At 37.3% G+C, this 456,408-nt stretch carries 409 protein-coding genes, 2 tRNA genes, 2 pseudogenes and 1 riboswitch; of the genes and pseudogenes, 245 read left to right on the forward strand and 168 right to left on the reverse strand.

All coding sequences use genetic code 11. From position 1 onward, the window contains the following. Together FFS26_RS00005 and FFS26_RS00010 are read left to right on the forward strand one after the other, a co-directional pair. On the forward strand, positions 1-375 hold a 375-nt coding region (locus FFS26_RS00005), incomplete at its 5' end, for an integrase core domain-containing protein (RefSeq protein WP_137903928.1). A 57-nt stretch (positions 376-432) separates the two neighbouring features. After that, positions 433-612: a hypothetical protein gene (locus FFS26_RS00010; RefSeq protein ID WP_137903929.1), complete on the forward strand. Its 180-nt coding sequence runs from the start codon at positions 433-435 to the stop codon at positions 610-612. A 1-nt stretch (position 613) separates the two neighbouring features. Here the strand turns inward: FFS26_RS00010 and FFS26_RS22715 are convergent, their stop codons facing one another. From FFS26_RS22715 to FFS26_RS00020, 3 genes are all read right to left on the reverse strand, one after another. Beyond that, a complete protein-coding gene (locus FFS26_RS22715; protein ID WP_228449362.1) occupies positions 614-895 on the reverse strand; it encodes a helix-turn-helix domain-containing protein in 282 nt (93 codons plus the stop codon). A gap of 14 nt (positions 896-909) precedes the next feature. Continuing rightward, positions 910-1,410: a hypothetical protein gene (locus tag FFS26_RS22720; protein WP_228449363.1), complete on the reverse strand. Its 501-nt coding sequence runs from the start codon at positions 1,408-1,410 to the stop codon at positions 910-912. A 114-nt stretch (positions 1,411-1,524) separates the two neighbouring features. Beyond that, positions 1,525-2,940, reverse strand: coding sequence for an aldehyde dehydrogenase family protein (locus tag FFS26_RS00020; protein WP_137903930.1), 1,416 nt, complete (start codon positions 2,938-2,940; stop codon positions 1,525-1,527). Between the two features lie 497 nt (positions 2,941-3,437). On the opposite strand from FFS26_RS00020, the gene FFS26_RS00025 reads away from it, so the two are divergent. Continuing rightward, a complete protein-coding gene (locus FFS26_RS00025) occupies positions 3,438-4,073 on the forward strand; it encodes a DUF1062 domain-containing protein (protein ID WP_110011623.1) in 636 nt (211 codons plus the stop codon). Positions 4,074-4,152: 79 nt separating this feature from the next. On the opposite strand, the gene FFS26_RS00030 is transcribed toward FFS26_RS00025, so the two are convergent. The 6 genes from FFS26_RS00030 to FFS26_RS00055 form a co-directional block, all read right to left on the reverse strand. Continuing rightward, on the reverse strand, positions 4,153-4,554 hold the full coding sequence (locus FFS26_RS00030; protein WP_137903931.1) for a DoxX family protein: 402 nt from the start codon (positions 4,552-4,554) through the stop codon (positions 4,153-4,155). Between the two features lie 13 nt (positions 4,555-4,567). Then, a complete protein-coding gene (locus FFS26_RS00035; protein WP_137903932.1) occupies positions 4,568-5,188 on the reverse strand; it encodes a hypothetical protein in 621 nt (206 codons plus the stop codon). 65 nt (positions 5,189-5,253) lie between these two features. Further along, positions 5,254-5,853: a Crp/Fnr family transcriptional regulator gene (locus FFS26_RS00040; protein ID WP_137904143.1), complete on the reverse strand. Its 600-nt coding sequence runs from the start codon at positions 5,851-5,853 to the stop codon at positions 5,254-5,256. 132 nt (positions 5,854-5,985) lie between these two features. Further along, positions 5,986-6,399, reverse strand: a complete 414-nt coding sequence (locus FFS26_RS00045; protein WP_137903933.1) for a hypothetical protein — start codon at positions 6,397-6,399, stop codon at positions 5,986-5,988. Between the two features lie 198 nt (positions 6,400-6,597). Then, entirely contained in the window at positions 6,598-7,800 is a 1,203-nt protein-coding gene (locus FFS26_RS00050; protein ID WP_137903934.1) for an MFS transporter, read from the reverse strand. A 115-nt stretch (positions 7,801-7,915) separates the two neighbouring features. Then, complete coding sequence (locus FFS26_RS00055) at positions 7,916-8,872, reverse strand: helix-turn-helix domain-containing protein (protein ID WP_137903935.1); 957 nt, start codon at positions 8,870-8,872, stop codon at positions 7,916-7,918. Positions 8,873-9,142: 270 nt separating this feature from the next. On the opposite strand from FFS26_RS00055, the gene FFS26_RS00060 reads away from it, so the two are divergent. Next, positions 9,143-9,988, forward strand: a complete 846-nt coding sequence (locus FFS26_RS00060) for a hypothetical protein (RefSeq protein ID WP_137903936.1) — start codon at positions 9,143-9,145, stop codon at positions 9,986-9,988. Positions 9,989-10,120: 132 nt separating this feature from the next. Here the strand turns inward: FFS26_RS00060 and FFS26_RS00065 are convergent, their stop codons facing one another. The 3 genes from FFS26_RS00065 to FFS26_RS00075 all read right to left on the reverse strand — a co-directional run bounded on the left by FFS26_RS00065 (position 10,121) and on the right by FFS26_RS00075 (position 15,290). Beyond that, positions 10,121-10,732, reverse strand: a complete 612-nt coding sequence (locus FFS26_RS00065) for a response regulator (RefSeq protein ID WP_110011629.1) — start codon at positions 10,730-10,732, stop codon at positions 10,121-10,123. 5 nt (positions 10,733-10,737) lie between these two features. Further along, positions 10,738-13,662, reverse strand: a complete 2,925-nt coding sequence (locus tag FFS26_RS00070; RefSeq protein ID WP_171006212.1) for an ATP-binding protein — start codon at positions 13,660-13,662, stop codon at positions 10,738-10,740. Positions 13,663-14,642: 980 nt separating this feature from the next. After that, positions 14,643-15,290 carry a DUF1349 domain-containing protein gene (locus FFS26_RS00075; RefSeq protein ID WP_110011631.1) on the reverse strand — a complete coding sequence of 216 codons (648 nt, stop codon included), beginning with the start codon at positions 15,288-15,290 and terminating at the stop codon, positions 14,643-14,645. 89 nt (positions 15,291-15,379) lie between these two features. Between FFS26_RS00075 and FFS26_RS00080 the strand changes: the two genes are divergently transcribed. From FFS26_RS00080 to FFS26_RS00120, 9 genes are all read left to right on the forward strand, one after another. Further along, positions 15,380-16,117, forward strand: coding sequence for a response regulator transcription factor (locus FFS26_RS00080; RefSeq protein WP_137903938.1), 738 nt, complete (start codon positions 15,380-15,382; stop codon positions 16,115-16,117). Between the two features lie 91 nt (positions 16,118-16,208). Next, positions 16,209-16,565, forward strand: a complete 357-nt coding sequence (locus FFS26_RS00085; RefSeq protein WP_110011633.1) for a helix-turn-helix domain-containing protein — start codon at positions 16,209-16,211, stop codon at positions 16,563-16,565. Positions 16,566-16,994: 429 nt separating this feature from the next. Next, on the forward strand, positions 16,995-18,251 hold the full coding sequence (locus tag FFS26_RS00090; RefSeq protein ID WP_110011634.1) for an aminotransferase class I/II-fold pyridoxal phosphate-dependent enzyme: 1,257 nt from the start codon (positions 16,995-16,997) through the stop codon (positions 18,249-18,251). A gap of 5 nt (positions 18,252-18,256) precedes the next feature. Then, positions 18,257-18,889, forward strand: coding sequence for a TetR/AcrR family transcriptional regulator (locus FFS26_RS00095; protein WP_047375406.1), 633 nt, complete (start codon positions 18,257-18,259; stop codon positions 18,887-18,889). Between the two features lie 97 nt (positions 18,890-18,986). Beyond that, positions 18,987-20,072: a DNA polymerase III subunit gamma/tau gene (dnaX, locus tag FFS26_RS00100; protein ID WP_137903939.1), complete on the forward strand. Its 1,086-nt coding sequence runs from the start codon at positions 18,987-18,989 to the stop codon at positions 20,070-20,072. A 38-nt stretch (positions 20,073-20,110) separates the two neighbouring features. Further along, positions 20,111-20,686 carry a hypothetical protein gene (locus FFS26_RS22725; RefSeq protein ID WP_228449364.1) on the forward strand — a complete coding sequence of 192 codons (576 nt, stop codon included), beginning with the start codon at positions 20,111-20,113 and terminating at the stop codon, positions 20,684-20,686. A 400-nt stretch (positions 20,687-21,086) separates the two neighbouring features. Continuing rightward, on the forward strand, positions 21,087-22,166 hold the full coding sequence (locus FFS26_RS00110; protein WP_047431451.1) for a chorismate mutase: 1,080 nt from the start codon (positions 21,087-21,089) through the stop codon (positions 22,164-22,166). Positions 22,167-22,329: 163 nt separating this feature from the next. Further along, a complete protein-coding gene (gene rsgA, locus FFS26_RS00115) occupies positions 22,330-23,256 on the forward strand; it encodes a ribosome small subunit-dependent GTPase A (RefSeq protein WP_110011636.1) in 927 nt (308 codons plus the stop codon). Positions 23,257-23,873: 617 nt separating this feature from the next. After that, positions 23,874-24,290, forward strand: a complete 417-nt coding sequence (locus tag FFS26_RS00120) for a nucleoside-diphosphate kinase (RefSeq protein ID WP_034722935.1) — start codon at positions 23,874-23,876, stop codon at positions 24,288-24,290. Between the two features lie 65 nt (positions 24,291-24,355). On the opposite strand, the gene FFS26_RS00125 is transcribed toward FFS26_RS00120, so the two are convergent. Next, the gene (locus FFS26_RS00125; protein WP_137903940.1) at positions 24,356-26,203 is read right to left on the reverse strand and encodes an alpha-L-fucosidase; all 1,848 of its coding nucleotides are present in this window, start codon (positions 26,201-26,203) and stop codon (positions 24,356-24,358) included. 154 nt (positions 26,204-26,357) lie between these two features. Here FFS26_RS00125 and FFS26_RS00130 point away from each other — a divergent pair, with 154 nt between their 5' ends. From FFS26_RS00130 to FFS26_RS00140, 3 genes are read left to right on the forward strand one after another with little or no spacing between them, the layout of a single operon-like run. Then, positions 26,358-26,579 (forward strand): hypothetical protein, encoded by a 222-nt coding sequence (locus FFS26_RS00130; RefSeq protein ID WP_110011638.1) that lies wholly within the window; start codon positions 26,358-26,360, stop codon positions 26,577-26,579. Between the two features lie 3 nt (positions 26,580-26,582). Beyond that, the gene (locus FFS26_RS00135; protein ID WP_137903941.1) at positions 26,583-27,680 is read left to right on the forward strand and encodes a DUF692 family multinuclear iron-containing protein; all 1,098 of its coding nucleotides are present in this window, start codon (positions 26,583-26,585) and stop codon (positions 27,678-27,680) included. Positions 27,681-27,718: 38 nt separating this feature from the next. Next, a complete protein-coding gene (locus FFS26_RS00140; protein WP_228449365.1) occupies positions 27,719-28,204 on the forward strand; it encodes a DUF1772 domain-containing protein in 486 nt (161 codons plus the stop codon). A gap of 208 nt (positions 28,205-28,412) precedes the next feature. Here FFS26_RS00140 and rpe read toward each other — a convergent pair whose 3' ends face one another. From rpe to FFS26_RS00150, 3 genes are read right to left on the reverse strand one after another with little or no spacing between them, the layout of a single operon-like run. Beyond that, positions 28,413-29,063, reverse strand: coding sequence for a ribulose-phosphate 3-epimerase (gene rpe / locus FFS26_RS00145; RefSeq protein ID WP_034698534.1), 651 nt, complete (start codon positions 29,061-29,063; stop codon positions 28,413-28,415). A 26-nt stretch (positions 29,064-29,089) separates the two neighbouring features. Then, positions 29,090-29,389: a hypothetical protein gene (locus FFS26_RS22730; RefSeq protein WP_228449366.1), complete on the reverse strand. Its 300-nt coding sequence runs from the start codon at positions 29,387-29,389 to the stop codon at positions 29,090-29,092. Positions 29,390-29,394: 5 nt separating this feature from the next. Beyond that, a complete protein-coding gene (locus FFS26_RS00150; RefSeq protein ID WP_062670358.1) occupies positions 29,395-30,468 on the reverse strand; it encodes a M42 family peptidase in 1,074 nt (357 codons plus the stop codon). 51 nt (positions 30,469-30,519) lie between these two features. Between FFS26_RS00150 and FFS26_RS00155 the strand changes: the two genes are divergently transcribed. Further along, entirely contained in the window at positions 30,520-31,224 is a 705-nt protein-coding gene (locus FFS26_RS00155) for a DUF4294 domain-containing protein (RefSeq protein ID WP_062670356.1), read from the forward strand. 21 nt (positions 31,225-31,245) lie between these two features. On the opposite strand, the gene FFS26_RS00160 is transcribed toward FFS26_RS00155, so the two are convergent. Together FFS26_RS00160 and mnmD are read right to left on the reverse strand one after the other, a co-directional pair. Next, on the reverse strand, positions 31,246-31,662 hold the full coding sequence (locus FFS26_RS00160) for an NUDIX domain-containing protein (protein ID WP_137903943.1): 417 nt from the start codon (positions 31,660-31,662) through the stop codon (positions 31,246-31,248). A gap of 212 nt (positions 31,663-31,874) precedes the next feature. After that, positions 31,875-32,549, reverse strand: a complete 675-nt coding sequence (gene mnmD, locus FFS26_RS00165) for a tRNA (5-methylaminomethyl-2-thiouridine)(34)-methyltransferase MnmD (protein WP_137903944.1) — start codon at positions 32,547-32,549, stop codon at positions 31,875-31,877. A gap of 85 nt (positions 32,550-32,634) precedes the next feature. Between mnmD and FFS26_RS00170 the strand changes: the two genes are divergently transcribed. The 5 genes from FFS26_RS00170 (at position 32,635) to FFS26_RS00190 (ending at position 36,621) form a co-directional block, all read left to right on the forward strand. Next, positions 32,635-33,705, forward strand: coding sequence for a branched-chain amino acid aminotransferase (locus FFS26_RS00170; protein ID WP_137903945.1), 1,071 nt, complete (start codon positions 32,635-32,637; stop codon positions 33,703-33,705). A gap of 172 nt (positions 33,706-33,877) precedes the next feature. Further along, the gene (locus tag FFS26_RS00175; RefSeq protein WP_137903946.1) at positions 33,878-34,390 is read left to right on the forward strand and encodes a hypothetical protein; all 513 of its coding nucleotides are present in this window, start codon (positions 33,878-33,880) and stop codon (positions 34,388-34,390) included. An 82-nt stretch (positions 34,391-34,472) separates the two neighbouring features. After that, the gene (locus FFS26_RS00180; RefSeq protein ID WP_228406592.1) at positions 34,473-35,510 is read left to right on the forward strand and encodes a peptidylprolyl isomerase; all 1,038 of its coding nucleotides are present in this window, start codon (positions 34,473-34,475) and stop codon (positions 35,508-35,510) included. Positions 35,511-35,677: 167 nt separating this feature from the next. Continuing rightward, the gene (locus FFS26_RS00185; protein WP_137903947.1) at positions 35,678-36,253 is read left to right on the forward strand and encodes a hypothetical protein; all 576 of its coding nucleotides are present in this window, start codon (positions 35,678-35,680) and stop codon (positions 36,251-36,253) included. A gap of 146 nt (positions 36,254-36,399) precedes the next feature. After that, on the forward strand, positions 36,400-36,621 hold the full coding sequence (locus FFS26_RS00190) for a hypothetical protein (protein ID WP_137903948.1): 222 nt from the start codon (positions 36,400-36,402) through the stop codon (positions 36,619-36,621). 172 nt (positions 36,622-36,793) lie between these two features. Here FFS26_RS00190 and FFS26_RS00195 read toward each other — a convergent pair whose 3' ends face one another. The 8 genes from FFS26_RS00195 to FFS26_RS00230 all read right to left on the reverse strand — a co-directional run bounded on the left by FFS26_RS00195 (position 36,794) and on the right by FFS26_RS00230 (position 46,310). Then, the gene (locus FFS26_RS00195; RefSeq protein WP_137903949.1) at positions 36,794-37,024 is read right to left on the reverse strand and encodes a hypothetical protein; all 231 of its coding nucleotides are present in this window, start codon (positions 37,022-37,024) and stop codon (positions 36,794-36,796) included. Between the two features lie 1,247 nt (positions 37,025-38,271). Continuing rightward, on the reverse strand, positions 38,272-39,630 hold the full coding sequence (locus tag FFS26_RS00200) for a M20/M25/M40 family metallo-hydrolase (RefSeq protein WP_137903950.1): 1,359 nt from the start codon (positions 39,628-39,630) through the stop codon (positions 38,272-38,274). Between the two features lie 3 nt (positions 39,631-39,633). Next, positions 39,634-40,992, reverse strand: a complete 1,359-nt coding sequence (locus tag FFS26_RS00205) for a M20/M25/M40 family metallo-hydrolase (protein ID WP_137903951.1) — start codon at positions 40,990-40,992, stop codon at positions 39,634-39,636. Positions 40,993-40,994: 2 nt separating this feature from the next. Then, positions 40,995-42,398, reverse strand: a complete 1,404-nt coding sequence (locus FFS26_RS00210) for a M28 family peptidase (protein ID WP_137903952.1) — start codon at positions 42,396-42,398, stop codon at positions 40,995-40,997. Between the two features lie 54 nt (positions 42,399-42,452). Then, positions 42,453-43,697: a DUF1015 domain-containing protein gene (locus tag FFS26_RS00215; protein WP_137903953.1), complete on the reverse strand. Its 1,245-nt coding sequence runs from the start codon at positions 43,695-43,697 to the stop codon at positions 42,453-42,455. A gap of 2 nt (positions 43,698-43,699) precedes the next feature. Continuing rightward, positions 43,700-44,665 (reverse strand): D-2-hydroxyacid dehydrogenase, encoded by a 966-nt coding sequence (locus FFS26_RS00220; protein WP_137903954.1) that lies wholly within the window; start codon positions 44,663-44,665, stop codon positions 43,700-43,702. Between the two features lie 123 nt (positions 44,666-44,788). After that, positions 44,789-45,853: a 3-phosphoserine/phosphohydroxythreonine transaminase gene (serC, locus tag FFS26_RS00225; RefSeq protein WP_110008633.1), complete on the reverse strand. Its 1,065-nt coding sequence runs from the start codon at positions 45,851-45,853 to the stop codon at positions 44,789-44,791. Between the two features lie 106 nt (positions 45,854-45,959). Continuing rightward, on the reverse strand, positions 45,960-46,310 hold the full coding sequence (locus FFS26_RS00230) for a 4Fe-4S binding protein (protein ID WP_002980006.1): 351 nt from the start codon (positions 46,308-46,310) through the stop codon (positions 45,960-45,962). Positions 46,311-46,369: 59 nt separating this feature from the next. Between FFS26_RS00230 and FFS26_RS00235 the strand changes: the two genes are divergently transcribed. From FFS26_RS00235 to FFS26_RS00245, 3 genes are read left to right on the forward strand one after another with little or no spacing between them, the layout of a single operon-like run. Further along, positions 46,370-47,404, forward strand: a complete 1,035-nt coding sequence (locus tag FFS26_RS00235; RefSeq protein ID WP_137903955.1) for an acyl-CoA reductase — start codon at positions 46,370-46,372, stop codon at positions 47,402-47,404. A 47-nt stretch (positions 47,405-47,451) separates the two neighbouring features. After that, positions 47,452-47,886, forward strand: coding sequence for a peptidylprolyl isomerase (locus tag FFS26_RS00240; RefSeq protein ID WP_228406440.1), 435 nt, complete (start codon positions 47,452-47,454; stop codon positions 47,884-47,886). A 39-nt stretch (positions 47,887-47,925) separates the two neighbouring features. After that, positions 47,926-48,615, forward strand: a complete 690-nt coding sequence (locus FFS26_RS00245) for a Bax inhibitor-1 family protein (RefSeq protein WP_137903956.1) — start codon at positions 47,926-47,928, stop codon at positions 48,613-48,615. Between the two features lie 538 nt (positions 48,616-49,153). Here FFS26_RS00245 and FFS26_RS00250 read toward each other — a convergent pair. The 5 genes from FFS26_RS00250 to FFS26_RS00270 form a co-directional block, all read right to left on the reverse strand. Continuing rightward, entirely contained in the window at positions 49,154-49,402 is a 249-nt protein-coding gene (locus tag FFS26_RS00250) for a DUF6952 family protein (RefSeq protein ID WP_002980002.1), read from the reverse strand. Further along, entirely contained in the window at positions 49,402-49,710 is a 309-nt protein-coding gene (locus FFS26_RS00255) for a thioredoxin family protein (RefSeq protein WP_062670320.1), read from the reverse strand. Before FFS26_RS00255 ends, FFS26_RS00250 begins: the two co-directional genes overlap by 1 nt. Positions 49,711-49,836: 126 nt before the next feature. Further along, complete coding sequence (locus tag FFS26_RS00260) at positions 49,837-50,469, reverse strand: peroxiredoxin (RefSeq protein WP_002980000.1); 633 nt, start codon at positions 50,467-50,469, stop codon at positions 49,837-49,839. A gap of 149 nt (positions 50,470-50,618) precedes the next feature. Then, positions 50,619-53,558 carry a M16 family metallopeptidase gene (locus FFS26_RS00265; RefSeq protein ID WP_137903957.1) on the reverse strand — a complete coding sequence of 980 codons (2,940 nt, stop codon included), beginning with the start codon at positions 53,556-53,558 and terminating at the stop codon, positions 50,619-50,621. Positions 53,559-53,592: 34 nt separating this feature from the next. After that, positions 53,593-54,786 carry a pyridoxal phosphate-dependent aminotransferase gene (locus tag FFS26_RS00270; protein WP_137903958.1) on the reverse strand — a complete coding sequence of 398 codons (1,194 nt, stop codon included), beginning with the start codon at positions 54,784-54,786 and terminating at the stop codon, positions 53,593-53,595. A gap of 248 nt (positions 54,787-55,034) precedes the next feature. On the opposite strand from FFS26_RS00270, the gene FFS26_RS00275 reads away from it, so the two are divergent. From FFS26_RS00275 to FFS26_RS00300, 6 genes are all read left to right on the forward strand, one after another. Further along, positions 55,035-56,372, forward strand: coding sequence for a M20/M25/M40 family metallo-hydrolase (locus FFS26_RS00275; RefSeq protein ID WP_137903959.1), 1,338 nt, complete (start codon positions 55,035-55,037; stop codon positions 56,370-56,372). A gap of 98 nt (positions 56,373-56,470) precedes the next feature. Further along, on the forward strand, positions 56,471-57,106 hold the full coding sequence (gene rsmG, locus FFS26_RS00280) for a 16S rRNA (guanine(527)-N(7))-methyltransferase RsmG (RefSeq protein WP_137903960.1): 636 nt from the start codon (positions 56,471-56,473) through the stop codon (positions 57,104-57,106). Between the two features lie 62 nt (positions 57,107-57,168). Continuing rightward, positions 57,169-57,573, forward strand: coding sequence for a hypothetical protein (locus tag FFS26_RS00285; RefSeq protein WP_137903961.1), 405 nt, complete (start codon positions 57,169-57,171; stop codon positions 57,571-57,573). Further along, the gene (locus tag FFS26_RS00290) at positions 57,573-58,109 is read left to right on the forward strand and encodes a DUF922 domain-containing protein (RefSeq protein WP_137903962.1); all 537 of its coding nucleotides are present in this window, start codon (positions 57,573-57,575) and stop codon (positions 58,107-58,109) included. Before FFS26_RS00285 ends, FFS26_RS00290 begins: the two co-directional genes overlap by 1 nt. After that, positions 58,106-60,793 carry a PD-(D/E)XK nuclease family protein gene (locus FFS26_RS00295; protein WP_137903963.1) on the forward strand — a complete coding sequence of 896 codons (2,688 nt, stop codon included), beginning with the start codon at positions 58,106-58,108 and terminating at the stop codon, positions 60,791-60,793. The genes FFS26_RS00290 and FFS26_RS00295 overlap by 4 nt, the downstream gene beginning before the upstream one ends. Before the next feature lie 167 nt (positions 60,794-60,960). Continuing rightward, positions 60,961-63,324, forward strand: a complete 2,364-nt coding sequence (locus tag FFS26_RS00300; RefSeq protein ID WP_137903964.1) for a patatin-like phospholipase family protein — start codon at positions 60,961-60,963, stop codon at positions 63,322-63,324. Between the two features lie 106 nt (positions 63,325-63,430). Here the strand turns inward: FFS26_RS00300 and FFS26_RS00305 are convergent, their stop codons facing one another. The 4 genes from FFS26_RS00305 to FFS26_RS00320 form a co-directional block, all read right to left on the reverse strand. Beyond that, positions 63,431-65,386, reverse strand: a complete 1,956-nt coding sequence (locus FFS26_RS00305; protein ID WP_137903965.1) for a T9SS type A sorting domain-containing protein — start codon at positions 65,384-65,386, stop codon at positions 63,431-63,433. A 161-nt stretch (positions 65,387-65,547) separates the two neighbouring features. Continuing rightward, positions 65,548-66,726, reverse strand: coding sequence for an acyl-CoA dehydrogenase family protein (locus FFS26_RS00310; RefSeq protein ID WP_110008646.1), 1,179 nt, complete (start codon positions 66,724-66,726; stop codon positions 65,548-65,550). Positions 66,727-66,854: 128 nt separating this feature from the next. Further along, positions 66,855-67,643: an NUDIX hydrolase gene (locus FFS26_RS00315; protein ID WP_110008647.1), complete on the reverse strand. Its 789-nt coding sequence runs from the start codon at positions 67,641-67,643 to the stop codon at positions 66,855-66,857. A 16-nt stretch (positions 67,644-67,659) separates the two neighbouring features. Next, on the reverse strand, positions 67,660-68,844 hold the full coding sequence (locus tag FFS26_RS00320; protein WP_137903966.1) for an MFS transporter: 1,185 nt from the start codon (positions 68,842-68,844) through the stop codon (positions 67,660-67,662). 176 nt (positions 68,845-69,020) lie between these two features. On the opposite strand from FFS26_RS00320, the gene FFS26_RS00325 reads away from it, so the two are divergent. The 7 genes from FFS26_RS00325 to FFS26_RS22375 all read left to right on the forward strand — a co-directional run bounded on the left by FFS26_RS00325 (position 69,021) and on the right by FFS26_RS22375 (position 81,249). Then, positions 69,021-71,942 carry a SusC/RagA family TonB-linked outer membrane protein gene (locus tag FFS26_RS00325; protein WP_137903967.1) on the forward strand — a complete coding sequence of 974 codons (2,922 nt, stop codon included), beginning with the start codon at positions 69,021-69,023 and terminating at the stop codon, positions 71,940-71,942. A gap of 11 nt (positions 71,943-71,953) precedes the next feature. Then, on the forward strand, positions 71,954-73,513 hold the full coding sequence (locus FFS26_RS00330) for a RagB/SusD family nutrient uptake outer membrane protein (RefSeq protein ID WP_110008900.1): 1,560 nt from the start codon (positions 71,954-71,956) through the stop codon (positions 73,511-73,513). A 3-nt stretch (positions 73,514-73,516) separates the two neighbouring features. Next, positions 73,517-74,941 carry a glycoside hydrolase family 30 protein gene (locus FFS26_RS00335; protein WP_137903968.1) on the forward strand — a complete coding sequence of 475 codons (1,425 nt, stop codon included), beginning with the start codon at positions 73,517-73,519 and terminating at the stop codon, positions 74,939-74,941. A gap of 9 nt (positions 74,942-74,950) precedes the next feature. Beyond that, positions 74,951-77,173, forward strand: coding sequence for a beta-glucosidase BglX (gene bglX, locus FFS26_RS00340; protein ID WP_137903969.1), 2,223 nt, complete (start codon positions 74,951-74,953; stop codon positions 77,171-77,173). Between the two features lie 90 nt (positions 77,174-77,263). Beyond that, on the forward strand, positions 77,264-78,073 hold the full coding sequence (locus FFS26_RS00345; protein WP_137903970.1) for a family 16 glycosylhydrolase: 810 nt from the start codon (positions 77,264-77,266) through the stop codon (positions 78,071-78,073). A 40-nt stretch (positions 78,074-78,113) separates the two neighbouring features. Continuing rightward, a complete protein-coding gene (locus tag FFS26_RS00350) occupies positions 78,114-79,553 on the forward strand; it encodes a glycoside hydrolase family 30 protein (protein WP_137903971.1) in 1,440 nt (479 codons plus the stop codon). 166 nt (positions 79,554-79,719) lie between these two features. After that, positions 79,720-81,249 carry a T9SS type A sorting domain-containing protein gene (locus FFS26_RS22375; RefSeq protein WP_171006213.1) on the forward strand — a complete coding sequence of 510 codons (1,530 nt, stop codon included), beginning with the start codon at positions 79,720-79,722 and terminating at the stop codon, positions 81,247-81,249. A 144-nt stretch (positions 81,250-81,393) separates the two neighbouring features. On the opposite strand, the gene FFS26_RS00360 is transcribed toward FFS26_RS22375, so the two are convergent. Then, the gene (locus tag FFS26_RS00360; RefSeq protein WP_002979980.1) at positions 81,394-82,206 is read right to left on the reverse strand and encodes an enoyl-ACP reductase; all 813 of its coding nucleotides are present in this window, start codon (positions 82,204-82,206) and stop codon (positions 81,394-81,396) included. A gap of 120 nt (positions 82,207-82,326) precedes the next feature. After that, complete coding sequence (locus FFS26_RS00365; protein ID WP_110008654.1) at positions 82,327-82,626, reverse strand: hypothetical protein; 300 nt, start codon at positions 82,624-82,626, stop codon at positions 82,327-82,329. 138 nt (positions 82,627-82,764) lie between these two features. On the opposite strand from FFS26_RS00365, the gene FFS26_RS00370 reads away from it, so the two are divergent. Then, entirely contained in the window at positions 82,765-83,322 is a 558-nt protein-coding gene (locus tag FFS26_RS00370; protein WP_110008655.1) for a DNA-3-methyladenine glycosylase I, read from the forward strand. A gap of 146 nt (positions 83,323-83,468) precedes the next feature. Then, entirely contained in the window at positions 83,469-84,230 is a 762-nt protein-coding gene (locus FFS26_RS00375) for a hypothetical protein (protein ID WP_137903972.1), read from the forward strand. A gap of 300 nt (positions 84,231-84,530) precedes the next feature. On the opposite strand, the gene FFS26_RS00380 is transcribed toward FFS26_RS00375, so the two are convergent. Together FFS26_RS00380 and FFS26_RS00385 are read right to left on the reverse strand one after the other, a co-directional pair. Then, entirely contained in the window at positions 84,531-85,385 is an 855-nt protein-coding gene (locus FFS26_RS00380; RefSeq protein ID WP_034696753.1) for a nucleoside phosphorylase, read from the reverse strand. Positions 85,386-85,406: 21 nt separating this feature from the next. Beyond that, positions 85,407-85,892, reverse strand: coding sequence for a hypothetical protein (locus FFS26_RS00385; RefSeq protein ID WP_137903973.1), 486 nt, complete (start codon positions 85,890-85,892; stop codon positions 85,407-85,409). Positions 85,893-86,122: 230 nt separating this feature from the next. Here FFS26_RS00385 and FFS26_RS00390 point away from each other — a divergent pair, with 230 nt between their 5' ends. The 3 genes from FFS26_RS00390 to FFS26_RS00400 all read left to right on the forward strand — a co-directional run bounded on the left by FFS26_RS00390 (position 86,123) and on the right by FFS26_RS00400 (position 91,452). Beyond that, on the forward strand, positions 86,123-87,952 hold the full coding sequence (locus tag FFS26_RS00390) for a cytochrome-c peroxidase (RefSeq protein ID WP_137903974.1): 1,830 nt from the start codon (positions 86,123-86,125) through the stop codon (positions 87,950-87,952). A gap of 389 nt (positions 87,953-88,341) precedes the next feature. Continuing rightward, positions 88,342-90,495 (forward strand): alkaline phosphatase PhoX, encoded by a 2,154-nt coding sequence (locus tag FFS26_RS00395; protein WP_137903975.1) that lies wholly within the window; start codon positions 88,342-88,344, stop codon positions 90,493-90,495. A gap of 57 nt (positions 90,496-90,552) precedes the next feature. Continuing rightward, a complete protein-coding gene (locus FFS26_RS00400; RefSeq protein ID WP_137903976.1) occupies positions 90,553-91,452 on the forward strand; it encodes a leucine-rich repeat domain-containing protein in 900 nt (299 codons plus the stop codon). 2 nt (positions 91,453-91,454) lie between these two features. Here the strand turns inward: FFS26_RS00400 and FFS26_RS00405 are convergent, their stop codons facing one another. Then, entirely contained in the window at positions 91,455-91,778 is a 324-nt protein-coding gene (locus FFS26_RS00405) for a translation initiation factor (protein ID WP_002979957.1), read from the reverse strand. A 160-nt stretch (positions 91,779-91,938) separates the two neighbouring features. On the opposite strand from FFS26_RS00405, the gene FFS26_RS00410 reads away from it, so the two are divergent. The 6 genes from FFS26_RS00410 (at position 91,939) to FFS26_RS00435 (ending at position 97,985) form a co-directional block, all read left to right on the forward strand. Next, positions 91,939-92,868, forward strand: a complete 930-nt coding sequence (locus FFS26_RS00410) for a DUF2268 domain-containing putative Zn-dependent protease (RefSeq protein ID WP_137903977.1) — start codon at positions 91,939-91,941, stop codon at positions 92,866-92,868. Positions 92,869-93,051: 183 nt separating this feature from the next. Further along, on the forward strand, positions 93,052-94,593 hold the full coding sequence (gene gpmI, locus FFS26_RS00415) for a 2,3-bisphosphoglycerate-independent phosphoglycerate mutase (protein ID WP_137903978.1): 1,542 nt from the start codon (positions 93,052-93,054) through the stop codon (positions 94,591-94,593). A gap of 150 nt (positions 94,594-94,743) precedes the next feature. Continuing rightward, positions 94,744-95,721 (forward strand): acyl-ACP desaturase, encoded by a 978-nt coding sequence (locus FFS26_RS00420; protein WP_110008663.1) that lies wholly within the window; start codon positions 94,744-94,746, stop codon positions 95,719-95,721. A gap of 96 nt (positions 95,722-95,817) precedes the next feature. Continuing rightward, on the forward strand, positions 95,818-96,249 hold the full coding sequence (locus FFS26_RS00425) for a BT0820 family HAD-type phosphatase (RefSeq protein ID WP_062670258.1): 432 nt from the start codon (positions 95,818-95,820) through the stop codon (positions 96,247-96,249). Positions 96,250-96,408: 159 nt separating this feature from the next. After that, a complete protein-coding gene (gene map, locus FFS26_RS00430; RefSeq protein WP_110008664.1) occupies positions 96,409-97,218 on the forward strand; it encodes a type I methionyl aminopeptidase in 810 nt (269 codons plus the stop codon). Then, a complete protein-coding gene (locus FFS26_RS00435) occupies positions 97,218-97,985 on the forward strand; it encodes a class I SAM-dependent methyltransferase (RefSeq protein ID WP_110008665.1) in 768 nt (255 codons plus the stop codon). Before map ends, FFS26_RS00435 begins: the two co-directional genes overlap by 1 nt. A 56-nt stretch (positions 97,986-98,041) precedes the next feature. Here the strand turns inward: FFS26_RS00435 and FFS26_RS00440 are convergent, their stop codons facing one another. The 3 genes from FFS26_RS00440 to FFS26_RS00450 form a co-directional block, all read right to left on the reverse strand. Beyond that, positions 98,042-98,755, reverse strand: coding sequence for a T9SS type A sorting domain-containing protein (locus FFS26_RS00440; RefSeq protein ID WP_110008666.1), 714 nt, complete (start codon positions 98,753-98,755; stop codon positions 98,042-98,044). 149 nt (positions 98,756-98,904) lie between these two features. Further along, on the reverse strand, positions 98,905-99,237 hold the full coding sequence (locus FFS26_RS00445; protein WP_110008667.1) for a DMT family transporter: 333 nt from the start codon (positions 99,235-99,237) through the stop codon (positions 98,905-98,907). A gap of 248 nt (positions 99,238-99,485) precedes the next feature. Next, a complete protein-coding gene (locus tag FFS26_RS00450; protein WP_137903979.1) occupies positions 99,486-100,049 on the reverse strand; it encodes a Crp/Fnr family transcriptional regulator in 564 nt (187 codons plus the stop codon). Positions 100,050-100,352: 303 nt separating this feature from the next. Here FFS26_RS00450 and era point away from each other — a divergent pair, with 303 nt between their 5' ends. The 3 genes from era (at position 100,353) to FFS26_RS00465 (ending at position 104,262) form a co-directional block, all read left to right on the forward strand. Then, the gene (gene era / locus FFS26_RS00455; protein WP_137903980.1) at positions 100,353-101,228 is read left to right on the forward strand and encodes a GTPase Era; all 876 of its coding nucleotides are present in this window, start codon (positions 100,353-100,355) and stop codon (positions 101,226-101,228) included. A 66-nt stretch (positions 101,229-101,294) separates the two neighbouring features. Further along, a complete protein-coding gene (locus FFS26_RS00460) occupies positions 101,295-101,723 on the forward strand; it encodes a DoxX family protein (RefSeq protein ID WP_110008670.1) in 429 nt (142 codons plus the stop codon). A 136-nt stretch (positions 101,724-101,859) separates the two neighbouring features. Next, a complete protein-coding gene (locus tag FFS26_RS00465; protein ID WP_137903981.1) occupies positions 101,860-104,262 on the forward strand; it encodes an alpha/beta hydrolase family protein in 2,403 nt (800 codons plus the stop codon). A 122-nt stretch (positions 104,263-104,384) separates the two neighbouring features. On the opposite strand, the gene FFS26_RS00470 is transcribed toward FFS26_RS00465, so the two are convergent. After that, the gene (locus FFS26_RS00470) at positions 104,385-105,080 is read right to left on the reverse strand and encodes an HAD family hydrolase (protein ID WP_137903982.1); all 696 of its coding nucleotides are present in this window, start codon (positions 105,078-105,080) and stop codon (positions 104,385-104,387) included. A gap of 76 nt (positions 105,081-105,156) precedes the next feature. Here FFS26_RS00470 and FFS26_RS00475 point away from each other — a divergent pair, with 76 nt between their 5' ends. Together FFS26_RS00475 and FFS26_RS00480 are read left to right on the forward strand one after the other, a co-directional pair. After that, positions 105,157-105,720: a Crp/Fnr family transcriptional regulator gene (locus FFS26_RS00475; protein WP_137903983.1), complete on the forward strand. Its 564-nt coding sequence runs from the start codon at positions 105,157-105,159 to the stop codon at positions 105,718-105,720. A gap of 189 nt (positions 105,721-105,909) precedes the next feature. Further along, complete coding sequence (locus tag FFS26_RS00480; RefSeq protein WP_110008673.1) at positions 105,910-106,413, forward strand: GNAT family N-acetyltransferase; 504 nt, start codon at positions 105,910-105,912, stop codon at positions 106,411-106,413. A 159-nt stretch (positions 106,414-106,572) separates the two neighbouring features. Here the strand turns inward: FFS26_RS00480 and FFS26_RS00485 are convergent, their stop codons facing one another. The 9 genes from FFS26_RS00485 to FFS26_RS00525 form a co-directional block, all read right to left on the reverse strand. Beyond that, positions 106,573-107,934, reverse strand: coding sequence for an MATE family efflux transporter (locus tag FFS26_RS00485; protein WP_110008674.1), 1,362 nt, complete (start codon positions 107,932-107,934; stop codon positions 106,573-106,575). Positions 107,935-108,034: 100 nt separating this feature from the next. Further along, positions 108,035-109,219, reverse strand: coding sequence for a sigma-54-dependent transcriptional regulator (locus FFS26_RS00490; protein WP_110008675.1), 1,185 nt, complete (start codon positions 109,217-109,219; stop codon positions 108,035-108,037). Between the two features lie 56 nt (positions 109,220-109,275). Continuing rightward, complete coding sequence (locus FFS26_RS00495) at positions 109,276-109,935, reverse strand: YggS family pyridoxal phosphate-dependent enzyme (protein WP_137903984.1); 660 nt, start codon at positions 109,933-109,935, stop codon at positions 109,276-109,278. A 64-nt stretch (positions 109,936-109,999) separates the two neighbouring features. After that, entirely contained in the window at positions 110,000-110,866 is an 867-nt protein-coding gene (locus FFS26_RS00500) for a polysaccharide deacetylase family protein (protein WP_137903985.1), read from the reverse strand. Between the two features lie 295 nt (positions 110,867-111,161). Further along, entirely contained in the window at positions 111,162-111,890 is a 729-nt protein-coding gene (locus FFS26_RS00505) for a DUF72 domain-containing protein (RefSeq protein ID WP_137903986.1), read from the reverse strand. 4 nt (positions 111,891-111,894) lie between these two features. After that, the gene (locus FFS26_RS00510) at positions 111,895-114,765 is read right to left on the reverse strand and encodes a heavy metal translocating P-type ATPase (protein WP_137903987.1); all 2,871 of its coding nucleotides are present in this window, start codon (positions 114,763-114,765) and stop codon (positions 111,895-111,897) included. A 206-nt stretch (positions 114,766-114,971) separates the two neighbouring features. After that, positions 114,972-115,532 carry a helix-turn-helix domain-containing protein gene (locus FFS26_RS00515; protein ID WP_137903988.1) on the reverse strand — a complete coding sequence of 187 codons (561 nt, stop codon included), beginning with the start codon at positions 115,530-115,532 and terminating at the stop codon, positions 114,972-114,974. Continuing rightward, positions 115,529-115,924 carry an acyl-CoA thioesterase gene (locus tag FFS26_RS00520; RefSeq protein ID WP_137903989.1) on the reverse strand — a complete coding sequence of 132 codons (396 nt, stop codon included), beginning with the start codon at positions 115,922-115,924 and terminating at the stop codon, positions 115,529-115,531. Before FFS26_RS00520 ends, FFS26_RS00515 begins: the two co-directional genes overlap by 4 nt. 97 nt (positions 115,925-116,021) lie before the next feature. Further along, positions 116,022-116,435, reverse strand: a complete 414-nt coding sequence (locus FFS26_RS00525; RefSeq protein ID WP_137903990.1) for a DUF6157 family protein — start codon at positions 116,433-116,435, stop codon at positions 116,022-116,024. A gap of 346 nt (positions 116,436-116,781) precedes the next feature. Between FFS26_RS00525 and FFS26_RS00530 the strand changes: the two genes are divergently transcribed. Both FFS26_RS00530 and FFS26_RS00535 read left to right on the forward strand, forming a co-directional pair. Further along, complete coding sequence (locus FFS26_RS00530) at positions 116,782-117,132, forward strand: RNA recognition motif domain-containing protein (RefSeq protein WP_034696719.1); 351 nt, start codon at positions 116,782-116,784, stop codon at positions 117,130-117,132. A gap of 86 nt (positions 117,133-117,218) precedes the next feature. Continuing rightward, a complete protein-coding gene (locus FFS26_RS00535) occupies positions 117,219-117,455 on the forward strand; it encodes a hypothetical protein (protein ID WP_110008683.1) in 237 nt (78 codons plus the stop codon). A gap of 62 nt (positions 117,456-117,517) precedes the next feature. Here FFS26_RS00535 and FFS26_RS00540 read toward each other — a convergent pair whose 3' ends face one another. Genes FFS26_RS00540 through FFS26_RS00550 form a run of 3 tightly spaced genes read right to left on the reverse strand, consistent with a single transcriptional unit; the run spans position 117,518 to position 120,435 of the window. Then, positions 117,518-119,302 (reverse strand): DUF4153 domain-containing protein, encoded by a 1,785-nt coding sequence (locus tag FFS26_RS00540; protein ID WP_137903991.1) that lies wholly within the window; start codon positions 119,300-119,302, stop codon positions 117,518-117,520. Between the two features lie 24 nt (positions 119,303-119,326). Beyond that, positions 119,327-119,824 (reverse strand): BlaI/MecI/CopY family transcriptional regulator, encoded by a 498-nt coding sequence (locus tag FFS26_RS00545; RefSeq protein ID WP_110008685.1) that lies wholly within the window; start codon positions 119,822-119,824, stop codon positions 119,327-119,329. Between the two features lie 8 nt (positions 119,825-119,832). Beyond that, complete coding sequence (locus FFS26_RS00550) at positions 119,833-120,435, reverse strand: phosphatase PAP2 family protein (RefSeq protein WP_110008686.1); 603 nt, start codon at positions 120,433-120,435, stop codon at positions 119,833-119,835. Positions 120,436-120,631: 196 nt separating this feature from the next. Between FFS26_RS00550 and FFS26_RS00555 the strand changes: the two genes are divergently transcribed. From FFS26_RS00555 to FFS26_RS00605, 11 genes are all read left to right on the forward strand, one after another. Then, positions 120,632-121,057 (forward strand): NIPSNAP family protein, encoded by a 426-nt coding sequence (locus FFS26_RS00555; protein ID WP_110008901.1) that lies wholly within the window; start codon positions 120,632-120,634, stop codon positions 121,055-121,057. A 317-nt stretch (positions 121,058-121,374) separates the two neighbouring features. Next, a complete protein-coding gene (gene pdhA, locus FFS26_RS00560) occupies positions 121,375-122,376 on the forward strand; it encodes a pyruvate dehydrogenase (acetyl-transferring) E1 component subunit alpha (protein WP_110008687.1) in 1,002 nt (333 codons plus the stop codon). An 84-nt stretch (positions 122,377-122,460) separates the two neighbouring features. After that, complete coding sequence (locus FFS26_RS00565; RefSeq protein WP_137903992.1) at positions 122,461-124,056, forward strand: pyruvate dehydrogenase complex dihydrolipoamide acetyltransferase; 1,596 nt, start codon at positions 122,461-122,463, stop codon at positions 124,054-124,056. Between the two features lie 268 nt (positions 124,057-124,324). After that, positions 124,325-124,993, forward strand: coding sequence for an ABC transporter ATP-binding protein (locus tag FFS26_RS00570; RefSeq protein WP_002979895.1), 669 nt, complete (start codon positions 124,325-124,327; stop codon positions 124,991-124,993). 15 nt (positions 124,994-125,008) lie between these two features. After that, the gene (locus tag FFS26_RS00575) at positions 125,009-125,587 is read left to right on the forward strand and encodes a murein L,D-transpeptidase catalytic domain-containing protein (protein WP_137903993.1); all 579 of its coding nucleotides are present in this window, start codon (positions 125,009-125,011) and stop codon (positions 125,585-125,587) included. 16 nt (positions 125,588-125,603) lie between these two features. Continuing rightward, positions 125,604-126,281, forward strand: a complete 678-nt coding sequence (radC, locus tag FFS26_RS00580) for a RadC family protein (RefSeq protein ID WP_137903994.1) — start codon at positions 125,604-125,606, stop codon at positions 126,279-126,281. Then, positions 126,278-127,192: a hypothetical protein gene (locus FFS26_RS00585; RefSeq protein WP_137903995.1), complete on the forward strand. Its 915-nt coding sequence runs from the start codon at positions 126,278-126,280 to the stop codon at positions 127,190-127,192. The genes radC and FFS26_RS00585 overlap by 4 nt, the downstream gene beginning before the upstream one ends. Positions 127,193-127,265: 73 nt before the next feature. Next, entirely contained in the window at positions 127,266-128,198 is a 933-nt protein-coding gene (locus FFS26_RS00590) for a phytanoyl-CoA dioxygenase family protein (RefSeq protein WP_110008692.1), read from the forward strand. Positions 128,199-128,272: 74 nt separating this feature from the next. Continuing rightward, positions 128,273-129,448 (forward strand): hypothetical protein, encoded by a 1,176-nt coding sequence (locus FFS26_RS00595; protein WP_137903996.1) that lies wholly within the window; start codon positions 128,273-128,275, stop codon positions 129,446-129,448. Between the two features lie 24 nt (positions 129,449-129,472). After that, positions 129,473-129,985 (forward strand): hypothetical protein, encoded by a 513-nt coding sequence (locus tag FFS26_RS00600; protein WP_137903997.1) that lies wholly within the window; start codon positions 129,473-129,475, stop codon positions 129,983-129,985. 17 nt (positions 129,986-130,002) lie between these two features. Continuing rightward, the gene (locus FFS26_RS00605) at positions 130,003-130,614 is read left to right on the forward strand and encodes an inorganic pyrophosphatase (RefSeq protein WP_047495607.1); all 612 of its coding nucleotides are present in this window, start codon (positions 130,003-130,005) and stop codon (positions 130,612-130,614) included. A gap of 83 nt (positions 130,615-130,697) precedes the next feature. On the opposite strand, the gene FFS26_RS00610 is transcribed toward FFS26_RS00605, so the two are convergent. Beyond that, positions 130,698-132,419: an amidohydrolase gene (locus FFS26_RS00610; RefSeq protein ID WP_110008695.1), complete on the reverse strand. Its 1,722-nt coding sequence runs from the start codon at positions 132,417-132,419 to the stop codon at positions 130,698-130,700. A gap of 135 nt (positions 132,420-132,554) precedes the next feature. On the opposite strand from FFS26_RS00610, the gene FFS26_RS00615 reads away from it, so the two are divergent. Beyond that, entirely contained in the window at positions 132,555-135,287 is a 2,733-nt protein-coding gene (locus FFS26_RS00615) for a sodium-translocating pyrophosphatase (RefSeq protein ID WP_137903998.1), read from the forward strand. Between the two features lie 127 nt (positions 135,288-135,414). On the opposite strand, the gene FFS26_RS00620 is transcribed toward FFS26_RS00615, so the two are convergent. Continuing rightward, the gene (locus FFS26_RS00620) at positions 135,415-136,554 is read right to left on the reverse strand and encodes an aminotransferase class I/II-fold pyridoxal phosphate-dependent enzyme (protein WP_137903999.1); all 1,140 of its coding nucleotides are present in this window, start codon (positions 136,552-136,554) and stop codon (positions 135,415-135,417) included. A gap of 160 nt (positions 136,555-136,714) precedes the next feature. Here FFS26_RS00620 and FFS26_RS00625 point away from each other — a divergent pair, with 160 nt between their 5' ends. From FFS26_RS00625 to FFS26_RS00650, 6 genes are all read left to right on the forward strand, one after another. Beyond that, a complete protein-coding gene (locus FFS26_RS00625) occupies positions 136,715-137,755 on the forward strand; it encodes a M28 family metallopeptidase (RefSeq protein ID WP_137904000.1) in 1,041 nt (346 codons plus the stop codon). 87 nt (positions 137,756-137,842) lie between these two features. Then, the gene (locus FFS26_RS00630; RefSeq protein ID WP_110008698.1) at positions 137,843-138,292 is read left to right on the forward strand and encodes a GNAT family N-acetyltransferase; all 450 of its coding nucleotides are present in this window, start codon (positions 137,843-137,845) and stop codon (positions 138,290-138,292) included. Next, the gene (locus FFS26_RS00635; protein ID WP_062670171.1) at positions 138,289-138,657 is read left to right on the forward strand and encodes a glyoxalase; all 369 of its coding nucleotides are present in this window, start codon (positions 138,289-138,291) and stop codon (positions 138,655-138,657) included. The genes FFS26_RS00630 and FFS26_RS00635 overlap by 4 nt, the downstream gene beginning before the upstream one ends. 2 nt (positions 138,658-138,659) lie before the next feature. Further along, complete coding sequence (locus FFS26_RS00640; RefSeq protein ID WP_110008699.1) at positions 138,660-139,160, forward strand: endonuclease V; 501 nt, start codon at positions 138,660-138,662, stop codon at positions 139,158-139,160. 150 nt (positions 139,161-139,310) lie between these two features. Next, positions 139,311-140,486, forward strand: a complete 1,176-nt coding sequence (locus tag FFS26_RS00645; RefSeq protein ID WP_137904001.1) for an acetyl-CoA C-acyltransferase — start codon at positions 139,311-139,313, stop codon at positions 140,484-140,486. Between the two features lie 241 nt (positions 140,487-140,727). Then, entirely contained in the window at positions 140,728-142,038 is a 1,311-nt protein-coding gene (locus FFS26_RS00650; RefSeq protein WP_110008701.1) for a T9SS type A sorting domain-containing protein, read from the forward strand. Positions 142,039-142,135: 97 nt separating this feature from the next. Here FFS26_RS00650 and FFS26_RS00655 read toward each other — a convergent pair whose 3' ends face one another. Next, positions 142,136-145,477: a DEAD/DEAH box helicase gene (locus FFS26_RS00655; protein WP_137904002.1), complete on the reverse strand. Its 3,342-nt coding sequence runs from the start codon at positions 145,475-145,477 to the stop codon at positions 142,136-142,138. 134 nt (positions 145,478-145,611) lie between these two features. Between FFS26_RS00655 and FFS26_RS00660 the strand changes: the two genes are divergently transcribed. Continuing rightward, positions 145,612-146,409 (forward strand): SDR family oxidoreductase, encoded by a 798-nt coding sequence (locus tag FFS26_RS00660; RefSeq protein ID WP_110008703.1) that lies wholly within the window; start codon positions 145,612-145,614, stop codon positions 146,407-146,409. Positions 146,410-146,485: 76 nt separating this feature from the next. Next, the gene (locus FFS26_RS00665) at positions 146,486-147,400 is read left to right on the forward strand and encodes a helix-turn-helix domain-containing protein (RefSeq protein ID WP_137904003.1); all 915 of its coding nucleotides are present in this window, start codon (positions 146,486-146,488) and stop codon (positions 147,398-147,400) included. A gap of 52 nt (positions 147,401-147,452) precedes the next feature. On the opposite strand, the gene FFS26_RS00670 is transcribed toward FFS26_RS00665, so the two are convergent. After that, positions 147,453-148,064 carry a GNAT family N-acetyltransferase gene (locus FFS26_RS00670; RefSeq protein ID WP_137904004.1) on the reverse strand — a complete coding sequence of 204 codons (612 nt, stop codon included), beginning with the start codon at positions 148,062-148,064 and terminating at the stop codon, positions 147,453-147,455. 432 nt (positions 148,065-148,496) lie between these two features. Between FFS26_RS00670 and FFS26_RS00675 the strand changes: the two genes are divergently transcribed. From FFS26_RS00675 to FFS26_RS00690, 4 genes and pseudogenes are all read left to right on the forward strand, one after another. After that, a complete protein-coding gene (locus FFS26_RS00675) occupies positions 148,497-149,657 on the forward strand; it encodes an MFS transporter (protein ID WP_137904005.1) in 1,161 nt (386 codons plus the stop codon). Between the two features lie 53 nt (positions 149,658-149,710). Then, positions 149,711-149,929 (forward strand): annotated as a pseudogene (locus tag FFS26_RS00680) (helix-turn-helix domain-containing protein); the annotation flags it as partial. 115 nt (positions 149,930-150,044) lie between these two features. Next, complete coding sequence (locus FFS26_RS00685) at positions 150,045-150,539, forward strand: MarR family winged helix-turn-helix transcriptional regulator (protein WP_110008707.1); 495 nt, start codon at positions 150,045-150,047, stop codon at positions 150,537-150,539. Further along, positions 150,536-151,300: a hypothetical protein gene (locus tag FFS26_RS00690; RefSeq protein WP_110008708.1), complete on the forward strand. Its 765-nt coding sequence runs from the start codon at positions 150,536-150,538 to the stop codon at positions 151,298-151,300. Before FFS26_RS00685 ends, FFS26_RS00690 begins: the two co-directional genes overlap by 4 nt. A gap of 65 nt (positions 151,301-151,365) precedes the next feature. On the opposite strand, the gene FFS26_RS00695 is transcribed toward FFS26_RS00690, so the two are convergent. Further along, positions 151,366-151,608, reverse strand: a complete 243-nt coding sequence (locus tag FFS26_RS00695; protein WP_110008709.1) for a hypothetical protein — start codon at positions 151,606-151,608, stop codon at positions 151,366-151,368. A 187-nt stretch (positions 151,609-151,795) separates the two neighbouring features. Between FFS26_RS00695 and FFS26_RS00700 the strand changes: the two genes are divergently transcribed. Then, entirely contained in the window at positions 151,796-153,091 is a 1,296-nt protein-coding gene (locus FFS26_RS00700) for a cryptochrome/photolyase family protein (protein WP_137904006.1), read from the forward strand. A 97-nt stretch (positions 153,092-153,188) separates the two neighbouring features. Here the strand turns inward: FFS26_RS00700 and FFS26_RS00705 are convergent, their stop codons facing one another. The 5 genes from FFS26_RS00705 to FFS26_RS00725 all read right to left on the reverse strand — a co-directional run bounded on the left by FFS26_RS00705 (position 153,189) and on the right by FFS26_RS00725 (position 159,468). Then, complete coding sequence (locus tag FFS26_RS00705) at positions 153,189-153,884, reverse strand: ABC transporter ATP-binding protein (protein WP_110008711.1); 696 nt, start codon at positions 153,882-153,884, stop codon at positions 153,189-153,191. Then, complete coding sequence (locus FFS26_RS00710; protein WP_137904007.1) at positions 153,878-155,224, reverse strand: DUF3526 domain-containing protein; 1,347 nt, start codon at positions 155,222-155,224, stop codon at positions 153,878-153,880. Before FFS26_RS00710 ends, FFS26_RS00705 begins: the two co-directional genes overlap by 7 nt. Continuing rightward, positions 155,225-156,670, reverse strand: a complete 1,446-nt coding sequence (locus FFS26_RS00715; protein ID WP_110008713.1) for an ABC transporter permease — start codon at positions 156,668-156,670, stop codon at positions 155,225-155,227. 3 nt (positions 156,671-156,673) lie between these two features. After that, positions 156,674-158,983, reverse strand: coding sequence for a TonB-dependent siderophore receptor (locus FFS26_RS00720; RefSeq protein WP_137904008.1), 2,310 nt, complete (start codon positions 158,981-158,983; stop codon positions 156,674-156,676). 131 nt (positions 158,984-159,114) lie between these two features. Next, positions 159,115-159,468, reverse strand: a complete 354-nt coding sequence (locus tag FFS26_RS00725; RefSeq protein ID WP_137904009.1) for a hypothetical protein — start codon at positions 159,466-159,468, stop codon at positions 159,115-159,117. A gap of 298 nt (positions 159,469-159,766) precedes the next feature. Here FFS26_RS00725 and FFS26_RS00730 point away from each other — a divergent pair, with 298 nt between their 5' ends. Continuing rightward, positions 159,767-160,153, forward strand: a complete 387-nt coding sequence (locus tag FFS26_RS00730; protein WP_110008716.1) for a Rid family hydrolase — start codon at positions 159,767-159,769, stop codon at positions 160,151-160,153. Positions 160,154-160,730: 577 nt separating this feature from the next. On the opposite strand, the gene FFS26_RS00735 is transcribed toward FFS26_RS00730, so the two are convergent. From FFS26_RS00735 to FFS26_RS00760, 6 genes are all read right to left on the reverse strand, one after another. Next, positions 160,731-162,992, reverse strand: a complete 2,262-nt coding sequence (locus FFS26_RS00735; RefSeq protein WP_137904010.1) for a PAS domain-containing hybrid sensor histidine kinase/response regulator — start codon at positions 162,990-162,992, stop codon at positions 160,731-160,733. Positions 162,993-162,994: 2 nt separating this feature from the next. Then, positions 162,995-164,131, reverse strand: a complete 1,137-nt coding sequence (locus FFS26_RS00740; RefSeq protein ID WP_137904011.1) for an FIST signal transduction protein — start codon at positions 164,129-164,131, stop codon at positions 162,995-162,997. 435 nt (positions 164,132-164,566) lie between these two features. Continuing rightward, complete coding sequence (locus FFS26_RS00745; protein ID WP_137904012.1) at positions 164,567-165,610, reverse strand: MlaD family protein; 1,044 nt, start codon at positions 165,608-165,610, stop codon at positions 164,567-164,569. A gap of 12 nt (positions 165,611-165,622) precedes the next feature. Continuing rightward, complete coding sequence (locus tag FFS26_RS00750) at positions 165,623-166,402, reverse strand: ABC transporter ATP-binding protein (protein ID WP_137904013.1); 780 nt, start codon at positions 166,400-166,402, stop codon at positions 165,623-165,625. After that, entirely contained in the window at positions 166,402-167,166 is a 765-nt protein-coding gene (locus FFS26_RS00755) for an MlaE family ABC transporter permease (protein ID WP_137904014.1), read from the reverse strand. The genes FFS26_RS00750 and FFS26_RS00755 overlap by 1 nt, the downstream gene beginning before the upstream one ends. 38 nt (positions 167,167-167,204) lie before the next feature. Beyond that, positions 167,205-167,867 (reverse strand): BON domain-containing protein, encoded by a 663-nt coding sequence (locus tag FFS26_RS00760; RefSeq protein WP_137904015.1) that lies wholly within the window; start codon positions 167,865-167,867, stop codon positions 167,205-167,207. 249 nt (positions 167,868-168,116) lie between these two features. Between FFS26_RS00760 and FFS26_RS00765 the strand changes: the two genes are divergently transcribed. From FFS26_RS00765 to FFS26_RS00810, 9 genes are all read left to right on the forward strand, one after another. Further along, positions 168,117-169,481: a L,D-transpeptidase family protein gene (locus tag FFS26_RS00765; protein ID WP_137904016.1), complete on the forward strand. Its 1,365-nt coding sequence runs from the start codon at positions 168,117-168,119 to the stop codon at positions 169,479-169,481. 11 nt (positions 169,482-169,492) lie between these two features. After that, positions 169,493-170,368 carry a universal stress protein gene (locus FFS26_RS00770; protein ID WP_110008724.1) on the forward strand — a complete coding sequence of 292 codons (876 nt, stop codon included), beginning with the start codon at positions 169,493-169,495 and terminating at the stop codon, positions 170,366-170,368. A gap of 119 nt (positions 170,369-170,487) precedes the next feature. Then, positions 170,488-171,675 carry a PAS domain-containing sensor histidine kinase gene (locus FFS26_RS00775; protein WP_110008725.1) on the forward strand — a complete coding sequence of 396 codons (1,188 nt, stop codon included), beginning with the start codon at positions 170,488-170,490 and terminating at the stop codon, positions 171,673-171,675. 11 nt (positions 171,676-171,686) lie between these two features. Next, the gene (locus FFS26_RS00780; RefSeq protein ID WP_137904017.1) at positions 171,687-172,739 is read left to right on the forward strand and encodes a response regulator; all 1,053 of its coding nucleotides are present in this window, start codon (positions 171,687-171,689) and stop codon (positions 172,737-172,739) included. 81 nt (positions 172,740-172,820) lie between these two features. Then, entirely contained in the window at positions 172,821-173,192 is a 372-nt protein-coding gene (locus FFS26_RS00785) for a hypothetical protein (RefSeq protein WP_137904018.1), read from the forward strand. A gap of 69 nt (positions 173,193-173,261) precedes the next feature. Continuing rightward, entirely contained in the window at positions 173,262-173,678 is a 417-nt protein-coding gene (locus tag FFS26_RS00790) for an Hsp20/alpha crystallin family protein (RefSeq protein ID WP_137904019.1), read from the forward strand. An 11-nt stretch (positions 173,679-173,689) separates the two neighbouring features. Further along, positions 173,690-175,069, forward strand: a complete 1,380-nt coding sequence (locus tag FFS26_RS00795) for an MBL fold metallo-hydrolase RNA specificity domain-containing protein (protein WP_137904020.1) — start codon at positions 173,690-173,692, stop codon at positions 175,067-175,069. Positions 175,070-175,317: 248 nt separating this feature from the next. After that, positions 175,318-177,825 carry a cation-translocating P-type ATPase gene (locus FFS26_RS00805; protein WP_137904021.1) on the forward strand — a complete coding sequence of 836 codons (2,508 nt, stop codon included), beginning with the start codon at positions 175,318-175,320 and terminating at the stop codon, positions 177,823-177,825. 850 nt (positions 177,826-178,675) lie between these two features. After that, positions 178,676-181,639, forward strand: a complete 2,964-nt coding sequence (locus FFS26_RS00810) for a response regulator (protein WP_137904022.1) — start codon at positions 178,676-178,678, stop codon at positions 181,637-181,639. A gap of 92 nt (positions 181,640-181,731) precedes the next feature. On the opposite strand, the gene FFS26_RS00815 is transcribed toward FFS26_RS00810, so the two are convergent. From FFS26_RS00815 to FFS26_RS00825, 3 genes are all read right to left on the reverse strand, one after another. Then, positions 181,732-181,803, reverse strand: a tRNA-Arg gene (locus tag FFS26_RS00815). A 415-nt stretch (positions 181,804-182,218) separates the two neighbouring features. After that, positions 182,219-183,649, reverse strand: coding sequence for a S41 family peptidase (locus tag FFS26_RS00820; RefSeq protein ID WP_137904023.1), 1,431 nt, complete (start codon positions 183,647-183,649; stop codon positions 182,219-182,221). Positions 183,650-183,793: 144 nt separating this feature from the next. Beyond that, positions 183,794-184,903: an epoxide hydrolase family protein gene (locus FFS26_RS00825; RefSeq protein ID WP_110008733.1), complete on the reverse strand. Its 1,110-nt coding sequence runs from the start codon at positions 184,901-184,903 to the stop codon at positions 183,794-183,796. Positions 184,904-185,243: 340 nt separating this feature from the next. On the opposite strand from FFS26_RS00825, the gene FFS26_RS00830 reads away from it, so the two are divergent. Further along, entirely contained in the window at positions 185,244-185,885 is a 642-nt protein-coding gene (locus FFS26_RS00830) for an NAD(P)-dependent oxidoreductase (RefSeq protein ID WP_137904024.1), read from the forward strand. Positions 185,886-186,038: 153 nt separating this feature from the next. Here the strand turns inward: FFS26_RS00830 and FFS26_RS00835 are convergent, their stop codons facing one another. Further along, the gene (locus tag FFS26_RS00835; RefSeq protein ID WP_110008735.1) at positions 186,039-186,806 is read right to left on the reverse strand and encodes a methyltransferase domain-containing protein; all 768 of its coding nucleotides are present in this window, start codon (positions 186,804-186,806) and stop codon (positions 186,039-186,041) included. 88 nt (positions 186,807-186,894) lie between these two features. Beyond that, positions 186,895-189,687 (reverse strand): excinuclease ABC subunit UvrA, encoded by a 2,793-nt coding sequence (uvrA, locus tag FFS26_RS00840; RefSeq protein ID WP_110008903.1) that lies wholly within the window; start codon positions 189,685-189,687, stop codon positions 186,895-186,897. Positions 189,688-190,318: 631 nt separating this feature from the next. Between uvrA and FFS26_RS00845 the strand changes: the two genes are divergently transcribed. Together FFS26_RS00845 and FFS26_RS00850 are read left to right on the forward strand one after the other, a co-directional pair. After that, on the forward strand, positions 190,319-192,130 hold the full coding sequence (locus FFS26_RS00845; RefSeq protein ID WP_110008736.1) for a TonB-dependent receptor plug domain-containing protein: 1,812 nt from the start codon (positions 190,319-190,321) through the stop codon (positions 192,128-192,130). Between the two features lie 71 nt (positions 192,131-192,201). Next, positions 192,202-192,918 carry a DUF2490 domain-containing protein gene (locus tag FFS26_RS00850; protein WP_110008737.1) on the forward strand — a complete coding sequence of 239 codons (717 nt, stop codon included), beginning with the start codon at positions 192,202-192,204 and terminating at the stop codon, positions 192,916-192,918. Here the strand turns inward: FFS26_RS00850 and FFS26_RS00855 are convergent. From FFS26_RS00855 to FFS26_RS00915, 13 genes are all read right to left on the reverse strand, one after another. Continuing rightward, the gene (locus FFS26_RS00855) at positions 192,915-193,361 is read right to left on the reverse strand and encodes a phosphohydrolase (protein ID WP_041461800.1); all 447 of its coding nucleotides are present in this window, start codon (positions 193,359-193,361) and stop codon (positions 192,915-192,917) included. The two genes, FFS26_RS00850 and FFS26_RS00855, sit on opposite strands and share 4 nt — an antisense overlap. A gap of 79 nt (positions 193,362-193,440) precedes the next feature. Beyond that, complete coding sequence (locus tag FFS26_RS00860) at positions 193,441-193,776, reverse strand: YegP family protein (protein ID WP_110008738.1); 336 nt, start codon at positions 193,774-193,776, stop codon at positions 193,441-193,443. 27 nt (positions 193,777-193,803) lie between these two features. Next, the gene (locus FFS26_RS00865; RefSeq protein WP_110008739.1) at positions 193,804-194,118 is read right to left on the reverse strand and encodes a hypothetical protein; all 315 of its coding nucleotides are present in this window, start codon (positions 194,116-194,118) and stop codon (positions 193,804-193,806) included. A 148-nt stretch (positions 194,119-194,266) separates the two neighbouring features. Continuing rightward, positions 194,267-196,045 (reverse strand): acyl-CoA dehydrogenase family protein, encoded by a 1,779-nt coding sequence (locus FFS26_RS00870; RefSeq protein ID WP_110008740.1) that lies wholly within the window; start codon positions 196,043-196,045, stop codon positions 194,267-194,269. Between the two features lie 50 nt (positions 196,046-196,095). After that, positions 196,096-196,452, reverse strand: coding sequence for a four helix bundle protein (locus tag FFS26_RS00875; protein ID WP_110008741.1), 357 nt, complete (start codon positions 196,450-196,452; stop codon positions 196,096-196,098). Positions 196,453-196,495: 43 nt separating this feature from the next. Next, entirely contained in the window at positions 196,496-197,674 is a 1,179-nt protein-coding gene (locus tag FFS26_RS00880; protein WP_137904025.1) for a thiolase family protein, read from the reverse strand. A 104-nt stretch (positions 197,675-197,778) separates the two neighbouring features. Beyond that, positions 197,779-198,243: an IS200/IS605 family transposase gene (tnpA, locus tag FFS26_RS00885; RefSeq protein ID WP_110008743.1), complete on the reverse strand. Its 465-nt coding sequence runs from the start codon at positions 198,241-198,243 to the stop codon at positions 197,779-197,781. 83 nt (positions 198,244-198,326) lie between these two features. Continuing rightward, positions 198,327-200,720, reverse strand: a complete 2,394-nt coding sequence (locus tag FFS26_RS00890; RefSeq protein WP_110008744.1) for a 3-hydroxyacyl-CoA dehydrogenase/enoyl-CoA hydratase family protein — start codon at positions 200,718-200,720, stop codon at positions 198,327-198,329. 53 nt (positions 200,721-200,773) lie between these two features. After that, positions 200,774-201,226: a MarR family winged helix-turn-helix transcriptional regulator gene (locus FFS26_RS00895; protein WP_062671553.1), complete on the reverse strand. Its 453-nt coding sequence runs from the start codon at positions 201,224-201,226 to the stop codon at positions 200,774-200,776. Between the two features lie 165 nt (positions 201,227-201,391). After that, positions 201,392-202,315 (reverse strand): ABC transporter ATP-binding protein, encoded by a 924-nt coding sequence (locus FFS26_RS00900; RefSeq protein WP_110008745.1) that lies wholly within the window; start codon positions 202,313-202,315, stop codon positions 201,392-201,394. Positions 202,316-202,413: 98 nt separating this feature from the next. After that, positions 202,414-202,791 (reverse strand): GxxExxY protein, encoded by a 378-nt coding sequence (locus tag FFS26_RS00905; protein ID WP_137904026.1) that lies wholly within the window; start codon positions 202,789-202,791, stop codon positions 202,414-202,416. 286 nt (positions 202,792-203,077) lie between these two features. Continuing rightward, entirely contained in the window at positions 203,078-204,049 is a 972-nt protein-coding gene (locus FFS26_RS00910; RefSeq protein ID WP_171006214.1) for a FecCD family ABC transporter permease, read from the reverse strand. 23 nt (positions 204,050-204,072) lie between these two features. Beyond that, positions 204,073-204,633, reverse strand: coding sequence for a TlpA family protein disulfide reductase (locus tag FFS26_RS00915; protein WP_137904028.1), 561 nt, complete (start codon positions 204,631-204,633; stop codon positions 204,073-204,075). A 33-nt stretch (positions 204,634-204,666) separates the two neighbouring features. Here FFS26_RS00915 and FFS26_RS00920 point away from each other — a divergent pair, with 33 nt between their 5' ends. Both FFS26_RS00920 and FFS26_RS00925 read left to right on the forward strand, forming a co-directional pair. Further along, positions 204,667-205,791 carry a ferredoxin--NADP reductase gene (locus tag FFS26_RS00920; RefSeq protein WP_137904029.1) on the forward strand — a complete coding sequence of 375 codons (1,125 nt, stop codon included), beginning with the start codon at positions 204,667-204,669 and terminating at the stop codon, positions 205,789-205,791. Between the two features lie 56 nt (positions 205,792-205,847). Beyond that, positions 205,848-206,405, forward strand: a complete 558-nt coding sequence (locus FFS26_RS00925) for a vancomycin high temperature exclusion protein (RefSeq protein WP_373427997.1) — start codon at positions 205,848-205,850, stop codon at positions 206,403-206,405. On the opposite strand, the gene FFS26_RS00930 is transcribed toward FFS26_RS00925, so the two are convergent. Next, positions 206,402-209,011, reverse strand: a complete 2,610-nt coding sequence (locus tag FFS26_RS00930; protein ID WP_110008751.1) for a BamA/TamA family outer membrane protein — start codon at positions 209,009-209,011, stop codon at positions 206,402-206,404. The two genes, FFS26_RS00925 and FFS26_RS00930, sit on opposite strands and share 4 nt — an antisense overlap. Between FFS26_RS00930 and FFS26_RS00935 the strand changes: the two genes are divergently transcribed. After that, positions 208,997-209,722 (forward strand): TrmH family RNA methyltransferase, encoded by a 726-nt coding sequence (locus tag FFS26_RS00935; protein ID WP_110008752.1) that lies wholly within the window; start codon positions 208,997-208,999, stop codon positions 209,720-209,722. The two genes, FFS26_RS00930 and FFS26_RS00935, sit on opposite strands and share 15 nt — an antisense overlap. 79 nt (positions 209,723-209,801) lie before the next feature. On the opposite strand, the gene FFS26_RS00940 is transcribed toward FFS26_RS00935, so the two are convergent. The 5 genes from FFS26_RS00940 to porQ form a co-directional block, all read right to left on the reverse strand. Then, positions 209,802-210,302, reverse strand: a complete 501-nt coding sequence (locus FFS26_RS00940; protein WP_110008753.1) for a phosphoribosyl-ATP pyrophosphatase — start codon at positions 210,300-210,302, stop codon at positions 209,802-209,804. Between the two features lie 3 nt (positions 210,303-210,305). After that, positions 210,306-210,614: a phage holin family protein gene (locus FFS26_RS00945; RefSeq protein WP_034694332.1), complete on the reverse strand. Its 309-nt coding sequence runs from the start codon at positions 210,612-210,614 to the stop codon at positions 210,306-210,308. A gap of 79 nt (positions 210,615-210,693) precedes the next feature. Beyond that, complete coding sequence (locus tag FFS26_RS00950) at positions 210,694-211,044, reverse strand: YtxH domain-containing protein (protein WP_047431084.1); 351 nt, start codon at positions 211,042-211,044, stop codon at positions 210,694-210,696. 95 nt (positions 211,045-211,139) lie between these two features. Beyond that, positions 211,140-211,814 (reverse strand): (d)CMP kinase, encoded by a 675-nt coding sequence (cmk, locus tag FFS26_RS00955; RefSeq protein ID WP_137904030.1) that lies wholly within the window; start codon positions 211,812-211,814, stop codon positions 211,140-211,142. Between the two features lie 84 nt (positions 211,815-211,898). Then, positions 211,899-212,891, reverse strand: coding sequence for a type IX secretion system protein PorQ (gene porQ / locus FFS26_RS00960; protein ID WP_110008755.1), 993 nt, complete (start codon positions 212,889-212,891; stop codon positions 211,899-211,901). Between the two features lie 166 nt (positions 212,892-213,057). On the opposite strand from porQ, the gene pyrH reads away from it, so the two are divergent. Next, positions 213,058-213,765, forward strand: coding sequence for a UMP kinase (pyrH, locus tag FFS26_RS00965; RefSeq protein WP_110008756.1), 708 nt, complete (start codon positions 213,058-213,060; stop codon positions 213,763-213,765). An 81-nt stretch (positions 213,766-213,846) separates the two neighbouring features. Here pyrH and FFS26_RS00970 read toward each other — a convergent pair whose 3' ends face one another. Then, positions 213,847-215,202 carry a lipase family protein gene (locus FFS26_RS00970; RefSeq protein ID WP_137904031.1) on the reverse strand — a complete coding sequence of 452 codons (1,356 nt, stop codon included), beginning with the start codon at positions 215,200-215,202 and terminating at the stop codon, positions 213,847-213,849. Between the two features lie 1,011 nt (positions 215,203-216,213). Here FFS26_RS00970 and FFS26_RS00975 point away from each other — a divergent pair. From FFS26_RS00975 to FFS26_RS00985, 3 genes are all read left to right on the forward strand, one after another. Then, positions 216,214-217,305: a nucleotide-binding protein gene (locus FFS26_RS00975; RefSeq protein ID WP_137904032.1), complete on the forward strand. Its 1,092-nt coding sequence runs from the start codon at positions 216,214-216,216 to the stop codon at positions 217,303-217,305. 342 nt (positions 217,306-217,647) lie between these two features. Further along, entirely contained in the window at positions 217,648-218,202 is a 555-nt protein-coding gene (frr, locus tag FFS26_RS00980) for a ribosome recycling factor (protein ID WP_034694343.1), read from the forward strand. 197 nt (positions 218,203-218,399) lie between these two features. Then, positions 218,400-219,461, forward strand: a complete 1,062-nt coding sequence (locus tag FFS26_RS00985; protein ID WP_137904033.1) for a 3-oxoacyl-ACP synthase III family protein — start codon at positions 218,400-218,402, stop codon at positions 219,459-219,461. 43 nt (positions 219,462-219,504) lie between these two features. Here FFS26_RS00985 and FFS26_RS00990 read toward each other — a convergent pair whose 3' ends face one another. From FFS26_RS00990 to FFS26_RS01005, 4 genes are all read right to left on the reverse strand, one after another. Continuing rightward, positions 219,505-220,296 carry a hypothetical protein gene (locus tag FFS26_RS00990; protein WP_137904034.1) on the reverse strand — a complete coding sequence of 264 codons (792 nt, stop codon included), beginning with the start codon at positions 220,294-220,296 and terminating at the stop codon, positions 219,505-219,507. A 131-nt stretch (positions 220,297-220,427) separates the two neighbouring features. Continuing rightward, positions 220,428-221,885, reverse strand: a complete 1,458-nt coding sequence (locus FFS26_RS00995) for an LptF/LptG family permease (protein ID WP_137904035.1) — start codon at positions 221,883-221,885, stop codon at positions 220,428-220,430. Positions 221,886-221,995: 110 nt separating this feature from the next. Next, positions 221,996-222,643 carry a LolA family protein gene (locus FFS26_RS01000; RefSeq protein WP_137904036.1) on the reverse strand — a complete coding sequence of 216 codons (648 nt, stop codon included), beginning with the start codon at positions 222,641-222,643 and terminating at the stop codon, positions 221,996-221,998. Positions 222,644-222,707: 64 nt separating this feature from the next. Beyond that, on the reverse strand, positions 222,708-225,287 hold the full coding sequence (locus FFS26_RS01005) for an FtsK/SpoIIIE family DNA translocase (RefSeq protein ID WP_137904037.1): 2,580 nt from the start codon (positions 225,285-225,287) through the stop codon (positions 222,708-222,710). A gap of 362 nt (positions 225,288-225,649) precedes the next feature. On the opposite strand from FFS26_RS01005, the gene FFS26_RS01010 reads away from it, so the two are divergent. The 13 genes from FFS26_RS01010 to FFS26_RS01070 all read left to right on the forward strand — a co-directional run bounded on the left by FFS26_RS01010 (position 225,650) and on the right by FFS26_RS01070 (position 243,446). Then, the gene (locus FFS26_RS01010; protein ID WP_137904038.1) at positions 225,650-226,285 is read left to right on the forward strand and encodes a cysteine hydrolase family protein; all 636 of its coding nucleotides are present in this window, start codon (positions 225,650-225,652) and stop codon (positions 226,283-226,285) included. Positions 226,286-226,672: 387 nt separating this feature from the next. Next, positions 226,673-227,251 (forward strand): Crp/Fnr family transcriptional regulator, encoded by a 579-nt coding sequence (locus FFS26_RS01015; protein ID WP_137904039.1) that lies wholly within the window; start codon positions 226,673-226,675, stop codon positions 227,249-227,251. Between the two features lie 270 nt (positions 227,252-227,521). After that, a complete protein-coding gene (gene ccsA / locus FFS26_RS01020; RefSeq protein WP_137904040.1) occupies positions 227,522-230,791 on the forward strand; it encodes a cytochrome c biogenesis protein CcsA in 3,270 nt (1,089 codons plus the stop codon). 664 nt (positions 230,792-231,455) lie between these two features. Next, positions 231,456-232,322, forward strand: coding sequence for an SPFH domain-containing protein (locus FFS26_RS01025; RefSeq protein WP_110008771.1), 867 nt, complete (start codon positions 231,456-231,458; stop codon positions 232,320-232,322). A gap of 78 nt (positions 232,323-232,400) precedes the next feature. After that, positions 232,401-232,589 (forward strand): hypothetical protein, encoded by a 189-nt coding sequence (locus FFS26_RS01030; RefSeq protein ID WP_034694367.1) that lies wholly within the window; start codon positions 232,401-232,403, stop codon positions 232,587-232,589. 476 nt (positions 232,590-233,065) lie between these two features. Next, positions 233,066-234,616: an aldehyde dehydrogenase family protein gene (locus tag FFS26_RS01035; protein ID WP_110008772.1), complete on the forward strand. Its 1,551-nt coding sequence runs from the start codon at positions 233,066-233,068 to the stop codon at positions 234,614-234,616. Positions 234,617-234,728: 112 nt separating this feature from the next. Beyond that, the gene (gene lat, locus FFS26_RS01040) at positions 234,729-236,054 is read left to right on the forward strand and encodes an L-lysine 6-transaminase (RefSeq protein ID WP_137904041.1); all 1,326 of its coding nucleotides are present in this window, start codon (positions 234,729-234,731) and stop codon (positions 236,052-236,054) included. Between the two features lie 61 nt (positions 236,055-236,115). Next, positions 236,116-236,346 carry a DUF2007 domain-containing protein gene (locus tag FFS26_RS01045; RefSeq protein WP_110008774.1) on the forward strand — a complete coding sequence of 77 codons (231 nt, stop codon included), beginning with the start codon at positions 236,116-236,118 and terminating at the stop codon, positions 236,344-236,346. Positions 236,347-236,519: 173 nt separating this feature from the next. Then, positions 236,520-237,032: a GNAT family N-acetyltransferase gene (locus FFS26_RS01050; protein WP_110008775.1), complete on the forward strand. Its 513-nt coding sequence runs from the start codon at positions 236,520-236,522 to the stop codon at positions 237,030-237,032. Between the two features lie 116 nt (positions 237,033-237,148). Further along, positions 237,149-237,604, forward strand: coding sequence for a hypothetical protein (locus FFS26_RS01055; RefSeq protein ID WP_034694378.1), 456 nt, complete (start codon positions 237,149-237,151; stop codon positions 237,602-237,604). Position 237,605: 1 nt separating this feature from the next. Beyond that, positions 237,606-238,793, forward strand: a complete 1,188-nt coding sequence (locus tag FFS26_RS01060) for an efflux RND transporter periplasmic adaptor subunit (RefSeq protein WP_110008776.1) — start codon at positions 237,606-237,608, stop codon at positions 238,791-238,793. Further along, entirely contained in the window at positions 238,793-241,939 is a 3,147-nt protein-coding gene (locus tag FFS26_RS01065) for an efflux RND transporter permease subunit (RefSeq protein WP_062670038.1), read from the forward strand. The genes FFS26_RS01060 and FFS26_RS01065 overlap by 1 nt, the downstream gene beginning before the upstream one ends. Before the next feature lie 91 nt (positions 241,940-242,030). Further along, positions 242,031-243,446: an efflux transporter outer membrane subunit gene (locus FFS26_RS01070; protein ID WP_110008777.1), complete on the forward strand. Its 1,416-nt coding sequence runs from the start codon at positions 242,031-242,033 to the stop codon at positions 243,444-243,446. A gap of 87 nt (positions 243,447-243,533) precedes the next feature. On the opposite strand, the gene FFS26_RS01075 is transcribed toward FFS26_RS01070, so the two are convergent. Then, positions 243,534-244,514, reverse strand: coding sequence for a BtrH N-terminal domain-containing protein (locus FFS26_RS01075; protein WP_137904042.1), 981 nt, complete (start codon positions 244,512-244,514; stop codon positions 243,534-243,536). 168 nt (positions 244,515-244,682) lie between these two features. Between FFS26_RS01075 and FFS26_RS01080 the strand changes: the two genes are divergently transcribed. Together FFS26_RS01080 and FFS26_RS01085 are read left to right on the forward strand one after the other, a co-directional pair. Then, entirely contained in the window at positions 244,683-245,171 is a 489-nt protein-coding gene (locus FFS26_RS01080; RefSeq protein ID WP_110008779.1) for a GNAT family N-acetyltransferase, read from the forward strand. Positions 245,172-245,173: 2 nt separating this feature from the next. Then, positions 245,174-245,656, forward strand: coding sequence for a MarR family winged helix-turn-helix transcriptional regulator (locus FFS26_RS01085; RefSeq protein WP_137904043.1), 483 nt, complete (start codon positions 245,174-245,176; stop codon positions 245,654-245,656). On the opposite strand, the gene FFS26_RS01090 is transcribed toward FFS26_RS01085, so the two are convergent. Continuing rightward, complete coding sequence (locus tag FFS26_RS01090) at positions 245,657-246,283, reverse strand: hypothetical protein (protein WP_137904044.1); 627 nt, start codon at positions 246,281-246,283, stop codon at positions 245,657-245,659. Positions 246,284-246,453: 170 nt separating this feature from the next. Between FFS26_RS01090 and FFS26_RS01095 the strand changes: the two genes are divergently transcribed. Then, positions 246,454-247,035, forward strand: coding sequence for a YdeI/OmpD-associated family protein (locus tag FFS26_RS01095; protein WP_137904045.1), 582 nt, complete (start codon positions 246,454-246,456; stop codon positions 247,033-247,035). A gap of 89 nt (positions 247,036-247,124) precedes the next feature. On the opposite strand, the gene FFS26_RS01100 is transcribed toward FFS26_RS01095, so the two are convergent. Then, a complete protein-coding gene (locus FFS26_RS01100; protein ID WP_110008782.1) occupies positions 247,125-249,734 on the reverse strand; it encodes a TonB-dependent receptor in 2,610 nt (869 codons plus the stop codon). A gap of 374 nt (positions 249,735-250,108) precedes the next feature. On the opposite strand from FFS26_RS01100, the gene FFS26_RS01105 reads away from it, so the two are divergent. The 7 genes from FFS26_RS01105 to FFS26_RS01135 all read left to right on the forward strand — a co-directional run bounded on the left by FFS26_RS01105 (position 250,109) and on the right by FFS26_RS01135 (position 255,684). Further along, positions 250,109-250,504 carry a low affinity iron permease family protein gene (locus FFS26_RS01105; protein ID WP_110008904.1) on the forward strand — a complete coding sequence of 132 codons (396 nt, stop codon included), beginning with the start codon at positions 250,109-250,111 and terminating at the stop codon, positions 250,502-250,504. A 27-nt stretch (positions 250,505-250,531) separates the two neighbouring features. Further along, positions 250,532-251,101: a CinA family protein gene (locus tag FFS26_RS01110; protein WP_110008783.1), complete on the forward strand. Its 570-nt coding sequence runs from the start codon at positions 250,532-250,534 to the stop codon at positions 251,099-251,101. Between the two features lie 32 nt (positions 251,102-251,133). After that, positions 251,134-251,886, forward strand: a complete 753-nt coding sequence (locus FFS26_RS01115) for an SDR family oxidoreductase (protein ID WP_137904046.1) — start codon at positions 251,134-251,136, stop codon at positions 251,884-251,886. 11 nt (positions 251,887-251,897) lie between these two features. Continuing rightward, the gene (locus tag FFS26_RS01120; RefSeq protein WP_110008785.1) at positions 251,898-253,376 is read left to right on the forward strand and encodes an alpha-amylase; all 1,479 of its coding nucleotides are present in this window, start codon (positions 251,898-251,900) and stop codon (positions 253,374-253,376) included. Between the two features lie 163 nt (positions 253,377-253,539). After that, positions 253,540-254,106, forward strand: a complete 567-nt coding sequence (locus FFS26_RS01125) for a ferritin-like domain-containing protein (protein WP_137904047.1) — start codon at positions 253,540-253,542, stop codon at positions 254,104-254,106. A 227-nt stretch (positions 254,107-254,333) separates the two neighbouring features. Further along, positions 254,334-254,942, forward strand: coding sequence for an alpha-ketoglutarate-dependent dioxygenase AlkB family protein (locus FFS26_RS01130; protein WP_137904048.1), 609 nt, complete (start codon positions 254,334-254,336; stop codon positions 254,940-254,942). Between the two features lie 130 nt (positions 254,943-255,072). Beyond that, positions 255,073-255,684: a DUF4142 domain-containing protein gene (locus FFS26_RS01135; RefSeq protein ID WP_110008787.1), complete on the forward strand. Its 612-nt coding sequence runs from the start codon at positions 255,073-255,075 to the stop codon at positions 255,682-255,684. A 123-nt stretch (positions 255,685-255,807) separates the two neighbouring features. Here the strand turns inward: FFS26_RS01135 and FFS26_RS01140 are convergent, their stop codons facing one another. Continuing rightward, the gene (locus FFS26_RS01140) at positions 255,808-256,269 is read right to left on the reverse strand and encodes a PA2169 family four-helix-bundle protein (protein ID WP_110008788.1); all 462 of its coding nucleotides are present in this window, start codon (positions 256,267-256,269) and stop codon (positions 255,808-255,810) included. A 122-nt stretch (positions 256,270-256,391) separates the two neighbouring features. Beyond that, positions 256,392-256,500, forward strand: a riboswitch (TPP riboswitch). A gap of 25 nt (positions 256,501-256,525) precedes the next feature. On the opposite strand from FFS26_RS01140, the gene pnuC reads away from it, so the two are divergent. Together pnuC and FFS26_RS01150 are read left to right on the forward strand one after the other, a co-directional pair. Continuing rightward, positions 256,526-257,122 carry a nicotinamide riboside transporter PnuC gene (gene pnuC, locus FFS26_RS01145; protein WP_110008789.1) on the forward strand — a complete coding sequence of 199 codons (597 nt, stop codon included), beginning with the start codon at positions 256,526-256,528 and terminating at the stop codon, positions 257,120-257,122. Further along, the gene (locus tag FFS26_RS01150) at positions 257,109-258,140 is read left to right on the forward strand and encodes a hypothetical protein (RefSeq protein ID WP_137904049.1); all 1,032 of its coding nucleotides are present in this window, start codon (positions 257,109-257,111) and stop codon (positions 258,138-258,140) included. The genes pnuC and FFS26_RS01150 overlap by 14 nt, the downstream gene beginning before the upstream one ends. Positions 258,141-258,633: 493 nt before the next feature. On the opposite strand, the gene FFS26_RS01155 is transcribed toward FFS26_RS01150, so the two are convergent. Then, positions 258,634-259,170 (reverse strand): GNAT family N-acetyltransferase, encoded by a 537-nt coding sequence (locus tag FFS26_RS01155; protein WP_137904050.1) that lies wholly within the window; start codon positions 259,168-259,170, stop codon positions 258,634-258,636. A 165-nt stretch (positions 259,171-259,335) separates the two neighbouring features. On the opposite strand from FFS26_RS01155, the gene FFS26_RS01160 reads away from it, so the two are divergent. The 5 genes from FFS26_RS01160 to FFS26_RS01180 all read left to right on the forward strand — a co-directional run bounded on the left by FFS26_RS01160 (position 259,336) and on the right by FFS26_RS01180 (position 266,023). After that, positions 259,336-259,409, forward strand: a tRNA-Ala gene (locus FFS26_RS01160). Between the two features lie 412 nt (positions 259,410-259,821). Beyond that, a complete protein-coding gene (gene arr / locus FFS26_RS22960) occupies positions 259,822-260,256 on the forward strand; it encodes an NAD(+)--rifampin ADP-ribosyltransferase (protein WP_410493489.1) in 435 nt (144 codons plus the stop codon). A gap of 390 nt (positions 260,257-260,646) precedes the next feature. Beyond that, entirely contained in the window at positions 260,647-263,664 is a 3,018-nt protein-coding gene (locus FFS26_RS01170) for an ATP-binding protein (protein WP_228449367.1), read from the forward strand. Further along, positions 263,661-264,275 (forward strand): response regulator transcription factor, encoded by a 615-nt coding sequence (locus tag FFS26_RS01175; RefSeq protein ID WP_137904053.1) that lies wholly within the window; start codon positions 263,661-263,663, stop codon positions 264,273-264,275. The genes FFS26_RS01170 and FFS26_RS01175 overlap by 4 nt, the downstream gene beginning before the upstream one ends. Before the next feature lie 161 nt (positions 264,276-264,436). Continuing rightward, the gene (locus FFS26_RS01180; protein WP_137904054.1) at positions 264,437-266,023 is read left to right on the forward strand and encodes a hypothetical protein; all 1,587 of its coding nucleotides are present in this window, start codon (positions 264,437-264,439) and stop codon (positions 266,021-266,023) included. Between the two features lie 336 nt (positions 266,024-266,359). Here FFS26_RS01180 and FFS26_RS01185 read toward each other — a convergent pair whose 3' ends face one another. Beyond that, complete coding sequence (locus FFS26_RS01185) at positions 266,360-267,043, reverse strand: hypothetical protein (protein ID WP_137904055.1); 684 nt, start codon at positions 267,041-267,043, stop codon at positions 266,360-266,362. Between the two features lie 383 nt (positions 267,044-267,426). Between FFS26_RS01185 and FFS26_RS01190 the strand changes: the two genes are divergently transcribed. Beyond that, positions 267,427-267,795: a hypothetical protein gene (locus FFS26_RS01190; RefSeq protein ID WP_110008797.1), complete on the forward strand. Its 369-nt coding sequence runs from the start codon at positions 267,427-267,429 to the stop codon at positions 267,793-267,795. A 39-nt stretch (positions 267,796-267,834) separates the two neighbouring features. On the opposite strand, the gene FFS26_RS01195 is transcribed toward FFS26_RS01190, so the two are convergent. Further along, entirely contained in the window at positions 267,835-268,473 is a 639-nt protein-coding gene (locus FFS26_RS01195; RefSeq protein WP_137904056.1) for a hypothetical protein, read from the reverse strand. 181 nt (positions 268,474-268,654) lie between these two features. Between FFS26_RS01195 and FFS26_RS01200 the strand changes: the two genes are divergently transcribed. From FFS26_RS01200 to FFS26_RS01275, 16 genes are all read left to right on the forward strand, one after another. Then, a complete protein-coding gene (locus FFS26_RS01200; protein WP_137904057.1) occupies positions 268,655-269,200 on the forward strand; it encodes a C40 family peptidase in 546 nt (181 codons plus the stop codon). A gap of 240 nt (positions 269,201-269,440) precedes the next feature. After that, a complete protein-coding gene (locus tag FFS26_RS01205) occupies positions 269,441-270,049 on the forward strand; it encodes a methyltransferase family protein (RefSeq protein ID WP_137904058.1) in 609 nt (202 codons plus the stop codon). A 72-nt stretch (positions 270,050-270,121) separates the two neighbouring features. Continuing rightward, positions 270,122-270,934, forward strand: a complete 813-nt coding sequence (locus tag FFS26_RS01210; protein WP_089691708.1) for a 2,3,4,5-tetrahydropyridine-2,6-dicarboxylate N-succinyltransferase — start codon at positions 270,122-270,124, stop codon at positions 270,932-270,934. 29 nt (positions 270,935-270,963) lie between these two features. After that, positions 270,964-272,133: a glycosyltransferase family 87 protein gene (locus FFS26_RS01215; protein ID WP_110008800.1), complete on the forward strand. Its 1,170-nt coding sequence runs from the start codon at positions 270,964-270,966 to the stop codon at positions 272,131-272,133. Between the two features lie 5 nt (positions 272,134-272,138). Further along, positions 272,139-273,068 (forward strand): glycosyltransferase family 2 protein, encoded by a 930-nt coding sequence (locus FFS26_RS01220; RefSeq protein WP_110008905.1) that lies wholly within the window; start codon positions 272,139-272,141, stop codon positions 273,066-273,068. 1 nt (position 273,069) lies between these two features. After that, the gene (locus tag FFS26_RS01225) at positions 273,070-273,846 is read left to right on the forward strand and encodes a polysaccharide deacetylase family protein (protein ID WP_110008801.1); all 777 of its coding nucleotides are present in this window, start codon (positions 273,070-273,072) and stop codon (positions 273,844-273,846) included. After that, positions 273,843-274,940: a glycosyltransferase family 4 protein gene (locus FFS26_RS01230; protein WP_110008802.1), complete on the forward strand. Its 1,098-nt coding sequence runs from the start codon at positions 273,843-273,845 to the stop codon at positions 274,938-274,940. Before FFS26_RS01225 ends, FFS26_RS01230 begins: the two co-directional genes overlap by 4 nt. Before the next feature lie 245 nt (positions 274,941-275,185). Further along, positions 275,186-276,043 (forward strand): ATP phosphoribosyltransferase, encoded by an 858-nt coding sequence (gene hisG / locus FFS26_RS01235; RefSeq protein WP_110008803.1) that lies wholly within the window; start codon positions 275,186-275,188, stop codon positions 276,041-276,043. 323 nt (positions 276,044-276,366) lie between these two features. Next, positions 276,367-277,641 (forward strand): histidinol dehydrogenase, encoded by a 1,275-nt coding sequence (gene hisD, locus FFS26_RS01240; RefSeq protein ID WP_137904059.1) that lies wholly within the window; start codon positions 276,367-276,369, stop codon positions 277,639-277,641. Between the two features lie 91 nt (positions 277,642-277,732). Then, complete coding sequence (gene hisC, locus FFS26_RS01245; RefSeq protein WP_137904060.1) at positions 277,733-278,758, forward strand: histidinol-phosphate transaminase; 1,026 nt, start codon at positions 277,733-277,735, stop codon at positions 278,756-278,758. Between the two features lie 167 nt (positions 278,759-278,925). Continuing rightward, positions 278,926-280,020: a bifunctional histidinol-phosphatase/imidazoleglycerol-phosphate dehydratase HisB gene (gene hisB, locus FFS26_RS01250; RefSeq protein WP_137904061.1), complete on the forward strand. Its 1,095-nt coding sequence runs from the start codon at positions 278,926-278,928 to the stop codon at positions 280,018-280,020. 2 nt (positions 280,021-280,022) lie between these two features. Continuing rightward, entirely contained in the window at positions 280,023-280,601 is a 579-nt protein-coding gene (gene hisH, locus FFS26_RS01255; RefSeq protein WP_110008807.1) for an imidazole glycerol phosphate synthase subunit HisH, read from the forward strand. A 2-nt stretch (positions 280,602-280,603) separates the two neighbouring features. Beyond that, complete coding sequence (hisA, locus tag FFS26_RS01260) at positions 280,604-281,326, forward strand: 1-(5-phosphoribosyl)-5-[(5-phosphoribosylamino)methylideneamino]imidazole-4-carboxamide isomerase (protein WP_137904062.1); 723 nt, start codon at positions 280,604-280,606, stop codon at positions 281,324-281,326. Beyond that, positions 281,319-282,071, forward strand: coding sequence for an imidazole glycerol phosphate synthase subunit HisF (gene hisF / locus FFS26_RS01265; protein ID WP_137904063.1), 753 nt, complete (start codon positions 281,319-281,321; stop codon positions 282,069-282,071). The genes hisA and hisF overlap by 8 nt, the downstream gene beginning before the upstream one ends. Beyond that, complete coding sequence (gene hisIE, locus FFS26_RS01270; protein WP_137904064.1) at positions 282,068-282,655, forward strand: bifunctional phosphoribosyl-AMP cyclohydrolase/phosphoribosyl-ATP diphosphatase HisIE; 588 nt, start codon at positions 282,068-282,070, stop codon at positions 282,653-282,655. Before hisF ends, hisIE begins: the two co-directional genes overlap by 4 nt. Positions 282,656-282,719: 64 nt before the next feature. Continuing rightward, positions 282,720-284,084 (forward strand): S41 family peptidase, encoded by a 1,365-nt coding sequence (locus FFS26_RS01275; RefSeq protein WP_137904065.1) that lies wholly within the window; start codon positions 282,720-282,722, stop codon positions 284,082-284,084. An 87-nt stretch (positions 284,085-284,171) separates the two neighbouring features. On the opposite strand, the gene FFS26_RS01280 is transcribed toward FFS26_RS01275, so the two are convergent. From FFS26_RS01280 to FFS26_RS01305, 7 genes and pseudogenes are all read right to left on the reverse strand, one after another. Further along, the gene (locus FFS26_RS01280; protein WP_137904066.1) at positions 284,172-285,341 is read right to left on the reverse strand and encodes a M28 family peptidase; all 1,170 of its coding nucleotides are present in this window, start codon (positions 285,339-285,341) and stop codon (positions 284,172-284,174) included. A gap of 196 nt (positions 285,342-285,537) precedes the next feature. After that, the gene (locus tag FFS26_RS22965) at positions 285,538-285,903 is read right to left on the reverse strand and encodes a T9SS type A sorting domain-containing protein (protein ID WP_410493490.1); all 366 of its coding nucleotides are present in this window, start codon (positions 285,901-285,903) and stop codon (positions 285,538-285,540) included. 6 nt (positions 285,904-285,909) lie between these two features. Next, positions 285,910-286,772, reverse strand: a pseudogene (locus FFS26_RS22875) (M28 family metallopeptidase); the annotation flags it as partial. Then, positions 286,772-287,953: a M28 family peptidase gene (locus tag FFS26_RS01290; protein ID WP_137904067.1), complete on the reverse strand. Its 1,182-nt coding sequence runs from the start codon at positions 287,951-287,953 to the stop codon at positions 286,772-286,774. The pseudogene FFS26_RS22875 and the gene FFS26_RS01290, both read right to left, overlap by 1 nt. A gap of 351 nt (positions 287,954-288,304) precedes the next feature. Further along, the gene (rplT, locus tag FFS26_RS01295) at positions 288,305-288,649 is read right to left on the reverse strand and encodes a 50S ribosomal protein L20 (protein ID WP_002979659.1); all 345 of its coding nucleotides are present in this window, start codon (positions 288,647-288,649) and stop codon (positions 288,305-288,307) included. A 117-nt stretch (positions 288,650-288,766) separates the two neighbouring features. Beyond that, a complete protein-coding gene (gene rpmI, locus FFS26_RS01300) occupies positions 288,767-288,964 on the reverse strand; it encodes a 50S ribosomal protein L35 (protein WP_034694453.1) in 198 nt (65 codons plus the stop codon). Positions 288,965-289,195: 231 nt separating this feature from the next. Further along, positions 289,196-290,017 (reverse strand): alpha/beta fold hydrolase, encoded by an 822-nt coding sequence (locus FFS26_RS01305; protein WP_137904068.1) that lies wholly within the window; start codon positions 290,015-290,017, stop codon positions 289,196-289,198. A gap of 973 nt (positions 290,018-290,990) precedes the next feature. Between FFS26_RS01305 and FFS26_RS01315 the strand changes: the two genes are divergently transcribed. From FFS26_RS01315 to FFS26_RS01325, 3 genes are all read left to right on the forward strand, one after another. Beyond that, positions 290,991-293,456 carry a tetratricopeptide repeat protein gene (locus FFS26_RS01315; protein WP_137904069.1) on the forward strand — a complete coding sequence of 822 codons (2,466 nt, stop codon included), beginning with the start codon at positions 290,991-290,993 and terminating at the stop codon, positions 293,454-293,456. A gap of 61 nt (positions 293,457-293,517) precedes the next feature. Then, positions 293,518-295,725, forward strand: coding sequence for an ATP-binding protein (locus FFS26_RS01320; RefSeq protein ID WP_137904070.1), 2,208 nt, complete (start codon positions 293,518-293,520; stop codon positions 295,723-295,725). A gap of 2 nt (positions 295,726-295,727) precedes the next feature. Further along, positions 295,728-296,357 carry a response regulator transcription factor gene (locus tag FFS26_RS01325; RefSeq protein WP_137904071.1) on the forward strand — a complete coding sequence of 210 codons (630 nt, stop codon included), beginning with the start codon at positions 295,728-295,730 and terminating at the stop codon, positions 296,355-296,357. An 81-nt stretch (positions 296,358-296,438) separates the two neighbouring features. Here the strand turns inward: FFS26_RS01325 and FFS26_RS01330 are convergent, their stop codons facing one another. Beyond that, positions 296,439-297,005, reverse strand: a complete 567-nt coding sequence (locus FFS26_RS01330; RefSeq protein ID WP_120231060.1) for a hypothetical protein — start codon at positions 297,003-297,005, stop codon at positions 296,439-296,441. 86 nt (positions 297,006-297,091) lie between these two features. After that, on the reverse strand, positions 297,092-298,165 hold the full coding sequence (locus FFS26_RS01335) for a resolvase (RefSeq protein WP_137904072.1): 1,074 nt from the start codon (positions 298,163-298,165) through the stop codon (positions 297,092-297,094). Between the two features lie 158 nt (positions 298,166-298,323). Between FFS26_RS01335 and FFS26_RS01340 the strand changes: the two genes are divergently transcribed. Beyond that, complete coding sequence (locus FFS26_RS01340; RefSeq protein WP_137904073.1) at positions 298,324-298,887, forward strand: hypothetical protein; 564 nt, start codon at positions 298,324-298,326, stop codon at positions 298,885-298,887. A gap of 97 nt (positions 298,888-298,984) precedes the next feature. Here the strand turns inward: FFS26_RS01340 and infC are convergent, their stop codons facing one another. Both infC and thrS read right to left on the reverse strand, forming a co-directional pair. Further along, on the reverse strand, positions 298,985-299,485 hold the full coding sequence (infC, locus tag FFS26_RS01345) for a translation initiation factor IF-3 (protein ID WP_027372223.1): 501 nt from the start codon (positions 299,483-299,485) through the stop codon (positions 298,985-298,987). Positions 299,486-299,649: 164 nt separating this feature from the next. Next, complete coding sequence (gene thrS / locus FFS26_RS01350; RefSeq protein WP_110008821.1) at positions 299,650-301,569, reverse strand: threonine--tRNA ligase; 1,920 nt, start codon at positions 301,567-301,569, stop codon at positions 299,650-299,652. A gap of 242 nt (positions 301,570-301,811) precedes the next feature. On the opposite strand from thrS, the gene FFS26_RS01355 reads away from it, so the two are divergent. Next, positions 301,812-302,786 carry a dipeptidase gene (locus tag FFS26_RS01355; protein WP_137904074.1) on the forward strand — a complete coding sequence of 325 codons (975 nt, stop codon included), beginning with the start codon at positions 301,812-301,814 and terminating at the stop codon, positions 302,784-302,786. A gap of 288 nt (positions 302,787-303,074) precedes the next feature. On the opposite strand, the gene FFS26_RS01360 is transcribed toward FFS26_RS01355, so the two are convergent. Further along, the gene (locus FFS26_RS01360; RefSeq protein ID WP_110008823.1) at positions 303,075-304,619 is read right to left on the reverse strand and encodes a hypothetical protein; all 1,545 of its coding nucleotides are present in this window, start codon (positions 304,617-304,619) and stop codon (positions 303,075-303,077) included. A 148-nt stretch (positions 304,620-304,767) separates the two neighbouring features. Between FFS26_RS01360 and FFS26_RS01365 the strand changes: the two genes are divergently transcribed. The 4 genes from FFS26_RS01365 to leuB all read left to right on the forward strand — a co-directional run bounded on the left by FFS26_RS01365 (position 304,768) and on the right by leuB (position 309,264). Further along, positions 304,768-305,931 carry a 2-isopropylmalate synthase gene (locus tag FFS26_RS01365; RefSeq protein WP_110008824.1) on the forward strand — a complete coding sequence of 388 codons (1,164 nt, stop codon included), beginning with the start codon at positions 304,768-304,770 and terminating at the stop codon, positions 305,929-305,931. Positions 305,932-305,961: 30 nt separating this feature from the next. Beyond that, complete coding sequence (gene leuC / locus FFS26_RS01370) at positions 305,962-307,350, forward strand: 3-isopropylmalate dehydratase large subunit (protein WP_110008825.1); 1,389 nt, start codon at positions 305,962-305,964, stop codon at positions 307,348-307,350. A 200-nt stretch (positions 307,351-307,550) separates the two neighbouring features. Next, on the forward strand, positions 307,551-308,159 hold the full coding sequence (leuD, locus tag FFS26_RS01375) for a 3-isopropylmalate dehydratase small subunit (RefSeq protein WP_062669734.1): 609 nt from the start codon (positions 307,551-307,553) through the stop codon (positions 308,157-308,159). After that, positions 308,140-309,264 carry a 3-isopropylmalate dehydrogenase gene (leuB, locus tag FFS26_RS01380; protein ID WP_110008826.1) on the forward strand — a complete coding sequence of 375 codons (1,125 nt, stop codon included), beginning with the start codon at positions 308,140-308,142 and terminating at the stop codon, positions 309,262-309,264. Before leuD ends, leuB begins: the two co-directional genes overlap by 20 nt. 98 nt (positions 309,265-309,362) lie before the next feature. Here leuB and FFS26_RS01385 read toward each other — a convergent pair whose 3' ends face one another. The 10 genes from FFS26_RS01385 to FFS26_RS01430 form a co-directional block, all read right to left on the reverse strand. Continuing rightward, positions 309,363-309,548: a hypothetical protein gene (locus FFS26_RS01385; protein ID WP_110008827.1), complete on the reverse strand. Its 186-nt coding sequence runs from the start codon at positions 309,546-309,548 to the stop codon at positions 309,363-309,365. A 72-nt stretch (positions 309,549-309,620) separates the two neighbouring features. Next, complete coding sequence (locus tag FFS26_RS01390) at positions 309,621-310,226, reverse strand: DUF4230 domain-containing protein (protein ID WP_110008828.1); 606 nt, start codon at positions 310,224-310,226, stop codon at positions 309,621-309,623. 3 nt (positions 310,227-310,229) lie between these two features. Then, positions 310,230-310,793, reverse strand: coding sequence for a TlpA family protein disulfide reductase (locus tag FFS26_RS01395; protein ID WP_110008829.1), 564 nt, complete (start codon positions 310,791-310,793; stop codon positions 310,230-310,232). A 3-nt stretch (positions 310,794-310,796) separates the two neighbouring features. After that, positions 310,797-311,264, reverse strand: coding sequence for a nucleoside triphosphate pyrophosphohydrolase family protein (locus FFS26_RS01400; RefSeq protein ID WP_110008830.1), 468 nt, complete (start codon positions 311,262-311,264; stop codon positions 310,797-310,799). A gap of 234 nt (positions 311,265-311,498) precedes the next feature. Then, positions 311,499-311,918: a hypothetical protein gene (locus FFS26_RS01405; protein ID WP_110008832.1), complete on the reverse strand. Its 420-nt coding sequence runs from the start codon at positions 311,916-311,918 to the stop codon at positions 311,499-311,501. Between the two features lie 10 nt (positions 311,919-311,928). Beyond that, a complete protein-coding gene (locus FFS26_RS01410) occupies positions 311,929-312,642 on the reverse strand; it encodes a glycohydrolase toxin TNT-related protein (RefSeq protein WP_137904075.1) in 714 nt (237 codons plus the stop codon). 457 nt (positions 312,643-313,099) lie between these two features. Then, positions 313,100-315,319, reverse strand: a complete 2,220-nt coding sequence (locus FFS26_RS01415; RefSeq protein ID WP_137904076.1) for a zinc-dependent metalloprotease — start codon at positions 315,317-315,319, stop codon at positions 313,100-313,102. A 187-nt stretch (positions 315,320-315,506) separates the two neighbouring features. Then, positions 315,507-318,437 carry a reprolysin-like metallopeptidase gene (locus FFS26_RS01420; RefSeq protein ID WP_137904077.1) on the reverse strand — a complete coding sequence of 977 codons (2,931 nt, stop codon included), beginning with the start codon at positions 318,435-318,437 and terminating at the stop codon, positions 315,507-315,509. Between the two features lie 374 nt (positions 318,438-318,811). After that, positions 318,812-319,309: a DinB family protein gene (locus tag FFS26_RS01425; protein WP_110008836.1), complete on the reverse strand. Its 498-nt coding sequence runs from the start codon at positions 319,307-319,309 to the stop codon at positions 318,812-318,814. A gap of 23 nt (positions 319,310-319,332) precedes the next feature. Beyond that, entirely contained in the window at positions 319,333-320,472 is a 1,140-nt protein-coding gene (locus FFS26_RS01430; protein ID WP_110008837.1) for an acyl-CoA dehydrogenase family protein, read from the reverse strand. A 191-nt stretch (positions 320,473-320,663) separates the two neighbouring features. On the opposite strand from FFS26_RS01430, the gene FFS26_RS01435 reads away from it, so the two are divergent. From FFS26_RS01435 to FFS26_RS01460, 6 genes are all read left to right on the forward strand, one after another. Next, on the forward strand, positions 320,664-322,577 hold the full coding sequence (locus FFS26_RS01435) for an endonuclease (protein ID WP_137904078.1): 1,914 nt from the start codon (positions 320,664-320,666) through the stop codon (positions 322,575-322,577). 441 nt (positions 322,578-323,018) lie between these two features. Continuing rightward, a complete protein-coding gene (locus tag FFS26_RS01440) occupies positions 323,019-323,624 on the forward strand; it encodes a SatD family protein (RefSeq protein ID WP_110008839.1) in 606 nt (201 codons plus the stop codon). Positions 323,625-323,626: 2 nt separating this feature from the next. Continuing rightward, the gene (locus FFS26_RS01445; RefSeq protein WP_110008840.1) at positions 323,627-324,322 is read left to right on the forward strand and encodes a DUF3307 domain-containing protein; all 696 of its coding nucleotides are present in this window, start codon (positions 323,627-323,629) and stop codon (positions 324,320-324,322) included. 36 nt (positions 324,323-324,358) lie between these two features. Continuing rightward, entirely contained in the window at positions 324,359-325,081 is a 723-nt protein-coding gene (gene purC / locus FFS26_RS01450; protein WP_110008841.1) for a phosphoribosylaminoimidazolesuccinocarboxamide synthase, read from the forward strand. 99 nt (positions 325,082-325,180) lie between these two features. Continuing rightward, positions 325,181-326,680 carry an amidophosphoribosyltransferase gene (gene purF / locus FFS26_RS01455; protein WP_110008842.1) on the forward strand — a complete coding sequence of 500 codons (1,500 nt, stop codon included), beginning with the start codon at positions 325,181-325,183 and terminating at the stop codon, positions 326,678-326,680. Between the two features lie 138 nt (positions 326,681-326,818). After that, complete coding sequence (locus tag FFS26_RS01460) at positions 326,819-327,766, forward strand: glycerophosphodiester phosphodiesterase family protein (RefSeq protein ID WP_137904079.1); 948 nt, start codon at positions 326,819-326,821, stop codon at positions 327,764-327,766. 89 nt (positions 327,767-327,855) lie between these two features. On the opposite strand, the gene FFS26_RS01465 is transcribed toward FFS26_RS01460, so the two are convergent. The 5 genes from FFS26_RS01465 to aroB form a co-directional block, all read right to left on the reverse strand. Further along, on the reverse strand, positions 327,856-328,575 hold the full coding sequence (locus FFS26_RS01465) for a porin family protein (protein ID WP_137904080.1): 720 nt from the start codon (positions 328,573-328,575) through the stop codon (positions 327,856-327,858). A 365-nt stretch (positions 328,576-328,940) separates the two neighbouring features. Continuing rightward, a complete protein-coding gene (locus FFS26_RS01470; RefSeq protein ID WP_137904081.1) occupies positions 328,941-329,636 on the reverse strand; it encodes a porin family protein in 696 nt (231 codons plus the stop codon). 445 nt (positions 329,637-330,081) lie between these two features. Further along, entirely contained in the window at positions 330,082-330,675 is a 594-nt protein-coding gene (locus FFS26_RS01475; protein WP_137904082.1) for a porin family protein, read from the reverse strand. A gap of 349 nt (positions 330,676-331,024) precedes the next feature. Next, complete coding sequence (locus tag FFS26_RS01480) at positions 331,025-331,660, reverse strand: porin family protein (protein ID WP_137904083.1); 636 nt, start codon at positions 331,658-331,660, stop codon at positions 331,025-331,027. Between the two features lie 276 nt (positions 331,661-331,936). Beyond that, positions 331,937-332,983, reverse strand: coding sequence for a 3-dehydroquinate synthase (gene aroB / locus FFS26_RS01485; protein WP_137904084.1), 1,047 nt, complete (start codon positions 332,981-332,983; stop codon positions 331,937-331,939). A gap of 102 nt (positions 332,984-333,085) precedes the next feature. Between aroB and FFS26_RS01490 the strand changes: the two genes are divergently transcribed. After that, positions 333,086-334,267, forward strand: coding sequence for a pseudouridine synthase (locus tag FFS26_RS01490; protein ID WP_228449368.1), 1,182 nt, complete (start codon positions 333,086-333,088; stop codon positions 334,265-334,267). 85 nt (positions 334,268-334,352) lie between these two features. Here the strand turns inward: FFS26_RS01490 and pncA are convergent, their stop codons facing one another. Beyond that, positions 334,353-334,958 (reverse strand): bifunctional nicotinamidase/pyrazinamidase, encoded by a 606-nt coding sequence (pncA, locus tag FFS26_RS01495; RefSeq protein WP_110008849.1) that lies wholly within the window; start codon positions 334,956-334,958, stop codon positions 334,353-334,355. Positions 334,959-335,172: 214 nt separating this feature from the next. Here pncA and FFS26_RS01500 point away from each other — a divergent pair, with 214 nt between their 5' ends. The 5 genes from FFS26_RS01500 to FFS26_RS01520 all read left to right on the forward strand — a co-directional run bounded on the left by FFS26_RS01500 (position 335,173) and on the right by FFS26_RS01520 (position 338,493). Further along, positions 335,173-336,315, forward strand: a complete 1,143-nt coding sequence (locus FFS26_RS01500) for a DEAD/DEAH box helicase (protein WP_110008850.1) — start codon at positions 335,173-335,175, stop codon at positions 336,313-336,315. Positions 336,316-336,531: 216 nt separating this feature from the next. After that, positions 336,532-337,068, forward strand: coding sequence for a YfiT family bacillithiol transferase (locus FFS26_RS01505; RefSeq protein WP_137904085.1), 537 nt, complete (start codon positions 336,532-336,534; stop codon positions 337,066-337,068). Continuing rightward, positions 337,062-337,523, forward strand: coding sequence for a DUF1569 domain-containing protein (locus tag FFS26_RS01510; RefSeq protein ID WP_228449369.1), 462 nt, complete (start codon positions 337,062-337,064; stop codon positions 337,521-337,523). Before FFS26_RS01505 ends, FFS26_RS01510 begins: the two co-directional genes overlap by 7 nt. Further along, entirely contained in the window at positions 337,520-337,900 is a 381-nt protein-coding gene (gene ytxJ / locus FFS26_RS01515) for a bacillithiol system redox-active protein YtxJ (RefSeq protein ID WP_110008852.1), read from the forward strand. The genes FFS26_RS01510 and ytxJ overlap by 4 nt, the downstream gene beginning before the upstream one ends. Continuing rightward, the gene (locus FFS26_RS01520) at positions 337,897-338,493 is read left to right on the forward strand and encodes a Crp/Fnr family transcriptional regulator (RefSeq protein WP_110008853.1); all 597 of its coding nucleotides are present in this window, start codon (positions 337,897-337,899) and stop codon (positions 338,491-338,493) included. The genes ytxJ and FFS26_RS01520 overlap by 4 nt, the downstream gene beginning before the upstream one ends. 126 nt (positions 338,494-338,619) lie before the next feature. Here the strand turns inward: FFS26_RS01520 and FFS26_RS01525 are convergent, their stop codons facing one another. Beyond that, on the reverse strand, positions 338,620-340,041 hold the full coding sequence (locus FFS26_RS01525) for a PLP-dependent aminotransferase family protein (protein ID WP_110008854.1): 1,422 nt from the start codon (positions 340,039-340,041) through the stop codon (positions 338,620-338,622). A 97-nt stretch (positions 340,042-340,138) separates the two neighbouring features. Between FFS26_RS01525 and FFS26_RS01530 the strand changes: the two genes are divergently transcribed. The 15 genes from FFS26_RS01530 (at position 340,139) to FFS26_RS01595 (ending at position 352,926) form a co-directional block, all read left to right on the forward strand. Further along, on the forward strand, positions 340,139-341,023 hold the full coding sequence (locus FFS26_RS01530; protein ID WP_110008855.1) for a DMT family transporter: 885 nt from the start codon (positions 340,139-340,141) through the stop codon (positions 341,021-341,023). A gap of 86 nt (positions 341,024-341,109) precedes the next feature. Further along, a complete protein-coding gene (locus FFS26_RS01535) occupies positions 341,110-341,343 on the forward strand; it encodes a hypothetical protein (protein WP_137904086.1) in 234 nt (77 codons plus the stop codon). A gap of 317 nt (positions 341,344-341,660) precedes the next feature. Next, the gene (locus FFS26_RS01540) at positions 341,661-342,257 is read left to right on the forward strand and encodes a Crp/Fnr family transcriptional regulator (protein WP_228449370.1); all 597 of its coding nucleotides are present in this window, start codon (positions 341,661-341,663) and stop codon (positions 342,255-342,257) included. Between the two features lie 462 nt (positions 342,258-342,719). Next, the gene (locus FFS26_RS01545; protein WP_137904087.1) at positions 342,720-343,496 is read left to right on the forward strand and encodes a KGG domain-containing protein; all 777 of its coding nucleotides are present in this window, start codon (positions 342,720-342,722) and stop codon (positions 343,494-343,496) included. Positions 343,497-343,568: 72 nt separating this feature from the next. After that, positions 343,569-344,156, forward strand: coding sequence for a ferritin-like domain-containing protein (locus FFS26_RS01550; protein WP_110008858.1), 588 nt, complete (start codon positions 343,569-343,571; stop codon positions 344,154-344,156). Between the two features lie 47 nt (positions 344,157-344,203). Continuing rightward, positions 344,204-344,521 (forward strand): hypothetical protein, encoded by a 318-nt coding sequence (locus FFS26_RS01555; protein ID WP_110008859.1) that lies wholly within the window; start codon positions 344,204-344,206, stop codon positions 344,519-344,521. A gap of 15 nt (positions 344,522-344,536) precedes the next feature. Beyond that, the gene (locus FFS26_RS01560) at positions 344,537-344,914 is read left to right on the forward strand and encodes a hypothetical protein (RefSeq protein WP_137904088.1); all 378 of its coding nucleotides are present in this window, start codon (positions 344,537-344,539) and stop codon (positions 344,912-344,914) included. Positions 344,915-344,973: 59 nt separating this feature from the next. Then, positions 344,974-347,112: a catalase gene (locus tag FFS26_RS01565; protein ID WP_137904089.1), complete on the forward strand. Its 2,139-nt coding sequence runs from the start codon at positions 344,974-344,976 to the stop codon at positions 347,110-347,112. Between the two features lie 49 nt (positions 347,113-347,161). Continuing rightward, complete coding sequence (locus tag FFS26_RS01570) at positions 347,162-348,340, forward strand: zinc-dependent alcohol dehydrogenase (protein WP_137904090.1); 1,179 nt, start codon at positions 347,162-347,164, stop codon at positions 348,338-348,340. Between the two features lie 36 nt (positions 348,341-348,376). Next, entirely contained in the window at positions 348,377-348,877 is a 501-nt protein-coding gene (locus FFS26_RS01575; protein WP_110008863.1) for a CinA family protein, read from the forward strand. Between the two features lie 4 nt (positions 348,878-348,881). Further along, complete coding sequence (locus FFS26_RS01580; RefSeq protein WP_110008864.1) at positions 348,882-349,679, forward strand: SDR family NAD(P)-dependent oxidoreductase; 798 nt, start codon at positions 348,882-348,884, stop codon at positions 349,677-349,679. An 8-nt stretch (positions 349,680-349,687) separates the two neighbouring features. After that, entirely contained in the window at positions 349,688-350,437 is a 750-nt protein-coding gene (locus FFS26_RS01585) for an SDR family oxidoreductase (RefSeq protein ID WP_110008865.1), read from the forward strand. A 40-nt stretch (positions 350,438-350,477) separates the two neighbouring features. Continuing rightward, the gene (locus FFS26_RS22385; RefSeq protein ID WP_171006216.1) at positions 350,478-350,642 is read left to right on the forward strand and encodes a hypothetical protein; all 165 of its coding nucleotides are present in this window, start codon (positions 350,478-350,480) and stop codon (positions 350,640-350,642) included. A 24-nt stretch (positions 350,643-350,666) separates the two neighbouring features. Beyond that, a complete protein-coding gene (locus tag FFS26_RS01590) occupies positions 350,667-352,196 on the forward strand; it encodes an FAD-dependent oxidoreductase (protein ID WP_137904091.1) in 1,530 nt (509 codons plus the stop codon). A 73-nt stretch (positions 352,197-352,269) separates the two neighbouring features. Continuing rightward, the gene (locus tag FFS26_RS01595; protein ID WP_110008868.1) at positions 352,270-352,926 is read left to right on the forward strand and encodes a DUF6766 family protein; all 657 of its coding nucleotides are present in this window, start codon (positions 352,270-352,272) and stop codon (positions 352,924-352,926) included. Here the strand turns inward: FFS26_RS01595 and FFS26_RS01600 are convergent. Beyond that, positions 352,908-353,711, reverse strand: a complete 804-nt coding sequence (locus tag FFS26_RS01600) for an AraC family transcriptional regulator (protein ID WP_171006217.1) — start codon at positions 353,709-353,711, stop codon at positions 352,908-352,910. The two genes, FFS26_RS01595 and FFS26_RS01600, sit on opposite strands and share 19 nt — an antisense overlap. A gap of 116 nt (positions 353,712-353,827) precedes the next feature. Here FFS26_RS01600 and FFS26_RS01605 point away from each other — a divergent pair, with 116 nt between their 5' ends. After that, on the forward strand, positions 353,828-354,964 hold the full coding sequence (locus FFS26_RS01605) for an Atu1372/SO_1960 family protein (protein ID WP_137904092.1): 1,137 nt from the start codon (positions 353,828-353,830) through the stop codon (positions 354,962-354,964). Between the two features lie 145 nt (positions 354,965-355,109). Here FFS26_RS01605 and FFS26_RS01610 read toward each other — a convergent pair whose 3' ends face one another. After that, complete coding sequence (locus tag FFS26_RS01610; protein ID WP_137904093.1) at positions 355,110-356,537, reverse strand: PLP-dependent aminotransferase family protein; 1,428 nt, start codon at positions 356,535-356,537, stop codon at positions 355,110-355,112. A gap of 100 nt (positions 356,538-356,637) precedes the next feature. Between FFS26_RS01610 and FFS26_RS01615 the strand changes: the two genes are divergently transcribed. The 3 genes from FFS26_RS01615 (at position 356,638) to FFS26_RS01625 (ending at position 358,357) form a co-directional block, all read left to right on the forward strand. After that, positions 356,638-357,093 (forward strand): cupin domain-containing protein, encoded by a 456-nt coding sequence (locus tag FFS26_RS01615; RefSeq protein ID WP_137904094.1) that lies wholly within the window; start codon positions 356,638-356,640, stop codon positions 357,091-357,093. Positions 357,094-357,228: 135 nt separating this feature from the next. Then, positions 357,229-358,119, forward strand: a complete 891-nt coding sequence (locus FFS26_RS01620) for a dihydrodipicolinate synthase family protein (protein WP_110008871.1) — start codon at positions 357,229-357,231, stop codon at positions 358,117-358,119. 4 nt (positions 358,120-358,123) lie between these two features. Next, complete coding sequence (locus FFS26_RS01625; protein ID WP_137904095.1) at positions 358,124-358,357, forward strand: conjugal transfer protein TraF; 234 nt, start codon at positions 358,124-358,126, stop codon at positions 358,355-358,357. Between the two features lie 100 nt (positions 358,358-358,457). On the opposite strand, the gene FFS26_RS01630 is transcribed toward FFS26_RS01625, so the two are convergent. The 5 genes from FFS26_RS01630 to FFS26_RS01650 all read right to left on the reverse strand — a co-directional run bounded on the left by FFS26_RS01630 (position 358,458) and on the right by FFS26_RS01650 (position 360,925). Further along, the gene (locus FFS26_RS01630) at positions 358,458-358,964 is read right to left on the reverse strand and encodes a pyridoxamine 5'-phosphate oxidase family protein (protein ID WP_110008873.1); all 507 of its coding nucleotides are present in this window, start codon (positions 358,962-358,964) and stop codon (positions 358,458-358,460) included. A 178-nt stretch (positions 358,965-359,142) separates the two neighbouring features. Beyond that, positions 359,143-359,505, reverse strand: coding sequence for a rhodanese-like domain-containing protein (locus FFS26_RS01635; protein WP_137904096.1), 363 nt, complete (start codon positions 359,503-359,505; stop codon positions 359,143-359,145). Beyond that, entirely contained in the window at positions 359,502-359,804 is a 303-nt protein-coding gene (locus FFS26_RS01640; protein ID WP_137904097.1) for a DUF3817 domain-containing protein, read from the reverse strand. The genes FFS26_RS01635 and FFS26_RS01640 overlap by 4 nt, the downstream gene beginning before the upstream one ends. A 2-nt stretch (positions 359,805-359,806) precedes the next feature. Next, positions 359,807-360,265, reverse strand: a complete 459-nt coding sequence (locus tag FFS26_RS01645) for a hypothetical protein (protein WP_137904098.1) — start codon at positions 360,263-360,265, stop codon at positions 359,807-359,809. 69 nt (positions 360,266-360,334) lie between these two features. Then, complete coding sequence (locus FFS26_RS01650; protein ID WP_137904099.1) at positions 360,335-360,925, reverse strand: TetR/AcrR family transcriptional regulator; 591 nt, start codon at positions 360,923-360,925, stop codon at positions 360,335-360,337. A gap of 151 nt (positions 360,926-361,076) precedes the next feature. On the opposite strand from FFS26_RS01650, the gene FFS26_RS01655 reads away from it, so the two are divergent. Further along, positions 361,077-362,297 (forward strand): MFS transporter, encoded by a 1,221-nt coding sequence (locus FFS26_RS01655; RefSeq protein ID WP_110008878.1) that lies wholly within the window; start codon positions 361,077-361,079, stop codon positions 362,295-362,297. A 57-nt stretch (positions 362,298-362,354) separates the two neighbouring features. Here the strand turns inward: FFS26_RS01655 and pdeM are convergent, their stop codons facing one another. The 5 genes from pdeM to FFS26_RS01680 form a co-directional block, all read right to left on the reverse strand. Continuing rightward, positions 362,355-362,999, reverse strand: a complete 645-nt coding sequence (gene pdeM / locus FFS26_RS01660; protein ID WP_110008879.1) for a ligase-associated DNA damage response endonuclease PdeM — start codon at positions 362,997-362,999, stop codon at positions 362,355-362,357. Positions 363,000-363,048: 49 nt separating this feature from the next. Continuing rightward, positions 363,049-363,651, reverse strand: a complete 603-nt coding sequence (locus FFS26_RS01665; RefSeq protein ID WP_110008880.1) for a 2,3-bisphosphoglycerate-dependent phosphoglycerate mutase — start codon at positions 363,649-363,651, stop codon at positions 363,049-363,051. 130 nt (positions 363,652-363,781) lie between these two features. After that, positions 363,782-366,235, reverse strand: a complete 2,454-nt coding sequence (locus tag FFS26_RS01670; RefSeq protein ID WP_137904100.1) for a ligase-associated DNA damage response DEXH box helicase — start codon at positions 366,233-366,235, stop codon at positions 363,782-363,784. A 376-nt stretch (positions 366,236-366,611) separates the two neighbouring features. Next, positions 366,612-368,192, reverse strand: a complete 1,581-nt coding sequence (locus tag FFS26_RS01675) for an ATP-dependent DNA ligase (RefSeq protein WP_110008882.1) — start codon at positions 368,190-368,192, stop codon at positions 366,612-366,614. After that, positions 368,189-369,211, reverse strand: coding sequence for a ligase-associated DNA damage response exonuclease (locus tag FFS26_RS01680; RefSeq protein ID WP_110008883.1), 1,023 nt, complete (start codon positions 369,209-369,211; stop codon positions 368,189-368,191). Before FFS26_RS01680 ends, FFS26_RS01675 begins: the two co-directional genes overlap by 4 nt. Before the next feature lie 319 nt (positions 369,212-369,530). Here FFS26_RS01680 and FFS26_RS01685 point away from each other — a divergent pair, with 319 nt between their 5' ends. Genes FFS26_RS01685 through FFS26_RS01695 form a run of 3 tightly spaced genes read left to right on the forward strand, consistent with a single transcriptional unit; the run spans position 369,531 to position 371,550 of the window. Further along, positions 369,531-370,322, forward strand: coding sequence for an SDR family oxidoreductase (locus FFS26_RS01685; RefSeq protein WP_110008912.1), 792 nt, complete (start codon positions 369,531-369,533; stop codon positions 370,320-370,322). Between the two features lie 4 nt (positions 370,323-370,326). After that, a complete protein-coding gene (locus FFS26_RS01690; protein ID WP_110008913.1) occupies positions 370,327-370,728 on the forward strand; it encodes a GlcG/HbpS family heme-binding protein in 402 nt (133 codons plus the stop codon). An 18-nt stretch (positions 370,729-370,746) separates the two neighbouring features. Next, positions 370,747-371,550 (forward strand): helix-turn-helix domain-containing protein, encoded by an 804-nt coding sequence (locus FFS26_RS01695; protein ID WP_110008884.1) that lies wholly within the window; start codon positions 370,747-370,749, stop codon positions 371,548-371,550. A gap of 123 nt (positions 371,551-371,673) precedes the next feature. On the opposite strand, the gene FFS26_RS01700 is transcribed toward FFS26_RS01695, so the two are convergent. After that, on the reverse strand, positions 371,674-372,120 hold the full coding sequence (locus FFS26_RS01700; RefSeq protein ID WP_137904101.1) for a PPC domain-containing DNA-binding protein: 447 nt from the start codon (positions 372,118-372,120) through the stop codon (positions 371,674-371,676). Positions 372,121-372,130: 10 nt separating this feature from the next. Continuing rightward, positions 372,131-372,976 carry an NAD(P)-dependent oxidoreductase gene (locus FFS26_RS01705; protein ID WP_137904102.1) on the reverse strand — a complete coding sequence of 282 codons (846 nt, stop codon included), beginning with the start codon at positions 372,974-372,976 and terminating at the stop codon, positions 372,131-372,133. Between the two features lie 211 nt (positions 372,977-373,187). On the opposite strand from FFS26_RS01705, the gene FFS26_RS01710 reads away from it, so the two are divergent. Beyond that, complete coding sequence (locus tag FFS26_RS01710) at positions 373,188-373,817, forward strand: chloramphenicol acetyltransferase (protein ID WP_110008886.1); 630 nt, start codon at positions 373,188-373,190, stop codon at positions 373,815-373,817. 41 nt (positions 373,818-373,858) lie between these two features. Here the strand turns inward: FFS26_RS01710 and FFS26_RS01715 are convergent, their stop codons facing one another. Beyond that, a complete protein-coding gene (locus FFS26_RS01715; RefSeq protein ID WP_110008887.1) occupies positions 373,859-374,452 on the reverse strand; it encodes a Crp/Fnr family transcriptional regulator in 594 nt (197 codons plus the stop codon). Positions 374,453-375,049: 597 nt separating this feature from the next. Here FFS26_RS01715 and FFS26_RS01720 point away from each other — a divergent pair. Continuing rightward, entirely contained in the window at positions 375,050-375,391 is a 342-nt protein-coding gene (locus FFS26_RS01720) for a helix-turn-helix transcriptional regulator (RefSeq protein ID WP_110008888.1), read from the forward strand. 12 nt (positions 375,392-375,403) lie between these two features. Here FFS26_RS01720 and FFS26_RS01725 read toward each other — a convergent pair whose 3' ends face one another. Next, on the reverse strand, positions 375,404-376,135 hold the full coding sequence (locus FFS26_RS01725) for an MBL fold metallo-hydrolase (RefSeq protein ID WP_110008889.1): 732 nt from the start codon (positions 376,133-376,135) through the stop codon (positions 375,404-375,406). 256 nt (positions 376,136-376,391) lie between these two features. Here FFS26_RS01725 and FFS26_RS01730 point away from each other — a divergent pair, with 256 nt between their 5' ends. Then, a complete protein-coding gene (locus tag FFS26_RS01730; RefSeq protein ID WP_110008890.1) occupies positions 376,392-377,588 on the forward strand; it encodes an MFS transporter in 1,197 nt (398 codons plus the stop codon). A gap of 109 nt (positions 377,589-377,697) precedes the next feature. Here FFS26_RS01730 and FFS26_RS01735 read toward each other — a convergent pair whose 3' ends face one another. Then, positions 377,698-378,075: a winged helix-turn-helix transcriptional regulator gene (locus FFS26_RS01735; protein WP_110008891.1), complete on the reverse strand. Its 378-nt coding sequence runs from the start codon at positions 378,073-378,075 to the stop codon at positions 377,698-377,700. 160 nt (positions 378,076-378,235) lie between these two features. Here FFS26_RS01735 and FFS26_RS01740 point away from each other — a divergent pair, with 160 nt between their 5' ends. The 8 genes from FFS26_RS01740 to FFS26_RS01775 all read left to right on the forward strand — a co-directional run bounded on the left by FFS26_RS01740 (position 378,236) and on the right by FFS26_RS01775 (position 385,111). After that, on the forward strand, positions 378,236-379,165 hold the full coding sequence (locus FFS26_RS01740; RefSeq protein WP_110008892.1) for an alpha/beta hydrolase: 930 nt from the start codon (positions 378,236-378,238) through the stop codon (positions 379,163-379,165). A gap of 6 nt (positions 379,166-379,171) precedes the next feature. Continuing rightward, entirely contained in the window at positions 379,172-380,338 is a 1,167-nt protein-coding gene (locus tag FFS26_RS01745; RefSeq protein WP_137904103.1) for an MFS transporter, read from the forward strand. A 74-nt stretch (positions 380,339-380,412) separates the two neighbouring features. After that, on the forward strand, positions 380,413-381,114 hold the full coding sequence (locus FFS26_RS01750; protein ID WP_110008894.1) for a DsbA family oxidoreductase: 702 nt from the start codon (positions 380,413-380,415) through the stop codon (positions 381,112-381,114). Between the two features lie 102 nt (positions 381,115-381,216). Continuing rightward, positions 381,217-381,798, forward strand: coding sequence for a 5'-methylthioadenosine/S-adenosylhomocysteine nucleosidase (locus tag FFS26_RS01755; protein ID WP_137904104.1), 582 nt, complete (start codon positions 381,217-381,219; stop codon positions 381,796-381,798). A gap of 17 nt (positions 381,799-381,815) precedes the next feature. Continuing rightward, positions 381,816-382,337 carry a GNAT family N-acetyltransferase gene (locus FFS26_RS01760; protein WP_137904105.1) on the forward strand — a complete coding sequence of 174 codons (522 nt, stop codon included), beginning with the start codon at positions 381,816-381,818 and terminating at the stop codon, positions 382,335-382,337. A 97-nt stretch (positions 382,338-382,434) separates the two neighbouring features. Next, a complete protein-coding gene (locus tag FFS26_RS01765) occupies positions 382,435-383,022 on the forward strand; it encodes a Crp/Fnr family transcriptional regulator (RefSeq protein ID WP_137904106.1) in 588 nt (195 codons plus the stop codon). Between the two features lie 131 nt (positions 383,023-383,153). After that, positions 383,154-384,131 carry a 3-oxoacyl-[acyl-carrier-protein] synthase III C-terminal domain-containing protein gene (locus tag FFS26_RS01770; protein ID WP_137904107.1) on the forward strand — a complete coding sequence of 326 codons (978 nt, stop codon included), beginning with the start codon at positions 383,154-383,156 and terminating at the stop codon, positions 384,129-384,131. A 167-nt stretch (positions 384,132-384,298) separates the two neighbouring features. Beyond that, entirely contained in the window at positions 384,299-385,111 is an 813-nt protein-coding gene (locus FFS26_RS01775) for an alpha/beta hydrolase (protein ID WP_137904108.1), read from the forward strand. A gap of 296 nt (positions 385,112-385,407) precedes the next feature. Here FFS26_RS01775 and FFS26_RS01780 read toward each other — a convergent pair whose 3' ends face one another. Further along, positions 385,408-386,505, reverse strand: coding sequence for a TauD/TfdA family dioxygenase (locus FFS26_RS01780; protein ID WP_137904109.1), 1,098 nt, complete (start codon positions 386,503-386,505; stop codon positions 385,408-385,410). A gap of 216 nt (positions 386,506-386,721) precedes the next feature. On the opposite strand from FFS26_RS01780, the gene FFS26_RS01785 reads away from it, so the two are divergent. The 9 genes from FFS26_RS01785 to FFS26_RS01825 are packed head-to-tail and all read left to right on the forward strand — an operon-like array spanning position 386,722 to position 400,441. Beyond that, positions 386,722-388,248: a pyridoxal phosphate-dependent decarboxylase family protein gene (locus FFS26_RS01785; RefSeq protein WP_137904110.1), complete on the forward strand. Its 1,527-nt coding sequence runs from the start codon at positions 386,722-386,724 to the stop codon at positions 388,246-388,248. Then, positions 388,220-390,628, forward strand: a complete 2,409-nt coding sequence (locus FFS26_RS01790) for a GNAT family N-acetyltransferase (protein ID WP_137904111.1) — start codon at positions 388,220-388,222, stop codon at positions 390,626-390,628. Before FFS26_RS01785 ends, FFS26_RS01790 begins: the two co-directional genes overlap by 29 nt. Next, complete coding sequence (locus FFS26_RS01795; protein WP_137904112.1) at positions 390,621-391,937, forward strand: lysine N(6)-hydroxylase/L-ornithine N(5)-oxygenase family protein; 1,317 nt, start codon at positions 390,621-390,623, stop codon at positions 391,935-391,937. The genes FFS26_RS01790 and FFS26_RS01795 overlap by 8 nt, the downstream gene beginning before the upstream one ends. Positions 391,938-391,944: 7 nt before the next feature. Then, positions 391,945-393,756, forward strand: a complete 1,812-nt coding sequence (locus FFS26_RS01800) for an IucA/IucC family protein (RefSeq protein ID WP_137904113.1) — start codon at positions 391,945-391,947, stop codon at positions 393,754-393,756. Then, on the forward strand, positions 393,753-395,156 hold the full coding sequence (locus tag FFS26_RS01805) for an MATE family efflux transporter (RefSeq protein ID WP_137904114.1): 1,404 nt from the start codon (positions 393,753-393,755) through the stop codon (positions 395,154-395,156). Before FFS26_RS01800 ends, FFS26_RS01805 begins: the two co-directional genes overlap by 4 nt. Before the next feature lies 1 nt (position 395,157). Next, on the forward strand, positions 395,158-395,403 hold the full coding sequence (locus FFS26_RS01810; RefSeq protein ID WP_002979498.1) for an acyl carrier protein: 246 nt from the start codon (positions 395,158-395,160) through the stop codon (positions 395,401-395,403). A 4-nt stretch (positions 395,404-395,407) separates the two neighbouring features. Next, entirely contained in the window at positions 395,408-396,796 is a 1,389-nt protein-coding gene (locus FFS26_RS01815) for an AMP-binding protein (protein ID WP_137904115.1), read from the forward strand. Continuing rightward, on the forward strand, positions 396,783-399,251 hold the full coding sequence (locus FFS26_RS01820; RefSeq protein WP_137904116.1) for a TonB-dependent receptor: 2,469 nt from the start codon (positions 396,783-396,785) through the stop codon (positions 399,249-399,251). Before FFS26_RS01815 ends, FFS26_RS01820 begins: the two co-directional genes overlap by 14 nt. 2 nt (positions 399,252-399,253) lie before the next feature. Then, positions 399,254-400,441, forward strand: a complete 1,188-nt coding sequence (locus tag FFS26_RS01825) for a PepSY-associated TM helix domain-containing protein (RefSeq protein ID WP_137904117.1) — start codon at positions 399,254-399,256, stop codon at positions 400,439-400,441. A gap of 263 nt (positions 400,442-400,704) precedes the next feature. Here FFS26_RS01825 and FFS26_RS01830 read toward each other — a convergent pair whose 3' ends face one another. Continuing rightward, the gene (locus FFS26_RS01830) at positions 400,705-402,195 is read right to left on the reverse strand and encodes a PLP-dependent aminotransferase family protein (RefSeq protein ID WP_110011264.1); all 1,491 of its coding nucleotides are present in this window, start codon (positions 402,193-402,195) and stop codon (positions 400,705-400,707) included. Positions 402,196-402,261: 66 nt separating this feature from the next. Here FFS26_RS01830 and FFS26_RS01835 point away from each other — a divergent pair, with 66 nt between their 5' ends. The 5 genes from FFS26_RS01835 (at position 402,262) to bioA (ending at position 407,243) form a co-directional block, all read left to right on the forward strand. After that, positions 402,262-402,885 (forward strand): hypothetical protein, encoded by a 624-nt coding sequence (locus FFS26_RS01835; protein WP_137904118.1) that lies wholly within the window; start codon positions 402,262-402,264, stop codon positions 402,883-402,885. Then, positions 402,878-403,987, forward strand: a complete 1,110-nt coding sequence (locus FFS26_RS01840) for an aminotransferase class I/II-fold pyridoxal phosphate-dependent enzyme (RefSeq protein WP_137904119.1) — start codon at positions 402,878-402,880, stop codon at positions 403,985-403,987. Before FFS26_RS01835 ends, FFS26_RS01840 begins: the two co-directional genes overlap by 8 nt. 58 nt (positions 403,988-404,045) lie before the next feature. Next, the gene (bioD, locus tag FFS26_RS01845; RefSeq protein ID WP_137904120.1) at positions 404,046-404,657 is read left to right on the forward strand and encodes a dethiobiotin synthase; all 612 of its coding nucleotides are present in this window, start codon (positions 404,046-404,048) and stop codon (positions 404,655-404,657) included. A 2-nt stretch (positions 404,658-404,659) separates the two neighbouring features. After that, positions 404,660-405,643 carry a biotin synthase BioB gene (bioB, locus tag FFS26_RS01850; protein ID WP_110011225.1) on the forward strand — a complete coding sequence of 328 codons (984 nt, stop codon included), beginning with the start codon at positions 404,660-404,662 and terminating at the stop codon, positions 405,641-405,643. 307 nt (positions 405,644-405,950) lie between these two features. Further along, the gene (gene bioA, locus FFS26_RS01855) at positions 405,951-407,243 is read left to right on the forward strand and encodes an adenosylmethionine--8-amino-7-oxononanoate transaminase (RefSeq protein ID WP_137904121.1); all 1,293 of its coding nucleotides are present in this window, start codon (positions 405,951-405,953) and stop codon (positions 407,241-407,243) included. A gap of 99 nt (positions 407,244-407,342) precedes the next feature. On the opposite strand, the gene FFS26_RS01860 is transcribed toward bioA, so the two are convergent. Both FFS26_RS01860 and FFS26_RS01865 read right to left on the reverse strand, forming a co-directional pair. Beyond that, positions 407,343-407,897, reverse strand: coding sequence for a hypothetical protein (locus FFS26_RS01860; protein WP_137904122.1), 555 nt, complete (start codon positions 407,895-407,897; stop codon positions 407,343-407,345). 87 nt (positions 407,898-407,984) lie between these two features. Next, a complete protein-coding gene (locus tag FFS26_RS01865) occupies positions 407,985-408,293 on the reverse strand; it encodes a winged helix-turn-helix transcriptional regulator (protein ID WP_110011228.1) in 309 nt (102 codons plus the stop codon). Between the two features lie 92 nt (positions 408,294-408,385). Between FFS26_RS01865 and FFS26_RS01870 the strand changes: the two genes are divergently transcribed. Both FFS26_RS01870 and FFS26_RS01875 read left to right on the forward strand, forming a co-directional pair. Beyond that, positions 408,386-409,156 carry an MBL fold metallo-hydrolase gene (locus FFS26_RS01870; RefSeq protein ID WP_137904123.1) on the forward strand — a complete coding sequence of 257 codons (771 nt, stop codon included), beginning with the start codon at positions 408,386-408,388 and terminating at the stop codon, positions 409,154-409,156. A 56-nt stretch (positions 409,157-409,212) separates the two neighbouring features. Then, entirely contained in the window at positions 409,213-409,920 is a 708-nt protein-coding gene (locus FFS26_RS01875) for a DUF421 domain-containing protein (protein ID WP_137904124.1), read from the forward strand. A gap of 12 nt (positions 409,921-409,932) precedes the next feature. On the opposite strand, the gene FFS26_RS01880 is transcribed toward FFS26_RS01875, so the two are convergent. Further along, positions 409,933-411,138, reverse strand: coding sequence for a CynX/NimT family MFS transporter (locus FFS26_RS01880; RefSeq protein WP_228449371.1), 1,206 nt, complete (start codon positions 411,136-411,138; stop codon positions 409,933-409,935). A gap of 71 nt (positions 411,139-411,209) precedes the next feature. On the opposite strand from FFS26_RS01880, the gene FFS26_RS01885 reads away from it, so the two are divergent. The 10 genes from FFS26_RS01885 to FFS26_RS01930 all read left to right on the forward strand — a co-directional run bounded on the left by FFS26_RS01885 (position 411,210) and on the right by FFS26_RS01930 (position 425,520). After that, a complete protein-coding gene (locus FFS26_RS01885) occupies positions 411,210-411,992 on the forward strand; it encodes an AraC family transcriptional regulator (RefSeq protein WP_137904125.1) in 783 nt (260 codons plus the stop codon). A 576-nt stretch (positions 411,993-412,568) separates the two neighbouring features. Next, on the forward strand, positions 412,569-413,177 hold the full coding sequence (locus FFS26_RS01890; RefSeq protein WP_110011233.1) for a hypothetical protein: 609 nt from the start codon (positions 412,569-412,571) through the stop codon (positions 413,175-413,177). An 84-nt stretch (positions 413,178-413,261) separates the two neighbouring features. Beyond that, positions 413,262-414,437, forward strand: coding sequence for an MFS transporter (locus FFS26_RS01895; RefSeq protein WP_137904126.1), 1,176 nt, complete (start codon positions 413,262-413,264; stop codon positions 414,435-414,437). Between the two features lie 2 nt (positions 414,438-414,439). Next, entirely contained in the window at positions 414,440-415,186 is a 747-nt protein-coding gene (locus tag FFS26_RS01900; protein WP_137904127.1) for a siderophore-interacting protein, read from the forward strand. Between the two features lie 53 nt (positions 415,187-415,239). Further along, entirely contained in the window at positions 415,240-415,809 is a 570-nt protein-coding gene (locus tag FFS26_RS01905) for a Crp/Fnr family transcriptional regulator (RefSeq protein ID WP_137904128.1), read from the forward strand. 133 nt (positions 415,810-415,942) lie between these two features. Continuing rightward, positions 415,943-416,305 (forward strand): hypothetical protein, encoded by a 363-nt coding sequence (locus FFS26_RS01910; protein ID WP_137904129.1) that lies wholly within the window; start codon positions 415,943-415,945, stop codon positions 416,303-416,305. Between the two features lie 200 nt (positions 416,306-416,505). Continuing rightward, the gene (locus FFS26_RS01915) at positions 416,506-420,843 is read left to right on the forward strand and encodes a CusA/CzcA family heavy metal efflux RND transporter (RefSeq protein WP_137904130.1); all 4,338 of its coding nucleotides are present in this window, start codon (positions 416,506-416,508) and stop codon (positions 420,841-420,843) included. 6 nt (positions 420,844-420,849) lie between these two features. Further along, the gene (locus FFS26_RS01920) at positions 420,850-422,001 is read left to right on the forward strand and encodes an efflux RND transporter periplasmic adaptor subunit (RefSeq protein WP_110011238.1); all 1,152 of its coding nucleotides are present in this window, start codon (positions 420,850-420,852) and stop codon (positions 421,999-422,001) included. Between the two features lie 401 nt (positions 422,002-422,402). Further along, positions 422,403-424,211 (forward strand): hypothetical protein, encoded by a 1,809-nt coding sequence (locus FFS26_RS01925; protein ID WP_110011265.1) that lies wholly within the window; start codon positions 422,403-422,405, stop codon positions 424,209-424,211. Positions 424,212-424,575: 364 nt separating this feature from the next. Continuing rightward, positions 424,576-425,520: an aldo/keto reductase gene (locus FFS26_RS01930; RefSeq protein WP_137904131.1), complete on the forward strand. Its 945-nt coding sequence runs from the start codon at positions 424,576-424,578 to the stop codon at positions 425,518-425,520. Positions 425,521-425,686: 166 nt separating this feature from the next. Here FFS26_RS01930 and FFS26_RS01935 read toward each other — a convergent pair whose 3' ends face one another. From FFS26_RS01935 to FFS26_RS01945, 3 genes are all read right to left on the reverse strand, one after another. Continuing rightward, entirely contained in the window at positions 425,687-427,534 is a 1,848-nt protein-coding gene (locus FFS26_RS01935) for a chloride channel protein (RefSeq protein WP_137904132.1), read from the reverse strand. 123 nt (positions 427,535-427,657) lie between these two features. Beyond that, the gene (locus tag FFS26_RS01940; RefSeq protein ID WP_137904133.1) at positions 427,658-428,650 is read right to left on the reverse strand and encodes an SDR family oxidoreductase; all 993 of its coding nucleotides are present in this window, start codon (positions 428,648-428,650) and stop codon (positions 427,658-427,660) included. 33 nt (positions 428,651-428,683) lie between these two features. Then, positions 428,684-429,955 (reverse strand): NAD(P)/FAD-dependent oxidoreductase, encoded by a 1,272-nt coding sequence (locus tag FFS26_RS01945; RefSeq protein ID WP_110011242.1) that lies wholly within the window; start codon positions 429,953-429,955, stop codon positions 428,684-428,686. A 225-nt stretch (positions 429,956-430,180) separates the two neighbouring features. Here FFS26_RS01945 and FFS26_RS01950 point away from each other — a divergent pair, with 225 nt between their 5' ends. After that, positions 430,181-431,170: an aldo/keto reductase gene (locus FFS26_RS01950; RefSeq protein ID WP_137904134.1), complete on the forward strand. Its 990-nt coding sequence runs from the start codon at positions 430,181-430,183 to the stop codon at positions 431,168-431,170. 64 nt (positions 431,171-431,234) lie between these two features. On the opposite strand, the gene FFS26_RS01955 is transcribed toward FFS26_RS01950, so the two are convergent. Together FFS26_RS01955 and FFS26_RS01960 are read right to left on the reverse strand one after the other, a co-directional pair. Next, complete coding sequence (locus tag FFS26_RS01955) at positions 431,235-432,038, reverse strand: SDR family oxidoreductase (protein ID WP_137904135.1); 804 nt, start codon at positions 432,036-432,038, stop codon at positions 431,235-431,237. Between the two features lie 15 nt (positions 432,039-432,053). Beyond that, complete coding sequence (locus FFS26_RS01960) at positions 432,054-433,718, reverse strand: FAD-binding dehydrogenase (protein WP_110011245.1); 1,665 nt, start codon at positions 433,716-433,718, stop codon at positions 432,054-432,056. Positions 433,719-433,869: 151 nt separating this feature from the next. Here FFS26_RS01960 and FFS26_RS01965 point away from each other — a divergent pair, with 151 nt between their 5' ends. The 8 genes from FFS26_RS01965 to FFS26_RS02000 all read left to right on the forward strand — a co-directional run bounded on the left by FFS26_RS01965 (position 433,870) and on the right by FFS26_RS02000 (position 442,516). Then, positions 433,870-434,130 carry a hypothetical protein gene (locus tag FFS26_RS01965; protein WP_185149757.1) on the forward strand — a complete coding sequence of 87 codons (261 nt, stop codon included), beginning with the start codon at positions 433,870-433,872 and terminating at the stop codon, positions 434,128-434,130. Further along, positions 434,127-434,564 carry a TlpA family protein disulfide reductase gene (locus FFS26_RS01970; protein ID WP_228449373.1) on the forward strand — a complete coding sequence of 146 codons (438 nt, stop codon included), beginning with the start codon at positions 434,127-434,129 and terminating at the stop codon, positions 434,562-434,564. The genes FFS26_RS01965 and FFS26_RS01970 overlap by 4 nt, the downstream gene beginning before the upstream one ends. A 362-nt stretch (positions 434,565-434,926) precedes the next feature. Then, positions 434,927-435,322 (forward strand): DoxX family protein, encoded by a 396-nt coding sequence (locus FFS26_RS01975; RefSeq protein ID WP_137904137.1) that lies wholly within the window; start codon positions 434,927-434,929, stop codon positions 435,320-435,322. A 169-nt stretch (positions 435,323-435,491) separates the two neighbouring features. Further along, on the forward strand, positions 435,492-436,529 hold the full coding sequence (locus tag FFS26_RS01980; protein ID WP_228406564.1) for a sensor histidine kinase: 1,038 nt from the start codon (positions 435,492-435,494) through the stop codon (positions 436,527-436,529). Further along, the gene (locus tag FFS26_RS01985) at positions 436,510-437,211 is read left to right on the forward strand and encodes a LytR/AlgR family response regulator transcription factor (protein ID WP_171006218.1); all 702 of its coding nucleotides are present in this window, start codon (positions 436,510-436,512) and stop codon (positions 437,209-437,211) included. Before FFS26_RS01980 ends, FFS26_RS01985 begins: the two co-directional genes overlap by 20 nt. Before the next feature lie 215 nt (positions 437,212-437,426). Continuing rightward, entirely contained in the window at positions 437,427-440,450 is a 3,024-nt protein-coding gene (locus FFS26_RS01990) for a SusC/RagA family TonB-linked outer membrane protein (protein WP_110011250.1), read from the forward strand. An 11-nt stretch (positions 440,451-440,461) separates the two neighbouring features. Beyond that, on the forward strand, positions 440,462-441,901 hold the full coding sequence (locus FFS26_RS01995; RefSeq protein ID WP_110011251.1) for a SusD/RagB family nutrient-binding outer membrane lipoprotein: 1,440 nt from the start codon (positions 440,462-440,464) through the stop codon (positions 441,899-441,901). A gap of 189 nt (positions 441,902-442,090) precedes the next feature. After that, positions 442,091-442,516, forward strand: coding sequence for a hypothetical protein (locus FFS26_RS02000; RefSeq protein ID WP_110011252.1), 426 nt, complete (start codon positions 442,091-442,093; stop codon positions 442,514-442,516). 78 nt (positions 442,517-442,594) lie between these two features. Here FFS26_RS02000 and FFS26_RS02005 read toward each other — a convergent pair whose 3' ends face one another. The 4 genes from FFS26_RS02005 to FFS26_RS02020 form a co-directional block, all read right to left on the reverse strand. Further along, the gene (locus tag FFS26_RS02005) at positions 442,595-442,912 is read right to left on the reverse strand and encodes a DMT family transporter (RefSeq protein ID WP_110011253.1); all 318 of its coding nucleotides are present in this window, start codon (positions 442,910-442,912) and stop codon (positions 442,595-442,597) included. A 200-nt stretch (positions 442,913-443,112) separates the two neighbouring features. Then, a complete protein-coding gene (locus FFS26_RS02010) occupies positions 443,113-443,715 on the reverse strand; it encodes a DNA-3-methyladenine glycosylase (protein ID WP_110011254.1) in 603 nt (200 codons plus the stop codon). A gap of 281 nt (positions 443,716-443,996) precedes the next feature. After that, complete coding sequence (locus FFS26_RS02015) at positions 443,997-446,168, reverse strand: S9 family peptidase (protein WP_110011256.1); 2,172 nt, start codon at positions 446,166-446,168, stop codon at positions 443,997-443,999. A gap of 14 nt (positions 446,169-446,182) precedes the next feature. Beyond that, the gene (locus tag FFS26_RS02020; RefSeq protein ID WP_137904138.1) at positions 446,183-447,577 is read right to left on the reverse strand and encodes an aminopeptidase P family protein; all 1,395 of its coding nucleotides are present in this window, start codon (positions 447,575-447,577) and stop codon (positions 446,183-446,185) included. A 184-nt stretch (positions 447,578-447,761) separates the two neighbouring features. Between FFS26_RS02020 and FFS26_RS02025 the strand changes: the two genes are divergently transcribed. From FFS26_RS02025 to FFS26_RS02055, 7 genes are all read left to right on the forward strand, one after another. After that, positions 447,762-448,646 carry a helix-turn-helix domain-containing protein gene (locus FFS26_RS02025; protein WP_228406565.1) on the forward strand — a complete coding sequence of 295 codons (885 nt, stop codon included), beginning with the start codon at positions 447,762-447,764 and terminating at the stop codon, positions 448,644-448,646. Between the two features lie 92 nt (positions 448,647-448,738). Next, positions 448,739-449,662 (forward strand): dihydrodipicolinate synthase family protein, encoded by a 924-nt coding sequence (locus FFS26_RS02030; protein ID WP_110011258.1) that lies wholly within the window; start codon positions 448,739-448,741, stop codon positions 449,660-449,662. After that, positions 449,659-451,143: an aldehyde dehydrogenase (NADP(+)) gene (locus FFS26_RS02035; protein ID WP_137904139.1), complete on the forward strand. Its 1,485-nt coding sequence runs from the start codon at positions 449,659-449,661 to the stop codon at positions 451,141-451,143. Before FFS26_RS02030 ends, FFS26_RS02035 begins: the two co-directional genes overlap by 4 nt. Continuing rightward, positions 451,140-452,138 carry a 4-hydroxyproline epimerase gene (locus tag FFS26_RS02040; RefSeq protein WP_137904140.1) on the forward strand — a complete coding sequence of 333 codons (999 nt, stop codon included), beginning with the start codon at positions 451,140-451,142 and terminating at the stop codon, positions 452,136-452,138. Before FFS26_RS02035 ends, FFS26_RS02040 begins: the two co-directional genes overlap by 4 nt. Positions 452,139-452,145: 7 nt before the next feature. After that, on the forward strand, positions 452,146-453,411 hold the full coding sequence (locus tag FFS26_RS02045; RefSeq protein WP_137904141.1) for an NAD(P)/FAD-dependent oxidoreductase: 1,266 nt from the start codon (positions 452,146-452,148) through the stop codon (positions 453,409-453,411). Between the two features lie 81 nt (positions 453,412-453,492). Next, on the forward strand, positions 453,493-455,640 hold the full coding sequence (locus FFS26_RS02050; protein WP_137904142.1) for a zinc-dependent metalloprotease: 2,148 nt from the start codon (positions 453,493-453,495) through the stop codon (positions 455,638-455,640). Positions 455,641-455,753: 113 nt separating this feature from the next. After that, positions 455,754-456,248, forward strand: a complete 495-nt coding sequence (locus FFS26_RS02055; protein ID WP_110011263.1) for a GNAT family N-acetyltransferase — start codon at positions 455,754-455,756, stop codon at positions 456,246-456,248. Positions 456,249-456,408 lie beyond the last annotated feature (160 nt).

Here is a 456,408-nt window from a genome sequence, read left to right on the forward strand (position 1 = left end):
AAGAACAGGGTGTATAAACATTCTTTAATTCATCATTCAGACAGAGGATTGCAGTATTGTAGTAAAGAATATACTGAAACGTTAAGGAAAAATGATATTCTTATCAGTATGACTGAGAACTCGGATCCTTATGAGAATGCTGTAGCAGAGAGGGTAAACGGCATTCTGAAATATGAGTTTGGATTGATTGATACTTTTGAAAACTTTAAGAATCTCTCACAGCAGCTTGACCAATCAATTTATTATTATAATAATTTAAGACCTCATTTTTCCCTAAATTATAACATCCCCAGCCAAGTACATATGAAAAATAACGTGAAATTAAAAACATACAAAAAACAAAATCAGAATAGGAAAATTCCTACTCTGATTTAAGTATATTTGAAATATTAAACTAGTCAACCTTTTTCAGGACTAGTCAAAGGTATACATGTGTTTCGCCCGGATCTTAAAATCAATTCTGAAGTATACAAAGACTTTTATCTTGATGAAAAAACACTGCGTTATGCTCCTGAAAATCTTAAGAGTGATGTGAAAGTGAAAATCATTACAATAGCAGTCGTTATTCTGGTGATTCTTGCCTTTAGGTATTTCTTTTCAGAGGAGGTCTAAGTTATTTTGCCTGTAATGCGCTTGGCGGATAGCCAAACTGTTTTTTAAACGCAAACGAGAAATGGGATAAATTTTCAAATCCAAGATCCAGATAAATATCAGAAACAGACTTTCCTTTTTGGCTTAGCAGAAAATGAGCTTCCTTTAATCTTCGAAGCTGAAGCCATTGTCTTGGCGGAATTCCGAATATCTTTTGAAAATCCCTTTTAAATGCAGACAGACTTCTCCCCGTTAAATAAGCAAAACGTTCTACATTAACATTGAAGTGAAAGTTTTTATTCATAAAAGCTTCAATATCTATTTTATAGGGCTCGGAAAATCAAACAAAATATCCTTAAGACCGGGATCGTAATTCAACAGTAAGAGGAGAGCTTCTTTTTGTTTAAGCCTCAGGATTTCTTCGGAAGCAGGAAGATCTTCATACGGTAATAATGAGTACATAAAAGAATGTAATGCCTTTTGCTCCGGTTTTATATAGGCCTGGATATTGTCCTTTTTTTCTGCCTGATATCCATACTCACGGCTGAAGTCATGAAGCATGGCATCATCAAAATAGATGGATATGGTTCTGATTTCCCCGTTTTTGGGTGGATATTTTGCAAATTTTAATAAATGGTTTTTTCTGGCAGAATAGAGTTCTCCTTCTTTAAATATCTTTTTTGTGATGCCATCATTAAGTTCCATTTCCCCGGAAAGGACCAGGCCGAGGCTGTGAATTCGTGCAAACTGTTCTCCTTCCCTGAATTCTGAAAAATGACAGGAATAATTGATGGGAAAAGGAATATTATTTTCGCTCATAGCTCAGATAGTTGTTTCTTGATCAATTCTTATTCAAACTTACAAAACTTTTAAGGATCATAGAATCTCCACAGCAAAGTAATCCTGAGAATATTTGCTGTGAAGAAGATTATATTAAGCCAGAATCGTTTTGGGTTCCAGGTAAGCTTCCAGTCCGAATACACCAAACTCACGCCCAATACCGCTTTGCTTGAAACCACCGAAAGGAGCGTATGGATCGTGGGCAAACCCGTTAATACAGATTCTTCCGGCATCAATCTGTGCAGCTACACGTTCCGCATGTTCATGATTATCAGAACTGATATAAGCAGCAAGACCATAAGTAGTGTCATTGGCAATGGCAATGGCTTCTTCCTCATCAGCATAAGGAATAATAGACAATACAGGCCCGAAAATCTCCTCCTGCGCGATACGCATATCATTACGGACATTGGTAAAGATGGTTGCTTTTACAAAATTACCGCTTTCAAGACCTTCCGGTTGTCCTTCACCACCTGCAAGCAGAACGGCTCCTTCTTCCTGTCCCAGACGGATATAACCTTGTACTCTTTCAAATTGTTTTACACTCACCATAGGTCCTACAAGAGTATCTTCTTCAGAAGGATTTCCTACTTTTACCTGTCCGGCTGCTTTTTTAGCCAGTTCATTTACCTCCTCCAGTCTGTTTTGCGGAACCAATAATCGGGTAGGAGCGATGCAGGCCTGACCATTATTCATATAAGCCCCGAAAACGGCCATTGGGATTGCTTTTTCAAAATCAGCATCTTCTAGAATAATATTAGGAGATTTTCCTCCAAGTTCCAGGGTTACTCTTTTCATGGTGTCTACAGCTCCTTTGGCAATCGCTTTTCCCGTAAGCGTAGATCCGGTGAATGAGATTTTTGCGATATCAGGATGCTGAGTAATTTCATTTCCAACTACATTTCCTAATCCGTTAACGATGTTAAAAACTCCTTCCGGTAAACCTGCTTCGTGGAAACATTCAGTAAGCAGCTGGGTTTGTGCCGCACTCATTTCGCTGGGTTTGATAACAGCGGTACACCCGGCAGCAATGGCAGTAGCAAGTTTATTACAGATAAAGCTGTTGCTGGCATTCCATGGGGTAATGATTCCAACGACACCTAAAGATTCAAAACGTACTTTAGAATGTCCCACCGTTCTTTCGAAATCATAAGATTCCAAAGTATTGATGGTGGCTGTAAAGGCAGAGATTGCATTTTGGACACTCATTCTGCTGAACTGTAAAGTTCCTCCATATTCATTCACCATAACAGCAACCAACTCATCTTCTCTTTTGCTTACAGCATCGTGCAGTTTTCTGAGAAAATGGATCCTTTCTTCCTTTGTTGTTTTTGAAAAAGTTGTAAAAGCTTTCTTTGCTGCTGTAATGGCCATTCTGGTATCTTCTTCATTTCCCAGAACCACTTCTCCGGTTTTTTGGTTGGTAACGGGATTGATAAGATCAAAAGTTTCTGTTCCTCTTGGCGTAACAAATTCGCCGTTGATGTAAATTTTATTAATCTGATTCATTTTTGATGCTTTTAATACCACAAAGTTCGGCAGAAACAGAAAAGAGAGGTTTGTTGTAAAGCTCAATTTTTCTTTGTTGTATGGTCCATTCTAAAGCTTGTTCATTTTTATTTTTTGAATTTATCCGTAAAAAGTTCCGTTCTCCAATAAAATTGACTACTTTTATCATAACCAAGTAAATAAAACGTTTTGAGAACAACTCTTAAACTTATTTTCGCTTAGTATCAGTCTCAGTAACCACAGGCTGATCGTTCTTTCGTTTGGGTAATTCTGCCCGAACAGGTTTTTATTTCATCCTATTATTTGTCGTATTCACTGTTAAAGGTGACTTTATCTCTGCTATTCCGGCTTTGACCAATGCTATTGATCAAAACTTTACTGCAGAGAAAAACTATAGCTTACCTGATCTTTGAATAATACTACAGAGGTATACCTTTCTGTAATGCGTGAATAATAGGGAAAAAATCCAAAAAGAATATTAAGCACGATTATAAGTAATGAATACCCAATATATCTGGGAGGTAAAAGCGAAAAATACTCCCTTACTCAAAAAGAAATGCAATCAATGTAGCAGCGACAGATTTCAATGCAGTGATAAATTCAGACTGAATGCCCAGAAAAAGAATATTGATATATGGTTGATTTATCGGTGTGTAAAATGCAGCAATACCTATAATATGACCATATTTTCAAGAATCAGAACAGAATCTATCAGTAAAGAAATATTCCGTAAATTCTCAGAAAACAATGTGGAAACTGCCTGGCAGTACGCTTTCTCACAGGAAATAAGAAGAAAAAATAATGTGGAAGCCGACTTGGAAAGTGTGGAATATGAAATTCTATACCCAAATCTTCCCGTAGAAGATCTTATGAATAGGGAAGATGAGTTCATTTCTTTTCAAATACAGTCTTCTTTTGATTTTAATATGAGAGTCTCAACAGTAATCCGGACATGTTTAGGGCTTTCATCATCTAAACTGAACCTCTTGCTTGCTTCAGGTAAGGTTTACTTTAATGAGAAGCCTCTTCAAAAGAAATATAAGTTCAAGAATGAAGATATTGTTGATATCAACAGGCAGGAGCTGATCAATATTTATCTTATCGGAAAAGAGGATTTTTTCTCAACACAGTAAATGATCAATCATTATAAAAGCCTTCCGGTTGTTGATCGGGAGGCTTTTTATTGAGTTCACTTTATGTATTTCATTTGGATTAATCCCATTTATTTTGGGTTGAACCGGCATATTTTCCTGCGCCGGTAAAGAAAAAGCTTAAGCTTACAAGCATATAGATGACAAGCAGTTCCAAAGCCCAGCCTCCAAAGTCATTAAGCTTGAAAATGTTGGCTGTTTGCGCCAGTAGGGTAGCCGTGAAGCAATTGGCAGCAAAGATTAATCCTGCCAGACGGGCCCGGAATCCTAAGATCAACAGTACAGGAGCTATAACTTCTCCCACAAATACACCATACGCAAAGAATGATGGTAAGCCGTACATGATCATCATGTCCTCAATAAACCCAATTCCGTGAATCAACTTACTGATTCCATAAACAGACATGGGAAATCCGATTGCTATTCTTATGATCAGCATTCCTAAATCAATGTTCTTTTTCATTTCTTATCATTATTTAAAAGTTATATTTTACAAATGCCCCGATATTTTCCAGGGTCTTTTTGCCGTTATTAAACTGGTCGAAATTCGAGGCCAGCCCGTACATCATTTTATCCTGTTTCAGGCCCAGTCTGATAAACTGCAGCCCTCTGGGGTATCCGCTGTCATCGAGGTTTCCAATAGCGAGTACACTGAAATATCCCTTTACATTTTCTGTCAGATAAGGGGTGTATTCAAATGATACAGACTGTTCCAGCGAAAATCCTTTCTGATAAGTAGTTCCTATAGAGTAGGAAAGTGAATAGGAGGACTGAATGAATTTATATTGCAGATAAATACTGAAAAATGCGCCGGGATTTTTCATTCCAAATGCTGCATTGGCACTCAGTCTTTTGGTAAGATTATACGAGAGGGTATTTCTGATGAAGAATATGTTTTCTTTATCTTTGGTGTATTCTGTATCAAATAGGGTAAGATTGTTCAGTTTCAGCCGTTCATTCAGCTGATAATTAACATTGTGCATATAAGTATAGGAGCGATGTCCTAAAACAAGATCCGGGGTATAGGAAAGTTTCTGTGCATTCAGGTTCAGCGAAGCTGATGCAAGAACTGTTACAGCGATAATTTTTGCCTTCATATTTCACTCATTAAATTTCTGTGAGCAAAATTATTCGGGCTGGAGGGGAATAAACTTAAGAAATCTTAAGAAACGTCAGACAGGTGTTTTTTTCTCAGATAGCTCAGATATTCTACGGTGATTCCGAGGTAGGAAGCGATCATGTATTGAGGAAAACGCTGTTCGATATTACGGTAAGTAGTGACAAATGTGCGGTATTTGGTATAAGCATCAACACGGGAATGTTCAAAGGTTCTTTCCTGTAACGTAACATAGGCAGACTGCATTTTCAGACGCCAGAATTCTGAGACAGCCGGAACTTCTTTGTACAATAATTCCAGATTATTCTTACTGATCTGTATAATGGAGGTATCTTCATTAGCCTGAATAAACATTCTTGAAGGCAATTCGCTAAGATAGCTGTAAAGATCATTCACCCACCAGTTTTCAATACCCAGCTGGGTGGTATTTTCTTTTCCCTTTTCATCAATATGGTATGCATAGAGGCTTCCCTGTGCAATGAAACGCATATGTCTGGAAACCTGTCCTTCGCGAAGCAGATAATCTTTCTTTTTAAGTTGTATAATTTCTAATTTGGGACTAATACAGTCAATATCTTTATCTTCTAAAAAAACGATTTCTCTAAAGTGTTCTATAAGTTGTAAAACTATTGTATCTGTATCCATCATTAGAGTTTATAGGTATAGGCACAAATTTAAGCAAATATTAAATTACGGAAGTAAGATGAAACAATTATACATAAGAAGACCACAATTTATCGTATAAATTGTGGTCTTCTACAACTAAGAACTATTTAACTACGATTCTGTTTTCAAATAACCATAATGCAAAGCTGTATCTTTTCCGAATAAACTTGAGAAAATATTTTGAAACTCATGGATATACTTACATTTTATAGCATTTCCATATATTTTAAGCCCTTCCATTATTTTTCTGGAACTCAGGTCTATATCATATTTTATAAAAGCTTCCGGTCTTTCATACCGTATACTCTGATTTGAACTGTCCGTTCGTGAAAAGCCGAGCTTTTCAAGCCATTCTTCCGTTATTTTAATCGGTTTAATGGATGCTGCCGGGACCGAAATACTTTGAATATCATTTTCAATTTTAACAAAATAAGCCTGTTCGACATTTTGAAAGATCTCAGTAATGGTATAAATCTGATTTTTATACTCAACCAAGTTCTTGATTTTTAGATCTGCTACGTTCATAATATTTTGATTTTAAATGGTGATATGGTAACAAGTAAAATAGCAAATAGTATGCCCGACATCGCATTGTTAAGCCCCGTTTTACAAAAAGGATAGGTTAAATTTTTGCTATAAAAAATTAATAATACGTTAAAGTAGTACACTTACGCGCAAATTATCACATAATCATGAAATAAATCATGTGGTATCTATGTGGTATTAGTTTTTTATTCCCTCTTTTGGATTGGTATTAAAAGTGGTAAGAAGAAGAGCGGTTATAACACTTATCATAAGAACTGCTATGAAAACATTCCATGAAAAGGCATGAAGCAGATAACCGGTACCACTTCCCAGAATACTTGAACCAAAATAATAAAAAAGCCAGTAAATAGAAGTGGCTGAAGATTTTCCCCGCCTTGCATACAATGCAGTCATCTGGCTGGCCATAGTATGAGCAGCGAAGAATGAAAGGGTGAAAAGCCCGAGCCCGAAAATAAGAATATAAATATTTTCAGATAATAGAAAGGCAGCTCCGGTAAGCATGCACAGGATAGAAGCTTTCAGAATGCTATTCATCGGAAACCTTCTGGAAAGACGGCCTACGATCATCGTTCCGAAGACACCAAAAATATACATCAGAAATATAAAGGCAATGATAAAATGGCTTAATGAAAAAGGTTTTGCTTCCAATCTGAATGTCAGATAATTATAAACACTTACAAAAACGCCCATCAGCAATGCTGCTGTACAATATAACCGAAGCATATAAGGGTTGGTAAGGAAAAATTTCATCTGTTTTACCTTAAGATGATAATCTGTTTTCTGTGGATTGAAGAACTTTGATTCCGGAAACAGTTTCCAGAATACAGCGCCTAGGATTAAACTTTCTATGCCAATCAGAAGAACGGCATTACGCCATCCGAATTCCCCCGCAAACAAAGTAGCCATTATTCTTCCGCTCATTCCTCCAATAGTATTGCCGCTGAGATACATACTGATGGCTGCAGGTACTGCCAGAGCATCCACTTCTTCTGTAAGGTAGGCAAGGGCAACTGCAGAAACCCCGGAAACAACAAAACCTTTTAATACTCCAACGGCAATCAGGAGTGTTAAATCGGGTATCCAGGTAGAAATAACAGTAAGGCTTGCAGATGAAATCAAAGAAAAAACCATGAGGCTTTTTCTGGAATAACTGTCAGCTTTAAAGGCAAAAAATAATAATCCCAATGCCATACCTATCGTGGATGAAGATACCAGCAGGGAAGTATCACCTACGGATACCTCAAACTGTTCCGCAGCCATAGGCAGCATCGGCTGAAAAAGATAAAGCTGTGCAAAAACCGAAAGTCCTGAAAAAAAAATACAAAGTTTTATATATCGGAAACGTAAGCTTCCCTGAAGTGCTTTTTCAGATGAATTCATGATTTTTTTGCATTAAAATGCAGTGGTTTGATGGAAAAATTAAGTGATGTAAATTTCCTGATTATTTTCCGAATTTAAAAATCATTATCTCAATGATGTGGATTGGCGAAACAAATCAATGAAGCTGCAGACTGTTGATGTACTCTGAAGGAGTAATATTCTCCATCTGTTTGAAAACTCTGTTGAAGGTGGACTGATTAGAAAATCCTGCTTCTGTGTAAATATACATAAGGGTTACTTTTTCAATGTCATTTTCATGAAGTAATCTTTTTACACACTCAATTCTGTGCATATTCAGGTAATTATTGAAGTTGGGATATCCTTTTGTACGAATTGATTTTGAGATATAACTGCTGTTAATATCCATTTCTGTAGAAAGCTTTGAAATATTAAAATTAACATCTTTATACAGCTGTTTCTCTCTCATCACAGATTCAATTTTGTCAAACAGTTCATCCGCAAAAGGAGCTTTGTCTGCTGTAGGAACCTGCTGTATTAATGTTCTCTGGGTTTTCTCCTCAATTTCATGGTAAATTTCAACCCGTTTTATTTTATCCTTAAAATAGAGCAGGAGTGATATTACGGCTACATTGGAAATCATAAGGATGGTATCGGTAATTCTCACATCTTCTGGTTGGTGTATCGGGAATTTAAAGCTGAAAGACTTAGAAATAAGGTATCCCGCTATAATATTCAGCAAAACATACATGCTGTAAATAAAAACATACTTTCTTTGAAAGAAAACATAGGCTGCCAGCGGAATCGGAATAAGCCAGACAAAACTCGCTATAGAATTGTTCCAGAAAGCCAGCATAATGTAAAAATTATAAAGCGTAGCAATAATGATGTAGGAATGCACCATGACATTCACCGAGTAGGTTTTGCGTACAATCAGATACGTATAGACCATTAAAAAAAGTCCTCCGAAAAGATACCAGGCCATTATTTGATCGGGAATGATAAAAGTATATATTAAACCAAATAGGGCAAGAATAACAGACATCAGAATATTATAATAATATACCAGTTGTCTTTTGTACTGTTCAATTTTTATGTCTTTTTCGGTGGTCATTTGTGGCAGAAGGTAATTTTAAATCATTCCAATATTTTCTCGTAACAGTCAGATTTCAGAAAATGACTGGTTTAACTTGATGATTATTAGTAATTTGTGTTTTATGAGCTGTTTCCTGTTTTTCATTGATTATTGATGAATTTGATTTATCAGTCCGGATAACTTTGCACCAGCTAGCTCAACAAAGGCTGATTGATGATCTATCAATTAACCCTAAACGATTTATTCAATTTTTAAATAAATCAAATAATTTTAAACAAATATACTAAAATGAAAAAAATAAAATTACCTCTTGCCAGCATTATGATGTGTTTTTCAATAGCGGCATTTTCCCAGGTTGGGATCAATACAGATTCCCCTAAAGTAACATTACATGTAGAAGGAAAACCAGACGTGGCTACTGCAGCTGATGGAGTGATGGCTCCCAGAATGACAGGAGATCAGTTAAGAGCTAAAGATAATGTTTATCTGGCAGCTCAGACCGGAGCTTTGGTCTATGTAACCCAGGCTGTAACTGTCCCTTCTGTAAAAACAGCAAAAGTAGACAAAGCCGGCTATTATATGTTCAACGGAACTACCTGGAAATTTGCTTTTGGAGGACAAGATAATGATATTCCCATTGGAGATTTAATCTATTATCATGGAAGCATTCCTGCAGGTACTTCAGGAGCAAGTACATTAGCCAGTACCTATCTTACTGATCTTCCGGTTTTGGGAGGTTTCCTGAGACTTGATGCCCAGTTTAACAGCAGTTCAGCAGGTACGGGAGCGGCTACCACTTTTAATCCGAGACTTTACAATGTGGGAACTTCAGATGTGAAAATCTGGGTTTCGGAAATGTCTACCCATACCGGTGATTCTGATAATGGAAATATTAAATTATCACCGGGAGCTTACAGACAATTTGATGATGGTGTTTATCTTACCCAGACCCATAATGAGACGGTAACATTTGATATTACCATACAGGAACCGGAGCCAAGATGGTACAGAGTGTATTATGCATTCCGTGTAGATAATAAATCTACAACAGGAAGCAGCGATGCTACAACCACAGATTCCAATACTTCTGATAATACAAGGGAGTTGTTTCTCTCGGTACAGAGACTGTACTAATACACCGACAGATGATTCTAAAAATACAATGATAAAAAATAACGCATAAAAAATCACTGGGTTAGCTATTAAAATCTCATGAGATTTGTGTTTTTTCGGGGCAGGAATACTTTAAATTCCGGCCCCGTTTTCTTAATGCATCATTTCATAGACTTTAATCAGCTCTGCAATATTTCCGACATTAAGCTTTTGAAAGATTCTTTTTTTATAAGTACTTACCGTAGACATCTGAATATTTAGCCTGTTGGCAATTTCCAGATTACCGTTGCCGTCCGCAAGAAGTTTAAAAATTTCGTATTCCCTTGATGATAACTTTTCGACAGGATTATTCCTTTTGTTTTGAATAATCAGGCCAATCAGCTCCGCAGGGTAGAAATAACCCTTTTCAATGACCGTTTTTACGGCATTCTTAATTTCCTCTTCACTGCTTTGTTTATTCAGATAGCCTTCAGCTCCTTCTCTGATATACTGGATCGCAACATCCTTGTCATATCCTGAGAAAATGAGAATCTTTAGGTCATTCTGAATATCTTTTAGCTCCGGAATCATCTTTTTATACTGGGTTCCCGGCATATCAATATCTAAAATAAGAAGATCATACCGTTGATCTCTCAGCTTTTCTTTCACCTGGTCATAATTTTCAGCAAAATCTATATTCAGACCCGGATAAGCAGTTTCAAGAACCAGACAGGTTCCTGCCCTTACTACATAATGATCATCAGCAATTAAAATTTTTTCATTCATAAAAATTAGTTTTTTTTGAGTGTTACTTCCACAACAGTTCCCTTGGGATGGTTTTGCCTGAAATTCATTTCAGCGTTGATCTTTTTTACCAGATGGATAACCATATGCAGGCCAAGCCCTTTTCCTTTAAAACTGGGTGTTTCCAGTTTAGGATTTCTGAACAGGTTCATATAAACAGCAATCTGCTCTTCAGACATTCCTGTTCCTGTGTCACTGATTATTATTGTGGATTTTTGTGGATTTTCGGTAATCATAAGGGTGATATTTCCCTGGGAGGTATTCTTCACAGCATTATCAAGGAGGTTATGAATAATGGCTGTTAAAATACTTTCATTTACCCTGGAATAGATAACACCCTCAGTAAGATTGGTAATCGTAGTTCCTTTTTCTTTAGCAATTTCACAGAACAATTTATTCTTGGTCTCCAGGATTCTGTTGATGGGATATTCCTTTTCTTCGAAAATATTTTCTGCCTTATAAAGCTCAGTATACTCTTTCAAATTCAGCGTAAACTGATAAAGCTGCTCTGATGATTTATAGATACTGTCAAAATACTTTTTCTGAAGTTCCACATCATCAGACTCATGAAGTTTCTGGGAAAGCATGGCTATAAATCTGATCGGAGTAGTAATGTCGTGGCTGATGGTTTCCACCAGTTTTTTCTGGTATTCCGTTTCTTTCTGAAGGTTATTTTTTACGACCTCCAGGTGAAGAGAGGTTTCCTTCAGTTCAGAGTTTTTATTATGGACAATCTGTTTTAAAGCTTTATTTTTTATCCTTAGAAAATTGGTGGTTAACTGAACGATAACGATGATGATAATAAGGATAATGATGGAGGCAGACACTCTGAACAGCAATGTCTGATAAAAAAGAGGCTGAATTTTGAAACGTACTGTTTTTTCTTCATATTTCCCGTCAGCAGATATCAATACCCTTACCCTCAGGGTGTAATCTCCCGGAGAAAGATTGCTGATGGTGTATTTTAATTCTTTCCCTGTGGCAATCTTTTCCCATCCGGTATTTTCTTTTCCGGATATTTTAGCTTCAATATAAAGGTTTTCCGGATTGGAAAAATAAGGAATATCAATAAAGACATCCGCTGTTTTGTAATCATTTTTCAAATCAAGGATCTGATGGAAATACTGAGGCTCAGAATTACCGATTTTTATCCTTTCTATATAAATGTTATTTCTTCCCGGGTAATACGTCTGAATATTTTCCGGATTGAAAAACACAAAACCATCCATTGAAGGGAATACAAAATCCCCATTCTCAAGAGCATAGGCGTTAGGTTCTGAACTTCCATTAAATTCATTGGTCAGAAAACCATCCTTTTTAGTGAAACGATAATAGAAAACCGGAGTGTTTTTATGGTCTGCATAGCGCAGCAATTGCTTTTTGGAAACTTTAAACATCCCATTGTTTGAAGAAATCCAGTAATATCCCTTTTTGTCTTCAAGAATATAATGAGCTGACTGAAGATAATCGTTGATGTCATTCGGCATCTTGATAAGCTTATGATTCCTGAAAAGATAGAAGCCGCTTTTCTCCGTCGTAATCCATATCAGATTATCTTTTGTCCTGATAATGCTTTTGACATGAATATTTTTGATCAAAGGAGTTATGGTATTGCTTCGCAGTGCTATGGAATAAAGGCCGTCGCTGTTTCCGGTCAGAATTTCATCCTCATTATATTGATGAAAAATATTGACAAAACTCTTAAAAGTATAGGTGTAATCCGGCTGGCTGAATATATCCTTTTTGTATAAATTAAGCTGAGTGCCTGAAAGATCTGTGAAAGTAGTGCCGTAAAGAGTTCCGCTTTTCATAAATGTTTCAAGCCCCTTTTTAACAAAAGTGGAATCCTTCTTTTTATAGCCCGAATTTTTATAAAACCTTACGATATGATTTCTCTTTTTGATCAGAATATTTCCGGAATTGTCATACATCATCAGATAATTGTCATTGTTTCCGAAAAGGTGGCTGTTTACAATTCCGTTTCTTCCGAATTCTGTTCCGTCCTCAGCAATAATTGTACTTTGGCTGAAAGCAAGAGATGCGAAATATACATTGCTGGAAAAATCAGCTTCTTTTCTCGATACATAGAAATTGGAAAGCTGAAGAACATTCAGACCGTTATTAAGCGTTCCCAGGTACAATTTGTTGAACGCTTTATCATAGAACATCGAGCAGTAGGAATGATTTCCAATTTCTTCAAAATTGACAAGAAATTTTAAACGGAGATCCTTTTCGTTACCTTCTAAAAGATAAATATTGTCGTGGTTGATAATAAAAGTCTGATTAGTAATCTGCTGCCAGTATATTTTCGTATCAGGGTGGTTAAAAAGTGTTGGTTGATCAGAAACAGAAAGATTTCCCTTGTAGATAGAGTAGGTTTTTCTTTTTTTCAGATCATTGATAAAAAGGTGGTTATTCAGTACAAAAACGTAATTCAGGTCTTTATTGGTAAAAGGCAGTGTAATTTTTATTTCCTTTTTTCCTTCCTTATAAATAATGGCATTCTTTTCGGTAAAATGATAAACAGAATTCTTAAGCTGAATAAAATACTGAACATCATTATAGAAATCTGATGTAATGATATTATTGGCAATACGGTGCAGGATATCGGTACCATTGCAATAGGTCATTTTATCACCGACAGTGAGCCTTGCAATTTTTGGGAACCTGTTTTTAATAATGATTTTACTTTCCTGAAAATTATTAAGAACCGTTATACTATCAAGACAGGGATCTCCTATAAATTCACCAAAATGAAGATTATTTACCCTGAAATTACTGAAGGTAATAAAAAAACTGCCGTCATACCTTACCAGCCCGTTTTCGGTAGAAATCCAGATAAAGCCATATTTGTCTTTGACAATGGCCTTTGCACTGCTTTGTGGAAGCCCATTGTCTATGTTGTACCACATAGAGGTATAGTGCTGCCCGGAAATGTTTAGATAGATGCAAGCAAAAATAAATGCCCAAACTCTCATATATGTGCAAAACTTATCTATATCTGCTGCTAATGCAATAGACGGTTAATAATGGTATTTGTACAAGTCAAAGTTTTTTTAAAAGGCAGGAACGATTGAGAATAAATTTTTATCATTGAAGTTTTCTGGTCTTTTGTGTTTTATATTTTTTGATCGTGTAAAAATAGTGAAATTATGGCGATAAATTAGTATTGCATATTTTGTTTTCTCTAAGTTTTATCATGTTTTGCAGACAATACATCATTCCGGGTTTTTACAAATATTATCGTATTTCAATAATAAGTGATAAATTAATGTAAGATTTATTTTAAATTCTCGCCTATAGATCTCAGTATTATGCTGGATTTGTGATTATTTTTAGAATTTTATAAATGGTAAATAATGTTGTGTTTGGAAATTTTTAATTAATGGCTGAATATTTTGTTATGTGTTTTTTTGTAGTAATAGTTTGACAAAAAATACAGGTTTATTCTACATGATAACTTTGCCGTTGCCTATGGATATTCATATTTTTGCAAAATATTCTCATAACTATTAAAGAAGATTTATTACCCAAATAATGATTCTAAGAACACAAACGGTTTTTATCTCAAAAAAACAAAAGAGACTGTACTTAAAGTAAACAGTCTCTTTTTATTACCAGCAATCAGAATACACAGAGTTGAATAAATGATAGATGTAGTCTTCTGTTATTTAAGTTTCGGCTGAAGCCAGATGAAAACGTCTTATTTTAGACCGGGCTAAAGCCCGGCCCTATTGAATTTCCAATATTGAAGATAAAACATAGAAAGTATAGGATTTTTATGGTAATTATTTTGTTTTTTTCTCGCAGATAACCTTTTCTAAACAAAAAACCTCCCGGAAATGATGGGAGGTGAATAAAATTGACTGTATATTGAAGTGTAATTCAATCGTTATTGGTGAGTTTCAAGCCACTTCAGCCTGCGCTGGTCAGGCAGATGTTTTACTTTAAAGTTTTCGAAAACAGCATTGAATCCTTCTCCGTCAGGACAGGCTGCCATTAAGCCAACCATTACAGGAGTGTTGTCCTGAAGAGGAGCATTCCGCATCATGATATAATTTTTATCATCAAAAGAATAAAATATTTCCACAGCATCCAGCCTTCTCACTGCTTTTATCCATAGGGCAGGAGGTGTTTTTTCCAATGTAATGACACTCCAGTCACTTTTGTTGTGGGTTACCACAGTGCTGAGATTGTATTTGCCGTCTACAAATTCTACTCCGGCTTTGATATAATGTTCCTGATCTGTTCTCAGCATAAGGCCCATCTGGTCAAATCTTGCTTTATAACTGCCTGCTATTTTTACTTTTGCTTCAAATTCACCACCATAGGTAGCATAATAGAAAGGAGCGTCATCTACCGTAAATCCATAATGGGAAACCCTCCAGTAATCACTTTGTGGGGTTACGAACATGGAAAGACTGTTGTTTTTGATTTCCCATTTTTCAGGTTCGTTAAACCAGGTCATTTTTTCCAGGCTCTGGGCGGAAAACTTTTGAATCAGGAATAAGGCGCAAAAGCCGAAAATCATTTTCTTCATTCTCTTTGGGATAAGTTCTAAGCGTAAATTATTATTTTAGCAAAAGTATTATTAAACCTTATTTGCGTCAATACTGATAAATAACCATTATGGAAATCCGTAAACAGCTTAGTGATCAATTACTGGACAATACCTCGAAAAAATGCAGTCTTGACATCGGGGTTTATAAACAGCAGGCGTTGGCATATTCTCAGATGGAAGGTGCAATATGTGTGCTGAGTGATATGCAGGAGAATAAAAGCTTTGTTTATAAATCTGCAGCAGCATATGAACTTGGACTTAAGATGGAGGAAAATCCTGCAGAGATAAACTCCATCTGGGAAGAAGAGATGCTGAAAAAAATACATCCCGATGACCGTCTGAAAAAGTACATCCATGAACTCCGTTTCTTTAAATTACTGGATGCTATGGAGATGGAGCAGCGCGCGGCATACAGTGTTGTATCAAAAATAAGAATGAAGGATAAAAATGAGAACTACAGATGGGTAAAACACCGTATGTTTTATGTTTATTCTCCCGATAACGGACGGTTGAGGCTGGCCCTTTGCCTTTATAATATGGCTCTGACTCCCTCTAATGCTTCCGGTTTTATGATTGTGAATACCGAAAAAGGAGAGGTGGTTGTAAAAGATAAGCTTGATTATAGAAATATTTTAAGCCCAAGGGAACTGGAAGTTTTAAAATTTATAGGGGAAGGGTATGCAAGCAAAGAAATTGCAGATCTTCTTTCTATAAGCATCAATACCGTAAACAGACACCGCCAGAATATACTGGAAAAGTTAAAAGTAAAAAATTCTACACAAGCCTTTAAGGATAGTTTTTATTAAACGTTCATTCTGGAATATCCGAAAAGTTCACCATGTTATTTTGTGTCTTATGATTAATTTTATAACTTGAATACAGATTAGCAAGACCCATATGATGAAAAGAAGTGAAGAAATTACCCGTCAGTATTTTACCTTTTTAGATGAGCATATCCAAAAGGTGATTTCCGGAACTGTACCTGAATTTATGGAACTGAATGAAATTGCCAGAGAACTTGCTGTCTCTCATAAACATCTTACTGATACCATTAAAAAGGAAACCGGACAGCATCCCTGTTTTTATTATGATGAAAAAATTATTGAACAGGCCAAAATGATGCTCATTGTTACGGATAAATCTGTAGCAGAAATTGCCCGTATTTTTACTTACGACCCTTCCAATTTTTCAAAGTTTTTTAAAAAAATGACCGGTTTTACTCCCGGAAAATTCAGAGATTCCCATTCCGTTTAAAACTGACTGTTTTTATTCTTTAAAATTCCTGTTACAGGAGTTTCGGGGAATTTTTCGTCTCCGGGTAGGGATTTAATCCTGCTGAATTCCTACTGTAAAAGACAATTTAGTGAATTATAATGTTAAAATTTATAGAAAATAATCTTTTATAAATGAGATGGTTGTAAAAAATAACTGTCATTTTTTATTATTTATCTATTAATATTTCTTTATTGTTTAGTTTTTTTATTAAATTTAGGTAAGAAAAAACTAATTAATTCAATACACATAAATGTTAAAAAGAAACCGGTATATGGTATTAAGTTTGGTTTCCAGGGGATAAGAATAAATTATTGTGTCTTTAATAATATTTAATCTTAATATGGGAGCTTAAGCCCTTCAAATAGTTATATATTTGTTTTTTTAAAACCACAACAAACAAGATTAAGGATGAGCATCAATTTCACAACAGCAACCATTAAAGACTTTGAGAATATACCAGACAATGATATGGCTCAAAGAGCTGAAATTTTTTATGAATATTTAGACTTTGTAAAGTCTAATGGCCACATGAACTACAGACTGAAGAATACTTCAGGAACCAATGCAGTACTGAATGTTAATATTGCAGATCACAACAGAGAATTTGTTAGTTTTGTATCAAGTGATTATTTAGGATTTACGCAGCACCCAAAAGTAAAACAGGCTGCCATTGAAGGAATCGAAAAATATGGTACAGGAACAGGAGCTACTCCTCTTATCGGAGGATATTTTGATTACCACAATGCATTAGAAAAAAAAATCTCAGGTTTTTTTAAAAGAACAGAAGATGAAGCTGTAGTATTTACTACGGGTTATACAGCTAATAGTGCTTCTTTACAATGCTTGATGCAGAAAGAAGACCTGGCTATTTTAGATATGGCTGTACATGCCAGTGTGCACGAAGGATGTGCTTTTACCAACAAAAAAACATTTCCGCACAATAATTTGGAATCTTTGGAACACATTTTGAAGGTATCTGAAAATCTGTACCGTACGAAACTCGTTATTGTGGATGGAGTGTATTCCCAGGATGGTGATACCTCCCGTATTAATGAGATCTATGACCTTGTGAAGAAGTATAATGCCTTTCTGATGGTAGACGACGTACATGGTGTCGGTATCCTTGGAGAATCTGGTAGAGGTACTTTGGAACAGGCCGGGTTATTGGATAAAGTAGACCTTATCACAGGTACATTCAGCAAAACATTTGGAAATCTGGGAGGATATGTCATTGCAGATAAAAAAATAGCAGCATTCATCAGATTCCATTCCCGCCAGCAGATTTTCTCAGCGACAGCTCCACCATCATCAGCAGGAATAGTTAAAGCCATTGATTTAATTGACGAAGAACCCATCTGGAGACAGAAACTCTGGGATAACATCAATTATTTCAAAAAAGGGCTTGACGACTTAGGGTTGGATACAGGCGTTACCTGCTCTGCAATTATCCCTGTAAAAATCGGAGATCCTTATGTAACAGGAGAAGCCGGAAAACTACTAATAGAAAAAGGAATCTATACCAATCCGATTCTGTACCCGGCTGTACCCCGAAAAGATGCGCGTATCAGGATGAGTGTGACGGCAAGACACGAAAAAGAACATCTCGATAAAACGCTTAATGCGTTTGATGATATTAATAAAAAATTGCATATTGCGAAAAAATAATAATTATGCCTAGAAAAGTAGTGCAGGGCCCCATTAGGGACAAAGAAAAAACAAAGCAGAAACTGCTTGCTGCAGTTGGTAAAATTTTAAGAGTAAAAGGATATTCCGGATTAAAAGTAAGCAAAATAGCTGCCGTAGCCGGATTTGATAAAAAATTGATCTATGAGTACTTTGGAAGTACTGATAAGCTGATCGATGAATATATCAAGTCTCAGGATTACTGGAGCCAGGTCAACCAGGATGTTGATATGGATTTCTCGGACGGTGGACACGAGCTTACCAAAATGGTTGTCTTGAACCAGTTCGAAAACCTGAAGAAAAATAAAGAACTTCAGAAGATTATCCTTTGGGAGCTTTCAGAAAGCAAGCCTATTCTTAAGAAATTAGTTGAACAACGTGAAGAAGTTGGAGAAGTTTTATTTGGAAACATCTCAGATCCTTACTTTGGTGAAGGAGTAGCAACAAGACACAGAGCAATTATGGCTCTGATTGTTTCCGGAGCTTACTATCTTAACCTTTATACGGGGTACAACGCCAATAAGTTTTGCGGTATTGACCTGAAAACTGAAGAAGGACGAAAAGAGATTGAAGGCGCTATTGTTGAGTTGATTGACTTTGCATACAGCAAAAAGAAATAGAGGTTAAAAGTTTTCCGATTTGAACAGAAATATGTTTTTGTTGATATTTGAAAACTTTTAATTTTCAAATTAAAACTATATTTCTTATTTTTGACCAATGGAAAATTTTATAGTATCTGCAAGAAAATATCGTCCTCAGGAGTTTGATACGGTTGTAGGACAATCCCATATTACGGATACTTTAGAACATGCAATTGAAGAAAGTCAATTAGCTCAGGCATTACTTTTTTGCGGTCCTCGTGGTGTGGGTAAAACTACTTGTGCCAGAATTCTGGCAAGAAAGATCAATGAGAAAGATGGCTCGGTTTCAGAAGATGGCTTTGCTTACAATATCTATGAATTGGATGCTGCATCCAATAACTCTGTTGATGATATCAGAGAACTTATAGATCAGGTACGCTTTGCACCTCAGGTGGGTAAATACAAAGTATATATCATTGATGAGGTTCATATGCTGTCTTCTGCCGCTTTCAATGCATTCCTTAAAACGCTGGAAGAGCCGCCTGCGCATGCTATTTTTATTTTGGCTACCACGGAAAAACATAAAATTATTCCAACAATTTTATCCCGTTGTCAGATTTATGACTTCAAAAGAATCGTCATCGAAGACATACAGAGCCATCTGAGAAACATTGCCCAGAAAGAAAATATCCAGTATGAAGATGATGCCCTGTACCTGATTGCTCAGAAGGCAGACGGTGCATTAAGAGATGCACTTTCTATCTTCGACAGACTTTCTACTTTCTCCCAGAAAAATATTACACTGGCAAAAGCTGCCGAAGTGCTCAATATTCTGGATTACGATCAATATCTGAATATCGTGGATCTTGCCAGGGAAAACAAAATTCCTGAAGTGCTTTTCGCATTTAATGAGATTGTAAAGAAAGGTTTTGATCCTCATATTTTCATTGCCGGATTAGGAAATCATTTCAGAGACCTGATGATGGCACAGAATGCTTCCACCATGGAACTCATTGAAGTAGGAGAGAAGACCAAGGCCAGGTTTGTAGAACAGGGACAGAAATGGGCCGCCCAGCAGCTTATTGATGGTATTGAAATCTGCAACCATGCAGATATTAATTATAAGAATTCCAAAAACCCTAGACTTACGGTTGAAATTGCATTAATGCAGCTGGCTTCACTGACAGCTAATTTAAGCGATACTAAAAAAAAAAATTCCTGATACTGGCTCCGTTTCTCAGTGAGAAACAGGAAGTGAAAATGCCGGAAAAAACTCCGGAGAAAATAGAAGTTAAAACAGAACAGCTGTCTGTTGTTTCTCAGACAGTTCAGGAAGTTTCTGTGACCAAAACAACCAAGCCTTTGTCAAGACCGGGAATATCCTCCGGTTTCAGCATCAATTCCTTTTTGAATAAAGAAGATAAAGTGGAAACAGCAGAAGATGTTGTGGTGAGAACTGAAAATCTTCCTCAAAACCATTTTACAGACACAGATCTGCAGACGGAATGGAAAATTATGCTTAAACAGCTTCAGGTAAAAAATAACTTTGTATTTAATGCGGTAAAAACCTTTAAACTGGTAAAAGCTGAAGAGCATAAAATCAAAGTTTTGTTCCCGTCAGACTCTGCAAAAGTGGAATTTGATAAAATAAGTGGAGAATTTTTTAATCATTTTAAAAGAAAAATTCAGAATCATATTATTGAGGTAGAATACGTCAGAGACGTTGAAAATCTGAAGATTGAGGTGGTGACGAAGAGAAAATTATTTGAAAAGTTTATAGAAAAAAATCCACTTTTGAAAGATCTTGATGATTTAATGAAGTTTGATTTGACATAATTTTTATATATTTGTCAAATATTTCTGTCAGAAATAAGTTTCTGACAAAAACAAATTACAAACAGAAACGCTAAAACAAGACATTTCCAGAATACAATGGAAAAATTGATTAACACATATCAGTCTTTTTTTGCACCCGCTAATTACTTTTTTAGCGGTTATTTTAGTTTTTCTGCTTCTTATTATAGAAATTTCAGAACGTATTACCGATTTTATTGGTACTGTTAACTGAATTTCTTTCCAAAAAATACAGGAGAAGTAGAGCCCTATTATTTTCCTGATTCCTTTAAACAATTTTGAACGGCATTTTTTGAAAAGAATTATAAATTAAATTTTATAATCCAAAGGGCTATTGCTGTCAATGAATAAATAATATAAAAAAACAATAAAATTTAGAATAATGAATTTAAATGATTTAAAAAATGAGTGGATCGATGGGCTTACACAGCCACTAATGATTGCAGGACCATGTAGTGCGGAAAGTGAAGCTCAGATGCTTGAAACGGCCAGGAGAATTAAGGAATCCAATGCCAATGTATCCGTTTTCCGTGCCGGAATCTGGAAACCCCGTACCAAACCCAACGGTTTCGAAGGAGTAGGAGTGATCGGTTTGAACTGGCTGAAAAAAGTAAAAGAAGAATACGGTTTTAAAACAGCAACTGAGGTAGCCAATGCACACCACGTATTTGCAGCTTTAGAAGCAGACGTAGATGTTCTTTGGATCGGAGCGCGTTCTACAGTGAATCCATTTACGGTACAGGAAATTGCAATGGCTTTAAGAGGAACTGATAAACCGGTATTTGTGAAAAACCCTGTAAATCCGGATCTTGCTTTATGGATCGGAGCTTTGGAAAGACTTTTAGGACAGGACATTAAAAACCTTGGAGTTATTCACAGAGGATTTTCAACCTACCAGAAAACAAAATACAGAAACAATCCAAACTGGCAGATTGCCCTTGATTTCAAGAGCCAGTTTCCAAATATTCCAATGTTAATCGACCCTTCTCACATCTGCGGAAACAGAACAGGTCTTGCAGATATTACACAGGAGGCACTTAACGTAGGATACCAGGGAGCGATCATTGAATCTCACTGTAATCCTGATGAAGCATGGAGCGATGCTTCCCAGCAGATCACTCCTGAAGTTCTTGCAGATCTTATCGGAAATCTGAAAGTGAGAAGCTCTAATCTTGCCGGTTTTGAAGGAGAAATGGGAAGACACAGAACTTTAATCTCCGATCTTGACTTCCAGTTAATTGAACTTCTTTCTCAAAGAATGAAAATTTCTGAAAAGATCGGTAAGCTTAAAAAAGAAAATGACATTGCGATCTTCCAGCCTGAACGTTGGAAAGTAATCACAGAATACGCTACCCAAAAAGCAAAAGAAACAGGAATGTCTCAGGAGTTTATTGAAAAAGTATTCAAAGCGATTCACGAAGAATCTATTGAAGTTCAGAATAATATTATGATCGAGAGATAAATTGCGGATAATAGTAAGAGTAGTATAATTTTTACTAGATATTCAGTAAAAAAAATAAATCAGGGCTTAGCCATCAGTATTTAGGAGAATTGAAACATTGTGTTTTTGACCCTATTTTCTGAATGCTAAGCCCTAATTGCGTATATTTGCACCAGCATTATCTATGAAAGGAAAAATCATTAAATCTACAGGCAGTTGGTACCAGGTTTTGGAATTGGAAACACATAAAATTTTCGAGGCCAGAATCAGGGGGAAATTCAAATTAATAAAAACCAGACTTACCAATCCACTTGCTGTAGGAGATTTTGTTGAGTTCCAACTGGAACAGGATGATATTGCCTGGATCACGAAAATTGAACCCCGCTCTAATTATCTGATCAGAAAATCCGTAAATCTTTCCAAAGAAGCTCATATTATTGCTTCCAATATTGATTTGGCATGCTTTATCTTTACCCTGAAACATCCTGAAACGTCATTAGGATTTCTGGACAGGTTCCTGGCATGCTGTGAAGCTTATAATATTACACCACTGATTCTTTTTAATAAGATTGATGTATTGCACGAAGAAGAAATTGAAATTGTAAAAGATATTGAATTCCTATATCAGGAGATAGGGTATGATACCCTGGAAATTTCTTCCTATTCAAAATTAAATCTTGACCAGCTTCAGGAAATTCTTAAAGATAAAACTTCCGTATTCTTTGGCCACTCAGGTTGTGGAAAATCTACCTTAGTGAATGCTTTGCAGCCGGGATTGAATTTAAAAACTTCTGAAATTTCAGATACCCACCTGAAAGGAAAACACACAACAACTTTTGCCCAGATGCATTTCTGGGATTTTGGAGGAAACGTTATCGATACTCCCGGGGTTCGTGAATTTGCAATGATTGATATTGAAAAAGAAGAAGTACAGCATTACTTTCCTGAAATTTTTAAAAAGAGAGAAGAATGTAAATTTCATAACTGTCTTCACATCAATGAGCCTAAATGTGCTGTTATCGATGCCCTTGAAACAGGAGAAATTCAGCATTCGCGCTATGCTACTTACATTAAACTGATGGACGAGGCAGAAGAAGCGTCTCAGAAATAATCAATACAATCTTTATGTAACAGGACAAATTTGTTAGAAATAATATAGAGACTATCATTGGATGGTCTCTTTTTTCTGTTTTAAACTATTTTGTCGAAAGTGTTAAAGAATAATATTTACTGTTATTCTTTTTTTTAAAGATCAATTTAATGTATTCTGGATATTTTATTTCTTGTAATTATTTTTTTAATTTTAAATGAAAAAAATATTCGTTTTTAAATAACTCTACTTTTCAATTTTACAATTTTGGCAGATAACTCCACTTTTGTCATATTTCTGACCACCATGAGATTGGATTTTCAAAAAATAAAATTATTTCACCAATTGAAATAAAATGGATAAAATCATTAAATATAATCCGATATTCATTAAAAAATTATATAATTAATAAAAAATACTGCCATTTTTTACAAATAAAAAACCCAGCCGAAGCTGGGTAAAAACTAATAACCATGAAAACTCAAATTAAACATGAGAATCGCAATAGAATAAACAATTACTGTGCCAAAGTTTATCTTATAATTTCTTAATAAAAGTTATTTTTATGTTAAAAAAAAATTAAAATAAAAATCAAAGATATTTTTTGTAATTTTGCGCCATTAAAAAAATATACATTTATGTCTAACATTACATTCACTATGATTAAGCCTGATGCAGTTGCTGACGGACATATCGGTGCTATATTGGGTAAGATTGCTGAAGGAGGTTTTAAGATCAAGGCTTTAAAATTAACTCAGCTTACAGTTGCTGATGCAAAAAAATTCTATGAAGTACATGCTGAGAGACCATTTTATGGAGAATTGGTAGAATTCATGAGCTCTGGTCCTATCGTTGCAGCAGTTTTAGAAAAAGACAATGCAGTTGAAGACTTCAGAACATTGATCGGTTCTACTAACCCTGCAGAAGCTGCAGAAGGTACAATCAGAAAAATGTTTGCAAGAAGCATCGGAGAAAATGCTGTTCACGGTTCAGATTCTGACGAGAATGCATTAATCGAAGCTCAATTCCATTTTTCAGGAAGAGAGATTTTCTAAGAAAATCATCTTACAAAATAAAAAATCCGGAGAATTTTCTCCGGATTTTGTTTTTATGGGGATCTTTAAAGATTATTTTCAATGGCTCCCACTTTTTCTCTGTATAGCTCAACAGGTTTATTAAGCAAAACCGCGATCACCGTCAGTTGTTGATCAAGTCTTTCTTTAGGGATATCAATATAAATAATTCCCGGTCTGTCGCTCCAGTACAGTTTATTATAAATCGTATGAGGAAGAATAGTGCCTTCACCCACAACTCTTATTCTGGCAATCTCGTTTTTTATCCCTTTCAGAGCAATAGGTCCCGTAGGAACTCCTTCCACAAAAAGATATAGAGTCTGTTTGTCTTTTGATAAAGCGCTCATTCCTGGGTAGTGACCCGCCGGAAGGCCTTTTCCTGTTTCAAATAAAGCTTCGGCATGCTTGCTTATCCATTCTATGGTTTCCGGATTTGTTTTAGACGTTTTTTTTATTTTCATGTCAAGGCCATCTAGAGTAAGGCCTTCATGGCTAACTAAATTCTGATCATAGTTTAAAGCATTGGCGATATCATAGACGGCTTCCTGGGTATTTTTGCTTTCCAGTATTTCGGGAAGAGAATGTTTTTCCTTCTTAAAATCGTTCAAAAATGCAGGAGGAGTGTCAAAAGTAAGTTCTGCCACCGTGACATCCTTGTCAAATTTTACTTTGGAGAAATTTAAATTCAGTGTTTTCTCAGCATTATAATCCATTGTAACAACAGCAGATGGATCTCCAATGATTTTTACAGAAAGGGGTTTTGTTGCAAGTCCATAGATTTTTGTAAGTTTTTTAGCTTCTTCAAGATAAAGAAACAAAGATTTTTTCGAGGTTGAAAACGCTGATTTTCCTTTATAGTTGTCAAAAGAAATTCCGCGGGTTGTTTCATAGATGGCATGTTCATTTTTGGATGTCCATCTGCCCAGGTTTTTCAGAATTTCAATTTGCTCTTCCGGAATGGTGCCATCTGATTTCGGACCGATATCAAGCAAAAGATTTCCTCCCATGCTGATCACGTCTGCCAAAGTCCTTACAATCATATTGGGTGTCTTATAACTTTTGTCAAAAGGCTGATACCCCCAGGAATCATTCATGGTATAACAAAGCTCCCAATATTGATTTTGAGGCGGAACTACCGGAATGCCCTGCTCGGGAGTGTCGTAATCTCCATGATTATTGAGTCTTGAGTTAATAATGATATTAGAATTGTATTTCCTGAGTAAATCCAGGGTTTGAGAAGCTTTCCATTCTTCGGAAGTATGTTCCCAGTCTCCATCAAACCAAAGGAGGTCAGGAGAATATTGGGCAGATAGCTCATTAAGCTGACCCTGATAATAGCTGATAAAATTCTGCCAGCGCTTTGGATCATTTTTAAGTTCATAGCGTTTTTTTGTCCGGGTATTGATGTCATAGTACGGATGGCTCCAATCCGGCAAAGAGAAATAAAGTCCAGTTTTTAATCCGGACTTTTTCATCGCAGAAACAAAAGGAGTTAGCACATCTTTTTTAGCCAAAGAATTTTGAGGGATAGTTGTTGCTTTTTCTGCTCCCGAATTCCATAGTGAAACTCCGTCATGATGTTTTGTGGTAATGACCGCATATTTTGCTCCGGATTCTTTTATCAGATCTACCCATTGTTGCGGCTGGTATTTTGAAGCTGAAAAACCATTCAGCTGTTTCATATAGTTTTCGTGATTAATATAATTATTGAAGAATGACCATGATTCCGAGATTCCATTAACCGAATAGATTCCCCAATGAATAAAAATTCCCAGTTTGGCATTTTTAAACCATTCCATTTTTTTGCTGTTGTCAACTGTCTGAACCTGTGCGTCGATATTACTTACAGATAATATCAATCCAAGGAAGACAGCTTTAATCAGACTGCTTTTCATATATAGTTTTATTTTAACATTAAATATAGATAAAGAAAACATTATAGTGTAGAATAGTTTGTGATATTTAATGATAATTGTTGTCAAAACGTTTCTTATTATTGTATTTTTATAAATGGAACGTTTATTGTAAAATTTACCCGAAAAAGCAATTATGAAAATTCCAGCAATATTAATGGCAAGTTTATTGGCGGTAAGTGTCTCTGCGCAGACTACTAAACCAGAAACTAAAACAAAAAAGCCTGTCAAAAAAATAAAGAAAGCCACTTCCGCGGACACCGTTGAAAAGAAAAAACCGGGAACCCCTAAGCCGGTAGTTAAAAAAGATACCCTTGTACTCCGCGAATATGGTTGTCCGGCCTGCGGAATGGGATAGAAGATGAGAAAGCCCATGTTAGGAGTGTCAATGATGGCGGAAGCAGATTTTCTTTCTGCTGTTTTGCCATTGTTGCAGGATAATGCCATAGAAGTGATGGAATGGTCTTTTGATACGCTTTATCACACCAATGAGCCGGATTGGCTTCGGGATCTGTTGAATTTCTACGCAGAAAATAACCGTTTAATAGGGCATGGAGTATATTATTCTTTATTTGATGCGATATGGACGGCAAGGCAGGAAGAATGGCTGAAGAAATTGAAAGAAGAAGTCAGCCTGCGGAAATACAATCATATTACGGAACATTTTGGCTTCATGAATACTGAAAATTTTCATCAGGGAGTTCCGTTGCCGGTGTCTCTGGGGCCGGAAACCCTACAGATTGGGAAAGACAGGTTATATAGACTTCAGGAAACGGTGGATATTCCTGTAGGCGTGGAAAATCTGGCATTCTCATTTTCCATTGATGATGTGAAAGAGCAAGGGGTTTTTCTTGACAAACTGATAGAAGATACTGATGGTTTTCTGATCTTCGATCTGCATAATATTTACTGCCAGTCCTGTAATTTTGAAGTTGGTCTTCAGGAAATAATAAACCTGTATCCACTTGATAAAATAAAAGAAATTCATCTTTCAGGCGGCAGCTGGCAGGAGAGTGCGTATGGAAAGAAGCAGGTGAGGAGAGATACTCATGATGATGTTATTCCTGAAGAAATTCTCTCTGTTTTACCCTCGGTTCTTACACAATGTCCAAATCTGGAATACATTATTATTGAAAGATTGGGGCATACCTTGAAAACCGAAGAAGAAAGAAATGATTTTCTGGATGATTTTAATAAAGTCAGAACAATAATTGAAACTTCAGACCTGAAATTCAAAGAAAATAAACGTTGGTGTAAAAAGAAAGTGAAACTTTTCGAAAAACCTTTGGAAGACTTGCTTTTGTATGAAGAACAGTCGAAACTCACAAGACTTCTTTATGATCATGCAGATGTGAAGGCTATTAAAGATCTGGACTTTCATTATTTTAAAACACAAAACTGGGACGCTGAAATGATCCTTACAGCGCAGAATATCATTAAAAAATGGAATCCTTATTAATTATTCTATCCTGATAACCAAAATCAAATTATATGAAAATGACAACATTAGTATTGATCATTACCGCTGTCCTCACTGCTTTGATAGGAGGACTTTTCTATGCGTATTCATGCTCAGTTGTGCTCGGTCTGGGAAAACTTTCTGACACGGAATACCTCAAAGCTATGCAGAATATCAACAGGGAAATTCTGAACCCTGTATTCTTTATGAGTTTTATGGGAACGGTGGTTCTTCTTCCCTTATCTACATTTTTGCTCCGCGGACAGCAGCCTGTTTTTATTTTTCTTCTTCTTGCTACACTGGCTTATCTGATTGGAGTTTTTGGGGTAACGGTTGCCGGAAATGTTCCGATGAATGATACTTTGGATAAATTTGATATCTCTGGTTCTACAGCAGAAGCGATCAGACAGATGCGGGAAAATTTTGAAAACAGATGGAATTTTCTCAATAATATAAGAACTGTTTTTTCCGTGATTTCCATCCTTTTTGTAGTTTGCGCCTGTGTCTGGAATAAAGAATTGTAATGGATTAAGTGAAAATACCTACTATTAAATTACGTATTTCTACCGATGTGTACGTCTGGTTTTATTCAGATCTTTGTGTTGTTAGCAAGATAGTTTTAAACATTTTCAAATAAGTTGAAAAAAAGATTATAACCAAGACGACTTAAATTTCCAAACAAGAGAAAAGGCAGCCAATGGCTGCCTTTTGTTTATCATAAAGATAGTTTCTTTAGATTTTTAAAAGCTCGATTGTTCTTTCCGGGCTTTCAGCTGAGAAAACAGCATTTCCCGCAACAAGAACATCGGCACCTGCTTCAAATAATTTGGAAGCGTTATCAAGATTTACTCCTCCGTCTACCTCGATAAGTGCAGTTGAGTTGTTACTTAAGATCAGATCCTTGGTTTCTGCAATCTTTTTGTAAGTATTTTCAATGAACTTCTGTCCTCCGAATCCCGGATTTACGCTCATTAACAATACAAGATCCACATCTGCAATAATATCTTCAAGCATCAATACAGGAGTAGAAGGATTTAAAACAACACCTGCTTTTGCTCCCTTGCTCTGAATATGGTGAATAGTTCTGTGAAGGTGGGTACATGCTTCATAATGAACAGAAACAAGGTCAGCACCATGATTGATGAATTCATCAACATATTTTTCAGGTTCCACGATCATCAGGTGAACATCCACAAATTTTTTAGCATGCTGCTGAACAGTTTTCATTACCGGAAAACCAAAAGAAATGTTAGGAACAAATCTTCCGTCCATGACATCAATGTGGAACCAGTCGGCCTGAGAATTATTCAGCATTTCAATATCTCTTTGCAGATTCCCAAAGTCTGCTGATAAAAGGGATGGAGCAATAAGCTTCGTTTTCATTTTTACTTTTTATACTTTTACTTTTATTATCCTATTGAAAATGAATGGTCATGGGTGAAGTAATAATTGGCTAGATATCCTGTTATTAAAATCACTTCTATGACAGATAACTTTTTATTGTTAATATTTGTGAGTAGAAATCTGTCGATTACAAGCAGTCCAAACAGTGCTAAAAAGAAAATTATTTCTATTGTAATTCCTAAGCTTCCACTGGGACCGGATGTAAATAATTGATAGACAATTAAAGGAATCCCTAGCCCTACAAGTGTAATAAATACAATAGAGATAAAGGTTGGTCTTTTTATTAAATCAGAAATAGCCTTCATTTTAATTAATGATACTTCAGTTTCATTTCCGGCTTGATCTTAAGAACTGTTTCATAGATAAGTTTGATGACATTACCTACATCTTCTTTAGATACCATTTCTACTGTAGTATGCATATAACGCAAAGGTAAGGAAATTAAAGCACTTGGTACGCCGCCGTTAGAGTGGGCAAAAGCGTCTGTATCAGTTCCGGTTGCTCTGCTGGCTGCAGCTCTCTGGAATGGTATTTTCTTGGTCTTTGCGGTGTCAATAATTAATTCTCTGATGGTGTGGTGAACACTTGGTGCGAAGAATACTACCGGCCCGGCACCACATTTCTGATCTCCTTCTTTTTTCTTTTCAATCATTGGAGTGGTTGTGTCGTGGGTAACATCCGTTACAATGGCAATATTCGGTTTGATAGTATCAGCAATCATGTCTGCACCATATAAACCTACTTCTTCCTGTACAGAATTGGTAATATAAAGTCCGAACGGTATAGATTTTTTATTTTCTTTTAGCAGCCTGGCAACTTCAGCAATCATGAAACCGCCGATTCTGTTGTCCAGAGCTCTGCAGACAAAATATCTGTCGTTCATTTCAAAGAATTCATCCGGGTAGGTGATCATACAACCTACAAAAATTCCCATTTCTTCCACTTCTTTTTTAGAAGTCGCACCACAGTCGATGAAGATATTTTCAATTTTAGGCGTAGGCTCATTCTGATTGGTTCTTGTATGAATAGCCGGCCATCCGAATACCCCTTTTACAATTCCGTTTTCACCATGGATATGGACAACTTTTGAAGGAGCAATCGTCTGATCAGAACCTCCGTTTCGGATGACGTAGATCAATCCGTCATCTGTAATATAATTGACATACCATGATATCTCATCAGCGTGTGCTTCAATCACTACTTTGAATTCAGCTTCCGGATTGATGATCCCATAGCAGGTTCCATAATGGTCTACTTCAATTTTATCCACGTAAGGTCTGATGTAATCCATCCAGACTTCCTGCCCTTTATGTTCGTAACCTGTTGGAGATGATGTGTTTAAATATTTCTCTAAAAATTTCAAAGATTTCTTTTCAAATTTCATAAAAAGGAATGATTTTTGCGTTTAATTTTTCTTCTTATAAGTGTAAAAATAATGAATTTTAGTAAGATTATCTGCCTTTTTATTCTCTTTTTTGGAGTAAGTGTTTTCGGTCAGAAGGATGGGATAGTGGCGAAACCACTCAATCAATACCCGCCTGAATCTCTGAAAGTGGATGAATTTGGTAATAAATATTATTATGATGAACAGCAGAAGATTAAGGTGTATGAAATCAATGGAGAGCCTGTAGTCGTATTGGATGAGTTGGTTTTAGTGAATAAACCGAGATTTAATAACCAGTTGGATAAGAATTACTATTATTTTCTCAATAAAAAGCTGTACAGGGTATATCCGTTATTTGTGACTGCATTGCAGCAGTACAGAGATATCCAGAAAGATATGAATGATCTGGACAGCAAAGCCAAAAGAAAGTTTGTAAGAGAAAGACAGAATATACTGGCTGACCAATATGAAAAACAATTGAGAGATCTTACGACTACCGAAGGACAGGTTTTTGCAAAACTGATGAACAGGGCAACCGGAAAAAATGTATTTGAAATTATCAAAGAATTAAGAGGTGGATGGAGTGCTTTCTGGTGGAATGTAAAAGGAAAAATGGCTGATATTGACCTTAAAGAACGCTATGATCCCCACACCAACAGAAGTGATGAATTTATAGAATCATTACTGCAGTCCAACTGGAACTCAGGTTATCTGCAGCCTTATCCCGGAGCTAATGATTTTAAAGTAAAGAAATAATATAAATTCCTGTAAGCATTCTTACAGGAATTTTTCTTTTAATTTATCAAATACAATTTTATCTATGGGAAGAGGAAAAGGATTGTCCGGTCTGTCGATATCAATCCATTCTGTTTTTTCAATACAGGGATCCAGAATAATAAAGTCTTCCTCGTTAACGATATCTACTATATAATATATGGTAAGAAGCTGTTCGTTTTCTCTGAAACGCGATACCAGAAAATTTTCCTGAGTATAAAAATGTTCCAGAATATTGATTTTGACATTAAGCTCTTCATCAAACTCACGATGCAGACATTCCAGGACTCCTTCACCGTATTCCAATCCGCCGCCCGGAAATTTCATTAAAGGTTCGCCGGCATATTCTTCAAATAAGGTTAAAACTTGTTTATCTTTTACCGCACAGGCATACACTCTAATGTTGATCTTGTCTATCATATATATAATGTATAATATTTTGTATAGCTAATGTAAGGAATTTTGTTGGAAAAGCCGGAAGTTGGAAGCGTGAAGCTGGAAGTTTAATACTATCTAATAATATTGAACCAACATATCTTATATATTATATTGATTATTATTCTAAAATAAAAAATCAAAATTAATTAAGCACCCGGCTGTAAACGTTCAGCTTCCTTCCTCAAGCTTCCATTCTACAATTTAATTGCATTAATCATCTCTCTTTTTCCCGGAGGTCCCTGTTTTTTCTCCACCTTGAAATTCAGTTCCTGAAGGATTCTTCTTACACTGCCTTTAGAAGAGTAGGTGGTTAATAATCCGTTAATGGCCATTTTGTCAGCTACGTGTTCAAACAATGGCTTTTCCCAAAGCTCTGGCTGTACTCTGGCTCCAAAACAGTCAAAGTAAACAAGATTAATTTTAGGCAGATCAATGTCTTTCAGGTCGAAAAAGTCACATTCTATCTTTTTTAAATTGAATCCACTAATGATTTCTACTGATTTTTCCCAATCTGCCAGATGAATTTTCTGATAAATATTTTTAAACTCTGGGTTATCAAAAAGTTCAAAGTAAGCCAAATCCTTAACTTCGGATTCATTTATGGGGTATTTTTCGAGCGAAAAATAATTGATGACATGATTTTTGTCAGTTTTTAAATATTCATTAATTGTTACCAAAACATTCAAACCTGTTCCAAAACCGAGTTCTAAAATATTAATTTCGCAATCATTTATTAAATTCAGTCCATTTTTGATAAACACGTGTTCGGCTTCCTGCAGGGCTCCGTGATGAGAATGATAGTTTTCATTTAAATCATTGATAAACAATGTTTTACTTCCGTCGTTTGTGGTCTTAATCTCTCTTTTCAAGCTAATTTTTTGTCAAATTTACTCTAAAATTTTTATATTTAGAAAATTATGTTAAATTTGTAGAACATCGTAAAAATTTTAAAAAATGATAATTCAAAAAACTGAAAACTCCAGAATTTCTACATTTGACCCTAACAATTTTTCATTTGGTAGTACTTTCATCGATCATATGATCATTTGTGAGTATGAAAACGGAAAATGGGGTGATGTAAAATTAGTTCCTTACGGTCCGATTCCATTTACGCCTGCCATGATGGGAGTAAACTACGGACAAGCTTGTTTTGAAGGTATGAAAGCCTATAAAGACAAAGACGGGCAGGTTTTCCTTTTCAGGCCTGAAAAGAATTTTGAACGTATCAACAAGTCAGCGAAACGTCTTGCTATGCCAGAAGTGACTGAAGAAATGTTTTTAGACGGATTGAAAGCTTTGGTAGATATTGACAGAGAGTGGATTCCACAGGGGGAAGGAATGTCGCTTTATATCAGACCTTTGATTTTTGCTACAGAGGAAGCTTTGAAAGCAAGAGTTGCTAATAAATATATGTTTGCCATCGTTGCAACACCGGCGCAGAGTTATTATTCAGAACCGGTATCTGTAAAGATCTCTGATCACTATTCAAGAGCAGCAAACGGAGGGGTAGGTTCTGCAAAGGCTGCAGGTAACTATGCGGCTTCTTTCTATCCAACACAGTTGGCTATTGAAGAAGGGTATGAGCAAATCATCTGGACGGATGATGCTACACACGAATATTTCGAAGAGAGTGGTACAATGAACGTGTTTGTTAGAATCAACGATACGATCTATACGCCGCCAACATCTGAGAAAATCCTTGACGGAGTAACGAGAGACAGCTTCATCCAGTTAGCGAAGAAAAGAGGTATCGAAGTGAAAATTGAACCGATTGCGGTAAAAACTGTAATCGAAGTTTTAAAGAACGGTGAACTTAAAGAAGTATGGGGGGTAGGTACAGCAGTAGTAACCACTCAATTCCAGGCTTTAGGATATCAGGGAGAAAAACTTGCGCTTCCGAGATTATCTGATGAAGAAAGCTATGCGGCTATCCTTAAAAAAGATCTGGTAGACTTACAAACCAATTTGTCTGAAGATCCGTTCGGATGGAGAGTGATGGTAGATCACGTATTGGAAACAGTATAATACTATTGATATAACGATATGAAAGCCGGGTTTTTCCCGGCTTTTTCGTACCTGTGTATTCACGTAAAATGCACGAAGACTTTTTGGCTGGGATCAATGCGTTACAACATTCACATATTTCTGTGTCAAGTTTTGTAATTGATTCGCGAAATGTGTATTTTCGCAAAAGTTTATGAAAAAAATACTCTTCATATCAGCCATAAGCCTGTTGAGCTGCAACAGAAATACACAGACGGTACATCCCCCTGTAGGCGGGGTATTGAGCCAGAAAGATCTGGATGTTTCTAAAAACAGGATGAAAAATTTAAATGTTATAGAACGTGGCCAGATTCAGGACTGGATCAGTGGCCAGTCTGTAAAATATTATCCTACGCAGCTTAATTATTGGGTAACCGTGGAAGGCTATGATCAGAGAGAAAGAAGGAAAGATGAAACAACCATTTCCTATTCTTATGATCTGTATGATTTTGACCAGACTAAAATTTATGATCAGCCTTTTGAGAGAAGAGATGCCAGATTCGGACACTTTGATGAACTGAGAGCAGTGGAGAACGCTTTGCGTTTTATACATGATAGAGAGGAAGTAACACTTTTGGTACCGTCTTCTTTGGCCTACGGAACTTACGGAGACGAAAAGAAAATAGACAACGACATTCCATTAATCATAAAATTAAAAGCTTTATAAATACATGAAATTGTTTAACAAGAATATAATTCTGGCAGCGGCAAGTATTTCGCTGATGAGTTGTACCCCAATTTATAAAAAAATGAACGTAGACAAAGAAACTTACGAAGGTCTTAATGACGGACTTTATGCCAATCTTCAAACTACAAAAGGTAACTTAATTGTAAAATTTGAAGACAAGAAAGCACCAGTAACTGTAGCCAACTTTATCGGTCTTGCAGAAGGGAAAATCGACAACAAAGCTAAGGCTAAAGGAGTTCCTTACTATGACGGAACTATTTTCCACAGAGTAATTAAAGATTTCATGATCCAGGGAGGAGATCCTCAGGGAACTGGAATGGGAGATCCTGGGTATAAATTCGAAGACGAAAGAAACGACCTTAAACACACAGGAAAAGGGATTCTTTCTATGGCTAACTCTGGACCAAACACCAACGGTTCTCAATTCTTTATTACTGAAGTAGCTACCCCTTGGTTAGATGGAAGACACACGATCTTCGGAAAAGTAGTAAAAGGAAATGAGGTAATTGATGCGATTGCTAACGTTGAAAAAGGAGCTCAGGACAAACCTAAAACAGATATCGTTTTAGAAAAAGTTTCTGTTTTCAGCAAAGGTGACGAATACAAGCATTACGATGCAGCTAAAACTTTCAATGAAGGAAAGGCTAAAATCGCAGAAAACAATAAAGCTTTCATCGCTAAAGAAGAAGCTGAAAAGAAAAAAAGAGAAGAAGAATTCAAAGCTAACCAGGAGAAATTGGTTGAAAACCTGAAAGCTGGTATGCAAAAAACTGAATCAGGCCTTTACTATAAAATTACAAAAACAGCTGACGGTAAAGCGCCAAAAGCTGGTGACAATGTATCTGTACACTATGCAGGTAAACTGGTAGACGGAACTGAGTTTGATTCTTCATTCAAGAGAAACGAACCTATCGAAATTCCAATCGGAATGGGAAGAGTAATCAAAGGATGGGATGAAGGTATCCTGTTATTGAAAGAAGGTGAAACTGCTACATTATTGATCCCGCCTGCAATGGCTTACGGAGAAAGAGGAGCAGGAGGAGTGATCCCGCCAAACTCATGGTTGGTTTTCGATGTTGAGCTTGTAAAAGTAAAATAATTGAATTTCACAATAGTATCAAAGCCGTCCGAGAGGATGGCTTTTTTTATTCTGCTGAGAGATATTCCGTAACGATCTGTGTAAATGGTACGACCCATTTACTATCCGGAAAGGCTCACTGTTTTTCTGATACGAATTATTTTAAACTTGTAACAATAATCAAGAAAATGAAAATCAAATCACTTCTGTTTCTGTTCATTATGCTGTCGTTGATGGCTTTTTCCCAGACTAAAGCAAATCCTGACGATGCAGCGATAAAGAAATCACTTACCTATTTTGTCAACAGTATTCAAGCTAAACAAATGGACCAGGCAGTAAACGGCATATACCCAAAATTCTTTACCCTAGTTTCAAAAGAGCAGATGACCCAGATTTTGAATATGACTTACAATAATCCATTCATGAAAATTGAAGTACAGGATCTGAAGTTTGGAAATATTGAAAAGCCTGAACTCATAACCGGGGAATATTTTTCTATTACCCCTTATTTTTTGAAACTGAAATGCAATGTCAGTTCATTAAATGATGATATGAAAAAGAGAATGAACGGTGCATTGACAGCCAAATACGGAGCAAATAATGTGAAATATGTCGCCAGCGAAGGCTCATATCTCATCAACGCTGCTATGAAAGCCTGTGCGGTTTCAAAAGATAAAAAAGCATGGAAATTTGTTATTCTTGAAAAGGAATATAAGAAAGAACTGATGAAGATCTTACCCAAGAAAATTCTGGACAAATTCTAAAAGAGTAAGCAATAATTTTTCATAGAATAGTACCGTCGTGAAATGACGGTTTTTTGTTTCCTGAAAATACCGTAGAAATACGGATTTCGGTATGGCTTTATTACTTCTATCTTTATCGTGCACTTAAAAGAACAAAATAAAAAAATATGTTTGAGCTGAATTACGACCAGATAAAGAAGGAAATAGAATCTGAAGTATGCAAAGAACACAGTAGGCATCCGGAATTTATAAAAACAGATGAAGGTTTTGGAATAAAAGCCTGCTGTGAACCATTCAGAGAAGAGCTTGTTGAAAAGTCAGGGAAAATGATTGAAGAAGAAACCCAGAAGATCCTTGAAGAAATGATGAAGGATCTGTTTAAAGAATAAGTTTTTACGATGTTAAGATAACTTTGTTATCGGAAGCTGCTCCGGAAGGAGTGGCTTTTTTGTTAGAAATACTATGTTATTAACAATATAAATGGAGTAAGATCGTAAACAAAAACCGCCCCCAAACAGGGCGGTTTTCTCAGTAAAATAAATTGAAAAGTTATATGTTCTGTTATCTTTTCTTCATCTTGGTTCCGGCCAGGGAACTGATGAATACAAGGCCAAACCCGATATAAGCGGCAAATGCCGTCAGGTATATAATTAAGCTGTTAAAGCTAGGTTTTAAGGCGTATACCAACACTGAAAATGCAGCAAAACTTAACACCATCAACAGGCTCCATATATTCAATTTTGCAGCATCTTCATTTCTCTTAAAAATCATTTCAAAAAAGGCTCTCATCATTACTAACATTTTAAGGGTTATACATTAATTTATAGCATAAAGGCGCACTCATCACGGTAAAAAGAATATATTCCTTTACGTGGGCTAAGGTTCACGATGACTTTGCCATTTATTTATATCATAATACCGGGCTGAAAGTCCGGGATATTTTTGTTTTTTTTTTGAATCAATCAATGATTCCTGGTTATTGTGATACCAGTCAGATACGGGTGCAAAACTGCTGTGAAAAACTAACGGGGGTTAATTAATCACGAGCCCGTATCTTTTACGGCATCGTAGAAAAAAAAGGATTCATATACTAGATATGAACTTGAATCAGTGGAAAAACTGAAAATCCACAGAAAACCTTTTTTCTCATCCTTAGTGTTTTTTTAATTTTTTCTCAAGAAATAACATGCTAATATCATGCCAAAGTTCGGAATTTGCGATTAACACTTTGTTTCATAGGATTGATGAGAGCAGTGGTGAAGCGTTTTTTCTTCTGTTATTTCCTTAAACATAGAAAAATTTTCTATTTTTTAAAGCTAATGACAATGAACAAAGAAAATATTACGGAGGATAAGTGTTTTTTATGTATTTAAAATAAACCACAAATAACTCAGATGTTCCTGCACAAATTTCACAAATACAACAGACAGTTAAAAAAAATTGTGGCTAAGATCATCTGCATCCCATAATATCAACTATTCAGTTCGTGTTATTGGTGAAATCATTAGTGTAATTTGTGTTTAATTTTTTAAAAACCACAAGTAAGTAACACAAATATTCTTTCACAAATGACACAAATATATATACGCAATCATCCGTGTCAATCTGTGGAATCAGTGGTATCTAAAGCCGTTTTAAAAGTATCCATAAAATATAAAGCGGGCTTCCTTCGTCTATGCTCTGCCCATTCCTATTGATATTAGTGAATTCGTGTTATTCGTGAAATCATTAGTATTTGTGTTCAATTTTAAAAACCACAAGTAACACCAATATTCCTTCACAAATAACACAAATATATATACGCAATCATCCGTGTCAATCTGTGAAATCAGTGGTTATAAAAATCTTAAGTTTAGATTAAACCCCATTCCTTTTGAATTTGTGTTATTTGTGAAATCATTCGTGTCATTTGTGTTTAATTGTAAGAACCACAAACACCACCAATATTTTACACAAATTTCACTAATGGAATACTGTGAAATTTATTATGCATTACTATTAAAATAAAAAAACCGCCTTTAGAAAGACGGTTTCATATTTTACCAGTTTTTATCAATCATATAAATAATCTGAGTCAAAGCGGTGGCTCCCAATAAAAGCTCTCTTCGGTTCACCTTTTCAAAAGTATCTTCTTCCGTGTGGTGAATATCGAAATATCGCTGAGAATCCGGCATCAGCTCAGCAGCGGGAATTCCCATGTCGTGAAGCGGATAAAGGTCTGTTCCTGAAAACCGCTCTTCAAAATTATAAACTCCGTAGGGAAGAAAAAGATTCGACCAGCTTTTAATCTGATTTCTTTTCGCATCATCCATATCCAGGGCAATACCTCTTGGGGCAAAGCCTCCGGCATCGGATTCAATAGCAAAAAGATGTTTTTCGTTTTTCTCTTTTACCGTTTTACCATACTGGATTCCGCCTTTTACTCCGTTTTCTTCATTGGCGAAACAAACAACCCTGATGGTGTGGTTATTCTGAATACCCAGCTTTTTAAAGGTTCTTAAAACCTCAATACTTTGTACAATTCCGGCTCCGTCATCGTGGGCTCCTTCACCTACATCCCAGGAATCAAGGTGTCCGCCGACAACAATTACACTCTGGTCTTTTTTACCTGTGATTTCTCCAATAACAGAGTGGGAGAGCTTTTCTCCTTTCATTCCGCAGTTGGAGTTAAGTTTTGCATTAACTTTCTGTTTTTTCAGTAAAGCTTCCAGTTCATCTGCAGTCGTGCTTCCAATGGCTACCGCAGGGATTTTGGAAACTTTGTCTTCATAACGCATTGCTCCTGTGTGAGGTACATCATCAAAAGCAGAGGACAGAGATCTTACGATGGCAAATTTGCCTCCTTTTTTAGCGGTTAAAGAAGCGGCGGTAGTTCTGTATTTGGCAGCATCACCATAGGCTTTGAAAGTCTCTACAAATGACTGGCTGAAAGGGTAGTTGAAGAACACGATTTTATCTTTCACTTTTTCAGCAGGAAGTCTGTCATATTCTTCCATAGATTTTACCATGATGATTTCTCCCGAAACATCTTTTCCTCCTGTTCCTTCAGAATTCCCAAGGGAAAGCATTTTAAGGGTTTTCCATTTTCCGTTGGGAGTCTGGATGTTCAGAGATTCTTTTCCTCTTACCCAAACCGGGATCATGACTTCCTGAAGCCATACTTTGTCAGCTCCGGCATCACGAAGTTTCTGTTCTGCCCATTTTACAGACTTTTCATAGGCTTCGGATCCGCTTAAGCGGTGGCCTATATTTTTTGTAAGCTCTCTAAGCTCCATATATCCTTTTCCGTTGTTCAGGATTTCTGTAGAGATTTTTCTGAACTGTACAGAATCTTCTTTAGACTGGCCAAATGCAGCCATTCCAAAAAGTAGTAATGAAGTTCCTAGTATCTTTTTCATTGTTTACCAATTTTTATCAATCATATAAATAAGTTGTGTCATCACCGCAGAACCAAGCAATAGCTCTCTTCGGTTGATTTTTTCAAAAGTGTCTTCTTCGGTATGGTGGATATCGAAATAGCGTTGCGGATCCGGTACCAGTTCAGCTGTGGGAACTCCCATTTCGTGAAGCGGGGCAATATCCGACCCTGAATATTTTCCTTCAAAGTTGTAAACGCCATAAGGCAAGAACAGATTCACCCAGCTTTTGATCTGGTTTCTTTGGGGTTCATCCATTTCGAGGGAAATTCCGCGTGGTGAAAAACCTCCTGCATCCGATTCTATGGCAAAAAGATGTTTTTCATTGTTTTCTTTGGCAACTTTACCATACTGTTTTCCGCCTTTTGTTCCATTTTCTTCGTTGGCAAAACAAACGGCGCGAATGGTATGATTATTCTGAATCCCTAATTTTTTAAATGTTCTTAATACCTCAATGCTCTGCACAATTCCTGCTCCGTCATCATGGGCTCCTTCGCCTACATCCCAGGAATCAAGATGTCCGCCGACAACAATAATATTTTGGTCTTTTTTACCTGTAATTTCACCAATAACAGAGTGGGAAAGCTTTTCTCCTTTCATACCACAGTTGGAATTGAGTTTAGCCGTAACCTGATGATGCTTTAATAATGCCTCAAGTTCATCAGCTGAGGTATTTCCGATTGTTATGGCTGGTATTTTGGAAATATTTTCGTCATAACGCATGTTTCCTGTGTGTGGAATATCATCAAAAGCAGAGGAAAGAGACCTGACGATGGCAAATTTTCCTCCTTTTTTAGCCGTTAATGAAGCGGCAGTTCTTCTGTAGGGGTTTGCATCACGATAAGAAATGAATGTCTGTACATTTTCCTGACTAAAAGGATAGTTGAAAAACACAATTTTATCTTTCACTTTTTCAGCAGGAAGCTGATCGTATTCTTCCAGTGATTTTACCATGATGATTTCTCCGGAAAGATCTTTTCCTCCGGTTCCTTCAGAATTTCCAAGGGAAAGCATTTTTACACTTTTCCATTTTCCATTAGAAGTTTTAATCTGTAATGATTCTTTTCCTCTTACCCAAACCGGAATCATCACTTCCTGAAACCATACTTTTTCAGCTCCGGCATCACGAAGTTTCTGTGCCGCCCACTGAACTGATTTTTCATACGCTTCTGACCCGCTGAGACGGTTTCCTATAGTTTTGGTAAGTTCTTTCAGTTCATTGTATCCTTTTCCGTTGTTCAGAATTTCTGTGGAGATTTTTCTGAACTGGACAGAATCTTCTTTAGACTGACCAAATGCGGCCATTCCAAAAAGAAGTAAAAAAGTTCCTATTATCTTTTTCATTGTTACCAGTTTTTATCAACCATAAAAATCATCTGTGTGATGGCGACAGCTCCAAGAAGAAGCTCTCTTTTATTTACTTTGTCAAAAGTATCCTGTTCGGAGTGGTGATAATCAAAATATCTCTGGGTGTCTACCACAAGCTCTACTAAAGGAATATCCAGTTTTTTCAAAGGTGAAATATCCTGAATGGCTTCTGTCTGGTCAAAATCATAAACGCCATAAGGCAGAAAATATTCTTTCCAGGGATAAACCAGTCTTCTTCTCTGCGGGGACATATCTAATGAAAACCCACGGGGAGAATAACCTCCGGCATCGGTTCCTAAGGCAAATATGTGTTTTTCGTCTTTCTTTTTCACATAAGCAGCATACATCTCACGGCCTTGTCCGCCGTTTTCACTGTTGGCATACAAAACAACGCGGATCGTATGGTTGTTTTCATATCCAAGCGCTTTCAGCGTTCTTAGCACTTCAATACACTGCACAACGCCTGTTCCGTCATCCACGGCCCCTTCGCCAATATCCCATGAATCAAGCTGAGCGCCTAAAACAATTACTTTTGAATCTTTTTTGCCTCCAATTTCAGCAATGATATTAGGATTCGTAGTATCACCTTTTGATTCTGCGGTCATGTTGATTTTCGCAGTCACTTTCTGTTTTTTCAATGTTTTTTCCAGCTCATCTGCAGATCTTACGCCAATTGATAAAGCCGGAATTTTAATTTTATCATCTGGTTCGTAATAGATCATTTTGGCATGAGGAGTGTCATCATTGGCTGTTGTCAGTGACCTTATAATTAAGGCTTTTGCACCTGTCTTGGCAATTACTGAAGCGGAAATTAATTTTGATTTTGCCGCCTGTAAATAAGAATCGCTTGTATTGATAACCCTCGGGTCCATAGGCACATTTACAAAAACTATTTTGTCTTTTAACTGTCCCAGCGACATGGCATTAAGTTCTGATGTGGAATTGATTAAAACAACTTCACCTGTCAGATCTTTTCCTCCAGTTCCTTCAGAGTTTCCGAAAGAAAGCATTCTGATGTTTTTCCAATCTCCATTTCCGGCTTTAATCTGTAAAGATTCTTTTCCTCTGATCCAGACCGGTGCTTTAGCTTCCTGTCTCCAGATCATATTAATACCAATTTCCTTGAATTTTTTTTCAGCCCATTCTACAGCTTTTGTATAACCGGGAGTGGCGCTGAAGCGGGGACCGATTCTTTTCGTAAGTTCCCCGAGATTATCATAAGCAGTGCCGTTGGTCATAATTTCATCTGAAATTTTTCTGAACTCATCGTGATAATTAAATCTGGCAACAGTTCCTTTTTTTGCCGGGCCTTTTTGTGGTTTTTTTTGAGAAAATAAAAATCCACTCAAAAAGAGTGGAAGTATAATGAATATTTTTTTCATCTATTATTTACTTATCTTTTCCATTGATAAAAGTAGGAAAAAAATAGTAATTTATTAAGGTTTCATGTCGTACATTAACAAGGCTGTAATTAATTTTGGCTCAATAAATGTACATTTTGGAGGCATGCTTAATTTTAAGTCTGAAATTTTAATCATATCATTAAAACTTACAGGATAAATTCCAAAGCCGACTTTGCCTTCGCCATTGTCTACTTTTTCTTTTAAAAGATTGATTCCGTTGATATTGGATGTTCCTTTCACATAAGAAATAAGCTCAGAGCTGTCCGGATCTTCAATTTTAAGGATATTTTTGAAAATATATTTGTCCAAAAGGTGGTGATCCAGGTTATCCAGAGACATTTCTTTGGAACGGAGATCGTGCTTTACGTGAAGAGAGTAGAATTTCCCATCCATATACATTGAGATATGGAATTTCTGAGAAGGGTAGTACGATGTTTCTCCTTTTTCGTGAATCAGGAAATATTTTTCAAGTTCCTTCAGGAAATCTTCCGGAGAAATACCATTCAGATCGTGTAAGATTCTGTTGTAGTCGTGAATCTTTATTGACTGGTTGGAAACAATGAAACTATACACAAAGTTGTAAAGCTCTGTACCATTATGTTTCTTGTTTTTCTCCTTATGGTATTTGGCGTTCATTGCTGTAGAACCAATTCTGTGGTGCCCATCGGCAATGTAGAACGAATCTATCTGATCAATCACTTCTTTAAACTGCTGAAGTTTCAGACGATTGTCTATTCTCCAGATTTTATGTCTGATACCCATAGAATCCACATGGTTGAAGATAGGAACATTTTTTTCTTCATGATTCATCAGCAATTCAATTTTTGAATTGGCAGGGTAGGTAAGAAGTACAGGTTCTGCCTGCAGATTTACTTTTTCAAGGTAGTGAGCCAGTTTCTCCTTTTTCTGCGGGATGGTACTTTCATGTCTTTTGATTTTTCCATTCCAGAAATCTTCGATACTTGCCAATCCCAGAAGTCCTCTGAACATCTGTTTGTTGGGATAGATCTGCTCATAAAGATAGTAGGACGAATTGTCCTGGACCAATTTCTTTTCTTCCAGAAGTTCTTCAAATGTAGAACGGATCTTTCGCAGGTTCCGGTCAATATCTTTAGATTTACTTACAACATAGGGTTTAATCATATTGATGTAAGTATTTTCAACTTGAGCTTTCTCCGCAATCTCTTCCTGGGTGAAATTATCCAGTGGATGGGTAGGGAAAGTACTCTCAAAGTCTCTATGAGGTCTTATTCCACGGAAAGGTTTAAAAACAGGCATATTTATCTTATAGTTTCTTTTTGTAGCTTAATAATTTGTTCTGCAAGTTCGATACCGATTTTTTCCTGCGCATCCACTGTATTGCCTCCTACATGAGGGGAAAGTGATAATGCAGGATTCATCAGTAAAGGCAGTTCCGGATTGGGTTCGTTTTCAAAAACATCCAGTGCCGCTCCGGCTACTTTTCCCGACTCGATAAAATCGATAAGTGCCACTTCATTGATGACACCGCCTCTTGCAGTATTTACAATATAGACTCCATCTTTCATTTTTTCAAACTGAGGGGTGTCTATAATATACTCATTCGTTTTCGGCGTATTGATACTGATGAAGTCTGCATCTTTAAGGAATGCATCCATATCATTGGTGGAAGTGATTTCAAAGTTCACAGACTGTCCGTTGAAGAAGTTCAATGTAAGAACTTCTGTTTTCGGGCTTCTGGTCAGAACAGTTACTTTCATTCCTAAAGCGATTCCTATTTTTACAACTTCCTGGCCAATACTTCCAAAGCCGATTACTCCTAATGTTTTTCCTGAAAGTTCATACGCATTACTGAAAGACTTTTTCATGGCGTTGAAATGAGTTTCTCCTTCCAGAGGCATCAGTCTGTTGGATTCGTGAAGGAATCTTGCCAGTGAAATAAAGTGGCCAAAAACAAGTTCTGCCACTGATTTTGAGGATGCTGTGGGGGTGTTGATTACTTTAATACCTTTACTTCTGGCATATTCCACATCAATATTATCCATTCCGATACCGCCTCTTCCAATGATTTTAAGGCCGGGGCACGCATCAATCAGATCCTGTCTCACTTTCGTTGCACTTCTTACCAGAAGAACATCCACATTATTATCGTTGATAAAATTAATAACGTGATCCTGAGCCACTCTATTGTCCAGAATTTCAATTCCGGCTTCTTTTAAAGTGTGTTCTCCTGCTTTTGAAATTCCGTCGTTTGCTAAAACTTTCATGAATTATTTGATTTAAAGATTGAAAGAATTGCCATTTCAACATTTTAAAACTGGGGCGCAAATTAATAAATTTTAATGAACTGCCTTTAATTCTTTCAATCTTTGAATTTTTTACTATTTAATTTATTTGAAAGACTTCATTACATCTACCAAAACCTGTACGCTTTCAATAGGCAGAGCGTTGTATAAACTTGCTCTGTAACCGCCAAGACTTCTGTGTCCGTTTAAGCCGCTGATCCCTGCTGCTTTCCATGCATTGTCAAATTCTTCTTTCTTGCTTTCATCTGTAATTTTGAAAGAAACATTCATTAGCGAACGGTCTTCTTTTACGCAGAAAGTTTCAAATAACGGGTTGCTGTCGATTTCATCATATAAAAGCTTAGCTTTAGCTTCATTTCTTTGTTCTGCAGCAGCGATTCCTCCGTTTCTTTCAAGATACTGAAGGGTAAGCAAAGAGGCATATACAGGAAATACCGGTGGCGTATTGTACATGGATTCCTTAGCAATGTGCTGGGAATAATCCAGAATAGAGAACATATTTTCTCTTCCTGTTTTACCAAGAATTTCTTTTTTAATAACCACTAAAGTAACTCCTGCAGGTCCCATATTCTTCTGAGCACCGGCATAGATCAGATCAAATTTTGAAAAATCCAGCTGTCTTGAGAAAATATCAGAACTCATATCACATACCATCAGCGTATCCACTTCAGGGAAAGATTTCATTTGAGTTCCGTAGATGGTATTGTTGGAAGTACAGTGAAAATAATCGTATTCTGAACCAACAGTATAGTCTTTAGGAATAAAAGAATAATTTTCTTCTTTTGAAGAACCTACCACATCTACCGTTCCTACTTTTTTAGCTTCTTTGATGGCTCCTGCTGCCCATGTTCCTGTATCCAGGTAAGCGGCTTTTCCACCTACTTTCATCAGGTTGTAAGGAACCATTGCAAACTGCAGGCTAGCTCCGCCTCCTAAATAAAGTACCTCATAATCATCACCAAGATTCATCAATCTTTTTACAATGGCACGCGCTTCGTCCATTACCGCAACGAAATCCTTGCTTCTGTGAGAAATTTCAAGAAGAGACAATCCGATGCCGTTAAAGTCAAGGATAGCCTGTGCTGATTTTTCAAATACCTCCTGTGGTAAAATACATGGTCCTGCGCTGAAGTTGTGCTTTTTGTTCATATTTTTATTTTTTGGGTGCTTTGGGATTTCAATATCCTTCAGCTTTATTTTGATTTATTGGATTTTGGGTCAAAAAAACCGCCTCACGGAAATGAGACGGAATTTTTTATTCGCCGTGTAAGAATGCTTTTTTATTAAGAAGAGCTTCTTCAGACTCTACATGATCTTCATCTGGCACACAGCAGTCTACCGGACATACCGCTGCACACTGAGGTTCTTCGTGGAATCCTTTACATTCTGTACATTTATCTGTTACAATGAAATAGACATCATCACTTACAGGTTCCTGTGGTGCATTGGCATCTACAGTAAGTCCGGACGGCAGAGTAATTGTACCTTGAAGAGCCGTACCGTCAGAAGCTTTCCAATCTACAGCTCCTTCATATATTGCATTGTTTGGGCATTCAGGTTCACAAGCCCCACAGTTAATGCATTCATCAGTTATTTTAATAGCCATCGCTAATTTTTTTTAAATTTGCACAAAATTACAAAATTTTACCCAATTTTACAGTAATTATGAATACCGAAAATCAAGTTTTAGGACTTATTAAATTAAGTGATTATATAAAAGCGTTTTTAGCGAAGAAACCGGAAGATCACAATGAAGATGATTCTGATATTGAATTATTGTTGAAAAGGTCAGAAATAGAGAATCCGTGGTTTACTATTGATAATCAGAAATTTGCTTTACAGCAATGGACAGATCTTCTGACTGAAGAAAACATCAAAAACTGGCTTGGAAATTATTCAATCTCTAAAATTTCAAAAAGAGTTGGACTTATTTTAGCAGGAAATATCCCTTTAGTAGGGTTTCATGATGTGATTTCTGTAATTCTGGCCAACCATATTCCTGTCATTAAGCTGTCTTCAAAAGATAAGTATATGATTCCGTTTTTATTGAAGAAATGGAATGAGTTTTCCAATGAAAATGTAGCTTTTGAGTTTGTTGAAAAATTAGAAAATTTTGATGCCGTTATTGCAACAGGAAGTAATAATACAGCGAGATATCTGGAATATTATTTCAAGAATCATTTAAATATCATCCGTAAAAACAGGACTTCAATTGCTGTTTTGAAGGGTGATGAGACAGATGAAGAGCTGCAGCTTTTAGCAAAAGATATTTTCCAGTATTTCGGATTGGGGTGCAGAAATGTAACGAGAATTTTTATTCCGCAGGATTTTGTGATTGACAGGCTGTTTGAGAACTTCTTAGGATTCCAGGATATTATCAATCATAACAAATATGCCAACAATTATGATTATAACAGAGCGGTTTATCTTTTAAATCAGGATAAATTCTGGGATAATAATTTTGTGATGCTGAAAGAGGATGATAAACTGTTCAGTCCGCTTTCTGTAATTAATTTCAGCAGATATGAATCGCTGAATGATGTGAAAAGCTTTATTGCAGAAAATGAAGAAAATATTCAGTGCGTTGTGGCAAAAGAAGAGTTGGAAATGAATGCGATTCCTTTTGGTGAAGCGCAAAATCCGGGACTTGATACTTATGCTGATAATGTAGATACAATGAAATTTTTAGAACTGGTCTGATTTTCGTATCTTCCATCACTTATTTCACCAGAACAAAAATGAATACTATGAAAAAATTATTGCTGGGACTTGCTCTTGTGGGGGCACAGCTGGTTTTTGCGCAGAAAGTAACAGGTGCAAAGGTTGAAAACAGTCCCAAAAAAGAACAGCAGGCTTCCATAAGTAAGGAAAAGATCAGTTTATATAATGATAATTTCCAGAAGTTCGTTGTAGCTTTGCAGGCTTCAGATCGGAAGGCTATTGATGGATTGATTTCTGAGAAGGTAAAGGAAATCGTGACGGATGATGTTCTTAAGAAGGTCAAAGATGATATTGATCCCAACAAAAAACTTGAAGTCTTAAAGGCCGGATATTATAAAACAATGGACGGAATCAATCATCCGAGTATTAAATACAAATATGCAGAAGAATCTTCCAGAGAAGTTATTACCGCTGTATTTGAGGATGACGGAAAAATTCTTGGGGTATTGCCCTCGAAATAAGACTTAATTTTATTTTCGATTAACAAAAAAATATTAACTATGATGACAGATGTTTTAGTCGCTCATTCTTCGGACTTGGAGAAGGCGAATTTTTACAAGAAGACGTATTTGCATGTTGCTTTATCGATTCTTGCATTTATTGGAGTGGAAACGATATTATTAAAAACGGTTCCGGTAGAATTGATTGCGATGATGTTTGGTCAGAGATATATCTGGCTATTGATTATCGGGGTTTTCTGGCTGGCTTCTGTTTTGGCTTCTAAATGGTCGCTTTCACAAAGCAAATCTACCCAATATTTAGGACTAGGATTTTATATTCTGCTGGAAGCCATTATCTTTATGCCTCTGCTATTTATTGCAACAAATATTGAAGGTGGAGCGAATGTGATCTTCCAGGCTGCTACGTTAACTGTTGCTATGTTTGCAGGTATTTCTGCAGTAGCATTCACTTCTAAAAGAGATTTTTCTTTCTTAAGAAATATCATTGTAATCGGTGGATTTATTTCCATCGGACTGATTGTAGGAGGAATGATCTTTGGTTTTAACCTTGGACTGTGGTTTTCGGTAGGAATGGTAATTTTAGCATCAGCTACTATTCTATATCAGACAAGCAAATTAAAAGATTCCTATGGAACGAATCAGTATGTAGGTGCAGCATTACAGCTTTTTGCTTCGATTATGCTGTTATTCTGGTATATTCTAAGCATTCTGATGAGCAGAAGAAACTAATTAATAGATCTTATCTTTTAAAATATAGTCCCGGTGATTTTTCATCGGGATTTCTTTTTTTATGTAAACACAAAATTTAAACACAAAGTTCACAAATGTTTTCACGAATAAACACAATTTACTAATATCAATAGGAACGGGCTTTAGCCCGTTTTACTTTAAATAAATCTTTTCCAACGGCTTCAGCCGAAACTTCTAATAATATTTAAATATATTTTGCCCACAGATTCCACAGATTAACACGGATGCTTGCGTATCTCTATTTGTGTTATTCGTGAAATCGCTCGTGTTATTCGTGCTGTAAACCAAAAACAAAAAAAATCCTGATGAAAATATCACCGGGATTTTAATGGGTTATTCTTTACAATTTTTCATACAACTTCCAGCTTCATGTGACCGGTTAAAGTCCTTTGAAGTACATTTTAAGTTGAAATAAAAAGATTCTTAAAGAATAGAAAAAGTATAGTAATGAGGAAAACCTCAGGTATTGTGTAGTTTGTGTTTTTACATTCTTTTGGTTAAAAATAACCGAAAGATGTTATTTGTCAATTGATCCCAAAACCTTCTGAGCAAAAGAGTTTAATGCATCTTTTTCACTCATTCCGTTTTGTACATTCGCGTGAACTTCTAAAGCTCCGCAGATATTGGTAATCAATTCTCCTGCAACATTCAGATCTTCTTCACTTGTTCCTCTGAACTCGCAGAAACTTTCCAGTACTTCTAATGTTTTTTCAAGATTTTCAGGAGTCTGATTCTGATAAAACTGTCTGATTACGGGTAATTTCATTATGCTAATTCGTTAAAAAGGTTAATTAAACTTTCTGCCTGGTTAGACTGAACCTGGTTCACCAGTTCTCCGTTTTTAAAGATGGCGAAAGTAGGTAAGTTATCTACTTTTGCTAATTTTCTGCTTTCAGGAAGCTTTTCTGCATCTACATATAAAAATGGAATAGAATCATTTTCAGAGGCTAATTTTTTGAATTTCGGCTTCATGATTCTGCAGTTTCCGCACCATGTTGCGCCATATTGAACGACTACTTTTTCGTTTTCGTTAACTATATTCTGTAATGTATCTTCGGTTAATTCTGTGTACATAAGTTTATTTTTAAAAAAATAAACAATGTAACAATCTAAAAAATTGACCAATCTAACAATTCAAGAAATGACTTTTCAAATTGTTATACTGTTAGATTGTTACATTGTTATATTTAAATTAAGATATTAATTTTTTGCTAAGTATTCTGCTGTAGAAGTTCTGTCAGCTTTCATTGCTTCTTTTCCTTCTTCCCAGTTTGCAGGACATACTTCACCATGTTTCTGTACGTGAGTGTAAGCGTCGATTAATCTTAAGAATTCTTTTACGTTTCTTCCCAAAGGCATATCGTTTACCGCTTCGTGGAAAATTTTTCCGGTTTCGTCGATAAGGTAAGTTGCTCTGTAAGTTACGTTAGAACCTGTGAAAACTTCGTTTCCATCTTCATCATATTCAAAATCCTGATCAACAATTCCCAAAGTGTTAGCCAATTGTCTGTGCGTATCGGCTAAAAGCGGGTAAGTTACTCCTTCAATTCCTCCGTTATCTTTTGGAGTGTTCAACCAAGCGAAGTGTACTTCGTTGGTATCACAAGAAGCACCGATTACTTTAGTATTTCTTTTTTCGAACTCACCTAAAGCTTCCTGGAAAGCGTGAAGCTCAGTAGGACATACGAAAGTGAAATCTTTAGGGTACCAGAATAAAAGAACTTTTTGCTGGTTGTTTACTGCTTCATCAAGGATGTTGATTCTTAAATCGTCACCCATCTCAGACATTGCGTCAATTGTTAAATTTGGGAATTTTTTTCCTACTAAAGACATAATTTTTCTGTTTTTATATTTAAATTTCTTATGCAAATATATGAAAGATTCATCTATCGAACAAACGAAAGTTGATAAATAAAATCTATAATTGTTTTTGGCATGTTGTTAAATAAAAAAGCCCTGTTTAACAGGACTTTTTGTTTATTTTAATAACCAAATATTTCAGTTAAATTAAGTTTTTTTACTTCGCCTAATTTCTGCATATCAGCCTCTTTCACTTTGTCCTGAGAAGCGACAAGACAGTAGGTGTAGTTTTTATTCTTCATCTCTTTATCGTGGAAAGAATTGATATCTGTGAAAGACAGTTTTGGAGCCTGTTCATACACATTCTTTCTCATATCATAGTTGTTTCCAAGCTTTTGAGATTTCAGATAAGAGAAGATGATTCCGTCCTGTGTGATTCTTTCAGAGGCAATAGATTTTTTCAATCCGCTTTTCGCTGTTTCGAATAACTGCTCAGATTTCGGAAGGGTAGTCAGGAGCTCATTCATGGCTGTTGTAGACTCATTGAATTTGTCTGCCTGTGTTCCTACATAGGCCATGATCATATCTTTGTCTGTTTTCTTGCTTGGAAGGGCAAAGTAAGAATAAGTGGAGTAGGCAAGCGCCTTAGATTCTCTGATGGTCTGGAAAACAATAGATCCCATTCCTCCTCCAAAATAGTTGTTGAATAAACTTACCGTTGGAGTAGCAGATGGATTGTATTGGTCAGAATTTCTTACCCAGAAGATTTCAGCCTGCACCATGTCATAATGGGCAAACAATACTTTGTTCTTGTCTGTCGGGATCTGTGCAAAAGTTTTAGACTTAGGCAAATCTTTCAGGGTTGCAGGAAGTTTGTGGACAGGTTTCAAAGCTGCTACCACCTCATTTCCTGATTTTGGACCGTAATACAGTACTTTGTGCTTGAAATTGAACAGATCATGAAGAACATTAATTAAGTCTTCTGCTTTCAATGCATCAAGCTCAGCATCGCTCAGTACATTGTTGAAAGGGTTTTGAGGACCGTATTGAGCGTAACTTCTCAATCCTGACATAATTACTCCTTTATTCTGTTTTGCGTTCGCTCTCGCTTTCTTCAACCTAACTTTGTAAGCATCAAGAGCTGCCTGGTCTGCCTGACAGTTTTTGATTAAATCTTCAAATAAAGAAATGGTTTTGTCAAAGTTTTCATTTAAACCTTCCAGTGATACGTAAGTTTCCTCGTTTCCTGCACTTACATTGAAGCTTGACGCAAGTTTATAGAATTCTTTACTGATGACTTCAGAAGACTTGTCTTTTGTTCCTAAGTACTGAAGATATTCCGCTGCCAATGGAAGGATTTTGTTGTTCCATTTTCCTGAATCAAAGTGATAATACATTCTGAACAGCGCATTGTCTGTATTTTTTACAGAAAGTACATCCACATCAGCTAATTTGTTTTTAGCGATATCTTTGTCATAATTCAACCATACCGGAGCGATAGGGTTTTCAGGCATCTCGTCGATTTTTTTAAGGAAAGGAGACTGGTCTTCCCTGTTAACGGAAACCGGAGTAATCGTTGGTTTGTCAACTTTTACAATGCTCTTGTCTTCGCCTTTTCTTTTGTAAACTGCAACGTAGTTATTGTTCTGAAGATACTTGGATACGAAATCCATGATATCTTTTTTCGTCAGTTTTGAAATTTCGTCCACATATTCCAGCGATGTTTTGTGGTCAACGTCCGAAGTAAACTCATCCATCAGAATACTTGCTCTGGTTGAGTATTTTTCATCTTTTTGAATGATCCCTTTCTTTTCGTTGTTAACGATAGACTGAATCAGGTCGTCAGAAAACTCGCCCTTTCTCAGTTTGTCAATTTCCTGAAGAAGAAGATTCTTTACTTCATCCAGAGACTGCCCTTCAGTGGGTTTACCCTGTAAAAGTAAAACGGAATAATCTTTCAATGCATAAGAACCAGCGTATGCACCCAGTAATTTCTGTTTTTTTACCAGATCAAGATCGATCAGCCCTGCCTGTCCGTTGGTAAGCATATTTCCAATAAGGTTCAGCATTCTGGCGTCTTTTGTAGAAGCTCCCGGAAATCTGAAACCAAGCATTACGTTTTCAGGATTCGGTCCTACCACTTCTTTTACAATCGGAGCAGTGATCGGTTTTTCCTGTCCAACTTTATATTCAGGGATTGCTTTAGGCTTCATATAAGAGAAAGCCTTGTCAATTTTTGCAATCACTTCATCCGGATTAAAATCTCCGGACATGATGATTCCCATGTTATTGGGAACATAATAATTGTTATAATATTCTCTGATAGCATGCAGAGAAGGGTTTTTCAGGTGTTCAATCGTTCCGATGGTCGTTTGCTTTCCATAATTGTTGTTAGGGAAAAGGTTGGCAAACATCGTATCGAAAACCTTATCTCCGTCATCATCAAGAGATCTGTTTTTTTCTTCGTATACGGCCTCAAGCTCTGTGTGGAAAAGTCTCAGAACCGGTTCCCTGAATCGTTCAGCCTGTACCGCAAGGAATTTGTCAAGAACATTCGCAGGTACATCTTCCGTGTACACCGTTTGTTCAAAAGAAGTGAAGGCATTGGTGCCATCAGCTCCCATACCGGCCATCATTTTATCATATTCATTGGCGATTGCAAATTTTGCTGCTTCTCCTGAAACCCTGTCAATTTCTTTGTAGATTTCTTTTCTTTTGGCTTCGTCCTTAGTCTGGTTATACTTTTCGTAAAGAGCATCAATCTGATCTAAAAGAGGCTTTTCTTTTGCCCAGTCTTTAGATCCGAACTGATTCGTTCCTTTGAAAAGCATATGCTCCAGATAATGGGCAAGACCGGTGTGGTCTGCAGGATCTGTTTTACTTCCTGCTTTTGTGGCAATATACGTCTGGATTCTCGGATCCTTGTTGGTAGGACTTAAAATAACCGTTAATCCGTTTTTCAAAGTGTAATACCTTGCAGAAGTAGGGTCATTGGTTACGTACCTGTACTTGTAGCCGTTCGAGGTAGCTTCTTTCCACTGGAAATCCTGGCCAAAAGCATATCCGGCAAAACTTGCAGCGGCAATACTTGTAGCGATGGTTAGTTTTTTTAACAGATTCATTGCTGTCGTTTTATTTGGGGTTATTAGTTTTTTGTTAATTGAATTTCTCTAACAAGTCTTTAATTCGTTTCATAGCCTCTCTCAGCTCTTCCTCAGAAGCGGCATAAGAGAATCTGATACATTCCGGACTTCCGAAAGAGAATCCGCCTACACATCCAACATGGGCATTTTCCAGAAGGAACATGGCAAAGTCGTCAGAATTTTTAATTTCTGTTCCATCTAGGGTTTTTCCGATATAATACGAAATATCAGGGAAGAAATAGAAGGCTGCCTTTGGAAGGACCACTTTGAATCCCGGGATTTCTTTGATCAGTTCATAGACAAGATCTCTTCTTTTTTTGAAGGCATCAATCATGTATCTGTATTCGGAAGGATCTGCTTTCAGGGCAACGATAGACGCTCTCTGGGCTACCGTATTGGCCCCGCTGGTCATCTGTCCCTGTACTTTTTCACAAGCTTTTGCCAGCCATTCAGGACATGCTGAATACCCGATTCTCCATCCTGTCATAGCGAAAGCCTTTGACATTCCGTTGATTACGGCTGTCTGTTCATAGACTTCAGGAAACTGGGCAATCGAAGTGGTATTGGTTTCATAATTGATGTATTCATAAATCTCATCAGAAATTATCGTTATCTGAGGGTATTTGGCAATTACTTTGGCGATCGATTTTAATTCATCATACGTATAATATCCTCCTGACGGATTACATGGCGAGCTGAAAAGTACCGCTTTGGTTTTTTCTGTAATAGCTTCTTCAAGCTGTTCAGCAGTCACTTTGAAATCGGTAACATACGAGGTAGGAAGTATTACAGAAGTTCCGCCCATCATTTTGACCATTTCATCATAGCTTACCCAGTAAGGTGCAGGAAGCAGAACTTCGTCACCATCATTGATGATAGCAGCCAAAACATTGATAATAGCCTGCTTAGCTCCGTTGGAAACACAGATCTGGGAAGGTTTGTATTCCAGATTATTATCCCTTTTTAATTTATAAGCAATAGCCTCACGCAGTTCCAGAAATCCAGGAACCGGAGAATAGTGGCTGTAGTTTTGATTAATGGCATCGAATGCTGCCTGTTTGATATTGTCCGGAACATCGAAATCCGGCTCGCCAAGAGTTAAACTGATCACATCTATTCCGCTGGCTTTCATTTCTCTGGCTTTGTTTGACATGACAAATGTCTGTGAGTATCCTAATTTTTTTACTCTATCTGAAAGTTTATCCATCTATTTTTTGAATTTTAACAAATATATAATAAAAACGTGGTGTGGAGGTAATAAAAATAAGGGTGTTTTAAAGATTTTTATCAGGTTTTTGTCAAATTGTCTTTTGGGTTATAAAAAAGTTTTATTTTGAAGTAAGAGATTGATTTCAATCTTATTTTAGCCAAAAAACAGTAATTCAAAATAAATTATTGTAGGGAATAATTTTGCAGCGTAGGTTTTGTATCTTTAAACAATCTAATACCGCTTCTATGAAATATTCCGTCTTTTTATTACTCGTTTCATGTTATCTTTTCTCTCAAAAACATTCAAAAGATAATGAAGTGAAAAAATATGTCTCGCAGGTGAATGAAGATTCATTAAAATCATATATCGGAAAGTTGGTAAGCTTTGGAACCCGGCATACCTTAAGTTCAACAGATGACCCAGAGCGTGGAATAGGTGCGGCAAGGAACTGGGTGATCAGAAAATTCAATGATTATGCCAAAAATTCGGGTGGAAGAATGGAAGTGTATCTGCAGCAGGAAGACATTCAGCCGGATGGAAAGCGAATTGATAAAATAGTAAATCTCGGAAACGTTGTTGCTTTTCTGAAAGGAACAGATCCGAATGACAAAAGAATTTTCCTGATCGGAGGACATCTTGACTCAAGAGTGACTGATGTGATGAACAGAACTTCCGCAGCACCGGGAGCTAATGACGACGGCAGCGGAGTAAGTGCTGTCATAGAATCGGCCAGAATACTGAGTCAGTCTTCGTTTCCGGCTTCAATTATTTTTGTAGCATTTTCCGGTGAAGAACAGTCGTTGTTGGGATCTAAACAGTTGGCTGAAAAAATGAAAAGAGAAAATCTGCAGCTGGAAGCGGTTCTTAATAATGATATGATCGGCAATCCAAAAGCAGGAGAAACAGGAGAGATCAATACCCGTATTCTTCGTGTATTCAGTGAAGGCCTGCCTTACAAAGATCTGGATAAAAAAGCGATGACGATCAGAAATCTTGGTTTTGAAAACGACAGTGAATCCAGACAGCTGGCCCGTTATATCAAAGAAGTTACGGAAGAATATGTGAAAGGGCTGGAGATCAAACTGATCTACAGAAATGACAGATTTCTGCGCGGAGGAGATCACACCAGTTTTGTGAATAATGGATTTCCTTCTGTAAGACTGACCGAGTATTATGAAAACTACGACCATCAGCATCAGGATATTAGAGTTGAAAACAATAAGCAGTACGGTGATCTTCCTGAATTTATCGATTTTAAATATCTGAAAAAGAATGTTGCGGCCAATATTGCTGTTCTTGCCAATATTGCAAAATCTCCTTCAAAACCGGAGAAAGTTGAAATGGATGTAAAAGAGCTGACAAATTCAACAACTTTACATTGGGAAAAGCCAAAATCCGGAATCCCCGCAGGATACTATGTGCTGGCAAGGGAAACAGACAGTGCGGTGTGGCAGAAAAAGATCTTCACCACAGGACTTTCTATGAAGATTCCGCTTTCTAAAGACAATTATATTTTCGCTGTACAGAGCGTGAGCCCGTCAGGAAACCTGAGTGTCCCTGTTATACCAGGAATTGCAAAGTGATGGATTGTGCTGAAAACCAGAATTTACATCAGGACCAGGGAAAGTAGATTTGAATACAAGAGAAATAAAACTTATTTTTGCGGTTTATAATAATTCACATGTCTGCATCGTTACTATTAAAATATTTCCCGGATCTTACTGAAAAACAGAAAGAACAGTTCTCCAAATTGGAAAATCTGTACAATGAATGGAATGAAAAGATCAATGTGATTTCCAGAAAAGATATGGAATCACTGTATGAAAAGCACATTCTGCACTCGTTGGGAATTGCAAAAGTGATGGAATTCGCACCGGGAACCAAAGTTTTGGATATCGGAACCGGAGGTGGTTTTCCGGGGATTCCTTTGGCGATCCTTTTTCCTGAAGTAGAATTCACCCTGATTGATTCTATTGGGAAGAAAATCAATGTAGTACAGGCTGTAGCAGATGGAGTAGGATTAACCAATGTAAAGGCTATCCATGGAAGAGCAGAAAAGCTGAAAGAAAAATTCCACTTTGTAGTCAGCAGAGCAGTAACCCAGATGCCGGAATTTTTAAGATGGCTGAAAGGGAAATTTGAAAAAGAACAGTTTAATCCTAAACACAACGGAATTTTATATTTAAAAGGCGGTGATCTTGCTGAAGAGCTTGCCGGAATTAAATGTGAAATATTCAATCTTAAACACTATTTTGATGAAGAATTTTTTGATACCAAGAAAGTAGTTTATGTATCAAAAGGTAATTTTAATTCCTGATTTTTATGTAAATAAGGAATAATTTTTGCTAATATTTGTTAATAATCAGAAAAGTAAAGGTTATGAAAAAACTTTTAAATATTGGATCTTCAGTATTCGTGTTGGGCGTACTTCTGGTTTCGTGTAATGATGATGATTACCATACCATCGAATCTATTGATAAAATCAAGATAGACAGCGTAAAAATTGTTAATGATACCATGAACGTTTATGCGATACAGAGCATAAAAACGTATTCCACCTATCCGTCTCATTGCGAAGGATTTTACGGATATGATTATGTTTACAATAATAACCTGGAAAGAACAGTTACTTCCTATAAATATATTACCAACGGCCCTTGTACACAAGGGAAATATGTGGGAGCAAATCAGATTAACTTCAGCCCGCAAAGCAAAGGAACCTATACTTTTAAATTCTGGAATGGAGGAAACAACTGGATTACAAAAACCATTGTAGTAGAATAATGAGATTGACTTTTGTATTGTGTTTACTGGCAGCGCAGGTGGTGTACGGGCAGAAAATTTTCTGGGAGGAAGGCAAAAAGCTAACCTGGGATAATTTTAAAAGTCCGGTTAACAAGAAAAAGAATCCTGATGTAGCAGCATACACCCATTGTGGCTGGGAATTTTATGCTGAAAAATCTTCCGATCCAAAAGCACCGGTTGCTATTACTATCAAAACACTGTTTCATGAAGATAAATCATGGAAAGATGCCAAAAGAATGAATGATTATATTCTGCTTCATGAGCAGAAGCATTTTGATATTGCAGAATTATTTGTAAGAAAATTCAGAAAAGCTGTTGCTGAAAAAATAAAAAATTCAGGAGACTACAACAAATATTTCAGAGCAATTTACGATGGGATATCCGTTGATTACAAAAACTTCCAGATGGCTTACGACAGAGAAACCCGTCATGGACTCGATAAAGAAAAACAAACCGAATATAATCAGTCGATTTCTGAACAACTCGACAACTTAAAAAGCTACCAAGCCCTTTGAAATTCCTCAATAAGATCATCCACGAACTGTTAGCACAAAACCCGGATCTTTCGGCGTTTAATATCATTCTGCCCGGAAAACGTCCCATTGTGTTTATCAGACAGATCCTGGAAGAAAATAATTACTCAGGATTTCTTCCCAATTTTTTTACGATAGAGGAACTCATCAATAAAATTGCCGATCAACAGACGATTCAGGGAATTCCGCTGTGGCTTTTCTCTTTTGATGTCTACAGAAGTCTGAATCTTATTCCGAGGGATGATTTTTCAGATTTTCTGAAATGGTTTCCTACGCTGCAGAAGGACTGGGATGATATCCTGAAATTCTCAGATAGCGATCAGGCGGTTTTGCAATATATGTTTGATGAAGAAAGGATCAAAGAATGGGCCCAAGACCTTGGTGAGGATGACGATGTTCCAAGAAAGAAGTTTCTTAATTTCTGGCAGAATATGAATGTTTTTCTCCCGGTTTTAAAGGAGAGACTGCAGGAGAGAAACTGGGCTACTTCCGGAATGATCCATGAGGCCGCTAAAGCCCGGATTGTTGATTTTGCTAAAAACACTAAAGAAGAATTTGTCTTTTGTGGGTTCAATGCCTTTACTCCGGTAGAAGAAAAGCTTGTAAGAAGCCTTTTGCAGTGGAATAAAGCGCAGTGTTTCTTTCAGGCAGACCGTTATTATTTTAATGATGAAAGACAGGAAGCCGGAAAGTTTTTAAGAAGTCATAAAACATGGAAAGAATTCGATGATAACAGAGCTTTTCAATGGATAGAAGACGATTTTAATCAACCTAAAAAAATTAAGGTATACGAAGTGTCCGGGAATGTAACCCAGACCAAAGTTCTGCCCGAAATCTTTAAAGAGATCAATAATAAAACCTATTCCAATACTGCAGTGGTGCTGCTGGATGAAAACCTTCTTCCAGCCAGTCTTGATGTGATGCATGGTGTTGATAATTTGAATATTACAATGGGATTTCCGTTGAAAAACTTGTCTTTCTCCAATGCCGTGAAACGTCTTTTCTACCTGCAGAAACAATTGGAAAAAAACAAACTGTCTTACTATTACAGAGATGTTTTCCCCATTTTGGAAGAGCTGCCGAAATCAGCAGAAGATGAACAGATTATCAATGAGTTTAAAGCTAAAGTAGAAGAGCGGAATATCGTTTATATTTCCAAAAAACTTTTACATGAACTGCTGGGCGGCCTGTCTTATTATGGCCTTCTTCAGAAAGCAACAGGAACCAACGGTTATCTGGATATGCTTATTGAGTTCTGCCATCAGGTTAAATGGCTCGAAATAGACGATATTCAGTATGAGAATGTCTCTCACTTTGAAAACGCCTTCAGAATCATCAAAAACCAGCTGACTCCTTACAATATTGAGATCAAAATGGAAACGCTGGAAATTCTGATCAACCAGCATATCAATTCTGAAAGTATCGATTTTCAGGGTGAACCATTAAGAGGACTTCAGATCATGGGATTGCTGGAAACGCGTCTCCTGAACTTTGAAAACGTTATTCTGCTTTCTGTGAACGAAGGGAAACTCCCGCTTGGAAACTCACAGAATACTTATATTCCTTTTGATATCCGAAGATTCTTTGATCTGCATACTTTTCTTGAAAATGACAGCATTTACGCCTATCACTTTTACAGGCTGATTCAGGATGCGAAGAATGTCCATTTGCTGTATAATGCTTTAAGCTCCGGAGTGAATACCGGAGAGAAGAGCCGTTTCATTACCCAGATTGAAATGGAGAGTTCTCATGAGATCGAACATGTCATTATTGAAAATTCTTCAGAGCCTATTGCCACCAAACCGATAGAAATTTCCAAGACACCAATTGTACAGGAACGTCTTCAAAAATGGAAGGAAAAAGTATCTGCTTCCCACCTGACGAGTTATCTTTATAATCCGATTGATTTCTACCTTTCCAAGATTTTAAATACTTCGGAAACGGACGAAATTGAAGAAGAACTGTCGATAAAAAATTACGGAAATCTGGTTCATTATTCACTTCAAGAAGTGTATGAGGTGTTGAAGGGTAAGGTTTTAAAAGAAAGCGATTTAAAGAATTCAGTTAAAGCAGTAGATGAATATATAAATATCGCTATTGAAAAGCTGAAGCACCAGCCGGAATTCTACGAAAAAGGAATGAATTATATCCATAAAGCTATTGCTAAAAAGGTTATTGAAAATGTGCTGAATCATGATCTTGAACTCATAAAGCAAGGCAATAAACTGGAGATTATTGATATTGAAAGGAGGTTTGAAAGCATCGATTTTCCTCTTGATGGAAATGATAAAATTTCTTTCTTCGGATTCATTGACCGGATTGATAAACTGAACGGTACTCTGAGAATTATTGATTATAAAACCGCCAGGACTAAAAATCTTACTGTAAAGATCGATCAGGATAACGTAGATGAATATTTCCATAACAGCGACAGGAAGCAGGCCCTTCAGCTTTGTATTTATCATTACGTGGTACAGCACCTTCCTGAGTTTTGGGGTTTCCCGATTGAAACCGGAATCTGGAGTTTTGCAGATGCTAAAAAGGGAATGGTTGCCCTGCAGTTTGATAAAGGAAATATTGATGATGCCATGAAATCTGTGAAGAGCCTTATCCTTGAAATTCTAAATCCAGATATAAATTTCGTAGAAACGATAAAAACGTATTAAAAATTTTTAGTATTACTATGTTTTTTTCTATGTGTATTCTCAATAAATAAGCTGGCTTAGAATCGTTTACTTCACGAAATGTTGTGTTAAAGCAGGTAACTTTTTGTGTATCTTTACTACTTATTAAAAACTTATAAAGTTTAAATCAGATACATTAAGCACCATCAATGAAAAAGATCCTGATATTTTTAGCTATTGCTTTTTCTCTTATTATCAAATCTCAGCAAAAAAATGATTCCCTGAATATTGCGCTTCAGAATGTAACCAAAGATACTAAGTTTGGTCTTGCACTCAGTGGCGGCGGGGCAAAGGGATTTGCACACATCGGGATTTTAAAAATGATCGATTCATTGGGAATCAAAGTAGATTATATCACAGGAACCAGTATGGGAGGGATTCTGGGAGGCTTATATGCAATGGGATATAATGCTGACCAGATGAAGCATACCATTTATAAAATGGACTGGAACAGAATTCTGAGTAATAAAATTCCTTACAATAAAGTCAATATCAGTGAAAAAGACGAATATGATAAGTATATCCTTGAATTTCCAGTAGTCAAAGGATTTCCCACACTTCCAAGCTCTTATATTGAAGGGCAGTACATGGGAGAAGTTCTTAATACGCTTACTTTCAACGCCAAGCATATCAACGATTTCAGTAAACTGAGGATTCCCGTGCAGCTTACTTCCTCCGATATCGAAAACGGAGGTCTGGTGATGCAGAAAGAAGGATCGCTACCGTTGGCTATTCGATCTACATTGGCCATTCCTGCAGCGTTTGCTCCTGTTTATATTGATGGAAAACTTTTGGTGGATGGCGGCCTGGACCGTAATTATCCGGCCAATGAAGTTCGTGAGATGGGTGCCGGTTTTGTGATCGGAGGCTACACCGGATTCAGACTTTTTACGAAAAAGGAGATTGAAAATCCGATGAAGATGATCTATCAGACTCATGCCATCCGCTCCGTAGAAGATTTTAAACATCAGAAAGAATTATCAAATATTCTGGTCGACTTTGTAGATCCACTGGGAGAAATTACAACGAAAGATTTTGCCAAATTCAGAAGGATCATAAAAATAGGAGAGATGGAGGCGAGAAAGCATCTTCCTGAGTTTGTCGCCCTGGCAGAAGCTCAGCGCAAAGCCGGAATTACGTATGAGCATACAATGATTGAAGAAGTGAAACTGCCTACCACAAAATTTACTTTTAACGAAGAAGACGGAACACCCATTACAGATGCTGCAGAAATTGAAGTGCTGAAAAAGCAGATGGGGCTTACGGAAGGGAAGTATTACGATGTAAAAACCGTTAATGAGGCTATAGACAGGGTCTTCGGAATGCGGCAGTATGTAAAGGTGTATTATACCTACACGAAAGTAAACGACGGTCTTGTGATGAATGTTTTTGTGAAAAGAGCAAAAAAGGGAGCATTTAAACTGGCGCTGCACTATGATACGGAACAGTCCGTAGGAATTATTGTCAATTATACGTACAGAAATATTCTCCTGAACAGATCCAGGTTTCTGGCAACAGTAGATATTTCCGAACGTTTTAAAGCTAAAGTTGCTTACCAGCAGTTTTTAGACAGTGGTGAACGTTTATGGCTGGATCTGGAAGCTAAAATGGTTCATCTTAAAAGTAATGACCTGAACTTCAGGCTATATGATATCAGTGAAGATGGAGGCGACCGTTTTCCGAACCATATGTACCGTAACATAACCGGAAAAATTGCACTGAATTATAATATCAATCCCAATTCTTACCTGTCTCTGGGAACGGAATTCAGTACGGAAAGAATGTACAGTTTACTGGATAAAGTAGATCAGTCAAAAGTAGATAATTACAGCAAAAAGCTCTATAACCACAGCAATTTCAATACTTTCCTGAAATTTGAACAGAATAATCTTAATAAAAGGTATTTTACAACCAGGGGGAATCATCTTCAGGTGAGCACAAGATTTTACTATGGAGATCAGTATGAACTTTATGATCTGAATACAGTACAGCCTCTCCTTTATCTGATTCTTAATCCGAAAGAGTCTTACTATTTTGAGCCTAAAAATCTCGTTTCATTTACACTGAATGAGAACTTTTTCTACCCGATTACAAGAAGACTGACCGTAAAAGCAAACGTGTTTCTCGGTACGAGCTTTGGTGCCAAAAAAGAAGATCAGGTTCCGTATCTTTTCCTGAACCAAAAGTATAATCTGGGAGGCAGCGAATACAATTACGATCTGCTAAGTCCTGAATTCAATGGTCTACGTCAGAAAGAGCTTCCGATGACTTCGGTAGCTAAGGCGGCCATATCATTTCAATACAGAATTATGAAAAAGCTCTATCTTACCCCGTCATTCAGTTATGGAAAGGTAAGTGAAGAGTTTTCTCCTTTCAATGACAGTTTTGATATGTTCGGCTACGGAGTAAATCTTGGCTATGAATCGCTTATAGGCCCTATTGGTTTGAATATTTCCAGAAACAGCCAGCTTGATTTTTCAAGAATATATTTTAGTGTCGGATTTAAGTTTTAAGGATATGCTCCATTTATAATGCTTTTAAATTATCGAAGCAAAAAGGCACTTCATTGCTGAAGTGCCAAAAATTAACTTGAAATAAAGATATAGAGGAGTGATTGATTTATAGTTTTACTTTTTTATTGATAATTTTTCCATTAGAAAGAGTGATCTGCACCAGATATATTCCAGGTTCCAGGTTTCTTGACTCAAACACTGGTTTATTAACGTCCTGTTGAACGATGAGAGAGCCAGATATACTGTAGATGCTGATGTTCTTAATATCATTCCCGGATTTAGCCACAATCTGTTGTCTCTGAGTATAAATATTAGTACTGTTTTCTGATGATAATATGCCGCCAGCCGATTTACTGAACTGAAGATTATAGTATGGAGTAACAACTTCAAACGTATAGTTTTTGCTTTCAAGATTCTGAATATTGATTCCTCCGGCCTCCCGATATTGTTTTGAGGAAATACTTTTGATGAGGGATTTATTTTCATCAAAAATATTCACAGCAATAAGTTCATCCTGATCTACCTTCAATTGCAATATTGATGCATTGGCAGATTGTATAATTTCATTTTCAGCAACTTCTTTTGGGGTATTTTTGATATATGGAATTATTTTATCTTCATTGTTTTCCGATACTTTCAATAAATAAACTCCGTCTTTTAAATCAGATAAATTTTGATCATCGGCTGTTCTGCTCTGGGCTTTTTCTTTATTGAAATCTGTAATTTCAACCAGCTGCATACTGCCTAGGTCCGGTTTTATCTGTGAAGATAGTAAGGAAGGTTTTTCAGAAGTTTTCTCCGGTTGCTGACCGAAAATTGAACCTGCAATAGCCCATTCATTAAGAAGGCCGCCGCTTCTCAGGGTATTGAATTTCGCATTGGAAGCTAAAGTGAAGGGCAGAATTCCTCCTACATGTCCTAATGGGCCCCAATAAAAGGAATCCAGTTTATACTTATTCAGATCCCACCATGGATAATAACCACGCTGAACCTCAATAGTTTTAGAAGTGTTTTCAGGCGGAATCGCTAGATCGACAGTTGAATGACCCAATGTCATAGGCGTTTTATTATACCAGTCGTATACATCCTTAGGTTTCATACATAGCTTTAGCTTGTTATTGGGATTGCTGGTGACATCATTGACGAAACTGGTGGTAAAGAGCTTTCTCCATATAACAGGGCCCCACAAAAGTCCGCCGTTATCCTGAACGACATGATAGTTATATTTGTCCAGATATTCTGCAGAAATAACTTCTGAAATGTCATTATTATAGGTTTTATATCCCGTATTGTTGCAGGTATGAAGGACATTGGCCAGGAATGAGGTGAAAGGGTAGATATCTTTTTCAAGGACTCCTTTATTTAAAGTTACTCCAGAAAAATCATAAGGACCATCGCCCATGTAAGCATATTTGAATTTAATATTACCGGGATTTGAAATGCTTAATCTTTTTAAGGTAGACATTGCAGCATGAGCTCCCTGGGAATAACCGGCTAAGAAATATTCATCATAACGCTTGATATTCAGTTGTGCCAGTACTTTATTGGCAGCGGTGATAAAATCTATGGTTGCTCCGGCTTCTGTGGCATAATCTACATATGGGTGAGTTCCGTCCCCGGTTCCCATCCCTACGTAATCAGGGGCCATCAGAATATACCCATTGAGTACATAAGATAGTTCAACAACAAATCCAGCGGTTAAAGCTCCTTTGAAATTAGACGGAACATTGTGCCTGCTGTCTGTAGTTCCATGGTCAGATACCACTGTTGAGAGTTTAAAAGGTACATTAGGATACATGAGTAATCCGGTAGCTTTTACAAGAACATTGTTCTCGTTTTTGGTATAATAAGTGATTTTGTATCCTTTCAGCCCGATATTGAAGCTGTTCAGGTAGTTGGTAAACTCAGGAGCATTCTGATCGCCAAGATTATTGGCTATAAAATTGATGACTCCCTGTGGTGTTAAATCCAGTTTCTGTTCGGCACTTACAACATCACCTGCCTGCTGGGCAAAGTAAAATGGAGCTGTAAGACTTAGTAAAAAAGTTGTGATTTTTTTCATATTGTTTGTTTTTGTCTGGTATTAAAGTAATAAATTTAATAAAACAACAAAAACTTTATAAGATCAACAATTATTCATTGAATATAAAATCCCTGCAAAGTGAGTAAACAAAAGAGTCCGACCATTGGCCAGACTCTTTATTATTTATAATTGTATATTTTTTAGAAAGCGTTGATTCCTGTGATGTCCAATCCGGTAATCAGTAAATGAACGTCATGTGTTCCTTCATAAGTAATTACAGATTCCAGGTTTGCGGCATGTCTCATCATCGGGAATTCACCCATAATTCCCATACCTCCTAGGATTTGTCTTGATTCTCTTGCAATGTCAATCGCCATTTTCACGTTATTACGTTTAGCCATTGAAATCTGGGCCGGAGTTGCCTTATGGTCGTTTTTAAGGTTTCCTAGCTGAAGACACAATAACTGGGCTTTTGTAATCTCTGTTAAGAATTCAGCTAATTTTTTCTGCTGAAGCTGGTAAGAACCGATTGGTTTTCCAAACTGTTTTCTTTCTTTGGAATACTGAACGGCGGTACAGTAACAGTCAATCGCAGCACCTATTACTCCCCAGGAAATTCCATATCTTGCAGAATTCAGACAAGATAAAGGTCCTTTCAGTCCTGTTACTCCCGGAAGCAGGTTTTCTTTCGGAACTTTTACGTTGTTAAATACCAGTTCTCCGGTTTTGGAAGCTCTTAAGCTCCATTTATTGTGAGTTTCAGGAGTGGTAAAACCTTCCATACCTCTTTCAACGATCAATCCCTGTACTTTGCCTTCCTCATTTTTTGCCCATACTACAGCGATGTCGCATAAAGGAGAGTTGGTGATCCACATTTTAGCCCCATTTAAAAGATAATGATCTCCCATATCTTTAAAATAAGTTTCCATAGAACCAGGATCAGAACCGTGGTTAGGCTCAGTCAATCCAAAAGATCCGATCATTTCTCCGGCAGCAAGTTTTGGAAGATATTTCTTCTTCTGCTCCTCAGAACCGAATTCGTTAATAGGGAACATCACCAATGAACTTTGTACCGAAGCAGCAGAACGTACCGCAGAATCTCCTCTTTCCAGCTCCTGCATAATCAGACCATAAGAAATCTGATCTAATCCTGAACCACCATACTCAACCGGGATATAAGGCCCCAATGCTCCGATTTTCCCCAATTCTCTCATAAGATTAGGAAGATCTGTATGATTTTGAGCGGCCTGATCTATCTGCGGCATTACAAAACTTTCAACCCAGTCTCTCACAGATTGGCGGATTAGTTTATGTTCTTCAGTAAGTAAAGCATCAATTCCATAATAATCAGGGATGCTTGTAAGAGGATAATATGACATGATTTTTTGATTTGGTTAAAAGTAACATTTTTCGTGATGTTCTGAAAATTTTTTTAAAAACTTGTTTTACTATTGATTTTCAGGGGGCTACTGCTACTTTGTTGATAATTTGAGTTAAATTTATATTTTTATGATTCCTCATCATTAGAGATGGGATACTGATTGGTAGAATTATGAACTTTAGTTTTAAATTTATACAGATAAGGAGCTTTATTGGCCGAGCCGTCATAGAGTTTTTCCATTCTGTCCAGAATATTTAAACTTAAAATTTTTCGCTGAAAATTATTTCTTCTGAATTTTTGTCCTAAAATAGTTTCATACAGAGCCTGAAGATCTTTCATTGTAAATTTTTCAGGAAGCAGGTTACTTGCCGCAACCTCTGTATTGATATTCATTCTCAGGTATTCAAGACCTGTCTCTATAATTCTGTCGTGGTCGAATGCCATTTTAGGAAGGTTGTTGACTTCAAACCATTCACAGCTTTCATTGAAAGCATCAGGGAAAGTATCAGCCAGCGAAAAATCAATGAGGCTGCAGTAACCTACTGTAACAAAACGCTGGAATATCCAGTGATCTTCAGGAACGGTTATTCCTTTATTTTTAAGAAGGATCTGATGTACATTATTCTCCGTACGGTCTATTCTTCCAAAGGTGTGAAACTGTTTCAGAAATAACCCTTTAAGATGGGTTCTTTCAAACAAAACCCTTTCAGCAGCTTCTCTCAGGTCCTCATCATTGAAAACAAAACCACCCGGAAGTGACCATAGATCCAGATCGTGATATTTTAAAAGCAAAACTTTCAGAATATTATTATGAAAGCCGAATATGGTGCAGTCAACGGAAATATGCGCTACGAAATCTTTCGTGTCAATGAGTTCCTGTAGCGTTTCTTTACTTTTTGTGTCTTTAATTTTCATGGCAGTAAAAATAAAACTATTTTCTATTTGTGACAGTAAAATATATAAAACTAATCACAAAAAGCAGAATTACAGAAGATAAGATGTATAATGGATAATAATTCAACAGTTGTTTTTCAAACAAAACGGCCATAATGATAGAGCTTACAGAGCTGCCCAGAGAAGAAAAAATAACAATAAGCGAGGTGAAAAGATTAATCTTGTCTTTATCCACCTGTGCAATCATTCTTGAGTTAATTACAGGGTAGAGGGGTGAAAGAAACAAACCAATAACCGGAAATAAAAAAAGTAAATAGCCGGAATCCTCAGAATCAAAATACTGTATCCCCAGTATAATGATCAGTAAGGTGATTATAAGAGCCATACATGTAATATAATATCTGGGCAGTGAAAACCTTTTGATGATATTGGCAGTAACCGTTCGTCCGGCATAAGAAAAGACGGATAGAAAAGAAGTGGCCTGAAGCGCAAAAAAAGAATTGACTTTCAAATGGTTTTTGTAAAAAGAAGGAAGCCATGAATTGAATCCCTGCTCTACAAAGACGATAAAAAAGATTACTCCTAAAAATAAAGCTACCGTAGGTGTGGTAAACCCGGAAAGTTCTGAGAGAATGCTTTTGTTTTCCATAGGCCTGGAATCTGCTACTTCTATCTTTGACAGCAGAAAAATGGTAAATGCTGATAATAAAGCAATCATCAGGAAACCAAACTTCCAGAATTCCGAGTACTGGCTGGAAATTATCCACCCAAAACCGGTATTAACCACGAAAATTCCGATCATAAAAGAAGCTTCTACGTTATTCATGGTCTTTGCCAGGGATTTTTCATCCGAAATATTATTTCTGATAATTCCAAAAACACAGATTTTACCAATAGCGAAACAGGCTCCTATAATCGCAAACCACAATTTATAAAACCAGAAAACCTTTACAAAAGGAAGAAGGCAGGAACAGAATCCAACAATGGCCAGGGCAAGGATTAATGCCTTTTTAGGTCCTGTCTTATTGATAAAGCTCACTGCAAAAAGCGAGATAAAAGCAATGGGTAGATCTTTAAAAGATTCTAAAAGCCCCAGTTCTCCGTAGGTGATTTTCTCTTCAGACAGCTGTAGAATCACCAACCCCATACAGTTTAAAACCATTGAAAAAATGAGAAAGGTAAGTTTTAACGGAAGAGAAATTTTGGATGGCTTGGTGGTCATTTTGGGAGATGAATTTATTAATTTTTTATGATATTTTATGAAATATTGATGCGAAGATAGAGCTTCTAACCCTGAAAAATAAAAGAAAAATTAAAATTTTTATGAATAGAATGTTAATTAATTGAAAAAAAATATATTTTTATTGTCTCAATTTGAGAATTAAACAATAACTGTATATGAATGTAAGAATATCAAGAAGCGTAGGAGTGGTTGCCGTCCTCTATTTTACGGCCAACTTCAGTGCCCAGACCACCAAGTCGAAGGACACAATTGCGAAAGAAAACAAAATAGACGAAGTGGTAGTCATCGGTTACGGTACTCAGAAAAAGAGTAATGTAACGGGAGCTATTGCGAGTATTAAAGCCAGCGACATTGAAAACATACCGGCAGGTAAGCCTGAACAGGTATTGCAGGGTAGAGCTGCAGGGGTTTCTGTTGTTACGAATTCGGGACAGCCTGGTGCTGCTGCTACTGTACGTGTAAGAGGGATTACCAGTTTTGGAGCTGGAAGCAACAGCCCATTGTGGGTAGTAGATGGTATTGTGGTAGACAATATCGGATGGCTTAACCAGTCGGATATAGAAAGTATAGAAGTATTAAAGGACGGAGCATCGTCTGCAATCTATGGAGTCTCTGCAGCAAAAGGAGTAATTCTGGTGACAACCAAAAAAGGGAAGAGAGGAAAACTTAGTCTTTCTTATAACGGGTTTTATGGTTTCTCAAATGCATCCAAAAAACTGGATCTCCTAGATGCTACACAATATGCTAAAGTTATTAATGAAGGTTTTGTTAATGATGGGCAGGCACCCAGATTTTCTAATCCTGAATCATTTGGGAAAGGTACCAACTGGCAGGATGCTATTTTCGGAACCGGTGAAAAATCATCTCACGAAGTAAGCATTACCGGAGGGAATGAAAAATCCACCTACTATACCTCTTTTGGATATTTTGATCAGACTGGTATTGTAATGAGTGATATTTCTTATTACAAAAGAATCAATGCAAGATTCAATTCAACCCATAAAGTGACAGATTATCTGACCATTGGACAAACCTTTGCGTACACACACGTGAAGTCTCAGGGAGTAAGTGCAAACGAAGAATTTGGAGGACCGTTGGCTTCAGCAGTAAACCTGGATCCTATCACTCCGGTTGTCGTGACAGATTGGTCAATGGTAGATTCGGATGGTTATAAAAGTCCTTATATCATCCGTGATTCGGAGGGACGTCCTTACGGAATTTCCCCATATGTAAATAACGAGATGACCAATCCGCAGGCTTTCCGTCATATACAACAAGGTAATTATAACTGGTCTGATGATTTTGTGGGGAACGTTTTTGCAGAACTCAAGTTTCTAGATCACTTTACATTCAAAACAAGTTTAAATGGTAAGAAATCTTATTGGGGAAGCCGCTCTTTTACACCGAAATATTATTTAAGTCCAAATTTTAATAATACCGGTTTTAACAGTCTGAATAAAGTGGATGAAAATAAGTTCGAATGGAGCATGGAAAATACATTGACCTATCAGAACAAGTTTGGTGATCACAACATCAATATCATGGTTGGGCAGGGTGTTTACCGATACAACATTGCGGGCGGTGCCAGTTTGACTTACAGTAACCTTCCTATTGATAACTGGCAGGATGCTTCCTTCAATTTTGATATTCCCAGAGAAAATATCACAGCAAAAGGATGGGACGGAATCGAGACCCGTAAAGCATCTTATTTTGGTAGAATCATTTATGATTATGCAGATAAATATTTATTTACAGGAACAATCCGTAGAGATGGTTCTTCAAAATTTGCTACCAACCAGCACTGGGGAACTTTCCCATCTATGTCACTGGGATGGAACGTTCATAAAGAAAACTTCTGGCCGGAGAACAAAGTTGTTAATAATTTAAAATTAAGAGGAGGTTACGGAGTGTTAGGGAATGACGAAATGGATAACTTCAGATTTGCAAGTTTCATGGTTTCCGGTAGTAATTATACCAACTCCAGTAATAATATCATCATTGGTTATGCGAAAAGTACTTTGGAAAACCCTAATCTGAAATGGGAACAGACCAGCCAGCTGAATATTGCTGCAGATCTGAAATTATTCAACAACTTTACCTTAACAGCAGATTGGTACAAAAAGAAGACTACTGATATTCTCAGACAAATCAATATCCCGGGTTATGTAGGAGTTCCGGTTTCACCTTGGGCAAATGTAGGAGATATGGAAAACTCAGGGGTTGAACTTGAATTAGGCTACAAGAAAAATTGGGAAGATTTCAGCATTTCGGTTAATGGTAACTTCGCAACCATAAAAAATAAAGTTCTTAGACTAGAGGATGATATTGAATACTTCAACCTGGCTTCTTTCCAGACCATGGGAGCGGTATCCAGAGTAGCAGTAGGGCAGCCCTACGGATCATTTTACGGACAAACATATAGTGGGGTTTTCCAGAATCAGGCACAAATTGACAATTATGTAAATGCCAATGGTGTAAAATTATTACCCGATGCAAAACCTGGGGACTTTATCTGGCAGGATAATAATGGAGATGGTAAAATTGATGACAATGATAAAGTAAACTTAGGAAGCTCTATCCCAAAATATACTTTCGGACTTACCGTGAATATGAGCTATAAGAATTTTGATCTGATGATGTTTGCGCAAGGACAGGCTGGTAACAAGATTTTCCAGGGGTTAAGAAGATTGGATTTGCCTGATGCCAACTACCAGACAAGAATCTTAGACAGATGGACAGGTGAGGGATCTACCAATGATAATCCGAGACTTACCCGCACTGATTCTAACCACAACTATTCATGGATGTCTAACTATTACCTTCAGAAAGGAGATTATGTGCGTCTGAAAATTGTTCAGCTAGGATATACTATTCCTCAGGATGTTACCCAACGTTTTGGAATGAGCAAGGTAAGACTGTACATCACAGGAGAGAACCTGGTTACTTTTACAAAATATACAGGATATGACCCTGAAATTGCGGGAAGAAATAATTCTGAGCAGGATATTATCGGTGTAGACAGAGCTTACTATCCACAAGCCAGAACATTCCTTATAGGAGCTAATATTCAATTTTAATGACCAACAAAATGAAAAATAAGAATTTAATATATAAAGGACTTGCCGTAGCGTTTCTGACAGGTCTGAGTTTTACCAATATCGGTTGTAGTGATTCCTATCTGGATGATGTAAAGAATTCAGGATCTTTTAATACAGATTTATATTTTCAGAATGAGCAGCAGTCTTTCAGTGCATTGATCTCCGTATATGATCCTTTAAGAAAGTATTCGGCTGGATTTGAAAATACCGTAACATTCTTTAATGCAGGATCTGATGATTTTTATTCCGGTGGGGGAAATTCCAATGACGGAGCGGGTATTCAGGGAATGAACAATTACATGATCAATCCCAATACAATGCCAGCCAGCTATTGGAGAGATTACTATCAGGGAGTTGCCCGTGCTAATCTTTTAATAGAAAGAGTTCCGGGGGCAAATATGAATGAGGATCTTAAAAAAAGATATATTGCAGAAGCTAAAGTTCTTCGTTCTTTATATTATTTTGAATTACTAAGAATGTTTGGAAATATTCCTTTGATTCTTAATACCATAAAGTTTGATGATGATTACTGGAACGTTCCACAGGCCAAGCCGGAAGATGTGTATGCACAGATAGAAAGCGATATCGTTGCTGCTATTCCCGACCTTATGATGACGCCAAGTATCAGTGATAAGGGACGAATCACGCAGGGAACGGCCAGAGCTATATTAGGTAAAATTTATCTTTATGATAAAAAAATGCCTCAGGCAGCCGCACAGTTTGCTGAAGTAAATGGTACGCCAGGAGGAACCAGTCAGTATGGCTACAAACTTGTGGCAGATTATGCAGATTTATTTAAAGTTGCCTTGGAAACTGATCAGGATCCCAATAAATACAAATTCTTATCAGAATCTATCCTTGAAGTAATGCATACCAATAAAGGAAGCTCTGACTGGGGATTCTGGGGACAGGGAAAAGACGAAGGAAACTCTATCAATGTGATGGTAGGACCTCGTTCTTATTTCTTAAAAGATATCCCGAATAACAATGCTCCGGATATTTATTCAGGTTGGGCATTTAATACTGTAACAGAGAACTTTGTTACTTTTATGCAGGGAGATCCAAGACTGGACGTTACCGTTTTCAATGCAAAAAAACTGGTGACAGAGGGTAAGATTACTTATACGCCTGCTTTTGCAGATACCGGATACTTCCTTAATAAGTATTTACCTACAAATGCTTTAAAAACATCGCTTCCGGGACCTCCTGAATTGAATTTCCGTCAGAATTATATTGCTATAAGATTGGCGGATACTTATCTGATGGAGGCAGAAGCATTAGGAGCTTCAGGAGCAAGAGCTCAAGCTTTATTAGATGCGGTAAGAGCAAGAGTTGGGTTATCATCAGTTCCTGTTTCTTTACAGGCTATTAAAGATGAAAGAAGAAGAGAGCTTGCCGGCGAAGGACACAGATGGTTTGACCTTGTAAGATGGGGAGATGCACCATCAATACTTGCATTTAAAGGATTTAAAGCCAATAAAAATGAAATTCTTCCAATTCCTTTCAATGAATTGCCGAATACAGCTTTAAAACAAAATCCTGGTTACTAAAATATGAAGTTTCACAACTTATATAGTTTCTTTAGAGGTGCCGCACTGCTTAGTGGTGTGGCCCTTTTTTCTTTATCTTGTACCTCAGTGGCTTCCAATAAAAAAAATGAAGTGCAGTACTGGCTTACCAAAGGGGATGAAAGTGTAAAATTACAACAGCAGACTTCCGTTAAATTTGCAAATATTATCAACAGCTTTCAGAATATTGAAATTGATGATACTCAAAAGTTTCAATATATTGATGGCTTTGGATATACATTAACAGGAGGAAGTGTTGAGGTAATCAACCGGTTGTCGCCTTCCAAAAGAAAAGCACTGCTTAACGAACTTTTTGGAAATGATAAAAATTCAATATCCATCAGCTATTTAAGACTGAGTATTGGCGCTTCCGATCTTGATGGAGAAGTATTCTCCTACGATGATCTTCCTGAGGGGCAGACTGATCCTTCGCTTTCAAAATTCAGTCTGACAAAAGACAAAGCTTTGATTGGGATGTTGAAGGAAATTTTAGCAATTAATCCTTCCATTAAAATCATTGCTGCCCCGTGGTCTCCTCCGGTTTGGATGAAGGATAATGGAAAGTCAAAAGGAGGAAGTTTAAAACCTGAATTCTATGGAACGTATGCTCAATATTTTGTAAAATACATCCAGGGAATGAAAAAAGAAGGGATCACCATTGATGCTGTAACTCCTCAGAATGAACCTTTACATCCGGGAAATAATCCAAGTTTGTATATGCCGTCTGAGCAGCAGAGAGATTTTATTAAGAACCATCTGGGACCTGTTTTTAAAACAAATGGCATCACTACCAAAATTGTTGTTTATGATCACAATTGCAACAAACCTGAATATGCTCTTGATATTTTAAAAGATTCTGAAGCTGGCAAATATATAGACGGATCTGCTTTTCATCTGTACGAAGGCGATATTTCTGCATTAAGTACGGTACATAATGCCTTTCCGGATAAGAATTTATACTTTACTGAACAATGGACAGGTTCAAAAGGTACTTTTTCCGAAGACCTGAACTGGCATACGAAAAATGTAATCATAGGCTCTATGAGAAACTGGAGCAAGATAGCTCTGGAATGGAATCTTGCCAACGATCCGAAATATGCTCCGCATACAGATGGAGGATGTACAGAATGTAAAGGAGCGATTACCATTTCTGACAGTGAGAATTTCACCAGAAATGTTTCTTACTATATCATTGCCCACGCTTCAAAATTTATTCCGGCAGGATCTCAGCGTATCGCTTCCACTCAGACGGATAAGCTTTCAACGGCTGCCTTTAAGACTCAATTTGGGAAAATAGTTTTAATTGTGCAGAACGATAATCAGGCAGATGAAAATTTTAATATTAAATTTGCCGGGAAAACCGCTGCTGTAACAATTTCGGGACGTTCTACAGCAACCTATATTTTTTAATTTGATACTATGAAAAGAGTTTATTTCTTATTGGCATTTTCTGCATTGGGATTGAATGCTTACGGACAGAAGACCATTGATCAGAAAGTAGCAGAGCTGCTGTCTAAAATGACCCTGGAAGAAAAGGTAGGGCAGATGGTGCAATATAGTGGGTTTGAATATGCTACAGGACCCCAGCAATCCAATTCGGCAGCTGTTTTGGAAGAAATCAGGAAGGGGAAAGTAGGTTCTATGCTGAATGTTGCAGGATCAGAGGAAACCAGAGCTTTTCAGAAACTCGCGATGCAGTCAAGGCTGAAAATTCCTTTACTGTTCGGGCAGGACGTTATCCATGGTTATCGTACCACATTCCCTGTCAATCTTGGACAGGCTGCAAGTTGGGATCTGGCCATGATTGAAAAATCAGAAAGAATTGCTGCAACAGAAGCTGCCGCTTACGGTATTCACTGGACATTTGCTCCAATGGTGGATATTGCCAGAGATCCGAGATGGGGAAGAGTAATGGAAGGCTCAGGAGAAGATACTTATCTTGGAACAAAAATAGGGCTGGCAAGAATTAAAGGATTTCAGGGTAGAGGCTTGGGAAGTCTTGATGCCGTAATGGCATGTGCAAAACACTTTGCAGCCTACGGAGCTGCTGTAGGCGGAAGAGATTACAATTCTGTAGATATGAGTCTCAGACAATTGAATGAAACTTATCTTCCTCCTTTCAAAGCCGCTGCGGAGGCAGGAGTAGCCACTTTTATGAACTCCTTCAATGATATTAACGGAATTCCCGCAACGGCCAACCAATATATACAGAGAAACCTCTTAAAAGGAAAATGGAATTATAAAGGTTTTGTGGTGTCAGACTGGGGAAGTATCGGGGAAATGGTTCCTCACGGTTATGCCAAAGATGGAGCTGAAGCTGCTGAAAGAGCAATACAGGGTGGAAGTGATATGGATATGGAAAGCCGTGTGTATATGGCAGAGCTTCCAAAACTGGTGAAAGAAGGAAAAGTAGATGCAAAACTGGTAGATGATGCAGCGGGTAGAATTTTAACCAAGAAATTCGAAATGGGACTTTTCGATGATCCTTACAGATTCAGCAATGAAAAAAGACAAAAAGAACAGACCGATAATCAGGAAAACAGAAAATTTGGAAGAGAATTCGGTTCTAAAAGTATTGTTCTTCTTAAAAACCAGGGAAATATTCTTCCGCTTTCGAAAAGTGTAAAAACAGTTGCGCTGATTGGTCCTTTCGGGAAAGAAACGGTAGCGAATCACGGTTTCTGGTCTGTTGCTTTCAAAGATGACAGCCAAAGAATTGTTTCTCAATTTGACGGAATTAAAAATCAGATGGATAAAAAATCCACTTTATTGTATGCAAAAGGCTGTAATGTTGATGATCAGGATAAAAGCCAGTTTGCAGAAGCAATAGAAACGGCGGAAAAAGCAGATGTTGTCATCATGACGCTGGGTGAAGGCCATGCAATGAGCGGAGAGGCAAAAAGCAGAAGTAATATTGGTTTTACAGGTGTTCAGGAAGATTTATTGAAAGAAATTGCCAAAACAGGTAAACCCATTATCCTGATGATCAATGCCGGAAGACCTCTGATTTTCAACTGGGCATCAGACAAAATTCCTGCCATTATGTACACATGGTGGCTGGGAACAGAAGCAGGAAACTCTATTGCAGATGTTTTGTTCGGGACAGTGAATCCCGGTGGAAAGCTTCCAATGACTTTCCCAAGAACAGAAGGGCAGATTCCTGTGTACTATAATCATTACAATACAGGAAGACCTGCAAAAAATAATACAGACAGAAACTATGTTTCAGCATATATAGATCTTGATAATGATCCCAAATACCCATTTGGATATGGTTTAAGTTACACGAATTTTAAATACTCTGATATGATATTAAGTTCCACAAATCTTACAGGAAATCAGACACTGAATATTAGTGTTACGGTTTCCAATACAGGAAAATATGATGGTGAGGAGGTAGTACAGCTTTATATCAGGGATCTTTTCGGAAAAGTGGTAAGACCGGTAAAAGAATTGAAAGGCTTTCAGAAAGTATTCATCAAAAAAGGAGAAAGCAAAAAGATCGATTTTAAACTGACTCCCGAAGATCTGAAATTCTTTGATGATAACTTGAATTTTGACTGGGAAGGCGGAGAGTTTGATATTATGATCGGAGCTGATTCTCAACATGTACAGACCAAAAGAATTAGCTGGACAAAATAAGTTGATTCAATTCAATAGGAGCGGGCTTTAGCCCGCTTAATCAAAAGTCAGAAAAAAATGGCTTTAGCCAAAACTTAAATCTACTTATGCATGAATCTCAAAGCTAAAAATATCATCAAAATATGCGCAGCAGGAACTTTTTTCCTTACTGTTTTGAACTGTGCCTCGCACAAACCTGAAGCCCGCAGAACACTGATCTGGAATGATGAGTTTAACGGTAAAGGGTTTCCGGATTCATTAAAATGGAATTATGATACCGGGGGAAGCGGTTTTGGAAATGAAGAAGCTCAGTTTTATACCAAAAACAGACCTGAGAATGCCAGAATGGAAAAGGGAAACCTTATCATTGAAGCCAGAAAAGAAAATTGGGAAAATAATAAATACACTTCTGCCAGGCTTTTAACCAAAGGAAAATTCGCCTTTCAGTATGGAACAGTAGAAGTAAGAGCAAAGCTTCCCAAAGGACGTGGAACCTGGCCTGCCATCTGGATGATGAGTGAAAATATGAAGAAATGGCCGGATGACGGTGAACTGGATATTATGGAACATGTAGGATACAATCAGGGATTTATACATGCTTCTGTCCACACCAAAAAATACAACCATATCCAGGGAACACAGAAGACAGATACCTTGTCTGTAAAAGATGCCAGCGAAAAATTCCATGTCTATAAGGCAGACTGGACTCCCGAAAAGATTGATGTTTATGTAGATGATAAGAAATTTTTCACCTATATGAATAAAGAGAAAAATAAGGAAGCATGGCCTTTTGACAGACCTTACTTTATCATTTTAAATCTGGCAGTAGGTGGATTTTGGGGTGGGAAAGAAGGCATTGATGATACGGTATTTCCACAGAAGTATTATATAGACTACGTAAGAGTCTATCAAAATAAATAATGAAAATGAGGACCAGAAGGGTCCGGAAACAGAAAAAATCATGAGAAAATTAATTGTAAGTTGTTTTGTAGTAGGCGTTGTCATCAATGTCAATGCTCAGAATTACTGGAAGAAGAATGCAGGAAAAACAGCTAAAGTAATCCTTACCAACTCGAAAGTGAATGAGAAGATGGCGGATAAAGGAACCGTTACATTTGAACAGTTCGGACAACCTAAAGAAACTGAGGCCTGTATTTTTGTGGCTCCCAACTTTAAATATCAGAAACTGATAGGAATCGGAGGTGCTATTACAGACGCTTCAGCAGAGACTTTTTATAAAATGCCAAAGAATAAGCAGAAAGAAATTCTGGATGCTTATTTCGGAAAAAACGGATTGGGATACACTGTCGTTCGTACCAATATGAATTCCTGTGATTTCTCCAGCGATTCCTATACTTATGTAGAAGACAATGATAATTCTCTGAAAACGTTCAATATTGCACATGATGAGAAGTATAAGATTCCAATGATCAAAGAAGCTCAGAAAGCCATCGGTAATAACTTCACATTCTATTTCTCTCCATGGAGCCCGCCAGCCTGGATGAAATCCAACAAAAGTTTGTACAAAGGAGGAAGATTGGAAAATCAATACTACCAGACATGGGCAGATTATTATATCAAATTCATCAAAGAATACGAAAAGAGAGGAATCAACATCTGGGGGTTGACCGTTCAGAACGAACCAATGGCTACTCAAAGCTGGGAATCATGCATCTATACTGCTGAAGAAGAAGGAGAGTTCCTGAAAAAGAACCTGGGACCAACCCTTTGGAAAAACGGATACAAAGATAAAAAAGTTATGATCTGGGATCACAACAGAGACCTTATCTATCAAAGAGCAACCACTACATTAAGTGATCCTGAAACCTCAAAATACGCTCATGGTATCGGTTATCACTGGTATGAAACATGGAACAATAAAACGCAGCTTTTTGACAATCTGGCAGAAACACACAGAGCATTTCCTGATAAATTCCTGGCCTTTACAGAAGGATGCAAAGAACAGTTCAATATGGATAAAATTTATGATGTAAGTCTGGGGGAATTGTACAGTAAAAATATGCTGAACGATTTCAACAAAGGAAATGCTTTATGGACTGACTGGAATATTCTATTGGATGAAACCGGAGGGCCCAATCACAAAGGAAATTTCTGCTTTGCTCCGATTATTGCTGATACCAAAACAGGAGAGGTGTTCTATACGTATGAATACTATTATATAGGCCACGTTTCAAAATATATCAAACCGAATGCCCAGAGAATCGGAAGCTCTTCCAACAGAGCTGCGTTGACGTCTTCTGCGTTTATGAACGAAAACGGCCAGCTGGTAACTGTTATCATGAATGATTCGGACAATGATATTGAAACGAATCTATGGATAGAAGGGATGGCTGCCAAACTGAATGCTCCGGCACACTCTATACAGACCGTAATTTTATAGTTTCATATTACATATTAATATTATTTTTGACAGACCCGGCGGCCTCAAAGAGGCCGCCGGGTTTTATCATGAGGAAATACTGAAAAATTTTTCATCATTATTTATCATAATATTATTTCGAATTAATGTATTTACTTTTTTAGTATTTTTGGCGAAATTTTTAACCATGAAAAAATATCTATTGTTTTCTTTATTGGCATTTTCAAGTATGAATGCCGCAACACTATATGTTAATTCATCTGCCACAGGGTCAAACAATGGTCTTTCGTGGGCCAATGCTTATACAGATTTACAGACAGCGATGAGTAATGCCGTATATGGAGATGAAATCTGGGTAGCAGCGGGAGTGTACAAAGCAACTTCTACCACCGATAGAACCATCTCATTCAACATGAAAAATGGAGTCAGCTTATATGGGGGATTTAGTGGAACAGAAACTTCAATAGGGCAAAGAAACATCAGCCAGAATCCTACAACACTTTCAGGAGATATCGGTGCTATTGGAGATAGCTCGGATAATACCAATACGATCCTTAAAGTTATCAATACTACATCAGGTTTGACGGTAGATGGCTTTAGATTTATTTCTGGGAGAGCAGGTGGAGCAGGAGGAATTTCTTTGAACAACAATACTGGTATTATTAATATTAAAAATTGCTATTTCTATGATAATCAAGGGTCTGCCGCCGGAGCTATTTTTCAGGCTTACCAGGGAAATTACACTGTAAATGTTATCAATTGTGATTTTATTAGTAATATATCTGTATACGGAGCTGTTTTTTCTGATGACTCAAACAATAATAACCTTACCATAAGTAATTGTAAATTCAAGGGTTCTGTAGCTGGAGGGAATGCTGTATTGAGATTTTTGGGAGCTAATTTTGTGATGGACAGATGTGTCGTTACAAATAATACCTCTAATCAATCAAGTCTTTTTTATATTGATGCTAATAATTCAGCGAAGATCAGCAATACAATCCTTGCAGGAAATTCCTATCATGAATGTGCACTGGCTCTGTACAGCAGTAATGGAATTCCTCAGATCTTAGAGAATGTGACTGTTGTTCATAATAAAAAAATATTCCTTACAAATACATTTGAAACAGCTGTTTATAGTGCTAATGGTAAATTTAATCTGTATAATTCTATTGTTTACGGAAATACAAATTCATCCAATAATGATCAGGTTGATGCTGGTAATATTGTATCACATTCTATTGTAGAGAACGGTTATACAGGAGGAACCAACGTTTTAAATGTTAATCCTGTATTTACAAACTCAAATACTTTAAGTGCCGCACCGTTTGACTGTACATCTTATAATTATCAATTGGATAGTTCTTCTGCAGCAATCAATGCAGGCAATAACAGTTTTGTTACCCAGACACAAGATTTATTGGGAAATAACAGGATTTTTGGCACTGCCGTTGATCTTGGGGCCTATGAAGCAACTACAAATCTGGGAACAAATGAGAATGCATACAAGAAAATAACATTGTTTTATGATTTTAAAAGCGAAAATATCATAATAAAAAATAGAAACAGTAATAATATCGTGACTATTTATGATAGTATGGGAAGAACCGTTTTAAAAGCAAATATCAGTGATTCTTTATCTTTATCAGAGTTTATGCCGGGTGTTTATTTTGTAACTCTTCAAAATACTTCTGAGAAAATTAAAGTATTAAAAAAATAAAAGGTTGCTGTAAAAACCAGATAGTTTGTTTTTATCAAAGGAGCTGTTTTATGAAATAAAACAGCTCCTTTATTCTGATTAATAAAAAAAATCGCATTAAATACTAAGTATAATGCGATTTTGTTGATGACCTTAGATAGGTTATTATTTTTCAGTATCATATTTACTGATCACTTTCTGAGTAACTCCTGAACTGCTGAAACCTCCGTCATGGAACAGGTTCTGCATCGTTACTTTCTTCGTAAGATCAGAGAATAAAGTTACACAGTAGTCTGCACATTCAAGAGCAGTAGCATTTCCTAGTGGAGACATATCTTCTGCATATCCAAGGAATCCTCCGAAACCTTTAACACCACTACCTGCAGTAGTCATTGTAGGAGACTGAGAAACTGTATTTACACGTACTTTTCTTTCTCCCCAGTAGTTTCCGAAAGTTCTTGCAATACTTTCAAGGTACGCTTTGTTATCAGACATATCGTTGTAATCCGGGAATGTTCTCTGAGCTGCAATATAAGTAAGCGCCAAAATGCTTCCCCATTCGTTCATACAGTCTTTCTCCCATGCTACACGCATTACTTTGTGGAAAGAAACAGCGGAAATATCCCAGCCTTTTTCCAACCAGTCGTAATTCATTTCTGTATAGTGTTTTCCTTTTCTTACGTTGATAGACATACCGATAGAGTGAAGGATAAAGTCGATTTTCCCAAATTTTGCAACAGCGGCATCAAAAAGTTTTTCAAGATCTTCTACAGAAGTAGCATCAGCACCTATTACTTCAGAACCTGTCTTTTCTGCTAAACCATTAAGTTCTCCCATTCTTAATGCTATAGGAGCATTAGATAAGATAAATTCAGCACCTTCCTCATGGCATCTTTCAGCAACTTTCCATGCGATAGATTGTTCATTAAGGGCTCCAAAAATAATTCCCTTTTTGCCTTTAAGTAAACCGTATGACATAATTTTTTAATGTTTATTATAATACAAATGTAACAATAATTGTGCTTATGGCATAATAAAAAATGGAGCCTTATCAATTTAAGACTCCATTTTATTGAAAATATTTATATGACTGAAATACTAATTGGTTTTCTTATTCCATTCTGCCTTTACATCTTCCGCCGCATCTTTGGTTTTTTCCCATGCCTCATCTGCTTTATCCTTAATATCTTCCCAGGCATCGGATACATTAGCTTTTACCCTGTCTAGCCAGTCTTCCTGGCTGGCCTCCTCATCATTATTCCTCTTCTCATTGATATAGTCTTTAGCCTTGTCTGCCAATTCATTGATTTTCCATTTAGTTTTGTCCGCTGCATTCTGTAAAGAGTTTTCTACATTACTTACTGCATTTTCCGCTTTGTTATACTCTGAATTGTTCATAATGATATAAATTTTGGTGTTATAATAATAATTTAACAATAACCATTCCTAAAACACGGCTTCTCTGTTAAATTTTTCATAATCTTTTGTTATGTTTTCCTAAATCAGTAGTAACTTAGGGTGTAAAATTTGATAATTATGGAAAAAATACGTTGTGGTTGGTGCGAAAAAGATGATCTCTACAGGAAATATCATGATGATGAGTGGGGAAGGCCCACCTATGATGATGAAACCATATTTGAATTTTTAATTCTTGAAAGCTTCCAGGCTGGTTTAAGCTGGTATACTATTTTATCTAAAAGGGAAAATTTCAGAAAAGCTTTTGATCATTTTGATTATAAAAAAGTAGCTGCCTATTCTGATAAAAAGATTGAAGAATTAATGAACAACCCAGGAATTATAAGAAACAGACTTAAAATTCTTGCAGCGGTTACCAATGCTCAAAGATTTATGGAAGTTCAGAAAGAGTTTGGAAGCTTTTCCAACTATATCTGGGGTTTTGTAGATGGAAAGCCAATCGATAACAATCCGGAGAAATTGTCTGAAGTTCCTGCTACGACAGAGATTTCTGACCGTATTTCTAAAGACCTTAAAAAGAGAGGATTCAAATTTGTCGGATCTACAGTAGTTTATGCCCATATGCAGGCCACCGGAATGGTCAATGATCACGTAAGGGATTGCTTTACAAGGAAATAAATGTAGGATGTTAACTTTAATAACGTATTACACAAAATACCCTTTAAAATAATTGCAAAATATAAATTCTGAAAGGTTTATCAATACCCTGTCTCATAACTTATTGATATTTTTGTAGGATTAAAAATGAAAACCTCTGTTGAAATATGAAGAAAATAGGAATTATAGGCTATGGCTGGCTGGGAGAAAGACTCGCATCTTCCTTATCCGGAAAATATACACTGGCAACTACAACTACAACAGAAAGTAAAGTAAATCTACTAAATAATAAAGGAATTCATGCTGTAATGGCTTCTTTCCCGGACTATCAGTTGACAGAACCTCTTTTCCAATGGCAGGAAATTAAAAATATGGATGTTTTGATTATTACAATTCCTGTTTCTGAAAAAAGTTGTTGTGTAAGCTCTTTGTATAACAGGATTCAGAATTTGTCAGCTTTTATAGGAGACTTTAAAGGGCAGATGTTTCTGATGAGTTCTACAGGTGTTTATCCCGATATTGCTAAAGAATTTACAGAAGAAGATGTTCCTTTTGAGAAAATATCAGGCGAAAGAATGTTGAGAAATAAATATCCCCAACTGAATATTCTAAGACTTGGAGGGTTGATGGGAGATAACAGACTTTTAAAAAATTATAATGTAGGTAATCCGGACCATGCGGTAAATCATATTCATTATGCTGATATCAGCAGGATTATCTCAGAAATGATTGAACAGAAAAGTGAATCAAAACTTTATAATGTTACGGCTCCTGTACATCCTGCGAAAAGTCAGGTGATTAACGCACAGAAAAATCTACTTGATGAAGAAGAGTTTGAAGTGAAAGGGAAGAAAGTAATGTCTTCAAAACTCATTTCAGAACTGGAGTATACATTTCAATATCCGGATCCGAGAACATTTCATTTGTAATTAATTTGATTTGATCTTCCACCCATTTATACATACTCAATTCTTTTGATACCCTTTGTCATTCCGTAGGAATTTAAATACAGTTTTTTTTAAATAACATAGAGATTCGTACGGAATGACAAACCGGATGGGTAGTTTTATTCATCTTGAAAAAAAGCTATTTTCAATATAATCAAATTCAATAGGAACGGGCTTTAGCCCGTTAAAAAATAGATAAAAATTCCATTGGCTTTAGCCGAAACCTAATAAAAAAACCTCCGGAAACAGTTTCCGGAGGTTTTAGTTTTTATCAAATAAAAATTACTTGATAATTCTTTCCAACACCCATTCAATAAGGTTTTTCTCAGATGCATGGTGATCTGCAGAGAACTCACCGCGTCTTCTATTGGCAATAACGTTATTTACGGTAATGGCTTTGTGTCCTAATAATTTTGAAAGAGCATAGATCGCAGAAGTTTCCATCTCGAAGTTGGTAATTCCAAGATCATTCAATGTTTCCAGGAATTGGTCATCTACTGCTTTCAAACGAAGCTGTCTTCCCTGTGGAGCATAGAATCCCGGAAATGTTGCTGTATTTCCGTGGTATTTGGCATCTTTATAATATTCTCCCATTTCTTCCGCCCAGTCTGAGAAGTAAAGCATTGGCTTGATTCTTTCGTAAGGGAATTTTTCAAGGAAACTCTTAGAAAACTCATTTTCGAAGTTGTAATCCTGGTAGAAATGCATCAGCCCGTCTAATCCAACTACATTCTGCGTTACCAGCATATTGTCAACCTGTACATCAGGGTTTACACTTCCACAGGTTCCCATACGGAAAAGTTCAAGAGCTTTGTGCTCAGTTTTGAATTCTTTGTTCTGAAGATCAATGTTCACCAAAGCATCCAGTTCGTTCATCACGATATCGATGTTTTCAGTTCCGATCCCTGTAGACATTACGGTAATTCTTTCTCCACGAAGCGTTCCTGTATGCGTATAGAATTCTCTTTTATTTTTCTTGATTTCTACGGTATCAAAATATTTTGAAACCTTTGCCACTCTGTCCGGATCACCCACAAGGATGATTTTGTCAGCGATATCTTCAGGTAAAAGATTCAGGTGGTATACACTTCCGTCTTCATTCAGAACAAGTTCCGAGGCAGCAAGTTTGTTTAGCATAATATGTATATTTTTTGTTTTTTAATTAATCATAATGGCTTCTTTATAAGGAGATGCCATCACCTCGTAGATGTCATTGTATTCTTCTACAATTCTTTTCTGGCCGTTCATTACTTCATATACGGTAACAACGGTTTTTTCAATATTTTTAGGATCTTTCCTCTGTGACGTGATTTCGTAGAAGTGATCCTCTTTTTTAAGAATAGAAATCAGTTCTTCCTTTGTGGAATTGTTGGAAGTCATCATTCCCGGGAACTCTGTAACAATATCTTTCAGATCAGAATAATTTTTATAAGGCTTGGTTACCCCATTGGAATGTACATAGACATTGGGAATATTTTTATCTTTTTCCAGGCGGACCAAATAATAATCAGAACCTCTTTTCTCAGCATAAACAGCCATTTCCTGTTTCTTTTCAGGTTGTTTTTCCTGCTGCTTTTTCTTTTGGGAAAATGCTGCCACAGAAAGGAAACTTGCTGCCACAGCAAACCATAGTTTTGTTTTCATACTCCTATTTAGTTTTTTTGATGTGTTGAATTTAATTTAAAAAATCCTCTCCCAATAATCTTCCGCCATTATTTTTTACCGGTATTTCGAAAAACCGTTTCTTTAGAATAATGAATTTGATTTCGGGGTTTAAAATTAGTGAAAAATATAATATCAGAAATATAAACATTATTTAATCTCTTATTAAAACTCAGATAACATCAGATGAATAGTTTTGCCGCTAAAAATTCATGAGATCTTATCCACTGCTTATAATCATCCTTCTGATAGGATTTGCAGTAATGTCCTTTAATCCTGTTTATAAAGGAAAAGAAAGCGAAAATACATTTGTCAATAAAGGGTTGTCCGACTTTAGAATAAAGCTTGAACAATTGAAATCCGATGTTGATAAGTTCTCTGAAGACCGTATTTCTCTGGAAGAACTGCAGAAATCGCTGAGCAGTACAAGAAACTCATTCAAGGAAATAGAATTTTATATTGCTTACCATTATCCTGAATTTACCAAAGCCCACCTTAATGCAGCGCCATTGTTTCACATCGAAGCAGCTGGGACATCGTCATACACACTTCCTCCTGAAGGATTGCAGGTGCTTGATGAACTTATATTTTCAGAGGAAGCAGGGAATGAAAAAGAAAAGATCAAAACCATCACTACCTTTTTGTACAACAGCTATTCCGGGTTTTATTTAAGTGCTTTAAAAAATGGGTTGAGCAAAGGAAACAACAAAACATTGCCTTTGCGTATAGAGTTGATCAGGATCTACTCACTGGGTGTTTCAGGTTTTGATACACCAGGCTCTTTGAATATTTCCGAAGAAACAAGCCATGCACTTGCAGGAATTCAGAAGTACATTAATGATGATCTTTATTTTAAAAATTATAATACTCGGAAAGCCAATCAGATTTTAACAGAAGCCATCAACTATCTTTCAAAAAACACCGACTTTGAAACCTTTGACAGGATTGAGTTTTATAAAAAATACGTGCAGCCTTTATATGAAGAACTTGGGAAATGGGATGGAAGACCAGATGACCTTAAAGAATTTTCCGGATGGAATGTAGGGAATAAGAACTTTTTCAGCAGTGATTTTTTAGATCCCTATTTTTATACTTTATTAAAATCTTCGGAAGATAATCCGGAGCTCCGTAACCTTGGAAAATCCATTTTCTATGATCAGAACTTAAGTGGTAAAGGGAAAATGAGCTGTGCCACATGCCATCTTCAGGAAAACGCTTTTACAGACCTTAAAGCCAGATCACAAAGCAATGTGGAAGGGAAAACGGTTTTGAGGAATTCCCCATCTTTATATAATGCTGTTTTTGCCAGGAGGTTTTTCTATGACCTTCGTGCTTTTTACCTTGAACAGCAGGCAGAACACGTGATTTATAACGAACAGGAATTCAATACAAGCTATGAAAGTATTATAGAGAAATTAAAAACAAAACCAGAATATAAAAAAGCGTTCCGTACTGCATTTAAAAACGGAAAAATCAGCAAAGAAAACTTTTCAAAAGCATTGAGTTCTTACGTAGCTTCACTATATTCATTTGACAGCGACTTTGACCGTTTTATGAGGAATGAAAAGACTATTTCTGAGGATGTGAAAAAAGGGTTCAACCTCTTTATGGGAAAAGCCAATTGTGCAACCTGCCACTTTGCCCCTCACTTTTCCGGATTGGTACCGCCGTTTTTTAATGAAAATGAATCCGAAGTACTGGGAGTAACTACCAGGCCGATCAAACAGCTTCCGGTAGAACTTGATCAGGACTTAGGAAGAGGAAACAGCCCGGTGAAAAAAGAAAAGTCATGGATTTATGATTACTCTTTTAAAACCGTGACAGTGAGAAATATCGCACTTACAAAGCCCTATTTCCATAATGGAGCTTTCAATACTTTGGAAGAAGTTCTTGATTTTTATAATGAAGGCGGAGGAGAAGGTTTAGGATTAAAAATGAAAAATCAGACGCTGGCACCCGATAAATTGAACCTCACCGAAACAGAAATAAAACAGATCATCGCCTTTCTGAATGCCCTTACGGATGTGAGTAAAGCGAAATAGGCGGGATGCGGGATGCGGGGTTCGAGTGTGGGAGAGTTTGAGAGTGAGGGGGTAGAGATTCGGATTTCGGGTAGGGCAAGTGTGATTCGAGCTTTATGATGGATAGTTGGAGATGGATTACTTCTATTCATAAATATTATTTTAAAGTATTTTTTTATCCTATACTTTCCGTGCGAATCCCGAATCCCGCACCTAGCACCTTGTACTCTCAAACTCTCCCACACTCAAACTCTCCAACCCTCGAACTCCTCACTACTTAACAGAAAATTAACCCACTTAACATTAGGTTTTTGATAAGTTAATATTCGATGATTTAGATTTAAAATCCTATTAACAGAGAAAAAGCGCTAAAAAAATAGTTTTGCAAGGTCTAATAAATCAAATAAAAAATGAAGAAAAAACTACTAGCAGTGGGAGCTTTGGCGATACTGGCCAGTTCTGGTCTTCAGGCGCAGACCTTGATATTCAATAAGAATGCGTCATGGAGCTATAAAGATAACAACCAGGCGCAGCCAGCCGGTTGGAATGCCCAAACCTATGATATTTCAACATGGGCAGTAGGAAACGGTCCGTTAGGATATGGAGATCCTGTAACTACTACCATCAATTCAGGGCTTACTACAGCCTATTTTGCTAAAGATTTTACGGTAGATCTTTCAACGCTTTCCGATACTATGGAGTTTGGTGTGATGAGAGACGACGGTATTATTGTATACCTTAACGGAGAAGAAGTTGTAAGAGATAATATGCCTGCAGGTGCTGTTACATTCAATACTTTCTCCAGTACTACTATTGATGGGGCAGCAGAGAGTGTTTATAACATTTTTTCAATTCCAAAATCAAAATTTGTAAACGGTGTTAACAGATTTTCTATTGAATTACATAACAGAAGTACAACCAGTTCAGACTTAAGAATTGATGCTTATCTGAAAACAACTACCAATACCACTACCCCTGTAACTTGTAACGGAACGCATATCAGCTGCTTTACTTCCATTGTTCCAACAGCACAAACCAATAAGTTGATTATCCCTGCTGAACACAAATACCAGCTTATTCTAAAAGAAGGAGACAGCTATACTGAAGGTGGAGGATTGGTAGGTGGTCAGAATGACTTTACTGCTTATGTTCCAAAAACTGGAAGCAGTACCAACGGATATCTATCTGTCAACCATGAAACGAATCCAGGTGGAGTTACCATGGCAGAAATCAACTATAACGCGGCTTCAAAGCTTTGGCAGCTGACAAAATCAAGAGCCGTAAGTTTCTCAGATCCAAGTTTGGTTCAAACCATCAGAAACTGTTCAGGAGGAATTACGCCTTGGGGAACTGTGGTGACCGCTGAAGAATCTGTTACTTCTAATGATGTGAACAATGATGGGTACAAAGATTACGGTTGGTTGGTAGAAATTGATCCTGCTACTGCTCAGGTTATATCTAAAAACCCTAACGGGACAAAAGGTAAGCTTTGGCAGATGGGAATCATGAACCACGAGAACGTGGTGATCAATAATGCGGGAACTATAGCCTATTATGGAGAAGACGGTGGAACTCACTTGGTGTACAAATATGTAATGGATACTCCTAATGATCTCTCTTCAGGAAACCTTTATGTATTAAAACTGGATCAGGGGTTAACGGCTGCAGGGGATCCGGCAGGAACTACAGCAACATGGATTCAGGTTCCGAACAAAACTAAAGTTGACCAGAATAATACCAATACCAATGCGCTGTCATTAGGTGGAACGAAATTCAACGGAGTAGAAGATGTTGACATCAGCCCGCTGGATGGTAAAATCTATTTTACAGCCAAAGGATTAGACAGGGTATACCGTCTGCAGGATAACGGAACTACGGCTTCTCAGGTAGAAACATTTGTAGGAGGAAGTTCTTCGGTATATTCTTTCAATACAGCTCAGGGAATGAAGTCTGAAGCCTGGGGAGACGGAAATGACAACCTTACTTTTGATGAACTTGGAAACCTTTGGGTACTTCAGGACGGAGGTAAAAACTATATCTGGATCATTGCTCCAGATCATACACAAACCAACCCTAAAGTAAGATTATTTGCTTCTATGCCGGCTGGTTCAGAACCTACAGGGCTGACATTTACTCCTGATCATAAATTCGGTTTCTTCTCTATTCAGCACCCGGATTCAACAATCTCTACAGACGTAGACGCCACAGGGAATACAATTGATTACAGAGGAAAATCAGCAACAATCGTTATTGCACTTAAAAATAATCTTGGAACTGAGGGAACTTTAGGAACTATTGAGACCAAAATTGAAGAAAATACAGTAACGGTAGCACCAAACCCAACTTCAGGAGTGGTAAAAATCAATTCAGCAAAAGGATTGAAAGATATTTCTGTAACAGCTTACAGCATGGACGGAAAAATCGTTTACACGAAGAAATTCAACGGAACCAATAAAGCATTGGATCTTGATTTCACACAACAGTTGGAAGGATCACGAGTTTTAGTTTTAAATATTGAAGCTGAAGGAGGATTCCAGAAAACAGTTAAACTTGTAAAGAAATAAATTATTTATAATTCTTGTCTGTCGGCAGCTTTGGTTGCTGGCAGACCTTTTATTTTTATGAAAAAGCTTTTCTTATTGATTTCCGTCATCTCACTTTCTCAGATCAAAGCACAGATTGATCCGGTGAAATATCCTACATTTACCAATATTGAAGATGCTTTAAAAAGTAAAAAAGCGGTTTACAGTATAAGTTTCAGAGAAAAGGGGCTTTTTAATATTCCTCCTCAGATTGTAAAACTGGATTCATTATTCTTTTTGAATATTATGGCCAATAAGCTTGAGAAAATGGATCAGGAACTTTTTGCTTTAAAAGAACTGGAAATTTTAAATGTGAATGAAAACAGCATTAAATTTATTCCTGATGAGGTAAGCAATCTGAAGAAACTGACTACTTTTTCAATGAATTTGAATAGCCTCACAAGCATTAATCCTAATCTTGCAAAGCTTCAGAACCTAAAAGTGGTACATTTTGATGCTAATAATCTGAATACATTTCCCGAAGCCCTTATGGAAATTCCAACACTGGAAGAAATCAACCTTCAGGGAAACCAGATAAGCTTTATTGCAGACAAACTGGATCAGATCAAAAATCTGAAATTTCTCAACCTTTCAGATAACCAGATCAATGATCTTGGAAATCTGTCTTTTCCGGAAAATTTAAAATATCTTGAACTGCAGCAGAATGCTATTATCAGGCTTCCGGAAAATCTTTTCAGAGCAAAGAATCTGGAATTTCTGAATGTAAGTGGAAATCATATCACAGAAATATCGCCCAAAGTAAAAGGGCTGAAAAATATGGTCAGCATGAATCTGGCCCATAATAATCTGAAAGATATTCCTGTAGAAATCAAACAGCTTAAAAATCTGAAAACATTGATTCTTACAGGAAATCCTATAGAAAAATCTAAAATTGAAAACTTAAAAACCTTACTGCCGGAAACCCAGATCTATTTCTAGAACTATCCGCCAACACGTTTGGTTTTATAGCCCATTTCTTTAAGGATATTCATGATTTTATCACGGTTATCTCCTTGAATGATAATCGTTCCATCCTTCTCAGAGCCGCCTATACCAAGGGTGGTTTTTATTTTCTTTGAGATTTTTTTCAGGTCTTCCTCACTGCCTTCCCAGCCTTCAACAATCGTTACAGGCTTACCGTTTCTTCCTTTTTTCTCAAATTTGCATACCAATGGCTCTTTCTGCTTGAATTCTTCTTCAGGCATCTCAAAATCCTGCTCTTCATGATCAGGAAAAAGATTCTTCAATTGATCTCGTAAATCCATACCGCAAAATTAAAAAGAATTACCGATTAATGAACTGAAATAATCAACGAAATTTCAATTTTTCAACCCTGACAGGTTTCAACCTTAACAGCTTTTATTTCCATTCTTGTATAAGTTTTTATATTTTTAACCGTTTGATAAGATATCTTTAAAAACTAATATGAAAACCAGATACATTTTTACATGTCTTCTTTTAGCTTCCGGAATTGCAAAAGCACAGACACGTTTCTCCACTGATCCATTGAACGCTGTATTTGAAACCAGAGATACAGACCGGTTCTGGAAAGCATTCGATAAAATGGATGTCTCAAAAGAAAACCCTTTTAGAGATTATATCAGCAACGGATCTCAAGGCGTAAAAGGTTTTATGGAATACCGCATAATCAATGCTGATTCTTTGTATACCATGGTAAAAAAGAGAAAAGAAGACTATCTGAAAAGCCGTCATGTTCTGGCAGGAATCAACCAAAAAGAAAAAAGAATCAGGGCTGTTTACAGTGCATTGAAATACTGGTATCCACAGGCAAAATTTCCACCAATATATTTTGTATACGGAAGGTTTAATACAGGAGGAACATTTTCTAAAGACGGAATTATGATCGGTACAGAAACTCTTCAGAATCTGGATGGCATTGCAGGACTTGTTTCTCATGAGACGATTCATTTCCAACAGGATATCAAAGGAACTGATAACCTTTTAAAATACACATTAAGTGAAGGGAGTGCTGATTTTCTCAGTGAATTAGTATCAGGAGAAACCAATAACAGTCCGTTTTATCAATATGGAGAGGCCCATGCTGATAAACTGTATAAAGAATTTGTAACTGTATTAAAGAAGAAAGATCCTACGGACTGGCTTTATGGAACCACCAAAAAAGATGATCGTCCTAATGATCTTGGGTATTGGATGGGGTATAAAATTTCTGAGGCTTATTTCTTGAAACAAACAGACAAGCATAAGGCTATCCACAATATTTTAAATATTCAGAATCCTCTTTTGTTTCTTAAAGAGAGTGGCCTTTTGGATCCGTATATCAGAGAATATGTGAAGCAAAATAATAGCAGTTTTGAAGATTTTTTTAAAGAATAATACGGAATGCTGCAGGTAATTTAAAAGTTCATTATCATACGAACCGTGTCAAGGTTTTAAACCTTGACACGGTTAAAATTTCAAAATTAATTGACTAATCATCAGCAGTCCATAAAATTCAAGACTTCAAATTCTTCTATTCATAGGAAATTAGGTAAATTTGTCTAACAAAAGTTTTACAAAATGTCGAAAAAAGCAATACTGGCCATTCTTGACGGATGGGGATTGGGAACAAACCCTAACGTTTCTGCAATAGATAAAGCAAATACACCATTCATAGACAGCTGTTACCAGAAATTTCCACATACCACCCTTGAAGCAAGCGGGCTGGCGGTAGGTTTACCAGCCGGACAGATGGGAAATTCTGAAGTAGGACACATGAACCTGGGAGCCGGAAGAGTAGTATACCAAAACCTGGTAAAACTGAACATGGCCGTCGAAAAAGGAACACTGGGTCAGGAAAAAGTGATTCAGGATGCCTTTGAATACGCCAAAAAAGAAAATAAAAAAGTACATTTCATCGGATTGGTTTCCAACGGAGGTGTACACTCACATATCAATCACTTAAAAGGATTACTGACCGCTGCAAAAGAGTTCGGATTGAATGAGAACGTTTTTGTTCACGCATTTACCGATGGTAGAGACTGCGATCCGCATTCCGGATTAGGATTTATCGATGAACTTCAGAAGCATATGGAAGCAACTACCGGAAAGCTGGCAACAGTGGTAGGAAGATACTATGCCATGGACAGAGATAAAAGATGGGAGCGTGTAAAATTAGCGTACGGTGCCCTTGTGGAAGGAATAGGAGAACAGACAACGGATGCTTTGGCAACAATCAAGATGTATTATGATAATAATGTAACCGATGAGTTCCTGAAGCCTATTATTTTAGTGAATACTACTGCTACAGGAAATGTAGTACCGGTAGCAAGAATCATTGAAGATGATGTGGTGATCTGCTTCAATTTCCGTACAGACAGAGGAAGAGAAATTACAGAAGTTCTTTCCCAGAAAGATTTCCCGGAATTTGGAATGAAGAAGCTGAACCTTTATTATATCACATTGACGAACTATGATAAAACATTCCAGAATGTGCAGGTTGTTTTTGATGAAAACGTACTGACAGAAACCATGGGTGAAATTCTCGAGAAAAATGGAAAAACCCAGATCAGAATTGCAGAAACAGAAAAATATCCTCACGTTACTTTCTTCTTCTCAGGAGGAAGGGAAGAGGAATTTAAAGGGGAGAGAAGACTGCTTTGCCCAAGCCCGAAAGATGTTCCTACCTACGATCTGAAACCGGAAATGTCGGCCTATGATATTACCAATGCTATAGTACCCGAACTGGAGCAGGGAACAGCTGATTTTGTCTGCTTAAATTTCGCCAATACAGATATGGTAGGCCATACAGGTGTTTTTGAAGCAGCAGTGAAGGCAGCAGAAGTGGTAGATCAATGTATAGAAAAAGTGGCTACAGCAGCCTATGAAAACGGATATGCTGTTTTCATTCTTGCCGATCACGGAAACTCAGATGTAATGATCAATCCGGACGGAACTCCAAATACCCAGCACTCTACAAACCTGGTTCCTTTTATCGTGATGGATAAAGACCATACATGGAATTTAAAACCAGGAAAACTGGGCGATGTAGCCCCCACAATCCTTAAAGTAATGGGTGTTGAAATACCAGATGCAATGACTGGAGAAGTTTTGGTTAATTAATATTCAATAATATTGTTAAAAAAATGCCGTTATGCTTTAGTAGCGGCATTTTTTTTATGATTTATGTCAGATAAAGTATGCAAGTCATACTTTATTATGCGTTAAATAATAAATAAATCATATCTTTGTAAATTAAAACTGAATAGTAAAATGTATCAAAAGCTTGTTAGGAAAGAAGTAATGGGATTATTGGAAAAGGAAGTAGGTTCTTTTCTTGATAAATTTTTAACGCCAATTGAAAAAATATGGCAGCCTTCCGATTATTTACCAGATCCTTCAAGTGAAGAATTTAAACACGACTTAGAAGAAATTCAGACTTTTGCCCGCGAAATGCCTTATGATCTTTTTGTAACATTAATCGGTGACTGTATCACGGAAGAGGCACTTCCATCTTATGAGTCTTGGTTAATGGGAGTTGATGGAATCAATCAGGAAGAAAAAGTAGGCTGGGCCAATTGGGTAAGAGCGTGGACCGCTGAGGAAAACAGACACGGAGATTTATTAAACAAATATCTTTATCTGTGTGGAAGAGTAAACATGAGAGAAGTGGAAATCACTACCCAATACCTGATCAATGACGGATTCGATCTGGGAACAAGTATGGACCCATACAGAAACTTCATTTATACGAGTTTCCAGGAAACGGCTACCAATATTTCTCACAGAAGAGTAGGAACATTGGCTAAACAATCCGGAAACGGAAAACTGGCAAAAATGTGTGGTGTGATTGCTGCAGATGAAGCAAGACACGCTAAAGCATACAAACATTTCGTAGCAAAAATCCTTGAAGTAGACCCTTCGGAAATGATTCTTGCGTTTGAAGATATGATGCGTAAAAAAATTGTAATGCCTGCTCACTTAATGAGACAGTCAGGACAAAAAGCAGGTGAACTTTGGGGGCATTTCTCAGATGCTGCACAAAGATGTATGGTGTACACTGGCCAGGATTATATCAACATTATGAAAGACCTTTTAGATGAATGGAAAATTGAGCACGTAAAAGGACTTACAGAAAAAGCTGAAAAAGCTCAGGAATACCTGATGAAGCTTCCTGCAAGACTTCAGAAGATCACAGACAGAGTTTCTACTCCGGATCTTCAGTTCCAGTTTAGCTGGGTAAAAAGCTAATAAGATTTTATTATTATTAAAATATAAAAGTATTGAGTGCCTTTCTTTTTGGCACTCTTTTTATTTCTTATCTTTGCAAAGCTAAAAAAAGACAAAATGTTAAATAATAAAAAGATTGCTGTTGACTTTGACGGGACTATTGTGGATGATGCTTACCCGGCCATTGGAAAACCGAAAACTTTTGCATTCGAAACTTTGAAAAGACTTCAGTCTGAAGGATTCAGATTGATACTTTGGACATACAGACACGGAAAAACATTAGATGAAGCGGTAGAATTCTGCAAAAAAAACGGAATAGAATTTTATGCTGTGAACTCAAGCTTTGAAGGAGAAGTTTTTGATCCTGAAAATCAGTCCAGAAAATTAGATGCAGACTGGTTTATTGACGACAGAAATTTAGGAGGATTCCCGGGATGGGGTGAAATCTACAATATCATTCAGGAAAGAATAGAATTCCGTGTGGAAGGAAAAGAGGTTCTTGCCTATTCAAAACTTAAAAAAGAAAAGAAAAAAGGACTTTTCTGGTAGAATACAGAAATGAGAAGCCAGAAATTAGAAGTTAGTTTTTAACGGCTAATTAAAACTTCTGTTTTTTTATCAAAAAAAGTTTTAGATTGTTATAATATAGAAATACACATCATGCTGTAATCTAGCTTCTAACATCTAATATCTAACATCTATACAACAATGATTCAATTAAAAACGATAGACGAATTACGTCTGATGAAGAAGAGTGCCCGATTGGTTTCTAAAACATTGGGAATGTTGGCAAAAGAAATTAAACCGGGGATTACTACCTTATATTTAGATAAACTGGCTCATGATTTTATTAAAGATCATGGTGCTGAGCCTGCATTTTTAGGATATGGAGGATTTCCAAACTCCCTTTGTATCTCTCCCAATGAGCAGGTTGTTCATGGTTTCCCAAACAATGATGTGGTAAAAGAAGGAGATGTTCTTTCTGTAGACTGTGGAGTTATTCTGAACGGTTTTGTAGGAGATCATGCCTACACTTTTGAAATCGGGGAAGTAAAGCCTGAGATTAAAAAATTACTACAGGTTACCAAAGAATCTCTGTACAAAGGGATTGAGCAGTGTGTCAGAGGAAAGAGGATCGGAGATATCTCCCATGCGATTCAGGCACATTGTGAAAAAGAAGGATATGGAGTGGTAAGAGAGCTTGTAGGCCATGGATTAGGTAGAAAAATGCACGAAGATCCGCAGGTTCCGAACTATGGAAGACAGGGAAGCGGAAAAGTTATTAAAGACGGTTTAGCAATTGCTATTGAACCGATGGTGAACATGGGAACCGAAAAAGTGAAGTTCCATAACGACGGCTGGACGGTAACAACGTTAGATAACATGCCATCTGCTCACTTCGAACATGATGTAGCGGTAATCAATGGTAAGCCGGTATTGCTTTCAACATTTGATTATGTATACGAAGCTTTAGGGATTGTAAGTGATGAAGAAAAGCAGTTCCAACTGGATTTTTAATGAAAAAGGTAACGAAGCTTTTACTGAATAAAATTCCACGTCCTATGCTTATTAAAATGAGCATCTGGGCAAGACCGCTTATTTATCAGTTTTTCAAAGGAGATCAGTTTTTAGATCCCATTGACGGAAGATCTTACAGAAAATTCCTTCCGTACGGATATGGAAAACAAAGAGAAAATGCACTCTCTCCGGGAACGTTAAGTTTGGAAAGACACCGCCAGATGTGGCTGTACCTTCAGAACGAAACCGATTTTTTTATTAAAAATTATAAAGTTCTGCATATCGCTCCTGAACAGGAATTTTTAAGAAAATTCAAGAGAATGAGCAACCTGAATTATATATCGGCAGACTTATATTCTCCGATTGTAGATGTGAAGGCTGATATTCTGGATTTACCTTTTGAAAATGACAGCTTTGACATTGTTTTCTGTAACCATGTTCTGGAACATATTGAAGACGATGCAAAAGCAATGAGCGAGCTATACAGGGTAATGAAGCCCAGCGGATGGGGAATTCTTCAGGTTCCGATGAAAAACTCACTGGAGAAAACCTATGAAGATTTTACCATTAAAGACCCAAAAGAACGTCAGAAGCATTTCGGGCAGTATGATCACGTTCGTTGGTACGGAATGGATTATTTCGACCGTTTAAGAAAAGCTGGCTTTGAAATAGAACCCAACTTCTATTCACAGAAATTCTCTGAAGAAGAAATAAAAAAGTACGGGTTAAGACATAACGAAATCTTACCGGTAGTTTATAAAAAATAAAATAAAAACCCGTTTCAACTTTTGAAACGGGTTTTGTATAATTGAAAAGTCAGTTGTTATTCTTTGACAAAAGGATATGACTTATAATTTTCTATCTTGATCATATATTGTCCTTTCTGTAAACTGCTTGTATCAATTGACATTTTGCTGCCGTTAGTTGTCGTTTCAGATACCAGTTTTCCTGACATATCGTAGATCTTAAGAGAAAGGTTTCTCTCAATATTTTCAAGATGTAAAACCTCTTTTACAGGATTTGGATATGCTTTAAACGTTTTTGCAGCGGCATCAGTTTCTTTAGTACTCATTTGTGCAGTATTATTGTTGTAATAGACCTTATTTCCTGAAGGATCCGTTATTATCAGCGTTTTGAGGCTGCCATTTGTGATAATCTGATAGCTGTATATAGATGCATAGGCTCCTGATACGTAAGTGTCACAGTTTTTCTGATCGTAGGCCCGAACGGCTGGAGCATTTCCGCCATTATAAAACAAAAGAGTACACGAGCTGGCTGTTTTGATAAGATTGTTACTTCCAGGTATAACTCCGAAACTCATCATGGACGTATTATAATATCTGGAATTAATAACATAGCTTGTACCTCCTGCCGAATTAAATGTAGTAGCAGGTACTCCATTATCTATTAAAGGTGTGTTGGTGGTCTGGCCGCTACTGGTCACCATTTTGGAGATATACCAATTATTGGAAAGCAGTTCAGAAGTTTGCTGGGCAGTCAGTAAACCACCTGCTAAAAGGAATAGAATTTTTTTCATAGGTTAAAAGTTTTCGGTAAAGATATAAAAGAATTACTTACTGTTTGCTCTTTTATAAGGATCATCAAGATGAAAATTAAGACAAACAAAAACCGCCTTCATGACGAAGACGGCCCATTTTTAAATATTGATAGAAGTTTATGCGCTTTCTAGTGTGATGAAGATACAGCCTTTAATCCTACCACAGAACCGATAAGTGTTATAATAAAAAATACCCTCCAGAAACTTACAGGATCCTTAAAAAAGATAATTCCCATTAAGGCAGTTCCCACTGCTCCGATGCCCGTCCATACTGCATAAGCAGTCCCGATAGGCAGCGTTTGAGTTGCTTTAATCAGCAAAAGCATACTGATCGTCATGGTGATCAGAAATCCCGCGTACCACAGGTACATTTCAGTTCCTGACGTTTCCTTTGCCTTTCCCAGACATGATGCGAAGGCAACTTCAAATAATCCTGCGATAACTAATAGTAACCAATTCATTTTTTAAATTTTTCTACTGCAAAGTTCAGAATTTGACAGGAGAAAAAATTTTACAATTGTTAAAAAATAAAAGCAAGCTGGAAGCTGGAGGATTTGAATAGTAAGCTGCAAGAAAAAAGAAAAGATTGCCTCATATCAATAGGAGCGGACTTTAGTCCGCTTTCAATGTAGATAATCATTCCTTTGGATTTAGCCAAAACATGAGAATATTTAAATCTTTCAATTCTTAAATCTTTGAATCTTTAAATTTATTTTATCTCCGCCCTTATTCTGCTCAGACTTACCTGCGTAATCCCAAGATAAGAGGCAATATAACCCAGCTGTACTCTTTTAAGAAGCTCAGGCTGATAGGTCATAATATCTTTGTAGCGTTCCAGAGAAGTTTTGAACTGTCTTGAAATAATCAGTTCTTCGGATTTTATCATTTCTGCTTCAGCAAGCTTTCGCCCCCAGTTGGCAATATAAATATCTTCATTGAACAGTTTTCTGAGGCTTTCCGTTTCCATTCGATAGAGGTCGCAGTCTTCCAGAAGCTCGATGCTCTCGTAGCCGGGCCGGTCTTCCACATAGCTTTTCATTGAAAGAATGCATTGACCTTCACTTCCGAACCAGAAGGTAATATCATTGTCAGCTGTTGAAGAATAGGCTCTCGCAATACCTTTTCGTATAAAATAAAGATAAGGAATCACTTTGTCCGCTTCCATCAGACAAAATCCTTTAGGATGGGAAACTTCGGTAATATGCTCTTTTAAGCTGTTTTTTGATGCTTCAGGAAGAAGGTAAACCTTATCAAGAATCTGGTCTATATTCATAAAGATGAATTCTAATATTCAAAAATATCAGTTTTAAGTAATGCAATACAAAATTATCCCTTAATTTTTGTCAGAAATCTTGTAATGATTACGATCAAAATTCTTCCTGATTCAGTATTTTTACTGTCAAAAATTCAAAGAATTTTTTGATGGGGTGGTTATCTCAGCAATCGGATCCCTTTAGATTTCCTCTTTCAACATCACGTATTTCAAACTATAACTCTCTTTTTTCCTTTAAAAATTAAGATTAACCGTAAAGACCAATTTTGTTTTACTAACTTTGCAGTTCGTAATATTATTTTTATGCACAAAGCAGGATTTGTAAATATAGTTGGAAAGCCCAATGCAGGAAAATCGACCTTGCTCAACCAATTAATGGGGGAAAAGCTGGCGATTGTAACGCAGAAAGCTCAGACAACCCGCCACAGAATTTTTGGTATTTATAATGAAGATGACCTTCAGATTGTATTTTCTGATACTCCGGGAGTATTGGATCCAAAATACGGACTGCAGGAAAAAATGATGGATTTTGTAAAGGATTCTTTACAGGATGCTGACGTTTTCCTGTTTATTGTAGACGTTACCGATAAAGCGGAACCATCAGAATTCTTAATTGATAAACTGAATAAAATCCCCGTACCTGTACTTCTTCTCTTGAATAAAGTAGACCAGACCGATCAGGCAGGCCTTGAAAAATTGGTTGAAGAATGGCACAACAGAATTCCAAAAGCTGAAATTCTGCCTATTTCTGCACTGAATGCCTTCAACACAGAAGTTATTTTACCTAAAATAAAATCTTTACTTCCCGAAAACCCTCCTTACTACGATAAAGATCAGTACACGGATAAACCGGAAAGATTTTTCGTAAATGAGACCATTCGTGAGAAAATCCTTTTGAATTATGATAAGGAAATTCCCTATTCTGTAGAAGTGGTAACAGAACAGTTCAAGGAGAAAGAAGGAATTATCTTTATCGATTCAATTATCTATGTTGAAAGAGATACTCAGAAGGGAATTATTATCGGGCACAAAGGAGAAGCGATTAAGAAAGTAGGAACTGAAGCAAGAATAGATCTGGAGAAGTTTTTCACCAAAAAAATTCATTTGAACTTATTTGTGAAAGTGAAAAAAGACTGGAGAAAGAACGACAGAGATCTTAAAAATTTCGGTTACAGATAAACTAAAATAGCCGGAATCCCGTTGTATTAAAAGATTTTTATTACCTTAGTATAAATTTTTTAGTAGATGAACTATAATAATTCAAATTGGAGCTCAATACCTAAAGATATTATATTATTAGCAGTGAGAGTGTTTGTTGGTTTTGCCATGCTGTCCCATGGTTTTCCAAAACTTCAGATGCTGTTGGCAGGCGGTAAAATCGAATTTTTCGATTTTATGGGGCTTGGCCCTCAGATTTCACTGATTCTTACGGTTTTTGCTGAATTTGTATGTTCGATACTACTTATTTTAGGGCTTTTTACAAGAGTTTCTTTAGGCTTCCTGATCTTTACCATGATCATTGCTGCTTTTGCAGTACATGGAGCAGATCCTTTTGAGAAAAGAGAAATGGCACTTGTCTATCTTTCTGTTTATCTTCTACTCATGGTAACCGGAGCCGGGAAAGTTTCAGTAGATCATATGATAGAAAGAAGAAAAAGAGCTTCAGACTGGTAATTTTACAGCACAATAAATAAAAGGCACTTCAGGAAATGAAGTGCCTTTTCTGTTTTTAATAATTGCGATGCGGTAAGAGTCTTTTTAATCTTAAAATTCTTTTAAAATTCACTACATTCGTAGAAAATGAATTTATATGAAGATAAAACTGACTATTTGCCTTCTGGCATTTCTCAATTTTTATGATGCACAGGAAAATATTACGTATCAAAAACCTTCTGCTGAGATTTTAAAACTGGCAGATTATGACAGACCTCCAGGTGTTCTGATGAACAGCAAAAAAGACTGGGTAGTTTTTACCTATCGTCCAACATATAAAACATTAGAAGATCTCAGCCAGAGTGAAATGAAGCTTGGTGGACTTAGAATCAACCCGGTTACGAATATTTCAAGCAGTATGACCTACTCAAATAATCTGAAGATCAGAAAGATCAATGATAAAAATGAGATTATGGTAAAAAATCTGCCTTCCAATCCAAAAATTGCCTATATTTCGTTTTCACCGGATGAAAAAAAACTGGCTTTTACCAATACAACCGCTAAAGGAGTAGAGCTTTGGGTAGTGGATATGGAAACTGCATCTGCTAAAAAAATTACAGCAGATAATCTAAATGCCAATTTGGGAATGCCTTATGTATGGTACAATGACTCTCAAAGCTTCCTGATCAGAACACTTCCGCAAAACAGAGCTGCTCTTATAGATGCCACTAAAGATCTTCCTACAGGCCCTATTGTTTCAACAGCAGACGGTAAGGTTTCCCAGAACAGAACGTATCAGGATCTTTTGAAGAATCCTCAGGACGAAAAAAACTTTGAGACCCTTACAGCTTCCGAACTTTACAACGTAGATCTTACAGGAAATCTTAACAAACTGAAAGAGCAGGATATGTATGCCGGTTTAAGTTTTTCTCCGGACGGAAACTATCTGATGGCTACCATGATCAAGAAACCATTTTCCTATATCGTTCCGCTTAATAGGTTCCCATCCACAACGGTTGTCTATGATATGAAAGGAAATATTGTGAAAACAGTAAATGATGTTCCGTTGAATGAAATCATGCCGAAAGGATTTTCTTCTGTAAGAACCGGAAAAAGAGATATGGCATGGAGAAGTGATGCTCCTGCTACGCTTACCTATGCTGAAGCTTTGGATGGAGGAGACCAGTCTAAAAAAGCAGATTACAGAGATGAAATATTTACCTGGGAAGCTCCGTTTACAGCCGCTCCAAAATCCTTCTTTAAAACCAGACAGAGATATGAAGACGTAGTCTGGACCAATGATCATTATGCGATTGTTTCTGAAGGCTGGTATGATACACGAAATACAAAATCTTACCTGATAGATATTAACAACGGAGAATCCAAAGTTTTTGATGACAGAAATTATCAGGATGTATACAGCGATCCGGGAAGATTTAACACAACGAAAAACCAATACGGGAGATATGTAATCGATATGAAAGGTGGAAAAGCCTATCTGATCGGGGACGGATTTACCAAAGACGGCCAGCACCCATTTATTGACGAAATGGATGTTAAATCACTGAAAAAGAAAAGACTTTATACATCTAATATAAAAAACGGTAAAGAAGAAATCATTGATATCCTTAATGCTTCAAAGGGTGAAGTCCTTACAACTCAGCAATCACCAAGTCTTTATCCGAATTACTTCAGAAAGAATATTAAATCTAATAAAGCAGAAGCTGTAACCAATTTTGCCAATCCTTTTGAAAGTATCAAAGATGTTTACAAAGAAGTGATTACCTACAAGAGAAATGATGGTGTTACCTTAACAGGAACCCTTTATCTTCCTGCCAATTACGACAGAAAAGCAAAAAAAGAGAAGCTTCCGTTGCTAATCTGGGCTTATCCAACTGAATATAAAGATAAAAATACAGCAGGACAGAACACCCAAAACCCGAATGACTTTACATTCCCGTATTACGGATCTTTTGTGTATTGGACAACGAAAGGATATGCTGTTCTGGATGATGCCGCTTTCCCGATTATCGGTGAAGGAAAAACAGAGCCTAATGATACCTTCATTACGCAATTGGTAGCCAATGCTGCTGCTGCTATCGATGCAGTGGATCATCTGGGATATATCGACAAAAAGAAAGTGGCTGTAGGAGGACATTCTTACGGTGCCTTCATGACTGCAAATCTTTTGACCCATTCTAATCTTTTTGCATGTGGAATTGCAAGAAGTGGTGCTTATAACAGGACATTAACACCATTCGGATTCCAGAGTGAACAAAGAAACTATTGGGATGTTCCGGAAATCTATAATACGATGTCTCCGTTCATGCATGCAGACAAAATGAAGACACCGCTTCTTCTGATTCACGGTGATGCAGATAATAACCCGGGAACATTTACATTGCAGACGGAAAGATACTTCCAGGCATTGAAAAATCTGGGTGCTCCGGTAAAAATGGTTCTTCTTCCAAAAGAAGCTCACGGATACCAGGCTAAAGAAAATATCTTACACCTTTTATGGGAACAGGATCAGTTCCTTGAAAAGTGTTTGAAGAAATAAATGACAAAAGAGACTGTTTGCTATAAACAGTCTCTATTTTTTACTTAAAATATAATGGGGAAGTAAAATTTCTTACAGCGAAGCTCTCTTTAAATCTTACCTGCTTAATCAATTTTAACGGTTTAAATGGTAAGGTGCTTCAGGATCTCGTCAATACTTGTAAGCTCCATAAAATTCGGATGCTCCAGAGTAACATCATGCTGTTCATGGCTCCATGTGACATGGTAAGGAATATGTGCTGCAAAACCTCCGATTTCCAGTACCGGTAAAATATCTGATTTGATGGAATTTCCAAGCATCAGAAAGTTTTCAGGCTGGCAGTCCAGATGCTTCAGCAGTTTTTTATAGTCATTTTCTTTTTTGTCACTCATGATTTCAATGTGGTGAAAGTACTCCTGTAAACCGGAATTTTTCAATTTACGTTCCTGATCCAGCAAATCGCCTTTTGTGGCAACAACCAGTCTGTATTTTCCCCTTAAGTTTTCAAGGGTTTCAGTTACACCATCTAATAATTCTATTGGTTTCTGAAGAAGCTCCCGGCCTAGATGAATAGCTTTGTTAACCAATTCCAATGACGCTGTATTATTAGAAACTCTAGTGATGGTTTCAACCATACAAAGCATAAATCCTTTTACTCCATAACCGTACAAATGAAGATTCTGCATTTCTGTTTTAAACAATTCCTGTGATACCGAATGTTGTGGAAGATAATCTTCAAGAAGTACACAGAATTCTTTTTCTGCTTCCTGAAAATAAGGTTCGTTGATCCAAAGTGTATCATCCGCATCAAAAGCAATGGTTGTAATATGATTATTCATTTTTGTTTTGTAATTTTCTGTCCGCAAAATTCAGTATAAAAACTCAATAAGAAAAGGACATTTGTCCCGGGAGAATATGTTAAGGACGAATCAGACATTTTTAAACTATCTTGATGAACTGCATAAAAAGCAGAACAGGAGTGACGATATTATAGTAAAATCTTTTTCTGCGGGGGATAAAATACTGATGCAGGATCATCAGCTTTCTCATGTCATGATGATTAAAGAAGGGATTGTCAAATGCTTTCTCGCCGAAGAAAACGGAAAAGAATATATCGTCGAGTTTCTGGGGAGCGGGGAAATCATCGGGGAAGTGGAATTGATTAAAAATATAAACTGTCTGTGCAGTATTGAAGCTCTCAATGAAGTGACAGTGTATGCAGTAAAGATTCCCGTTTTTAAAGCTTTGATCAAAAATGATCTTGCCCTGAACCACCTTCTTTTAGAGTCTTTTGCAGAACGAATTATCAATACTTCCAGCAGAGCATCCTATCAACAGTTGTATACGGTAGAACATACTTTAAAACAATTGTTACAAATGCAGGCTAAGCAGAATATTCATATCTCCAAAGAAGATATGGCGGCTTATTTAGGAATTACAGTAAGAAGTTTAAATAGAATTTTAAAAGATTTGAAATAATTTTCCTTGCTCCTTAAAAATATTCAAAGTTTAAATTTATTACGTCTTTGCGTATTCCAAAAAAAATGATTGTATTTTTGGGGGTGTATTTGCTTTAATTATTAAAAATAAAATAAATTAACTGTGTTTTTATGGGGGTGTTTTTAAAATGTAGTATTTTTGCATTACAATAATTTGACTTCAATATTCATGGAAACATTAAAGTTCAGAAATGCTGAATTAGCAGATTTAAATAAAATCGTAGCCATCTACAACTCAACCATTGCTTCAAGAATGGTCACTGCAGACATGGAAGAAGTTTCTGTGGAAAGCAAGTTAAAATGGTTTGAAGAGCATAATCCCCAGACAAGGCCGCTTTGGGTAGTTGAAGATGACCAGAAGCAAACCGTTGGTTGGGTAAGTTTCAGTTCATTCCATGAAAGGGCTGCGTATAACGGTACGGTAGAAGTAAGTATTTATCTGGACGAAACCTCAAGAGGAAAAGGATACGGAAAAACCATCCTTCAGTATTGTATTGATAACGCCGGAAAATTTGGAGTAAAAAATCTTGTAGCCCTTATTTTCCTTCATAATGAACCAAGTTTAAAACTATTCAGGCACTTTGGATTTGAAGATTGGGGAAGCCTTCCTAATGTAGCCATTCTGGATGGTGTGGAAAGAAGTTTGAAGATTTTAGGAAAGAGGATAGATTAAATAGAACATGAAAATAAATACCTTGTGTCTATTTGTGAATGAATTTGTGCTATTGGTGTTTAGAAAATACACATAATGTGAAGAAAGGACATCAATCATGTTCTGCTGTAAAAAGAATAAAAAAAGCTGTCTCAAATATTGAAACAGCTTTTTTTGTTTTTATGAATTCTGCTTAATTCTTTTAGCAGACATATTCAGGAATCGTTTCACCAGGAAGACAGCAGAGACCGTTAATCCCAGTCCAAGTGCGATCCACATTCCGAATGCGCCCATTTCCAAAGTAACACAGAAGAAATATCCCAAAGGAATGGTAATCACCCAGTATGCAATAAAGGTATAAATAGAAGGAATTTTCACATCCTGCAAACCTCTGAGCATTCCTAATGCAGTCACCTGAATTCCATCAGAAAGCTGGAATAAAGCGGCGATGATCATTAATTTCGCAGCCAGTGTAATCACTTCCACTTCTTCTTTTTTGGTAAAGAAAGTCGGAAGTATGTTTCTGCCTAAAATAAATACCAGTCCACAGATACACATGAAAATAAAAGCAATTTTCAGATTGTTGATTCCTACTTTTCTCAATTCAACAAAGTTCTGTTCACCCAGTTTTCTGCCAATCATTACGGTAGATGCAACACTGAAACCGACACACAGGTTGAAGGTAAATGAAGCCATGCTTAAAGCGATCTGATGGGAAGCAATGTCATGAGCAGAGATCAATCCACAGATAAACGCAGCTCCGGCAAAAGCGGTTACTTCAAAGAACATCTGTAAGGCCGTAGGCAATCCCAGTTTTACCATTTTATCAAACATCTGCTTTGAAAAATTCTGAATTTTTAAAGAGAAATCTTTGATATAACGTCTTGTTCTTTTTTCTTTAAGCAATACAAAATAAAGGAAAACCACCATGAAAATTCTGGAAATCAAAGTTGCTAAAGCAGATCCCTTAACTCCCATTGGAGGAATTCCCCAAAGTCCTTTAATAAATACGTAGTTTAAGGCAATATTGATTATATTGGCAATAATGGTTGCTTTGGTAACTCCAATCGTATAAGAAAGTCCCTCAGAAACTTCACGAAGGGTCTGAAATGCCATGAAAGGAATCATACTCACTACCATTATGCTCAGAAAGCTTACCGTATCAGGAATGATCTTGGCAGGCTGTCCGGAATGATAGAGTAGCGGCATTCCCAACAATAAGATGACCATCAGGATAATCCCTACAGACATATTGATAATAAAACCGTGGCTGAACACAGAGTTGATCGTAGCATGATCCTCTCTGGAGTGTGCTTCTGAAACCAATGGCGGAATCGCAAATGAAAAGCCCAGAGCTAGTACAAATATGGAGAAAAATACAGCATTTCCCAATGAAACGGATGCCAGCGCATCGGCACCCAGCAATTTTCCGACAATAATATTATCGAATAAATTTACTGAAACCTGCCCCACCTGAGTAAGCATTACAGGCAGAGCCAAAGTCAGGCATTCTTTCGTATAATTTTTGTTTAAAAAGTTCATAATATTTTAAGATTCATATAGTTTATCATTCAAATAGGGTCAAAAAAAAATTTGCAGTGGTAACACTGCAAATTTTTATAATATGGTCAATAATAGCTTATTATTTCCTTACAAAACTTGCAACGTCACCTTCGGAAACAGTGTTTCCACCAAGAATAATCAATCTTTCAACAACGTTCCTTAATTCTCGGATATTTCCAGTCCACGAAAGCGCTTTTAAAGCATCAATAGCTTTATCATCAAACTTTTTCGCAGCAGTACCATGCTCATCAGCAATCATTCCTGAAAAGTGCTCAACCAATAATTTGATATCTTCTTTTCTTTCATCCAATGGCGGAACATAGATTTCAATAACAGAAAGTCTGTGATAAAGGTCTTCTCTGAATTTTCCTTCCTCAATTTCTTTCTGCATATTTTTATTGGTTGCCGCAATTACTCTTACGTCAACTTTAATTTCTTTATCACTTCCCACAGGAGAAACTTTGCTTTCCTGAAGTGCTCTCAATACCTTAGCCTGAGCAATAAGACTCATATCTCCAATCTCATCAAGGAAAATAGTACCGCCATTGGCCTGTTCAAATTTTCCCTGCTTATCTTTAATAGCACCTGTAAAAGATCCTTTTACATGTCCGAAAAGTTCAGACTCAATAAGTTCAGACGGAATCGCAGCACAGTTTACCTCTACCATGGGACCTCTTGCACGCTCACTTTGATTGTGGATCGCATGAGCCACCAACTCCTTTCCTGCACCGTTAGGCCCGGTGATCAGAACTCTGGCATCAGAAGCGGCTACCTTTTCAATCATATCCTGAATCTTTTGAAGAGCAGGAGAGGTACCAATCATCTGGTATTTTTTACTTACTTTTTTCTTTAAGGTTTTATTTTCTGTCTGAAGGTTTTTGTTTTCTTTCTTCAGGGTTTCTTTCACCAATGCATTTTTCACACTTGTAATAAGTCTGTTGATGTCAATGGGCTTGGAAATAAAATCATATGCACCCTCTTTCAGGCAGGAAACAGCAGAATCGATGTCTGCGTGGCCTGAGATCATGATAAAAGTAGTTTCCGGTTTTAAGGCAAGACTTTGTTTCAAAAGCTCGGTTCCTGAAAGCTTAGGCATCTTGATATCAGAAATCACCAATGCGAAATCTTCTTTTTCCACCTGTTTGTAACCTTCAAGGCCATCTTCGGCAATAACAAATTCATAATCGGTGAGTTCATCCGAAAGAATACTGTGAAGTACTCCCGAGATTGCTTTTTCGTCTTCTACTATAAGGATTTTTTGCATAGTTGCAAATTTAAATTTTTTGTTTCAATTATTAGCAAAAACTGTACCTAAATATTCTATTTGGAGTAGTCTCTTCTCCCGAAAATAGCAGATCCGACCCTCACAGAGTTGGCTCCGCACTCGATCGCTATCGGGAAATCATCGCTCATTCCCATTGATAGGGTATTTAATGTTTTTGATTGATTTAATTCATCAAAAAGCTTCTTTAGGGTTAAAAATTCATTTCTAACCTGCTGCTCATCATCGGTGAATGTGGCCATTCCCATGAGGCCGGTAATTTCAACATGCGGAAATTTACCCTCAATGTATTGCTGGAAAAGATCTTTTGCTTCAAAAATTTCAAGCCCGAATTTGCTATCCTCAGCTGCAATTTTTACCTGCAGAAGGACTTTGATGATTCTGTTATTTTTTCCTGCTTCTTTATTGATTTCTGTTAATAATCTTTCAGAATCCACACTTTGTATGGTATCTATGAAAGGAGCAATGTACTTCACCTTGTTGGTCTGTAAGTGGCCGATCAGGTGCCATTGGATATCCTGAGGAAGAAGAGGTGCTTTTTCCATCAGTTCCTGAACCTTATTTTCTCCAAAAACCTTCTGTCCGAGATCATAGACTTCCTGTACTGCAGAAACCGGATGGGTTTTAGAAACGGCAACCAGCTGCACAGTGGATGGCAGCTGGTTTTTTATAGTGTTGTAGTTCTTTTTAATACTCATAATACAAATGTCCGAAAATTCTCTGAATGTTCAAAGCTTAGTGATATCAGGTCTGCTGGGGTTATTAATTCAAAACCTCATTGATTTTAGGATATTGAGATATTTTTCTGAACACAAATTTGTTGCTCTTCTGCAGTTTCTCAATAAACATATCCAGTTCATTGATAGAGTCTGCATCTCTAAGATACTGGTCGTGGGTAAGGAATACAAGGTGCCTCGATGTCTTCTCAAGATCGTTTAAGAAGATGCTGTCTACTTTCCTGATCATGGCTTCATGACTTCCTTTTAAAGTCATTTTTTGAGAAGGTCTCCATTCCAGATCCCAGCCAATAACTTTATAGCCGGCTTTTTTAAGACCGTCTGCAGCTGCTGTTGAGCTTTTAATATCTGTTACGTTAATATTGTTGAGTCTCCAGATATTTCTTCCCGGAGTTCTTGCTATTTTATCAGTAAGCTTCAGGCTGTCTTTGGCGATATCAAAATCATGAACTACAGCGTCAGCATTTTTATAAAAATCAGTGTATTTGTTATGGGCGTGCGTGAAACTGTGATTAGCCAGTTCTATAAGGGGATTTTGCTTCAAAAGCTGAAAATCATCTTTTTGTCTTTTACTTCCATAAGCATGTTTACCAACCAGAAAGGCAGTTGCGCAAACGTTTCTTTTGTCAAGGATTTTTAAAAGATTTTCGGTTCCCTGGTTGGGGCCGTCATCGAAAGTAAGATAAATCACTCTTTTATCAGGGGCTACTTCTTCTTCATTATTATCGGGGACTATTTCTGCGGAAGGATGTTCCTGTGAACTGACGACGGGGTCATTATTCACTTCGTTTTTGAAATTACAGCTGTTCAGTAATGCTGAAGTTGCACTCATCAATGCAACCATCCCAAGAAAAGTCATATTTTTTGACTTTCCCGCAAAAATTTTTCTCATAAAAATAATGGAATTTTAAATTGTTAAAAATCGTTAAAAATAACAGTTGAAAATTAACAAATTATATGCCAAGCTGTACAGTGTTTTTTCTTTTTAAGTTTATTTTAAGCACTTTATTTTAAAGGAGATTTACATTACCTGACAAGTTGTAAATTTATGATTTTCTTTTCTTTAAAATTTAACATTTATAAATATGAAAACGATAGTATTTTTCTATGTTTGTTAAGATTTCAATATTCTTCAATTGAAAGGGAATAATTTTATTTTAACAAAATCAAATTATTCTGCCGGAGTGTTATTCCAAAATATGTTTTAGATACAGCGAATTTTTAATAGCTGCCGTTCCCCAGGTATTATTAAAGAAAATAAAAGAGGTTTGAGAGGCATTTTTAATCTTTTCAGCTAATGCATCCATGAAATCTTTACTATATTCTGATTTGTAAAGAACAGGTTTTCCATGAAGCCTGTAATACAGTATTTCCGGATGATTAATAATAAGGTCTTCAGGAAGATGGCCTGGAAAACTTACGCCTGAGAAGACAATATCGTGTTGTTTTAAAAGATCGAATATTTCTTCTTGCCACCATGAGCTGTGCCGGAATTCAATGACGTTCAGAAATCGGGGATCAATACTGTTGATAATCCGCTCTGTATTCTCTGCCGTATTTTTAAAGGAAGGAGGAAGCTGATACAGAAATCCGGAAAGTTTATCTTTCAGATTGTCCTGAATGTGGTCACAGAATACAGCAATCTCGTCTTTGGAATTTTCAAGCAGGTTTTGATGCGTAATGGCCTTTGGAATTTTAATGAAAAATCTGAATCCCCCGGGTGTTTCATCATGCCACTTTAACAGTGTTTTTGAGGTTGGCTTCCTATAAAAAGTAGAATTGATTTCTACGGCATTGTACGTTTTTGAGTATAAAGAAAGAAAATCTTTACTTGGGGCATTTTCAGGATATAAAGACCCTTTCCAGTCATTATTATAAAATCCCGAGCACCCTATGTAAAGATTTTCTTTTGTCATGTTATTATTTTATATCCAGATCCACGGAGTTTAATCTCAATGAATTCAGTATCACAGACAGGGAACTGAAGCTCATCGCAGCAGCTGCAATCATTGGTGATAAAAGAATTCCAAAGAATGGATACAATAATCCTGCCGCAACCGGAACGCCCAGCACATTATAGATGAATGCGAAGAACAGATTTTCCTTAATGTTTCTGAGAAGCTTTTCACTCAGTAATTTAGCTTTTGCAACACCTAGGATATCGCCTTTTAATAAAGTAATTTCAGCACTTTCAATCGCAACATCTGTTCCTGTACCCATAGCAATGCCCACATCAGACTGTGCAAGGGCAGGAGAGTCGTTGATTCCGTCTCCCGTCATCGCTACAATTTTGCCCTGCTGCTGTAGTTTTTTTACCTCATTCAGTTTGTCTTCAGGAAGACAGTTGGCTTTGAAATGTTTGATTCCTAACTCATCAGCAACAGCTTTGGCAGTGTGTTCGTTGTCTCCGGTCATCATGATGACGTCTATACCTTCACTCATCAGCTGTTTTACGGCTTTCTTAGAGCTTTCTTTGATTTTATCTGTAAAGCTTACGAATCCCAGCACCTGCTGTTCCTGTGCGATATAAGAAATTGTATGGGCTTTAGACTGAACCTCTACTGCTTTCTGTTTTAAGCTCTCCGGAATCATAATCTGATGCGAGGTCAATAGACTTTCATTTCCAAGATAAGCGGTCTTGCCATTGATATTTCCCTTGACTCCTTTTCCAGATATGTTTTCAAATTGATCTACTTTTTCAGCACTTACATTCTCTTCTTTTGCTCTTTTTATGACGGCATTGGAAAGCGGGTGTTCAGAATTCTGGTTCAGAGAAAAAGCCAGTTTTAAAATTTGATTTTCATCTCCGTTTACCGTTTCAATATGTTCTACGGAGGGTTTCCCTTCTGTTAAAGTTCCTGTCTTATCAGTAATCAAAACATTTACTTTATTCATTTGTTCCAGAGCTTCTGCATTTTTGATAAGGATTCCGTTTTTAGCACCTTTCCCGATTCCAACCATTAAAGACATTGGAGTTGCCAGTCCAAGGGCACAGGGACAAGCCACAATAAGAACTGCAACAGCATTCACAAAAGCAAATAAGGTTCTTTTCCCTTCCGGACCGAAAAACTGCCACAGAATAAAAGTAAGCACAGCAATAAGAATGACTACAGGGACAAATACTTTAGAAACTTTATCGGTAAGCTTCTGGATAGGAGCTTTGCTGCGGCTGGCTTCATTCACCATTTTAATGATCTGGGAAAGCAGTGTTTCATCACCTACTTTTTCTGCCTTCATAATGAATACCTGGTTACCGTTGATGGTTCCGGAAGATACTTTATCGTCTACACTTTTTTCAACAGGAACGGGTTCTCCGGTAATCATGCTTTCATCTACAATAGAATTTCCCTCAATGATTTTTCCGTCTACGGGAATTTTTTCACCCGGTTTTACTTTTAATAAATCTCCTATTTTTACCTGGGAAAGCAGTACTTTTTTTTCTTCACCGTTTATCAAAAGATTGGCTTCATCAGGTGAAAGGTTCATTAATTCTTTAATGGCATTTCCCGTTTTTTTATGAGCTGCTGCTTCCATCAGCTGACCTAAAATAACAAGGGTTAAAATCACACAGACAGCCTCAAAGTACAATGGGATTTCATGATTGTGTCCACGAATTTCATGTGGAATAATATCCGGGAAGAATAAGGCCACAATACTGAAAATAAATGCTGCGGCTACTCCAAGAGCAATAAGACTGAACATATTGAGATTCCATGTTTTGAAGGAAACCCAGCCTCTTTTCAACAGAAACCATCCTGAATAAAACATGACCGGAAGCGTTAAAGCAAGCTCAATAAATCCCTGAATCTGATGAGAGAAAGGGAAGTTGATCAACATTCCTCCCATAGAAAGAATGAAAACCGGAATCGTAAATATCAGTGAGGTAATGAATTTTCTCTTTAATATGGTATAGGTTTCATCTTCCTCGTTATCACCGCTGTCTGGCATTCTTACGAGATCCATTCCACAGATCGGGCAGTCTCCGGGTTCGTCACGGATGATTTCCGGATGCATAGGACAGGTGTATTTTGCAGTTTTCTTTTCAGGATATTTTACAAGGTCCATTCCACAAACGGGACATCCTACATTGGAATCGTAGGTTTTGTCGCCTTCACAATACATCGGACAGTAATATCTGCCGGCCATTTCATCAGTTACTTTTGGTGCTTCGTGATGATGGCTGTGATGGTGATCGTGATGGTTGTGAGCAGTATGCGAATGAGCGTGATGCTGATGAGAGCTTACATTTTGTACAAGTTCTTCAGTGATAGGCTCCAAATCCATATGACAAACAGGACAGCTGCCTTTCTCATCGTATACTTTATCCCCTTCGCAGAACATCGGACAATAATGCTTCCCGATATTATCTTTAAAGTTTTCAGGAAGGTTGGTTGATGAATAGGTTGGTTTATGATTAGGATCCTTAGCCAGCTTTTCTTCAATAGGAACCAGATACATTTTGCAGACAGGACATCTTTCGCCCTGCTTGAAATAAACTTTATCGCCTTCACATTCCATTGGACAATAGTATACCGAAGACGGAGATACACGGTTCTGAGGTTTTACAAAGGCTGTATCTGGGGTATTGGGATCTTCGAGTCTGTATTTTCCTATTTCTGCCAAAGCATCATTTAAAACTGAAAGTTTCACTCCATGATCAGAAGTGATGGTGGCGGTATGGGTTTCCAGATTTACATCGGCTTTAACACCATCAACACTGTTTAGTTGGTTGGATATCTTTTTCTGGCAGCCGGAACAGGTCATTCCGAGTATTTTATACTGTTGTTCCATGATTCTTAAATTTATACTACAAATTTCCAAAATGGAAAACTAAGGTTGTTATAAATTTAAGGATAATAGTTATAAAATTAGGTGGAGTGGGTGAGTTTGAGAGTATAAGAGTAAGAGGGTTTGAGAGTTGTAGGATTTGAGCGTTTGAGAGTTTGTAAGTGTGATAGGGATACTTAATTCCTTCACTCCTCAAACACTCAAACGTATTAAAGATTGTCAAGCGCCTTGCGATGGTGTTCTTTAAGTTTTTTAAACTCTGTAGGAGTAAATCCGGTTATATTGCGGAATTGGGAAGAAAGATGCTGAACGCTTTTGTAGCCCAGTTTCCCTGCAATTTCGGTAAGATTGAATTCATTGTACAAAAGAAGTTCCTTTACCTTTTCAATTTTCTGAAGAATGAAGAACTGCTCTAATGTGATATTTTCGTTTTGCGAAAATGTTTTTGAAAGAGCGCTGTAATCCTTGTGAAATTTTGAACTTAAAAATTCTGAAAGCAGAAAGTCTTCCGGGATATCAAGGTCGCTTATTTTTACAATAATCAGGTTTTTGATTTTTTCTACGGTCTGATGTGCAGAATCCATGATCCTTTCAAAACCTGTGTCAAGCAATTCCTTTTCTATAATCTGGATTTTTTCAGGTGAAATTTCGTTCTCTGTTTCTACTTCACCTAATAAGATATTGCTTATCCTTACATCTGCATTACGGAAAATATTTTCTACCGCCGCAATACATCTGTTGCAGACCATATTCTTTATGAATATTTTCATAAGCTTTTGTTTAACCTGTCTTTTACGAATTCAATCTGGGTCTTGCCATGAGGAGCAGGATTACCTTCCGCATCAAGGTTGACCATGACAATTCTTTCTACAGTAATAATCGTCTGATGAGTCATTTTGTTTCTTACATCACATCTCAAAGTAATAGAAGAAGAACCGAAATGAGTAGCTTCAATTCCTATTTCTATAATATCTCCCTGTTTGGCGGAGCTCACGAAGTTGATTTCAGAGATAAATTTGGTTACTACTTTTGTGTTTTCCAATTGGATAATAGCATACAATGCCGCTTCTTCGTCAATCCATTGAAGAAGTCTTCCTCCGAAAAGTGAATGGTTGGGGTTTAAATCTTCGGGCTTCACCCATTTTCTGGTATGGTAGTTCATATCTTTTAATAATTTGAAGTACAAATTTAGTGTTAAAAGCTGATCTTTTCAAAAGAATAGTATTCATTGAACTGAAAAGAATCATTCATTTTCTCAATCATTTTCTTTTGGAACGCATGGCTTTTGTTTTTGTTACAGAACGGTCATTTAGCAATATCTGATATTCTTCACTCTCCACAGGAATCAGGGCAACTTTTCCTTCGGAATTGTGATGAAACCCGAATCCGTATTTTTTTGCAAGAGGAGAGCAGCGGAGGCAGGGCTGGCCTTTGGAAAAGAATTTTTCTCTTTCACTTTGTTTTTCGCTTTCTGATAGATCATTTTTAATTGCATAACATTCAAAAATAAGATCATCGGACGAGTATTGATAAGGCTGTTTTATCAGCTTCTCATATTGAAGGTTGGCGAGTGTCTTTGTTTTCTTTTCCGGAGGAATCTGTGCCTGGGAAACCGGACAGTCTTCAGCAATTTCAATAAGAGTATCTGTGTAATTGGTGGTATGCTGTTTCATATGTTGATGATTTGATGTTTTTTCGAATTTAAAATGAAAATAAGTGCGTCAATATAAATGCGGGATTAAGTTGGATAAAGGTTGTTTTTTACGTCAAATGTTAAATAAATTAACTAAATGATAATACAGTATTTAATTGTTTGATTTTCAGTTATTTAAATTGTTTTTATATCCTTTTTGATCGCTTGTACTCAACATAATGTGAGAAATATGTAAAAAAAGCTTTGATTTGAAATTTTTAATTGTATCTTGCATACGTTTATATTTGGAATCAATATTTGTTCATTAATTTATGTTGTTTTTCTTTTATATACCAAATTTTTATTAATTTTTTAATTTATTTAAAATGAACATTTTTGTTTCAAACATCAATTACGCAACTAAAGAGTATGAGTTGCACGATCTATTCGCAGAATTTGGAGATGTATCATCAGCTAAAATCGTTACAGACAGAGAAACTGGTCGTTCCAGAGGTTTCGGTTTCGTAGAGATGGGTGATGAAGAAGGAAAGCAAGCTATTGAAGCTCTTAACCAAAAAGAATTCAACGGAAAAACTCTAAACGTATCTGAAGCTAAACCAAGAGAAGAAAAACCAAGAAGAAGCTTCGATAACAACAGAGGTGGAGGTTATGGTAACAACAACAATAGAGGCGGAGGCTATGGTAACAACCGTGGCGGAGGCGGAAATCGTTGGTAAAAATATAAAGCGGCTTTTAAGCCGCTTTTTTTATGGAAATTTTATTTCCAGTAAATCATTTAATTATAATTTTGGGGTGAAATGTTGTGGTATTTTATAACAAATCCGGTGTTCCTGTATGGGAAGCAAAGACAACCAGCAGAGGAGTAAGAGCAATTTTCAAGGAAGATGGTAATCTGGTAGTGTATACCCGTGGAAATGGCGTTGCCTTCAGTTCAAATACAGGTGGTAAAGGAGCAAACAAGTTGTCCGTTCAGGATGACGGAAATCTTGTGATCTACGGAAGAAACTCTCCGCTTTGGAGTTCCGGAACGAACAGATAAATTATACAACTCAGATAAATAAAAGAGACTATCCAGAAGGTAGTCTCTTTTTTATTGGAACGTTATTTTAATTTTATAAGAATGTAAACGTTTTCGTAATAAATATCGGCAGTGTCATTTTCAGAGTATTTTTCCTTTGTGATCTCATTGAAAATAAGTTTAACGTGATACTTGCCTAAGTCAGATTCCATCGCAATTTCAGAAAGTTTTACGTTTCCTGTTTTGTTTTTATTTTCCTCAAATAGTTTAATAATCTGTGGTCCGAAATCTACTTCTTCCTGATCATTTAAACTGAGTTTCAATGAGGATTTTTCTGTCAGTTGGTCCGTAAGCTCAAACTGATCATTATTCAGTTGTTGTGGATCTCTGCTATACCGATGGAAAGAAATTAAATATTGATAATTCCCGATTCCTACAGCCTTTTCTTCACGAACAAGAACGAGTCTGTTCATTTCGTACGCCCTGTTTTTTACAGTGACATTCACATCTGAAAACTTATTCTGAATGCTGTAATTGATACTGTAAAAGGAACCTTTTTCAATATTTTCTGACAATTCAGCCTGATCTTTTTCATTCAGTAAACCCGATAGGAATGCCCCTTGTTTTCTTTCAGCCAGAAATTCAAATTTATTGGCAATTTCAGTACGGATTGTATCTGTAACCTTTTTCTGGAAATTAATCTTGCCGGCACTGATCAGCTGATGTTGGTTTAAGATATTCATTAATTCCGTTTTCTGACTTCTTTTAGCTACGCTAAAAGCATTAAGGTAAGGGAAAATCAATGCAAAAACGCAAAATAAAAATAAGCTGACAGGGATGAATTTTATAGAGGCTTTCTTGTTAAAAATAAAATATACTACAATGCTTAACAGCCATAAAGCAAGCAGGAGAACAAAGTATCTTGGTTCTGTATAACCATATTCTAAAATTCTGGTAAAAATTGCAGTGAAAAGCAGAATAATCAAAGGCAGGATTGTATAATAGAATGCTTTTGAGAATATCCTGACCCAGGATTTTGCGTTTTCCTGCTTCAGAGGATGTACCAGAAGCAATGCAAGAATACCCACAATGCTGTACGCTAAAACAAGATAAGAAACCCAGCCTCTCGGAAGCTGCCAGTTGATGACTATTTTAACAGAATAGAAATAAAGGATCGTTACATAGATCAGGAGTAAAGGAATTAAAATAAACTGAGTGAAAAACTTCAGAACAACAGGATAGGTACCATCTTTTTCAAGGTTGTTTAAGCCTTTATCATTAAATAAAAGGAATATAAAACTGCTCCCGAAAATAGCGAGAACAAAGAAAGTATCTCTGTAAATTCTGTCATGAAAGTTAAAATCAAAAAGTTTATCAATGGCCAGAATTGCCAATTCGACGCCACCAGTCAAAACTCCTGTAAATACGGCAGTAAGAAAGATATTGATAAAAAGATTTTTGTTGTACTGCCAGAACCTGAGCTCTCTGTCTCTCTCCAGAAACGGAATAAATGATACGAGTAAATGGGAGATAAGAGCGGTAACAGCGATAAGATAAGCATGCACTTCTGTAAAACTTTCCTTTCTGTCAGGGAGAATACAGTAAAAACCGATGAGAAAGATAACGCCGGATACGTGCAGTAATAATTCTTTTCCGATCCTTTGTGACAGCATTTTTAATGCAAACATCAGGGAAATTCCCAAACAGGCACAAATGATAAATTTGATATAAGAAGTGATTTCAAAGCGATCTGTTTCCGCGATACATATGGCACCGGCAGAAGCTAATAAAGCCATTACCAAAACCATCGGATATCGGAAAATGGCTTCATTGGCCCGGCTTAGAGTTTCCTGGAATTTTGTTTTCATGATTTGGTGTTTTTTGAATTTAAATTAATCTTTTTTCTTTTTCTTCTTTTTGTCCTTGTCCTTGTCTTTCTCTTTTTCCTTTCCTTTGGTTTTCTTTTCTTTTTTTGGATTCAGGATTTCTTCAGCTACTTCGAACTTAGGTTCTTCAATTTTTGCCGGCTTTATTTCGATTTTAAGATCGAAATAGCCTTTCATATCTTCCTGGGAAATTAATTTTTCACTTAATAAAAGCTCCAGAATTTCTTTCCCTGAATGATTAAAAAAGTTATGTGAAAGCTCTTTTAACAGGAATTTTTTATACTCTTCTAAAGGAACAAGCACGCTGTATTTGAAGATTCTCCCTTCTTTTACAGTGGACAGATAGCCTTTTTCAACTAATATTTTCAAATAAGTGGAAACCGTATTCTGGTGTGGTTTCGGTTCCGGATGCTGCTCCATAACGTCCTTCAGATAGAAAGATTCCATTTTCCAAAACAGCTTCATAAAGTTTTCTTCTGCGGCAGTAAGATGATTTATTTTCATAGAGTATTCTAATGTTGAAATTGAATATTGCAATAAAGATAGATAAAAGATACCAGAAAAGCTATTCCAGCCCCCATAAATACTTCTTTTACGGTATGTCTTTTTAAAATGATACGGGTAATTCCGACCAAAACAGCAATTCCCAGCCACACCAGACCCATTTTCCAGTCGAGTGAGAAAAATAATGCTGCTACAAATACATTGAATGCTGTATGCATCGAGCTTTTGATAAAAAGATTACTGATCTGCAGGGCGAAAAGAAGTACCAGAATAAACAACATGACAAGATCAATATATCCGTTTCTGATATAATTAAAAAGAAGATAAACAATGACACAAACTGCAATAAATATATACAGGCTTTTCCTTTGAACACGGTTGGAGACATCCATATTGGTGTATCTTCCCGTTTTCACATTCCATACCAGCCATACAACAACCGGAATAATGATCATTAATAATACAGGCAGAAAATACAGCATAGAATCCTTAAGAGAATATTCCCTGATGCTCATGTAGGTAAAGAAAATGATCAGAGAGACCAAAGGATTAAAAAAATCAGAAATGACTTTTGAAATTTTATGTAATAATGAAGACTGTTTTTCTTCCATAATCAAGTTTAAAGGTCAAATATACCATTATAACATCAAAAAACAAGGGGAAGAAGCCGGTGGAAGTTGATGGATAAATTGAGAAAATAATTCATTATTAATAGGTTTTGATGTACTAACTTTTTTTTACTTTTTAGATTAATATTAAATTTTGCAGGAAATGTTTTATTTTTAATTGATCAGTTTAATCATTATCATGAAACACCTATTCACATTCGTATTGGTTATCTTAGGATTTTTTACTTTCGGCCAAAAGGTTTCCACGGAAAATATTTCTTCGCCGCCTGTACATCAATTAAGAATTTATGAAATTCCTAAAGAGAACAAGCAGGTTTTTCTGGACCGCTTCAGAGATCATGCTTTGAGAATAATGAAAAAATATGGGTTTACCATTGTGTCTATCTGGGAATCGGAATTTAAAGATAAAACAGAATTTGTTTATCTGCTTGAATGGAAAGATGAAGCCACTATGAAAACGGCCTGGGAAGGATTTTTGGCAGATCAGGAATGGAAGGAAATTAAAGCAAGAACAGCCAGCCAATATGGCAATTTTGTTAATGAAATTGAAGACAGAACGCTCAAACTTACCGGTTTTTCTCCGAAAAAAAAGCTATTGAAATAACCAAAAGATATATTAACGATAATTAAAGGGGAAGGAAATGGAGAGTGAAGCATAATCATTTTCCTGTATTTTTATATTAATCGTAATTTCGGAAAAGCCACATTAACAGGCTGATTGCTTAGCTGTCATGATAAGAAAATGATTAATAAAAGGTTGCTTTATGAGAGTTTCAAAGGCTCGAAAATTAAGAATAATCCGTCCGGCCTGCAAGTAGATTTTACAGAAAAATCGAAAAGTTATCTATGTATAGAATAAAAACAAAGTTTTTTTCATAATTTTGCTCAACTATTTCATCATAAAAAAGCAAGAGCTAACACATGAAAGAATTTTCTAAAGAGGTATACCTGAAGTGGTATGAAGATATGACAATGTGGAGAAGGTTTGAAGACAAATGCCGTTCTCTTTACCTAAAACAAAAGATCAGAGGATTTTTACATTTGTATAACGGTCAGGAAGCTATCCCTGCCGGGTTTACACATGCAATGGATCTGACAAAGGACAGTATGATTACTGCTTACAGATGTCACATTCATCCAATGGCGATGGGCGTGGATCCTAAAAGAATCATGGCAGAACTTTGTGGTAAAGCTACAGGGACATCCGGAGGTATGGGTGGATCTATGCACATTTTCAGTAAAGAACACCGTTTTTACGGAGGACATGGTATCGTTGGAGGACAAATTCCTTTAGGTGCAGGTATTGCTTTTGCTGATAAATATTTCGACAGAAAAGCTGTAAACATCTGTTTCTTTGGAGATGGTGCTGCAAGACAAGGTTCTTTACATGAAACTTTCAATATGGCAATGAACTGGAAACTTCCGGTAGTATTTGTTGTGGAAAACAACCAATATGCAATGGGAACTTCTGTAAAAAGAACTGCCAACCACGAAGATATCTATAAATTAGGATTAGGATACGAAATGCCTTGCCTTGCTGTAGATGCAATGGATCCTGAGAAAGTAGCAGAAGCTGCTTACGAAGCTATTGAAAGAGCAAGAAGAGGAGACGGACCTACATTTATTGAAGCAAGAACTTACCGTTACAGAGGACACTCAATGTCTGATGCTGAGCCATACAGATCTAAAGAAGAAGTAGCTCTTCATAAAAATGATGACCCGATCGAATTGATAAAACATAGAATCTTAGAAAACGGATGGGCTACAGAAACAGAATTGGAAGCTATCGATAACAAGTCCAGAGACTTTGTTGAAGAGTGTATCGAATTTATGGAAAACTCTCCGTATCCTGATGCAGAAAAAATCTATGAGTATGTATATGCTCAGGAAGACTATCCATTCCTAGACAAATTAGAAAACTAAAAAATAAAAATTAATTTGAAATTTGAAGTTTGAAATTTCTGAAATCTCAAATCTCAAATCTCGAATCTCAAATCAATATAGATTATGGCAGAAGTAATTACGATGCCCCGCCTGTCCGACACAATGACGGAAGGTAAGGTGGCCAAATGGCATAAAAAAGTAGGAGATAAAGTAAAAGAAGGAGATATTTTAGCTGAAATTGAAACTGATAAAGCAGTGCAGGATTTCGAATCTGAAATAGAAGGGACCCTTTTATACGTAGGTGTAGAAGAAGGATCTGCTGCTGCTGTAGACTCTGTTTTAGCTATTATCGGGAATGAAGGAGAAGATATTTCAGGATTGACAGGTGGGGCTGCTGCTCCCGCTGCTGCAACTGAAGAAAAAAAATCAGAAGAACAGCCTAAAGCAGAAACTGCTGCGTCTGCTGCTGCAGAAGTTCCGGCAGGAGTTGAAATTATTACAATGCCGAGACTTTCTGATACAATGACAGAAGGTAAGGTGGCTAAATGGCACAAAAATGTAGGTGATACAGTAAAAGAAGGAGATCTTCTTGCTGAGATCGAAACAGATAAAGCGGTACAGGATTTCGAATCTGAATTCAATGGAGTACTATTGAAGCAGGGTGTAGAAGAAGGAGGTGCTGCTCCGGTTGATTCCGTATTGGCAATCATTGGCCCTGCAGGAACAGATGTTTCCGCTGTAGGTGCTCCAAAAGCTGCGGGTCAGTCAGCTGAAAAACCAGCCGAACAAAAAGCAGAAACTAAAACAGAAGAAAAAGCTGCTCCGGCTGCTAATACTTCATCTTCTGACAGAGTGGCAATCTCTCCATTGGCTAAGAAAATGGCTCAGGATAAAGGAGTTGATATCAACAGTGTTCAGGGATCTGGTGAAAACGGAAGAATCGTTAAAAAAGATATTGAAAACTATCAGCCAGCTGCAAAACCAGCTGCTTCAGCTCCTGCAGCAAGCGCTGCTCCTGTTGCAGTAAGCTTTGTACAGGGTGAAGATACAGAAACTCCAAACTCTCAGGTAAGAAATATTATTGCAAAACGTCTTTCTGAAAGTAAATTCACTGCCCCTCACTACTATCTGATGGTGGAGATTAATATGGATAAGGCAATTGAAGCAAGAAAAGAAATCAATTCTTTACCGGATACCAAGATCTCTTTCAATGATATGATCATTAAAGCCACTGCAATTGCTTTAAGAAAACACCCTCAGGTAAATTCAAGCTGGGCTGGTGATAAGATCATCCACAGAGGAAATATCAATATTGGTGTAGCAGTAGCTATTCCGGACGGATTGGTAGTTCCTGTATTGAAAAATACAGATCAGATGACGTATACCCAGATTTCCGCAGCTGTGAAAGATATGGCATCAAGAGCTAAGAGTAAAGGTCTTAAGGCTAACGAAATGGAAGGGTCTACATTCTCTATTTCTAACTTAGGAATGTTCGGAATTGAAACGTTTACAAGTATCATTAACCAGCCAAACTCTGCTATCCTTTCAGTAGGAGCGATTATCGAGAAGCCTATCGTTAAAGATGGTCAGATCGTGGTTGGAAACACTATGAAACTTTCATTAGCTTGTGACCACAGAGTAGTAGACGGTGCTACAGGTGCTCAGTTCCTGCAGACATTAAGAACCTATTTAGAAAGTCCATTAACATTGTTACTGTAATTTTCTGAATTGAAAATATTGAAACCTCCCAAATCGGGAGGTTTTTTTGGTAAATGGAAATGATGATGAATGACAAACCTTATAGGTTTAGAAAAAGCTTCTGGTACAAATATTTTTATAAAAAATAAGACTGTAATAATTTAAAAAATTAATAGAAAAGAACTGTATAAGTAGATTGCCGGAATCTAAACATTCAAAAAGTAAAATAAAATACAAACCGCTTCAAAAAGCGGTTTTTTATTTGCAGGCAATTCACTATTTTTGAATCATGATTAAAGCAAGAAATATCCATAAATCTTATGGGAATTTAGAGGTACTGAAAGGAGTTGATATTCATATCAAAACAGGAGAAGTGGTTTCTATTGTAGGAGAATCGGGAGCAGGTAAATCTACACTGCTGCAGATTTTAGGAACACTGGATCATCCCACCCAGTCCGGTAAATACGATACTGAAATTGAAATAGCAGGTGAATCATTTATCAATATGAATGATAAGCAGCTTTCAAAATTCAGAAATCAGAATATCGGTTTCGTATTTCAGTTTCATCAGCTTCTTCCGGAGTTTACCGCGTTGGAAAACGTATTGCTTCCGACAAAAATAGCAGGAGCCAACGAAAGAGAAGCTATCGAAAAGGCTTATGCTTTATTTGAAGATCTGAAGATAGAGCAAAGACTGAATCATAAACCCAACCAGCTTTCTGGTGGAGAGGCGCAAAGGGTAGCTGTGGCAAGGGCTTTAATCAATTCACCGAAAATTATTTTTGCAGATGAGCCTACAGGTAACCTGGATTCCAAGAATGCGGATGATCTTCACAGATTGTTTTTCGATCTCAGAGACAAATACAACCAGACTTTTGTTATTGTAACCCATAACCCTAATCTTGCAGAAATTACAGACCGTAAGCTTGTTATGAAAGACGGAATGATCATAGAGTAGCAGTATAAAAACCAGATGATAAAACACCTTATTTTTCTTTTTTTAATAGTAATTTCCTGTTCAAAAGCTGACTCCCAGCAGTTGAATCCATTGGGTATTCCTCAGGCAAGGATTTCGGAGATTAAAAATTATATTAAAGGAAAAGAGTACAATCAGGAACTGGCTGTTTTTATCAACTTTAAAATCCCTTCAGGAAAGTATCGCTATTTTATTTATAACCTGAAAAACAATACAATCGTACAGCAGGCTGTTGTCTCTCATGGTTCAGGTTCGGTTATTCCAAAGTCAGATGCTTTGAAATTCAGTAATATTGAAGGATCTTATCAGTCATCCCTTGGAAAATATGCTATTGGAGAAAGCTATGTAGGAAAATTTGGTAAAGCGTATCGGCTGGCAGGTCTGGATTCTACCAACAGTAATGCTATGCAGAGAGCCATTGTTCTTCATTCTTACAGATGCATTCCTGATACTGAATCCCGGAATCCTGCATGTTTAAGTTTAGGCTGTCCTATGCTTTCAATAAATGCTTTTAAAGAAACGGCAAAATATATTGATCAGTCGAAGAAGCCGATCATCTTATATGCATTCTATTAACTTATAATTCCTTTCCATGGCTATAAAATTTCTTGCAGAAGATGACAGACCCAGAGAAAAGTTTTTGCAGAAAGGCAAGAGCTCACTTTCGGATTCTGAGCTGTTGGCGATTATTATGGGAAGTGGAAACAGGGATGAGAATGCTGTAGAGCTTGCAAGAAAAATTCTGAATTCTGTCAGTAACAACTGGCATCAGTTAAGTTTGCTAACCGTTAAAGATCTGATGAAATTCAAGGGAATTGGTGCTACAAAGGCTATTTCAATCATTACGGCCTTAGAGATCGGAAAGAGGAGAGCTGTTCAGGAAATTCCTGAAAAAACAATGATTGGAAACAGTCACGATGCCTATATCATTCTCAGAAACCATCTTTCTGATCTGAGAACAGAAGAATTCTGGGCGATTTTCCTTAACAACAGCAATAAAGTGATTCATGTCTCCCAGCTTACCCAGGGAGGAATCAGCCAGTCTATTGTAGATGTAAGAACTCTTTATAAAGCCGCACTGGATCATTTTTCAACCGGCATTATCATTGCCCACAATCACCCTTCCGGAAGCTTAAAACCAAGCCGGGAAGACATCAATATCACACAGAAAATAAAAGAAGCAGGAAATACACTAAGTATTCAGCTTTTAGACCATATTATTGTCACGCAGGATGCTTATTTTAGTTTCTCGGACGCAGGATTGTTATGATTAGAAGATTAAAATACCATGAAATTGACTTTGTAAAATATACTCAATGTTTAGAAAATTCCGAGCAGAGAAAATATTCTGCTACAAAGCATTTTTTAGATACTACTTCTACAATGCCCTGGGAAATTCTTGTTTATAAAGATTACCAAGCAGTAATGCCTGTTCCTTTTGTAAGAAAATACGGGATAAAAATCGTGCACAACCCTAAGCTTTGTCAGCAGCTTGGTGTTTTTTCCGTTAAAGATGATGTGGATCTTAATGAGGCTTTTCTGGAATATCTGGAAAAAAACTATATGATCAGGGCTTATCCTTTCAATGATGTCAATCAGCTTCGTACAAAGATCAGAATCAAGAAGAATTTTTTACTGTATCCTGATGCTTATGAGAAGGTGTATACAAGATATTCACCCCAAAGAAAAAGAAAACTTCGGTTAGATGAAGCTGTTTTAAAAGAATCAGAAATTAAAACAATCACTTACGATAAAGCTAAAGCTTTTATTGAAGCGAATACCATAGGGTTGAGCAAAGAAAATGATCTTGGAGAATTCATGAGGATCTTTGAAAGTTTTCATCATCTTGGTTACCTCAAATTTACGGCATTTTACTATCAGCATAAGATTATCAATGTAATTGCTACCTATACGGACTGTGATATGGTAGCGCTTTTAGGAAATTTTAATGATAAAAATTATGTCAGATTATCAGGAGCATCCGTATTGATTGATCATGTCATTAAAGAGAATATTGAAACTCATATATTTGATTTTGAAGGAGGAGAACTCCCTAATATTGAGGAGTTTTTCCGCGGATTCCGGCCGGAATTAAGGCCTTACGGAATTATTGAGAATTCAAAAAAGAACCTTTTCAAAAAGTTAGGGTATCTTATATTGAGAGGAAAGCCATTTTTATGATGAAAAGCATTGTTTAGATTGGTTCTAATTAAGTAATATTCCGTAACTTTATAAAACCCTTAGTAAAACAGTTATGTTACAACAGATTCGTCAGTACAAATTATCATACATGCTTTATAACTTGTTTAAAAAGAATAAATTAAAGCATAATATTCCATTATATAAAAAATACGGAATCAATAAGAACTATTTTTCAAGTATTTCAAGCAAAGATTTTGCTCATCTTCCAGCTAGTGAAAGAACACTGGATTATACAAAATTGAAGGAAACCCCTTTTTTTAAGAAGCTTTCTGAAGAAAATAAAGAAAGTGCTCTTCAGTATGATGAGAATGGGTATATGATTCTGAGAAATTTCCTTAGTCCGGAAACAGCAGATCAAATCAATACTGAAATTGATAAACTGATGAAGGACGGGACTCTGAAATTTATTTACGGAGGAAAACTGATGTTTGCAATCCATCATTCAGAAATCATTAAAAATATTGGAAGTGATCAAGAACTGTTAGACTTTTTATCTGTTTTACTGGACGGAAAATCCAAGCTTTTCCAAAGTATCAACTTCATCAACGGCAGCCAGCAGAAAACCCATTCTGACAGTATCCATATGACCACTTATCCATTGGGAGGCCTGCTTGGAGTATGGATTGCCCTGGAAGATGTAGACGAAAGTAACGGAGCGCTTCATTATATTCCTAAAAGTCATAAGCTTCCTTATTTCCTGAATTCCGATTATGATAATGAAGGCACAGCCCTGAAAATAGGAAAGAAAAGCTACAGAGCCTATGAAACCTTTCTGGAAGATAAAGTAAAAGAATTAGGCTTACAGAAAGAAATTTTTAAAGCCAAAAAAGGAGATCTACTGATCTGGCATGCCAATATTCTTCATGGCGGAGAACCTCACACAGATAAGAACAGAACGAGGAAAAGTCTTGTCTATCATTTTTTTGATGAAAATAGCGTGTGCTATCATGAAGTAACACAAAGACCCGCCCTGTTTGAGCTTTAGGGAACTTTCATAAAAACTTTCTTTATGCATTTTAAATGATAGTTTTTTTACATTTGTATCCTTAATATCAGCGTATGGGAAAAAAGAAGAATATTCTTGTTTTTATATTTTCAATGTATGTATGCGTTATGTCGTACTACCTGTATACCCATCATTACTACAATACTGATATGGAAGCCTATATGGGACTGATCTATAAAACGGAATATCCTGAAATGAAAATTGAAGAAATTCATCAGAAGGTATATGACGAACTGAGAAAAAAGAATCCTGATTTCGCGGGACTTGGTCCTGTTAATCCAATGGCTGAGGAAGTAGCAAAAGGGGAGAGTACTTACTATAAAATCATCTCGCAAAATCCTAAAGCCTACGAAGAAGAGCTGCAGCTTTTTGTGGTGAAACCTTTTTATAATTTTATCAGCTGGTCATTGTTTAAGCTTGGTTTCAGTGCTTCTGCTTCAATCTCCCTGATTTCAGTTATCTCTTATGCATTGATTCTTGTTCTGATTTTTAGCTTTTTGATAAAAATTCTGAGAAATTATCCTCTTGCCTTCATCCTTACTGTTTTAATTTCACTGTTCAAGCCTTTGCCGGAATCGGCCCGGCATGTTTCAGCAGATTCCTTATCCTGCTTGCTGCTTCTTTTGAGCTTTTATGTGTTTTTAGTGAGAAAAAATTTCTTTTTCGCAGGCATATTGGCTATGCTGTGTGTGCTTACAAGACCTGAATATTTTATTTTTTATTCATTCCTGTACGCCCTTATTTATTTTTATAGAAATAACTTTCAGATTACAACAGGTTCATTACTGGTATCATATGGATATATATTTCTTTCCTTCTTTTTAATACAGGCTTTTAATCGGGTTTCGTGGTCTGCCCTTTTTATGAATCAGTTTACCAAAGTTCAGATTTATCCTGTGTCGCAGCCTGATCCGTTTTCCTTTGCAGATTATATTCACTTTATTAAAAGCAATGTAATGTTGGAGTTCAATTCTTCTTACTTTCCGGTTTTATTGATTTTTATTGTAATCATTTTAGCCAATCGTTTCTCGTTTTACAATAAGAAGAATCAGGCTCAGCTCTTGTTTTTTGCTGTTATTTACACAACTGTCATGCTGAGATTTTTGGTTTTTCCGTCTCTGGTAAACAGGATGATGCTTGGCTTTTATCTTATAATTATCCTTGCTTTGGTCTATATACAAATTTCTAAAGTGGATATCTTTAAAAACTCTTTAGAAGACGGAAAATAATTAGTAATTTTGCAGTCTAAAATTATGACGAGTCTATCAGGATATTTACCCTATGCATTTGCATTGATTATTGCAATTCCTTTTCTGGTTTTGCTCAGACAATTTGTACACTCATACATTACTCTTAAGAACCAGGAAATCAAATTACTTAGTGTGAAATCCAATTCAGAGAACAAAGCACATTCCTATGAAAGAATGACCTTGTTTCTGGACAGAATGAAGCCTTCCAACCTTATACAGAGGTTCGACAGGGGACTGGCCGTTCATGAGTTTATTTTCCTGACTGAAAAGGCGATCAATGAAGAATTTGAATACAACTCCTCACAGCAGTTATACATTACAAAAAACTCCTGGAAGAATATCGTAGACTCAAAAAATGCAATTATAGAACTGCTTCATAAAACTTATGACGGGCTGAAAGGAGAGGTTCAGCTGGATGAATTCAAAACGATTTTCATCATGAACTATATGGAAGGCAACGACTATATTGCTGAAACCATTGAAGATTTAAGAAAAGAAATTTTAATAATAACTTAAAAATTAACAGATAAATAATGATTCCAAATTTTAAAGCACATCCATGGCACGGAATTTCTGCAGGAGAAGATGCGCCAAATGTTGTAAACGTATTTGTGGAAATTGTTCCTTCAGATACTATTAAATATGAAGTAGATAAAGAAACAGGATATTTAAAGGTAGACAGGCCGCAGAAATTCTCTAACATTATCCCTGCTTTATATGGTTTTGTTCCTAGAACTTACTGCCATAATGAAGTAATGAAACTTGCTATAGAGGCTGGAGCTGATGATGTAACGATGGGAGATCATGACCCGCTTGATATCTGTGTTTTAAGTTCTCACAATATCCATGCAGGAGGCTTATTGATGGAAGCTATTCCAATCGGTGGTTTCAAAATGATCGACGGTGGTGAAGCGGATGATAAAATTGTTGCTGTAATGATCAATGACCACGCTTTCGGACACTTCAGAGATATTTCTGAATTACCGGAAGCAGAAGTAAAAAGATTAATGCACTACTTCCTTACCTATAAAAACTTACCGGATGAGCCTGCAAAATGCAGAATCCAGGAAGTTTACGGAGCTGAGCACGCAAGAAAAGTGATCAAAGCTTCTCAGGCTGATTACGCAGAAAAATTCGGAGGATAAGATTTTCTTCCCAACACATACAAAAAAGCAGGTGAATTTTCATCTGCTTTTTTCTTTGTAAATATTTTATGATATCAATAGATTCAGTTTCTTTGGTATACGGAATTTCCTTCTTTTATCGTTTCAAGCACCTTAATGTTTCTGAGGTTTTCAGGACTTATCGTTAAAGGATTCTGATCAAGAATAACAAAGTCAGCCATTTTACCTGCTTTAATAGAACCTTTTTTATTTTCTTCCTGCAACTGATAGGCTCCGTTAATGGTAATCGCTTTTAAAGCTTCCATGGGAGTAATTCTTTCATTAGGTCCTAAGATCATTCCCGAACGCGTCTTTCTATTCACTGCTGCATAAACTGCGGTAATCAGATCGGGTGGTGTAACCGGAGCGTCATGATGAATGGTAAACGTAATTCCTGCTTTTAATGCTGAGTTGGCCGGACTTATAAAAGCAGCTCTTTCAGGACCGAAAACACTTGAATAATGCCAGTCTCCCCATAAATACGCATGAGTAGAAAAGTAAGAAGGAATTACCCCTAATTCTTTTATTTTCTGAATGTGATCCGGGCGGCTGTTTTGCACATGAATTAACGTTGCCCGTAATTCCGGATGGTAAATATTTTCATCTTTTAACCTTTTAATAACCCGTATAGCCTGATCAATGGCGGCATCTCCATTTACATGAAGCTGTGCAGTTATGTGATTCTGGAAAAGTGTTTTCAGGTCGTTATATAACGTTTCATCCGTGAAGATGGGAAACCCTTTATAATCTTTAGACTGACCTTCAGGTGGAACTAAATAAGGCTGAGTGAGCCAGGCCGTTTTTCCCTGTGGAGAACCATCATCAGAAAATTTGAACCCGGCCAGTTTCAAGCGGTTTTCATATTTCATATATTTTGGTTTGAAACTGTTGAAATCCTTTTTGAAATATTCATAATCGGGAAAGTAAACAACATCAGCTTTAAAAAGATGTTGAGATGCTGCCTTTTCTAACAGAGCAACACTTTCGCCCATGGTTCTCCCATCACAAATGGTAGTCTGTCCATAGCTGAGCCATTCATCCTGAGCCTTCATCAGGTTTTCCATGGCGTGAGCCTGAGTATCTTTGCCTTTATTCATTTTTTCCGTTAAGGTCAATAAAGCAGTGAAACTGGCATTCTCTTCTAGTTTTCCGTTCAGTTTTCCAGTTTTTTTGTCCCTGCCAATGTGTCCTCCTTCAGGATCTTTTGATGACTCTGTTATTCCCAGCAGTTGTAACATGGCGCTGTTTGCAACGCTGGCATGGCCCGAAGCATGAATAACAATAATAGGATTGGTTTTGCTGATGGCATCCAGTTCTGTTTTTGTAGGATGACGGTGCTCTGTCATAATCGCATCATCATACCCATTTCCGATAATGGGTTGCTGACCGTTAATTTTATTGTTTTTGATATAGCTTTTAATTGTATTCTGCAAATCTTTGATTGAATTCACCGTGCCATAGGGTTCGGGAGACAGATCTACAGCATCCATAATTCCTGCTCTTGAAGTAAGATGCCCATGAACATCTATAAAACCGGGAAGAAGGGTTTTTCCATTTAAATTAATCATTTTGGTGGCCGGTTCTGAAAAACGTTCTGCCTCCGATTTTGTTCCGGCAAAAAGTATTTTCCCGTCTTTAACTGCTACTGCTTCAACTTGCGGAAGAGAATCCTCCATGGTTATAATAGGACCTCCAAAATAGAGTATTTCAGCTTTTTCTTTAGGTATCTTATTATGACAACTGCTTATGCTTACAGATAAAAAAAGTGTATATAAAATCCTTTTCATAAATGATTAATTCAAATTGTGGTGAGAAACAAATTTACAAAATAATAGATTATTATTAGTGAATTTTATTGCGTGTTTATAATTTCATTATATTTATAAGACTAATCTCAATTTTTTAATATAAAATAATAAACTATGGATCTATTTGTGTTAGTGCCAATTTTTGGTGTCATAGCTTTGCTTTATACATTTCTTCAGAGCAGCTGGGTCAATAAACAGAATGCCGGAAATGAAAAAATGAAAACAATCAGCGGCCACATTGCAGATGGTGCAATGGCTTTTCTAAAGGCTGAATACAAAATCTTAACGTACTTTGTTGTAGTCGTTGCCATTTTACTGGCAGTGATGGGGTCAAGTAATGCCAATTCACACTGGAGTATAGGAATTGCCTTTGTAGTAGGTGCTATTTTCTCAGCATGTGCAGGTTTTATCGGAATGAAAATCGCTACCAAAGCTAATGTCAGAACAGCTGAAGCGGCAAGAACTTCACTGTCAAAAGCCCTTAAAGTATCTTTTACCGGAGGTTCTGTGATGGGAATGGGAGTCGCTGGCCTTGCTGTTTTAGGATTAGGTGCTTTATTTCTGATTATTAAACAGATTTTTGCCCCTGAAGCTACAGTAGATTCTCATGAAATGGAAAGAACCATCGAAATTCTTACCGGATTTTCTCTTGGAGCTGAATCTATTGCCCTTTTTGCAAGAGTAGGAGGTGGTATTTATACTAAGGCTGCAGACGTAGGTGCCGACCTTGTAGGAAAAGTGGAAGCCGGAATTCCTGAAGATGATCCCCGAAATCCAGCTACCATTGCAGATAATGTAGGAGATAACGTAGGAGACGTTGCCGGAATGGGAGCCGACCTTTTCGGATCCTATGTGGCGACAGTTCTTGCCACGATGGTATTAGGCAGAGAAACTGTTTCTGATGATGCTTTCGGAGGTTTTGCCCCGATTCTTTTGCCGATGCTGATTGCAGGAACAGGAATTATATTTTCAATGATCGGAACTTTATTTGTGAAAATTAATGACAATGAAGGGTCATCCACTTCCAGTGTACAAAATGCATTAAACCTTGGAAACTGGGGAAGTATTGTAATTACCGCTATTGCTTCTTATTTCCTGGTAACCTATATCCTTCCTGAAAAAATGGTTCTCAGAGGTCATGAGTTTACGAAAATGGGTGTATTCGGAGCTATCATGGTAGGTCTGGTAGTGGGAACTTTAATGAGCATTATTACAGAATATTACACTGCCATGGGGAAAAGACCCGTTTCCAGTATTGTGAGACAATCTTCTACAGGGCATGCAACCAATATTATCGGTGGGCTTTCCGTGGGAATGGAATCTACTTTGCTTCCTATTATTGTATTGGCGGGAGGAATTTATGGTTCTTATCTGTGTGCCGGGCTTTATGGAGTGGCAATTGCCGCAGCTGGAATGATGGCTACCACAGCCATGCAGCTTGCTATTGATGCTTTTGGACCTATCGCAGATAATGCCGGAGGTATTGCTGAGATGAGTGAACTTCCCAAAGAAGTACGTGAAAAAACAGATATTCTGGATGCCGTAGGAAATACAACGGCTGCTACCGGAAAAGGATTTGCCATTGCTTCAGCTGCCTTAACAGCATTGGCCTTATTTGCTGCTTTTGTAGGAATTGCAGGAATTGATGGTATTGATATTTACAGAGCAGATGTTCTTGCCGGACTTTTTGTAGGTGGGATGATTCCGTTTATCTTCTCCTCATTGGCGATTACCGCAGTAGGACAGGCTGCTATGGCAATGGTAGAAGAAGTAAGAAGACAATTCCGTGAAATTCCGGGAATTCTGGAAGGGAAAGCGCAACCGGAATATGAAAAATGTGTAGCCATTTCTACAGATGCATCCATCAGAAAAATGATGCTGCCTGGTGCGATTGCTATCGTTTCTCCTTTATTAATCGGTTTTATTTTCGGACCTGAAGTATTAGGAGGATTCCTGGCGGGAGCTACAGTATGTGGTGTGTTAATGGGAATGTTTCAGAATAACGCAGGAGGCGCGTGGGACAATGCAAAAAAATCCTTCGAAAAAGGAGTTGATATTAATGGTCAGACCTATTATAAAGGTTCAGAACCTCATAAAGCATCTGTGACAGGTGATACGGTGGGAGATCCGTTTAAAGATACATCAGGACCTTCGATGAACATCCTGATCAAATTAATGTCAATCGTTTCTTTGGTGATTGCACCTACTTTGGCTGTTTTGCATAAAGATAAAATTGAAGCTAACAGAAAAGCAAAAATTGAAAGCCTTACAGGAATTTCCAGTAGTGCAGTAACTGTAAATGGAGATTCTAAAATCATTACGGTCATTCCGGGAGAAATTAAAGGACACCTTAATGAAAACGGAGACTTTGTATATGAAACAGGTAATATTCAGAAAATAAAACTGGACGGAGGAAAAACAATTGCTATTGGTGACGGAAGCCAGCTTTACCAACTTTACAATGTGGTGAAACAAAAAGATAAGTCTGCATTAGATCCAAATAAGTGGTATACCATTGAAAACCTTTATTTTGAAACAGGTTCAAGTGATCTGAAAGCAGAATCCGTGCTTCAATTGAATACTTTGTCAGAAATTTTAAATGCTTATCCGGATCTGAAAATAAAACTGGGCGGATATACAGATAATAGTGGTAACGAGGGCAGTAACCTTAAATTATCCAATCTGAGAGCACAGACAGCCAAACTTAAACTGCTCGAACTAGGTATTTCCGGAGACAGAATAGAAGCAGAAGGATATGGTTCACAGCATCCTGTTTGTGAAGCTAATGATACTGATGAATGCAAAGCAAAAAACAGAAGAATTGATGTAAGAGTATTGGCTCTTTAAAATCAATGTGAAAATAGTACAAAAGCATCGCTATGGCGGTGCTTTTGTATTATAAATACAGTCTAAAAATATCCACCATCATCTGTGAAAATCTGTGTGATCTTTGGGAAAAGCAAATCCAGAAAAATCAAAGACTTCTTTTCAAATGCTCCAAAGCCTGAATAATCAATTCATCTTTTTTAGCAAAACTAAACCTGACATAATCAGAATTCTCCCTTGAATTATAAAATGCAGAAAGTGGAAGGCAGGAAACCTTCTTATCAATGGTAAGCCATTTTGAAAACTCTACATCTGTCATGCTTTTAGAAATAGTCCTGAAATTAACAACCTGAAAAACACTTCCTTCCGCTTGTTGTTCGATCTGAAGCGGTGTTTCTTTAATCATTTCATTAAAAATATCTCTTTTTTTCTGCATGAGTTTTTTATTGAGATCCGGATCAAATACGTCGAGATATTTTGCGATAGCATATTGTGCAGGAGCATTGGCACTGTAAGAAATATACTGTTGATGACATTGAAATCTTGTTGTTAAAACTTCTGAAGCAAGCATATAACTCACTTTCCATCCCGAAGTATGAAACATTTTACCAAAAGAAAAAATACAGAAAGTCTTTTTCCTGAGTTCAGGATGGATGAAAGAACTGTAATGTTCAGTTTCATCATAACAATAAGTATCGTATATTTCTTCTGAAATCAAATAAATATCACGGTCTTTGATCAGTTCATAGAGCTGATTCCAGTCTTCTTTTTTCCATATTTTTCCGGTTGGATTCTGGGGAGAGTTGACAATGACTGCTCTTGTCTTTTCAGTAATACAGTCTTTAAACAGATCCCAATCTATGGTAAAATCACCATCAAGATCATAATAAACAGGAATTCCTCTATTCATAACAACAGCTGGCCCATAAGTGTAGTATGAAGGTTGAATAATGATAACTTCATTACCTTGATTCAGAATTGATTTAAGTGCAGTATATAAAGCAAAGGTTGCACAGGGTACAATCGTGATTTCCTTTGTGGTAACCGTTATTTGATGAGTTCGTTTTGCATTGAATCTGATAATGCTCTCCATCAGCAGAGGATTGCCTGCAAGAGGTTCATAGTGATGCGTGTTGTGCTCAGCAGCTTCCTTTAAAAATACTTTCAGGCGTTCATCAATATCAAAATCGGGAAGTCCCAGAGAAAGATCAAAGCTTCCGTGCCTGGCTGCCAGCTCGGACATTTCCGTAAAAAAGGAATAATGAGTAAATCCGTAAATTTCTTTCATTTATTTTGTATTTTTATCAAATATAATAAAATTTTAATATCAAAATTACACTTAAGCTTATGTGTTGGTAGATTTGTAATGAACTGCATATTATTTTGTCCTATTGATTATTAATACTGGGATTTAATAAAAATTGTTATTTTTAAGAAATTTATCTTTTATGAGAAAAATACTTATTCCGTTATTGGCAATGGCTGTAGTAACCAGTTGTGGAACGGCAAAAATATCTGACGGGAATACTTCACATCCTGTATCCACAAAACATAACAAAGCGTTTAACAATGCCTATAAAGAGATTAATGCAGAGGATTTAAAGAAAAACCTTTACGTCATTGCAGCAGACGATATGGAAGGGCGTGATACCGGAAGCAAAGGACAGAAAAAAGCGGGTGAGTATATGATTAATTACTATAAGAATCTGGGTATTTCAGCTCCTAAAGCACTAGGCTCTTACTATCAGAAAGTACCGTCTGAATTCATGAAGAAAAGAGGAGGAGGTAACCTTCCGGATTCTGAAAATATTTTAGCTTTTATTGAAGGAAGTGAAAAACCGGACGAGATTGTGGTGGTTTCTGCTCATTATGATCACGTAGGAACCAAAAATGGAATTGTGTACAATGGAGCAGACGATGACGGAAGTGGAACTGTAGCTGTAATGGAAATTGCCAAAGCATTCCAACAGGCTAAAAAAGCAGGAAAAGGGCCTAAAAGATCTATTCTGTTTCTTCATGTTACAGGAGAGGAACATGGACTTTTCGGTTCAGAATATTATTCCGAAAATCCTGTTTTCCCGTTAGCCAATACCGTGGTTGATCTTAATATTGATATGATCGGACGTGATGATCCTGCCAACAGAGGAAAACAATATGTCTATGTGATTGGTTCTGAAATGTTGAGCTCCCAACTTAAAGTAATCAACGAAGCGGCGAACAAAAGAACTAACAACCTGGAACTGAATTACAAATACGATGACTTGAATGACCCTGAACAATTGTATTACCGTTCAGACCACTATAATTTTGCTAAACATAATATTCCTGTAGCATTTTTCTTTGACGGTATTCATGAAGATTATCACAAACCAGGTGATGATCCTGAAAAAATTGATTATCAGTTGCTGGAGAAAAGAACCCAGCTTATTTTTACCACTGCATGGGATATTGCCAACAGAGAAGAAAGAATTGTGGTTGACAGAAAATAATTATTAACTTTAATTGGAATGATATTTTTTTAACCTTATCAAGGTTTAAAAAATATCATTCCTGTAAACTGCCAGCAAAACATTACCATGAAAACCATAATCCGGGAAGCAAGGCCAAAAGACATTCCACAAATACAGGTTGTGAGAAACTCCGTGAAAGAAAACACGCTGTCAGATCCTGGATTGGTTACCGATAAAGATTGTGAGGAATTTCTATTCCAAAGAGGAAAAGGTTGGGTTTGTGAGATGGAAGATCAGATCGTTGGTTTTTCCATTGCAGATCTGAAAGAAAACAATATCTGGGCGCTCTTTGTACATCCGGATTTTGAAAACCTTGGAATAGGCAGGAAACTCCATGATATTATGCTGGACTGGTATTTTGAACAAAATAAAGATTCCGTATGGCTGGGTACTTCACCTGGAACAAGGGCTGAAATCTTTTACAGAAAATCTGGATGGAAGGAAGCTGGACCCCATGGAAAAGGAGAAATCAAGTTTCAAATGAGTTCTGAAAACTGGAAAAATAAAAAATTATGACACCAAAACTGAAATCCATCAGACCTTTTATCGGAGCGCAAAACTTTGAGATCAGCAGAAATTTTTACAGAGATATGGGATTTCAAGAAGTAGTTCTGGAATCTAAATTGTCTTTATTTACAAGAGAAGAAATCGGTTTTTATCTCCAGGATTATTATGCAAAAGACTGGGTGGATAATACCATGATCTTTATGGAAGTTGCCAATACAGATGAATTCTGGAAAGAACTCTTGTCTCTGGAGCTTACAGAAAAATATGAAAATGTGAGGCTTACTCCTGTAAGAACAATGGATTGGGGGAAAGAGTGCTTTGTACATGATCCTTCAGGAATATTGTGGCACTTCGGTGAGTTTTTTAAGAAATAAATATGATTTACGCATTTGATACCTATTATTATGAGGATTATGCCAATACCGTGTGTATTGCATTTGAAGACTGGACCTCTGAAAAAGAAGTGGAAGTCTTTATAGAACAGATTCCCGTAAGTTCAGAATATGAAAGCGGGGCTTTTTACAAAAGAGAATTGCCCTGTATTTTGAGTCTGCTAAAAAAAATAACATTAAGACCAGAAGACATTATCATTGTTGATGGATATGTCACTTTGGATAATAATGGGAAAATTGGCCTGGGTGGTCATCTGTATGAAGAACTGGAAGAAAAGTATCCTATAGTTGGGATTGCAAAGAATGAATTTAGAACTCCTGATTCCCAACGAAGAAATGCAGTTCGTGGAGAAAGTAAAACCCCACTTTTTGTAACAGCGAAAGGAATAAATGTAGATGAAGTTCAATTAAAAGTACAACAGATGCATGGCGATTACAGAATGCCTACGCTGTTGAAAAGATTAGACCAACTAAGCAGAGCATAAATAATAAAGTCTTACAAAAAGTAAGATTTTTTTTGTCTACGAATATACCGATTGGTATATTTTAATTATCTTTGTTATATTCCTTTGTCAATATAAAAAGGATTTTTTTTAATCAAAATATACTGATCGGTATATTTAAAAATAAAATCTATGAAAGAAGTATTTATAGTAGCAGCAAAACGAACCCCGGTTGGAGGTTTTATGGGAATTCTGTCAGGATTTACAGCGACTCAGCTGGGGGCTTTTGCCATTCAGAATGCTTATGAAAGTATCGGACTGGCTCCGGAACATATAGACAGTGTATATATGGGAAATGTGCTGAGTGCTGGATTGGGACAATCGCCAGCAAGGCAGGCGGCTATCTTTGCCGGAATTCCTGTGGACAAAGACGCTACCACAATCAACAAAGTTTGTGCTTCCGGAATGAAATCGGCAATGATGGGTGCACAGCAAATTCAGCTTGGAATGGATCATATTGTTATGACGGGAGGAATGGAAAGCATGAGCAACGTTCCGCATTATGTCAAAATCCGCCAGGGGACAAAACTGGGAGATACGAATCTTACTGATGGATTGATTAAAGACGGGCTATGGGATGTCTACAATGATTTCCATATGGGAAGTGCAGCTGAATTGGGTGTGAAGAAATATGGACTTACCAGACAGGAGCTTGATGATTATGCCCTTCTCTCATACCAGAGAGCTCAGGAAGCGGCAAAGAACGGCAAGTTTGGCAACGAATTGATCCCAATATCCATTGAAGGGAAAAAAGGAACTGCAATCGTTGATAGAGACGAAGATATTGATAAACTGATCCCAGAGAAAATTTCCCTTTTGAGACCTGCATTTGAAGCCGACGGAACACTTACAGCAGCCAATTCCAGCAATCTGAATGATGGTGCTGCAGCCCTTTTACTAGCGTCTTCTGAAGCAATAGAGCAACATAATTTAAAACCACTGGCAAAAATAATAGCCTATGCAGATGCCGCTCAGGCACCGGAATGGTTTACCACTTCACCTTCCATCGCTGTTCAGAAATTGTTGAAACAAACAGGTCTCAATCTGTCAGATATCGACTTTTTCGAGATTAATGAAGCGTATTCTTCAGTAATTCTATCCAATCAAAAAATTCTGGATTATGATATCAGCAAGGTAAATGTATACGGAGGAGCAGTGGCATTGGGACATCCGATTGGTGCTTCAGGAGCAAGGATTATGACCACTTTAGTGAATGTTTTACACCAGGAAAAAGGAAAGTATGGAATTGCTGCCATCTGTAATGGAGGAGGAGGCGCTTCCGCAGTTCTTATCGAAAATATAGGTTAAAAGGCATAAATTACCTTAGATTTCAATTATTATATTAAAAAAGATCTTTCTTAAAGTTAAATTTGAGAAGGATCTTTTGCGTTGGTAACAGATTGATTATCCATTGGTCAAACAGAATGTTCAATAAGTGCAGACGAATGTTTAATGCTCTATTTTTATTAAACTGACAAATATCATTACATTGTTATTTTTATTCATTCTAAATAAATATAAATTTGTCCCAGGAAATTGAACAAAGAAAATGAAAAAAATAACTACTCTTTCTGGTATTGTACTTGCATCACTGACGAATGCGCAGCTGCAATATTGTATGCCAACCTTTCAGTATGGAGCTGACAGTAATATGATCAGTAATGTGACTTTCGGAACGATTAATAATTCATCACCTGTTCAGTCGTCCAATGCACAAATTTATGAGAATTTTACGGCAATCTCCACAGATCTGCAGTCGGGAAGTTCTTATCCAATCTCTGTGCAAGGTCCTTCCAGTACATTTCCCAGCGATGTAGTTGTTTTTATAGACTTTAATCAGAACGGAAATTTTGATGATGCAGGAGAGAGCTTTTATATCGGAAGACTTGGAGCAGCCAATCCGGCCAATGCTTTTACAGTTAATAATACCATAGCAATCCCGGCCAATGCTGCCATCGGAAGTACAAGAATGAGAGTTCTTAAAAATACCAATGTTCAGGCTTATTCCGATCCTGCAGCCGCTAATTCTATAAGCTCAGCTTGCGACAGCAGTTTAAGAGCAGGGCAGACGGAAGATTATACAGTGAATATCATAGGAAATACAGCGAGTTTCCCGGCTCCTTATTGCGGTACTGAAAATATTACAAGTTCAACCGTGAGTGAGATCAGTACGGTAGAATTTGCCGGAGTTGTTAGAAACAGTGCATTGGATGGAAATTCCGATGTGCTTGAAAACTTCACAGCAACAGTTTTCAATGTCAACCGTGGAAATAGCTATCCGATAACCGTAACAGGTGGTACCCATGGCCAAACCACCGTATCCGCTTATGCTTATATTGATTTTAACCATAATAATCAGTTTGATGCTGATGAGCAGTTTAATCTGGGCTATCTGGATAATTCCAATCCGGTTCCTGGCCAGCAGTCCGGGATTGCAACAGGCAATATCACCATTCCGGCTGGTGCACAGTTGGGAGAAACCCGTTTCAGACTGGTAAAAGCCTATGAATCCAATTCCTGGATGGGAGCTTTGAAGAATCTTCCCTGTCCTTCGGATTGGTTTATCGGTCAGGCAGAAGATTATACTATAAATATTCAGCCTGAGAGTCTTTCAACCCTTGAAGTTTCTAAAGAGGCATCAAGTCTTGTTGCCATATATCCAAATCCTACCGCAAATTCTGTAACAATCAAGATGAAAGAAGGATTGGAGAAATATGAAATTTATAACATGTCCGGACAAAAGATGCTGGAAGGTAATTCGATGACGATTTCAATGGACCGTTTTGTTCAAGGAACTTATTTGATCAAAATTCACACAAGAAATCAAAAAATCTTTACAGAAAAGATGATAAAAAAATAGACACATCATATCTAAATCATATCCATATCAATTTTTGTTTTTTTAATCGACAGGTCTTTTACCTGTCGGTTTTTTTTGCTGGTTTTAAGCTTTTATATTACGATTCAGATCCCAGTAAATTCATCAAATCCTGCTTAGACAATCCCTGAAGCTTCTTTCCGTCAGTGATCAATAGGTTCTGAGCCAGTTCTTTTTTCTTTTTCTGAAGGGTAAGAATCTTTTCTTCTACGGTATTGGAGCAGATCATCCTTACCGCAATTACATTTTTTGTCTGTCCTATACGGTAACTTCGGTCAATAGCCTGGTTTTCAGCTGCAGGATTCCACCATGGGTCAACAAGATAAATATAATCTGCCTGGGTAAGATTGAGACCGACACCTCCGGCCTTTAAGCTGATCAAAAATACACGGATATCTTCATTGTTCTGAAAATGAGCTACTGTTTCACCCCTGTCTTTCGTTTGACCTGTTAAATATTCAAACTGAATATTGTGGCGTTCCAGTTCTGTCTTTATGAGGTCCAGCATTCCGACAAATTGTGAGAAAACAAGGATTTTATGATCTTTGGATTTTCCAAGGATTTGCTCCATCAGAATTTCAATTTTAACGGCATTTTCACCTGAATATCCCTCTTTCATCAGGACAGGGGAATTACAGATCTGTCTGAGCCTCGTAAGCCCTGTAAGAACGTGCATGCTGTTTTTGTTAAGATCATCGTCATCGTTGGCGGCAATAAACTCACGAAGTTCCTTTTCATAAGCATCATAAATTTTGCGCTGTTCCGTATTCATTTCACAGTAGATTACTGTTTCAGTTTTCGCCGGAAGTTCTTTGGCAACCTGTTTCTTAGTTCTTCTGAGGATAAATGGCTTTATCTTTTGCTGAAGCTCTATGGCACGTTTGCTGTACTCAAATTTATCAATAGGGATAGCATAAATGTCTTTAAAATACTGTTTACTTCCCAATAATCCGGGACAGGCAAAAGAAAGCTGGCTGTAAAGATCAAAAGTACTGTTTTCAACGGGCGTCCCCGTTAGTACAATTCTGTTTCTTGATTGAAGAAGTCTTGCGGCTTTGTATCTTTCTGAATTAGGATTTTTAATCACCTGTGATTCATCCAGAAATACATAATTGAAACTAAAATTTTTCAAAAATTGAATGTCAGAAAGCAGCATCCCATAGGTGGTAAGAACTACTTCGTAATCAGGCATATGAGCTGTTGTTTTTGGACGGTCTGCACCATAATGAAGCAGAACTTTTATGGAAGGCGCAAATCTGCTGATCTCTTCCTGCCAGTTGAAGAGCAGGGAAGTAGGAACCACAATCAGGTTGGTGGTGTGGCCTCTTTTTTCCCTCTGTGAAAGAATAAAAGCAATGATCTGAATGGTTTTTCCAAGCCCCATATCATCTGCAAGACATCCTCCGAAGTTGAAACTGTCAAGAAAATTAAGCCAGTTCAATCCGTCATGCTGGTAATCTCTCAGCTCAGCATTCAGCTCAGAGGGAACAGCTACTTCCGGAATGTTCTTTACTTTTGAAAACCTAGCGGAATAGGAGGTAAGTTCTTCCTGAATCTCCTTGCTCAGAATTTCTTTTTCAAACAGTGACGTTACCTCCGAAAAATTGATTTTCGGAATCTTTAAAAGCTCTTCATCAATTTCTCCCGCTCTGAAGTAAGCAGCTATCTTTTCCATCCATTCTTCGGGAAGAATTCCCATACTGCCGTCATCCAGCTGGACGAATTTACTCTTATTCCGGATGGCCCGGTGAAGCTGTTTCAGAGAAGCTTCTTTGGGACCAAATCCTACTTTCAGTTTAGCGTTAAACCAATCCAGTCCGCTGGTAATCTGAATATTGATTTTTGCCCGATGCGGATTTAATTTATTGTTTTTTAATTCGTTAAAACCAAGTATGATGATTCCTTCATTTCTCCAGGTCTCAAATGCTTCAAGAAACCAGTTATTATCCAGGAACTTATCCCTGTGAAGATAAAAATACTGATAGCCGTCCATCTGGTCTTCAAAATCAGGGTGCTGCTGCATCACCAAAGAAGTAAAGCGGGCTTCGGCTGATTCATTTCTTTCTATTTTAAATGGATTTCCATTATGATCGGTATCAAAAATCTGCTTCCTGGAATAGACCGGAACTTCCACATCACCATATTTCATGACGGGAGTAATTCCTATATAATTTTCCTGCTGACGGAGATAAATGACTTTTTCAGTCTGATAATTTTTGTCTTCAAGCTGCACTTTCGTTGCAGGTCGTATATAATTGTAATTGATGTTAATACGTTCTTCTAAAGCAGACAGAATGTCCTGCATGAAAGCTTCATATTTTGAAGAATGAACCAGTAAAATTTCATTATGAGCCTTAAAGAACCGGATGATTCTGAGCATGTCCGGATTGTCTACAAAGCTGAAAATGTTTCGGTTATACACAAAATACTCATTTCTGAGAACTATATTTTTAAATGGAAGAGCAATGTCATTAAACAACAGCTCTCCGGTGATTTCAAAAAACGGATCTTTCTTAAATACAGATAATTGAAACTCCGCATCTAAAGTGTTTAATTCAATACGAGAAAGTGATTTTGAAGAAACCGTTTCTGCGATTTCCCGGTCGTGATAATAGACTTCCAGTTCCAGAGGGTTCTGTACAATAAGTTTTAACGCTTCCAGTTCTCCCGTATTGTAATCTTCATTATAGTTGTTCTGAAAAGTAGTAATGGCAGTATAAAATTTGATGTCTGCAGGTTTTTCTGCTTTCCAGATAAGCTGCATGGCATCTACAGGAGTTACGGGATTTTTGAGCTTTCCTGTCTGAGTTATTTCTGCCTCCATCAGTGAGAAGGTCATATGATTGTAATAACGGTGTTTACCGATAACCAATATTTGCTTTTTACCCGATTCCAATACTGCCAGCTCATCCAGTTTAGAAGGAAGCTGAGGAAGAAGATCCCTTGCCAGCATCACATCATCTGCAGGAAGCATTTCTTTGATTCTGGGCAGTATTTTAATTTTGCCTTCAGTATATTCCAGTTCAAAATACTGATCCAGATCCGGCTCATTTTCCAGACCATATTCTTTTGCTCTGGGAAGAAAGGTTTTTTTGCGGAGTGCTTCATCAAAAAACAGGCGATAGTTTTTATCCTCAATAATGCAGTGGATTATTTCTGCCTGATGAGAACAAAGCTGGTTCTTTTCATTGCTGCAGGTGCAGGAACAAAGCAGAGTGCTGTTTATTTTGCTGATGGTAACCATCGGAAAATCCTGCAGTGAAGATTGTTTTGTAAATATTCCTGTATTGTTTTCAATAGCAACAGGATAGATTTCACGAAAATCCCTGATCCCGATAAATGCACTGTCTGAGGTATGTTTCAGCAGGTCATATACGGAAAGTGTACTGATATTGATGTTGTCAAGAATATATTCTGCCATAAAAATAGATCGGGACAAACTTACAAAAAACAAATATATTGAAGAACCCGTTTTGGCTACACCTTACCCCATTTTGGCAACTCCGGCGTTTGTTGTAATGCAGAACTTTGTCCTGTAATTTTAAACCAAGAAAAATGAAAACAATTTTTATAACAGGTGCTTCTACAGGATTAGGAAAAGCAGCTGCCCAATTATTTCAAAACAACGGATGGAAAGTAATCGCGACTATGAGAACCCCTGAAGCAGCAGCTGATCTTGCGGCTTTGGAGAATGTAACTGTACTTCCGCTGGATGTTACCAATCCGGAACAGATTAAGTCTACTGTAAAGCAGGCTCTTGAACTTGGAGACATCGATGTGGTGTATAATAACGCAGGATATGGCCTTATAGGACCTTTGGAAGCACTTTCTGATGATCAGATCGTCAAACAGCTGGACACGAATTTATTAGGGGTTATACGCGTTACACAGGCATTTATTCCTTACTTCAGAGAACAGAAAAAAGGAATGTTCATTTCTACAACGTCTATAGGAGGACTGGTGGCATTCCCATTGGGTTCTACTTATCATGCGACCAAGTGGGCCCTTGAAGGGTGGAGTGAAAGCTTAGCTTTTGAGCTTAATACTTTGGGAATTGATATTAAAACTGTTTCTCCAGGAGGAATTAAAACGGATTTTGTAAGCCGTTCTCTGGACTCAGCATCCAGTCCTGCTTATGAAGAGATGACGAATTCTTTGTTTTCTAAAATGGAAGGAATGATGGAAGCAGCATCTACACCGGAACAGATTGCAGTAGTAGTTTATGAGGCTGCAACAGATGGTAAAAAACAACTGAGATATGTGGCCGGAGAAGATGCTAAAGCCATCTATGCACAGCGTCTTGAACTAGGTGATGAAGCATTCAGAGAGCAGTTCGGAAAACAGTTTATGTAATCAGGTTTTTGAAAGACAGTATAAGTAAATTACATTTGTACTGTCTTTTTCACTCAATAATTTATAATTTTATATCATGGAAAAGAAAGATAATATTCCCCTGAAGATCTCATCCATATCAGAATTGCACGATATGCTGCAGTTGCCCAAGCCGCTTCATCCGTTGGTAAGCCTTGTGGATAATACGAAAATGAGCATCAGAAAAGATATGCTGAAGAGAAGCTTTATCCTGAATTTTTATAAGATCTCATATAAATATTCCACGGTTGGGAAAATGGGCTATGGACAGGGATATTATGATTTCAATGAGGGAGGAATGATGTTTACGGCTCCCGGTCAGGTTCTTTCTACTGATGAGAATGCAGAATACTGCGGATATACTTTGTTGGTACATCCGGATTTCATCAGAAGTTATCCTTTGGCAAAGAATATCAAAAACTTCGGTTTCTTTTCTTATGATACGAATGAAGCGCTGCATTTATCGGATCAGGAAAAAACAACAATCACCGGACTTCTTGATTATATTGGAAATGAACTCAATACATCTATTGATGAAGTAAGCCAGGATGTTATTGTTTCTTATATTGATGTTCTTCTCAATTACAGCAACCGCTTTTATAAAAGACAGTTTATCACCAGAAAGGCGGTTAATAATGATGTACTGGCTAAAATGGATGTTGTGCTGGAAAAGTATTTTAACGAGCAGGAAACATTAAATAAAGGGCTTCCAACGGTGGAATTTCTGGCCTCCACGCTCAATCTGTCACCCCATTATCTGAGTGATATGCTTCGTAACCTGACCGGACTGAATGCTCAACAGCATATTCATGAAAAACTGATCGAGAAGGCGAAAGAATATCTTACTACGACAGGCTTTTCTGTTTCTGAAGTAGCATATGCTCTCGGATTTGAACATCCGCAGTCATTCAACAAGCTCTTTAAAAAGAAAACTGATAAAACACCATTGAGTTACAGACAGTCTTTCAATTAAATAAAATACAAACACCTGGTTCAAATATCAGGTGTTTTTTATTGTATGCTTTTTAGCCAACACTTTGTTTTTCTTTAATGAAAGCTTCAATTTTAAATTTTGCAGTGGCCCATTCATCATCCAAAATACTGTAATAAGCCGCATTTCTTGTGCTTCCATCCCTGAGAACTTTGTCTTTACGTAAAATACCTTCAAATACACCACCGATTTTTTCGATCGCTTTTCGTGATCTGAAATTATCGTCTTTCGTTTTCAACTGTACCCTGTTTGTTTTCAGCACATCAAAGCAGAAGGTGAGCAGTAGTAATTTGCATTCCAGGTTGATGGCTGTTCCCCAGAACTCTTTGGTGATCCATGTCCATCCGATTTCCAGTTTTCTGTCTGCAGGATATATTTCAAAAAAGCGGGTGGAGCCGATGAGTTTTCCGGTTTCTTTATGTCGTATTACAAATGGATATTGATTTCCGGTTTCTCTTTCTGATAAGGCGAATTCATACGTTTTATAAAACTGGGTTTCTTCAGAACAATCGGTAGGAATCAGTTCCCAGAGTTCTTTATCTGAAGCAGCAGCATATAATTCTTCAAAATGCTCTTTTTCAAGGGGAATTAATTCAACAGTTTCTCCTTCCAAAATAGTTGGATAGGCGATCCATTTTTCTTTCATGGCTCATTTTTTATACAACGAAATTAATGAAAAAGTTATTTAAACGTTATAAAACCACAAAAAAGACACAAAAGCTTTTTAAACACTTAAACTATTTTAAGTTATATGCTTTGTGTATAAAAGTATCCTAAAGTTTTGTTGAAAATCAAAGATTTTCATTTTATGTGAACTTAATTACACGGTATTTCCTTAAACTTTCTAAAGTATACCAAAGTGTTTAGAAAATAAAAACTTTTGTGACTTTTGTGGTTAAGTTTAAACAGACTTGAAAATAAAAATTTGTGTTCAAAAAATAAGGTGATTTTCCACCATAATGAGGTCGGCAATTTCATTAATTGGTTAAAATGGAACATAAAAATGACAAAAATGAACTACATTTTAATAGCGCAGCGTGTCTAAATTTGCAAAAAGGATTTTTATTACCCTGTTATAATGAACGAGACCCCATCTTTTAATGCAAAAATGCCGACCGCCTGTTTTTTACTATTCTTTGCCCACGGGCTTGTTTTTTCCTCCTGGGCGAGCCGGATTCCTATCATTAAAACTGCTCTTTCCATTACTGAAGCACAGTTGGGAACGCTGTTGCTTCTTATGCCGATAGGACAGCTGTCGACGATGGTTCTGGCCGGAAAACTGATCAGTATTTACGGAAGCAGCGGAATTATTAAAAGATGCTTTATGCTGTATCCTTTTTTTCTTCTCTTAATTGGCTTATCACCTTCTTATTGGACTTTAGGGGCCGTTCTGTTCTTTTTCGGCGTGTCCGGGAATATTTGCAATATTGCCATCAATACACAGGCAATTGAGATAGAATCTATCACAAAAAGAACCCTTCTTTCTTCCTATCACGGGGCATGGTGCTTTGCAGGGCTTACAGGGGCTTTAATCGGGTTGCTGATGATTAATCTCCATGTAGGAACTTTTTACCATTTTGTTTTTATTTTCACTCTGGTAGGAATACTTTGGTTTTACAGTACAAAAAATCTGACCAATATTATTCATAAAGCAGAACCGCAGACCCGTTCAATTTTCAAAGCGGTGAATCCTACACTGATTGGTTTGGGAATTATAGGCTTCCTGAGTATGGCGATTGAGGGCGCAATGTTCGACTGGAGCGGGGTTTATTTTCAAACTATAGTTAAGGCACCTGAAAACCTTGTCATAATGGGATATACAAGTTTTATCTTAATGATGACTTTAGGTCGTTTTATCGGGAATAAAATCATTGAAAAATATGGAAAAAAGATCGTTCTGCAGTGTTGTGGACTGCTGATGAGCAGCGGGCTTTTTCTAAGTGTTTTCTTTCCTGAACTGTGGATCTGCATTATCGCCTTTATGATTATTGGCCTTGGAAGTTCCCTGAGTGTACCTTCCGTATACAGTACAGTAGGAAAAGTGAGTACAGTAGCTCCGAGTATTGCTTTGTCATTTGTTTCCAGCATATCATTTTTAGGATTTCTGATGGGGCCGCCTCTTATCGGATATATTGCAGAAAGTTTTGATCTCAGGTACTCATATGGTCTTTTTGCCTGCTTTGGGATTTTACTGGCGATTATGGCGGGTCAGATGAAAGTCTTCAGGAAATCATACTAAACCCTTTCCCGATTGTATTTGTACAGACCTATTTATCGATAATTAGAGCTGTTTATTTCGGAGAATATTTTAAACAGCAAACCGGAATTTCTTATCAGGATTATCTGCTGGACTATAGATTAAAACTGGTGGAAACCTATTTAAAATACAGCAGTGTCAGACTCAGTGAGATTGCCTACGAGCTCCAGTTCAGCGATGAAAGCCATCTTACCAAACTGTTCAAGAAATACAGAGGAGTAACTCCCGGAGAATACAGGAAAAGTTTCAAGTAAATATCTTTTTATAAGAAGGCCTTTTTTATTAGGTTAAAATTTGATTTTAAAAAATATAAAGTTAGCTATATAGTTGACTTTATATTTTTATATATTTACAGCAAATATATTTCAGATGGATTTTGACTTTATTAAAGAATTAGGATATAAAGCTTTGGATAGCAGACTGAAGAGAATCAGTGACCGCATGTCTCATGATGTGCGGAAGTTTTATAAAGAATTCGGAATTGATGTGGAACCCAACTGGTATCTGGTTTTTATGTTGCTGCAAAAAAAAGGCGAAATTTCTATTACCGATATCGCTGAGCCTTTGGGCTATTCGCATCCATCCGTTGTGGCTATCGTCAAAAAAATGAGCGAAAGCGGTTATCTCATCATCAAAAAAGATAGTGCAGATAAGCGAAAGCAGATCATTTCATTATCTCCCAAAGCCATTGATATGCTTCCTCAGCTGAAGCAGATCTGGGACTGTTGTGAAAAAGCAATTCTGAAGGTATTATCAGAAGATCTGTCGATTTTTACGTATCTGGATCATATTGATCAGAAATTAAAAAATGAATCTTTTCATCACAGATTTAAACAGGAATATTTAAAATCAATTCAATCATGAAAGCATTACTTCTCATTACAGCATTTCTTTTTTCCACGAATTTGATTTCGGCAACAGAAACGAAAATCATGATCAGAGCCAAAGCAAAAGATGCAAAGTTTATCGGAACTTCATTGGGCGGCGCTCATATTATCATCAGAAATAAGCTTAATCAAAGGATTCTGGCAGAAGGAAACACTACCGGAAGCACGGGAAACACCGATCTGATTATGAAAACACCCAAAGTAAGAGGAAACTCCATTGCAGATGAACAGACAGGAGGTTTTATGGCTGCCATAGATATTGATGAACCTACATTTGTGAATATAGAAGTAATTTCTCCTTTGAACAGCAAGCAGGCTCAGGCGGTAGTAAGTACAGAGCTATGGCTGATTCCCGGGAAACATATTTTAGGAGAAGGAATTATCCTTGAGATTCCGGGGTATATTATTGATATTCTGAAACCCAGAACCCATCAGTATATTGCACTGAAAAGTATTAAAGATAAACCTTTCCTGTTTCAGGCCAATATTGTGATGATGTGCGGATGTGTTATTGATAAAGGAGGAGTGTGGAATTCCGATGAAATAGAAGTGAAAGGAATCCTGAAGAAAGACGGAAAATTTGTGAAAAATGTAGAGATGTCTTTAGTTTCAACCAATCTGTTTGAAGGAGATCATATCATCAGTTCGCCGGGAAACTATGAACTTGTTGTGTATGCTTATCATGAAAAAACGGGAAATACAGGTGTAGATAAGGTCAATTATGTAGTTTTCGAATAAATGAAACTCAATATATAGGAATGAAAAGAGACTTCTGAAAAGTCTCTTTTTTTATGCAGAACAAATTATAAAACCTGAAGCTCTTTAAATACTTCTATAATGGCTTCAATAAGTCCTTTATCTACATTTTTTTCGGAAGCAGCATCGGGGAGAAGAGCTCTTAAGTCACCGTGATCATCACGCTCAATAACGACTTCAGTTCCATCTACGTCTACATACAGTTTATATCCATAAGAGAATGTGGCAAGCTTTCCATTGAAAAGCAGTTCTTTACCCTTATAGGTTACCGGTACTTCAAATTCTTCCATGCGTAAGCTTCTATTATAATTGGAGCAAATGTCGGAAAATTTTAATTCATATCATCATATTAACTGTAATGATAAAGCCAGATCATGCAAATTATTAAAAATATTAATGGAGTAAATCTGTATATTTATCCTTAGTTATGGAGTCATTCCCAAGCAGGAATGATCAATGAATTTGAATTAAGCAATTATGAAAGATACAATCACCATTTTCTGGTTCAGGCGTGACCTGAGATTGGAAGACAATATCGGACTTCACCATGCTCTGCAGTCTGATGCACCGGTACTACCCATTTTTATATTTGATACTGATATTCTCGGGAAGCTGGAAGATAAAGAAGACCGCAGGGTTGATTATATCCATCAGGCTTTGACAGATATCAATGTTTCATTAAAAAAGTATCATTCAAAAATCAATATCTATCATGGTAAGCCTATAGAAATATTCAGGAAATTGTCTGAAGAATACACTATCAAAAGTGTTTTCAGCAACAGAGATTATGAGCCACAGGCGATTGAGAGAGATAAGGAAATCTATTATTTTTTCAAAGAAAAAAATATTCCTTTTAAAGCCTGTAAAGATCAGGTGATTTTTGATAAGGATCAGATTGTTAAAAAAGACGGTTCGCCTTACACGGTTTACACTCCTTTTGCCAAAAAGTGGCGGGAAGCTTTAACTCCTGAGCATTATCAATCTGTTGAATTGGATTGTAAGAACCTCTTTCCACAGAAATATTCTGAGATTATGGCATTAAAGGAAATAGGTTTCAAAAAAACAGATTTTGATTTTAAAAAACCGGTTCTAGATGCAGCCATTATTGATGATTACGATAAGTACCGTGATTTTCCGGCATTACAGCATACCACACAGCTCGGAATTGCTTTACGCTTTGGAACCATCAGCATCAGAAAGTGTGTGGCTTTTGCATTGAAGCATAATGCGGTATGGCTGTCCGAGCTGATCTGGCGTGAATTTTTTATGCAGATTTTATATCATTTCCCCCAGGTGGCTCATCAGTCTTTTAAAAAGCAGTATGATAATATCCAATGGCGGAATAATGAAAAAGAGTTTAAGCACTGGTGTGAAGGAACCACAGGGTATCCGATTGTAGATGCCGGAATGAGGGAGCTGAACGAGACAGGCTATATGCATAACCGGGTAAGAATGATTGTCGCGAGCTTTTTATGCAAACATCTGTTGATCGACTGGCGTTGGGGGGAAGCGTATTTTGCATTAAAACTGAATGATTATGACCTGTCGGCCAACAATGGAAACTGGCAGTGGGCTGCAGGCTCGGGATGTGATGCTGCACCTTATTTCAGGGTTTTTAATCCAACGGCTCAGGCAGAAAAATTTGATAAAGATTTACTGTACATCAAAAAGTGGCTCCCTGAATGGAATACACCAGCATATCCATCACCCATTGTAGAACACACCTTTGCCCGTGAAAGAGCTTTATCAGAATACAAAAAAGCTTTGGCATAAATATCAGGTATCAGCAAAATGCCCGGTAACAAATTGTCACCGGGCATCAACCAATTGATATTAATATGAAAAGTTACTTACAGAAGTAACGGAATCATCAGATTGTTTTCAGATACAGCTCCTGTAATTCCTGTGCTGTAAACGCTTTGGAAGGTAAATTCTGGACAAGTTCTCCCTGTTTCATAATACCGATATTGGTAGCAACACTTACTGCATTGAAGATGTCATGAGTTGCCATTAAAACCGTTCTGCTTTCTTTACCCAGCTGTCTTACAATTTCTGTAAATTCTGCAGTAGCAATCGGATCCAGACCGCTGGTAGGCTCATCCAGAAGAAGCACTTTGGCATCTTTGGCCAGAGCAATGGCAATTCCAACTTTCTGACGCATCCCCTTGGAATAACCGCCCAATGCTTTATGATGGGCGGTTTCCTGCAAACCGGTACGTTTAAGGAGCGCAGACAGTTCATCTTTCTGGTAATCAAAACCTGCGATTTTGGAGAAAAAATCAAGGTTTTCTATTCCTGTAAGATGAGGATATAAAAGAACGGTTTCAGGAATGTAAGCCAAATGTTTTTTTATTTTTTGGGGCTCTTCTGTTACCGAAATATCATTAATAAAAGCATCTCCGGAAGTTGCTTTAATGAGTCCCAGAAGAATATTGATGGTTGTACTTTTTCCTGCTCCGTTTTGTCCGAGCAGTGCAAAAATTTCACCTTTTTTTACTTCCAGATTAAGAGAATGAAGGGCGGTAAAATCGTTGTATTTTTTATGTAGATTGACTGTTTTTAACATATTTTTCTGTATTTATATTGTGAAAGAATGATGAATAAAGCAATGAAGATGAGATAGGGAAGAAGTATCTGTATCCATTTGATAGAGGAAGAGAATTTGAAAACCTCTATCGTTTGCTGTGCCCAGTTGACAGATTCTGCACTCTTACCTGAGAAAATTAAAGGGTAGAAGAACATCCTTTTTTTCTCATGGAATTTTTTGAGCGATGAAGCATACTGCAAATGATTATTCATATCAGATTTTGCTAAATGGCTTTGTGCCAGCTGAGTATGAAGATTCGGAAGGAAATAGCCTAAATAGTCTGCTGCCTGATTCCTTTTTTGCATTTTTTCCGTATACTGTTCCGAAGATTTTGCCGATTCAAGATCTCCCATATGCTGCATGGCATAATACCAGGTCCAGGTGAATGTATCATTCTCTTCCACGGTAAAATTTCTGTATTGAGGGTATGCTCTGTAGAACTTTTCCATCGTAGGCTGCTTAGCTTCATCCCATTTGTTGTGATAGCCTTCTCTCTGTTCCATCACAGCTTTAAGGGACTCATGAACCGGATACAGCTTCTGTATCAGAATATTACTGCTCATCGGGATAATAAAATTGATGCCCACCCAAACAATCAGTAGAATTAACGCATTCTGAGCCGATGTTTTACGGAACGATACCATCCATCTGCATAAGGCAAACCAAAGAATAATATACAGCCAGCCACTGATGATAAAAGCAATATAATAAGAATCTAAAGGTATTTTCATCCAGACCGAAGCGATAATAATTAATACAAAATATACAGCTGTAACAGCCAAAAGACGGATGAACATCTTATGATCCAGAAGCTTTTGTAAATTACCGCTCTGAACCGACAGCAGCTTCCAGGTTCCTCTTTCTTCTTCCTCAGAAATCAGATTATAGCAGAATGCAACAATCACCAGTGGAAACAGGAAAACAACAACGAAACTAAAATCAAAATTACCAACTGCGGCATTGGCGGGATTATAAAAATCTGCATTATAGCGCTGTTCTTCCAGATTCCGGATGGTTACTCCCTGAATAGAAGGATTTAAATCACGCATTCCGATATTTAAAGCAGCCAGCCTGGGTGTTTCATTCACCAGATTGAATTTAATATAATAAAGAACCAGCCCCAGATCATCCTTATGAAATTTTGTATTTCTTTCAATACTTTCTTTCTGAAATGCTCCGCTTCGGGAGATGATGTCTTCGTTCCTGTCTAAAAATTTTTCCCCTGTATAAATAGCCATCAGCCCGGCTATCAATAAAAACAGCAGTGCAATGATATAGGCTTTGTTACGGTAAAATTGGGTGTATAAATAACGGTTCATTTAGATGAGTTTTAGTTTTCTTCCACTTATTTCGATAGCAATGATGCAGATAAACATCCATAGTACTAATGCAGCAGCAGATATGGGCTGTTGCTTTAAACTTTTCAGAACAGAAGTATACTGATACTGAAAATCCGGAAACCTTTCCCAGTTGTGCCTGTCGATGACAGCAGCCGGTCCGCCGTTTTCCGGTTTAATATTGCTGATGTGCTCAATTTGCAAATCATTTAAGTGCTGAGCCATTTTATAGCGATATTCTTCTGCCTGTTTCTGAAACTGATTATAAGCAAAGAAATCTGTTCCTGCGGCAATCATGGAAAAGTTTTTAATGGCAATGGCGGGATTAATGAATCCTGAAATATCAGTCAGATTTTGCTGTTTACTGTAAATGTTCTGCAGTTCTTTCTGATGTCTGATATAGATATGTGAACTTATTTTTTCCCCTTCCTTCATAACGAATCCGCCATAGTTGAAAGGAAGTTCATTGGTTGTTTTTACCTGATACTTTGCCAGTAAAGAATCCTTGATTTTTTTGAAATGCGGATCATCAGGATTATGGCTGTCTCCAGACTTTAAGATATCCTTTTCGAGTGTTGTTTCGAAAGCAATTCTGGAAGGTGCAGGATAAAAATTCTGCGCTGCAAACTGAATTCCTTTAGGCAAAACAATGATGAAAAGAAGCCAGAAACCAATAAGGCTGATCAACGCAGATGAGGTACTTTTACTGTTTGCCGATACGATAACGGTTAATGTACAGATAAAAAAATAGTAAATCATGTAAGCAGGCAGCAGTAATGACAGACGTAATACAATATCCGCTGAATCTGTTGTCTCGGACATCAGTGCAGCGACGAAAACAACAGGAATTACAGGAATAAGAAAACAGAGAGAAAACAGCCAGAGTCCCAGAATTTTGCCCCAGATAATCGCTCTTCCGGAAGTTCCCTGAACACTTATGATCTTTAAAGTAGCATTCTCACGCTCCTGAACAATTAACCCAAATCCTGAAAAGAGAATAATCAACGGGACAATGCTCTGCAGAATAAATGCACTGCTGAACGCTCCGAATCTTACCAAAGTACCCGAGCTTCCCGCTTCCGACAGATTGGCGGTATTCTGTTTATGAGCCTCCAGAAATATGACATTCCCAAGGAAGTCATCCAGTCCGTTGTCAAAAATATTCAGCGGATGTCCGATTCTGAAAACCAGATAACCGTAATGGGCCATACGGTGCGGATGCTTATCAGGCCTGTGTTCCCAGTTTTCCCGGACTTCCTTCCGGTATTCTTTTATTTTCGAAAAAGAATCGGTGTATTTTGTATATCCTATGCCAATACTCAGCATACAGAATAAGAGTACAGCAATCGTGGTGATCAGATTTTGTTTCCCTTTAAACAAATCCTGCCAGGTTTTTCTCACCATCAGTTGTAAGTTTGAAGCAGCCATATTTTAAAATTTATAAGTAGCAGTTAGTAAATAATTTCTCGGAGTTCCCGGAAACAGTCTTAAGTAGTTCTGAGCCCCGATCCAATATACTTTGTTGGTTATATTATTCAGATTGAAAGAGAGCTGGACAGTTTTTGCCGGAGTATAATACAATGCTGCATCCAGTGTCGTATAGGCGGGAAGCTCAAAACTCCTTGTAAACCACGGAATTTTAGAACTCTGATAAAGCATTCCGGCACCGATTCCGAAGTCTTTGAGGAATTCAACAGTTGAAAAATTGTAGCGTGTCCAGATATTCACGGAATTTTTAGAAGTGTTTTCCTTTCTTTTTCCTACAAGATCACGGTTGGTGTCATCCAATATTGTAGCATCAATATAGCTGTAGCCTCCGTAAATATGCCATTGAGGAAGGATATGTCCGGAAAACTCAGCTTCAAATCCACGGCTCCGGTCAGCACCACGCTGTACAAGTTCATCAGGTTCTGAAGGATTATTGGCATTGATGATTATATTTCTTTGTTTGATTTCATACACTGCAAGATTCAATGAAATTCTGCCAAAAAGCTGCGCTTTGATTCCCAGTTCTTTAAGATCAGAAGTCAGAGGCTTAAATCTTGCTGCAGATCCGGTAAGGGCTGAGGTATTGGGCATCAGCGTTACGGTATTGGATTGGGGTTGATAGCCGGTTAAATAAGTTCCATATACATTGATATGATCCGTTACACTATAGGTAATCCCGAATCTGTACAGAAGTTTATTATTTTTGAATGATGACTCATTGGCTTCTTTGAAATTGGTGATATCCTGAAACCATTCCTGACGTATTCCCGATAATATTGTCAACTTTTTCCAGGTAAGAAGATGCTGAATATAAGCAGCATGCGTTGTGGTAAGAGCAGAAGGCAGAGGGGTGATCACATTAAGCGTATTAAAATCAGTACCCTGATAATTGGCCGCACCGGGATTCAGGTCAAATGGTGTTACATTAGGTCTGGGAATGATTGTTCCATTATAATTGATGGTCTGATAATCCGAAGCATTTGCAGGATTATAAGAGGAAATCACAGAGCCATTCTTTAAAAGAAAACCTCTTGCTGCTTTCTGCTGTCCGCCTTTGCGTTTCTCCCAGATCTGGCTGTCGTAACCTATCAGAGCCTGATGCTGAACAGAACCCGTTTTGAATTTAAAATTGAAATACGCATTGATATTATCTGTTGCCCAGTTTTGTTTTCTTTGAACAAACTGCATCATGGCAAGGCTGGAAACCGGGATATTGTTCATATCAGGAACAAATGAATTGGTAGTTCTGTGCTCCTGAAGATTTTCCCTCCAGTATTGCTTCATATAAGATGCATTAAAGCTGATATATTGGTTAAAATGATGGGCAACGGTTCCCATCAGGATAAGTTCCCTTGTTTTAAAAAAATCATCAGGAGCTCCCAGGTTCAAAGCTCGTGGAGTACTGTATAAATCTGTTTTTCCTGCCACTGCCCCGAAAATAGGCTGTCCACGATCCAGATTTCCATAGAGATCATTGAAAATCATTTCCACATTCACGGATGTTTTATCATTCGGAACAAAAGTGATAGAAGGGGAGATCAGGATACCACTGTTTTTAACATGATCCCTGAATGAATGAGCATTCTGATATGCTCCGTTAAAACGATATAATAATGTTTTACTCTTATTTAAAGGACCTGTAAGATCTGTAGTGACACGATAAGTTTCAAAGCTTCCACCGGATAAACTGATTTCATGACGAGGATTGGATAATGGTTTTTTAGTAACCATATTGATGGTTCCTCCGGGATCTACACTGGACATCGTAATACTTGCCGGACCTTTGAAAACCTCCACACGTTCTATATTGGAGGTCATGGGCTGCAAAAAATAATATTGCCTTGTGCGCATTCCATTGATGATCTGTCCTTCTTCATTCTGGCTGATCCCACGGATGTTGTATTGATTATAATAGCTTGAAGGAGAAACACCGTTCACATTTTTCATGACATCTCCAAGCTGAAAAGCCTGGCGGTCGGTGATCAGTTCTTTGGTAACGGTATTAAGTGTTAAAGGCAGATCTTTGTTTTTCGTTGCGATCTTGGTGGCGGCAAAAGAGTAGTCGGAAGTATAATCTTTAGACTTTCTTCCGATAACCTCAACAGTTTGTACCACTGTAGATAACGAATCTTCCGGACGTGACTGAGCACAAAGAAGTGATGAGACTGTGATAAAGCCTGTGCTGAAAAGCTTTACAGGATTTGGGGAAATACAATAAATTATTCCCGAATAATTAAAATTACTGGTAGTCATGAATAAGGATGTACGGGCAGCGAATGGCCCATTAATAAAAAGGATATCCTTAATTGTGTAAAGACACAGATATCCACGGAATTACAGTACAGACCAAAAAATCTGTAAACGAAATATTAAGGCAGCATCGATTAAGCTACCGCAGAAAATAAGGCTGGGGGAGCTCTGGAGCTGAAAAAGTCGAGAAGACAACGATAGGAAATGGCTTTTGGCTGCGGCATTTCATTATCACTGGTTGTGTCAATGGCAAAATCCATGTTCAAAGAGTCAGGGAGAAGAATTTGTGTCATATGCATATGAAGGGCACACTGACATTCATCGTCCTGAGAAAAGGAAGGAATTTTCTCTTCTTTTGAACCTTTTTTATAGATTACTTTACTTTTGGCGTGTCTGGCATGATCAAGACACGTGGTTACCCCGCTGACATTTGAAACAAATATCAGAAGTAAAGAAAAAACAAAAAAGACTCTGAGAAATTTTTGCATAACAGAAAGCAAATGTACAATTTAATTTGATAAAAATTGAATGATGAAGAAAAAGTAGGTGATGTTTTCTTTAAAAATTAAAAATAATTCAGTTCCAATTATCATTTACCGGATCGAAATGATTGCCTATTTGGGTTTGCAGCAATATTGATAAGAATGATATGAAATAAGGCACTTATAAAACTACGGTATTTCGTATATTATTTTTAGGTGACTCTCTTTAAATGATTTTATAATCAATACATTATGATTTTATGCCTGTTTATTGATTATAGAATATTCTAAAAATAAATACATTATGAATACTAAAGAATTCAGAACTTTTGGTATGCCCTGGGAAGAGGCATATGGCTATGTGCAATCTGTAAAAAGCGGTGACACGGTGTGGATCTCCGGACAGCTGGGCCACGATATGCAGGGAAATCTTGCAGAAGGAATGGAAAACCAGTTCAGACAGACCTATCAGAATATAGGCAAGTTGCTGAGTGAATTTGGATTAAATGCCGGCCATGTTACAGAAGAAGTTATCTATGTTACCGATATGCAGGAAGGCTTTGAAAGCAGAAAGGTTTTTGGAAAAGAATTTTATGGTGAGTCCTGTATGGTTGCCAGTACCATTGTCGGAGTGACTGAGCTGGCACTTCCCGGGCAGAAAGTGGAAATTAAAGTTACAGCTAAAGTTTAAAGGGATTATCAGAATTCTATGTACTGTTTATCCGATATATGATTGAGATCATATTCGACGGTATTGACACTTTATTATATTTGGGCATTGAAAATTTCATATTTCTGACAAATTACAGTATAACCTCTCAGTGATTCGGGAGGTTTTTTTGTGGGGAAATTTGAATATATACAACCCACACTTTGTTTCATGATTATTTATTTTCCTAACATACAAACAATTAAATTGCAATCATTACGGTTTCCCGTAGAGAATGACTACAGCCTATCCTTATATTTACAAAGTTTTAACAAACAATAAGTACAGAAAGTTTTTTTAGCCTCCTCAGGGAGGTTTTTTTATGACCATGCTCATAACCTCAAAAAGAAAGTCTTATTAATTTTGGAATGTTAATCAAATTTTTTTTATAAGTTTTTATCCTCGGAGAGATCCGGGGATTTTTCATTGTATCATTTGGTATATCAAATTCAACCCTGGAAGCAGGCTTTGGAAGACTGTTTTATGATCTTATGGATTAACAGGAAGATTGTAATCTGAAAAACACAATCAATCGTACTTCCCGATCAGGCAGATGAGGTTATTTAATCTCATCTTTCAATTGTGTCACCACTATTTCAAGGGTCTTTTTTATTTTTTCAAATAAGGAATACAGCTCAGGAAATTCCTTATTTTGTTCCTTTGCAAGTAATTCAAGCTGTTTTACAACATCCTCAATAGAAACAATTCCAATAGACTGTATGCCCGGTCTGATTTTATCCATCAGTTTTGCAATTTCGGTGTAGTTTTTCTCTTCAAACGCTTTTTCCACCAATGGAATTATTGTCTCGGTCTGCATAATAAATAATGAGATCATTTTCTGTATAAATTCTTTATCACCCCTGCTGAGGGTTTGTATCCTTTTCAGGTTGTAGAGGCTTTTTTCATCTGTATCAGATACTGTCTCTGCAGTTTTTTCATGAATTTTGACATACTTATAAATGATATTCAGTAAATTTTCTTCATTAAAAGGCTTAGTGATATAATCATTCATTCCCGCGTTAATGCAATGATCTATTTCTGTTTTAAAAGCATTGGCCGTAAGTGCTATCACGGGAGTCTTAATTCCAAGTTCCTTTCTTACTATTTTAGTGGCTTCGATACCATCCATTTCCGGCATTTGCAGGTCCATCAAAATAATGTCAAATTCTTCTCTTTTTAAAATTTCTATGGCTATTTTACCATTTTCGGCTTTGGCGACGCTGCATTTAAAATGATGTAGTGATTTTTCGGCAACCAGCTGATTAAGGGCATTATCTTCCACCAGAAGAACTCTTGTGCCGGCGACGGAAATATGTTGATTTTTCCAGTCATTTTTTTTCAGATCCTCTTCACTGCCTCTGTCCAGAAGTAAAGTTATTGTAATAGATGTACCCGTATTTTTTTCACTTTCAACATTAATTTCACCCTTCATAAGGTAAATAAGTTCCCGTGTAATAGACATTCCAAGACCAGTACCTCCATATTTTCTCGAAATTGAACTGTCTTCCTGATTGAATTTTTTGAATATATCACGTACATATTCTTCGCTCATTCCAATTCCCGTGTCCGTAATGCTGATTGAAATGGTCTGTTGGTCGGGGAAACTTTTCAAGACCTTGGATTCAACTCTGATCTGGCCCTCATTGGTGAATTTTAGCGAATTCCCAATAATATTATACAGAACCTGTTCAAGCCTTAACGAATCACCTTTTAAAACAGAAAAAATATCAGGTGAAAAATAGGTGATCAGCTTGAGTTTTTTCTCATCCGCTTTTGGTTTGAGAACAGAAATCACCTTTTGAATGCTGTCTTTTAAAGAAAAACTTTTATTTTCCAGAGACATTTCTCCCGATTCAATTTTAGAGATATCCAGTATATTATTGATAATTGATAATAAGTGTTGTGAAGCATTGTAGCTGTTTTCTACAAATTCTTGCTGATCTGAAGAAAGGTGGCTTCTTTTAAGTTCACGCAAAAAACCAATGATGCCATTAAGAGGGGTTCGGATTTCGTGGCTCATATTGGCCAGAAAAACCTCTTTTGCCTTGGAGGCCTCCAGGGCTTTTGCTTTTTCAAGTTTTAATTCGTCTTCCAGTTTTTTTTGGTCGGTTATGTCAAGATGAATTCCTATGGATCCTAATAAATTTCCCTGATCATCATAACTGGGAGCTCCACTTATGGCCCACCATCTTGTTTCCCCCTTCTTATTCCTGACAGGAAGCTGATACACACTGGAAACTCCTTTTTTTCTTAATTCTATCTGATCCTGTATGAAACGGATATTATTTTCTCCATACAGGAAAAGTTCACTGGGATTTTTGCCAATGACTTCATCCAGTGAAAACCCTGAAACATCACAAAAACTCTGATTAGCGTAGCGGATAATTTCATGATTGTCTACTTCAATGAGCCCTAAATTCATATTAGCAATAATATTACGGTATTTCTCTTCCTGTTGCTTTATGTAATCTTCGGCCCTTTTTCTTTTTCTCAGCTGTTCAGAAAGATACAGGGATAATTCTTTAAGGTCTTCTGATTTTTTTATTTCAATATCGGAGTCAATAATCTTTAATGACTCGTATAAATTGCTGATAGATTCCTGTTTAAGGGTATTTTCATCTTTAAGATTTTGATAAAGCTCCTGATATTCTTCTTCACTTTGTTTGAAAGCGTAGTCCATGAGTTCCTTATCCCTGTCAAATGATTTGTAGGATTCATTAACTGCATTGATGAAATTAGTAAACTGCGAATGATTTTTACAGTCGTCCGTAAGGTATTTATTAATCTGCCTTTCAAGCAAATTGTGTAATTTGATTTCCATAGCTATTCAATTTCATTCACTGTGGTAATGGTAATTGTTTGATTGTGCAGAGCACAGTTGCCAAACGGGCTTAAAGGAGATAATTCTCCATATGAATAAAATCCGGTCAGTACCGTATCTGATTTGAAAACATCCCGAACAATATCTGCTTCTTCATACACTCTGTCACCCAGTACGATCTTTCTTCCCACGCAGCTGATAATGATTCCCAGTTTAATGTTATGTTGGGTCATCCGGAGGCATTCATTTGCTGCGTCATTTGCTGCATCAATAAGCCTGTCCATATTGGCTTTCATAAACCTTACTTTGCTTCCTTCCGGTAAATCTCCCGCAAAAATCATTGTGTCATCTTTAATGGACAGAATCGTTCTTACTACTGATGACGGATCTTTGGATAGCTTAAGCGATAATGGAAAAAGCAGGGCAGAGCCGGGAAGCTCTTCAGCATATTTTCCCAGATATTTTTTATAGAGATCCAGTGCGTTTTTATTATCAATCTCGTAAAGAAGATTATTTTGTGATTTTGTAACTATCCTTTCAAGTCCAAAGCTTTCCCAGCCTCCGATTGAAGAATGTGATAATTCAAGATGTTCTCCATAAAATCCAACAGCAAGAATTTTATTGGGCTGGGGAACCTGATTGAGCCCAACCACTGTTTTTTCAAATTTATCCCCATCTCCGGCAAGTCCCCCTGAGATCAAAACTTTTTCCGGACGGCTGGCGTTAAGTCCATGTACCACCTGGCTGCCATTTACCTTGTTGCCATCTGAAAGGATGAATACCCATCTAAGCCCTTCTGAAGGCAGATTTTCAATTAATTTTTTTCCTGCGTCATAGCTGTCTGAAAAATTTTCAATATCAATTTGTGACGTTTTTATGAAAGATGTTGAAAAACTGATTGCGGTTAAAACAACTGTTCCATCATACACTTCATTACAAAAAATTTCTCCTGAGGAAGAGGAGAGGGCGATCTCTGCATTCGGAAACTTTTTCTTTAAAAGAATAAAAAAGTCCTCTTTTTCTATAATATTTCTGGTTCCAAATCCTATGACGAGCTGCACTTCGTGATAGTCAAGCTTTTCTTCATTTCTTTCTGATTTGAAATCTCCGTTTATAAAAAGTAATTTGGCAACTTTCATGTAATTATTGCTGTTTCAAGGTTATTAATCGCTTATAAATAATTGATTTTCCTATTTCTTTTAGATGGCTTTAATCTGTTTAAAGAGTTCACCATCTTGAATGTCAGGTAATCGAAAGTCAGTACAAATTATACCAGGATATTTGTATGGGGTTGAAATGCAGTTTTTTGTATTTCTGAATAGCAGGACTTCGTAATCGGGATTTAGCGGGAGATGATATTTTAACATTTCTCCAAAGAAATTATTATCGTCGGCTATAAATATTTTACACATTTGCGTTGGTTTTAGTTTTAAGTTTACTACTAAAATAAGTAATTTTCATCAACTAATGAATTATTTTATCATAAAGATTGATAAATTTAAATTATAATTGATTATTATTGAATATTATGTATGAAAGCAGCGGGTGAGTCTTTGATTTTATTAAAGCAGGTTTCACTTATTCGCAGCCTTTTTTTTGAAATAACCCCTCAATAAAAAGTTGTTTCTGGCCGCAGCCTCTAATTCCCTGAGTTCATCAACCCCTTTACCGATATTATTGATGGTAGAATCTACAGACCTTCCCAATCTTGGATTATCAACCAATTTGGAAACTACATTTTCGTCATTGTTGATCTTTGTAGTGAATTTTTTCAGATCCTCAGAAGATTTCTCCAGATTGGTCAATGTTTTTTCCAGTGAGGCCGCTAAAGTATCATTTGTCGTTATTTGAGAAAGTATATTGTTCTTATCATTGAGTTTCGCAGCGAAAAGGCTGATCTGCCCTGCACTGTTTTTTAAATCAAGAATACTGCTTTCCATATTATCGCTCAGACTTTTATCAGCAAATACCCTGTAGATAATTCCATCCTTATTGTGGAGAACAGGAGTGAATGAAGCGAAATCATTCATGCTTGTCTGAAGATTCTGTACCGTTTTGTCTATACGGTTCGCAAAATCCTTACTGGTCATTATTTTTACCAGTAAACCGTCCTTATTGTTCATCTTGGCTGTGAAATCAACCAGTCCGGTGGTAACGGTCCGGATATTGTCTGCGCTTTTCTTAATGCTGAAAAGGACATCTTCAATTTCCGTGCTTTTGTATGAAGCAATTACAGTATTATTACCAACTACATTGGCAGAACCTGTTCCCGGAGAAATAACAAGTACTTTATCACCAACCAATCCGTCTGAAGCGATGCTTGCAACCGCATCTGTCTTAATATACTGCTGAACATCTTTTTTGATGCTCATTTTTACCATAACCAGTGAATCAGAAATAAAATCTATTTTACTGACAGTTCCGATATTGATCCCGGAAAGGCGTACATTGCTGCCTTGTTTTAATCCGCTTACATTTTCGAATTCTGAACGCAGAATAAAGTTAGAACCAAATATATTTCTTTTAAGGCCAATAAAATAGATGGTCAATATAAAGAGGATGATCCCTGCGATAACAAAGATTCCTAATTTCAGATTATTTGATGATTCGTTTTTCATGACTTCCTCCATTTATTTTTCAAAAAATGATTTTATCCAGCTGTCCATATTGCTTTCAATAGATTGATAGGTTCCTTCCATATTGACCTTTCCATCTTTCAGTACAATAACCCGGTCACTGGTATACTTTGCACATAATAAATCATGGGTGATAATGATAGAAGTTGTATTGAACTTCTGCTTAATGCTGCGTATCAGTTCTATAATTTCTTTGGCAGTAATCGTATCCAGCCCTCCGGTTGGTTCGTCATAGATCATTATTTCAGGCTTGATGATCAGAGCTCTTGCGAGGCCTATTCTTTTGCGCATTCCTCCTGAAAGTTCTGATGGCATTTTGTCGATGGCTTCTTCAAGGCCGACATTGCTTAGCGCTTCTGTAATGGCTTGATCTATTGTTTCTTCACTCAGATTTTTATTATGATGCTGTAAGGTGAATGCTAAATTTTGTCTCACCGTCATAGAATCATATAAAGCTCCGCTTTGAAACAGAAAACCAATTTTTTTCCTCACCTTGTTAAGCTCTTCTTCATTAAGGCTGGTTATTGCTTTTCCGCCAATATAGATTTCTCCTTCATCAATTTTGGTAAGACCTACAAGGCATTTTACCGTAACGGACTTTCCTGAACCTGATCTTCCTAATATCACCAGATTTTCTCCTTTTTTAACCTGAAAGCTGATCCCGTCCAATACCTTATTATTGCCATAAGATTTGCATACATTCTTAAACTCGATTAGCGGTCCGTTAATCTGAGGTAAGGTAAATTCAGCGTTAAGGTTTTCATATGTTTTCATTACAATTCAAAAAATAAATCCGCGATCTGTACTGCGAGCAAATCAATAATAAAAATCATCAGGGAAGCTGAAACTACGGCTGTGTTGGCAGCTTTTCCTACGCTTTTTGTTCCTCCTTCAGCACTAAAACCATGATAACAGCCGATAATTCCGATAAAAAAACCGAAAAAAAATGTTTTCAGGGTTGCCGGAAGAAGATCGGCAAATTCCAGTGACTCAAAAACATGGGAAAAATAGTGACTGATACTATTATCTCCGTGAATATTGATTCCTATAAAACCTCCCAGAATTCCCACCAGATCGGCAAAAATTACCAGGACAGGGATCATTAATGTTGTGGCAAGGGTTCTTGTTACAACAAGATAACGGTAAGGATTAATGGCAGAAACCTCCATAGCATCAATCTGTTCGGTAACCTTCATAGATCCAAGCTCGGCACCTATTCCGGATGAAACTCTTCCTGCACAGATCAGAGCGGTAATAACCGGAGCAATTTCTCTTATTAATGAAAGGGAAACCATACCCGGTATCCAGGATTCAGCCCCAAATCTGGACATTGCCGGACGTGACTGAATGGTAAGTACCAGCCCCATGATAAAAGCAGTTACGGTGACCAGAGGTAATGACTGATATCCCACAACAAAACATTGTCTGGTAAACTCTTTATATTCAAAACCGGATTTCACCATTTCTCTGAAAAACCGGGCAGAAAAGGAGGCAATATTGCCTGCAATAGCAAAGCTTTTTGTAAGAAAAGATTTCACAATATTCTGTTTAATTTCTGATAACCGGAATCTTTTACTTATACATTGTATTCATAATCGACTTCCAGTTTGTTTTTTAAATGTTTAATACCAGGAGTTTTCCAGGCAATCCGGCCTGCTTCTTCCTTTTGCTGCCATGAATGGACAGTTCCTGTCAGGGTTACTGTTGTACCAGTTACAGAGACCGTTATTTCTCTTTCATCAACAGCACTTCTTTTCAATGCTTCTTCTACTTTATTTTTACTGACCGTATCATCAGTATCGGGATTGATGGTGATATTATTAAAGATACCTTTTATTCCGGGGAGGAATTGTATTGCATTTTCAGTAATCTCTCTCTGATAATCCCAGGGAAGCTCACCATCCAGATCTACCCATCCGTTTTCTACCTTAACCTTTATCTTATCCTGAGGAATAATAACATTGGAAGCAAAAGCACTGATGATTTCAGCACCAATTTCAGCATCCGTTTTTACCTTTGAGTCCGGAAGTTTTACCTGGATGTTTTCTACCAGTACCTTTACTCCGGCTACATTTCTGGCTGCATTTTCTGCCTGTTTCTTTTTCGAAAAGCTATCAACAGTTCCGGTTAAAGATACAACCCCATCTGCTGCCGTAACTCCTATTTCTGCAGGGTGGAGCAGAGGTTCCCACTTGATGGCATCCTGTACATCTTGCTGTAATTGTTCGTTTGTTTTCATCTGTAGTCAATTTTGTACTTCAAAGTTCAGGAAGACTTACAGTTAAAGGAATGATGGCAGTCATTCTGAAAAATGATGTTGATCATATGATGGTTGTGCATATAATTTTTAAGTTGATTTATCAAAACAGATGATTGCTGTATTCATATAAGAAAAATAGAGTACAGGATTATGTCATTTTTTTATGTGATAAGGGTCATTATTCATCAGGCAATGAATTTGGAACTTTACATTCATAAATTAAGGATTATGAAGACTTTATTGAATTGGATAACTGTTATTTTCAGTATTACATTTTTCCACGGACAAGATATAAGTGCTGCCAATCAAATAGCAATTGTACTCCGTGATAAAGCTGAACTTACGGAACTGCACTTTCCAAAATCTGTAAACCAGTTTTATCATCAACACGGGTTTGAATATGTCTGGATGAATCCCTCTGTAAAGAAGAGCCTGCTTCAGGATGCCATTCTTTTATTGAAAGATACCGGTAAAAGGGGACTATCTTCCAAAGATTACCATGAGCAGAGTCTTACCCCGGAAATTTTAAATATTGTTGCAGAGCAAACTCAATATACAGATACCAAAGAAAATGCTGTAACTGATATTTTAATGACAGATGCTCTTATTACTTATATCAATTACCTGCACTTTGGAAAATACAATCCTTTTTACAGTTCGTCTTTTATTGATGGTAATAATATAGAAGGTTTTAAGGCAGTAGAGATATTGCATCAGGCATTACAGAAAGATGATTTACAAAAAACAGTTCTGGATGTTCAGCCTGAAATTAAGGAATACGTTGATTTTCAGAATTATCTGAATGTGAATTATGGCGATGGTGTTAAAAGCCGGGAAGAAGAATTTAAAAAGATTGCTATCAATATGGAGCGTTTGCGCTGGATGGACGCAAGCAGAGATACTTATCTGTTGGTGAATATTCCTGCTTATTCCCTGGATTTCGTTCAGAAAGACAGGATACTCCATTATAAGGTGATTGTAGGAAAACCCTCTACGCCAAGTCCTGTTTTAAAGAGTACCGTTGATTATTTTACAACTGCTCCTGACTGGAAAGTTCCTCAAAATATATTCATAAAAGAAATGCTTCCTAAAATAGTAAAAAACAGCCGGTATCTCGAAGATCATCATTATTCACTGTATGACAGATCAGGAAAAGCAATACCTGCTACTTCTTCAAATTTGAAACAAATATATAAAAACCCGTATCAATACAGTATAAGGCAGTCTTCCGGCTGTGATAATGCGCTTGGAGCTGTCGTTTTCAGATTTTCAAACTCCTATGGGGTATACCTTCATGATACCTCTCAGAAACAATTATTTGAAAAGACGCAGCGGGCCTTAAGCCATGGATGCATCCGTGTAGAAAATGCAGGAGACCTGGCTGCCCAGCTGCTGAAATATGATGGAGCTGAAAAAGAGATCCCGCTTATGAAATCTTTTATGGATCGTTATGAAAGAAAAGATTTTGTTTTAAAACATCCGGTTCCTATCATGATTGCTTACCTTACCTGCCTTATCAAAAACGGAAAGCTGGTATTCTATAATGATATTTATAATCTTGATCCTATCCTGGAACGTAAACTTCAATTTTAATAACTAAAATAATGAGAACAATTGTAGTACCCACCGATTTTTCAGAGCCCGCCAGAGCTGCCGCAGAATATGCTCTTCACCTGGCACATACATTAAAAAGTAATATAGAACTGTGTCATGCCTTCCATATACCTGTTGAAGAGCCCATGCTCGGACAGACCGCATGGACTTTATATGAATATCCTGTACTAAAGAAAGAATATGAGGATGAATTGAAGAAAGAGGTAAAAAGTATTGAATATAAAGAAAAGCATTTGTGGGGAGAGGATTCTTTTCCTTTTCATCCTTCCATCTATTATACATGCGAAACAGGAGATCCCATACGGCTGATCAACGATACAGCGGCTAGAAACAGAACATTACTGGTGGTAATGGGAATGAAAGGAGCAAGCAATCTTGCACGGTTTCTTCTGGGGAGCAACAGTATCAAAATGATTGAGCATACTGAATATCCATTACTTCTCATACCGGCAGGATATCAATATCAGGACCTGAAAAAGATTGCATTTGCCACAGATTTGAATATACAGGATATAAAAATATCACATGCGCTGATCAAATTTGCGAAGTATTTCAATGCTGAACTGCTTATAACCCATATCACAGACACCGCTGTTGATCTTATAGATAATACATCCTATCAGCAGAAGAAAGATACTTTTTTTAGAGATCTTGAAGGAAAAATCTGTTATAACTATATTGAAAGCGAGAGCATTGATGCAGGACTGAACATTTTAAAAGAGAAAAGCATTGATATGCTGGTGATGGGTCATCAGCAAAAAAGCTTTATAAGCAGGCTTATTACCGGTAGTCATGCAGCCAGACAAGCTCACGATTTACAGATTCCTTTATTGATTATTCCGGAAGGAGGGCACATCTATTTTTAGATTCCAAAATATTGATAAAAATAATAATTAAAAAATATTTATTTGTTAACATATTACAGTGTTTCATAGAAAATTGATTTAAAATACTTATCTTTAATAAGGGTAAGTATTTATTTTTTATGGAAAGCGCCAGACTCTTACAAGCAATTATAGAAGCAGCAATAGACGGAATTATTACTATTGACAGTCAGGGTAAGATTGAAAATTTGAATCCCTCTGCGTTAAAGATATTTGGGTATAGAGAAGAAGAGTTAATTGGTAAAAATATTTCTGTGTTAATGCCGGAACCCGATCACAGCAGACATGATGGGTATCTTCTGCGCTATCAGCAGACAGGAGAGAAAAAAATAATTGGTAAAGGCAGAGAAGTAAAAGGGCTTAGGAAAGATGGTACCCAGTTTCCATTCAGACTTGCTGTAAGCGAAGTCCAGCTCCAGGACAGGGTTATTTATACCGGGTTTATTCACGACCTCTCTAAAGAGAAAGAAGCTGAGGAATTTCTTAAAAAATACACCGAGGAACTTGAAGACCTGGTTGAAAAGAGAACAAAATCTCTTCAGGAGATGCTAAGTGCTTTGGAAAAAGCAAAAGAAGAAGCGAATCTTTCCCTTGAAAAAGAAAAGGAGCTTAACCGGATGAAAAGCCGTTTTGTATCTATGGCTTCGCATGAATTCCGTACCCCTTTAAGCTCTATGCAGCTTTCTGTCGTTCTAATTGAAAAATACCTTCAGCTTGCTGATCATTCTCAAATCCTGAAACATCTTCATAAAATAAAAAATGCAATTGCTGGTCTCAACGGGATTCTTAATGATTTTCTTTCCCTGGAAAAACTGGAAGCGGGTATGGTAACCCCAACTTATAATGAGTTTGATATTATAAATTTCTCAGAAGAACTTGTGGAAGAAATGCAGCTGATTACCAAAGACAATCAAATTATAATTTATCAGCATACCGGAGTAGAAAATCTTGTCAGTCTGGATCAGAATTTATTAAGAAACTGCCTCATGAATCTGATCAGTAATGCTATAAAGTATTCCGGGGAAAATACACTTATTGAGTTTTGTACGGAAATAAATAAAGAATATTACCTGATGACGGTAAAAGACAATGGAATAGGGATTCCTGAAGATGATCATGCAGGGCTCTTCCAGCCTTTTTTCAGGGCTCATAACATTGGTAATATTCCGGGAACCGGTCTGGGACTAAATATTGTTCTCCGGTATGTTAATCTGATGAACGGGAATATAGATTTTAATAGCGAGCCTGGTAAAGGAACTCAGTTTACGTTGTCTTTTACAAGGAAATAAGTTCATTATGTATGGAAAAAACAAAAATATTGATCATTGAGGATCATGATGACATCCGGGAAAGCACTTCTGAAATTCTGACACTGGCCGGCTATGAGGTTTTGCAGGCAAAAAATGGCAGACAGGGAGTGGAGTTGGCCATCAGATATATACCTGACATTATATTGTGTGATATTATGATGCCGGAGCTCGATGGGTATGGAGTATTATATCTTTTAAGCAAAAGAGAAGAAACTTCATTGATCCCCTTTGTCTTTATTACAGCTAAAGCGGACAGGGCAGAAATACGCAGGGGAATAGAAATGGGGGCGGATGATTATCTGACAAAGCCGTTTGATGATATTGAACTTTTAAATGCAATTGAGAGCAGGCTTAAAAAAAGAGAGCATCAGAAAAAGTCTTATAGCACCAATTGTGATCAGATGAATCATTTGTTCCGATCTGTAAGTGGTCTTGAAGAACTGAAAAAATCTTTTGATGTCCGCAAAATCAAAACTCTCAAAAAGAAACAGATTATATACACTGAAGGTGATACGGCAAATGCTGTGTACCTCATACTTTCCGGGTCGGTAAAAACTACAAAAATGACGGAGGAGGGAAAGGAGCTGATGACATGTGTATATTATCCTGACGAATATTTTGGAATTACCTCATTGTTTACAGGAAGAGAATATAAAGAAACGGCCGAAGTACTTGAAGATGCTGCCTTATGTTCTATTCCCAGAGAAGAGCTGGATCATTTGGTCTGTAAATATCCTGATGTAGCAGAAAAGTTCATTAAAATTCTTGCACAAAATGTTGTCAACCATGAACAGCAGCTTTTACATCTCGCTTATTTTTCAGTAAGAAAAAGAATGGCAGAAATTCTCAGCAGATTATATCAGGTGCATCCGGAGACGGGAAATTTCGAAATTTCCAGGGAGAATCTCGCTTCTATGGCCGGTATGGCTATCGAGACAGTAAGCAGGATTCTCGGAGACTTTAAAGAAGAAGGTCTTATTGATAGAAATGCTGGAAGGATTACAATTTTGGACATTACCCGATTACAGAAGATGAAAAATTAAAATACAGATCATCTTTAATAATGATTTTGCACACGGCTGGCTTTTTTATTCTTCAATACATTTGATGAATGAACAGAAGCTATGAAAGTGATCGCATATAATATAAGTCAGATTGACAAACAATTTCTTGCTTTAGCCAATCATAAAAGACATAAAATTACCATCATCAGCGTTCCGTTGGATGAGGCAACAGTATATTTTGCCCAGGCAAAGGATGTTGTTATCATTACCGGTGACGACTGTTCTGTTTCGTCCTCTATTTTTGAAATTCTTATTTCATTAGGAGTCAGATATATTATAGCATGGCTTAAAGACCCTTTTAAAGATGATGTGCCCGGAATACGGAATGACAGTTTACGATGGACATTTATCAGAAATGCAGATCCGTCCGGTGCCTGGGAAGTTATCAATATTATCAATAGGTGGCAGAAGGATGATGACGATCACAATTAAGTGCAATCACTGTCACGGTTTCTGAATACGTCTTATGGTACCTTTGATATCTAATCAAAAACGGTTATTATGAAAACTTTAACCCAAAAACAATCTGCAGTAAAACTATTAACAGAAGAGTTCTGGAGTAAAAACGAAATTGTTAACCAGCCTGCTAAAATAGAACATTCAGTCAATATCATTGATAAAAACGGAAATTACAAGATACAGGTTAATGCTCCCGGCTTTAAGAAAGATGAATTTAAGATCAAGATAGAAAACGGCATTTTGAACATTCAGGCTTATACATCAGATAAAAAAGAAGAAATTAAAAAAAATTATGTAAGAAAAGAATTTTTAACCTCTTCTCTTGCAAGAAGTTTCAGGCTTCCGGAAGGTATTGATGTCAGTAATATCAAAGCCCATTATAAAAATGGCCGGCTGTACATTAAAATGGGTAAAGCCAATACCGTAAAACAGATGAATAAAAAAGTAAAAGTCCAGTAAATGATATCAAAATGAAAACGATTACTTTAAAATCACTTGGCGGTGCAGAAACAGTTACCGGATCGAAGCATTTATTAAAAACGCCTGAACTTACTATTCTTATTGATTGTGGTCTGTTTCAGGGCGTAAAATACCTTAGAGAGCAAAACTGGGTGCAGCTGGATACCGATGTTTCGGAAATAGACGCCATTATTCTTACCCATGCCCACCTTGATCATTGCGGATATATTCCGCTTATCGTAAAGAATGGGTTTAAAGGTAAAATTTACATGAGCGGTCCTACTAAGGAACTTACAAAACTGATATTACTTGACAGCGCCAAACTTCAGGAAGAAGATGCCGAAAAAGCCAACCGCCATCATTATACAAGACATCATCCGGCAAAACCTCTGTATACGGTAAATGACGCTGAAAGATCTTTTAAGCAGTTTTTTGTGATTAATGAGAATAAGGAAATTAAGCTAAGCGAGCATATAAGCTGTATGTTTAAACCCTGTGGGCATATTATAGGAGCCTGTTCTGTGAGAATTACCTGCTTTGGGAAAATAATAGTTTTCTCAGGAGATATAGGAAGAAATCACAGCGCAGTTTTAGCTCCTCCCGATTTTTTTACACAGGCTGATTTTTTGGTTATGGAATCAACTTACGGAGACAGGCTCCACGAAAATAAAGATTTATCTGATCAGTTGGAATATTGGATTAATAAGACTGTAAAAGACCGGGGAAATATAATTATTCCCTGTTTTGCAGTCGGGCGGGCACAGGAAATCATTTATATCCTTCAGGAACTTAAAGACAGGAATAAAATCCCGGGCAGTATTCCGGTGGTTCTTGATAGTCCTATGGCAGCTGCCGCTACCGAAATTATGGTAAGGTACTCAGATTATACATTAGTCGGGAGACAGCAATGGAATGACATTATTGAAAAGATTTACATAACAGAGGATTATACTGAAACCCAGGAAATAATTGCAGAAAAACAATCAAAAATTGTTATTGCAGGAAGTGGTATGATTACAGGCGGAAGAGTGCTGGAATACCTGAAACACTATATCGGCGACAGCAGAAATACAGTACTTATCGTTGGATTTCAGGCTGAAGGTACCAGGGGCCGGGCATTGTTAAATCAATCTCATGAACTTAAAATGCACGGAAAATACTATGAGGTCAGAGCCCAAATTGCAGAAATTACAGGGTTATCCGCGCATGCAGATCAGTCTGAATTATTGGAATGGATCAGAAAATATAAAATTCCTCCAAAGCAGGTCATGCTTGTCCATGGTGAGCTGTCTGCATTGGAAGCCCTGAGGGTAAAAATCCAGACGGAGCTTCAGGTTCCGGTTAAGATTCTTAAAAAAGATGAAGAAAGTATTTTAGAACAAGTGGAATAGGAATTTGTTATTTTAAATGATAAACTGCATTGCCACAGAAGCGGCGGCCATAAAAACAAAAGTGCTTTTAAATTCTCCCATAATACTTTCACTTGCTGATTCTTAAAGATATGAAAAAAATCTGTCGAATCTGAAGAAAAGGCAGAGGTTTGCCGCGTACACCAATACCGAACCTGATAAAAAATATTACGGTGAAATCCTTTTGATAAGCAAAACAATCAGTAAATTTAGTATCATATCCATTTCGTATGAATTACAATATACCGGAAAATTTGAAAGGGCTTACAGAATCCGAAGTAACCGCTTCCAGAAAAAAATACGGATATAACCGTCTCGAAGCGGTTAAGAAAGAATCCTGGACAGATCTTCTTCTCAACATCCTCAAAGAGCCGATGCTGATTCTTCTTATATGTGTTTCCTTCATTTATGTGCTTACAGGAGATTATGGCGAGGCTTTCTTTATGTTTGCTGCTATTGTTGGAGTTACTGCAATTTCTTTTTACCAGGATAACCGGAGCAAAAAGGCACTGGAAGAACTTGAAAAATTGAATGAACCTTTAAGTAAGGTCATCAGGGATTCAAAGATTATAGATATTCCTACTTTTGAGATAGCAGTCGGAGATCTGTGCATTACCGAAGAAGGAAACCTCATCAATGCGGACGGAAGAATCGTTCACAGTAACGATTTTTCTGTCAATGAATCATCCCTTACGGGCGAGAGCTTTTCTGTTTTCAAGGACAGCAGATCCGAAGATAACAGAGTCTACAGCGGAACAATCACTGTGTCCGGACTTGCCGTTTTTGAGGTGGAAAATATAAGAAAAGAAACTAAAGTAGGAAAAATAGGACAGTCCATACTCAATATAAAAGCAGAAATATCTCCTTTACAGCTTCAGATCCGGAACTTTGTAAAGGGAATGGCTGTTATCGGAATCATTATCTTTCTTGCAGTATGCATCTTCAGTTTTGTTAAAACAGGAGATTTTGTGACCAGCTTACTCAGCGGACTCACATTGGCAATGTCTGTTCTTCCTGAAGAAATTCCCGTAGCCTTTACAACTTTTATGGCTTTGGGGGCATGGAAACTGATGCGGGAAGGAATTATTATTAAACGAAGCAGTATCGTAGAAACCATGGGAAGCGTTTCCGTAATCTGTACTGACAAGACAGGTACGATTACTGAAAACTCCATGAAGTTGAAACATCTTTATGACTACCGTTCCGACAAGATTTATGAAGAGCCGGAGTTTGGAATAACAGCGCTGCAGGAGCTTATTGATTATGCGATGTGGAGTAGTGAGCCCGTACCTTTTGATCCCATGGAAATAACACTGCATAAGGTCTACGAACAGAATCGTAAGCCTGATCAAAGAAAAGACTATCAGCTGTTTCATGAGTACCCGTTGGAAGGTAAACCTCCGATGATGACCCATCTTTTTGAAAATGAGCACAAAGACAGAATTATAGCCGCTAAAGGAGCTCCGGAAGCCATTATCAGTGTTTCCAGTCTTTCAGAAGAAGAAAAAAACAAAATTAGAAAGTTAATAAAGAATTTCGGAGAACAGGGATTCAGGGTTCTCGGTGTTGCCAGATCTCATTTTGAAGGAAATGATTTCCCGAATAAACAGCAGGATTTTAAATTTGACTTTCTAGGATTGACCGTATTTTACGATCCTCCCAAAAAAGGAATAAAAGAAGTATTTAAACATATTTACGACGCCGGTATTCAGGTAAAAGTCATTACAGGAGATAATGCAGATACTACTAAAGCCATTGCATTGCAGGCAGGAATAGTAAATAATACTCCGCCCGTTAATGGAAGTGAAATAGCCGCGTGTTCAGAATCAGATCTTATAAAACTTTCTGAAGAGACTACTTTGTTTACAAGAATGTTTCCGGAAGCAAAGCTCGAAGTGGTTTTTTCCTTGAAAGAGCAGGGCCATGTAGTGGCCATGCTGGGGGACGGTGTGAATGATGGCCCTGCTTTAAAAGCAGCTCATATTGGGGTGGCAATGGGAAATAAAGGAACTGAAATTGCCAAATCAGCCGCAGCACTGGTCATCACCAATGACGATCTGGATAAGCTTGTAATTGGGGTTGCTGCAGGAAGAAGAATTTATGCCAATATAAAAAAAGCGGTCCAGTATATTATTTCTATTCATATTCCTATTATACTCACCGTTTCTTTGCCTTTATTTCTGGGCTGGGTATTTCCCCATATTTTTACTCCGGTGCATGTGATTTTTCTGGAACTGGTTATGGGGCCGACGTGTTCCATTGTTTATGAGAATGAGCCAATGGAAAAAAATGCGATGCAAAGGCCTCCGAGAGCATTGACAGATACTTTTCTGAACTGGAGAGAACTCACAATAAGCATTATTCAGGGGATCATCATTACCGTAGGGATATTATGGCTGTATCAGTACTCTGTCAGTCATGGAAATGGTGAAGCTAAAACCAGAGCATTGGTTTTCACTACGCTTATATTTTCCAATATACTGCTAAGTCTGGTGAATCGTTCTTTCTATTACAGCATGTTGGAGTGTTTTAAGAACCGAAACGTCCTGCTTGCCGGGATTTCTGTATTGGTTGTAATTTTCCTTCTGATTATTCTCTATGTAGGTCCTGTTTCCGGGTTTTTCAGTGTAACCGCTCTCAATGTAGAAGAGCTTGGACTGGCACTGCTCACTGCTTCAGTTTCCGTACTGTGGTTTGAGGTTTATAAATTCATAAAAAGGCTTTATTTTAGGAAGTAATCAATATGGAAAAATAATTATCCATAATAAGTATATATAATTTTGATTCGTATGCCGGAAATCAGATATGGACACTATAGAAAGTCTGTAAGGATGAGTACGGATATTATTTCTCTGAATCTCAGATTCAGGTAGCAGAGGAATATACTAATAAACTTAAACTGTTTGAGTGCTTTTCAACATCAAACAAAATTGAGAATTATTACCAACAATATCTACACTACTGAAATTTTATATCTACAGAATTACTTTGTTATTACCTTAATGATCATTGTAGATTTGTTCCATATCAAGTACTAATGAAACCTTGCAGCTTACGTTGAAAACAATTAAAAAAATTATACATTACTAAACGTCCATATATTAATAAAAAAATAACATATTTTATGTTATATTGATTTGATTTTTTCCCCAGAGGGATCCGGGGATTTTTCTTTTCATAATTTAGGGTAAAAATCAGCTATAGAAGTAAAAGAAATTGCTTTTTAGCAAATTAATGACCGGAAATGGTAAGATGTTAGGAATTGATTTTTAATAAAACTACGATGCCCGGGAAATCATTTTCACTTACTCTCCAAAATTTACGTTAAACTTTTGAGCTGGCCGCAAAAGCATTACAAGTATAAAAATTTTATTTTTTAATCGAATATCTCACATATTCAAGTTTTTTTTAAAATAAACACCAATGGAGAAAGATGATATACAAAGTAAACTTTTATAAAATTGATAAACCCATCTTTAACACTTTAATTGTACTCATTTTCCAATATCTGCTGACAAATTTTTAAATTAATTTGTTAATGTTATAAAATGATCTATTTTTAGTATTTTATTGCCAAAATACGATTAAATGCCAAAAAAAATTATTAGAAATCTTCAAATTGGAGTAGTAATTTCTTTGATGCTTCTGATTGCTAGTTCCATAGCATCTTATATCAGCATACATAAGCAGATGGAGAATAGGAAAGAGTTATTAAAAAATAAGGAATCTATAAGCTTAGCAAAAGATATCTTAAGTACTCTTTTAAATGCTGAAACTGGAAACCGGGGATATCAGCTTACCGGGAAGGAGAATTTTCTTGAACCTTTCAATAAAAGTAAGAATGAATATCCGCAGTTTGTCTCTCACAAAGATAGGCTTAATCTTAGAGATAAAGATCAGATTAATATCCTAAATGAACTGCTGTATACTTCAGAGGTGTTGATGAAAGAATATGCCTTGCTAATTGAGAATCGTAAAAAAGGAATTGTAATGAGTCCGGCAGAACTTGTACAAAACAAGGAGGCTATGGATAGATGCCGCATGCTCGTTCAGAAATTTGTAAAACTTGAGGAATTTCAACTTGCCATAAAAAATGAAGATCTGAACAAATCTTCCAATCGGACTGTTTTATTCATCATCTTTTCTGCTGTTGCAGCTATCGGTGTAACCCTTTTTGTCTATATACAACTAAAATCTGATCTTATCCGGCGTGGTAAATTAGAAAACGATCTGTTTTACACTAAGGAAATGCTTGAGGAAACAGGCTCAGTAGCCCAGGTGGGAGGCTGGGAAGCTAATATGAAGACGGGAAAGCTTTTCTGGTCTCAAAGTACAAGAGAAATTCACAAAATAGAAAATAATTTCCAGCCTACTTTTGAAAATGCCCTTGGATTTTACAAAGGAAAAAGCGGGGATAGAATAAAATATCTTTTTAACAGGGCAATACAACAAGGAATTCCTTTTGATGAGGAGCTTCAGCTGTTGCGTAATGATGGCGCTACGATCTGGGTAAGAGTAAAAGGCATTCCCGAATTTGAAGGTGATAGTTGTAAAAGAGTTTTCGGAATCATTCAGGACATTGATGCCTTCAAAAAAATGTTTCTTGAAGTTACCCGAAAGGAGGCTATAATGCAGTCTTTTGCCACTGATGTTCCTGTTCCTTTGGCCATGTTTGATAAAGACCTTAATTATGTTGCTGTAAGCAGCAGATGGAGAGAGGAATTTAATATGAATGATATAGATCTTATCGGTAATAATCTTTTCACAATATCACCTAATATTCCCGAAGAAGGAAAAGAGATCTATAAGAATGCGCTGTTGGGAAAAACGTACATCAACGGTGATTTTACGTTAAAGGTGGAAGGAAAAGAAGAAATTCAGCATTACGACCTTAAAGTGGGACCTTGGTATCTTACAAAAGATGAAGTAGGCGGTGTCATTATTTCCATACAGAATATTACCAATGCTGTTAAGATCAATGAAGAACTGAAAAATGCCAAAGAAACAGCAGATACAGCCAGCCAAGCAAAATCCGAATTTCTTGCCAATATGAGTCATGAGATCAGGACTCCTTTAAACGGAGTTATAGGTTTTTCAGACCTTCTTCTCACGACACCGCTGAATGAAACACAGATGCAATATCTGAATTACATCAATGAGTCTGGGGAAAATCTTCTTAGCATCATCAATGATATATTGGATTTTTCTAAAATAGAATCAGGAAAAATGGAGCTCTTGATTGAAAAATGTGATGTTTATGATATGTTGAGCCAGGTGATCAATGTTATCCTTTACCAGTCGCAGAAAAAAGATATTGAACTTCTGCTCAATATTGAGCCGGGTCTTCCCAAAATACTTTTTATGGATGAAGCAAGGTTAAAACAGATCCTGATTAACCTTCTCGGGAATGCTGTGAAGTTCACAGAAAAGGGAGAGATTGAGCTGAAAGTTGAGAAATTGCGCATGGATGATCGTACTATTGCTTTGCGCTTCTCAGTAAGAGATACTGGGATTGGCATCCCTATTGAGAAACAAAAATATATTTTTAATGCCTTTACACAGGAAAACAGTTCCATTAGTAAACAATATGGTGGCACGGGTCTGGGACTTACGATTTCAAACAATATCCTGGGATATATGGGAAGCCATTTGTCGCTGAGCAGCGTAAAGGAAAAAGGGTCTGTATTTTTCTTTGACATTGAGATTCCTTATGAGATCCCTCCATTGAGAGACGAAGAGGAGATAACTATTAAAACAGCCTTAGTGGTTGATGATAATGAAACCAACAGGATCATTCTTGAGCATATGCTTACCTATAAAAATATCAAGTCTACCTTGGCTTCTAATGGGATGGAAGCCTTAGAGATCCTGTTGAAAGGTGAGCGGTTCGATGTGATCCTGATGGATTATCATATGCCTGTTATGTCCGGATTGGAAACAATAGATAAAATAACAGGACTGTTCAATCAGCGAAATGAGACTTCTCCATTTATAGTACTTTCTTCTTCTTCTGAAGAACTGGGCATACTTAGTTCAGTTAGAAAAATAGAAAATGCACATTTATTATTGAAACCCATCAAATCTCATGATCTATACAAAACCTTAAAAAAGGTAGACCAAAGTTATACAGTAAAAATTAATAAGGATCAGTCTGAGAAAACTTCGCATGTATTTGATTCGGAATTAGAAGTGCTTTTGGTTGATGATAACGTAGTGAATATGGTCCTGAATAATAGAATAATGAGATCTCTTGCACCTGGTATACATCTAACGGAAGCCGTTAATGGGCTGCAGGCTTTGGAAGAATGTAGGAAAAAACAGTTTTCCATTATTATGATGGATGTACAGATGCCGGTAATGAGCGGTATTGAGGCAACACGAAATATTAGAATGCTTCCGGGATATGAACATATACCTATCATAGGTGTTACAGCTGGAAATGTGCTGGGTGAAAAAGAAAAGTGCCTTGAAGCCGGAATGAATGATTTCCTTCCCAAACCTGTAAAGCAGGCGGACCTTCTTGAAGTACTCAAAAAATATATTATCGTTTAGAATTGATGAAAAAACAGGACTTGATTTCTTCTTAAAATAGAAAGAAAATAAGATAATGTATCTTATTTAGTTAGTGCTGTTTGGCAAATTTGTGGCCTCACCAGGAATCGAACCTGGATCTAAAGTTTAGGAAACTTCTATTCTATCCATTGAACTATGAGGCCTTGATTTGATTCATAAAAATACAAATTATTTAATTTTAATAATCAACAATTAATGCAGAGAATGGAGACTAGGGCAAAGATGTTTGTACCGTTTTGTACCTGTTGAATAGTAAATATGCGAAAATGCTTGTATAAAAGGTATATGGATAAAAGAATCTGCCCTTTAGAGGCAGATCCAGTAGATAAATACATCTCATTTTTTTAATTAGACAACAATAAAAAGCACAGCCGACAATGCTGTGCTTAAATTTTTATTTCAAATTTAATTGCAATTTCAAGAGTAGTAAGAAAAGCAAATAAAGTTTCCACTTCGATGTTTATTACATAGTAAATGTAGTAATTATTTTAATACGAAAAATGAATTAAATGTTAAAATTCACAAGTTATCCACATTTTTTTGTGGATAAGTCTGAAACTAATTTAAAATCCAGGCTTTAGCAGTCTCCAGATCCATATCGTGGCCTTCTTTGGATTCTACCGGAACGTCCGGATCAATTTTCCCGTAGTAGACTTTCCCGTTTCGGTCCATTTCATAAGAAGAAGCCAGAGCAAAGCTTTTACCATCGCTTAACGGATAAATACTATTGGCCGAAGTATAGCCCGCAGATGGTTTTCCAAAGAGTTTTACATTGCTTTTTCCAATAAATGCAATTGTTGTAGCTTCTCCTGAACTGGCGGTGTTTGGACCTATCAGAACTGCAATTTTAGATTGTCCGCTTTTAAGATTATAAGGTTCTGTAATTTTATTGGAACCAAACTTCCTGTCTTTATAAATCCATGGAGTTTTTTTATCCTTATATACAAAATATCCCAAAGTTCCTTCTCCAATCAGACTTCCGAGACCTCCGATCATAGGATACATATTTCCTCCTGTATTGCCTCTCAGATCTACAATCCAGCCTTTAATCGTATTTTCAGAGTCCAGCTTTTTAATCATATTGTGGATCTGCAGGGCAAAATCATTTCCAACTTCTGTGTTGACGGAACCAAAGCCGGGAACAGAAATATAGCCAATATTCTGATCAATCAGTCTGGAATCAGGCTTTGCCTCATTGGTGTTGCTTTTCTTCTGCTTTTCTGAACGTTCTTTGCCGGAAATAAATGAATGATTATCACCGGCCTGTCTTAGATTTTGTATAATATAGCTCAATGCAGGGTCTGTATCATCTATGGTTTTCATGCCTTTTGAAAGATATTGAAGGTTGGTTTCAATATTTTTCCAGTCCAGTTGATCTGAAAAGATTGAATTCTTTTTCACAATATCTTTAAACTCCTGAATGTATTTTGCAGATTTTTTCGAAGGTTCTTCATTTGAAAATGCAATTCTGTTCAGTTCAAAGTGATCAAACCAAACCGTTCCGTTTCCTGAGAATACGCCTCCAAGAAGAAGGCTTTTTACATTTTTATCAACAGTGAAAATTAAAGAATATTTTGTCCAGTCTTTATTCAATGCAATGGACTTTTGTTGTGACTCTGAATTTCCAAAGTCAATCATCTGCCCCTTCTCATCCTTCACCTGTGTCCATAGATTGATTTTCCCATTGGTGTTCTCAGATTTTACATAGGCACTGATTTCTATTTTTTGCAATTGCTGAATATCAAGAGGTATTTTTTGAGAAAAAGATTGAAAGTCTTTGGAATGATCAGCCTTCCCTATAAGCTGCATAGAGGCTTTTCCTCCAAAATATTGGGTATAATCTACTTTTCCTTCGTACGAATCTGCTTTTTTTATATTCCAGTGATTGGGTAATCCATCGGTCATGTTCTCAAAACCGGCATTTTGTATCTGAGCTTGCACTGAGCAGAATAGAAATGCTGCTATAATCGTGAAGGACAATTTTTTCATAGTTATTAATTTTGGCTAAAATAAAAAACTTGCCAACAACTTTATACTTATTAACAAAATTTTAGTAATGGTTTAGAAGGATTAACATTTTACCATCAAAAAGGAGCTACAAAAAGACAGGACCGATTGTAGCTCATGAATTGTTTATGTGGCAGAATAAAAAAATGTTCTCAGTTCATCTGCAAATATATGAGGCAATTCCAAGGCGGCAAAATGGCCTCCTTCATTCATCTTTTTAAAGCTGGTGACATTCACAAAACGTTCTGCCCATTCTTTCGGAAACTGAGCTTCACGGGGAAATACAAGTACTCCTGCAGGAACATTGCTCTTTTGATGCGCATGTGTTCCGCTCCATAAAGCGGCTGCATCTTCCTTATACATTCTGGCAGAAGAACCAATGGTTTGGGTCACCCAATAAATCATAATATTGGTGAGCAACTCATCTTTTCCGCCAAATGCCGTTTCAATTAATTCAGGCGATGCACCCGCATTGATAAAACTTATAATCCAGCCTGCCAATCCAACAGGAGAATCATTAAGACCATAGGCCAGAGATTGAGGTTTGGTAGACTGTACCATGGCGTAAGCTCCTTCACTGTACCACCAGCGCTGGACAAACTGAGCAAATGCCCGCTCATCTTCACTCATTGTAGCAGGGTCTTCCTGACCGGTGGGGTAACCTACATCTGTAAGGTGAACAGCTTCCAGGGCTTCAGGATATTTTGAAGTCAATGCCTTTACGACTCCCATTCCGATATCTCCTCCGGCAGCACAGAATTTTTCATAACCTAGGACTTCAGTCATCAGTTGTTTCCACAGATCTGCCACCTTCTCACTGCTGACCGCTGTTTTATCAGAAAAGCCAAACCCCGGAACGGAAGGAATAACCAGATCAAAACTCTGTTCGCCTTCCGTAAGCAGTGGAATAATTTTATGAAAGCGGTAATAGCTGTCCGGCCAGCCATGGGTAAGGATCAGCGGTTTAGGATTTGATCCTTTTCCTCTGATGTATTGAAAATGAATTAAAATTCCGTCAATCCGGGTGACATACTGTGGATGCTGATTCAATTGCTGTTCGTGCATCTTCCAGTCATAATCATTGATCCAATAGCGGGTAAGTTCTTTCAGGTATGTTTCACTGGTGCCGTAGTTCCAGCCGGAACCTTCCGGTTCTCCCGGCCAGCGGACATTTTGCAGCCGGTTTTTAAGATCGGTTATAACCGATTCGGGGATGTTTACTGTAAATGGTTCCATATTATGATATTTTATTGGGTGTAAGTTTGTTTTAAGGAAAATACTGACAGTAAGATAGTTATCAAAGTTAAAAACTTTCTCTTTTAATACATGTTGTCAAAATCATAAATTTTTGATTTTTTTTGAGGGAAAAATGTAACTTTAATTCATTAAAATCTCGTAATACATATTACTGTGGGTCGGGTTATTTTTTCAGCCTGAACATCTTAGGTTCAATTTTCTGAGCCCTATACATTCATTATATCATATCTAAAGCAAAAACAATGTGTTATTTGCTGTGTCAATGGTCATTAGTGGTTATTCTGCTTTTGATTATTGATATTTAATATAAAAAAATCATATGAAAACTTATAAAATTGCCGTAATCGGCGGTACAGGAAAATCGGGACAATATCTGGTCCGAAAATTACTGGAGAAAGGATATTCTCTAAAGCTTTTGTTAAGACACCCTGAAAATTTTGCTCTTCAAAACCCATTGATAGAAATGATAAAAGGAGATGCAAGGGATGAAACAGCAATCTGTAATTTAATTGAGGGAACTGATCTTGTCATGAGTACTTTGGGACAGCCAAAAGGAGAGAAGTCTATCTTCAGTGATGCTGCCAAAAATATCATCAAAGCAATGAATCATTATGGGGGTAAGCGTTATATTGTAACGACTGGTCTCAGTGTAAATACAGCATCTGATCATAAAAGTGAGCGGGTAAAAATGGCTACAGACTGGATGTATCAGAACTATCCTGAGACAACCGCTGATAAGCAGAAAGAGTATGAACTTCTTCTGGAAAGTGACCTCGCCTGGACGTTAGTAAGATTACCACTGATTCACCTTACAGAGGAAAACTTTCCAATCGAAACAAATCTTACAGATTGTAAAGGCGAAGGCATCAATGCAGGAGATCTGGCTGAGTTTCTGGTTTCTCAGATTGAAAATTCTGAGTATATCAGGGAAAGTCCGTTTTTGTATAATCTGAAAGAGTAACTATTTTATTAATAAACAGAAACAGCTGTCACAATTTTGTCATTCTGAATGAAACGAAGTGTAATGAAGAATCTCATATCATTGGTTATTAATGGAATTCTTCCTTCGTCAGAATGACAATTGTGGCAGTTTTTTATTGGGCATTAAGGTTTTCTATTTCTTACGGCCATACATCAGGATGCGCTTAAATGCATAGATAGCCGGATATTTTGTAAACCTTTTTGCAATACGCGATTTAAATTCGGAGATGAATTGTTCTTTCTGTTCTCCTTCCAGACGCTCTAAATAAGGTAACAATGCTGTTCCTGAAATAAAGATGTATAAAGCCTCGTGATCATCCGCAATAATAGGATAAACCTTCTGAAATATTTCAATATCCTGAATTCCGTTATCAAATAATATCTGGGCATAATCGTCCATTGAAAGCACTGGTGAATCACGGTTAAAATGATTTAACTGGGATGCGTAGGGTTCTTCACCTGCCATTTCTGTTAAAATCTGATTGAGGATATTTTCTTTCTGAACGGGCATTTGTATTGCTAACTGTCCATTCTCTGAAAGTAATCCAATGATTTTAGGAAATAAAGTTTCGTGATCATCAGCCCACTGTAAAGCGGCATTACTGAAGACAAGATCCCATTTCTCGTCAGACTGCGCTGTTTCTTCAATGCTCTGAAGCTTAAAGTGTAAATGATCGTTTTCATATTTCTTCGATTTTTCAAGCATTTCTGCTGATGAATCAATTCCTAAGAATGTAGAGCCTGTCAGTTTTTCCGTAAGAATAGAGGTCTGTTCTCCGGTTCCACAGCCTAAGTCAATAGCTTTTATATTGTTTTCAGGCTTGATTAACGCTGCTAAATCATAAAATGGCTTATAACGTACATCTTTGTACTGATCATATAATTCGGGATTCCAGGGCATAAATAATAATTTTGTAATGGGTTGATAAGTTGAATAAAGATAAGTAATCTCAATAAAAAACCGGCTGTTTTTAAACAGCCGGTTGTATTTATTGTTCCAGTTTTTCTTTGATATATTTTGCTGTATAAGACTTTTTATTTTTTGTCAGATCTTCCGGTGTTCCTGCAAATACAACTTCTCCGCCGTGTTTTCCGGCTTCCGGACCGATATCGATAATATAATCGGCACATTTGATAATATCAGGCTGATGCTCAATAACAATCACCGAATGTCCGAGATCAATCAACGCCTGTAATGATTTCAATAATTTTTGAATATCATGGAAGTGAAGTCCTGTGGAAGGCTCATCAAAGATAAATAGCGTTTTATCCGTTGTTACCCCTTTTACAAGGAAAGAAGCCAGCTTCACACGCTGTGCCTCACCGCCGGAAAGGGTAGAGGAGCTTTGTCCCAGCTGTAAATAACCTAAACCTACTTCCTGCAAAGGTCTCAGCTTCGTTACGATCTTTTCTTCATTATTATCTTTAAAGAATTCCAATGCTTCATCTACGGTCATATGAAGGATATCAGAGATATTTTTCTCATCAAATCTTACTTCAAGGATCTCATTTTTGAATCGTGTTCCTTTACAAACCTCACATTCAAGCTCGATATCCGCCATAAACTGCATGGAAACATTGATCACTCCTTCTCCTTTGCATTCATCACATCTTCCGCCATCTACGTTGAAAGAGAAGTGTTTAGGCTTATAACCCATCATTTTGGCTACTTTCTGCTTGGCAAAAAGATCACGGATATCGTCATAAGCCTTTAGATAAGTTACAGGGTTTGAACGGGATGATTTTCCAATCGGGTTCTGGTCAATCAGTTCAATGTTTTTGATCAGTTTCTTCGGGAATTCTACAGCATCATAATCTCCTTTTTTACCGCCCATTCCCAACTGGATCTGGATGTCATTGGTAAGAATTTCTTTCATCAAAGTAGATTTTCCACTTCCTGAAACTCCGGAAATAACAACGAGATTTTCCAAAGGAACGTCTACATCTATATTTTTAAGGTTATTCTGACGGGCTCCTTTAATGTGAATCCATTCTTTTGCTTTTCTTCTTTTCTTCGGAACTTCTATTTCAAGTCTTCCGGTAAGGTATTCTGAAGTAAGTGTATTCGCTTTTTTCAGATCCTTATAATCTCCGGCAAATACCAGTTCCCCACCAAGATAACCTGCTTCCGGACCAATATCAATAATATAGTCCGCTGCTCTCATTACATCCTCGTCATGTTCTACCACAATCACGGTATTTCCAAGGTCGCGAAGATTTTTCAATACTTCGATCAGGTTTTCCGTATCTTTGGAATGCAGCCCGATAGAAGGCTCATCCAGAATGTAAATAGAACCTACCAAAGAACTTCCTAAGCTTGTTGCCAGGTTGATTCTCTGACTTTCTCCTCCTGAAAGGGTATTCGATGTTCTGTTTAATGTTAAATATCCTAATCCTACTTTTAATAAAAATTCCAGACGGGTGGTGATTTCGTAAATCAGTCTCTTGGCGACTTCCTTGTCATGATCTGAAAGTTTTAATCCGTTGATCACCGGAGCAAGTTCATCCAAAGGAAGTTCAATCATCGACTGGATATTGTGTCCGTCTACTTTTACCCAACTTGTTTCTTCACGAAGTCTCAATCCTTCACATGTCGGGCAAAGGGTTTTTCCTCTGTAACGGGAAAGCATTACTCTGTACTGGATTTTGTATAGATTTTCTTCAAGCATCTTGAAGAAATTGTTGATGCACGGGAAATTACTCCTTCCGTCACCTTTCCAAAGGAAGTTTTTCTGTTCTTTTGTTAATTGATGATAAGGTTTGTGGATAGGGAAATCACCTGCTTTTTTAATGAAATCTTTTTTCCATTCGCTCATCGTTTCTCCTCTCCAGCAGACAACAGCATCTTCGTAGATGGATAATGTTTTATTAGGAACTACAAGATCCTCATCAATTCCGATTACTTTTCCGTATCCTTCACACGCCGGACATGCTCCGTATGGGTTATTAAAGCTGAAAAAATGAACGTTGGGTTCAAGGAACTCCATGCCGTCCAACTCAAATTTATTGGAAAATTCTTTTACCTTCTCAGTGTTTGTATTCTTTAATGAACAATATCCGCGTCCTTCATAGAATGCCATTTGTATAGAGTCTGCAAGTCTCTGTAAAAAACTTTCGTCTTCTTCGTATGAGAAACGGTCGATGACAAGATTAATGGTCATTCCTTTTTCAGGAGTAAAACCAAAACTTTCAAGGTCTTCAATTCCTGCAACATTTCCATTGATTTCAAGCCTTGTGAAACCTGCCAGTTTTAAAATATTTAAGGTTTCTTTGAAATTGTCAACATCATATTCCAAAGGAGCAGTTAATAGAAAGGAAGTATCTTTTTTTGAAGCCTTGATGAAGTCGACTACATCAGAAACCGAATCTTTCTTCACTTCTTCTCCCGAAACCGGTGAAAAGGTTTTCCCGATCCTTGCAAATAAAAGCTTCATATAATCGTAGATCTCTGTAGAAGTTCCCACCGTAGAACGAGGGTTGGAAGAAATTACTTTCTGCTGGATGGCAATAGAAGGGGCGAGTCCTTTGATATCATCTACTTTTGGCTTTTCTAATTTTCCCAAAAACTGACGGGCATAAGAACTTAAACTTTCAACATATCTTCTCTGTCCTTCTGCGTAGATTGTATCAAAAGCCAAAGAGGACTTACCGCTTCCTGAAACTCCTGTAATAACAATCAGCTTGTTCTTTGGAATCAGGACATCTATATGTTTCAGATTATTAAGATGTGCATTCTTAACGAAAATCTGCTTTTTTATATCTATTTCTGTTGTGTTAGCCATATTTTGTTTATTCATATAAAGACTGCACAGCATTAAGGCTGGCAGTAATGGTGTTTGGCTACAAATATTCTGTGGCCGGTATCAATTGAACTTTTACATATATCCTGATTCCTCCGAAATCTGTTGCTGCAATTTTTATAAACGCTGGCAAAATTACTGTTGAAATAGAATACTTTCATCGTAAAATTAAGACCCACAAAATTACGAAATTTAGCGGAAAATTTACGCTTATCTTATTGTTAAAAATTGTTATCATGATCGTTATATGAAATAGGTTAAACGCATATTTTGCTATCAAAACCACCTGAAAAGGTGTATGTTTTGTGGACTTAATTTTATTTTGCTGTTTATTTTACAGTGTTTTATATAATTTTTTAAAATATATTGTGTTTTTTTATTGAACTATTGTTTTATATTGTAAAATTATTTAAAATTGCATTCATAAATATGTAATAGAGAAATGAGAAAATTATTCAGAGATCTGGTTACACATTTAATGAGAAAAAGATAGAAATTACTCCCTCAGAAAGATGCAGCTTCACGCTGCATCTTTTTTTATGACAACTATCATTTGCCTTTCTTGGTGAACTCCCTTACTTTTGGACTCTCTTAAAAAACTACGGAAACGATTATGATCAAAAAGATAGGAAGTGCTTTTTTTCTGGGATCTTTACTTTGGGTAAATGCACAGGAAAAGACAACAGATATTGAAAGCATTGAATTTCAGGGTAAATTTATCTCTACACCTTATAAAAGCGCTAACCAGAACATCAGCGTGATCACCAGAGAAGATATTGTAAATTCTCCGGCTAAAAGTATTGACGAAATTCTTCAGCAGGTGCCGGGAATGGATATCAGAAGGAGAGGAGCCAATGGAGTGCAGAGTGATATCGGTTTCCGTGGTAGTTCTTTTGAGCAGGTTCTTTTATTATTGAACGGAATCAGAATGAATGACTCCCAGACCGGACATAATAATATGAATATTCCGGTAGATCTGGATGAAGTAGAAAAGATAGAAATCATAAAAGGCCCGGCCGCCAGACGTTTCGGACAGAATGCTTATGCCGGTGTTATCAATATCATCACCAAAACTTTTCCGGGAAAAAAAGTCAAGATAAGTGCAGAGGGAGGAGATTATGGAAGTTATGGTCTGGGATTTAATGCGCAGATCGGAAATGAAAAGTTCACGAACTCCCTGCAGGCGAATTCAGCTTCATCAGAAGGGTATATGTTCAATACGGATTATGAGATCAGAAATGTATTTTATCAGGGAAAACTGAATATCAAAAACGGAGATGTGAGAGTTCAGGCCGGCTTTTCAGAAAAGAAATTCGGAGCCAATGGCTTTTATGCTTCCAGTGCTGCGACGAAGCAGTATGAGGAAACGCAGGCTTCTATCGTAAGTGTAGCTCATCAGCAGACTTTTGGAAAGCTGAAGCTTAACTCTAATGTGTATTGGAGAAGAGGGCAGGATATGTACCTTTATGACAGATGGAATCCTGATTTTTACCGAAATATGCACATTGGAAATAATGCAGGTGGAGAAGTGAATTCCAGCTATCAGTGGGGATTGGGAACAACCGGAATTGGTGTTGAGCTTAGAAAAGAATTTTTAGTAAGCAGTAATTTGGGTGACCGAAACCGCTTTGTCTCTCAGGTTTTCTTTGAACATCATTTTTCATTACTGGATAAAAAACTGAATATCAGTCCGGGAATTTCATGGGCCAATTATTCTAAAGAAGGAAATTTCTTTTATCCGGGTCTGGATGTAGGCTATAACTTTAATGCCAATTCTAAAATCTATGGAAACATCGCAAAAGTACACCGTGTACCCACTTTTACTGAATTGTATTATGTAAGTAAAACGGAACAGGGAAATCCGGATTTGCAGCCTGAAAATGCGATTTCTTCGGAAGTAGGATATCAATATCTAAATAACAGGATTTTAGCAAAAATAAGTGGTTTTCTAAGAAACTCCAATAATTCCATTGACTGGGTAAAAAAAGATCTGAGCGATAAAATATGGTACGCCCAGAATGTAGGAGATATCAAAACAAAAGGAGTTGAAGCAGAGTGGAGTCACAGACCGACAGACTGGTTAAAATATACGGTTGGCTATACTTATATTGACAGTAAGTATGAAGAAAAAGACGGTGTGGTTTCAAGATATATTCTGGACAATCTGAGGCATCAGTTTGTGTCCAAGTTAGAGGTGAAATTCCTGAAAAACTTTACCAACGAGCTTGTTTACCGTTACAATGAAAGAGTCAATCTGGGAACCTATAACCTTGTAGATGAGAAGCTGAGCTTTGCTAAAAAAGATTACTCAGTATATGTGTTGATTAACAATTTGACCAATACAAAATATACAGAAGCTTTTGGTGTCGGGATGCCGCAAAGGTGGTTCCACATTGGGTTTTCGTATACAATTAATATTAAGTAGGTGTTAATTTAATATTAATGAAAGTTAATATTAACAAATTGTTAAAAAATATACATTTGCAAAAATTTTTTATGAAACGTCTTATAGGCTTAGGTTTATTACTTGGAATATCTTTTTTTAAAGCACAGGAACACATTTCCAGCTTCAATGCAGTGACTCTGACCTATAAGTTTCATCCGAAATTTTTCCTTTATGCTGAAGGGCAGATGCGTGGTAACGAAGATTATACCTACCCTGATTATTATGAAATAAAAGGGGGGCTAGGGTATAATCTTACCAAAAACCACAAACCTTTTGTAGGGCTGGGAAGATATGTTAACTATAAAGAACATAGCCTGAGCAGAGAGGAGTTCAGGGTATGGCTTCAGGACGTTATCGACGTTAAAAAAGGTATTGTAAAGTTTGAAAACCGTTTTCGTGCTGAAAAGAGTTGGTTCTATGAGCCGAAAACAGATCAGACTTCCCAGAGAATGCGTTACCGGTACCGTCTGAACGTAAGTGTTCCTTTGAACGCTAAAACCATTAAGAAAGGAACTGTTTTTGCTAATGCTTATGACGAGGTGTTCTTTGTCTCTCCGATGAAGCCTACTTTTGCCAGAAACAGAGTCTATGGCGGTTTCGGCTATCAGATCGATGATTATTTTGGAATCGTGAGCGGATATCTGTGGCAGCGTGAATTTGAAGCAAAAGGGAACAAAAATTTACATTTCGTTTACCTTGCGTTAAACATCAATATCGATGGAACAGATCATCACACAAAAACATATGATTTCCCGGGTGCGGATTAATATTTCTCTATCAGATAACGATAGGCTTTCAGATATTTATTGAATCTTTTGATATCTTTAGGGGTAAGCTCTCTGTTGACTCTTCTGAGATCCATATTGTCGCGAAGGTCATTGAGCTTTACAGCAACAGATAGCAGAGATCTTTCTGTTCTTTTGATGAATTCATCATAATCTTCTTCCGGATCAAGCTTTGTAAGACAGCTGATGGCAAAAATAATATATTCGGGGAATCCTTCAGATCTTAAATAATCGAGACTAAACTCCTGTGGATGGTCTTCTACAACATCGTGAAGTACTCCAACGATTTTTTCATCGAGTGTTTTACCATAGTTCATCACACGCATTACGTGGGCAATGTAGGGAGCATGGTATTTATCGGTTTGTCCTTTATGAGCCTTATCGGCGATTTTGATTGCTTTATTAAGTAATTCTTCTTTTGTCATTGCTAATGAAAAATAGAGTACAAAAATAAAAAATGCCTTAAGAACTAAGGCATTTTTATGAAGAATATTTCAGATGATTTTACAAGTTTGTTTCATCCTCTATATGAGCATGCGGAGCATTGTTTTTTACAGATTCTATTCCGTTTTCCATACCATTGTCGGATTCATACATCTGGCTGGTTCCGATGATCTGTCCGTTTCCGGCTTTTAGATTAAAATAACATCTGCCGTCATTGGCTGTATTTCTTTCAAATTTTGCATCTTCCTGTGCATTGAGTTTTACGGATCCGATTCCGCTTTCACAGGAAGGTTTGGTACTGTATCCCTGGCTGGTTAAAATAACCTGCCCGTTTCCAGCTTTGAGGTTGAACTGAAAGTCTCCGTTTGTTCTTTTAGAGATAATAAATTTTCCCATGGTAATAGTTTTTAGTTTGTACTGTGTTTATTTTGACGGTATTATCTTTTTTCGGCTTACCTGAAGCTTATCAGGAGTAACCGAATTTAGAATTTTATATTGTGAATAATCCTTTGAAGGTTCTTTTAAAGCCAGATAAAGGGCAGTATCTTTAGGCTTAGCCGTCAATATCCTGTAAAATTCTTTTTGAGGACGCTCGGGCTTCACAGCAGAATATCCCGGGAATTTTCCTTTAGAAATGATCTTTGTTGTATCAATCTTTGGAGCAGGGACTAAATTGTCTTTTTTTTGTGCCGTAACTATAGCCGAAATGAGGACGAGGGGAAATAATAATTTCTTCATGTGTTATTTAATTTAGAATAAAAATAATAATTTTTTTTGAATATACTTATGGGCTGTCAATAAATCCAATGGTCATCGTCATAAATAAGGGTGAAAACAAAAGCGCCCCAAAAATTGGGACGCTAAATCAAATTTATGTTATTAAAGACTAATAAGCTCCTTTCTCAATATAGTGAGCGGCTACTTTTTCAGTAAGCGCTACTACATTCGGATGGTTGGTATATTTAGTGAATCTTCTTAGTCCTGAAAGCATCATTCTCTGCTCATCTCCTTCAGCGAAAGAAACGATTCCTTCTTTAGCTGCAGTGATAATTTTTTCAACAGCTTTGTAAAGGTTTAACTGAGCCATAGCTGCTTCTACAGATTCAGGAGAGAAGTGTTTCTCTGCTCTTAATACTGCGGATTCTGCCATATAGATCTGGTTAAGGATTTCAGAAGCATTCAATAATAAATGCTGTTGTTTTTCAATGTCCATCATGTATTTCTGAAGAGCAGCTCCGGAAACCATTAGGAATACTTTCTTAAGGTTGGCGATAATTGCTTTTTCTTCACTCATGAATTCTGAATAATCAGGAACTTCAAATGAAGGGATACCCATCAATTCTTTGCTGATCGCCATTGCAGGAGATAAAAGATCCAGCTCACCTTTCATTGCTCTCTTAATAAGCATTCCTACAGCCAGCAGTCTGTTGATTTCGTTGGTACCTTCATAAATTCTTGAAATTCTTGAATCTCTCCAAGCCGCTTCCATAGGAGTATCTTCAGAGAATCCCATCCCTCCGTATACCTGGATTCCTTCGTCTGCGGTGTGCTGGGCAAGATCAGAAACGAATACTTTAAGGATTGAACATTCAACAGCAAATTCTTCTACACCTTTTAATTCTGCTTCCTGATGGCTTAATCCTGCTGCAACAAGCTCATCAATTTTATCCTGAACATTTTTAGCAGCTCTGTAAGAACCTGCTTCACTTACGAAAACTCCGGTTGCCATTTCTGCCAGTTTCTTTCTGATCGCTCCGAAAGTAGCGATTGAAACACCAAACTGTTTTCTTTCGTTAGAGTACTGGATAGAGTGGTTTAAGATTCTTCTCTGTGCATCAAGACATGCGGCAGCCAATTTGATACGGCCTACGTTTAATGCATTTAAAGCGATCTTGAAACCATTGTTTCTTTCTCCTAAAAGATTTTCCACAGGAATCTTCATATCATTGAAGAAAACCTGACGGGTAGAAGAAGCACGGATACCCAGTTTATGCTCTTCCTCACCGAAAGTTAAGCTTTCAGGGTTTTCAAGTTCAGATCTGTTGATTACAAATCCTGTGATATTTTTATCATCATCAATTTTAGCGAATAATGTAAATGTATCTGCAAATCCTGCATTAGAGATCCACATTTTCTGACCGTTGATGATATAATGTTTTCCGTCTTCGGAAAGTTTTGCTCTTGTTTTTCCTGAATTGGCATCAGAACCGGCATCTGGCTCTGTCAGACAGTAAGCTCCGAATTTTGTTCCTGTTGCTAAATCCGGAAGGTATTTTTTCTTCTGCTCTTCAGTTCCGTAAAGAACGATTGGCAGGGTTCCAATTCCGGTGTGTGCACCATAAGCTGTAGCCAATGAACCTGTAGTTCCTGATAGATAATCACAAGCAAGCATTGTAGTCACAAAGCCCATTCCAAGACCTCCGTATTCTTCAGGAACAGCGATTCCCAACATTCCCATTTCTCCCAGTTTACGCATGGTCTCTTCAGTAAATGCGTAATCTTTCTTCTCAAAACGTTCTCTTTGAGGAACTACTTCTCTATCTATAAATTCCTTCGCAGAATCACGAAGCATTTTTTGTTCTTCATTCAGCTCTTCAATACTGAAAATTTCGTTTGCAGGAATTTGTTTGATCAGGAATTCCCCGCCTTTAAGTATATTGCTCATTTGTTATTATTTTAAATTTTAGATTATAAATTTTAAATTAGATTTTGTTATTATAAATTTTCAGATGATGTTTTAATGATTTTAGTCAAAATATTAATGATCATTTCAATGTCTGTTAAGTATGAATTGATCTCAATTTGAACAAGATTTGAAGAGTTATAAAGCCTTAGCCAATATCTTGTTTCTCTTGCCTCTTTATTTGCAATCGAAAGCTTTGAAATAAAATCCTTTTTAGATTGAGCGGCTATAGCTTCTTCTACATTTGCTCCAATGGATGTTCCAGAGCGAAGAATTTGTTTTGATAAAATAAACTCGTTTTGAGATTTACATTCAGTATAAAATTGAATTATTCTTAAGGCAAAATCAAAAGTTTTTATTTGGATCAAATTGTCTTCTTTGAAACTCATTGCATCTAAAATTTATAATTTAAAATCTATAATTAATTATTAATTAAAGAAGTTCAAAAATAGAAGCAGCTCCTTGACCTGTTCCCACGCACATAGAAACCATTCCGTACTTGTTGCCTCTTCTTCTCATTTCGTCAAGAAGCTGTACTGTCAGTTTTGTTCCTGTACATCCAAGCGGGTGACCAAGGGCGATAGCTCCTCCGTTTACGTTTAAGATGTCAGGATTTAATCCTAATTCTTTTTTGATTGCAACCGATTGAGAGGCGAAAGCTTCGTTAAGTTCGATCAAATCGATATCTTTTAATTCTAAACCAGCCTGTTTCAATGCTTTTGGAATAGCATAGATAGGACCCATTCCCATGATTCTTGGCTCAAGACCTGCAGCGGCATAGGCTACCAATCTTGCTTCCGGTTCAAGACCTAATTCTTTTACCATTTCCTCACTCATTACCATTACGAAAGCTGCTCCGTCACTCATCTGAGAAGAGTTTCCGGCCGTTACGCTTCCTCCGTTGGCAAATACAGGTCTAAGTTTTGCTAATCCAGCTAAAGAAGTATCTGCTCTAGGCCCTTCATCTACAGAGAAATCAAACTTTTTAGTCTGCAGTTTCTGATTTTCGTCCAGGAAATTATATTCTACAGAAATCGGAACAATCTGGTTGGCAAATTTACCTTCCTGATTAGCTTTTAAAGCCTTCATATGAGATTCAAAAGCAAACTGATCCTGTTCTTCTCTTGTAATATTATATTGTTTTGCAACTTCTTCCGCTGTGTAACCCATTCCCCAGTAGTAATCAGGGTTTGTTTTTGCGATATCCGTTTCAGGAACCGGCTTATAACCTCCCATAGGAATATATGACATCGATTCTGTACCACCCGCAATGATACAATCTGCCATACCAGCCTGAATTTTCGCAGAAGCAATAGCAATTGCCTCACTTCCTGATGCACAATATCTGTTCACGGTTACTCCCGGAACTTTATCGGTATTTAACCCCATCAAAGAGATCAGACGCGCCACATTAAGCCCTTGTTCAGCTTCCGGCATTGCATTTCCTACGATAAGGTCATCAATTCTGTTTTTATCTAATTGTGGTAGCTCAGCCATTAATTTTTCAATAACGGTAGCCGCCATGACATCAGGTCTTGTAAATCTTAAACTTCCTTTTGGAGCTTTTCCAACGGCAGTTCTGAAACCTTTTACTATGTATGCTGTTTTCATTTTTTTTTGTTTAATTAAATTGTTTTAAGAATTTTTTGCCTCGTAGAGGTAAACTGTTCATAGATTTTGTTTTTGCTTTTGCGTAGCTCCGTAGGAGCGACCTGTTAATCATTAATCCATTCAAATAAATATTTTGGATCATATTCTATCTCAAATTTTGACATAAAATCCAGGTATTCTTCTCTAAAAGTTTTCTTTTTATGATGTTCTTCCTGATTTAAAATATATTTTACAACAGAATCAACACTGCTTTTAGAATAAGAAAAAGCTCCGTACCCTTCCTGCCAATTGAATTTTTCATCTACCCATCCTTTTTCATTGATGAATTTTGAAGAACCTGCTTTAATATCTCTTACTAAATCTGAAACCGAAAGTGTAGGATTCATACTTACAAGAATATGCACATGGTCAGGCATTGCAAAAACTGCGAATAATTTTTGATTTCTATTGGAAACAATACCTGTTATAAACTGATGTAATTCTTCTCTGTTTTCTTTTGAAATCAGATTTTGTCTTCCTTTTACCGCGAAAACAATTTGAATATAAATCTGAGTGTAGGTGTTTGCCATACATTAACAGGTCGCCTCTACGAGGCTTTCCGATTTTTTTAATTATTCATGCTATTAACAGTTCGCTCCTACGGAGCTCTCTATTAGTTTCTCAAAGGTTTCCCATTTTGCAACATATACTGAATTCTCTCCAGAGTTTTTCTTTCTCCACAAAGCTGAAGGAAAGTTTCTCTTTCAAGGTTCAATAGATATTGTTCTGTTACAACTGTTGGTTCTGATAGATTTCCACCTACCATCACGTTGGCTAGTTTATCAGCAATTTTCTTATCGTGTGCAGAAATAAAGTTTCCGGTTAACATCTGGTCAGTTCCTACGTAGAACATTCCTAATGCGTCTTTACCAAGAACTTTTACTTTTTGCTCGATCGGCTGGGTATAGCCTTGTTCTGCTAATAGTTTCGCTACTTTTTTCGCTTCAGCAATCTGTCTGTTTTTGCTTACGGAAACGATGTCTTTCCCTTTTTCAAGGATTCCCATATCGTAAGCTTCGTAGGCAGAAGTCGCTACTTTACCCATGGCGATGTTCATGAAAGCATCACGAAGTCTGTTATTTTTAACATCATCGTTGTGGAATTCTCTGGAAGTTCTTAAAGTAAGCTCTTTAGTACCACCACCACCAGGAATTACTCCAACTCCGGTTTCTACCAGTCCGATATACGTTTCTGCCGCGGCAACCACTCGGTCTGCATGCATGGTCATTTCGCATCCTCCACCTAAAGTCATTCCGTGAGGAGCAACTACAACCGGAATAGATGAGTAGCGTACTCTCATCATTGATTTCTGGAAGTAAGCGATCGCCATATTCAGATCATCCCAATCCTGTTCGATTGCCATCATAAGGATCATTGCAAGGTTGGCACCTACAGAGAAATTAGCTCCCTGGTTTCCAACTACTAATCCGTCATATTCTTTTTCTGCCAAATCAATCGCTCTGTTCAATCCGTCAAGAACTTCGCCTCCAAGAGAGTTCATTTTTGAACGGATCTCAAAGTTGATAATTCCGTCTCCCAAATCTTGAATAGCAGCCCCTGAATTACTCCAAAGCGTTTTATTTTTTCTGATATTATCTAAGATGATGAATGCATCCTGACCAGGGATCTTGTTGTATTCTCCTGAATTTTTATCAACATAAATACTTTGTCCTTCATCATTCACTTTATAGAAGGTTTCTACGTTTTTTACCCAGTCTGAAACTTCGTATCCTGCATCTTTTGCCAGTTCAATACCTTTCTGAACACCTACTGAATCCCAGATCTCAAAAGGACCGTTTTCCCATCCGAAACCTGCTCTCATAGCGTCGTCAATTTTGTAAACTTCGTCAGAGATTTCAGGAACTTTGTGTGAAACATAAGCGAATAATGCCCCTAAAGACTTTCTGTACAATTCACCAGCTTTATCTTTACCACCAATTAATACTTTAAATCTGTCAATCGGTTTATCTATAGATTTTGTTAATTCCAGAGTAGGGAAGGATGATTTGCCTTGAAGTTCATACTCTAAAGTATCAAGGTTTAATCCATGAATTTCAGATTTTCCTTCTGCATTTTTCACTTTTTTATAGAAACCTTGTTCTGTTTTTGAACCCAGCCATTTATTGTCCATCATTTTCTGGATATAAGGAGGAAGGGCAAATACATCATTAAAGTCGTTCGCTTCTGCACCGCTTTGACGAACTCCATTGGCTACCATTACCAAAGTATCAAGACCTACAACGTCGGCTGTTCTGAATGTAGCAGATTTTGGACGTCCGATTACGGGACCTGTTAATTTATCAACATCAGAAACGGTAAGTCCTAATTTCTGTACATTGTGAAGAAGATCCATCATAGAGAACACCCCGATTCTGTTGGCGATGAAGGCTGGTGTATCTTTGGCTAAAACAGTCGTTTTACCTAAGAATTTTGCTCCGTAATTCATATAGAAATCGATGATTTCAGGAGCTGTATCGTTGGTTGGGATAATCTCTAAAAGGGGAAGATATCTTACCGGGTTGAAGAAGTGTGTTCCCGCAAAGTACTTCTTGAAATCCTCGCTTCTCCCTTCTGTAAGGAGATGAATAGGAATACCGGATGTATTGGAAGAAATTAATGTTCCCGGTTTTCTGAACTGTTCAATTTTTTCGTACACAGACTTCTTGATATCAAGTCTTTCAACGACTACTTCAATGATCCAGTCGGTATTTTTTATTTTCGGCAAATCATCATCGAAATTTCCGATTGTAATTCTGTCTGCAAACTTGGGTGAATAAAGAAGTGCAGGACTTGCTTTTTTAAGTTTTTCAAAGTTTTCGGAAGCAATTCTGTTTCTTACTGCTTTGTCATCTTTGGTCAAACCTTTTTTCTGTTCAGCTTCAGTAAGTTCAAAAGGAACAATATCCAAAAGTGATACTTCAACGCCGATGTTGGCGAAGTGGGCAGCGATTCCGCTTCCCATAATTCCTGAACCAAGAACCGTTACATGTTTGATTCTTCTTTTCATATGTAAATTTTTATTTGTATAAGATGATATGAACCCGAAGGCTTCATCATAATTTATTTTCTGTTATTTAATAATTCGTTGGCTATTTTCATGATTTCACCCATCACATCTTTGAAAGCCTCCAGTTTTTCCGGAGAAATTTTTTCCATCACCTTCTTGTTGAAATTCACAACGACTTCCTTAGACATATTTCTGGAGTTTAATCCTTTATCTGTAAGTTTGATGATCACCTCTCTTTTATCAGTGGTGGTCTTCTCCTTATAGATGTATCCGTTATCTTCAAGAAGTTTGATGATTCTTGTTAAAGAAGTGGGTTCAATAGCCATCTTCGGTCCAAGATTGGTACTTCGGGTTCCTTCTTTAGGATCTATTTTTAAAAGTGTGAGTGCCTGTACCGCTGTGGAATCATGTTCCTGGGCTAATTCTGTGTACATTTTAGAAACAGCCAACCAGGTCTGTTTTAAAATTAAATCTACGTTTTCTATTTTTTCCTTATTATGATCCATCATTTTTGCGCCAATGGTTTTACCCAAATTTAATAAATATTATGCATGCATAATATTTATTAACGTTAAATTTTGTTAATAGGCTGTAAATAAATGGATTAAAATGTATGACTAGCATAATACTATGCATGCATAATATGTGGATAAATCAAAGAAAATCAAGTATTAATGAATGTTTGAGACTAAAATAATGATTTCTTCAAAAGATTCACATTGATAGATGGAGGAATCCTTAGCAATTACCCAAAATGGGTTCTGAAATTCGAAATTCAGGTCAGACAGGTCTTTTTGGAAGTTTTTTTGAAGCAGAGAATACAGCATTTCCTTGTGAAACTGCGGTGCAGAGATCACTGGCGGAATAAAGGTCTCATTGATTTGAAATAAGGAAGCATTTGTAAGTTCATTATGCTGAAGCAAAATGTCCTCAACAATTCCGGAATACAAATGATTTTCCTTTACATACCATATTTTGTCTGCGAATTCTTTGGCCAGTCGCCAGTCATGGGAAGAAAAAAGGATAAGCTTGTTCTGTTCCTTAGCCAGCTTTCTTAAAGTTTTAAGAATAATAATTTTATTTTTTTCATCCAGATGAGTAGTAGGCTCATCCAGAATAATAATAGGGGAATTCTGGGTAATGGCCCGTCCTATAAATGCTTTTTGAAGGTTTCCATCAGAAAGGTTTTTCAAAAGAGTATATCGGTACTGATTAAGATCCAGTTCTTCAATAATATGGCCAACCTCTTCACGATCTTCTTTTTTGAGTTCAAAATAAAAAGGATAATAGATATACTTTCCGAGAGAAATAAGATCTTCAACGGTATAATGCTGCGGAATAACAGATTTTGAGAAGACAATGGCAATATTCTCTGCAATCTCTTTTACCGAAAGATTTTTTACATTTTTTCCATTAATAGAAATTTCCCCATTCAGTAAAGGGAGCTGATGCAGGATAGATTTGATTAATGTTGTTTTTCCTACACCGTTATTACCAATCAGCAGGCATACATCACCAAGCTTTAAATCTGCATTGGCATTGGAGATTAAAGTTGTATTGTAGCCGATATCTGCCTGTTTGATTTGTAGGTGCATGTTTCTGTTGGTTATACGTAAGACGCAAAATGTTTTACAAAAATAATGTTTTAAGGCGCAAGGAATTTGACTTTGTCAAATTTTTATCCAGTTTTATTTTATAAATTGTTTACAATTCTTGTTACTCCGTTTTTGAAAACATCAGATTGAAAGTTGAGCAGCATACCTAATTTGCAGTTTGACATTTTTAAATAGGTGAGTAATTGAGCTTTATGAGTAGGACTTATGTAGTCAACTGCTTTTATTTCCAGAATCACTTTGTTTTCAATTATCATATCAAGCCTGAAAACGCTTTCTATTCTCAAATTTTCATAAATAATAGGTAGTAGTTTTTGTTTTTCTACAAGAAATCCTGAGTTTGTTAATTCGTAGAACATACATTCTTCATATACATGCTCAAAAAGTCCTGCTCCAAGCTTTTTATGAATCTTTAATCCTGTTTCAAAAACAATTTTTGAAATTTCATTTTCTGTCATTTGTGGTGTTTTGTTGAACCTAAATATAAGAATTGTTAGGTAAAGGATATTATGTCTTAAAATTTTTTATTTAAGTGTATTGTTGGGTAAGCGCAAGGGCGCAAAGTTTTTTATACAATTTGTATATTGTAAGGAGCAAGAAAATCAAAGATTTTCAGCAAGGATATGGTGATTTTTTGTGAATTAAAATATGCAGTGCTAAATTTTATCGGAGATAAAATCTTTGCGTCTTAAAAATATAAAGTTTTACAAGTTTTTGCGCCTTTGCGTTTATCCAACAAAAAAATCACACTTTATTCTGTTTCAACAGCATCATCAGAATCACAGGAATCCCAAATACAGAACTTATCACATTCAAAGGAATCTGTGTTTTTTCTGCAATGACAGAGAAAAATAACATGATCAGCATTCCCAGGAACATATTAAGAATCCATTGCTGCCATAATCTGGATGGATTATAAACAAGTCTGCAAAAGTGAGGTACAATAATTCCGATAAAAAGAATAGGCCCTAAAAATGCAGTAACAGAGGCGGATAGGAGAGAAGATGCTACTATAATTAAGAGCTTCAGCTGTTTCAGATTGACCCCTAAACTTTGTGCATAGGAATTGCCCAGAGAATTTCCAATGAGTGGTTTTATCGCTCCGAAGCAGATCAACATTCCGATTAAAACAAGAACGGAAAGTACATAGATCTGATTCCTCGTTACCATATTATTCGCTCCGAAAGACCATAAAATATAATTTTTCAGACTCTGGTTTTCCGCATAAAATTGCAACAGAGATACAATGGCACCGGCAAAAGCAGATACCAAAAACCCGAAAATAATAAGATAGGACTTGTCCTGAAATCTGTTAGACATTGACAGTAGGATCAGCATTAGCAGTAAGCTGCCTCCAATAGCTGATAAACTGAGAAAACTATTCTGTAAAAATTCAGGAAGGGAAATAGTATGGGAAAAGAAAATATAAAAAGCGACTGATAAACTGGCAACTGAAGTTATTCCTAATATATCAGGTCCTGCCAGTGGATTTTGAAAATATTCCTGCATCAGAAAACCTGAAGTGGGAATGGAAATTCCAGCCAGCATCATCACCAGCACACGGTTGATACGGATTTCAGCAATTTGATTCTGAGCGGAATCTTGAAAGAAATCCTGGAAGCTTAAACTTAAAAATCCTGTGTTCAGATTAATAATTGCGCTTGCAATAATGGCAATCACGAATAATAAACATAGGATTTTAAATCTTTTTGACATGATTCAGAAAGAGTTCAGTCTATTTATTTTAGGAAAGAATCGATTTTAGAATTCAATACATCTTCCGTCATCATTCCCAGATATTCGTCGGTTTTATCACCTTTTCTCATGAAAGTAAAAGGAATAGAACCTCCATCCCATTGTTTGAAGTTGTTGTGAAAGAAATTTGGATCTAATTTTTGCCCATCCAGTAATATAATGCTGCCTCCCAATTTATTTTCTGCAGCAAAATTCTTAACAGCACCAGCCCAATCTGCCTTATCATCAAGGTTGACGAAAGTGAACTTTACAGGTTTTCCTTTCAATTCCTCCATTTTACTTTTAAAACTTGGAATTTCTCTGATACATGGGCCACACCAGGTTGCAAAAAAATTGGTTACATATAAAGTATCATTATTTTTGGCCAAATGCTGGCTTACATTTTCAGGAGAAAGTTCTTGGGGGATAGCTGTACTTCCTTCAGATTCTGTAGTTTGAGATACAGAAACAGGGTCTGTGCCAGCTGTGTCTTCAGTTTTCTGACCTTCTTTTTTACAGCTGTAGAGAGCAGTAAGAAGTAACGTGGATAAAATTATCTTCTTCATAAATTATTTTTTATCTATTTTTGAATTGAAGTTATGGAACAACAAATCTATAAAGGGAAACTGATACAGTTTCATCCGTTAAAAATAGCGAAAAAGGAAGAGCTGACCAAAAATACTTTTTCTCTGGAATTTGATATTCCTGAGAATTTAAAAGAAAATTTCAGGTTTGAAGCCGGGCAGTTCGTCAGTATACGATTTCAATCACATGGGAAGGAGGTTATTAATGATTATTCAATGACTTCAGCTCCCTATGAAGGGAAAATATGTCTGGGGATAAAGGTGAATTCCTCTGAAGGAGCTACTTCGCAGTTATTTCAAAATTATAATGCTGGTGATGAACTTTGGGTTAGTGAACCTGCAGGAAGATTTACCATTGTATCCAAGCCCAGTGAATTCAGAACTATTGTTGCTTTTGCAGCCGGTATAGGGATTACGCCCATTTTGAGTCATTTTAAAAATATTCTCCACAACGAACCCAGAACACGACTGTTCTTATTTTTTGGAAACAAAAGTTCAGAAGATCTTGTCTATCGTGAGCAGCTGGACAACCTTGCCAGAACATGTGGTGACAGACTCCAGATATTTTACTTTTTTTCTCAGGAGAAAACGGCAGATCAGTTTTTTTATGGAAGACTTGATGAAAAAAAGCTGAATCTTATCATCAATCAGATTCTTCATTTGGATGATACAGACGAGGAATCTACAATCTGGGATGCTGTAGACGAAGTGCTGATCTGTGGAAAAGGCGAAATGATCAAAACTTTGGCTAATGCCTGCTATCATCACGGAATTCCGAAAAAGAATATCCATTTTGAACTTTTTGAAGAATTTAATGACGATATTTATCCTGTGGAAAAAGAATTTCCTCTGATTGAAAATATAGAGGTTGAATTTACCATGCTTGGAAAGAAATACACCACTTATCTGCCTGATAATAAGGATAAAATCCTACAGCAGCTTTTGATGCAGAAATTCCCTGTTCCTTATTCCTGCAAGTCAGGAATCTGTGGAAGCTGTGAATGTTCTCTGGAAGAAGGGGAAGTAGAACTGCTGGAGAATGAGTATCTTACCGAAAAAGAGGAGGAGCAGGGACATATTTTAGCTTGTATGTCTATTGTGAAAAGTAAAAAAATAAAGCTTAACTTTGATCTTAGTTGAGAGTTATTAGGAACATATTTAACCTTGGGTTTATATCACTGGAACTGGGAATTCTGATGATATGCTTCTGTAATGTGTGGGTTTTCGGGCTTACCAACGGAAGAACTTATACCAAAATCTCAAAAATTCCGCCAAGGGAAATTGCACTGGTTCTGGGAACCTCTCCAAAAATGAGATCAGGAAAATCAAACCCTTATTTCACTAAAAGAATGGATGCGACTGCCCTTCTTTACCATCATGGGAAAATCAAGAAAATTATCGTAAGCGGGGAAAAAAGCAAAGGTTATAACGAGCCGGGAGCAATGAAAAACTATCTGATCAATCAGGAAGGAGTGCCTGAAGATATTATTGTGGAAGATCCGAAAGGCTTTAATACCTACAAAAGTATTCTCCGTTGTAAGGATGTTTATAAGAAAAAAAATGTCATTATTGTATCTCAGGGATATCACAACCTGAGAGCATTGTTTTTTGCAAGAAATAATGATATGAATGCCCTGGGATTTGATGCGCAGGATGTCACAAAACCAGAGAGTTTTTACAGAAACCAGACGAGGGAAATCCTCGCCCGTGTGATTGCTGTAGTGTATTTTATTTTAGGCGTTTCTCCGGATTAGAAAGGATATCCGAACGCGATATTAACTGTAGGTTTGAAAGGCTGGATGAATTTGAATCTCCATCGGTCGCCTTCAGGTTTATTCGGGTCATAGATCTTATACGCAAGATCGATTCTCGCCGTTACATAGGCAATATTTAATCTTAATCCGAATCCACTTCCGATACCTACCTGTTTCCAGAACTTACCGAACTTAAATTCATCTCCGTATCCATCGTTATAATTACGAAGACTCCATGTATTTCCGATATCGGTAAATAGTGCGCCTTCATAAGTTTTATTAAAAGGAATCCGGTATTCAATATTGGTGGTAAGCTTTAGGTTATCCGTCATATAAGTACGAACTCTTTCGTCTACCTGAGAATCGGCAGGACCTAATCCTCCAAAGGCTACCCATGCTCTGATATCGTTGGAACCTCCATTGAAATAAGACTTGATGATGGGCATATCCTTAGAGTTTCCATAAGGTATTCCAACTCCGATAAACTGGCGCAGTACCAATGTCTGGTTTCCGTTAAACTTGAAATATTTTCTTGTATCAATATCAAATTTTACAAACTGTGCATAGGGCAGTCCGAAAATAGTTCCTTGCGGGCCGGTAACAATACCTCCGCCGTTATCTTTTTTATTGAATATACTTAATATATTTCCCGCAAGCTCCACTTTTCCATTAAAATAAAAGGCATTTGGATATTCCTTTTTTCCAATTTCACTATAAACAAAATTATAGATCATAGATGAGATAAGGACATCCTGGGTCTGTCTGTCTTTGTTGACCAATGTTCCGGTAAATGCAGTCAAAAGATCTCTTCCCTGCTGATTAAGACTTCCACGGTAAGCATCGTTCTCAATAATCATTTTGGAAACTTCATCTACACTGAGTTTCCCATCTTTATAATCTTGTCCGGTCTGCGCAGTTTCCGGGCTAAACATAAAATAATTTCCGAAAACTTCATCTTTTACCCTTCCGTCATTCACAAAGTAGTCATAGTAGGCATCTTTATTTTTTGTCAGACTGACCTGAGTATTGAATAAAGTAAGCTTGTGATACACCTGATCATTAACACTTGCCTGATAATTCAGTCCCGTATTGAAAATCAACCTCCCCAAACCGATGTTGTTCTGTATGGATGCCCCCAGCAAAATAGATGATGTAGGCGTGTATCGTTTTGGAATAAACTTATAATAATTAAAAGGAAGCAGCAGTCGTGGGAAGTTCAGGGATGCCTGAGCTGAAATTTCGTAGGCCGCAACCCTTTTACTGATGTCTTTTGTACTTCTGATAGAACCAAATGTCCCTGAAAGGCTGGTAGAAAGGTTTTCTGCTCCTCTGAAAACATTTCGGGTGGTAAGGTCAACAGAAGGAGAGATCCCCAGGTTTAAAACCTGAGAATAATTGATATCTGTTCCCACTTTAAGTTCGTATTTCGGTAGTGGTTTCAGTACATACAAAACATCAACAATACTGTCGTTTGGAGAGGTCATTCCGCCTTGTCTCAGAGAGTCTCTGGCTTTAACGATGCTGAAGTTATTCATCGATAAAAGATTTCTCTTGGTAACGTCCAGTTTTGTCTGGTCAAAAACCTTTTTACTGTCCGGAATAATAGCTCTCCACACCGATGAAAGTTTATATTTATCATTCATCGTATGGAATCTTATTCTCCTTAAGCTGTCTTTTTTTGTATTTTTAGGATAATCACCGGGTTCATCCACAATAGCCACATCAATATTTCCAAAAGTGGCTATTTTATAAGGAGTATCCAGGGAATCTTTATGAATTTCCAGGGTTAAAGGAACCTGCTTTCTGCTTTTAAGGGAATCTGCAACGAAATAAACTTCATCATTGGAAGCATTGAACCTGTAGAAACCAAACTCTCTCATCAGATCCGTAATTCTGGTAACCTCTCTTTCCAGAACGGTCTGGTCAAGGATCTGTCCTGATCTTACAAGACTTCTGTTCAGATTATAGTTGTAATACCCTTTGATCCCCTGATCCGGAATATTATAGAAATAATCCTTGATACGCGTAGGTTCATTATGTTTGATGGAATAATTAACCGATGCTTTTTTGGAAGCGGAATCCAGCGTATGTTTAAAATTGACATCAGCATCCCAATATCCCCTGTAGGTAAGTCTTTTCTTGATAGATTCAGCACTTTTTTCACTTCTTGTCTGATCAAGAATAACCGGCGGTGTTCCCCAGTTGTGCAGTAAACGGTCGAAAAGAAGACTTTTCCCGACACTGCTTTTCATATTATATTTAATGAATAAAGAATCTCTCAGCTTCTGATTTCTCATCTCACCGGGATAGGTCATATATTCATTAAGTATGGTGTCGTATTTCGGATCCGCCATATTGTACAGAAGGAGACTTAATGGCATGAAAAGAAACTGCTTTTTATTGGGCTTCTGCTGAATATAATCTTTAAGTTCCTCATCGAAAAATACTTTCTTATCCTCGAACTCTAAATTGTTCTTGGTAAGCAGGTATTCGCCGTCAGGAACTTTTTTTGTCGTACTACAAGCATAAAGGAGACCAACAAATGTTGCAAATGAGATAATTTTATAATATTTTTGAGGAGAATTCTTATAATGCTTACAGCTCATACAATAAAAGTTTTACAATCTTTAGATAAAAAGAAGTTCAGACAAAAATACAATTTGTTTTTGGTTGAAGGTAATAAAATCATTTGTGAACTTTCTAATTCTAACTTTAAAGTTAAAGAAATATTGTCAACCGATCCACAAAAATTGGACCGTACTGACGTTCCTGTTACCCATATCTCTGAAAATGAATTAAAAAAAATAAGTTTTCTTAAAACTCCAAAAGATTCCGTGGCGGTATGTTATCTTGCTGAGGAAGAAAAATGGGAAGATAAGAATATACAATTGGTTTTGGATGGAATACAGGATCCGGGAAACCTGGGAACCATTATACGATTGGCGGACTGGTTCGGGATAGAACAGATCATCTGTAGTGAAGATACTGTAGATGTTTACAATCCGAAAGTCATTCAGGCAACGATGGGATCTTTTACCAGAGTGAATGTGGTGTATACTGATCTGGTGGAATATCTTTCCAAAACAGAGAATGTAAATATCGGAACGGATATGGAAGGGGAGAATATCTATACTTTCCAGAAACCCGAAAAGCTAAACCTTATTTTAGGAAATGAAGGAAACGGAATGAGACCTGAGACGGAAAAACTGGTACAAAAAAGTATCAGTATTCCTAGATTTGGAAAATCCCAGTCTACAGAAAGCCTGAATGTATCAATGGCTGCAGGGATTATTTTAGGACAGTTATTTTCAAAATAGAAAATCAGAAACCAGAGGTTGGAATGGTGGATAAACTACTTATCAATATTCTCTAACTTCTGGTTTCTGATATTTAAACCTATATCAATTGTTCCATACTTGAAACACTTTTGTTTTTCTGGTATACTTCTATTTTTTTTCTGACATATTTCAGTGCAATAGGAGCAAGGTAAATCAAAGCTGCACCAATCAGTTTTTTCTTCCAGTTGGAACTTTTCATATTCTTTTTGGCATAGTTCCCTACGATAGCAGTAACCCCTAGTTTTACAAGCCCGTCTGTAAGATTTCCTCCTTTGAAAGCAGAACTGGCAATTCCTACAGCTGTATTTTTGCTGATCAAAAGGTCTTTCACCTCTGAAGTAAGCTGTTTGGCAATGACATCCTTCCTTAGGATCACTTTTTCATCACCGTCTTCATCAATCTTTTCCTGAAGATACTGATCAGTTAGACCATTGGTAAATGCACTCAGGCTTTCTTTTGTATTTTTGAAGGTCAGAAGATTTTCAAGATCACTAATTTCACCCTGAAGCAGTTTTTTCTTTCTTCTTAATTCTTCTATGCTCTCGTATTTTCTGCCCATAGTTTAATGATTTAAAAATTTAATAACCTGATCTGCAACAGTATTCACAATTTTTGTTTTGAAGGCAACAACAAACGCCATTACCAGTGCATAAAATGCAGCAACAATTAAGAATCCATAGGAATAATTATCCAGTGCTTTTCCGATAAGGAAAGCAATTCCAAAGTTGAAAAGGATAATAAAAAAAGCAAAAGCAACAAGCAGTACTACAAAGTAAGTAATGAGCCCGGCAGAAAGTGACGACTTTTCAGTTGCTTCAATTTTCAGAAGATCGATTCTCTTGGAGGCGTATTCTTTAATAGTTTCTATCATTGTTTTTTTTTAAAGTTACAAAAAAAGGAACTTTCGCACAAAAGTTCCTTTTCGTAATTTACTTAAAAAGATAAATTACTTATTTTTTCAGATCATTCAGTTCTGCTTCTACATCTTTTGCCAAATCTGCAGTTTTAGAAACAATCTGATCTTTGTATTTGTCATATCCGTCTTTCACAGTATGTGCTACGCTGTTCGCCGTTTCCTTGAAAGTAGAAGAAATATTGCTGTACTGGTCTTTCACTTTTTCAGAAACCTCACCGTATTTGTTTTTTGCCTGATCTTTAAGATCATTTGCCTTTGTTTTAATTTTTTTTCTGGTTTCTTTACCTTCTTCCGGTGCGTATAACATTCCTAAGATTACACCTGCCGCAGCACCTGCAAGAAGTCCTGCCAATATACCTGCTGTATTATTTCCTTTTCTAGACATTTTAAGTTTTTTAATAATTAATAATAGATTAGTTTTTACAGTAATAAAACTTACAATTTGTATACCAAAGGAGGCCTGAAGCCTATTAAAAATTGTTAAATCTTTTTGATGTGAGATAAAATAAGCTGTATGGTTTCTTCTTTGGTGAGTGCCGAATTATCAATAACAATAGCGTCGTCAGCCTGCTTCAATGGGGCTATTTCACGCTCACTATCGATTTTATCGCGTTCTATAAGGTTTTGCTTTACCTGTTCCTTATCCGCCTCAATTCCCAGTCCTTTCAGTTCCAGAAACCTTCTGTTGGTTCTTTCATCAATACTGGCAGTAAGAAAGAATTTATAGTCTGCATCTGGCAGAACTACTGTCCCAATGTCACGCCCGTCCATAATAACGCCACCTTTTTCTGCCAAAGTGCGCTGTGACTGCAGGAGGAAATCTCTCACCTCTTTTTGCTTGGCAACAAGACTTACGTTGTCTGATACGATATTGGTACGGATTTCCGTAGAGATATCTGTGTCATTCAGGAAAAGAATAAGGGTGCCGTCGTTATTTTTAAATTCAAGTTTGATCTGATTAAAAGAAGAGAACAGCGCATTCAGATCAATCTCGCCGTTTTCATTCAGACAATGCTGCAAAGCATACCAGGTAACTCCTCTGTAAAGCGCTCCTGTATCCATATGAATAAGTCCCAGCTGATCAGCAATGATTTTAGAGATAGAACTTTTTCCGGTAGACGAGTACCCATCGATAGCAATTACAGGTTTTTTCATACTGCAAATTTCAAGATTTTTTTTAGAAAATCAAGAGGAAGTAAGAAATTTTCAGAATAATTAAGAAATTTCCGGCCAGGAAAATTATTCTCCTCTGTGGCTGGAAAGGTCCATGGAAATTCCTATCTGATTGACGTTCGAAGAGTTGTGATATCTCACGTGGGCATAATCAATACGGAATCTGGAAACTTTAACTCCAAATCCTGCAGAAAGTCCTGAGAAATTTCTTTGATCCGCAACCGCCAGCTCATTTCCTCTTTTTACATTATATCCTAGCCTGATATTGAAATTCTTTTCCGGAAACAATTCGGCTCCCAAAGAAAAGTGATCGGCAATCTTTCTGCCGGCACCCACTTTCTGCCCGTCCAGATTCTCTTCTGAGGAAATATCAAACTTCTGAAGATCGTGTGCGGTAATGGTGATGGCAAGAGGAAAATTCTTGATGATTTTGGTATATCCAAGATCGATTCTGAAAGGAAGATTTTCTCTTGTCCCGTTAAAGGATTTCAGCTGAAAACCAAAGTTTCTCATGACCAATGAAACGACTTCCTTGCTCTTTTTATTATGATAGGTAATTCCCGCTGTTCCTGAGATCGCAGAAGAAGTATAGTTATCAATTTTTGAGGTAATAAAATTAAGTCCTCCACCAATCGTCCAGTCTTCTTCAAACTGGTAGGCATAGCCTGCGCCAATTGCAACATCAGAAGCTTTGAATTCTCCGTTTTCAAAACCGCTTTCATCCGTCCTCGGAATACTTCCATAGCTCATATACCTTGCATTGATGGTAGCCATATGGCCATTCTCAAAGTCTTTGGCATAAGCAATCGTTCCGTATTTCGAGTCGGCAAGGTAAGCCGTTGCGTTTACAGAAAGCTGTTTGTCAGAATCTTTATTTAACAGGGCAGGGTTTGCAATAGCAAAGGAAACATCATAATCTCTTACCGAAATTGCATCGCCGCCCAGAGCAGCCTGTCTTGCAGATACAGGTACATTTAAGAACGGATAAACATTTGTTCCTGTTTGCGCATAAGAAACAATTCCTGATAGAAATAATGAAAAAATGATAATTTTCTTCAACTCAATTTATAATTAATGCAAAAATAATCCTTTTTCGTACTTTTCAAAATATTTCTGACATTATTTCTATTTAAATATTTTTCTTTCATCAATATCTTTAATGATTATATTTGCAAAATCAAATTCCGGGGAAACCCATACTAATAAAAGTTATTAAAAATAAAAGATGAAATATAAAAGAATCCTTCTGAAACTAAGCGGTGAGGCCTTAATGGGAAACAGACAATACGGTATTGACAACGAAAGACTGCAGGAATATGCAGCTGAGATCAAAAAGGTAGTTGAAAAAGGCTGTGAAGTAGCGATCGTAATCGGAGGAGGAAACATTTTCCGTGGTGTTGCAGGAGCTGCCAAAGGAATGGACAGAGTGCAGGGAGATTATATGGGAATGCTGGCCACGGTAATCAACGGAATGGCTTTGCAGGGAGCATTGGAAGATGCAGGAATCAAAACAAGACTTCAGTCTGCTATCGAAATGGATAAAGTAGCTGAACCTTTCATCAAAAGAAGAGCGGTAAGACACCTTGAAAAAGGAAGAGTAGTGATCTTCGGGGCAGGAACAGGAAATCCTTATTTTACAACAGATACAGCGGCTACCTTAAGAGCGATCGAAATCGGAGCTGATGTGATCTTAAAAGGAACAAGGGTAGACGGAATCTACGACAGCGATCCTGAAAAGAATGCAGATGCTGTAAAATACAATTCATTATCTTTTGATGAAGTATTTGAGAAAAACCTTAAAGTAATGGATATGACCGCATTTACTTTAAGCCACGAAAATAAATTGCCAATCATTGTATTCGATATGAATAAGAATGGAAATTTAGAAAAAATCGTAGACGGAGAAAATGTAGGTACTTTAGTTGATTTATAATCAGTTTAACCGTTTAAAATATAAAAACACCTGTTGCAGTAATTGTGACAGGTGTTTTTTATTTATGATTGTTTTAAATACTTATTTGTCTGCTTCAACATTCTGTGTGGCATTTTCCTTTTCAACCAAAACATAACGGGAAGAAATCCATCCGATGATCTGATCGATTATTTTAAGAATCATCTCCAATTCCGTGACAGCAGTTACTCCGGGTACCAGCTTCACCTTTGGTTTTGGTAATGGCTGTGATAAAATAAGTCCTTCTACCTGTGGATTGGATCCTTCCGCAGGAATGCCATTATACATTCCCACATGCTGTACGGATAGCTGCAGCATATAGTCCTGCAAAGACTCAGGCGGTGTTTTGATGCTCACCGAGGAGGCACTTGAATGTTGGAGCCGGCCTGGCAGCGATTGGTTCTGTATTCTTGTATAACTGGCTCCTGAATTTGAAGAATCAGCAATCGCCATCTTTTGTAAAGCGTTTAATAAGGCTGCCGTCATATAGGTAGGAGCCTGACCATAAATCGTTGCTATTTTTCCCAGTTCCGATACCGGCCATGCATGAGGAACAACGTCCAGATCGTTCCAGTGCATGGTATTCCAGCTTTGATAAGTACCTGTCTGCTGCTGCCATCCCGGAGGCAATGGCGGGAATTTACTGTTGAACAGGCTGGCAAATGCAGCTTCACCCGGCGTTGGTCCGGCGGTAGGATATACAAGTGTTACCCCAAAAGCATCCAGATCTTTATTCTCTTTCAGATAAAGGGCGAGGGTAGGAGATAATGCTCCGGCAAGGCTATGTCCACAGAATATGATGGCTGTATCCGGATCCGGACTTAAGCTGGCAAGAAACTGTTGAAGCGTGGTATTGGGTGCGGCTGCATCACCCGGACTGATAAGTCCCAGAAGTATACCGACCCCGGTAGCAGTTCCTTTTGAAATATAAGGGTCAATGCCGTTAAAGGCTGATGGAGCAAAGTTGGAAGGGTTATAAGTCGTCCAGTTGACCACTTCTGCAACTGAGAAATCTTCTGTTTCCCAATCGTAAAGAGAGGAAGGATTAGTGGCAGCAATAGCCACAACGTAGGTAGGCAATGTAGGACCTCCCGGAAATGCGACAGCATCAGATTTAACAACATATAATGCATTATCTGCAACTCCGGTAGGAACTCCCTTTTCATTTTTTTCTTCGATCAGGGCAGGCCCCCAGACCAGATCCCAGTTTCCTAATTCCGCTACTGCTGAAGGATTAGCTATGGAAGGTGTTTTCTGATCCATTATTTTAACCGGAGGAACATTGTTAAAATAATAGGATAAATCATACTGAAGCTGTTGCTGTAGTTGGATACCAAAACCGTTGTAGCCTCCGGCACGGTTGGCAAGACCTGCCATACCAAAAACTTGTTGATAGGCATCTAAAGATGGATTTGTCATGATGTGATGGGTTTAAATTAGTTTATAATTGTTCATTTTTGCAAAATGTCTTATCCAGGACTTTCCGTTTGTTACGGCAAGTTTTCCGTTTGAAATACCTGCCGACGTTTCGTTTAAAAGAATAGAGTAAAGGACGTTATTAAAAATGATATCACACTAAGTAGAAATAACCAAAATGTTTGATAGGTATTTGTACCTGAAGTTTTTTGCTTGAAGTTGGATTTTTTGGTAAAAACAAGTTTTTTGTTTGAAAGAGGAGCTAAGTACACAATATAATGAAGAAAACAAGTATCATGAACATGGACTAATATGAAAGCTGAGATCAAGAAAGAAATGCCAACTGAAGTAAAAGAAATTCAAAAAATACTGTATAACTATTTGTGGTTCAAAACTAAATCGTTATATTAGAGGTAGTAGTGATTTTGCCACAAATATTTAAAAACTTTCAAAATGGATAAAGTAGTTTATGATCACATCGTAAAAGTGATCGATGCGGAGGGAAGAGAGAGTTTTCCCTATGAGGAAATGGCTAAATTGTTTGCTTTAAACCCAAAGCAATACCAACAATTAGCGAAGAAAGCAATAGAATATAATTTGAGGTCGCTTATAACGAAACAGACGATATTCTTTAATAAGATTTAAGTTTAATAGCCTTCTCTTTGAGAGGGCTTTTTGTTATATTTGTGAAAACTAAAAATTAATAATTATGTTTATAGAAATTAGAATTTCAGCACAACACGATTTTGTTTATATCAACGTTCATCAAATAACAGCAATTATTCCTTACGGATCAGAAATGTGTGCAGTATTAACATCGGACCAACAAAAATATGTATCTCATGACGACATATCCACCGTATTAAATAAGCTAACAACAATACTGAATAACAAGTAAAAATATCTGTTAAAAGTCTTTTTCTAAAAGATCTAAGATAACTAAAAAATAACCAAGTAATACGAAGGTCTCTTTTGTGGAGGCTTTTGTTATATTTGCATAAAACTCATATTATAATGAAACCAAGAATATTCATTGGATCTTCTGTTGAATCTTTAGATATAGCAAATAATATTCAAGAATTATTAGAGCATGAATCAAATCCAACTGTATGGACGCAAGGTATTTTCGACCTTTCAAATACTGCTCTTGAAGACTTAATAAAAGCGTTAGGTAATTTTGATTATGCAATATTCATATTTAAACCAGAGGATGTTTCTACAATCAGAAATAAAAATTACAATACTGTAAGAGATAACGTTATTTTTGAATTGGGCCTTTTTATCGGTAAGCTAGGAAAGGATAAAGTGTTTTTCGTTGCACCTAAAAACTCTAAAGATTTACATCTGCCAAGTGATTTGGCGGGAATTACATATGGAACTTATAATGCTGAAAGAGATGATAGTAATCTTCTGGCTGCACTAGGTCCTTTCTGTAACCAAATCAGACGAAAAATAAAAGATTTTAGTTATGGTAATCTAAAAAGTTTTGAAAGTGAAGATGATAATATTAAAGATATTATTATTGAAAAAAAAGATGCTTGGGAATTTAAATTAACTGCGGAATTATTGAAGGATCGTCTAAAAGAAATTACAAAAGATTATGTGCAATTAGAAGAACGCCTTTATTTTAGACGATCTAAGGTTCTTCAAGGACGTGAGTACGTAAGATTTATGAATGAAAAATTCAGAGATTTTTCAAATTTATTGAGAATCTTCTTGTACACATTTAACATTGAATTAAAAAATGCTTTTGGAGAAACCGGTGTCCCTGGTGATGCATATTTGATAAAAACAAGTATTGATAAAATACATGAAGTGTGTACTCATCTATTTGAATGGGAGACTGAAGTTCAAGCTGTTTTGCCTCCTGAAGGGGATGGAATGGAGATGATTCCTGTATATTTAAAAGGATGGACCAGAGTAATATTTGATAAGATCAGTGGTTTTCCGGACTTGATTTATAGCAAAATAGATCCTGCAGTGTTGGAAATGAACAATTATAAGGTTGATTTAAACATTGAATTGGGGGGATTGCCAAATAGCAAAGAATTTCAAGACTTGATGGATAAATTAACTGATAGAGTTAGACAAGGTTTTGAGTTGTAATATTTTTACATTGAAAGTAAACATGCATTACTTGAAATTTATAATTGGAAGTAGTAAAGTATCTAGAGAAAAGTCTAAACAGGAGTGGTTTTTATATAATCTAATACTTGTGGAATAAAAACAATTTTGCACAGTGTCCTATTCAAAAATATCAACGTTTTCACAAAATACAGAATGCAGTCTTACCAGAATATGGAAATAATCATTATTTTTGCAGCACTGAATAGCAAAAAATAATTTAAAATAGTAAGGAAACCCTGATGTTTACAGTGTTTTTAGTTTTAATTGATTGATATTCAGATGGATTAATAGATGTGTAATTTATCAAACTATACTATAATAATGGAAGAATTAGATCTTATATTAGAATCTGTAAAACAGGACATGGATGCAGCGGTAAAGCACCTGGATCACGCATTTCAAAGAATTAGAGCAGGACGTGCTTCTACGACAATGGTTCAGGATGTAATGGTAGAATACTACGGAGCAATGACTCCTATCAACCAGGTTGCGAATGTTTCTGTTCCGGATGCAATGACAATCTCTATTCAACCTTGGGACAGAACGGCAATCAATGCGATTGAAAAAGCAATCATCAATTCCAACTTAGGTTTTGCACCTTCTAACAACGGGGAAAACATTATCCTTAATGTTCCGCCTTTAACAGAGGAAAGAAGAAAAGAACTTGCAAAACAGGCTAAAGTGGAAACTGAGAACACTAAAGTAACGGTAAGAAATGCAAGACAGGACGGTTTGAAAGAACTTAAAAAGCTGGAAGGAGTTTCTGAAGATGTCGTAAAAGGCGTGGAAGAAGAAATCCAGGCTTATACTGATAAATACGTTAAACTTTGCGATGAGCATCTTAAGACAAAAGAAGCTGAAATTATGAAAGTATAATTTTCAGTTTTTAAAATATTTGTAAAGAGGTTTCCGATGGGAAACCTCTTTTTTTATTATTTTTCAGCCATTATTTTAACTTTTTATGATGCAATGCATTCTTATTCCATACTATATTGTGAAGTATTTACGTTCATTCATTATATTTAATGAATTATTCCTGACGTTCAATTAAAAAACAGGAAACAGATACTATAATGATGACAAAAATAATCGGGGTAGGAAATTATATCCCATCGGAAACAATAACCAATTTATTTTTTGATAAACATATTTTTCTTAATGAAGAAGGGATTTTATTAAAGGAGAATAACGCTTCCATTACGGATAAGCTTAAAAAGATTACAGGTATTGAAGAAAGGAGATATGCACATAGTACACAGGTCACTTCAGATCTGGGCGTCATTGCGGCGCGTGCAGCTATAGAAAATGCAGGAATCGATCCTGAAACATTAGACTATATTATATTTGCCCATAATTTTGGGGATGTTCGCTTCGGAACGGTTCAGTCTGATACGGTGCCCAGCCTTGCTGCAAGGGTGAAGCATGTATTGGGAATCAGAAATAATTTCTGTGTGGCCTATGATGTTCTTTTCGGATGTCCGGGATGGATTGAAGGGGTAATTCAGGCTCACGCGTTTATCAAATCCGGTATAGCGAAGCGATGCCTGGTTATTGGAGCAGAAACACTTTCCCGTGTGGTAGATATCCACGACAGAGACAGTATGATCTATGCCGACGGTGCCGGGGCGGCTGTTCTGGAAGTGAACCAGGATGATGATGCCGGGATCAGGTCTCATTTATCAGCTTCTTATACCCTTGAAGAAAAAGACTTTCTGTATTTTGGAAAATCTTACAACAACGAAAGATGCCCGGATACCCGGTATATTAAGATGGATGGTCGTAAAATATATGAATTCGCTCTCGTGAATGTTCCGGATGCCATGAAAAAATGTCTGGATAACAGTGGATATTCTATTGATCAGCTCAATAAAATTATTATTCATCAGGCGAACGAAAAAATGGACGAAGCCATCGTTAACAGGTTTTATCAGCTGTATGGAAAACCCGTTCCGGAAAATATCATGCCTATGGTTATTCATAAATTAGGCAACAGCAGTGTGGCTACCATTCCTTCTTTGCTGACGATGATTCTACAGGATGAACTGGAACATCATAAAATTAAAAAAAATGATATTGTGTTATTTGCTTCAGTAGGAGCAGGGATGAATATCAATGCTTTTGTGTATCAGTTTTAAAAATAAAAAGAGGTTTCCAACCGGAAACCTCTTTTTGTATATTCTATTTACAGTTCTCATTGTAATCATAGATCACTTCATTGATAATTGAAAGTTTATCCACCGTTGAATTGTTGATTTCATCCCGGATGAATTTTCCAAGACTGCTTCTTTTCTTCTCTTCGTTTTTCAGGGAACCATATTCTCCCTTTGTTATTTTTGCTTTTACGTAAGGGCAGTCTGCCAGGATAATTTTGGCTTTTGCGGGAGTCAGTTCTTCTACTTTTCCACCTTTTTTAGAAAAGATATAATTCGGGTTTTCTCTTAATCGGTCTGTTTCCGCCTGAGAAATAGCCTGTGTGCTGTTGGCAGAAAGCGCTGTAGGGTAACCATACAGTTTATAAACGGTTACTTTACCCTCTGCCACTACTTCTGCGAACTGATCTGTCCGTGAAAGATTATTGATAGCCTTAAAGCCCGCAGCCAATCCTGTTGAGCTTTCAGAACTGTTCAAAGCCTCTCTCATGTTTGAGTATTTTACCGACTTGAAAACCCTCGGAGTGTCACCTTCATACAACATGTATTCTTTGATATCGTCTGTGTCGTAGGTTTTGAATTTTATCTTATTCTTTACTTTGTCAATATCAGCAATGGCTACAAATTTTACTTTTAACTGATTTTGCCACGGACTTGAATAGCCGCCGTGCAGATGTACAACACCTTCAATTTTCTTTCCGGATTTGTCAATGATGTAGCCGTATTTTTCACCGTTGTATGTTCCGGTTTCATCCTGATCCTGAGCATGGGCATTGAGTGACACAAGACCGAACAGGCCAATAAGTAGTAAATTCTTCATGGTTTTGTTTTAAATTCCCACAAATATAAATTTTTAAATTCAAAATCATTATCAATTAAATATTGTAATAATAATCAACAAAAAAGCTCCGGAATTTCTCCGAAGCTTTTAATTTTATTTTAAAATCAGAATTATTGGTATCTCTGATGTTCCTTACTTTTGGTAAACCTTTTGGTGATAGGTTTGAACAATGCTTTGTATTTTTCTGCATCAAACAGTTGCGAATCTGTAAGTGCTTTATAAGTCATCCAGACTCCAAAGGGAAGAAGGATCAGGTTGGGAAGCCATGCTGCAAGATAAGGATTCATTTTCCCGCTCCATGACATATTTTCCACCCCGACATTCATGACATAAAAGATGATGAAAATAACGATAGCGATGATGACCGGAAGCCCCATTCCTCCTTTTCTGATGATAGAACCTAAACTTGATCCAATCAAAAAGAAGATGATACAGGTCACAGAATAGGCAACAATTCTCTGCTGGTAAATCACTACCTTACTGAAGTATTTTACATTAGAACTGTATTCATTCTTTTTGGATTCCAGTGTTGATTTCAGGTTGTCCAGCCTGGTGTAGGAATTATAAATGATTTCCATTTTTCTTTCACCTTTTACCGTATCCAGTTTGATCTGGGTTTTCGGAGCAGCTTTATGTTTATTCCCTTTATCCATATAGGTAATCACAGAATTGGTCTGGTTAAGAACTTCCGAACCTATATTGTCAAAGAACTGTTTATTGTCTTTTTTGGTTTTGGTAATCGTTCCGTCAAGCTGGTTGTAGGTCTGGAAACGGTAGTCATCCGTAATCTGTTCTTTTTCGATCGCTTTATTGATGATTTCACTGATGTCAAAGTGGGAAACCAGTGTATCGAATTTAATAGCCTGGTCCGGCTGTTTCAGCCTTACGTTATCGCCTTTTCCGGCAAAAGCATCTTCAAATACATAGCCGTTGTATAGAACAAGCTTTAGAAAGTTCTTGTTGGCTGCCGGAACAAATTTTCCTTTTTCAGCAACAACAGACTGCTGGTTTTCGTAAGCATTAGCTTTTTTATGAACAAAAACACCTTCAATATTTTCTCCGTTTTCCCCATAAATTTTATCAAATTTTACCATATAACCGGGAATCTGATCAATAAACTGTCCCGGAGTAAAGTTGATGGCCGGTTTGGTTTGAGCAATATTGAAAAGCATGTTCTTGGCTTTTTTCTGAAAATCCGGGATAATATTGTTGGAAAAGAAAAACAGCATGATCGCAAGTGCTGTTGAAATTCCAAGAAGAGGCGTCATTACACGGGTCAGAGGAATTCCCGCTGCTTTCATGGCTGCAAGCTCGTAGCGTTCTCCAAATTCACCGAACGACATAATACTCGCCAGAAGGATCGTAAGCGGGAGCACCATACTGATGACGTTTACCCCAAGATAAAAAAGAAGTTTAAGGATCTGCCAGTAGCTTAATCCTTTTCCCATAAACTGTCCCAACTGTACCCAGATAATGTTTACAATAAAAATGAAAAACAATACGCTGAATATAAAGAAAAACGGTCCAAAGAAGGTTTTTATAATGTATCGGTCTAGTATTTTTAACATGCGCCAAAATTAATCAAAAAGCCACAAAGTTTACTTGTGGCTTTTTATATTTTGTTATTTTTTTAACGTTCAAAGTAAATTTACATAGTTGCGAATTCACTTTCAGCTTTTTAAAGTTCTGTAACGATGTAGTTTTTAAACTTATTTTTGTCAAAAACAAACATATTAGGATCCAGATCCTGGTTTTCTTTATATTCTTTAATAGCAATTACTGCAACATCTTTATTGTTTCCGTGCTGTTCCAGTTTTACCATCTGCTTTTTCGCTGAATCGACAAAAAGGTACACAAACTTAATTCCGTTGGCTTTTACCGGAGTCAGTTTAATAAAATCGGCATTCACACCATTCACCATTTTCTTACCGTTGTATGTTACATTATAATCGTTTCTATACGTTGTAAGATAGTTGATAGGGGAGAACATGGTGCTGGTTCCGTTAGGCTTGGCAATGGTTACTTCCATATCATCGGCGTTGATGTTGTAAATTTTATTTCCATCGAAGATCTGTTCCGTATCCATGATCTTCAGTTTGTATTTCTCTCCGGCAACATAATAAATACCAGGTTCTGTTTTGGTCACCTGTCCGTTAAGGCCGCTTCCAAAAGAAAATTTGAAGTAAGAATTCTTTTTAGAATTGTAGTTGGCTGTAATATCATCCAATATCTTTTTAGCTTTAGCATCAATCTTCTGAGCGTTGGCCATACCTACTGCACCTACAACAAAACTTCCCAATATAACTTTTGAAATAATATTTTTCATTTTCTTAATTTAATAATCGTTAGATTTTCTTTAATTCTTAAGGTTAAAACGATGTGTTTTTCCTTTAACTACGCAGATCTTCCAAAAACTGTTCCAAAGAATGAAGATCACTGATCAGAACCTCTCTTGCTTTAGCACCATTGAATCCTCCCACAATACCACTTGCTTCCAGCTGATCCATAATTCTTCCGGCTCTGTTATAGCCCAGTTTCAATTGTCTCTGAAGCATTGAAGTAGATCCCTGCTGGGTAGAAACGATTATTCTTGCGGCTTCTTCAAATAAAGCATCTTTTTCGTTCGGGTCAAAAGCACCTACTGTACTTGATGAATCTTCAGATACGTATTCAGGAAGTAATAATGCTGAAGAATACCCTTTCTGTTCTCCGATAAACTCTGCCAGTCTTTCCACTTCCGGAGTATCCACGAAAGCACACTGAAGTCTCAGGATCTCATTTCCGTTGAAATAAAGCATATCTCCTTTACCAATCAGCTGATCTGCTCCCGGAGAATCAAGGATGGTTCTGGAGTCAACACTGGAAATTACCCTGAAGGCGGCTCTTGCAGGGAAGTTAGCCTTGATCATACCTGTAATAACGTTTACAGATGGTCTCTGTGTAGCCACAATAAGGTGGATTCCTACGGCTCTTGCAAGCTGTGCAAGTCTGGCAATCGGTAATTCAACCTCTTTTCCTGCCGTCATGATCAAATCTGCAAACTCGTCTACTACCAATACGATATACGGTAAATAACGATGTCCGTTTTCAGGATTTAATTTTCTTTCCGTAAACTTTTTATTATACTCTTTTAAGTTTTTACAAAACGCATTTTTCAGAAGATCATATCGGGTATCCATTTCAATACAAAGAGAGTTCAGTGTATTGATTACTTTATTGGTGTCTGTGATGATGGCTTCTTCTGCATCCGGTAGTTTTGCCAGGTAATGTCTTTCAATTTTAGAATATAATGAAAGTTCCACTTTTTTAGGGTCTACCATGACGAACTTCAGTTCGCTTGGGTGTTTTTTGTAAAGAAGGGAAGTAAGGATAGCGTTAATACCAACAGACTTACCCTGACCTGTTGCCCCTGCCATCAATAAGTGAGGCATTTTTGAAAGGTCAGCCATGAAGATTTCATTGGAAATAGTCTTTCCGAAAACTACCGGAAGATCCATATCCGTATTCTGGAATTTCTGGGAAGCGATAACAGAGCGCATAGAAACCATGGTAGGATTCTTTCTTGGTACTTCAATACCAATGGTTCCTTTTCCTGGCATTGGCGCGATAATTCTGATTCCTAATGCAGAAAGGTTCAGCGCAATATCATCCTGCAGTTTTTTAATCGCTGCTACTCTGATTCCTGCTTCAGGAACAATTTCATACAGCGTAACTGTAGGACCGATGGTTGCTTTAATCTCTGCGATTCCAACATTGAAATTCTTCAGAAGTCCGACAATTTTATTTTTATTTTCTTCTAATTCTTCCTTATTGATGGAAATTTCTTCATTACCGTAATCTTTCAGCAAATCTACAGGTGGCATCTGGAAGTTGGCAAGATCTAGCTTGTGGTCATACAAACCATGCTTTTCTACCAGTTCCTGTGACTTTTTATCAGAATCATCCAAAACATCAACCACCTGTGCCACTTCTACATTGAACTTAATGTTTTCCTGTGCCGGAGCAGTGGTTACTGCCGGAGACGGAGTAGAAGGTCTGATATCAAATGCTTCCTCCGGGCTTGAAACCGGAACAATGGGTTTGGTAGAAAGGTTTAAGCTGACCTGTTGAGAAACATCTCTTGGCTCTGCTTCAAAAGAAGTATGGTTAGGCGTAGAAATGGTTTCTATTTCGTTGGAAACCGGAACCTCAGGAAATCCTTTCGGAGCACTTACCGGTTCCGGGTCTTTTATTGTATTGACAGGCGTTGTAACGGGCTTATTGGTAACATCACTCACCGTAACTCTGGAAAGTGTTTCCTCTTCAGCTTCCTCTGCTTCCTCTTTCAATTCCTCATCAGCCTCAAAATCATCATTAGAGTCAGGCATCATGGATTTTACTTTTCCGATCGTATTTTCATTGATCTTATCCAGCTTCGCCTTGATCGAACTTGGACGAAGATTAAACTCAAGAATAAAATAGAGAAGAATGCTTGCAGCTAACACTGTCCATAAACCTACTGCTCCGATGATGGAGTTAAGATAGTCCATGATCTGATATCCATAAACACCGCCTAAAACACCCTGGCCTTTCGTAAGTGCCCCCATAAAAATAGGAAGCCAGCAGATGAAAAATAAAGAGTGGCCGATCGTTTTCCACGGTTTGAAGATTTTCTTCTTAAGGATCAGAGTCCCTACTACAAGGAATAAAAATGCAATGATAAATGAAGCAATACCAATACTTTCAAAAATGAAAATATTTCCAAGCCAGTCACCTACCTTGCCAAAGATATTGGAAGATTTTATGCTTTTGTCCAGCATGGTTCCGGCCTGGCTTTGATCTGCTTTCCAGTTCATCAGATAAGAGACGAATGAGAGTGCAAGAACAGCCGATAAAAGTATAAAAGTAAGCCCGAAAAAAATACGTGGCTTAGATAAGATTCTGCCTTTCTCAGGCGATTCAGTCGGTTTTTTTTGTGTCTTTTTATCCATAATATCAATGTCGCAAATTTAATGTTTTATTCAACACTAAATAAATCTTTTTTATCCAAAAAACATTTTGGTAATCCCGCTTTTACAAAGGGTATTTAAAATTTTTACTTTAAGAATATTTTCTTTTATGACAGAATAAAATAAGGTTATTTTTTTGGCTTATCCAAATCTGATACCGTTAAATTATATTAACTGTTTATGAATTGTTTTTCTTTAAAAAGATAATAAAATTTTTGATTTAATCGGACAGAGATTAAAAAAATTAACAATATTAAAGTTTTTAGATAGCAATAGTGTTTTTTGAACTAGTTCAAAGGTCAGGACGTAAAGCCTCTGTAATTTTGGCCTATACAATTTCACCTATGAAAAATAAATTTAAAACTATTCTGACCTCTTGTCTGATAGTAATTTCAATGATTACAATGAACGCACAACAACAAAAAACGGAACACACGGCACTATTAATTATCGATGTACAAAATGATTATTTCCCGGGCGGAAAAATGACACTGGAAAAAAGCGTACAGGCCGCTGAAAACACCAGAAGAATTTTAGAATATTTCAGGAACAATCATCTTCCTGTCATTCACATTCAGCATATTTCTACCAATGATGGTGCAACGTTTTTACTTCCGGGTACAGAGGGCGCTAAAATCCATCATCTGGTTGTACCGGAGAAAGATGAAAAAGTTATCGTTAAGCATTTTCCCAACAGTTTCAGAGAGACGCATCTTCTAGATTATCTTCAGTCAAAGAACATTAAAAACCTTGTGATTACAGGAATGATGACAGACGTCTGTGTGGAATCTACAGCCAGAGCTGCTTTTGATTTCGGGTTTACCAATACCATTATTGCCGATGCCACAGCAACCAGAAATCGTGAACTGAACGGGGAAGTAATAAAGGCTGAAGAAGTTCAAAGATCCTTTCTGGCGGGAATATCTGCTCTTGGAAATCTTTATGCCCGTGTAATAAATGCAAAAGAATTTTTAAAATAATGTTATCCTGGACATGCAGACACAAAGATTTTTAAGATATGCTTATATGCAATCATCTGCAGAATCAGCTCAATCAGCGAGAGAATAAAAATATTAAAAACGCAAAGACGCAAAAGGCTTAGGATATATTATGTTTATGTAAGGCGTAAGAACATTTCGACCTCGCTCAATATGAGATTTTCAGCAAACTGAGATGTTTTAAATATTATCGGAGATAAAATCTTTGCGACCTTAAAAACATCTGATATTTCAAAAAATTATTAGCGTCTTTGCGCTTGCCCAACAAAAAAACAGAGTTCTATTGTTTAAATACAAAATAACTTAACCTAACTTAATTTCATAAAGGTGTCAATAATTTTGATACCTTTATTTTGCTTAAATAATCCTATGCCCGATTTACTTTTTAAAAATATCAGTCAATATATCAATCTTTCAGAAGAGGATTTTCAAAAGTTTGCAAAGCCTTTTGACCGCAAAATATTTAAAAAGAAAGAGTTGGTGCTCAAAGAAGGAGAGTATTGTTTCTTTGAAGGATTTGTTCTGAACGGGTGTTTTAAAATCTATTATCTCAATGAAAACGGATTGGAGCAAACCTTATATTTTGGGGTTGAAGGCTGGTGGATTACGGATATTGACAGCCTTATCAATACCGTTCCCAGTATTCTGAATATTGAAGCCCTTGAAGACAGTGAAGTATTGATGATTTCTAAAAAAGATAAGGAAGATCTGTATGAAACAATGCCACAGATAGAAAAGCTTTTCAGAATCATGAACCAGAAATCTTCGGTAGCATTGCAGAGAAGAATTCTTTCCTTAACGGGTAAAACAGCAGACAAACGCTATCTTGAATTCCTGGAAAAGTATCCGGGATTGGAACAACGGATTACCCAACAGCAGGTAGCATCCTATCTGGGAATTACCCATGAATTTTTAAGTAAGATCAGAAAGAAATTATTGATTGGCTGAAGGGATTTGATTTTTATATGAAAGTTTAGCTATAAACCAATGTTTTACAGTGTTTTATTTTATTTTCATATAGAAGGGTTCAATCATTAGAATAGTTTTTATAAATCTATATCTTTTCGGAATTAGAAATTGAATTTTTCTTAATGTTTCTGGGGCTTATTAAGAACGTTTCAAAATAAGCAAAACCAAGGCCAAAGTGATAAAAAACAGCTTTTTTTAAGCTCTTTGTGGTTTATCATGCTTATTTTTGCATGTCAAGTACAATAAATCATGAAGAAGCTCCAAGATATTCTTATCTCAACCAGGACAATGGCTGTATTGTTGCTGGTGTACGCATTCGCGATGGCTTATGCAACGTTCTTAGAAAACGACTACGGAACTCCTACAGCAAAAGCATTAATTTATGAGGCTAAATGGTTCGAACTGATCATGGTCTTACTGATTCTCAATTTCATAGGAAATATCGGAAGATACAGACTGTGGAAAAAAGATAAGTGGCCGGTTCTTGTTTTCCACCTTGCCTTTGTTTTTATTTTTATCGGTGGTGCCATCACCAGATACATCAGTTTCGAAGGACAAATGCACATCAGAGAAGGTGAGACATCCAACGAAATCGTAACCGATAAAAATTTCTTTAAAATTCAGATCGAAGAAAAGGGTGATGTACTGAATTATCAGGATGTTCCTTATCTGATGTCTCCGTTACACAAAGATTTCAAAGCAACTTATGACTTCCACGGAAAAGAAGTGAAAGTATTTGCCAAGGAATACATCCAAAGAAAAAAAGACAGCCTTATTGCCGAACCAAATGGTGCTGAGTATCTTCATCTGGTTTCTACCGGAAATACCGGAAGACAGAATATTTACATCAAACCGGGAGAAACAAAATCCATAAACGGTACTTTGGTGACATTCAACAGAGCGATTGAAGGTGCTGTTGAATTTAAAAATGAAGGCGGAAAATTATTCATCAAAACTCCTGTAGATGCCAGCTATATGACCATGGCTACACAAGCAACAGGAACTACAGTGAAAGATGCGTTTCAGCCTTTGGCATTAAGAAGTTTATATACCATCAACGAGCTGAAGCTGGTAGTACCTGAAGGTCTTAAAAAAGGAAGACTGATGGCTATTGAAGGCGACAGAAAGAAAGATGCTAATGTTCCTGATATGCTTCAGATTGAGCTTCAGGGACCAAAAACAAAACAAATTGTAGACCTTTCGGTTGAAAAAGGAAACCCGAATGCTTACAAGCAGGTGACGATGGATGGTTTAAACATTATGGTAGGTTTCGGACCTAAAGTATACAACACGCCTTTCGCGTTGAAACTGGATGATTTCGTAATGGAAACATATCCGGGAAGTTCATCTCCGAGTGCTTATGAAAGCCACGTAAAAATCATTGACGAAGGTAAAGAAACTCCTTATAAAATCTATATGAACCACGTTCTTAACCATAAAGGATACCGTTTCTTCCAGTCGAGTTTTGATCCGGACAGAATGGGAACCGTTCTTTCTGTAAACCACGATTACTGGGGAACATTGATTTCTTACATCGGATACGGACTTTTATTCCTTGGAATGTTTGTCATTTTCTTCTGGAAAGGAACTCATTTCTGGAAATTAAATAAAATGCTGGCTGACGTGAATAAAAAGAAAGCAGCAGGTATACTTTTATTGTTCTTAAGTTTAGGTTTACATGCACAAAAAATCGAAACTCACGGAACTACCGACGGAAGCAGAGAACATATTCATGTGGAAGGAGACAATCATTCCCATGCTCCGGCACCGTCTGCCCAGCCGCTTGATGGCGCTGCTCCAAAGCAGAATTCTCTGGCAACTCCAATGGGAAAAATGAGAACTATTTCTCCGGACGAGATCATTGCAAGAAACAAAATCAGTAAAGAACATGCTGATAAATTCGGATATCTTTTGGTTCAGAACTTTGAAGGAAGAATTGTTCCTATCAATACAGAGGCAATCGATATTTTAAGAAAATTATACAAGAAAGACGAATTTAAAGGAACAGACGGAAGATCTCTTACAGCCAACCAATGGTTCCTTTCTATCAATACAGATACTCCGAGCTGGACAATGGTTCCGATTATTAAAGTAGGAACTAAAGGAGGGGATGAGCTGAAGAATAAAACAAAAGCAGATGAAGATGGTTATACTTCTCTGATGAACCTTTTTCCGGCAGATGCAAACGGTAATCTTACATATATCCTTGAGCATGATTACAATACCGCATTCCGTAAGAAACCGGCTGAACAAACGAATTATGATAAAGAAGTAATTGCTGTAAACGAAAGAGTACAGATCTTCAATGAGTTCTTCAGCGGTCAGTTTATGAGAATTGTTCCTGTGAAAAATGATGCTAACCATACATGGCATTCATGGCTGGATCAGAAATTCGAACCGGATATGGAATCTCAGCAGGTAATGGGACCTTATTTTGCAGAAGCGCTTACGGCACAAAAAACCGGTGACTGGAGCAAAGCAGATGCAGAATTGAAAAAGCTTTCAGACTATCAGCAGAAATGGGGTAAAGCAGTTGTTCCTGCTAAATCCAAAGTAGATCTTGAAGTATTTATGAATAAAGTAGATATTAACTTCAAATTATTGATTTTCTACACGCTTATCGGTGGTCTTCTTCTGATCTTAGGTTTTGTTGAATTATTCAAATCAAATAAAGTATTAAATAAAGTAATTAAAGTAATCATTGCGATTGGTTTAATTGGATATCTGTGTCATTTCTTAGGACTTGTTGCAAGATGGTATATTTCAGGTCATGCCCCTTGGAGTAACGGATATGAAGCGATTATCTTTATCTCCTGGGTAGGGATTACGGCAGGTTTGATCCTGTACAGAAATGCCAATGCATTGATTCCTGCAGCCGGCTTCATGGTGGCTGTTATTATGATGGGATTTGCCCACGGAGGTTCAGCTCTTGATCCCCAGATTACACCGCTTGTTCCGGTATTGAAATCTTACTGGCTAATTGTTCACGTAGCCATTATTACCTCAAGTTACGGATTCTTCGCGCTCTCCATGATTATTGCGGTGATCTCATTAGTATTCTATATTATCTCCAATAAAGAAACATATAAAATTCACCACGATACGACATTGAAGGAACTGGTAATTGTTTCTGAAATGTCATTAACGATCGGATTGTTTGCTTTAACGGTAGGAAACTTCTTAGGAGGAATCTGGGCGAACGAATCATGGGGAAGGTACTGGAGCTGGGATCCGAAAGAAACATGGGCTTTCATCTCTATCATGGTATATGCATTTGTACTGCACATGAGATTAGTACCTGGATTGAGAAGCAGATGGGCATTCCACATAGCGACAATGTTTGCATTCTGCTCAATGGTAATGACATACTTCGGAGTAAACTATTATCTAAGCGGACTTCACTCATACGCAGCGGGAGATCCGGTACCAGTGCCAGCCTGGGTATACATCGGAATCTCAACAATGATCATCTTATCAGCTGTTTCTTATTGGAAGTTTAAAACTTTAACAAAGAAATAAAATACTGAACCTATAATTTTAAAATCCCGGAATTCACTTTCCGGGATTTTTTTATTTCTATTGTTTTTAGCATTAGGGTCAGCTGTTTTAACGCTAAGGATCGCAATGATTTTTATGATGATAAAATATCGTTCGCAAAGGCGTTTCACTCAGCAAGAGAAGAAGACGTTTTAGTTAAGTTAGAAGTTTTGTAAAGTGTAAGGAACTGATATTTTCTAAATGCTAAGGATCGCAATGATTTTTATGATGATAAAATATCGTTCGCAAAGGCGTTTCACTCAGCAAAAGAAGAAAGTGGTTTAGTTAAGTTAGAAGTTTTGTAAAATGTAAAGAACTGGTGTTTTTCTAAACGTTAAAGTTCGCAATGATTTTTGATGATGATAAAATATCGTTCGCAAGGGCGTTTCACTTAGCAAAAAAATAGTAGTCTTAGCTAAACGAAGTGGCTTTGCAAACAAAAATATAATGCATCTTAATGGATTAACCTCGCGAACTTTGTGTTAGTTAAAAATACCCAAATCCTATATCCCGAGCCCCTCACCTCGTACCTCGAACCCCGAAGCCCAAACCTCGCACCTCAAAAAAAATCAAAATTTATCATTCACAATTCAAAATTCATTACTATCTTTATGATATCAAAATAATATCAAAATAATATTCAATCATGGAAAAAATCTTAAAACCTATGTCCGGCTATCTTACATTGGTTATTTGCCTGGCTTTGTTTATCGCAGCTGTCTACTTTTTTATTACCGGAGTGGACCAGAATATAACTTTTGTTGCGCTCGCTATGCTGTGCTTTCTGATATCATGCTTTTTCTTAAAAGGATTAATGATTATTCAGCCTAACCACTCAAGAGTGCTTAACTTTTTTGGAAAGTATGTTGGAACGGTGAAAGAAAACGGACTTTTCTTTATCAACCCGCTTTATTCATCACAGAAAATAAGTCTTCGTTCCGAAAACCTTCAGGGGCAGACTTTAAAAGTAAATGATAAGATGGGGAATCCTATTGAAATTGCAGCCGTAATTGTATGGAAAGTAGGAGATACTTACAAAGCAGCTTATGAAGTAGAAAGATATACGGATTATGTAAGAATGCAGAGTGAGGCCGCTGTAAGACACCTTGCGGTAAGCTTTCCTTATGATAACCTTGAAGATGAGCATGCGAACATTACCTTAAGGGACGGTGGGGATCAGGTCAACAAAATTCTCGAGCAGGAATTATTAGAAAGACTGGCACCGGCAGGGATCATTATCCAGGAAGCGAGAATTACCCATTTGGCTTATGCTTCAGAAATTGCTGGAGCAATGCTTCAGAGACAGCAGGCTACTGCGATTGTTGCTGCAAGAACCAAGATTGTGGAAGGAGCAGTAGGAATGGTGGACCTTGCCCTGAAAAAGCTTTCTGAAGATAATATCGTTGAACTGGATGATGAAAGAAAAGCGGCGATGGTAAGCAATTTAATGGTTGTTCTTTGCGGTGAAAAAGCGGCAACACCTATCCTAAATGCAGGAACACTTTACAATTAAGAAATTTAACAGTGGGCTTTTGGTACAGACAGTTTCTATACTGACAGCAACTGTAAATAATGTTAGAGAATTAAAAAAATGAAATCAGAAAAAGCTCAGAACTCTTCAGAAAGCAAAGGCAAAAAATCCTTTGTGATAAGAATAGACGAGTCTACTTATAAACTCCTTGAAAAGTGGGCCAATGATGAATTCAGAAGTGTAAACGGACAGATAGAATACCTGCTGCATCAGAGTCTTGTTAACGCGGGGAGAAAGAAAAAAGAGTAAATGAAAGGAAAGAATAGAGAAGGAATGATAATATTTTGGGGAGGTATACCCACAAAAAATGATGATATCCCCCTTTTTTAAAATTACAGAAAATATAAAAAAGACTTTCTTTTTTAGCTTTTCAATAAAGAAATAACAATTCAGTTAACCTTATACCAAAAAAGAAAGCAGAGAAAATTTCTCTGCTTTTTTTATTGTATACAACTTTGAAGACTATCTGCTCCAACGTAGAATATGACGAGCCAAATCAAGCCTTTAATGGTAAAGAACGCTAATCCTGCCCATCCCACACGCTTGAACCACTTTTTAAGCTTTGAGTTGTTTTCCTGTGAATTTTCCATTGGTGATTATCAAAATGATTACTTTACAAAGATAAGCATGTTTATAATTAGTCCAAATAAAAAGCCTATTAAAAATTAAAGTTTTGAGGTTCACATAATATTTTTATCTTTAGAGAGAACGAAAAGTAAGATTTTATGTCAAAAAAAGTAAAAGATTTCGGAATCGAAAAAACACTCAGAAATCTTGGGATTAAAGAAGAGAACAAAGGGACTTCAGTGGGCGGAAAATATTTCGCATCAGGAAAAGTGATAGAAAGCATTTCTCCTGTGGACGGAAAGTTGATTGCTAAAGTAAAAACTTCCGGAGAAAGTGATTATGACAAAGTAATTGAAACTGCTCAAAAGGCATTTCAGGAATTCAGGCTGATCCCGGCTCCCAAAAGAGGAGAGATGGTAAGACAGCTGGGCTTAAAATTAAGAGAATATAAAGACGACCTGGGTAAACTTGTTTCTTATGAAATGGGTAAATCATTACAGGAAGGTCTTGGAGAAGTTCAGGAAATGATTGATATCTGCGATTTCGCAGTAGGTCTTTCAAGACAGCTTCAGGGATACACCATGCACTCTGAAAGACCGGGACACAGAATGTATGAGCAATACCATCCGCTTGGAGTAGTGGGAATTATCACTGCATTCAACTTTCCGGTAGCCGTATGGTCCTGGAATACAGCATTGGCATGGATCTGCGGTAACGTTACCATCTGGAAGCCATCTGAGAAAACGCCACTTTGTGCTATTGCATGCCAGAATATCATGATGGAAGTTCTGAAGGAAAATAATCTTTCTGAAGGAATTTCAAGTGTATTGGTATCAGACCACGAAATCGGACAGAAATTAGTAGACGATAAAAGAGTTGCTCTTGTTTCTTTCACAGGATCCACTAGAGTAGGAAGAATGGTTTCTTCTAAAGTAGCTGAAAGATTCGGGAAGTCTATCCTTGAATTAGGTGGAAACAATGCGATCATCATTACAAAAGAAGCTGATATTGATATGTCAATTATCGGAGCTGTTTTCGGAGCTGTAGGAACTGCGGGCCAGAGATGTACTTCGACAAGAAGACTGATTATCCACGAAAGTGTATATGATGAAGTGAAAACAAGATTGGCAAAAGCTTATGGCCAGTTGAAAATCGGAAATCCGTTGGATGAGAAAAACCATGTAGGACCACTTATTGATACGGATGCTGTAAACCAATACGAAGAAGCCATCAAAAAATGTAAGAAAGAAGGAGGAAAATTCGTTGTGGAAGGCGGGGTTTTATCCGGGAAAGATTACGAATCCGGATGCTATGTGAAACCTTGTGTGGCTGAAGTGAAAAACTCTTATGAGATTGTTCAGCACGAAACTTTTGCTCCGATCTTATATCTGATCAAATACAAAACACTGGAAGAAGCTATTGCCATTCAGAATGATGTTCCACAAGGATTATCTTCTGCGATCATGACCCAGAATTTAAGAGAGGCAGAATTATTCCTTTCTCATGCTGGTTCAGACTGTGGTATTGCCAACGTCAATATCGGAACATCCGGTGCTGAAATCGGTGGAGCTTTCGGTGGTGAAAAAGAAACCGGAGGAGGAAGAGAGTCAGGATCTGATGCCTGGAAGTATTATATGAGAAGACAAACCAACACTATAAATTACACCGCACAACTTCCTTTAGCACAGGGAATTAAATTTGATTTATAAAAGCTTTACTTAAAGCACTCAAAAAACATAAAACTTAATAACCTGAATGATTAAACGCTTCATTTTTGGATCATTTAATTATTCATTTATTAAATCACACTACAAATTTATTATGGAACACACATTAGATATAAAAGCAAATAAAGTAAAAGAAACAGTAGGAAAACATGTGTTGGCAGACGGTTTCGATTTTGTGATGGATATTGAAAAGTCACACGGATCATGGCTTTATGATAAACTGACAGACAGAGAATACCTGGATATGTTCTCTATGTTTGCATCAGCATCCATTGGTTACAATCATCCTTACCTTTTGGAAAGATCAGAATGGTTAGGTAGAATGGCTGTTAATAAACCTACTCTTGCGGATGTTTACTCAGAAGAGTACGCTCACTTCCTTGAAGTATTCGAGAGAGTAGTTATTCCTGAAGAATTACAATATGCTTTCTTTATCGAAGGCGGAACTCTGGGTGTTGAAAATGCAATGAAAGCATGTTTTGACTGGAAGACCCGCAAAAACTTTGCAAAAGGATTAGACACTGAAGCAGGAATCTGTATTCATTTCAAACAGGCTTTCCACGGAAGAAGTGGTTATACTTTAAGTTTAACAAACACTGCTGATCCAAGAAAATACCAATATTTCCCGATGTTCAACTGGCCGAGAATTTTAAATCCCAAATTAAAGTTCCCGATTACAGAAGAAAACCTTGAAGAAACTATCAAAAACGAAAACCTTGCTTTACTTCAGATTGAAGAGGCTATTCTGATGAACCCTGATAAAGTGGCGTGTATAATCATCGAACCTATTCAGGCTGAAGGAGGTGACAATCATTTCAGAGACGAATTCCTGATGGGATTAAGAAGAATCTGTGATGATAACGAAATCTTACTTATTTTTGATGAAGTTCAGACAGGGATTGCCATTACAGGGAAAATGTGGGCTTTCCAGCATTTCACAGCGAAACCGGACATTATTTCTTTCGGGAAAAAAGCTCAGGTTTGTGGTGTGCTGGCTAATAAGGAAAAATTTGATCAGGTTCCAAACAATGTTTTCAGGGAAAGTTCAAGAATCAACTCAACATTCGGAGGAAACTTTATTGATATGCTTCGTTTTCAGCTGGTAATGGAAGTGATCGAAAAAGAAAACCTTGTAGAAAATGCAAGAGTAGTTGGAGATTTCTTACTGGAAAGTCTAAAAGCTCTGGCTGAAAAATATCCTGAGAAACTTTCAAATGCCAGAGGGAGAGGCCTGATGTGTGCTATTGATCTTCCTACTGCAGAACAGAGAAATCATATGATGAATGAGCTTTTCAATGACGGATTAATTATTCTTCCTTGTGGAAATCAGTCTCTTCGTTTCAGACCTCATTTGAATGTTACGAAAGAAGAAATCCAGCTTGCTTTAGATAAAATCGAGAGCAATATTAATAAAATTTAAATCCCGGAATTTGTAATTTTAAAAAAAACGTTGTACATTTAGATACTCAAACATTTAGAATATGGAAAGAAGTACGAGAGTATCAGTTTATGAAAGTGATAACCCTTCAGAAATTCAGTTGGTTAAATCTAAATTGGATGACGCACAGATTACAAACACGGTTGAAAATAGCTATCTTACATTTACTACAACGCCAACGGCAACTTCGCTGAAGGTGATGGTAGATCTGGAAGATGAATCCAAAGCATTTGAAATTATTGATGCTTACCTTCAACAAAGTGAAAATCAATAAACAATTTCATAATTTTAAATTTTACTACTTCGAACCGAAAATTAATTAAAATTAATTTTCGGTTTTTTAATTGCAACCCATCAAAAAAATAAATATTTCAAAGATTGAACGAAAAGCAGCAATTCTGATTTTGAATTTTTAAATCATTCAATCTTTTAATCAAATTTTATAACATGAATCCAGAGATTAAACTAAGACAAGCGGAAATTGAAGACAGAAACATTATTTGGGAAATCATTCAGCAATCCATCGAAAGAAGAAGACAGGATGGAAGTACCCAATGGCAGAACGGGTACCCTAATCTCGGGACAGTGGAAAGTGATATTGCCAAAGGATTCGGGCATGTTTTGACCGTAGACGGAGAGATTGCAGTATACGCAGCCCTGATTTTGAATGATGAACCGGCTTACAGTACCATTGAAGGAGCATGGCTAAGCGATGGTGAATTTGTAGTGGTTCACAGAGTGGCCGTAGATGAAAAATTTGCCGGACAGGGAATGGTAAAGAAGCTTTTTGATCAGATTGAAGAGTTTACCAAATCCCATGGAATTCAGAGTATTAAAGTAGATACAAACCATGATAATATTGCTATGCTGAAAATTCTTGAAGGCAGAGGTTATTCCTATTGCGGAGAAGTTCTTTTAAGAGACGGGATGAGGAAAGCTTTTGAGAAGATTATAATTTAGGCAAAAAGTTAAATCAACTTTCATTGAATTTTTAAAACGCCCAGTATTTATAAACTCTATCGGGTTTGTTCGTTTGGTTCTGAACTAATTTCTACTTTTGTTCAAATTTTTATATTATGCACCAAAGTATAGAAATTGATGAAAAAATTTTTCAGGATGCCGTAAAATTTTATGGTACTGTGTTCAGCTTACCTCCTTTAGCATCAAAAATTTATTCCTACCTTCTTTTTGACTATGAGAAAGTAGGAATTACTTTTGACGAGTTCGTTGAAGTGCTCTCCGCGAGCAAAAGTTCTGTTTCCACCAGTATTTCATTACTGCTCAATGCCCAGCTTATCGTAGACCATAACAAAATGGATGAGCGGAAACGGTATTTTTTCATCAATGATGAATACAAAAAGATACGATTCGAGAAAATTGTCCAGAAAATGCAGGACGAACTAAGACTATTAGATGATTTAAACAATTTTAAAAAAAGTAAAGACGATGGATACAACGAAAGAATAGAAGTTTACAAAGCACTCTTAAATAAAAACATAGAAAATATTCAGGAATCTCTTAATAAACTATAAAATGAATAATAAGCTAGTTATACTTTCCATTGCAGCGCTTTCACTGACAGCCTGCAAAAAAGAAGCTCCGAAACAGGATGGTGCCAAGCCATATCCTGTTATCTCAGTGGAGTCAAAAAATATAGTGGGTTATCAGACGTTTCCGGCTACCATCCAGGGTAGAGTAAACAATGATGTACGTGCAAAAATACAGGGATATATTACCCAGGTATTGGTAGATGAAGGACAATATGTTACAAAGGGACAGCCATTGTTTCGTCTGGAAACCAATATCCTGACCGAAAATGCAGCTGCTTCCAAAGCAGGAATCGGTGCTGCAGCATCAAGTGTTGCCGCCGCGCAGGCTTCTGTAAATGCAGCTCAGGTTGAAGTCAACAAACTTAAACCTCTGGTTCAGAAAAATATCATCAGTAACGTACAGTTACAGACTGCTCAGGCTCAGCTGGCTCAGGCTCAGGCACAGCTTCAGCAGGCCAATGCTGCTAAAAGACAGGCAGAAGCCAACTATAAAGGAGTAGAAGCCAACATCGAATATTCTATTATCCGTGCTCCTATTTCAGGGGTAATCGGAAGACTGCCATTGAAAGTAGGAAGTTTGGTAGGGCCGTCTGACCAGACTCCTCTGACAACGATTTCTGATACCTCTGAGATCTACGCTTACTTTGCGATGAATGAAAAGGAATATTTTGATTTCCTTGAAAAATCTCCGGGCGCATCGATGCCTGAGAAAATTAAAAACTTACCAATGGTTGAGCTTCAGCTGGCCAATGGAAGTCTTTATCCTGAAAAAGGGAGAATTGAAGCCATTACCGGCCAGATTGATCCTACAACCGGGACAATCCAGTTCAGAGTTGCTTTCTCGAATGCCCAGAAGTTATTAAGTAATGGGAACAGTGGAACGATCAGGTTCCCTCAGCATTATGACAATGTACTTGTAGTACCTGAAAGTGCTACTTATGAGCAGCAGGGTATTGTTTACGTTTACAAAGTAGAAAAAGGAGATACTGCCAGAAACGTTGTTGTGAATGTTATCGACAGAATCGACAATATGGCTCTTATCAAATCCGGAGTTAATAAAGGTGAAAGAGTTATTGCAGCTGGTATCGGAGGTCTGAAACCGGGAACAGCCGTGAAACCGCAGCCAATTAAAATGGATAGTCTTGTTCAATCAATAAAACCGAAATTCTAATGATAAAAAACTTTATTAACAGACCGGTTTTATCCACCGTAATCTCAATCCTGATTGTGATTCTCGGTGTGCTGGGACTGATCTCGTTACCGGTTACACAGTATCCGGACATTGCACCGCCTACGGTGAGTGTTTCCGCAAACTATACGGGAGCCAATGCCGAGACGGTAATGAAAAGTGTAGTAGTACCTTTGGAAGAACAGATCAATGGGGTGGAAGGTATGGATTATATCACTTCCAGTGCCGGAAACGACGGTTCTGCCCAGATCCAGGTTTTCTTCAAACAGGGAATAGACCCGGATATTGCAGCGGTAAACGTACAGAACCGTGTAGCGAGAGCTACGCCGCTTTTACCTGCCGAAGTAACGCGTTCAGGGGTAGTAACCCAGAAGCAGCAGACCAGTGCCCTGATGTATATGTCCTTCTATTCTGAAAATAAAGACCTGGATGACGTATACCTTCAGAACTTTTTGAATATCAATATTATTCCTAACCTGAAAAGGGTGAATGGTGTTGGAGATGCGAACGTTTTCGGGGGTAAAAACTACTCGATGAGAATCTGGCTTGATCCTGCAAAAATGGCTGCCTACAGTGTAACGCCTACCGACGTTACCAATGCCATTAATGAGCAGAGTAGAGAAGCAGCAGCAGGTTCTATCGGCCAGAACAGCGGTAGTTCTTTTGAATATATCATCAAATACGTAGGAAAATTCAACGATAAGGAACAGTACGATAATATCATCATCAAATCTCTCGCAAACGGACAGAACCTGATGCTGAAAGACGTTGCCAAAGTGGAACTTGCAGGACAGTCTTACACAGGAATCGGGGAGAACGGAAACAATCCTTCCATCAGTATGGGGATCTTCCAGACTCCGGGATCCAACGCACAGGAGATTATTAAAAATATCAAAGCCTATCTGAAATCTGCTGAGGGAACTTTCCCGCAGGGAATCAAGTATACTTTCAACTTCGATACCAACGAATTCCTGGAAGCTTCTATTGAAAAGGTAGTTCATACCCTTATCGAAGCCTTCATTCTGGTATTTATCGTAGTATATATTTTCCTTCAGGACTTCAGGTCTACGCTGATCCCGGCTATCGCGGTTCCGGTATCTATTGTAGGAGCATTCTTCTTCCTGAATCTCTTCGGATATTCATTGAACCTCTTGACTTTATTTGCATTGGTACTGGCTATTGGTATTGTAGTGGATGATGCCATCGTCGTCGTTGAGGCCGTTCACGCCAAGATGGAACATGGTATTTCCGATGCTAAAAAAGCAACAGTAGAGGCAATGGATGAGATTACAGGAGCTATTATCTCTATTACTTTGGTAATGGCAGCAGTATTTATCCCGGTAACGTTCATTACGGGGCCTACAGGGGTATTCTACCAGCAGTTTGGTATTACGCTGATTATAGCCATCATCATTTCTGCGATTAATGCATTAACCCTGAGCCCGGTTTTATGTTCATTATTCTTAAAACCTCACGAAGCGCATCATGCAGAATATAAAAATCTGAACCTTTTACAGAAGTTTTTTTATAAGTTTAATATTGCTTTTAAAACAACTACTGAGCGTTACGGAAGAGGATTTGTATTCCTGTTGAGACATAAATGGGTAACCCTGATTATTTTCGCTGTTACCGGAGGTATTCTGTTCTGGGCAAGCAGCAGCATGAAGAAAGGGTTTGTACCTACAGAAGACAGAGGGATTATCTTTACCGATGTTCAGCTTCCTCCGGGAGCTTCTATGGAAAGAACTTACAACGCATTGAAAACTCTTCAGGCTAAAGCATTGAAAGTGCCTGGTGTTCAGAATGTAACGATTTCAACAGGTAGAGGGTTCTTGTCCGGAAACGGAAGTAACAACGGTCTTGCCTTTGTGAAACTGAAACCATTCGAAGAAAGAAAAAAAGACGGACAGACTTCTGAAGATATCACCAAAAAATTATTTGGAATTGTGGGATCTGTTCCAGATGCAAAAGTAGTATTCTTCCAACCGCCAAGTGTACCGGGATTTGGTAACAGTGCAGGTTTTGAAATGGTATTGCTTGATAAATCAGGTGGAGAATATGCTGATCTGGATGCTAAAACCAATGAATTCATCGGTAAGCTGATGCAGAGACCGGAAATTCAGTTTGCACAGACTTCATTCAATACCAAATATCCTCAGTATCAGATGGAAATTAATGTTCCCCTGAGCAAACAGCTTGGCGTTTCTGTCAATGAAATTCTGGCTACAATGCAGGGGTATATCGGAGGTATTTATACTGCAGACTTTACCAAGTATGGAAAGCAGTTCAGAGTGATGGTTCAGGCTCTTCCTGAAAACAGAAAGAATATTGAAAATCTGAATCAGCTTTATGTGAGAACAGGATCAGGGATCATGACGCCGATCTCACAGTTTGTAACATTGACAAAAGCATATGGACCACAATCCGTAAGCCGTTACAACCTATTTACTTCAGTGAAGGTGACAGGAGCAAACTCTGACGGATACAGTTCCGGGGATGCCATTGCAGCGGTGCAGCAGGTGGCAGATGAAACCCTGAATCAAAACTATGCCGTAGAATTTACCGGGTTAACGAGAGAAGAATTAAATTCAGGATCTCAGACACTTCTGATTTTCGGACTGAGTTTGATCTTCGTTTACTTTATCCTTTCTGCACAGTATGAAAGTTATATCCTTCCGCTGATTGTTATTATTTCTCTTCCTCTTGGGGTAATGGGAGCTTATTTCGGCCAGAAGATCATGGGACTTGAAAATAATATTTACTTCCAGATTGCCCTGATCATGCTCGTGGGACTACTGGCGAAAAACGCAATCCTTATTGTTGAATTCGCTGTCCAGAGAAGGCATCATGGAGAAACGATTGTGATGTCAGCCATCAATGCGGCGAAAGCCAGGGTGAGACCTATTCTGATGACCTCATTCGCCTTTATTTTCGGTTTATTGCCGTTGGTACTGGCAAGTGGAATCGGAGCAGTAGGTAACAGATCTATCGCTACGGGTGCGGCAATCGGACTATTGATAGGAACTGTTTTGGGATTATTTGTAATTCCTGTTCTGTATGTGATTTTTGAAACACTGCAGGAAAAAATCAAACCTATCAAAAAAGAAGATATCAATTTAGCAGAATAAAATTAAGATTTAAGAAATTAGAAGTTAGCAATTGGAGATAAGTCTAAAAACTAACTTCTAACTTCTAAACTCTAACTTCTAATTAAAAATAATGAAGAGTTTATTAAACATCATAAAAGGAATCACTTTTTCAGTTTTCATACTCGGAGCCATCTCATCCTGTATGGCGAGAAAAGAGTATGAAAGACCGAAAAATGTTGTAGACGAAAAACTTTTTCGTACAGACATGCTTCCTTCGGACAGCACGAATATTGCAGATATTTCATGGAAAGAAATATTCACTGATCCGATATTGCAGGGGCATATTTCCAAGGCACTGGAAAACAATCTTGATATCAGAATTGCTTTGGAAAGTATTAATTCTGCCGAAGCGTATCTTAAACAGAGTAAAGCAGCGTATCAGCCGACACTTTCTATCGGACCCAACTATACATTTCAGACTCAGTCTATCAATACCCAGTTTGGGCAGATCATTGGCGAAAGACGTTATGTAAACCAGTTTGACATTACGGCAAGTATCGGATGGGAAGCTGATATCTGGGGCAAATTGAAAGCACAGGAAAAAGCCCAGCTGGCGACTTATTTAGGAACTGTGGCAGCTCATAAAGCCGTTAAAAGCAGTCTGGTGTCTTCCATAGCTTCTGCGTATTATCAGTTGCTGACTTTTGATGCCCAGAAAAGAATTATCACGGAAACAATTGCTGTAAGGGAGAAAAATCTTGAAGCCACAAAAGCTTTAAAAGCTTCCGGATCTCTTACTGAAGTAGCAGTTCAGCAAAGCGAAGCGCTTGTTTTCAATGCCAAATCATTACTGATTGATATTGATACACAGATCCAGCTGCTCGAAAATACAATGAGTCTTTTGATGGGAGAGCCTTCTCATTCTATTGAAAGATCTACATTGGAAGGGCAAAAACTCCCGATCGATTTAAAACTGGGTTACCCGACTCAGCTTCTGGCCAACCGCCCGGATGTAATGAGAGCAGAGTTTAACTTAATGAATGCTTTCCAACTGACGAATGCTGCCAAAGCTCAGTTTTATCCTACTTTAAAACTGACAGGAAGCGGCGGATTGCAGTCTGTGGATATTGACCATTTATTCAGTGTAAATTCATTATTTGCAAATATAGTGGCAGGACTCGCTCAGCCGATTTTAAATAAAAGACAGATTCAGACCAACTATGACGTAAGTCTTGCCAATCAGGAAACAGCTTATCTTAATTTCAGAAAAACAGTTTTGACTGCCGGAAAAGAAGTTTCTGATGCTATCAGAGTTTTCTCTGTTCAGGATTCATTCATTGAATTGAAACAAAAAGAGCTGGATGCCTACAAAAAATCAGTAGACTATTCCCAGGAGCTGGTGAACTATGGGATGGCCAACTATCTTGAAGTATTGAATGCAAGTGTGAATTCATTGAATGCAGAACTTAACATTTCCAATGCAAGATACAGTAAAATGAAAGCAGCCGTAGAGCTTTATCAGGCTTTGGGCGGAGGCTGGAAATAATTGTTTCAGCAATGTAATATCATAAAAACGTATGTCAGGAATGGCATACGTTTTTTATTTCAAACTTAAAGAGTTTGCAAAAAATAGCTAGAGTGTCGCCAATATTTCCATCACTTTTTTCTCTTTTTCAGATATCGTTTTTAAAATATCCGAAGCCTGTTGAATATATTTTATTTCCTTTGTCTGGCTCACTTTTTCAAACAGCTGAGATACATTTGTCCAGAGTCTGGCAATTTCAGTGAAGGCTTCATAGCCTGTGTTCAGCGGATCAAGTTGAATCAGTTCATTACTTTCTTTCAAAAAATCACGGTATAAATTCCTGAACAGCGCACCTCCGGTTCCTGCTTTTTCCATTAGTAAAGCCGCTTGCTTAAATTCTCCTTCAATATCTTTACTTGTATTGAACCATTTGATAATTTCAGCACTTGTTTTTAAAATCCCTTTGTAAGAAATATTGGTAATGGGTGGATTTAGGTATTCGGCCGCATTATTTCTGATTGCGGCGGATATGGCTTTTTTCAGATCAAAATTTATATCGGTTTTTCTGAGGGTATAATACAGATTTTTGGAAGCCATCGGGCCTTTTTCAGCCCTTGCTCTTGCCAGGCTTTTTAAAGATGTCTGTACCTGGCTGCCCTGTTGTCTGGTATCAATCAGGAAAGCATTTTCATCATCATAACCATAAATGGCAGCATAATGTCCTGCAAAATGGAAAGGATTTGAGAAATATTCCAGGTGATAACAATCCATTTTCAATCCTACTGCCTGTCCGTCATTGAGAAGTTCTTTAACCTGATCCCAGGCTTTTTGCTGTGAAGAAGTTTCCTTTACGGTTAATTCAAGATTCAGATTTCTGGCTAAATTTTGAGTGAGCAGGTCAGGTTTTATCCGTCCTCCGATGAAAGGGAAGTCCATTGTTTTCATGTTCCAATAGATAAAGCCCAGCCCTTCACCCAATCCGAAAAGCATTGGTTCGGAAAGGTCGATTCCGATTTGTTGTAATAATGTTCCCGTAGCGGTCGTTTCACAATGCTGACCGTTAAAAGGCTTTATGTTTTCTATTTTCATTGTTAAAGTGAAGTTTTGAATGGTATTAATTTTTTGAGAAAATTACATAAATATCATCATGTAGAAATTCCGGCTTTGAAAATTTAGTGTTAAAATTTTTTAAAGAGTAGAATTGACTTGTATTTATGTATTCAACTACGTAGTTTTGTACTTTAAAAAGTAAGCACTATGAAATTAGAAATACAACCCATAGGAAATTCTTATTCAGAGGAAGCCATTGATTTGATTTTGACGATCCAGCAGAAAGAGTTTAATATTCCGATTACGATAGAAGATCAGCCTGACCTTTTGCAGATAGAAAGTTTTTACACAGCAGCCGGAGGTAACTTTTGGGGTGCTTTTGCAGATGGTGAACTGGTAGGTTCTATAGCATTGGTTAAATTTGACGAAAGGGCAGGAGCCATCAGGAAAATGTTTGTTAAAAAGGAATTCAGAGGAAAAGAACTGAATATTGCCCAGAAATTACTGGAAGTTTTAATTTCTTTCTGCCATGAAAACAGAATTGATGATCTATATTTGGGAACCATAACGGTACTGAAAGCAGCCCAGCGTTTCTATGAAAGGAATCAGTTTGTAAAGATTGAAAAAAGCAATCTTCCTGCGAAATTTCCTTTAATGAGTGCCGATGATGTTTTTTACCACTTAAATCTTAACTGAATATGAATGTAATCAACGAAGCAGGAATTCTTGCCATATCCACAAGGCTGCACCGCCTCAGTGAACAATTGAGGAAAGACGGAGCATTGATTTATAAAGCATTTGGAATTGATTTTGAGCTGAAATGGTTTCCGGTTATTTTTACCATTTATAAAAAAGAAATAGCAAGTGTAGTAGAAATAGCCAACGAGATCGGTTATACCCATCCATCCACCATAACACTGCTCAAAGAAATTGAAAAGCAGGAGCTGATCCAATGGGAAAAAGATAAACAGGACGAGCGCAAAAGGCTTTTTAAACTCACTTTAAAAGGGCAGGAGCTCATTGAAAAAATGAAACCCGTTTGGGAACTGATGTCCCAGATTTTAGGTGATATTGCAGATAATAAAAACAATCTGCTGACTGCCATTGATGAAGCAGAAGAGAAAATTGCCAGTCAGTCTTTTTACCAGAGAGCGATGCAGATGAAGAATGGGAAAAAATAATTATTCTATGATGTCAAGCGGATCTCTGGCAGGTGTGATACCTATTAAATATTCTTTATCTTTTGCAGTTAACTCAGCTATACCGAGTGCAATATCTTCCCATGCTTTTCCGTCTTGACGTGTAAGGGCAAATTCAATGGATTGAATTTTAGGCTTTTTATCAAGACCCAATATTCTTAAATCTATTCTTTGTCCTTCTTTTATTTTACCTTCTGCAATTTGTCCTAATAAGAAAAAATTTCTTCCTGTAACTTGAAATGTATTATTGAGTTGAAATTGAGCAACCGTTAAATGATGCCAGTTATATCCACAATATCTGCATTGCTTTGCACGTGGAGTACGGGCTAGTTTGTGGCATTTAGGACAATTGTTGAAAAAAACTTTTTCAGGAGTTTCTTTCATGATCCGGGTTACAACATTTTGTTCAAAAACTTCATATCCATGCTCTAATAGTTGTATGACTTCAGGATCAGAATTTATCCAGCCTCGCTCAATCATTATATTTCTCATACGTGTATTTTCAGAGCTCTTCAAAGTGTACATATGATGATTCAGTGCTAAAGCTTCATCCTTGGTCATTAATTTGCTAAAATATCTGATAATATAATCTATAGTTTCTCTGTCCATATCCAAGTGAAAAAAATAGAATGTTTTTTAATGATTTATTTTGCCTAATTTATCATTTATTTCTTGAAGATAAGCTTGTATTGATCTTATTAGGAAATTAAAATTTTAATACTGACAAACTATTGTCACTAAAGTATTTTAATTTTACATCATCAATAAAATAAAAAGCTATGGTAAAAATTGCAGAGAAACAAACTTTTCATGTCAAAACAAGGGAGGACTGGCGGCAATGGCTGGAAGAGAATCATCATACAGAACAATCGGTATGGCTGATCTGCAATACCAGAAAATCCAATTTACCCAATGTTTCAGGGAGCGAACTGGTAGATGAAGCGCTTTGTTTCGGCTGGATTGACAGTACAAGAAAGACTATTGATGAAGGCTCGTTTATGCAGTTATTCAGCAGACGCAAGCCGAAGAGTACCTGGTCTAAAATCAATAAAGAGAAGGTTCAGAAGCTGATAGAAAATAATCTGATGATGAAAGCAGGATTTGAAACCATCAGAATTGCCAAAGAAAATGGCTCCTGGACTATTTTAGACAGTGTGGAAGACCTGATAATTCCGGAAGATCTGAATGACGCATTTAAAATTCATGAAGGCTCTGAAGCCTATTTTCAAAGTTTGAGCAAGTCCATAAAAAAAATGATGCTGCAATGGATTGTGTTGGCCAAAAGACCGGAAACCAGAAAAAAACGTATAGATGAAATCGCGGGACAGGCCGCTCAGAAGAGGAAGCCTAAAAACTTTTAATTTTTTATTGATGATTAATAGATATAAAAACAGGCTGTTCCAAAAAGGAGCAGCCTGTTTAATAGTTTCATTATTGAAATGATATTGTATTAGAATCTCAAAGTCGCTGCAACGGACCAGGTTCTTCCGAAACCAAGGAATCCTGTATTACCGTCTGCAACACCCTGATATACTCTGCCAGCTTCCTGATATGTTTTTCCGGCATCAGGGCCATTGGCAATTTTATCGCCCGCGAAGATATTGGAGCTTAATTCAGAAATATAATATTTGTTGAATAAGTTGTAAACGTTTGCTCTCAATGTCAAAGATTTTTTCGCATCAAGCGTGAATTTGTAAGAAGCTCCTACATCAAATAGGTGATAGCTTGGCAATTTTACAATTCCTTTTTCTCTTGCCGCTTCAGTAAGGAAGTTGATCGGGTTGAACTGAGCATACAGCTTGTCATAATATTCCCAGTTGGCATCGATACTGAAAGCTTTGGTAATATTGTAATCTGCTCCGATGCTTGCTGTTGTCTGTGCCGCATCTCCAACCTTCAGGTCTTTGATATTAATCATTCCGGTTGCTCCTGCTATTTCCTGATTGTTCTGAACATCAAGAATATTGAAGTTAGCGTTTCCTTTATATTTCCAGTTCCCCAATGATACCATTCCTCTCAGTCTAAGATTAGCGAAAGGTCTTGCTTTGGCTTCCAATTCGATTCCCTGGTGTAGTTGCCCAACGTTCAATGCATTATAGAAATAAGCATTTCCAAGGGTTAACTGAGAGAATTTGGAAACATCTGCAGCCGTAGCATTGAATGTTCTTGAAATAAATCGGTCATCCCACTGTGTTCTGTACGCATTGATGTTCACGTCCACATAACGGGATTTGAAACCGTAACCTAATTCCACAGAGAAGATTCTTTCATTCTTGGCATCATTGTAAATATTCTGGTTTGAAGGGAATAAAGCATTGAATAGAGGCTGTCTTGAAATGACTCCAGTATTGAAAAATACATTGTGGTGATCGTCAATATTATAGTTGGCACCTCCTTTTACAATATAACCTGTTTTGTGATACCATTTTGTTTCCTGATTCCCTGGAGTGTACAGCATATAATCTCTTCTCTTGTAATATTGCTCGGAAACAGATCCTTGAACGGATGCACTTAGCTTTTCAGAGCTGTACTCAACCATTCCGTAGATCCCTGCCCATTTTACAAGACCTTCGTTGTGTATGGATACTTTCTGAGCATCTTTAAGCTTGGTAAGCGGCTCCGGTTTTACGGTTTGATTAATATAATATCCTTTTGGAGCATTGGCTGTAGTAGGAACAAATAATGCATCTGAACCAAGCATATCGGTTACAATGTCATACAATGCCCCTTTGTACGTTTTAAGATCGATACCTCCGTTGAAAGTCCAGTTGTTCTTTTTGTAATTAAGGTCTGCAATTACACCATACCAGTCATGAGCATTGATACTCTGCTTTCTCACGATACCAGTGGTTCCGTTCAGAGTAGAGACGTATTGGCCGTTATAATCACCGGAAGATCCTGCAGGTGCCGTAAAGGTAGATTTCTGGAAAGTATTTCCGTTATAATCTGTTACCATACCGCCTCTGTTGTAGCGATAAATCATATCCCAGTTGATCGTACCATCTCCGCCAGCACCATAATTCATGAAATTCATGGTTTGTCCGGCTGCGTTTTTGATAGAACCGTTAAGTCCGGTACCGCCGCCGCCGCGTCCCCATGAGCCGTAAACCACTGTAGATAATTTCAGGTTGTCATTCATGGTCCAGTCCCAGTTCAAAGAGGCGATAGGCTTATGATAGAAATTAGGAGCTAAATTGAATTGAGAACCATTCAACATTCCTGTTTGAGGGTTATATCTTCTTCCGTAAGTTCCAAATTGTTGTAAAGTGGCAACATTGGCTCCGGTTGCAGAAGACCTTCTCGTATCGTGTACCTGTGGTGCTCCGGTTGCAATTAAATTGAATGCATGTTTGTCATTAGGTTTAAATCCTGTTGAGAAAAACCATGAGTAACCTTCTCCTTTTGTTCCGTTGATGTATCCGTCACCTTGCCAGCGGGAAAGCAATACGGTTGTTCCCCACTTGTTTTTTAACCCTGAAGAGTACATGGCGGAAATTCTGGAGTAGTTATCGTTTCCGACTTCTCCTTTGATCATTGCTTTTTGCTCAGAATCGGTAGCTTTGGTTACAATATTGATCGTTCCTCCAACAGAAGGTACTACAAATTTGGAAGCACCCAATCCTCTCTGAATCTGAATATTGCTGGCAATATCAGCCAAACCGGTCCAGTTGGACCAATACACGGTACCTCCCTGCATGTCATTCACCGGCTGTCCGTTGATGATCACAGCAATGTTAGCTCCGTCAAAACCTCTCATGTTGATTCTGCTGTCTCCGAATCCTCCACCTACTTTCGTTACGTAAACGGATGGAGTAGACTTCATAATTTCAGGGAATTCTCTGTTTCCCAGTTTCTCCTGAATTTCTGCAGCCTTAATGTTGGAAACCGCAACAGGTGTTTTTCTCTCTTTGGCTGTTTGGGAAAGGTTTCTACCAACCAACATAACCTCATCAATAGATTTGGATTTCTCTAAAGAATCCTTCGTACTCTGCCCATAATAGATGGCGGCCGTAGGTAATACAAGCGCTATAATTAGTCGCTTTTTAAAAGTAATGCTCATGAAATAAACTAGCGTGTTTGATTTTTAAGGCTGCAAAGATGGATAATTATTTTTTAATTAAGTATTAAATCTTAGCGAAGTGATTTTATTCAGTTTTTTAAATATGCTTTATTTCTCGCTTTTTTGAATATGTTAATTATTCCACATCTTTCGTTTACAATTTGTTATAAAAGAGATTGATCAAAAAAAGGGCTTGTTTTTAACGGGTAAAAATAATTATGTGCTTCTCCATATTTTTAAATAAAACTAAATATTCTTGGAAAATATACTATAATAATAGCTATGTATTAAAAGTCAGAGATGACTTGAATCATAATTTTTATACTGTTGTTTTGATAACTTGTATTACCATTTTATTCAAAATCGTATTATTTATGAAAAAAAAATTTTTTGAAAGGTTTTCAGACCGTGTTGTCTGTATAACCGGAAGTCCGGGTGCTTTTATGGGTGCCACTTTACTGGTGGTTGTGTGGGCTGTTTGCGGACCTGTTTTCAATTATTCAGAAACCTGGCAACTTGTTATCAATACCGGTACCACTATTATTACTTTCCTGATGGTATTTCTGATTCAAAAAACTCAGAATAAAGACTCTAAGGCTATTCAGATAAAACTCAACGAATTGATAGCATCCTATGAAAAGGCCAGCAACAGACTGGTGGATATTGAAGATCTGACGGAAGAAGAACTGGACAAGCTTCACAAATATTATGAGAAACTTGGACAACTATCCCAAGAAAAAGAACATTCACAGGATCCCGTGCAAGAATAGTCTTAATACTATTATAATATATATAGCATGATTTTAAAATCTTCTCAAATTGCCCACGCTGATTCACTGTCAGTGAAATCCCTGGTGCATTTCGTCATAGAACTCGAGAAACTGTTTAAACGTATCGGAGAGTATCTTCTTTCCGGACAGGAAACCGTTTCAACGGCTGAAAGTGTTACAGCCGGATTTTTACAGTTTTCATTTTCCCAGATGAAGGATGCCTCCCAATTTTTTAAAGGCGGCATGACAGCGTATACTTTAGAAGAAAAGGTAAACCTTCTTGATGTAGATGCTCTGGAAGCAAGACAATATAACTCTGTATCTCCTCATATTGCTGAGACAATGGCGTTGCAGGCAGGTAAACTCTACAAAACCGACTGGTCTATTGGAGTTACAGGATATGCCACTCCGGTGGAAGAATCAGAAGGGAAGCTCTTCGCTTACTTTGCCATTGCCCACAAAGGAAAAGTGGTTCTTTCAGAGAAATTAGATCTGCATTCCAGAACCAAGCCTGTTAATGCCCAGCTCTATTACAGTGAATTCATTCTGGGATGCTTTAAGCTGGAACTGGATAAGAACCGGAAAAACAAAGAATAAACCGATTTCAATAATAAACTATAATCACACTTATGAAAGATTTACAACTGAAAAATAAATCTGTCCTTATTACAGGAGCAGACAGCGGAATTGGTAAAGCCATCGCTCTTTTATTTGCTAAAGAAGGAGCTGATATTGCCTTCATACACTATCATGATGCCAAAGATGCCATGAAAACAGTGGATGAAATTAAAAAAACAGGAAGAAAAGTTCTTTCGTTTGAAGGAGATATTAATGACAGCAAATTTTGTGAATCTGTTGTTAATGAAGTTGTATCCAAATTAGGAGGAATAGATATCCTGATCAATAATGCCGGAACCCAGGTTCCCTGTGAAAGTATAGAAAATCTTAAAGAGGAGGATATCCGCAAGACTTTCGATTCCAACATTATTGGAATGATCCTTCTGACAAAGATCGTATTCCCTTATTTAAAACAAGGAGATTCTATTATCAATACTACTTCAGCTACTGCCTATCTGGGACATGAAGAATTACTGGATTATTCAGCAACCAAAGGCGCTATCGTTTCGTTCACCCGTTCATTGGCACTGCAGGCTAAACCTAAAGGAATACGGGTGAATGCTGTTGCACCCGGACCGGTGGCCACGCCGCTTACGGAAAAAACATTCGGAGAAGAAGATGAAGATCAGAATAAACCGCCGCTAGAACGTAATGCTTCTACCGAAGAAGTGGCAGCAAGTTTTCTATTTCTTGCCACAGATGCTTCATCACAGATAACGGGACAGGTTCTTCATCCTAATGGAGGTTTAATTGTTAACGGTTAATCTTAACGGATATGAATGGAGTTATTATTCAGTTTTTCCATTGGTATCATCCCGGAAACCTATGGAATGAGTTTGCTGAAAAAGCAGAATATTTAAAAGATTTGGGGTTTACTGCCGTCTGGTTTCCTCCTGCCAATAAATGCAGTCTCAATAGGGAAGGCCGTGGTTATGATGTCTATGATCTTTATGATTTGGGAGAATTTGATCAGAAAGGAAGTATACCAACCCGATATGGGACGAAAGCTGAATATTTACTCGCCATAGAGAAAGCGCATGGAGCGGGAATGTCTGTATATGCAGATATTGTTTTAAATCATAGGATGGGAGGAGATGAAGAAGAAAAGATTATGGTACATCAGCTGAATGAAGAAAACCGTAATGAAAGAATCTCTGAAAATATGGAGGTTTCAGCCTATACGAAATTTACTTTTCCGGGAAGAAAGGGAGTGTATTCGGACTTTATATGGGACTACCGCTGTTTCAGCGGCATTGACTATGTGATCAGAGAAGGTGAGGAGATGAAGGGGGTTTTTAAAATCCATAATGAATATGGTGAGGAGTGGACAGATACAGTAAGTCATCAGTTCGGTAATTATGATTATCTGATGGGAGCTGACATAGAGTACCGTAATCCTTATGTTGTGGAGGAAATGAAAAACTGGATCAGATGGTATATGGAAACAACGAAAGTAGACGGAATCAGATTGGATGCCTTAAAACATATCTCCTCCGACTTTTTGAAAGACTGGATCTACTATATTAAAACAGAAGTAAATCCTGAATGTTTTGTTTTAGGCGAATTCTGGAAAGACGAGGCAGAAAAAATTGAGTATTTTTCCGATAAAATGTCTGATCTTATCTCTTGTTTTGATGCTCCGCTGCATTATAATTTCTTTAAAGCATCACAGGATGGTAAAGATTATGATATGAGCCGGATTTTAAAAGGAAGTTTCCTGGAAAAGAAACCGGTATTCTCTGTTTCTTTTGTTGAAAATCACGATACACAGCAGCTGCAGGCTCTTGAATCTGCGGTGAAAGACTGGTTCAAGCCCTTGGCTTATGCTATTATTCTTCTTACCGATGAAGCTTATCCCTGCATATTTTATCCCGACCTTTTTGGTGCAGACTATATCGATATAAAAGATGAACAGGAAGTGCATATCATCATGCCGAAGGTTGAAGAACTTCCTGGTCTGCTTGAAGCGAGAAAGCTTTTTGCATATGGTGAGCAGATCGATTATTTTGATCATCCCAACTGCGTGGCTTTTGTACGGAAAGGAGATGAAAAGCATCCGGGATGCATTGTAATTTTGTCTAACAGTGAAGAGGGTTATAAAGAAATAGAACTGGGAAAAGAACATGCGGATTCAGTTTATACCGATTTTTTAAAGAACCGTCATGAAGAAATTTATACAGATAAAAACGGGAAAGCGGTGTTTACTGTAAATTCTGGTTCGGTAAGTATATGGGTAAAAAAACAAACACCGTAATGATTGGCAAATTTTCAGGCCTTTTATTCTCTGCGAACAGCTATTCTAATTTTAACTTACCATATAAGCTCCTGTAATTTTAGATACCACATCTCTGTATTTTGGACAAAAATGGTCTTATAGTTGCAGATTTACCACCAATCAATCACTAAATTATTATAATATGGAAACTAAAACGGCAACCAAAAAAACACCAGCCAAAAAAGCAACAACAGCAAAAGCAAAAACTCCGGCTAAAAAAAATGCAGCCAAAAGTTTGGAAGATCTTTTTGAAGATGCGCTGAAAGATATTTACTGGGCTGAAAAAGCACTGCTGAAAGCGCTGCCGGCAATGATGAAAAATGCAACCAGTGAAAAGCTTAAACAAGGCATTGATAAGCACATTACGGAAACAGAAGGCCATGTGGAAAGATTGGAAGAATGTTTTAAAGCATTAGGAAAAAAAGCCCAGGCAAAAAAATGTGATGCTATGCAGGGATTGCTGGTTGAAGGAAAGAGCATTATGGAAGAGACAGAACCGGGAGCAGTAAGAGATGCGGGCATTATTGCAGCAGCGCAAAAAGTTGAACATTATGAAATTGCTACTTATGGAACACTGGCAGCATTCGCAAAAGTATTGAAGGAAGAAGAGTGTCTTAAAAACTTTTTAAGCACATTGGAAGAAGAAAAAAAATGTGATGAACTGCTTACAAAAGTTGCTGATACCAATCTTAACAGCAAAGCCATGTAAATACAATCTTTAAAAAGGAGACCTGAAAAAATCAGGTCTCCTTTTTTTATTGAAATCCGGAAAGGTTTAAAATGCAGCATTTTTATTCTGGTTGATTTTGTATCAGTTTTAGTATATTTGTGGATATTATTTGTATCAATTTGGTTTTTAATAATGAACTGTAATTGAATACCCAAACTGTTATACTGTAAAAGAAAACTGTATTCTGCCATTTATAAAGTTTAAAAATGCCCCAACTTAGCCTGTTCGACTCAGCAGATCTGTACGAATTTCCAAAAGACCTTCTGGAATACAGAGAACATTTCCTGAATCAGGAAGAAGCTGACCGCCTTAAAATTCATCTGCTTGAAACAGCTCCGTGGAAACAACGTACCCAGAAAATGTATGATAAAATGGTGCTGACACCACGCTTAACCGCCTGGTATGGAGATGAGAAAAATGCCTATCCTGCAGACAATGAACTCGATGCCCATCATTGGACACCCGAACTGTTTTCTTTAAAACAAAGAATAGAAGAAACATTTGGGTATCAGTTCAATTCCGTACTGTTGAACCTTTACAGAGATCATAACGATTCTGTTGCCTGGCATCGGGATAAGGAAAGCAGATATGGGAAACGTCCGGTGATTGCATCAGTAAGTCTGGGGCAGACCAGAAATTTTGATTTCAGGAAAAAAGACCATCATCAGAGTAAATACAGCCTGCCTCTTCCTCACGGATCATTATTGATTATGAAAGGAGACCTTCAGGAAAACTGGGAACATCGTATTGCCAAGTCTCTAACCTCTATGAAGGAGCGTATTAATCTTACATTTAGGTTGGTTAGTAAGTCGTAAAATATTTATTCATAATGTTTTATGAGTAGGCTATAAATGTTTTAATCTTTTTTTTGGCAGATAAATTGTTGCATTTATAAACAAAGTCATTGTTTGACTTCATTAATATCACCACTTAAAATTTATTATTATGAAAAATCTTGTAGTAACAATTTTTGCATTGGCTGCTTTAACGGCCTGCAAAAAAAACGAGCCGACAACCACGAGTCAATCTGAGGAAAGTACCACAATGTCTGCCCCTGCAGAATCAGGAATGACGGTAAGCGACTCCACCAAAATGTCAGACACCAAAGATCAGAAAAGTGCTCTCAGCGATCAGGACAAAAAGTTTGCAGATAATGCAGCCATAGGAGGACTGATGGAGGTAATGATGGGAAAACTGGCCGCGACAAACGCTGAAAACTCATTGGTAAAATCTTTGGGATCAATGATGCTAACCGATCATTCCAAAGCGAATGACGAGCTTAAGAATTGGGCATCAGGAATAGGGTATACCTTACCCACAAGTTTGGATGCCGAAAAGCAGAAGATGTATGATGACCTGAAAGCTAAGAAAGGTAAAGACTTTGACAAAAAATATACAGATCTAATGGTCAGTGATCATAAAGAAGATGTGGAAGCCTTCAAAAAAGAGGCATCTGAAGGAACAGAAGCTTCATTAAAATCTTTCGCAGCGAAAACCCTTCCGACACTTGAACATCATTTGCAGGAATCGGAAAAAGCTAAAAATGCAGTCAAATAATATTCAGTTTATATGACCTGCATCATAAATATGAACATAAAGTATTTAATAATTTTGATGTGATTAAATATTATTTTGTTCTTGATTATAGTAAGGCTCCTCTTTTGAAGAGGAGTTTTTTGATTATTCTTTCTTTTTATATTCTTCAATTTTCTTAAACTGTCTGTAAGAATCTTTCAGGATACGAAGCTGTTCAGATACAACCTCACTACTTTTTGGACTGAGATCACCAGTATCCAGAGCATTTTGATAAGCTTCAATAGCTGCTTTTTCGCCAAACACCACATTTTCTAATGTAGATTCAATCAGATTTCCCATGGTAAAAGAATTTTTAATGTCAATCCATGTTCTGTGAACAGCTCCTGCCATGGACGTTGAGTCCTCCGGAGTACCTTGCTTTTCTGTGATGAGGTTGATCAGTTCATTTTTCATGATTTTCGACTGCGAAATCATATGTTCATATTCATCTTTTACATCCGGATACATTTCCCAGACTTTTCCCTCAACTTTTTCAAAGCCTTCCTTCCTGTCGTTGGTAATGTGTAGTAAGTCATTAAGTACCGATATTTCCTGCTGATGATTCATAATATAATTTTTAAAGTGAGCTATAAAATTAAAACTTACCTGACGGACTCTTTATAATCCTGATCATATCTCAAAAATAATAGGCTAAAGTCCTTTCTTTTTTCAACAAAAAGCTGCACCTTTGCCCAACAATGGGGTGCTACAGATAACGGTGGCTGAGATGATACCCAGGAATATACTTCCACACCTGATCCGGATAACGCCGGCGTAGGGATTGCTTATTGATCATCTCATCATTTGATTTCTAATAATTAATATGATGCAGGACATTTTAAAACAAATTACCTTACCGGAATGGTTCGGAGTCTTATTTTCAGTAATCCAGGTTTTACTGGCCCGTAAAAACAATGTCAACAACTATCTTTTCGGAATTGCAGGTATTCTGCTTACACTCTATGTAATGCTAAATTCGAAGTTGTATGCTGAATTTACCTTAAATCTTTATTATCTGATCATGAGTATTTACGGATGGCTGTACTGGAAATTCGGGAAACAAAGATCCGAAATGGAAATCTCTGTTACCTCAACTGCAGAAAAATGGATTACCGGAGGAATTGTTCTGGGAACTTTTATCTTATTCTGGTTCTTCCTGACTCATTTTACCGACTCGGATGTTCCGGTCTGGGATTCTCTGGTGAGCGCCTTTGCCTGGGCCGGAATGTGGCTGATGGCAAGAAGAAAAATTGAAAACTGGGTAATACTGAATGTCAGTAATCTTATTTCAATCCCGCTAATGATTCATAAAGAATTATATCTCTATGCTGTTTTAACGTCGTTTTTATTTTTAGTGGCCATTTCAGGATATATAGAATGGCAGAAAATCATTAAATCCAAAGCTAATGCTGAGTATTAAAGAGATCAGGCAAGAACTTCAGGGCGCCTCTGTAATTTCTGATAAAGTAATGCAGCATATTCATGAGGAAGGACTGCTTAAGATCTGGGTTCCCCAAAAATATGGCGGACTCGGCTACCGTTTTGAAGAGGGGCTTAAAGCCTTATTTGGCTGGGCTGAAACCGATGGAAGTTTCGGCTGGATGCTGACACTCTGTGCCGGTGCCAATTACTTTTCCAGAAATATAAAACCTGAAATTGCTCAATCATTCTTTACACATTCTGAAACCTGCTTTGGAGGAAGCGGAATGGTTGGCGGGACGGCAGAAAAACAGGATGACAGCACGTATCTGATCAACGGTTCATGGAATTTTGCAACAGGAGCACCTCATTTGACTCATTTTACATTGAATGCCAGGGTTATGGAAAATGGTAAGGTTATAACGGATAAAGACGGCAATGAGATCATCCATTCATTCATCGTTCCTAAAGAGGAGGTTCATATTATCCCCAATTGGAGCTCTATGGGAATGAAAGCCAGCGGAACCTATTCTTTTGCCATTAAAAATGTCGTTGTCAGTGAAGATTACAGCTTTGTTTATGATACTTTTTTCACGAATGATATTCTGGACAGCATTCCGTTCCGGGTTTTTGCGGACTTAACACTGTTGGTCAATTATCTTGGAATCGCTTCTCATTTTATTGAAGAGGCAGAATGTATTCGTCCTGAAATCAATTTCAAGCGTTTTGCTGAATCTGTTGAAAAACATTTGGAAAAGGTATTCAGCATAGCCGGAGAAATAGAACAAATACTCGGCGGTCACAAAGAGATTCCGGAGGATAAACAACACGTGATTCATCAGTATGGAGTAGAGCTGGTTCAAAAATTATCCCGTCAGATCCTTACTGTTTATACACAGCTGGGAATCCGGGCAACCGATACTGATTCTGCAGTGTACCAGATATTTTGCGATTATTTTACAGCGATTATGCATTCCAATTTCAGGCCTTCTGCAGATGATCTGGACTTTTCTTTCTGAGTTAAAGTTTCAGAAAATATTTCTTTTAATAAGTATTTTATGTGAATATTTTGTTAATAATGTTCTTTATTGTGGAAATTGTACAATAAATTTTAGTTATTTCACTATATTTGGACTAAACTAAAACCTGAAATAAGCCCAACATAACACCTGCTAAAATAAGAGCAACCAGATTACAAAAACATTATGAAAGACTTATTTTCACTCAACGGAAAGAGGAAGGATCATGTAATTATGTATTTTAAAAAAGAGAGGTATCCATTGGTAGAAAATGATAACTGGATTACGGTTACAATTAAAGAATGGTACCGGACAATGATCATATCCTGCTTAATATGCAATGACTTAGTCACTTTAATTATCGTAAGAACAAAACTCACTCCATTTTACGAAAAATATACAGTACTGTAAGTTGATTTCTGTTGATACTTTTGTAAAAATAGATGGCCGGAACAGTTGATGGTGATATTGATCCCGGAAAGGAGTTATATTCTTATCCGGCAAGCCATTCTTCCCGAAGAACCGCATAAATAACATCATCAACCCATTTGTTTTTCCAAAACAGACTTTTTACAAAATGACCTTCTTTTCGTAAACCGATTCTTTCCATTAATAGAATAGAAGCGGTGTTGTCCGGATCCACAGACGCTGTAATTCTGTGTTTATGTAAATCATCAAACAGGTGACTTATGATGCCTTTTAAAGCCTCAGAAGCATATCCTTTTCCCTGAAAAGACGTATTTAATGTAATTCCCAGTTCTACCTGTGCATTTTCATCTCCGGTAAAATGAACTCCGATATCTCCGATAACCGTTTTTGTTTCTTTATCCGTAATCAACAGCTGATACCAGCTTTCAGGCTGGTTGAATTCTTTAGTATTTCTTAGGATAAAATTTTCCACCTCTTCCAGCGTTTCAGGGATCCAGCTTTGAAATCTATTGGCTTCAGCATTGGAACGGTAGTCGAAAATGTCTTGTTGATCCTCAATCGTAATATCCCGTAGAACCAATCTTTCTGTGTAGAGCTGCATAAGGGTAATATAATTTCGGACAAAAATAGGGGTAATTGGTAGTTATTCAATGGGGAATTCAAGTTTTTATGAAGATTAAAGCTAATTTATTTCAATAAAAACGATAAAATATTTGCAAATACCATTTAAATACTTACTTTTGTACCGCTTTAAAAATAAAAATACGGGGGATTGGCGCAGTTGGCTAGCGCGTTTGACTGGCAGTCAAAAGGTCACGGGTTCGAATCCCGTATTCTCCACTAAAGAGCTGTAATATAATGTGTTACAGCTCTTTTTTTGTGGTTGATATTTTGTCCCCGCAATTCCAACAGAATATGCTAGATTTGAAATAAAAAATCAAACATGGAATTTTCTCCTTTTAATCCTGTGATTAAGCTTTGTCTGCAAGGAATGAATTTTGAAGACAAAGGAATGCCTGAAAAAGCAGGTGAATTATTTTTGCAAGCCTGGGAAGAAGCTACGGATGACCATGAAAAGTTTCTGGCAGCTTATTATCTGTCACGTAACCAGAAAACAACTGAGGATCAGTTGAAATGGCTTGAAACTTCTTTAGAATTTGCTTTAAAAATTAATGATGATACCGTTAAAAGTGCATTGCCCGCTCTTTATCAGAACATTGCTCAATGCTGGGAGAAGTCGGGAGATACAGAAATGTCAAAAAAGAATGCTGAACTGGCATTACAGTTAAAAAACCATCCGTCCGACAAAGGACCTTTTTATCACGGAACAAAAGCAGATTTAAAAATTGGAGATTTACTGAAAGCAGGCGGAAGTTCCAATTATCAGTCTGACCTGAAAATGAATCATATCTATTTTACCGCTTTGGTAAACGGAGCAGGACTCGCTGCTGCATTAGCAAAGGGAGAGGGTACAGAACGTGTGTATATTGTAGAACCAACAGGAAATTTTGAGAATGATCCCAATGTTACCGATAAGAAATTTCCCGGAAATCCCACCCGCTCTTATCGTTCCGAAATGCCTTTGAAAATTATCGGAGAAGTGACAGATTGGACCAGACCAGCTCCTGAAGATCTTCAGAGATTCCGCGAAAAGCTGGAAAACAATAACGGGGAGATTATCAATTAGTCTCCTCATTTATTTTTGATGATCGTTAATATATTCCAAGATTTTATCAATAAGCATAGAGTTTCCACCTCCGTTATTTCGGAGATCAATAGCCAATTTTTACTATTTCTTTTCTGATGCGGCAAATACTTTATCGGGCAACTTATTAAAATCATTCCTACTTCCAGACATACTTCTGAAATCCAGAAAAGCCGATTTGTGATCAACAATTTTGAACACATAAGGCTTTGCGATTACCGATATCAACCAGGCAAGGGATCTTTGAACTTCATTTACGGTCTGTAGAAATATTTAGCATGAAAAATACCTACTTTATAGGTAATGTCTTATATTTTAGCAATAAAGTGTTTTAAATAATTATCTTTACACTATTGGTAAAAATGATTGGTTTTGTGTAGAAATATTCTTACGGTTGGTTTTCTGTTTGCTTTTCTTTTGTTTTATTCTCAACAATACACAGTGCAGTTTTTCAATACAGATAACGGACTGCCTCAGAATAGTGTAAAAGATATTATAAAAGATAAATATGGTTTTATCTGGCTGACTACAGAAAACGGAATTGTAAGATATGACGGGCTTAATTTTTTTGTTCATAAAAAATTTCCACTCAATAGCCAGCGGTTTACCTATTTTTATGGTGATGCTGATAAGGACAGTATTTTTACGGCGGTAGATGATGGAAAAACGGTTTTAATCCATCAAAAAATTCCAAAAGTATTTAAAAACATAAAAAGATGTCCAACAATTATTGTTAGGGAGAATATCAATTATCATCTGTGTATTTCAAATTACAGTTACAGTCCGTCTCCGGGAGTCTATTTTTTTATGGACTTCAAAAAAGGAAGGTATTTTATCACACAGAATTCCTTTGTTTATGAAGATTTTCTTTCAAAATCACAGGTTAAACTGGACGTGAAGCCGCTTTTTAAAAATGATCCAAATGCCTTTACAATAGGAGATATTCTGTTTTATATTGATCGGAATGCTAAAAAGGTTAAAAAAATAGAAGAAGGGAAAATTACCGGTTCTTATGATCTGTCCATTGTAGCGGATGTCAGAAGCAAAATTTTCTGGAACAGAACCAATGGACAGGGATTTGTCCTGAATAATAATATCCTTTACAGATGCATCTACAATAACGGAACGCTTAAATTATCAAAACTGATCCGGCTGGATCATATAGACGAAAGTAATCTGATGTGCATTTATTATGATGAAAAATATAAAAAACTTTACCTTGGAAGCAGCACAGACGGACTCAAAATAGTGAGCTTAACAGATTTTACCTCTTCGAAAAAGAACATCCCAAAATCATCAGCTGTTTTTTATGCGATCCAGCCCTATAATGATTCGTGTGTAATTAATCCTGCAGGGGAAATCTACAACCGCTATGGATTGGTTAAAAGCAAAAACTTCGATAAAAGTATATCGTATTTTTTAAATTTTGACAGACAGGGCAATATTGTAACCCGGAGAGAACAAACTCTTTTTGTATACAGTAAAAAGTCTGATTTTACAGATTTTCAAAGTATTTCCACCGGAGAAGACACGGTGAATGATTTCTTCTTTGCCAATGGGAAATATTATGTGCTGGCAGTGAAACAAAAAAAAGGAAATACCGAGTTCACAGGCACACTAAGCATTTATGAAAACTGGCCTTTTAAGTCATTAAAGAAAAAATACCTGTTTGCCAACGAACCTACCAAAATGGTATTGACAGAAGCAGGAGATATTCTGGTTGGTACGATAAAAGGATTGTATAAAATATCCGTCAATCATAACAAAATCTATAGTTTAAACGGTAAAAATGAATTATCAGTTCGTGATATCGTACTTACTGCAGACGGAAATATATGGGTAACCACACTTGGAAAAGGTTTTTATCTTTTAAAAAACAACCGTCTTATAAAGCTGCCGGGTGATTCTGAAGGCAATCTTTTATCACCGCATACCCTGATGGAAGATCCTAATGGTTACTTCTGGATTCCAACCAATAATGGATTGTATAAAATAAGAGAAAGCATACTTTTAAAGTACCTGCAAAACAGGAATTTTAAATTGAACTATTACAGATATTCAAAAGAAGCTGGCTTTAGTACCAACGAGTTTAATGGAGGAAGTAATATCAATAGCAACAAATTGAAAAACGGAGATTTTGTTTTGCCTTCATTAAGCGGACTGGTATTTTTTAACCCGTTGAAAGTTAAAAGTTATTATCCCGCAGCGATGTATGTAGAAAGAGTCCTCGTTGATGATAAAGAAAGATTGTTTAAAGATACCCTGAAACTGAGTCAGGAGAACAGACAGGTTGAACTGTTTATCGATGTCCCTTACTATGCAAACCCTGATAATATTGTCATTGAAGCAAAACTGGATGACGATGGAACCAATAAATGGCTGTCTGTAGGAAAAGACCGGAAGTTTTTACTCAATAATCTTGGCCATGGCACCCATCATCTTATCGTCAGGATGCTCGTTTCTGATAAGCAGGAATACGTTTTCAAAAAAATTAAAATTATCATTCCTCCTTTTTTTTATCAGACATTATGGTTTAAACTATTGATTGTTTTTATCTTTCTTCTTTTACTGTATGTATCCGTAAGGTGGAGGACGAGCTTTCATAAAAAGAAAAACCGTGAGCTGGAAGAAATTATCCGTTTAAGAACCAAAACTCTTTCAGAAACTGTAGAAAATCTGGAAATCACTCAGATAAAGCTGGGAAAAGAAATTGAACAGCAGAAAAAGCTCATCGGAACAATTACCCATGATATTACCACACCATTGAAATTTATTGCTTTAACCAGCAAAGAAGCCTTGGACTATGATGAAAAGAATGCCTACCGTACTGAAAGAATTCTTAATTCTATTTACAAATCATCTAACCAGCTGTACAATTTTACAAAAACACTGAAAGAGTATGCTGATATTTATAATGAATACAGGAGTGATGAAACAGAGCTGTATTCTTTCTATGATCTGGTGCAGGAAAAGAAAATCCTTTTTGATGAGATTGCAGCCAATCACAATACGACAATTGTTAATAATGTAGATGAAAAATTAATGGTGAAAATCAGTAAAAATATTCTTGCTGTGATTATTCATAATCTAATGGATAATTCTGTAAAATATACAAGAAACGGAACGATTATAATCACCGGGGCAGATGAGCCGGAAACTGTAATTCTGGAAATTACAGATACAGGAATCGGGATGGACGACCATAAAATTGAATATTATACCAAACTTCAGGAGAATATTGAAAATGAAAAGCTGCTATTGCAGAAATATGGTATGGGACTTCATCTGATCCTGCAGCTGCTCCAGATGCTGGAAAGTAAAATTATAATCAGAAGAAACCAGAACAAAGGCACTTCTTTCCAATTAATTATAAAAAAATCGAAAAAATGATTAAAAAGATCCTTATAGCAGATGATCATGATATTGTATTAACAGGAACCGCTATCATTTTAGAAGCACGCATTCCTGATGTACTGATAGATACCGCTTCAGATTATCCTGAAGCCCTCGATAAAATTTCCAGACAGAAATTTGATCTGCTTATTCTGGATATTAATATGCCTGAAAGCAGAAACAAAAAAATGATCTCAGAAATCAAACAGCTTGATCCTGCTTTGAAAATACTTGTTTTTTCGGCGTATGAAGAGGAAATTGCCATACAATATATCAAAGAAGGAGCAGATGGATACATTAATAAACTCAGTAAAGTAGATACAATTTCTGAAGCAGTCATGAAGATGTTTTCAGAAGGAAATTATTATCCTAAAGGATTTGTCAATAAGCTATTGCAGCCGTCCGCACTGGATGCTGTAAAGAGTTTATCAGAAAGGGAATATGAAATTTTTATGCTCATGGTAAAAGGAAACGGAAACCTGGAAATTTCAAATGAGATGGATATTCAAATGTCTACAATCAGTACTTATAAAAAAAGAATCCATAAAAAACTGAAAACAAGTAATCTGGCTGATCTTATTAAACTGTATGAAGCTTACATGTCCTGATACTGATTTTTATGAATAAAACAATTTTTTGAGTGTAGAAAATTTTCTACAATTTGCTTAGTTTTTTTCTACGCTTGGTGATGTTTCTTGTAGAATTTATTCTGATACTTTTACATTATGTTAAACAAGTGGGTTTATTAATGTAAATAAAATAATGATAAATGTTTAAAATTTCTACAAAACTAATCTTTGCAATGATAGCCTTAAGTCCGGCTATTGCTTTTGCCCAGGCAGGAAATGTTGGGGTCAACACAGTGAATCCAGGTTCTACTATGGATATTAACGGATCATTGGCAGCTAATTATAAAGCGGTTACTACAGCCACTTATAATTTAGTATTATCAGACTTTCATGTTTCATACAATGGGAGTTCAGATGCTGTATTTGGTTTACCACCTTCTGTCAGTGGAGTTGGAAACTTCAAAGGGAGGATTTACAGAATTAAAAACAATACAAATTTTAAGATCACAGTGAATGCTGTAGCTCCGGAAACAATTAACGGAAATGCCAGTATTTCAGTACCAGCCAATCAGAGTGCGGAGCTGGTGAGTACGGGACTTACCGGAACGAATTCTACATGGGAACTTCTTTCAACGGGAACATCTTCAACAGGGGATTATATTATTGTGAAGCCAAACGCAGCCCAATCAGTATCTACAGGATCAGATGTGACATTTGGATCTGTGGTTGCCTCCAATAATATTACTTATAGCGCAGGTGTTTTCAATCTGAAAGCAGGTAAAACCTATGTTCTCCGTTGTCAGCTTCATGCTACTGATTTTTCGCTGGCAGGTGGATTCTTCGTGTATGAATGGGTAGATGCTTCCAATAATTCCGTTCTTCCTTCCAGTACAACAGGGGTTGTTGATGCCATAAATAATTATCCGGCAACATCTATTGGCGGCCAGCCGGAAGCCTATGCTATTTACAGGCCAACAGTTGATACCTCTGTAAAAGTAAGGCTGGGAGGAGCCGGAACAGCACAGCTGAACCCTACAATAGGTTTTATGACGGTAACCGAGCTTGCGGGAGGTAATGGAAATGGCGGTACAACAATCATTAATAACAATATCACAGCAAGTAACGGTCTTAGTTTATCCGGGACAGATGTAAAATTGGGAGGAACCCTTTCACAGGCAACCGATATTGCAACAGCAGGAAATAATTTAAGTATCAATGGTACAGGAAAAGTCCTGGTAGGCACCAATACAGTGCCGGCGGGAGCTGCCAGTGCAAAAGTTGTTATTGATAACGGAACAGCCAATGGAGCACTTCAGATTAAAGACGGCACCCAGCAGCTGGGGTACGTACTGACCAGTGATGCTAACGGACTGGCTACATGGTCTTCCACTGTTACTACAGCATTTGCTGATAACTGGACATCTTACACTGGAACACTGGTTAATCCTTTTACCGGAAACTCAGGAGGAGATAACCTGCCAACAGGAATTTCTGTGAATATTCCTGCTAAAGGATGGTATTTTTTCCGTTCAGGAATTACAATAACTTCTACCTGCAATGATTACTGGTTTTACATTCCCGGGATAGGGGAAGTATGGAAAACATATTGTGGAACTGCCAGTCCCGATCCTATTAATTTTGTGCCAAGAGATCAAACCAGAGTATTATATTTTGCAGCCCCCGGTGTTTACCCTATAGTTGCTCATAAGACTAATCTTGTAGTTCCATCTGGGTTTAATGTTGGGAACCCTACTTTTTATCTGGATTTTGTAAAGTTCCAAAATTAAATTCCGGATAGTTATCAGACCAGAAAAGATTCTAAAAACATACTATGAAAACAAAAGCTGCGAAGTTAATTCTTTGCAGCTTTTGTTTACTTTTATTTCAAGCGGTAACATGATTTCTGATAAACAGAAATCATGTTACTGTAAAATTCTCAATATGACTGTACTCATAAAACCAGAGACGAATATATCATACATTTGGGATAAGTTTTTCATCATCCAATAATAGTTTCTAGCCTCTTTTTAGAGGCTTTTTTTCAAAAAAGAGGGTTCGTTGTATCAAAAAAACAGCCACAATGAAAATATTGTGGCTGTCTTTTTGAAATCAAATATCGACTATTATAAAGATCTGGAGCGGGCAATATTAATAAGGTACAAAAGGTGTGCGTACATGCTTCGCTTTACAGACTCTATTTTTATGTCTCCGGTAGCCTGATTGATCGTTGTTACCAGATCGGTATTACATTGACCGGCAAAATTACCGCTTCCCAGATAGTTCACTGTATTGGTACTCGGATAAGAAATTCTGGGGTAGTCGGGTGCTGTCTGGTTGGCAACAGGTGTTGTATTGGCAAATCCTTTATTATCAACATATCGGGCTGTCCATGTGCCTAAAAACTGGCCGTTAGAGGTATTGATCCCTTGCCCCACAATAATCTGAGTATCTACAGGATTGGTAAATCCCGCACAAGAAGTGTAATGGTTTACTGACACAGTACAGGAAGATGCATTGTCACCAGGCTGAAAGCATTTCCCTTCGTAGACAGTGGATCTCTGTTCACTGGAAGATGTTGAAGTGTTCAATACAGCTTTTGGCGCAAAAATTTCCTCAGGAGAAATAAGAATTAAAACTCCTTGCGCATCCGCCGCAACAATCTTTTTTTCAGCATTTGAGAGTCCTCTCACCCTTACCAGGCCATTTACATCCAGTGTATGACTTGGAGTTGAAGTATTAATCCCAACCTGTGCTGTTGAGCTGCCACAAATAGCAAGTGCTGCCAAAAATAATGTTTTTGTTTTCATGTAATTTTTTGAAAAGGTTAAATTTTTCACTAAGGTAAGAAATATCTTTAAAACATACCGCAAATGATCTGCAATCTAGTATAAAGTAATTGTAAACGAATTTTGGACATATTACTATCCAACTTTAACCTTATATTTTTAATTAACTCAAAATTTGTACAGTCTCTGTTTGTTTGAAAAATATTTGTATTTTAGCCGAAATATGTTGTTTTTTAACAAACATATTGAACGCTGATTAAAATTCAGATAATTTGAATGAAAAAATTAGTAGATTTGCACGGAACAAAAAAAATAATAAATATTAAGCATTCTCACCCAGCTGTACTTTTGGAAGGAAGGCAGATGAGAATAACAGAATTTTAGGTTATAAAACTACTGAAACTATGAAGAAACTTTTTTTACTTTTATTTACGGCGTTTTTATTTATCGGTTGCAGCTCTGATGATGATACTATTTATGATTATGTAGGAACATGGTCTGGTTCTTATGAAGGAGGTGATAAAGGAGTTTGGAACTTCGTGGTAGATGAGAGTGGTAAAGTGGTGGGAACAATGCATTCCGATGTCAATAATGAAAACTATAACATTTCCGGGAATTTAAGTGAAACAGGAGATCTGAACGCAACCGTAGGACTTCCTTCGAAAGGAGAATTCAGAGGAACATTATCTACAGATAAAAAAGGAAACGGAAACTGGTCAAACTCACTTCCTACACCTTCCATATCAGGAACCTGGAAAGGAGAAAAGAAATAAGACAAGAAAGTCTGCAGGATATCCTGCAGACTTTTTTATTTATACAAATCCCATATGGGTAATCTCATCATGTTCATTTTTCAATGCTGCAAAACAGAGCAGAAAACCCTCATCAGAAAAATATTTTTTTAACGGTTTCTTTTGCTCTTGATTCCAACTCATAATCTCTTCATTACTTTCTACGCTATAATTTTCAGAATCTAATTTTAAAGTTAAAATCACCGCATGGTCTGATGTACAATAATCATTTTTATACAGAACATGATCTTTAATCCTTATACAATCAGAAACATTCTTAATAATGCCGAATTGAAATGCTACCAGCAATTTTCTTCCTTCTTCAGTCTTTAAACCGTTTTCAACTGTTCTTTTTCCCCTTTCAGAAATTGTATCCAAATCTTTGATGGCTGTCATCACCTTGGCAAACTTCTGGTAGAGCAGGGGATCTCCTGATTCTTTAATATAGGCATCCAGACTCTTCCGGATCACTTTTCCCATTTTGGAACAATGCCCGAATTCAGAACTGTTCTGTCTTACCTTCTCATATGACGGATTCTTTTTAAACGCAGCTTTATTAAACCCGCTTTTCTTCCGAACCACATTTTTGCCGTTCAGGTTATAAAATACCAGGTCGCCCACCGCTCCTGTAATCTTGATTACACTTTCATAGGTTGCCATATCTTTAAAATAGAAATCAAATATACCAATAAATAATGAAAACCAAAATTTTAACATATATTTATAATATAGTTGTAGTATAGTTATACTATAATTACAATATAAAATGTATATTTGTACTACGTTTTGTTAATTAATTATAAATCAGAAGAGTATGGGAACGGGATTATTTCAACAAAAAATGATAATAAAGCAGATTGCTGTTGTATTGGCAGCCTCTGTTTTGGTAGTTTCCTGCGGATCCTCAAAAAGTGCTTCCGCCAGTAAAAAATCAAATACAAAGAGCGTTGCAAAAGCTGAAAACCTCAGAAAACTGGATTCAAAATTTAACGGAAGTGTATCCAGATCAATCAATGATATTCTGAAAGATGCAGAAAAGTATATCGGAACACCCTATAAATTCGGAGGAAGTACTTCTTCAGGATTTGACTGCTCAGGATTTACCGTAAAAGTATTTGAAGAAAATGATTTTAATCTTCCGAGAAGATCTTCTGATCAGGCCGAGGCCGGAAAAAATATTGATATCAAAGACGTAAAACCCGGGGATCTCTTATTTTTTGCAACAGCGGGAGGAAGCAGGGTCTCTCACGTAGGGATTGTTCATGATATCGGTCCTGATGGAGAAGTGAAATTCATTCATGCTTCTACTTCAAAAGGGGTTATTATCTCATCTCTTAACGAAAAATACTGGAATAAGGCCTATCTTCATGCTCAAAGAGTGTTGTAAGGTTTTATTATGAATGATATTGGATGTCAGGACAAAATATTCACTAGGAACGGACTTTAGCTCAAACTTATAACTATTCTTTAACCACCCCGTCAAAAATTCTCTGAATTTTTGACACCCCTCCGGTGGAGGGGAATTTCCAGGTTTACAACTGCGCATTTCTGCAAATCAATAATATTCTTGTCATTGCAATAGCATTGCATCACAAAACTTAGCAAATTTGCCCAAAACAATTATCATATGGCAGATTTTATCAGATTTTTTATCCCTTTTTACTTCATTATTTTCTTTTTGGTCTCTTTTGTAGGAATTAGCTACAAAGTGGCTCAACAAATTGGTAAAAATCCTAATGTCCTTCCCAAAGATGATTCTGCATACGGATTGGTAGGATTTTATTTTAAGCTGATTTTATTGGCTTTGTTTATGTATACAATACTTCTTTTACTCTTTCCGAAAGAGATTTTCTCTGCTTTTAAAATCAATGCTTTGGAATATAATCTCATTCAATACACAGGGTTGGGTTTAATGATGATGGCCTTGATTTGGGTTGTTATTGCCCAGTTGCAAATGAAAAACTCGTGGCGTATCGGGATTGACAGCACAACAAAAACAGAACTTGTCACTGACGGATTATTCAGGTTTTCAAGAAATCCTGTATTTCTGGGTATGACCATCAGTCTTATCGGATTTTTTCTTGTTTTTCCTACTGTCATTACTTTTTCTTTTCTTCTGACGGGAAATATTTTAATGCAGATTCAAATCAGGCTTGAAGAAGAGTTCCTGCTAAAGGAACACGGAGAAATTTACCTGACCTATAAAAAGAGAGTGAAGCGTATGCTGGGCTATTAATTAAACTAATGTTAAAAACAGTTTTGCTGAACTTTTTTGTATCTTTGGCCGGTATAATTTTAAATAAGAAACATGTCGTTACAACAAACTATTGAAAATATCTGGGACAACAGAGATTTATTGCAGAATGAAGACAGCCAGAAGGCAATTAGAGAGGTTATTTCTTTGGTTGATAAGGGTGAACTTCGTACAGCAGAGCCTACTGAAAATGGATGGCAGGTAAATGAATGGGTGAAAAAAGCAGTAGTAATGTATTTTCCGATCCAGAAAATGGAAACTATTGAAGTAGGTCCGTTTGAATTTCATGACAAGATGCCTTTAAAGAGAAATTATGCTGAAAAAGGAGTGAGAGTTGTACCGCATGCGGTTGCCAGAGAAGGAGCTTATATTGCTCCCGGAGTAATTATGATGCCTTCTTATGTAAACATTGGTGCTTATGTAGATTCCGGAACAATGGTAGATACATGGGCGACAGTAGGAAGCTGTGCACAGATCGGTAAAAATGTTCACCTGAGTGGAGGTGTTGGGATCGGTGGAGTATTGGAGCCGTTACAGGCAGCTCCGGTAATCATTGAAGATGACTGCTTTATCGGTTCAAGATGTATCGTTGTGGAAGGAGTTCACGTAGAAAAAGAAGCTGTATTGGGTGCTAATGTAGTATTGACCGCTTCTACAAAAATTATCGACGTTACAGGAGATACACCTGTTGAAATCAAAGGAAGAGTTCCTGCACGTTCAGTAGTTATTCCAGGAAGCTATACAAAACAGTATCCGGCTGGAGAATATCAGGTTCCATGTGCTTTGATTATCGGTCAGAGAAAGGAATCTACAGATAAGAAAACATCTCTGAATGACGCATTGAGAGAGAATAATGTAGCTGTTTAAGATTAATATTTTAAGCTAATACCACAATCTTGAAAGAAAAATTTCTTAAAATACTATTAAACCCTAAATATATATTTGGGGTTTATCTTATTATATCCGTTGTAACAGCAATTTCCAAATACCTGAGAGGAGATTATGCGATCAATAACTATCTGATTTTTAAAAATGTATTCTTTAATACCATTCATCAGAAAAACTTATTTATCCATTATCCTGATCTTTATTTTGATCTGAACCATTATGGTGTATTTTTCAGTGCATTGATCGCACCATTCGCCATGATGCCGGATTGGCTGGGAATATCACTCTGGAATATTGCCAATACCTTCATCTTTATCTACGGAATTTATAAACTGCCGTTTTCAGACAGCAAGAAAGCGATTTTCGGGCTGCTTTGTCTTCAGGAATACATTACAGCAGCATTAAGCCTGCAGTTCAATGTGGCACTGACAGGTCTTTTGTTGTTATCCGCAGTATATATTTACGAAAGAAAAGAAGTAAAATCTGTAACCGCAATTTTAATAGGAATATTTGTGAAAATCTATGGAATTGTAGGATTAACGCAGTTTTTCTTTATTAAAAACAAAACTAAATTTATTCTTTCAGGAGTTGCTATTGCCCTATTATTTTTCGTGCTTCCTATGGCGTATTCAAGTCCGCAGTTTGTCATTCAGTGCTACTCGGACTGGTTTCAGTCTATTGTAGAGAAGAATAATGAAAATCAGGTTCTTGGAAATATGCAGGACATCTCTTTAATGGGCTTTGTAAGAAGAATTTTGGGAGATGCATCTATTTCAAATCTTGTATTTTTAGCAGGCGGACTACCGCTTTTTGCTTTGCCTTACATCAGAATTAAACAGTATAAACACTACGCATTCCAACTGATGATTCTGGCTTCAACATTACTGTTTTTGGTATTGTTCAGTTCCAGTTCAGAATCTCCAACCTATATTATTGCGGTGGTAGGAGTGCTGATCTGGTTTTTCCTTCAGAAAGAAAGAACACCATTGATTATTGGATTGTTGGTTTTTGTCATTATCTTTACCTGTTTCTCAACTTCGGATCTTTTCCCGAAATTTGTAAAAGAGAATTATATCATCAAATATTCATTAAAAGCCGTACCTTGTATTGTAATCTGGTTGAGAGTGACTTATGAGCTTCTGACTAAAGATTTTGAGAAAAATTACAGCCTGAATTAATGCATATGAAGAAAATTTCAATTGTAATTCCCGCTTATAACGAAGAAGGAAACGTTGCCATGATCCATCAGAAAATTAAAGAAGTTTTTGATGGTTTAAACAATTATGACTTTGAAATCATATTTGTGAATGATGGCAGCAGAGACAATACTCAACAAAAATTAGAAGAACTTTCCAGTCAGTATGATGAAGTGAAATTCATCGAATTTTCCCGTAATTTCGGACACCAGCCGGCTGTAAAGGCAGGTATGGACAATGCCCACGGAAATGCAGTCATTTCTATGGATGGAGATCTTCAGCATCCGCCGGCGCTTATTCCGGAAATGATTCAGAAATGGGAAGAAGGCTATGATGTTGTTTTTACTTTTAGAACTTATCCTAAAGAGATTTCTTTTTTTAAAAGAAAAACATCAGACTTATTTTACAAGCTTTTATCAAGCCTTTCAGATGTTAACTTAACAAAAGGCGGCGGCTCAGATTTCAGACTATTGGATGCCAGTGCAGTTGAAGTGATGAGAAATTTTAATGAAGACGATCTGTTCCTTAGAGGATTAACGAGCTGGATGGGGTTCAAACAAACAGGAATCGATTTTACTGCAGCAGAAAGACTATCAGGGAAAAGCAGTTACAATCTTAAAAAGATGTTTACTTTTGCCTTTACGGGAATCACTGCTTTCAGTGTAAAACCCCTTTATCTGGCAGCATATCTGGGCTTTTTATTCTCAGCGCTTTCAGTAATCGGATATGGAGCCTACGTAATTCATTCATTTATTGCCAAAACAGAGATTTCCGGTTGGGCATCTTTGATTATGACCATTGTTTTCTTTGGAGGACTTCAGTTGATCATCCTTGGTATCATGGGAATTTATTTAGGTAAAATATTTAAACAGGTGAAAGACAGACCTAATTATATTATTAAAAACAAAAATTTTTAAAATGGTTTTATTGAGTTTTGACATTGAAGAATTTGATATGCCATTAGAATATAAGGGTGAAATTCCCTTTGAAAAGCAGATTTCAATTTCACAGACAGGATTGGAGAGAATCCTCAATATCCTTAAAAAACATAATGCCAACGCTACCTTTTTTTCCACGGTAGTTTTTGCAGAAAACAGCAAACATCTTATTGAAAGGTTGCTACATGAAGGTCATGAGCTGGCCTCTCACACGTGGTTTCATTCAGAATTTGAAGACAAACACCTGAAAGAATCAAGAGAAAGGCTGGAAGGGTTATTTTCCACAAAGGTGACCGGATTAAGAATGCCGAGAATGATGCCGGTAGATGAAAAAGCAGTGGAAGAAGCAGGATACGCATACAATTCCTCCATCAACCCTACATTTTTGCCGGGAAGATATAATAATTTAAAAGTATCAAGAACGTATTTCAAAGAAGGAAATGTAACGCAGATTCCGGCTTCGGTTTCTCCTAACTTCAGAATTCCTTTGTTTTGGCTAAGCTTTCACAATTTCCCTTTGTTTTTCTACAAAAAACTGGCTTCGGACACCTTGAAAAAGGATAATTATCTGAATATTTATTTCCATCCATGGGAATTTGCAGAAATAAAAGATGAAGCTTTTAAACTTCCCGGATTTACGGTAAAAAACTCAGGAAAAGAGATGGTGGAAAGGTTTGACTCGTTTGTAGGCTGGCTGAAAGAAAAAGGCCATACATTCGGCACATTTCAGGAATTTCAAAAACAGATCCAACGATGAAGATTGCCTTTGATGCCAAACGGTTTTTCCACAATACATCCGGCCTGGGAAACTATTCGAGAGATCTTGTAAGAATTCTTTCCGAATATGAACCGGACAACGAATATCTGTTGCTCAACAAAAACAAATCGGAGAGAGGAAAAGAGATTTTTAATCGTCCGAATGTTCATTTTATTGAAACCTCAAAAGGAAACTTTTCACGTCAGCTGAAAATGGGTAAAGATGCCCAAAAGCAGGACGCAGATATTTTCCATGGATTATCTGGTGAACTTCCTTTAAAATGGGATTCAAAACCTATTAAAAAGGTCGTTACCATTCATGATCTGATCTTTGTAAGATATCCGCAGTATTATTCCTTTTTTGACAGGAAAATCCATTTCTGGAAATTCAAAAAAGCCGCTGATACGGCTGACAAAATCATTGCGATTTCAGAACAGACCAAAAGAGATATTATTCAGTATTTAAAAGTTCCTGAATCTAAAATTGAAGTCATTTATCAGGGCTGTCATCATGCTTTTAAAGAACAGCAGTCTCCGGAATTGATGAAAGCTGTCAAAGTGAAATTTAAGCTTCCCGAAAGGTTTGTACTGAATGTTGGAACCATCGAAGACCGCAAAAATCTTCTGAATGTTGTAAAAGCGATCAGCGGAACAGAAATTCCATTGGTTGTGGTGGGAAGAAAGACAAAATACTATCAGAAAATAGAACGTTTTCTGAAAAAGAATAAAATGGAAAAGCAGGTGCTCTTCCTCGAAGGAGTTTCTATGGATGAACTGGCTTGCCTTTATAAACTGGCCGATATTTTTATCTATCCAAGCTTCTTTGAAGGCTTCGGAATTCCTGTCATTGAGGCACTTTTCTCCAAAACGGTTGTTGTTACCAGCAATACCAGCTGTCTGCCGGAAGCGGGAGGAAAAGACTCTGTGTACATCAATCCGGACAATGATCTCGATATTCGCGCCAAACTTAAATTTCTCTGGGAAAATGAATCCGAGAGAAAACGCCGTGAAGAAAAGGGTTTCGAGTTTGTTCAAAAGTTTAATGACGAACCCATTGCAAAGGAGCTGATAAATTTTTATCAAAAAATTCTCTGAAAAAACTTTGCATTTTAAAAATAAATCCTACATTTGCATCATAATTCAAACAATGAAACCAATATTTTTAGCATTACATCATTATCATCATCATCTCTGCTAGACGGAATTGATTGATATAGTATGTGCTAAAATCAAAAATAATTAAAACCGTCTGAGTAAATAGGCGGTTTTTTTGTTTCCTGAATTCTCCTCAGAAATTTCAACAGATCAGTTTTTATTTGCTCGGACCCAAAAAAGGCAAAATGAGTAAATTAAAAATTGCAATTCAAAAAAGCGGCCGGCTGTACGAAGAATCTCTTCAGCTTCTCAAAGACTGTGGAATCTTTGTCAACAACGGTAAAGACCAGCTCAAAGTTTCAGTCGATAACTTTCCGATGGAAATCATGTATCTCCGGAACTCAGACATCCCGCAATACCTGGAAGACGGAGTGGTGGATGTAGCCATTCTTGGCGAAAATCTTCTGGTTGAAAAAGGTAAAAACATCAAAACTATCCAGAAGCTTGGTTTTTCAAAATGCCGTGTTTCACTGGCTGTTCCCAAAGAAATAGAAACGGACGACATCTCTTATTTTCAGGGTAAAAAAATTGCTACCTCTTATCCTAACACCCTCAAAAACTTTTTAGAAAACCAGGGAATTGTATCAGACATTCACGTGATTTCAGGTTCTGTAGAAATAGCCCCTAATATCGGTCTGGCGGACGGAATATGTGATATTGTAAGTTCCGGAAGTACTCTATTCAAAAACGGATTAAGAGAAACGGTTACTTTACTGAAATCGGAAGCTGTGCTGGCTCAAACGCCCCGGTTATCAACTGAAAAAGAAGCCATTCTTGAAAAATTTGTATTCAGAATCAAAGCCGTTTTAAAAGCAAAAAATTCAAAATACATTCTGATGAATGTTCCCAACGAAAAAATACAGAAAGTTGCCGGCGTTCTTCCCGTATTGAAAAGTCCTACGGTGATTCCGCTTGCAGAAGAAGGCTGGAGCAGTATTCATTCTGTGATTGATGAAGAACGTTTCTGGGATGTCATTGACGAACTCAAAGAAAATGGAGCACAGGACATTCTAATTATTCCAATTGATAAAATGGTTATTTAAAAAAATCATAATGATAGATGTTGGTTAACGCAAAGGCGCAATAAAAATGAAGTTGATGCTATTTTAAGACGCAAAGATTTTATCTCCGATAAAATTGAATACCATTTTAAGTCACAAAATTATACTCACGCACTTGCTGAAAATCTTAGATTTTCTTGCGCCTTAAAAAAGTAAAGATTTAAAAAACTTGCGCCTTTGCGTTCATAAAAAAATTGAATTATTAAGGTACCAGGCAGCTGAATAAAATAGCTTCAGCTATGATCTTAATGAAACTTAACAACTTAAAAGAATCTTAATGGTTCAAAAAAAAATAAAAAAGTACAATGAAAATATACAGATATCCCACAAAAGACACCTGGAAAAACCTGGTAAAGCGCCCTGTCTTGGAACAGAAAGAAATTTCAGGTCTGATCACAGAAATATTTGCAGAAGTTGAAAAAAATGGTGATAAAGCTTTAATAGAATTCAACAAAAAATTTGATAAAGCAGAAACCTCAGTCCTAAAAGTTTCTGAAATTGAGATCAAGGAGGCAGAAAATCAGATTCAAGATGAATTAAAGCAAGCCATTCAACAGGCGAAGGAGAATATTTCAACATTTCACGCCTCTCAAAAGCAGGAAATTCAAAAAATTGAAACCACAAAAGGTGTGGTTTGCTGGCGTGAAAATCGTGCTGTAGAGAGAGTCGGGATTTATATTCCGGGAGGAACAGCACCTTTATTTTCTACAGTGTTGATGTTGGCGGTTCCTGCAAATCTGGCCGGATGTAAAGAAATAGTTCTTTGTACACCGCCAGATAAAGATGGCCATATCAATCCTGCAATCCTGTATGCAGCAAAGCTTTGCGGTGTTTCGGAAATCTTTAAAACGGGGGGAGCACAGGCTGTTGCAGCGATGACGTTTGGAACAGAAAGTATTCCTGCGGTGAATAAAATTTTCGGTCCTGGAAACCAGTTTGTCGTAGCGGCCAAAGAATATGCACAACGGTATGGAGTAGCTATTGATATGCCTGCCGGACCAAGTGAAGTTCTTGTGATTGCAGATGAACAGGCTGTTCCTGAATTTTGTGCGGCAGATCTTCTTTCGCAGGCAGAGCACGGAAGTGACAGTCAGGTGGTTTTCATTACGACAGATCTTAAAGTGCTGGAAGAGACGGTAGAAGCTGTTGAGCAGCAAATCAAAGAATTACCAAGAAATGAATTTGCGGCCCAGGCCTTGGAAAACAGTTCTTTCATTTTGATCAATACCCTGAAAGAAGCTCTTGAGTTCAGCAATCTTTATGCTCCTGAACACCTTATTCTGGCCATCAATGATTTTGAAAAATATATTCCGATGATTGAGAATGCAGGTTCGGTTTTCCTTGGAAACTATTCCTGTGAGAGTGCAGGAGATTATGCTAGCGGAACGAATCACACGCTTCCTACCAATGCCTATGCCAAGAATTACAGTGGCGTATCGCTGGATAGTTTTGTGAAGAAAATAACATTCCAGCAACTTTCAAAAGAAGGGCTTCAGAATTTAGGAAAAACAATAGAACTCATGGCGGAAGCAGAAGGGCTGTTTGCTCACAAAAATGCAGTATCAATAAGATTAAAATGATAAATGTTGAAAAACGAGAAACCATAAAACCATTTGAAAAATAAAGGTTCTAGACTTAATGGTTTAAAAGTAGTTTTAAATAAACAATACAATGAAAAATAACAGTATCAAAACACTCGTAAGAGAAAATATATTACAATTACAACCCTACATCAGTTTCAGGGACCATAATGAATTTAATGCTCCTGTCATGCTGGATGCGAATGAAAGTCCGTTCGGGGAATGCAACCGCTACCCGGATTCTACTCAGAAAAAGCTTAAAACCAAGCTTGCAGAGCTTAAAAACCTTTCACCTTCACAGATCGCCATAGGAAACGGAAGTGATGAGCTGATAGATCTTATCATTAAAATTTTTTGCGAGCCTAAAAAAGATGCCATTCTGATGATGAATCCGTCCTTTGCGATGTACGGTTTCTATGCAGCAATCAATGAAAATAAAATTCTGAAACTGGATCTGGATGAAAACTTTGAAATCGTTAAAAATGATTTTTTAAAAACAGCAGAAGATCCTTCACTGAAGATTTTCTTTTTATGCTCGCCCAATAATCCTACGGGAAACAGTGTGGATGATATTGAATTTTATATTCAGAATTTCAATGGCATTGTAGTGGTAGATGAAGCATATATTGAATTTTCAGGAAAAAAATCAAGTCTGGAGCTGTTGGATCGATATTCCAATCTGATTGTATTGCAGACGTTTTCCAAAGCTTGGGGAATTGCCGGAGCAAGAGTAGGAATGGCTTATGCATCTGAAGAGATTATCCGCTTTATCAATACTGTAAAAGCGCCTTATAATGTGAATGTTCTGAGCCAGGAGTTGATTTTAAAAACGCTGGAGGATAAAAACAGACTTCAGGGAAACGTAAACCGTATTCTGGAAGAGAGAACATGGCTAAAACAGCAATTTGAAGGAATTCAATGTATTTCCAAAGTTTTTTCAACCGATGCCAATTTCTTTCTGATCAGAATAGATAATGTGGATCGTGTATACAGAAAAATGCTTGAAGAAGAGATTTTAACCAGCAGAAGAGATCCTGTGATTCCCGGATGTATCAGGATTAATGTGGGAAACCGTGCCGAAAATGAAAAATTAATTAACCTTTTAAAAGGAATATAATCTAGCTTGCCAAAAATATAACCATTAAGAAAGATAAGATCATAAGAAAAGTTAAGATTCATCGGGATGAATAAAATTCAAGCTAAATTAATAGCTTCAGCTATGTTCTTACTGCTTCTTAACCACTTAAAAAAGCTTAATGGTTAAAAATAATTTATAAAAAAAATATGAAAAAAGTACTCTTTATAGACCGCGACGGAACGTTAATTATTGAACCGCCTGCAGATTTTCAGGTAGATTCTCTGGAAAAGCTTGAGTTTTATCCGGGAGTTTTTCAAAACCTTGCAAAAATTGTCAATGAATTAGATTATGAATTGGTAATGGTAACCAATCAGGATGGGTTAGGAACTGAAAGTTTTCCTGAAGAAGATTTTATAAAACCACACGAAAAAATGTTGCTGGCATTTAAAAATGAAGGGATCATTTTTAGTGATATTTTGATTGACAGAAGCTTTGAATCCGAAAATCTTCCCACCAGAAAACCAGGAGTTGGAATGCTTGGAAAATATATTTATGGGAATTACGACCTTGAAAATTCCTATGTAATTGGTGATCGAAGTACGGATATTCAACTTGCTAAAAATCTTGGATCTAAAGCTATTTATCTTAACAAAAACTTCAATGAGGAGGCGGAGCTGTCTGCAACGCGATGGTCAGAAATCTATCAGTTCTTAAAATCCGGAATGAGAAAGGCTAAAGCTTCCAGAAAAACCAATGAGACTGATATTGAAATTGAGGTCAATCTTGATGGAAACGGAAAATCAGATATTTCAACCGGGCTTAAATTTTTTGATCACATGCTGGACCAGATTGCCAGACACGGAAATATGGATCTTACGATTAAAGTGAACGGTGATCTTGCCGTAGATGAACACCACACGATAGAAGATACTGGAATTGTGCTGGGAGAAGCTATTTTAAAAGCCTTAGGAAAGAAAAAAGGTATTGAGCGATATGGTTTCCTGCTTCCGATGGATGACTGTCTTTCTCAGGTGGCTATCGATTTCGGAGGAAGATCATGGCTGGTTTGGGATGCAGAATTTAAAAGAGAAAAAATAGGAGATGTACCTACGGAAATGTTTTTTCACTTTTTTAAATCATTTACAGATGCTTCAAAATCGAATCTGAACATCAAAGCAGAAGGGGATAACGAACACCACAAAATTGAATCCATCTTTAAAGCCTTTGCAAAGGCTGTTAAAATGGCAGTGAATCAATCAGATACTAATTACAGTCTGCCTTCTACAAAAGGAAGTTTATAAATATGATCGCCATAATAAAATACAACGGAGGAAACGTAAATTCCGTTCAGAATGCCCTCAACAGACTGAATGTTGATTCCGTGGTCACCGATGATCCCGAACAGATTTTAAAAGCTGATAAAGTGATCTTTCCGGGTGTAGGAGAAGCTTCATCAACCATGAAACTGCTGAAGGAAAAAGAGCTTGATCTGTTGATTCCTGGTCTTACACAGCCGGTTTTAGGAATATGCCTGGGTATGCAGCTGATGTGCGGGGAAAATGAAGAAGGAGATACCGAAGGAATGGGGATTTTTGATATCAATGTCAGAAAGTTTCCGGCAAAGGATATTGTTCCCCATATGGGCTGGAATACCGTTTCCGGGCAGACTTCGCCACTGTTTTCAGGAATTGAAAAGAGTAGTGATGTGTATTTCGTTCACAGCTATTATTGTGAACTGTCAGACTATACGACATCGGTTTGTGATTATATCCTGCCTTTCAGTGCTTCTTTGCAGAAAGATAATTTCTATGCAGTACAGTTTCACCCGGAAAAATCGGGAATAGTGGGAAATCAGATCGTTAAGAACTTTATAAATTTATAATCATGAAAATAATTCCGGCTATTGATATTATCGACGGGAAATGTGTCCGTTTGTCAAAAGGAGATTACAATACAAAGAAAATATACAATGAAGATCCTGTAGAAGTGGCAAAAGAGTTTGAAAGCTTTGGGATTCAATACCTTCATTTGGTGGATCTTGATGGGGCGAAATCAAAGCATATTGTCAACCAGAAAGTTCTGGAAAATATTGCCCGTTCTACTTCGCTGCATATCGATTTTGGAGGAGGGCTAAAAACCCAGGAAGATATTGAAACCGCTTTTAATTCCGGGGCAAAGCAGATCACTTTAGGAAGTATTGCCGTTCAGGATCCTGAATTTTGTTTTGGAATGATTGAAAAATATGGAGCGGAAAAAATCATTTTAGGTGCAGATTGTGAAAACAGAAAGATTAAAACATCCGGATGGCTGGAAGAAAGTGCTCATGATATCATTGATTTTATCCTTCAGTATCAGGAAAAAGGAATACAGACCGCCATTTGTACTGATATTGCAAAAGATGGTATGCTGGAAGGTCCCTCAACAGGGCTTTATATTGAGATCTTATATAAAACATCTGTTCAGCTGGTAGCAAGCGGCGGTATTTCAGGCATTGCTGATGTCTATAAGATGAAGGATATCGGCTGTGCAGGGACGATCATCGGAAAAGCAATTTATGAGGGAAAAATAAGTTTACAACAACTTCAAAATTTTATTGAAAATGCTTAAGAAAAGAATTATCCCATGTCTGGATATTAAGGATGGAGCTACGGTAAAAGGTGTTAACTTTGAAGATCTTAAAAGCGCCGGAGATCCTGTGGAACTTGCCAAAAAGTATGAACGGGAAGGTGCCGATGAGCTTGTTTTTCTGGATATTACCGCCACAATTGAGGATAGAAAAACATTTGTAGAACTGGTAAAAGAGATCGCAAAAGAATTGAGTATCCCTTTTACAGTAGGAGGCGGGATATCGTCTGTGGAGGATGTGAGAAAGCTTTTGGAAGCAGGTGCAGACAAGATCAGCATCAATTCTTCAGCCGTAAAAAATCCAGGTCTTATTTCTGATCTGGCCCAAGAATTCGGGAGCCAGTGTGTAGTGGTTGCTATTGATACAAAGCAAGTAGGTGATAAAGATCTGGTGCATATCAAAGGAGGAAGAGAAGCCACTGAACTTTCTACGCTACAATGGGCAAAACAAGCAGAATCTCTTGGAGCAGGTGAAATTCTACTGACTTCTATGGATGGTGACGGCACAAAAAACGGCTTTGATATTAGGATTACAAAGCTGGTTTCAGAAAATATAAGCATTCCGGTGATTGCTTCCGGAGGCGCTGGTAACATTGATGATTTTGTTAAAGTATTTAATGAAACAAAAGCTACAGGAGGATTGGCAGCCAGTATTTTTCATTTTAATGAAATAGGGATTCAGGATTTAAAACAACAGTTAAAAACTCAAAAAATTGAAGTACGATGAAAATAGATTTTAATAAAGATAATGGCCTTGTGCCTGTGGTTATTCAGGACAACAGAACATTGCAGGTTTTGATGCTGGGCTACATGAACGAGGAAGCTTTTGAAAAAACACAGGCAGAAGGAATTGTTACTTTTTTCAGCCGTTCCAAAAACAGACTCTGGACAAAAGGTGAGGAATCGGGTAATTTTTTAACGGTAAAAAGTATTGACATCGACTGTGATCAGGATACCATTTTAATTAAAGCCGTTCCGAAAAATGTGGTTTGCCATACAGGAAGTTTTAGTTGTTTCGGGGAAAAGAATACTAAAGGATTTCTGTATGAACTGGAAGAAAAAATCTCTCAGAGAATAGATACGAAGGCTGAAGACTCATATACTTACTCATTATATCAGAGAGGAATCAATAAAATGGCTCAAAAATTAGGCGAGGAGGCCGTAGAATTGGTTATAGAAGCAAAAGACAATAATGATGATCTCTTTAAAAACGAAGCTGCAGATCTGCTGTATCACTTTTTAATTTTATTGAAAGCCAAAGGATTTTCAATGGGGGAAATTGAAGAGATTCTTAAAATCAGGAATAAATAAACAACTTTTTTCAACTGTAACAAAAGTAAATATCAAGCCACTAATCCTTCGGAAACGAATATCTATGAAATTAAAATTAACCTTACTTGCAGTTTTGTTTGTTCAATCTGCTTTTGCCCAGAAAAACTGTAACGAACTTTATTCTCAGAAATTTACTAAGCAGCAGCTGGAGCAGGATGTAGACTTTATTAAGACAAAAATAACCAATGCACACGTCAATCCCTATACAGAAATTTCAAAATCAGAATTTGAAAAAAAATACACAGATATCCGTAATTCTCTGAAAGATGGCATGACGCAGAAGGATTTTTATTACCTCGCAAAGCCTTTGATTGTCACATTGAACGACGAACATAGTTCAATGTCTGACTTTTGCGTTACTGACAGCATTAGAAAAAGTATGAAAGTTTTACCGTTGAAATTCAAATATGAAAATGGCAAAATGCTTCTTACGGAAAACTATTCAGACAGTAAACTTACTATTGGTGACGAAGTGATTTCGCTGAATACTATACCAATTCATGAAGTCCTGGAGACCTGTGCCCAAACTATTCCGGGCGCTAAAGAAGAACGAATACCCATAGCTGTTGATCGGTTTTGGATAATGATTAATAAGTACTGTTACTTTATCACAGATGACTATAACCTGAAGTTTAAAAGCGGTCTGCAAACAGTGGTTAAAAGTATTTCTCTGGAACAGCTGAAAGCCAATGCTTCAAAGTCTCAGCCTAAGAAAAAAGAAGATTTTAAACCTCTTGATTATAAAAAAATAAAGGATTATGCTTATTTAACAGTCAATACTTTTGATGACAGAAATACATTCACTCTGGAAGAATGGAAAACAAAATTGGACAGTATTTTCAGTCAGATCAAAAAAGACAATGCTAAAAATTTAGTCATTGATGTTCACAACAATTCCGGAGGAAATTCTGCCGTTGGAAATTTACTTATTAACTATTTTTCAGATAAAACGTATTATACTTATCAGGGAAAATTTAAAAAAAGTAAAGAGTACGCTGATTATTTAAAAGCAAACAATAAAGAATCTGCAGAATATAGCAAAATAAAAGATGGTGATTACTATCCGATCCGTTCTCGTTCTGTAACAGCGGATGAAAATCCGTTGCGATTCCATGGGAAGACTTATATCATTGTTGGAAAAAATACATTTTCCAGTGCTATGATGTTCAGCGTCATGGTTTTGGATAACAAATTGGCAGAAGTAGTAGGTGAAGCACCTGAAAGAGGACATCCCAATCATTTTGGTGAACTGATTAGCTTTCAGACTCCCAACACCAAACTTGATTTCCTTTTTGGGGTCAAGGAATGGATCAGGCCGGCAGGAAATATATTACCTAACAAGCTTATCCCTATAAAAGTTATTGATTTAAATAACAAAACAAGAGAACAGATTGTTGAAGAGCTTTAAAATTCTATGTGTTGTATTTAATGCATAAAAACAAAACAGCAGGAATAGAATAACCCTGCTGTTTTTTATTATCAATGAATTGATTTCTTATCTTTCAATCATAATATTCTTAACAAGGGTTTCTTCACCCACTTTCAAAACTCCAACATAGACTCCGTTCTGAAGGGATGAAACATTAACCTTTCTTTCGTTATTGACTTTCAAAAGGGACCTTCCCAAAGAATTGCTGATTTCAAAACTGAAATCCACTCCCTTAGAATCCGGTAAATCAATATTAATCACATTGCTGGCTGGATTAGGGTAGATCTTTACAGCTTCCAGTGAATTTTTTGAAGCGGGTTTGCTCATGGTAGTGGATGCTGCTGCAAAATGCTGCAAAGCACCAACGGTTGCTTTTCCGATCTTGTATACATAAACAGGATCCATGTTGGTGAAAGTATCCTTAGAGCTGTGAGGGTAAGTGCTTCTTATCCTTTCAAAAAATCCGGTAATCACTTCACCTTTCTGTTCGAAAGGAATATAATCCGTATCAGCTGCCGGATCTACGGCAGTCAGAAGAGGTGAGTAGAGTGCAGTACAATTTCTCAGTTGTTGTGTGACAGCTGCAGAAGCTGCATTATTACTGGATACTCCTCCCTGATCTTCATCACAATATACGGTGGTATTATTATTTCCTTTCACGCCGCCTACCTGATCCAGATTGAAAACCAGTTTGATATCCAATTTGCGGGCACCTCCCTGATATACTACATTATTCACATAATGGCTGCTTCCTTTTAGCCCTTGTTCTTCCCCGGAAAAATGAATGAACTTTATAGAATATTCAGTAGGGACATTTCTTAGAATCCTTGCGGCTTCCAGTATAATTGAAGTCCCGCTGCCGTTATCATTCACTCCCGGGCCATAGATGGTATCGAAATGCCCGCAGATAATAACATATTTGTTAGGATAAAGCGTTCCTGTTTTGGTAATTATTAAATTTTTAGAGCTGGTACTTCCAAAGGTAAAAGGACTTTCTTCTATCTGACTGGCCGTATAACCGTAAGAAAGATACTTGTTTTTGATCCAGTTCAGGGTATTGGCATTGGCTACTGAACCTGTAGTTTTTACCCCTAAATTACTAAACTCCTGAAGATTGGTGGTGATATTGGTTTGGGTAACCATATCTGCTCTGTCTTTGTAAGCCTGAATAAAAGTTTGAGCCGCAATACTCTGCATCATCAATGCTGAGCATAAAAGTGTTGTGAATTTTTTCATATATAATATTATTTTGGTGACACGAATGTAGTAAATAAATCACAACAAAGTGTTTAATGTGTTAAAATAAAATAATATTTATTATGAATATCATATTAATTATTACAATTGCCTTATGAATAGTATAATGCAGTTCTGGCAAAAAAAAGACCTTTGAATAGCTTCAAAAGTCTTTTTATTCGTATTGTATACTGGCTTATCTTTCAATCATCACTTTTCTGACAACCTTTTGATCTCCAATTTTTAAAATTCCGATATAAGCTCCGTTTTCCAGGCCTGAAGCATTAATACTTGTTTCATTGTTTCTCCTGAAAATAGATCGTCCCTGAAAATCCGTGATTTCAAAAGTGAAATTTTTAATTCCGGAGTCCGGAAGTTCAATATTGATAACATCTTTGGCTGGATTTGGATAGATTTTTACACTTTCCAACGTATTTTTTACTGCTGTTTCATGCGTTCCCAATGTGCTGGTAGCAACAGCGAAATGCTGCAATGCTCCTACGGATGCTTTTCCTATCTTGTAAATATAAACAGGATCGGTGTTGGCAAAAGTATCATTCACTGTATGCGGATAGGTACTTCTTATTCTTTCAAAAAAGCCTGTGATCACTTCACCTTTTTGTTCAAAAGGAATATAATCCGTATCAGCAGCCGGATCTACGGCAGTCAGAAGAGGAGAGTAGAGCGCTGTACAGTTTCTCAGTTCCTGAGTTACAGCAGCCGAAGCGGCATTATTGGAAGAAAGTCCGCCCTGATCTTCATCACAGTAAACGGTATTGTTGTTATTTCCCATAACACCACCTACCTGGTCGAGATTAAAAACAAGTTTAATATCCAGAACACGGGTGCCGCTCTGATACGCTACATTGTTTACATAATGTTTGCTTCCCAGAAGTCCTTGCTCTTCCCCGAGAAGTGAATGAATTTTATAGAATATTCAGTCGGAACATCTTTCAGAATTCTTGCTGCTTCAAGAATAATAGACGTTCCGCTTCCGTTATCATTGATTCCTAAGCCGGTAATACTGTCGAAATGTCCGCAGATGATTACGTATTTATTGGGGTATACCGTTCCTGTTTTGGTAATAACAAGGTTTTTAGAATTATAACTTCCTGCAGTGAAAGGATCTTCTGCTATCTGGCTTGCTGTATATCCGTAAGAAAGGTACTTGTTTTTGAGCCATGTCAATGCATTGGCATTAGCTGGTGAACCCGTGGTTTTCACCCCTAGATTAGCAAATTCCTGAAGGTAAGTGGTAATATTGGTTTGATTTACCATATCAGCTCTGTCCTGATAAGCCTGAATAAAACTTTGGGCTCCAATAATTTGAAAAGCAGCAGAAGCCAATAAAAAAGTAGTGATTTTCTTCATTTGATGAAAGTAATGCTGAATATTCCTGAATGCAACAGATGCGGAATATCCGTCAGACATTATTGATTAATGATAATTTTTTTTGTGGTATTTCCTTTATCGGTTTTAATGGTAAAAGTATAAACCCCGTTTGTTAACCCTGATGTATTTATTTTTTCCTGATTTTCAAGGTTTAAAACAGTATTTCCTGCCATGTCGTTAACTTCAACTTTAAAGTGTTTTACTTTTTCCTGAAATTCCACAGTCACAAGATCTTTAGCCGGATTTGGATAGATCCTGATGGCTTCACCTGATTTTTGCGAAGATGTTTCGTTGGTACTTAACAGGTTACTGGATGTAGAGGCAACAGCAAAATGCTGCAAAGCTCCCACGGCTGCTTTTCCTACGTTGAAAACATATACAGGATCCAGATTGGCAAAAGTATCACTTACGGTATGCTCATTATTACTTTGGATGGTTTCATAAAACCCGGTAATGGTATATCCTTTTGCTTCAAAAGGCATATAATCGGAGCTGTAAGCATACGAAAGATTGGTCTGAAGAGGTGAGTAAAGGGTAGTGCAGTTCATCAGTTCCTGCGTTACAGCTGTAGAAGCTGCATTATTGGAAGACACCCCACCGGTATCCCGTTCGCAGGTAATGGTATTGTTGTTATTTCCAAGAAGACCACCTACCTGGTCAATATTTAAAACCAGTTTTATATCCAGAACCTGACTGCCATTCTGGTAAGCTACGTTATTGACATAATGGTTGCTGCCTACAAGACCTTGTTCTTCCCCGGAAAAATGAATAAATTTGATAGAATATTCCGTGGGAACATTTTTTAATATTCTCGCGGCTTCCAGAATAATGGAGGTACCGCTGCCATTGTCACTTACCCCGGGACCTACAATCGTATCGTAATGTCCACAGATAATAACATATTTGTTGGGGTATACTGTTCCTGTCTTGGTAATAATTAAATTTTTTGAAGTGCTGCTTCCGTAGGTAAAACTATCTTCAGACATATTGTTGACAGTATATCCGTAGGAAAGATATTTGTTTTTAAGCCAGTTCAAAGCATTGTTATTAGCTGTTGTACCTGTTTTTTTAATCCCAAATCCCGCAAATTCCTGAAGGTTTGTACTAATATTGGTTTGGGTAACCATATCTGCTCTGTCCTTATAAGCCTGAATAAAACTTTGTGCACTTATATTCTGCAGTGCAATGGATGTGAGCAAAAAAGCTGCAACTTTTTTCATTTTTTGATACTTTCTTTAGAGATTGCTAATATAGCAATAAATCATCATTTATTGTTAATTATTAACTAGAATAGCGCTTATTTGTTTGATTTATCAATAATAATTTATCTTTTTATTAAATTTATTATTGTGATAGATTAAAATTCACTAAATAAATAAAATTTAGGTAAATTTTTCTTTATTATTGAATATGTTTAATGATAAATTCATCTTTTGTGAATTCTAACTCATAAAGTTTACTGTTGATATGGCAATTAGAATGGAATTTACCATATAAGAAATTGAAAAGTATATAACAAAAAAATCCCGGGAAAACCCGGGACTTATATTGATAACAAAATCTATTCTACATTATTTTACTTGATCTACAACAGCTTTGAAAGCTTCAGGGTGATTCATTGCTAAATCTGCTAAAACTTTTCTGTTAAGTTCGATGTTGTTCTTTTTAAGAGCTCCCATAAATTGAGAGTAAGACATTCCGTGCTCTCTGGTTCCCGCGTTGATACGAGTGATCCAAAGTGCTCTGAAATTTCTCTTTTTCTCTTTTCTACCACGGTAAGCATATTGCATTGCTTTTTCTACCGCGTTTTTAGCTACAGTCCAAACGTTCTTTCTTCTTCCGAAATAACCTTTAGCGTGCTTAAAAATTTTCTTTCTGCGAGCTCTTGAAGCTACGGCATTTACTGATCTTGGCATAATTTAAATTGTTTTTTTGAAAAGGGCGGCAGTGTTATTGCTCTTATTTGCACCGTTTCAGGGTTAAAATTGTGAATTTGTTTGAATTCTTATAAACCGAATATAGATTTATAAAAACTACTTAATTGCTAATTGACGTTGAACGCTTTTCTCATCCACTTTAGCTACGTAAGAAGTAGACGTAAGATTTCTCTTCTGCTTAGTTTCTTTCTTAGTTAAGATGTGGCTTTTGTAAGCGTTTTTTCTTTTGATCTTACCTGTTCCGGTAAGAGCAAAACGTTTCTTAGCACCTGATTTCGTTTTTAATTTTGGCATTGTTTTGCTTTTTTATTGTTTTTGTTATCAATATCTGTTTTGGCTACTCCTAAAGACATTAGGAATAATAGTGTGCAAAATTACGAAAAAAAAGTGATACACGAAAGGAATTTTTAATGTATATCAACAGGAAGGTCTTTTGGGTTGAATTATAAAGGCAAACCCCATATCAATACGGATTTGCCTTCAATGCTATACGTTCATAAAGACGTAATGATGTTCTTATTCTTATTATGATTTAAAAAACTCCAGAAGATCTCTGTTGATGGTTTCAGCCTCTGTAGTTGGCATTCCGTGCGGGAATCCGGGATAGGAAATCAGTTTCCCGTTTTTAAGAAGGGTAGCAGCTACCTTGCCTGTTGTTTCAAAAGGTACAATCTGATCATCTTCGCCATGCATTACCAATACCGGAACTTCTACGCTTTTAAGATCCTCGGTGAAATCTGTCTCAGAGAATGCTTTCACACAATCATAATGTGCTTTGATAGAACCATTCATACCTTGTCTCCACCAGTTTCTCTGGATTCCTTCTGAAACTTTGGCTCCTTCTCTGTTGTACCCATAAAAAGGGAAGGTAATATCGATGAAGAATTGCTGTCTGTGTTTTGCGGTATTGTTTCGGATATCATCAAAAACGGAAATAGGAACTCCATTCGGGTTATTCTCATTCTGAACCATAATAGGAGTTACCGCACTTACCAGGACAGCTTTTGCCACTCTTCCGTTACCATGCTTTGCTACATATCGGATTACTTCACCACCGCCTGTAGAATGTCCTACATGAATCACATCTTTTAAGTCCAGAGCTTTAACAATTTCTGCCACATCAGAAGCATAAGTATCCATATCATGTCCGTAAGGAGTCTGTTCGGATCTTCCGTGGCCTCTTCTGTCATGAGCAATTACTCTGTAGCCCTGTTCTAAAAAGAAGAACATTTGTGCATCCCAGTCATCACTCGATAATGGCCATCCGTGGTGAAAGAAAACCGGCTGTCCTTTCCCCCAATCTTTGTAATAAATTTCTGTTCCGTCTTTTAATGTAAATGTGCTCATTGTTTCTTTTTTTAATATTAATAAATAGTGTGCTTGATTTTTATAATCACAAATGTAGATAGAAAATCTTCAGAATACCTTGATCTAAGATAATAATTGATTAAAAATTTGTTAACAATAGTAATGTATTGTCAACACTCTTCAAAGAGCAAATGAATTGAAAATCCTTTTGTTATAAAGAAAAACACTCAAAAAAGTAAGGCAACATACAATATACCTGATAATAGGGATTGCAGTATTTGACTGTTCTCTCTAATATTGACGATGAATATGAAACATACAATTCAGGCAGGTTTGATCATTTCTATGTTCAGTCGAACCTGCTGAACTTATTGTTAACCTGTAAATTTAGACCCTTATGCTTTCATCTGCAGACTTACACCTGGAAAGAGCTTTATTTTTTGCTGTCTTAATTATATTTTTTGGAGCAGGATTCCTGTGCACGCTGATTACTTTCATTATCAATTTTATACAAAAGAAAGATAAAAAAGCCGTGTATTACCTTCTTATATTTCTTATTTCTGGCCTTATCGGAGTAGTTTTAACTGCATTTTATTGTTACATGATTCTGTTTGAACAGGCCGAAACCTACAGGCCATAAAGAAGATGCGATGCATTATATTATGAAACAGACTAAATTAAAAACCACTGATATCAGGGATGTTTTTATACTGTCTCTATTTTTATCTTTGGCCTAAAATATAGTAAAGATAAAAAGGCTAAATATCTTTTTGATAAACAATAATTTATAACTTTTATAGCTTTCTTTTTCACACCCGATTCAACGATAAATTCTTATTTCGAATAAACACTTAAAAAACTATGGGTAAAAACACTAGCCAGATACAATGGAGTGAGGAAGAAGCTGTAAAAGTAATATTGCTGCGTATATTTGTAATTTGCAGCTACTCGGGAGGTAACCTTAGGTAACAGGGAATGCTGTAATGCTTTCCGATATGTTAAAATTGAATGAATGGCACACCGGATTTATTTATACAATTACGATCAAAAAACAAATCAGACATTCGATACCTATCTGGGCGAGTGGAATTATGAAATTCCATTATTGCTGTATCCTCTGCTGGCAGAAGATATCAAAGTGGAAGGTGTTGAATTTTTCTCCGATAAAAACCAGGGAATTGTTCAGCTGCGTTATTTTTTCAATCTGCTGGCAGATACTTATCAGCTGCATTACAAGAAAGCTTATTACGAACCCGTTAATAAAATGTTCGAGTTTCTGGAAGCTTTACCTTACGACACTTTTGTATTGAATGCAACAGATGTTTTCAATATGAACGAAGAAGAACATACGGTACAGGCAAAGGAATGGCTGGTAGAAATTCAGCAGAAAAGCAAGCTGTATAAAAAGGCTGTTAAAGCCCGCAATCTTTCGCTGCTGGATGCCTTGTTCTCACAGACAGGGTATTCCTCATTTCTTGAAATTTTAGAAACCGGCTGGATTAATTACGGATTAGGATATTTTGAAGAGCTTGCCTATAAAAAAGCGGCATCTTCTGTATTTGAAGAGAACGGGAAATTCGGCCTTAAAGATGCAAAAGGTGCTGTTTTAGCTCCTGCGGTTTATGACGATATTTTTGAAGCAGATGATTACTACAATATATCGGTAATTCAAAAAGGGGCTTTGTTCGGTTACCTGCAAAGTGACGGAAAAGAATGGGTTTCTCCGGTATATGAAGATGCTTTTGACGTATTCGATTTTGGGCAGGAACCTTTAGGCGAAGTAAAGGTGAATGGCAAATCAGGGATTTTAAAAATCTATTCAAACACCTGGATGATTCCTGCGGAATATGATGCCATTGAAAGAACAGCCTATGGATTCTTTGGGGTAGAAAAAGACGGCAAATTCGGAGTTTACAGCGATGAAAACGGACTGGTTATCCCTGTTGAAAGCGAAAACCCTTATGAATATGATTATTTCCCTGAATTATTTTTCACCAGACAAAAAGGTACCGGCAAACGAAAATATTATACGAAAGAAGGAAACTATCTCGGAGACTTTTTAGAAGGCAGCATCTCAAAAGCAAGTACCTGTTTCTGGGTCAAGCCGAACAAATTTGACAAGAAAGGCAGATTGATTGACGAGAAAGGCCGCCTCATTATAGACGAAGCAGATCAGATGATCTTAATTGATAATTATGAAACTCTTGCTGTTCGCAAAGACAAAAGCTGGAAGATCTATCATGCTTTAAAACACCAGTTTCTGCTGGAAAATGAATCTGTTAGTAAAGTAAAAGCAGAATCCAATAGATATAGAAATAATGTCTTTATCCTGGAAACCAACGTAGGATCAGGACTTTTTGATGCAGGTAATGGCAATTGGTTAATCATTCCCCAGCCGGAAATTAAGCAGATTCACTATCTGGAAAATGGATTTTTATCGGTTCAAAAAAATGAAGGGTATCAATTTTTCGATTTTGAGAATGGTCTGTCAGCCCAATTGTATGATTATATTTCCAATCCTTTGAATTACAGAACAGAAGAAGGTTTATTGTTTCTGTATCAGGGTGAAAATATGTTGAGGATGCATGAAGACAGAAGCATTCACCGGGTAGAGGCTTCCGAATATGGTGCCGTTTATCTGGACCGGTATTCATTCCGGGGAAAAGATCTGGAATACTTTACTTCCTTTTATAACCGTTGGAAAAGCCAGACGGGTAAGAACGCCGAACAATTTATGGAGGTTGGAACGATTAAAAAAATGGCTTTTGACGAAAAGAAAAACCAGAATTACCACGAAGCACTTCGTCTTTTTGAGTTATCTGCCCAAAAGGGTGACATGGATAGCCTGGTAGAAATAGGGCTACTGCTTACGGATCCTGAAATAGAATCATTATTTGATCCGCAAAGAGGCATTGCATATTACGAAAAAGCAGCACAACGAAACCATCCTGTAGCCTGGAACAATATCGGTGCTTTATACCACAACGGAATAGGGTATTCTTTTAATATCAAAAAAGCAATTGAGGCCTATGAAAAGAGTGCTGAGCTTAGTGACGAAATGGCTCTTGTCAACCTGGGTGATCTCTATTATTTTGGACAACACGTGAAGCAGGATTACAATAAAGCTTTGGATTTTTATCAGAAAGCTGAGAAAAAATACGCCTACAATTACGATAAAATCTCAGAAATCTATTACCAGTTAAGAGACTATAAAAACCTTTTGGTGTACTTAAAAAAAGACTATGATCAATCTTATTCCGGGATTTATTACGGCATTATCTACGAACACGGTATGGGAGTAAAAACGGATCTGAAGAAAGCCATTAAGTATTATGAGCAGGCCAATATTTACAGTGCCTACGAATATGCAACTCAACGTTTGATGTATTATTATGGTGAAGATCCGGCCTTTAAAAATGAAAAGAAATACCTGAAGTGGAGTGCTTTTGCTGAAAAGCATGGTTTCGAAACAGATTAGCAGGGATTTACCTATATTTACGTTCCTTAATGGAATGCAATTTAATAAAGATAAGGGTTTGATGCACAGGTTATTACTTATATTTACTTTACTTATTTGTCCGTTTTTTGTTCAGGCACAGGATGTTTTAAGCAAATTAGAAAGAGAATACAGCCATGCCTCAAACAATACGGCAGAACAGCTCAACCTGGCTCCCAAGTACGCTACAGCATTATTTTTTCATAATCTTAAGCCCAAATCTTACCAGATTTTAGATACTAATATTTCCCTTGCTGCAAGACAGGCGGATGGAAAGTATGCCACAATTTTGTACGCGGTGCAGGCCATGAATTACCGGCTGGATAATAAAACCGCGGAGTCTTCAAAAAGCCTCGATATGGCAAAGGCCTACAGCTTAAAAACGAATAGTAATGAAGCAAAAGGTTATGTACAATACGCAAAAGGCTGGACTCTGGTACGTAATAATAAAACGACCGATGCTGTCGCTGCTTACCTGAAAGCGATCGAATATTATGAAAACTCACCAACCACTTCCACACTATATGGAAGATTGGGTAATGCAGCCAAGGAATTATCTGCCATTTATTCTGACCTGAATGAATATCAGCTGGAAGAAAAATACAGCAAACAATTTCTATTGTTAGCTTCCAAACAAAATGATCCCAATCTTATCTTTGATGCTTACATGCGGATGGGCTACGTATATGAACAAAAATATACACAGGAGCCATCCAATACAATGTTTCGAAATAAAACAGAACAGTATTATTTACAGGCTATTGCTACTTTTAATAAAAATAAAGATGCGATGCTTAGCAGAAACAGCCTCTCATATGCTGCCATCAATTTAGCTAATTTATATACTGGGTTTGACAGTAATAAAGCTATGCAATATGCGCAGTTAGCCAATAAAGTGAGCCTGGAGATTGGTGATGCTATTCACATTGCTTCTTCCTTTGGAATTCTGGCAGAATTGGCATTGCAGGATAAAAATTATGATTTAGCCAAATCTTATTTTCTGAAAGCCTCCGTGGAAATTGGGAAAAGCCCGGTAAGAAATCATATGATAGAACTGTCTATCCTTGAATCTCTATCCAGAATTAGTGAAGAGCAGGCCAATTATAAAGAAGCACTGACTTATTATAAAAGCTATGTTGATCAATACAAGAGCATTTACGATCAGGAAAAACTGGATATCACCAAAAGATTAGAATCCCAGTTTGATAAAGAACGGCAGGAGCAGAAATACATCAAGCTACAGCTCGAAAGCGACAAGAAAGCTCAGGAAATCAAGCTTATTAATATTTTGCGTGCACAGCGTGAACAGGTTTATAACAACTTAAAACTGGTGGAAGAAAACCAGCGTGAAAGACTGAAATTTTCAGAACTTGAATCCGAGAAAAAAGAACAGCAGCTTCGTTTGGCAAAACTGGAAACCCAACAGAAGAATAACGATATTAATACCTTTAAAAAACTCCTGGCGTTCAAGGAAAAGATCAATACGTACTACATTTTTTTTATTATCTTTTTCATTATTTTGATCCTCTTGTTGCTGTATGCCTATAAACAGCGTGCCAGGTCTATTAAACGAAGAGACGAACTGCATGCTTTAGCCATGGAACAGGAAAAACAAAACTCGAAAATATCTACCCTTACTGCATTGCTTGAAGGGCAGGAGCAGGAGCGTGGCCGTCTCGCCCGTGATCTCCATGACGGATTGGGAGGTTTGCTGTCCGGAACTAAGCATCAACTTTCTTATTTAAATCCTCATCAATCCGAAAATATTGAAGAAGGAATTTCAAAATCAATTGAACAGATCGATGGTGCTGTAGAAGAACTGAGAAGGGTGGCACATAATCTAATGCCTGATTTATTAACAAAATACGGTCTGGAAGTGGCTATTCAGGAGTTTGCTTCCCGAATTTCCAATTATGCTCTGGAAATCCATACAGAGTTTATCAATTACAGCAATTCCATATCGAAGGAAAAGCAATTGATCATTTACAGGATTATTCAGGAACTGGTCAACAATGCGATAAAGCATGCCGAGACTTCTGAAATTATCATTCAGGTAAGCGAAGAAGAAAACCTAATAAATCTTACAGTAGAGGATAACGGTAAAGGTTTCGATCATACCAATTTAGACGTTAGAAAAACGGCAGGTTTTCACAATATAGAATTGAGAGTCCAGTTTTTAAAAGGAACCATGAATATCACCTCCGAATTAAATATTGGCACCAGTATAGAACTTCAAATCCCTATTCATTAAACATGATAAAAGTAGCCATAACCGACGATCATCCGCTTCTATTGGAAGGACTGAAAAATATTTTAGGCAACAGCGAAACAATAGATGTCGTAGATTGTTTCAAAAGTGTCTCCGAAATGAATGCAGGCCTTGCAAAACAGGCGGTTGACATTCTGCTGCTCGACATTAATCTGGAAGATACCAACAGCATTGAACTCATCAAACCTTTAAAGAAAAAGTACAGCAGCCTTCAGATTATTATCCTTAGTGTTCATAACGAACTGCCCGTCATCAACAGTACTCTTGCTGAAGGGGCTTTGGGATATATTCAAAAAAATGCTTCAGTTTCCGAAATTATCGAAGGAATTAATGCTGTATATAGCGGTAACAGGTTTTTATGCTCTCAAACCAAAGCTGTTCTGGAGAAAAAATCAACACACGGATTAAGTCAGGTTCCGAAACTGACACGAAGAGAAAAAGAAATTCTGGGTGAAGCAGCAAAAGGGCTTACTACCAATCAAATGGCGGAAAAGCTTTTTATAAGTCCGCACACGGTAGAAAGCCACCGCAAAAATCTTATCGAAAAATTTCAGACCTCCAACCTGAGTTCAGCTATAAAATTAGCTATAGAATACGGCTTGATTATCGAATAAAATAATCATCCCGAAAAAAGGCTGCTCACATCATGTAAGCAGCCTTTTTCTTATATAATCAAATAATTTGGGTGTGTACAGTTAATCTTTAAATTTCAACGCAGCCTGGAACAGATTCTTTTTGTCTACTAAATCATATTCGTCATTGTAAACCGGCTGATACATCAGGATGAAAACGCTGCCGTCAAAATCTTTTAAACTGATGGGCTGATCTACCATGATATCATAAAATCTTGTAATTGTACGGGTTGCAGTCCATTGCTTTGCATTGCCTTTAGGGTTTTTATCAAATCTGTGATCTTTTGCATCTGTATAATACCAGTATGAAGGTGCAGAATCCATCAGAAACATTTCTTTATCCTTGTTATAGAGCTCCTCGGCCATACCTGTATTCTGAAACCATGGAACCTCAGTATTCAAAACGCCCAAAGCTCCCGCATAGATGTCTTTATTTGTTGTGGCACCCACTAAAAATCCTTCCAGATTGGAAGACGTGATTTCAAATAAAAAAGGAGATTTTTTCAGTTCATAAACATCATTCACGGGTTCAATTACTTTTCCATCCTGTTTAATAACGACTTTTAACGACTGTGCAAAAGTCATAAAACTTAATAAACAAAAAAGAAGGGTCAAACTTAATTTTTTCATTGTATCTCTTTAAATAATTGCAGCAAAGATATTAGACTTTATTTCCCTGTACACTCGCTGATTTCAGGGGTTTTTATCTCATCAAATTAAAACAGATCAGCCTTTAACTGGATTTTTATATAAGCCGTTTTCTGTTTTTTACCATTTCCAGAAGCTGAATTAAGAGGGTAGACTTCTGCGTAGAAAGTGTCATTATCGGTCCAGAAAGCCTTTTTATCATCTGCTATTTTAAAGTTGGTGAAATTCACATATAAAAGGTTGTCCTGTTTCTTAGTTTGAGGAAAGTATCTGGAAATAACAAAATTACTCCCCACATCATGATTGGATGAGACGAAGGTAACCCAGCCTTTGGAAGGAAGAATTTGCGGATAACCTTCGGTACTCAGTTCAAACATAACTGCATTTTTTAAACTGTAAAAAGAATAGTAGGAATCTGCAATTTCATCAGAATTTTCTTTGAATACTTCCAGGTTTAAATAGGTTGACCTTCCTACATATTCATTGGCAAGCGGTCCGGTCTCGGTAGAGACACTTTCATGTTGCGTAATTACATCTTCTCTGCCGTTTTCTTTATATACCCAGTTCTCTGCCTGCAGTTGTATATTGGGATTTTTTGTCAAATGTTCACCGATTTGTTTTTTTGAACTGGCTTTAAATTCATGTTCTGAAATCTCCACGATGGTTCCGAATTTCTTAAAAGATTTATTCTTAAAATCACTAGATTCTCTAAAAGTGCTGCTTCTGATCTCATAAAGGTCAACCCCATTTAACGTAAGTTCGTATGCCGGTGTGAATTCCGACTTCAGGACAAACGCTTCAATACTGTTCGAAATGTTATTATTAATGCTGTAATGAATAGAATAGAAGTCCTCAAACTCTTCAAATCCATAATAATTATCGAGTTTATTGTATGGTATTTTCAAATGGGCAGCATCTGTACTCGGAGCGGTAAAAAACTGTACAGAATCCAGTTTGGTAAATAATTGAAACGGTACCTCCTGAACATTGTCAACTCCTTGTATTTTTTTGAAATCGGCAAATGTTACCGTTTTCTGCTTTACTTCAGTTTTTACATTATGTGTTTCTGATGTTTTATCCTTCTGGTTACATCCTGCAAGAATTACCAGGGATGATATAAAGAATTGATTGACGACTTTCATTTTTATATTTTTGCGCAAATGTATCAGTATTCAGACCAATAGTCAATAAAACCACCTGATATAGGGAATAAATGGCCGAAAACAGGGATATTTTGAACGATGGATTTTGGAGAATTTTACAAAATGATAACCCCAATATTGTAATTTACTTTATAAGAATGAAAAACTTAATAATCAGCCTTTCAATGGTGACTGCTTTATTAGCGTCCTGTTCACCTTCTGCAGACAAAAAAGCAGAAACCAATACTTCTCCGGAAACTCAAATAGAAGTGGCAGCATCTCAACCGGAACCCGTGAAGAATGATCCGGAAATAGTAGAAATACCCGATGATTTTTCAACCCTGGTTCCTATTGACGTATTGAATAGTAAAAGCACTAATGTGCATGATAAATATGGGATAGAATTCTCAGGAAACTGTTATTCATGCGATCTGGCCAGCCTGTCCATCACAAAGAAGCAGATCAGATGGGCTAATGTCTGTGATGAAAAAGACACTTTTGAAATTGATGATTTTTCATACACTACTGAAGGAAACAAAACGATTTTTAAAACACCGGAAAGAACCTATATTTTAACTCAAATAGATAAAGCACCTGTCTATGAACTCGTTATAGAAGGTAAAAAGCTGGAGTTAAAAAACAAGAGAGTTTCGAAATATTTTACCACCAAAAAAGTTTTGCCCCTTTTCACAGAGCATGATTGCGGGGATTTTGAAGGATAAACAGCAGAGTAGCCTCCGGCACAATCTTTTTTAAAACATTAGCATAAAAAAAACCTCAAAGTAATTTGAGGTTTCTTTATATAAAATAATGACTTAATTATTTTGCTGGTTTTTTAGGACTCATCATCATAATCATCCTTTTTCCTTCAAGTTTAGGAAGCTGGTCTACTTTACCCACATGCTCAAGTTCCTGAGCAAGTTTTAAAAGCAAAATTTCTCCCTGGTCCTTAAAGATAATCGAACGTCCTTTAAAAAATACGTAGGTTTTTAATTTAGAACCTTCTTCAAGGAATTTTTCAGCATGCTTCTTTTTGAATTCGTAATCGTGGTCATCAGTCTGAGGTCCGAAACGGATCTCTTTTACCACCACTTTTACCTGCTTGGCTTTAAGTTCCTTCTGTTTTTTCTTTTGCTCGTATAAGAATTTCTTGTATTCCAATACTCTTGCAATAAATGGTTCTGCCTTGTCAGAAATTACTACTAAATCCAATTCTTGTTCCGCCGCAATTTGTCTTGCTTTGTCAATTGGATAAATTCCTGGCTCTACGTTATCGCCCACTAAACGAAGCTCTCTCACACGAATTTTATCGTTGATCAAGTGAGCGTCCTCTTGTACCGGACGTCTCTGTGGGCCCCTGTTGTTAAATCTTTGTGCTATTGTATTATAATTTTATTGGTTAATTACTTAATTTAATTGATTTAAATATTTAAAATTGAAAGATTTTATTAATTTTTTAATCCTTCAATCTTTTTATTTAAAATTTAGATTGCTGCCTCTTTTTTGAAGTAAGCAACGAAATCCTCCAGCTTCATCGCTCCAAGATCTCCTTCACCACGTCTTCTTACAGAAATCGTGCCTTCTTTCTCTTCATTTTCTCCTACAACAAGCATGAAAGGGATTTTCTTCAATTCAGCATCACGGATCTTTTTACCTGTCTTCTCGTTTCTTTCATCAATCTGACCGCTAATATCGTGATTTTCCAAAAATTGTGAAACTTTTTTTGAATAATCTACATATTTTTCACTGATTGGTAGAATAATAAACTGATCCGGGCTTAGCCATAACGGGAAATCACCTGCAGTGTTTTCCAGCAGAATAGCGATAAAACGCTCCATAGAACCGAAAGGTGCTCTGTGGATCATCACCGGTCTGTGTTTTTCATTATCATTTCCGATATAGTGAAGATCAAATCTTTCCGGTAAGTTATAATCTACCTGAATTGTTCCTAACTGCCATTTTCTTCCTAAAGCATCTTTCACCATGAAGTCAAGCTTAGGACCATAGAATGCCGCTTCGCCGTATTCTACTACTGTTTTTAAACCTTTCTTTTGAGCTGCATTGATGATCGCACTTTCTGCTTTCTCCCAGTTTTCATCAGAACCGATATACTTTTGCTTGTTTTCAGGATCTCTTAATGAAACCTGAGTCACAAAATCTTCAAAACCTAAAGATTTGAATACATACAACGTAAGATCAATTACTTTTTCAAATTCTTCAGAAAGCTGATCCGGAGTACAGAAAAGGTGAGCATCATCCTGAGTAAATCCACGAACTCTTGTCAATCCGTGAAGCTCTCCACTTTGCTCATATCTGTATACCGTACCAAATTCTGCATATCTTTTTGGCAAGTCTCTGTAGCTCCATTGTGAAGTTTTGTAAATTTCACAGTGGTGAGGACAATTCATTGGCTTCAACAGGAATTCTTCTCCTTCGTTCGGCGTTTTAATCGGCTGGAAGCTGTCTTCTCCATATTTGTCCCAGTGTCCTGAAGTTACATATAATTCTTTTGCCCCGATGTGTGGAGACATTACGAATTCATAACCTCCTTTTTTCTGAGCATCAGAAAGGAAATTCTCCAGTTTTCTTCTTAAAGCAGTACCTTTTGGCAGCCAAAGTGGTAAACCTGCACCTACTTTTTCAGAGAATGCGAAGATTCCAAGTTCTTTACCTAATTTTCTGTGGTCTCTTCTTTTGGCTTCTTCCAATCTTTCAAGATATTCTGTAAGATCTTTCTGCTTAGGGAAAGAAATACCATATACTCTTGTTAATTGCGGGTTCTTTTCATTACCTCTCCAGTAAGCTCCTGCTGCATTTAATATTTTAACCGCTTTTACGATTCCTGTATTCGGAATATGACCACCACGACATAAATCTGTGAAGTTATCGTGTGTTACAAAAGTGATTTCTCCATCATTAAGATTAGAGATCAATTCCACTTTGTAAGGGTTATCTGCATACGTCTTCAAGGCTTCTTCTTTAGAAACCGGATATAAAGAGAAGGTAGAGCCTTTCTTCGCATTTTCCAGGATCTTTTTCTCAATCTTCTCAAAATCTTTTTCAGATAGACTTTCATCCCCGAAATCTACATCATAGTAGAATCCACTTTCGATAGCAGGACCGATGGTCAACTTAGCATCAGGATAAAACTCAAGGATTGCCTGCGCCAGAAGGTGGGCAGAAGAGTGCCAGAAAGCCTTCTTTCCAAGATCATCATTCCAGGTCAAAAGCTGTACCGTAGAATCCGTGGTTATAGGTGTGGTCGTTTCTACTTGTTTGTCATTAACAATTGCGGAAATGGTGTTTCTAGCCAATCCCTCGCTTATAGATTTTGCCACATCAAGGGGAGTCACTGCTCCCTCGAATTCTTTGACACTATTGTCTGGAAGTGTAATTTTTATCATTGTTTACTAAGAAATTTTAAGATGCAAAAATACGGAATTTTTAGATAAAATACTATATTAGCATATATTTAGAATGAGAATTAATATTAAAAATGTAAAAGATGCAGATGGTTTTAGTCTCACTGAATTCCATATTTCGTTTTTCATAGAAAAATACCTTTGATTTTTTATTCATGATAATACCAATATTAAGATACTTAGTCTATTTATAAGTCTTTAAAAACAAGTTAATTATAATTAATATGAATGCTATAAATGTTGACCTTCACTGCGATTTATTATGCTATTTACTGGAGCCGGGCTCATTAACTGATGACAAAGAGCTTGGCTGTTCACTTCCTTATTTAAAAGAAGGAAATGTAAAGCTTCAGGTGATGGCTATATACTCTGCGACAGGGCAAGATAGTACTGCTTACGGAGCAAAACAGAGCGAAATATTTTCAGATCTCCTTCAAAACGAAAATTTTTTCTTATTGGATGGTGAAAACTATAAAAATTCCGAAAACACCGATAAAGTAGGAGTTATTGCTTCTATTGAAAACGCATCCTGCTTTTGTGGCGAAGACGATACTTTGGAAACTGGTTTTAAAAATCTGGAAACTCTCATTGAAAAGGCACAACGAATTCTTTACCTTGGAATAACCCATCATACGGAAAACCGCTTTGGAGGAGGAAATAATTCCGATGTAGGGTTGAAAGATGACGGAAAAGTTCTGCTGGATTATATTTCTGAAAAAAATATCGCTATTGATCTGGCTCACACAAGTGATCAGCTTGCCTACGGAATTCTTAATTATATTGATCAGAGAAACTACAAAATTCCTGTTATCGCAAGCCATTCCAACTACAGACAGGTACATGATAAAAAGAGAAATCTTCCCGATGAACTGGCAAAAGAAGTTATTAAAAGGAAAGGGTTAATCGGACTCAATTTTATCCGCAATTGTGTCGATGATACAAATCCGGAAATGTTATATGAACATATTCAGTATGGCCTTGATTTGGGCGGAGAAGATGCAGTTGCGTATGGTGCCGATTTTTTCTTCTGTAAAAACCATCCTGATAAATCCCGTCATCCATTTTTCTTTAAAGGATATGATGATGCATCTGCATTTAATGCTATCAATAAAGAAATTGAGAAGCGTTTTTCACATGAACTGATGGAAAAAATCAGTCATAGAAATGCATTGAATTTTATAAAGAAGATGTATAAATAAAATCATCATCCGATTACATCACAGCATAATGAACAGGTCGCTCCTCCGGAGCTTTATTTTTACGGACTTCATCATTTTCTACTAACAGAAGATCCCGACAGGATCATAAGCAGCCCCAATAGGAGCTAACTGTTAAAATATTTGGTTTTAAATCAGAGCTCCGGAGGAGCGACCTGTTAATACCTAAATCTATAAAAGATTATATTAAAAAATGTTTTTTTGATGTTTTATTTTACATGAAATAAAATATTGTAAATTATTGAAAAATATATTTTTATATATTCTTATTTAATGCTTTCTTTTATACTTCACTTTCTGCTTGATAATCTCAATTACGTCCACATTCTGAACTTTAGATTTAATCCATCCATGAATATCGATATAGAATAATGATCGGCGGTAATATTCATTGCCGGCATACTCTTCCAGTTTTTTATCAAAATTTTCAAATGCTTTCTGTCGCTGATCCGGCACCTGATTATTAAGATTCTTGAAAAACTGAATGCTTTCAAAATGGAATTCTTCCGGCTTTTTCATTTTCTTCGCAAACTTTAAAGTTGACGCAGTAAACTCATCATAATCCTCATCATTCCCTGATTCATATTTAGCCATTAAGATCAGAATCCGGGTATGGAACAACAGATCTTCCTGAACATTTCCTTTGGATTCTATAACTCTCATAGAATATTCAATCGATTTTTCAAACATTTTACTGCCAAAGAACATAGCTGCCATTTTAAGGTAGAGAATCATAAAATGGTGTTCATCGATCCTTTCTCTGAGCTTTTCCATTTTTAATTCTACCTCAGGAATAAGCTTGGTTCCTGTAAAAAATTCACCTTTTACAAAGTGAATATTCATCAGCGTATTGTAGTGGGTAAGGAAAATAAGGGACTGCAGGTTCTCATTCTGAACAAAATTCTCGGCATGTACCATTGTATTGAAGTTCTGGAAATGTTCCTCCAGAATATCAATATTTCCATATAAAAAGAGGATTTTCAGCAGATACGTATTCCCTTTGATATACCAAACCGGGTGGCTGTAGATCATTTCAGGCTTCTTATGAAAAAGATCTACCCACTGATAAGCATATTTCAAGGTATATTTATAGTCCTGTAAAAGCTGGTTTTTCCAGACATGGGCTTTGTAATACCATAATTTCTCCGTAAAATTCAGTTTTTCAGGGTTAATACTTTTAATCTCTGCGTTAAAAATATCCATAACTTCCTGCCGGTCTGCATCATTTTTTACATAACCATGGGTCAGCATTTCACTGTATAATTTCAAAGAAAGATTAGACAGTTTTGTGGTATAACGGTTCTGTTTGCTGATCTCCTGAGATTGTTTGATAAGCTCTTCGGCACGACCTTCGATACTTCGTGTAATAAACTGTGATTCAATTACTTTTTCAAGATCGATGATCTCCGAAGCAATACTTTTTTCATCCAGTTCCAGTGCTGTCTGTTTGGTTTTATCCAATATTTTTAAAGCCTGCTTGTAAAGTCCTTTCTGATACAGAATATTGGCGAAATCTAACTGTTCGCGAAGCTGGATTCTATAATTCTGATGACTCGGGTTCATACGGAGACTCACCAAAATCTGCTTGTAAAGATGAGCCTTAAGATTAGAAAGCTGTTGTTTTGTAGATATTTTTTTCTCAATAATAATACTTTCGTCATATTCTTTCATCTTGTCCATCTCAGAAAATAACAATAAGAATTTGGCATCTACGTTAATTCCGAGGCGGTTTACGTAGAGCTTAAACTGTCTTTTTTCAGAGGTCGTCAATGACTTTACCAATACAAACAAAAAATCTTTCTGCAATTCTGCCATTGTAAATTTTGGGGGATTAAATTATTGATTAACAAATAAATACAATTGTTTTCTAAGCTGTTGAATATTGTAATTTTCAGAAAAAGTGAAAAAGAAAAAATATCGCAAGCTGTAGTTTTGAGCCAAAATTAAGTAAAAAACTTCACTTATGAATTCCGAAAAAATCGAAATTTTTGATACGACACTGAGAGATGGGGAGCAGGTTCCGGGATGCAAACTGAATACGGAACAAAAACTGGTTATTGCTGAAAGGCTTGATGAATTAGGGATTGATATTATCGAGGCAGGATTCCCGATTTCCAGCCCCGGCGATTTTGAATCGGTTTCAGAAATTTCAAAACTGGTGAAAAATGCGAAGGTATGCGGACTCACAAGAGCGAACAAAAAAGATATTGATGTAGCAGCAGAAGCGCTGAAGTTGGCAAAGAAACCGAGAATCCACACAGGAATCGGAACTTCGGATTCTCATATTAAATACAAATTCAACTCAACAAGAGAAGATATTATTGAAAGAGCAGCAGAAGCAGTAAAATATGCGAAAACATATGTTGAAGACGTTGAATTTTATGCTGAAGATGCCGGAAGAACTGATAATGAGTATCTGGCAAGAGTATGTGAAGCAGTGATCAAAGCAGGAGCAACTGTTCTGAATATTCCTGACACCACAGGATATTGCCTGCCGGAAGAGTATGGTCAGAAAATAAAATATCTGAAAGAAAATGTAAAGGGAATTGAAAAAGCAGTGCTTTCATGTCATTGCCATAACGATCTGGGGCTGGCTACTGCCAATTCTATTGCCGGAGCAATTAATGGAGCCCGCCAGATTGAATGTACGATCAACGGATTGGGAGAAAGAGCAGGAAATACAGCACTGGAAGAAGTTGTCATGATTTTAAAACAGCATAAAAATCTGAATCTGCATACCGATGTGAATTCCAGAATGCTGAATGAAATGAGTGCCATGGTTTCTGATCTGATGGGAATGTCTGTACAGCCCAACAAAGCTATTGTAGGAGCTAATGCTTTTGCTCACAGCTCAGGAATTCATCAGGACGGAGTGATTAAAAACAGGGAAACGTACGAAATCATAGATCCTGCAGAAGTAGGTGTGAATGCCTCTTCAATCATTCTTACTGCCAGAAGCGGACGTTCAGCATTGGCTTACCGTTTCAAACATATCGGTTATGAGGTTACCAAAAATGAACTTGATTATCTGTATCAGGAGTTTTTGAAAATCGCTGATCTTAAAAAAGAAATAGACAACGATGATCTGAGTGTTATGATGGATTCTTTCGCCAGAAAAATAGGATAGGTTTGATTTAAAATCAAGATAAAGTAAAAAATGAACAACAGTAAAAAGACACTTTTTGATAAAGTATGGGACGCCCATGTGGTAGAAACCATTCCTGACGGACCTCAGATCATTTATATAGACAAACATCTTATTCATGAGGTAACCAGCCCTCAGGCCTTCGCAGAACTTGAATCCAGAAATCTGGAAATCTTCAGACCGGAACAGATTGTTGCGACTGCGGATCACAATGTACCTACATTGCATCAGGATCAGCCTATTAAAGATGATCTTTCAAGAAATCAGGTAGAACAGCTTACAGAAAACTGTAAAAAAAATAATATTGAACTTTTCGGATTGGGACACCCATATCAGGGAATTGTTCATATCATCGCTCCGGAATTAGGGATTACCCAGCCGGGAATGAGTATTGTGTGTGGTGACAGCCATACCTCTACCCATGGGGCATTTGGATCAATTGCCTTTGGGATTGGGACCAGCCAGGTAGCTCAGGTATTTGCCAGCCAGTGTTTATTGCTGAACAAGCCGAAATCTATGAGAATTACCGTGAATGGCAAATTAAACGAAAATGTTCAGCCTAAAGATGTTATTCTTTATATCATTTCAAAAATAGGAACAGACGGAGGGACAGGATATTTTTGTGAATATGCTGGTAGTGTATTCGAGGAAATGTCAATGGAAGGAAGAATGACCGTCTGCAACATGAGTATTGAAATGGGTGCGAGAGGCGGAATGATTGCTCCGGATGAAACCACTTTTGAATACGTACAGGGAAGAAAATTCGCTCCGGAAGGAGAAGACTGGAATGAAAAAGTAGCCTATTGGAAAACCTTGAAAACAGATGAAGGCGCTGTTTTTGATCAGGAACTCAGCTTTGATGCTGCAGATATTTATCCTATGATCACCTACGGTACTAATCCGGGAATGGGGATTTCAATCCGTGAAGTTATTCCGGCACCGCAAAATGAATCCGAAGAAAAAGCTTTACAATATATGGGACTGGAAGCCGGGCAGGCAGTTAACAGTATCAAGGTTAATTATGTGTTCATAGGTAGCTGTACCAATGCAAGAATAGAAGATTTCCGTTCTGCAGCCCAGTACATTAAAGGGAAAAGCAAATCTGAGGCTGTAAAAGCACTGATTGTTCCCGGATCTCAGCAGGTGGTTAAACAGATTTATGAGGAAGGTTTGGATAAAATATTCAGTGATGCCGGATTTCAGATTCGTCAGCCGGGGTGTTCGGCATGTCTGGCAATGAATGACGATAAAATCCCTGAAGGAGAATATTGTGTTTCCACTTCCAACAGAAACTTTGAAGGCAGACAGGGACAAGGCTCAAGGACAATTCTTGCCAGCCCGCTTACTGCAGCAAAAGCAGCCATAGAGGGTAAAATTTCAGCTTTTGAAAGTTTAAACTAAAAAGAATTTAACCACAAAGACACAAAAGATGATAACACTTAACTAAGAAGAAGGTTTCATTTGCTTGTAGAAAAAGAACACTTAAGCTTTTTGAAAATCTTTGATTTTCATTCTTATGTGAACTTCAGTTAAGTAATTGAAAAGTAAAAAAGAAAACTTTTGTGCCTTTTGTGGTTCCAAGTCTAAACAATATAGAATAAATGCAAAAATTAGTTGTTTTAAAATCCCGCGCAGTTCCATTGCCGGCAGAAAATATAGATACAGACCAGATTATTCCGGCAAGATTCCTTAAAAGTATAGACCGAAAAGGGTTCGGAGAGAATCTGTTCAGAGACTGGAGATTCAATATTCATACAGGAGAACCGAATCCGGACTTTGTTTTAAACAATCCCAAATTCGGTGGTGAGATTCTTGTTGCAGGAAATAATTTCGGTTGTGGAAGCAGTCGTGAGCATGCTGCCTGGTCTTTAACGGATTATGGATTTAAGGTCATTGTTTCAAGTTATTTCGCGGATATCTTTAAAGGAAACGCTTTGAATAACGGCCTTCTTCCTGTAAAAGTTTCCGAAGAATTTTTAAAAGAAATTTTAGAGGGTATCAATGAAAATCCTGATAATGAAATCGCTATTGATGTAGAACTACAGTCCATCAGCTTTAAAGATACCACAGAAACCTTTGAATTAGATTCTTATAAAAAAATATGCCTGCTGAACGGCTATGACGATATTGATTTTTTAATCAGCAGAAAGCAGACGATCACAGAATTTGAATTAAAAACACAAAAAGCAAATGAGCGACAATTATTTTAAAATCGCGGTTCTTCCCGGAGATGGGATTGGCCCGGAAATCATCGGTGAAAGCATTAAAATATTAGATGCTATTGCTGAAGCTTTTCAATGTAAATTCCATTTTGAATATGGATTAATCGGTGCAGAGGCTATTTTTAAGACAGGAAATCCTTTGCCCGAAGAAACGCTGAAAATCTGCAAAGAGTCTGATGCTGTGCTTTTCGGGGCTATTGGAGATCCGGTTTTTGATAATAATCCGGAAGCGAAAGTGAGACCTGAACAGGGATTATTGAAACTTCGCAAGGAGTTAGGGTTGTTTGCCAATATCCGTCCTTTAAAAACCTATGCCTCTCTGATTGATAAAAGCCCATTGAAAAGAGAAATTATTGAAGGCGCTGACATTCAGATTTTCAGAGAACTGGTAAGCGGAATTTATTTCGGTGAAAAATTTACAGATCCGGAAGGTGCTTACGCTTATGATGTCTGCAAATACAGCCGTGAAGATATTATTCCGATTGCGCATATGGCGTTTCAGGAAGCACAAAAAAGAAAGAAAAAGCTTACGCTGATTGATAAAGCCAACGTTTTGGATACGTCAAGATTGTGGAGAAAGACGTGCCAGGAAATTGCACCGGAATATCCGGATGTAGAGCTTGATTATATGTTTGTAGACAACGCAGCCATGCAGCTGATCCTTAATCCTAAGCATTTTGATGTCATTGTAACGGAAAATATGTTTGGTGATATTATCTCCGATGAAGCAAGTGTGATCGGAGGTTCTATCGGATTATTACCATCTGCTTCAGTAGGAGAGAAGAATGCTTTGTTTGAGCCTATTCACGGATCTTATCCGCAGGCGAAAGGAAAAGGAATTGCCAATCCTGTTGCTTCTATTTTAAGTGTGGCGATGATGCTGGATCATCTTGGTTTAAAGACCGCAGCCGAAAAATTAAGACAGTCGGTAGAACATGCTATTGAGAATAAGTATGTCACAATCGATCTTAATAGCAAACAGTATTACTCCACAAGTGAAGTGGGAAGTTTTATTGCAGATCATATCAGATATTCTGAAAAGTCTTATTACAATTTTGAAAATATTAAGATCGGAAAATCTACCATTGTATAGAAACAAAAGTTCAGTTAGATAGTTAGAAAGAAAAGTTCCGCCTCATATGAGACGGAACTTTTCGTTTTTCATTATTAAATAAAGCCTTAAAAGCTCTTTTATTTTTTTGTGTTATCCGTTTTTCCTGATTTGTTTTCGGAAGACTTCTGAACATCTTCTTTATCAATATCAGGCGGATTGGTCTTTTTTGATGCGGCAGGAATATTCTGGAAATCCTGATTTTGCTTTTGGGTTTCTGCGGTATTGGCAGATTCTTTCCTGGTGGTTTTTCCTTTTGTATCCATGAGTTTGAATTTTAAATGTAAACAATATGGATAATATCATTCAAAGGGTTTGCCAAACAGAAATATTTTAACTTAAAGCCCCAGAATACCAATTTTCCCCGTTTTATCTTCTATTTCATAATTCAAAGCCTTGGCCAGCACAAAAATATTATTCAGGTTTTCCATGAGCTGTTTGCGGCCTTCACTTCTGAGTTGATTCTGATCAATTGATTTCTCTGCGGTTTCCTTAGCTTTTTGAGTAACATTTTTAATGTCCTTCTCCGAAATCCTGTTAAAGAAAGAATCATCCAAAGACTGAATTTCAACGCTTGGTGTAATTCTGATTTCAGCATCAGGAAGTTCTGTAATCACCAGCTTTTTGTTGATGGAATCTACTTCAATCTTCATTTTGTTGAGATCATAAGAAACCTGTGCATTAGTCTTTGTGTAGGTAATAATACTGTTGCTGGAAACTTCTTTTCCAAAAACCTCATAACCCATTTTGGTCTTCTGCATGCTGGATGTATTCTGTTCCATCACGACCATCTTATTCATCTTGGAAATTTGATTGGTCAGGATATAATAATCTGACTTTTCAGTTTTATTTCCGAGATTCAGGCAGGATTTCAGGCCAAAAAAGAGCAGTACCATTGCGCCAGCACCCGCAGCAAAAGATAATATTGTTCTATAATTTCTCAAAATCTATTTAAAAATTTCTTTGATAACAGATGAATCGTTCTTTTTCAGAATTTGAACCAAATCCCTTTCAATATATCCTGTCGTAGGCATTTCGATAATTCTGCCCACTTCTTTTCCATATCTTTTCAGAATAATGGTAGGAACTTTCTGAAGATTGTACAGACTTTCATCCCCGGTAGGAGATTCTTTCTTACGGTTAACAGCAATAATATTCAATTTACTTTCCGGATAACTTACGGCTTCCAATATTTTCATCAGTCTTGGAAAATCTCTGTGGCTGTCTTCACACCAGGTTCCCATGAAAACGATAATATCATAGGTTCCGATTCTCTCTTTTTTTAATTCACTGACTGCTTTTTGATCAAGAACATACTCATCATGTTCTTTCACATACCAATCTGCATAAGGAGCTTTTAAAAACTGCTCTTTCAACTGGTTTCCCAAAAGCATTTTGCCGTCATTCTGGGTTTCAACTTCACGGTTTACCACTACTTTTTGTGCAGTAAGCTGCTGTGAAGCCAAAAACAAGGTTGAAAAGGCAACAATATTGGTAATAAATTTTTTCATATTTTATTTTTCGATAATTGATTTTAAATCAGCAGGAGAGTAGTATTTGTTTTTTAATACTTTATGATCTGCCTTTCTGTAAACATTAAATTTTTCTCCGGACTTTTCATAAAAAGATTCTACTTCCTTCGCTTTGTAAAATTCTACAGTTTCCTCTGCCTGTTCTTCATTATCACATGCTTTCGACATATTGGAGCGTTGAACTTCGTTGAATAGCTCTACAAATTTGTTGCCAAGTCCGAATTCCAGTACCGCACCACTCAAAACATACTGAAGATCACACAATGCATCTGCAATTTCTACAATATTATTGTCAGCAATCGCTTGTTTCAGTTCGTTTAATTCTTCCTGTAAAAGTTCTACTCTCAGGTTGCATCTTTCAGGAGAAGGAATTTGTGGGGTATCTAAAATAGGGGCTTTGAAAGTAGTATGGAATTCTGCTACTTGGTTCAGACTATCAATTTTATCCATGAATTTTTTTATTTCCCACAAAGATAGAAAAGGATTTGCAAAATGTGAAATGTACAGCAGGAAATGTAAAAATAAAGTGCCTGGGAAAATGTTTTTGAATATACAACCCTATCTTAAAACAAAAAAAACTGTAAAAATCTGTATTATACAGTGGGAAAATTTTATCCATGAAAATTAAAAAACCACAACTGTAAAAATTGTGGTTTTATTTTGAAGTGATTCAATTATACTCAATTATTTAGACTCTTCATAATTCCAGACTCCGGAGATGGTAAGTATCATTAATCCCGGTTGCTTTTCTCCATAGCTGAATAGACAGATGAACCTGGAATGACAGGAAGAACAGTCGGTTCCAAAATATAAAGTTGGCAGATCGTTGACTGTCAATTCTCCGAAATGAAACATTCTTTGAGAGGTTCCGTTGACCATTCCATGGCTTAGCAATTCATTTTTAGATACTACTTTATCCTCATGATACAACTGCAGAACAGGAAACCCTGATTCATAAGGTGCTATTGCAATTCTATTTTTGTTTCCGCAATGAGAGCAGGTGAAAGTGGTTGTTGCTGATGGGAGAGCTTCATCATTGATAAAGACGCTTTTTTCAACAGAAGCTTTCCCGGTAATGTTTATTTTTTCTGATAATGAATACATCTGAGCAGATTTATGGCTGAATAACTGTGCCTGCTAAGTTAGGATATTTTCCGCTTGGGCTTCTCTTAATGGTAATTTTAATATAGCCTTCTTCTGCCAGCTTATTCCATGTTTTCTGGTAACCTGTATTGATATCAATAGGAATTTTCCACATCGTTTGTTTACCTTTTCCTGCCTGGCTGAACCACGGAATAATGTCTGCTGTCTGGGTTTTAAACTGCATGGAGTTGTTCAGTACATCAATTTCATAATAAAAATCGTATTTGTCTTCAGGCTGGTTTAGAGCCCTTTGTGTAAAAGTATAAACATATCCGTTGATGATAGGGCTTGTAAAGCTTCCTCCTAATGTAGGAACCCCGGCTCCGTTATAACTGCCGACAGCGCCGCTGTATCTGTCGAACTTCTGCCCAACCTTAAAAGGAACATCATCAACAATATTATAACCTCCGTTGGCAGGCGGCCATCCGCCATTTAAATTATTAGCCTTAAAAAGAGATTCCAGTTCACTCCATTTTCCTCTTTTGTATAAGTCATAAACTTGATTTCTTATGGCCTGGCTTACCGAATTATTAGAGTCATAGGTTACTGCCAGTTCATCTGCATTTTTGTAGAAGACGGTGGTCACATCCGGATTGATGTCTATTACGTCGTCATCGTCAGAGCTGCAGGCAACCGAGAACGAAGCAATAGCTAAAAAAAAGATGTACTTAAATAAATGTTTCATATAAAAAATTTTAAATTATTTTAAAATTACAGAGGTATTTGAAGGGTACCTTTTTGAAACATCGCTTTCCTGATAAAGATCTTAAGTAAATACTGACGTAAGTATTGCTGATGTTTTCCGTTCTATAGCAGAAATTAAGGATTGGAATCTGGATTAATAATGTGATTTCTGACCGTAAATTACCAATTCATGCCAAAATAAACTCAAAAGAAGCAAAGACATCAGATGTCAAAAACGATCTGGAGCTCCCTTAAATACAATCTGGGTAAACGGTACAATGAAATATTGTTATGCGATAAATTTAAATTAAAAAACTCAAATGCTAGTAGTTTTATCTAAAATAAATTATTATTATGAAATTAATTTTAATGATAAATAGATTTAAGATTGTATTTTGTATTTCAATAAACGAAAAAGCTGCCCGAATGAGCAGCTTATTGTTTCAAATCTATTTTTTCTATTTTTTAATGAATTGTTTTGTGAATCCCGGAATTTGGATGACGTAAGTTCCATTGGTTAGTTTATTGACATTAACCGTTCCGCTTTCAAGGTTTCCTCCACTTACAAGCCTGCCGGACATGTCGTAAATTTTATATTCTTCATTACTGGTGTTTGTAAGGGTAAGAATATTTTCTACAGGATTGGGATACAGTTTGATTTCGGTAGAGGCTGGAGCAGCAGCGTCATTGGAATCTCTTACTGAAATATTAGCATTATTGATATCAAAGAAAATATGATGGCTTCCTTTGATCATTATTCTTCCGGAGTTGGTTAAAGTATCAGGAATTGTAATACTCTCCGAACCATCATTAAGAGTTCCGGCCAAAAGTGCCGTCCATGTGCTGCCGTTATCTGTTGACCAGAGGATATCTACATTGGCGGTATTCACACCATTTGCTGTAGTGCCTGCTACATCCCATGTAACCGTTTGTGAGCTTCCTTTTACATAAGAAACAGCTGTGTTTTGTGAGGTTATCATAAATGGTCCGGCTGCCGGATCAACAGTGAGTTTTGTATCATCGGAATTGTTGGCTCCGCCTCCGGCTTTATTATCGCGAACAGTAAGTCTGAAATTTAAAGTTCTGGCTACAGAAGGAAGTGCCTCAACATCTATTTCTGTTCCTGCGGTTTTGAGAGAACCTGCCAAAATAGAAGACATTGTCGGAAAATATCTTACCGGAGAACCTGAAGGTGTCCATGATCTGAATATTGGCCCCCGAGTTTTTGATTCCTGCGCTGCAGCATTAGCTCCTGTTTCAGAAGAAGTTCCTTTATCCATCTGTTCCCAGATATAGGTAAGCTGGTCTCCATCAGCATCAGTTCCTGATCCGGTAAGCATAAAAGGAGTGCTTTTAGGAATAATATAATCAGGACCTGCATTGGCTGTAGGAATTGAGTTACCGGTATTGGTATTCACAGAACAAGTTTTTGCTTTGATATTATTGGTGATCTGTTCAATACTTATGGCATGAAAAAACGGATCAGAATTATTTTGAACATCATAACTGGTGACGCCGGCATAGCCCATAATGGTAGATCCTGAGCCTGGTTCTACAGATTTTAAATCCGGTTCAACGCGATAAGAAGATGTATGATTTCCGCCGAACTGATGTCCCATTTCATGAGCTACAAAATCTATATCAAAAGTGTCTCCCGAAGGATTACCGTTGGCCGGAGAAGTGTATCCGCTTCCCTTATAGCTGCTTGGGTAGGTTATACCCTGACTTTGGTAAGTAGACATGTCATTGTCACAAATACATCCGATACATCCTGCATTGCCGCCACCACCGTCTCTGCCAAAAAGGTGTCCTATGTCAAAATTATTATTTCCGATGGAAGAGCTCAGATTGTTCATCAGCTCCAGATTCCAGTTTTTCATTTGTGAAGAGGAAGAATAAGGATCTGTAGCGGCATCGGTATAGATAAGATCATCATTATTGGAAATCAGGACCATTCTCGCTGCAAAATCATTTTCAAAAATACCATTCACGCGGGTCATGGTATTATTCATGGCTGCTAAAGCCTGAGCTTTTGCTCCTCCGAAATAAGAAGTATATTCTCCTGTGCAGGAAAGTGCAAGTCTGAACGTTCTTAATGTAGCATCATCCGCATTTTTATGGGTTACGACATTTAAATTACCTTTTTGAGCAGCATCAGAAACTGTACATTCGAGTTTGTTCAAATGGTCTTTTCTGTCAGACTTTTTATAAACAATATAAGTGGAAAGATCTCTTGTATAAGGCTGAATAAAAACAGCAGATTGATCTCTGTAGATTTCCATAGAAGATAGCCCTAAAGAAGAAATGCTGAAATAAACTTTTGAAGCAGGATCTTCGACACCTTCACCGAGATAGGATTTGATATCCGGATATTTAGAAGCGAGTTCCGGTTCGAAATTAGAATTTTCCGTTACTTTGAAATGCTCCATTTTTCCGGTTGAATTGGGGAAAGAGATAATGACTTCAGATTTCTCTGTTACTCTTTTCGGAGCCTTTGCCAATACATTTTTTAATCCGCTTATATTCAGATGAAAAAGCTTCGGATCTTCAAAAACTGACATGTCTTCAAGAACGGGAGAGGATATTTTACTGGAGCTTGAAGTCCATAAACGATCGGTCTGTGCAAAAGAAATACCCGACAATGCGAGCATTCCCGTCATCAATAATTGTTTTCTCACTTATATGTATTTTCAGCAAAAATAGTAAAAAAACTTACTGAAAATGTATTCTTTATATGAATTTTTTGTCGGATATACCGATACGAAAAGGTGATAAAGTGAGAAATGGATAAAATTTAAAAAAAGAAAAACCGTTCTGCACAGAACGGTTTTTCACATCGTTTAATTTTAAAAAGTCTATTCGTTACTAATTTTTAATAAATCTCTTAGAAGATTCTCCAATTTGAATCATATAAGCCCCTTTGATAAGGTTGTTTACATTCACAGAACCTCTTTGAAGTTTTCCTGAGTCAATTAGTTTTCCACCCATATCGAAGATCTTATAATCTTCTGAAGCTGTATTGGAAATATATAGGATATCTCTCACAGGGTTTGGATAAAGCTTCACATCTGTGATCAGATCATTTGTATTATGAAGATCTCCTTTTCCTGAAGAAACAATATTAAGAGTGTAATCTTCCACCTGTCCATAAGTGAATGCTTCACATGAAGAAGTAGGAATTGAGCTGTACTTCATCATTACTCTCATTCTTGTAGATCCAACAGTAGCAGTAGCAGGGATTGTAATAGATCCGGTTACAGGGCTGGTTGTAGAACCTGCTTTTGTCCATGCCAGTTCTCCGCTGTCTGTAAAGTCTCCGTCTCCGTTATAATCAATATAAACTGCGTAAGCTTCGCTATATTTTGTAGAAGTCCACACAGGAGTAATGGAAATTGTATAAGCACTTCCTCTTGTAACATTGGTAGAAACTGAAGTGAAGTTTTCGTATCCCGCAGTTCCTGTAGAGGTATTGTTGATAGATCCGAATGTCACATTTCCAATTCTTTCATCTGCTGTATTTGAGGCCGAAGAAGAACAATAAGTAACTGTTCCTCCGGAAAGAGTTGTAACACTTACGGTGTTGCTGGAAACAGAAGTATTTCCTGCCGCATCTTTTGCTTTCACTGAGAAAGAATAGGTAGTTGCCGGTGTAAGTCCTGTTACAGTATATGTAGTAGAAGCCGTAGAACCAATTAATGAAGCTCCCTGGTATACATCATATCCGGTAACACCAACATTATCTGTAGCTCCAGACCATGAAAGGTTAGTGGTTGTAGCTGTAGTTCCTGAAGCAGCAAGGGTAGGAGCTGTAGGAGCAACCGTGTCAGGAGTTCCGGAACCTGCATTTACAGAGATGTTAGCATTGTTAACATCAAAGAAAATGTGATTTGATCCTTTTACCATAATTCTTCCTGTCGTTGTATTGGAATTAGGGATAGTAACTGCCTGTGAGCCATCATTCGGAGTTCCTGCCAATAGAGTAGTCCAAGTATTTCCACTGTCTGTTGACCAAAGGATATCCACATTAGCAGCATTTACCCCGTTGGCTGTAGTTCCTGCCACATTCCATGTTACTGTCTGAGAACTTCCTCCGGCGTATGTTGTTGCAGAGTTCTGTGAAGTGATATTGAATGGTCCGGCAGTTCCGTTAACAGTGATAACAGCATCATCGGAATTATTTCCTGAACCTCCTGCTTTGTTATCACGAACTGTGAATCTGAAGTTTAATGTTCTGCCAACTGAAGAAAGTGCTTCTACAGTGATTTCAGAACCTGCGGTAGTGGTAGCACCTGCTAAAACCGAAGACATTCTTGGGAAATATCTTACCGGTGCAGCAGTAGGAGTCCATGATCTGAAGTTAGGTCCCGAAGCTTTTGTAGCACTTGCTGCAGAACTTGCTCCTGTCTGGGAAGACGAAGCGTTGTCCATTTGTTCCCAGATATAGGTTAGAGAATCTCCATCAGCATCTGTTCCTGTACCTGTAAGAACAAACGGAGTTCCTTTTGGAATGGTATAATCTAATCCTGCATTAGCTGTAGGAATTGCATTTCCGGTGTTGGTATTAACAGAGCAGGTTTTAGCTTTAATATTATTGGTGATCTGCTGGATGCTTATTGCATGGAAAAATGCGTCAGAATGCGGTTGAATATCCTGGCTGGTAATTCCTGCATAACCCATGATTGTTGATCCTGATCCAGGTTCCATATTGACACCTGTTCCTTCATTACTCATAGAGAAGGTGTGGTTTCCACCGAACTGGTGTCCCATTTCATGAGCTACGTAGTCAATATCAAAATTGTCTCCTGAAGGAATAGCATCTGCCGGAGAAGTATATCCGCTTCCTTTTGATCCGTTTGTACAGATACAGCCTATACAGCCTGCATTTCCTCCACCTCCGGAAGCTCCGAACAAGTGTCCGATATCATAATTGGCTTCACCAATTACAGAAGTCAGTGTACTTTGTAGCTGGGAATTCCAGTTGCTCATTCCTGAAGCTGCGGAATAAGGGTCTGTAGATGCATTGGTGTAGATGACAGCGTCATTGTTGGCGATAAGAACCATTCTGGCTGCGAAATCTTTTTCAAATACACCGTTTACACGGGTCATTGTAGTATTCATCGCCGCTAAAGCCTGAGCTTTTGTTCCTCCGAAATACGTGGTGTATTCACCTGTGCAGGACAGTGCCAGCCTGAATGTTCTCAGTTTGGCATCGTCAGCGTTAGGTCTTGCAGCAAGAGAAGAATTGGAAACTCCTTTCTGTGCGGCATCTACCACTGTACATTCAAACTTGTTGAGATCATCTTTTTTGTCAGATTTTCTGTATACTACATACGAAGAAAGATCTTTGGTGTAAGGCTCGATGAAAACGGCTGATTTATCACCATAAATTTCCATGGAGGACAGTCCTAGCGGAGAAACACTGAAATAGACTGTGGAATTAGGATCATCCAGACCTTGTCCTACATAGGATTTGATGTCCGGATATTTGGCTGCCAGCTCAGGGGCAAAATTGGAATTCTCCCTCACTTTAAAATTTTCCATTCTGCCTTCAGAATTTGGAAAAGAAATAATGATTTCAGATTTTTCGCCTGCAGCCAGCCTTTTGGGAGCTTTTGCCAGAATGTTTTTCAATCCATTGATATCCAGGTTGTAAACCTTTGGATTGCTGATACTGGTTTTGTTTTCAAAGATCTCTGATGAAGTTCTTTTTGAACCTTCAGACCAAAGACGGTCAGTCTGTGCGAAAGAAACACCCGAAATAAGGAGCATTCCAATCAGCGTTAATTGTTTTTTCATATTAAATATTAAATTTGATTGTGGAATGTCAAATCTAATAAAAAATATATTACGAAAAACAAAATTTTTTAAGGAATATTTAGACTTTGTATGTAATATATTATGCAATACATTGTATATAATGGAAAATGCTCATTAATAAAAGAAAAATAAAAGTCGTAAAATGAATTTTATTTTTTAAAAAAATAATATATCTACTTTTTATTTGTTAATTTATTAAATTGAGACAATGTGTTTTATTAATAATTCAATTATTCATGAATAAATTTTAATAAATTACATTTAATGAATACTATTATGCCGCTCTGTGTTCTCCCTACAAAAAAAGCTGTTTCAAAATGAAACAGCTTCTATTATATTGATGCAATGTTTAACTACATTTTATCATCAGCAGTAGGTCCGTAAAGTCCAGGAACTTTGTTTCCGGTTGCTCTTAAATAAACAACCAGCTCACCTCTGTGATGGTACAAATGATTATAAAGAAAAGCTCTTATCACCTGAACCTTTGGCATAGGAGGGAAAAGTACATTTCCGTCCATTTCCATTTTCCACTCGTTGAAATAGGTATTTTCATCAGAGTTTTCAAGAGCTTTCTGTGCGTTGGCAACATTTTCCTCAAATTTTGCAAGGATATTATCTGCTTTGGAAATGTCTCCTTTGTCATACCTGTATGTTCCCATATCAAAAACGTCCTGATTGAAAGTGGATTCATACCAGTTGTATACTTCAGCAATGTGAGACGCAAGCTGTCCGGTTGTCCAGTTTTTTTCGGACGGTTTCCAATCCAATGCGCTGTCAGGGATTGCCTGTAAAATTTTTCTGGTGTTATCTGCTTCATGCAGAAATTCACCTAAAAGTGCCTGTTTAATCATTTGTATCGGTGTTATTTTTAAAATTATTTTGTAATATCTCTTCCAATAACAAGTCTCTGGATCTCAGACGTTCCTTCTCCAATAGTACACAGTTTGGAATCTCTATAGAACTTTTCAGCAGGGAAATCTTTCGTATAACCATATCCTCCGAAGATCTGAACTGCATTATTTGAGATTCTTACACAAGCTTCAGAAGCATATAGTTTAGCCATAGCTCCTTCTTTTGTCATTTTTTGTTTTGCATTCTTAAGAGTAGATGCTCTCTGGATAAGAAGTTCAGCAGCATCAATTTCTGTTGCCATATCTGCCAGCATAAAGTTGATGGCCTGGAAATCTGCAATAGGTTTTCCGAACTGATGTCTTTCTTTTGCATATTTCAAAGCTGCTTTATAAGCTCCTCTTGCAGTACCCAAGCTTAATGCAGCAATAGAAATTCTACCTCCATCCAACACTTTCATAGCCTGCTTGAAACCTTCTCCAACTTCGCCTAAACGGTGAGAATCCGGTACACGTACGTTATCAAAAATTAATTCCGCAGTTTCAGAAGCACGCATCCCTAATTTATTTTCTTTTTTTCCGGAAGTAAAACCAGGCATTCCTTTTTCCAAAACAAAGGCTGTAGAATTATTTTTAGCTCCTTTTTCGCCTGTCCTCGTCATTACTACGGCAATATCACCTGAAATAGCATGGGTGATAAAGTTTTTAGCTCCGTTGATGATCCACTCATCACCATCTTTTACAGCAGTGGTAGACATGCCTCCTGAATCTGAACCTGTGTTGTGCTCTGTAAGTCCCCAAGCTCCGATTACTTTTCCGGAAGCCAGCTGAGGAAGCCATTTGTGTCTTTGTTCTTCATTTCCAAATTCATAAATATGGTTGGTGCAAAGTGAGTTGTGTGCTGCTACAGAAAGACCAATAGAAGGGTCAACCTGAGAAATTTCGTCCAGAATAGTAACATACTCATGATAACCTAATCCGGAACCTCCATATTGTTCAGGAACTACAATTCCCATAAACCCCATCTCACCCAATTGGTGGAATAAGTCTTTTGGAAATGTTTGGCTTTCATCCCATTCCATAATATTCGGTCTGATGTTTTTTTCTGCAAATTCTCTAGCCGTCTCCGCTATCATTTTGATGTTGTCAATAGTCTCAGTATTCATATAATAATAGTTAGTTCCCAAAGATAACCAAATTGATGGAATGCTAAAGAAAAATTATTTCCCCGGTATTATTAGCGATCAATGCGTCTAGTTTTCAATTTTTTATATTTTGAGAATTAATACTTCCTTAATAAAATATTCAGGCTTATTCGTTTTTTATTTCACTATTTTAGTTTCCCAATTTTTAAGGCATGAAAAAAATTCTACTTCCAATCCTTTTAATTTCTTCTTATAGTGCTGCACAGGCACCTGCCGGGTATTATGATGGAACAGCCGGACTGACGGGATATGCCCTGAAATCAAAGATCCACGATATTATTTCGGAAAAAATGATCAACTGGCATTATAACGATCTTAAGGTGTTGTATGGACAGACTGATCTGGATAAATATTATGATCATGATGCTTCCAATACTCAGTATCTGCTGGATATCTATTCTGAAATTCCTTCAGGACCTGATTCTTATGAATATACTGCGGATCAGCTGGTAGCAGGTGTTGGTGCGGAAGGTTTGGGGTACAACCGGGAACATATGATGCCGCAAAGTACATTCAGTACAAGCTCATCTATCAGTGATTATCCTATGTATTCGGATCTGAATTTTATAATTCCTGTTGATGGATGGATCAATCAGCGCAGGAGCAATTATCCTTATGGAATAGGAAATAATACCAACCATTATATTTTTTCCAACACGTCGAGGATATCCAATGCAGCGATTCCGAATTATCCCTATACCGGAAGGGTTTATGAGCCTGTTAATGAATTTAAAGGGGATATTGCAAGATCATTGTTGTACTTTGCAGTACGCTATGAAGGAAAGTTAGGTTCGTTCAATACAGCTTATACGACATCTGCCAATCTTACTCCTGCTACAGACCAATGTCCGTTGGACGGAACAGAAGAAAGAGCAGTTGATCTGGCTTATATTGCCATGTTGAAACAGTGGAATACGGCAGATCCGGTTTCACAAAGAGAAATTGACCGAAACAACGCCGTTTATACCATACAAAAAAACAGAAATCCATTTATTGATCATCCTGAGTGGATTGATATGATCTGGTCCGAAACGCCTGATACTATTGCTCCTGCGGCTCCCGGATCACTGGTTTCAACCCAGCAGAATTCTTATTTTGTGAATCTGAGCTGGACGGCTTCTCCTGATGCGGATATTTTAGGATACAGGATTTATATGAATGGATCTGCAACGCCTGTTGCCACTACAAAAGGGACTTCCATCAGCATCGATCACCTGAGCCCATCAACCACCTATACTTTTACGGTGAAAGCCTTTGATAAAGCATACCTGGAATCTCCATTCAGTAATATGGTAACAGCCTCAACAATTGCTTCGGATCCCTATGCCCCGGATCTTATCATTACCAAATATATATCCGGAACAAATACGGAATCTGTGAAAAATAATGCGCTGGAAATTGTCAATAAAACAGGACATGAGGTTAATTTAAATAATTACAGAATTAATATTCAGTTTAAAAATAATATATCAGGAGATTTCTATAATGGTGACACATACGAATTGGAAGGCAAGGTAGGAAACAATGAAACTTTTGTTATCCTGAATCCGAAAGGCACCTTATCATGTTATACTCCCACCGAGGCAAGATTTGCTACGGCTTCTGATCCTATGATGTTTTCGGGAGGAAATTATGTGGAACTTGCGTATAATAAAACGGTTACAGTGGATGCTATCGGGGTGAAATACACGACCAATAATAACGGGAACGTATCTTTATACAGAAAAAACGCCATCAATCAACCCAATAATACTTTTACTAGCAGTGAATGGGATTCTTATCCGTCCAATTACTGTCAGAACCTGGGTGGCACATTGTCTACAGCGGAATTGATTACTGTTAATAATGAATTTACCATCTATCCAAACCCGGTTGATGACTATCTTTATGTGAAGGAAGAAATGGAAAGGGTAAAAACAGCTCAGATTATAGATCTTTCCGGGAAAGTGATTTATACGGAGAAAGATCCGTTTAGAAATAAGAAAAGTATTCCAATGATGGGAATTCCTACAGGAATATATTTCTTAAAGCTTGATGAGAAAGCGCATCAGTTTACTAAAAAGTAAATAACATCAGATTTAAATACTATCAGCTAAACCTAACAGGTTTTAAAAACCTGTTAGGTTTATTTTATATTGTGTAATTTAAGAGATTGCTTTGCTTTACCCGCAATGACTGTCCTAGCCCTGATAGCAGCGGTTACCCCGCAGTAGAAGTGGGAGAGTTGTAGGGTTAAGGAGTTGGAATATGAAGGCGCGAGGAGTATGAGCGGATAGCAGGAACAGCTTCTTATTATAAAAAAGTATAAAAAAGTAGAGTTAAAGTCGACACCATAATAAAAGATTGAACATTTTTTTGCTGTTTTGCTATTCAGTAGTTTTATATAACGCCTTAAAAACCTTATGTTTACTATATCATTGATATAAGCTGATTCACTAATAATCAATATCTATAAGTGTTTCTGCTTATATTTTTTATATATAAGTAATTATGCTTATATTTGCAGTATGATAGCGGTCATTACCGGTGATATTATAAATTCACAGCATGCGGATACTGAAGTTTGGATTACCAGGCTTAAACATCTTCTCGAAAAATGGGGAAGCGCTCCTCACACATGGGAAATCTACAGAGGAGATGAATTCCAGTTCAAATGCAGAATTGATGACGTTTTCTGGCGTTTTCTAGCCATAAAATCTCTTATTAAAAGTGTTGAAAATTTAGATGTAAGGATGGCCATAGGTATTGGTGAGGAAAGTTTTTCTTCTGAGAAAATCACTGAATCCAACGGTACTGCCTATGTCAATTCCGGGAGACTGCTTAATGACCTTAAAAGTGACGGGCATACTGTTGCCATCAAAACATCAAGTGATCCGGTGGACAGAGATCTTAATATTCTGTTGAAATGGTCGTCCAAGGATTTTGATAACTGGACAATGGCTACGGCAGAGATCATTCATGAGATGATTATGAATCAGGATATCACTCAGGAAGATCTTGCTAAGAGATTTGCTATTTCACAGTCTTCGGTAAGCCAGAGACTGAAACGAGCCAACTATGAGCTCATCGTGGAAACCAATCAGTATTTCAGAAAGAAAATCTCAGAATTATAAGCATGATCTTCATCAAACTCATATTGGCACATTTACTCGGAGATTTTATACTTCAGCCAAATTCATGGGTTGCAGATAAGGAGAACCATAAACTGAAAAGTAAGTTTTTGTACCTTCACATTCTGATTCACACGGTATTAAGCCTTATTTTCCTGTGGGATCTTCAGCTTTGGTGGGTCGCTGTATTGGTGGGAATTACTCACTTTATGATTGATGTTTCCAAACTTATATTTCAAAATGTAAAGACTAAGAAAAGATGGTTTTTCATTGATCAGCTGCTGCATGTTTCAGTGATTGCCGGAGTTTCTTTTTATTTCGGGGAATTCAGTTTTGGCTTCGTACAAAATCAGGAATTTTTGAAGGTAATTATGACGGCGCTGTTTCTGACAACACCAGCTTCTATTTTTATCAAAACCTTATTGTCATCCTGGACACCTGCTCCGGATGGCCCCAACACTATTCAAACCGAATCTTTATCAAGTGCCGGAAAATATATCGGAATTTTAGAACGTCTGCTGGTTTTCACTTTTATTATGGTGAATCATTGGGAAGGCGTAGGTTTCATGGTAGCTGCCAAATCTGTTTTCAGGTTCAGCGACCTTGCACAGGCAAAACAGAGAAAACTTACGGAGTATGTATTAATTGGTACACTGCTGAGTTTTGGACTGGCTGTCTTAACAGGAATAATAATAAAATAAATCAATAAATCTAACTACAATTTAGAAAGTAAAATTATGAGTCAAAAGAAAGAAATGTTGTACGAGGGGAAAGCAAAACAAGTATTTGCAACCGATAATCCTGATGAAGTAGTAGTACGTTTCAAAGACGATGCTACAGCATTTAACGCTCAAAAAAGAGGTCAGGTAGACCTTAAAGGGGAAATGAACAACGCAATCACAACCCTTATTTTTGAATACTTAAATGAGAAAGGGATTAAAACTCATTTCATCAAAAAATTAGACGAAAGAGAGCAGCTGGTAAGAAAAGTTTCTATCATTCCTTTGGAAATGGTGGTAAGAAACTACTCTGCAGGAAGTATGGCACAAAGATTAGGAGTAGAAGAAGGAATTAAATCTCCGGTAACGATCTTTGATATCTGCTATAAAAAAGATGAGTTGGGAGATCCGCTTATCAATGATCACCATGCCGTTTTCTTAGGAGCAGCTACTTATGAAGAGCTTGACGAAATGTATGAGTTATCTTCAGATATCAATGATATCCTTATCGATCTGTTTGACAAAATCAATATCATTCTGGTAGATTTCAAAATCGAATTAGGGAAAACTTCAGACGGCGAAATCATCTTAGCAGACGAAATTTCTCCGGATACCTGCAGACTTTGGGATAAAGATACCATGAAGAAATTAGACAAAGACAGATTCAGAAGAGACCTGGGAGAAGTTACTGAGGCTTATGTTGAAATCTACAACCGTCTTAAAAATCTTTTACAGAAATAAGATTTAATTTATTTAAAGATTAAACCATTTAAAAATTAAACAGGCTGTAATCTTTTTAATCATTAAATTTTTTAATCTTTTAATTTAGAAAAAATAGAAATGAAAAGTTTAGACATTCATAAAAGTGAATATTTAAAACAGTTTAAAACCCAGACCTATGGAAGAAATCTTTTCAGAACTCAGGAAGAGGAAAGACTGGATGCTCCTAATGAAGAATGTGGGATCTTCGGAATGTATTCGGATAATGATCTGGATACTTTCTCTCTTTCACAGTTTGGCCTTTTTGCATTACAGCACAGAGGTCAGGAGGCTTGTGGTATTTCCGTTTTAAAGGATGGAAGAATCACAAACATGAAAGACGAAGGACTGGTTTTGGATGTTTATAAAGAAATTCAGGAACCTGAAACTTTTATGGGAAATTCTGCAATTGGGCATACCCGTTATACCACTGCAGGAGATAAGAAGAAATATAACTTCCAGCCATTTTTCGCCAAAAACGAATATGACCAGATTATACTTTCTATAGCACACAATGGTAATCTTACCAATGCGAAAGAATTAAAGGCTGAATTAGAGGCTGAAGGCGTTGTTTTCAGAGCAACTTCCGATTCTGAAGTGATCCTGAGACTGATTCAGAAAAACCTTGATTTAGGTCTTCGTGGAGCGATTAAAGCAACCATGGAAAAGATTGAAGGAGCTTATTCTGTAGTAGGGATGACCAGAAATAAATTCTTTGCCTTCAGGGACTTCAACGGTATCCGCCCGCTGGTGTTGGGAGCTATTGATGAAAAATCTTATGTAGTAGCTTCAGAATCTGTAGCATTGGATGCTGTAGGTGCTCAGTATGTACGTGATATCCTTCCTGGTGAGATCATTTATACCAATGAAAACGAACCTGGAAAACTTCATTCTTATATGATGGATGAAGCGAAAGGTAAGCAGAGAATCTGCTCTTTCGAATATATTTATTTCGCAAGACCTGACTCTACTTTAGAAAATATCAATGTTTACGAGATCAGAGAAAAATCCGGAGAGAAAATCTGGGAACAGGCTCCTGTAGAAGCTGATCTGGTAATTGGAGTTCCGGATTCCGGTGTTCCTGCTGCTATCGGTTTCTCAAAAGCTTCAGGAATTCCTTTCCGCCCGGTTTTGATCAAAAACAGATATATCGGAAGAAGTTTTATCGTTCCTACACAGGAAATGAGAGAAAGGGTAGTAAACCTTAAACTGAACCCGATCATCTCTGAGATGAAAGACAAGAGAGTAGTCATTATTGACGATTCTATTGTTCGTGGAACAACATCTAAAAGACTGGTTAAAATTTTAAAAGATGCAGGAGTAAAGGAAATCCACTTCAGAAGTGTTTCCCCTCCAATTATCGCTCCTTGCTACCTTGGAATTGATACTCCGTCCAAAGATGATCTGATTTCTGCCAATATGACTACAGAAGAACTTAAAAATTACCTGGGAGTAGACTCCTTAGAGTTTTTAAGTATCGATAACCTGAAAGATATTTTAGGATCAGCCAACCACTGCTTCGGATGCTTTACAGAAGAATATCCTGTAGGAAAAGGAGAAGAAGTAGATTTATTCAATTAATCTCTTTATTGAAATAATAAAAAAGGACCGGGTGTACAACCTGGTTCTTTTGTTTTAGAAATGTAGCAAAAGCTTAATATTCCTGTATTATTCAATATACAATGGAGTTTTAATTTTGTAAGATTAAAACTTCAGGATATGAAAAATGCACTATTCACTGGTATTTTTATTGTATTTACCCAATTTTACAGTTCACAATCTTTTGACAGACAGGCACACCGAGGAGGAAAATCCCTGTACCCGGAAAATACAATACCGGCTATGAAAAACGGATTAAAAATGAATGTTTCCACATTGGAAATGGATCTGGCCATAACAAAAGATAAAAAAGTAATTCTTTCCCATGATGCTTTTCTTTCTCCTGAACTGGTTACAAAACCGGATGGAACCTATATTCCCAAGGATTCGGGGTTTTATTATAAAATTTATGAAATGCCTTATGCAAAGATCAAAACCTTTGATGTAGGATTGAAAAAACTGGAAAACTATCCTGAGCAAAAGAAAATGAAGGTTCAGAAACCTCTGTTTTCAGATGTAATAGATGCATGTGAGGCTTACGCCCGTGAATTGAAAAGGCCGTTACCTTATTATAATATAGAAACCAAAACCCGTCCTTTCTCAGACAATATATTCCATCCCGAACCCAAAGAGTTTGTGGATCTGATGATGAAGATCATTGTTGAAAAAAAGATCCAGGATAGGGTGATCATTCAGTCTTTTGATCCAAGAACACTGGAAATTCTTCATAAAGAATATCCTGGAATCATGACTGCTTTACTTGTAGAAAGGGTAGATGATAAAAAGCTGGCTCAGCAGCAGGCTTATTTTAAAAATATTCCGGCAGAAAAGTTCAGAATGTATCCTGATCATATGAATGGAGTAGCCGGAGATATGAAGTTCCTGAGTTTTACTCCTACAATTTACAGCCCGGAACATAATCTTGTAACGCCCCAATTAGTACAGGAGTGCCACTCATTAGGCATGAAAGTAATCCCATGGACTGTGAATACTAAAGAAAGATTAAAGGAATTAAAAGAAATGGGAATAGATGGGGTGATCAGTGATGATCCGAGAATATTTGAATAAAACTTTTGATATAAATAGCCGGAAGAAAATCTTCCGGCTATTTTATGCGTGCAAGGTTAATGCACTTCGGTTAAAAAATTGGTTTCTAATTAGAATTTGTAGTTAAGACCTAACTGAAATACTCTGTTGTTGTTTTCAGCAGCAGGTCTGCTTTTATCAATTTTTGTCAAGCTATTTACATATCTTGCGCTGATACCGATGTTGGATGTGATATCATATCCTAAACCAAGACCCAATCCGAAATTGAATTTATTGATCTGATCTTTGTCGATATCTTCAGTATTAGAACTTGTAGTGGTTGTAGTAACACCTCCTGTAGTACTTGCTACACTTCTTTCTCCTTTAGTTTTTCCGTTGATGAAATAACTGAATTCAGGTCCGGCTTCAACGTAAAATTTCTCTGTAGGTCTCATCTGAAGCATTAACGGAACTGAAATATAGTTCATCTTTACTCTACCTTCTTCTTTAGTTTTTACATTCGTAATTCCATTATCAGTTTCTGTAGATGAAATTACATCTTTTGCTCCCATTTGGTTGTATAATACCTCTGGCTGTAAGCTGAAATGTTTTGAAAGTGGAATATTAACGAATGCACCTGCGTGGAAACCTAGTTGTTGTGTGTTGATTCCAAACTTTTGCTCACTGAAATAAGCTGAGTTTCCTCCGGCCTTGATTCCGAATCTAATGGGTTGTACATCTTTTTTTAGTGGTGATGCATTGACTGTTTTCGTTTCCGTCTTTGTTTCTGTCTCCTGAGCGAAAGCTAGTGTACCAGCAGTTAATGCTAATCCTAAAAATAACTTCTTCATAATTTTATTTTTTAATTTTACTATTTGTGTGTCGGATATCTCTCAATCAGACTCCAAGTATTTTGCAAATTGCTTGCCAAAGTCGAAAAACGCCTGTTTAAAGGGCTTTTGAGATTGTTTTTGAAAAGTTTATTTTAAACCATTTATCCCTTTTTGATGAATAAATATTTTATATAATGAATGTTTTGTGAAAATAGTTGAAGGCTCATTACACTTTATTATTGATAATTGAAATAATAAAAAAAAAATGAACTGGAATTGGCTTTTCCATGAATTAAAAGGACTTCCGGGTACTTTTTAAGAATAAAAATAAAAATACCGGACTTTTTAAAGCCCGGCACCAGTTTTGAAAATAATAAATATCTCTATTTAAATCGGTATGCTACTCCTACCTGAAGTGCATTATTTCTTACTTTATCACCGTCGTTGTATTTGTAAACTTCAGTAAGCCCAGCCGTAAATCTTGCGGTTACGCCAAAGTTTTCAGTGAAATAATATCCGGCACCAATACCTAATCCTACATTGAAACGATTAAAAAGGCTTTTTGAAATGCTCTGTGAAATATGTTCCGTACGCTGTACTGTAACTGAATTTCCGGTAGTCTCAATAGTGGTTAAATCTCCTTTTGTCTTTCCTCCCAGCAGATATCCGAATTCAGGACCTGCTTCTACATAAAGCTGCGGAAGAATATTGTATTGAACCATTACAGGAAGAGAAAGGTAATTTAATGTTGTCCTATAATCATAGTGTTGTGTCTTTCTGTAGTTTCCCGAGCTGGTTCTGTAGTTATAGTCTGATTTTGATCCCAGCTGACTGAAAAGAAGCTCCGGCTGGATGCTGAATTTCTCAGAAACAGGAATATTCGCAAACACTCCTGCATGAAAACCTGCTTTGATTTTCTCATTGTTATCATATTCATAGCCATCTCCTCTGGTAAGTGTAGAACCGTTAAAACCTGCTTTAACACCAAAAGTGACAGGAGAAGATTTTGACTGATGTTTTTCCTGCGCATTCGCGAAAAGGCAACCTGCAATTGCAATTACTGCAAAGAGTTTTTTCATGATTTAAAGTTTAATTTTCTTTTTTGGATCAAAATATCTGCCACAAAAGGATAAAGTGATAAAAGTCATAATAAGCGAAAAAGTCAGGCGTAAACTAATAAACCTGACTTTTTCTATTGAAATCAAAATGTATCTTATTGAACAGACAAAATATTTTCCATATTCTGTTGTGTACTCATATTGCCAGCCTGGCTGACACAGTTCCGTTAAAGTTTAATGGTAATAGTTAGATTGTAATTCTGATATTCAATTGAATATCAAATGAATCAAAGCATACTCATTGTGAAACATGAACCGTAAGTTGGAAAATTTCCGGATAGAGTACAATCAATTATTCTACAGGCAAATTTCTTGCCAAAAATATCGGGACAAATAAAAAAGCCGGATTATATTAAATCTGGCTCTGTATTGATGAGAAGTCTGCTTTAAAAGCTAAACTGATTTCTTAGAATTTATAAGCTAAACCTACCTGGAATACTCCGTTTTTAGCTTTGTCTTCAGATAGATCCGGTCTGTTTTTTGCAACATCCGTTAAACCAGCTACATATCTTGCCGTAATTCCGATATTGTCTGTGAAATAATATCCTGCTCCAAGACCAATTCCGAAGTCGAAACCTTTGAACAGATCTTTAGCATCTGCTGAATTGGAATCAGCTTTCAGTTTTGAGTTAATCAAAAAGCTGAACTGAGGTCCTGCTTCCAGATATAGGTTAGGCAAGGCATTATACTGAAGCATTAAGGGTACAGAAATATAATCCAGATTTACTTTAAGATCATTAGCTCCTTTAATCTTTGCTCCCATTCCGCTGTATAACACTTCCGGCTGGAAAGAAAAGTCCTGAGCCACGGGAATATTAGCAAATAACCCTCCGTAGAATCCCGCTTTTGAATTGAAGTCATTCTCGGTAAGAGTTGAAATATTAAGACCTGCTTTCACACCAAATCTAACTGGAGAAGAAGAAGCAGTAGAAGTTGAAGTCTTCTGAGAGAAAGCAAAAGTACCTGCAACAAGCGCAAGGCCTAAAAAAATCTTTTTCATAAATTTATTTTTAATAGTTATTAAGTTTTATTTAACATTTCTTTAAGAAACAAACTGCATGCCAAAATCAATATATGTTCTTAATTTTCTATCTAGTATACATTTTTTAAGAATATTTTTTTATCTGCAGTAAAAAAGTCAGATTAAAATTAATCCGCCCTCCTTGTCATTATAAAAACTTAGTAAACTTTAGATTTTGTAGTTTAATCCTCTCTGTCATAGCCATAATGATATTTTGTTTTTACAATATCAGATAAGCCTGCGGTATATCTCACATTCAAAAAAGACCAGATTAAAAAATTAATCTGATCTTTTCTATTGAATATAAAATTTGTTAGTGAATGTAAGCTTATTTGAATTTATAAGCTAAACCTACCTGGAATAGGTTGTTTCTTACTGCATCAGAACCGCTAGGTCTGTTTTTTGCTACATCGGTTAAACCTGCAACATATCTTGCTGTAAGTCCAAGGTTCGGAGTAAAATAATATCCAGCACCAAGACCAATACCAAAGTTGAAGGTATTTAAGTTGTCTTTGTAGTTATCTGTAGTATTAGATTGTCCGTTTGATTCATTTTTGAATTTGTTTTTAGCACTTACCATGAAACCAAATTCTGGTCCTGCCTCTACGTAAAGGTCAGGAATAAGGTTATATTGGAACATTACTGGTACTGTAATGTAATCTAATTTAGTAGAAGCTGAATATTTTGTTCCTGCTAAAGTATAATCTGACTTATTACCATACTGTGAATACTGTACCTCTGGCTGAACGCTGAATGAAGCTGCTAATGGAATGTTGGCAAATACACCTGCGTTGAACCCTATTTTAGATTTTTGATCGTCAAGGCCACTGTCTTTTGAAAGTGAAGAAACGTTCATTCCTCCTTTTACCCCAAATGTTACCGGATTAGAAGATGTGTTTCCTGTCTGTTGAGCGAATGCGAATGTTCCTGCAGTTAACGCTAATCCTAAAATTAACTTTTTCATAACTTTAATTTTTTAATTTTTACTCTTTCTTAATTTTAAATTTTACTACTGTTCAGCATTTTCAGTTGAACGCTGAGTATCTTTCAAATTGCTTGCCAAAAATATTTTTTATGACTAAAATCAATAAAAAAACCACTTAGCGTTGAAGTGGTTTTAATTTTATGTATTTGATTGTTAGTAATTTATACCTTTAAATAAACATTTGTTTAGATATGGTCTAAATTGACAATTTTGTCAAAAGTTATATACCTGAAATGAATTATTTGATAAAAATCACTAGGCATCATTCAGTTTTCTATAAAAAGATAGGGATGCAAGGATATTTTCCTGGCTGCACTGATGATCATAGTTGCAGAAACCTATCCCTGTAAGCAGAGAAAAGTTGATTTTACTGTCTGTATTCTTTTTATCATTCAGTAATAATGCGGTAATATTTTCATCTTTAAAATCGCTGATGTCGAGGTATGGATAGTATCTCTGGATGTTTTCAATGATAATTTTTGAATCTTCTTCAGAGATAAGATTTTCAAGATATGCCAGATGAGCTTCGGCAATCATTCCCATCGCAACTGCTTCCCCGTGAAGGATAGGATTTTCCTGCTGTAAACATAAACTTTCCACAGCATGTCCGATGGTATGCCCGAAATTAAGCGTTTTTCTGATGTTCTGTTCGTGGAAATCCTGATCTACTACATTCTGTTTAATATTCATAGAAGCCTGGATATGAGGAACAACGGTTTCCACTTCCAGTTTACGGATCTGAATCAGCTGGTCCCAATGATTTTTATCAGCAATTAGTCCATGTTTCAGCATTTCTGCAAATCCGCTTCTTAATTCTTTAAAAGGCAGTGTCTCTAAGAATTTTGGATAAATAAAGATTTGTTCAGGAAAAGCAAAAGTTCCCACCATATTTTTATAGTGCATCAGATCAATCCCGGTTTTTCCTCCTATGGAAGCATCACACATCGATAAAAGGGTAGTAGGGATATTAATGAATTGGATACCTCTTTTATAAGTAGAAGCAACAAATCCTCCCATATCGGTAATTACACCACCACCAAGGTTGATAACCAGAGCTTTTCTGTCTGCCTGCATTTCCGTAAGAATTTCCCACAGCTGGTTGGCTGTCTGGATATTTTTCATTTCTTCTCCGGCTTCGATCTCTAAAATTTCAAAGCCAAGATCGGTTTCCATGTTTCCCAGAAGAACCGGAAGACAGGATTCATGAGTATTTTCATCTACAAGAATAAAAATTTTACTGAAAGATTTCTGGTGAAGAAACTCGTTGAGCTGTGAAAAATTATCGTTTAATATTGTTATCATCTTTGATTGTATGTAAAGTTAAAAATGTAAACTATAGTGCAAAGTTATGATTCTTAATTTTTAACTCGTAACTAAATTACTATCTTTGCAGAAATTTTTAGAATGAGCAGAGATAATAATAATTCAGACAGACCAAAGAGACCAAGAATTTCAACCAAGAAAAGTTCTGATGATTCTCGTGCTTCCAGATCTGGAAATTCTTCAGGATCAAAACCTTTTAAAAAGCCTTTCTCTAAAGACGGAGGAAAAAAAGGGCCGGAACATAAAGGATCCAACTCAAGATTTGAAAAGAAACCTTTTAAGAGAAATACGGACAGTTTCGAAAATTCCAATGACGATTTTGGTTCAAAATCTGAAAGAAAACCTTATATCACCAACAAAAGTGAGAGCTATGAGAAAAAATCTTTCGGAAAACCCAAGAGAGGCGGAAAAAATTTCGATACAAGAGATAAGTATGAAAGAGGCAGTCTGAAATACGGAAGAAGACCTTCCAGCGGTGATGACAGAAATGATGACAAAACGAGATCTTTTGTTCAGAAAAGGAGATTGAATAAAATTGAAAAAGACGTTAACAAAGACAGCATCCGTCTTAATAAGTATATTGCTAATTCCGGAATCTGCAGCAGAAGAGAAGCTGATGAGCTGATTACTCAGGGATTGGTAGAAGTCAATGGAAAGGTGGTAACTGAAATGGGATATCAGGTACAGAAAACAGACAGAGTTGTTTTTGACGGACAAAGCATTACTCCTGAAAAGCCTGTATATGTACTTTTGAACAAACCGAAAGGATATATTTCCACTACCAAAGATGATAAAGCCAGAAAAACTGTAATGGATCTTGTTGCGAATGCTTCTCCATACAGACTTTTCCCGGTTGGAAGACTGGATCGTTCTACAACAGGAGTTATCTTACTGACCAATGACGGTCACATGACTAAAAAACTGACGCATCCGTCTTTTGATGCCAAAAAGATTTATCATGTAACATTGGATAAAAAACTTACCGGTGAAGATTTACGTCTTATAGCAGAAGGAATCCGTCTTGATGAAGGAGTAGCTGTTGTTGATCAGATTTCATATATTGAGGGGAAACCTAAAAATGAAGTCGGAATTGAGATCCACATCGGATGGAACCGTGTTATCAGAAGAATTTTCCAAAGATTAGGATACGAAGTGGAAGCTTTAGACAGAGTAATGTTTGCCGGATTAACGAAGAAGAATATCAAAAGAGGACACTGGAGAATCCTTACAGAACTGGAAGTAAACAACCTTAAAATGCTTTAAACAGTACTTTTGAGAGTAAAGAATAAAAAAGCGCAGAATGATTTTCTGCGCTTTTTTTTGTTTTTTATCGTTGTAAGTTTATTTATTATCCCAGAACAGTTACTCCTTTCTCAATCATTTCATAGATGGCATCTCTGGCATTGTCTGGTTTTACATTCACGGCACGTGTTCCATTGAAATGTAGACAAGTTACATATCCATTAGCTACCGCATCCTGTGCAGTAAACTTAACACAATAATCTAGCGCCAGGCCTACAATTTCTACCAACTGGATGTCGTGATATTTTAAGAAATCATCCAAACCGGTTTTCATAAAGTGATTGTTATCCTGGAAACCGCTGTAGCTGTCAATTTCAATATTTTTACCTTTTTGTACAATATGGGTTACTTTATCTCTGTTCAGATCTTTATGGAATTCTGCTCCGAAAGTCCCCTGAATACAATGATCCGGCCACATAAATTGCGGAACTCCATTGAGAATAATGCTTTCTCCTACCTTTCTTCCATTGCTGCTTGCAAAGCTTTTATGACCTGCAGGATGCCAGTCTTGTGTAAGAACCACCTGATCATATTCATTTTCCTCCATCAGCAGATTGATGTATGGAATAATTTCGCTGGCTCCAGGGACAGCAAGTGCTCCGCCTTCACAAAAGTCATTCTGTACATCGACTATTATTAACGCTTTTTTCATATATTGATTTCTCGAATTTTTGATAAATTTACAAAACTAATCTTCAAAAATTTGTCCAAACCCTAATTATCGGACAAATCGGCAACATAAATTTTTCAATGCTTATCAACGAAGAACTTAACACATAAAATAATTGAGTTTTGTCTGCAACGTATGCTGTTTTGAGGGCTGAACCAAATATCAATAGCGTATCTTTGTGGGAAATAAGTATTTTATGTCATTTGAATCGTTAGGATTATCACACAATATTATTCGTTCTGTCAAAAAATTAGGGTATTTAAAACCGTTTCCAATCCAGGAGCAGGCTGTTCCTGTCATTTTGCAGGGAAAAGATCTGATGGGAATTGCGCAGACGGGTTCCGGGAAAACGGCATGTTTTGTGATGCCGATTTTAGAAAAATTACAGAATGCAGAAGTAAAAAAAGATCGTAATGTTCAGGTTCTGATATTGGTTCCTACCCGTGAACTGGCTATTCAGATCGATGAAGTTTTCAGAGCATTCACTGATAACCTAAAGAGAGAAGTCCGTACAATGGCTGTGTACGGAGGTGTTTCTATCAATCCACAGATGAAGGGAATGTTTGGTGTGGAAGTTTTGATTGCCACACCGGGACGTCTGTTAGACTTAATTGATCATAATGCATTGAGTATTTCAGGAATTAAGCATTTGGTGATTGACGAAGCTGATAAAATGTTTCAGCTCGGCTTTGGCGAAGAAATGAATAAACTTTTTGCCATGATGCCCGTGGCGAAACAGACTACTTTATTTTCAGCAACCCTGAATGATAAAGTTTCAGAAATGAAAGAACGTCTTTCCATCAATCCTGTGATTATTGAAATAAAAAAAGAAGAGGTTGAAATTGATAATATCGAACAGCTGGCATACCATGTTGCTCCGGAAAATAAAGGACCCTTTTTACGATATTTAATTAAAGAAAAGAAAGTTGAAAAAGCACTTGTTTTCGTTTCATCCACAAGGTCTGCGGATAATCTGGTAGAGAAACTTAAAAAGAATAAAATAAAAGCAGTGGCCATTCACAGCCAGAAATCTCAGGGAGCGAGAAGAAACAACCTGGAAGAATTTAAAGTAAACGGAGCCCAGATCCTGGTTGCAACAGACTTAATCGGGCGTGGAATTCATATCGAATCACTGCCATGTGTTATCAATTATGAATTGCCGCGTTCACCGCTGGATTATATTCACCGTATCGGAAGGACAGGACGTGCCAATGAAAAGGGCACCGCAATCAGTATTCTGACGGATGATGAATTGCAACATTTCCGGGTAATTCAAAAGAAAATGGGAAAAAAAGTAACCCTGCAAAGAACTGAAGGTATTGATTTACACGGATATTAATCATTGAGTATCAATAAAAAGGGCTTCAGTTGATACAATTGAAGCCCTTTTTATTGAAAAACAGGTACCACAAAGACCATTATCGGTATAATTAATGCTTTATTCACTTTATATTCTTGAATTTTTGATAAATTCGCACAAGCTGATATTCGTAAATTATCCTGATAAATAATGATAGTACAAATCGGCAATCATAAAAAAATTAAAACCTGAGTAATGAGTGATTTAGAGAAAAAAAAGTTCCCCATAGGACCGTTTGAAGTGCCCGAAAACATCTGTGATATCACATTGGATACTTATATCAAAGTCATTAAAGACTTTCCCGGCCAGCTAAAGAATCTCATCGAACACTTTACAGACGATCAACTGGATACACCTTACAGAGAAGGAGGCTGGACGGTAAGACAGCTTGTAAACCACCTTTCAGACAGTCATATGAACAGTTTTATCCGTTTTAAACTGGCCCTCACAGAAGACAACCCTACCATAAAACCGTATGACGAGGCAAAATGGGCAGAGCTTCAGGACAGCTTTCATATGCCTGTAAAACCGGCAATGAGAATGTTAAAAGGAACCCACCAGAGATGGGTAGTGCTTCTTAAAAGCCTAACCAATAAACAGTTTGAAAGGACTTTCCATCATCCCGAGCATAATAAGAATTATAATTTAAGAGAGAGCCTTGCTTTGTACGTGTGGCACTGTAATCATCATTTTGCTCATATTGAAACCCTGAAGATTGAGAAAGGTTGGTAAGGAAGAGTCTCAATAATCCAATATACTATCAGGAAATTATAGATAGAATTTCTTTGTTATCTGAAAACTCTATCGGAAGATGGGGAAAAATGAACGTGTGCCAAATGCTAAAGCACTGTGATCTGGTTCTTCAGGTTGCTTTAAAAAATGTTGAACTTCCCCGCATCAATGTCTTTTTTGGGGCAATAGGGATTTTTACGAAAATAGAAATGTATGTTTTCAATAATGGAATTCCGAGAAACATGCCTACTTTTCAAAATCTAATCGTTAATTTTGAATGTGATTTTGATGAATCAAAAACCAATCTGCTGAAAACGCTGGAAGAATTCCGGGAAGCCTTTGAAAATGGCAATTTGCCGGATCACCACAGACTATTCGGAAACATGACTGAAAAAGACTGGACATTTTTAGAATTCAAACATCTTGATCATCATCTAAAACAATTTAATGTATGAGTTTTTTTGATAAAATATTCGGTGGGAAAAGTGAAAACCCTGAGCAAAAAACATTCTGGAAAAAGATAGAATCTGAAGAGGATCTTACCAAAGCTATAGAAGATTCTTTTCAAAATAAGATCGCCATATTCAAGCATTCTACAAGCTGTTTCATAAGCAGGACAGTTTTGAAAAATTTTGAAAAAGAAGTAGAGAATTCTGAGCAGCCGGTACATGTATATTATCTGGATTTATTGGCTCACAGACCTGTTTCCAACAAAATAGCAGCAGATTTTGAGATCAGGCATGAAAGCCCGCAGCTGATTGTCATAGAAAACGGAAAACCTGTTAACAGTGCTTCACACCAGGATATTTCTTTAAGCCAGATTGTATCATGAAGAATATAAATAATTATTTAGCCAAAGTTTTAAACGTTCCGCTTCAGAATGTGAACACCTGCAGCCTGCACTATGAAGTAAAGAAAATTCCAAAAAATCAGTTTCTTTTGCAATATGGCGAAATATGCCGTCATATATTCTTCGTAGAAAAAGGGCTTTTAAAAATGTATTCCATTGATAAAAACGGAAAAGAACATATTATACAGTTTGCTCCGGAAAGCTGGCTGATTTCTGACCGAAGCAGTCTTTATTTCAATGAAAAGTCTATTTATTATATAGAAGCCGTGGAGGATTCTGAAGTTTTGTTTCTCCATCCTGACTTCTTCAACAAACTGGTAGAACAATTTCCGAACAGTATTGAAAGAAGTGATTTTCTTCTTCAGAAACATATCAGAAGTCTTCAGAACAGGATTAATTCTTTGCTGGGAGAAACTGCAGAAGAAAGATATATGAAATTCATCAAAATGTATCCGGATTTACTGCTGAGAGTTCCGCAATGGATGATTGCATCTTATCTTGGAATTACTCCTGAGAGTCTGAGCCGAGTAAGAAAAGAACTGGCAAGGAAAAATTTCATCCCGGATAATAAATAAAAAAAGCTGGAAGATGGGAGAGGGAAGCCAGAAGTTCTGGTCAACACAAAGAACTGTTAAACACCCTTATTAAGAAAATCTATTCTTAAAACTATAATCACTTCCACCTTCCAGCCTCTATCTTCCTTACCTCAAATCAATCTTTTTGGCTAGCTGTCCAACCTGTCTGAGTTTGACCTGTGTATTTTCCGACCATGGAAGCCCTATGCAGAGTCTCATACAATTTTCAAACTGCTCCTGAAAAGTAAACATTCTTCCGGGCGCGATACTTATGTTCTGTTTGATAGCCAGATCATATAGTTCTGTTGTACGGATATTTTTATCAAATTCTATCCATAAAGACAAGCCTCCCTGTGGACGGCTGGTTTTCGTACCTTCCGGAAAAGATTCTGCAATGGTCTGAACATAGTTCTGGTAATTGATCTGTAATGTTCTGCGAAGCTGCTGAAGATGTTTTTCATATTTTCCGGATTTCAGGAAATTAGCCACTGCTTCATTCACAATGGAAATAGAAGAAGTAGAGTGCAGAAGTTTCAGCTTCATGATTTTGTCTTTATACTTCCCGGGAGCAATCCAGCCTACACGATAACCGGGAGCCAGAGTCTTTGAAATAGAGCTGCAATACAGTACATTTCCGTCTTTATCAAAAGATTTACAGCATTTCGGACGGCTGGAACCAAAATAAAGGTCTCCATACACATCATCTTCTATTAACGGAATATTATTTTCAGAAAGTATTTTTACAATTTCTTTTTTATTTTCATCAGGCATACAGCTTCCCAACGGTGAATTAAAATTGGGAATCAGGAGACAAAGATCTATTTTCGGAATTAACTTTTTTAAAGCCTCAATTTCTATTCCCGTAGTAGGATGGGTAGGAAGTTCCAGTACCTTTAATCCCAGCCCGTTGGCCAGCTGAAGAATTCCGGGATAGCAGGGACTTTCGATCGCGACGGTATCTCCTGGCTTTCCTAAAGCCATCAAACAGAAAGAAAGGGCATTCATTCCGCCATTGGTGGTAATGAGATCATTTTCGCTAAGATTGCCTCCCCATTGTAAGGAACGTACTGCAATCATTCTTCTTAATTTCAGATTTCCCTGAAGTTCCTCGTATTCGGTACCACCGTCTTTTAATTCCCTGGTGGCATTCACAATTTCTTTTTTTAGTTTAGCCTGAGGCAAAAGATCTCCGGACGGAATTCCGATAGAGAAGAAGGTAAGATCCTTTTTACCCATATTTTCATATACTTTACTGATCAGCTCATCCGGTTCATCATTATTGGCGATCAATGACGGACGGCTTACTTCCGGCAAAGGGAGTTTTGCTGAAAGCAGCTGACTTACAAAATAGCCGGACTGCGGTTTGGATTCTACCAAAGACTGGGATTCCAGCTCCAGAAAGACACGCTTGGCTGTATTCATGCTTACCTGATGCTCCTTGCATAGCATTCTCACTGAAGGAAGCTTGTCTCCGGCCTTTAGAATACCATTTCTGATCTGTCCTGCAATTCCGTCTGCAATTTCCGTGTACAAAAATTCTTTACTCATATTGTTAAACTGTGCTCATGCAAATATACAAAACTGATACTGTGTTTATCGGATTATCCTTTCTAATTTTGAACATCAATTAAAAAGTTTGAATACAATGTTGACAAAACAACTATCAAAAGATGAAAATATAAATGGCTGGATCAATGGCTTTATAGGTGTTGTATTATTTAGTGGAGGTTTGCCGGCCACTAAGTTAGCCGTAATGGAAATGAGCCCCATTTTTGTAACGATTGTTCGTGCGGCTGTTGCAGGAATTCTTGCGCTTATCGTATTATGGCTGGGTAAAGAAAAACGTCCTGTTAAAAAAGATTTAATTCCATTATTGTTGGTTTCCCTGGGCTGTGTGGTAGGTTTTCCGCTTCTTTCTGCATTGGCACTTCAATATCTTACTTCAGCCCATTCTATTGTTTTTCTGGGAATGCTGCCTTTGGCAACGGCTGTATTTGGAGTGATGCGTGGTGGCGAAAAACCCCATCCTGTATTTTGGTTTTTCTCTATTACAGGAAGTCTTTTGGTGATTGGCTATGCTGTTTCGCAGGGGATATCAGCGTCACCTGTTGGCGATATTCTGATGCTGCTTGCCGTTATTTTATGCGGAATGGGGTATGCTGAAGGTGCTAAGCTATCTAAAACATTAGGCGGATGGCAGGTAATTTCCTGGGCTTTGGTATTGGCACTGCCTGTTATGATTCCTCTATTTTTTATTTATTTTCCTGATGATATTGAAAATGTTAGTTTTCAGGGGTGGTTTGGAATGGCTTATATTTCGCTTTTCAGCATGTTTATTGGATTTATATTCTGGTATAAAGGATTGGCACAAGGCGGAATTGCTACTGTTGGACAGCTGCAGCTGCTTCAGCCTTTCTTTGGCTTGGCACTCGCTGCCTGGCTGCTTCATGAACAGGTGAGTTTGGGAATGCTTGGGGTGACTGTGGGCGTCATCTTATGTGTTGCAGGAACTAAAAAATTTGCGAAATAATTAAATATAAAGCATTATGACTTAAGTCATAAGAAGACAGCTTCATAATAGTCTACCTTTGATTCATCACCACAAAATAGAGCATTATGAAGTTTATTATGTCAAGCCTGCTTATAGGATTTATGGTCCTGAGCTGTAAAAAAGAATCCAAAACAGAAACCAATGTTACAACAGATACTGTCATAGCTGATACCATCAGGACGGATTCTGTTTCCACGGTAAATCCAATCCCTTCCGATACAATACAAAGTGATACGGTTTCCTCAAAAAAACTTACAGATACCACAGGAACCCATAAAAATAAAATTCCAAAGAAATAGCAGTTTTTTCTGTTATTACTTTGAAAAACCCGTTTTTATTAAGTAAAAATGGGTTTTATTGTTTTGTATTCTGCAAATTGTTGAAATTATAGCTTAAATATGTGGTATCAAAAAATCAATTTAATCGCATTTTTAATAGCAATACTTAACCAATAAATAAAATATACAATTAAAGTTATCAATATTTTTAACTTTTTTTAACTTTCAAAACAATCATTAAGGTGCACTTTTTGCACTCATTAAATATCGATTACCAATATATTTTTACTAAGATTAAGAAAAGGAGAAGAAGAAAACAACACCAAAAAACAACTATTATGGTTATCGACGAAAACATTTTGATTTCAGCGGGAGCAGAAACGAGACACTACAGCCCTTCAGAAGTGATATTCTGCGAGGGTGATATTCCCAATTATTATTATCAGATTATTAATGGAGAGGTAAAACTCAATAATTATAATGAGGAAGGAAAAGAATTTATTCAGAATATTTTATCCGACGGAGAAAGCTGTGGAGAATCTATTCTTTTTATAGAAAAACCTTATCCTATGAATGCTGAAGCTATTACAGAATGTACTGTTTTAAGGCTTCATAAATCCATTTTTTTCAATCTGCTGAACCAAAACCCCGAATTATACATGGAGGTCAGCAGTTTTCTCTCCGAACGTCTTTACTATAAATTCATCATGATGCAGAATCTTTCATCGCAAAATCCTTCGATACGACTCAGAGGGCTGATGGATTATCTGAAAAGTTTCCAGAAAGATGCACGTCCTTATTCATTTCTGATTCCCTTAACGAGACAACAGATGGCAAGTCTTACAGGTTTGTGTGTAGAAACCGCAATAAGGACCATCAAACATATGGAAAGGGATAAGATCCTAAGAATTGAAAATCGTAAAATTTTATATTAGCATTCATTTGACATAGAAATTTTGTGATTTTTTTCATTTAAATCTTTATAAAGAAATGAAAATGATAAACTGTATGAATATTGATGGAAGTCTGTTGTACTGTCTAAAAATGGTTCCTCATTGAATTGGCAGGACAACAGATTATCAATCTTACGGACATGCATATGGAAAATGTATTCCGGACTCTTGAAAAGATGAAAAAATCTGGCAGAATTATCATAAAAGACTGAAAAATTTTGTATTAATACGCATTAACATGATCCAGGTCATAAAAAAGTGAATTATTCTGACGTACATTTGAAATATAAATTTTCAATCCAATTCCTAAACCTTAGTAAAAAAGGAACGTAAAAAGCATTTGCTTTTATTATCATTTAAAATTACCGACATCCAACTGTTGCCGTCTAATACTAGTCACGGGCTGCAATACACATCACTAAATATTAATAAAAAAATTCAGTTATGAACACTAGAAATTCAAGAAACCGCAGTTCAAGAGGACAGTCACATTCATCAGAAAACCTTGAAGAAGTATATCAGTTAGGATATGATCATGGTTTCAACGATGCAACCAGAGATGAAGATTATGATGATGATTTTTCAGAATATGAAAATTATTTTGATAATGAAAATGAGGATTATGACGATGACTACGATGAAGATGATTATGATGAATACGACGACGATTATGATGATGAAGAAGATGATGATTATGACGACGAAGAAGAAGACGATGATGATGATCAGAGAGGCCGTAGAGGAGGAAGAGGTGGTTCCAGAGGCGGAAACGGTAACCAGCAGAGAGACAGTCAGGGAAGATTTACTTCCGGTAGAGGTGGTTCCCGCGGACGTTCAAGTTCTGGTTCCGGCTCCAGATCAGGAGGCAGAGGCAGGTCATCATCAGGAGATGGTACTTCAAGAAGAGGTTTCGCTTCCATGAGTAAAGCTGAGCGTACAAGAATAGCCAGAATGGGAGGTCAGGCTTCTCATGGTGGAGGCAGATCCTCAGGCTCAGGTTCCAATTCAGGAAGAGGAGGTTCGTCCAGATCAGGAAACAACAGTAATAGCTCAGGAAGAGGAGGCTCGAACTCCAACTCCAATTCAGGAAGTTCAAGAAGAGGATTTGCTGCAATGAGTAAATCTGAGCGTACAAGAATAGCCAGAATGGGAGGCCAGGCTTCCCACGGAGGCGGAAGATCTTCAGGCCGTTCCGGATTCGGAGGCAGACGTAATTCATAATTCTTTTTCCAGGATTGCCTCTTTAGCCATATATAAAGAGGTAATCCTTTAATAACAAACACCATTTACACCATGCCCAATAAAATATTAGAAACCAATACGGCAGTTTCTGCCACCAAAAAAGGTACGGCAGACAAGGCAACTGTCAACGAGGATGAAATGAAAAATTCACCCCTTCACAAATTCTTTGTGAGTGCCCTGAAGGACATTTATTTTGCTGAAAATGCCATTCTGGATGCATTGGAAAAAATGCAGGAAGCAGCTACTGCTGAAGAATTGAAAGATGCTTTTGAAGACCATCACCTTCAGACTCAAAAACATGTTAAACGTTTGGAAAAAGTTTTCAAACTCATTGATGAAAAGCCTGAAAAGAAAGAATGCAAGGCTATCAAAGGGATTATTGAAGAAGGAGAAGAAGTCATCAAAGCTACAGAAGACGGTACCGCAACAAGAGATGTAGCTCTTATTATTGCAGCACAGAAAGTAGAACATTATGAAATTGCCACTTATGGCGGACTGGCCCAGCTTGCCATAACTATGGGACATGATAAGGCTGCTGATCTGCTTGAAAGAACGCTTCAGGAAGAAGAAGACACCGATTCTTATCTTACAGATATTGCAGAAACATCCATTAACTTTGATGCAGAACAGGAAGACTAAACTATGTAATAAGCCATGTAGCTTGTTCTATATGGCTTATTTTAATCATGAAATCAAAATATATGGAATGCCAGAAAATAATAAAAACACTGAGACATAAGGATTTTATAAAAATACCGAATACCGGGAAGTGTTTTGAAGATGGGGCAGCAATCTATGCAAAAGAGATCAAAAAAAATATTTTTCTTTTATTTATTATTCTGAAAGATATTGATATTGAAAATATACAGGCATTAATTGCTCACTTCGACTGCTTCGGCAGTATCGGATTAAAAGAACCGGAACAGATCATGTTTTATTTATCCATAAAAGATAAAAATGACCTTCATTATTTTGAAAAATACATGGAAGCTTCTAATAACTAAAAACCATTCTTAAATATGACTTTTGAAAACGACACTTTACAACATTCCGGCCTGAATGATAAAAATAATGCAATAGAGAATGAGTCTTTATTTCCGTCTGTTATGAATTCTTACGGAGTTACAGCTTTTCTGATTAAGTCTTTAGAAAAGATTAAAAATAATGCTACCTGTGAAGTCCTGAAAGGAGTGATAGACAATTATATGGAAGAATACATCCTCAATATCCGTGAGTTTCATTTTAATAACACAACGAAAACCACAGATTTGGATGCCGAAATACGATATGAATCTCCTGCCTTCACTTTGTATGCCAAAACAGCGTATTATAAAGTTCTGAAGGAGGAAGAATATATCAACAGGCTTCTTGAAATTCTGGGAAATAAGAGAGATTAACTACAGCGCCCCATTATCGAACTGCTTTTGAAAGAAAATACACCAACTACAAAAAGATTATGAATATGAACACCAACGAACACAACAAAAAAGCAGAACAGCTGGATGTACACAGCACTTCCAATGAAAATGAAAAACTGACCACCAATCAGGGCTTAAAGATCAACAACAACCAGGATTCTTTAAAAGCCGGAGAACGTGGCCCCTCATTGCTGGAAGACTTTATTCTGCGTGAAAAAATCACCCATTTTGATCATGAAAGAATTCCTGAAAGAGTAGTGCATGCCAGGGGTTCCGGTGCACATGGCGTTTTTAAGCTTACTAAAAGCCTTGCAGAATACACTAAAGCAAAATTTTTAACAGAACTGGGAAAGGAAACTCCTGTTTTTGTACGGTTTTCAACTGTCGCAGGGAGTAAAGGAAGTACCGATCTCGCGAGAGATGTCCGTGGTTTTGCAGTGAAATTTTATACTGATGAAGGGAATTATGACCTGGTTGCCAATAATATGCCGGTATTTTTTATTCAGGATGCTATCAAGTTTCCTGATCTTGTGCATGCCGTAAAACCGGAACCAGACAATGAAATTCCACAGGCTGCATCCGCCCATGACACATTCTGGGATTTTATTTCACTGATGCCCGAAAGTATGCACATGATCATGTGGCTGATGAGCGACAGAGCTATTCCGCGAAGTCTGAGAATGATGGAAGGCTTTGGAGTACATTCTTTTAAATTTATCAACGAGGCAGGGAAAGTACATTTTGTAAAATTCCATTTTAAGCCCAGATTAGGCGTTCATTCCGTAGCCTGGAACGAAGCTCAGATGATTTCAGGAGTAGATTCTGATTTCCATAAGCGTGATCTTTGGGAGGCCATAGAAAACGGGGATTATCCGGAATGGGATTTCGGAGTACAGCTCATACCGGAAGAGGATGAGCACAAATTTGATTTCGATCTTCTAGACCCTACCAAAATAGTTCCTGAAGAAGAAGTTCCTGTACAGCTCTTCGGAACTTTAACGCTTAACAGAAATCCTGATAATTTCTTTGCAGAAACCGAGCAGATTGCATTTCACCCGGGACATATCATTCCTGGGATAGATTTCACCAATGATCCGCTGCTGCAGGGAAGATTATTTTCATATACCGATACTCAGCTTTCAAGACTGGGATCTCCCAATTTCCATGAAATACCGATCAACAGATCTATCAACACGGTTCATAACAACCAAAGAGATGGTCATATGAGACAGCAGATCGTTAAAGGAAAAAGCAGCTATGAACCGAATTCTATAGGCGGCGGATGTCCTTTCCAGGCGATGATGTCTGAAGGCGGCTTTACCTCCCAGCAGGAAAGGGTTTCCGGAGTGAAGATCAGAGAAAGAAGTAAAAGTTTTGTGGATCATTATTCACAGGCAAAATTATTCTATAACAGCCAGTCTGCACCGGAGAAAACACACCTTCAGAATGCATTGATCTTTGAATTATCAAAAGTAACCCGTCCTGAGATTAGGGAAAGACTGGTAGGACAGCTTGCCTATATTGATACAGATCTTGCCTGGAAGGTAGCAGAAAAATTAGGAGTGGAAGTTAAAAAACTGGAATGGCCCAATCAAAGTCTGCCGGCAGATAGTAATATGATAGACCTTCAAAGCGAAGAAAGAGAACCTCATACAAAGGTTTCTGATGCTTTAAGTATGAAGAATACGGTAAAAAATACAATTAAGAGCCGTAAAATTGGCTTTATTCTGGCTAACGGTGCTGATGGTGGAGCTGTCAATGATCTTAAAGCAAAGCTTGAAGCAGAAGGTGCCAGAGTTGAACTGATTGCAACAAGTGTTGCTCCCGTAAAACTGAATGACGGTTCAGAACTGACCCCGAAACATTCTCTTAGCAGTACGGCAAGTGTCTGTTTTGATGCCCTTGCGATCTGCCCGGGAGAAGATTCCGTAAAAGAGCTGATGATTGCTGAAAACAAACATCTGGTTCTGCATTTCATCAATGAAGCTTATAAACACTGTAAAGCAATTTACTTTGGAAAAGATACGGAGGTGCTTTACCACAATTCCAATGTAGCCGCTAAACAACATGAGGATCCCGGAATCATTACATGGGAAGACGGAGATCCGGCAGATAAATTCATCCAGGCAATTGCCCAACACAGAGTCTGGGATCTTGAAAAGGAGAGAAACGCGTAATCATAAAACACCCTTCACACCAACACCAATCACTTTAAATATCTACATTATGAAAGCAGCCGTTTTTCATTCACCAGGTAATATTACCTGTGATACCGTAGAAGATCCCAGAATTCTGGATGAAAATGATATTATTCTGAGAGTAACTTCCACAGCGATTTGTGGCAGTGATCTCCATATGTATTCAGGAGGAATTCCGCAGGCCAGACCCATGGTAATGGGACATGAATTTATGGGTATCGTAGAAGAAACCGGGAAAAACATCAGTCACCTGAAAGCAGGCGACAGGGTAGTAGTTCCTTTTCCCATTGCTTGTGGAAGCTGTTTCTTCTGCCAGCATGATCTTCCCACCGCATGTGAACATAGCAACCCCGATTATTACGGCCCGGAAGGAGGTATTTTTAAAGAAAAAGGCGGAGCTCTGTTCGGATATACCGACCTGTATGGAGGATATGACGGTGGCCAGGCCCAGTATGTAAGAGTTCCCTACGCGAATTTTGGGCCCAGAAAAGTTCCGGAAAACCTTAGTGATGAACAGGTTTTATTTCTTACTGATATTTTCCCAACAGGCTACACAGGAGTGATGTGGGGAGAGCTTAAAGGAGGAGAAACCGTTGCGGTTTTTGGAGCAGGCCCGGTAGGGACAATGGCCACGAAAAGTGCTGTTCTTCATAACGCAAAGAAAGTTATTGTAATTGATACCCTTCAATACAGATTAGACAGAATCAAAATGCTTACAGGATGTGAAACCATTTTGTGGGAAGATGCTGAAAGTACTATTGAACAGATCAGGGATATGACAGACGGGCGGGGTGCAGATCTTTGTATTGAAGCCGTAGGTTTTGAACCGGAAAGAAGTTTTATAGACCGTGCAAAAGCTGTTTTAAACTTTGAGAAAGGCTCTATCAAAGTGCTGGAAGCATGCATGAGCGCGGTACGCAGAGGTGGCATTGTTTCTGTTCTGGGAGTTTATCCCGTCAATTATGACAATTTCAGACTTGGACAGATTTTTGACAAGGGAATTACACTTAAAGCAGGACAGTGCAATGTTCATCCTATTATAGACCGGCTTATGGACTATGTCGTGACCGGAAAAATCACTCTTGATGATGTTATTACCCACCGTTTATCTCTTGATGAAGTAAGCAAAGGATACGAAATTTTTGATAAAAAAGAAGACGGATGTGTAAAGGTCGTTCTTGACCCATGGAAGCTGACAGGCTTTTAAAATAAATTATCAACCAATCACTCAAAATTTAATAGTATGGACTTTCAAAAAAATCTTCTCGAATATATAAGTCAGTCACTGATGACCACGGATGAAACCATTTCAATTGCAGAAAGTGTCACTTCAGGATGTTTGCAGCTGGCTTTTTCACAGATGCCTAATGCTTCTATGTTCTACAAAGGAGGAATGACAGCCTACACATTGCCGGAAAAAGTAAAACTACTAAAGGTTAACAGACAGGAGGCCGAAGAATGTGACTGCGTTTCAGAGAATATTGCAGAGACGATGGCTTTAAATGTCGCAAAACTTTACGAATCCGACTGGTCTATCGCTACAACCGGATACTGTACACCAATCCGGAATTCCGGGTATAAAATTTTTGCCTATTTCTCATTCTCTTACAAAGGTGAGATCATCCTGACTAAAAAACTGGAATTACATCCTAAAACTCAAGCCCTGAATGCCCAGCTATATTACACCGAATTTATTTTGGGGTGTTTTAAAAGTGAACTTAACAGGCTTTTAATCTTAAAATAAATCTATGGAACGCAAAAATCAATATGCACTCATTACAGGTGCTACCAGCGGTATAGGCTACGAACTGGCAAAGAAATTTGCCAGTAACGGATATGATCTTGTTATTGTGGCCAGAGATCATGAAGAGCTGAAAAGAAAAGCCGATGAACTCAAAAATTGTGGAGTGAATGTAATCAGCATCTCCAAAAATTTATTCTTACAGGAAGAAGTCTATTCTCTTTATTCCGAATTAAAAATGAATGGAATAAGCCCTGAAATATTAGTGAATGATGCCGGGCAGGGAGTGTACGGGAAATTTCAGGATACGGATATCCACAGGGAAGTAGACATTGTTCAGTTAAATATCATTTCAGTCATCATATTGACCAAACTGTTTTTAAAGGACCGGCTGCCCGAGGGGTCAGGAAAGATTTTGAATCTGGCATCTGTAGCCAGCAAAGCTCCCGGCCCGTGGCATTCGGTATATCACGGTACTAAAGCATTTGTATTATCATGGTCTGAGGCCATCCGTGAAGAGCTGAAAGATTCCGGAATTACAGTGACGGCTCTGTTACCGGGACCTACCGATACCGATTTCTTTAATAAAGCGGATATGAACAGAAGTAAAGTACTTGAAGACCCAGATAATCTGGCATCGCCGGAAGAAGTGGCTGCAGATGGTTACCATGCTCTGATGAATGGTGATGATAAAATAATATCAGGGTTAAAAAACAAACTTTCTGTAGCAATGGCGAATATAGCCAGTGACAGTATGGCGGCTCATAGAATGGCAGAAATGCAGAAACCTTCAACAGAAAAATAAAAAGACTTATGATAGGAAAATTAGACAATAAAACAGTTTTGATTACCGGTGCAGACAGCGGAATAGGAAAGGCTGTTGCCCTTCTTTTTGCCCTGGAAGGTGCAGATATTGCCATTATTTATCATTCCAGTGACAACGACGCCGGAAGAACAAAAGCGGAAATTGAGAATCTGAATAGAAAATGTATCATTTTCAAAGGAGATATCAATGATTATGATTTTTGTGAAGAAACGGTAAAAGAAGTGATCTCGGCATTCGGAAAAATTGATATTCTCATTAATAATGCCGGAATTCAGTTTCCTGCAGAAAGTATTGAGCAGCTTGAAGAGAAAAACATCAGACAGACTTTTGATTCCAATATTGTCGGAATGATTTTGTTAACAAAAGTAGTATTCCCCTATTTAAAAGAAGGAAGCTGCGTTATCAATACCACTTCCGTTTCCGCCTATCAGGGACATCCTGAACTCCTTGATTATTCTGCAACAAAAGGCGCTATTGTTTCCTTCACCCGTTCTCTGGCACTGCAGGCAAAACCCAGGGGAATCAGGATCAATGCCGTTGCTCCGGGACCAGTGGCTACACCACTTACCGAAGAAACTTTTGATGAAAAGAAAGAAAACCCCAATAAACCTCCTTTGGAGAGAAATGCTACACCTGAAGAAATCGCTTTAAGTTTCCTGTTTCTGGCAGGTGATGATGCGTCACAGATTACGGGCCAGGTACTACACCCCAATGGAGGACTGATAGTAAACGGTTAAAATAGATCAAGTATAAAATAACATGAAAATAGTTAAAAATATGAAAACTACAGCACTTATTTTAGGCGTTATCAGCCTGTTTGCTTTTACTTCCTGCCGATGTAATATTGATGAAGACGAAAACCGGAAAAGAGACCAGAAAAGCAGTTCGTCCAATACCGATAAATCCGGTCTGCCCGAAAGTGATACCCTGAGTATCAGATAAGTTTAACAATAAAATATTCTGGTAATGTACAGAGACGGTGCAAGAAAAAGTATTTGGCAGGAAGAGATCAGAAAATTTTCTACAGAAACGGATCTCAGCTCCTTATTTGACGTTGCCATTGTAGGAGGTGGAATTACAGGAGTTTCAACAGCACTTAAACTTCAGGAATCCGGAAAGAAATGTGTTATCCTCGAAGCAGCCAATATAGGATTTGGAACTACAGGTGGCACAACGGCTCATTTGAACGATTTTTTTGATACAACCTTTAATCAGGCTATCCGTGATTTTGGACTGGATAATGCCAAACTGTATGCACAATCCGGAACTGATGCCATCAGTATTATTGAAGGTAATATTCAGAAATATCAGATCAGCTGTGATTTCACAAGAAAGTCAGCTTACCTTTTTGCCCTGGATGAAAAACAGGAAGAACAGTTGAAAGATATTGTAGAAGGAGCAGCCAAGGTAGGTCATGAAATGAGTTATGTGAATGAAATTCCTTTTCCCATCCCATTCAGAGAAGCGGTGCTTATTCCCGGGCAGGGGCATTTTCATCCTATAAAATATAGTAAAGCGCTCTGCGAAGCTTTTATAAAACTGGGCGGCTCTATTGTAGAAAACTGCCATTGTGAAGAACATGATGAACAAAATGATTTTGTTGTTTTAAAAACTTCAAAAGGGGAAGTAAAGGCCGCAAATGTAGTCTATGCTACCCATATTCCGCCTGGAGTTAATCTTCTTCATTTTACAAATGCTCCCTACAGAAGCTATGCCATGGCTTTTACCATGAAAAATGACAAATACCCGTGGGAGCTTGGTTATGACCTTTGTGAACCCTATCACTATTACCGTATTCAGAATATTGAAGGCGAAAATCTATTGATTGCAGGAGGTGAAGATCACAAAACAGGACATGCTGATGATACCGGAGAATGTTTTTCAAGACTTGAAAATTATGTCAGAAAATATTTTGAGGTAGAAACAGTCTATTACAGCTGGTCCAGCCAATATTACGAGCCAGTGGACGGGTTTCCCTATATAGGAAAACTTCCCGGAAGTAAAGAAAGAATTTTTGTGGCTACAGGCTTCAGAGGAAACGGAATGATCTTCGGAACACTTTCGTCACAGATCCTTCATGATCTTATCCTTACAGGAAAAAGTAAATATGGCGAGCTGTTCAATCCTTCCAGAATCAAACCTGTTGCAGGATTTTCGGATTTTGTGAAAGAAACGGCAACGGTAGCTTTTGATTTTGTAAAAGATAAAATTTTAACCGAGAAAATTGATTCTTTTTCTGAAGTCGGTGAAGGTAAAGCGAAAGTTATTAAATATGAGTCAGAATCTTATGCACTGTACAAAGAAAACGACGGCACTTTGCATCTGCTCAGAAGTACCTGTCCACACGCAGGATGTGAAGTCCGGTGGAACAGTGCGGAGCTGAGCTGGGATTGCCCATGTCACGGTTCACGGTTTAATGTCAACGGAAAAATTCTTACCGGACCCACCACAAAGAACCTCCAAAAGGTATTCCCTTATCAAAAACGTGATTCATAAACTCCAAACTTTAAACCTTAAACTTTAAACCTTAAACTTTAAATATTGAACTCTAACCTTTAAACTCAGAAATATGTCACGCACCAGTTTCCTGTATCGCAACAGCTTAAGTATTGTTCTGATTACTCTGATGATTATTTTTCTTGCAGGACAGTTTTTTATGGGCTGGAAAACAGAAAATAAAGAACTCATTGAAAACGGCCAGCCAGTTTTAAAGATCGGTGAATACATCCATAGCGGTCATTTTATACAGGCTACTTTTGAAAACTGGGAAAGCGAATTTCTCCAGATGATGCTGTATGTTTTATTAACGATTTCTCTGAGGCAAAAAGGCTCCAGTGAATCAAAATCTATGACAGAAGAGGAAGATGTTGACAAAGAACCTGTACCACACCCCAAAGCGCCATGGCCTGTAAAAAAAGGCGGAATATGGCTGAAACTCTATAAACATTCTTTATCACTAGCCTTTGCAATCCTTTTTCTGGCGAGTTTCATTTTGCATTTCTATGGCAGTCTAAGGGATTTTAATGATGAACAAATGATGAAAGATAAACCTGCTGTAACGGCCGTTCAATACATTTCAGAATCGCGGTTCTGGTTTGAGTCTTTTCAAAACTGGCAGAGTGAATTCCTGGCGGTTGCTTCCCTGGTTCTTCTCTCTATATGGCTTCGCGAAAAAGGTTCTCCGGAATCAAAACCCGTGGATATGCCTCATGATGAAACGCCTTGATTTTTATTCACTTTCGGCTTTGTCTGCATAATGGCAAAATACGATGATGTAAAAGCTGATAAACTCTGATAGCCCACTTTATAGGCTACTTCACTCAACGTGTATTGTCTGGTATCTATCAGTTCAATACTTTTTAAAATCCTTGTCAGCTGAAGGTATTTCTGTATTGTAATTCCCGTTTCATTTTTAAAAATTCTCTGGAGGCTCCTCACAGACATTTGTGCTTTTTCTGCAAGAGCATCCATGTCCGGATTATATTTAAAATTGGCATTAATTTCATTGCATACAGGAATCAGTCTTGTATCCGTAGGAACGGGAATCTGCAGACTGCTGCTTTCTTTGCAGAAATTGGGAAGGCTTTTCAGAATAGCTTTAAAAAACAGGTCCTGTTCTTCATTTTCATCCAATAACTGGTTCCATTTTGATGCATACAAAAGCATTTCCTTTAAAACAGCAGGAACAGCAAATACCTGAACATGACGGTAAAATTCATCTTCAAAAACCGATCTGAACAGGAATACCATCAGATTTACTGTTTGAGCCTCAGAAGTGATCTTATGGGCTTTTTCCGAAGGAATCCAGATGACATGATGCTGGGGGACGAGATAAATTTTCTGGTCGATATGAAAATACTGGTAGCCTTCTTCCACAAAAGTGAGCTGAGCCCGGCTATGCTTGTGCTCATAATCATCATGTTTCCAGTTTTTTTCACACCATACATAGGCTTCCTTTTTGATAGAATCTACAAAGTGGCTTTCCGTTTTTTCAATCAGTCCGCATTTCATTTTGTCGTTTTGAATGTATATTTTGGCAAATTTAATAAAAACGACAATAGTAATTTTGTACAGTCACTGTCATGGTTACAGGATTTAACACATAAAAAACCTATATCTTATTCAGAATGAAAAAACTATGTCTTTTTTTTATCTTAATTTTATTATCAAATACCACCCGCATCATGGCACAAAATAAAGCTAACATACTGGTTCTTATTCATTCGGACAATGGCGGAACCTACGAACTGGCTAAGGAACTCGCCAAAGGAATTGAAAGTGAAAATAACGCAGTTTCCCATATAAAACTTGTCAAGGCATCACAAAATCCAAACCTGAAAAATCTTTCGGTTGCAACACCAGATGAGCTGACCCATTATGATGGAATCGCTTTTGGTTCACCGGTTTATTTCGGAAATATCAGCACAGGAATGAGTGAATTTTTATCCGGAACTGTTCAGCTCTGGACCAATCATGCGTTGGAAGGAGTTCCGGCTACTGTTTTTATGTCAGCGGGAAGCGGAGCAGGAAAGGAGCTTGCTCTTCAGGCTTTCTGGAACAGCCTTGCCGTCCACGGAATGGTTCTTGTGTCTAATGGAATACGTGGAACAGAAGAACTGAACAAAGCCATTCCGCAAGGAAATACTGTTTTGGGAATTACCAGCATGGCTTCTTTAAAAGATGTGGAAAGACCTACGAAAGGAGAGCGGAATATGGCTGAAATTCAGGGAAGAAATTTTGCAAAAATAGCATTGGCATTAAAAGATACGCATTCTAAAAAAACGCTGGCTGTTACGGAAAGTCATCAGAATTTCAGTGAAATATTAAAACAGAAAAACATTATTCTTCCACAGGTTCCAAAGCCGGCGGGAAATTATCAGCCGTTCGTCCGTTCCGGAAATCTTGTATTTATCAATCAGGTTGCTTTAAAAGACGGTAAAATTTTCAATCCGGGAAAACTGGGTGTTGAAGTGAATGAGCAGCAGGTAAAAGACGCCGTAAAAGTAACCATGCTGAATGTGATTTCAGTGTTAAATGAAGCTGTGGGAGAAGATTTGAGCAGAGTAAAACAATGCGTGCAGCTTACAGGAATTTTCAATACAAAAGATGATTATACAAAACATGCTGATCTGATGAATGTGGCTTCTGATCTGGCTGTTGAAATCTTCGGGGAAAAAGGAAAACATGCCAGAGCTACCTTGGGAGCTTCTTCCATTCCTGTGGGCTCTTCTGTGGAGATTCAGGCGGTTTTTGAAGTAGAATAAATTTCCAGTCTAAACAACAAAATCACAAAAGTTTAAAACACTTAAGTTGATTTTTAAGTTTAAAGATAACCTGCTGAGAAGTTCACATAAGTTTAAAAAATATTTTATTTTTTGATTATATAAACATCGTGTAAATCTGTGGAAGTTAAAAACCCGAGATAATCTCTGCGATAACTGGGATACTTTGCTCCAGCTGCTCTTCAGAAAGTGCTCCGTAACTTAACCTGAATCCGTTTACCTGGCTTTTACTGTATTGTTTAGGATGAATAATCTTAATGTTTTTTTCCAGTAAAAGCTTTGTTACAGCATCCCAATCCAGTCTTGTTTTGGGAACAATCCAAAAGGCAAGGCCTCCTTCAGGCAAAGTAAAATCGGCAATATCTTTCATGTATTTTGTCAACAGTTCAAAGACAAAATCTCTTTTGTTTTTATAATGAACAGTAGCCTTTCTGATGTGCTTTTTTATGGCTCCTTCTTTAATCAGCTGGAGAACTGCCTGTTCCATGATAACATCTCCATGTACATCAATAATTTTTCTCAGATCACCAATTCTTTTTAATAGTTCCTGATTTTTAGTGGCCAGATAACCGATCCTTAAAGCCGGAGCTACCACCTTGCTTAAAGTTCCGATGTACACATAGTTGTGCAGTTCGGGAAAGCTTGAAATCGGGAGAATAGGGCGGTATCCGAAGTGAAACTCATTATCATAATCATCTTCAATAATGGTTATATTGTATTGGTTGGACAGCTCAATTAATTGTAATCGTCTTGCAAGACTCAAAGTAACTGTAGTAGGGTATTGTCTGTGAGGAGTAATATACAGGGCTTTAATATTCTGATGTTGCTTTAAAAGCTTTTCAACAGTCTCCATATGGATTCCTTCCTGATCTACAGGGACCGACAAAAGCTTTGCTCCTGCATACTCAAATGCCTGCCATGCAGGTTGATACCCCGGATCTTCCACAATAACAATGTCTCCGGGATTTAAAAGTGTCTGAGCGGTCAGAAACATTCCCATCTGGCTGCCCCTTGTAATGGAAATTTCATTTTCATGAATATGCATTCCACGCTGATGGTTGAGCATCTGTGAGATCATTTTTCTAAATTCTGTGTCACCATGTTCACTTCCATATCCCATCATCTGCCACTTGGCTTTGATGCCGAAAATTTGTCTGTAGGCTCTGGCCAGCTCTGTCACAGGAGCAATTTTACTGTCGGGATGTCCATCATCGAAATTGATTACAATTCCATTAGACATTACCTGCTGATGATGTGGGTTATGTAATGCCTCTGCATTCTTTTCATGCAAAGCCGGAAGTCTTTCCGATACGAAAATCCCTTTCCTTTCTCTGGAAATTACCCACTCTTCATTGATCAGTACCTGATAGGCTTCTACAACAGTATTCCTGTTAATTTTCAAGGTCTGGGCAAGATTCCTGCTTCCCGGAAGTGCATCTCCCGTTTTTAACCTTCCTGACCGTATATCAGAGATGATCATATCCGCAATCTGTAGATAAACTGCTTTTTCAAGCTTTTTATCAATTTCTAATTCTAATTTCCAAGGGCGCAACATCTGGACTATCTATTTATATAAAAACTGAATCATTTAAACAGTCCAAAGATAGAATAATTTTGTCATGCAATAAAGCACAAAACCCTAATAATTTAAAATCATGGACAAGAAACAATTCAGTTCTAAAGACTTCCACGAAACCTTTGCAAGACCAAAGTATGTAAAACCGAGTCATTTGATTCATAAAAATGTAGAAAATGCAGGAGAACACAATCAGTTTTCAACAGAAAGAAAACACCCGGTTTTTTTTGTAGATCTTCCGAGTAAAAATGTAAGCATGACGATTGGCGGGCTTACCCCGGGACAACAAACCAACAGACACCGCCACACCTATGAAACCGTTTTATTTGTCATTGAAGGGAAAGGATGGACAGAAGTAGAAGATGAAAAAGTATATTGGGAAGCCGGAGATGCGGTATATATTCCTGCATGGGCATGGCATAAACACCAGAATCTCAGTGATACGGAACCTGCCAAATATATTGCCTGCGAAAATGCGCCTCAGCTGCAGAACTTAGGAGTTGCCTTAAGAGAGGAAGAAGGCAGAGATCTTTAATACCAGAGCTTTAAGCCATTAAGAATTTTGTATGTTAATTATTGATACCGGATATGATTTTTCCTTTCAAAACAAAATTAAGCTTAATACTTTCTTAATGGTTTAAAATTATTTTCAAATTTTAAATCAACAAACATGAAAAATGTTCCATTCAAAGGGATAATTGCTTATCCCATAACACCTTTTGACCAAAATGAAAAGGTAGATATTCCTCTTTTTAAACACCTGGTAGAAAGACTGATCACTTCCGGAAGCCACGGAATTGCTCCATTGGGAAGCACCGGGGTAATGCCTTATTTATCTGACGAAGAAAAAGAAGAAGTTACGGAAGCTACTTTACAGCAGGTAAAAGGCAGAATTCCAACGCTTGTAGGTGTATCCAACCTTACCACGGAGAAAACCATTCATCATGCCCAGTTCGCAGAAAAAGCAGGAGCCGATGCGGTGATGATCATTCCTATGAGCTACTGGAAACTTACCGACGACGAAATTGTAACGCATTATGATGCGGTAGCACGCAAAATATCGATTCCGATTATGGCATACAATAATCCGGCAACAAGTGGAGTAGATATGTCTCCGGCTTTGCTGAAAAGGCTGCTTGAAATTCCCAACGTAACGATGATTAAAGAAAGTACAGGAGATGTTCAGAGAATGCATTACCTGAGAAGAGAACTGGGAGAAGACGTTGCCTTCTACAACGGTTCCAATCCTTTGGCTCTGGCGGCATTTTCGGCGGGAGCAAGGGGTTGGTGTACGGCAGCTCCTAATCTTATTCCTGAACTGAATATCAGCCTTTATAATGCGGTGGAAGAAGGTGATCTTGAAAAAGCAAAAATGATTTTCTATCAGCAGTTTGACCTTTTGAAATTTATTGTAAACAAAGGATTGCCGAGAGCAGTGAAATCAGGGCTGAATATTCTGGGTGAAGATGGCGGAAACCTGAGAAGCCCTCTGAAACCGCTTCACGAAAAAGAAACCGAAGAATTAAAAAGTATTATTAAAACCCTTATCAATCCAGTATAATCTTATGAAAAAATCCATTTTTTACCACGCAGGATGCCCTGTATGTATCAGTGCTGAGCATGATATCGTTAACCTTATAGGTTTGGAAAATGTAGAAATTGTCCATTTGGGTAATGACAGAAGCAAAATTGAGGACGCGGAAAAGGCTGGAGTAAAATCTGTGCCTGCTCTAGTGACACCAAACGGCAATGTGCTTCATATTAATTTTGGAGCTTCTATGGAAGAGGTGAAAAATTAACAGTATTAATTTTGTAGTATAAACGGCTCAATTTCTTGAGCCGTTTTTTGTTTTACCGCTGTAAAATCTGTGGGAAAATGTATTGCTTATTCAGAGCTTTTTAAATCGTTGCATTTCCTTCTATACCATCCGAATTATCGGTTTTGTTTCCTGTGATTGCGGCCGCAACAAAACTAAACAGGCTTACCAGTTTTCCTGCTTTAGTATCCCAGTAATAGGTTTCTTTAGGTTCTACACGGATAATCGTAACATTGGGATCATCTTTACCATCAAACCAGGCCTTAGCCATTGGAGACCATTTATCTTCTATGGTTGCTTTGTCCTTATAGACAGAAGCTTCTCCATACACCGAAAGATATTGGGAATCGCTGTTGTTCATAAAAAACAACTGTACTCTACGGTCTTCTTTGATTTCAAAATTCTTATTGCTGGTTCCACTGCTGATAAACCACAAATTTCCGCTGTCGTCTGTTTCCTGAAGAGTCATTGGTCTTGAATTCACAGGAACGGTTTCCAGTTCTGTACAGAACATGCATATTCTCGCACTTTCCGAGAGTTCTTTGATCTTTTTGATCGCTTCAAGGTGGGTAAGGTTTTCTGTTGACATATTAAATATTTTAAGTGATTAATGTAAATTAAAAGAAATTTATTCAGCAGAATGATGAATAATTTGCTTAAGTCTTTCAAATACCCGACCAAAAAGAAATAAAATGTGGTACCTAAGCTTAATTTATTTATAAAATTCAGTTCAAAGTTAATCTCTCCTTAAAATAATGATCGAAAAATTATTGTTTCTTACTTAATGTTGTCTGAAGATCACTCCATGCGCCTCCGTTGTATACACGTTTAAATCCTTTTTCTTTCAGAATAGTTTCAACTTTTACACTGCGAAGCCCGTGTGAACATACTGTTATATATGTTTTTTCAGGATCCAGTTCTACATACCGTTCTCTGATTGTCCCTAATGAAATATTAATGGAACCTTCTATATGTCCTGTCTGGTATTCCTTTTCAGTTCTTACATCAAGAATAACAGCTCCTTTTCTGATGAGTTCGGGCAATCCGTTGTCCAAAGTCTGCAACAGGTAAACCCTATACACAATGTACAGAATAAAAACTGCACCCAAAATGAGGAGAATACTTTTCATAGCTTGCTCAGTATTTTTTTGTCAATATAAAATGTCCCGAATGGAATAAAACAGGCAAGAATTACCTTCCAGGTTATTTCTTTAAATTTCCAGTTTTGTTCTACACCTACACTCAATGTGTTGAACAGGAAAAGCAGGAATAATGTTCCATGAACAGGGCCGATAAGCCTTACAAACAAGGGATTTCCCATCCAGTATTTCACCGGAACAGCAATAAATACCAAACTCAGGAGTGAAATTCCTTCCAGGATCGCCAGAACTCTCAGCCGGCCAATCTTTGTTTTAAATAAATTGATCATAATTATCTGAAATAAGGTCTGTTTGCAAAAGGAGAAAAAGGCCAGGGGATAGCAATGAAAATAATAGCCAATGCTATAGAAAACCAGATCCCCATCGTTTTGAATTTTTCTTTATCCGAAAGCTTTCTTTTAGCCAGCGCTGAGCCAATTGTGATAATGGCAATCGCTGTAATCATCAGTACGATATGGATTAACCCGAAAAACAGATGTTCAAATGAATCTTTAGCTTCATTAAAATGTTTCCAGAAGTATTGAATCACAGGGCTTTTGAGATAAAAAATCATGCCTATAATCAGTTGGATATGAGCAATTGTAGCCGTCCAGTGTCTCACAGAATTGTCGGCTGCTGTAAATTTACGGTCTGAGAAATATCCTTTAAAAGCCCGGAAAATTGCGTAGACTAAACTTATTAAAACCAGCCAACGGGTTTGGGAATGTAAAAAAGTCAGGGTTTGATACATGGGTTATTTTTTGAACAGAGCAAAGGTAAAACAAAAACATACTAATTAGTATGTTTTTTAATAAAAAAATTACTGAAGGTTTTTAAAATAAGACTTAAGACCCTTTAAATAAGTGAGATATACTTCTTTTGAGTTTTCAAGTTTGCCCAGATTTCTTACTCCCCAATACCCTGAAATTACAAAAACACTCACTTCTTTTGCACCTACTTCTTTTTTGATTAATCCGGCATTTTTACCTCTTTCAATACTTTCAGCAAGCGCCACTTCCCATTCTTTTGACAATTCGTGAAGAGCCTGAGTAAAGGCGTTATGCCATGGAGCCATTTGCTGCACAAAATTAGAAGTAGGGCAGCCGTATTCCACTTTTAAAAAATCATTTTCCATCAAAAGATGGTGCATGATATCATAAATACTTTTTAAAGGATCCGGATTGTTGTGAAGAGTGTTAATGAAAGTTTTTCTGAAGTTGGGTTTCATCAGATCGGTGATAATAGCCAGCCCCATTTCATCTTTGGTTTTAAAATGATAATAGAAAGCACCTTTCGTCACCTGAGTCGTTGCAATAATTTCATCAATGCTTGTAGTCTGAAAACCTTTCACATAGATTAATTCGAACGCTTTCTGGAGAATAGTAAGACGGGTTGCTTCTGATTTCTTCATTAAAACTGCTGATTATTGTTGCAAAGAAACAAATTTTACAGGGAAAATAAAACTATCATTATTCTGATACTTTGATAGAATTTAAATAATTTTTATAATACAAATATTCATCGGAAATTTGCCTTGTCAATATCTACAAAATTACAAGACAATGAATTTTCAAAAAGAAATACAGATCAATACTGAAGCACAGACAGCCAAAAGAGGTCTTCCTGCTGCTTTATGGGCATTAACAATAAGTGCCTTCGGAATAGGAACTACGGAATTTGTCATTGTAGGACTTCTTCCTACAGTAGCATCAGACCTTGGAATTACCATTCCTTCAGCAGGGCTTTTGGTAAGTCTTTATGCGATAGGAGTAGCTATCGGAGCTCCCATCTTAACAGCTCTCACAGGGAAAATACAGCGTAAGATGCTGCTGGTATCAATCATGCTGTTATTCGTTATTGGAAACGGGCTGGCTTCTATTGCTCCCAGCTTTATAACATTAGTGCTGGCAAGAGTACTTACAGGATTGGCGCATGGGGTTTACTTTTCTATAGGTTCTACCATTGCAGCTTCACTGGTTCCTGAAGAGAAAAGAGCTACCGCAATTTCCATCATGTTTGCCGGACTTACTCTCGCCATAGTAACGGGAGTTCCGCTGGGAACATTCATAGGACAGCATTTCGGCTGGAGAGCAACTTTCATCGGGGTTTCAATCCTTGGAATTATCGGATTGGTTGCCAGTTTGTTACTGGTTCCTAAAAATCTTAAAAATGGAAAAACAGCTTCTTTAAAAAGCCAGTTTAAAGTACTGGGCAACAGACGTTTGATTTTTGCTTTTTTAATGACCGCAATGGGATATGGAGGTACGTTTGTGGTATTTACGTATCTGTCGCCCATTTTACAGAAAATCACAGGGTTTCAGGAATCTACAGTCACTTTTATTCTTTTGATTTATGGAATTGCCATTGCCCTGGGAAACCTGATTGGTGGAAAAGTAGCCAATAAAAATCCTCTGAATGCCCTTTTATGGATGTTTGCTGCACAAGGACTGGTACTGCTGGCATTTTATTTCACCGTAAACAGCCCGGTATTCAGTATCGTTACACTTTTCCTTCTGGGAGCATTATCATTTGCTTCGGTTCCCGGACTTCAGCTGTTGGTAGTCCAGATTGCAGAAAAAGAACTGCCCGGAACTGAAGACGTTGCTTCGGGGATTAATATTGCTGCTTTTAATATTGGCATTGCCATCGGATCTTATGCAGGTGGAATGATTGTAACATCCTCTTTAGGACTGGCAAGCACACCATGGATAGGAGCTTTGTTCCTGTTGGTTACGGTTTTAATAACCATCTACAGTATCCGTTTAAGCAAGAAAAATATATAGTTTTACCCATGTCAAGGTTTAAAACCTTGACATGGATATTTTTAGATAATAAAAAAATTAAATCTCATAAATATCCGCATCCGTAAACACAAAAAATGTACTTTTCTTAGGCAGATTTTTCGTATCCAGTCCTGTAAATTCACTGAATGCAGGCAATAATAACTGATTGCTGCTTAAAGCAAAACAGGGAAGCCTGATATTCTTTACCGCAGAATTCAGCACAATTCCCGGATGGATATGTCCGGTAATCTGAAATCCGGATCTGGATACATCAAAATCATGAATGAACGTAATATCATCTATTTCCAGCCATTCAGCTTTATGATTAAAACATAACTTTTTTTCCAGCGTTTTTGAAATCCGGTCATGGTTTCCTTCAATAAGATAAAACTCAATATCCGGATATTGATTTTTCCATATACAGAATTCATCCACATCAGAATTGTCTCCGGCATGAAGTAAATCTCCGACCACTACAAACTTTTCCGGCTGAAAATATTCAATCAAAGCGGATAATCTTTCCAGATCACTTTTCATAATATGATTGGCCAGTGCAATACCGTTTTTTCGGAAATGAGCGGTCTTTCCAATGTGAAGATCGGAAAGAATCAACGCTTTTTCTTTTTGCCAGAATGCCGCCCGCTGATTGGTCAGAATGAAAGTCTCATTTTGGATGGAAATATTTTTAGTTGCTATAAACACTTGATAGATTGAAAAATTGAAGGTTTAAAGGTAAGCTATTTAAACCGGATCAGCTAACTTTCCGGCTGACGTGAAATTTTTCATCAAAAATATAAGTCAGAGGAAAACCGGTAGCAATCTCTCTTTCTAAAATCTCTTCGGGAGAAAGATGCTCCAGATACATAATTAAGGCACGAAGGCTATTTCCGTGGGCTACAATTAATACATTTTTGCCTTGTTTCAATAACGGCTGTATCTCTCTTTCAAAATAAGGGATCACTCTGTTATAAGTATCTTTAAGACTTTCTCCGCCGGGAGGAACTACATCATAAGATCTGCGCCAGATATGAACCTGTTCGGCTCCATATTTCAGAGCGGTGTCTGCTTTATTTAATCCTTCAAGGTTTCCATAACAGCGTTCGTTAAGTGCTCTATCTTGAATGACAGGAATATCAGGATTTCCAATGACATCCAAAATGATAGAGAGTGTATGCTGTGCTCTGATGAGTGCAGAAGTAAAAGCGATATCAATTCTTTCTCCTTTCAAGGCAATACCTGCTTTTTTTGCTTCTTCAATACCCGCTTCTGTTATATCGATATCTTTCCAGCCTGTAAATCTGTTTTCAAGATTCCAGAGTGACTGCCCGTGACGAACCAGGAACAATTTTTCCATTTTAAATTTTATTAAACTACTAATAAGGTATATTCTAAGTTACGATGATTATTTAAGCTTATCAAGAAAATTAACATAGAATATTAGGCTAAGAATAGGATTAAAATTGAAGGAAACTTAGTGAGTTCATTTATAAAATATCACTTATATCAGAAAGTTTCAACATTCTTTTAATTCTCGCATCCAGACCTTCGCTGGACAGCGTTTGTCTTAAGCTGTCTACTTTAATCGGAAAACTCAGTGGTGTAAAGGAACGGGAATGTTTTAAAATAATTTCCGATTTTTCAATTCTTTTAAAAGCCTCTACAAGCCTTTGTTCCTGAAGCTGCATATTAAAAACTTCTGTATACGCCTGCTTTATTAAAAAATGATTGGAATCGTGGTCTTCCAATACTTTAAAAATTAATCCTGCAGAACTTTGCAGCGATTTGTTGGAGCGTTGCTGTCCGGCATAATTTTGAATGACCATTCCTGAAATAACGGCAATATCACGGAACTTCCTTCGGGCCATTTCCGCAGAATTGATGCTTGCAATGACATCATTCATCAGGTTTTCTCTGGTTAAAATCTGCTGTAGATTATCCTCATTTAAAGGGATTTCCTTATCGCTGAACAGCTCAAATCCATAATCATTCATGGCCATGGAAAAAGAAATAGGCGCGAGCTTTGAGATTCGATAGGCAATCAGAGCGGCCATGACTTCATGTACAAGACGCCCTTCAAAAGGATACATGAACAAATGGTAACCTTCACGGTTCTTGATCATTTCCACCAGAAATTCATCTTCTTTGGGAATATGGGAACGGGTTTCCTGATTGATCAGTAAAGGATGCAGAAACTTCAGTTCTTTTTCAGAAGCTTTCGGACTTAATGCATGAGAGAGTTTTTCTCTTAAAAAATGACCCAGATTGGAGCTTAGCGGCAGCCTTCCTCCAAGATAACTTGGAACTAAAGCTCTTCCTTTAGCGGCTCTTACATAAACTGTCATATCTTTAATCATGGCGACCTCGAGCGTTCTTCCGGCCAGAATAAATTTTTCTTCTTTTTTAAGTTTTGAAATAAAATATTCCTCAATCATTCCAATATAGCCTCCGGATATGAATTTCACTTTCAGCATGGCATCACTTACAATCACGCCCATATTCATCCGGTGAAGCATTGCAATTTTCCTTGAAGTGACTTTATACAGACCGTCTTCCATAATGACGATCTTGTGGAATTCTTCATAGTTTTTTAATACACTGCCGCCAATGGTCAGGAATTCGAGAATGCTTTTCCATTCCTCATCCAGCATTTCCTGAAAAGCATACACTTTTTTGATTCTTCCATAGAGTTCATCAGGATAAAAGCCATCTCCAACAGCCAATGTCATAAGAAACTGAACCAAAACATCGAAACACAGGACCTGGGGTTCCCTTGGCTCAACAACTTTCTGTTTTACGGCTTCTTTTAACGCTGAAACTTCGATCAGTTCTAAAGAATGGGTCGGAACACAATATATTTTTGAGGTTTCAAAAGGGGAGTGGCCGCTGCGTCCTGCTCTTTGAAGGAAACGGGCAACTCCTTTGGCAGATCCAACCTGAATAACGGTGTCTACGGGCTTAAAATCAATACCCAGATCGAGGGATGATGTGGAGACAACAGCTTTTAACTTTCCTGAACTTAGGTTTTCCTCAATCCAGATTCTTAAATGAGCATCAATAGAACTGTGATGAATGGCAATCTGGCCTGCAAAATCCGGATGTGCATCCAACAATAACTGATACCACATCTCACTCTGGCTTCTGGTATTTGTAAAAACAATGGTAGATTTTGAATCCAGAATAATGGGAACCACTTTATCGGCGAGCTTATTGCCAAGGTGTCCTGCCCATGGCAATATTTCAATTTCATTGGGGAAAACCGGGATAATATCTATCTTTTTATGCTCTTTGGCACTTATTTTTGTTTTTTTAATATCATAGGGAATAAGCACATCCATGGCTTCATCCAGATTTCCGATCGTTGCCGTAATTCCCCAGATCTTCATTTTTGGGGTATATTTTCTAAGCTGTGAAATACCGAGTTCTACCATCACACCACGTTTTGAACCTAATAGCTCATGCCATTCATCCACAGCTACACATTTCATATCGGTGAAAAAGCGTTCATTATTTTTCTGAGCGAGAAGCAAATGAAGACTTTCAGGGGTTACCACAAGAATTTCCGGCATTTTCTTCACCTGCTGCTGTCTTACTTTGGGATCGGTGTCTCCGTTTCTTACACCTACCGTCCAGTCAAGTCCGATTTCATCAATAGCTTCCTGCATTGCTTTTGCAATATCTTTGGAAAGAGAACGAAGAGGTGTTATCCAGATCATTTTCAACCCTTTTTTATATTGTTCAGGATGATTGAGAAAGTCTGAAATCAAGGCTAAAAACACGGAAAAAGTCTTCCCAAAACCGGTGGGAGCTACCACCATTCCGCTGTATCCGTTTCCAAATTTCTTCCAGGTTTCCAGCTGAAATTTAAAAGGGGCAATACCTTTGTCGGTCATCCATTGCTGGATGATCTTTAATCCGTTGCTATGTTCAAAAGCTGCCAATTCTATTTTTATTTAAATTTTTAACGCAAAAGGGCACAAAGTTTTTATTTGATATTGTTTAATTTTCGATCGCAAGGGCGTTTCACTCAGCAAAACAATATCTTACTATAGCTGAACGGAATGCCTTTGCGAACAAAGAATATTATTAATAATTTAAAAATCATTGCGTTATTGCGTTAAAATAATTAATGTAGTAATTTTTTTAACCAAATTTCAACGCTAAGGACGCTAAGAGTTTGTATGATTATGTTATATTTTCGATCGCAAAAGCGATTCACTCAGCAAAACAATATCTTACTATAGCTGAACGGAGTGCCTTTGCGAACAAAGAATATTAGAAATAATTAAAAAATCATTGCGTCATTGCGTTAAAATATTACTGTATTAATTTTTTAATCTCTTCCAAATCATCAATCTCGTCTACCGTTTTGTCTTTCCGCCATCTAACAATTCTGGGAAAACGGAGGGCTACACCGCTTTTATGACGGTTGCTGAATCCTATGCCTTCAAAAGCAATTTCAAAGACCAGTTCTGCTTTTACAGTTCTTACAGGACCAAATTTTTCAATGGCATTTTTGGTTACAAACCGGCTCACCTCCATGATTTCCTTGTCTGTTAATCCCGAATAGGCTTTAGCAATAGTTACCAATGTATCACCGTTTTTCACAGCAAAAGTATAATCGGTGTAGTAAGCACTCCGCCTGCCGCTTCCTTTCTGAGCATAAATCAGGACAGCATCAATCGTGAGCGGATTGATTTTCCACTTCCACCAGTCGCCTTTTTTCCGCCCGGAATGATAGGGAGAATTTTTTTGTTTCAGCATCAGTCCTTCACTGTTTATTTCCCTTGAATTTTCACGAAGAGCATCCAGTTCTTCCCATTTCTCAAAATCCAGACTTTTTGAAATACTAATATTTTCGGGCCTTTCATTCCATAATAATTCTTCAAGAAGAGCTCTTCTTGCGGAAATAGGTTTTTCTCTCAGGTCGTTATTTTCAAGTTCCAATAAATCATAGACAAAAACTTCAATCGGAATTTCCGAGAGCATTTTTTTTGTTAAAGTTTTTCTGTTTAATCTTTTCTGTAATTCATTAAAATTTAAAACCTTACCCTCCTTTACCGCAAGTATTTCTCCATCCAGTACAAAATTACCTTTCATGGCTTTTATGACTTCTGTGATTTCAGGAAATTGTTCTGTAACAAGTTCTTCACCTCTTGACCAGATGAAGACTTCGTCATTTCTCCTGATGATTTGTCCGCGGATTCCGTCCCATTTGTATTCTACCAGCCATTCGTCGGGATTTCCCAATTCTTCAGCCGGTTTTTCCAGAGGATAGGCAAGGCAGAAAGGATAGGGTTTTGAATTGTCAGGATTCACATTTTCCGCATCAATAAGTTCTCTGAAGGAAACTTCATCCGGCAGCCATTTTCCCATTAAGCTGTGCATCAGGGCACTCGGTTCCTGGCCGGAAAACCTGGTCAGGGCATTGATCAACGTTTTGTCTGATACTCCGATTCTGAAGCTCCCACCAATTAATTTATTGAAAATCAGACGTTCGGTATAATCCAGGCCATTCCAAGACTGCAGTACAAATTCTTTTTTTTCTGCATCTGTCCTGCCTTTTAAACTTACGATATCATTCATCCATTCTGATAAAGTACGTTCTATTTTTTCCTTGGGAGGAGGCAGTATTAAGGATAATGTTTCTCCCAAATCGCCAACAGAAGAGTAAGATTCCTGAAACAGCCAGTAAGGAAGCCGGGTAATTTCCAGTGCCCAATCTTTCATGTAATTGGTATTGACATTTCTTTTGGGCCTTTTCCCGGTAAATAAGGCGATAAACCATACTTTGTCTTCATCAGGAGCACGTTCCAGATAATCGATGATGGCATCAATTTTAGCGTTGGTCTTATTGGTGGTTTCCAAAGCGTTGATAAGTTCTGCAAAATGTCTCATGATTCCGGGGTTTCAAGGGTTTCTTTTTCAGATTCTTCTTCGTCTTCACCAAATAATGTTTCCACCACATCAGATTGGATTCCGATTTCGTTCAGATATTTTGAAAAAACTTCGGTTTGTCCGTGCGTTACGTGTACAAGCTCTGCTTCTGTTGCTTTCACAGTCTGTAACAATCCTTTCCAGTCTGCATGATCACTCATCGCAAATCCTGCGTCTGCACTGCGCCATCTTCTGGCACCGCGAACCTGCATCCAGCCGGAGCATATTGCGGTAGCCGGATCCGGAATCTTTTTAATTACGTTGCTGTCTAGTAAAGCAGGGGGAACAATCACAATTTCGTGTTCCACTTCTTTCGAACGTTCCCTGAAATCTGCAATGGTATATTCAGGAAGATCAATTCCCACTGCTTCAAAGGCTTCATTGAGTTTTCCGATGGAATAGTGAACGTATATTTTTCCCAGTTCTTCCACGGCTTTCATAATACGCTGGGCTTTCCCGAGAGAATATCCAATGAAAACAGAGGTTTTGCTATTTTCTTTATTCTTCAGTACCCAGTTCTGAAGTTTATTATTCAAATCCGCAACTTCCAGCCAGTTGTAGATGGGAAGCCCAAAAGTACTTTCTGTCACAAATTCATTACATTTTACCAGCTCAAAAGGAGTGCTCAATCCATCATTCTGAACTTTATAATCTCCTGAAACTACGGTTACATATCCTTTATATTCAAGCCTTATCTGTGCAGAACCAATGATATGTCCTGCAGGATGAAGCGAAAGTCTTACTCCGTTAATAGTAATAACTTCTCCGTATTCTACGCCCTGGCATTCAATATCCGGTCCTATTCTTTGGTACAAAATAGGTTTTGTAAAATGATGACAAAGGTATTTTTTCATTCCCCAACGGGCATGATCGGCGTGGCCATGGGTAATAACCGCCATATCCACAGGTCTCCAGGGATCAATATAAAATTTCCCTTGCGGGCAGTAAATTCCTTTTTTGGTAAATGTGATTAATTTCAATGGTGTGACTGGTTTACAAAAATACGCTTCAAAAACTTAACCAATTTTAATAATATGGTATTTTTTATTAAGTAAAAACTGATTGTTTTACGGAAAAACATCAAAAAAAGCTGTCTCCATTTGAAAACAGCTCATTATTTTATTTTTCATTCAAAACATTGTTTACATATCTATCTTTTTATGATGTAAAAAGAGGTTATTAAACAAAATCTTATTCCACTGTTTTTTTGAGCTTTTCAGCAATATAAAAATGAACCTTGAGCCAATATTGCCCTTTGAAAATTTTTTGAATTTTGGAGCATCATTAAAAAAGAATACAATGAGTAAAACAATTTTAATTACAGGCGCAGCAAGCGGATTTGGAAAGATTGCTGCTTTCGAACTTGCTAAAAAAGGGCATCAGGTAATTGCTACTGCACAGATCTATCCTCAGATGAGTGATTTAATCCGTGAAGCCAAGGAACATGGAATAACTTTGATCGTGGATAAACTGGATGTAACCAACCCAAGAGATGTAGAATATATTGTAAAGAAATACAATGATATAGATATTCTTATCAGTAACGCCGGAATTATGGAAGGAGGTCCCATTGCAGAACAACCGGTAGATATTATCCGTTCTATGTTTGAAGTGAATGTTTTTGGTGCGTTGAATCTTGCACAGGGTTTTATCAAAAAATTTGTTGAAAAGAAAAGCGGGAAGATTGTTTTCACCTCTTCAATGGGAGGTTTATGGACTGTTCCTTATGTTGCCGCTTATTGTGCTTCAAAACATGCGCTGGAATCTATTGCAGAAGGTTTAAGAACTGAACTTGCCCCATTCAATATCAAGATTGCAACCTGTAATCCGGGTGTATTTGGAACAGGTTTCAATGACAGGGGAGTAGATTCTATTTTCCATTGGTATGATCCGAAAATCAATTTCACTCCGGAATCTGCTTTTGATGGAGCTGCAGAATCTTTAGCGCACCAGCTTGATCCTCAATCTATGGCTGAAGTAATTGTAAATGTAGCTTTAGATGACAACAGTAATTTCAGGAATGTACATCCAAAGGAGACTGAAGATTTTGTAAAACAGCTTCAGGCAGATGCATGGAACACAAAAAGCTAATCATATGGAACTGAATTATAAAACTGCCGAAAAAGTCTTACATGCAGCAAAGGAAAAAGCATTATTGATGAATATTCCTGTGAGCATTGCCGTGGTAGATAGCGGTGGGCATCTTATCGCATTAGCCAGACTGGACAGTGTTTATGGAGTGATTGATTTTGCCCTTAAAAAAGCAAGAACGGCGGCTATGTTTGGAGTTAACAGTGATATCATAGGAGGAATCATTTCAGAAACAGGCGTCCATGGCTATGGAATGCTAAATTCTAACGGTGGGCTTCTGACGATCGCAGGCGGTGTCGTCTTACAAGATAAATCCGGAAAGATTATTGGTGCAATAGGTTCTTCAGGCGGAACTCCAGAACAGGATAAAGAAATTGCCGAGGCAGGAGCGCAGGCTATTGCGTAAATTTCAGATATTTGTATCATGGAAAATACTTCTGAAATCATATTTGATAAACTGGTTTATTCATGCGCCTTTGAATCTTACAGAGGTCATGAAGAGTTTATTCCTGATTATTTTCTGGGTTTTCAGATTTCAGGAGAAACGCATGCTTTTCATGAACAGGGGAAAACGGTGATCAAAGAAAATACAGTAGTTCTGGTGAGGAAAAATCAACTGATCAGAACGATCAAATATCCTTCCGCTAACGAAAAGTATCAGTTTATTTCTATTACGATTGATGATGAAACATTAAGACAGTATGCCACGGAGAACAGAATCGCAGCAAATACACCTTTTCCGGGTAATCAGCGGTTGTTTTTTGAGCCTGATGATTTCTTTGGGAGTTATTTTGCTTCTCTTATTCCTTACATCAATAAAACAAAGGAAATTCCTCCGAAGTTAGCGGCCTTAAAAGTGAAAGAAGCCATAGAGTTACTTTTGCTGAGCAATCCGGATTTTAAAAATCTTCTTTTTGATTTTTCCGGGCCTCATAAGATTGATCTTGCAGAGTTTATGAACAAAAACTATATGTTCAATGTTTCCGTAGATGCTTTTGCAAGGCTTACGGGACGCAGTCTTTCCGGATTTAAAAGGGATTTCAGTAAAATATTTAAAATGGCTCCCAAACAGTGGCTGAAAGAAAAAAGACTGAAGGAAGCCTATTATTTGATTAAAACTCAGGATAAAAAGCCTTCAGATATTTATCTTGATCTGGGCTTTGAGAATTTATCTCATTTTTATTCTTCTTTTAAAAAGAAATTCGGAGTAACGACTACGGAGCTTTAAGCATTGCTGGTTTGCCGTAAATGCAAAGACACAGGAAATACTCTTGTGTCTTTGTATTTAGCTTTATGTAACGAATAAAACATTCAATAAATATTTGATTAAAAATACTACACAGGAACCGGATTATTTTTCAAAATCATAAAAGTTGATTCCTGTTTCTTCATTTTTAATTTTTACAACTCTCGTTGCCAAAGGGTAAAAAATAAATTCTCCGGCACCCTGAATTTTTGCCTCCAGAAGGTGTCCGGCCAAAGCTGTGTAATCTTGTCTTCCGAGCGTAATGTGAAGGTGCGGGGTTTGTTTTCCTTCTATTTCAGAAACATTTCCGGAAATATTGACGACTTCCATCTGTTCTTTGAAGGTCCTGTCCACATATTTTTTGGTGGCCGGATTAAAGAAACGGAGAGTGGCTTCACTCACAGCTCCTATTCCTGTTACTTCTCCCGCCCGGATATTCTGATTCTGAATAAAGTCGGTTAAAGTTTCTACAATATTGGACTGATTTTCAATACTAACAATGTAAATATGATTCACTTTCCTTGCAGACCAATGGTTTCCTTTATAATTCATGATTTCCATATTATTGTATTGTTTTCAAATAATTGATGATTCCTATAACGTCATCCTGACCGAATCCTTTATCATGTGCATTCTGATAGGTTTGAACCAGAGCCTCAGACAGAGGATAATCGGCACCTGCATTTTTGGCAAGAAGGATATCTTTCAGCATCAGGTCAAGGGCAAATGCCGGAGCGTACTGATCGGCAGTCAGCATAGGAGTTTTTACTTTGGTTGCCCCGCTTCCGCTCGCACTTTCGTTGATTATTTCCAACATGTCTGATCTTTCAATCCCCAGCTTTCCGGCCAATAAAACTGTTTCTGCAAGCCCCTGATAAATGGCAGACAGAAAATAATTGACAGATAATTTTCCCGCAATACCTTTTCCGTTTTCACCTAAATGTTTAACAGATTTTCCCATTTTCAAAAGGTAGGGCATGGCCCGCTGAAGGTCTTTTTCTTCACCTCCTGCCATAATGATCAGGGTTCCTTCCATTGCCGGCTGGGTGCTTCCTGCTACAGGTGCATCAATAAAGGAGGCCTCTTTTATTTTCACAGCAGCAGATGTTGCTGCAGACGCTTCGGGTGAGATCGTACTCATATCTACAAAGAGCTTCCCCTGAATATTTAGTGGAAGAATTTCTTCGTATACCGCTTTTACAGCAGTGTCGTTGGTTAGCATTGTGAATATAATATCACTGTTTTGTACAAGATCTTTAATCTGGGTGCAGACTATAGATTTTTCCTCAAAATCTTTGGCTTTTTCAGAAGATCTGTTATACACTGAAAGCGGCAATCCTGCTTTTTCAATATTCTTTGCCATAGGATGCCCCATATTTCCTAATCCGATGAATCCGATTTTTTCCATAGTATGTTTTCTATTTTTTATTGAGTAAGTTTAATATCCTGATTGAAGAAGAGTCCTCTGAAAGGAGATCAATGAGTATATAAAATACGTTTGTTTTGCAGCAAAATATCGACCAAACAATCCCTTTACCCAATTAAGTTTTAATTATATTTTTATCCATAAGCTTTTAAAACCGGATAAACTTTCAGAAATTTGCAGCAAATAAGAATTAATGAAGATCGTAGATATAGACAACTGGAACAGAAAAGAACATTTTGAATTCTTTTCTAATATGGCAAGCCCTTATTTTGGATTTACAACGGAGGTGGACTGCACAAAAGCTTATGATACCGCCAAAGAAAAAGGGTATTCATTTTTTGCCTATTATTTTCACAAATCTATGGTGGCCGTTAATAGAGTAGATGAGCTGAAACTCAGAATTATTGATGGGCAGGTGATACAGTTTGACACCGTTCATGCCGGCAGTACGATCGGAAGACCGGATGGTACTTTCGGTTTTTCATTCACTCCTTTCTCAGAAGATTTTGAAACATTCAATGCAGCGCTACAGGAGGAAATAAAAGGAGTCCATGAAACCACAGGTTTGAGATTAAGCAACGGAAGACTGGGAAAAGATCACATCAGACATACTACTATTCCATGGAATTCATTCAGTGCGATATTGCATCCTACAGATTTTAATACAACAGAATCAGTTCCAAAAATCGCTTTTGGAAGATTCAATATCCGTGGAGGCAGAAAATATCTACCGGTGTCTGTTGAAGCACATCATGGTTTGGCAGACGGTATTCATATAGCAAGATACCTGGAAGAGTTCCAGAAAGAACTGGATCAGGAATAAGACATAAAAACAAAAGCTGGGCTTAAAACCGGCTTTTGTTTTTAATAATAAATCTTCCCGCGTTCTATTTTCAAGATCTGATTCTTTTCCATCTGTTTTATGGTCCGTATAACAGTTTCCACACGTAATCCTGTCAATGAGGCAAGCTGCTGCCGGGTAAGAGGAATCTGGAAAGAATAAGGCTTTTTATCATCATGATAACTTTTCAGATAATCCATCAGTAGTTTTAGCCTGGAAACCGGATTTTGAAAAGAAAGGTTATAGAGCATGATATATTTATAATACATTCTTTCTGCAAGGCACTGATAGATATTTAATGAAATTTCGGGATTATCCTGGATCAGCTTCAGAAAGTTCTGTCTTGGCATGATGAAAATACCGGAGTCTTCCATTGCAATGGCATTCATCGGGTAGGGCCGGTCTACAAAAAGTAAGGATTCTCCAAAGCTATGGCCGTCTGATAATATATTCTGGATAAACTCTTTCCCGTCTTCCATATAATTATTAAGCTTAACTTTTCCTTTTTCAATCTGGAAATAATACATTGGCGAATCTTCTTCCCGGAAAATAATATCTTCTGCTTTATAGGTTTTAATTTCGGCTCCAAATGAGATGAGCAAATTTTCAGTGATCATAGTTCTTATTTATTTTCAGCTAAAATTTTAAATACTCTTTAAGAGACTTTTAATGTTTTAAAATTTATAATAATAAAGGAACTGTGATTTTCTTTATTTCCCATGCAATGTGGTACCATTCATGTACCACATATAGTCACTTTTTTCTGAGTAATTCTTTTGTTTAAATATTGATCCAGATCATAAAAAGTAACTTGGATAATCCATTACATTTACAACCCACTAAAAAGTAACAGTGCAAACAATGGGAAACAGGCTGATAAAAGCTGTTAGGAAATTTTTATTAAAAAAATAACGTGGTATCTATGTGGTACACGCTTTTAATAAAATTTTAATCATTTTTTCTTTCTTTGCCAATGTAAAATTGATATAAAATTCACATGTGGAATTTTTTAACATGATTATTCAATAAATATAGCCTATATACTATGAAACATTACATTATATTAATTAAAAGCATCAGAATTTTGAATACATAAAAATCAACCTGCTCCCAATAGTAAATCAGCAAAATACAGATAGAAAAGAGAAAAAAGACTTTGTACTGATATGCGCAAAAGATGCCGTATCTGAAATAAGTAGAGATGAGAAAGTATTATGAAAAATAAAAAACCTGAACCGAACATAGAGGATTTGAATCAAAAGATTCTTGTACAAGACGAAATTATGGCTCTTGCTAAAGCAAATTCTCCACGACTGCTGAATAAATTCAGACTCGTCTATCCCGATTTTTTTAAGAAGTTATCTGCTATACAGCCTGCACTAAAAAATTCTGAATTGATCTTTTGCATTTACCTTAAGCTCAATATGACCACAAAGGAAATTGCAACCTGCATTTTTGTAACCCCAAAAGCGATACAAAACAGGAAAAACAGGATCAGGAAAAAACTGAATATTCCTTCGGAATTTGATATCTATAAATGGTTTAATGAAATTTAAACCATTTTTTGTTTAAACTTCTACAATAGTTTTATCCAAATCGTGATACAAAAGAATTTTCCAACGGTTTTCTCTTGCTTCTTTTTCCCATTTCAGCCGTAATTCCATTGCCTTTCTACCGTCAAAATCACTTTTGTACGCTAAATGATATTTTAAATAAGAAGCCTGCGGGAGGTCATCAGCACCATAGAAAACAGTTTCATCATTTTCTCTGATCCAGAACACCTGCATAAACGGTGTGTGTCCGCCTGCAACTTCATAGGAAATTTCATCTGTGATCTCTCCTTTATCATCATTCATCCACGTGATATTCGGGAGCTGAATCAGTTTTTCCAGGATCTCAAAATCAAAAGACGGATTGCCTTTATTTTCCATTGCAAAATCCAGTTCGCGTTTCTGTATGTAAATCTGAGCATTTGGAAAAGCGGCCTCAAAACCATTTTCCGTGAACTTCACAGCTCCTTCAATATGATCTTTATGAAGATGAGACAGCAATAACCTGGTGACTTGTTCAGGACGGATGTTTTCCTTTTCAAGAATTTCTGAAACCACAGTTGTTCCGGTACTGTTTTTCCAGCCAATGCCGGCATCCAGAAGGATATGGTCATTTTCAGTGATGATAAGAAACGGTTGAACCGACATTTTGATTCCTCCAATCTTATCAAAATTTTCTTCTGTTAAAAGCGTAAAATCCTTGGTTTTGCTTGCCGAAAAATTGCCTTCTTTAAGTGGAATGATTTTCATGATGCAAATTTCCTTATTATTTCCAAGATTCAAAAAGTTTTTCGTCAATATATATTATCCATAAAAACAATCAGAAAGGCAGAATGCTGAAATCATTCTACTTATCTCAGAATCACATAGCATTCGTGAAAATGTAAAAGAAAAGAGCAGATTATTTCCTTTTTTAATGGTTATCTTTGATCTCTTAAAAATCTGAAAGTATGCATCGTTATCTGCTTTCAGACTGCTTTCAATTCAAATAAAAACTTTATACGTAATGCAGGAGAATTCTTCCAATGGTATTTCCCGGACTGTTATCTGGCTTATGGCCGTTATTTCCGGACTCGTGGTGGCGAACAATTATTATAATCAGCCTTTACTGGCCCTTATTTCAGAGGAACTGCAGGTTTCTGAGAGTGCAGCAGGTAAAATTTCTGTACTGACTCAGATCGGTTATGCGTTAGGGCTTTTGCTGATTGTTCCGTTGGGAGACAAATTTTTCCGCAAGAAACTCATTTTAATTGATTTGTTTCTTGTTTTCGGATCACTTTTATGGATGACTTTTGCTACTCAATTATGGATGTTGTATGCAGCCAGCTTACTGATCGGGACAACTTCAGTTATTCCACAATTATTTGTTCCTATTGCAGCGGAGCTTTCTTCAGATAAAGAAAAATCCTCCAACATCGGGTTGGTAATGTCCGGATTATTACTCGGGATTCTTCTGTCCCGCTTTGTGGGAGGAATTGTAGGAGAAGTCTGGGGCTGGAGAGCCATGTTTGGAATTGCGGCAGGGTTAATGATCATTGTCTGGTTAGCTGTCTATAAAATGCTTCCGGAAATGTCGCCCAATTTTAAAGGTAGCTATAAAGAGCTGATGCAGTCTGTAGCTCATCTTGCAAGAACACAGCCTGTTCTTCAGCTGGCATCATTCCGTGGGGCAATGGCATTCGGTTCTATGTGTGCTTTGTTTACCACATTGGTTTTTCATATGGAAAAACCACCTTTTAATGCAGGTTCTTCTGTCGTGGGAAGCTTTGGATTAGCCGGGGCTGTAGGAGCTTTAGCTGCTGCTAAGGTGGGAAAACTTCAAAAGTATCTGGATATTAACAGAATTATCTTGTATTCTTTACTGATTGTCATCGGAAGCTGGGGCTTTACCTACTTTGCAGGTGAAACCTATTGGGGACTGATTGTAGGTGTAATTCTTGTAGATCTGGGAGTACAGTCAAGCCATATTATGAACCAGACAAATTATTTCCTTATCAGATCAAATGCAGTTAACAGACTGAATACAGTGTATATGGTTTCTTACTTCATTGGAGGATCACTGGGAACATGGCTGGCTTCTATTGCCTGGCAAAAGGCTCAATGGACCGGCGTATGTCTTGTAGGAACTGTATTCGGAGTACTGGCTTTGATTGCCCATATTTTGTTTTCAAAAAAAGTCAATAAAGCAAACGCAGAAATGTAATTTTTTATATTTATGATTCGTTTAAGAAGCGGGATTTTATCAAAGATAAAATCCCGCTTCTTCTATTTTCAGGTTTATTCAATTTCCGGATCTGCAGATTTTATAATTATTACTCTTCAATTGTTTCCTGTAGCATCATCATTTGCCTGTGTTTTCCACCCCATTCATCCAACTGTTTCCAGATCGGGATCAACTCTCTGGCAATAGCTGTAAGCTCATAATCTACCCTTGGCGGAACTTCTGCGTGAACTGTTCTCTTTACTAAGCTTTCTTTTTCAAGCTCTCTCAGCTGAAGGGTAAGCATTCTTTCCGTTATTCCTGAAATAGAGTTTCTAATTTCACTGAAACGCAATTTCCCATCTTTTAATTTATTTAAAATTATCAGTTTCCATCGCCCACCGATTTTACATACTGCATAACTCAGATCACATTCCTGTATATACTGTCTGTTGATATTATTCGTTGAATTTTCTTTTATCTTGCCCATTACTTACAAATTTGTTAGTACCATACATTTAGCTGTATACAATGCAAATGTAAGGTTTGAAATTTAATTTTGTTCACCAAACAGAAAATATACTGCGATAGAAGGATAATAGCGCTCATGTCCTCAGCAGAAATAATAACAACTTAAATCAGATTAAAAAATGCAACTTACTTCTAAAATAACACAAATTTTAAATCATTTAGAAACGATTCAACCTTTCAATCCTCAGAATTCTTTAGATGGTGCGAGAAAATTTCTTGAAACCATGTCTCTTCAGCTTAGTGGTAAAAAAGAATCAGTTGCCATGATAGAAGAACTCAGTATTCAACAGGAAAACCATCAGATTCCTATCCGGATTTATCGTCCTCATGGAAGAGATACTCAATTGTCATCGGCTATTATTTATATTCATGGAGGATGGTTTATTGCAGGAGGATATGAGACTCATGATGCTGTAGTCCGTAAACTGGCTAATAAAACCGGCTCTGTAGTGATATTTATAGATTACCGTCTTGCTCCGGAACATCCGTTTCCTGCTGGTTTAAATGATTGTATCGGTGCTGTAAACTGGATATTTGAAAATGCGGAATCTTTAGAAATTGATCCTGATAAAGTAGGAATTATAGGAGACAGTGCAGGTGGCGCTTTGTCAACAGCAGTTTCCATCCAGTTAGGGAAACAGTTGAAATTTCAGGTCTTGATTTATCCTGCGGCAGATAATCAATTGAATTCAAATACATGGAAAACGTATGAAAACGGTCCGGTCCTTACCAAACAGGGTGGTATAGAGGCCTGGGCAGGTTATCTTCCGGAAGAGGAAAAAAATAATCCTCTTGCCATTCCTGTTTTGATTAAAGATTTTAAACAAACACCATCCACTTTAATCATTCTGGCGGAGCATGATCCTTTACTGGATGATGGCAAACAGCTTTCTGAAAATATGAAAAATGCAGGCGTTGACCTTAAAATAAGCCTTTACAAAGATATGGTGCATGGTTTTATGCATATGGGAGAACTGTTGGAAGAAGTACAGTCAGCTGTAGATGAAATGGCCGTTTTTGCCCATCAAAACTTAAAATCTGGAGAATAAAGTGTCATGAAGAAATATGCATACATTGGATGTCTGGGATTTATAGCCGTCATTACAACAGAATTTGGTGTCATCGGAATTCTTCCGCAAATTGCAGAACATTATAAAATCAGTATAGACAAAGCAGGGTATCTTCTAAGTGCTTTTGCATTGGTAATTGCTCTTACGGGGCCTTTTATGACTTTGCTAACCTCAGGTATTGACCGTAAAAAGATAATGCTCGCTGCCATTTTCATGTTTCTGGTTACAGGATTTGTATCTTCTTTTTCGCCTCCTTTCTGGCTGTTGATGCTGGTAAGAATTTTACCCGCCTTTCTTCAGCCCGTTTATATTGCGACCGCATTATCGGTAGCAGTATCTCAGGCGGATCACAGGAAAAAGAACGAATTGATGGGAATTGTTTTTAACGGAGTAGCCATTGCTATGGTGACTACAGTCCCTTTTGCCACATGGATTGCCGGTCTTTGGTCATGGGAATATTCATTCATGATACAAACGCTGGTTAGTTTGATTGCTTTGAGTACCATTTATTTTCTTCTCCCACCGATGCCTGTGAAAGAGAAAAAATCCTATGGAAATCAGATCAGAATATTGAAACAGCCACCATTTATCCTGAGTACTCTTACTAATTTTTTCATGATTACAGCATGGTTTTCTACCTATAGCTATTTTGCAGATTATCTGAACAAAGCAAAGGGAATGGATACTTCAATGGTAAGTTATATGCTTCTGTTATTTGGAATTATCGGAATAGTTGCCAATGGTGCAGCCGGAAAAATGCTGAACAGAAATGTGGCGGGCACAACCGCTTTTTTCCTTTCCGGAACTATTGTAGTGCCTTTTCTTTTATATTTTTCTGATGGTAATTTATTCGCTACTATTGCAGTAATCGGAATCTGGGGATTTTTGTATTCGCCAAGCTTCCTGAATGCATCTACCTATATGATCTCTTCTGTACCTTACTCCCTGGAATTTGCCAACAGCCTGGCGACCTCATTCGGAAATCTGGGAGTAACACTGGGAACCACAATAGGAGGGTGGATTATCATTACGAAAGGAGTGGAGTATATTCCCTGGATAGGTCTGATCTTTGGTCTGCTGGCATTTTTAATGATGATCCTAAAAGAAGTATCAGAAAAACGCAGCCAAGTTCTTCCCACCTGTCAGGATTAAACTGTAATAACTTTTGTTACATTAAATAAAATACCCTATCTTTGTACTATTAATTTGATTTAAAATTAAATACAATGAAAATAGAAATCTGGTCGGACGTAATGTGTCCGTTTTGCTATATCGGAAAAAATAATTTTGAACAGGCTTTGAATAAGCTTCCTTTTAAAGATGAAGTAGAAGTAGAGTGGAAGAGTTTTCAGCTGGACCCAACTTTAGATCCGAAAGAAACTCAGGATACCATTCAATATTTCAGAGAGAAAAAAGGAGTTGCTGAAGCTCAGGCTGCTCAAATGCTGGGACAGGTTACCCAAATGGGAAGAGGAGCCGGAATTGATTTCAACTTCGGAAAAACATTGATCACCAATACATTCAGCGCTCATAAATTGCTTCATCTGGCTAAAAAACACAACAAATCCAATGAAATGGAAGAGGCATTATTTGTCGCTCATTTTATTGACGGCAAAAATGTTGGAAATACTGAAGTTTTGACAGCTCTTGCTGAAAGCTTAGGGATTGACAGAGAAGAAGCACTGCAGGCTATTACGACAGATCAACTGGATGATGAAGTGAATCAGGATATTCAGGAGGCAAGAAATAATGGCATTTCCGGGGTTCCTTTCTTTATTCTGAACGGTAAATATGCTGTTTCCGGAGCTCAGCCTGCAGAAGTATTTGAAAATGCACTCCAGCAGACTTATAAAGAGACGGTGAGCCCGTTTAAGGATCTTTCCGGTGGCGGCGGCGCTGCATGCGACGCTGATGGATGCAGTATTTAAAATATGAGGACCCCAAAATAAAATTATTTTGGGGTTTTTAATTGAACAGAGTCTTGTATCTTTGTAATACAGTAATAAAAGCTGTGTAAATTTGATTTTTCAATGATAAAAATTAACAACGAAAGTCATTATTCAATTGATGATACCCTTTTTGTTTTTGCATTAGATTCTGAAGCAGGAACTGTATTTGACGATAAAAATAAATTGATTACCGGCATCGGAAAAGTAAATGCGGCCATAGAATTAACCAAAGAAATTCACACAAGAAAACCTAAACTGATCGTGAATTTAGGTTCTGCCGGAAGCAAAGGATTTCACAAAGGAGAAGTGGTATGCTGCACAAAATTCATCCAGCGGGATATGGATGTAAGAGGACTTGGTTTTAAATTATATGAAACTCCATTATCAGGAGTACCACCTGTACTGGAATATGGTCTGAAAATGGATACTTTGAAAGAAGGAATCTGTGGTAGCGGTGATAGTTTTGAAATGAACCACTCCGAAACAGATTACAATATTGTAGACATGGAAGCCTATCCGCTGGCATTGATTGCCCAACAGGAAAACATTCCGTTTTTATGCCTGAAATATATTTCTGACGATGCAGGAAGCGATGCTGCTGACGACTGGAGTGTACAGGTACATCTCGCTTCCGAAGCATTTAAAAAAATTCTTTTTTCATAACATTTATTCTTATCATTATGAGTTCAATTATCATTAATAAAGCCTCCGCCGAAGATGTAGAAATTGTACAAAGTTTAGGAAGACAGACGTTTTCCGAAACTTTTGCAGAAAATAATACGGAAGAGGCTATGAAAAAGTATCTGGAAGAAAGCTTTAATACGAAAAAAATAAAGTCAGAGTTGAATAATCCTGATTCATTTTTCTATATTGCCTGGGAAGAAGACAATCCGGTTGGTTACCTGAAAGTCAATTCCGGAGAGGCACAGACCGAACTTCAGGATGATACCGCCCTTGAAATTGAAAGAATCTATGTAAAGAAAAGCCATCACGGTAAAAAAGTGGGCCAGCTTCTTTATAACAAGGCTTTGGAAACAGCTGAGCAACTTAAGAAATCTTATTTGTGGCTTGGGGTTTGGGAAAAAAACCTGAGAGCTTTACAATTTTACAGAAAAAACGGATTCGTTGAGTTTGATAAGCATATTTTCAGGCTTGGGGAAGAAGAACAGACGGATCTGATGATGAAAAAAGTATTGGAGTAATTTTCTTCAAAACAGAAAGATTGTATGTAACCATTGATTACATAGGGTTTCACAGATGATTATGTAATACAATCCTTTATACTTTCCAAATACCAGAATGAAGCATTCAGAATTTGTAAAACATATTAATCAGTATTATCCTTTATCTGAGGAAACGATTAAAGATTTACTGGATATCTGTACAGAAGAATATTACCGCAAAAATGATCTTCTGCTGGAATCCGGTTCTATGGCGAGATATTATTACTTTCTAAAGTCCGGAATGATAGGATATTACACAGCAGATGAACAGGGAAATAATATCTATAAAATTTTCTTTGAAGAAAACAGCTTTGTAGCTTCCACAGCAGCCATTATTAAAAACGAACCCAGCGATTTCAATATGATTGCACTGGAAGACTGCTCAGTAATACAATACCCCGCAAAAGCTTACCGTGAGCTGCTGGAAAAACACCATGATCTTGCTCTTTTTCACCTGCATTATCTGGAAAAAAACTGGGTGGTAAAAAAAGAACCTTTGGAAGTCTCTCTGAAGTATGAAACAGCAAAAAAAAGATATTTGCAATTGCTTGATAATGCATCTCTTTACAACCGATTGAAACAGCATCACATCGCTTCTTATCTGGGCATAACACCTACACAGCTTAGCCGGATCAAAAAGGAAATTAGCGGAGATAAGCACTGATTAAATTTACCATCCATTTTTAATAATCACCCATAAAGTGATTTATTTCATGTTTCTGGGATATATCATGTTATTATGTTAAATTTACATTATATCACAAATAAGAGATATAATTAAAATATTAACCAGACATGAAGTTACACCACACGTATTTCTATCATCCTGATTTTGTAGAAAATAATACAGCTGTTATTGAACATTTTGAAAACCAGGAAATTTCAATGCAAAAAATCCAGAATGCCTTAGGCAGGGCAGAACGCTTTATTGTTCCACAGAATTCCTTTGAAACTACACTTTCTATGGGAATTGAAGCTGCAAGAGAAGTTCTTAAAGGAAGTAATATTTCTATCCTCGATATAGATATTATTATTTTTGTAAGCAGTTCTCCCGAACATCATATTCCCTGTGACGCCATCCAGATACATCATGCGCTTAACGGAAAACCGGATACCTTATGTTATGATATGAACGCCAACTGTATTGGAGCGTTTATAGCGCTGGATCAGGTATCAAAATATTTAAAAGGAACCCGGTCCGGAACAAAAGCTTTGGTAGTTTGTGCCGAAAAATTTTCAAGGATATTAGATCCTGACAACCCGATTACCGCTTTTTGTCTTTCAGATTCTGCTTTTGCCTTCATCGTAGAAAATGATGGAGACGACACCTCAGGGTTATTAGATGTATTATATCATACAGACAGCAGTTTTTGTAATACCGTACTCTACCCACCTAAAGGAAATTCACGTCATGATCATGGCGATCTGACAACCTGGGATCGTATTTTTGACGGCATGGGAAGTGTCAATTTTGCACTGGAAAATATCCCCCTGTTCTTAAAGCGCAATCAGATAAGTCTGGAACAGATTGATTTGTTTTTGTTTTCACAGTTTTCTATCAAGAATATCAATATTATCCGCGATTACTTTCAGTTGCCGGAGGAAAAAATTCCTTTTTACTCTAAAGAGCTTGGGTATACCGGAGCATCCAGTCCATTTTTAGCTTTAGACCAATATCAAAAAGAAGTAAAATCATTGAAAAAAGGAGATTATATTCTTATATGGACACTGGGAACAGGCTATCAGGCAGGATTAATGCTTTGGAAATATTAATCATTGACTGATCTAATTTTATGAAAAGAATTAACAAAAGCTTCAACATAGGTTGAGGCTTTTCTCTTTTTTATGCTGCAATTTTGCTCTGTCAAAGATGCATTGGTACACAATATGTTTAAAGAAATATGATACCAGTGATTATGATTAATTAAAAATTTTTCAGCATGAAGAAGCTTATCAACATTGTAGTTGTACTGACAGCATTTGTACAGTTATCAGCACAAAAAATTATTCATCAGGAAATTTTCAGTCCGAAAATGAATAAAAAAATCAAAACAGTGATCATTACTCCCAATTTACAGCCTAATACCAGATATCCGTCTGTCTATATTCTTCACGGCTTCAGCGGTAATCCGGACAGGATTATCAAACAGGATATTCCTGATCTGGTTAAAAAAGCTCAGCAATTTAAAACCATTTATGTACTTCCAGATGGAAACTACAGTTCATGGTATGTAGACAGCCCGATGGTTAAGGATTCCCAGTATCAGACCTTTATTGGAAAAGAGCTGGTAGAATTCATTGATAAAAACTATCCTGTGAAAGCTGAGAAAAAATTCCGCGGAATTCTGGGATGGAGTATGGGAGGCTATGGAGCAACCAACATCGGGATTACGTACAACAAGACATTTGGAATCGTGGGAAGTTCATGTGGAGCACTGGATTTCAACTCGTTCGGGGAAGGATATCAGAAATATATGGTGAATAAAGTTTTAGGACCACTCGAATCCATCAATCCCAATTTCCTTACCGACAGCAAAATAAAACTGATGGCCGGAGCAGATCAGCAATATATTTTCGACTGTGGTACAGAAGACACTCAAATGATTACTATGAACCGGAATTTTCATAAAAAGCTGACTGAAATGAAGATCCAGCATCTCTACACAGAATCTTTAGGCGGACACGTTCCGGAATACTGGAGCCGATCGTTATCTGAGCAATTGTCTTTATTTGACAGATTTTTTAAACAATGAACCCTTTTTTAAGTTTCGGCTAAAGCCATTTTGAATTTATATTTAATTATTAAACGGGCTAAAGCCCGTTCCTATTGAATATTGATTAGTTTTTATATCAATAGAAGCGGGCTTTAGCCCGCTTGTTTTTTATTGTTAGTGTAATATTGGCTTTAGCCGAAACTTAATACCCCTATATCCTTGTCAAGGTTTAAAACCTTGACAAGGATTAACCAGAAAAAATCCTTTTTGAGCCATGCCCAAAAAGGATTTCGATTGATTGAATGTTCAAAAATGCCAACTAACCAGGCATTCTATTAAAAATGTTGAAAATTTTTACCCAAATGTTCCTCTATCACAAAGAACGGATCTTCCGTAAGGGTGTGTGCTCTCATATCGATGAGACTTACTTTGCTCATCATACGAAGCATAATCCTTCTTTCACATGGCTGTTCTACACCATCAATATTTCTTATTCCCGCACGGAAGGCCGATCTTCCGTGAGCACATAAGTGATTATTTACCAGAATAACATCTCCTGCCTGAGGCGTGAATCCTGAATAAATCAAATGTCTGGCTTCTTCCCAGAACTCATGCAGTGTATTCTGCGCTTCATCAGACTGTCTGATGCTGGAATTGAAAAGCTGTTCAGCAGCATCGAATCTCATGAAAGGAAGGCTGTAATTGCCATACAATACAGAATCCAGGGTTTCTTCTTCACTGTTTCCCGTTTCCAGGTTGGCGTCTTTCGGAATTTTATAAATAGGATCAAAAAGTGCTCTGTACTTTTCCCCGATAGACTCATGAGAACGGATGGAATATAACGTTGAAGGGACCTGCTCTTCATTTCTCACATACATAAAGCTTAAAAAATCAGCCTGATGTTTCAGAAAAGCGTCTTCCGTATGGACATATAAATCTGTAGAAGATCCTGATCCGGTTTGCGTTTCCTTCATTTTATCATCAGGAATGATGGCATGGATCAATCCGCCGCCTTTACGCTGTGAATAATATTGTACCGGTTTTGATGGAAGTGCGCCATGGATAAGGGCACATGCAAAGCCATATAAATTAAATTTTGAATAATCGGCTGCCTGCCAGTTGGGAGGAGTAGAGCCTATATTCTCCTGATCGATATCCATGAGTCCGGTAAAGATCAGTGCTCCATATTGATTTTTTGAAAAGTCACTCGCAAAATCAGCCGCTATATTTAAAATTCTCTCTGGTAAAAAATAAGACGCCAACTGATGGACATGTTTTATAAAATCACGGTTTTCATAAGTGTCATACTTTTTCTGAAGATGCAAAGCCGCATCTTTTATCATTCTTCTTTCCTGAGAGGTGACTTCTATGACCGTAGGAAGCAGTTTTACAGCTGTTAAACAGTCTTTATCTAAAATTTCTGTAGAATTCATTAAAAAAAATTTGGTGTTAAGTAATAATTTTTATCTTTGTTTTTAATTATTCTAAATAACAATAGCCGAGTCAAATTTAGTAATAATTACGTAATCACCAAATAAAATATAATAAAAAATGCAAAATTTAAAAACCTGACTATCAGATATATATAACCATATATCGAAAAAACCACAACAACTCACAGATTTAAAAAATCACATTACAAAACTTTTATGAACAACAATTTAATATCCCTAGAAACGCTCGCAAGCACCACTTCACCTCACATTTCGGGGAATTTTGGGAATATTTTTCATCCTGACAATTATGATCATTATCGTAATGCTGTCAACAGTACTTTAGACCTGGTTCAGGAATTTCTTCACAGAAACAACAAGCCTTTCAGTGGTATCGAAGCCAAAACAATGAAAGGAATGGTACAACAGATTGATCTTAATCAAAAACTATCCAATTATAATGAGCTGCTGGCTGAAGTAGATGAAATCTATGTGAAACATGCCACCGCTTTTCACTTACCACAATATGTAGCTCACCTTAACTGCCCCGTAGTAATTCCGGCATTGGCAGGTGAAATCCTTGTAAGCGCCATCAATTCTTCTCAGGATACTTATGATCAGAGCGCGGGAGGAACCTTTATGGAAAGAAAACTGATCGACTGGACTGCGGGTCAGATCGGATACAATACCAATGAAAGCGATGGCGTTTTCACCGCAGGAGGATCACAGAGCAACCTAATGGGATTGGTGATGATGCGTGACTGTTTTTCCCAGAAAAGATACAATCATAATATTAAAATGGAGGGTCTGCCGACAGAGGCAAGCCGTTTCAGGATATTTGTTTCCGATAAATCTCACTTCAGTAATCTGAAAAATGCATCCATTATGGGATTGGGTGAGAAAAGTATTGTTAAAGTTCCGACCGATGAACGTTTCCGTATGGATATTTCTCTTTTAAAGAAATACATTAAGAGGGAAGAGCAATTAGGAAATATTCCTATCGGAATCGTAGCGACAGCCGGAACTACAGACTTTGGAAACATTGATCCACTGGATGATATTGCCAATATTGCAGAACACTATAACATCTGGATGCATGTAGATGCCGCTTACGGTTGTGCTTTATTATTAAGTGAAAAATACCGTGATCTTATCAATGGCATTGAAAGAGCCGACTCTGTAACGATTGATTATCACAAATCATTCTTCCAGCCGATCAGCAGCAGTGCTTTCATTGTTAAAAATAAAAAAGAACTGTTGATTCTTAAACACCACGCCGATTATCTGAATCCGAAGGAAATGGACGAGGAGGAAATTCCGGCACAGATCAATAAATCCATTACCCAGAGTACAAGAAGATTTGATGCGTTAAAACTTTGGTTTACCCTAAGAATGATGGGGAAAGAACAATTGGCAGAATACACAGATACGGTGATTGATCTTACCAAAGATGCTGCAGCGATGATCTCTGAAGATGCTGATTTTGAACTCCTTTCAGATTCCGACTTAAGTGTTCTTGTTTTCAGATATGTAAATCCGGAAATCAGTGATCTGAATGCGCTGAATCAATACATCAAGATGAAACTGTTCTACAGCGGAGAAATCCTTGTAGCAAGTACAAAAGTGGATGGGAATTTCTATCTGAAGTTTACGTTCCTGAATCCGATTACGACTACGGAAGACATTCATCAAATTCTCACCACAATCAAAAATCATGGAAAAGACTTTAATTCAGAAAAATAGAACAGGAGAAAAAGCCCGGGAAATTACTTTCAGGATTCTATTGAACGGAATGCTGAGAGAACTGGGAAACGGAAAATTCTACCACGGCGTTCCGAAGTATGATCTTCTCACGGCAAAAGCTCTTCAGAACAGTGATTATTCATTGTTTATGAGAGTTGAAATGAAGAAAAGCGGACTGTTTTTATTTGCTCCGGTTTCCTATCGTTCAGAAACTCTTTTTCATGAATACGGACCTGTTTTATGGGCGGTAGATCATCAAAATCAAAAAGTTTTTGAAGTGAATGATCAAAAGCTTACTGAACTGGTTTACAAAGAACTTTCTGAGACTACCAACGAAACGGGTTTCAGAAACTTTGTGGAAAGAATTCAAAGCAGCTTAAGAAATCTGGAACAGACAACAGAAGCTTATCTTCAGGACGATCAGTTGTTGACCTATTCTTTCCTTGAATCTGAGCAAATGCTTCCTGCAGGCCACAATCTGCATCCTTTCACCAAATCAAGAATGGGATTCTCTGAGGAAGAACAGTTGTTATACGGCCCTGAATTCGGAAAAGGATTCCAGCTGGACTATTTCCTGATTCATAAAGACTGCATCACGGAAAAGTCTCTTCCGGGAATCTCGGCCAAAGAAATCTTTGAAAAATGGACTTCTTTACCGGAAAGCTACGATTTTGAAAACATCAATAATTTTTACATCGTTCCATGTCATCCATGGGAAGCACAATATCTTTTATCAACAGCAGAATACCCTGAAATGTTGGGTTCCGGGAAAATCATTCACATCGGACCTTTAGGAGAGGATTTTTATGCAACATCTTCCATAAGAACGGTGTATAATCCAGATTTCAGCTGGATGTTGAAATTTTCTCTGCATGTTTTAATGACAGGATCTGTAAGAACAAACAGCTTAAAAGATCTCAACAGAGGTTATGCTTCCGCTATCTGGTGGCAGCACGAAAAAGCTTCATTTGAAAATGACTTTCCGAATTTTAAATTATTACTGGAACCATCCACGTTAAGCGTTCATTATGAAGGGAAGAATATGGACAGTCTCAATATTCTGCTCCGTGAAAATCCTTTTTCAAATGAAGATAAAGTGATTCTGTTAGCAAGGCTTTGTCAGGATGAATCTACAGACGGATTCAATTTTACGGCGCATTTCTTTAAGAATGTTGCGAATCAACTGGGTGTAGATGCAGAAAAAGCAGCCATTATCTGGTTTGAAAAATACATAAATCTGTTGCTTTCCCCTTTGAACAGATTGTACAATCAATTAGGGATGGCGCCGGAAGTTCATCAGCAGAATCTGCTTGTACAATTGGATAATCAATTGCTTCCTCAATCTATTTATGTGAGAGACGGACAAGGTTATTTAATCAAAGAAAGCTTTAAAGGAAAATATGAATCTCTGATCAAAGATTATCCTGAAGTGGAAGATCTTTTCATCAGGGATGAGCGTCTTCTGGATATTATTTCTCACCATCTTCTGGTAAGTAACCTGAGCGCACTGATTGCTTCAATAGGTAAGACGGGACTGGTTAAAGAAAGAAGATTAATCCATATTCTGTACAGAGAGTTTGAAAATCTTCATGAAACTGAACCTTCCTCATTAACGGATTATGCTTTGAATCAAAGATATTGGGCAGTAAAATCAAACCTTCAGTCGGCGGTTGCTGATGTAGACGGAGGCGTGAACGCTTCTTCAATTGCTTATGCGAAGGTTCCTAACCTTCTTCACAAACATTTTTTCTCAGACCAGCTTATCTATCCGCAGGGAACAGAGGTTTTCTTTAAAAGGTACTTCCAGAAAGAGGATGTGACGATGAGTATGCGTCCTATTGATCTTGAAAATGACCTTGAAATGCTTCACGAATGGTTCAACCGTGAACACGCCGTTAAAATCTGGCAGATGAACTGGCCCATTGACGAATTGGAAACCTATTACAGACTGATGCTTCCAGGTGATGAAGCCCACAGCTATATCATTGCAGGAAACGATGAGCCTTCATGCAATTTTGAGGTGTATTGGGCCTGCAGAGATATTGTAGGCGATTACTACGAAGTATTGCCTACCGATTACGGAACGCACCAGTTCATTGCACCTACAGATCCTAAAAAGAAATTTGTATCTCCATCTACGCAGTCTATGGTTGACTATGTTTTTGCACAGCCACAGGTAGGAAAAATGGTAGGCGAAGGATCTGTAGACTCGCTTGCGTCTATGATGAACAAAGCCCATGTAGGCTTCAAAGTAGATAAAGTAATTGAAATGCCTCATAAAAAAGCCAATCTGAACTTCTGCTACAGAGAATGGTACTGGGAAAAATTTCCACAGAATAAAGAGGTACAAATCACCACAAACATCACAAAAAATGACTAACGAAGCCGTATACAATGTAATAGGCATAGGGATTGGCCCTTTCAATCTGGGACTTGCCGCATTATCCAATCCGATTCCGGAACTGAAAACCCTTTTCCTGGACCAGAGAGATGGTTTCGACTGGCATCCGGGATTAATGATCGACCATGTAACCCTGCAGACTCCATTTTTATGCGACTGCGTATCCATGGCTGATCCTACGAATCCTTTGAGCCTTTTGAATTATCTGAAAGAAACCGGAAGACTGTATAAGTTTTTTATCAGAGAAGACTTTTTCATTCCGAGGAAAGAATACAACCGTTATTGCCAATGGGTGATTGAACAGCTTCCACAGTGCCGTTTTTCTACTCAGGTAGTGGATATTACTTATGAAGATGGTTTATATCATGTAACGACTATTCATACCAAAACCAAAGAAACTACGGTTTTCAAAACGGAAAGATTGATTTTAGGGACCGGAACCCAACCCCATATTCCTTCTTTCATTCCGAAAGATGATTCCCGTGTTATTCACACCAGTTCTTATCTGTATAGAAAAGAGGAATTGTTATCTCAGGGAAAGAAAATTGCCATTATCGGATCCGGACAGAGTTCAGCAGAAGTTTTTTATGACCTGCTTCAAAACAGGAATGAAGAAACACATCTGGGTTGGTATTCCCGTCCGGACAGATTTTTCCCTATGGAATATTCTAAACTGACACTGGAGCTTACTTCACCAGATTATGTAGACTATTTCTATAACAGAAGCGAATCTGCAAGAAAAACAATTTTAAGCAAGCAGCAGGCTCAGTTTAAAGGAATCAATTACGATCTGATCAACGATATCTACGATTTTATTTATGATCTGAATATCGACAATGCGGATCCTAATCTTACAATTATTCCTAATAGTCAGCTGAACAGAGTAGACAACAGCAATCCGGATTTCATCAATCTTGAGTTTACCCAACTGGAACAGGAAGTACCTTATGACCAGGAAGCGGATTATCTGATTCTTGGAACGGGATACCGCTATCACGAGCCTGCATTCTTGCAAAATATTCAGGATAGAATCAAAAGAGATTCCAGCGGATTGTTTGATGTCAACAGGAATTATTCAATAGACCATAACGGGGGCGAAATTTATGTTCTTCATGCCGAAGTTCATACCCACAGTTATATTTCTACCGATCTGGGAATGGCTGCGTACCGTAATTCCTACATCATCAATGATATTCTGGGAAGAGAGTATTATAAAATTGAAAAGAAAATTGCTTTCCAGGATTTTGATGTCGAAAAATATGCTGACTTACCAACTGCCAAAATTTAATTAAAAAATGAACACCAACTTAAAAAATACAATAAGCCAGGAAAACTGGAATCAGGCCAACAGAAACCTAATGGCCAAAACCATCGCAGAATTGATGCACGAAGAGCTTCTAAAGCCTGTGGTAAACTTTGAAAATAAAAACGGATATACTGTTTTTACCCTTGAAACCGGAGTTGAAAACATTATCTACAGCTTCCGCGGACAGGAAAGAATGATGGATTACTGGCATATTGATAAAGACAGCATTACAAAAACAGAAAACGGTGAAGACCAGTCTTCTGTAGATGTAGCAGCTTTCTTCCTCGAAATGCAGTCTGTTTTTGACTTAGACCCTTATACCATTGCTAGATACACGGAAGAATTACTGCATACGCTGTATTGTGATGCTTTAATCTTATCAAGAGGAGTGATGTCTTCAAAAGATCTTGCGGATGCGGATTATCAAACTGTAGAGCATAATATGACCGGACATCCTTGGGTAATTGTGAACAAAAGCCGGTTAGGTTTTTCTCCAAAAGACCTGAAAACATTTGCCCCTGAAGCCGACGAGAATCTAAAAGTGATCTGGCTGGCTTCCCATAAAAGCAGATCTTCATTCCAGTCTTTGGAACATATTGACAGAGAGCAGTTTTATCGTTCCGAAATAGGAGACCTGCTGTATAATGATTTTCAGCAGCAACTGATCAGCGAAGGAAAAATTGTTGAAGATTATCATTTTATCCCTGTACATCCATGGCAGTGGGAGCACAAGCTTCAGATTCATTTTGCAGGGGATATTGCTTCCGGACTTTTAATACAATTGGGTGAGGGTAGTGACACCTACAGTCCGCAGCAGAGTATCCGTACTTTATTCAATGTAGATCATCCTAAAAAGAGATACCTGAAAACCGCTGTTTCTATTCTGAGTACAGGAAATATCAGAGGGTTATCACCTAAGCAGATGAAAATTGCTCCAGCCATTACAGACTGGGTAAAAGGCTTAATTAAAGATGATGCTTACCTTGAGAACAAAGAAACGATTTTCCTGGGAGAAGAAGCTGCTATTACTTATCTGCACCCTCAATACGGAGCTATTGCCAGCGTTCCTTATCAGTATAATGAATTCCTTGGCGCATTATGGAGAGAAAGTGCTGAAAACTATCTGAAAGAGGATGAACAAATGGTGACGATGGCTTCTTTACTGTATGTAGATGAAAGTGGAGTTCCATTGGTTCAGGCATTTGCTGAAAAAGCAGGAGTGAGCATTAAAGAATGGATTGAAAGCTATCTTGATGCTTATCTTACGCCTTTACTGCATATCTATTATACGCATTCATTATGTGTAACGCCACACGGAGAAAACATTATGGTTGTTTTGAAAAACGGAGTTCCGAAGAGAATCGTAATCAAAGACTTTGTGGATGATATTGTACTTACTACAGAGGCTAGAGAAAAACTTCCTGCACACCTTGCAGATGGTTTGATTCAGTCTTCCAACAAAGAAAATATTCCATTGTTTATTTTGCTTGGCGTTTTTGATGCTTTCTTCAGATATCTGTCGAATGCTTTGCATACGTATTCCGGTTTTAAAGAAGAAAAATTCTGGGAATTGGTTCACAACTGTGTAGAAAACTATAAAGCTGAGAATACCCACCTTCAGGAACGATACGAAAAATATGACCTGTACGTGCCGGTATTCAAAAGATTCTATATCAACAGTCTGCGTCTGAAAAATAACGGTTACAGTGAAAACAAGGCATTTGCCATTCCGAGAAAAGACGGAGCGCTGCCTAACCCACTGTATCAGATTGCCAATAAAAATTCTGTAGCAGCAGTATGAGGAAATTCCTGCATATCTTAAAAGAAGGAGCGGTTTTTGCCTATGGGGCTGTCGCCGGGAAAAAAGTCGAGCTGACTTCCGGAAGCATCAACCGTTCCATCTTTAGTCTTGCCATTCCTATGGTGATGGAACTTGTCATGGAATCTGTTTTTGTGAGTGTCAATCTATTGATTATTGCAAAATTAGGCGACAAGGTTCTTGGGCTTGTGGGAATTACTGATAACTACATCAACTTCGCCTATGCCATCGCAGTAGGTTTGGGAATTGCAGCAGCAACCCTTACCGCCAGAAGAGCGGGCGAAAAAGATAAAGAAGGAATGGGCAGAACAGCCCAATACATCATCTTGCTGGCTCTGTTTTTTGCAGTGCTTATTGGTGGGGTTTCCTGCTTTTTTGCATCAGAAATTGTTGATTTTCTGGGCATCAATGCCAGTACGGTAACCGAAGGAGTTTCTTTCTCGAGACTGGTCTTCCTGAGTATCGGGCTGGTGATTCTCCGCTTGTCTGTCAATGGGCTTTTCAGAGGGGCAGGTGATGCCGATATTGCCATGAAATCACTTTGGATCTGCCATATTTCCAATATCATCTTTGCGGTAATCCTTGTTTTCGGATTAGGATTTATTCCTGCTTTCGGATTGATGGGATTGGCGTATGCTACGGTTTTATCAAGGACATTAGGAGTTGTATATCAGGCATTCATATTCGCCACAGGAAAAACCAGCATCAGCATCAGAGTTCCTTTTCAGCTTGATCTTACATTGTTACAGAAGATTCTGAAACTCGCCTTTGGAGGATTGGTTCAGTATATCATTCCTACATCCAGCTGGCTGATTATGGTGAAAATCATCTCTACTTTCGGAACAACCGCGCTGGCAGGATACATTATTGCCCAGCGTATTGCTTCGGTCGCAACAATGCCTGCCTGGGGAATAGGAAATGCAGCAGGAGTGCTTACAGGACAGAATCTCGGTGCCGGAGAACCGGAACGTGCAGAAAAAACAGTCTGGAGAGCAGGAACCATCAACATGACTTATCTGGTCATTGTAGCCTTATTCTGGCAGATTGCAGCAGAATATGTGGTGAAATTTTTCACTACAGAACCGGAAGTTGCCAGATATGCGGTTCAATACATCCATGTGGTCTCTATGGCTTATCTGCTTTTAGGATTCACCATGGTGATCAGCCGCGCTTTGAATGCCGCCGGAAACATTCTACAGGTTACATTACTGTACCTCGTCATGTTTTATGTGATTCAGCTGCCTATGGCTTATCTCTTAGGGGTAAGACTTCATTGGGAACTGAGAGGAATATTTACCGCTATCGTTTCTTCGGAAATAGTTTTGGCTGTGCTATTCCTCATGATTTTTAAAAATGGAAAATGGAAAACTATAAAAATTTAAAATGAACACTACAGAAGAATTTTATGAAATTATCGCCTCTGCCATCGCTATAAAAAAAGAATTGGTAGATGAAAAGCTTACGTATCAGGAAATCCCGGAATGGGATTCTATGTCTCATCTTCTGATCGTAGAAGCGCTTGAACAGTTTTATCAGATCAAGTTTGATTTTAACGATATTCTGGAGATGGGAACCGTCGGAAAAATTCGCGAAAAAATGAAAAAATACGATGTATTCGTAGAAAACTAAGCCTATGAAAATTTTAGAAAATGTAATTGCCAATAAGAACCTGGCGTTTACAGATGCTTCCACCGGTACAACAATACCGGTGGGAACACTGTACCGGTCTTTAGGCTTAAACCCCGTAGAAAAAGGACTGCTCTTTTTATACAATGACAATCAGCTGCCAAGCATTGAGGTGCTTCTCAATTTTTACGGAACAGCGCACACCATTGCGGTACTGGGACAGAAACTGCACGAGGAATTCAAAGAACGTATTGAGGCAGAATACCGGCCGAAATATATCTTTGATCCTCAAAGAGAAGCCATTGAAGGATATACTCTGAAAGCATTCTCAGACAAAATCAGAATTTTTGCAAAGGATGATTATAAGAGTGAAGTTACCATTCATCCTGACATCAAAATTCTTTTGAGTACTTCAGGGACAACAGGTGTTCCGAAACTGGTTAAATTATCTGATGAAAGCCTTTATCAGAATGCATTGAGCATCCTTCAGTACATGCCGATTCTGGATACTGATGTAGTTCCTTTAAACGTACCGATCAACTTTGTGTACGGATTCTCTATTTTCACCACCAACTGTATGCGTGCCGGAAGAATCGTTTGTACTGATAAAGACATTTTGCAGAAAGCATTCTGGGATGAAATGGAGGAGTATGGTTACAGTACTTTGGGTGGAGTTCCCTTTCTTTATGAAAACCTGAACAGAATAGGATTTTTCAGAAAAGATTCTCCAAGTCTCAGATATTTTACCCATACCGGAGGAGTGATTAATGCTGAGCTGAGAAAAACTATTTTCTCTTATTGTCATGAATTCAAAAAAGAATTCTTTGCACAATACGGTCAGACCGAAGCGGGAGGAAGAATGGCTTATCTTACCACAGAAGGATTACTGGAAGAAGAAACTTCTATCGGAACTCCTGTACATAACGGAAATTTCAGAATTGATCCTGAAACGGATGAACTTCTCTTTTCGCATACCAGTATTTTCGGAGGCTATGCCCATAAACTGGAAGATCTTGCCACTTATGAGCAGCCTTCTGTACTACATACCGGAGATACTGCCAGAAAAGGTGAAAACGGAATTTATTATATCACAGGAAGAATAAAGCGTATCATGAAGCTTTTCGGAATACGTCTTAATCTCGATGAGGTAGAATTTATCCTTAAAAATGAAATGCAGGGCAATACTTTCGTATGTCTGAATGCCAATGATAAAAAAATCGTGGTATTGTATGACAATCCGGAAATAGATCCTCAGATCATCACCGAAACCATTAAAAATAAACTGCGTATCAACCCCCAATATGTACGCACAGAACGTATAGAATCATTCCCATTATCACAAAACGGTAAAATAAACTATCCCCTGTTACAAAACTTACAGCATGAAAACATCTAAAACCCTTATATTACTTCTTGGTCTTGCTTTATCTTCAAATTCGCTTTCTGCACAACAGGGCGACAGAATTCATGGCAAAATCATGCTGTCTGAAAAAGCACCGGTAAAAAATGCTATTTTAAGACTTGTCAACACGTCTTATCAGGCAAAAACCAATAATTTAGGAGAATATTACTTTGAAAATGTGCCACCTGGAGAATATACGCTTCAGGTGGTTTTAAATGACATCGAACTGATGAGAGAACCCATCCACATTCAGAAAGATGTCTATGAAATCCCTGCGATCTACGCTCCTTTACACAATAATGTGATTGAAGGAATTACCGTATATGCAGTGAGCAGAAATAAATTTCTGGATAAAGACAGTACTTCAGTGGCTAAAATGCCTCTGAAAGTTCTTGAAAATCCACAGGCCTACACAAGTATCAACCAGCAGATTATGAAGGAACAGCTTACTTACGATATTTCGGAAGTATTGAAAAACGTTCCGGGTATGGTAAAAATGCAGGGTAGTCCGGGAAGAGGCTCCGGAGACGGAAGTTTCTACTACAGCCTTAGAGGTTTTCCTACCAAAGTATCGATGGTAGACGGAGTGCCTGCAACCACTAACGGAGAAATAGATCCTGCCGATCTTGAGCGTCTTGAAATCATCAAAGGTCCTTCAGGAACATTGTACGGAGGTGCTGTAACTTCCTTTGGAGGTCTGATTAACGCAGTAACCAAAAAACCGAAGGATTATTTCGGAGGAGAAGCTTCTTATCTGATGGGAAGCTACAACCTGAACCGTGTTACCGCTGATGTTTACGGACCGATTACAGAGTCCAGAAATATGTTATTCCGTTTGAATGCGGCATACCAGTATCAGAATGGTTTCAGGGATTCTGAATTCAGAAAATCATTCTATGTAGCCCCTACAGTCAGCTACCAGGTTAATGAAAGGTTGAAATTTAACTTAGGAGCTCAGATTTATAATTATGAAGGAACCAATACTCCGATTATTTTTCTGACCAGAACAAGACCCTATGTTGCTCATACACCAGATGAACTTGGATTCGACTGGAAACGATCTTACTCCAACAATGATATGACTTTAAAAGCTCCGTCTATCAATGTAAAAGCAGAGGCTAATTACAAAATTTCGGATCAATGGACTTCGCAAACGTTGCTTTCAAGAAACTTCAGAAAAACGGAAGGATTATATCAATATCAGTTTATCAGAGGGACAACCAGTGATGCTCTGCTGGAACGTAACGTACAGTGGCAGAACTCTGAAGCTTCTTCTACAAGTGTTCAGCAGAACTTCAACGGAGAATTTAATATCGGAAAAATTAAAAATAAAGTGTTGATCGGATTAGATTATTTAAATCAATCGATCAACAATAATCATTCTCCGATTGTAGTGTATGATTACATTGATGGGACAAATCCTACGGGGCCGGTAGTGGCACCGGTAACCGGAGTTTATGGTAATATATCCAGAGATCTGGCACTTCAGAAAATTCAGACTGCAACTCAGGCTGCTATTGTGGCAGGTAAAACGCCTTTGGTAAGAAATAGCAATTCATCCAACCTTTACGGAGCTTATATTTCAAACGTAACCTATATTACAGACCGTTTGATTACGCTTTTAAGCTTGCGTATGGATCATTACGAAAGTAAAGGACAACTTAATCTGAATGATAACAAACGTACCGGTGATTTCAGTCAGACCGCATGGTCTCCAAAAGTAGGAATCGTATACCAGATTCTTAAAGATCAATTATCTGCCTATGGTAATTATATGAACGGCTTCAGCTATACAGCTCCTGTTACGCAGCAGCTTCCGGACTATAGCGGAGAGATGAAACCTCAGATGGCGAATCAGTGGGAAGTAGGAATTAAGGGAAATCTTTGGAGAAACAAAGTGAATTTCACGGTTGGATACTACGATATCCTTGTCGATAATATCCAGAGAGGAACCGGAGTGATCCGTGACGGAAAAGAATACAATATTGTTGTTCAGGATGGAGCGCAAAGAAGTAAAGGGATTGAAATCGAAACCATCATGAATCCTGTTCAGGGATTAAATATCATGGCCGGATATTCCTATAACCACAGCAGATATGAAAAAGCAGATCCCGCTGTAGATGGGCGCCGTCCTGAATCTGCAGGTCCTGCCAATGTATTCAATTCATGGATCAGTTATATTCTTCCGATCAAAGGACTTCAGGGACTAGGAGTAGGTTTTGGGGTAAACCGTGTGGGAAAACAGATTACCGGAAATAAAACCGTTACTGGGCAATTTTCATTTCCTGCCTATACTTTAGTGAATGCTTCCATTTCCCTTGAAAAAGAAAGATACAGATTAGGATTTAAAATGAATAACCTGGGCAATGCACAATATTTTGCAGGGCAGGGAGTGGTAGTCGCTCAGATGCCTCGTAATTTTGTTGCTGAGGTAAGCTTTAAATTTTAAGAATGAAGCTGAAATTCAGAAAAATTGCCTATCAGTTACATCTATGGCTCGGACTCACGTCCGGGCTTATAGTTGTTATCATGGCTGCTACAGGATGTATCCTGGTTTTTGAAGAAGAATTAAAACATATTGTTCATCCCAACCGATATTACGTTGAAAACATCGGAAGAACCAAACTTTCATTGGCTGAACTTACGGAAAAAGCAGAAAAAGCACTTCCAGAAGGTTTAAAAGTCAAAAGGGTAGTCATGTCTTCCGATCCCTCACGGACCTATGTATTCCGTATCTTAAAAATGGATAACGAAGCATGGACGTATTGGGGAACTTATCTTTATTATTATCGAATTTATGTAGATCCTTACACCGGAAAAGTGCAGGAAGTAGAAGACGCCAAAAAAGACTTCTTTGAAATTGTCCTGGATCTTCACAGAAGACTTTTGCTGGGTGAAAAAATCGGAAAAGCGATTACCAGCTACTCCACATTGATATTTGCCGTGATTCTTCTATCGGGACTTGTGATATGGTATCCCCGAAAAATGAGTAAAGCCATGCTGAAAGGAATGTTTTTCATTAAAACAGCAGCCAATTGGAAAAGAATCAACTATGATGCTCATAATGTCTTAGGATTCTATGCCATCATTCCTTTACTCTTAATCTCTTATTCTGCATTGATATGGAGCTTTGAAGATGTAGATCAATGGGTCAAGAACACACTAAACGGAAACATTCCAACAGAAAAGAAAGTCAAAAGTACAATTCCTTCCGAAGAATTTTCAAACCGTGAAAATATCCTCAATCTCATCGGAAATACCATGGAAAAAGGATTGAAAGACAAGAAATCAGCACTTGTTAATTTTCCAAGATCGGAAGAAGGAACCTATTATGCTGAGCTGACTTATGACGGAAGACAGTATAGGAATGAACATTTTAATTTTGATCAATATTCAGGAGAAGTTTTAAAATCTCAATCATATAAAAATAAAAATATCGGATATGGAATCGCATTAAGAGAAAGAAATTATGATCTTCACACCGGAAGTATCCTGGGACTGACCACCAGAATTATTTATTTTCTGGCAGCCATTATCGCACTATCACTCCCGATTACCGGTTTTATTATCTATTTGAATAAGAAAAAGAAGAAACCAAACCATAAGAAAAACAAAGTAATTTTTCCTTCTCATCATTAATAAAGAGAAGAGGTTATCTCAAATGACAATAATCCGACCTTTGTCATTCTGACGAAGGAAGAATCTCATTAATAAATTAGGTTAAGAGATTCTTCACTACATTGCATTTCGTTCAGAATGACACTTTTGAAATAACCTCTTTGCTTTTCCATTCAAAAGTAAAAATAACAGTATAAAATTTTATTGAAGATAAAATCCTCGCGCCTTAAAACGCATTGTTTTAGCCATTATTTGCGTCTTCGCGTTTTCCAACAAATAAATAATCAGCTTATCAATCCTTTCACATTCTTCGAAAAAACCTCAATCCCTTTATTCATCTCATCAAAATTAAGATCTCCAAATCCTAAACGCATTGCCGTAAGAACTTTATTCTGATACAACAGTGTTTTAGGAATAAAAAGATTATCCCTTGCACAATTCCGGCTCAGCTGCATCAGATTCAATGGGATATTCCATTCCAGCCATATGGCCAGCCCTCCGGAAGGTTTTTGAAAAGAGATAAAATCACCCAAATTCTCTTCTAACAACAAAGAAAAATAATCGCGTCTTTCCTGATATACCTTTAAAGATTTTTTCAGATAACGGTTGATTTCTCCCTCTGCAATCATTTCTCCTAATGCCCTTTCCATCAGAATATCTCCCTGACGGTCGATGATCCCCAGATATTTACGCATCTCTGTCATCAGATTCTCTGGAGCAACAATAAATCCTGTCCTGAATCCCGGAGCCAAAGACTTTCCAAAAGAGCCGATATAGATCACCATTCCGTTCGTATCCGCACTGGCTAAAGGAAGAATGGGGCTTTTATCATAATGAAATTCATAATCATAGTCGTCTTCCAGGATAATAAATCCGTATTCATTCGCTAATTCCAATAATTCAAATCTTCTCTGTGCACTCAAAGCAACGGTAGTAGGATAGTGGTGGTGCGGTGTCAGATAAAGCATCCGGATTTTCTGCTTTTTACAAGCTTCGCGAACGCTTTCTACTATAATTCCTTCTTCATCAATCGGAATCGAAACAATATCAACCCCAGATTTCATAAAGATCATATTAACGGAAAAATAGCTTAAAGCTCCTACTAATACGGTATCACCTTTGGAAAGAAGAATTTCGGAAACAATATAAATACTCATTTCCGTGCTTCTGGTAATAAGGAGATTATTCTTGGAAATAGGAAGTCCGCGGGAAAGATTCAGGTATTGGGATAAATGTTCTTTAAAAAATTCACTTCCGTCATGATTATAATGCCCAAAAGCTTTCTGGCTTGATTTGCGTTTCAGGATAGAACTGTAAAACCGTGAATGCTGTCCGATTTGCGTTAAGCGGATATCCGGTACCCCATCATTAAAGACATATTCACAATTGGAATGCTCGAAAGGATTATCTAAAATATTGGATGTTTTAAATGAAAAACCAGTCGAAACAGGGTAGTTCTGAAGGTTATTTTGCTTAAAATGATTCAACTTAACGGGTTTTTCCTGATCTTTTCCAATCACAAAAGTTCCTTTGTTGGGGAAACTCTCGGTCCAACCTTGGGCAGAGAGTTCATCGTACACCGCAACCGCTGTATTCCTGTGGATCTCCAGCATTTCACTGAACGTCCTTGTCCCCGGCAGCTTCGTTCCAAAGGGAAGAAATCCTCTCTGAATCGCATTGATCAGCTGATTGGCAATTTGCAGATAGATAGAAGTCTCTGATTTTCTATCAATTTTTATAAAACTTTCGTAGGGAATCTTAACCGGACTATCCATAATATCAAAACTGGCACCATACAACCATCCGGCAATATACTACTTTTGACATCAAAATAAAAATCTATGGAATTTCATCATCTGTTAAAAAGAATTGTACAGGAAGGAAGTACCCACGCCAAATGGCTGAACACGCTTTCATTTATGGAAAATGCCGGTGCAAGAAAAATATCAAAATGTGAACATCCAACATTAGTTTCTCAAATCCAGCTGAAACACGCTGCTGAAGAACACCGCCACGCTTATTATTTGAAAAAACAAATTGGTAAAATAAATTCAGAGCTCTGCAAAACCTACGAAAGCACAGAACTTCTGGCGCCTATCGCGACAAGCCAGTATCTTCACTCATTAGATATTAAAGCCTGCCGTTATCTTCAGAAAGCTTTCAATCTTGACAAAACAGATATTAAATATGCCGCTTATCTTTTTGTAACGTATGCGATTGAAGTCCGGGCAGATGAACTTTACCCTGTTTATCAAGATGCACTTACTGAAGCGTCTTCTAAAATCATGGTGAAATCTATTATTCTGGAAGAAGAAGGTCATTTGGAAGAAATGATTCATCAGCTTAACGAATTTTCACCAGACTGGAAACACCATGCAGATCATATTCTGGACATAGAAAAAGAACTGCATAAAGAGTGGATTAATGCGATTACAGAAGAAGTAGCTCAATTAAATTATGCTTAGCAATACTTCCCATTTTCAGGAATCCCTTGATAAACGAAAAGAGAAGGGAATCTTAAGAAGTTTAAGGCTTCAATCCGATGGAATTGATTTTTATTCCAATGATTATCTGGGGTTTACAAAAAGTAAAGACCTTCAAAAATTACTGCTACAAAAGATTATGGACAACCCTCAACTGCTTTCGGGAAGCACAGGTTCAAGGTTAATTAGCGGAAACAGTGATATTGCAGTTTCAGTGGAAAATGAGATTGCGCAGAAACATCATTTTGAATCGGCATTGCTCTTCCCATCCGGATATAATGCCAACCTTGCTTTGTTTTCAACGCTTCCCAGCCGTCATAATGTCATTATTGTGGATGAACAGATTCATCGGTCAGTACATGATGGCTGCAAACTATCCAATGCTAAAAAACTGAAATTCAAACACAATGATATCGAAGATCTTGAAAATATTTTAAAAAGACAGAAAGGATATTGTTATATCGCGATAGAAAGTCTTTATTCAATGGAAGGAGATTTTGCTCCTGTTCAGGAAATCGCTGCCCTTGCCAGCAAATATAAATCTTCTTTGATTGTTGATGAAGCCCACGCCTTCGGCGTTTTTGGATATGGATTGATTGAAAAATTACAGTTACAGAACCATGTTTCAGCAGCTTTGGTGACCTATGGAAAAGCTCTCGGGGCTCATGGAGCAGCTATTCTCTGTACTGAAACAGTGAAATCTTATCTGATCAATTTTGCGAGTCCGTTCATCTATACCACATCAGCACAGGATTTTCAATGGATGAGTATCAAAACAGGATATGAATTTTTAGATCAAAATCATGAACTAGCTGAAAAACTTCAGAATAACATCAAAGTTTTCCGAAGCAGTAAATTACAGTCTCCATCGGCAGAAACAAGTCCAGTGCAGGCTGTACTCATTCCTGATAACCAAATACTTAAAGCAGCGCAGAATACTTTATCAGAGGAAGGCTTTTTAACTTATGCTATATACAGTCCCACAGTAAAAGAAGGAAGCGAACGCTTGAGGATATGCCTTCACAGCTTCAATTCAGAAGAGGAAATTATAAAACTGACAGGAATTATTAAAGAATTTATTTAAAACAAAAAATAAACTTTAATACCGGATCACGAATCCCGAACCCCGCATCACGAAAAACATGAAACTATTTATAACAGGAATAGGAACCGAAATAGGAAAAACAGTTTGCTCAGCCGTTTTGGTTCAGCATTTTAAAACAGAATACTGGAAACCCATACAATCTGGTGATCTTCATTATACAGACAGTCATAAAATTGAAGAATGGACAGACACCAACTTTTGCCATCCGGAAACTTACCGTTTACAGCTGGCAGCTTCACCACATCAGTCTGCAAGAGAAGAAAATATCACTATGAATCTGAATGATTTTCAACTCCCCAAAACAGCAAATCCACTCATTGTAGAAGGAGCCGGGGGTCTTATGGTGCCCATTTCAGACACTATATTTATGATTGATCTGATTGAGGAATTAAACATTCCTGCAGCGCTGGTTGTAAGAAACTACCTGGGCTGTATCAACCATAGCCTGCTTTCAATCTTAGCCTTACAACAGAGAGAAATTCAGCTGGAATATTTAATTCTTAACGGAGATTTTCCGGAAGATACAGAAAGAGTAATCTGCAGTTTTATCGAAAAAGAAACAAAAGTTATAAAGATCCCGGAAATCAGAAATACGGATAAGGAATCTGTACAACATGCTGCAAAGCAATTAGTAATAACAAAATTATGATAATGGATACAAAAACAACATTGAGAAACAACTGGACTAAAGAAGAAATCGAAGAGATTTACCACCTTCCTCTGATGGAACTGATTTATAAAGCAGCCACCATACACCGCGAATGGCATGATCCTTCCGAAGTGCAGATATCTACTTTATTATCCATCAAAACAGGTGGATGTCCTGAAGACTGCTCTTATTGTGGACAGGCCGCCCGTTATCACACGGATATTAAAGTACAGGCTTTATTACCTACAGAAACTGTAATTGCTCACGCTCAAAAAGCGAAAGACTCGGGATCTTCAAGATTCTGTATGGCAGCAGCATGGCGTGAAGTTCGTAATAACCGTGATTTTGACAGGGTGATTGATATGGTGAAAGGAGTAAACGAACTTGGCCTTGAAGTTTGCTGTACATTGGGTATGCTTACCGAAGAACAGGCCATCAGACTTCAGGAAGCTGGTTTATATGCTTACAATCACAATCTGGATACTTCTGAACAGTATTATGAAGAGATCATATCTACCAGAACTTTCGACAACAGAATCAACACGATAAATAACGTAAGAAAAGCTGGCATCACCGTGTGTTCCGGAGGAATTATCGGACTTGGAGAGACCCACAGAGACAGAATTTCAATGCTTTTAACGTTGGCAACAATGCCTAAACACCCGGAATCAGTTCCCATCAATGCATTAGCAAGAGTAGCGGGAACACCATTAGCCGATAATGAAAAAGTAGATATCTGGGAAATGGTAAGAATGATTGCCACCGCAAGAATCGTAATGCCATCTTCCATGGTGAGATTAAGCGCAGGACGTATAGAAATGACTGAAACAGAACAGGCATGGTGCTTTATGGCAGGAGCCAATTCCATTTTCACGGGAGAAAGAGAAACCTTATTGGTAACGCCTAATCCAGGAGTTTCTGAAGACATGCAGATGCTGCAGACCTTAGGATTGAGACCTATGATGAAAAAAGAAACATGCTGTTAGTAAATTATAAACGATAAATAATGAGTGATGAGCTGGATTATTAGTATTATGATTTTTATCGCAGCATTGATATCTGATTTCATCAATACTAGTATTAGTTTTTAACGCTAAGGTTCGCAACGAAAAATTTTTAATTCTGAAAATATTTCGCTCGCAAAGGCATTCTATTCAGCAAGGCAAGAGGTTTCTTATTGCTGAGTGAAACGCCATTGCGAACTCAAAACAACAGTATGCAAATTGAAAAACTTAGCGATCATAGCGTTGAAATTTAAAAAAATTATCACTCATTAACTTTTTAGATCAATATATGAATACATTAACCAAAGAAATCAGTCTGCAGGAGAGAGATAAAGCGGTCAACTGGCATCCGTACACCCAGATGAAAACAGCTGATGATGCCATTCCTATTGTAAAAGGAAAAGGAATTTATCTTTATGATACCGAAGGAAAAAAATATCTGGATGTCGTTTCTTCATGGTGGGTAACTCTACATGGACATTCTCATCCATATATTGCCCAACGTGTTTTTGAACAGTTAAATACTTTAGAGCAGGTTATTTTTGCAGGATTTACCCATGAGCCGGCAATACAACTTTCAGAAAATCTGCTGAAACTTCTGCCTGATAGCCAGGAAAAAGTCTTTTATTCGGATAATGGCTCTACCGCAGTAGAAGTTGCTTTGAAAATGTGTATTCAATATGCATACAATAAAGAGAAAAAGAAGACGAAGATTTTAGCTTTTAAAAATGCGTATCACGGAGATACCTTCGGAGCCATGTCTGTAAGTGGAAAAAGCTTCTGGACAAAACCTTTTGAAAGCATGCTGTTTGAAGTTGTTTTTATAGATACGCCCAATGCAGAAAATCTGGAAAGCCTGCAGAAACAGATTAAAGAATTAGCTGATGAAGTGGCTTGTCTTATCTATGAGCCATTAGTTCAGGGAGCTGCCGGAATGCTGATGTATAAAGCTGAGGACCTTAGCCAGCTGATGAAATTCTGTAAAGAAGAAGGCCTTCTCATGATCCAGGATGAAGTTTTTACAGGGTTTGGAAGAACAGGTAAACTTTTCGCAGCAGATTATCTTACGGAAAAGCCGGATATTATGTGTTTTTCAAAAGGATTGACAGGAGGAACCATGCCTATGGGAATTACGACCTGCTCCAATGACATCTATGATGCTTTCCTTTCTGAAGACCGCTATAAAACCTTATTTCACGGGCATTCGTTTACAGCGAATCCTTTAGCCTGTACAGCAGCTCTTGCCAGTATGGAATTACTATTGACAAATGAAACTCAAATGAATATCAACCGCATCACTCATCAACATTCAGAGTTTGTGAAAGCACTTGCTTTGCATCCTCATGTAGAAAAGGTTCGTCAGATCGGAACTATTTTAGCGTTCGATTTCAAAACAGGGAATGATACTTCTTATTTCAATGAAATAGGGAAGAAGCTTTACAATGAATTCTTACAGAGAGGGATTATCATGAGGCCGTTGGGAAATGTAATATACCTGGTTCCGCCATATTGTATTACTTCCGAAGAATTGGATTTTGTTTATCATAATATTATGGAAGTTTTGGATCAGTTTACACAATAAGTGATCCCTTCGGGTAATAATTATTTTTAATTTTTTTAATGTACCTTATAGGTTTTCACAACCTATAAGGTTTTTATGTTGAATGTAAGCACCTGTATTTTAAATTTCCTGTTCTGATTTCTTCAAAATAGTTATCAATTCTTTTAATTCATCCTTATTGAATTCCAGTAAGTTATGATTAAAATGATTGGATGGAATTTTTATATAATTCACCCACGAAGAAAGTTTTTCACGGTAAACACTTCCGAATTCAATATTACTCATCGTTACAAACTTATATCTGGTTTCCTGGCCAGCCTTTTCGTTTTCTTTCTGTTCTACCGTCTCAAGAGCCTGGATCAGTTTTCCCAATTCATTTTTATCAATGGTGAGTGTCTTTTTGTAGATTTCATCAAAAGTTTCATATTCATACATGATTCCCAGAAGAGTATCCGAAGAATTTTCTGAAACACCTTTCGTTACAATTTTTTGAATATTCAGGTTTTTAAATTTACCTAAATTGATGATTTTCTTTTCAATTAATGTTCCTTTTCTTGAATTGACAGTTAGGCCGCGGGATGTTGTGTTGGATCTTTGAATCGTTGGCGGAGGCACTATCTGTGCAGTTACCCATGTGCCTATTGCGCAGGAGATCAAAATAATGATTCTTTTCATTTGTAAAAATTGTTATTAGTTTTATACCATTAAAATTATACGATAATTTTCAACAATATATAAAATATTAAATAAATAGTTTTATCCCTATTCATTTCCCCATGAATGCAATTCCAAAAGAATAGGGCCCAGCTTCCGGCCTTTTTCAGTCAGTTTATAATAGACTTCCGGTGGGAAATTGTAAACTTCAATCCTTTCAATAATACGGTCTTCTTCCAGCTGTTTCAATTGCTCTGACAGTACTTTCTTGGAAACACGGGGCATAGTACGCCAAAGTTCCGCAAAGCGGACCTGGTCATCTTCAAAAAGGTTGTGCAGAATCAATGGTTTCCATTTCCCTGAAAGAATATCCAGGCTTCGTCTTAATCCACAGTTTTTAAATTCCTCAAAATTCATAAGTCAATTGAATATATATGGTTAACTTTTTGGTAACCTTCGATTGTTTTGCTGTTATTAGGTAATACATTTGTCAAACAAAAATACCCAAAATGAAATTACAATTATGGCGCAATGCAACATTAGTACTGAATATTGATGGAATTTCTATCCTGATAGATCCGATGCTGGGTGACAAAGGTTTCAGGGGAAAAATGCCCATGACAGACAGTGAATTACTCAATCCTCTCGTAGACCTGCCTTTTGATAAAAAAGAATTAAATAAAAAGTTAGAAAGAGTAGACGCCGTTGCCGTAACCCACCTTCATCCTGATCATTGGGATGACGCTGCCATTGAACTCCTTGACAAGAATATTCCGCTCATCTGTTCCGATGTTATTTCAGGACAGATTGCAGAACAAGGCTTCACCAATATCATTGTTCTGAAGGATCATCTTCAATGGAATACTATTGAAATATCTAAAACCAAAGGCCGGCACGGAACCGGGGAAATCGGAGAGAAAATGGGAATCGTAAATGGTTTTGTCTTTAAAAAAGACCATAAATCCGTATACATCGCAGGAGACACGATCTGGTATGATGAAATTGCTGCAGAAATTGAAAAACATCAGCCACAGCACATCATTGTAGCGGGTGGAGCGGCAACTTTTTCCGTAGGAGATCCTATTATTATGACCAGTGAAGATATCATAAAAGTATGTGAATCTGCTCCGGAATCCACTGTTTGGGTAACGCATCTGGAAGCCTTAAGCCACTGCAGGGAAGACAGAAAATTTATTCAGAAAAAGATCCTTGAAAACGGATTAGCGGAAAGATGTTTTATACTTGATGACGGTGAAGAGGTAAGCCTGAAATATCTATGAAATAAATAGCAGGGGTTCTGGCTTATTTTTTGAATATTCCCTGATAAATAATGTGTATGCTGTCAGTTTTTCTCTTAAATCTTGATTGGAAAGAATTATTATTGGGACATGAAGAATGGTCTTTTCTTTTAGAGATCATTCTTCGTACCATGATTATGTTTCTGGCTATTATCATCGGACTTAGAATTTTAGGAAAAAGAGGGGTAAAACAGCTCTCAATCTTTGAATTGGTAGTCATTATCGGCCTGGGATCAGCAGCAGGAGATCCTATGTTTAATAAGGATGTCGGAATTATTTCTTCCCTTATTGTTTTTATTGTTATCATTCTCCTGTATTCTATTGTGACCCATTTTATCGGAAAAAGTAAAAAATTTGAAAATCTGGTGGAAGGAAAGTCCATCTGCCTGATAGAAAATGGTGAATTCTCCATTAAAAATTTTCAAAAAGAAAATCTCGGAAGTGACGAATTCTTTGCAGAACTCAGGCTAAAAGGAGTTTCTCAGCTTGGCCAGATTGAAATGGCCATAGAAGAAATATCAGGAGAGATCAGCGTTTTCTTTTTAGAAAATGAATCTGTAAGATACGGGCTTCCTATTATGCCAGACTCATTACATAATCCGTTACAATATATTCATGAAGACAAACATTATTCTTGTATATTCTGTGGATACACAGAGCATAAAAAAGAAGGTAATGCCGGAAGCTGCCCAAGATGCCAAAAAGAAGAATGGGTAGCGTCCAGCAATAAAAGACGGGTGACCTGACCTTTAACTTTCCTAATCCTCAACACATTTATTTCTTGCCGCCTTCATTCCAAAATACAGCATCAGCAGTACAGCAAAGCTTAACAGATAGAATGAACTGTTCCAGGAAATATCCCAATCATGCAATTTTCCAAACAACGGAGGCCCGAATGCAGCAATCAGATATCCTACAGACTGAGCCATTCCTGATATTTTAACCGCATTACTGCTGTTTTTCGTTCTCGTGGAAAAAAACAGGATCGACAGGCTGAAAGACAATCCATTAGAGATACCAATAATCACCGCATTTGCATAAATCCACTGTGATTTCAGGAAGACAAACATCATGGTACTGCCAAACATCAGAGCACAAATAAAAAGAATCAAAAACCTCTGATCTTTCATTTTACTGGCAATAATCGGACAGCAGAATGTCACAGGAATCATCGTAATCTGAATGACAAAAAATACCCAGCCCGAACTTTCTCCCTGCATATGAAAATCAGCAAGAAAGGAAGGAAGCCATGCTACCAGGCAATAATAAAATAAAGACTGCAGTCCCATAAAAATACTGATATTCCATGCCTGGGCAGATTTGAACATATTAAAATTTGAAGTACTGAGCGCTGTTTTAGGTAGGGTCGGATTTCTTTTGTTAAATATAAATTCCAATGATAAAACAAGGAAACCCAATGCGGCAATCACCAGCCATATTCCCAGAGAGCCTTTCCATCCAAAACCTGTCAGTTCTCCTATTTTCACGCTGAATCCGGAAGCTAAAGCTGCTGTAAGATTCATAGATACCGCAAAAATTCCTGTCATAAGACCTATCTGCTTCGGAAAATTATTCTTAACATATCCCGGAGTGACTACATTTCCAATGCATATTCCCAAACCAATGAAGATAGAACCCAAAAACAAAAGCCATAGAGATCCGGTGATTCTCAAAAATAATCCGAAGCTTAAAATAATCAGGGAATACATCAGAAGCTTACTGATTCCAAACTTATTAGAAAACCTGCTCACCAGTACAGAACAGGCAGCGAACATAAACAGTGGAATAGAAGTGAGCAGGCTCACCTGAAAATTATCCAGTTGTAAAGCATCTCTTACTTCTCCGAGAACAGGAGCCACCGCAACAATCGGCGAGCGGAGATTGCTGGAAATTAAGATAACAACCAGAACATTAATGATTAATAAAACATACGAAGCATTCTTCTTTACTTCACTCTTCATCATAATAAAAACTTTTGTACAAAATTAACGTAGTAAATTTGTTTAATTTTGCCAAAGTTTTAACCTGAAACGACATGAACGCTAATGACAGTATAAAAATAGATGACCTCAAAAAACCATATTTTGTATGGTTTGAAGAAAACTGGGTGCATGATAATGTTCTGCATCATCATCAGAAAGGGCAGCTTGTGTATGTAGAGAGCGGTTTTCAGTATATTACCATTGAAGAAAAAATCTATCTCCTTCCCCAGAATCATGCAGTATGGATACCTCCCAATGCTGTCCATAAAACCAATTCCCATTCTGAAAAAATCAAACTGATGATCATGTTTGCGGACATCAGGACCGAAGAAGCTTTTTATCATAAAGTGAACGTATTTTCTGTTCCGCCTGTTTTGAAGGAAATGATAAAATATGCAGAGAAATGGTCCAAGCTGATGACTTCGGATCATAATGAGAATCTGTTCCTGAAAGCAATGTTCAACGAACTTCCACGGTTTGTAGAACATTCCCTGACTTTTCATATCAGCCTTCCGAAAGATAAACGTCTTGATAAAGTTATAGAACATCTGCATAATCATTATCGTCATGAAATCAACATGGAAAAGCTGAGTGATACAGCTCTTCTGTCTTTCCGTACACTGGAACGTATTTTCAAAAAAGAAACAGGTCTTACCCTAAGCAAGTATCAGCAAATGCTACGTATCATCAAAAGTCTGGAATATTTGAGCTCCGGGAGTCTTACGGTTTCAGAGACGGCTTATGAAGTAGGATACAAGAGTGTTCAGGCTTATACCAGAAGTTTTCAGTCTGTGATGAAGTTCAGACCGACTGATTTTATTAAAACCATTCAATAGATTTTAAACCTGTATAAAGACAGTTTAAATTTGTCAAAAAGAAGAGTTATTAACATTATAAAACTTCTCCTATTCCTTTAAACAAAAGCAATTAGTAGGATCGAAAAATAAAATATTTCACATTTCCACACTTTTCCACTTCAATAGTCAATATTCAATTATGATATTGTTGAAAATAAAAAGGTCTCCACGAATGGAGACCTTAAAAAAACACAAATGATGAAAAAAAATTATTTCGATTCACAAATATAAACAAAAATTATGTTATGTAAAACATCATAAGCTTATTTTTTTTAAAAATTATGGATTTTATCAAAAAATAATTATTTCCTAAATCTTTCCTGATTTCTTTGAGATTCCGAAATTAGCAATACAAAAACCTATGCTAATAAATATAATTCGCCATCTGAAGAATTGTACACACGATTTTTAACCAAAATAAAGAAATACCAAAAAGTGAATTATTGTCAAAATATATCTTACCTCGGCTAGTATTCAAACAGTTGTTTAACTATTTATATGATCCTGCGCATAAATTCTGTACGTTTTTTATGCTACTTTGCTTAAAAATCTAATATGATTCCAAAAATACTTAAGGGTGTTCCTGCACAAAAATCAGGAGGCTTTCATGACACGGAAAGCAGAAAAGTATTTGACCAGGCTCTGATTCCGGAAAAATTTGAAATATTAAAAAAAAGATTTTTTTCAGTTAATCAATGGGAAAGCTACAGCGGGAAGGCGTTTGCGGCATTTAAACTGTATAATTTTAATGGTGATCCTGTCGACCGCGAACCTCTGATAGGAGATTTTATCCGGATTGATATTCCTGGCCCAGGAGAAGCAGAGGCAAAAGGATATGATTGGGTAAAAATAATAGATATCTGTTTCTATGAGGATAGTTTTTCAGAGAGCCTATCCATAACATGCGAACCTTCAGTAAATCCTCAAAATAAGAAAAGCGGTCACATTGCTCATTTTTATAGTTCTGCAGCCAGCTCAACCTTCATGATATCCAGAAGTACCAATTATCTACAAGCAGCGGTATATGGCCGAAATGAAAGACCTAACCGAAATGCTAAGTTTCTGGATGTCATCAGAAATTTCGCGATTGCTATAGGCGGAATGATGGGAATTGCAAAAATACAATGGAAACAGCTTACTGATAGTTTTCTCGATTTTGATTAAATGGCTGTCCCTTTTTTGACTTAGATCAAAGTTTTGTGTTGACTGTTCGGAGACCTTTGCACCCGAATATTTTAAACAAAATTTATGAGTACAACATTAGAAAAAGGACAGACTATTAATTTCTATCAGGCAACCGCTCCTATTATCATTTCGGTATTTGCGGTCTACCTTACCATAGGAATTGCTTTGGGAGTACTTCCCAGGTTTGTTCAGAACACATTAGGCTTTGACAGCATTATTGTAGGACTTGTGATTGGTCTGCAATCATTGTCAACACTTTTAACCCGTGCCTATTCCGGAAAAACTACAGATACCAAAGGGGCAAAGAAAAGTAAAATGTCGGGTGTAATACTGGCTGTTATTGCTGGGATTATTTATGTACTGACAGTATTATTCCAAGCTAATCCTATCCTGGCCCTTTCCTTCCTTTTAATAGCAAGAATTATTCATGGGATTGGCGAAAGCTTCCTCGTTACCGGTGCATTAACCTGGGGAATAGGTCTCGTAGGACATTCCAACTCAGGGAAAGTAATGACCTGGAATGGTATTGCCATGTATGCGGGAATTGCAATCGGAGCTCCCATCAGTATCTGGTTAAATAAAGAATACAATATTCTGTCTGCTTTTCTTCTTATTGCCTTACTTCCGCTGGTGAGCTGGCTTTCCACAGCAAAACTTCCTTCTATTCCCGTGGATAAAGATCATGTAAGAACTCCTTTCTACAAAGTAATTGGTGCCATATCGGGTCAGGGTTTAAGTCTTGCTTTTTCATCCATGGCTTTTGGATGTATTGCTTCTTTTATTGCATTATTTTTCTCACAAAAAAATTGGGGTGATGCTTCACTTGCCTTTATGATCTTCGGAGCATGTTATGTGCTGACCAGAATTTTCTTTGCTTCTTTTCCAGATAAATACGGAGGTTTTACAATAGCCTTGATCTCTCTGATTATCGAAGTGGCGGGACAAATGCTGATCTGGACTTCTGCTTCCAAAACATTGGCTATTATCGGATGTGGATTAACAGGGGTTGGATTTTCATTGGTATTTCCGGCTTTGGGAGTTCTCGCCATTCAAAAGGTAAAACCGCAGATGAGAGGAACAGCGCTAGGAGCCTATGTCGCATTTGTTGATCTTTCATTAGGGTTGGCAGGTCCCATTGCAGGGTTAATTGCCGGTTGGTTTGATTATCAGACTGTATACCTGTTCGGAGGCATCAGCTGTATCATTGCAATGATTATTTTACTGTTTAACAAAAAATAAAAATGGAATATTCACTAACATCTCAAGTAAAAGAAACGAAAAAAATACGTTCTGTATTTACCGTTAAAAAGAAACTCTTTATTACACCCCATTTAATCCGTGTTATATTTGATATTGATGAAAAACAGGCTGAACTATTGGCGAATGTTAAGTCCGGATCTAATAATAAAATCTTTATCCCCACTGAGGAAAACATCATTCTGATCAGAACCTATACCAATAGAAAAATTGACCTGGAAGAAAAAGAACTGAGTGTTGATTTTGTAGCTCATGGTGACAATGGACCAGCTTCTGCATGGGCATTAAAGGCCAAACCAGGAGATCTATTGGAAATAGGTATGAAAGAAAGTTCAAAACCATTAGTTCCGAATGCTGATTTTTACCTGCTTGCAGGAGACGCAACGGCACTGCCTGTGATTTGTGCCATTGCAGAACAATTTCCTTCCTATGTAAGAGCAAAAATAATATTGGAGGTGGCAGATAAAGAGGACGAACTGATCTTGTGTTCTGCAGCAGATTTATCTGTAGAATGGCTACACAATCCTCATCCTGAGCAGGGAAGCAAGCTTGCAGAAGCAGTGAAGTCTGTGCAGTTTCCACTCGGAGTATTAAAAGAATATGTTTATATCGCCGCAGAATATTCCACTGTACATGAGCTTCGTACTTACTTCAAAACAACACTGGAATGGGATCCGCATGGCATGTACATTTGTTCATACTGGAAAGCCGGGCAGGCAGAAAACTCATAGTTAGAACCGAATAAAAGAAGTAAGCAAAGCCATTTATTACTATTTTTGCTTACATGCAGGAACTTTTAACGTCATACATCAACAATAGAATATCAGTAACGGATACAGAAATGGAAACAATTCTGTCCTATTTCAGACCTGTCCAATTAAAAAAGAATGAAATGCTCCTTTCCAACGGGCAAAACAGCCAGAGAACATTTTTTGTTGTAAATGGCTGTCTCCGTATATTTTTTATCAATGAAGAAGGGCAGGATTCTACCCGGTATTTTGCTTTTGAAAATCAGTTTGCCACTGCACTTACCAGTTTTATTACTTCTGAACCCTCTGAGGAATTCATAGAAGCCGTAGAGGATTCAGAAGTATATTATATTAGTCATAAAAATTTTTATCACCTTCTGGAAATTATTCCGCAATGGGAAAAATTTTACAGAATATATCTGGAAACTGCTTATGTAAATAATACCAAAAGACTGATGTCTTTCCTTGTTCAGGATGCACTTGAAAAATACCGCCAGCTTTTGGAAGAAAACCCTGTGGTGGTTAGAAGGCTTTCCAATAAACTGGTCGCTTCCTATCTTAATATCTCCCAGGAGACACTGAGCAGACTGAAATCAAGGCTTTGATTTTTTGTTTGATCAACCTAACATAATAACGAAGATCTTTTATTTATTTAAACCATTTTTAAACTAGATCAAATTCTCAAAAAATTAATAGTACAGCCTTCTCAGGAAAAATTTAAGCCTTATATTTGTACTCATGTTAAAATGGTTTTCCATATTATGTTCAATGATGTATGTGCTGGCTACCACCAATGCGGGGGAAGTACTGAAAGTACCTATGTTTGTGGAACATTTCATGGAATACCACGGAAGTCTTTCAGAATTTGTAATGGAGCATTATGATAATCACAAACAGGATTCTGACTGGGATACCGATCAGAAGCTGCCTTTTATCAATCCACCTATTGTATTGACTGTACATGCCCAGCTTCCGGAACTTTCATTTGAAATAAAAAAACCTAAGGAAATTACTGTTTCAAAGAAAAGCAGTGTCTACAAGGAAAAAGACTTTTCCAACCAATACCTTTCTCAGATTTTCCAGCCACCGCGGCTTTCTTAATTGACTTCACATTGAAAATTAATGCTTTATGTTATTACCTAAAGCAGTGAATTCTTGTTACATATCAATTAATTCGTAATGCATTGTATTAATGCTTAATCCTTAACCTGAGAAGTTACAAACGTTTATTTTGATACTTTAAGTTTTGAGAGAATTTCAGCTTTTATAAAGCATTCCGGATTACCATTAATCGTTTTTCCATGTTAAATAAAATTATTGAGTTTTCTGTAAAGAATAAACTCATCATTGCTCTGCTTACAGTGGCTCTCATCCTCTTTGGAGTCTATGAAACCACTAAACTTCCCATTGATGCCCAGCCGGACATCACCAATAATCAGGTTCAGATTATTACGACTGCTCCTTCTTATGGTGCAGCAGATATAGAACGCCTTGTTACGTTTCCTATCGAACAGGCTACCAGCAATATCAGCGGAATCACAGAATTGAGAAGCTTTTCACGTTTCGGGCTGTCATTGGTGACGGTAGTTTTTGACGATAAGACTGACGTGTATTGGGCCCGACAGCAGGTTCAGGAGCGTTTACAGCTTGTTCAGGACAATATACCGGCAGGAATCGGTAAACCGGAATTAGGACCTATTTCAACCGGATTGGGAGAGATTTTCCAGTATGTGGTAAGGGCCAAAAAAGGATACGAAAATGTATATGATGAAACAGAACTGAGAACTATTCAGGACTGGGTGGTCCGAAGACAGCTTCTCAGAACCAAAGGTGTGGCAGATGTCAGCAGTTTCGGAGGAAAACTGAAACAGTATGAGATTGCCATCAATCCTAATCAGCTACAGGCATTTAATATCAATATCAATGATGTTTTTGCGGCTCTCGAAAAAAACAATCAGAATACCGGAGGAGCTTATATTGAAAAGAAAGAAACCGTTCTGTTTATCCGCAGCGAAGGGCTGCTGGGAAGTACAGAAGATATTGAAAATATTCAGGTGGCAGAAACCAAAGAAGGTATTCCGGTACATATAAAAGATGTAGCGTCTGTCAAGATCGGTTATGCAACAAGGTATGGCGCCATGACCTATAACGATACCGGAGAAGTATCAGGAGCAATTGTCCTGATGCTGAAAGGAGAAAATGCCAATGTCGTGATCGGAAATATCAAGCAAAGACTGGAGAAAATCCAGGAATCATTACCGGAAGGAGTCGTGATTGAACCTTTTCTTGACCGTGCTAAAATGGTGAACAATACGATCAGCACTGTAAAAACAAACCTGATGGAAGGGGCTTTGATTGTGGTTTTTATTCTGGTTTTATTTCTGGGGAATTTCAGAGCAGGATTACTGGTAGCATCAGTTATTCCTTTGGCCATGCTTTTTGCCATTATTATGATGAATATTTTCGGGGTAGGAGGAAATCTGATGAGTCTAGGTGCGCTGGATTTCGGTCTGATTGTGGATGGTGCCGTCATTATTGTGGAAGCCGTACTGCATCAGCTTGCGCATAAAAAGCATTTTGGAAAAGACAATATGCTCAGCAAAAAGGAAATGGATGATCAGGTTTCAGGCTCTGCCACTAAAATGGTTAACAGTGCGGTTTTCGGACAGATTATCATCTTAATTGTATATCTTCCGATTTTTACCCTTCAGGGAATTGAGGGCAAAATGTTCAAGCCTATGGCTCAGACTGTTGCCTTTGCCCTGATCGGAGCATTTATTCTCTCCCTGACTTATATTCCAATGATGAGCTCTCTGGTATTAAGCAGAAAGAAAAAAGAAAAAGAGACTATTTCAGACCGTGTGATGGGCAAGGTGGAAACCGGACATCAGCGATTACTGATGAAAGCTCTTAAATTCAGAAAAACTATTATTATTGGCGTGCTAATCCTGTTTGCAGGTGCTGTTTTTACGCTTTCCAGAATGGGTGGGGAATTTATACCGTCTTTGGAGGAAGGCGACTTTGCTGTTGAAATGAGGATTCTTCAGGGAAGTAATATCAATGAAACCAAGAAAGCCACTACACAGGCGGCGCATATTCTTTTAACACAGTTTCCAGAAGTACAAAAAGTAGTCATGAAAATTGGAAGTGCAGAAATTCCCACGGAACCAATGGCAATGGATTCCGGAGATATGATCGTCGTTTTAAAGCCTAAAAAGGAATGGACCTCTGCAACAACATTTTCTGAGCTTTCTGACAAAATGAGCAAAGCATTAAGTGTTATTCCGGGACTGACAACCAGTTTTCAATTTCCTGTACAGATGCGTTTTAATGAGCTGATGACCGGAGCAAGGCAGGATGTAGTCTGCAAGATTTATGGTGAAGACCTGGACAGCCTTGCCACCTATGCAAAAAAGATGGGAAGTATCATCAACACCGTAAAAGGTGCCCAGGATCTTTATATTGAACCGGTAGTAGGAGCTCCGCAGGTTGTGATTGATTATAACCGTTCGGAGCTGTCCCGGTATAATATTTCGGTGGCAGAAATCAACAGGGTGATCAATATGGCTTTTGCAGGGCAGACCGCAGGTGCTTTGTATGAAGGCGAGAAAAAGTTTGATATCGTTGTCCGCATGGATAATGAACATAAAAAAGATATTACCAGCATCCGGAACCTTTTGGTTCCTACTGCTTCAGGGGTGCAGATTCCCTTGTCACAATTGGCGAAAGTGGAACTTAAAAACAGTCCGAACCAGATTCAGAGAGAAGATACCAAAAGAAGGATTATTGTAGGTTTTAATGTAAGAGGAAGGGATGTTCAGAGTATTGTGGAAGAACTTCAGCAAAAAGCAGATAAGGGCCTGAAACTATCACCGGGATATACCATTTCTTATGGTGGTGCTTTTGAAAACTTAAATGAAGCCAAGGCCAGATTGGGAATTGCTGTTCCTATTTCGTTGGTGATGATTTTCCTGTTACTATTCTTTGCTTTCGGTTCAGTAAAACACAGTTTGTTAATCTATACTGCGATTCCCTTATCTGCGATAGGAGGTGTGTACTTTCTGGCGTTGAGAGGAATGCCTTTCAGCATCAGTGCAGGGGTGGGATTCATTGCTTTATTTGGAGTTGCCGTACTTAATGGAATTGTTTTAATATCAGAATTTAACCGATTGAAAAAGAACGGAATAAACAACACCAGCAGAATTGTACTCATGGGTACAAAAATCAGGCTTCGTCCGGTTCTAATGACTGCGTTTGTAGCTTCTCTGGGGTTTCTTCCCATGGCCATCAGTAACGGGGCAGGAGCAGAAGTACAGAGACCTCTGGCAACGGTAGTGATCGGAGGATTAATGCTTGCCACTCTTTTAACCCTGTTTGTCCTTCCAATTTTATACGTCCTGTTTGAACATATTAATAAAGATAAAATGAAATTCTCAAAAAAACTCAACTATAAAAAAATGTCTGTTTTCCTGTTGTTAATATCCTTTGGAACTTATCAGGCTCAGGAAAATATTACCTATGATCAGGCTTTGGAAAAAGCATACCAGCAGAATGGTACTCTTAAAAATTCAAAATTAGTCTCAGATTATCAGGAAAAACTGAAAGCCAGTTATCTGGATATTCCCCAGACGGAAATTACCGGAGGATTTGGGCAAATTCAGGGTGAGGAAACGGATAATTCATTCGGAATCTCTCAAAGGTTCAGTTTTCCAACGGTGTATTCAAAAAGAAAACAAATGCTGGATGCCGAATGGTCTGCCAGTGTCATCAGTCAGAATCTTACCAAAGCACAGCTTACCAAGGAAGTGACAGACGTTTTTTACAGGATACTGGTGCTTCAGGAAAAGAAAAAAGTGCTTGAATACATCAGCCAGCTTTACAATAATTTTGCAGACAAAGCCGGATTAAGATTAAAAAAGGGAGAAGCCAATATTCTGGAAGAATCTACCGCCGAAATCCAGAAAGAACAGATCAAAGTACAGTTGAATACGTTAGAAAACGACCTGAATATCGCAAAACTTCAGCTTCAGTTATTACTTCAGTCAGAGGTTCCGTACCAACCAGTGGCCGATCGTCCCACTATGAATATCGGACTTCAGATTTCAGAAGAAATGGTAAAACAGCATCCTGAGCTTCAATATCTGCAGCAGCAGATTAAAGTAGGTGAGGCCGAAGTACAGCTTGAGAAAAGCAGACTGCTTCCGGATCTTCTTATAGGATACACCAATCAGAGTATGAAAAACATCAATAACAACCGTTTCAACTCCGTTCAGGTGGGCGTAGGAATTCCGCTGTTTACCAAAGGACAGAGAGCTTTGGCAAAGGCAGCACAGGCTAAAATTGCCATCTCTGAAAATCAGTATCAGAGAAAAGAAATTGAGCTTAAAAACAGATTGAAACAACAGTTGGCTAATTATATGAACCAACAACAGATCATTGAAAATTATCAACAAAAACAGCTTCCAAAATCTGAAACTATTCTAAAAACCGCTCAGAAACAGATGGAAGTAGGAGAAATAGGTTATCTGGACTGGGTAATCCTGGTGAATCAGGCCGTAAAAACCAAAGCAGATTATATTGATCAGCTGGAAAAGCTTAATCAAACGGCAGCCGAACTTCAATTCCTAATTTCAAAATAATACATCATGCATTTCAAGAATATACCACTATACAGCCTTGCCTTCATCCTTACTTTATCTTCATGTTCCGGTAAAAAAGACGAAGAAAAAACGGTTTACGAAAACACCCAATTTTCCAAGAATGACAAAAATTCTGTTCATCTTACAGAAAAACAGATTCAGTCTGTAGGGTTAACAACAACCAGTATTCAGAACAGGAATATGGAAAAACTGGTGAGATTAAACGGAAAGGCAGAAATTGCACCATCTCATATCAGTTTAGTTTCCAGTATTATGGGTGGACATATCAAATCGATCAATATCATTAATGGAAGTCATTTCAGCAAAGGACAAGTGCTTGCAGTAGTAGAAGACCCCCAGTTTATACAGTTACAGCAGGATTATCTGGTGACCAAAGCTCAGCTCGAAGCGGCAAGACTGAATTTCAACCGTCAGAAAGAATTGAATACAAGCAAAGCCAGCAGTGACAAAACCCTGCAGACTGCTCAGGCAGATTATTCTACTTTGAATGCCACTTTAAAAGGGTTGGAAGAAAAACTGAGAATCATCGGAATTAATGCCAAAGGCCTGAGTACCGGAAATATCAGAAGTAAAATCAACATTTATGCTCCTTTTACAGGTTTTGTAAGCAAAATTCTGGTGAATAACGGGCAATATATCAACCCGGCAGATACTTTATTTGAGCTGATCAATCCGGCAGGGTTACTTTTAGAGTTGAAGGTTTTTGAAAATGATGTGAATGATGTAAAAGTGGGGCAGGAAATTTTGGTGTACAACAATCAGAATCCGGATGTGAAATCCAATGCAAAAATTGTCAGCGTAGTTCCCAGTATCGAAAACGGGGGTTCTGCAACCGCAATTGCCAGATTATCTTCTGTGAACAGGGAATTTGTAAAAGGCATGTATGTGAATGCCGAAGTCAATATCAGTGGACGTTACACCCAGGGACTTCCCAACGAAGCGATCGTTTCTTTTGAAAACAAAAATTATGTTTTTGAAGACCTTGGACAATCCAATTACAAAATGATTCCTGTGGTCACCGGGATTTCTGACGATCAGTTTACGGAGATTGTAAAAGCAGATGCTTTAAAGGATAAGAAAATTGTGCAGAAAGGGGCTTACAGTCTTCTGATGATGCTTAAAAACAAAGCAGAATAATTAAAGTGAAACCACAAAAGACACAAAAGCTTTTATTTTGAAACACTTTAGCCCACTTAACTAAGCTGAAAATAATGATGTAGAAAAATTTCACATAAGCGAAAATCAAAGATTTTCAAAAACTTAGGTGTACTTATATGTTTAAGCAAGGTTCTTATGAAAAGAAGTTAAATGTCAAAAACTTTTGTGACTTTTGCGGTTAGAATAAAACAGACAAGAAGAAAAGATCAGTTATTCAGCTGATCTTTTTTATTTCAAACAATTAAAAAAAATGACATTTGACATGTTTTCAATAATTAAAATACTATTTGACGCATAATTCATTTTAAAATAATATTTTTAAGAAGTGAATAGTTGTAAAGGATTTTTAGATGAACAATAAAAAACTTTATCAAAACTTTATGACACAAAAACCTTTGCACAATTTCCATATTCCGGTAATGGGACTGGCTTATACCATAGACAGCCCGATTCGTGTTGCTCAGTATGGAATTTCTTCCGTCATCTCTATTATTGATGATGAAATCCTGGAAAAAATGAAGAACTTTTACAACAAAAAGTTCAATCTTAACTATTTCGGGATCTCAGCAAAAACAGAAGATTACAGAGCAAAAAGAGTTACCGCTTATCTGGATATGGTAGATGATATCGTGAATGAAAAATTTGAATCTTTCAAACAGGAAATCAGCAAAAACAAGGAAGCTTTGAAGGAATTCATGGCTATGCTTCCAAATACATCAGACCTCAAAAACAGCCTTCAAAATCTTATCAATCAAAAAGATAACTGGAGTTCCAATATTAAAAACTTCATTGAATCGAATTTAAAACCGGGAAGTATTGATGTCAATATCATGACGAAAGTAGATAAAGACAACTATCAGAATAATGAACAGCTTCCTGTGATGTATAACGATGCCCATGCCTCACTGCGCGGATTTGCCAAAAGTAAACTATCATCATCAATGGTTCTTTCTGCAGGGATGAATCCCCGTTTGTACAGCTATATGGAGGAGTTTGAAGATTTTTTCCCTGACGAAAACGGAAACATCAAAAAGAAAATCATCCTTAAAGTAAGCGATTTCCGTTCGGCTATGATTCAGGGGAACTTTCTGGCCAAAAAAGGATTATGGGTTTCTGAATACAGAATAGAATCCGGATTGAATTGCGGAGGTCATGCATTTGCTACTGAAGGAATGCTTCTCGGGCCTATCATGGAAGAATTCAAGCAGAAAAAAAATGATCTGATACAATCAGCTCACGCCTTAATGACAGCTGCTTTGGAACAAAAAGGAAAGCATGTAGTTTCCGAACCTTTAGAAATGAAAATTACCGTTCAGGGTGGAGTAGGAACTGCTGAAGAACACGGTTTTTTATTGGCAAATTATAATGTAGACAGCGTAGGATGGGGTTCTCCGTTTTTGCTTGTACCCGAAGCCACATCGGTAGATGCAGAAACCAGAAATTTACTTTTACGGTCAAAAGAGCAGGATTTCTATCTGAGTAATATTTCGCCTTTAGGAGTGCCTTTCAATACGGTAAAAGGAACTTCCAATGAACGATTAAAGTATGAAAAAGAAGCAAAAGGGAAATATGGAAGCTCGTGTCCCAAAAAACTTCTGGCATTAAGCAAAGAATTTTCACCCGAAGGAACCTGTACCGCTTCCAGAAAATACCAGGATATCAAACTCAAAGAACTGTACGACAATAAGGAAACCCTTACAGAAAAGGAATTTAATAAAAGAAAATCCGAAATTACGGATAAAGCCTGTCTGTGTGTAGGACTTGTGAATGCGGCATACATGGAGCAGAATCTTGAAATCAAAGGGGAAAAGCAAGGCGTTGTCATATGTCCGGGACCGAATATTGCCTTTTTTGATAAGGAAGTTTCTCTTTCGGAAATGGTAAAACATATTTACGGAAACACCAATATTCTTTCCAACAACCAGCGTCCGAATATGTTCATCAACGAATTGAAAATGTATGTGGATTATCTGAGAAAGGAAATCAGCGAATCCACTGCACAGATTACCCATTCGCAGACAAAAAAATGGAATGCTTTCAGGAAAAATGTGCTTGAGGGTATCGAATATTATCATGAGCTTTTTAAAGCATCACCATTCTTCAGCAACGGTTTGTCAACCATTTATCATCAGTTACAGGAATATAAACTTCAGCTTATTGCTATTGACATTCCTCAGGTTGAAAAATAACCGTATTTTTAATTGATAGAGAATAAAAACAGCTTTCAAATGGCTGTTTTTATTTTTTTAGCTGTTTTTATTGGAAAAGCGCGCATGCTCAAGAATATTTCAACTTTAATCAATGTAAGATTTCAGAAAGAGATATAAAAATAAATAGTATTCAATTGTATTGGAGATAAAATTTTTGCGTCTTAAAACAGTTAGCTTTTAATTTATTTGCGCCTTTGCGCTTTTCCAACACATTCAAATAATCAAAAAAACCGAGGAAACATCAGCATTCCCATTTATAATAACTATGGCCGGAATGGTCATTTTGAATATTTTCAAGGCTTAATATTCCCTACCTTAGAGATCACTTAGTAAAATTATTTTGATGGAAAAAAGAAAGATCAAAAACACCGATTTAACGATTGCGCCAATCAATTTCGGAGGAAACGTTTTTGGATGGACGCTGGACGAGAAACAGTCTTTTGATATACTGGACCGCTTTGCTGAAGCAGGATTCAATTTTATAGATACTGCAGATACCTATTCATGGTGGGTGAACGGGAAAGGCGGACAGTCTGAAGAGATCATCGGAAAATGGATGAAAAGCAGAGCTAACCGCAATGATATCGTTCTGGCAACGAAAGTAGGTTCAGAAACTAAAGAACACGGTTATGACATCAGCAAAAAACACATTCTTAAATCTGTAGACGAGTCTCTGCAAAGACTTCAGACCGATCATATTGATCTTTATTATACGCATTTTGATGACAACATCACTCCTGCAGAAGAAACCCTTGCAGCATATGATGAGATCATTAAAGCTGGAAAAGTACGTTATATTGCGGCTTCCAACTTATCTCCGGAACGTTTGAAGGCATCATTTGAAGCTGCAGAAAAGAATAACCTTCCAAAATATGTTGCGTTACAGCCTCATTATAACCTAATGGAAAGAGAGGGATTTGAGCAAAATTATGCCCCTCTGGCAGAGCAGTTTGATTTAAGTGTATTTCCTTATTGGTCTTTGGCAGCAGGTTTCTTAACCGGTAAATACCGCGATGAAGCAGATCTGACAAAAAGTGCAAGAGGTGAGGGCGTAAGAAAATATTTAAATCCTAAAGGACTGGAAGTATTAAAAGCGCTGGATCAGGTAAGTGCAAAGCATCATACAACGCAGGGAACAGTTTCTCTGGCATGGCTGTTATCTAATCCTCTGATTACAGCACCCATTGTAAGTGCTACCAGTGCTTCCCAGCTTGAAACGGTCTTCAATGCACCAAAACTTGTTCTGGATCAGGAAGATATTGAGCTGCTGAATAACGCAAGCAACTAATTTTTTCAACTTGCATTACAGATTAAAAATTAAATCCGTTCATTGCTGAACGGATTTTTTTATGAGTAGACGATGATAACCACCCCGTCAAAAATTCTTTGAATTTTTGCCACCCCTGTGATGAATGGGAATTTAAGTTTTCGGTTGTTATATTCTGTTGTTACTATTAATCGGAATATTCTTTCAGAAGCTGTCTGTAGCTCATTAATATTGAGGATTTTGAGATGAAACCGATGAAATCATTGGTATCACCTACTACAGGGAGATTCCATACACCTGTATCATCAAAGGTCTGAAGAATATCCAGGGGTTTATTTTCACGGTGAAGAACAGCTGGTGGAGCTTTCATGATCTGGGCAACCGTCTGCGAAGTTTCCATTTCTTTGTTAAAAAGGTAAGGTCTTATATCATCTAACGTAAGAACTCCTCTCAGTTTTCTGTTTTCATCCACAACAGCGAAAATATTTTTATTACCATTCTTCAACATTTCAAACAGTTCTGTAACAGAAGCATTTTCATTGATTGTCTGTGAATATTGATCAATAAAATCTTCAGTTCTTAAAGCAAACAGCAGGTTTTTGTCATGTTTATTTGTGAATATTTTTCCTTCATCAGCCAATGATTTTAATTCCGGAGAAATCGGGGAAAACCATTTGGCAATAAGATAAGATATAATGGATACAATCATTAGAGGAATAAACAAATCATATCCGAAGCTGGATTCAGCGATCAGGAAAATTGCAGTAAGAGGAGCATACAAAACACCGCTCATTGCTCCTGCCATTCCTACCAAAACGAGATTGGTCACCGGAACATCTGTAAACCCTAAATGCTGGCATACCAAGGCAAACAGATAGCCCAGAGTTCCACCGGCAAAAAGAGACGGAGCAAAGTTACCGCCGTTTCCACCACTAAAAATCGTAAATGAAGTGGCAAATGCCTTTAAAAGCAATACCAGTACAAGAAATATGATAATAGTCCAGTCACCGATCTCAAAATACCTGAAAAAACTGTTTTCAATAATAGTGTAGGTATTTCCGTTGGTAAAAGCTTTTACAGTTTCGTAGCCTTCCCCGAATAAAGGAGGAAAAAGAACACATAGCAGGGAAAGTACGGCTCCTCCAAACATGGCTTTACGCATTCTCGAAAGTTGAAGACCTTTTATAAAATGTTCTACTTTTTGAGAAATAATCACAAAATAACGGGCATACAATCCTGTAACAATCCCTAAAATAAGATAATACGGAACATTTTTATAGTTGAACGGATCCCTGGTATAAAACCTGAAAAGAACATCCTCCTGAAGTAAAATCCTTGATAAAAGACTTCCGCATACCGCAGCTACAACCAACGGAATAAAGTCTGTGAAAACCACTCCGGTTAAAAGAATTTCAAAAGCAAACATAATCCCGGCAATTGGAGCATTAAATGCTGAAGCGATCCCGGCAGTAGCACCGGCAGCCAGTAACAACGTACGTTCTTTATAACTTAACCTGTAGGTTTGTGCATAGTTGGAACCGATAGCAGCTCCGGTAACGGCAATAGGGCTTTCCAACCCTGCAGACCCTCCCAATCCTACGGTAACAGCACTTTGTATCACCTGGGAATACATTTTAACGGAGGCCACAATACTGGAATTCTGTGCAATTTCGTATAAAATAGCCCCGATTCCTTTACGATCCTGACCTTTAAACAAGGTAAGAACAATCATCGTTGTCAGAACGATTCCTAAGAAAGGAAAAACAATATAGAATAAAATCTGATATTCAAAATGAACTTTATTGGTAATGAAATAATGAATATTGTGTACCAGCGTTTTCAGGATAACTCCCGCAAGACCAGCCGTGCAGCCTACCAGAATTCCGGAAAGAACAAGAAACTGATTTCTGCTCAGCCTGTTGTTCAGCCAATGCAGGATAAGCTCATAACTGCGTGCTTTTTCCAGCCCGTATTTCTGGAAATCTCTTTTAAATTTAAGGAAACTGAGGTATTTTTTTTTGTTGTGAATTTTCACCGCCGAAATATTTTACACTATCATCAGATTGATAAAGTTTTGTAAATTTATGAAATATATCACAAAAAATATAGTAAAGAGCCTTTTTCAAACTATAGCGATGACTGTTTATTTCTATTAATCTTACCTTATTTCTTTCGTTTTTCCTGAAAAGATGAGCCCAACAGCCAATGCTCCAATGATTCCTGCGCCTGCCAAGATCAATGGTTTTGTAGAAACAGATAATAGTGTTTTTCCATCAATTCCCATATTTCCTGAGGAAGATTGGCGGACATTTCCACCTGTATTTTCTGCCTTACTGGCTTTCTTCATTATCATTCTCATTCCTGCAGAAGATACATAACGGATGATTCCCGGAAACATTTCATATAAATTTTTAAACACTACAGCAGACCAGTCCGGATAAGAAGCTTCTGTTGGATTTTTAGCTGTTTTTACAATTGAAGCTGCCAGTTTACGAGGATCAAACGATGGAGGAGGTGTGCTGAGCTTTATTCCCGAATAATTGGCAGCATGTTCTATTCCTGATGATTTCTGAAAACCAGGATAAAGCGCACAAATATGGATATCAGGAAAATCTGAAACTTCACCCTGCAGGGTTTCTACCATTCCGCGAACGCCAAATTTCGAGGCCGTATAGGCTGTTCCATAAGGTGCCGGCATCCATCCGCCAATAGAAATATTATTCAGTAAGACTCCTTTTTTCTGCTTTTTAAAAACAGGAAGCACTGCATGTGCCGAATGCATATACCCCAAAAGGTTGGTTTTCACAATCTGATCGCTGATATCTACCGGAATTTCTTCAAACTTTCCAAATGCAAGCACTCCGGCATTATTGACCCAATAATCAATTTTCCCGCTGAATTCCAAAGCTTCTCTGACAAGGTTCTGAACATCTTCTGCAACGGAAGTATCGGTAGGAACAGCAATCACTGTAGCACCCAGTTTTCTGCATAATTCTGCGGTTTCTGTAAGTGCTTGTTCTCCTCTTGCTGCCAATACCAGATCAGCTCCCTGTTCGGCAAAAGCTTCTGCCGTAGCCTTACCAACTCCGCTAGAAGCACCGGTGATGACGACTGTTTCTCCAAAAAACGGAGGTCTTCTTTGATTTTTCATAATATGATGGATTTAAGTTTTCTTATTTTTTTATCATGATCCGTTTCCTGTATTTCTTTTCGGAAAGAGAATAAGCCTGATGGATGGATTATTGGTGATAAATAGCCGGAACCAGTCCATGGCCAGCTGAAGTTTATTTTTAAACCCTACCAAAGGAATGATGTGGATGAAAAGCCAGGTAAGCCAGGCTATAAAACCGTTAAAGGAATTTTTCGGAAGATCTACTACTGCATTGTATTTTGATATGATGGCCATACTTCCTTTATCATTGTACCGGAATTGTTCCAGTACCTTTCCGTCTTCTATCCGTTTAAAATTGGAAGCGAGATTTTTACCCTGCTGAATGGCAACCTGAGCCAGCTGAGGATGTCCTTTTGGATATTTTTCTTCGGTAAGCATCAGACATATGTCTCCCAATGCATAAATATTGGTAGTTCCGGTTACTTTATTATAGTCATCCACCAATATTCGTCTGCCTTTCCCGATAGTTTCTTCCGGCAGACCGGGGATTTCTTTTCCAATGACTCCGGAAGTCCAGATCAAGGTTTCTGTTTCAATAGAATTTCCGTCGCTCAGAATGACTTTACAGTCTTTATAATCTTTTACAGATACATTCAAAAGGATTTTCACACCTAATTCTTTCAGCTTCTCATAGGCCGTTTTCTGGGCCAGCTGGCTCATAGGCGAAAGTAAAGTAGGTAAAGCATCAATAAGGTAAAGATTGGAAAGTCCCAGTTTGATTTCCGGATATTCTTTCTGGGCAATATATTTTCCCATTTCCGCAAGCATTCCTGCCAGTTCTACTCCTGTAGGTCCGCCTCCGGCAATCACGATATTCTGAAGTTTTTCGGCTTCTTTAATGTCTTTATTTCTAGCGGCTTCTTCCAGAGTCAGCAGAATATGATTCCTCAGATAGAGGGCTTCTTCTATATTTTTCATCGGAAGCGAACATCTCTTTACATTTTCCATTCCGAAAAAATTGGACTCTGTGCCCAATGCCAGCACCAGATAATCATAGCTGAGATTTCCGGTATCAGTTTCTATAGTCTTATTTTCAGGATTTACCCTGACCAGGCTTCCCATGTGAAATTTCACATTTTTATTGTTTGAAAACAATTTTCTGAAAGGATAACTGATATTGGAAGCTTCTATAAACGAAGTAGCTACCTGATAGATAAGTGGCGGGAAAAAATGATAATTGTTTTTATCGACCAGCGTTATTCTGAACCTTTTATCATTCTTAAGAGACTTGATAAGGTTAATACCCGCAAATCCTCCTCCTACGATTAGAATGTGCTTTTTCATAGTATGTGATTATTTCAAATGGTGTACTGAAATTCATTCAATAACAAGACCAAAGGAGCTACGAAATAAATATTTAACATAATATTCAAAATACTGAAATAGTTATTGCTCCGGCAGCTGGTACGGATTTCAGTGTTTCATTACAATTTTCTTTTTAACATTTCTATGGAGGGCAGCATGATGTTTGTACTGTAAAAATCATCCAACACTTTAAATATTCAACATATGAAATCAGACATTTTAACAGAAAAGCACCGACTGGGAATAGGGGGTGTAGCAATAGGAACAGCTTTTGAAAACATTACGGATGAAAAGGCTCAGGAAATTCTACAGATAGCGTGGGATAGCGGAGTGCGGTATTATGATACTTCTCCGTGGTACGGATTGACCAAAAGTGAGCGGAGATTCGGAGATTTTCTTAAAAATCAGGACAGAGATGATTTTATTTTCTCAACAAAAGTGGGAAGACTTTTTCAACAGGTCCCGGAATCTGAAGTTCCTCCAACGATGTGGAAAAAGCCTCTTAACTACGACTTCTTCCATGATTATACATCTTATGGTGTACAAAAATCTATTGAAGACAGCCTGGAAAGAACCGGATTGAGTCATATTGATATTGTTTATATTCATGATCTGTCTGAAGATCAGGTAGGGGATCGTTATCCTTATTTTCTGAAACAGGCAAGAAACGGAGCTTTTAAAATTCTTTCTGAACTTCGCAGCCAGGGAGTGATAAAAGCATGGGGAATGGGTGTTAATAAAATAGAACCTATTTTAGACTGTATTGAATCTGCTGATCCGGATATCTGTCTTTCGGCCACGCAATATTCCATTCTGGAACATGAAGATGCTGTGGACCGTCTTCTTCCTGTGGTGAGAAAAGCAGGGGTAAAACTGGTTTCGGGAGCAGGGTACAATTCAGGCTATATAGCAGGAAGAGAACGCTATAATTATAAAGATGTGATTCCGAAAGGAATGCATGAAAAGCGAGCCAGAATGACTGCCATTGCCGAAAAATACAATATAAGTCTTATCGATGCTGCGCTGCATTTTGTATTGGCCGCTGATGAATTTTCTTCCATTATTCCGGGTGCCAGCCAGCCTGAGCAGGTGAAAGATAATATGAATGCCTTGCAAACCAACATTCCTGCCGAATTCTGGAAAGAATTGAAAAATGAGGGACTGATTTATGAAAAGGCACAGGTCCCTGGGTAAATAAAGGTAACCATTATCGTTAATTAACTCAAAGGCCCGATTCTTTCCTGAATCGGGCTTTTCTTTATACTACCTTTGCTTCACGGATTATTTTCGCTAATAAGCCTGGAAAAAATCGTTTCAGGTAAACAGCCATCACTTCTTTACCGCCTATCGCTTGTTGTCTTTTCTGTTTCTCTATGGCATAAAGCATTTTTTTGGCGAAGATATCTACGGGCATGCCATTCTTAGTAGCATCATCCATTGTGCCCTGCAATGAACCATCTCCGGTGACTGCATTAATAGAAATATCAGTCTGTATAAAACCCGGACAGATTATCGTAACCTTAATATTCCGGCTGAATAATTCTGCCCGCAATGCATCAAAAAAACCGTGTAAAGCATGTTTTGCACCTGCGTATCCGCTTCTCATAGGAGCTCCAAAAATTCCCATAAGACTTGATACAACAACAATCTGTCCTCCTTTATTTTCAATCATATAAGGTACAACAGATTTAGTAAGTGCTACTGTTCCGATATAGTCAGTATCGATCAGCTGTTTATCTACTTCAATATCGGTTTCCATGGCTAATGAGCGTTGTGACAATCCTGCATTATTAATCAGAATATCAATCCTTCCAAATTTTTCTTTTGCTTTTGCTGCAATGGAAGGCATTTCTTTATAATTTTTAAGATCTAAAGGGATGACCGCATATCTGTCTCTGCTCAAACAAGCTTTCTCAGCAACGGAATGAAGCTGTTCTTCTTTTCTGGAAGAAAGAATAATTTTTGCATTGCTGTTCCTGGAAAGCTCTTTCACTAAAGCTTCTCCAATGCCTGATGATGCACCTGTGATCCAAATGACTTTATGATCAAAATAACTGCTCATGTTCAATACTATTATTTAGTTTTTAAGTCCGCCAATATATTTTCCCGCTTTCATTCCGGAGAAGATGCAGCCTCCTAAAAATGTTCCTTCCAAAGCTCTGTAGCCATGCATTCCGCCTCCGCCAAAGCCCGCCACCTCTCCGGCAGCATATAATCCTTCAATGACGCTGTCATCCTCCCTCAGTACCTGGCCATTCAGATTGGTCTTTATTCCGCCCAACGTTTTTCGGGTTAAAATAGTAAGACGTACAGCAATCAAAGGCCCGTTTTCAGGATCTAAAATTTTGTGTGGTGCCGCTACACGTCCCAGTTTATCCCCTAAATAATTTCTTGTATTTCTGATGTAATTAACCTGAGTGTCTTTTGAAAACTTATTGTTGAGTTCCCGGTCTCTGGCTTCAATCTGTGATTTTATCTTTTCATATTTAAGGAGATTATTTCCTGCCAGTTCATTCATTCTTTTAACCAGATCTTCCAGGTTATCTGATACAATAAAGTCTTTTCCGTGCTCTTTAAAAGCCTCTACAGGTCCGGGTGCTTTTTTACCAAAAATCCTTTTCAGAAAAAGAGCATAATCTTTATTGGTGATATCCGGATTCTGTTCCGAACCTGAAAGAGCAAATTCTTTTTTAATAATTTTCTGGGTAAGAATAAACCAGGAATAAGAAAATCCGGTTTCCTGGATATACTGTAAAGTCCCCAATGTATCAAAACCGGGAAGAAAAGGAGCGGGGAGACGTTTTCCTTTCGCATCAAACCATAATGATGAAGGCCCGGGCAATATGCGGATTCCGTGATCGGGCCAGATAGGATTCCAGTTTTGCAACCCTTCCGTATAATGCCACATCCTGTCGGGATTGATGATATGAGCTCCGGCATGTTCTGCAATGCCTATCATTTTTCCATCCACATAAGCAGGAACACCACAGACCATATTTTCAGGTGCTTTTCCTAATCTTTCCGGCCAGTTTTTTCTTACCAGGTCATGATTGGCACCAATTCCTCCTGAAGTGATGATGATATTAGGCGCTGTATACTCAAATTCAGAGATGACATTCCTGTTCGTTGCAGCACCTCTTTCCTGGTTATCATTTTCCAGAATATCTCCTTTAAGGCCTTTCATTTTGCCGTTTTCCTCTATCAATTCAGTTACCCGATGTCTGAATTTCATCTGAAGCAGTCCTTTTTCCTGAGCTTTGTAAGCTTTTTCTACAAAGGGTTTTACCACGCCTGTGCCTGTTCCCCAACTCACATGAAAACGGGGTACGGAATTTCCATGACCCGTTGCCGAACCATCGCCACGCTCTGCCCAGCCCACCATAAACATCAGCCTGATTCCCAGTTTGGAAATATAATCGTACTTTTCACCGGCAGCAAATTTCAGATAAGCTTCAGCCCACTGGCGGGGCCAGTAATCTTCCGGACGGTCAAAACCAGCGGTACCTTTCCAATCCTGCAGTGCCAGCTCATAAGAATCTTTAATTCCCATTCTTCTTTGCTGGGGAGAATTAATCAGAAATAATCCTCCAAAGGACCAGAATGCCTGTCCGCCGATATTCTGCTCTGTTTCCTGATCCAGAAGCAATACTTTTTTTCCGGCATTGGTAATTTCCATCGCCGCGGTAAGCCCTGCCAGTCCGGTTCCGATAATAATTGTATCAGGCTGGAATTTTTCTTCCATTGTTAAGCGTGTTTTGATTCAACAATACGTTAGATAAATGTATAAAATTATTCGGAATCGGGTTTAAAATTAAAAATCTAAATAAGCCTGCTTTGAGTAATCAGCCCTGAAACTCTGAACTTTTCAACTTATCCTTGTGAAAAATAGAAGTATGAAGTATTTGTTTATCATTGCCTGCCTGGTTTGTTCCATATTCAGTCAGGCACAGCAAAAACAGAATCCATGGAAAGACAACCAGCTGATGGATCCGGCGTTACTGGCTTCCAGAATTGAAAATCAAAAAACAAAAGATCTGGTCATCATTTCAGTAGGACCTGAAGCTATTGTGAAAGGTTCTGCAGACATCGGACCGACTCATGAACCTGAAAATCTGGAAAAACTGAGAAATTATCTTAAAGATATTCCACCATAGAAGTAGGGAAGAAAGCTCCTGAAATAACAATGACCAAGGCAGATGGAACTTCATTTTCTCTTTCAGCATTAAAAGGGAAACTGGTTCTGATCGACTTCTGGGCAACGTGGTGCGCACCCTGCGTAGAAGAACAACCTCAACTGAAAACAATGTATGATAGCTATTCCGGGCAGGTTAAAAAAAATCAGTTCGAAATAGTGGGTGTTTCTTTAGACAAGAATAAGGAAAGCTGGCAGAAAGCAATCGACAGGTTTCAGATCAACTGGATACAGATCAGCGATTTAAAATTCTGGAAAAGCCCTGTAGCAAAGCTGTATGAAGTAGATGAGCTTCCCTTTAATGTTATTATTGACGGACAGGGTACGATTATAGCTAAAAACCTTCATGGCCAGGAACTGGAAAATTTTATTAAGAAAAATTTGATACAGAATTAAAACAAGTTATTTTTCCAGTGATAATATAAAAGAGTGGTAAGTTATTGTACCACTCTTTTTAGTTGAAAAAGATAGAAGCATTTGTGTCTTAGAATCGTTTTTATAACCAGGTAAAACATCTTATGAAGACCGATTACTGATTATGGGGAAATTCATTATTATGTCTTATCTGAATGTAAATATACTAAATTGTATTTATTAAATCACTTTATATTGAAATATTAAAAAGATTTAATATTGCATATAATAGATCTCAATAATAAAAATTGCAATTTATGCTGAAACTAAAACTTTTATACCTTTTTCAAAGTTGTTGATATACAAAATGATAAGTGTATGTTTTCGCATACTAATTTTGTTTTATGAAAAAAAGTTTTTACCTTCGTTTGGCACTTTCAGTGATATTACTGATGCATAGTGTGATTTCTATTTTCAGTGGGGATGTGAATGATTTCGGACATGCTTATCTGGACAGATTGGGTTTCAGCCCTGCAGGAATTTATATAGCATGGGCCATAAAACTGACTCATCTTTTATCAGTGCCTTTACTGTGGATTGACCAATGTATCAAGCCTGTTGCTATCTGTAATATTCTCATTTTTATTTCCGGGATTTATTATGTTCACTGGCAAAATGGTTGGTTTGTAGTAGGAGGCGGAACCAATGGAATTGAATTCAATGTCCTGCTGGTCTTCTGCTTTTTCAATCTCATGTATCCTGAAGTTTCTTTATATTTTATGAATAAAAATAAGAGTTAACCTATTCAGGAATCTTTATCACGTAAGATGATTCAGAAGAAACAGTTTGTAGATTTTTGGCTTCATTTGATAGACTTATATGTTTATATTTGGGTTAATAAATGGTACTTTGTACTTTTAAATCATCATAAGCTTGAAATCAGACAGTCAATCTAAATGGCGGATTCATTTGCTTTTTTGGATCTTGTATTATACGCTGGAAGTTTACCTTGACTTTTACTGGTCCAGGTATCAGTTTCCTGATTTCAAATGGCAGATAAGGCTTCAGAATGCCCTTATGCTGGAACTCTGTTATTTTCTGGTTAAAATTCCGTTAGCCTATGTGTTGCTGTATGTATATGAAAAGGTTAATCTTAAATTTGTTTTTAAATATATTCTCTATATTTTCATTGTAACAGCAGCTGTCTTTGGCCATCGTTTTGTAACACATTTTATCATATATCCTGATATCTATGGTGTTATTGAAACATTAGACGGTAAACAGGTTTCCGGATTTATCAATGGTTATGTGGCTTTCAATTCTTTCATGGATCTTATTTTTATGACAGGTCTTATTTTCGGGGTTGAAATTACCCGGCAGAAAAATATACTCAAAGAACAGATCTCTCAGTTAAAGTCAGAAAAACTGGATCAGGAACTTACTATGCTGAAAGCACAGATCAATCCCCATTTTCTTTTCAATACCCTCAATAATATCTACGGAATGGCTATGAAAAAAGCAGACGAAACTCCCGATGTTATTCTGCAGCTTTCCAAAGTTATGCGGTATAATATTTATGAAGCTGCAGAAAAAAACATTTCTATAGCCAAGGATATTGAAAATATTAAAGATTTTATACAGATTCAGAAGATCCGGTACCATCAGCTGACTGTGAATTTTTCTGAAGATATTGATAATCCTTCACAGGAAATTTCACCCCTGATATTGATACAGTTTGTAGAAAACGCCTTTAAACATGGCGTTTCTGAAAGTCTGGGAGAAGCATTTATTACCGTTGATATTCATTTAAAGAACGGAAATCTTACTTACCTTGTAGAAAATTCCAGACAGGAAAAATCTCATGAAAATTCCACAAAAATAGGACTGAAAAATATCCGGAGACAGCTTGAACTTCTTTATCCAAAACATACGCTTTCCGTGGAAGATAAGAGCAACCGCTACATTGTAACTTTAACCATTGATTTTCATGATACCATCAGCCTCTAAAAAATACAATTGCATTATCGTAGAAGACGAACCTATTGCAGCAGAAATTCTTGAAAATTTTATATTACGGGATCAGGAACTGAATCTGGTAGGAAAATGTGCAGATGCAGTATATGCCAGCAGTCTTTTAAGTATTCATGATGTAGATTTAATGTTTCTTGATCTTCATCTTCCGGTTCTAAAAGGTTTTGATTTTCTAAGGAAAGTAAAAAATCCTCCTTTTGTAATTGTTACAACAGCGTATCATCAATATGCAGTAGAAGGCTATGAGCTTGATATCACGGATTATCTGATGAAACCCATTCCATATGACCGCTTTCTGACTGCTATTGATAAATTCAAGCATTTAATGGAAGCAGAAGATGCATTACTCGAAGTTTCTGAACGCGATTTTATATTCCTGAACAGTGGTAAAAAGAAGGTTAAAATTATTCTTCAGGATATTTTTTACATCGAAAGTTTAAGAGAATACATTAATATTCATACAAAAACGGAGACTCTCACTTTTAAAATGCCCATCAGTAAAATAGAAGAAGCGTTGAATCCCAAAATGTTTGTCCGTATCCACAAATCCTATATTATTTCCCGGTCAAAAATAGAAGTAAAATCTGCCAATATTATTCAGGTGAATGGAAAAAAGCTTCCTGTGGGGAGAACTTATAAACCGTTGATTGAACTTTAAAACCAATATCAAAGCTCTTAAATTTCATCCCGATTTTCTGAAGAAGATTATTAGAAAACTTCAAAATTTTTCAGATAACGGCCCGTTGTAGATAGTTAATCCTTTATTAATTAGAATTTTAGTAGATCTTAGCCTGCCGTTGATATATTCCTTTCACTGTATTCTTCACCAATTGTTGAATTTTGATTAACAATACGTTAAAAAAATTAATAATTATGAAATACAAGTTAAAGCTTTTAAGCGTGGGAGTCGCTTTTTTCATAGGAAGCGAAACCTATTTCAGCCAGGGAAAACAGGACACACTTACCACTAAAAATATAGAAGGTATCGTGGTAACTGCTTTAGGCATAAAAAGAGAAAAAAGATCGCTGGGATATTCTACACAGGAAGTAAAAGGAGAGGACCTCACCAGAAATCCCACAACCAATTTTATGAACAATTTATCCGGAAAAGTGGCCGGGCTTGAGATCAGACAATCAACTAATTTTGGTGGCTCGGTGGATGCAGTGTCCCGGGGATATAAATCTATCCTGGGGGACAATCAGGCACTTTTTGTAGTAGATGGTGTTCCGATCATCAACAGAAATATTAATTCTCTTGCTCAACAAAATGGATTCAACGGGTATGATTATGGCAGCCCTGTTTCAGATATCAACCCCAATGATATTGAGACAGTGAATATACTCAAGGGTGCCGCTGCCGCTGCTTTATATGGTTCAAGAGCTCAAAACGGTGCCATTATCATCACTACCAAAAAAGGTAAAAAAAACAAACAGGGGATCGGCCTCGAGTATAGTGGGAGCTTGTCTGTTTCTTCCATTGATAAATCCACATTTCCTGAATACCAGACCCAGTATGGACAGGGATACCTGGGAAATACTTTAATCCCTTATCAAAACGGCTCACTGGTTTATTTCTGGAATGATGCTTCTTACGGAGTTCCTTATGACCCTAATCTTTCAGTATGGCAATATGATGCGTTTATTCCTGACTCTCATAATTTTGGAAGACAGACTCCATGGGTAATGGCTAAAAACGGTCCTATTACCTTTTTTGATAAAGCTACTAACCGAACCAATAATATCGCATTCAGCGGGGCTAATGACCGGGCTTCCTTCAGACTAAGCTATACCAACACCAGTGCAACGGATATTATGCCGAATTCTTATCTGGTCAAAAATAATTTGGGGGGAAATGCTTCATATAAAATTACAGATAATCTTACAGCTAGCATTTTTGCCAATTATATTGTACAAAGTACCAAAGGAAGAAATTCCACAGGGTATGGTGACAATATTATGGGAAATTTCCGGCAATGGTGGGCAACAAATGTAGATATTCAATATCAGAAATATCTCTTTGATACTTTTGATAAGAATTATACCTGGAATATGAAAAATCCTGTGAACCTGTCACCCGCTTATTGGGATAATCCTTATTTTACGAGATATAAGAATTACCAGAATGATAAGAGAGAACGCTTTGCAGGAAATTTCAGTCTGAGCTATGATCTTTCCAAAGAGGTGAATATACTGGCTAGAGTAGGTACGGACGGATACAATATGATTACTGAAGAAAGAAGAGCTGCCGGTTCTATTCCTGCTTTTTTCAGTTTCAATCCCATAGAACAGCCTTCCGGATATGCAGTAACCAATCTGCGCTTCACAGAAACCAATTATGATTTCATAGCTACATATAAAAAGAACATTGTCGAAAACCTCAATCTTCAGGTTCTTTTGGGTGGAAATATTAATGTACAAACCAGCTATTCCAATGCACAGACAACATCCGGCGGACTTTATATTCCAGGACTTTATACCATTTCCAATTCCGCGGCAACCCCGGCAAAGCCTTTGATTACAGATACTTCAAAATATATTTACGGAGCTTTTATTCAGGCTTCTGTAGGATATAAAAATACCTATTATCTGGAAGGAACTTTCAGAAGAGACCAATCTACAGCGTTGCCCAAAGGGAAAGAAGCATATTATTATCCTTCCGTTTCAGCAAGTATGGTATTTTCCAGTTTGCTAAAAAAAGAATGGCTAAGTTTCGGAAAGTTTAGGGCTGCCTATGCGGAAGTTGGCTCGGACACTGGCGCAGATCAATTAATAAACCGGTTTATTCCACAGGCTTCTTTTGCTAACAACCCGGTTTACTCTTATAATACAACTTTAAGGAATGCCGACCTTATGCCTCAAAAACTGAAGAATTTTGAAATAGGAACCAATATGCAGTTTTTCAAAAACAGATTGGGATTTGATCTTTCCTGGTTCAGGAATATTGCATTTAACCAGATTCTTCCGCTTCCTGTATCTTTAGCAACGGGTTCAGCAGCAAAAATTCAAAATACTGGAGAGTTGACCACAAAAGGCATTGAATTGTCTTTAAATATCACACCGCTAAAATTCAATAATTTCAACTGGGATGTAATGCTCAACTGGTCCAATCCTAAAACGAAAGTAACTGCACTCAGGGAAGGTATTGAAAATATAACCATAGGTACATTACAGGGAGGTATCAGTATCAATGCACCTCTCAATAAAGAATATGGAAGCATCTGGGGTGCAGATTTTGTCTACGATCCGAATGGGAATAAAATTGTAGGGAAAAACGGAGCCTATCTTCATACTGATGATTCTGATCACAATCTTGGAAGTTTTCAACCTGATTTTATCGCTGGACTAACCAATTCTTTTACCTATAAAAATTTTAATCTAAGTTTTCAGATTGACTGGCGAAAAGGAGGAAAAATATTCTCATTAGACCAGTATTATGGATATGGAACCGGACTTTATCCTGATTCCGTCGGACTAAATGACCTCGGAAACCCTATCAGAAATACACTGGATAACGGAGGTGGTGTTATTTTACCCGGAGTGATGCAGGATCCAAATAACCCGGGAATTTATATTCCAAATACGATCAGACTTGACAAGTCTATGTCCAGCCAGACATTGGGAACTGATCCTCCTGTTGCCGCTTTTGTGTATGATGCAAGCTTTATAAAACTCCGTCAATTATCTGTTTCTTATACTTTTAATACCAATTTTCTAAGAAACACCGGCATTCAGAATCTTACTGTGGGATTTACAGGAAGTAACCTTTGGATCATTCATAAAAACCTTCCTTATTCAGATCCTGAAGCAGGTATTTCATCGGGAAGTATCCAGGGATACCAGTCCGGAGTTATGCCGGCTACCAGAAATTTTGCCTTCAATGTGAAAGTTAATTTTTAAAAACAATAACAATGAAAAATACAATTATATTAAGTTCATTTCTGGCTTTATTCCTGGCAGGATGTACTTCCGAAGATGTCAATCTTGATCCTCATGTAGCTTATAACATGTCCCCGGAACCTCTTCTTACCTATGCAGAAAAGGAATTGAGTGATTATATGACGACTCCAAGTGTTAATGAAAATAATTTCCGTCTTATCATGCAGTACTGGCAGGAGACCACATATGTGAACGAAAGTAACTATAACTTTACGGCAAGAAATGTTTCCAACAATGTATGGGGAGATAATTATGTGAATGTCCTCAACAATCTGAACAAAGCAAAAGAACTTGTGGAACAATACCAACCTGGACCATCAGAGCTGAATACATGGCCCGCAAAGAAGAAAAACCAGCTGGCTGTTATAGATATTCTATCGGTATATACATTTCAGACATTAGCAGATACTTTTGGGGATATTCCGTACAGTCAGGCACTCAATCATCATCAATTTCCTCTTCCGGCTTATGACGATGACAGACAGATTTATGAAAGTTTGATCAGCAGACTGAAAACAGATCTTAATAATTTGGAGGAAGGAGCTGGAACCTTCGGATCGGGTGATATTCTTTACAACGGTGATATTGGAAAATGGAAAAAGTTTGGAAATTCACTGCTTTTAAAACTGGGAATTGCGCTTTCAGATATCAATCCAACGTTGGCACAGTCTACAGTAAATACAGCAATTACAGGAGGTATTATTACAGATGAATCTCAAAATGGTCTTTTCCGGTATCTGGCGGAGACTCCCAATTTCAGTCCATTGTATGAAAACCTTGTGAACAGCGGAAGGGATGACTTTTTTGGAGGAAAACCCTTTATTGATTTTATGAATATGACCTCAGATCCAAGGATAACAAAATATTTTCAGGATGTAGACGGAGAATATATAGGACAGGTAATAGGTTTGGCGGGGGAGTTTTCTGCATTTTCAGCACCAGGAACTTTTGCTTATACTCCTATAACTCCAGGAAATCTGATGACGCATACGGAAGTGGCTTTTTATCTTGCTGAAGCAGCAGCCAGGTTTGGAATAGGAGGCAGTCCGGAAACTTTATATAAAAATGCAGTTAGGGTTTCGTTCCGTGAATGGGGTTTTTCTGATCAGGATGCTCAAACATATCTAATAAACAATCCTTATAACGCTTCCAACTGGAAGAAATCTATCGGAGAACAGGCCTGGGTAGCCATGTACAATCATCCGGTGGTTTCCTGGAACTTTTACCGTCGTTTGGATTATCCAGCGCTACAGGCACCACCTACAGCTATTGCCAATGCAGAAGGGAAAGTTCCGGTAAGGCTGCAGTATCCCACCTTAGAAGCAACGACTAATGGATCCAATTATGCCAAAGCTGCCACGGCAATTGGAGGAGATAGGCTTACCACCAAAGTATTTTGGGATAGCCATTAAATGAACAAAATCCTTAATATCTTGCTTTTTCATATCGATTATTTTGTATCCTTAAGCCTGTATAATGCAGGCTTTTTATATTATTTCAAAAAACAGTTGGTAGATAAAAATTGCCCATTTATAGCTATTTTTTTCCGGTTCATATTCATTTGTACATCTTTGAAACTGTAAATAATAAATATTTGAATTATGAAAGTAATCGGAATTTCGAAACTAATGAGCAGATTCTTTTTAATGTTGGCTTTAGGAAGTATTTTCTTCAGTTGTAAAAACAGTGATGATGATGATCCGGCTCCCGGTTCACATGGCATTGAAGTAGCAACAGGAGTATTCAAAGGAACTATGAAAATTCAGGGGCAAGATTATTACAATGCAATAGTTAATGTTTCAAAGACAGATGATGCCCATGTTAAAGTGCAGCCTAAATCTGGTGAAGCTTATTCAACAGCAACCTCTAAAACCATCAATGTTACCAATTCTGCAGGAGTAAGTGTTTCAGGCAATGACAGCCAGGGAAGTTTTAACTACATGATTTCATCAAAATCACTTCAGATCAGCACTCAGAAAGCATCCGAAAATGAGGTAGCTTTTTATTTTGAAGGCGAAAAGCAATAATACAATAAAATGTGGTTGGTTTATTATTCGAATGTTGAATAATGTTTTGGCTTATGACTCATGTCTTAAGCCAATTTTTTAAAATAATTTAAGGCCAACAATCCCAACGACAATCAGTAATGCTGATAATAATCTTAGAATACTTGCTGAATCCTGAAAAAAGAGAACTCCCACCAATAGCGTTCCTACAGCACCAATTCCCGTCCATACTGCATAAGCAGTTCCGATAGGAATACTTTTTTGAGCAAACCAGAGAAATCCACCGCTAACAGACATGCACAGAATTGAAAAAATAATCCAGCTCCACTTATTATTTTCCGGCTGTTGAGAAAGTTTAAGTCCTAAGGGCCATCCGATTTCAAAAATTCCTGCGATAATTAATGCAATCCAGTTCATACTATTTGTTTTAATGATATTTTGAATGAAAATCTATTAAAGAAAATTCATTGCTACTACAGTACAAAGCTACCATTATCCATTTATAATCAACACTATAAACTTTGTGACCCGACAAAAAACAGAGATAGAATGTACTTTAGAGAAGATGAAACGTTTTACATTTTAAATAGAATAGTATCATATGGAAGTGCATAATTCTACTTATTGGGCTTGCTCACATACTTACTTCCTTTCACAAAAAAGCGCCAGGGTAAAAGCGCATCTTCCTGTGCATAGGCAACACCTATCCGGGGACCAGCAATAATGTCATCCGGAGAATACGAAATACCGTGATCTTCAATCCAGATCTCATGGCCGGTAAGCTCTTTTTTGTTAAAGGAACGGTCAATACCTAACGCTTTGGCAGCTGATCCCGGACCTGCAGAAATAGCAGGTTTAGAAGCAGGCATATTTCTTCTATGCTCCATAATTTCTTTTCCTACCAAAGGTTCAACAGCTCTGATGAGTACAGCATGAGGCTCATCTTCCACGGATGTTACTACATTAAAAAGATGGTGAATTCCATAGCATAGATAAACATAAGAAACTCCGCCATGGCTGTAGAGCGTTTCAGTACGGTCTGTCCGTCTGCCGCCATAGGCATGGGAAGCTTTATCTTTCACGCCAAAATAAGCTTCTGTTTCTACAATGATTCCTGCTGTTTTTTCACCATTGAGATCTGTAAAAAGTACTTTTCCCAAAAGATCCCGGGCCAGAAAAAGAACGTCCTGATTGGAATAGTAGGAGAGAGATAGTTTCATGAATGATGTTGGAAATTATTCATTCAAATGTAATGATAATCCTGTAAAAACAGAAGAATACGAAAGTGAAATTAAAAAGGTACCACAAAAAGTCAATTTTCATAAAACAGTGAGTAATTTGGCACATCCATTGTTGTTTTTCAGGTACATCATTTCACACCACTATAAAAAATTATAGGTTTTGACACTTATTTTCCCTGGAATAATCCGGGGGAATTTTTATTGGCATCAAATGTATTGAAAATAAAAAAGTCCCACATCAATGTGAGACTTTCATTATTTTATCTTGCTCCCGGAGGGCAGTGTTCTTTCAGATATTTTGTAAACATGGTAGCCAGATGCAGCGATGTTCCTTCTCCTTCATTAATAGAATGGGTACGGTTAGGATAAGACATCAGCTGAAACTGTTTGTTATATTTTACCAGTTCATTGATATATACTTCCGTATTCTGGTAGTGTACATTATCATCTCCCGTTCCGTGAACCAGCAGAAGATTTCCTTTTAAGTTTTTAGCATAGGCCAACGGAGATCCATTGACAAAATCTTCTCTGTTTTCCTGTGGGAGACCCATATAGCGTTCCTGGTAGATATTATCATAGAATAACTGATTGGCAACGGGTGCAATTGCAATTCCCGTCTGGTAAATATCAGGATATTGTCCTAAAAGGTTCAGGGTAGAAGAACCTCCGCCGCTCCAGCCCCACACGGCAACTCTTGAAGTATCGATATAAGGCCATTTTGCGAATAAGGCTTTAGCTCCCATTGCCTGATCACGGATATTGAGCTGTCCTATTTTCCGGTAAATAGATTTTCTCCATTCCCGTCCTTTTGGAGAAGGAGTTCCGCGGTTTTCAAGGGACAAGTATAAATAGCCGTCTTCTGCCATATCACCCGTATATAAATAATTCCAGCCTGTGTAGAAATTATCGGTAACGGTTTGTGATCCCGGTTCTCCATACACTGTAAAAACAACAGGATATTTTTTATTGGGATCAAAATTTTTAGGTTTTACTACCCAGCCGTCCATTGTAATGCCATCCTGTGTTGTAATCTGGAAGAATTCTGCTTTAGATCTTGCCGGGTCGGCTTTTGCAGATCTTTTGGCAGCAACCAGTTCTTTATGATCGGGAAGCGATATCACAGATCCAATGGAAATGGCATTCACACTGTTATTGGTAAACATAGCGATTTTCCCATTGGGTGAGATCGTATATTGGTTAGAACCTTTAAAAGCTTCAGGCGTTACTTTTTGAGCTTTTCCACCTTTCATACTTACTTTATAAAGATATTTCTGAGTGGCGTTATCTGGAGAAGCCAAAAAGTAGATCAGTTTATTGGGAACATCAAAAAACTCAGGTTTGATAACATCGAAAGCATCTTTTGTGATCAATGTTTCTTTACCGCTCATATCTATTTTATAAATATGTCTCCATCCGTCTTTTTCAGACAGCCATAAAAATTCTTTCCCATTTTCAATCCAGTCCCAGCCGCTTGGATCATTATCATTCCATCGGGATTTTATGTCAATCCATGCTGCATCTGTTTCTGTATGAATGGTTTTGCTGCTTCCAGAATCCGCATCTGCAACAATAATTTTACTTTGATTCTGTTTTCTGTTCAGCTGCTGAAGAATGACCGATCTGGAATCCAGCACCCATTCCATTCTGGGAATATAGTTTTGTACTTCATCACCTGCTATATCAGCTTTCTTTGTTGATTGGGAAGCCAGATCATAAAACCAGATGCTGCATCCTGAAGGATTTTCTCCAACTTTCGGATATTCTACAGGAACGGTAAACGAATACAGACTGTCCGTATTATTGATCATCAGGAAATTCTTGGTACTTCGGGCATCCATTTTCCAGTAGGCAATTTTCCTGCCGTCCGGAGACCATCTGAAACCATCCTGCGTTCCGAATTCTTCTTCATATGCCCAGTCAAAAGTACCATTGATCATTCTGTCGGTACCATCATTCGTAATTTTACTGATCTGATTATTTGAAAGATCCTCAATATAGATATTATGCTTAGAAACATAGGCTACCTTTTTTCCGTCAGGTGAATATTTTGCAAACATTAACGATGAAGCCGGCAAACCTTTTCCAAGCTGGATCAGTTTTTTTGTGTTTTTGTCGAAAATCCAGTAATCTCCACGGGTATTATCCCTCCATACTTTTTTGGTATCGGCAAATAACAACAGGCTTTTTCCATCAGGAGACACCTGAAAACTCTGTACCTGCAGACCATTGGAACTTCCGGCAGGAATCAGTTCACTACTGTTTAAAAGCGTCTGATCTTTTCCGGGATGCAATAGATCAACAATTTCAACCCCTTTTTTAGTAAATGAATAATAAGCATTGCCATCGGGAGTCCATTGTGTCTTCTGTGCCGCCAATGGTGATAAACACAGGAAATACAATGCAATAGCTGTTAGTTTTTTTATGTTCTTCATAAATATAATTTGAATTAAGCCAGATGTTCAGCTCTGTAATTTTCAATGTCTTCAACCGATTTGATCAATCCGTTCCCCAGAAGTCTGTAACTGTCATCCGTAATCAGGAAATCATCTTCTACACGGATTCCACCGAAATTCCGGTATTCATTTACTTTATCATAATTAATAAAGTCTGCGTTTTTATTTTCGGCCTGCCACATGTCAATCAATTCCGGAATCATATAAATACCAGGTTCAACTGTCACTACAAAACCGGACTCCAAAGCTTTTCCTAAACGTAAAGATTTCAATCCGAATGTTTTGGTATCTTTTGGTTCTTCTTCAGTATAGCCAATATATTGTTCCCCAAGGTCTTCCATATCATGTACGTCAAGTCCCATCATGTGTCCCAGTCCGCACTGAAAAAACAGGGTATGAGCGTGGTTTTTTACAGCATCTTCGGGATTTCCCTTCATCAGTCCAAGATCGACAAGTCCTTCTACCAGATGTTGTGCTGCTTTCAGGTGGATATCTTTAAACCGTACTCCCGGTTTTAAAAGCTTCTGGGCCTGATTAAAAGCATTCAAAACCACTTCGTACATTTCCTTCTGCTTTGTTGTAAACGTTTTGCCTACAGGAAAGGTTCTGGTAAGATCACCTGCATATCCCATTGAAGTTTCTGCTCCGGAATCGTTCAGGAAAAGGTCTCCCTCATTCATGGTATTGAGACGGTAATGATTATGCAGAATACCTCCGTTGATCGTTACAATGGGAGGATAAGACATCTGGCATTCTTGGTTGGCGGCAAGATATTGGATCGCATTGGCAATTTCATATTCTTTCATTCCGGGTTTCGCAAGACGCATGGCCAGCAAATGCATTTCATTGGATACATTTACAGCCTGTTCTATCTGTACAATTTCCTGAGCTTCTTTAATAGAACGCTGTTTCACAATAGCTTTGATCATTTCGACAGAAGGCTGTAATTCCTTAATTTTAATTCCAAGAAGATCTCCCAGCAAAATTTTATTGGAAGACTGATAGGGAGGAAGATAATGTACTTTTCTTCCTGAAGCTTTTGCTTTTACAATATATTGAGAAAGATCTGCATAAGGTAACGTTTCCTGAACACCGGATTTAAGGCTTTTTTCCTTAAGGGTTTCCTGCCTTCCCATCCATACAATTTCATCTATACTTAGCTCATCACCGAAAATAATGGTTTTATTTTCATCAATATCGATAATAGCTGCTATACGGGGTTCCTGAATCCCGAAGTAATATAAATAGGTACTGTCCTGGCGGAAATAATAAGGGTTGTGCTCAAAGTTCACAGGATTCTCTATATTTCCCAGAAATAATAAGATTCCATCGGATACATTTTTCTGTAATACTGCTCTTCTTTCTTGATAAGTTTGTGCTGAAAACATATTATGAATAGTTTTTATTTTAAAACTTTAAAGTTACGATTTTGTACTATTTATAGTACTTTATTCATTAAAAATAAGAATATGTAAAATTTGAATTTTAATACGATATTTAATGTTCATATTTTGCTTATCTTCAGCAATATTTTAACCTTGCTAATCTAATAACCGGTAAAGCATTCATAGTATGATGAAGAGTTTGCAATTTTCTGTTCCTGCCGATACCAACAAAAGTATACGTATTCAGGAAGATATAATGCCTAATTTCTATCCTTATTTCCACCGCCACACCGAAACCCAGATTATGTGGATCCTTAAAGGACATGGAACACTGGCCATAGAACAAAATCTTTTCAATTTTGAGGCGGGCGATATTTTCTATCTGGGTGCTAATCAATCGCATGTTTTCAGAGGTAATTTTGAAAAAAATGAAAAGCAGAAGGTTCATTCCATTTCTATTTTTTTTGATCCTCATAAAAAGATCGCTGCATTTTTCGACTTACCGGAATTTGAGGAACTTAAAAACTTTATCAGTCATTCAGAGGTAGGTTTCCAGGTGGCTTCCAGGCTTACAAAAAGTATCGGAGAAAATATTGCGGCTTTGCAAAAAACAAAAGGAGTAGATCAGATCATAGATTTTATAAGAATTTTAAACCATCTTATGCAAAACAGGCATCTGCATATTCCCTTATCTCCGGAAAAGAAACTGCCTGATCATATTTCAGATACAGACAAAAGAATTATTGATGCCCAGACTTTTATCAAGAAAAATTTTACCCAACATAAGCTTACCCTTGATCTGATTGCCAAAGAAGCCTGTATGACTCCTCAGGCTTTTTGCCGTTCTTTTAAAAAACGTACCCGCATCACTTATATTGAATATCTCAATGAGCTTCGTGTACAGCGGGCCTGCAGACTTTTAACAGCCAGCAGCATGTACAGTATTTCTTCTGTTGCATTCAATAGTGGGTTCAATAGTCTTACCAATTTTAACAGGGTTTTCAAATCCATTATGAAATATTCTCCTAAAGAATATCTGAAACACTACAAAGAGGCTACCATACAACAATAAAAAACAACATGTTAAAATACGGTTAGAACACATTAAAATATTAACATTTTCCGTTTTAAAATTCACCTAGTTTTGAATAAATATTATTTGATATGAGTACAAAACTAAACTGGGAAGGTATTTATCCTGCTGTATTAACGCCTTTTACAAAAGAGGGTGAGATAGACTTTGAAATGTTTGCTGTCAATACAGAAGCTCAGATTAAAGCAGGAGTTCATGGAATTATCCTTGCAGGAACATTAGGGGAAGCCAGTGCGTTGGAAACGGAAGAAAAATTTGAACTGCTGAAATACGCAAAAAAAATAACGCAGGGCAGAATTCCTGTCATTCTTAATCTTTCTGAAAATACCACCAAAAATGCTGTCAACTTCGCTAAGAAAGCAAAAGAATTGGGTGCAGACGGCCTGATGCTTCTTCCTCCAATGCGTTACAAAGCTGATAACCGTGAAGTGGTTGAGTATTTCAAGGCAGTGGCTTCCGCTACGGATCTTCCGATCCTTATCTATAATAATCCTGTAGATTACGGAATTTATGTCAACCTTGACATGTTTGAGGAGCTTATTGAATATCCAACCATTCAGGCTGTCAAAGAATCAACGAGAGATCTGGCCAATGTAACCAGAATGATCAACCGTTTTGGGAAAAGAATCAAAATTCTTGGAGGTGTAGATACGATTTGCCTGGAAACCCTGATGCTTGGAGCTGATGGCCTTGTGGCAGGTCTTGTAGATGCCTTTCCTAATGAAACAATGGCCATGTACAACTATGTTAAAACAGGCGAATACGACAAAGCTGTTGCCATCTACAGATGGTTTATGCCATTGCTTGAGCTTGACATTCATCCTAAACTTATCCAGTATATCAAGCTTGCTGCAACAGCGGAAGGGATAAGCAATCCTTATGTGAGAGCTCCACGTCTTGAACTTCATGGAGAAGAAGCTGAAAGAATTCAAAAAATTATTGAAGAAGGCAGAGCGAATCGTCCGGTATTATTAATTCCAGAAATACAGCTATGATGGAAGAAACATCAACACAAAATATAGACAAAAGAATTCAGATAGCGGTTGAAGCCTTCCGGTTTCTGAAAAACACCACCATCAATGAACGGGCTGAATTTATGAATGCTGTAGCGGATCAGATTGAAGCCTTGGGAGAAGAACTTTTAACAGTTACTCATGCTGAAACTTCATTGCCATTAGCCAGACTTACCGGAGAAAAGACAAGAACAGCAGGACAATGGAGAAGCTATGCAAAAGCTGTTGCTGCCGGGATCTATACGGAGGCCAGAATTGATCTTGCCCAGCCTGAAAAACAAAAAGGAGATCTCCGGAAATACAATGTAGGCATAGGGCCTGTAGTTGTTTTCGGAGCCAGTAATTTTCCCTTTGCATTTTCTACTGCAGGAGGCGATACAGCCAGTGCAATCGGGGCAGGCTGTCCTGTTATTATAAAAGCACATCCGGCACATCCACAGACTTCACAGATAATGGCGGATGCGATAAGTGCTGTTGTTAAAGTTTTCGGATGGCCTGAAGGAATTTTCAGCCATATCACCGGAACATCTTATGAGATCGGAGCTTATCTGACCCAGCATCCGGACATCCGGGCTATTGCGTTCACAGGTTCATTTAATGGCGGAAAAGCATTGTTTGATATTGCCAGCCGCCGTGAAAATCCTATTCCTGTATTTGCAGAAATGGGAAGTATCAATCCGGTATTTGCCTTTCAAAACCTGCTTGAAACCAAAGCTGAAGCATTGGCAAAGGAATATATCAGTTCTTTAACGCTGGGTGTAGGACAATTTTGTACCAATCCGGGAGTGTTTATAGCATTGAAAGGAGAATTGTTTAACCGTTTCATCAATACATTAAAAGAAGAAATTCAAAAAGTGGCTCCCGCTAAAATGCTTCACAAAGGAATATTAGACAATTTCGAAAAAAACAAAAGCATTGCATTGGAACAGCCTGATGTTGAAATCATTGCATCAGCAGAAACAGAAAATTCTTCGGGCAACGCAACCGTGATAAAAACCAGTGCCGGAAATTTCGTGAATAATCCGGTATTAAGTGAAGAAGTCTTTGGCCCATTTGGTATTGTTGTGGAGTGTGAAACAGATGAAGAACTCATTGAAATTGCCCAACAGCTAAAAGGACAGTTAACCATCACCATCGCAGCGACCCGTGAAGATGTTCGCGATAACAGTACATTGATTACTATTTTGAAAGATAAATGCGGAAGATTATTATTCAATGGTATGCCTACAGGAGTAGAAGTGGTGTACAGCATGCAGCATGGAGGCCCGTTTCCTTCTACTACCGATTCCCGTTTTACCTCCGTAGGACCGGATGCTGTGAAACGATTTGTCCGTCCGGTTTGTTTTCAGAACTGGCCGGATGAATTCTTACCGGATGAGTTGAAGAATGAAAATCCATTGCAGATTAGCAGAATGGTGGATGGAACAGTGAATTCAGGATCATTAAAATTACAGACCACATGAACAGAACATTTTTTTGTATAGATTCTCACACCTGTGGATGTCCTGTACGTCTTGTTGCAGGAGGTGCCCCAATTTTAAAAGGAAATTCCATGATGGAACGCCGGCTGCACTTTATGGAAGAATACGACTGGATCAGAAAGGGATTAATGTTTGAGCCCCGCGGCCATGACATGATGAGCGGAAGTATTCTGTATCCTCCTGTAGATGAAAATAACGATATCGGAGTTTTATATATTGAAACCAGCGGATGTCTTCCCATGTGCGGGCACGGAACCATCGGAACGGTTACCATAGCTATTGAAGAAGGACTTGTTGTTCCTAAAATTCCGGGAAAATTACGTCTTGAAACACCTGCAGGACTTATCCTCATCGATTATGTACAGGAAGGAAAAAAAGTAAAATCTGTAAAGCTGACGAATATAAAGTCTTTCCTGTATGCTGAAAACCTGGAAGTTGAATGTCCGGATCTGGGATTAATAAGAGCCGATGTTGCTTATGGTGGAAATTTTTATGCGATTATAGATCCTCAGGAAAATTTCAGAGATATTTCTGATTTTACGGCCAGCCAGCTCATCCATTATGGAAAGATTATTCGAAAATTACTCAATGAAAAATATGAATTCATTCATCCGGAAATTGAACATATTACCGGATTAAGCCACATTCAGTGGACGGGTAAACCCACAGATCCTGAAGCCAGTGGAAGAAATGCAGTATTGGTAGGCGAAAATGCCTTAGACCGTTCGCCGTGTGGTACGGGAACTTCGGCAAGAATGGCGCAATGGTATGCAAAAGGAAAACTGAAGGAAGGTGAAGAATTCATTCATGAAAGTTATATCGGATCCCGGTTTATAGGGAGAATTGAGGAGACTGCTACTTTAGATGGGAGACCAGCCATTATTCCGTCAGTAGAAGGCTGGGCAAGAATTACCGGATACAATCATATAATTATTGATCATGAAGATCCTTATTGGCAGGGTTTTCAGGTAATGTAACAGGCATATGGCACAGAATAAAGGAAAAGCACTCATCATAGGTGCAGGAATAGCAGGATTAAGCTCAGCGTATTATCTTTTGCAGAAAGGATGGCAGGTGGAAATTCTTGAGCAGAATGATCTCACCAACAACTGTTCTTATGGCAATGCAGGCATGATTGTACCCAGTCATTTTACCCCATTGGCAGCTCCGGGAGTTGTAGCACAGGGAATACGCTGGATGTTCGATAGTAAAAGTCCGTTTTATGTAAAACCTTCACTCAATTCGAGACTTATATCCTGGGGATTGAAATTTTTGAAACATTCCAACCAGAAACATGTTGATTATTCTGCAGCAGCTATCAGGGATCTTAACCTGGCCAGCAGCAGGCTTTATAATGAGATCGCGCAAAAAGATGAATTTGATTTTGAGCTGAATCAGAATGGTATTTTAATGCTCTATAAAACTGAGAAGGTTGCGGAAGAAGAAGCAGAGCTTGCCCACAAGGCAATCAGTATGGGTTTACCCGTTGATATTCTGGGTAAAAAAGAAATTCAGGAACTTGAACCCAATGTTCAACTGGATGTTATCGGAGGAATCAATTATAAATGCGATGGCCATATGAATCCCATGAAGCTGATGAAACAAATGATCTCTTATCTTAAAAATAATGATGTCATTTTTCATACCCATCATCGGGTAACAGACTTTGAAACTTCCGGCAGCAAGATTAAAACAGTCATAGCAAATGGTAAAGAATTTACTGCAGACCAATTTATCATGACGGGAGGTTCATTCTTGCCTGAACTTGCTCAGAAAGCAGGTCTTAAAATCCATTTAATGCCCGGAAAAGGATATTCGTTGATGCACCAACCGGAAAATCCACTTAATAGGTTGGAGCATGCCGCTTTATTACTCGAAGCCAAAGTTGCAGTAACTCCAATGAACGGACACATCCGTTTTGGCGGAACGATGGAACTGGCTTCCCACAATGATACAATTAATATGAAAAGGGTAGAAGGAATCATCCAATCCATCCCCAAATATTTACCAGACTTCAAGGTTGAAACCCCAAAAGAATCTGAAATCTGGTTCGGATACAGACCTTGTGCCCCAGATGGACTTCCGTATTTAGGACAGTCTTCCCAATTGAAGAACCTGATTATCGCAGGCGGAGGAGGTATGATGGGACTAAGCTTGGGACCCATTTTTGGAAAAACAGTTTCAGAACTTGCTAATGACCAAAAGCCAACGGTTGATATAAAGATATTCAACCCTGAGAGATTTAGTTAAAAAACACCACATAACACACAAATCAAGCTAAAAACAATTTGATTATTTAAATAATTTATTAACCACCAAATCCAAAAAATTATGAAAAAATTTAAATTACTATTACTTGTTTCCCTATTTCCAGCAATAGGTTTTGCTCAGGAAAACAGACCTCGTGAGTGTAAAGCAGATGAAATGATGAAAAAACATTTTGAACTGCATCCCGAATCTAAGGCTGAATATGAAAACTTTGAGAAATATACCAAAGATTTCGTAAAAAAGATGGGATCGAACAAAAACTCATTGAATAATAGGGTCAGCAATCCAACCTACATCATCCCTGTGGTTTTTCATGTGTATGGAGAGTCTCAAAGCAATGTAAAAGTAAATTACCAAAAGGTAGTCGACTTACTGCAACAAATCAACTTAAATTTCAATGGAATCAACACGGATTCAAATACTGTAGATCCATATTTCCAATCTATCAGAGGAGCATTAAGCATTGAATTCCGGTTAGCTAAAATTGATCCAACCGGAAAAGCTACAAGCGGAGTGGTATTTCACCCTTTCAAAGGTGGATATGGCAACGGAGGTGGGTATGATGCACAAATTGGCACAGATGCATGGGATAATACAAAGTATATGAATGTGTATATCCAAAATGACCTGTATGCTAATAAAGATTTATATCAATCAGGAGTTGCCTGGTATCCGGATTCATACATGAGTTCAGTAAATACAGCCAGAGTGGTGTATAATGGACGTTATATATTTAATGCTTCAGGAACAGTGGCTTCAAACGAGTTTTCTGATACATTTACTCACGAATTCGGGCATTGGTTAAATCTTCAGCACACGTTCAATGTTCTGTGTTCAACTGCAAACCCTGGTAATGATGGTGACGGAGTTGCTGACACCCCTGTAGAAAATGCTTCTTCCGGATTGGGATGTAACGCTGGTAACAATTGTCTTGGACAAAAAGTAAATGTTGAAAACTATATGGGATACAATGGTTCTTCCGGCTGTTATAAAATGTTTACCAACGGACAGGTGAACAGAATGCTGGCAGCATTAAACCATCCTTCGCGAATAAATTTATGGCAGCCTGCCAACTTAGCCGCAACCGGGGTTGCCAATACTCCACCAAGATTAACCCTTAGCAACAGTACATTTACAGAGAACTTAAACAATAATGGAGCCGTGTCATTAGATGGAACAGTAGCATCTGCCCCTGCATCAAAGATTACGCTAAACGGAGTAACATTTGCCCTGCCAAATGGAACCACTCTTACTTCAGGAACCCATTTCACGTCTTCATTACCAGCTGGATTAACTGCAAGTATAGTAGTTACAAGCCCTACTACAGCTACACTTACCATCAATGGTGCTGCAACCAGTCATCCCAAAAGTCAGGTCCTGAATTCTTCAATTACATTCCTGAATCCGGCTATAACAGGAGGAACAACTTCACTAGGATCAACAACAGCTTTGGCCTTAACTTTTTCTTATAAAGATCCTTATAAAATAGTTACAGGAACTCCTCTGGAAAGTTATGCCAACCCAACACCAACAACAGTAACCACCAACTCAGGGGCAACCTGGAAATATTTTATCATTAATCCGGAGCTTAGTGATGATGCAGGGTATGGCGCCTGGTACTATGGAGCCAATCAATTAAAATTGGAAACTTATTGGAAAGGATTAGTGTGCCAAACAGGAACAAGAAATATTAGTTTAATTCCAGCCTGCACCACTATAACGAATGCAAATAATATAGGGTATCCAACTTGGACTCCCGGACAACTGGATGTGTATACTCCTACCTATACTACCTGGTCTGGTAAAACCGCTTATGTTGGTTTTAGAAACCAATTCGAAGGCTACGATATTAACGGCTATTTCAAAGTGAGCGTTGGGGCCAATGGTTCAAATTATTCTGTCACTGAGTTTGCATATAATACACAACCAAACGGCAGTATTACAACACCTTGTGCATTATCATTCTCCACCGCAGACGTTGATACAACCAACTCAGAAACTTCCATCTATCCAAATCCGGTTTCTGATGTATTGAATATTAAAACAAAAGGGGAAATTAAATCAATTTCTGTTTATGATATGTTTGGAAGAAAAATGAATGCAAAAGTTGTTGGTGATAAGGTTGAGGTTAAACACTTCCTGAGCGGAACTTATTTAATTGATATTGAAACTTCTTTAGGGAAATCTTCACAAAAATTCATTAAAAAATAGTTTCGTATTCATATACAGTTGATTGGGCTTCATTGTAAGCCCAATTTTTTTATCCTGTTTATGAGCAGTTCTTCATTTATTTATGTAATTTTATTCTTTGATAACAATATTCCATGCATTATAAAAACGACAGGATCATTATCCGTGAATTTACCCCTGAAGAATTTTCATTATTTTCCACTCTTTTTGAAAATGAAAATGTAACCCGATATCTGCCCTACAAAACCCCGGAAGAATATAAAGAAATGTTTGACAAAGCATTGGCAGATTATGAAGAGGGACCATTCAGCAGATGGGGAATTTTCCATCCCCAGAACAATGATTTTGTAGGAATGTGCCTTGCCAGAACCTTTCTTGACAATCCTGATCAGATGGAAATAGGCTATACTTTAGATGAAAAATACTGGGGTAAAGGTCTTGGAACGGAAGTTTGTAAAGCACTTGTTGAGCACTGTTTATCAATAAATCATCAGAAAGATATCGTAGCAGTAACGGATCTTGATAATATCGGGTCCCAAAAAGTACTTTTGAAAAGCGGCTTTAAAAGAGTTGAAAATCTTGCACGAGAAGATAGGGAACTGGCGTATTTTGTTTTACAGAAAGAGTAAACTTGTGGCTCATATTACAGACGGAGGGCTTAGAATTCCCCTCTTGTGGACTATCGTGTGGACACAATTATTCCTAGTTTTATACATTTATTGTTATTTAGTATTATGACAAGAAATTTCAGGGAATTAGCCGATAAACGTTTACTTAAACGTGGCAATA

It is taken from the genome of Chryseobacterium sp. 2VB (genome assembly GCF_005503635.1).
Lineage (GTDB): Bacteria > Bacteroidota > Bacteroidia > Flavobacteriales > Weeksellaceae > Chryseobacterium > Chryseobacterium cupriresistens.

Bases quoted from the DNA above. Each gene is read 5' to 3' on its own strand.
- FFS26_RS22715 (WP_228449362.1), bottom strand. From the start codon at position 895: ATGAATAAAAACTTTCACTTCAATGTTAATGTAGAACGTTTTGCTTAT.
- FFS26_RS22720 (WP_228449363.1), bottom strand. From the start codon at position 1,410: ATGAGCGAAAATAATATTCCTTTTCCCATCAATTATTCCTGTCATTTT.
- FFS26_RS00020 (WP_137903930.1), bottom strand. From the start codon at position 2,940: ATGAATCAGATTAATAAAATTTACATCAACGGCGAATTTGTTACGCCA.
- FFS26_RS00025 (WP_110011623.1), top strand. From the start codon at position 3,438: ATGAATACCCAATATATCTGGGAGGTAAAAGCGAAAAATACTCCCTTA.
- FFS26_RS00030 (WP_137903931.1), bottom strand. From the start codon at position 4,554: ATGAAAAAGAACATTGATTTAGGAATGCTGATCATAAGAATAGCAATC.
- FFS26_RS00035 (WP_137903932.1), bottom strand. From the start codon at position 5,188: ATGAAGGCAAAAATTATCGCTGTAACAGTTCTTGCATCAGCTTCGCTG.
- FFS26_RS00040 (WP_137904143.1), bottom strand. From the start codon at position 5,853: ATGGATACAGATACAATAGTTTTACAACTTATAGAACACTTTAGAGAA.
- FFS26_RS00045 (WP_137903933.1), bottom strand. From the start codon at position 6,399: ATGAACGTAGCAGATCTAAAAATCAAGAACTTGGTTGAGTATAAAAAT.
- FFS26_RS00050 (WP_137903934.1), bottom strand. From the start codon at position 7,800: ATGAATTCATCTGAAAAAGCACTTCAGGGAAGCTTACGTTTCCGATAT.
- FFS26_RS00055 (WP_137903935.1), bottom strand. From the start codon at position 8,872: ATGACCACCGAAAAAGACATAAAAATTGAACAGTACAAAAGACAACTG.
- FFS26_RS00060 (WP_137903936.1), top strand. From the start codon at position 9,143: ATGAAAAAAATAAAATTACCTCTTGCCAGCATTATGATGTGTTTTTCA.
- FFS26_RS00065 (WP_110011629.1), bottom strand. From the start codon at position 10,732: ATGAATGAAAAAATTTTAATTGCTGATGATCATTATGTAGTAAGGGCA.
- FFS26_RS00070 (WP_171006212.1), bottom strand. From the start codon at position 13,662: ATGTGGTACAACATAGACAATGGGCTTCCACAAAGCAGTGCAAAGGCC.
- FFS26_RS00075 (WP_110011631.1), bottom strand. From the start codon at position 15,290: ATGAAGAAAATGATTTTCGGCTTTTGCGCCTTATTCCTGATTCAAAAG.
- FFS26_RS00080 (WP_137903938.1), top strand. From the start codon at position 15,380: ATGGAAATCCGTAAACAGCTTAGTGATCAATTACTGGACAATACCTCG.
- FFS26_RS00085 (WP_110011633.1), top strand. From the start codon at position 16,209: ATGATGAAAAGAAGTGAAGAAATTACCCGTCAGTATTTTACCTTTTTA.
- FFS26_RS00090 (WP_110011634.1), top strand. From the start codon at position 16,995: ATGAGCATCAATTTCACAACAGCAACCATTAAAGACTTTGAGAATATA.
- FFS26_RS00095 (WP_047375406.1), top strand. From the start codon at position 18,257: ATGCCTAGAAAAGTAGTGCAGGGCCCCATTAGGGACAAAGAAAAAACA.
- dnaX (WP_137903939.1), top strand. From the start codon at position 18,987: ATGGAAAATTTTATAGTATCTGCAAGAAAATATCGTCCTCAGGAGTTT.
- FFS26_RS22725 (WP_228449364.1), top strand. From the start codon at position 20,111: ATGCCGGAAAAAACTCCGGAGAAAATAGAAGTTAAAACAGAACAGCTG.
- FFS26_RS00110 (WP_047431451.1), top strand. From the start codon at position 21,087: ATGAATTTAAATGATTTAAAAAATGAGTGGATCGATGGGCTTACACAG.
- rsgA (WP_110011636.1), top strand. From the start codon at position 22,330: ATGAAAGGAAAAATCATTAAATCTACAGGCAGTTGGTACCAGGTTTTG.
- FFS26_RS00120 (WP_034722935.1), top strand. From the start codon at position 23,874: ATGTCTAACATTACATTCACTATGATTAAGCCTGATGCAGTTGCTGAC.
- FFS26_RS00125 (WP_137903940.1), bottom strand. From the start codon at position 26,203: ATGAAAAGCAGTCTGATTAAAGCTGTCTTCCTTGGATTGATATTATCT.
- FFS26_RS00130 (WP_110011638.1), top strand. From the start codon at position 26,358: ATGAAAATTCCAGCAATATTAATGGCAAGTTTATTGGCGGTAAGTGTC.
- FFS26_RS00135 (WP_137903941.1), top strand. From the start codon at position 26,583: ATGAGAAAGCCCATGTTAGGAGTGTCAATGATGGCGGAAGCAGATTTT.
- FFS26_RS00140 (WP_228449365.1), top strand. From the start codon at position 27,719: ATGACAACATTAGTATTGATCATTACCGCTGTCCTCACTGCTTTGATA.
- rpe (WP_034698534.1), bottom strand. From the start codon at position 29,063: ATGAAAACGAAGCTTATTGCTCCATCCCTTTTATCAGCAGACTTTGGG.
- FFS26_RS22730 (WP_228449366.1), bottom strand. From the start codon at position 29,389: ATGAAGGCTATTTCTGATTTAATAAAAAGACCAACCTTTATCTCTATT.
- FFS26_RS00150 (WP_062670358.1), bottom strand. From the start codon at position 30,468: ATGAAATTTGAAAAGAAATCTTTGAAATTTTTAGAGAAATATTTAAAC.
- FFS26_RS00155 (WP_062670356.1), top strand. From the start codon at position 30,520: ATGAATTTTAGTAAGATTATCTGCCTTTTTATTCTCTTTTTTGGAGTA.
- FFS26_RS00160 (WP_137903943.1), bottom strand. From the start codon at position 31,662: ATGATAGACAAGATCAACATTAGAGTGTATGCCTGTGCGGTAAAAGAT.
- FFS26_RS00170 (WP_137903945.1), top strand. From the start codon at position 32,635: ATGATAATTCAAAAAACTGAAAACTCCAGAATTTCTACATTTGACCCT.
- FFS26_RS00175 (WP_137903946.1), top strand. From the start codon at position 33,878: ATGAAAAAAATACTCTTCATATCAGCCATAAGCCTGTTGAGCTGCAAC.
- FFS26_RS00180 (WP_228406592.1), top strand. From the start codon at position 34,473: ATGAACGTAGACAAAGAAACTTACGAAGGTCTTAATGACGGACTTTAT.
- FFS26_RS00185 (WP_137903947.1), top strand. From the start codon at position 35,678: ATGAAAATCAAATCACTTCTGTTTCTGTTCATTATGCTGTCGTTGATG.
- FFS26_RS00190 (WP_137903948.1), top strand. From the start codon at position 36,400: ATGTTTGAGCTGAATTACGACCAGATAAAGAAGGAAATAGAATCTGAA.
- FFS26_RS00195 (WP_137903949.1), bottom strand. From the start codon at position 37,024: ATGATGAGAGCCTTTTTTGAAATGATTTTTAAGAGAAATGAAGATGCT.
- FFS26_RS00200 (WP_137903950.1), bottom strand. From the start codon at position 39,630: ATGAAAAAGATACTAGGAACTTCATTACTACTTTTTGGAATGGCTGCA.
- FFS26_RS00205 (WP_137903951.1), bottom strand. From the start codon at position 40,992: ATGAAAAAGATAATAGGAACTTTTTTACTTCTTTTTGGAATGGCCGCA.
- FFS26_RS00210 (WP_137903952.1), bottom strand. From the start codon at position 42,398: ATGAAAAAAATATTCATTATACTTCCACTCTTTTTGAGTGGATTTTTA.
- FFS26_RS00215 (WP_137903953.1), bottom strand. From the start codon at position 43,697: ATGCCTGTTTTTAAACCTTTCCGTGGAATAAGACCTCATAGAGACTTT.
- FFS26_RS00220 (WP_137903954.1), bottom strand. From the start codon at position 44,665: ATGAAAGTTTTAGCAAACGACGGAATTTCAAAAGCAGGAGAACACACT.
- serC (WP_110008633.1), bottom strand. From the start codon at position 45,853: ATGAACAAAAAGCACAACTTCAGCGCAGGACCATGTATTTTACCACAG.
- FFS26_RS00230 (WP_002980006.1), bottom strand. From the start codon at position 46,310: ATGGCTATTAAAATAACTGATGAATGCATTAACTGTGGGGCTTGTGAA.
- FFS26_RS00235 (WP_137903955.1), top strand. From the start codon at position 46,370: ATGAATACCGAAAATCAAGTTTTAGGACTTATTAAATTAAGTGATTAT.
- FFS26_RS00240 (WP_228406440.1), top strand. From the start codon at position 47,452: ATGAAAAAATTATTGCTGGGACTTGCTCTTGTGGGGGCACAGCTGGTT.
- FFS26_RS00245 (WP_137903956.1), top strand. From the start codon at position 47,926: ATGATGACAGATGTTTTAGTCGCTCATTCTTCGGACTTGGAGAAGGCG.
- FFS26_RS00250 (WP_002980002.1), bottom strand. From the start codon at position 49,402: ATGAAATTACCCGTAATCAGACAGTTTTATCAGAATCAGACTCCTGAA.
- FFS26_RS00255 (WP_062670320.1), bottom strand. From the start codon at position 49,710: ATGTACACAGAATTAACCGAAGATACATTACAGAATATAGTTAACGAA.
- FFS26_RS00260 (WP_002980000.1), bottom strand. From the start codon at position 50,469: ATGTCTTTAGTAGGAAAAAAATTCCCAAATTTAACAATTGACGCAATG.
- FFS26_RS00265 (WP_137903957.1), bottom strand. From the start codon at position 53,558: ATGAATCTGTTAAAAAAACTAACCATCGCTACAAGTATTGCCGCTGCA.
- FFS26_RS00270 (WP_137903958.1), bottom strand. From the start codon at position 54,786: ATGGATAAACTTTCAGATAGAGTAAAAAAATTAGGATACTCACAGACA.
- FFS26_RS00275 (WP_137903959.1), top strand. From the start codon at position 55,035: ATGAAATATTCCGTCTTTTTATTACTCGTTTCATGTTATCTTTTCTCT.
- rsmG (WP_137903960.1), top strand. From the start codon at position 56,471: ATGTCTGCATCGTTACTATTAAAATATTTCCCGGATCTTACTGAAAAA.
- FFS26_RS00285 (WP_137903961.1), top strand. From the start codon at position 57,169: ATGAAAAAACTTTTAAATATTGGATCTTCAGTATTCGTGTTGGGCGTA.
- FFS26_RS00290 (WP_137903962.1), top strand. From the start codon at position 57,573: ATGAGATTGACTTTTGTATTGTGTTTACTGGCAGCGCAGGTGGTGTAC.
- FFS26_RS00300 (WP_137903964.1), top strand. From the start codon at position 60,961: ATGAAAAAGATCCTGATATTTTTAGCTATTGCTTTTTCTCTTATTATC.
- FFS26_RS00305 (WP_137903965.1), bottom strand. From the start codon at position 65,386: ATGAAAAAAATCACAACTTTTTTACTAAGTCTTACAGCTCCATTTTAC.
- FFS26_RS00310 (WP_110008646.1), bottom strand. From the start codon at position 66,726: ATGTCATATTATCCTCTTACAAGCATCCCTGATTATTATGGAATTGAT.
- FFS26_RS00315 (WP_110008647.1), bottom strand. From the start codon at position 67,643: ATGAAAATTAAAGACACAAAAAGTAAAGAAACGCTACAGGAACTCATT.
- FFS26_RS00320 (WP_137903966.1), bottom strand. From the start codon at position 68,844: ATGACCACCAAGCCATCCAAAATTTCTCTTCCGTTAAAACTTACCTTT.
- FFS26_RS00325 (WP_137903967.1), top strand. From the start codon at position 69,021: ATGAATGTAAGAATATCAAGAAGCGTAGGAGTGGTTGCCGTCCTCTAT.
- FFS26_RS00330 (WP_110008900.1), top strand. From the start codon at position 71,954: ATGAAAAATAAGAATTTAATATATAAAGGACTTGCCGTAGCGTTTCTG.
- FFS26_RS00335 (WP_137903968.1), top strand. From the start codon at position 73,517: ATGAAGTTTCACAACTTATATAGTTTCTTTAGAGGTGCCGCACTGCTT.
- bglX (WP_137903969.1), top strand. From the start codon at position 74,951: ATGAAAAGAGTTTATTTCTTATTGGCATTTTCTGCATTGGGATTGAAT.
- FFS26_RS00345 (WP_137903970.1), top strand. From the start codon at position 77,264: ATGAATCTCAAAGCTAAAAATATCATCAAAATATGCGCAGCAGGAACT.
- FFS26_RS00350 (WP_137903971.1), top strand. From the start codon at position 78,114: ATGAGAAAATTAATTGTAAGTTGTTTTGTAGTAGGCGTTGTCATCAAT.
- FFS26_RS22375 (WP_171006213.1), top strand. From the start codon at position 79,720: ATGAAAAAATATCTATTGTTTTCTTTATTGGCATTTTCAAGTATGAAT.
- FFS26_RS00360 (WP_002979980.1), bottom strand. From the start codon at position 82,206: ATGTCATACGGTTTACTTAAAGGCAAAAAGGGAATTATTTTTGGAGCC.
- FFS26_RS00365 (WP_110008654.1), bottom strand. From the start codon at position 82,626: ATGAACAATTCAGAGTATAACAAAGCGGAAAATGCAGTAAGTAATGTA.
- FFS26_RS00370 (WP_110008655.1), top strand. From the start codon at position 82,765: ATGGAAAAAATACGTTGTGGTTGGTGCGAAAAAGATGATCTCTACAGG.
- FFS26_RS00375 (WP_137903972.1), top strand. From the start codon at position 83,469: ATGAAGAAAATAGGAATTATAGGCTATGGCTGGCTGGGAGAAAGACTC.
- FFS26_RS00380 (WP_034696753.1), bottom strand. From the start codon at position 85,385: ATGCTAAACAAACTTGCTGCCTCGGAACTTGTTCTGAATGAAGACGGA.
- FFS26_RS00385 (WP_137903973.1), bottom strand. From the start codon at position 85,892: ATGAAAACAAAACTATGGTTTGCTGTGGCAGCAAGTTTCCTTTCTGTG.
- FFS26_RS00390 (WP_137903974.1), top strand. From the start codon at position 86,123: ATGAGATCTTATCCACTGCTTATAATCATCCTTCTGATAGGATTTGCA.
- FFS26_RS00395 (WP_137903975.1), top strand. From the start codon at position 88,342: ATGAAGAAAAAACTACTAGCAGTGGGAGCTTTGGCGATACTGGCCAGT.
- FFS26_RS00400 (WP_137903976.1), top strand. From the start codon at position 90,553: ATGAAAAAGCTTTTCTTATTGATTTCCGTCATCTCACTTTCTCAGATC.
- FFS26_RS00405 (WP_002979957.1), bottom strand. From the start codon at position 91,778: ATGGATTTACGAGATCAATTGAAGAATCTTTTTCCTGATCATGAAGAG.
- FFS26_RS00410 (WP_137903977.1), top strand. From the start codon at position 91,939: ATGAAAACCAGATACATTTTTACATGTCTTCTTTTAGCTTCCGGAATT.
- gpmI (WP_137903978.1), top strand. From the start codon at position 93,052: ATGTCGAAAAAAGCAATACTGGCCATTCTTGACGGATGGGGATTGGGA.
- FFS26_RS00420 (WP_110008663.1), top strand. From the start codon at position 94,744: ATGTATCAAAAGCTTGTTAGGAAAGAAGTAATGGGATTATTGGAAAAG.
- FFS26_RS00425 (WP_062670258.1), top strand. From the start codon at position 95,818: ATGTTAAATAATAAAAAGATTGCTGTTGACTTTGACGGGACTATTGTG.
- map (WP_110008664.1), top strand. From the start codon at position 96,409: ATGATTCAATTAAAAACGATAGACGAATTACGTCTGATGAAGAAGAGT.
- FFS26_RS00435 (WP_110008665.1), top strand. From the start codon at position 97,218: ATGAAAAAGGTAACGAAGCTTTTACTGAATAAAATTCCACGTCCTATG.
- FFS26_RS00440 (WP_110008666.1), bottom strand. From the start codon at position 98,755: ATGAAAAAAATTCTATTCCTTTTAGCAGGTGGTTTACTGACTGCCCAG.
- FFS26_RS00445 (WP_110008667.1), bottom strand. From the start codon at position 99,237: ATGAATTGGTTACTATTAGTTATCGCAGGATTATTTGAAGTTGCCTTC.
- FFS26_RS00450 (WP_137903979.1), bottom strand. From the start codon at position 100,049: ATGAATATAGACCAGATTCTTGATAAGGTTTACCTTCTTCCTGAAGCA.
- era (WP_137903980.1), top strand. From the start codon at position 100,353: ATGCACAAAGCAGGATTTGTAAATATAGTTGGAAAGCCCAATGCAGGA.
- FFS26_RS00460 (WP_110008670.1), top strand. From the start codon at position 101,295: ATGAACTATAATAATTCAAATTGGAGCTCAATACCTAAAGATATTATA.
- FFS26_RS00465 (WP_137903981.1), top strand. From the start codon at position 101,860: ATGAAGATAAAACTGACTATTTGCCTTCTGGCATTTCTCAATTTTTAT.
- FFS26_RS00470 (WP_137903982.1), bottom strand. From the start codon at position 105,080: ATGAATAATCATATTACAACCATTGCTTTTGATGCGGATGATACACTT.
- FFS26_RS00475 (WP_137903983.1), top strand. From the start codon at position 105,157: ATGTTAAGGACGAATCAGACATTTTTAAACTATCTTGATGAACTGCAT.
- FFS26_RS00480 (WP_110008673.1), top strand. From the start codon at position 105,910: ATGGAAACATTAAAGTTCAGAAATGCTGAATTAGCAGATTTAAATAAA.
- FFS26_RS00485 (WP_110008674.1), bottom strand. From the start codon at position 107,934: ATGAACTTTTTAAACAAAAATTATACGAAAGAATGCCTGACTTTGGCT.
- FFS26_RS00490 (WP_110008675.1), bottom strand. From the start codon at position 109,219: ATGCAAAAAATCCTTATAGTAGAAGACGAAAAAGCAATCTCGGGAGTA.
- FFS26_RS00495 (WP_137903984.1), bottom strand. From the start codon at position 109,935: ATGAGTATTAAAAAGAACTACAACACTATAAAAAACCAGCTGCCATCC.
- FFS26_RS00500 (WP_137903985.1), bottom strand. From the start codon at position 110,866: ATGAGAAAAATTTTTGCGGGAAAGTCAAAAAATATGACTTTTCTTGGG.
- FFS26_RS00505 (WP_137903986.1), bottom strand. From the start codon at position 111,890: ATGACAAAAGAAAATCTTTACATAGGGTGCTCGGGATTTTATAATAAT.
- FFS26_RS00510 (WP_137903987.1), bottom strand. From the start codon at position 114,765: ATGGAACAACAGTATAAAATACTCGGAATGACCTGTTCCGGCTGCCAG.
- FFS26_RS00515 (WP_137903988.1), bottom strand. From the start codon at position 115,532: ATGAAAATATTCATAAAGAATATGGTCTGCAACAGATGTATTGCGGCG.
- FFS26_RS00520 (WP_137903989.1), bottom strand. From the start codon at position 115,924: ATGAACTACCATACCAGAAAATGGGTGAAGCCCGAAGATTTAAACCCC.
- FFS26_RS00525 (WP_137903990.1), bottom strand. From the start codon at position 116,435: ATGAAACAGCATACCACCAATTACACAGATACTCTTATTGAAATTGCT.
- FFS26_RS00530 (WP_034696719.1), top strand. From the start codon at position 116,782: ATGAACATTTTTGTTTCAAACATCAATTACGCAACTAAAGAGTATGAG.
- FFS26_RS00540 (WP_137903991.1), bottom strand. From the start codon at position 119,302: ATGAAAACAAAATTCCAGGAAACTCTAAGCCGGGCCAATGAAGCCATT.
- FFS26_RS00545 (WP_110008685.1), bottom strand. From the start codon at position 119,824: ATGAAAATAAATCATCTTACTGCCGCAGAAGAAAACTTTATGAAGCTG.
- FFS26_RS00550 (WP_110008686.1), bottom strand. From the start codon at position 120,435: ATGGAAGAAAAACAGTCTTCATTATTACATAAAATTTCAAAAGTCATT.
- FFS26_RS00555 (WP_110008901.1), top strand. From the start codon at position 120,632: ATGAAACACCTATTCACATTCGTATTGGTTATCTTAGGATTTTTTACT.
- pdhA (WP_110008687.1), top strand. From the start codon at position 121,375: ATGAAAGAATTTTCTAAAGAGGTATACCTGAAGTGGTATGAAGATATG.
- FFS26_RS00565 (WP_137903992.1), top strand. From the start codon at position 122,461: ATGGCAGAAGTAATTACGATGCCCCGCCTGTCCGACACAATGACGGAA.
- FFS26_RS00570 (WP_002979895.1), top strand. From the start codon at position 124,325: ATGATTAAAGCAAGAAATATCCATAAATCTTATGGGAATTTAGAGGTA.
- FFS26_RS00575 (WP_137903993.1), top strand. From the start codon at position 125,009: ATGATAAAACACCTTATTTTTCTTTTTTTAATAGTAATTTCCTGTTCA.
- radC (WP_137903994.1), top strand. From the start codon at position 125,604: ATGGCTATAAAATTTCTTGCAGAAGATGACAGACCCAGAGAAAAGTTT.
- FFS26_RS00585 (WP_137903995.1), top strand. From the start codon at position 126,278: ATGATTAGAAGATTAAAATACCATGAAATTGACTTTGTAAAATATACT.
- FFS26_RS00590 (WP_110008692.1), top strand. From the start codon at position 127,266: ATGTTACAACAGATTCGTCAGTACAAATTATCATACATGCTTTATAAC.
- FFS26_RS00595 (WP_137903996.1), top strand. From the start codon at position 128,273: ATGGGAAAAAAGAAGAATATTCTTGTTTTTATATTTTCAATGTATGTA.
- FFS26_RS00600 (WP_137903997.1), top strand. From the start codon at position 129,473: ATGACGAGTCTATCAGGATATTTACCCTATGCATTTGCATTGATTATT.
- FFS26_RS00605 (WP_047495607.1), top strand. From the start codon at position 130,003: ATGATTCCAAATTTTAAAGCACATCCATGGCACGGAATTTCTGCAGGA.
- FFS26_RS00610 (WP_110008695.1), bottom strand. From the start codon at position 132,419: ATGAAAAGGATTTTATATACACTTTTTTTATCTGTAAGCATAAGCAGT.
- FFS26_RS00615 (WP_137903998.1), top strand. From the start codon at position 132,555: ATGGATCTATTTGTGTTAGTGCCAATTTTTGGTGTCATAGCTTTGCTT.
- FFS26_RS00620 (WP_137903999.1), bottom strand. From the start codon at position 136,554: ATGAAAGAAATTTACGGATTTACTCATTATTCCTTTTTTACGGAAATG.
- FFS26_RS00625 (WP_137904000.1), top strand. From the start codon at position 136,715: ATGAGAAAAATACTTATTCCGTTATTGGCAATGGCTGTAGTAACCAGT.
- FFS26_RS00630 (WP_110008698.1), top strand. From the start codon at position 137,843: ATGAAAACCATAATCCGGGAAGCAAGGCCAAAAGACATTCCACAAATA.
- FFS26_RS00635 (WP_062670171.1), top strand. From the start codon at position 138,289: ATGACACCAAAACTGAAATCCATCAGACCTTTTATCGGAGCGCAAAAC.
- FFS26_RS00640 (WP_110008699.1), top strand. From the start codon at position 138,660: ATGATTTACGCATTTGATACCTATTATTATGAGGATTATGCCAATACC.
- FFS26_RS00645 (WP_137904001.1), top strand. From the start codon at position 139,311: ATGAAAGAAGTATTTATAGTAGCAGCAAAACGAACCCCGGTTGGAGGT.
- FFS26_RS00650 (WP_110008701.1), top strand. From the start codon at position 140,728: ATGAAAAAAATAACTACTCTTTCTGGTATTGTACTTGCATCACTGACG.
- FFS26_RS00655 (WP_137904002.1), bottom strand. From the start codon at position 145,477: ATGGCAGAATATATTCTTGACAACATCAATATCAGTACACTTTCCGTA.
- FFS26_RS00660 (WP_110008703.1), top strand. From the start codon at position 145,612: ATGAAAACAATTTTTATAACAGGTGCTTCTACAGGATTAGGAAAAGCA.
- FFS26_RS00665 (WP_137904003.1), top strand. From the start codon at position 146,486: ATGGAAAAGAAAGATAATATTCCCCTGAAGATCTCATCCATATCAGAA.
- FFS26_RS00670 (WP_137904004.1), bottom strand. From the start codon at position 148,064: ATGAAAGAAAAATGGATCGCCTATCCAACTATTTTGGAAGGAGAAACT.
- FFS26_RS00675 (WP_137904005.1), top strand. From the start codon at position 148,497: ATGAACGAGACCCCATCTTTTAATGCAAAAATGCCGACCGCCTGTTTT.
- FFS26_RS00685 (WP_110008707.1), top strand. From the start codon at position 150,045: ATGGATTTTGACTTTATTAAAGAATTAGGATATAAAGCTTTGGATAGC.
- FFS26_RS00690 (WP_110008708.1), top strand. From the start codon at position 150,536: ATGAAAGCATTACTTCTCATTACAGCATTTCTTTTTTCCACGAATTTG.
- FFS26_RS00695 (WP_110008709.1), bottom strand. From the start codon at position 151,608: ATGGAAGAATTTGAAGTACCGGTAACCTATAAGGGTAAAGAACTGCTT.
- FFS26_RS00700 (WP_137904006.1), top strand. From the start codon at position 151,796: ATGAAAGATACAATCACCATTTTCTGGTTCAGGCGTGACCTGAGATTG.
- FFS26_RS00705 (WP_110008711.1), bottom strand. From the start codon at position 153,884: ATGTTAAAAACAGTCAATCTACATAAAAAATACAACGATTTTACCGCC.
- FFS26_RS00710 (WP_137904007.1), bottom strand. From the start codon at position 155,224: ATGAACCGTTATTTATACACCCAATTTTACCGTAACAAAGCCTATATC.
- FFS26_RS00715 (WP_110008713.1), bottom strand. From the start codon at position 156,670: ATGGCTGCTTCAAACTTACAACTGATGGTGAGAAAAACCTGGCAGGAT.
- FFS26_RS00720 (WP_137904008.1), bottom strand. From the start codon at position 158,983: ATGACTACCAGTAATTTTAATTATTCGGGAATAATTTATTGTATTTCC.
- FFS26_RS00725 (WP_137904009.1), bottom strand. From the start codon at position 159,468: ATGCAAAAATTTCTCAGAGTCTTTTTTGTTTTTTCTTTACTTCTGATA.
- FFS26_RS00730 (WP_110008716.1), top strand. From the start codon at position 159,767: ATGAATACTAAAGAATTCAGAACTTTTGGTATGCCCTGGGAAGAGGCA.
- FFS26_RS00735 (WP_137904010.1), bottom strand. From the start codon at position 162,992: ATGGAAATCAAATTACACAATTTGCTTGAAAGGCAGATTAATAAATAC.
- FFS26_RS00740 (WP_137904011.1), bottom strand. From the start codon at position 164,131: ATGAAAGTTGCCAAATTACTTTTTATAAACGGAGATTTCAAATCAGAA.
- FFS26_RS00745 (WP_137904012.1), bottom strand. From the start codon at position 165,610: ATGAAAAACGAATCATCAAATAATCTGAAATTAGGAATCTTTGTTATC.
- FFS26_RS00750 (WP_137904013.1), bottom strand. From the start codon at position 166,402: ATGAAAACATATGAAAACCTTAACGCTGAATTTACCTTACCTCAGATT.
- FFS26_RS00760 (WP_137904015.1), bottom strand. From the start codon at position 167,867: ATGAAAACAAACGAACAATTACAGCAAGATGTACAGGATGCCATCAAG.
- FFS26_RS00765 (WP_137904016.1), top strand. From the start codon at position 168,117: ATGAAGACTTTATTGAATTGGATAACTGTTATTTTCAGTATTACATTT.
- FFS26_RS00770 (WP_110008724.1), top strand. From the start codon at position 169,493: ATGAGAACAATTGTAGTACCCACCGATTTTTCAGAGCCCGCCAGAGCT.
- FFS26_RS00775 (WP_110008725.1), top strand. From the start codon at position 170,488: ATGGAAAGCGCCAGACTCTTACAAGCAATTATAGAAGCAGCAATAGAC.
- FFS26_RS00780 (WP_137904017.1), top strand. From the start codon at position 171,687: ATGGAAAAAACAAAAATATTGATCATTGAGGATCATGATGACATCCGG.
- FFS26_RS00785 (WP_137904018.1), top strand. From the start codon at position 172,821: ATGAAAGTGATCGCATATAATATAAGTCAGATTGACAAACAATTTCTT.
- FFS26_RS00790 (WP_137904019.1), top strand. From the start codon at position 173,262: ATGAAAACTTTAACCCAAAAACAATCTGCAGTAAAACTATTAACAGAA.
- FFS26_RS00795 (WP_137904020.1), top strand. From the start codon at position 173,690: ATGAAAACGATTACTTTAAAATCACTTGGCGGTGCAGAAACAGTTACC.
- FFS26_RS00805 (WP_137904021.1), top strand. From the start codon at position 175,318: ATGAATTACAATATACCGGAAAATTTGAAAGGGCTTACAGAATCCGAA.
- FFS26_RS00810 (WP_137904022.1), top strand. From the start codon at position 178,676: ATGCCAAAAAAAATTATTAGAAATCTTCAAATTGGAGTAGTAATTTCT.
- FFS26_RS00820 (WP_137904023.1), bottom strand. From the start codon at position 183,649: ATGAAAAAATTGTCCTTCACGATTATAGCAGCATTTCTATTCTGCTCA.
- FFS26_RS00825 (WP_110008733.1), bottom strand. From the start codon at position 184,903: ATGGAACCATTTACAGTAAACATCCCCGAATCGGTTATAACCGATCTT.
- FFS26_RS00830 (WP_137904024.1), top strand. From the start codon at position 185,244: ATGAAAACTTATAAAATTGCCGTAATCGGCGGTACAGGAAAATCGGGA.
- FFS26_RS00835 (WP_110008735.1), bottom strand. From the start codon at position 186,806: ATGCCCTGGAATCCCGAATTATATGATCAGTACAAAGATGTACGTTAT.
- uvrA (WP_110008903.1), bottom strand. From the start codon at position 189,687: ATGGCTAACACAACAGAAATAGATATAAAAAAGCAGATTTTCGTTAAG.
- FFS26_RS00845 (WP_110008736.1), top strand. From the start codon at position 190,319: ATGATCAAAAAGATAGGAAGTGCTTTTTTTCTGGGATCTTTACTTTGG.
- FFS26_RS00850 (WP_110008737.1), top strand. From the start codon at position 192,202: ATGAAACGTCTTATAGGCTTAGGTTTATTACTTGGAATATCTTTTTTT.
- FFS26_RS00855 (WP_041461800.1), bottom strand. From the start codon at position 193,361: ATGACAAAAGAAGAATTACTTAATAAAGCAATCAAAATCGCCGATAAG.
- FFS26_RS00860 (WP_110008738.1), bottom strand. From the start codon at position 193,776: ATGGGAAAATTTATTATCTCTAAAAGAACAAACGGAGACTTTCAGTTC.
- FFS26_RS00865 (WP_110008739.1), bottom strand. From the start codon at position 194,118: ATGAAGAAATTATTATTTCCCCTCGTCCTCATTTCGGCTATAGTTACG.
- FFS26_RS00870 (WP_110008740.1), bottom strand. From the start codon at position 196,045: ATGAGCAATATACTTAAAGGCGGGGAATTCCTGATCAAACAAATTCCT.
- FFS26_RS00875 (WP_110008741.1), bottom strand. From the start codon at position 196,452: ATGAGTTTCAAAGAAGACAATTTGATCCAAATAAAAACTTTTGATTTT.
- FFS26_RS00880 (WP_137904025.1), bottom strand. From the start codon at position 197,674: ATGAAAACAGCATACATAGTAAAAGGTTTCAGAACTGCCGTTGGAAAA.
- tnpA (WP_110008743.1), bottom strand. From the start codon at position 198,243: ATGGCAAACACCTACACTCAGATTTATATTCAAATTGTTTTCGCGGTA.
- FFS26_RS00890 (WP_110008744.1), bottom strand. From the start codon at position 200,720: ATGAAAAGAAGAATCAAACATGTAACGGTTCTTGGTTCAGGAATTATG.
- FFS26_RS00895 (WP_062671553.1), bottom strand. From the start codon at position 201,226: ATGGATCATAATAAGGAAAAAATAGAAAACGTAGATTTAATTTTAAAA.
- FFS26_RS00900 (WP_110008745.1), bottom strand. From the start codon at position 202,315: ATGCACCTACAAATCAAACAGGCAGATATCGGCTACAATACAACTTTA.
- FFS26_RS00905 (WP_137904026.1), bottom strand. From the start codon at position 202,791: ATGACAGAAAATGAAATTTCAAAAATTGTTTTTGAAACAGGATTAAAG.
- FFS26_RS00910 (WP_171006214.1), bottom strand. From the start codon at position 204,049: ATGTCAAAAAGATTTAAAATCCTATGTTTATTATTCGTGATTGCCATT.
- FFS26_RS00915 (WP_137904028.1), bottom strand. From the start codon at position 204,633: ATGAAGAAGATAATTTTATCCACGTTACTTCTTACTGCTCTCTACAGC.
- FFS26_RS00920 (WP_137904029.1), top strand. From the start codon at position 204,667: ATGGAACAACAAATCTATAAAGGGAAACTGATACAGTTTCATCCGTTA.
- FFS26_RS00925 (WP_373427997.1), top strand. From the start codon at position 205,848: ATGATATGCTTCTGTAATGTGTGGGTTTTCGGGCTTACCAACGGAAGA.
- FFS26_RS00935 (WP_110008752.1), top strand. From the start codon at position 208,997: ATGCTTACAGCTCATACAATAAAAGTTTTACAATCTTTAGATAAAAAG.
- FFS26_RS00930 (WP_110008751.1), bottom strand. From the start codon at position 209,011: ATGAGCTGTAAGCATTATAAGAATTCTCCTCAAAAATATTATAAAATT.
- FFS26_RS00940 (WP_110008753.1), bottom strand. From the start codon at position 210,302: ATGGGCAGAAAATACGAGAGCATAGAAGAATTAAGAAGAAAGAAAAAA.
- FFS26_RS00945 (WP_034694332.1), bottom strand. From the start codon at position 210,614: ATGATAGAAACTATTAAAGAATACGCCTCCAAGAGAATCGATCTTCTG.
- FFS26_RS00950 (WP_047431084.1), bottom strand. From the start codon at position 211,044: ATGTCTAGAAAAGGAAATAATACAGCAGGTATATTGGCAGGACTTCTT.
- cmk (WP_137904030.1), bottom strand. From the start codon at position 211,814: ATGAAAAAACCTGTAATTGCTATCGATGGGTACTCGTCTACCGGAAAA.
- pyrH (WP_110008756.1), top strand. From the start codon at position 213,058: ATGAAATATAAAAGAATCCTTCTGAAACTAAGCGGTGAGGCCTTAATG.
- FFS26_RS00970 (WP_137904031.1), bottom strand. From the start codon at position 215,202: ATGACAAATCCATCTTTAGATGCCTATCAACAAGTTTTTGGTATGGCA.
- FFS26_RS00975 (WP_137904032.1), top strand. From the start codon at position 216,214: ATGAAACCAAGAATATTCATTGGATCTTCTGTTGAATCTTTAGATATA.
- frr (WP_034694343.1), top strand. From the start codon at position 217,648: ATGGAAGAATTAGATCTTATATTAGAATCTGTAAAACAGGACATGGAT.
- FFS26_RS00985 (WP_137904033.1), top strand. From the start codon at position 218,400: ATGATGACAAAAATAATCGGGGTAGGAAATTATATCCCATCGGAAACA.
- FFS26_RS00990 (WP_137904034.1), bottom strand. From the start codon at position 220,296: ATGAAGAATTTACTACTTATTGGCCTGTTCGGTCTTGTGTCACTCAAT.
- FFS26_RS00995 (WP_137904035.1), bottom strand. From the start codon at position 221,885: ATGTTAAAAATACTAGACCGATACATTATAAAAACCTTCTTTGGACCG.
- FFS26_RS01000 (WP_137904036.1), bottom strand. From the start codon at position 222,643: ATGAAAAATATTATTTCAAAAGTTATATTGGGAAGTTTTGTTGTAGGT.
- FFS26_RS01005 (WP_137904037.1), bottom strand. From the start codon at position 225,287: ATGGATAAAAAGACACAAAAAAAACCGACTGAATCGCCTGAGAAAGGC.
- FFS26_RS01010 (WP_137904038.1), top strand. From the start codon at position 225,650: ATGAAAAATAAATTTAAAACTATTCTGACCTCTTGTCTGATAGTAATT.
- FFS26_RS01015 (WP_137904039.1), top strand. From the start codon at position 226,673: ATGCCCGATTTACTTTTTAAAAATATCAGTCAATATATCAATCTTTCA.
- ccsA (WP_137904040.1), top strand. From the start codon at position 227,522: ATGAAGAAGCTCCAAGATATTCTTATCTCAACCAGGACAATGGCTGTA.
- FFS26_RS01025 (WP_110008771.1), top strand. From the start codon at position 231,456: ATGGAAAAAATCTTAAAACCTATGTCCGGCTATCTTACATTGGTTATT.
- FFS26_RS01030 (WP_034694367.1), top strand. From the start codon at position 232,401: ATGAAATCAGAAAAAGCTCAGAACTCTTCAGAAAGCAAAGGCAAAAAA.
- FFS26_RS01035 (WP_110008772.1), top strand. From the start codon at position 233,066: ATGTCAAAAAAAGTAAAAGATTTCGGAATCGAAAAAACACTCAGAAAT.
- lat (WP_137904041.1), top strand. From the start codon at position 234,729: ATGGAACACACATTAGATATAAAAGCAAATAAAGTAAAAGAAACAGTA.
- FFS26_RS01045 (WP_110008774.1), top strand. From the start codon at position 236,116: ATGGAAAGAAGTACGAGAGTATCAGTTTATGAAAGTGATAACCCTTCA.
- FFS26_RS01050 (WP_110008775.1), top strand. From the start codon at position 236,520: ATGAATCCAGAGATTAAACTAAGACAAGCGGAAATTGAAGACAGAAAC.
- FFS26_RS01055 (WP_034694378.1), top strand. From the start codon at position 237,149: ATGCACCAAAGTATAGAAATTGATGAAAAAATTTTTCAGGATGCCGTA.
- FFS26_RS01060 (WP_110008776.1), top strand. From the start codon at position 237,606: ATGAATAATAAGCTAGTTATACTTTCCATTGCAGCGCTTTCACTGACA.
- FFS26_RS01065 (WP_062670038.1), top strand. From the start codon at position 238,793: ATGATAAAAAACTTTATTAACAGACCGGTTTTATCCACCGTAATCTCA.
- FFS26_RS01070 (WP_110008777.1), top strand. From the start codon at position 242,031: ATGAAGAGTTTATTAAACATCATAAAAGGAATCACTTTTTCAGTTTTC.
- FFS26_RS01075 (WP_137904042.1), bottom strand. From the start codon at position 244,514: ATGAAAATAGAAAACATAAAGCCTTTTAACGGTCAGCATTGTGAAACG.
- FFS26_RS01080 (WP_110008779.1), top strand. From the start codon at position 244,683: ATGAAATTAGAAATACAACCCATAGGAAATTCTTATTCAGAGGAAGCC.
- FFS26_RS01085 (WP_137904043.1), top strand. From the start codon at position 245,174: ATGAATGTAATCAACGAAGCAGGAATTCTTGCCATATCCACAAGGCTG.
- FFS26_RS01090 (WP_137904044.1), bottom strand. From the start codon at position 246,283: ATGGACAGAGAAACTATAGATTATATTATCAGATATTTTAGCAAATTA.
- FFS26_RS01095 (WP_137904045.1), top strand. From the start codon at position 246,454: ATGGTAAAAATTGCAGAGAAACAAACTTTTCATGTCAAAACAAGGGAG.
- FFS26_RS01100 (WP_110008782.1), bottom strand. From the start codon at position 249,734: ATGAGCATTACTTTTAAAAAGCGACTAATTATAGCGCTTGTATTACCT.
- FFS26_RS01105 (WP_110008904.1), top strand. From the start codon at position 250,109: ATGAAAAAAAAATTTTTTGAAAGGTTTTCAGACCGTGTTGTCTGTATA.
- FFS26_RS01110 (WP_110008783.1), top strand. From the start codon at position 250,532: ATGATTTTAAAATCTTCTCAAATTGCCCACGCTGATTCACTGTCAGTG.
- FFS26_RS01115 (WP_137904046.1), top strand. From the start codon at position 251,134: ATGAAAGATTTACAACTGAAAAATAAATCTGTCCTTATTACAGGAGCA.
- FFS26_RS01120 (WP_110008785.1), top strand. From the start codon at position 251,898: ATGAATGGAGTTATTATTCAGTTTTTCCATTGGTATCATCCCGGAAAC.
- FFS26_RS01125 (WP_137904047.1), top strand. From the start codon at position 253,540: ATGGAAACTAAAACGGCAACCAAAAAAACACCAGCCAAAAAAGCAACA.
- FFS26_RS01130 (WP_137904048.1), top strand. From the start codon at position 254,334: ATGCCCCAACTTAGCCTGTTCGACTCAGCAGATCTGTACGAATTTCCA.
- FFS26_RS01135 (WP_110008787.1), top strand. From the start codon at position 255,073: ATGAAAAATCTTGTAGTAACAATTTTTGCATTGGCTGCTTTAACGGCC.
- FFS26_RS01140 (WP_110008788.1), bottom strand. From the start codon at position 256,269: ATGAATCATCAGCAGGAAATATCGGTACTTAATGACTTACTACACATT.
- pnuC (WP_110008789.1), top strand. From the start codon at position 256,526: ATGATGCAGGACATTTTAAAACAAATTACCTTACCGGAATGGTTCGGA.
- FFS26_RS01150 (WP_137904049.1), top strand. From the start codon at position 257,109: ATGCTGAGTATTAAAGAGATCAGGCAAGAACTTCAGGGCGCCTCTGTA.
- FFS26_RS01155 (WP_137904050.1), bottom strand. From the start codon at position 259,170: ATGCAGCTCTACACAGAAAGATTGGTTCTACGGGATATTACGATTGAG.
- arr (WP_410493489.1), top strand. From the start codon at position 259,822: ATGTCAAAAAAGAATGCTGAACTGGCATTACAGTTAAAAAACCATCCG.
- FFS26_RS01175 (WP_137904053.1), top strand. From the start codon at position 263,661: ATGATTAAAAAGATCCTTATAGCAGATGATCATGATATTGTATTAACA.
- FFS26_RS01180 (WP_137904054.1), top strand. From the start codon at position 264,437: ATGTTTAAAATTTCTACAAAACTAATCTTTGCAATGATAGCCTTAAGT.
- FFS26_RS01185 (WP_137904055.1), bottom strand. From the start codon at position 267,043: ATGAAAACAAAAACATTATTTTTGGCAGCACTTGCTATTTGTGGCAGC.
- FFS26_RS01190 (WP_110008797.1), top strand. From the start codon at position 267,427: ATGAAGAAACTTTTTTTACTTTTATTTACGGCGTTTTTATTTATCGGT.
- FFS26_RS01195 (WP_137904056.1), bottom strand. From the start codon at position 268,473: ATGGCAACCTATGAAAGTGTAATCAAGATTACAGGAGCGGTGGGCGAC.
- FFS26_RS01200 (WP_137904057.1), top strand. From the start codon at position 268,655: ATGATAATAAAGCAGATTGCTGTTGTATTGGCAGCCTCTGTTTTGGTA.
- FFS26_RS01205 (WP_137904058.1), top strand. From the start codon at position 269,441: ATGGCAGATTTTATCAGATTTTTTATCCCTTTTTACTTCATTATTTTC.
- FFS26_RS01210 (WP_089691708.1), top strand. From the start codon at position 270,122: ATGTCGTTACAACAAACTATTGAAAATATCTGGGACAACAGAGATTTA.
- FFS26_RS01220 (WP_110008905.1), top strand. From the start codon at position 272,139: ATGAAGAAAATTTCAATTGTAATTCCCGCTTATAACGAAGAAGGAAAC.
- FFS26_RS01225 (WP_110008801.1), top strand. From the start codon at position 273,070: ATGGTTTTATTGAGTTTTGACATTGAAGAATTTGATATGCCATTAGAA.
- FFS26_RS01230 (WP_110008802.1), top strand. From the start codon at position 273,843: ATGAAGATTGCCTTTGATGCCAAACGGTTTTTCCACAATACATCCGGC.
- hisG (WP_110008803.1), top strand. From the start codon at position 275,186: ATGAGTAAATTAAAAATTGCAATTCAAAAAAGCGGCCGGCTGTACGAA.
- hisD (WP_137904059.1), top strand. From the start codon at position 276,367: ATGAAAATATACAGATATCCCACAAAAGACACCTGGAAAAACCTGGTA.
- hisC (WP_137904060.1), top strand. From the start codon at position 277,733: ATGAAAAATAACAGTATCAAAACACTCGTAAGAGAAAATATATTACAA.
- hisB (WP_137904061.1), top strand. From the start codon at position 278,926: ATGAAAAAAGTACTCTTTATAGACCGCGACGGAACGTTAATTATTGAA.
- hisH (WP_110008807.1), top strand. From the start codon at position 280,023: ATGATCGCCATAATAAAATACAACGGAGGAAACGTAAATTCCGTTCAG.
- hisA (WP_137904062.1), top strand. From the start codon at position 280,604: ATGAAAATAATTCCGGCTATTGATATTATCGACGGGAAATGTGTCCGT.
- hisF (WP_137904063.1), top strand. From the start codon at position 281,319: ATGCTTAAGAAAAGAATTATCCCATGTCTGGATATTAAGGATGGAGCT.
- hisIE (WP_137904064.1), top strand. From the start codon at position 282,068: ATGAAAATAGATTTTAATAAAGATAATGGCCTTGTGCCTGTGGTTATT.
- FFS26_RS01275 (WP_137904065.1), top strand. From the start codon at position 282,720: ATGAAATTAAAATTAACCTTACTTGCAGTTTTGTTTGTTCAATCTGCT.
- FFS26_RS01280 (WP_137904066.1), bottom strand. From the start codon at position 285,341: ATGAAAAAATTCACAACACTTTTATGCTCAGCATTGATGATGCAGAGT.
- FFS26_RS01290 (WP_137904067.1), bottom strand. From the start codon at position 287,953: ATGAAAAAAGTTGCAGCTTTTTTGCTCACATCCATTGCACTGCAGAAT.
- rplT (WP_002979659.1), bottom strand. From the start codon at position 288,649: ATGCCAAGATCAGTAAATGCCGTAGCTTCAAGAGCTCGCAGAAAGAAA.
- rpmI (WP_034694453.1), bottom strand. From the start codon at position 288,964: ATGCCAAAATTAAAAACGAAATCAGGTGCTAAGAAACGTTTTGCTCTT.
- FFS26_RS01305 (WP_137904068.1), bottom strand. From the start codon at position 290,017: ATGAGCACATTTACATTAAAAGACGGAACAGAAATTTATTACAAAGAT.
- FFS26_RS01315 (WP_137904069.1), top strand. From the start codon at position 290,991: ATGGCACACCGGATTTATTTATACAATTACGATCAAAAAACAAATCAG.
- FFS26_RS01320 (WP_137904070.1), top strand. From the start codon at position 293,518: ATGCACAGGTTATTACTTATATTTACTTTACTTATTTGTCCGTTTTTT.
- FFS26_RS01325 (WP_137904071.1), top strand. From the start codon at position 295,728: ATGATAAAAGTAGCCATAACCGACGATCATCCGCTTCTATTGGAAGGA.
- FFS26_RS01330 (WP_120231060.1), bottom strand. From the start codon at position 297,005: ATGAAAAAATTAAGTTTGACCCTTCTTTTTTGTTTATTAAGTTTTATG.
- FFS26_RS01335 (WP_137904072.1), bottom strand. From the start codon at position 298,165: ATGAAAGTCGTCAATCAATTCTTTATATCATCCCTGGTAATTCTTGCA.
- FFS26_RS01340 (WP_137904073.1), top strand. From the start codon at position 298,324: ATGAAAAACTTAATAATCAGCCTTTCAATGGTGACTGCTTTATTAGCG.
- thrS (WP_110008821.1), bottom strand. From the start codon at position 301,569: ATGATAAAAATTACACTTCCAGACAATAGTGTCAAAGAATTCGAGGGA.
- FFS26_RS01355 (WP_137904074.1), top strand. From the start codon at position 301,812: ATGAATGCTATAAATGTTGACCTTCACTGCGATTTATTATGCTATTTA.
- FFS26_RS01360 (WP_110008823.1), bottom strand. From the start codon at position 304,619: ATGGCAGAATTGCAGAAAGATTTTTTGTTTGTATTGGTAAAGTCATTG.
- FFS26_RS01365 (WP_110008824.1), top strand. From the start codon at position 304,768: ATGAATTCCGAAAAAATCGAAATTTTTGATACGACACTGAGAGATGGG.
- leuC (WP_110008825.1), top strand. From the start codon at position 305,962: ATGAACAACAGTAAAAAGACACTTTTTGATAAAGTATGGGACGCCCAT.
- leuD (WP_062669734.1), top strand. From the start codon at position 307,551: ATGCAAAAATTAGTTGTTTTAAAATCCCGCGCAGTTCCATTGCCGGCA.
- leuB (WP_110008826.1), top strand. From the start codon at position 308,140: ATGAGCGACAATTATTTTAAAATCGCGGTTCTTCCCGGAGATGGGATT.
- FFS26_RS01385 (WP_110008827.1), bottom strand. From the start codon at position 309,548: ATGGATACAAAAGGAAAAACCACCAGGAAAGAATCTGCCAATACCGCA.
- FFS26_RS01395 (WP_110008829.1), bottom strand. From the start codon at position 310,793: ATGAAAAAATTTATTACCAATATTGTTGCCTTTTCAACCTTGTTTTTG.
- FFS26_RS01400 (WP_110008830.1), bottom strand. From the start codon at position 311,264: ATGGATAAAATTGATAGTCTGAACCAAGTAGCAGAATTCCATACTACT.
- FFS26_RS01405 (WP_110008832.1), bottom strand. From the start codon at position 311,918: ATGTATTCATTATCAGAAAAAATAAACATTACCGGGAAAGCTTCTGTT.
- FFS26_RS01410 (WP_137904075.1), bottom strand. From the start codon at position 312,642: ATGAAACATTTATTTAAGTACATCTTTTTTTTAGCTATTGCTTCGTTC.
- FFS26_RS01420 (WP_137904077.1), bottom strand. From the start codon at position 318,437: ATGAAAAAACAATTAACGCTGATTGGAATGCTCCTTATTTCGGGTGTT.
- FFS26_RS01425 (WP_110008836.1), bottom strand. From the start codon at position 319,309: ATGATTAAACAGGCACTTTTAGGTGAATTTCTGCATGAAGCAGATAAC.
- FFS26_RS01430 (WP_110008837.1), bottom strand. From the start codon at position 320,472: ATGAATACTGAGACTATTGACAACATCAAAATGATAGCGGAGACGGCT.
- FFS26_RS01435 (WP_137904078.1), top strand. From the start codon at position 320,664: ATGAAAAAAATTCTACTTCCAATCCTTTTAATTTCTTCTTATAGTGCT.
- FFS26_RS01440 (WP_110008839.1), top strand. From the start codon at position 323,019: ATGATAGCGGTCATTACCGGTGATATTATAAATTCACAGCATGCGGAT.
- FFS26_RS01445 (WP_110008840.1), top strand. From the start codon at position 323,627: ATGATCTTCATCAAACTCATATTGGCACATTTACTCGGAGATTTTATA.
- purC (WP_110008841.1), top strand. From the start codon at position 324,359: ATGAGTCAAAAGAAAGAAATGTTGTACGAGGGGAAAGCAAAACAAGTA.
- purF (WP_110008842.1), top strand. From the start codon at position 325,181: ATGAAAAGTTTAGACATTCATAAAAGTGAATATTTAAAACAGTTTAAA.
- FFS26_RS01460 (WP_137904079.1), top strand. From the start codon at position 326,819: ATGAAAAATGCACTATTCACTGGTATTTTTATTGTATTTACCCAATTT.
- FFS26_RS01465 (WP_137904080.1), bottom strand. From the start codon at position 328,575: ATGAAGAAGTTATTTTTAGGATTAGCATTAACTGCTGGTACACTAGCT.
- FFS26_RS01470 (WP_137904081.1), bottom strand. From the start codon at position 329,636: ATGAAAAAACTCTTTGCAGTAATTGCAATTGCAGGTTGCCTTTTCGCG.
- FFS26_RS01475 (WP_137904082.1), bottom strand. From the start codon at position 330,675: ATGAAAAAGATTTTTTTAGGCCTTGCGCTTGTTGCAGGTACTTTTGCT.
- FFS26_RS01480 (WP_137904083.1), bottom strand. From the start codon at position 331,660: ATGAAAAAGTTAATTTTAGGATTAGCGTTAACTGCAGGAACATTCGCA.
- aroB (WP_137904084.1), bottom strand. From the start codon at position 332,983: ATGATAACAATATTAAACGATAATTTTTCACAGCTCAACGAGTTTCTT.
- FFS26_RS01490 (WP_228449368.1), top strand. From the start codon at position 333,086: ATGAGCAGAGATAATAATAATTCAGACAGACCAAAGAGACCAAGAATT.
- pncA (WP_110008849.1), bottom strand. From the start codon at position 334,958: ATGAAAAAAGCGTTAATAATAGTCGATGTACAGAATGACTTTTGTGAA.
- FFS26_RS01500 (WP_110008850.1), top strand. From the start codon at position 335,173: ATGTCATTTGAATCGTTAGGATTATCACACAATATTATTCGTTCTGTC.
- FFS26_RS01505 (WP_137904085.1), top strand. From the start codon at position 336,532: ATGAGTGATTTAGAGAAAAAAAAGTTCCCCATAGGACCGTTTGAAGTG.
- ytxJ (WP_110008852.1), top strand. From the start codon at position 337,520: ATGAGTTTTTTTGATAAAATATTCGGTGGGAAAAGTGAAAACCCTGAG.
- FFS26_RS01520 (WP_110008853.1), top strand. From the start codon at position 337,897: ATGAAGAATATAAATAATTATTTAGCCAAAGTTTTAAACGTTCCGCTT.
- FFS26_RS01525 (WP_110008854.1), bottom strand. From the start codon at position 340,041: ATGAGTAAAGAATTTTTGTACACGGAAATTGCAGACGGAATTGCAGGA.
- FFS26_RS01530 (WP_110008855.1), top strand. From the start codon at position 340,139: ATGTTGACAAAACAACTATCAAAAGATGAAAATATAAATGGCTGGATC.
- FFS26_RS01535 (WP_137904086.1), top strand. From the start codon at position 341,110: ATGAAGTTTATTATGTCAAGCCTGCTTATAGGATTTATGGTCCTGAGC.
- FFS26_RS01540 (WP_228449370.1), top strand. From the start codon at position 341,661: ATGGTTATCGACGAAAACATTTTGATTTCAGCGGGAGCAGAAACGAGA.
- FFS26_RS01545 (WP_137904087.1), top strand. From the start codon at position 342,720: ATGAACACTAGAAATTCAAGAAACCGCAGTTCAAGAGGACAGTCACAT.
- FFS26_RS01550 (WP_110008858.1), top strand. From the start codon at position 343,569: ATGCCCAATAAAATATTAGAAACCAATACGGCAGTTTCTGCCACCAAA.
- FFS26_RS01555 (WP_110008859.1), top strand. From the start codon at position 344,204: ATGAAATCAAAATATATGGAATGCCAGAAAATAATAAAAACACTGAGA.
- FFS26_RS01560 (WP_137904088.1), top strand. From the start codon at position 344,537: ATGACTTTTGAAAACGACACTTTACAACATTCCGGCCTGAATGATAAA.
- FFS26_RS01565 (WP_137904089.1), top strand. From the start codon at position 344,974: ATGAATATGAACACCAACGAACACAACAAAAAAGCAGAACAGCTGGAT.
- FFS26_RS01570 (WP_137904090.1), top strand. From the start codon at position 347,162: ATGAAAGCAGCCGTTTTTCATTCACCAGGTAATATTACCTGTGATACC.
- FFS26_RS01575 (WP_110008863.1), top strand. From the start codon at position 348,377: ATGGACTTTCAAAAAAATCTTCTCGAATATATAAGTCAGTCACTGATG.
- FFS26_RS01580 (WP_110008864.1), top strand. From the start codon at position 348,882: ATGGAACGCAAAAATCAATATGCACTCATTACAGGTGCTACCAGCGGT.
- FFS26_RS01585 (WP_110008865.1), top strand. From the start codon at position 349,688: ATGATAGGAAAATTAGACAATAAAACAGTTTTGATTACCGGTGCAGAC.
- FFS26_RS22385 (WP_171006216.1), top strand. From the start codon at position 350,478: ATGAAAACTACAGCACTTATTTTAGGCGTTATCAGCCTGTTTGCTTTT.
- FFS26_RS01590 (WP_137904091.1), top strand. From the start codon at position 350,667: ATGTACAGAGACGGTGCAAGAAAAAGTATTTGGCAGGAAGAGATCAGA.
- FFS26_RS01595 (WP_110008868.1), top strand. From the start codon at position 352,270: ATGTCACGCACCAGTTTCCTGTATCGCAACAGCTTAAGTATTGTTCTG.
- FFS26_RS01600 (WP_171006217.1), bottom strand. From the start codon at position 353,711: ATGAAATGCGGACTGATTGAAAAAACGGAAAGCCACTTTGTAGATTCT.
- FFS26_RS01605 (WP_137904092.1), top strand. From the start codon at position 353,828: ATGAAAAAACTATGTCTTTTTTTTATCTTAATTTTATTATCAAATACC.
- FFS26_RS01610 (WP_137904093.1), bottom strand. From the start codon at position 356,537: ATGTTGCGCCCTTGGAAATTAGAATTAGAAATTGATAAAAAGCTTGAA.
- FFS26_RS01615 (WP_137904094.1), top strand. From the start codon at position 356,638: ATGGACAAGAAACAATTCAGTTCTAAAGACTTCCACGAAACCTTTGCA.
- FFS26_RS01620 (WP_110008871.1), top strand. From the start codon at position 357,229: ATGAAAAATGTTCCATTCAAAGGGATAATTGCTTATCCCATAACACCT.
- FFS26_RS01625 (WP_137904095.1), top strand. From the start codon at position 358,124: ATGAAAAAATCCATTTTTTACCACGCAGGATGCCCTGTATGTATCAGT.
- FFS26_RS01630 (WP_110008873.1), bottom strand. From the start codon at position 358,964: ATGTCAACAGAAAACCTTACCCACCTTGAAGCGATCAAAAAGATCAAA.
- FFS26_RS01635 (WP_137904096.1), bottom strand. From the start codon at position 359,505: ATGAAAAGTATTCTCCTCATTTTGGGTGCAGTTTTTATTCTGTACATT.
- FFS26_RS01640 (WP_137904097.1), bottom strand. From the start codon at position 359,804: ATGATCAATTTATTTAAAACAAAGATTGGCCGGCTGAGAGTTCTGGCG.
- FFS26_RS01645 (WP_137904098.1), bottom strand. From the start codon at position 360,265: ATGTATCAAACCCTGACTTTTTTACATTCCCAAACCCGTTGGCTGGTT.
- FFS26_RS01650 (WP_137904099.1), bottom strand. From the start codon at position 360,925: ATGAAGAAATCAGAAGCAACCCGTCTTACTATTCTCCAGAAAGCGTTC.
- FFS26_RS01655 (WP_110008878.1), top strand. From the start codon at position 361,077: ATGAATTTTCAAAAAGAAATACAGATCAATACTGAAGCACAGACAGCC.
- FFS26_RS01665 (WP_110008880.1), bottom strand. From the start codon at position 363,651: ATGGAAAAATTGTTCCTGGTTCGTCACGGGCAGTCACTCTGGAATCTT.
- FFS26_RS01675 (WP_110008882.1), bottom strand. From the start codon at position 368,192: ATGAGACATTTTGCAGAACTTATCAACGCTTTGGAAACCACCAATAAG.
- FFS26_RS01685 (WP_110008912.1), top strand. From the start codon at position 369,531: ATGAGTAAAACAATTTTAATTACAGGCGCAGCAAGCGGATTTGGAAAG.
- FFS26_RS01690 (WP_110008913.1), top strand. From the start codon at position 370,327: ATGGAACTGAATTATAAAACTGCCGAAAAAGTCTTACATGCAGCAAAG.
- FFS26_RS01695 (WP_110008884.1), top strand. From the start codon at position 370,747: ATGGAAAATACTTCTGAAATCATATTTGATAAACTGGTTTATTCATGC.
- FFS26_RS01700 (WP_137904101.1), bottom strand. From the start codon at position 372,120: ATGAATTATAAAGGAAACCATTGGTCTGCAAGGAAAGTGAATCATATT.
- FFS26_RS01705 (WP_137904102.1), bottom strand. From the start codon at position 372,976: ATGGAAAAAATCGGATTCATCGGATTAGGAAATATGGGGCATCCTATG.
- FFS26_RS01710 (WP_110008886.1), top strand. From the start codon at position 373,188: ATGAAGATCGTAGATATAGACAACTGGAACAGAAAAGAACATTTTGAA.
- FFS26_RS01715 (WP_110008887.1), bottom strand. From the start codon at position 374,452: ATGATCACTGAAAATTTGCTCATCTCATTTGGAGCCGAAATTAAAACC.
- FFS26_RS01720 (WP_110008888.1), top strand. From the start codon at position 375,050: ATGAAAAATAAAAAACCTGAACCGAACATAGAGGATTTGAATCAAAAG.
- FFS26_RS01725 (WP_110008889.1), bottom strand. From the start codon at position 376,135: ATGAAAATCATTCCACTTAAAGAAGGCAATTTTTCGGCAAGCAAAACC.
- FFS26_RS01730 (WP_110008890.1), top strand. From the start codon at position 376,392: ATGCAGGAGAATTCTTCCAATGGTATTTCCCGGACTGTTATCTGGCTT.
- FFS26_RS01735 (WP_110008891.1), bottom strand. From the start codon at position 378,075: ATGGGCAAGATAAAAGAAAATTCAACGAATAATATCAACAGACAGTAT.
- FFS26_RS01740 (WP_110008892.1), top strand. From the start codon at position 378,236: ATGCAACTTACTTCTAAAATAACACAAATTTTAAATCATTTAGAAACG.
- FFS26_RS01745 (WP_137904103.1), top strand. From the start codon at position 379,172: ATGAAGAAATATGCATACATTGGATGTCTGGGATTTATAGCCGTCATT.
- FFS26_RS01750 (WP_110008894.1), top strand. From the start codon at position 380,413: ATGAAAATAGAAATCTGGTCGGACGTAATGTGTCCGTTTTGCTATATC.
- FFS26_RS01755 (WP_137904104.1), top strand. From the start codon at position 381,217: ATGATAAAAATTAACAACGAAAGTCATTATTCAATTGATGATACCCTT.
- FFS26_RS01760 (WP_137904105.1), top strand. From the start codon at position 381,816: ATGAGTTCAATTATCATTAATAAAGCCTCCGCCGAAGATGTAGAAATT.
- FFS26_RS01765 (WP_137904106.1), top strand. From the start codon at position 382,435: ATGAAGCATTCAGAATTTGTAAAACATATTAATCAGTATTATCCTTTA.
- FFS26_RS01770 (WP_137904107.1), top strand. From the start codon at position 383,154: ATGAAGTTACACCACACGTATTTCTATCATCCTGATTTTGTAGAAAAT.
- FFS26_RS01775 (WP_137904108.1), top strand. From the start codon at position 384,299: ATGAAGAAGCTTATCAACATTGTAGTTGTACTGACAGCATTTGTACAG.
- FFS26_RS01780 (WP_137904109.1), bottom strand. From the start codon at position 386,505: ATGAATTCTACAGAAATTTTAGATAAAGACTGTTTAACAGCTGTAAAA.
- FFS26_RS01785 (WP_137904110.1), top strand. From the start codon at position 386,722: ATGAACAACAATTTAATATCCCTAGAAACGCTCGCAAGCACCACTTCA.
- FFS26_RS01790 (WP_137904111.1), top strand. From the start codon at position 388,220: ATGGAAAAGACTTTAATTCAGAAAAATAGAACAGGAGAAAAAGCCCGG.
- FFS26_RS01795 (WP_137904112.1), top strand. From the start codon at position 390,621: ATGACTAACGAAGCCGTATACAATGTAATAGGCATAGGGATTGGCCCT.
- FFS26_RS01800 (WP_137904113.1), top strand. From the start codon at position 391,945: ATGAACACCAACTTAAAAAATACAATAAGCCAGGAAAACTGGAATCAG.
- FFS26_RS01805 (WP_137904114.1), top strand. From the start codon at position 393,753: ATGAGGAAATTCCTGCATATCTTAAAAGAAGGAGCGGTTTTTGCCTAT.
- FFS26_RS01810 (WP_002979498.1), top strand. From the start codon at position 395,158: ATGAACACTACAGAAGAATTTTATGAAATTATCGCCTCTGCCATCGCT.
- FFS26_RS01815 (WP_137904115.1), top strand. From the start codon at position 395,408: ATGAAAATTTTAGAAAATGTAATTGCCAATAAGAACCTGGCGTTTACA.
- FFS26_RS01820 (WP_137904116.1), top strand. From the start codon at position 396,783: ATGAAAACATCTAAAACCCTTATATTACTTCTTGGTCTTGCTTTATCT.
- FFS26_RS01825 (WP_137904117.1), top strand. From the start codon at position 399,254: ATGAAGCTGAAATTCAGAAAAATTGCCTATCAGTTACATCTATGGCTC.
- FFS26_RS01830 (WP_110011264.1), bottom strand. From the start codon at position 402,195: ATGGATAGTCCGGTTAAGATTCCCTACGAAAGTTTTATAAAAATTGAT.
- FFS26_RS01835 (WP_137904118.1), top strand. From the start codon at position 402,262: ATGGAATTTCATCATCTGTTAAAAAGAATTGTACAGGAAGGAAGTACC.
- FFS26_RS01840 (WP_137904119.1), top strand. From the start codon at position 402,878: ATGCTTAGCAATACTTCCCATTTTCAGGAATCCCTTGATAAACGAAAA.
- bioD (WP_137904120.1), top strand. From the start codon at position 404,046: ATGAAACTATTTATAACAGGAATAGGAACCGAAATAGGAAAAACAGTT.
- bioB (WP_110011225.1), top strand. From the start codon at position 404,660: ATGGATACAAAAACAACATTGAGAAACAACTGGACTAAAGAAGAAATC.
- bioA (WP_137904121.1), top strand. From the start codon at position 405,951: ATGAATACATTAACCAAAGAAATCAGTCTGCAGGAGAGAGATAAAGCG.
- FFS26_RS01860 (WP_137904122.1), bottom strand. From the start codon at position 407,897: ATGAAAAGAATCATTATTTTGATCTCCTGCGCAATAGGCACATGGGTA.
- FFS26_RS01865 (WP_110011228.1), bottom strand. From the start codon at position 408,293: ATGAATTTTGAGGAATTTAAAAACTGTGGATTAAGACGAAGCCTGGAT.
- FFS26_RS01870 (WP_137904123.1), top strand. From the start codon at position 408,386: ATGAAATTACAATTATGGCGCAATGCAACATTAGTACTGAATATTGAT.
- FFS26_RS01875 (WP_137904124.1), top strand. From the start codon at position 409,213: ATGCTGTCAGTTTTTCTCTTAAATCTTGATTGGAAAGAATTATTATTG.
- FFS26_RS01880 (WP_228449371.1), bottom strand. From the start codon at position 411,138: ATGATGAAGAGTGAAGTAAAGAAGAATGCTTCGTATGTTTTATTAATC.
- FFS26_RS01885 (WP_137904125.1), top strand. From the start codon at position 411,210: ATGAACGCTAATGACAGTATAAAAATAGATGACCTCAAAAAACCATAT.
- FFS26_RS01890 (WP_110011233.1), top strand. From the start codon at position 412,569: ATGATTCCAAAAATACTTAAGGGTGTTCCTGCACAAAAATCAGGAGGC.
- FFS26_RS01895 (WP_137904126.1), top strand. From the start codon at position 413,262: ATGAGTACAACATTAGAAAAAGGACAGACTATTAATTTCTATCAGGCA.
- FFS26_RS01900 (WP_137904127.1), top strand. From the start codon at position 414,440: ATGGAATATTCACTAACATCTCAAGTAAAAGAAACGAAAAAAATACGT.
- FFS26_RS01905 (WP_137904128.1), top strand. From the start codon at position 415,240: ATGCAGGAACTTTTAACGTCATACATCAACAATAGAATATCAGTAACG.
- FFS26_RS01910 (WP_137904129.1), top strand. From the start codon at position 415,943: ATGTTAAAATGGTTTTCCATATTATGTTCAATGATGTATGTGCTGGCT.
- FFS26_RS01915 (WP_137904130.1), top strand. From the start codon at position 416,506: ATGTTAAATAAAATTATTGAGTTTTCTGTAAAGAATAAACTCATCATT.
- FFS26_RS01920 (WP_110011238.1), top strand. From the start codon at position 420,850: ATGCATTTCAAGAATATACCACTATACAGCCTTGCCTTCATCCTTACT.
- FFS26_RS01925 (WP_110011265.1), top strand. From the start codon at position 422,403: ATGACACAAAAACCTTTGCACAATTTCCATATTCCGGTAATGGGACTG.
- FFS26_RS01930 (WP_137904131.1), top strand. From the start codon at position 424,576: ATGGAAAAAAGAAAGATCAAAAACACCGATTTAACGATTGCGCCAATC.
- FFS26_RS01940 (WP_137904133.1), bottom strand. From the start codon at position 428,650: ATGAAAAATCAAAGAAGACCTCCGTTTTTTGGAGAAACAGTCGTCATC.
- FFS26_RS01945 (WP_110011242.1), bottom strand. From the start codon at position 429,955: ATGAAAAAGCACATTCTAATCGTAGGAGGAGGATTTGCGGGTATTAAC.
- FFS26_RS01950 (WP_137904134.1), top strand. From the start codon at position 430,181: ATGAAATCAGACATTTTAACAGAAAAGCACCGACTGGGAATAGGGGGT.
- FFS26_RS01955 (WP_137904135.1), bottom strand. From the start codon at position 432,038: ATGAGCAGTTATTTTGATCATAAAGTCATTTGGATCACAGGTGCATCA.
- FFS26_RS01960 (WP_110011245.1), bottom strand. From the start codon at position 433,718: ATGGAAGAAAAATTCCAGCCTGATACAATTATTATCGGAACCGGACTG.
- FFS26_RS01965 (WP_185149757.1), top strand. From the start codon at position 433,870: ATGAAGTATTTGTTTATCATTGCCTGCCTGGTTTGTTCCATATTCAGT.
- FFS26_RS01975 (WP_137904137.1), top strand. From the start codon at position 434,927: ATGAAAAAAAGTTTTTACCTTCGTTTGGCACTTTCAGTGATATTACTG.
- FFS26_RS01985 (WP_171006218.1), top strand. From the start codon at position 436,510: ATGATACCATCAGCCTCTAAAAAATACAATTGCATTATCGTAGAAGAC.
- FFS26_RS01990 (WP_110011250.1), top strand. From the start codon at position 437,427: ATGAAATACAAGTTAAAGCTTTTAAGCGTGGGAGTCGCTTTTTTCATA.
- FFS26_RS01995 (WP_110011251.1), top strand. From the start codon at position 440,462: ATGAAAAATACAATTATATTAAGTTCATTTCTGGCTTTATTCCTGGCA.
- FFS26_RS02000 (WP_110011252.1), top strand. From the start codon at position 442,091: ATGAAAGTAATCGGAATTTCGAAACTAATGAGCAGATTCTTTTTAATG.
- FFS26_RS02005 (WP_110011253.1), bottom strand. From the start codon at position 442,912: ATGAACTGGATTGCATTAATTATCGCAGGAATTTTTGAAATCGGATGG.
- FFS26_RS02010 (WP_110011254.1), bottom strand. From the start codon at position 443,715: ATGAAACTATCTCTCTCCTACTATTCCAATCAGGACGTTCTTTTTCTG.
- FFS26_RS02015 (WP_110011256.1), bottom strand. From the start codon at position 446,168: ATGAAGAACATAAAAAAACTAACAGCTATTGCATTGTATTTCCTGTGT.
- FFS26_RS02020 (WP_137904138.1), bottom strand. From the start codon at position 447,577: ATGTTTTCAGCACAAACTTATCAAGAAAGAAGAGCAGTATTACAGAAA.
- FFS26_RS02025 (WP_228406565.1), top strand. From the start codon at position 447,762: ATGATGAAGAGTTTGCAATTTTCTGTTCCTGCCGATACCAACAAAAGT.
- FFS26_RS02030 (WP_110011258.1), top strand. From the start codon at position 448,739: ATGAGTACAAAACTAAACTGGGAAGGTATTTATCCTGCTGTATTAACG.
- FFS26_RS02035 (WP_137904139.1), top strand. From the start codon at position 449,659: ATGATGGAAGAAACATCAACACAAAATATAGACAAAAGAATTCAGATA.
- FFS26_RS02040 (WP_137904140.1), top strand. From the start codon at position 451,140: ATGAACAGAACATTTTTTTGTATAGATTCTCACACCTGTGGATGTCCT.
- FFS26_RS02045 (WP_137904141.1), top strand. From the start codon at position 452,146: ATGGCACAGAATAAAGGAAAAGCACTCATCATAGGTGCAGGAATAGCA.
- FFS26_RS02050 (WP_137904142.1), top strand. From the start codon at position 453,493: ATGAAAAAATTTAAATTACTATTACTTGTTTCCCTATTTCCAGCAATA.
- FFS26_RS02055 (WP_110011263.1), top strand. From the start codon at position 455,754: ATGCATTATAAAAACGACAGGATCATTATCCGTGAATTTACCCCTGAA.